Raw genomic sequence first — 461,373 nt, 5'->3', positions numbered from 1 at the left:
TTCAAAAAGCATCGCCAACCGTATTTGATGCCGGAGGTTTTAACTTTATGCAAAACACAGTGAATTTAGACATCAGTCAATTTTTTGATGATATTTTTGATGGTTTGAACGTGGCCTTTGGTGCTGAGTACCGACTTGAAAATTATCAAATTGTTGCCGGTGAGGAAGCCTCTTGGGGTCAATATACTCAGGAAGGGGAACTCATTGTATTGCCATCCCAAAATCCTGCGGTAGACTTTTTTGGAAGCGCGAGACCAGGTGGTTCACAGGTATTTCCAGGCTTTAGCCCGAAAAATGAATTATCCAGAGGACGTAACAGTATTGCAGGATATATTGACCTGGAAGCCGATCTTACCGATGCATTTCTGGTAAGCTTCGCGACTCGTTTTGAAAATTATTCAGATTTTGGTTCAACAACCAATTTCAAATTAGCCACACGGATCAAAGCTGCTGAAAACTTTAATATTCGAGCTGCTTTGAATACTGGATTCAGAGCGCCGTCTTTGCACCAGTTGTATTTCAATTCCACCTCTACTATATTCCAGGATGGTATTCCTGTTGAGGTTGGAACTTTTGCTAACGACAGTAGAGCCGCTAAATTATTGGGTATTCCTGAATTGAAACAGGAGACTTCAAAAAGTGTGAGTTTGGGTTTTACAGCTAAAATGCCGGATGCCAATCTTGAATTTACGGTTGATGGTTATTTTGTAGCTATCGATGATCGCGTTGTTTACACAGGTCAGTTTAGAGGTCCCGGTACGGGTTCTGAATTGGATAATTTATTATCTCAGGCTAATGCCTCGGCAGCCTCTTTCTTTGCTAACGCTATCAACACTGAATCAAAAGGTTTGGATGTTGTGATTACTCATAAAACACCGATAGGCACGAATGGCAGATTGAAAAGTGATCTTTCAGCAACCTTATCTAAAACCCAACAGGTAGGCCCTATCAAAGCCTCTCAGGTTTTGGTAAATGCAGGTCTTGTTGACACATACTTCCCTGAAGATAGTAGAATATATCTGGAAGCCGCGGTGCCTCGTACCAAGATCAATTTAACTAATAGTTATTCTTCCGGTAAATGGGTCGTATTCTTGAGAAATGTTTTCTTTGGAGAAGTTTCAGAAGCGACATCAACGGTAGCTAATCAACAAGTTTACGGTTCTAAAGTGGTAACAGATTTATCTTTTGGATATAAAGCCTCGGAAAGTTTAACTTTTACGGTTGGAGCCAATAACCTTTTTGATATTTATCCGGACCGTACTATTGAAGCGAACCGCAGTGGTGGTCGTTTTGACTGGTCTAGACGTTCACAACAATTCGGTATTGGAGGCCGATTCTTATTTGCCAGAATGTCCTTTAAACTATAGGGTATTTTTTTATTAACATACAATTAAAAGCCTGACTTCTGTCGGGCTTTTTTTTGAATAAGTATTCTAAATGTCTTTATAAGCTTCCACCCAATGGAACTGTTTTTTCATGATTTCATCTTTTTTTGTATTCAAAAAGTCTAAATAAGCCAGCGCTATTGGCGATAAATTTTTGGCACTTAACCAAATGAGATTCCAGGTCGTAATGATAGGTAAGCCCCGAAGAGGAATGATTTGAAGATCATTATTTTTTAATTCATTTTTAATACCGATAAGAGGCATTACCGAAACACCTAAATTAGCTAACACAGCTTGTTTCACAGCTTCATTTGAGGTTAGGGCCATTTTGGTTTTTACTGAAACACCTCGTTTTGAAAGAAAATCTTCCATAGCCTTTCTCGTGGCCGAACCTGATTCTCTGAATATCATTGGAACCTTTTCTAATAAATCAGTTTTTGTACGAAAGGCTTTAACATCTAATTTACTGCTACTAACTAAATGCAATCTATTTTCCATAAGCTCAACGCGATGAACTTTTAATTTTTCCGGCAAAACGGACACCATAGCAAAATCAATTTCATTGGCTTCCAGACTTTCGATAACGCTCGATTTATTGGTTACGTCAATGATGAGTTCAATTCCCGGATGTCGTTGAACGAATTCCGTTAAAAAATAGGGCATCATGTATTTGGCGGTAGACACAATTGAAATTCGAAGCCTACCGGAAAGTTGTCCTTGGAAAGACAAGGTCTTATAGTTAATCAACTGAAGCTCATTAATAATTTTCTCACAGGTTTCGGCGATTTCATGTCCGAAGTCGGTTATATATAGTTTCCGCCCCACAACCTCAGTAAGAGGAATAGGGAACTGATCTTGAAAATTTCTTAGCTGAATTGACACTGCAGGTTGGGTTAAATTTAAGGCTTCCGAAGCCTTGGTAATACTCTGAAGCTGAGCTATTTTAAGGAAAACCTGTAGTTGGTGCAAAGTGTAATGCATAAAAAATATTTATGTATATGATAACAAATATAAATAAAAATTAATGAATAATTCCTTCGATATTTGCATCGAATTTAATTTTTACTACTAAACCTTTAATATGGAAACAAAAGAAATGGCAATTGTGAATGCTACCCAAACCCAAGAAAACATTCAATTGGTAGATGGAACATTTACAGGACCGGAAGCCTCAAACATCATTACGAATCTCATCAATGAAAAGATTAATTTTCATAAAATTCAAAGGCTTCAAAAATGGGAAGACGATCACAGTGTAAATACTTCAGATCTCGATGATCGCATTCATCAACTCCGAAAAGAAAAGGAAAAGGCTTTAAATTTTATTAACAGTCAAAAAGATACCAAGACCCGATTTAAAATTAATGGCATTCTTGAGATCACTGCAGAGGAATAGATTTGAAATAATTTCAGGATCTAGTCTTTAATTTTTTCAAACAATACAAACAACATATGAATTCAAATAATACAGCTACAAAATGGATTACCGGGAGTGTTCGGGTTGTCTTGTGGTTGCTTTTCGCGGTAAATTTGATTTATCTATTAGCAAGTTACCCCAGAGTTACACCCTGGCATTACGGTTCACTTTTACATTTAAATGGTTTTACCATCCTGATCTGGACCATGGTTTCCTTTTTCAGTGCGCTTATTAGTAGCTACAGTAAAAACTACCTGAAAGGCTTTAAATACGAAGCCAGATTTTCAGTTTTGTGTTTAAGCTTTACGCTTTCTGTTATGGTTTTCGTTTTGGCAAACCATTTGGGCCTTATGCTGATCGCCTGGTTGCTTTCAGGTGTTTTTATGTCCCAACTGATTGGTATTGATCGCCGTTGGGGGGAAGCCAGACAAGCTTCTAAATTGGCCCTAAAATATTTTGCGACCGGAACCGCTTTTCTCGGCGCAGGAATTTTATTGCTCGCAACTTACGCAGAGACTACAACCTTAACAGGGATTATTGGTCAGGTCGATCAATTACCGTCACCTGTAGTGCTTATTGCGGCGTTATGCATCATTACGGCAGCCATCATACAGTCGTCAATGTATCCCTTCCATCGTTGGTTGCTTTCGGCCATGACGGCACCAACACCGTCTTCTGCTCTAATGCATGCAGGATTTGTAAATGGATCCGGAATTTTACTCACCTTGTTTGCTGTGGTGTTATTTACCTCAGATACATTAATCATCCTATTTGTTATTGGAGGATTAACTGCAGTAATCGCTCAGTTTGCGAAACTCTTACAAGTGAATGTAAAACAAAAATTAGCCTGTTCTACAATTGCGCAGATGGGTTTCATGATCATGCAATGTGGTCTCGGATTTTTCAATGCTGCTGTTGTGCATTTGGTTCTTCATGGATTCTACAAAGCCTATTTATTTCTTTCCGCAGGAGAGGAAGTTGGTAAATCGAACCCTAAGGCTAACCCATATATTAGGATTAAACCACTGCAAGCCATAGTGGTATTGATATTTGGTTTGCTTGGAGCCTGGTTATTCACCTTTTTAACAGGAAAACATATAGGTTTGAACAGCGGATTATTCCTTACGCTTATCGTGGCGATCACCGTTGGTCAGGCTACTTACAATATTGTGAAAGAGAAGAGTCTGAGTTACACTCAGAAGCTGGTACTGCCTACGGTGCTGTTCATCGTAGGCATCTCCGCTTATGCCCTGATGTACAATGGAATGACCTTGCTCATGGCAGATGTTCCTATGGCCGTAATTCATGCACCATTAACCGGTGTGGAAATTGGATTTGGGATCGTATTCTTCATAGGATTCTTCATTATGAAACTAGGCATCTACCGAAAATATCCATGGTTATTTGTGAAGCTTATGAACTTAACACAGCCTGATCCTAAAACGGTAGTAATGTATAAATCGAAAACATCATGACACAAGAACAAATCAAAAACAAAATTGAAAAGGCGTCCAAGGTTATTGGAAAAACCTGGCCACTGTATTCATTTGTAACATCAAACCCCTTATCAGGCTACGAAAACCTGAGTTTTGATGAGGCTATTTCGCAAGCGCGAAAATATTTGAGTGCAACGGTATATCCCAGTGCTTCTGTTTTCGATGACGCTTTGAAACAAGGTGAGATCCATAATGAAATTCTTATCGATTTACTAAAAAAACAGAATTTCACTGAATCACCGGAGTTTTATCTGCAACAAATGACAGTAGAGGAGCAGGAGAATAATGGATTAACAGTAAAGCCAAACCACGACCTGGACCGCATAATATCCAAATGGCTGGCAACTTTTATGGATGAAGGTTTGGCCGATTGGACCATGCCTTTTAAAGAAGAAGGGTTTTACCGCTCTTGGCGTGAACTCGCAATATACGATTCGGAATTACCAAAATTGAAATTGAAGGATATTCCGGAATCGGCTGATGCTGCATTGGAATTGATCTTAAAAGATATTGATTCAAAAGACATTGATACCTTATTTACATACCACCTTGCAGCCTTGCCGGGATGGACAGGTTATATTAATTACAGAACGCAATCAGAATCCATCTGGCAGGAAAAATATCCTATTTCTTTACAGGAATACCTCGCTGTAAGATTATTTGTAGCGCATGTTATTCATGCTGAATTACTACCTGAAAATATTGAAGATCTTTCAGAATCATCTCAATTACAGATTCCGGGAATTTTTCTTGAAGCCTGGGAAAAAAGCTGGCAAAATAGTTTGGTAAAAACACTGAGTCGCTCGGCTGAAGTTGAACCTGATGATCACGAAAAAGTGCCTGATGCTCAAATGGTATTTTGTATCGATACACGGTCTGAATTGATACGTCGTCATATTGAAACTAAAGGACATTATGAAACTCATGGTTATGCCGGATTCTTCGGAATTGCAATGGATTATGAACATTTAGATGACGGGGTAACCTATAAATCATGCCCTCCAATTGTTACTTCAGCTTACAAAGTGAAAGAGCAAGGAAAACCTGAACAAGTTGGAGCGTTAGAAAATTATAAACTCAAAGTGAAGCAAAACGACTTTAAATATTACTTTTTAAAGCGTATGAAGAGTATGTTGCCTTCTGCTTTTGGTTTTGTGGAGGCCAGTGGTTTCTTTTACGGATTTTCTTTATTGATGAGAACTTTGGCTTCCCGAGTGAGTAATCCCTTGGAAAAACATGAAAACACAGGTTTTGAACCCATATGTTCACCTGAAATGAGTGCTTGTTCAGGACATGATGAGGTTTCAGTTAATGAAAAGGCAAGTATTGTAAAGTCGGCCTTCGACCTTATGGGTTGGAATCATTTTGCACGCCTGGTCCTGTTTATCGGTCATGGCAGCCAAACAGCTAATAACCCTTTTGGGTCCAGTTTGGATTGTGGTGCCTGTGCTGCAAGTCCGGGGCGTCATAACGCCAGATTATTAGCTAAACTGGCCAATATGCCTGAAGTAAGAAACGTTTTGAACAAGGAATACCATTACGATATTCCGGAGGATACTGTGTTTATTGGTGGAGAACACAATACAACCACTGATGCCATCCTTTTGTTTGATGAAGACGTTCCAGCATCGCATCATGAAGCTTTAAAGATCCTTAAAACTGATTTGGAAAAAGCACAACAGACAGCTACAACGGAGCGTTTGGGAGCTTCTAAAAACAGTGTTGCTATGGCTGAAACGAAAGCAAATAACTGGGGTGAGACGCGTCCGGAATGGGGACTGGCAAAAAACGCCGGTTTTATTATCGGGCCACGTTCATTAACCAAGTACAACAACTTAGACGGTCGTTGCTTTCTACATTCATATCAATGGAATAAGGATAAAGAAGGTAAAGCTTTGGAAGGTATTATGCAGGGTCCAATGGTCGTAACCCAATGGATCAATAACCATTATTATTTTTCCAGTGTGGATAATGAGGTTTTTGGAGGAGGTTCAAAAATTACGCATAATATAACCGGAAAATTTGGTGTTGTTCAAGGAAATGGTGGTGACCTCAAATTAGGGCTTCCACTGCAATCTTTAAAACAAACAGATACGTCGTTCTATCATAAACCGCTTCGATTATCTGTAGTGATTCAAGCGCCTTTAAAAAGGGTAACTGATATTCTATCAAGAAATGAATCCCTAAAAAATCTTCTGGATAATAAATGGATTTACCTCATGGTCATGGATCCTGAAGAAGAAAATGAGATGTACAAGTATGATACAAACCTTAACTGGTTGTCTGCTAACGCGACTTCAGAGAGAATTAAAACAAAAAAAGAAGTCGAAACATCTACTTCCCCCGAGGTATATGTTTAAAATCATAGGTCATCTCAGATTAGTCATGCAAAAAGCCTCAACTTGCGTTGAGGCTTTTTCTAATTAAAACCTGAAATATCATTAAATGATATCAGTACTTTCTGTGGCAGTAAGATTACTCATGTCCGCAACACGATCTTTGTATAACCACATTTTGAATTTCGTTACCAGGAAGAATAAAATGGGTACTACAATCAACGTAAGGAAGGTAGCCACAAACAAGCCGTAAATAACGGTCTTGGCCAGTGGGCCCCAGAAAATTACGTTGTCACCTCCGGTGTAAATATGCGGGTTAAGGTCGCTCATCAAGGTAAAGAAGTTAATGTTTAATCCGGTAGCTAAGGGTATCAGTCCTAAAATGGTCGTGATGGCTGTTAACAATACCGGACGTAAACGGGCTTTACCTCCTTTTATAATGGCCTCAAGCAAATAGGGTGTTTCCAAATATTGATCATCTTCCAAACCGTATGCTGCTTTTTTACGATCGATAAGCAACTGGGTATAATCCAGCAATACCACACCATTGTTTACCACGATACCTGCCAGGGAAATGATACCCATCATGGTCATCATGATCACAAAGGGAGCTCCTGTAATTACTAAGCCGCTAAATACTCCAATCAAACTCAAGAACACAGCCATCATGATGATACCCGGTTTTGTTACGGAGTTAAACTGGAAGATGAGAATAAAGAAGATCAAACCTAAACCTGAGAAAAAGGCACCCAATAAAAAGGTCATTTGCTTATTTTGTTCTTCAATTTGACCTGTGTAATCTATTTTAATATTATTCGGCATATTCTCATAGCTCTGCATCTCATTTTGAATTTGCGATACTACGGCACCGGCATCATTATAACCCGGGGCCAAAGCGGAATAAACAGTTACCACACGTTTGGTGTCTTTGTGTTTAATAGAACTAAAACTGGAATTGTTATTATGTTTTGAAACGGCGGATAAAGGGATCTCCTTTATCTGGCCTGAAGACATATCTCTGAAAGTGATTTTCTGATTGAAGAGGGCGCTGGTATTATAGCGATTCTCCTCATTAAAGCGCACATAAATATCATAATCATCGCCATCCTTTTTATAAATACCTGCCTTGGAACCAAAGATCGCATCGCGAAGCTGTTGACCAACTTGAGCAGAATTCACACCGAGTTCTCCGGCTTTTTCACGATCGATTACCACACGCATGGAAGGTTTCGCTTTGTTTACATCTACTTTCAATTCGTCAATACCGCGAATGTTCTTGGAGTTGATATAATTTACCATGTTTTCGGCGGTCGCGATCAAATCGTCATAATTATCACCTTCAAGTTCAATATTGATCGGATATCCTACCGGAGGACCAACCGGGTCTTTTTCAACTGAAATAGCAACGCCCGGATAAATACCTTTTAAGTCTTCCTGGATTTTGTTATAAAGTTCCTCACTGTCTTTGCCACGACGATCTTTATACTCTCTCATGGTTGCAACAATTTTACCACGGTTTGGCATTTCGGCCTGCGAACCACCATCAGTTTGTGGGTTTCCGGCACCTTCGCCAACCTGTGATACGGCACTTTCAGTCATAAAATTATAATCGCCGTCCATATATTCAGGAGCATTGATTATTTTATAAACCCGTTGCTCGATATCCTTGGTAATAGCGTTTGTTTTTTTAATATCGGTGCCTTCCGGATATTGAATATAGACGATGATCTGATTCGGCTTATTATTTGGAAAAAATTCAACTTTTGTACGCTGGCTTCCAATTGATGCACCAAAACTTGCAAAAGCAGCAACAAGCAATATTACCATTCCGACAACAATCAGTATTGGTCGGCGTCCCTTAAGCAAGGAATTCAACGTTTTCTCATAAAAGTTTTCCCAGCGGGGTAAACCTCGTTTTTGAAACGTGTTGGCCCAGCCTCTGAGTTTCCATCTATAAACCCATAAGAGTAATACTGTAACGAGCATTAAGGTTCCTAAACCACGATAAGGACCACCAATCAAAAAGATAAGAATTCCGATCACGCCAAAAATAGCAGAAACTTTAACGATCTGTTTTAAAGGCATTTCTTTGTCTTCAACAGCCATGAACTGCGATACCATGACCGAGTTAAAAAAGATGGCTACAAATAATGAAGAACCCAGAACTACGGATAAGGTGATCGGGAAATAGATCATGAACTGACCGATCAATCCCGGCCATAAACCTAGCGGAATAAAGGCGGCAACGGTTGTAGCTGTTGAAATAATAATTGGAAATGCAATCTCGCCAATACCCATTTTAGCTGCCTGAATACGTGGCACACCTTCAGACATGAGGCGATACACGTTCTCTACAACCACAATACCATTATCAACGAGCATTCCCAGACCCATGATAAGGCCAAAAAGGATCATCGTGTTCATGGTATAGCCTAGTTGATTAAGTATCATGAGCGACATGAACATCGACATCGGGATCGCGAAACCAACGAACAAGGCATTTTTAAACCCTAAAAAGAACATCAGGACAGTAACCACGAGGATGATACCAAAAATAATGTTGTTTACCAGGTCGTCTACCTGAGCAATCGTTTTTGAAGATTGATCATTGGCAATAGTAACTTTCAGATCGGGAGGAAAAACCTCGGCTTTAGCCTTATTCACCATAGTCTCGATCTGTTCAGCGGCAGCTACCATGTTTTTTCCGGAACGTTTTTTTACATCCAGCATCACTACAGGATCACCAAACTCACGGGCATACGTGGTTTTGTCTTCATCCTTAAACGTTACTTTCGCTACATCTCTTAAATAAATGGCATTACCGTGCTCGGCTTTTACCACAAAATTATCCAGTTCTTTGGGGTCGTCTATTTCACCAATAATCCGAATGGTTCTGCGTTGTCCGCTGGTAATTAAATTCCCTGCCGACATGGTAACATTACCCTGCCGGATGGCATTAATGATATCATTGAAGCTTACCTGTGCAGCCATCATTTTATAGATATCTACGGCCACTTCAACTTCTTTATCCTGTGCGCCACGAATATCAACCTTTTTGATCTGGTCTAAACCTTCAATTTCATCCTGGAGATATTCCCCGTACTCTTTAAGTTTATCCACCGGATAATTACCGGAAATATTGATATTCAGGATCGGCATTTCCTCAGAGAGGCTAAGCGCAAAAATATTAGGTTCCACTTTGGCTCCGTTAAACGTTGGCCAGTCTTCACCCGAGGTTTCAGTGTCTACTTCATCCTTCACCTTTTGCTTGGCATCTTCAACGGTAATATTCTCATCAAATTCTACAATAATAATCGAATAATCTTCCTGAGAGGTTGAAGTAACCTTCGTTACATTACTTACCGTTTTCAACTTATCTTCAATAGGATCAGTAATGAGTTTTTCAATATCTTCTGCGGTATTCCCCGGATAGATCGAACTAATATATATCTTGGTTTCCTTAACTTCAGGGAAGCTTTCACGAGGCATACTGAAATAGGCTTTGGCTCCTAAAACGAGGATCACCGCCATAAGGACATACATCGTGGTTTTGTTATTAATGGCCCACGACGAAAACCCGAATTCTTTATCTACCTTTTTCTTTTGTTTATCTTTTGTCATTTGTTTTGTCTTTGGGTAATTAGCTAGCCTTGTTTACGTCCAGAATTTTTACATTCTGACCATCTTTCACACTTCGGGCACCTTCATCGATAATTTCCTCACCGTCTTTAATTCCCGTTAACACTTCAATAAAATCGCCTTGTGTTTTTCCGGTGGTAATAATTTCCCGTTTTACAGTGGCATTTTGGCCCTCTTTATTTACAACAGTATAAACATACTGCTCGCCATTAGCGTTTTCGGAAATGATACTTTGCGGTATCAAAAGCGCTTTTGGGTTTGTATAATCGTTAATTTTCAACTTGGCCGTTAAATTCGGTTTGATAGATTTATCGTTGTTTCCAATACCAACTTCGATCTTAAAAGTTCGGTTTGCAGGATTGATAAAACTGCTGGCCTGACGCACTTTAGTTTCAATGGTCTTGTTGAGAACAGGAAATTCTACCTGCACTTCCTTACCTTGAACAATGGTTGAAATGTAGCTTTCCGGAACATCCGAATCGATGTACATATCGCTGAGGTTCACAATTCTGAATAAAGGTGTTTGACCCGCTCCAACCACACTTCCCTGATCGGTGATCACATCATCAATAGTTCCTGTAAAAGGTGCTCGAACCACGGTTTTAGCAACCTGCTGGCTCAGTTGTTTTACGGCTTCTTGTTGTGCTTCATAGGTGGCTTTAGCTTGTAAATATTGAATTTCACTACCAATTTTTTGTTCCCATAAACGGGCCTGACGTTCAAAGGTGGTTTTGGCTAAAGCTGTTTGAATTTTTAATTGTGATAATTGCTGACTCAAACCACCATCGTCAATCTTCGCTAATATTTGGCCTTTTGAAACGTTCTGGCCCTCTTTTACGAAAACTTGAAGTAGAACGCCTGAGAATTCAGGGTAGATCACTATATTTTGTTTCGTGCTAACGTTACCTTGTAATTCCACAAAGTGCGTAAAAACGGTATCCAAAACTTTAAAAGTGGTGATCAAAGGCACTTTTTCCTGAGGATCGAGTTCTTTAATTTTTGCTTCAAGTTGGTTTAATTGGTCCGTCAATTCTAATTTTTTCGCTTCAATTTCGTTTCGCTTTTCTTGGATTTTTTCAAGATTGTTCGATGCGATGATATCCTCTACGGATTTAGTTTTTCCTCCGCAGGAAGCTAAAAGTATACTTAGGATTAATAAAGTTGAAATATGTTTCATTTTAGGATTGATTTTAATTGTTGATAGCATTGGTCGCGGTTTCTAAATCCGCTTTATTATTAATGACATCAAGCATAGCTTGAAGGTATTCTTGTTGTGCAGTGTATAATTGCATTTGAGCTTGTCTGAGTTCAAAACTTGAGCCTACACCTTCGAAAAATTTAGTTTCATTTTTCTTTTCTATGCGTTCGGCCAGATTTAAATTTTGACGTTTATTCTGATAATCTTCAACAGCAAATTCATAATTGCTTTTTGCTGAAGCGATCTGAAGTTTGATCTGTTGTTCTTTCTCAATAAGATCTGCTTTCGCTTTTTCTAGTTCTATTTTAGCGCGTTGTGTGGCTGCACTTCGTTGTAATGAGCTAAAAATTGGAATATTCAGGCTTACGCCGAAAAGTGACGAGCCAAACCACTTTTGATCTTTATCGGCAAAGGTGAAGCTGTTGCTATATCCAACATAGCCACCATTAATGAAAGTGTTTAGAGTGGGGAGGGCTTTACTTTTTTCAAGTTTTAAAAGCAGTTCATTAGATCTTTTGGTATTATCGGCAATTTTGTAATCGATGGTATTTTCAGGATCGTACTCTGTTGAGATCAGACCTAAATTAATATTCTGATTCGTTAAACTCTCCAGGTTATCTGTTAACACCGTTTCATGATTTACATCCAAACCTAAAGTGATATTAAGCATTTGGTAGGCCAGCGTTTTCAATCGGGTCACATTGTTAAGATTACTTTTTACACCGGAAAGCGTAATTTCAAGTTGTTCTACACTTTCCTCTTCCTCCAGGCCATTTTCGTAGATCTTTTTAATGTCATAAAGGTTTTTCTCTAACGTTTCTACATTTTCTTTTAAGATATGTTCGCTTTCTTCAGCCATTAAAACATTTCCGTAGGCCTGGATCACGCGTTTTCTAACCTCAAGGTCCGTTTTAACCTTAGCATTTTTAGAGATCTGCAAGTACACTTTCGCTGATTGCAATCCTACCAGATACGAACCATCGAATATTTTTTGTGTTACTGTTGCTGTGGCGTTGATGCTTTGGGTTGTACCAAAAGTAACCTCGGCAAATTCTCCCGGATTACCACCGAAAAACTCCGCAGGAATAAGCGATACCTGTTGTTTTAAAAAGTTTTGATAATCTATTTTGGCATTAATTTGAGGTAGACCGGTTGCCGTAGTTTCCCATTTTCGTTGTTCGGCCGCATCAATATCCTTGCTGGCATTTTGTGCGGTTCGGTTGTTCTCAATGGCAAAATCGATAGCCTCCTGCAATGAAAATTCCTTGGGAGTTTCCTGAGCAAAAAGTTGGCTCGATACCAAAACTAATAGTGTAAATAAGTGTTTGATTTTCATTTTATGATTGATTGTATATTTGATTTTGATTTGAAATGAATTTGTTTAAAATCTGTAATCCTTTTTCAGTAACAATGGCGCGTAAATGGTATTCCAGATAACTCTCCATTAAATACTCCATTTTATATTCTGTTTTAGGAAAAATAAATTCGTCCTTGATACCGGTCATGCCTATAAAATACATTCGGGAAATGAAGTCGATATCAATTTTAGAACGAAACAATCCTGTTTCAACGCCTTTGATGATACTCGCTTTCACGCATTCCTGCATTTTATCAAATTGTTTCCTTTGAAGCCCTTCGTAAATTTTCGGGTAGTATTTTTTTAATTGAAAATGCGGCGATGATTTTTCATTTTTCAAATAGTTCATCACAAACATTTTGATCTCGTAAAGTTCATCTATCGGATTGTGAGATGCATTACAAATACAATCGATACCTGAACTTACCTGTTCGAAAATCTCAAAAGTAACGGCCTCTACCAATTTTGTTTTATTCTTAAAATGCACGTAGATCGTTTTCTTCGATATGCCCATTTCCTGTGCAATATCGTCCATGGTGACGCTTTTAACTCCGAAGTTTAAAAACATCTCTGCTGCCAGATGTGTGATTTTTGTTTTCATAATTGGGCGCAAAGATACACACGGAAACTTTAAAAACAAAAAAAGTTTCCAAAGTTTTACAATAATTTTACATTCTTAACATGGAATAGTATTTGGAAACATTTTAAAAACTATTTTTGTGACATGTTATCAATACAAGAGTATCAGGACTATTTCCTTTCGCATTTAAAAACCTATGCTGTAGCACAGGAACCAAAGCATCTTTATGAACCTGCTGAATATATTTTGAATTTAGGAGGGAAACGCCTGCGTCCGGTGCTAACCTTAATGACAACAGATATTTTTAACGGTCATTATAAAGAGGCTCTGCAAGCCGCCATGTGTGTAGAGGTTTTTCATAATTTCACTTTGGTTCATGATGATATTATGGATGCTGCTCCCTTACGGCGAGGGCAAGAAACTGTACATGAAAAATGGGATGTGAATACCGGAATTCTGTCAGGTGATGCCATGCTTATCATAGCTTATAGATTTCTGGAAAATTATTCGGCAGAAACGTTTAAATCATTATTCAGCATATTCAATAAAACTGCTTTGGAGGTTTGTGAAGGTCAGCAATACGACGTAGATTTTGAAACCCGAAATGATGTTACAATTCCTGAATACTTGAAAATGATCGAGTACAAAACTGCCGTTCTGGTGGGCTGTGCCATGAAAATGGGAGCCATTATTGCCGGAGCTTCGGTTAACGATCAGGTGCGTATTTACGAGTTTGGTAAAAATCTGGGGATCGCGTTTCAATTACAAGATGATTACCTGGATGCTTTTGGAGATCCCGAAACTTTTGGAAAACAGGTTGGTGGTGATATTATTGAAAACAAAAAAACCTTTTTGTATTTGAAGGCTTTGGAGTATTCAAAAGGATCTGATAGGGAAAACCTAAAGACATTATTTAGTTCGAATCCTGAAGATCCTTCAGAAAAAATAAAAACTGTAAAGCAACTTTTTAAAACTTCCGGCGCAGCCGAAGAAACAAAAAAGGCCATTGAAGATTATTCGAAAAAAGCCTATGCTGTTTTAAATGATCTTGATATTTCAGATGCACATAAATCTGTGCTTAAAGATTTTGGTGATAAGCTCATGAACCGAACTGTATAAAATGGCATTTCCTCAAAACATTGACGGCCTCCTAACTGAAGCTGAGAAGCATGAACTTTACTCCAAATTAGTACAACAACTAAATAAGGATTTTCATTTAGCAAACATCGCCATCGATTTCCCTAATGACATTGAACCTGATCAGTTAAAAATTGGACTTCATGAAACGGTTTTTAAGCTCATTCAGGAAAAGTTCGCTGATTATCTCAATCTCCTTTACATTATTGATGTTTCTGAAAAGCAGGTTCGGGCTTTGGAAGGCGATGATATGGTGGCTTTAGCTGAAGCCGTTTCGTTTTTGATTTTAAAACGGGAATGGCAAAAGGTTTGGTTTAAAGCCAGGTATTCCTGAGTCGTTTTTTCAACTAAATAAATCTCGATTAATGTACAAAATGGTTGTAATTTCTAACAAAATTAAGCCTTGTAATGAGGTATCATAAAAACCATATTTAACCATTGATAATTATGATGGAAAGAAACATCTAATTATTGTAAATGTTGTATTTTTGATGAATATTTTGACTAACCGTTTCGGTATTAAATATAATAATGGATAAATTTTCCTTTTTAAATGCAGCGCATACGGCATATTTTGCCGATTTATACGATCAATATTTAGAAAATCCTGACTCTGTTGAGCCAAGTTGGCGTGCCTTTTTCCAGGGCTATGATTTTGGAACAGAAAACTATGGTTTGGAGGGTGAAATCATGGAAGGTGTTTCTACGCAAATGCCTGAACTTCTTCAAAAGGAGTTTCATGTAGTTCGCTTGATTGATGGCTACCGAATGCGGGGTCATTTATTTACCAAAACAAATCCGGTACGTGATCGCCGAAGTTACACCCCAACCCTGGAGCTGAAAAATTTCGATCTCACAGAAAATGATCTGGATACGGTTTTCAATGCGGGAGAGATCCTGGGCTTAGGGCCGGCAACACTTCGGGAAATTGTAGCGCATCTGGAGCGTATTTATTGCAGCTCTATTGGTGTTGAATATATGTACCTTAGAAATCCGGAAGTGATTTCCTGGTGGCAGGAGCAGCTCAATAAAAATGATAATCAGCCAAACTTCTCTGAAGAGACCAAAAAATATATTCTTTCCAAATTAAATCAAGCCGTTAGTTTCGAAAACTTTTTGCAGACAAAGTATGTTGGGCAAAAGCGTTTTTCTTTGGAAGGTGGAGAATCTTTGATTCCTGCCATTAGTAATGTGCTCTTTTATTCTGTTGAAAAATACGGAGTTAAAGAATGCGTGATCGGGATGGCTCACCGTGGACGATTGAACACATTGGTTAATATTTTTAGAAAACCGGTTCGCGAGTTATTCAGTGAGTTTGAAGGTAAGGATTTTGAAGATGAAAATATTGATGGCGACGTAAAATATCACCTGGGCTTAACCTTGGATAAAACCTATCAGAACGGTAAAAATATAAAAATGAATCTGGTGCCAAACCCTTCACACTTAGAAACCGTAGCACCGGTTGCAGAAGGTATTACCAGAGCGAAAATTGACGCGGATTATGATGGTGATAATTCAAAAATTATCCCGATCATCGTTCATGGGGATTCCGCTATAGCCGGACAAGGTATTGCTTATGAAGTGGCACAAATGAGTCAGTTGAACGGCTATAAAACCGGAGGGACTGTTCATATTGTGGTAAACAATCAAATTGGATTTACCACAAATTATCTGGATGCGCGTTCCAGTACCTATTGTACGGATGTGGCAAAGGTAACCTTATCACCCGTAATGCATGTTAATGCTGATGATGCTGAAGCCGTAGTTCACGCGGTAGAAATGGCATTGGAATATCGTATGCGCTACAAAAAAGATGTCTACATCGATCTTTTGGGCTATAGAAAGTACGGTCATAATGAAGGCGATGAACCGCGGTTTACGCAACCAAAACTATACAAGAATATAGCAAAGCATCCGAATCCTTTTAATATCTATGCGGATAAACTTATTGCTGAAAAGACTATAGATCAGGCCTATGTTGATAAAATTCAGGCTGATTTCAGAGCGACTTTAGAAGAAGAGTATGAAAAGTCCAAAGAAGCTGATTCTTCAAAAGTGAGAGAATTTATGCCAGACCGCTGGTCGAAATTTGAACGTCAAGGATTGCAGGCGATGTTAAAGCCTGTAGATACTGCTTATCCAAAAAAACAATTGGAAAATATTTCAAAGGTAGTTTCTACGGTTCCGGAAGGTGTAAAATTTTTACGTAAAGCAGTACGCATTCTGGAAGGGCGTGCAAAAATGGTTTTTGAAACCGACACCCTCGACTGGGGTATGGCGGAAACCTTAGCTTATGGAAGTTTGATGGAAGAAGGTTTTAATGTGCGTATATCGGGGCAGGATGTAGAGCGCGGAACCTTCAGTCACCGTCATGCTATTTTAAGAGATGAAATATCCGAAGAGCGTATCAATCTTTTAAATACAAACCCAAACAACAAAGGGAAAATGGATATTTACAACTCCCTGTTGTCTGAGTATGGTGTATTAGGATTTGATTACGGATATGCCATGGCCAATCCGAACACCTTGACCATTTGGGAAGCACAATTTGGAGATTTTAGTAATGGTGCTCAAATTATATTCGATCAATATTTATCTGCTGCGGAAGATAAATGGAAGTCACAGAACGGGATCGTAACTTTGTTACCACATGGATATGAAGGTCAGGGTTCAGAGCATTCTTCAGCACGTATTGAACGGTACTTACAATTATGTGGAAAGGATAATATGAGTGTTACTAACTGTACCACGCCTGCAAACTTTTACCACTTGTTGCGCCGTCAAATGAAACGCAGCTTTAGAAAACCACTGGTTGTTTTTACACCGAAAAGTTTATTGCGTCATCCAAAGGCTGTGTCGTCGTTAAGTGAACTAGCCGAAGGCCAATTTGAGGAGGTTATCGATGATACCATCGACCCTAAAAATGTAAAAAAACTGGTATTCTGTACAGGGAAGTTCTATTACGATCTGTTAAATGAGCGTGAAGAACAAAACCGTGATGATATTGCTCTGGTGCGCATGGAACAGTTATTTCCGTTGCACCTTGAAAAAATTCAAAAAGTTATCGACCGGTATCCGAATGTTAAACACTATGTTTGGGCACAGGAAGAACCACAAAATATGGGAGCCTGGAGTTTTATGTTACAACACATGAATTTGGTAAAACTGGAGGTTTGTGCTCGTGATTTCAGTTCTGTGCCGGCACCCGGTTCCAGTACTCGCGATAAAAGAAGACAACGCCGTGTAATTGATGCGGTTTTTGAAAATGAAAAAAAATAATACAAGATAATTAATATTACTACCAATGATTTTAGAAATGAAAGTCCCGTCGCCGGGGGAATCCATTACCGAAGTAGAAATAGCCACCTGGTTAGTTGAAGATGGGGATTATGTTGAAAAAGATCAAGCCATTGCAGAGGTAGATAGTGATAAAGCTACCTTGGAATTGCCAGCAGAAGCTAGCGGTACCATTACCCTAAAAGCGGAAGAAGGGGATGCTGTTGCTGTTGGAGCTGTTGTGTGTTTGATCGATACCGATGCTGAAAAACCTGAAGGCGGCGCTGCACCTAAATCGGATGCCAAAGAAGAACCAAAATCTGAAGATAAAAAAGAAGAAGCTCCGAAAGCGAGTTCGTCTGAAGAAAAAACCTATGCTACAGGAACTGCCAGCCCGGCTGCTAAAAAAATATTAGCGGAAAAAGGAATGGAAGCTTCTGAAGTGAAGGGAACCGGGAAAGATGGTCGCATTACCAAAGATGATGCCCAGCAAGCGGTACCATCCATGGGAACCCCAACCGGAGGCAGTCGTGGTACTACCAGAAGTAAAATGTCGATGTTACGCCGTAAAGTTGCTGAGCGTTTGGTAGAAGCTAAAAATACGACAGCCATGTTAACCACTTTCAACGAGGTTGATATGTCGCCTATTTTCGAATTACGAAATGCTTACAAAGAAGCGTTCAAAGAAAAGCATGGTGTAAGTCTAGGATTTATGAGCTTCTTTACTCTTGCCGTAGTTCGTGCGCTTAAAATGTACCCGGCAGTAAACTCTATGATCGATGGTAAAGACATGATAAGCTATGATTTTTGCGATATCAGTATTGCGGTTTCAGGTCCTAAAGGCTTGATGGTTCCTGTGATCAGAAACGCGGAGAATTTAAGTTTCAGAGGTGTGGAAGCTGAAGTTAAACGTTTAGCACTTCGCGCTCGCGACGGAAAAATTACGGTAGATGAAATGACTGGAGGAACCTTTACCATTTCCAACGGTGGAGTTTTCGGAAGTATGTTATCTACGCCAATCATTAATCCACCTCAAAGTGGTATTTTAGGTATGCATAACATTGTTGAGCGCCCTGTGGCTGTTGACGGAAAAGTAGAGATCAGACCCATTATGTATGTAGCGCTTTCTTATGATCACCGTATTATTGATGGCAAGGAAAGTGTAGGCTTTTTAGTAGCTGTGAAAGAAGCCCTGGAAAGTCCGGAAGAATTGCTCATGGACAATGATGTAAAAAAAGCTTTGGAATTGTAAGATTTCAAATCTTAAAAATAAATGAAAGCTATCTCTAACGAGGTAGCTTTTTTTGCTTTAAAATGGAAAGTAAAATGGTCTAAAAACGCGGAAGCTCCTAACTACGAGAGTTAAGAGCTTCCATTAATTCTCCCTAAGAACTAATTAATAGCGTGGTAAATATAATATAACGTAACCAATTAAAAAAGAATTAGTTATCAATGTTTTTGTTTAACGGTTGTAGAGAACGTTAAACAAATGAAGGAAAATATCTTAAAATCGTCTGTAAAAACCTTCCGAAACCAAGGCTATATAAGGTGTAAGTAAAAAATTACAAAAGTGAAACAAAATAAGATTTTGTACCGAATTTTATAGTTTTAGGTATAAATATTTTTTTTGATAATCGATAATTCCCTTCGCTTTTTTAAGAATATCGGCCCCTATGATGCCATCAACAGGTTTGGAATTGTGATTTGTTAAGGCCGTATTTACATGCGTTAGATTAAAAAGGACCAAAATGGCTTTGTTATGTTTCCACTTACCAATCTTGATTTTATTTTTTTTCGACATTTTGGTTTCCATGTCGATAGCACCGGCACCGGCAGCCTTAATTTCAGAAATTTCTGCATCAAGTTGAAAAGTTTCAATACCCTCAAAACCCACACAGGAATTGGAAGCACCGGTATCTAAAATGAATAAACCTTTCTTACCATTGATTGAGGCTTTTATTTCAAAATGATTGGTTTTAGTGAGGTGTAATTTCACTTTAGTATAGCCTTTTTCCAATAAAAAATCTTGTAACGATGCCATCTGTTTAGTTTTAGGCAAATATAATGATGTAAAACAATTATTTTTGCTTAAGATTGAATGACATTGAAAATTAGTACGACGTGATTATAACAGATACACATGCCCATTTATATAGTGAAGAATTTGATGACGACCGTGAAGCCATGATGCAACGGGCAATGGATGCCGGTGTTTCACGCTTTTTTATACCTGCTATTGATTCCACCTACACTCAAGCTATGTTCAATTTAGAACGTGCCTATCCGGACCATATATATTTAATGACCGGGTTGCATCCTACGCATGTGAAGGCTAATTATGAGGAAGAATTGCAGCATGTTGAAAACAATCTCGCAGAGCGAAAATTTTATGCCATAGGAGAAATTGGTATCGACCTCTATTGGGATAAAAGCACTTTAGAGATTCAACAAAAAGCTTTTAAACACCAGATTCAGCTGGCAAAAAAATACAAATTACCCATAGTGATCCATTGTCGGGATGCCTTTGATGAAGTTTTTGATGTTCTGGAAAGTGAAAAAGGGGAGGATCTTTTTGGTATTTTTCATTGTTTTACGGGCACTCTGGAACAGGCTAAAAAAGCCTTATCCTATAATATGAAGCTTGGAATTGGTGGTGTGGTAACCTTTAAAAATGGTAAAATAGATCAATTTATTAATCAAATTGACCCTAAACATATTGTTTTGGAAACCGATGCACCTTATCTGGCACCAGTACCTTTCCGCGGTAAGCGAAACGAAAGCCTTTATGTTGTAAATGTTTTGGAAAAATTATCTGACCTTTACAATATGTCTACGGAAGAACTTGCTGCGATTACCACAAAAAATTCTGAGGATATTTTTAACGCATAATGATGACGGATAAAAAACCCAACATATTATTGGTTTATACCGGCGGAACCATTGGTATGGTCAAAGATTTTAAGACCGGTACCTTAAAAGCCTTTAATTTTAATAACCTGTTGAAGCAGATTCCGGAGCTTCATTTGTTGGCCTGCGACATTAATACGATTTCTCTGGAGGAACCTATTGATTCCAGTAATATCAACCCGGACTATTGGGTTAAGATTGCTGAAATTATTGCGGATCATTACGATGATTATGATGGTTTTGTAATTTTACACGGTAGTGATACCATGAGTTATACAGCGTCTGCTTTAAGCTTCATGCTGGAAAATCTAAAGAAACCGGTGGTATTTACCGGTGCTCAATTACCTATTGGCGACTTGCGTACGGATGCCAAGGAAAACCTGATCACATCCATTCAGGTAGCTTCGTTGCAAGAGCATGGTAAACCGGTAATTCAGGAAGTGTGCTTGTATTTTGAATATAAATTGTACCGTGGTAATCGTACCACTAAGGTTAACGCCGAAAACTTTCAAGCCTTCAGATCGTATAATTATCCCGAACTTGCAGAATCGGGTGTTCATTTAAAGGTGAATCATAAATATTTGTTGCGAAGAAAATCCGAAGCGCCATTCAAATTAAATAAATCTTTGGATACCAATATTGCACTAATTAAGTTGTATCCCGGAATTTCGGAGGCCGTAATTTCAAGTATTTTGAATACGGCCAATTTAAAGGCCGTAATTATTGAAACCTTTGGTTCGGGAAATAGCACCACAGCATCCTGGTTTATCAATTTACTTTCTAATGCCATTAAAAAAGGAATACATATTATTAATGTAACGCAATGTTTGGGTGGTAGCGTGATTATGGGTCAGTATGAAACCAGTAGTCAGTTAAAAAAAATAGGCGTAATTTCAGGAAAGGATATTACTACCGAAGCGGCATTAGGTAAGTTAATGCATCTATTAGGACAGGATGTTTCTGATAATCAATTCAAAACCAAGTTTGAAACGTCATTATGTGGAGAATTGTCCTAAAATTAACTTTGAAAATTTTAGTGTTTAAAGTTTTTTTTGTTATTTGACCCCCCGTAATTTTAGAACAGGAAAATATAGAGAGGTGGCCGAGTGGTCGAAGGCGCACGCCTGGAAAGTGTGTATACGTCAAAAGCGTATCGAGGGTTCGAATCCCTTCCTCTCTGCTGATAATTTTTACACTTAAATTACTTTTTTTTTATATCTTTAACACTTTAACTAATAAAATTAAGATCGAGAACATGAAAAGAATATTTTCTATCCTTGCCATCACTGGTTTAATGGCATTCGGAACAGCTAACGCAAGTACAATTGCAACTACAACGACGGCTACAACCACTGTAGCAACACAAGATGACCAAGCCGCTACTGCATCAGCAGATGAGAGCGCAAGTTTTCATCAAGAATTAAAGAAACGATTTATTGAAGGTAGCCCGGGGTTCATGGGGATTGTACTTTTATGTTTAATCTTAGGATTAGCGATAGCAATCGAAAGAATTATCTATTTAAATCTTTCAACCACTAATACGAAAAAATTAACACAATCTGTTGAAGACGCCTTATCTTCTGGTGGTGTTGAAGCTGCAAAAGAGGTTTGTAGAAATACAAAAGGACCTGTTGCTTCTATTTTCTATCAGGGATTAGACAGAACTGACGAAGGTTTAGAATCTGTTGAAAAAGCCGTTGTATCTTACGGAGGTGTTCAAATGGGACAATTAGAAAAGAACGTATCATGGATTTCATTATTTATCGCTTTGGCACCAATGCTTGGTTTCATGGGTACGGTAATTGGTATGATTCAAGCCTTTGATAAAATTGAGGCAGCCGGTGATATGCAACCATCACTTGTAGCAGGAGGTATTAAAGTAGCCCTTTTAACAACAGTGTTTGGTTTGATCGTGGCTATCATCCTTCAAATTTTCTACAATTATATTATTGCTAAGATTGATAGTATCGTTAATGATATGGAAGATGCTTCCATTACTTTAATGGACCTATTGATCAGAAATAAAAAGTAATAATCTAATATTTAAACGTACATTATGTTACAAAAAATAATAAAAATAATAGCCTTTATCCTGGCCATAGGCGGTGCTCTTATTGCATTGATGATTATGGGTACGGATCTAGAGGTTTTGAAAACGACTTCCCCTCTGGTTGACAATATGCTATATGTATCTTACATTGTACTGGCAATTGTTCTGGCTTTGGTTTTAGTTTTCGTAATCAAAGGACTATTTACAGGAAATATCAAGAAAACCCTGCTTACCGTAGGTGCCTTTTTAGTGATTGTGTTGATTTCTTACGGAATATCTTCCGGAACAAATCTGGATTTACAACCGTTTATCGCTAAAGGAGAAAACGTTACACCGCAAATTTCTAGATATGTAGGTACTGGTCTTTACACATTTTATGTGTTGGCTGTACTGGCGATTTTATCTATGTTATTTTCAAGTGTGAAAAAAATATTTAATAAATAAAACTATGGCAAAACGAGCAGCACCAGAAGTTAATGCAGGCTCTATGGCCGATATAGCGTTCTTATTATTAATTTTCTTCCTGGTTACTACAACCATTGAAACCGACTCCGGTATCAACAGAAAACTTCCTCCAATGGAGGATAATGACGAGGATGTGGTGATCAAGCAAAAAAATATTTTTACCGTGCTTTTAAATGGTAAGGATCAATTGCTTGTTGAAGATGAATTAATGGATCTTAAGGACCTAAGAGAAGCTGCCAAAGAGTTTTTAGATAATGGAGGCATCCCGAAAGGACAAGAGGGATACTGCAGTTACTGTCAGGGTAAACGTGATCCTTCGTCTTCAGATAATCCGGATAAAGCTATTATCTCATTAGCGAATAACAGAGAAACCTCTTATAAGCAGTATATAGCCGTGCAGAACGAATTAGTTGCGGCGTATAATGAATTGCGAGATCGTAGAGCTCAGGAATTATATGGAGAGACCTTCGCAGAGATGGAGGCGAATTATAACGATGTAAATTGGCCCGGAAATAAGGATAAGCTTAAAGAAAAAATTGAAAAAATAAAAGTTGAGTATCCTCAAAAACTTTCCGAAGTTCAAGACACGAAGTAAAATTTAACATTCAAAAAATAATATGTCTAAATTTAAAAAGAAAAAAGGAGGCGATGTACCGGCAGTAAATACTGCGGCATTACCTGATATTGTGTTCATGCTTTTATTCTTTTTCATGGTGGCTACCGTAATGCGGGAAAACACCTTGATGATTCAGAATAACTTGCCGTTCGCTGATCAGGTAGAAAAGCTTGATAAGAAAGATTTGGTAATGTATATCTACATAGGAAAACCAAGTCAGAATTACAAGCAATACGGTACTGAAGCGAGAATTCAATTGAATGATAAATTTGCAGATGTTTCAGATATTCCTGCATTTATTAATGCCGAACGTGCATCAAAACGTGAGGAATTAGTACCATTTTTAACCACTGCCTTAAAAGTAGACAGTGACGCGAATATGGGTATTGTAGGTGACGTGAAACAAGAATTACGCAAAGTAAATGCACTTAAGATTAATTATACCACCAAAAAAGGAAGTGTTTTTGGACGAAATTAATTTTAAACATTCTTAATTTTATAACTACTAAGGCGTTTTGAATTTCAAAACGCCTTTTATTTTATGCTTAAAATCTCTTATTTTTAGAGGAAATTGTAATCTAGACGGATTAATTATTTAATGAAAAAAATCCTTTTTTTAATACTATGCTTTCCATGGTTTGGAATGGCTCAGGGAGATGGCTTGAGTTCCACTGTGGACTCCCTATACCGTGAAGATCAGTTTTATGTTGGTGTTACTTATAATTTGTTAAGCAACCAACCAAAATCCCTTTCTCAAAATGGGTTTTCTCTAGGGTTTAATTTAGGCTTTATTCGCGATATGCCAATTAATAAGCGTCGTAATGTGTCTATCGGACTCGGTATTGGGTACGCTACAAATTCCTTTAATCAGAATCTTTTAATCACGAAAGATGGCGCCGGAGGTTATACTTATAGCATCCTGAATGATTCCCAAACATTTACCAAAAATAAATTTTCTAATCAGGTAGTTGAAGTTCCTTTGGAATTTAGATGGCGTACCTCTACGCCAACAGATTATGCTTTCTGGCGGATATATACCGGTTTGAGGGTGGGATATGTATTTCACAACACAGTAAAGTATTCCGGAAATCAGGGCGATATCAAACTTATCAATGTTAGCGATTTTAATAAGTTTCAATACGGACTTACCTTGAGTGTGGGATACAATACCTGGAACTTACACCTGAATTACAATCTGAATGCTTTATTTAATGATCAGGCTAATATCGACGGGATTCCCATTGACATGAATACCCTAAAGTTAGGCTTGATGTTTTTTATTTTATAACCAGTAATTGACCAATACCAATTGGGGCAGTACCCCAAGGAAAAAACCCATAATGAGCTCTAATGAATTATGTGCTTTTAAATGCAGGCGGGAAGTTGCTACAGCACCTAGCATGATGGCCATTAATGCTAAAGTGCCATTAATATTGATGCTAAAGTGAATGCTAAGCACTATAAAGAACATAAATACACCTGAAACGGCGATTATATGAATACTTGCTTTAAATTTCATAATAGCCAAAACCAAACAGCTTATATTAGAAATTAAAATCCCTATGAAAAAATAGTACAGCTCTATAATTTGAGTGGGTGTGATTATACGCTTTAGAATAATTATAATAATAACACAATTCAAAGCTAAGGGTATAATGCGTTCTTTGCTGGTTTCCAAATAAATGGAGTTTACTTTATTGATGGTATTAAGCAGTAAATAGATCAGTATAGGTAAAATAATGGTAAGAATAGAAAGAGAGATCAATTTGGCTCTGATAACTTCGTCCGGGATAAACCGAGGGGTTTTCGAGAAATAAAAAATCACACCCAAAAGCGGCATGAACAGGGGATGAAATATAAAAGAAATACTTCTTAGAATTTTATCGGTCATATCTTTTTACGTAAACGAGCCACAGGGATATCCAATTGTTCGCGATATTTGGCTACGGTGCGTCGTGCAATAGGATAGCCTTTATCTTTTAAAATTCCTGCTAAAGTTTCGTCGGTTAGGGGTTTTTTCTTGTCTTCTTCCTCAATAACAGTCTCCAATATTTTTTTAATCTCACGTGTAGAAACATCTTCACCCTGATCATTTTTCATGGATTCTGAGAAGAACTCTTTTATAAGTTTCGTGCCATAAGGCGTATCAACATATTTACTGTTTGCCACCCGTGAAACTGTAGAGACATCCATATTAATTTCATCGGCAATATCCTTTAGGATCATCGGTTTTAGATTACGTTCATCGCCAGTCAAGAAATATTCTTTTTGATAGTCCATTATGGCACTCATCGTAACAAAAAGCGTTTGCTGACGTTGCTTAATGGCTTCGATAAACCACTTTGCGGCATCCAGTTTCTGTTTGATAAAAACCACGGCATCCTTTTGGGATTTAGACTTGTCCTTTGCTTCCTTATATCCTTTCAGCATATTACTGTATTCGCGGGATACATGAAGCTCAGGAGCGTTTCTTCCATTCAATGTTAAGTCTAGCACGCCATCCACGATCTTAATAGCAAAATCCGGAACCACATGTTCTACAATGCGATTATTTCCGGCGTAAGAACCTCCGGGTTTTGGATTGAGGTGTTCAATCTCGTTAATAGCATCCCTAAGCTGAAGCTCTGTAATATCGAATTTTTGAAGTAGCTTCTGGTAATGTTTTTTGGTGAACTGATCGAAGGCTTCATCGATAATCTTGATCGCAAGTTCTGTATCAGGAGTTTTTTCCTTTCTATGCAATTGAATGCTTAAACATTCCTTTAAGTTTCGGGCACCAACGCCCGCCGGATCTAATTGTTGAACCGTTTTTAAAACTGATCCGATTTTATCTTCAGTGGTAAACACGTTTTGTGTAAATGCCAGATCATCCATTATATCGGATAGCGTTCTGCGGATATACCCACTCTCATCAACACTACCCACTAAGAACTCGGCAATATCATGTTCTTCCTCACTTAAGCGATAGGTGTTTAATTGATTTAATAAGTGTTGTGTGAAAGATGTTCCTGAAGCATAGGGCACGTTCTTATCCTCATCATCACTGCTGTAATTGTTGGATTGGGTGCGATAATCCGGAATTTCATCATCACTTAAATAATCATCAACATTGATGTCTTCTGCGTCAATGGTGTCGTTATCATCAAAATCATCTTTGGAATTGTCCAAATCGTCATCAAAATCACTCTCCGCAGTTTCCTTACCACCTTCTAAAGCCGGGTTTTCTTCAATTTCCTGTTTTATGCGTTGCTCAAATGCCTGCGTAGGTAGCTGGATCAGTTTCATTAACTGAATTTGCTGTGGCGACAGTTTTTGCGATAACTTAAATTGTAAGTGTTGCTTGAGCATGCCTTGATTTGGTTTAGGCTAAATTTAAAAAAAATTGTTCACCATAAAGGTAAAGTAAAACCTAATAGTTTATTAAAATTACTAAAACTCTGCGTTTTGTGGCGTTCTGGGATAAGGAATCACGTCTCTGATATTGGTCATTCCGGTTACAAACATCACCAAACGCTCAAAGCCTAATCCGAATCCGGAGTGCACTGCAGTACCGAATTTTCGAAGATCCAGATACCACCATAATTCATCCTCCGGAATATTAATGGCTGCCATTTTTTGTTTTAAAACCTCTAAACGTTCTTCACGCTGGGCGCCACCAACAATTTCGCCAATACCTGGGAACAATATATCCATGGCTCTTACGGTTTTTCCATCGTCATTCAAACGCATATAAAACGCCTTGATATTTGCCGGATAATCGAATAAGATCACAGGACATTTAAAGTGCTTTTCAACCAGAAAACGTTCGTGTTCACTTTGCAGATCTGTTCCCCATTCTTCTATTAAATATTGGAATTTTTTCTTCTTATTTGGTTTGGAATTCCGCAAAATGTCGATAGCCTCAGTATAACTCACTCGCATGAAGTTGTTATCAGTAACAAACTTCAATTTTTCAATAAGGGTCATTGGGTTACGCTCTGCTTGAGGTTTACGTTTGTCTTCGTCTTGCAGGCGGTTATCTAAAAATTCCAGATCTTCCGCGTTGTTTTCCAAAACATACTTTAATACATATTTCATAAAATCTTCGGCCAGATCCATGTTCCCGGGAAGGTCCATAAAAGCTACCTCAGGTTCGATCATCCAGAATTCCGCCAAATGGCGCGATGTATTAGAGTTTTCTGCTCTGAAGGTAGGGCCAAAGGTATATACCTTGCCTAGAGACATGGCATAGGTTTCGGCTTCTAATTGTCCTGAAACGGTTAAATTGGTTTCCTTACCAAAGAAATCCTTGGTGTAATCTGTTTTACCCTCATCATTTTTTGGCACGTTATCAAGGTCTAAATTGGTAACCTTGAACATTTCTCCGGCTCCTTCAGCATCACTTCCTGTAATTATTGGCGTATGCATGTAATAAAAGCCGTTCTCATTAAAGTATTTATGAATGGCGAACGATAAGGCAGACCGTAAACGCATCACGGCGCTAAAGGTATTTGTTCTGGTTCGCAGGTGCGCTTGTTCTCTTAAAAATTCTAAAGAGTGTTTTTTAGGTTGAATGGGATAGGTTTCAGGATCAGATTCTCCCAGAATTTCTAAGGATTCAACCTGAATTTCGACCTTTTGACCTTTACCCAAACTTTCAACCAATTCACCTTTTACATGAATGGCGGCTCCGGTAGTAATTTTCTTCAAAAGGGCTTCATCGAAATTTTCAAAATCAACAACGCATTGAATATTTTGAAGCGTCGATCCGTCATTCAAGGCAATGAAACGATTCGCTCTAAAAGTTCTTACCCAGCCTTTTATTTCAACTTCAGGGATGGTAATATCCTGAGATAACAAATCAGCAACTGTACGAGAGTTCATGTATTCAAATTTTTTAGATTGTAAATATAAATGTTTCGAACCTCAATAACCACTGTGAACAGCTATTTTTACCTCTATTATTTAAGATAATTTTTCTGAATTATCATCTTCGTCTTCCTCCTCATCATCTTCATCAGGAATGATGTTTATAGAAGGTTCACGAAGTACTTCCTTGTTCGCGATACTGCGTTCTAAGGATAGTAGTAATGAAGGTAATAACAGGAGATTTGATAGCATCGCAAACAGGAGTGTTATGGATACTAAAGCCCCTAAAGCCACGGTGCCTCCAAAACTAGAGATCGTGAATACCGAGAATCCGAAAAATAAAACGATGGATGTGTAGAACATGCTGACACCGGTTTCACGTAGTGCACCATATACGGAGGTTTTGATCTTCCAGTGATTCTGTTGTAATTCCTGCCGGTACTTGGCCAGGAAGTGAATGGTGTCGTCTACAGAAATACCAAAGGCAATACTAAATACCAGAATCGTAGACGGTTTTAAGGGTACCCCCAGATAACCCATTAAGCCAGCTGTTACCAAAAGCGGTAAAAGGTTTGGAATTAATGAGATAACGATCATTCGAAATGAACGGAACATATAAGCCATAAACAGGGCAATCAGAAAAATGGCCAGTGATAAGGAAAGCACAAGATTTTTTATCAGGTATTTAGTTCCTTTCTGAAATACTAAGGCCTTTCCTGTTAGTACTACATTGTAGCGATTCTTTGGAAATAATTTAGTTATTTTTTGTTGCAGATTTTCTTCAATACGCTCCATTTTATCGGTACCAATGTCCTTCATAAACGTAGTGATGCGCGCGTATTGTCCGGTACTATCTACAAAGTTCTTTAACAGATTCACATCTGAGGTCGAGTTCTTTGCATAGGAAAGAATAAAACTGTTCTCATAAGATGTTGGCAGTTGGTAAAACTTAGGATTTCCATTGTAATAGGCCTGTTTGGAATATTTTACCAGGTCTACAACGGAGATCGGTTTTGAGAGTTGTGGGGTTTCATCGATCAACTCTTCAAGCTCGTCCATGCGCTTTAAGGTCGATAATTTCATAACGCCTTTTTTACGCTTGGTATCAACCATAACCTCCAGCGGCATAATACCGTTAAATTCCTTTTCAAAGAATTGAATATCCTTATAAAACTCCGTTTTTTGCGGCATGTCGTCTATCAAACTACCGGAAACTTTTATTTGATACATCCCAATCATACTGGCAATAAGCAGGACTAAGGCTATCGAGTAAATGGTGATGCGTTTGTGGCGTACCATGCGTTCCATCCAATCTACAAAACCTCCGATCCAGCGTCTGTTCAAATGTTCTAAATGCCGGTCTTTTGGAAGCGGTAAAAAGGAATAAATGATTGGAATCACCAAAATACAGAGTACAAAAATGGATAGAATACTCAGAGAGGCTACAACACCAAATTCCTTTAATAATTTACTTTGCGTGATGATAAAGGTTGCAAAACCGGAAGCCGTAGTTACGTTGGTCATCAGGGTTGCATTACCAATTTTGGTAATCACGCGTTGTAATGATTTAATTTTATTGCCGTGTTTTTTTACCTCATGCTGGTATTTATTTATGAGGAAAATACAGTTCGGGATCCCGATCACAATGATCAGAGGTGGAATTAAGGCAGTAAGTACCGTGATTTCGTAATTCAGTAATCCAATAATACCTAAGGTCCACATAACGCCGATGCATACCACCACCAGAGATACCAGCGTGGCCCGCATGGACCTGAAAAAGAAAAAGAAAATAAACGACGTCACTAATAGCGCTGCAGCTACAAAGAATCCTATTTCATCAACAATACTTTTGGAGTTAAGGGTTCGGATGTAGGGCATACCCGAAACATGAACATCGAGATTGTATTTCTGCTGAAAGGCATCAATTTTTGGACTCAGTTTATTCAACACAAAATCCTTGCGAACTTCGGTGTTTACGATATCCTTTTTCAGATAAATGATAGACCGCAGTGTTTTGGTTTTTTTATTAAATAAAAAATTATCGTAAAATGGATATTGATTAAAAAGCTCATCTTCAAGCTTATTGATCTGCGCTTCTGAAGCCAGGGAATCTGTAATGAAAGGTTCCAAAACAAACTTTTCATCTTTAGTATCTTTTTCAAGTTTTTGAAGATCTTTTAAGGAAATAACGGCTTCAACTTCCGGGTCTTTTTTAAAGCTGTCAGACAATCGATTCCAGGCATTCAACTTTTCAACGGAATAAAGAGAACTATCCTTTACACCGAGTACAATGATATTGCCTTCTTCACCAAAAATCTTAAGAAAATGATCGTACACTATGGTGGCCTCATGGTCATCCGGCAGTAAGTTTGCCTCTGTGTAGCTCATGCGCATTTTATCCCATTGGGTACTGAAGAAAATAGTGGTTCCCAGAATGACAATTAAAATACCGATTTTGTTACGTAAAATCAGCCGTGCCGTAACGTGCCAAAAATTTTTTGAAAATAGTTTTAACATGCTATTAATTAGAGATGCGCAAAGGTAGAAATAAAGCTAGGTATAACCTCATAAACTCAAGTTAAATGTAAACTTAAAAGCGACATTATCTGCAAAATATGGTAAATGATAAGCACCGTATCGATAACTCAGACTTAGCCCAAAACCAAAGAGTAATTTATTGATCTCAAATCCGGATTCTGTGTAGCCTTTATTCAAGGTGTCAAAGGTGATGTTTTGATGCCTGTTTATATGATTCATATCGCCTAGGGCATATCGGGTAATTAACACGAGTTGGGGTTGAAATTTTTCTGAAATATGAAAAGGTTTTAGGTAATGTTTGAATTGAAGCGTCACGAATCGATCCGAAAAGAACTCGTTAAAATACATGGTTTCAAAACTATTGATACCAGCAACCGAAAAGCGCTGTAGAATTTTTTCTTTAGTGATATTGTTGGGGTAAGCATGATACAAATGTGTTAGTGGTGCATGACCTATAGCCAAACCTCCCATGACCGTTATTTCAGAATAATGATCTAATGAATTGCCGAAGCGTTCAATGGTTTTAAAATCAATTTTAGAAAAGTTGAAATCGCCATCTAAAAGGCCCTTAAAGCTCTGAGTAAATTGCAGTGACATTTTTGGAAATCCCTCTTTAATTTCTTTAATACCGTTCTCTTCAAATAAAAAACTACTATACGGACTCCAGTTAAGTGCCATCTTGGCCTTACTAATAACGTATTGCTCATACGACCCATTATCCAAAACATAAGTATAACCAAATGTTGGATCGATATTACTTCTGGAAATCTGTGTTGCCGCTAGTAACTTGGATCCTAATTGATGTTCAAGCGTAATGGCCTTAGTAATGTGTTTATAAAAAAGATCGATATTGATCAATCGGGGTTGGAATAATTGAAATATACGCTTGTCCGTTAAATAATCGCTACTACCGGTTTCTTTAAGATCATCAGTATAACTCAGGCTAAGCCAGGTGTTTGATTTTTGGGCAAGGCGAACACCACCACCAATACTGTACTTAAAATTGTGATCTCTGAAACCATAAACCACATAGCCATTTACGCGAAATTTATTTGAAAAATTACTGTTGGTCTCACCGCCAAAACCAGAACGCAGGCCTTCGTACTGATTGAATTTTACAAGATAGCGCAGGTCGATATTGAAATATTTGGTAGGGTAGAAGCCATTCCCCAAATACGCTTTGAATTCTTGTTTTTTCAGAGAATCGTTTTCTTGTTTTGCTTCGGAAGTTATTGTTTTCTGAGCCCAGGAAAATGTCAGGCTAAAAAAAAATAGAAGAGTAAAAAGTGGTTTAATCATGAGCTCATAAGATAACGATCAAAAAAAAGCGACCTTTATGTCGCTTTTCAATTATACGGTCATGATTTCTTTTTCTTTAATTTCGAAAATGCCGTCAATTTTATCGATGAATTTATCAGTTATTTCCTGAACATCAATTTCAGCATTCGATTTTAAATCCTCAGAAACATCATCTCCTAATTTTTTAATATCGTTATTAGCGTCTTTTCTGGCGGCGCGAACACTTATTTTAGCCTCCTCTGCTTCGGCTTTGGCTTGTTTTGCCAGATCACGACGGCGTTCCTCTGTTAAAGGTGGCACGTTGATAATAATTGATTCACCATTGTTCATCGGATTAAATCCTAAATTAGCTATCATAATACCGCGTTCAATTTCTTGAAGCATACTTTTTTCCCAGGGTTGCACCGTAATGGTTCTTCCATCTGGGGTATTCACATTGGCTACCTGATTTAACGGCGTTTGAGTTCCGTAATATTCCACCATCACACTGCCTAACATGGATGGACTGGCTTTTCCGGCCCTAATATTTACCAATTGTTTTTCTAAATGTTTTACGGCATTGGTCATAGCTTCTTTTGCCGTATCTAATATAAATTGAATGTCTTCGTTCATGATTTTAACTTTTAGGTCTTTACAACTATACTCGGTTAAATTTTAGATGTTTACTTCAGTGCCCACCTTTTCACCCGAAACCACTTTAAATAAATTACCTCTCTTGTTCATATCAAAAACAATGATAGGTAATTCATTTTCCTGGCTCAGTGTAAAAGCCGTAGTATCCATTACCTTTAGGCCCTTTTTTAAAACCTCATCAAAAGATATAAAATTAAATTTAATTGCTTTGTCATCTTTTTCAGGGTCGGCATTATAAATACCATCCACCCGGGTTCCTTTCAAAATAACATCGGCCTCGATTTCTATAGCACGCAATACGGCTGCAGAGTCTGTAGTAAAATAAGGATTTCCGGTACCGCCACCAAAAATAACCACACGCCCTTTACTTAAGTGACTCATGGCTTTTCTTCGAATAAAAGGTTCCGCAACTTCGTTGATTTTAATCGCCGTTTGTAATCGGGTTTGTACATCGGCATCTTCCAAAGCACTTTGCAAAGCAAGCCCATTAATTACGGTGGCCAACATCCCCATATGATCGCCTTGTACGCGATCCATACCATTACTGGCTCCGGCAACACCTCTAAAAATATTTCCACCACCAATTACAATGGCGACTTCCACACCGCGTTCCGTAATTTCTTTGATGTCTTGGGCGTATTCGGCTAATCGCTGCGGATCAATACCATATTGGCGGTCGCCCATAAGGGCTTCTCCTGATAGCTTAAGTAGAATTCTTTTGTATTTCATCAATATTATCTATTCCTTGGGTTTTATTGGATGCTCCTTCTCAAGGAAGTTACGCAAATATAAGCAATATCTTAATTTGCTGATATGGATTTTGGGTATAAAAAAACCATCACGTTTATGGTGATGGTTTTTTTAAATATAAGTTTTGGATTAGCCTACAGTTACACGTTTAAAACTTGTAATTTCAACATCACCATAAGACGCTACATAATCTGCAACATTCTTTTTCTCATCTTTAATGAACTTCTGATCTAATAACGCTTTTTCTTTATCTAAAGTCGTGTTATCAGATAGGAAGCGATCCATTTTTCCGGGAAGAATACGATCCCAGATCTGCTCAGGTTTACCTTCAGCTTTCAATTCAGCTTTGGCAGCTTCTTCAGCTTCCGCTAAAACTTCAGGAGTTATTTGAGACATCGAGATATATTGAGGCACATTCTTCAATGTTTTTCCTAAACGGGCTAATTCTTCGTTTTCTTTTTTGATCTCAGCGATTCTGGCTTCGGTTTCAGAGGCTACGAATGCAGGGTCAAAATCTTTATAAGATAAGGTTGTTGCTCCCATAGAAGCTACTTGCATGGCAACATCTTTTACCAAAACATCAGCCTTATCAACTTTAGCAGATAAACCTACCAAAGCCGCAATTTTGTTAATGTGAACATAAGCTCCAACATAAGGCGCTTCTAGTTTTTCAAATGCGGTAATGTCTAGTTTTTCACCAATAACACCGGTTTGCTCAGTTAATTTATCAGCTACGGTCATGCCACCAAAATCAGCTTCTAAAAAGGCTTCTTTTGAATCATAGTTCAAAGCCAATTCAGCTAAATCATTAGCTAAAGCTACGAAAGATTCATTTTTACCAACAAAGTCAGTTTCGCAACCCAGAACGATAGCAACACCTGCAGTTTCATCCGCATTGATCTTTGCCACAGCAGCACCTTCAGAAGACTCTCTGTCGGCTCTTTTTTCAGCTACTTTTTGTCCTTTTTTACGTAAAACCTCGATAGCTTTATCAAAATCACCTTCAGCTTCAACCAAGGCTTTTTTGCAATCCATCATACCCGCTCCGGTAGCTTGTCTTAATTTGTTTACTTCAGCGGCTGTTACTTTTACTGTAGTACTCATAATGATTTTTTATTTTAAATGCCGTTTGATTTTTTCCGCTTTCGCGGAAGGATCGTACGACGCTTTAATTTTTGTTATTGTTTATTCTTCTTCTTCTCCGGCTGCAACTTTAGATTTTTCAGCTTTTTTAGCCTTCTTAGCTTTAGGAGCATCTTTATCACCTGAAGCGTCTTTTTCAGCTTTACGCTCTGCTAAACCTTCAGCTATAGCGCCGGTTACATGCGTTAAGATTTTATCGATCGATTTAGAAGCGTCATCATTGGATGGAATCACGTAATCTACCTGACGTGGGTCAGAGTTCGTGTCTACCATCGCAAAAATAGGAATGTTTAATTTTTGAGCTTCTTTAATCGCGATATGCTCACGCTTAATATCAACTACAAACAAAGCACCGGGCAAACGAGTCATGTCACTGATAGAACCTAAGTTCTTTTCTAACTTGGCTCTTAAACGGTCTACCTGTAAACGCTCTTTCTTAGAAAGGGTGTTAAAGGTTCCGTCTTTCTTCATTCTGTCAATAGATGCCATTTTCTTAACCGCCTTTCGAATCGTTACAAAGTTGGTTAACATACCACCTGGCCATCTTTCAGTGATGTAAGGCATGTTGATCGCGCTGGCTTTTTCAGCAACGATATCTTTTGCTTGCTTTTTGGTAGCTACAAATAGGATCTTACGACCAGAGCTTGCAATTTTACTTAGTGCTGCTCCGGCTTCTTCTATTTTTGCTGCCGTTTTGTAAAGGTTGATAATATGGATGCCGTTACGCTCCATGTAAACGTAAGGAGCCATGTTCGGGTCCCACTTACGTGTAAGGTGTCCGAAGTGTACACCTGCTTCAAGTAATTCTTTTACTTCTACTGCCATTTTTGTAATAGTTTACGTTCTGTTGAATTAGCAATGATCAAGTGGTCATTTTTTAAATTCGCCTTAATCATTTAGATGCTAAACTAAATCCTGTCATTTTTGAGACTAGGAGTAACAATGAACTAGTTTTTAATTGTTTTAATTGTGATAGCAAACTTTTAGAAAAATAAGTCTGATATCGAAATAGGATATTAACGTTTTGAGAATTGGAATTTCTTACGCGCTTTCTTCTGACCGAATTTCTTACGCTCTACCATTCTTGGGTCTCTGGTTAATAAACCTTCTGGTTTTAGGATACCTCTGTTCTCAGCATCAACTTCGCACATGGCACGAGAAAGTGCTAAACGTACTGCTTCTGCTTGTCCGGTAATACCGCCACCATATACATTAACTGTAATATCAAAGTTGCCGTCATTGTTGGTCAAAGCTAAAGGTTGTTTTACTTTGTACTGTAAAGTAGCTGTAGTAAAATAACTAGCTAAGTCCTTTTTGTTTACTGTAATGTTACCTTTTCCCGGGGCAACATAGGCGCGTGCAACAGCCGTTTTTCTACGGCCAATTTTGTGAATTACATCCATTATTTAAATTCGTTTAAGTTAATTGCTTTTGGTTTTTGCGCTGCATGAGCGTGCTCAGAACCAACAACAACTGTTAGGTTACGGAATAAATCAGCTCCTAGTTTGTTTTTAGGAAGCATTCCTTTAATTGATTTTTCTACCACGCGAGCAGGATCTTTCCCATATAATTCTCTTGCGGTTAAACTTCTCTGACCTCCAGGATACCCGGTGTGACGAATGTATGATTTCTCATTCCATTTGTTTCCGGATAGGTTGATTTTTTCAGCATTGATAACGATCACGTTATCGCCACAATCAACATGAGGTGTGAAGTTTGGCTTGTGTTTTCCTCTTAAAAGTTTTGCAACTTTTGAAGATAAACGACCAAGCGCCTGACCATCAGCATCAACAACAACCCACTCTTTATTTACAGTGGCCTTGTTGGCTGATATCGTTTTGTAGCTTAATGTGTCCACACTTATTATTTTTTAATACCTGTCTGCCGACAGGCAGGTTAAACATTCCTCTCCCAAAAAGAGTTTGCAAATTTACGATTATAAATTTGATAACCAAATAGTGAAACACATTATTTTTAGATATAAAACGCACGATTTTTTTCGTGCTAAAATCATATTTTTCAATGCGTTAAATTCTTTTGCTCATTTTTGACAAAAACGACGATTTAAGGCCTCTTAACAAAAGGTGTTAAGTTCAGGTTAAACCCACTGTTTTATTTGGTTTCGCGACATATAGATGTTATATTAAATACAAACGAAATATTAATTAAAAAAATTTACGAAATGGAGAATTTGAATAAAAAAACTGTTGCTATTTTAGCAACCAATGGATTTGAGGAAAGTGAATTAAGAGAACCTAAGCGCGCTTTAGAAAAAGCAGGTGCTGATGTGCATATCGTATCCATCGATGGGGGAGAAATCCGCGGATGGAGTGACGGTAACTGGAGTACCGAAACAATAAAAGTTGATAAACAAATAGATGAAGTAACACAAAGCGATTATAATGCTTTGATGTTACCGGGTGGCGTTATCAATCCCGATTTATTGCGTCGCGATGCGAAAGCAGTAAATTTCGTGAAATCATTTTTTGAGAAGCGTAAACCTGTAGGTGCTATTTGCCATGCCCCATGGTTATTGGCTGAAGCCGATGTGTTGCGCGGAAGAAAAGTTACCTCGTTCAACTCCATTAAAACGGATATCAAAAATGCCGGGGCTTACTGGGTAGATGAAGAAGTTGTTGTAGACGAAGGATTAGTGACCAGTAGAAGTCCGAAAGACTTACCTGCATTTTGCGATAAGTTAGTTGAAGAGGTCTATGAAGGTAAACATGAGATGCAGACTGCCTAAGTTTGTAACCCATTAACCTGAATAGGAAAAGCAGAATTTCAATTTTGGAATTCTGCTTTTTTTATGCGTTTACCGTGGCGCGCTGCAAGCGGTCGTTGATAGATTTTCCCAAACCATGATCGGGGAGACGTTCGGCGATAATGACATCCAGTTCCTGTGTGTCCATGGCATGTAAAGCATCATAAAGTTGTGCTGCGGCTTCATTTAAACTACCGTTTTTCGACAATACTATTTGAAAATCAATCAGATCTTCAGGAACAGACGACTGATAAACCAAAGCACCAATCTTCTTTCCCGGATGTTTTTTAATTTCATCTAAAACAGAATCCACTAAAACCGTTTGGGTTTTCGGGGCATAATGACGATTCAACATACCCGGTGCTTCCGGGGCTTGTTCTTTTTTGTTCATCACAGGAAGTGTGCCTACTACGGCTTCAAGGTCTTCTAATGCAATGGAACCCAGGCGATACACCACAGGGTCGTCACCTTCAAACCCAACAATGGTCGATTCAATACCATGCTGGCACGGACCACCATCCAGAACCATTTTTATATCATTTTTAAAATAATTCTCTACGTGTTTCGCTCTAGTCGGACTGATACTGCCAAACGGATTGGCACTAGGCGCAGCCAAAGGAAAATCGAGTGATTCCAAAAGTTTTAATGTGAGCGGATGTTTTGGAACACGCACTGCTACCGTATTTTTTCCGGCTGTAATAAGATCCGGAATGTTTGGCTTTTTTGGTAATACCAGCGTAAGCGAACCCGGCCAAAATGCTTCAGCTAATTGCTTAGCTTTTGGGGGAACATAGGCTGCCACATTTTCTAAATAATCTATGTTGGGAATATGAACGATCAACGGATTAAAAAAGGGCCGCTTTTTCGTTTCAAAAATAGCCTTGATCGCTTTTTCACTAAAAATATTTCCGGCCAGACCATAAACGGTTTCCGTGGGAATAGCAACAAGGTCGTTCTGTTCCAAAATGGCTTTTGCCCGAGAGATATCGGTTGAAATAATGCTCATACTCCTAAAATGATGGCAAAATTAGCTTTTATTATCCTCATGTAAAAATAACAAGAAGCTTAAAGCGAAATTATTCTGGTTCTGCGATGCCTGATTTCATTATGAGGAATGCTATCATCGTTATTTTCTGTTGGTTTTAAAATCAAATACCTTTAGCAACTTATAATCATTTTGGTATCCTTAGAAATCTCTACAATGTTGGATTTGCAATCAAAACCAATAACGCTATGAATATTATTTTTACTTAAACTACTGGCTTTTTCGGGATTTGATTTTACATTATGGATCATAAATATTCCGAACATAGAAATAGTAACTAAATACGTGATAAAAATTAATTCCTGCTTGTTCTCCAAAAAGATATACATCCCCGGAATAATCTGGAAGTTTAAGACCAGAAATACTAAATGATGTTTAATATGCATGGAATAGTTTCGAAATATTATAAAGTAGAAAAATACACCGAGGAAACCCAATACAAGTAAAAGAAGCATTTTATACAATTTACTTTTACTCAAATGTGTTTTTTGGATTAATCCATGGCCATTAGTTTTAAAAAATTTATGCCAATTCCACGAAATACTTATTTTCTGACTATACTCACTATTAACCAAGACTTGCCAAAATAAAATCCACATCAATCCAAAGCTGGATAAAATCAAAATTTTAAAGATGAAATTTCCCAATAAGAAGGTCGTGCCCTCCATCGCAAGTATCGATATAAAATCCAAAAGATGGATTTTTATAAAATTTGTAAATAGCCTTAAAGGCAAGAAATCATGGATTAATACATGTGTTAAAACAAAGGTAGGTAGGGCTAGTAGTGGGTTCATGGTTAATGGTTTTTGTTAATGAGGGTTAAAAAATACCGGTTAATAATAGTTTTTATTTAAAGTTTTATAATCCTAAAGGTGGATCTGCGGTTTATCCTGTGTTCTGCTTCGGTGCATGGCACACCGTTTGTACAATGATTCAGGATACCAAGTTCTCCAAAACCATAATACTCCAATCGTTCCGGGCTTATTCCTTTACTAATGAGGTAATCGTATGTAGAGCGAGCGCGAGCGTGAGATAATTTTATATTGGTGATATCCCTCCCCCTGCTATCAGTGTAGGATTCAATTCTGATCTTGATGGATTTGAATTTATTTAGGACTGCCACAACTTTATCAAGCTCAATTTTGGAAGCAGGGAGTATGTCACTTTTGGCGTATTCAAAATAAATGGGATTTAAAATTGCGGCAATATCATTGTTTAGTTCAAGAGGCACATTATTCTTAACCATTTTCACATCTATTTTTAGATTTCCTTGGGCATCTACATCTTTAATATTTACAGGTACTTCCTCGGTTTGATAACCGTCTTTTTCTATCTTTAAGAATGCTACTTTATCAGACTTAAGGTTCTCTAACGTATAATAACCATACCATTTTGTAGTGGTCATTTCTAAAATATTACCATCGATATCCAGAGCTTTTACGCTTACGTTTTTTAAAACCTCGTCTGTTTTATTATCCTGAATTTTACCGGTAATAACGATCTCTTCCGGAACACTTATTCCCAGGTATACCAATCGAATATCCAGAGGTTCTTTACCGTTGCGCATGGCCTTGGTTATGTTTTTTTCAGAGGTCTGGAAGTTGTCTTTTTCAGCTCTTACATAGGCTACATTACGGGCGTCTAATTCGCCAAACTCATAATAGCCATTGTCATCGGTTATGGTGGAGGCAACGATGTTTCCGTTAGCGTCGTGTAGCGTTAATTTTACATTAGCCAGGGGTTCATCTGTGTCAAAGTTTCTGGCAATACCCTTGAAATTAATATATGGAATAACTTCAAAATCCTTAAGGGCCTTGAAGCTGTATATGTCATCAATACTTTTATCATAATTTTTATTCGACGCAAAGTATCCAATGCGATCTGCCCCGATCATAAACGAAAAATCATCAGAGGTAGTGTTAATCTGTTCCCCAAGATTATAGCTCCTTTTATATTCATTATCCGGATTTTTTTTGGAAATGAAAACATCCAGACCACCAATACTTTCCGGCCCATTGGAAGCAAAATATAAACTCTCGTCGTAAGGATCTATAAAAGGGAACATCTCGTTGCCAATAGTATTTATAGCTTCTAAATTTTTAGGTTTCCCAAAAGTGCCATCATCCTTAATTGAAACCGAATAAATATCTGTACCGCCTTTACCTCCCGGAATATTAGAGGCGTAATACAGGGTTTTGTTATCTTTGCTTAGGGCGGGGTGACCTACAGAGAATTCAATGCTATTAAAAGGAAATGCCTTGACATCTTTCCATTTTCCCTGTTTAAATTTCGCTATGTAAATATTAATGGTTACAATATTATTTTTGTTTCGTTCTATCCTACCATTAAGGAAAGCGTTTCTTGAGAAATACATTGTTTTTCCATCATTGGTTATGGCTAGTGGTCCTTCGTTGTATTCCGAATTTATAAATTCTGATAAGTGTACAAATTCGCCATTCGCACTTGCTTTATAGATGTCTGAAGTTAAACCTGCAGAACCTTCCCTTTTTTTCTTGTTTAAACCATACCCTACAACATAAAGTTCATTATTTTTTATAAAGGCGGGGTATTCAGACCGTTTTGTATTGTAATTGTAGGGCCTTAGTTCAAAAACACTATCATTATTAATAGCCATAGGATCTTCTTTCGGGTTTGCGAGACTTGTATAGCGTATACCTTTATAATTATAATAGCTCAATAATAGGCTATCTGCTTTTTTGTATTCTTTTTGAGTTTTAAGGATTTGCCCATAATAAAAATTATCCAATAAACTAGGTCGCGCAGAGGGCATGTTGTAATAAGTATTGTACCACTTAGCCGCGGCTTTAAAATCGCGATTAAAATAATTGGCAGTAGCTAATCGGTGGATTAACTTTTCATCCCCTTCACCTCTTTCAGCTACTCGGGTATAGATATCAATAGCATTAATATATTCTAAGTTTTCAAACGCTTCATTATCAGGTTTTGTTTGTTTGTCCTTACTTTGAGCAAGAGCCATAGCAGAGAACACGAGTAAAAAACCAAGATTCCATTGCGTTTTACAAAAGTTTTTCATTTTCATTGATAATTAAAAGAATCGGGGGGTTAGGAATCTTAAATCTCTATTCGTACCAATATCGAGGCGTAAGAATACGCCATGAGATCCGCTGTTATATTGTCTGATTGCGGTAGTATCTATATCGTAGGAATATCCTATAAACAGTTTGTTATTTATTTGGAACCCTGTAATAGCACTAAAGGCATTGGTAAATCTATAGGAAGCCCCCAGCGTAAAGGTTTCATTAATTAAAAAATTTGCGGAGAAGTCTACACCTAAAGGTGCTCCTGAAACGTATTTTACAAGGGCTGTGGGTTTAAATTTTAAATTGGGATTTAATTGAAAAACATACCCTCCCATAGCGTAAAAATTAGCGCGTTCTTTTGCTGTAGACACGGAATTATTATCGAAATACCTAGTTGCTAAAAGATCTGGTACGGATATCCCTGCATACCACAGATCACTGTAAATATAAACGCCCGCACCGGCAATAGGGCTTACGCGATTTTCTACATTAAATTGGAAGGTAGGATCGGTGGCATTATAAATATCCAGTTTATTGTAATCTATGTTAATAAGCTTTAGACCAGCCTTTATTCCGAAGTTTAAATAGGTATAACGATCAATATATATTTGGTATGAGAAATCGCCTGCCAGGGCAGTTTCCACGGAAGGTCCTATGGTTTCGTGTATAATAGTGGCACCCAGACCCATATTTTCATAACGGTAATCCAGTGGTCCGGAGGAGCTAAAGTTTATGGCACGTGGTGCGCCTTCGATACCGGTCCATTGGGCACGATATTGACTTGTGATACTGGTAACACCTCTGGAGCCGGCATAAGCAGGGTTAATAATATTGGCAGAATACATGTATTGGGTGTATTGAGTGTCTTGCTGCGCAAGGATTTCATGGGGTTTAGCTCCAAAAAATAAAGACAGGTTTATTAATATTATTGTGATATGTTTGTTTAAATATCTCATCCTTTTGCTTTGTATTAATCTGTAGATAAAAATAAATACCCTGCTTTTTCCACGCGTTCGTTAGTACCATCGTATTTAAGGATATAGTAGTAAGTTCCTGTAGGTAATAGGGTGTCTTTTTTACCGGTTGCAAAGCCTTCAAATACATTTCCGTTACTATCATAATTTGTAGTAGAAAACACCTGGGCACCCCAACGGTTAAATATTTCTAAAGAGTTATTAGGTAGTAAATCGATGTTTTCTATAAATAAATAGTCGTTTTTGCCATCGTTGTTTGGAGATACGGCATTCCACACAATCACATCATCAGGAAGTATGATATTTAAATCGGCACCTGCGATGGTAAATACAGCTATACCATCAATGGTTTGGTTTGCTGTTATGGTTTTGTTTAGGGTATCTACTGTGCCACCTACATCCTCCCAGGCGCCTTCTTCAAAGTTCCATCGGGCCATGCGAATACCGTCCGGATTGGAATACACGGTATACGGTGTAGATGATTCATTCCAGGATAAGGTCACATCTACATTTTCAGTGCCCAGAGGGGTTTCAAAAACCCAATATTCTCTATTATTAACCTTAACAATATTACCTATTCTCAAATTCGAGGGGTAGGGGTTATCCGTATCCTTATAAACGTATCTTCCGTTAAACAAGGAGTTAACTCCGGAGGGTGCGCTAATTTCCGCAAAGCGATACATAGCATTATCTCCAATAGGAAATGTAAAGGCATCATTACCCAGTTTGGTTATAAAGCCATCTACAAAACTAAAATCACTGGTATTACTCACGGTTCCGTTATCATCCAGAATCAGCGTGCCGTTATTATCAATAGTATTTAAAATGCCACTATTAAAAGCAATATCATGTTCCACATGGAAGGTTCCAGACATGTTTATGGCATTTTCTAAACCGGAATTATTAGCGATGATGAGATCGTGGAAGTAAAAGGGTTCTGAACCTGATATTATTTGTTGGGCAGATCCCACGAGACTAGCACTACTTTCGGGGGTGTTGTAATCTACCACACCGTTATTCGTCATGTTGCCGTAAAAATAGGCTTGCCCGTTATTGATAAAGGAGCCGGAATCTTTATTGTCAAAATGGTCTAAAACGCTTATCTCTGTATTCGCGTTTACGGTTATTAAACCTAAATTGGTAGTTTGCGCCATGCCGGCTGTGGTTACCAAAAGCGTGATAAAGATTATGAGATTTGGGGTCTTTTTCATCCTGTATTTTTAATTCGTTTGAAGGTCATGTTTGAAGCTCATGGCTTCGATGACACTGGTTCTTAAAATGCTTTCCGTTTGGAGTTCTTTCCTACTTATTTTACTAAATTGTTTCCGTGTTATTTTGAACGCTTGATATATTTTTTTCCTTTATTATTGTCATCCGGTTATTTTAAGTTATAAAGAGTTATTTTTCATCAACAAGGATTTTTATTGCTCCCGAATGTCATTGCACTAATCAGTATAAGGTGTTGCATAAATATAATTTTCAGTCAAATTTGACCCAAGTCCTTGTCCAAGGTTATCTTCAGCAAGTAAGTTGTGATCATCGGCAAGGTGCTGCCATAAATAATACGTTCTTGAACTACCAGAATCATTATCTATCAGTGATATCCCCCGAGCCATACTGGTATCACGTGGGTAGTTAAGCCCCCCCATAATGTTATTAGGAGTCGCCAATAGATCAGCACTATCGCCAGGGTAGTTTCTTTCTCCTATGGTGCCACCAGTATCTGAAAATGAAAAATATAAGGTAAAAGCCCTTGGATTATCACAATCTCTACAAACAGCCCCGTCGTCAAGTTTATATATAAAATAAATCTTAACACCGGTATGCACGATCCACTTGCCCGGTGGTAAAGTAATACTTGCACCGGTAAAAAAAGCTGATGATAAATTAAAATGTTGAACACCGTGGAAAACAAATGTCCCAAATACAGCCTGAGGAACCACAGGCATCCATTCGGGGTTGTTTGATGCGTTTTTCATTAAAACGTCACCTATATTACCTGCTCTCATCTCGGAGTCATAAATTTGATTTTCAAATATGGCATCGCCTTTGACCCTTATATTTGATTCAAATATGGAACGTCCATTTACTCGTAGTCTCCCCTGCTCAATAAGACTTGTTCCAATAAGAGCATAATCTCCCACAAATATACTGTCTCTAACTTGAGTATTCCCATCTACATCTAACCTCTCCTCTGGACTAGTAGTACCTATTCCTACGTTACCTGTACTGTGCTGTAGAAATAATCTTACATTTCTGTTATTATTTCCGGTATCTTCTTGAGACCAGAACCGGAGCCCATCGTCCTGACCTTGATTTTCAATTCTCCAGGCTTTGTTGGCATCGCCCGTGCTCGAATCGAAAAACCAAATAGAAGGATTCGTGGAAGTCATTGAGATGCCATTTCCAATTATAGTTAGTTTTTTATCTGGAGTTGTTGTTCCTATTCCTACGTTGCCATTACTACGTTGAATAAATAATCTGTCTGTCCATGTAGAATTGTTATTGTTTTTAGAACGAAAAAGAAGGCCATCAAGAGACGCTTCTGACATAAGTCTCCAAGATTTAGTGGCGGCATTGAAGTCTGTTAACCAAATGGAAGGACTTGGAGTATTCAGAAGAAATCCATCATCAGCAACACTTGATTCTACAGTAAGTTTCTTCTCAGGTGTTTTGGTACCTATTCCGGTATTGGTATCGGTTTGCGCATGAAGCAAGGTAAAGGCTGCGAGAAATAGTGTGATTATTAAATTTTTTTTCATGGTCTTTAAAATTTTATTTACTACAAAAAAATGCTAAGTCACATTCATCAATATGACAAGTTTCAGTTATTAATTTTTCTTTTGTATTGATTTTTATTCAGGGTTAAAAATAGATTAGTGAAATTCACAACCGGTACTATTTGTTTACATTCAGCAAGGCTTCAATTCTGGCTAATCGACCTTCCAGTTCGTTAATTTTATGATCTTTTTCTTCCAAAGCTTTTTGTTGTTCAATAGTGTGTAAATACAGTTCTTCTACTTTTTCCAGGAGTTGCACAGACAGTTCTGAAATATTGAAACTATACTTTCCATCCTCGGTGCGTCCAATGTCTTTAATACTGCTTACGCCCGGTAAATGCTTGTTGATCTTGATAAAGTTTTCTACTTCCGGAAGCGTTTTAAATGCATAGGTTGATTTTAGTGTCGATTTCCCTTCCAGATATTTCTCAAATACATAATCCGCATAATAACTTGTGGTGGTTTCTATGGCTCCATTTACAAAGAGTTTAGTAGAAATTGAGTTAGAAACAAAATCTGTAAAGGCTTGAGCAGATGGATTTACACCAATGGCTACCCTGCCATTCATGTAGATATCTTCTGTATTGTCTGATGCATAGGAGTCATCATCAAAGCCAAACCATGGTTCTGCTACAGCGAAGCTAACTTCCGTGCCAGATTCATTGCTGTACGTATAGGTGCCGTCAGGATTTTGACTAAAAGTTGTAATAGTTTCATTGATAGTAGCTGAATTACCGGCTTCATCAGTGTAAGAAGCTATCGTACGGGCTGTGTTACCGGTTACATTAGTATCCTCATTTCCTAATGATTGTGTTATTGAGGTGGTGGTTTCGTTTATGGCAGGTAAAGTCACGCTAACAACATTATTGTCAGAATCAGTTAATTTTAAATTGTCACCTTCTATAATTAGACTTGAATTCGTTGTGTTGGTATCAATATCCGCCAAAGGCACACTTACGGTGTTTCCATCAGAATCGGTTAATGTTAAATTAGTGCCGTTAATAGCTAGGCTGGTGTTAGTTGTGTTGGTATCAATATCCGCCAAAGGCACACTTACGGTGTTTCCATCAGAATCGGTTAATGTTAAATTAGTACCGTTAATAGCTAGACCTGTGTTGGTTGTATTGGTGTCAACACTGGCAGCGATATCGGCTAAGGCAACACTTACGGTGTTTCCATCAGAATCGGTTAATGTTAAATTAGTACCGTTAATAGCTAGACCTGTGTTGGTTGTATTGGTGTCAACACTGGCAGCGATATCCGCTAAGGCAACACTTACGGTATTCCCATCAGAATCGGTTAATGTTAAATTGGTTCCGTCTTGCGATAAACTTGCGTTGGTTGTGTTAGTATCGACATTTGCAGCAATATCAGCTAGAGCTAAACTGACCGTATTCCCATCAGAATCTGTTAATATTAAATTGGTTCCGTCCTGTGATAAACTTGCGTTGGTTGTGTTGGTATCAATTTCTGATAAGGCTACACTTACTGTATTCCCATCAGAATCGGTTAATATTAAATTGGATCCATCCTGTGATAAACTTGCGTTGGTTGTGTTGGTATCGATATCCGTTAAGGCAACGCTTACTGTGTTACCATCAGAATCGGTCAATATTAAATTGGTACCGTCTTGAGATAGACTTGCGTTGGTTGTGTTAGTATCAACATTAGCAGCAATTTCTGATAAGGCAACGCTTACTGTGTTCCCATCAGAATCTGTTAATATTAAATTCGTACCGTCTTGAGATAAACTTGCGTTTGTTGTGTTGGTATCTACATTCGCAGCAATATCAGCTAGAGCTAAACTGACCGTATTCCCATCAGAATCGGTTAATATTAAATTGGTTCCGTCTTGAGATAAACTAGCATTGGTGGTATTGGTATCGATATCTGTTAAGGCAACGCTTACTGTATTCCCATCAGAATCGGTCAATATTAAATTGGTTCCATCCTGTGATAAACTTGCGTTTGTTGTGTTGGTATCAATATCCGCTAAGGCAACACTTACGGTGTTTCCATCAGAATCGGTTAAGGTTAAATTGGTTCCGTCTTGAGATAAACTTGCGTTGGTTGTGTTGGTATCAATATCCGTTAAAGCAACGCTTACTGTATTCCCATCGGAATCGGTCAATATTAAATTGGTACCATCCTGTGATAGACTTGCGTTAGTGGTATTGGTATCGATATCTGTTAATGCAACGCTTACTGTGTTCCCATCGGAATCCGTTAATATTAAATTCGTACCGTCCTGTGATAAACTTGCGTTGGTTGTGTTAGTATCAACATTAGCGGCAATTTCTGATAAGGCAACGCTTACTGTGTTCCCATCTGAATCTGTTAATATTAAATTCGTACCATCCTGTGATAAACTTGCGTTGGTTGTGTTGGTATCGATATCTGTTAATGCAACGCTTACTGTATTCCCGTCAGAATCTGTTAATATTAAATTGGTGCCGTCTTGAGATAAACTTGCGTTTGTTGTGTTGGTATCTACATTCGCAGCAATATCAGCTAGAGCTAAACTGACCGTATTCCCATCGGAATCCGTTAATATTAAATTCGTACCGTCCTGTGATAAACTTGCGTTGGTTGTGTTGGTGTCAACATTAGCGGCAATTTCTGATAAGGCTACACTTACTGTATTCCCATCAGAATCGGTTAATATTAAATTCGTACCGTCCTGGGATAGACTTGCGTTTGTTGTGTTGGTATCGACATTCGCAGCAATATCAGCCAAGGCTAAACTGACCGTATTCCCATCAGAATCCGTTAATATTAAATTGGTACCATCCTGCGTTAAGCTTGAGTTGGTTGTATTGGTATCAATATCCGCCAAAGGCACACTTACGGTATTCCCATCAGAATCGGTTAATGTTAAATTGGTACCATCCTGAGTTAAGCTTGAGTTGGTTGTATTGGTATCAATATCCGCCAAAGGCACACTTACGGTATTCCCATCAGAATCGGTTAATGTTAAATTAGTCCCGTCCTGAGTTAAAGTTGAATTGGTTGTATTGGTGTCAACACTGGCAGCGATATCGGCCAAGGCAACACTCACGGTGTTTCCATCAGAATCGGTTAAGGTTAAATTGGTACCATCCTGCGTTAAGCTTGAGTTGGTTGTATTGGTATCAACACTGGCAGCGATATCGGCTAAGGCAACACTTACGGTATTCCCATCAGAATCGGTTAATGTTAAATTGGTACCGTCCTGCGTTAAGCTTGAGTTGGTTGTATTGGTATCAACACTGGCAGCAATATCCGCTAAGGCTACACTTACTGAATTACCATCAGAATCGGTTAATGTTAAATTGGTACCATCCTGGGTTAAACTTGAGTTGGTTGTATTGGTGTCAACACTGGCAGCGATATCCGCTAAGGCAACACTTACGGTATTTCCATCAGAATCGGTTAAGGTTAAATTGGTACCGTCCTGCGTTAAGCTTGAGTTGGTTGTATTGGTATCAATATCCGCCAAAGGCACACTTACGGTATTCCCATCAGAATCGGTTAATGTTAAATTGGTACCGTCCTGAGTTAAAGTTGAATTGGTTGTATTGGTATCAACACTGGCAGCAATATCCGCTAAAGGGACTTGAAGAATTCCGTTACTATCCTCTAGTTCTAGATTCAAACCATTTAATTCAAAACGTGTATTCACTTCATTGGTTACACTACCGTCTATTTCAGTTCCTGTGATGACATATGGAAATGTGGAAGTGCCATCTCCGGTAACTACGTTGATCCCGCCTCCACTTATTTTAGTATTTGTACCATCAAGACCTTTTAGGGTGATTTGGTGCGCCGTTTGATTCTCATCGGTATACGTTAATGTTCCATCATCATTGCTGACCAGAGTCGTTAAGGTTTCCAGGCTCGATACGATGGTAGTTAAGTTGTTGATGACATCTTGTAAAGTTACATTGGTATCGTTGGTGCCATCACCATCAATATCGATAGTGCCATCATCAATTTTCACGGTTGTATTAATGATGTTTTCTACACCGTTTTCATCGGTATAGGTCATGGTGCCGTTGCCATTATCAACAAGCGTTGTTAAGGTTTCCAGGCTCGATACGATGGTAGTTAAGTTGTTTATGACATCTTGAAAAGTTACATTGGTATCGTTGGTACCATCACCATCAATATCGATAGTGCCATCATCAATTTTCACGGTTGTATTAATGATGTTTTCTACACCGTTTTCATCGGTATAGGTCATGGTCCCGTTGCCATTATCAACAAGCGTTGTTAAGGTTTCCAGGCTCGATACTATAGTAGACAAATTGTTAATTACATCTTGTAAAGTTACATTGTTGTCGTTGGTGCCATCACCATCAATATCAATAGTGCCATCATCAATTTTCACGGTTGTATTAATGATGTTTTCTACACCGTTTTCATCGGTATAGGTCATGGTCCCGTTGCCATTATCTACAAGCATTGTTAGGGTTTCCATGCCCGACACGATGGTAGTTAAGTTGTTGATGACATCTTGTAAGGTAATATTGTAATCGTTAGTGCCATCACCATCAATATCTATGGTACCATCTTCAACTTTTACGGTTGTATTAATGATGTTTCTTACACCGTTTTCATCGGTATAGGTCATGGTGCCATTACCATTATCTACAAGAGTAGTTAAGGTTTCAATGAGGTCGTCTGTGCTCCCGTTTCCAATTGGAACCCACTCCGTACCATTCCAATAGTAAAACCCGGGATTCAAGTCGGCTGTGGTTGCCGTGTTGTACACTAATAAACTTACTGCTGGATTTGTAATAGGATTAGAAATGCTTGTCGTTTGTAAGGCAATTCGTGGAATTAGAATTCCTTTATTAGTAGCCACAACATCAAGCTGAGCAGAGTTATTCGGTAAATCAGTACCAATGCCCACTTGAGCATGATTATCTAAAATTGCAAAAAATAGCAATACCAAGATGGGCAGAGAGGGAAATGAGGGAATTTTTTTCATAACAATTTGTAGGTTTTGATCTCATGTTACGTTTATGAGAATCACTTTAAAAAGATTAAAGGCAGGTTATTTGGGTTAGCAATTGTAGTGGCACAATAAATTATAATTTACAAGTGCCAACCTATTAAAGTTGTTAAACTAATGAGCCGTTAGTTATTTTAAATTGGACATGCCTTATAAGGCAGTCTCAAGAATCATTGCGTGTATATTAGGTGTATTTCTGGCAGAATTTCCTAAAATTTAGAATTTGTGAGCATTTTGCTAAATTAAAATGGCAAGATTCGATACAAACATCGTTTCTTTTGAATTGATCATTCGAGACACCAAAAGGTTGTCCTGTTCATTATATGTCGTGACCAATGCAATCTCGTGCCTGAAAATTTAAGAGGGCTAATGATAGGAAAAACCAGACCAGAAAGGTCGGGTGTAGAAATTTGAGGGATTTGAGTTTCATAACAAACGTTGATTTTTTCTTTTCTTTTAAATACTAAATCACTTTAAATTCTTTTAAAGCAGTAGTTTAGGGCTGTGAAATATATTAAATTAATGTTAATTCAGATTCCGGAAAACCGTAATTGGAATAAAAAAAGGCTCGTGGGTTGTCGTTTGTCGAGGAAAAATATATTTTTTACCTAAAACATGGCCTACTTCACATGTTGAAAAAACAATTTTTTATTGTAACTACATGGTTTTCAGTATAAAATGCTAATTTCAGGACAAGCTTTTTTTATAAAAGTTAGTGTGAATTTTAACTCATTTCACGACTATGGTGGGTTTTGAATCTGAAAGAAAATATTAGGCGATGATGCCTTCTTCTTTTAAAATATTGAGCCAATGTTGGTAGCCTTTTTCTGTAAGGTGAAGGCCATCTGTGGTACATGCTGAAATTAACCGGTTGTGCTCATCCTTGAAATCCTCGTGAAGATCTAAATAGTTAAACGTTAATTCAGAAGGAGGTTGAATTAACGCGCGATTAATATTTTGAATAGCTTCAGCATTATCAAAGCGTGCTTCAAAAGCGGGAATCGTATTGTTAACAGGTAGGATACTTTGTAAAAAAATGGTGGTATCCGAGAGGCCTTCATGCAACCTACGAATAATTTCAAAGGTATTTTTTATCACTTCGGTTTCCGGAATATCTTTTGCCAGATCGTTCGTGCCGATCATCAATAAGATGGTTTTGGGTTGTTGTCGAATGGTTTCATCTAAACGCCTCAAAACACTGATACTAATGTCTCCTTTGATACCATGATTCAGCACCGTTTTATTTTGCAGTCTTTCAACCCAGTTTCCTTGTTCGGTGATACTATCCCCAAGGAATAAATACTCCGGAGCAACAACAGGCATTTTAGACCAGGCTTCCACCATGTCGTCATAATATTCCGGACAAAATCCGATGGTTTTATCGTTTTGTGGATCGTAAGTTTTTTTCATAAAGAAAAATTAATGGGCTTCCAACCAATTGGCTCCGGTATCGATATCTACATCCAAAGGCACCTCTAATTTGTAAGCGTTCTCCATTTCATGACGGATCATTTCAGAAACTTTTTCCAGTTCAGGTTTATATACATCAAAAACCAATTCATCATGCACTTGTAACAACATTTTTGTTTTATAATCGCCTTCATTCAGTTTTTCAAAAATCCGGATCATGGCAATTTTAATGATATCGGCGGCACTTCCTTGTACCGGAGCGTTTACCGCATTACGTTCAGCTGCACCACGAACTACAGCATTGCGGGAATTGATATCTTTTAAATAACGGCGACGCCCTAAAACGGTTTTAACATAACCATGGTCGCGCGCAAAATCAACCTGTTTGCTGATATAATCCTTAAGTTTAGGATAGGTCGCATAATAGGTATCGATCAGTTCTTTAGCTTCCGCGCGGCTTAATGTGGTTTGATTACTTAAACCAAAGGCCGAAACACCATATATAATACCGAAGTTTACGGTTTTGGCCTGGCTTCGTTGTTCCGGAGTTACATCTTCCAAAGGCATATTAAAAACTTTCGACGCGGTTGAAGCGTGAATATCTTCGCCATGTTTAAAGGCGGAGATCATTGTTTCTTCTTCACTTAATGCAGCAATAATACGCAATTCTATTTGAGAATAATCAGCCGCTAAAAGGATATAATCTTCGCTTCGCGGAATAAAAGCCTTGCGTACTTGTCGGCCACGTTCCGTACGAATTGGAATATTTTGAAGGTTAGGATTATTACTACTCAAACGTCCGGTGGCAGCAACCGTTTGCATATAATCGGTATGCACACGTCCGGTGCTTTCTTCCACCTGATTTGGCAGGGCGTCAATATAAGTACTTTTCAGTTTTGCTAAACCGCGATAATCCAAAACATTTTGAATAATCTCGTGATCTTTCGCTAAATAACTCAGAATATCTTCAGAAGTAGAATACTGGCCTGTTTTTGTTTTTTTAGGCTTATCAACCAGCTTTAATTTATCAAACAAAATTTCACCCAGTTGCTTAGGTGAAGCGATATTGAATTCTTCTCCCGCTTCCTTATATATTTTCTCCTCCAATGCCTTGATATCTTTATCCAACTGATCAGATAAGGAATGTAAAAAGTCTTTGTCCAACGTAATGCCTTCGAGTTCCATCGCGGCAAGTACGCGCAATAATGGAATTTCGATCTCATCAAACAATTTTTGGGTTTCTGCCTCGCCGAGTTCTTTTTCGAAATATGCTTTTAGGCGGAGTGTTATGTCGGCATCCTCAACAGCGTATTCTGTTTGCTCTTCCAAAGGCACATCGCGCATCGATTTTTGATTTTTACCCTTTTTGCCGATAAGTTTTTCAATGGAAACCGGGGTGTAATTCAAATAAGTTTCCGCCAGAACATCCATATTATGGCGCATATCGGGATTGATAAGGTAATGCGCCAGCATGGTATCGAATAATTTACCTTTTACCTCAATATTATATTTTGCCAGAACTTTGATGTCGTATTTTAAATTCTGACCTACTTTTTCAATGTCCTCATTTTCAAAAAACGGACGTAATTGTTCGATAAGCTCTTGAGCTTCGTCCCGATCTTCCGGAAAAGGCATATAGAATCCTTTACCCATTTCCCAGGAAAAAGCAATCCCTACAAGTTCGGCAGTAATCGGATTCAATCCTGTAGTTTCGGTATCAAAACACACCGATTTTTGATTCATCAGATTTTTAATGAACAGTTTGGTTCCTATGCCAGGCGCTATACTTTGGTACAAGTGCGAGGTGGTTTCAATGGTTTCCCGCTCATTTGGTTTTAGTCCGGTATCCTCATCATCATTTCCAAATAAAGAAAACTGTCCTTGGCCGGCAGTTGCCGAACTTGATTTTGTTGTGGTGGTTGCAGCCGAATTTTCTGTGGATTCTGTTTCTTGTTCTGCTTCAGCCTCAACGTCAAAAGTCTTTAAAAAGTTTTCTGTTAAACGACGAAATTCCAGTTCCTGAAATATGGCTTTTACGGCATCAACATCGGGGTGATTCATTTCAAAATCGGTAGCATCAAAATCAACAGGAACATCCAGCATAATGGTAGCCAGTTTTTTGGAAAGCAGCCCAAGCTCTTTGTTTTCTTCGATCTTCTCCTTCATTTTGCCTTTTAATTCATGGGTGCTATCCAATAGTTTTTCCATGCTGCCATACTGTGCAATAAACTTTTTGGCTGTTTTTTCACCCACGCCGGGAAGACCGGGAATGTTATCACTTGAGTCGCCCATCATCCCTAAAAAGTCAATCACCTGAAGCGGATCTTCAACTTCAAATTTCTTTTTAACTTCCGGAATTCCCCAGGTTTCGTAACCGCCTCCAAATACGGGGCGATACATAAAAATATTTTCAGATACCAGCTGAGCAAAATCTTTATCGGGGGTTACCATAAAGGTTTGATAGCCCTCTTTTTCCGCCTGTTTGGAAAGCGTTCCAATCACGTCATCGGCTTCATAGCCTTCTTTCACCATGATGGGAATGTGCATGGCTTTCAGGATATCCTGGATGTAAGGCACGGCTACTTTAATGGCCTCTGGGGTTTCATCCCGATTGGCTTTGTATTCTTCATACATTTCCACCCGGTCCGCACTTCCGCCTTTATCAAAACAAACCGCCAAATGATCAGGGCGTTCTCGTTTAATTACATCTAATAATGAGTTCATGAAGCCCATGATAGCAGAGGTATCAACCCCTTTTGAGTTTATTCTTGGATTTTTTATGAAGGCATAATACCCACGGAAAATCAAGGCGTAGGCATCAACTAAAAAAAGACGTTTTTGATCGGACATTTGTTCTGTTTTGATAGAAAACCAAAACTACGAAAACTTATGATTAAAACTAAGGCTCCTCAATTTTCATTTCTGTAAAAAGATTTTAAAACCTTAACAATTAGTTAAATAAAAAACGCATTGTAATTATTAAGTTTGATTACCCTTATCTTTGCAAAAAAAAGCCCTATGCTTCGTTGGATTATCTTTATAGCTTTTTACAGCTTCATTTCTTTTTATGGATTCCAGGCTGTAAAAACATTAACAAAACATAACTGGATCTATTATGTCTTCTTTGGTGTAGCCATAATTATACTCGGTAATTTTTTATATCAATTCCTGTCCTCGTCTGAAGGTCGTGTTCTAACACCTGCAAAAAGTTATGCCTTCGGGTTTCTAATTACATTCATTGTGTTTAACCTGGTTGTTATTCCTATTCTTCTGGGTGAAGATATTATGCGTTTGGTACTTGGTCTGTATGATCGGGTGGCTACAAGTAAAGAAAGTTTTTATATGCCATCACGACGCAAATTTGTGAGCACAATTGCTATTGGATTAGCCGCCGTGCCATTTACAGCCTTGTTGTATGGAATGTATAAAGGAAAATATAATTACAAGGTTTTAAAATATACGCTGACCTTTGATGATTTGCCGGAAGGTTTTGATGGGTATAAGATCACTCAGATCAGTGATATTCATTCCGGAAGTTTTGATAATCATGAAAAGATCAAATATGGTGTAGATCTTATAAAAGAACAGGCCTCGGATATCATCTTGTTTACCGGAGATCTGGTTAATAATAAATATGAGGAAATGCTACCTTGGAAATCCTTATTTGGCACTTTAAAAGCTCCGGACGGTGTGTATTCTGTTTTGGGAAATCATGATTACGGGGATTATGTAGATTGGGATTCTACCGAAGATAAAGAGAAAAATCTTGAGAATCTGAAAGCGCTTCAAAAAGAAATGGGCTTTGAAATGCTTAATAACGACAGTCGTTATATTGAACGTAATGGCGACCGAATTGCTTTAGTAGGTGTTGAGAACTGGGGTGCCGGAGGGTTTAAAAAAGCCGGTGATTTGAAGAAAGCTACAGAAAAGATTAACAAAGATGATTTTAAGATATTAATGAGTCACGATCCATCGCATTGGGAGCAAAAAGTAATCCAGGATCCGGATCATTATCACCTAACATTAAGTGGACATACACATGGCATGCAATTTGGAATTGAAATTCCGGGTTGGGTAAAATGGAGTCCTATTAAATGGCGCTATAAATATTGGGCAGGTGTTTATGAAGTGAACGGAAGATACATTAATGTGAATCGCGGTTTTGGCTATTTGGGTTATCCCGGACGTGTAGGAATCTGGCCTGAAATTACAGTTATTGAGCTGAAAAAAGGAACGAAGTCGGCTTAACTAAAGCATGAAATAAACGCCATAATAATGTAAGTATGTTGCGGTTATAGCTAATTTGCTTATATTTATAATTATTAATTAAACCCTGACCAATGTAACCCGTTGGTTTACAGGCCTAAATAAACTAGGTTTGTAATATAGAAGTTGACTTAAACCTTTATTATATGTCAAAATTTGGGGAACTTATTGATGTAGAAATTCCGGTTTTACTGGACTTTTTTACAGAGTGGAACGAACAGTCTGCTTCCATGCACGCCGTACTACGAGATGTTGCTGCAGCTCTTGGAGATAAAGCGAAGGTGATTAAGATTGATGTAGAAAAAAATCAAGAACTGGCCGAAGCTTTGCGTGTTAAAACCTTACCCACATTAATAATTTACAAAGATGGTGAAATGAAATGGCGTCAGAGTGGCGAACAAGATGCTAACACCCTGATTGGGATCATTCAAAACTACGTGTAAATTATACAGCTACTTTTTTAATTGAATCGGAGCAAAGCGATAGCCTTTCTCTGAAAAATATTCCAGAGTTCGCGGCAAGGCGTATTGCAAATTTTTTTGTGCTTTAACGCTGTCGTGAAAAACAATAATACTGCCATTAGTTCCTTTGGAAGTAACCCGGTTAAGGCAGGTTTCCGGAGTTATGGTTTTGTCCCAATCGTAGGACACAACATCCCACATAATGATATTATAATCCAGGCGGATGAGTTGTTTGCCTTGCACCGGTGAGATCTGTCCGTAAGGCGGCCTAAACAATTTCCCACTAGAATGTTCTTGATTGTAGTAGGCTTCAATGTGCTTTTGGGCTTCAGCAACATTATCCAAATAAGACTTTGACTTGGTTTTCCAGCCTTTGATATGGTTCTGTGTATGATTGCCGATGCTATGACCTGCAGCGATGACCTGTTTAAAAATATCCGGATGATTTTCGATATTCTTACCGATACAAAAAAAGGTAGCTTTAGCATCAAAAGCGGCTAAAGTTTCGAGTGTCCAATCAGTAATATCCGGTGTGGGGCCATCATCAAAAGTAAGGTACAACACCTTTTCAGTAGTTGGGATGTCCCAAACATAGTTCGGGAACATCTTTTTGGCTACTGCCGGTGTTTTTACAGGTGCAAAGGTCATGCGTCAGTTTATTGGCGTGGGGGGTACCTCGCTGTCCATCGCCTGCTGATTTTGTTCCATGTCTTTATCAGGTGCTTGATATTCATCTTGCTCACTGCTACCACCGTAAAAATGTTTGAATAATTTCAGGTAATTATTGAAGACCTCACCTTCTTTTTCAGCGAAAGCTTCATCGTGTTTTGTTAACACATCGAGTAAACCTTTATAGCGTTGAATGTTGGTATATATATCCTCAAATAACCGATCCTGATTTTCGATGGTCAGGGTACTATAATATTTGAGATTTTCCTGATATTTCGTTGCTAATTTTTTAAATAAAGCCTGGGCCTTATCCTTAGCGCCAACTTGATAATAGGCATCAATATAGGGTTCCAAAAGGGTGTAATAACCAAAGTAATCTACAGGCATATTTTTCATCGCGATATCGGCTACTTTTTCTGCTTTCTTCAATTTGTTCTCTTTAATCAATTGTTCGATCAAGCGAGCAAGATCACTTCTAAAGGTGATTCCATTTTTACGGGTTTCAGGATCGTGATAAATATCTTCACCACTATTTCCCCAATCCCAGTGGATCACTTTATCATACATCAGATCAGTATCCACACGACCCATATCAAACGGATTATCGGGATCTACTTTGGTTTTGATAGGCACTAATTTATAGCACAATCCATCGAGTTGCAGATAGTCTTTCATCCATAGATAATCGTCGTCACCAAAGCTACCGCCTGTAAAATAAATGGGGCGTTTCCAATCGTTGTTCGCAACAATATCCAACATCGCCAAACGATTTTTATAAAGGGCATTACCTTTCACTTTAATAACAATATCGTCTACGATCTTGTCGGCATCTTTTTGTTTTACAATACCTGATTTTAGGGCGTTTTGTTTATTCACCGGAATCCTTAAATAAGGTGTTGGCATGTAGCGCATATCCTGGTCTTGCTGACGTACCTGAGAAATATCTACGCCTTGTTGCTCCAGAACATATTTATAACGCGTTTTTGGGTTGTCGCTGGTAATAAAATTTAAAAATTGTTTTACATCCAATGTGTCTTTTACCAGATCTTCAACCGCTACATATTCATTGGTACCATATTTATAGTCTTTATGTTCTAGTTGTGAAGGAACAGGGTCACTATCGTAAGCTTTACGTTTCATTTGATCGATATACCAGGCTGTTTGGAACAAGCTCGTATTCACGATTCTCACATCGGTACGGTAGCCTTCAATTTCCTGAGCATACCAAAGGGCAAAAGTATCGTTGTCTCCAATAGTGAACAGGATGGCATCCTTGGCACAGGAATCCAGGTACATTTTCGCCATAGCCCGAGCCGTGTATTTATCAGATCGATCGTGATCATCCCAGTTATTGGCAGCCAAAATTCCCGGAACTAAAATTAAACATACCACTGTTATTGCGGGTCCTGCCAGTTTTTTGGGAATGTATTTTTTTAGCGCTTCGTATAACGCAAAAGCACCGAAACCGATCCATAATGCGAATACATAAAAGGAGCCCACTACGGAGTAATCCCGCTCTCGAGGTTCAAAGGGTCGGACATTGGTGTACACCTGGATGGCCACACCGGTGAATAGGAAAAATACCAGCATCACCCAGAATAATTTTTTGTCATTATTGAAAACGAAAAAGAAACCGATAAGCCCCAATATTAAAGGCAACAAATAATAGGTGTTTCGTGCCTTATTATTTTTCATGTCGCTCGGCAGATTCTTTTGAGAATAGCCAAGATGCCATTTATCGATAACATTGATGCCCGTGATCCAATTACCATGTTCATCCATTTTTCCCTGAATATCGTCCTGTCGTCCTGAAAAATTCCACATAAAATAACGCCAGTACATGTATCCTAACTGGTATTCAAAAAGGTATTTCAAGTTACTGGCCATGGAGGGCTTTTCTATATCTATGTAACTTTTAAATCGATTCAGGAAACTATTGTAATCTTCATAATCAACCTGGCCTTTGGCAACGCTATTTTTGAAGTCGGAAACAACTTTTCGAAGATCATTTTGCATTTGATATTCCGGCTTCAGTTTAAAATCCAGGAACCCGGAGTACATCATATAATTGGCAGCGTGTTCTGGGCTCCACATGCGAGGAAAATAGGAAGCTTGTTTATGGTTGAAATTTTGTTTGGCATTTTTGTAATCATTCACGATGACGTATTTTCCGGCAGCCTCATCCTTTTCATATTTTGGCTCTTCATCCACATAGGGATTATCTTCATCCAAATAGGCGTACTGATCGGTAAACTGTGGTCCGTAAAACAAATACGTTTTAGGATACTGTTCCAAATTATAATATGCCAAAAGTTCACGGGCACTTGAGGGGTCGTTTTCATTAATAACCGTACCGGCATTTGCCCGAATAGGAAGCATTAACCAGGTTGAAAACCCTATTATGATAAAGGTTATACACAGGATTCCTGTATTTAAATGCACGTAATTTTTTTTGCGGGTATAGCGTAAACCGAAAACAATTAAAGATACTAATACGATGCCGGCAATAATGGAACCAGAGTTGAAAGGTAGCCCAACAGTATTCACAAAAAATATTTCGAAATCACTGAAAATGGCTAGAAGGTTAGGCGCTAATAATTTGAAAACAAACAACAAAATACCAACTGCAACCACATTTGCAATGATGAAATTCTTTACCGTGACCGTTTTGTAATTTTTAAAGAAATAGATAAGTCCGATAACCGGGATGGTTAGTAAACCCATGAAGTGAACCCCAAACGACAAACCGATTATAAACGAAATAAGAATGATCCATTTATTTCCCCGGGGATGGTCCATGTCTCTTTCCCAGCGTAAACCCAGATAGAACAATACAGACATGATCAGGGTTGCCATGGCATAAACCTCCGTTTCTACGGCATTGAACCAAAATGAATCGGTAAAGGTAAAAGCCAAACTTCCCACCAGCGCACTACCTAAAATAGCTATGGCTTTTGATTTCGATATTTTTGCAGGATCTCCTGAAATTTTAGTCAGAAGCATGGTAATGGCCCAAAACATAAACATGATAGCAAAGGCACTGGCAAACGCACTCTGTAAATTTAAAAATAAGCCAATGAGCTGTTGATTACCAAAAGCAAAAATGGAGAAAAAGGCTCCCATCATTTGGAAAAGTGGTGCTCCGGGAGGATGACCTACCTGAAGTTTAGAGGAGGTTAATATGTACTCTCCGGCGTCCCAGAAACTTACCGTAGGTTCTACTGTTGAGGCAAATGTAATTAAAGCAATTAAAAAAGCGAACCACCCTAAAAGGGTATTCCATTTTTTAAAATTAAAATCTGTCATTTATCTTGGAGTTTGTTTGCTTTGGCGAATTTAACAATAAATATGGTACAGCAAGTTTTTTTAAGTAAACGTTAAGGTTTTGTAGATTATTTTTCGAAAAAATACTTGTGAAAAAAAAACTTTGTATTAAATTTGCACCCTCAATTACACAATGGCCTATGGTGTAACTGGCAACACGTCTGGTTTTGGTCCAGAAGAGTCTAGGTTCGAGCCCTAGTAGGCCAACAAAAAAGCGAAAGCCTTTACCCTCGTGTAAAGGCTTTTATTTTCGTGCTATTTAAGATGCAGCGTTTTGGTAATCATCCTACAATAGTTACGATTAAAAAACCCTTAAAAATTAAACGCCTTTTAAGCTCATCAGAATCAGGCGTTTTATTTGGTTTTTGTGCTTATATATCCATTAAAAAATGTTATATTTGCACCGTTGAAACGGCGAAAAAAAGAAATTGAGGGGACGGAAAGTCCCCTCTTTTTATACTAAAAAATGATAGAAAGTAAAGTTAAAGACTTGCTGAACAAGGGATTAGAAGAGCGCCCCGATTTGTTTCTTATCGACTTTTCGATAAGTAATGACAATAAAATAAAAGTAACCATAGATGGTGACAAAGGGGTGTTAGTTGATGATTGTATATTTATTAGCCGTGCTATTGAACATCATTTAGACCGAGAGGAGGAAGATTTTTCTCTGGAAGTTATGTCGGCAGGTGCTACAGCCCCTTTAGTTCAAAAACGCCAGTATAAAAAAAATATTGGTAGAGAGTTAAAGGTAAAAACAGCAACCGAAACCACAAAAGGCACCTTAGTTAAGGTAGATGACGATGGCATTCAGCTGGAATGGAAAGTTAGAGAGCCCAAACCCGTTGGCAAAGGCAAAGTAACCGTAATAAAACAAGCGGATATCGCTTACGACCATATTGTAGAAGCAAAAGTTATGATAAAATTTTAATTTAAAAGAGTTATGGAAAATGTTGCGTTAATTGAATCTTTTTCAGAATTCAAAGATGATAAGCTCATTGATAGAGTAACCTTGATGGCTATTCTGGAAGATGTTTTCAGAAGTGCATTAAAGAAGAAATTTGGAGATGACGATAATTTTGATATTATTGTGAATCCTGATAAAGGTGATTTAGAGATTTGGAGAAACCGTGTGGTGGTTGCTGATGGTGATGTAGAAGATCCAAATCAGGAAATCTCATTATCCGAAGCTCGAAAAATTGAACCCGACTTTGAGGTAGGTGAAGATGTATCCGAAGAGGTTAAATTGATTGACCTTGGAAGACGTGCTATTCTGGCATTACGTCAAAATCTGATTGCCAAGATTCACGAGCACGATAACACCATAATCTATAAACAATTTAAAGACCTTATTGGTGAGATTTACACTGCCGAGGTTCATCATATTCGTCATCGTGCAGTGATTTTACTGGATGATGAAGGTAATGAGATCATTTTACCAAAAGACAAGCAAATACCGTCGGACTTTTTTAGAAAAGGCGATAATGTACGCGGGATCATTGAAAGTGTTGAACTTAAAGGAGCAAAACCTACCATTATTATGTCGCGAAGCTCCCCGGTATTCCTTGAAAAATTATTCGAACAGGAAATCCCGGAAGTATTTGATGGCTTGATAACCATTAAAAATGTGGTGCGTATCCCCGGGGAAAAAGCGAAGGTAGCTGTGGATTCTTATGATGATAGAATCGATCCTGTTGGAGCATGTGTTGGTATGAAAGGTTCCAGAATTCACGGTATTGTTCGTGAGTTAGGCAATGAGAATATCGATGTTATCAATTACACCAACAACCTGCAACTGTATATAACAAGAGCTTTAAGTCCTGCACGTGTAACGTCTCTCAAACTTGATGAAGAAAATAAACGCGCTGAGGTGATTTTAAAACCGGAGGAAGTGAGTAAAGCTATCGGTAGAGGTGGTCACAACATTCGTTTGGCCGGTCAGTTAACAGGATATGAGATCGATGTCTTCAGAGAAGGTGCAGAGGAAGATGTTGAACTTAAAGAATTCTCCGATGAAATCGAAGATTGGATCATTGCAGAATTTAGCAAAGCCGGATTGGATACCGCAAAAAGTATTTTAGAGCAAGAGGTTGAAGATTTGGTTAAAAGAACAGATTTAGAAGAAGAAACCATATTAGATGTAATTCGAATTCTAAGAGAAGAGTTCGAAGAATAATTTATATTTGAGTATTTTAAAGGCAATTTATGGCTGAAACAATAAGATTAAATAAAGTATTACGCGAGTTAAACATTTCTCTGGATCGTGCTGTGGAATTTTTGGATTCCAAAGGCATCGAGATCGATAAGCGTCCGACTACTAAAATTTCTGAAGAGACCTATAAGGTGCTATCGGATGAATTTGAAACGGACGCGAACAAGAAAGTGAAGTCTCAGAAAGTAAGCGAAGCAAAGCAGAAGGAAAAAGACATGCTTCGTGAACAGCGTGAGCGCGAGCAGGAAGAAAAACAACGCGAGGAGGCTAAAAAGGAGGAGGTTATAAAAGCGTCCAAAGCGCTTTCAGGACCAAAACAAGTCGGGAAAATCGATTTGGATTCCAAAAAGCCTGAAACTAAATCTGAAGAAGAAAAGCCTGCAGAAGCTCCTAAAAAGGAGAAAGCCGAGCCTTCCGAAAAAGAAGCCAAAAAGCCCGAAGTTAAAAAGGAATCAAAACCTGAAGAAAAACCGGCGAAGGAGAAGGAAGCACAAAAGCGTATTATTGTTGATGGTGAAGCGGTTATTCCTGAAGAGAAAGTTGAAACCAAATACAAAAAACTCTCAGGACCAAAAATCGCTGGTGACAAAATTGACCTATCACAATTCAATAAACCCAAGAAAAAGAAAGAGGATAAAAAATCCGATGCTGACGATAAGAACAAGGGTAAAAAGAAGCGTCGTCGCATCAGCAAAGCCGGACCTGGTGGCAATCAGGGTAAACCGGGAAGAAACGACCGAAATAAAGGAAAGGGTCGCAGAAGTACTATAAAAGAAGAGCCTAGCGAGGAAGAAGTTAAAAAACAAGTGCGCGAAACGCTGGAGAAACTTCAGGGAAAATCCAGTAAAGGAAAAGGCGCTAAATACCGTCGTGACAAACGAGATCAACACAAAGAGCAATCTGCTCTTGATCAACAACAAGAAGCTGCAGATAGTAAAATTCTAAAAGTAACTGAATTTGTTACAGCAAGTGAGGTAGCTACCATGATGGATGTTCCTGTAACACAGGTTATCTCAGCATGTATGTCGCTTGGTATGATGGTAACCATGAACCAGCGATTAGATGCTGAAACACTTTCAATCGTGGCTGAGGAATTTGGTTATCAGGTTGAATTTGTAACAGCAGATATCGAAGAATCTATTGAAGAGGTAGAGGATAAACCGGAAGATTTAGAGCCTAGAGCTCCTATAGTAACGGTAATGGGTCACGTAGATCATGGTAAAACGTCACTTCTGGATTACATTCGTGAAGAGAACGTGATTGCCGGTGAGTCCGGAGGTATAACCCAGCACATTGGTGCCTACGGCGTAACATTAGACAACGGTCAGAAAATTGCCTTTTTAGATACACCGGGTCACGAAGCCTTTACGGCAATGCGTGCACGTGGTGCTCAGGTAACAGATATAGCCATTATTGTGGCTGCAGCCGATGATGATATCATGCCGCAAACCAAGGAGGCCATTTCGCATGCCCAGGCTGCAGGTGTACCCATTGTTTTTGCAATTAACAAAATAGATAAACCGGAAGCCAATCCAGATAAAATCAAAGAAGGTCTGGCCAATATGAATTTATTGGTAGAGGACTGGGGAGGTAAAATCCAATCCCATGATATTTCGGCAAAATTTGGTACCGGAGTTAAAGAATTATTAGAAAAAGTATTGCTTGAAGCCGAATTATTAGAGCTGAAAGCAAACCCGAATAAACCAGCTGTAGGAACCGTGGTAGAGGCCTACCTTGACAAAGGTCGGGGTTATGTTTCTACCGTTTTGGTACAAGCCGGTACATTGCACATAGGTGATTATGTATTAGCAGGACAACACAGTGGTAAGATCAAAGCCATGCAAGATGAGCGTGGTAAGGAAGTCAAAGAAGCCGGACCTTCAACGCCGGTATCTATCTTAGGACTTGATGGTGCGCCTCAGGCGGGTGATAAGTTTAATGTGTTTGAAGATGAGCGTGAAGCCAAACAGATCGCTTCGAAACGCGCTCAATTACAACGTGAGCAATCCGTAAGAACACAACGACATATTACACTAGATGAAATTGGACGACGAATTGCATTAGGTGACTTCCAGGAATTGAACATCATTCTTAAAGGTGATGTGGACGGTTCTGTGGAAGCCTTAACTGATTCCTTCCAGAAGCTTTCAACTGAAGAAATTCAGGTGAATATTCTACATAAAGGTGTTGGTGCTATTACTGAAAGTGATGTATTATTAGCATCGGCATCAGATGCCATCATTGTTGGATTTAATGTGCGTCCGGTAGGTAATGCCCGAGCGATCGCGGATAAAGAAGAAATCGATATTAGAACTTATTCAATTATCTACGACGCTATTAACGACTTGAAAGATGCCATGGAAGGTATGTTGTCGCCAGAACTTAAAGAAGAAGTTACCGGTACGGCTGAGATCCGCGAGATCTTTAAAGTTTCAAAAATTGGTAGTATTGCCGGTTGTATGGTAACCAGCGGTAAGATCATGCGTAATTCAGGTGTGCGTCTTATTCGTGATGGTGTGGTTGTTCATACCGGAGAGTTAGCTTCTTTGAAACGTTTTAAAGACGACGTAAAAGAAGTATCCAAAGGATACGATTGCGGTATGCAAATCAAGAATTTCAACGATATTAAAGAAGGTGATATTATCGAGGCTTTCCATGAAGTTGAGGTTAAAAAGAAACTGTAATTCAATACTGATATAAATAAAAAAAGCGACCCATTTAGGTCGCTTTTTTTTATGCTGTTTTTTTAGTTATTTCGGTTTGAAAATAAAGGCGTTGGAAAACTTTTTCTTGACTTCCTTTAAGGCGCGATCGGCTTCCAAACGTGTTCTAAAACTACCAATCCATGTTTTAAAATTAGGTTGCTCGTAAACCACTTTGGTGGCCCAATCCGGGAAGTTTTTTTTAAATTCTTTTTCGGCATCATAAGCTCCGGAACGATTTCCATTATATATTTGAATCTTATAGCGATCGGAATCCACATCACTCTTATTCATTTGTTTTTTCAGATTTAACAGGGTTGCAATTTTAGGATCCTGATTTACTTCTACACGTCCGGTTTGTGCGTGACAAAATTTCGGCGAAGCCAAAAACAGAAAAAAGACTAAAGCGCTAATATTCAAAGAGTAGGTTTTCATTTTAAAATTTTATTTATACAAAGTTATACGTAATTAACTAAAAAGTGGTCTTTTTTATTATTTAGAATTTATCTAAATTAGCAATTAACACTATTCTAACATTTCTAAAATCGACTTTAAGTATTACTTTTGCCTGAGATTTTATGTATGCTTTTTTATCTTTATCAAAGAAAAAATCATACCAAAGTTTAGAAGTTAATATAACTAACAATATGAAACAGGTGATTCACCGTAAATTAAGTAAAAGCATCTTTCGCGTAGCCTTAATTTCTTTACTAGCATTTACTACCGCCCTTTCAGCTCAAGAGGGTGATCCAGCAAAAGGAAAAGAATTGTTTAATGCCAATTGTGCTGCTTGTCATCAACTGGACAGAAAAATGACAGGTCCTGCACTTCGTAACATCGAGCAGCGTATTGCTGAAGATGCCGGTAAGGACAGACAATGGATCTACGATTGGATTCACAACAGTGCTGCGGTTTTAAAATCCGGCGATACTTACGCCAACAACCTGTACAACGAATACAACAAAACGGCGATGACTGCCTTCCCTCAGTTATCTGAAGCCGATATCGATAATATTTTAGCGTATACTGCGCAACCAAAACCGCAACCAGCACAACCAGCCGCTATGGCTCAAGGTGGTGGTGATGGATCAGGTATGCCATCCAACACCGGTGGTGTTTCAAATGATGTGCTGCTTGGAGCTTTGGCTATTTTATTTGCATTATTAGCTTTAGGCTTATACTCAGTGAACAAGACCTTACGTCGTTTTGCTGAAGTCCAAAATATTGAGATCGAAGAAAAACCAAAACGCAAGCCATTATGGAAAGCGTTTGTTGAGAATCAATTCTTAATGGTTGTTTTAGCGATCTTCTTCTTATTAGGTAGTGCTTATTTTGCTTACGGATGGATGATGCAGATCGGTGTTGATCAAGGCTATCAACCTGTTCAACCAATTCATTATTCTCATAGAATTCACGCTGGTGATAACGGTATTGATTGTAAATATTGTCACTCTTCAGCACGTGTGAGCAAGCACTCCGGAATTCCATCACTTAATATCTGTATGAACTGTCATAAGTCTATTTATGAGGTAGCACCGGAAACGGCTACTGAAGAATATTCTAAAGAGTTCTATGATGGTGAGATCAAGAAATTATACAAAGCCGTTGGTTGGGATGATACGAATCAACGCTACACCGGAAAAACAGAACCTGTAAAATGGGTTCAAATTCATAAGTTGCCTGATTTTGTTTACTTTAACCATTCGCAACACGTTACTGTTGGTGGTGTTGAGTGTCAAACTTGTCACGGACCTGTAGAGGAAATGGAAGTTATGTATCAATATGCACCATTAACCATGGGTTGGTGTATTAACTGTCACCGTGTAACCAACGTTAAGATGGAGGGTAACGGTTATTACGAAAAAATTCACGATGAGTTGAAGAAAAAATACGGCGTGGATGAGTTAACAGAAGCCCAAATGGGTGGATTGGAATGTGGTAGATGCCACTATTAAAAATTAATACGAAGTAATTCAATTATATCATATGTCATCAAACAAGAAATACTGGAAAAGTGTTGAGGAGCTTAACGAGAATAGCTCCATTGTTGAGACGCTAAGACAAAACGAGTTTGTAGAAGAACTTCCAACAGATGCATTTTTAGGAGATAAAGAAACTCTGGAATCTTCTTCCACAACCCGACGCGATTTCTTAAAATATGTAGGTTTCACTACGGCAGCTGCTTCATTAGCAGCCTGTGAAGGACCTGTACACAAATCGATTCCTTACGTGCAACAACCCAAAGAGATTATTCCTGGTGTTGCAAATTACTATGCTACTACAATTGCAGATGGATACGATTTTGCCAGTGTATTGGTAAAAACACGTGAGGGGCGTCCTATAAAAATTGAAAAGAATACTATGGCTGAGGCTACCGGCAATGTAAATGCCAGAGTGAATGCCTCTGTTTTAGGGTTATACGACAGTTTGCGTGTTCAAAGCCCTAAAAAAGCCGGAGAATCTATTTCTTGGGGGACATTTTTTGCCGAAACAAAAAGTAAATTAACTGATATTTCTGCGGCTAACAAACCGATTGTGTTGTTAACACAAACCTTTGCCAGTCCTTCTACAAGTAAATTGATTTCTGAATTTCAGGAAAAATACGGTAATGTTCGTCACGTAGTTTACGATACTGTTTCTGAATCAGCTACGCTTGATGCTTATGAAGCAAAATATGGTGAGCGTGCCTTACCAAATTATGACTTCTCAGAAGCAGAGGTGATCGTTTCGATTGGTGCTGATTTCTTGGCGAACTGGCAAGGTGGTGGATTTGATTCCAGCTACGCTAAAAGTCGTGTACCTCATGAAGGTAAAATGTCAAGACATATTCAGTTTGAATCAAATATGACCCTCACCGGTGGTAACGCCGATAAACGTGTGCCATTAAAACCTAGCGAACAAAAATTAGCTTTAGCTAAATTATATAGCTATGTGGTTGGTGGTTCTGTATCAGGAAGTTTACCTGAAGCGATTGATGAAGCTGTTAAAAAAGCTGCTTCACAATTAAAACGTGCAGGAAGCAAAGGCGTTGTTGTTACCGGAATTCAAGATGTTAATGCACAAACTGTTGTTTTGGAAATCAATGAGTATTTAAAAAGTACCATTTTTGATAAATCAACACCAATTTATACAAGACAAGGAAGTGACAAAGCTATGGTGGCCTTAGTTTCGGATATGAAAGCCGGAAACATTGGTGCTGTTATCATGTGCGGTGTGAATCCACTTTACTCTCTTCCAAATGCTGATGATTTTGCTGAAGGTTTAAAGAAAGCGGATCTTTCTGTAGCCTTCTCTATGAAGGCTGATGAAACAGCTTCTCAAGCAGAATATATCGCAGCAACCCCACATTTCTTAGAATCTTGGGGTGATACAGAATTGAAAAAAGGACATTATGGTTTAATGCAACCAACGATTCGTCCGTTATTTGATACAAAACAATTTCAAGATGTGATGTTGATTTGGAATGATAACCCTTCAACATATCACGATTATATTAAGGCTACCTGGGGAACTGATATTTTAGGTGGAAGTTCTTTCAATCAGGCTTTACACGATGGTGTTTACATGGGAACCATCGCTACCGAAACACCTGAAACAGCAGAGGCTTCAGATGTAGAAGAAACAACTTCTATGGCCATGGGTGACGCAGCACGTGCTTTAGCAGCATCTGCAAAAGCATCCGGAGGTTTAGAGTTAACCTTATATACTAAAGTAGGTATGGGTGATGGTAGACAAGCCAACAACCCATGGTTGCAAGAATTCCCTGATCCTATTACCAGAACGTCATGGGATAACTATTTAACCGTTTCCAAATACGACGCTGATGCGCTTCAGTTGGAAAACAGACACGTATCAAACGGTGCGTTGAATGGTAGCTATGCGAATGTTACTGTTAATGGAACAACCTTAAAAGTACCCGTAATTATTCAACCGGGTCAGGCCAGAGGTTCTGTAGGCCTAGCTTTAGGGTACGGAAGAACATCTACCGGGATGAAAGATGAAATGAAAACCGGTGTTAACGCTTATAAATTCTATCAAAACTTCGATACGATTCAGGATGCCACTGTTGGTTTAGCTGATGGTGAGCATGAGTTTGCTTCTGTTCAGTTACAAAATACCATGGCTGGTCGTGAGGATATCATCAAGGAAACAACCCTTGAGATCTTCAATACGAAAGACAAGCATTACTGGAATGAAGTAGAACAAGTGAGTTACGATCATAACGAAATTTCTGTTCGCGACAAGAATGCAAACATTTGGGTAGATTTCGATCGCTCTGTACAGCCGCATTTCAATCTGTCTATCGACTTGAACGCTTGTACGGGTTGTGGTGCTTGTGTTATTGCGTGTCACTCAGAGAACAACGTTCCTGTAGTAGGTAAACGTGAAGTACGTAAATTTAGAGATATGCACTGGTTGCGTATCGACCGTTACTATTCTTCTAACGACACCTTTAAGGAAGAACAAGAAGATCTTGAAAATTTAAAACCTTTTGAAGGTTATTCTAAGGTTGAAATTGAATCTTACGATAACCCTGAGGTAGCTTTCCAACCTGTAATGTGTCAGCACTGTAACCACGCACCGTGTGAAACGGTATGTCCGGTAGCAGCAACATCTCATGGTCGTCAAGGTCAGAACCAAATGATCTATAACCGTTGTATTGGTACACGTTACTGTGCTAACAACTGTCCTTATAAAGTACGTCGTTTCAACTGGTTCTTATACAGTGAGAACGATGAGTTTGATTACTACATGAACGATGATTTAGGACGTATGGTGTTGAATCCTGATGTTGTAGTGCGTTCAAGAGGTGTTATGGAGAAATGTTCTATGTGTATCCAAAAAACACAAAAAACCATTTTAGATGCGAAACGCGAAGGTCGTGAAGTTAAAGATGGTGAATTCCAAACCGCCTGTTCGGCAGCTTGTAACAATGGTGCTATGGTATTTGGAGATGTAAACAACAAAGAGGCTAAGATTGTGGAGAAATTACACGACGATAGAATGTATCATCTATTGGAAGGTATTGGCACCAAACCTAATGTTATGTATCAGGTGATGGTGAAAAACACCACAGAATCATAAAAATTTGAATTAAGATAATTATTTAAAATATGTCGTCACATTACGAAGCACCTATAAGAGAACCATTAGTTAGTGGGGAGAAGTCATATCATGACATAAGTCTTGATGTTGGTGCCCCGGTATTGGGAAAAGCAAACAAATCGTGGTGGATAGTTTTTAGTATTGCCCTGGCTGCTTTTCTATGGGGAGTAGGATGTATTATCTACACCATATCTACAGGTATTGGAGTATGGGGATTGAACAAAACCATCAACTGGGCCTGGGATATTACCAACTTCGTTTGGTGGGTAGGTATTGGTCACGCCGGAACCCTGATTTCTGCTGTACTCTTATTATTCCGTCAAAAATGGAGAATGGCCGTTAACCGTTCTGCCGAGGCTATGACCATCTTTGCCGTAGTTCAAGCCGGTTTATTCCCGATCATTCACATGGGTCGCCCCTGGTTAGCCTATTGGGTACTACCAATTCCAAACCAATTTGGATCCTTATGGGTGAACTTTAACTCGCCATTGCTTTGGGACGTATTTGCGATCTCAACGTATTTATCAGTTTCATTGGTATTCTGGTGGACAGGTTTATTACCGGATTTCGCAATGATTCGAGATCGTGCGGTAAAACCATTTCAAAAGAAAATATATACCCTGTTAAGTTTCGGTTGGTCCGGTCGAGCTAAAGATTGGCAGCGTTTCGAAGAAGTATCTTTGGTATTAGCAGGTTTGGCAACACCATTAGTACTTTCTGTGCATACAATTGTATCCTTCGACTTCGCCACGTCGGTAGTACCAGGATGGCACTCCACGATTTTCCCACCGTACTTCGTGGCCGGAGCGATTTTCTCAGGATTCGCCATGGTACAAACGCTATTGATTGTTATGCGTAAGGTATCCAATCTGGAAGACTATATCACACTACTTCATATTGAATACATGAATAAGGTGATTATCTTAACCGGAGGTATTGTATCGATTGCTTACGGAACAGAATATTTTATCGGATGGTATTCCGGTAACCCTTATGAAAATTATACGTATCTGTCTTATGGTGCTGCAACCGGTCCTTACTGGTGGGCATTCTGGGCATTGATTACCTGTAACTTCATTGTGCCCTTAACACTATGGGTTAAAAAATGGAGACGAAACATTATGTGGACCTTCGTTGTTGCCTTGATTATTAACATTGGGATGTGGTTTGAGCGTTTCAATATTATTGTGATCGACTTGAGTAAAGGTCGTGAACCTTCAGGATGGGCGATGTTCCAACCAACCTTCGTAGATGTTGGTATCTTTATTGGAACCATAGGATTCTTCTTTGTATTATTCTTATTATATGCAAGAACCTTCCCAACGATTGCTCAGGCAGAGGTTAAAACGATTTTAAAATCCTCAGGAGCACGTTACAAAAGATTACGTGAAGAAGGGAAAAGTTTGGAAGGTACAGCAACTGATAAACGTACTTCAGAAATTGATACGTTCAGTGGTGTATCACAACATAAACACTCGGGTGAAATTGCCTTGTTGGTAGAAAGATTAGGAGCTTTCGATCCGGAGACAGAGAAAAAAGACGATCTGATGAAGATTAATGGTATCGGACCGAAATCGGCCGTTCATTTAAATGATATGGGCATTTATTCCTATAAGCAGATCGCTAAAATGACCAAAAAAGAATACGACTTGTTTGATTCTATAACAGGAGCTTTAAAAGGAAAAGCAGAACGTGAAGATTGGGCAGGACAAGCTAAAAAATTATTAAACGAATAGTAGTATGGAAGAATCTTCAAAAGTTATACACGCTATTTATACTGATGACGATATCTTGATGTCAGCTGTAAAAAAAGTTAAGGCAGCAAAGTATCACATCGAAGAGGTGTTCACACCATTTCCGGTTCACGGATTAGATAAAGCTATGGGGCTTGCGCCAACACGTATTGCTATCACCTCGTTTTTATATGGAATAACAGGTTTAACTGTAGCCGTTGTGATGATGAACTATATGATGATTCAGGATTGGCCACAAGATATTGGTGGAAAACCTAGTTTTAGTTTTCATCATAATATGCCTGCTTTCATTCCTATTATGTTTGAACTTACGGTATTTTTTGCCGCCCACTTAATGGTAATCACATTTTATTTAAGAAGTAAAATCTGGCCATTCAGAAAGCCACAAAATCCGGATCCGAGAACAACAGATGATCATTTTTTAATGGAAATAGCTGTTCACGGAGATGGTAAGGATCTTCAAAAATTATTGAAAGAAACCGGTGCCGTAGAAATTAATTTAGTAGACAAAGCCCATTAATAATTATATGAAAAGCTTAATTAAAATATCCGTAGTAATAGTAGCATTAGTTAGCTTCGTATCATGTAAAAATGACAGACAGCCTAACTATCAATATATGCCTAACATGTACGAACCTGTACCTTATGAGGCTTATAGTGAATCGAAAGCTTTTGCAACCGGCTGGGAGGCACAACAACCTGTAGACGGAACCATTCCAAGAGGACATAGTCTTTACGAATACCCGGATACCGCACAAGGCTATTTAATGGCAAAGGAAAACCTTAAAAGCCCATTAGACTCTACTATGGTAGATATGAAAAAAGGTGAAGAATTGTTCAATATTTATTGTGCGATTTGTCATGGAAATAAAGGAAATGGTAAAGGTAAATTGGTACAACGTGAAAAGATTTTAGGGGTACCAAGTTATGACGATGCCGGACGCGCCATTACTGAAGGTAGTGTTTACCACGTCATTTATTACGGAAAGAACGCCATGGGAAGTTATGCTAACCAACTTAATGAAAAAGAGCGTTGGGAAGTAGTAGCCCATGTCATGGAATTAAAAAAAGCACTTGAAGCCTCGGCAAAATAGTGCCTAAACGATAAAAGAATAACCTGCATTATATATTAAAAGTATGTACAAGCTATCTGGTAATTTAAAAGTATTTTCAATCATTCTAATGGTATTAGGACTTGCCGGTCTAACCTACGGATTTTTAGACACCCCTAAGACGGTTGATGATGTGAAAGAAATTTTGGCTGCTCAGGAAAGTCATCATGAAGAAGGCGCAGCTATGGCTGAGCATGGAGACACTCACAAAGAATCCTTTGTAGATGAAGCCCGTGGCGAAGCAGGTTATTCTGCACATGCCATGGAAAAGCATGAGAAGCTAATGGATGAAGAACACGGTGGGAACCACATGGAACATGTATTACATCAAATGCAAACCAAACCATGGTCGGCCACTTTAGTATCTGCCTTTTTCTTCTTTATGATCGCCTTAGGAGCTTTGGTATTCTATGCCATTCAATACGCTTCTTCGGCAGGATGGTCACCCGTATTATTTAGGGTTATCGAGGGTATAACAAGCTATTTGTTACCGGGATCTATTATTGTTGTTGCTATTATTTTACTAGCAGGAACGCACTTTTTCCCCTGGCAAGACCATGAACTGGTAGCAGAAGACAAAATATTACAAGCCAAATCCGGCTATCTGAATTTTCCATTCTTTGTAATCCGTGCCGTGTTGTACTTATTAGGCTGGAATTTATACCGCTATTTCTCAAGAAAGAATGCATTACAAGAATCTTCAGGAGATTTGAATCCTTATAAAAAGAACTTCAAGATTTCTGTGTACTTCCTGGTATTCTTTATCATTACAGAATCTATGATGGCCTGGGATTGGTTCATGTCTATGACGCCGCACTGGTATAGTACTTTATTTGCATGGTATGTATTTGCAAGTATGTTCGTATCTGCAATTACGGTGATCGCGATGGTAACCATATTCTTAAAATCAAAAGGGTTGGTGCCGTTTATCAATGACAGCCATTTACATGATTTAGCTAAATTTATGTTTGCATTCAGTATTTTCTGGACGTACTTATGGTTTGATCAATTCATGTTGATCTGGTATGCGAATATGCCTGAAGAGGTGGTTTACTTTGTAATGCGAATTCAGGAGTATAACGGACTGTTCTTTGGTATGTTGATATTGAATTTCGTATTCCCTATCCTCATTCTTATGAATAGTGATTACAAACGTATACCCTGGTTTGTGATGTTGGGAGGTATTGCCATATTAGTAGGACATTACATCGATATTTACCTTCTTGTAATGCCTTCAACTGTAGGACTCAATTGGTCTTTTGGCGTAACAGAAATTTCTAGTATCCTATTCTTCTTAGGGTTGTTCATACTCGTGGTAGGAACAGGATTATCAAAAGTAAAATTACAACCGGAAGGAAATCCATTCATTAAGGAAAGTGAAGGATTCCATTATTAATTAAGATATTAAATAAAGACGAACGATAACAATGACTGCTTTATTAACAATTATAGTTTTAGTAAGTATCCTAATTGCCATATGGCAAATGGTGAAGATTTTTGATTTATCAAAAGCTAAAACTGAAAACGCTGGAGTTGCAACCGATAAAGATAATTCGGTAAATGGATATTTGATGATGGGCTTTTTAGTATTCATCTATGTCATTACCATTATTTCCTTCGTGAAATGGGGAGATTTACCATTATTATCTAACTCGGCATCTGCACACGGACCTACTATCGACCGTTTGATGATCATCACCTTAATTGTGATCTTCTTTGTGCAAACCGTAACCCAATTCTTATTACATTACTTTGCTTATAAATATAAAGGTGAAAAGGGTAAAAAGGCTTTATTCTTTGCCGATAACAATAAGTTAGAAGCGATTTGGACCATCATCCCGGTAATTGTTTTGGCAGGTTTGATCATTTACGGATTAAATACCTGGATTAATATCATGGGTGTTGACGAGAGTGATGATCCTATGGTTATCGAACTCTATGCACAACAGTTCAATTGGACCGCACGTTATGGTGGCGAAGACAATACGTTGGGTAAAGCAAATGTTCGCTTAATTGATATCGATCGTGCTAATATTTTAGGTTTGGATGAAGCTGATCCGAATGCGGCAGACGATGTTATAACCAAGGAATTACACTTACCTGTTGGGCGCCCAATTTTATTCAAAATGCGTTCACAAGATGTTTTACACTCGGCATATATGCCACACTTTAGAGCACAGATGAACTGTGTTCCGGGTATGATCACACAATTTGGATTTACGCCAACAGTAACTACGGAGGAGATGCGTTTGCGTCCGGAAATTGTTGAAAAAGTAAAACACATTAACGAGATCCGTAATAATAAAAGTAAAGAACTGGCCGCTAAAGGAGAAGCCCCTTTAGACCGTTATGAGTTTAATTATTTGTTGCTTTGTAACAAGATTTGTGGAAAATCACATTACAACATGCAAATGAAAATTGTTGTAGAATCTCAGGAAGATTTTGATGCCTGGATGAAAGAGCAAACTAAATTTAAAAACTCACTAATTAACTAATAAAAGAAAAAACGAGATAGATTATGTCAGCACACGCAGATACTCACGCTCACGACGATCACGGGCATCATCATAAAGAAACATTCGTGACTAAATATATTTTTAGTCAGGATCACAAAATGATTGCCAAGCAGTACCTGATCACGGGTACCATTATGGGTGTTATTGGTGTATTAATGTCTATGATGATGCGTATTCAGTTAGCATGGCCTGAACAACCTAATGTGATTTTTGAAGCGCTTCTTGGGAAATGGGCTCCTGATGGGGTTATGGATGCTGAAATTTATTTAGCATTAGTAACCATTCACGGAACCATCATGGTGTTCTTTGTATTAACAGCAGGATTAAGTGGTACATTCAGTAACCTCCTAATTCCGTTGCAAATCGGAGCACGTGATATGGCCTCAGGATTCTTGAATATGGTCTCCTACTGGTTGTTCTTCACCTCCAGTTTGGTTATGGTGATCTCTTTATTCGTTGAAACTGGACCTGCTGCTGCAGGTTGGACGATATATCCACCGTTAAGTGCATTGCCTATGGCGCAAAGTGGTTCGGGAACAGGTATGACCTTATGGCTCGTATCTATGGCTATCTTTATTGCCTCATCTTTATTGGGATCATTAAACTATATCGTAACAGTTATCAACTTAAGAACCAAGGGTATGTCGATGACCAGATTACCGCTTACCATTTGGGCGTTCTTTATTACAGCTGTAATCGGTGTTATTTCATTCCCGGTATTATTATCTGCTGCCTTATTATTAATTATGGATAGAAGTTTTGGTACATCATTCTTCTTATCCGATATTTTTATTCAAGGTGATGTCTTGCATTATCAAGGTGGATCACCGGTATTATTTGAACACTTATTCTGGTTTTTAGGACATCCGGAGGTATATATTGTTATTTTGCCTGCGATGGGATTAGTATCAGAAATTATGGCATCAAACTCAAGAAAACCTATTTTTGGTTACAGAGCCATGATCGCCTCAATTTTAGCGATCGCATTCTTGTCTACCATTGTTTGGGGTCACCATATGTTCGTTTCCGGAATGAATCCATTTTTAGGATCAGTATTTACATTTACAACCCTTTTAATTGCCATACCTTCTGCGGTAAAAGCTTTTAACTGGATAACAACCTTGTGGAAGGGGAATTTGCAATTGAACCCTGCCATGCTATTCTCCATCGGTTTTGTATCAACATTCATTACTGGTGGTTTAACAGGAATTATTTTGGGAGATAGTGCTCTGGATATTAACGTTCACGATACGTATTTTGTAGTAGCGCACTTTCACCTGGTAATGGGTATTTCAGCCTTGTACGGAATGTTTGCTGGTATTTACCACTGGTATCCTAAACTATTTGGTAGAATGCTTAATAAGAATTTGGGATATATACATTTCTGGGTTACTGCAGTTTGTGCTTACGGGGTATTCTTCCCAATGCACTTTATAGGAATGGCAGGTTTACCACGTCGTTATTATACCAATTCGAATTTCCCATTGTTTGATGACATAGCCAATGTTAATGTTGTAATTACAACATTCGCATTAATAGGAGGGGTGGTTCAAATTCTTTATTTATGGAATTTCTTCGGAAGTATTTTCTATGGTAAGAAAGCACCACAAAACCCTTGGAAGTCTACAACATTAGAATGGACAGCACCTGTGAAACACATACACGGTAACTGGCCAGGTGAAATTCCTCATGTACATCGTTGGGCTTATGATTATAGTAAACCCGGACATGATGAAGATTTCGTACCTCAGAATGTGCCATTAAAAGAGGGAGAAGAAGAATTACATCATTAGCATAAAAATGCATGAAATAATATTAAAAAGCCTTTCTAGAACAGAAAGGCTTTTTGTTTATATTTGTGTAGTATGAATGAAAACCTAGATCCTTCAAATCAAAATTTTTCTCCGGAAGATCTTGATGTAGAAAAAAAATTACGGCCCTTATCCTTTGATGATTTTACAGGCCAGGATCAGGTATTGGAAAATCTTCAGATCTTTGTTCAGGCAGCTAATTTGAGAAGCGAAGCTTTGGATCACACCCTGTTTCACGGTCCTCCTGGATTAGGAAAAACCACCTTGGCACACATCCTTGCTCAGGAATTAAATGTAGGTATAAAAGTAACTTCTGGTCCGGTTTTAGATAAACCGGGCGATCTTGCCGGCTTACTTACCAATCTCGAAGAACGTGATGTTTTATTTATCGATGAAATCCATCGGTTAAGTCCGATTGTTGAGGAATATTTGTACTCTGCTATGGAGGATTACAAGATCGACATTATGATCGAAACCGGTCCAAACGCACGTACCGTACAGATCAATCTGAATCCTTTTACGCTGGTTGGTGCAACTACTCGCTCCGGATTGTTAACCTCACCGATGCGCGCCCGCTTTGGAATACAAAGTCGTTTACAGTATTATAATACCGAATTACTAACTTCAATTTTAGAACGTAGCGCCGGGATATTAGATGTTCCTATTTCTATGGAAGCCGCTATTGAAATTGCTGGAAGAAGCCGCGGTACACCGCGAATAGCTAACGCCTTATTACGACGTGTTCGTGATTTTGCGCAGATCAAAGGTGATGGAAAAATCGATATTAAGATCGCCAAGTATGCCCTGGAAGCCTTAAATGTCGATGCTCATGGCCTGGACGACATGGATAATAAAATACTTTCCACCATTATAGACAAATTTAAAGGCGGTCCCGTTGGCATTACCACCATTGCCACAGCCGTTAGTGAAAGTCCTGAAACCATTGAGGAAGTATACGAACCCTTTTTAATACAACAAGGGTTCATAATGAGAACACCTCGAGGACGTGAAGTGACTGAGCAAGCCTATAAGCACCTTGGTAAAATAAAAGGTGATATTCAAGGCGGCCTATTTTAAAATAGTATTCTTTTGGCCCAAAGGCCTATTAATTTTATACCCAAATCCATGAACAAAAAGAACATTCCTACGGTGTCTTCTTGGGAGTTTTTAATGAACTCTTACAAGATTATTAAAAACCCGCTTCCTTTTCACCTTAAAAAGTTTAAAACATTAGGAGAAAATTTCAAAGTTAAAGCTATTTCTGTTGAGGCTTTATTTTCCCGAGATGTTGATTTAGCAGATTACGTACTTAAAAAAAATCAAAAAAATTATACTAAAACAAAAGTACAAACGGAGAACCTGTCACAATATGTTGGGAAGGGTTTATTAACATCTGAAGGTGAGCACTGGCGAAAACAACGAAAGCTTATTCAACCGGCCTTTCACAAAAAACAATTAATTCATTTGCTGGAATCTATTGAGGACGCTATTATATCAGAATTCAAAAATATTGAAGAGGAGAAACTAACAAATATATTTCCCATTCTCAATGATCTGGCTTTTAATACTGTTGTGCAATCTTTATTCAGTAATGCCGCAAATCCAAAACAGATAAAACGTTTGCAATGGATTACAGAAAATATTCAAAAACGATTTATCAAAGAATTACGCCAACCTTATTTAGCCTGGTGGTTTCATTTGAGCGGTTCTAAAGATCGACAATTGAATTTAAGTGAAGAGTCAAGAGACATTTTGCGACACATTGCTGACGAACGGCGGGCATCCAAAAAGTCCTATGGAGATTTATTAGATATGCTCTTAGAATCAAAATATGATGATGGATCATCTATGGATGAAGAACAACTTATTGATGAACTGTTGATTATTTTTATTGCCGGTCATGAAACCACCTCGAATGTGTTGACATTTACCTTTCAGTTATTGGCAAAACATCCGGAATGGCAAGAGGTTATTTACCAGGAATTTCAACAAAACAAAATGAAATCCAACGATCTCATGGGGGAAATTATGGCATCGAAAAACTGCCAGCAAGTTATTGAGGAAGCCATGCGTTTATTTCCTCCCGCTTATATAATTGATCGGGTTAATTTAGAACCGGATAAGTTCAAGGATATGGATATTCCTTTAGATTCAAATATCCTGATTCATGTTTATGCAATCCACAGACATCCGGATTTATGGGACAATCCCAATGATTTTCATCCAGAACGTTTTGATGAAGGCGGACAAAAATTTTCGTCTCAATACTTTCCATTTGGTGCAGGGCCCAGAAAATGTATTGGAAATAATTTTGCTATGTTCGAAATGATCCTGGCGGTCAATCATCTGGTTAAAACCTATAAACTCTATCCTGAATTTGACGAAATAGCCGTCAATCCCCTGATAACTTTAAAACCTAAAAATGGATTTTTACGATTTGAAAAGCGTTGATCAATGGTTATAAAGAACACTAAAAACATGGGCGCTTCTTTTTTATAACCCTCTGAAATTCCGAAGGTTGGATTATTTTTAGTATATTTAATACAGAAAATTCCCAATACATTTAATAAAAACAGGTATGCCACTGTATATGGACTTACATATTGGTCAGGGTTTAACTGCCGAGGATGTAGCCAAAGCTCATCAGTTGGATTTGGAAATCCAGGACGAATTCAAATGTAATTGTCTCACTTATTGGTTCGATCAGGAGAGGAATAATGTATTCTGTTTAATTGAGGCACCCAGTAAAGAGGCTGCCGTAGCTTTACATAATGCCGCTCATGAACAATTACCGGACGAGATCATTGAGGTTGATAAGCGCATAGTAAAAGCCTTTTTAGGAAGAATTATGGATCCTCAGGTGGTCGATTACATGATTGATAGTAAAATAAAAGTATACAACGATCCTGCTTTTCGGGTTATTTTCATGGTTTCTGTAGTTAATAAACCTATAGTACTTCACAAATTAGGACGTGAAAAAGCAGAGGAACTTCTAAAACAAAATAAGAACAAGATTTTAGAAATTATTAAAAATCATGGCGGTGTTACAGCAGATTCTGTTTCAAATAAACTCATTGGCACTTTCGAATCTCCCAAAAATACCTATCAGTGTGCCATGGATATTCAAAATGAATTAGCCGCTTTTTCTAAAGATTTAAATCTTAAAATGGCTATACATGCCGGTAACCCTGTTGATGGAGATACTGAGCTATTTGGCTCCACATTGAAGTGTCTTGAATTTATTTGTTCGGGATTCAAATATGGTTCATTGGTTATCTCAAATACGGTATATAATTTGATTCAGGCTGAAGACCTAATGATCGACAAAACCAAAGTAAATTTATTATCCAAACAAGAAGAGGAATTCATAAAAAAATTGATAAAAGTCCTTTTCACGCATTGGGTAAATTCTGATTTTGATGTAGAATATCTTGGCAAAGAGCTTTTGTTGAGTAATTCCCAGTTATACCGAAAATGTAAAAATATCCTTAACAAATCTCCAAATCAATTATTAAGGGATTTTAGATTAAATCAGGCCCTTTTTATATTGGAATCTTCCCATAAAACCATCTCAGAAATCGCTTTCGATTCCGGGTTTAATAATCCTTCATATTTTACTAAATGCTTCCAGAAAAACTTTGGGATGAAGCCTTTAGAGTTCAAAAATTTAGCTTCACTAAAATAACAAAGTGTCATTTTTGTTGCATTCTTTGGGTGATTTGTTCAAGTCTAAATAATTGAAATAATGTAATTTAGATGTATTCAAGAGGCTATTTAAACCGTCGTTAATCTGCAGAAGTGTTTTATATTCCTCTTTTCGATCCGGGCATTCCAAATTGTGGAATACCAATGTTTCCCTATGAGCATTATTGATAGTACTGTGTAGCAATCAAAGTCAAACTAAAACCACTTAATCATGAAAAAATTAATAATTATGTCCTTCCTAATACTAGGGACGATGTTAGCACTATCCTGCTCCAATCAAGATATTTTAACGGAAGCTCCACCCGATGAAAATAATTTGGGCGATGTAAACCATTCTGTTAATGGAGAAACCTTACAAGCTGAGCTCAATTTTTTAGAAATTAAAACTATTGCCTACAACAGGTTTACCGTAGCCTTATCAAGAGGTTATGATACAGATCTAACCGGATATGTTCCTAATATGGGTCATCACTTTGCCAATATGGATTTGGTAGATGGCATTTTCGATTTGGATAAACCTGAAACTTTACTTTACGTGCCGGATACGGAGGGTAATATGCAGTTTGTTGGCGTAGAGTATTTAATTCTTAGAGAGGCTTTAGAGGATCCTAATACACCACCCGAAGGTTTTACCGGCAGTGAAGACGACTGGGAGATCGTAGGACCATTTTGGACCTTACATGTTTGGATTGCCTTAGATAATCCCGATGGAATTTTCGCCCACGAGAATCCAAATGTTCCTGCTGAATCTCCTGCCGGTTAAAAATATTATTAGCTATTTAATCATATTATCAGTTAGTAATTATTTGAATAAGCAGAAAAAACCGAAGTTTTATACTTCGGTTTTTTTGTACACGGAATTTAAAATCGTAGAATCTAATATTGTACTTTCGTATTAATAGAAGTAATTTGAATTCCAAAGAAAAATATACCCAGCTTATAAAAGCCGAAGCCAAACGCCTTGGCTTTTTATCTTGTGGAATAAGCAAAGCCGGGTTTTTAGAAAATGAAGCGCCACGATTGGAACGCTGGTTGAAAAATAATGCCCATGGTAAAATGCACTACATGGAAAATCATTTCGATAAGCGTTTGGATCCCACCAAATTGGTTGAGGACTCTAAAAGCGTAGTCTCATTACTACTAAATTATTTTCCTGCGGAAGAACAAAAAGATAAAACGGCCCCAAAAATCAGCAAATATGCTTACGGAACCGATTACCACTTTGTTATAAAAGATAAATTAAAGACCCTTTTACAATTTATACAAACCGAAATAGGCGAGGTGCATGGTCGTGCTTTTGTAGATTCAGCGCCGGTTCTCGATAAAGCCTGGGCTGCAAAATCTGGCTTGGGTTGGATCGGGAAACACAGTAACCTGCTCACTCAAAAGGTAGGTTCATTTTACTTTATTGCAGAATTGATTATCGATCTTGAACTGCACTATGATACACCGGTAACCGATCATTGTGGATCCTGCACAGCATGTATCGATGCTTGCCCAACCGAAGCTATCATAGAACCATATGTCGTTGACGGCAGTAAATGCATTTCCTATCTTACTATTGAATTAAAGGACAATATACCAACGTCTTTTAAAGGCAAAATGGACAACTGGATGTTTGGTTGCGATGTGTGTCAGGATGTTTGTCCATGGAATCGTTTTTCTAAATCGCATCGGGAACCGTTGTTCGATCCGCATCCAGATCTGCTCAAAATGACTAAAAAAGATTGGGAGGAAATTACCGAGGATACCTTCAAAAAGGTATTTAAAAAGTCGGCCGTAAAGCGTACTAAATATTCCGGTTTAAAAAGAAACATCAAATTCCTAAAAGATTAAGGTTATCCTTAGTTAGATTACTATATTTGTTATGCGTAGTAAGAGATACCAAAACAAACAGTAATCAACCGATTAGGTTTTGATTCATTTTAATTGAATATTCCAATGAGCGAAGAAAGTAAACGACGAGAAGCCCTTATATATCATGCCAAACCCATACCGGGGAAAATAAAAGTTGTTCCAACAAAAAAATATTCCTCTCAGAGAGACCTCTCACTGGCTTATTCTCCTGGTGTGGCAGAACCATGTAAGGAGATTGAAAAAGATAAGAACAAAGCGTATAAATACACAGCTAAAGGAAATTTAGTAGCTGTGATCTCTAATGGTACCGCCGTCTTAGGTTTGGGCGATATTGGTCCGGAAGCCTCCAAACCGGTTATGGAGGGAAAGGGATTATTGTTCAAGATATTTGCAGATATCGATGTATTCGATATTGAAGTAGATACCAAGGATATTGATAAGTTTGTTGAGACCGTTAAAAATATTGCACCAACTTTCGGCGGCATTAATCTGGAAGATATCAAGGCTCCGGAAGCCTTTGAAATAGAACGTCGCTTAAAAGAAGAATTAGATATTCCGGTGATGCATGATGATCAGCATGGAACGGCTATCATTTCGGCGGCAGCCTTATTAAATGCCTTAGAATTAGCTAAGAAAAAAATAGAAAAGGTAAAAATAGTAATTAGTGGTGCAGGGGCAGCTGCCATTTCTTGCTCACGATTATACCAGGCCTTCGGAGCTAAGCGAGAAAATATGGTGATGCTCGATAGTAAAGGGGTGATTCGTAATGACCGCGAAAATCTATCAACTGAAAAAGCAGAATTTGCTACCAGTAGAAAGATCGATACGCTTGATCAGGCCATGAAAGATGCCGATGTGTTTATCGGTTTGTCTATGGCGAATATTGTATCGCCTGAGATGTTAAAATCTATGGCTAAGAACCCGATCGTTTTTGCTATGGCCAATCCAGATCCTGAGATAAAATACGATCTGGCAATTAAAACGCGAAAAGATATTATTATGGCCACCGGCCGTAGCGACCATCCTAATCAGGTAAATAACGTACTTGGTTTCCCATTTATTTTCAGAGGAGCTCTGGATGTTCGGGCCACCAAGATCAATGAGGAAATGAAAAAGGCCGCTGTAAAAGCGCTGGCCAAACTGGCAAAAGAACCGGTGCCGGAACAGGTCAATATTGCCTATGGTGAAACCCGATTAACTTTTGGTAAAGAATATATTATCCCGAAACCTTTTGATCCACGATTAATTGCTACAGTGCCACCCGCCGTTGCGAGAGCAGCTATGGAAAGTGGTGTGGCGCAAAAAGATATTACTGATTGGGAGAAATACGAAGACCATTTACTGGAACGCCTGGGATCTGACAATAAGATCGTGCGATTACTCCTTAATCGTGCACGATTGAATCCTAAGCGTGTGGTTTTTGCAGAGGCAGATCAATTGGATGTTTTAAAAGCAGCTCAGATCGTTCACGAAGAAGGTATTGCACATCCTATTCTTTTAGGACGAAGAGAAACGATTGAGGCCCTAATGAAGGAGATCGAATTTGAAGGAGATATTCCAATCATCGATCCCAAAACAGAGGAAGAAAATGAAAATAAAGACCGTTATGCCAAAGTATTTTGGGAACAGCGTAAACGCCGCGGTGTAACCTATTATTCGGCCCAGCGCCTTATGCGTGAACGGAACTATTATGCCGCCATGATGGTAAACGAAGGCGATGCCGATGCTTTGATCTCAGGGTATTCCCGAAGTTATCCGTCAGTTGTAAAACCAATGCTCGAGTTAATCGGGATGGCCAAAGGCGTTTCAAGAGTGGCAACAACCAACCTGATGATCACGAAACGAGGACCGATGTTTTTAAGTGATACTTCAATAAATATTGATCCAAGTGCCAAAGATCTTGCAAAAATAGCTCAAATGACAGATAAGGTGATGCGAATGTTCGGATTGAATCCGGTAATCGCTATGGTGTCCTATTCTAATTTTGGCTCTTCAAAACATGAGCGTGCCACTAAAATGCGGGATGCTGTTGAATTCTTACATAAGCATGTTCCGGATATGGTAGTCGATGGCGAATTACAAACCGATTTCGCCTTAAATGATGATATGTTGAGAGAAAAATTTCCGTTTTCGAAGTTGGTTGGAAAAAAGGTGAATGCGCTTATTTTCCCGAATCTCGATGCCGCAAACATCACTTATAAGTTATTGAAAGAATTAAATGAAGCAGATTCCATAGGCCCAATTATGATGGGAATGCGCAAACCTGTTCACATCCTTCAATTAGGAGCCAGTGTGGATGAAATTGTGAACATGACGGCTATTTCAGTAATTGATGCTCAACAAAAAGAACGCTGGGAGCAAGAAAAGAATGCTTCAAAATAAACAGTTAAATATTTTTATTACATTTCGAAATAATCCATTTCAATAAATGATTACGCACATACAGGGAAAACTCACTGAAAAAAATCCTACCCATGTGGTTATAGATTGCAACGGGGTAGGTTATATGATAAACATTTCATTGCATACTTTTTCTAAAATTCCCGATGCTGAAAACTTAAAATTATACACGCATCTCCAGGTCAAGGAAGATTCGCATACCTTATTTGGATTTTCCTCTGTGGCGGAGCGTGAAATATTTAGACTCCTTATTTCTGTAAGCGGCGTAGGTGCCAGCACGGCCCGAACCATGCTTTCCTCGCTAACTCCAAAACAGGTTCGAGAAGGTATTGCTACAGGCGATGTGGCCTTGATCCAATCCATTAAGGGTATTGGTGCAAAAACCGCGCAACGTGTTATTTTAGATTTAAAGGATAAAATTTTAAAGATTTATGATATTGATGAAGTTTCTCCTGTTCAGGGCAATACCAATAAGGATGAAGCGTTATCTGCTTTAGAAGTGTTAGGTTTTGCTAAGAAGCAAGCTGAGCGTGTCGTTGATAAATTCGTCGCTTCACAGCCTGATGCAGATGTTGAAACCATAATAAAACAGGCGCTAAAAAACTTGTAATTTATTTTGAAAATAACCAACCGGAATGCATGTAAATTAGCGAAACAACTTACGTTTATTTGTTTCGTCTTTTTTTATTCAGCCCTGAGTTTTGGGCAGCAGGATTCTATTCGGTCTGGTTATACTCAGGGAAGCATTAAAACCCCTGATCCCAAAAGCATTGAATCAAAATACACTTATGATCCGGTTACCAATAGATATATTTACACCGAAAAGGTAGGTGAATTTGATATCAGATATCCCGTAATTCTTACGCCAAAAGAATATTACGACCTTGTAGCCAAACAAAGTCTAAGTTCATACTACAAACAAAAATTATCTGCCTACGATGGTAAAAAGGAGGGTGCCGATGATGCTCAAAAGAACCTACTTCCGGAGTTCTATGTAAATTCCTCTTTTTTTGAATCCGTGTTTGGTGGAAATACCATTGAGATCATTCCGCAAGGATCTGTAGAAATGGATTTGGGTGTGTTGTTCTCAAAACAAGATAACCCGTCATTCTCACCTCGAAATCGTAGTAATTTTAGTTTTGATTTCGATCAGCGTATTAGTTTAAGTATGATCGGTAAGGTGGGAACACGCCTGCAAATTACAGCGAATTACGATACACAATCCACTTTCGATTTTCAGAATCTGATCAAATTAGAATACACACCTACAGAAGATGATATCATTCAAAAAATCGAAGTTGGTAATGTAAGTATGCCATTAAATAGTTCCCTGATAAGTGGTGCGCAAAGTTTATTTGGGGTGAAAACTCAATTGCAGTTTGGTAAAACTACGGTTACCGGTGTGTTCTCAGAACAAAAATCACAGTCCAACACGGTAGTCGCTCAGGGCGGCGGAACCCTGGAAGAGTTTGAACTTTTTGTTCGGGATTACGATGAAAATCGTCATTTCTTTCTAGCACAATACTTTCGGGATCACTATGATGAAGCTTTAAAAAGTTATCCTTTCATCAATAATAAAGGATTGCAAATTACGCGTATAGAAGTTTGGGTAACCAACCGAAGTAATCGGACTGATAACGTAAGGAACATTGTTGGACTGCAAGATCTTGGTGAAACCGACAAAGCTTACTCAGCAGTGAACGTTACAGGGGCACCTGGAGCTTTTCCTGCGAATGAAAACAACGGTTATGACCCGACTAATATTGGTGGAGCGGGATCACAAATTACCGATGCCATTCGGGATGTGGCAACCGTTAAATCGGGGATTTTAGTCCCTAATGTTAACGAAGGCTATGATTACGCCAGTCTTGAAAATGCTAGAAAGTTAACTGAAGGTCAGGAATATGTGTTAAACCGGGACTTGGGATATATTTCCCTTAATCAACGGTTGAACAATGATGAGGTTTTGGCCGTTGCTTTCCAATATACGGTAGGCGGTCAGGTGTATCAAGTGGGTGAATTTGCGAACGATGGTGTAGATGCGACCCAGGTAAGCACGAATACTTCCGGACAGGTAACGCAGGTAATTAACTCTAATTTAGTATTAAAACTTTTAAAGAGTAGCGTAACGAATGTAGACCTTCCGATCTGGGATCTGATGATGAAAAATATTTATGACACCGGTTCGTATAATGTTTCTCAAGACGACTTTAAACTCAATATTTTCTATAACGAAGCCTCTCCTTTAAACTTTATTTCACCGGTAAACAGTGATTTTCCGTTGGATATTAATGGCAATCCTGTTACTGGAACTACTCCGGAGAATGATCGCATACAGAATTCGCCTTTACTCCGGGTATTCAATTTAGATAAATTAAATTTCAATAATGATCCGCAAGCGCGAGGTGATGGCTTTTTCGACTTTGTGCCGGGCATTACCATTTTACCACAAACAGGTAAAATTATTTTTCCGAATGTCGAACCCTTTGGTAAATATCTCTACGATATTTTAGGTGGAGGCGGAACTTATGACGATCCCACAAGTTACAACGACAATCAGAAGAAATATGTTTATGAGACATTGTATAGTAGTACAAAAACGGCAGCCTTAGAGGAAGCTGAAAAAAATAAATTCAAACTTAAAGGGCGTTATAAGAATACAGGAGGTAATGGTATTCCGATAGGAAGTTTTAATGTACCGCGAGGATCCGTGCGTGTTACGGCAGGTGGACGTGTTTTGGTTGAAGGTGTTGATTACGTGGTGAACTACACACAAGGGACTGTGGAGATCCTGGATGAAGCTTTGAAAGCTTCGAACACACCTATTCAGGTTTCTACTGAGAACAATGCGGTATTTGGTCAACAAACCCGGCGCTTTACCGGATTGAATGTAGAACATAAATTCAACGATAATTTTGTGCTTGGGGGGACGCTTTTAAATTTGAACGAACGCCCAATAACACAAAAAGCAAACTACGGCACAGAACCTATAAATAATACCATTTTTGGGTTGAATGGCAACTTTTCTACCGAAGTGCCTTTTTTAACGAGACTCGTAAATAAATTACCCAATATTGATACCGATGTGCCATCGAATTTATCCTTACGAGGTGAATTTGCATATCTGTCGCCCGGAGCACCGAAAGGCACAAATTTCAACGGTGAAGCAACCTCATATATTGATGATTTTGAAGGCTCTCAAAATGGTATCGATCTGCGCTCGCAACAGGCCTGGTCGCTATCAAGTAGACCGGTTGGTATCGATCTGGATATTAATCCCAATGCTGATGACAACGGTATTCAAAATGGATATCAACGTGCCATGTTGAACTGGTATTCTATCGATCCTATATTTTACACAAGCCGACGTCCAAGTGATATTACTGATGAAGATCTTTCAAGTTTATATACCAGTAGGGTATTTATTAATGAACTTTTCCCGGAACGTGATCTTGTGCAAGGTCAAAACTCGGTATTATTCACTTTAGATCTTGCTTATTATCCTGAAGAGCGCGGGCCTTACAACTACGATCCTTCAGCAGCCGATGGTATTTTGGATAATCCGGAAGATAGCTGGGCTGGTATTACACGTCAGATAACGTCCACCGATTTTGAACAACAAAATGTTGAGTACATCGACTTCTGGTTACAGGATCCGTTCCAGGATAATCCAAGCAATCCCGGAGGAAAATTGATTTTCGATCTAGGAAATATTTCAGAAGATATTATCAAAGACGGTCGTAAACTATACGAAAATGGTTTGCCTAAAGATGGCGATGTTAGTTTGCTCCCTGTAACCTCCTGGGGAACTGTAGTACCTCAAAATCAATCTCTTATTTATGCCTTTGATACTACCGGACAAGAGCGTGTAAACCAGGATGTAGGTTATGATGGTTACAACGATGCGGAAGAAGCTGCCCAATTTGGTGCAAATTTTGGACCTGACCCATCAAATGACGATTACCAGTACTTCTTGAATGCCACAGGAAATATTTTCCAACGATACAAAAAATATAATGGTGTAGAAGGGAACACACCGGATACTTTCTCGAACACGGACCGTGGTGCTAACACCCAACCCGATGTGGAGGATATTAACCGGGATAACACCATGAATACCATTGATAGTTATTTTGAATATGAATTGGATTTGAATCCTCAGAATTTACCAACATCTCAGGCCGATTTTGAAAATCTTCCTGATAGTAACCCTATAAAAGAATTCCTTCGCGACTACAAGGAACGCCCTCGTGCCTTACCAAATGGCGAAACCCGAAATGTACGTTGGTATCAGTTCAGAATTCCTGTACAGGGGAGCCATGTAAAAGCTGTTGGCGGTATCAGCGATTTAAGATCCGTTCGGTTTACTCGAATTTATTTAAAAGACTTTGTTCAACCTACAGTTTTTCGTTTTGGAACATTGGATCTGGTGCGCAGCGATTGGCGTCGTTATACTCAGGCTCTGGATAAGAACGATCCCACACCAACCGATCCAGAAACCGATTTCTCCGTTGGGGTTATTGGAACTTTGGAAAATGAAGGAAGTTACCAACGACCACCGGGAATTGAACCGGAGCAACTGTATAACAATAACACGGTTGTAGATCAAAATGAACAATCTTTGGTTGTAAAGGTTTGTAATTTGGAGAGCCAGGATGCTAAAGGCGTGTTCAAGAATATCAGTATCGATATGCGTCAGTTTAAACGCCTCCGTATGTTCATGCATGCGCAATCGGGTGAACAAGGAACTTTGGGTAGTGATGAGCTGGTTGGTTTTATCCGTTTAGGGAACGATCTGAATAACAACTATTATCAAATTGAACTGCCGTTGCAGGTTTCGACATCTACTTCCCGTGAAGGCCTGTGGCCGGAAGCCAATGAATTTAATTTACCAATTGATTTGCTAGCTGAAATTAAAGCTATGGGGATTTCCGATGGAACTTTAACAAATGAAGAACCTACCTTTTATGATGTGATTGATGGAAAACCCGTACCAATTTCCGGGACTCAGTATGAGGGTTATGTGGCCGGTCGACATCGTATTGGTGTAAAAGGTAATCCGAATTTTGGTGATGTTCGAACGCTCATGATAGGTGTTAAGAATGCCACTAATAGAAATGATATTTGCGGAGAGGTATGGTTTAACGAATTACGCTTATCTGATATGGATAATCAGGGTGGCTGGGCCGCTGTAGTGAGTATGGATTCGAATATTGCAGATTTTGCCAATATTAGCGCTACAGGACGTCAAAGTACTTCCGGGTTTGGATCTTTGGAACAAGGCCCTAGTCAGCGAAGCTTAGAAGATGTAAAACAATATGATGTTGTAACGAATCTAAATTTAGGACAGTTGCTTCCTAAGAAATGGGGCTTGCAAATACCTTTCAACTACGCACAGAGTGAAGAACTCGTAACGCCTAAATACGATCAGTTCTATAAAGACCTTACCTTACAATCGCGTCTGGATGCTGCTAATTCAGTGCAGGAAAAAGAAACGATCAGGCAGAACTCAGAAGATTATACGAAAAGGCAAAGCATAAATTTTATTGGTGTAAGAAAGAACAGGACCACGGAAAAGAAGGCACGCTTTTATGATGTAGAGAATTTCACTTTCAATTACTCTTATAATAAAGTAGAGCATCGTGATTTCGAGATCCAAAATTCATTGGATCAGAATGTGCGATTAGGGGCAAATTATGCCCATAATTTCAGTCCGGTTACCATTGCTCCTTTTAGAAAGAACGATTCTATTTTTAATGGAAAATATTGGCGTTTATTAAAAGATTTCAACCTTAATTTACTGCCTACAAGCTTTACCGTAAATACCGATCTGAAAAGACAGTTCAACAAGCAGAAATTCCGTGAAATTGATCTTGGTGGAGATAATATAGGTATTGATGAATTATTCAGAAGGAACTACACCTTCAATATGCAATACACGATCAATTATAATATCACTGAAGCCTTACAATTGAACTTCACCGCATCTAATAATAATATCGTTAGAAATTACTTTAAGGACAATATTATAAATGGAGAACAAGACCCGGATTTGGATATTTGGGATGGTTTCTTTGATTTTGGAGATCCTAACCGACAATCGCAAAATCTGGGAATAACGTATCAAATTCCTATTGCCAAGATCCCGATATTCAATTTTATTAGTAATGCAACATACCAGTACAGCGGTAGTTTCCAATGGCAAAAAGGTTCTGATCTTTACGGTAATTTAGAGTTTGACGGTCAGACCTACGATCTGGGACACACGATTCAAAATGCCAACACCCATAATTTCAATACCTCGCTGGACATGAACCGTTTTTATCGCACGATTGGTTTGGTGAAAAAGCCCACGCGTCGTGTTAGTGTAAAATCAAAGGACGGTGATTCAAAAGAAGTTCAATCCACCAAAACCTCAAATGGTACGGGAACCAAAATACTTAATGCGGGTATTGATGTTTTAACCAGTATAAAAAGAATTCAATTAAATTATTCTGAGAATAGCGGAACCTATTTACCGGGTTATACACAATCTCCGGGATTTATAGGTACTTTAAAACCAACTCTGGGATATACCTTTGGTAGTCAGACAGACGTCCGATATCTGGCGGCCAGAAAAGGCTGGCTTACTTTGTTCCCGGAATTCAATCAACAATATTCCGCAACAAATACCAAGCAATTCGACTTTTCGGCAAACCTACAGCCGGTTCAGGATCTGAAAATCGATCTTGTTGGCAATCGTGCCTATTACGAAAATTATACAGAGAATTACCGCGTAAACAATGTAGGTGGAACATATCAGTACCAATCATTAACCCCAAACACCTTTGGTAATTTTAATATTTCAACGGTATTGATAAAAACAGCTTTTAGTAAAAGTGATGAAACATCAAGCGATGCTTTTGATTCGTTTAGAGCTAACCGTTTAACCGTGGCGCGTCGTTTGGCGGCCAAAAACGGTGCCGATATTAACGATGTAGATGCCGACGGGTTCCCTAAAGGTTTTGGTAAAACCAATCAGGCGGTGTTATTGCCTGCGTTCCTTGCCGCATATACCGGGCAAGATGCCGGACAGGTTAATCTTGGAGCTTTCAGGAATGTTCCTATCCCAAACTGGGATTTGAAATATACCGGATTCATGAGATTCAATTGGTTTAAAAAACGTTTTAAAAGGTTCTCGTTAACGCACGGTTATCGTTCCACATACACCATAAATCAATACCAATCCAATCTAAATTATAATCCTATAGATTTTTCGGTAGCTTATGATAATCAGCCTAACAATGTATTGGATCAATCCGGAAATTATAAGAATGAAAGGTTATTCACAAATATCAATCTGGTGGAAACATTTAGTCCTCTGATGCGAATTGATATGGAAATGAAAAACTCTGTGAAGATCCTGGCGGAAATTAAAAAAGACCGCATGCTTTCACTTAGTTTTGATAACAATTTACTTACTGAAGTATTGGGTAATGAATATACGTTGGGCTTGGGTTATCGTATTAAAGACCTGCGGATTCGTTCAAAACTTGCCGGACCTCAAAAACGGATTGTAAGTGATTTGAATATGAAAGCTGATATTTCTGTTCGGGAAAATAAGACGATCATCAGGTATTTGGATTTGGAGAATAATCAGGTGACCTCCGGACAAACCATTTGGGGTTTGAAATATTCTGCAGATTATGCCTTCAGCAAAAATTTAACAGGTATTTTTTATTTTGATTATTCCTTCTCAGAATACGCTATTTCTACGGCTTTCCCACTTACAACAATCAGGTCTGGAATTACCTTGAGATATAATTTTGGTAATTAAACATATTCTATTTGAATTTAAGTTTTGAATAGATACATTTGCCAATAACTTTTTATTTAGAATAACATGACAATACCAGCAGATTTAAAATATACCAAAGACCACGAATGGGTTAAAATTGAAGGCGATGTAGCCACTATAGGTATTACCGATTTTGCTCAAAGTGAATTGGGTGATATCGTTTATGTTGAAGTAGAAACTGTAGATGAAACCTTAGATGCCGAAGAAATTTTTGGTACTGTTGAGGCGGTAAAAACAGTTTCTGATCTATTTTTACCACTTTCAGGAGAAATTACGGCTTTTAATGAATTATTGGAGGATGAACCTGAAAAGGTAAACACAGATCCTTACGGTGAAGGCTGGATGATTAAGGTGAAGTTTTCCGATGCTTCTGAGGTAGATAATCTGCTTTCTGCTGATGCCTACAAAGAACTTGTAGGTGCTTAACAAAGGCCTCTTTGTTTTTACCTTAAGCTATACCATAGCTTTACTATCGGTAAGTTTAATGCGTTTAACCAACGTACCCGATTTGGGCGTTGACTTTGGTGATAAGATCTTTCACTTTTGCGCCTATGTTGTTTTGAGTATGTTATGGTTTTACACGTGTTTTAGATATTTCAATTTAGATCGAAACAAAGCGCTCACCATAGCAGTTCTTGGAGCAATTATTTTTGGTATAATTATTGAAGTATTACAGAAGGTATTAACGGATTACAGAGCCTTTGAAATTTATGATGCTCTTGCAAATACTTTAGGCGCTTTGCTTACAGCATTTATAATGAAAGTAAAAGCTAAAAAACAAGTTAAAAAGATATAATCTCTTGCTTTTTTAGTAAATAAATAGTTAAATTAGCAATCTTGATAAACGATATAATATGGAACCTAAGAAAAACCCGAAAGCAAATGTTGGACGTAACAGTTCGCTATATTTTGCAATTGGTTTAGCGTTAATGTTATTCATAACGAATTACGCCATCAATTACAAAACATATGATAAGTCCAATATCGATATTGGACAAGTGAACATGGACCAACTGGATGAAGAGGATGTGCCAATTACAGAACAATTACAAACCCCTCCACCACCGCCACCACCACCGGCAGCTCCGGAAGTAATCGAGGTTGTTGAAGATGATCAGGATGTGGAAGAAACCGTAATCGAGTCTACAGAAGCAGATCAGGAAACTGAGATCGTTGATGTAGAGGATGTACAAGTAGATGAAGTAGAGGAAGACGTTGAGGTTCCCTTTGCAGTAATTGAAAATGTACCGGTTTTCCCAGGTTGTGAAAACGAACAAGGCAACAATGCTAAAAAGCAATGTATGTCTGAAAAGATTCAAAAATTCGTTACCAGAAACTTTAATACAGAATTAGCAAGTGATTTAGGTTTAACGGGTAGACAAAGAATCAACGTAATTTTCAAAATTGATAAAAACGGAAATGTAACCGGTGTGCGTTCAAGAGCACCACACCCCGGATTAGAAAAAGAGGCAGCACGTGTTATTAACATGCTTCCTAAAATGAAGCCGGGTAAACAACGTGGTAAGGCGGTAACTGTACCGTACTCTTTACCAATTGTATTCCAGGTTCAAGATTAAATAGACTGAATAGACTGAATTCTATAGATAACCCCGGAGTTCGGCTTCGGGGTTATTTTTTTGGCTTATTTTTAGAGAATTTGTATTTAAAGTGAGAAATCCCGTTACAAACTGTAGCGGGATTCCTTTTTGGTATGCTTGTTGTGGTTTTATCAAAATATTAACAAATAATCTTCAAATATTATGAAAAAACAAAACAATGGTTACGACATCACTCGGCAAAGTGATGAAACTGTAACACGTTCACAAAAGCACGATGTAAATTTACAAAAAAACAGTACGCTCTATTTTCAAATAGGATTGATCCTTTGCTTGCTCATGACCTTCGGACTTTTAGAAATGCGGTTTGAAACTAAAACTCCCGAAACCATAATTAATTATGATACTGTTGAACCGGATTATACCATTATGCCAACCGTTATTATTGAAAAGAAGCAACCAAAAATGGAGATGTCCAAAAAAGAAGAACCTAAAAAGTCGACTCATTTTACAACGGAACCTAAAAATACCGCAACTGATACACCGCCTGTTTTAGATCCGGAACCTGAAGGCCCTATTGCAGAACCTAACCTTGATGGATTAGAGAAAGAACCTACCGACCCTGTTGATGTTCCTTTTATCAGTGTTCAACAAGTTCCTGTTTACCCGGGTTGTGAAAAGGAATCCACAAACGCGGGTCGCCGCCAATGTATGTCGGATAAAATCACCAGACTAGTTCAGAAAAAATTTGACACAGATTTAGCTGAAGGCAGGGGACTTTCAGGGCGACAAGTAATTTATACGCAATTCACTATCGATAAAACGGGTCATGTAACCAGTATAAAAACTCGTGCCCCACATCCTGATCTCGAAAAAGAGGCAGAACGTGTTATTCAACTTATTCCTGATATGCAACCAGGGAAACAACGCGACACTAATGTAGGGGTTGTTTATGCGTTACCTATTGTTTTTCAAGTTCAGAATTAGAGACAAATAAAACATTTAATTAAAAACCATTATTCCTGTTGGGTGTAATGGTTTTTTAATTTCTGTTTTAAAACAAAACTTTAACTAAATTCGAAGGATTTATAAAGCATTTGCATTGGTCAAATTACTGTAATGAAGTATCTTTGCACTCGCAATACAAAAACGCCTTAGTAAACACTGATTTGGGTAGATCAAGAACGAGCATAGAGAATCCGTCTTTAATTTACGATTTTAAAGAAATAACAAAGATGCGCCTGGCTATTAGTGTGGTGTTCTCATCGTTGGCCGGATATCTTCTAGGAGTTGACGTGGTGAATATGAAAACCTTGATACTTTTAGCGCTAGGGGGTTATTTTATGGTAGGCGCTTCTAATGCGTTTAATCAGATCATTGAAAAAGATCTGGATGCCAAAATGGATCGTACCAAGAACCGACCTATTCCCGCAGGTCGTATGTCGGTTACTACAGCTTTTATCATTGCTACTTTATTCACTATAGCAGGTGTAGCCATTTTGTATACCATCAATAAGCAAACCGCCATGTTTGGGGCTATTTCAATATTTTTGTACACCTGTGTTTACACGCCCTTAAAAACCATCACGCCATTAGCGGTTTTTGTGGGTGCCATTCCGGGAGCCATTCCTTTTATGCTTGGTTGGGTAGCGGCAACAAATGATTTTGGTATTGAACCCGGAACCCTATTTGCGCTCCAATTTTTCTGGCAATTTCCACATTTTTGGGCGATTGGCTGGTTTTTGTTTGAAGACTATAAGAAAGGAGGCTTTTTTATGTTACCAACCGGAAAGCAAGACAAGGGTACAGCAGTTCAGGTGATGATGTATACCATTTGGACGATCCTCGTTTCAATTCTCCCGGCGTTCGGTTTCACCGGAAAACTCCACCTTTCTATTCCTGCCGTAATTGTTGTATTTGCACTTGGTTTGGGCATGCTGTATTACGCGATTCAATTATTTAATAAAATGACTGAAAAAGCTGCGAAACAATTAATGCTGGTTAGTGTATCATACATTACCCTGGTTCAGATTGTTTATGTAGCCGATAAATTTTTAAGTTGATTATGGATTTAACACAAGGAACTCAAGAGGAAAAACACAACAGAGCAAAAAAGATGATGCTCTGGTTTGGGATTATTTCATTGGTCATGTCCTTTGCCGGATGGACGAGTGCATACGTGGTTAGCAGCACGCGCCCCGACTGGTTAAATGATTTTCAATTACCTGATGCCTTTATAATTAGTACCGTACTTATTTTAACGAGTAGTCTTACTTTATTTTTGGCACAACGTTTAATGAAACAAGGTAAAAGGCAACAAACAACGCTTTTATTACTTGTAACTTTTGTTTTAGGAATATTCTTTATTGTAAATCAATTCCGGGGTTTTTCTGAAATAATTAATGCAGGATATAATTTTACGGGTCCTACCAGTAACGTAACCATGTCTTATGTGTATTTGATCGCTATGGTGCATATCTTGCACGTGATTGTTGGTTTAATTTGTTTATTGGTAGTAATTTATAATCATTTTAAACAAAAGTATCAACCAACGAAAATGCTTGGTTTTGAACTTGCAGCAACCTTTTGGCATTTCGTTGATATCCTGTGGTTATACCTCTTTTTGTTTTTATATTTCTTTAGATAAATAAAATGATTATTTTTGTGCAACTTTTAATTACAACTTACAACCTTTCAATATGAGTACTACAGTTTTAAATACTGGAACAGAAGGCAAAACCTGGGGTGGCGGAAATCAGCCGCTACATGCCAGTTACGGTAAGATGATGATGTGGTTTTTTATCGTTTCTGATGCATTAACCTTTTCCGGATTTTTAGCAGCGTATGGCTTTTCAAGATTTAAATTTATTGATGCCTGGCCCATACCAGATGAGGTGTTTACCCACGTTCCGTTTTTTCACGGACAGGAACACCCCATGATCTACGTGGCCTTTATGACCTTCATTTTAATAATGTCTTCCGTAACTATGGTATTAGCTGTAGATGCAGGACACCACTTGAACAAGGCTAAAGTAACATTCTATCTATTCTTAACCATTATTGGTGGTTTAATCTTCGTAGGTTCTCAAGCGTGGGAATGGTCTACATTCATTAAGGGAGATCATGGTGCGGTGGAAACTCGAAGTGGTAACATTTTACAATTCGTCAATACCGAAGGTGATCGTCTGGCTTTAAGTGATTTTGTTGTGGCAAAAGATTCACCTCGGGAACGCCTTGATAGACAAGACGGACTTTGGTTTATGTCTGAAGGCTCTTTACCTACTTACACGTTAAGCGAGGTTATTGAAGGTTTAGAAGCTCATCCTGATATTTTAGTAAGAACTCAGGAATTAACAGATAAAGGCCATTCTAAAGTGGTGCTCTCCAGAGCAGAATCATTAAAAATGGTTAAAGAAAATGGAAAAGGTGTCGTTGAAGGAGCTAACCTTTACCACAATGAATATGGTTCACCTTTATTTGCAGATTTCTTCTTCTTTATAACCGGATTCCACGGATTCCACGTATTTTCAGGAGTGGTAATCAACATTATTATCTTTTTTAACGTGGTTTTAGGTACTTACGAAAAACGTAAGAGCTATGAAATGGTTGAAAAGGTTGGATTATATTGGCACTTTGTAGATTTAGTTTGGGTATTCGTATTTACCTTCTTCTATCTTGTTTAATTTCGGATAATAGCAAAAAACATGGCACACGAACATAAATTAGAAATTTTTAGAGGACTACTAAAATTCAAGTCCAATACACAAAAGATCTGGGGTGTTTTAATCTTCTTATCTATTGTTACAGCTATAGAGGTTACTCTTGGTATTTACAAACCGGACTCTTTAATGGGTTTATTCCTGGGGATGAAATTATTAAACTGGATATTCATTGCCTTAACTATTGTAAAAGCATACTATATTACCTGGGATTTCATGCACATGAGAGATGAAACCAAAGCTTTAAGACGCATGGTGATATGGACTGCAGTATTTTTGATCATTTACCTTGTTTTCATCTTACTACAGGAAGGTGGTTATATTTTCAAAGTTTGGGATGAAGGCTATATAACACATGATTTTTAACATCTTGTTAGGACAAAATATAACACAAAAGACGGTTCAATTAGGCCGTCTTTTTTTATTTTTGCATTGAAAAAAAATGGGCCGTTTATATGAAGAATAAAAAGCTTGGCAGATATATCATTCTAGGAATTTTATTTTTTCTTCCGGTTACGTTTTTACTGCTTTTATATCCCGCTACGCATAACTACACGCCGCTTGATATTGTTAATACTCAAGTTAGGGAATTGCATGGTTTTACCTCTGATGACGATAGTCCTGTAGAATTAAAAGGCCACATTACCGTTATAGGATTTTTAGGTAGTGATCCTGTTGATAACAACATGCTCGCCTTAAATGTAAAAGAGCTGGTGTATGAGAAATTCAAAGGTTTCAAAAGCTTTCAGGTGATTTTTTTAGCGCCTGAGGGAACGGAAAATCAAATTGAAGATGTACGGAGAGAAATTAGCTCGTACGAAAATTTAAAGTACTGGCATTTCGCTTTTGGAAATCCTGAAACCATTCGAAATTTTTATCTTAGTCTTAAAAGTGAAACTGACCTTCAGCCGGATCTGTCCCTGGATGATGTGTTTATTATTGATCGCGATCTCAACCAACGCGGCCGGATAGATGATCGGACAGATAGAGAAATGAAGCAAAACAAGCCCCTTTATGGACTTTCAGGCTACAATGGTATAGAAGTAGCAGATATTAAAAATAAAATGAGTGACGACATGCGTATTCTATTTACCGAATACCGTCAGAAACGTAAAGGTGAATTCAATTCTGAAATTCGCCGTGCTAACGATTTAAAAAAATAAGACATGTCAAAAAAAACAAATTATTCCTATATCGGAATTGCCTTCATTATCTTGGTTTTTGGAATCATTTTTATTCCTGAGATCGTGAAAAGAATTTCAAATGATGATGTCACCCGAAAGGAAAGCAGAACAGATTATTCAAATGAACATAAAGCTAAATCTGATCTGTCGTATGTTGAGATCAATGGAAAAGCCAGAAAAGTTCCTCCCTTTTCGTTTACAAACCAAAACGGGAAGACCATTACGAATGAAGATTATTTGGGTAAGGTTTATGTGATAGAATTTTTCTTCACAACGTGCCCCAGTATATGTCCAAAGATGAATCGAAACCTGGTTCAGGTTCAAAATAGTTTTAAAGGTTTTAAGAATTTCGGTGTAGCTTCTTTTACTATTAATCCGGAACACGATACGCCGGAAGTACTTAAAGAATACGCAGATCAATATGGAATTACCAACCCGAACTGGAACTTACTCACCGGAGAAAAAGATTCCATTTATAAATTAGCCAATGAAGGTTTTAATATTTATGCCGGCGAAAACCCAAATATAGCAGGAGGTTTTGAACACTCCGGTAACTTTGCGTTAATTGATAAGGAAGGTTTTGTGCGTTGCAGAAAAGATGAATTTGGTAATCCCATCATATATTACCGTGGCATTACTTCAGAAGATGAAAAAGTAGATGAAACCGGCTCCACAGAGCAAATAAGTGCTTTAAAAGAAGACATAAAAAAACTACTGAATGAATAAAATCATTAAAACCGAGAATGATGAGAAATACAACAAGGTAATTGTTCTCTTATCAATAGCTATTCCATTAGTTGTAGCCATTTTATTTGGTGTTCGAATCGATGTTGATTTACCCGTTTTTCTGCCGCCAATTTATGCATCTATCAATGCCGCAACGGCTCTGGTATTAGTTCTGGCCTTTATGGCTATCCGAAATAATAAAATAACGCTTCATAGGCGTTTAATGAAATTTGCTATTGCTTTATCGGTGGCATTTTTAGTAATGTATGTGGCATATCACATGACGAGTGATTCTACGAAATATGGCGGTGAGGGCGTGCTCAGATACATTTATTTTTTCATCTTAATAACGCACATTTTATTGTCTATTGCGGTAATACCGTTTGTGTTACTTACCTATGTGCGAGCAATCACGAACAATTTTGAAAAGCATAAAAAAATAGCAAAAATTACCTTTCCGCTTTGGTTGTATGTAGCGGTTACCGGAGTATTAGTGTATATTTTAATTTCGCCCTATTATTCCACGTCATTTTGAGTCTCCAAACTTTTTTAAAAAAGTGTAAAATTCTTTGTTACTGAAAAAGTTTGAAATAGGTGTTTCCAGTACAAAGGCCACTTTGTAAAGCGTTAATAGTGACACATTACGATGTCCGGACTCTATAGCATTATAACCACTTTTGAAAAAACCACAGCGTTTTGCAACTTCGTTTTGTTTCAGTTTTTTCTCGAGCCGTACGGCCCTGATGCTCTGTCCTAGCGATTTCAATATAGCCTCTTGAGGTAATTGTTTCACTGTTCGTTAATTTTGATTAAACATTAGGTTTATGATAAATTTGGTAAAGTAAGGTACAAAAAAAATTGACGTAAATATCTAATATACAGTAACTTTTGCCGATAAATAATGTAATTTTTGAAAAGGTGATGGAATGAATTTATAAAAAAGTTGAATTGAATTTTAAGATCATTATTTCAGTGTCACATTTTTATGGTTTACCTTTGCAACCAGAAATCGATTCCTTTATGAAACGTAAAATCATTCTTTTTCTTCTTATGGCCTTTCTTCAGTTTACGGCTAGTGCCCAGTGTGCTATGTGCCGCGCTGTTTTAGAAAGTGAGCAAGGGCAATCTGCCGCCAAAGGTATTAACGATGGTATTGTATACTTAATGTCGGTGCCTTATATCCTTATGGCCGGGCTTGGAATTTTCATTTACAGAAAGTACCGGACACGTTAAAATATTAATAAAAAATTTGTCACGTAAATCTGTAACCTTATATTGGGTTTAGCTACTAATCAATAAATTCTTTTGGTGTGTTAGAGATTACCAATTTACACAAATCCTATCCTATAGGTGATTCCAGTTTACATGTATTAAAAGGTATTAACTTATCTGTTAAGGAAGGTGAAATGGTAGCCATCATGGGGTCTTCCGGCTCAGGAAAATCCACTTTACTCAACATTATCGGGATGCTAGATGAAGCCGATTCCGGTTCTTATATTCTGGATGGCCTGCCCATTAAAAACCTCACCGAGAAAAAAGCGGCACTTTATCGCAATAAATTTCTGGGATTCATTTTTCAATCGTTCAACCTTATCAATTATAAATCGGCATTGGAAAACGTGGCGCTTCCGTTGTATTATCAGGGCATGAATAGAAAGGAACGTCAGGAAAAAGCCATGTTTCATCTGGAAAAAGTAGGTTTGGCTGATTGGGCAACACACCTTCCAAAAGAACTTTCCGGAGGTCAAAACCAACGTGTGGCCATAGCGCGCGCTCTGGCCGCCAACCCCAAACTATTACTCGCTGATGAACCTACCGGAGCCGTGGATAGCAAAACTTCTTATGAGATTATGGATTTCATTCAACAATTGAATGATGAAGGAAAAACCATTCTCATGGTTACTCACGAAGATGACATTGCCCATATGTGCAAGCGTATTGTGAATTTAAAGGATGGTGTTATTTTAGAGGATGCTGTGATAGAACAAGTAAGAGCGAAGCAACATGTTTGATCTGGACCTTTGGCGGGAGATATTTCAGAGTATCAATAAAAACAGGACACGAGCCATCTTGTCCGGGTTTACTGTGGTATTCGCGATTATGTTGTTTACCATTCTTTTTGGTATTGCCAATGGTCTTGACAATAACTTTCAAAAACGATTTATTCAAAGATCTGAAAATGCGATTACTTTTTATACGGGAACCACTTCAAAACCATATAAAGGATACCAAATAGGTAGACAAATATTCTATTATAATGATGATGCCAGGTATATTAAAAAAGAGTTTCCAAACGATATTCAGTATATCTCGGGAACCTTAAGAAGAAATTACAATATTTCTTATAAAGAAAAAAAAGGAGAATATTCAGTAATGGGTATCGATCCGGATTACCAGTTTTTACAAAAGGCCAAAATTTTAAAAGGGCGGTTTATTAACGACAGGGATATATTAAATAGAAGTAAATACATTATTATTGGAAGGCTTGTAGAATCTGATTTGTTCGGAAAAGAATCTGCTTTGGGTAAATATGTTAATTTGGAAGGAGTTGCTTATAGGGTTGTCGGTGTGTATTCGGATGACGGAGGCGATAGTCAGGAACGGATCATTTATGCTCCTTTAACTACCATACAAAAACTCTACACAGGAGATAATAAATTAGGAACTATAATGGTGGGTTATAAGCCGGATTTGTCAGTCGATCAGACTATAGCCCTGGTTAATAGGATTAAGTCGAAATTAAAAAACAAAAATAGTGTTGCACCTGACGATCAGCGGGCTATACGTGCCAGCGATAGGATTCTTACGGAAAAAAAGCGTCAGGATAATTTTTCCTTAAGCCTAAGAATTTTAATTCCTATTATTGGATTTGGAACTCTTATTGCCGGTATTTTGGGTATCAGTAATATTATGATCTTTATAGTCAAGGAACGTACTAAAGAAATAGGTATTCGTAAAGCCCTGGGTGCAACACCTAGGTCTATCGTTTCGATCATTTTGTTAGAAACCATTTTAATCACTACTATTACCGGTTACTTGGGACTCGTTATCGGCGTTAGTATTTTAAAAGGTATTGGACCGAGCCTCGAGCGCTATTTCATTTTGGATCCTGGTGTTAATATTTCTATCGTATTTACAGCAACTATTGTATTAATCATAGCAGGTGGCATAGCAGGTTTCATACCCGCAAAACGTGCCTCAAAAATAAAACCTATTGTCGCTTTAAGAAATGATTAAAGAATGAAGTTTTTACTAGAAAAGGATACCTGGCGAGAAGTTTTCGAAAGCCTTACAAAAAATAAACTCAGGTCGGTTTTGACCATGGTCGGAGTTTGGTGGGGTATTTTATTGCTCATTGCTCTGTTGGGTTCGGCCAAGGGTATTGAGAATAACTTTAATGCAGTTTTTAAAAATTTTGCAACAAATAGTTTGTTCATTTTTGGAGGTAGGACAACCATTCCATTTAAGGGTTATCAGGAGGGACGTCAAATACAAATGACTCTTGATGACGCAAAAAGTATTCGGGAAAATATACCAGGCGTAGAATATGTAGTACCCAGTATTCAGTTGCAATCTAATTTAAGCCGGAAAAGATTAAACTCAAGCTTTACCGGGCGCGGTGAAATTCCATTATTTGACGTTTTGGCCAAAAAAGATCTGATCTACGGAAGATATATCAATCAAAATGATATTAAAGAACGACGCAAAGTGATTGTCATTTCCGATGATGTATATAAACAATTATTTGAAAAAGGTGAAAATCCAGTTAATAAATTTATTAAAGCTAACGATGTTTCCTTTAAAGTAATTGGTGTCTACAAACCGGCCAATTTTGGGGGTCCGATTATTGATTTTAATATGCCCTATTCCACGGCTCAGCAGTTGTATAACAAGGGTGATGATGTGGATGTTTTAATGATAACAGGTTATCCTGAGTTTGATATTAATCAGTTGGATGCAGATGTGAAATTGTTACTGAAAAATCTACATGACATCAACCCCGAAGATAATCGTGCCTTGAATGGCTTTAATTTGGGGGAACGCTTCGACCAATTGACCGGATTTTTGACTGGTATGCAGTTCCTGACCTGGTTTGTAGGTATTGCAACCCTAATCGCCGGTGTTTTTGCCATTGGGGGTATTCTGCTTATCTCCGTAAAGGAACGTACTAAGGAGATTGGTGTGCGTCGGGCATTGGGTGCCACACCGTTCGTAATTAAAAGACAAATAATAATAGAATCCGTATCGATTTCACTTATTTCTGGCATTCTTGGAATTATTAGTGGTGGACTTATTCTCATGTTGGTAAATCATTTGGTATCAGGTGCAGAAAATCCCATAATGCGAAATCCTTCGGTCTCTACCGGAATGGTGTTTTTAGCCTTGTTGATAGTCACTGTTTTAGGAACCTTGATTGGTCTGATTCCGGCCAATAAAGCCACTAATGTTAAACCTATTGAAGCCTTAAGAGAAGAATAAAAATTAAAAAAATTAAATACTAAGAGATGAAAAAATTTCTAAAAATCAGCTTTATCGTCGTAGTCATCATTTTGTTTGCACTGGTGCTACGCTATTTTTACAAAGCCAATAACAGGCCGGCTGAGGCCTTCAAAACGGAAAAACCGTTCTATACATCGATTGCCAACAAGGTTGTCGCCACGGGAAGTTTAAATCCTGAAGAGGAGGTTGAACTAAAACCACAAATTTCCGGGATCGTCAATGATATTTTAGTCCAGGAAGGCGATTTGGTGAAGAAGGGCGATTTGATCGCTAAAATCCGTATTGTTCCCAATGAGCAGGCTTTGAATTCGGCAAGTAGTCGACTTAATTCAGCACGATTAACCTATGAAAACGCCAAGGTGGTGTTCAACAGAAATAAATCTCTTTACGATAAAGGTGTTATTTCAGAACAGGATTTTGAAAATAATAAACTGTCGTTTGAGCAGGCTGAGGAATCTCTGGATCAGGCCAAAAATGATTATCAGATCATTAAAAAAGGTTCGATTTCGGGAGGTAGTGAAGCCAATACCAACATCATCGCTCAAATTTCAGGAACAGTTCTTGAAATCCCTGTACGCGTGGGGGATCAGGTCATTCAAAGTAATAACTTTAATGCAGGAACTACCATAGCGACCATAGCCGATATGAGTAAAATGATTTTTGAAGGCACCGTAGATGAATCGGAGGTTGGTAAAATCAAAGAAGGCGAGCCTATTGATGTTATTATTGGAGCTTTGGATGAAAAGAAACTTCCTGCAAAACTGAATTTCATAGCCCCAAAAGGTATTTCTGATGCCGCGGGAGCTGTTCAATTTACGATTAAATCGGATGTTGAGGTGGATCCTAATATCAATATTCGAGCGGGTTATAGTGCGAATGCCGAGATCAATATTGCCAGTAAGGATAGTATTTTTAGTATCAAAGAATCACTGGTACAATTCGACAGAATTACTGAAAAACCGTTTGTTGAGGTCAAGCAACCCGACGGAACCTTTAAAAAGCAAGATGTGAAATTAGGAATTTCAGATGGTATCAATGTGGAAATTCAGGATGGGCTAAACCCTGATGATGAAATTAAAGTTTGGAATAAGATTACCGAACAAAGTTAATGATTACACGATGAAGAAAATTAAATATATATTTTGGCTCATTCTTTTTACAGGAACTTTAGTGGTTCATGGGCAACAAAAAAAATGGACGTTAGAGGCTTGTGTTGATTATGCCATTAAAAATAATATTTCGGTACAACAATCTCTTTTAGATCAAAGTCAGGCTGAGGTAGACGAGAGTCAGGCAAAAAGCAATTTTTTACCTAATTTAAATGCCAACGGCTCATTTAATATTAACACCGGTGCCAATATTAACCCAGCGAGTAACCAGTTTGAAAATACAACCTTCCGTTCAGCTTCAGGTGGGCTCAGTTCCGGGATAAATATTTTTTCCGGACTCCAAAATTGGAAAACATTACAACGCGCCAGACTTAATCAAATGGCAGCGTCTTATAAATTGGATAAAATGAAGGATGATATTGCGCTTCTTGTGGCCAATTCCTTTTTACAGATTTTAGCTAATAAAGAACAACTTAAAGTGGCTAGAGCTCAAAATGAGATCACGAAAGAGAACTTAAAAAACACGAAAGAATTGGTGAATTCCGGTGTGGTACCTGAAGGTGATCTTCTGGAAATACAAGCTACCGATGCCACCCAACAACAACAGATCATTCAAGCTGAGAATGCCTTGTTTATTTCTAAATTAGGACTTGCTCAAACCTTGCAATTAGATGATTATAATAGCTTCGATATTGTTGATGTGGATTACGGATTGATTCCTGACACTATTCTTGATGAAAATCCGCAGGTCATAGCCGACAAAGCTAAAACCGTTGTAAATGATGTAAAAATTGCAGATTCAAATTTGGAATTGGCTCAAAAGGACCTTGAGATTTCTAAATCGGCATTGTATCCTACCTTGAGTGGTTTTGTAAGTTACAACACGCGCTGGTCGAGCACGCAAGCGAATCCGTTTACGGGAGAAAATATCAGTTTTATAGATCAATTGTATTTGTTTGATGGTACGGCCGTTGGTTTGCGATTGAATGTGCCAATTTTCAATAATTTCCAAACCAGCAACAATATCAAAAGAAGTAAAATTAATGTGGAGCGTTTCAAACTTCAGAAAAAACAAGCGGAACTAGATCTGGAATCTACAGTTTACCAGGCTTACAGTGATGCTTTAAATGCAAAAAAAGTATATGATGCAGCATTGAAAACAGAGGAAGCGCGTCGCCTGGCTTTTAATTATGCTCAAGACCGGTATGATGTTGGACTTTCGAATGCTTTTGATTTTAATCAGTCACGAATTCAATATGATAATGCCCAGTCGGATGTTATCCGAAGCAAATACGATTTTATTTTTAAGCTGAAAGTGTTAGAGTTCTATTTTGGAATTCCTATTTTAGAAGAATAGAAATTTTAGATTTGGCTTACATCCTGAACATAGAAACGGCAACAACCAATTGCTCGGTATCCATTTCAAAAAATAGAGAAACTATTGCCTTAAAAGAAGATTACGATTCCAAATACTCGCATGCCGAGCGTTTACATGTCTATATTGATGCGGTTTTAAAGGAAGCCGGTATATCTCGGAATGATTTAGACGCCATCGCTGTTAGCAAAGGTCCGGGATCTTACACCGGACTTCGTATTGGCGTATCTTCAGCAAAAGGCCTGTGTTACGCTCTAGAAAAACCTTTAATTTCTGTGCCAACCTTACAATCTCTAGCGCATCAGGTTTCAGCTGAATCAGGAGTTATTATTCCTATGCTGGACGCACGTCGGATGGAAGTTTATTCAGCCATTTTTGATGTTGAATTTCAACAGATAAGAGAAACCGAAGCTCAAATTTTAGATGCAGAATCTTTCCAAAATTATTTAGAAGAAGACTCTGTATATTTTATTGGCAATGGCGTTGAAAAAACTAAAGATATTATACAACATCCTAATGCTGTTTTTATTGAAAAGAAATTACCCTCTGCACAGGAAATGAGTGCTTTGGCATTTTCCAAATACAAAATAGGCGACTTTGAAGATGTCGCCTATTTTGAACCGTATTATTTAAAAGATTTCGTGACTACAAAATCTAAAAAGTAAGCTGTTATTCTTTTTTAATATTAACTTGATGTGGATAAGGAATATCAATACCTGCAGCATCTAGCGCTTCTTTGGTGGCTTCCATAACCTCAAAATAAACAGGCCAGTAATTCTCGGATTTTGTCCATGGGCGTACAGCAAAGTTAATGGAACTATCAGCCAGTTCCAGAACGGCAACCGTAGGAGCAGGTTCTTCAAGAATTTTGTCATTGGCCTTCAATACACTCATGAGCACTTCTTTGGTCTTTTTAATATCGGAGTCGTAATCCACACCAAAAACAAAATCTACACGTCGCGTACCTTCAACGGTGTAATTCACAATATTACCATTGGAAAGAGAACCATTTGGAATGATGATCTCTTTATTGGAAAGTCCGGTAAGTTTGGTAGTGAAAATTTCAATTTGCTTTACCACACCAATTTCACCTTGAGCTTCAATAAGATCTCCAATTTTAAACGGTTTGAAGATCATGATCAAAACACCACCGGCAAAGTTCCCGAGAGATCCTTGCAGTGCTAATCCAACGGCCAAACCTGCGGCAGCAATTACAGCAGCAAGAGACGTCGTTTCAATACCAATAGTTCCTAAAACTACGATTATAAGAACAATTTTTAAGCCCCACTTGGTGAGGTTTACCAGGAATTTTTGAAGACTTTCATCATAATTGGCCTTAGCCATTACTTTTCTCAGACCTTTTAAAAGATGCTTTATAACCCAGGAACCAATGATCCATATAACAATGGCACCAATAATTTTTAAACCATAATCTACAGCCAGACCAGTCCATTTGGTAAAATCTATATTCTGTAAGTTTTCCATTTTTTCAATATTTTTTTAAAGTTAATCGCAGTCTTAAAATAAGAATTTTATTAAGTTTCACAAGTATTTTAATACTTTTTGGTGTGTTATCGTTCAATAAATTCTAAGGCTTTATTAACAGCTTCAACCGGTAGTTTACAGGTTTTATTTACGCATACATAAATAAGGGTCTTCTCCGGGTTGAAGCGACTTTCTAATAATGGCATGTTATTTCCCTTCAGGCTACCTGCCAATATTTTATTTGGAATATAATGTTGATTAAAATCTTTTAATTTTTGTTTAGCCTCCTTACCGGTAATAACAACTTCATAATACGGATTGGTATAATTTAACATGAGATCGTACCAATTAGAATATCCTGAAGGGTGTTGCTGCATTTCAGGTTTTATATTATTCAGCATTTTGACCGCAATAGTATCAAAATGATCATTATCGAAATAGTGCCCTAATTTGAATAGATTTTTTGCCATAACGGAATTACTGGCAGGTATAACATTATCCTGATATTCAATCGTGCGAGACATTAAGGCATCATCTTCATCAGAAGTAAAAAAGAACATACCGCTGGTATCGTCATAAAAATGATCTAAGGTATAATTGGCCAGATCCCTGGATGTGGTAAGCCATTTTTCGTCAAAAGTAGCTTCATAAAGCGATATAAAAGCATCTATGGTTTCCGCGTAATCTTCCAGATAACCATTGATATTACTTGTGCCGTTCTTGTAATTATGGTACAAACCGCCATCAGATTTCATTTGGGTATTTAAAATGAAATTAGCGTTTTTTTCGGCGGAAGCCAGATAGGCCACATTGTTAAATACACGATAGGCGTCTACAAAACCTTTTAGCATGATGGCATTCCAGGAAGTTAATGTTTTATCATCCAGTCTGGGTTTTGAACGTTTTTTTCGAGCCTCAAGAAGCATGGTGCGCCAGTTTTTTAGCTTTTCTTCCCATGTTGTTTTGGTAAGACCATGTTTTTTTATGAAATCTTCATCCGACGCATTTCGAATTAAAACATACTGATCGTGTTCCCACAAACCATAGTCGTTAATATTATAATAATCTGAGAAAAGATCGAAATCATCCTTTAATAACGATTGTAACTCAGGTTTAGTCCAGACGTAATAAGCACCTTCTTCGAGTTTGCCTTCGGGAGTATTACTATCGGCATCATAAGATGAATAAAAGGCACCGTTATCTGCGGTCATTTCCTTTTGAATAAAATTGAGGGTTTGCTCAACAATAGTTTTATACAAGGGATTTTTGGTACTCAAATAAGCATCGGCATATAAACTAACTAATTGTCCGTTATCATAAAGCATTTTTTCAAAGTGGGGTACATGCCATTTTTCGTCAACAGAATATCGCGAAAACCCACCGCCTAACTGATCAAAAACACCACCATAGGCCATTTTGGTAAGGGTTAAATTCAAATAATCTTTGAGGTCTTCATCATTGGTTTGAAAAGCATAGCGCCACAAAAAATGATAATTATTAGGCATCATAAATTTTGGAGCACGTTTGGTACCACCAAAATCATGATCGAATTGCGAAGACCACTTCTTAACGGCAGCATCAATAAATGCTTCATTAAATTCAGGAGCCTCAGTATTTAATTGAACGACATCCAGACTTTTTACACCTTGTTCTAACTGACTTGCATACGCATTGAATTTCTTAGGATCTTTTTCATAGAGTTCGGCAATTTTGGTGAGTGCATCCATCCATTGCGCTTTCTGGAAATAAGTACCTCCCCAAATAGGACGACCATCGGGTAGGGCAACCACATTTAAGGGCCAGCCACCACGACCCGTCATAAGTTGGACGGCATTCATATACACTTGATCAACATCCGGACGTTCTTCACGGTCTACTTTAACATTAACGTAGTTCTTATTCATGATTTCAGCTACCGAATCGTTCTCAAAACTTTCATGTTCCATAACATGGCACCAATGGCAAGCGGCATATCCGATACTAATAAGAAGTAATTTGTTCTCTTTTTTAGCTTTTGTGAGAGTTTCAGGTTTCCAGGCATACCAGTTTACAGGATTATGAGCATGTTGTAAAAGGTATGGGCTGGTTTCATGTATTAAAGCATTTGTGGGATGTTCTTCCATAGATTTCGAGTTCTGATCCTTGCAATTAAATAGGAAAAGGAATATGAGAAACTTAAGGTACTTCATGTATCAAAGTTAGCCAAAATAAAGCACAAAAAAAGCGTTCCAGATGTGGAACGCTTTCATTTGAAATTATAGATATTAACCGTTTATAGCCTCTACGGTCTCTACTTTGTCCTGCAGCATCTGTTTCAACATATTTTCAATACCACTTTTTAAAGTGTAGGTTGAAGACGGACAACCGCTACAAGCACCCTGAAGCAGAACGCTCACATTTTTTTTGTCGGCATCGTAGGAAATAAACTGAATGTTTCCACCATCGCTAGCAACAGCCGGTTTTACATATTCTTCAAGAATATTAATGATTTCCTTGGATATATCATCAAGGGATTCGAATTGAGCGTCTAATTGATCATTCGATTTTTCCAATGATTCCGCAGCTTCAGGTAATACAATATCTTTTCCGTTTTCTATAAAACTTCGGATGAATTCACGAAGTTCCATAGTAATATCCTGCCATTCGGCACGGTCATATTTTGTGATCGAAACGTAATTTTCTTCAATAAAAACATTTTTCACAAATGGAAAATGAAATAGTTCTGTAGCCAATGGCGATAATTTAGCGTCATCGATTGAAGTAAATTCAAAGTGGGTTGTAACCAGTTTTTTATTGGCCACAAATTTCATGGCAGCAGGATTTGGGGTACTTTCCGCATAAATGGTGACAGGCACTTTTTTAGCACTTTGGGCCTCTTCTTCCAAAATTATTCCGCCGTCATTCAGATAAGTCTCAATTTGCTGAGCTACTTCGTCCTGAACATCTTTCCAGTCAACAATATTATAGCGTTCAACAGCAATGAAATTACCGGAAATATAAACTTTCTTTACAAAGGGTAAATAAAACAATTGCTGCGCCAAAGGCGATGTTTTAGCTTCATCAATGTTATTGAATTCAAAACTTTGATGTTGCGTAACAAATTGATTCAATTCAAATTTTATAATGGCATTATTGTTCGTTGCCTGCACGGAAACCTTAAAATTGTTCATTTCAGCTAATTTTTTACAAAAATACTAAAAGATAAGTGGAGTTATATATATATTTGGTAAAAAGCTGACTAAGAAAGAAATAATATTTCGTCTTATATTTACAATAAAATTTAAAGTTCACGTTTATATTTCTCCCGGCTTATTTATTGAAAACATATGAAATTACACCATTACTTTTTTGTATTGATTTTTGCATTCACTTCAAAAATTTCAATGGCGCAAGAAGGACTGCCCATTTATACCGATTATTTAACCGATAATTATTATCTGATCCATCCGTCTATGGCGGGTGTGGCCAATTGTGCTAAGGTGCGTTTAACAGCCAGACAGCAATGGTTTGGACAAAGCGATGCTCCAAAACTCATGACCTTAAGTGTAAATAGCCGTATTGGCGATTCGCCGTCGGGAGTTGGTGCCATAGCTTTTGCTGATAAAAATGGTTATCATTCTCAAACCGGTGCGTATTTAACCTATGCTCATCATTTGATGTTTTCGCGTTCAGAAGTAGATCTAAATATGCTCTCCTTTGGATTAAGTGCCGGATTTATTCAATACAAACTTGATGAAACCACTTTTTTATTCGATGGGCCTGATCCTATTGTAAGTGGTGTGGTTGAAAGTGCCACTAACTTTAATGTAGATTTTGGATTTTCATATCAGTTCCTGGATTTTTATGCACATGGAACGATAAAGAACTTACTTAAAAATTCCGGTGTTAATAATGATATTGAAATTACCAGTAATTTACGACGCTACTTATTGTCGGTTGGTGGCGTTTTATCTAAATATGGGAGTGAATGGAGCTATGAACCTTCCGTGATGTTCCAATACAAAGATGGAACTCAGGAAGCGCTTTTAGATATTAATGGGAAAGTTTACAAGAGTGTTGAATTTGGATCCATTTGGGGCGGAGTATCATATCGAACCAGTTTAGATGGCGCTCAATATTTGAATAGTAGTGGCACTGTTAGTAGTCAAAAATTACAACAGATTTCACCTCTTCTTGGGGTAAACTACAAACAATTTATGTTTGCCTACACTTATACTTATCAAGCCAATTCTTTAGTATTTACCAATGGTGGTTTTCATCAGTTTACGCTAGGATTCAACTTTAATTGCCGCCGTGAGCGTTACGATTGTAACTGTCCTGCTGTAAATTAACATTCTATTATATTATGCCTTTAATTAAATCTGTAAACGGAATAACTCCCAGAATTCCGGAGGATTGTTTTATTGCTGAAAACGCCACCATAGTGGGTGATGTTGCAATGGGTGTGCAATGTAGTGTTTGGTTCAATGCTGTGATTCGAGGTGATGTTCATTTCATTAAAATTGGGAATAAAGTCAATATTCAGGATGGTGCTGTGATTCACGCAACTTACAAGACGTCTCCAACAACTATTGGCAACAATGTGTCTATTGGCCATAATGCTATTGTGCATGGTTGTACCATAAAGGATGATGTTTTAGTAGGTATGGGAAGCATTATTATGGACGATTGTATCGTGGAAAGTCATAGTATTATTGCAGCCGGAGCTGTAGTAACCAAGAATACACATGTAGAAGCCGGAAGTATCTATGCCGGAGTTCCCGCTAAAAAAGTGAAGACGATCAGTCAGGATTTAATTTCTGGTGAAATCGAACGTATCGCCAATAATTACGTCAAATATTCCGGTTGGTTTAAGGAATAAAGAATCGCAAATATTTAAAACTCCAGATATTCTGCAACAAATGCATCTCCTAAAAAGGATTGCATCACTTTTGGATCGGTATTCGAATAAAACTTCAATTTTGGTTTTTCCGTTGAGGTGTTTAAAAGCCCATGACGTTCAAGAACAGCCTTGGTTTGTTTTGCAACAGCTTTCCCGGAATCAATAATTTTAACATGCTGAGGTAGTAATTCCTGGAGTACCGGAATAAGGTAAGGGTAGTGTGTGCAACCTAAAACCAAATAATCAATATTGACCTTTAGCATGGGTTCGAGATAGGATTCAAGCAAACTTCGCATCGCCTCACTGTAAAGTTCACCACTTTCGATCAATTCTACAATGCCTTTACCATCCTGCTCAATCACAGTTTTGCCATTGGCATAAAGTTCTGATGTTTTTGAAAATAAAGTACTAGTAAGGGTTCCCTTGGTTGCTAAAATACCTATAGCATTGTGTTCGGTTTGTAAGGCGGCTGGTTTTATGGCAGGCTCAATACCTATAAAAGGCACCTCGTAATGTTGTCTGAGATAATCAATAGCATTGGTTGTTGCGGTATTACAAGCTACAACTATGAGTTTACAGCCTTTTGATAACAGCAACTCTGTGTTTTTAACGCTTAGATCGATGATGGCCTGTTTTCCTTTTGGGCCATAAGGAGCATTCCTACTATCTGCAAGGTAGATAGTATTTTCATGGGGGAGGAGCTGATGGACTTCTTTCCAAATAGAGGTGCCTCCTACACCGGAATCAAAAATGCCTATAGGATTTGTACTCATAGTAAAACAAAAATAAAAAGCCGCTTTTTAAAAAGCGGCTTTTTATGATTTTAATTTTAAGCGTATTATTAAATACCTAATTCTTTTTTAACATCGTTAAGCAAGTCCTTTCCGTTTGCTACGATAATAACGCCAACACTGGAGTCTAAAACATAATCGAAACCTTGTGCTGCAGCTACTTTTTCAATAGCAGCTTTGGCTTTATCTGTAATAGGCTTCATTAAATCACGCTCTTTTTTCTGAAGATCTTTTTGCGCATCAGCCTGGAATTGTTGTAAACGTTGTTGTTTTTCTTGAATTTCCTGACTTCTTTTAGCGTTTTCTTCCTCAGTTTTTGTAGGTGCCTCAGATTCGTATTGCTTTAAAAGGTTTTGAAATTCTGTTACTGAGCTTTGCATATCTGTTTGATATGTTTTACTCAAAGCTTGTAATTCAGACTGCGCTGATTTGGTTTCAGGCATTGCTTGAATTAAGTCCTGAGTATTTATATGGGCAATCTTTTGCGCTTGTGCAAAACTAAAAGTGCCTAAACATAAAGCAGTTGCAAATAAAATAGTTTTGAATTGTCTCATTTTAAAAATAGTATTAAGTGTGTTATAAATTATTAATTGTTGTTACTGGTACTGTCTTTTGCTTTTTCTCTATCTTCTTGTATTTTCTTTCTTTTTTCTTCTAATTCTTTTATTCTGGCACGGCGTTGTTCTAATTTTTTTTGTCGGTTTTCTTCAATTAGCTGTGCTCTGGTTTTCTTTTCTTCAGGTTGCGTTGCTTCTTTGGTTTTAACCTCTGAAGGCTTTTCTACGCTCGGGATACTATCGGTTTCAGTTTCGTTAGCATTATTACGTTCTGCTAATTTTGCTTGCTTGGCCTTTTCCCGTTCCTCTAATATTTTTTGACGCTTTTCTTCAGCAGCTTTAACACGAGCTGCACGTTCAGCTAAACGTTTTTGGCGTGCTTTTTCTATAGCACTTTCGCGTTCTTGTTTTTGTTCTTCAGCAGCTTGCTCTCTGGCTTCCAATTCCTTATTTATCACAGGAACGATATCTTCTTCTTCGGCGGCTTTTCGTTCGGATTTTGTAGTTGCCTGCTCCCGTTTGGAAGCTCTTGTAATACTTCGTAATACCATGTCACTTATATCCAATTGATTGGCAACATACAGCATACCACCATTCGCCTTATCTAAAACCATATCATATTTTCGTTGAGCAACTATGGTTTGAACCGCCGCAAAAATTTGATCTTGAATGGGCTGCATCAGTTGTTTTTTCTGAATGAATAAATCGCCATTCGGACCAAATCGTTTTTGTTGATAATCAAGAATCTCATTTTCTTCAAAATCCAGATCTTCTTGACGTTCCTGAGCTAATTCATTGGTAAGTAATGCTTTTTCATTACTTAAATTAATGCGCTTTTGTTTTAGAGCGTTGAGTTTTTCTGCAATTTCAATTTTCCATTTGTCGGCTTTAGCATTTAGTTGTGCCATAGCTTCTTGATACTCAGGAACATTTTCTAAAATGTATTCAGAATCAATATAGGCTATTCTTACACCTCGCTGGGCATTAATGCTCAAGCTTAGAAGAAAAAACAAGGTCATTAAAAAAAGAACGTTTCGTTTCATCTGTGTAATTTTCATAATTTATGGCTTTATAAACTCTAAAAACGACAGATGATTCTATTTATTTTCTGCCACTCCTTTGAATTATGCTTTCAAAATTAACGAATTTTAATTTTAAAAATTTTAATTCAAGTTAAATCATCAAGGTCATATTAGAAAATATCGTGCCAAAACTATGAAACTTTAAAATTGTTGCCCAATAATAAAGTGTGTTTCCCAACCATTGGCACCGGTTGATCCGGGAACATTATCAAATCCGTATCCAAAATCAATACCTAATAATCCGAAGGCGGGCATAAAAATGCGTACCCCCACACCGGTAGAGCGTTTTAGGTTAAAAGGATCGAAATCTCTAAAATTATCAAATGAGTTACCACCTTCAATAAATCCTAAACCATATATTTTAGCTGATGCTTTTAATGTAATAGGATAACGTAATTCTAAAGAGAATTTGTTGTATATGGTTCCACCATCCTGAGTTGATAAAGATTGATTAGGATAACCACGTAATTGGATCACTTCTCGTCCGTCCAAAGAAAAATTACCTAACCCGTCACCTCCAACAAAGAAACGTTCAAATGGAATAATGCCTCGATCGTTGTTGTAAGCTCCTAAAAATCCAAACTCGACACTGGGACGTAACACAAGATCTTTCACAATCTGGGTATACCAGTCTGCTTTGAAATTGACTTTGTAAAACTCGAGCCATTTATAACGTTCCTGGTCAATTTCTGCAATTCTATCACTAGCTGCCTGTTTTTGGGTATTTGTTGTATTTACATCATTTATTATGGCTTGCTCATCACTTCGCTCGTCCTTTAATCCGGCGTAATCAACCTTATTAAATAAGGAGTAGGGCGGAGAAAATTTTGCTTTAATACTAAAGTTTGAACCTCCCGTTGGGTAAATAGGGTCTACACTGGTGTTGTTACGCGAAAGTCCAATGGTATAAGAAAAGTTATTTGAGTAACCATCACCAAAAGTAAATAGACCTGTATTGTAATTATTCAAATCATAACGTTGAAAACCTATGGCTTGTGATAATACAAAATAGTCATCCGGTACGGATAAGCGTTTTGCTAATCCAAAGGTAATTCCGGTAATATTAAAACTTTTACTTTTATCGGGTCTACGGTTCAAATAGTTATATAAGAACTGTTTTGTATGCGAAATCGAGGTAGAAAATTGCACCGGACGTTTCCCGCCTAACCAGGGCTCTGAAAACGAAAAACTATACGTTTGGAAGAAGCGACTGGCCTGAAGGCGAAGGGCTAATTTTTGTCCATCACCCATTGGAATGGGTTTATAAGCATCTTTATGAAACAGGTCTTTTATAGCAAAGTTGTTGAATGACAACCCTAAAGTTCCGATAAAGCCACCACCACCATAACCACCTTGTAGTTCAATTTGGCTGGAACCGGTTTCCTTTACGGAGTATTCCATATCGATGGTTCCTTCAACAGGATTTGGGTTTTTAAAGTTTGGCGCTATTTCCTGAGCATCAAAAAAACCAAGCTGACCTAATTCACGAACGGTTCGTACCACATTGGCCTTACTATATAATTCTCCGGGACGTGTTCTAAGTTCACGATATATAACATGGTCATTAGTCTTGTCATTTCCAACTACGGATACTCTGTTAAAGTAGGCCGGTTTACCTTCCGTGATACGAATCTCCATATCAATAATATTATTATCAGCACTGGTTTCCACAGCATTGATGGTAGAGAATAAATAACCACTGTTTTGGTAAAGGTTGGTAATATCGTTAGCGTCAGGTTTTGAGTTATCGGCTATTCTTTTAGAAAGTGCCACTCCGTTGTATGTATCGCCTTCTTTAATTCGAAGAATACGATTTAAAAGCGCATCAGGATATGCCGTATTTCCTATAAACCGTATTTTTCCAAAAGTGTACTTTTCACCTTCTTCAAGATTGATATTAATACTAATGGTTTTGTCGTTATTGTATATGATACTATCCGATAAAATTCGGGCATCACGATAACCATTTTCTTTATACTTATCAATAAGGCTTTCTAAATCTTCTTTGTAGTCGTCCGCAATATACTTCGAACGTTTGAAAATACGGATCGGATTGATCTGCTTTGTATTTTTCATACTTTTTCGAAGTTGTCTATCACTAATAACTTCGTTTCCGCTAAAATTAATGTCCTTTACTTTTACCTTTTCACCTTTATCAATATTAATAACCATGTTCACTCTGCTGGTAGGCAAGGAATCTTTTACTTCAATGGTATTGATGTAAACTTTGGTATTTAGAAAACCATCTTTCTTGTATTTATTGGTAAGATAGTTCTTGGTTGTTGTAATAAGGTTTTCTGTAACCTTAGCGCCTTTGTCCAGTTTGTTTTCTTTAATGATATCATCAAACTTAGACTTTTTGACACCTTTAATTTTAAGTTCATTCAATTGAGGAAGATCGGCTAATCGGATTTCCAAATAGGCTACGTTATCTTCAATATTAGTCACGTAAATATCGATATCATTAAATAGATTCGACTTCCACAGCTTTTTAATGGCATCACTGATTTGTTCTCCAGGAATTGCTATTTCTTCACCTTTACGCAACCCGGAATAGGCTACAATGGTTTGCTCGCTAAAGCTTGTTTGTCCTTTAACTGTAATATCTCCAAGGATATATTTTTTGGCATCAGGGGCTAAATTCTGAGCTTGCGTTATAAAACTGCACGCTAAAAATAGAATTGATAGGCAGTAATTGAGGAGTGTATTAAAAGGTAGAATATTAGCTGAGTTGCTCGCTTGTTTTCCCAAATCTTCGTTCTCTTTGTTGATATTCAATAATAGCTTCATACAAATGCTGTTTCGTAAAATCAGGCCAAAGCACATCTGTAAAATATAATTCGGCATAAGCAATCTGCCAGAGCAAAAAGTTACTTATTCTTTGTTCGCCGCTAGTTCTAATAAGCAAATCTACGTCTGGTAAATTTTGCGTGTAAAGATGCTCATTAATAATTGATTCATCAATTTTTTTTGGCGAAATTATATTATTTTTAACTTTAATACTAATTTCTTTAACAGTGTTTAGTAATTCTTCGCGTGAACCGTAGCTCAAGGCCAGAGTCAAAGTCAATTTTTCATTTTCTTTAGTTTTTTCCATGACTTCGGTTAACTCATTGTAAACCTTTTTAGGTAAGGTTTTTAAATTCCCAATGGCGTTTAGTCTTATTTCGTTTTCTTGAAGATTACTAATTTCTTTTTTTAATGTAGACACCAAAAGCTTCATTAAAGTTTCCACTTCCAGTTTAGGGCGTTTCCAGTTTTCAGTAGAGAAGGCGTAAAGCGTTACGTTCGGAATACCAAGTTCGCCTGAAGCTTCTACAACCTCACGAACGGCCTTGGCACCGTTTTCATGACCAAACACCCGCATCATACCTTTTTGTTTTGCCCAACGCCCGTTGCCATCCATAATAATGGCCAGATGTTGCGGTAATTTCTTGGTATTGATGTGCTCTTTTAAGTCCATTTTATTTTGATCGTTCGCAATAACAAGGATTTTCCCCAAAGGTATAGGTTAAGGTAATTCCGGAAAACATATACCAGTCATTATTATTAATATTGCCAAAGCGGTATTGTTTTAAAGCAGCATCGTCTGGGTTGCTCCCATCAAGGGCATCAGTAAAGGTATATCGAGCGCCAACTTCGACGCCTATTACAAAGCTACCTAAAATATTGGTCTTAATACCTAAAGTCATAGGTATTCCGAAAGACCAGCTTTTTTTATTCGCACTGGTTTGATTACCGGCGAAATAATAATATTCGTCATAACGAAAAGCGCTAATTCCTGAATATAAATAGGGTGTAACCATGGGAAGTCCGGAATGGAGGTCGAAATCTATAAAGGTAAATTCCATCCCTCCTGAAATTTCCAATAGGTTGCTATCAAAGCTGTAATCTCGTTGAATACGGCGGGGATCCTCTGATTTACTGTCGTAGGCATCAATATCGGCATAAATAACTGAAAGGCGCCAGGAATGTCTGGGGCTCATATTAAGTTTATAAATCAAGCCAAGTGCCAGATTATCAGGGTTGATGTATTTTGTAGAGCCTATATCGGTAATAAGATTGCTGCCACCGGCATAAATACCAATTTCATGAATTTGGGAGTAGCTTAATTGCAGGCACAATAAGCTTATTATTAAGATGGTTGCTTGCCTCATATAATTTCAAAAGTTTGCAAATATAACAAATATGCTGAGTCCATAACAATTTGAGGGGAATTGTATGGATTAAAACAGGATTTATGTGAATTTATTGTTTTGATCAATTTCTATTGTCCTCGCCCCATAGGAGTTTTTTCCTTAAGGTTACAAGAAAGCTTTCGTCCAGAAGGTCTATCATCTTAATTTTAAAATCGGCTTTTTTAATAGTGATGATGGTACCGTTCTCTAAAGTAGCAATTCTGGAATCGAGGGAAATTAAATGACTATTTTCTCTGCCATCCACTTTAAGTTGAATAACGGTAGAATCGGGAATTGCAAGCGGACGGGCACTTAAGTTGTGCGGCGCAATTGGGGTAAGTACAAAGGTGTTTGTGCCCGGCGTTATAACAGGACCGCCGCAACTCAATGAGTAGCCTGTTGAGCCGGTAGGTGTTGATACGATCAGCCCGTCACTCCAGTACGTTGTTAAATACTCGCCATCCAGGAGGGTTTCAACATTAATCATCGAAGTGGTATTCTTTCTACTTACAGCAACCTCATTTAAGGCGAAATTCAAGGCGGAAACGTCTTTACTTTCCGGCGACGTTTCCACGGAGAGCAGACTCCGCTCAGAAATACGATATTTTCCTTCGATAATATTCTTGAATGCACTTTCAATCTGATTAACAGATACAGTTGCCAAAAATCCGAGGCGTCCTGTATTGATACCAATTATTGGGATATCGATATTCTTCACAAAGGTGATGGCTCGCAAAATAGTTCCATCGCCTCCCACACTTACCAGGAGATCAAAGGAATCGTCGAGTGTGTCGAAGGTTTTGAATGAAAAGTAATCTTTGCTGTTTTGAGATTCTTGCTTAATTAAATTCAAAAAGGCCGTTTCAATATAAGCATCAATGTCATTGTTCAATAAATAATGAAACAGGGTTTCTACCGATTCGGTAGTTGTCGCATTGTAAAATCTTCCAAAAACAGCAACTTTCATCATTATATATCGAGGTATTTTTTAAGGTAATTCGACCGTTCTTTTAGGCTTTCAACATAACTATCTTCTTCATGACCTGAAATAATATTATAGGAGTAACGGCGGAAGGTTTGAATAATATCCGTTAAACCGGCCTGGCCAATTTTCAAGGTAATTTGAACCAGATCAGTATTCATACTTGAAATAAAAGCGCCTAATAATTTACCGTCATTGGATTCTACGATCTGGCTGATCTCACTAAAAGAGTAATCGTTGATACCTTTTTCGACCACAATAATACCTCCGGCTTCAGAGAAAAATGGCGATTCATTGAACAGGCCAATAATATCATTAAGTTCATAATAACCCAAATAATCGCTATTGGCATTTAGAACAGGCATAATATTCGCGTTATTCACCGCAAATGCTTCAAGTACATCTAGCCATAGTGTGGTATCGCGAACAAAAAAATCTTCCAGAGAATAAAGGAATTCCTTTACCGGTTTATCGCTTTCAAAGCAATGCGCATCGGTTTCAAAAAACGACCCAATAAAAGTGCCATGCTCATTTTGAACAGGAATATGTGAATAGGTAAGCTGATTAAATAGCTGTTGCAACTCACTCACCTTGCTATTTACAGAGATGGGTTTTATGTCGTTTATAATATAATCTGAAAGCGTCATTTCTCTTAGGAGTCTTATACTGCAAATTAATCAAAAAAATAGCAAAAACGGCCTTCTAGTTTGTATTTTTGTGTTTAAATTAACGATGATGACCAAGTTAAGTGTAAATATTAATAAGATAGCCACGCTGCGGAATTCCCGAGGTGGCGACGTACCTAATGTGGTACAATTTGCAAAAGATGCGCAACGTTTTGGAGCGCAAGGCATTACTATTCATCCCAGACCGGACGAACGTCATATTCGGTATCAGGATGCCCGCGATCTAAAACCTGAGGTGTATACCGAATTCAATATTGAAGGAAATCCCATTACAAAATTTATAGATCTTGTTCTGGAGGTAAAACCTACTCAGGTTACTTTAGTTCCTGATGCTGTGGATGCGATAACCAGTAATGCCGGTTGGGATACCCTTAAGCATAAAGATTTTTTGGCGGAGGTGATTCAGGAATTTAAAAGTAATGGTATCAGAACATCAATTTTTGTCGATCCGGTTCTAAAACAGATTGAAGGAGCTCAGGCTACCGGAACAGATCGCATCGAATTATATACGGAATCTTTTGCCAAACAATACGACCTGGGAAATAAAGATGCTATAAAACCTTATGTAGCTGCGGCTGAATTGGCTGGTAAATTAGGTTTGGGTGTGAATGCCGGGCATGATCTGTCTCTGGAGAATATTCAGTTTTTTAAATCACAAATTCCCAACCTTATGGAAGTATCTATCGGGCATGCCCTGATCGCAGAAAGTTTGTATCTAGGTGTGGAAAATGTGATCCAAATGTATCTGCAAAAACTGAAATAATGGAATTATATTCGAATATTATTGGCGAAGGAAAGCCATTTATCATTTTGCACGGCTTTCTGGGGATGGGAGATAATTGGAAAACCCTTGGAAAGGAATTCAGTGAAGCGGGGTTCCAGGTGCATCTTATTGACCAGCGTAATCATGGGCGAAGTTCCTGGAGCGATACCTTTAATTATGAGGTTATGGCGGAGGATATTAAACGTTACTGCGAAAAACACGATCTAAAAAATAGTATTCTTTTAGGACATTCCATGGGTGGAAAAACAGCGATGCTTTTTGCTACGCTTTATCCGGAGCTGGTTGAAAAACTTATTATTGCTGATATTTCACCACGTTTTTATCCGGTGCATCACGATTGGATTTTGAATGGTTTAGCGGCATTGGATTTTGATCAGATGGAAAGTAGAGGTGATGCCGATGAGGCCTTAAGTAAGCACATTAAAGATTTGGGTATCCGCCAGTTCTTACTAAAAAATTTGTACTGGAAAGAAAAAGGAAAATTAGGTCTGCGTCTCAATCTGGACGTTTTACAACAAGAAGTTGCTGAGGTAGGTGAAGCCTTACCGTCTTATGCTACTTACAACAAAGAAACCTTGTTTTTACGTGGCGATCGTTCCGAGTATATTGGCGCAGATGACGAAGCGATTATTAAGAACTATTTTCCGAAGGCCACCATTGAAACTATTCCAAACGCGGGGCATTGGTTACACGCCGAAAACCCGGAGGCCTTTTACAAAGCGGTGATGGATTTTATAAAATAGTTTTCGTAATTTTAAAAAACATACAAATCAAACAGATTCATGAAACTCATTATTAAATTGCTACTAAATGCCATCATTGTTTTTGTTATTGCAAACCTTTTAAGAGGCTATGGTGTGACTTTAGATAATTATTGGACGGCCATTATCGTGGCAGTTGTGCTTTCAGTTTTAAATTTACTGGTGAAACCCATTTTGGTCATTTTCACCTTACCTATTACCATCGTAACTCTAGGATTGTTTCTTATAGTCATTAATGCGATTATTTTAGAAATTACAGCTTCTCTGGTAAATGGTTTCGGAATCGATAGCTTTTGGACGGCCATTTTCTTCAGCTTATTATTATCAATACTACAATCTATTCTCCATTCAACCTTAAAAGAAGAAGACCGAAAAAGGAATTAAAGCCTTCTTTATCACCAATTTTAAGCGTAATGAAATAGGTCAGGGAAATCCCATAAAATCAAGTATTTAAAAACTTTGTTGCGATGTAAAAATGTTTTATTTTTGCATCCCGATTTTTGGCTATCGCGATAGCCGCATATTAAATAATAAAAAGGTTTATATCATTAAAGAATGAATATTACAAGAGAAAACGTTGATGCATTAAATGCAGTAGTGAAAGTGGATATCGCTAAGGAAGATTACAGCGATAAGGTTGAAAAAATTCTATCGGATTACCGTAAAACCGCGAATATTCCCGGATTTAGAAAAGGACATGTACCTATGGGTATGGTTAAAAAACAATACGGAAAAGCAGTATTGGTAGATGAAGTGAACAAGTTATTGCAGGATGCATTAAATAAATATTTAACAGAAGAAAAGCTTGATGTACTTGGGCAACCGCTTCCAAAACAACAAGATGATATCGACTGGAATGGTGATGGGTTTACTTTTGAATTTGAATTGGGTTTAGCACCTGAATTTGAAGTGAACTTAAAAAGTAAAAAACCGATTACGCACTACAACATTATTGCCGATGATAAAATGATCAATGAGCAGGTAGAACGTATCCAGAAACAATACGGAAAATTAGTTCCTGAAACCGAAGTGAAAAAAGAAAGCGAGATTACAGGAACCTTTGTTAATGACGATCGCGATATTGAAAATAAAGTAACTCTAACGCTGGATAAATTCAAAGGAAAAGCTACTGAAAAGAAATTTATTGGAGCTAAAGTTGGCGATTCTTTTGAATTGAAGACCAAAGGACTTTATGAAGACGATCACGAACTTATGCATGCTTTGAAATTAGGGCATGATGAAGTACATGGTTTGGATATCACGGTAACATTTACCATTTCAGAGATCAATAAAAGAGAATTGGCAGACCTTGATCAGGAACTGTTCGATAAATTATTTGGTAAAGATGTTGTAAAATCCGTAACCGAATTGAAAGCTAAGATCAAAGAAGATGCTGAGAAGCAATTCGTGCAACAATCAGATCAAAAGTTACTGAACGATGTTACTGAATACCTGGTTGAAAATACGAAGTTCGATCTTCCTGCCGAGTTCTTAACCAAGTGGATGCAAACAGCCGGAGAAAAAGAAATGGATTTGGATCAGGCAAAAGAGGAGTACGAAAAATCAGAAAAAAGCTTGCGTTATCAATTGATCGAGGGGAAACTTATCGAGGAAAACAATATTAAAGTGACCATGGAAGATATCAAGGATCACGCTAGAAAAATGATCAAAGCACAAATGGCGCAGTTTGGTCAAATGAATCCTTCTGATAAAGAGCTTGACGATATTGCTGCACGTGTACTTTCAAATCAGGATGAAGCACGTAGAATTTCAGAGCAATTAATAAGTCAAAAACTACTTGAACTATATAAAGAAAAAGCAAATATTAAAGAAAAGGAATTAAGTTACGAAAAGTTTGTTAAAGAAGTATACGGCGATAAGTAAGTAAATAATATTTCACTATATTTAGGGCGTTTAAATCTTGTTGATTTAAACGCTTTTTTATTCTCAGATCAACTGCAAAAACCCAGGATGCTTTCAACAGTTTTTTTGATATCAATTAATAATTAAAATTTACAGTAAACAAACTATGGATTACGCAAAAGAGTTTGAAAAATTCGCCATAAAAGATCAAGGTATTAACAGCAACTACTACAACAAAATCATTAGTAGTATGTATCCTACTAATTTAACGCCTAACATTATTGAAGAACGTCAAATGAATATAGCCGTTTTCGATGTGTTTTCGCGTTTAATGATGGATCGTATTATTTTTTTAGGAACCGGTATCAACGATCAGGTAGCCAATATTGTACAGGCTCAGTTATTGTTTTTAGAAAGTACCGATGCCTCTAAAGACATTCAAATTTATATCAATTCCCCGGGTGGAAGTGTTTATGCCGGATTAGGAATTTACGATACCATGCAGTTCATTAAACCCGATGTCGCCACCATCTGTACCGGAATGGCTGCTTCTATGGGAGCCGTGTTATTATGTGCCGGTCAGAAAGGAAAACGTAGCGGATTGACCCATTCCCGTGTGATGATTCACCAACCTTTAGGTGGCGCTCAAGGCCAGGCAAGCGATATTGAAATTACGGCTCGCGAGATTATTACCTTAAAAGAGGAATTATATAAGATCATAAGTAAGCATAGTGGTCAGGACTACGACAAAGTATACGAAGACAGTGATCGCGATTATTGGATGAAAGCCGATAAAGCGAAAGAATATGGGATGATTGACGAGATATTAGCCCGTAATTAAAGAAAAAATTGTAATTTTATATCTTTGGTACACCCGTATTTTTATAGATACGCTCTCAAAATCAGTAAAGATTAATGGCAAAAGAAGAATTAGAATGCTCATTTTGCGGTCGTAAAAAACCGGAAACAAACTTGTTAATTGCAGGTCTTGATGCACACATTTGTGATCGTTGTATCGAGCAGGCGCATGGTATTGTTATTGAAGAATCCAAGCAAAGCGACAGTAACGATTTGTCCGCTGAACTGAAATTGCGCAAACCGCTTCAAATCAAAGAATTTCTAGACGAATATATTATCGGGCAAAACGATACTAAAAAAGTAATGTCCGTAGCTGTTTATAACCACTATAAACGTTTATTACAAAAACCTTCCGGAGACGATATCGAAATCCAAAAGAGTAATATTATTATGGTGGGGCAAACCGGAACCGGTAAAACCTTGATCGCAAAAACAATCGCCAAGATGCTGAATGTGCCATTGGCTATAGTTGACGCCACAGTTTTAACAGAAGCCGGTTATGTTGGAGAAGATGTTGAAAGTATTTTAACCAGACTCCTACAGGCTGCCGATTACAATCTGGAAAAAGCTGAAAAAGGGATTGTTTTCATTGATGAGATCGATAAGATCGCGCGTAAAAGCGATAATCCATCCATTACTCGTGATGTGTCTGGTGAAGGTGTTCAACAGGCGCTATTAAAACTTTTAGAAGGAACCACAGTTAACGTTCCTCCAAAAGGAGGTCGTAAACATCCGGACCAAAAATTTATAGAAGTTAATACTGAAAACATCTTGTTTATCGCCGGTGGTGCTTTTGATGGTATCGATAGGGTGATCTCCAAACGTTTGAATATGCAGGCTGTGGGTTACAGTGCGTCCATGTCTGAAGATAGTGTAGATCATAGTAATTTATTGCAATACATCATTCCTAAGGATCTGAAGGATTTTGGATTAATTCCTGAGATCATTGGTCGTTTACCGGTGTTAACGCACATGAATCCTTTAGATTCCAAAACATTGAGATCCATCCTTACAGAACCAAAAAATGCCATCATTAAACAGTACAAAAAACTGTTCTTAATGGACGATATTGAATTTTCGATTACCGATGGTGCTTTGGATTTTATTGTAGAGAAAGCCATCGAATACAAATTAGGTGCCCGTGGATTGCGCTCACTTTGTGAAGAAATCTTAACGGATGCCATGTTCGATATGCCAAGTAGCGATGAGAAAAAACTCAATGTAACCAAGCCATATGCTGAAGATAAATTAACGAAGACCACCTTGAAAAAACTTAAGGCAGTGTCTTAAAATCAGAATATCATTAAAAAAAGAAAACCACCTGATTCAGGTGGTTTTTTTATTTTCTATGGATGATTTAATTAATAAGAGACATTATGAAAAATTCTTAACCATGTCTGAAATCGATTCAAAAATAGGTTGAAACAAGTTTCTACGCAATACAGTCAATTAATTATTAGATGATAAGACCAAATACTCGTTTAAAGCACTGTTACCAGTGTATTTAGTCGATTTAATTAATAATTTCTAAGCTTCAGGTTGATTTATCTTACACAAAAAAACGTTGGTTTTCGTCTTTCTCGATTACCCCCGATTAAGTTCCAATAGTTCCTCCAGATAGTTTCGAGAATTTGAGAGTCTCGGGATTTTATGCTGACCGCCTAATTTGTTATTTTGCTTCAGCCAATCGTAAAAAAGATTTTTTCGAGCCACGTGAATCTTGGGAAGTTTCAGTGTAATATTCGTATAACGTTTTGCTTCATAATCGGAATTTACATCTTTTAGGGCATTATCAAAACGCGCCGTGAAATCCTCCAGGTTTTGAGGTTCCGATTTAAACTCGATCAGCCATTCATGAGCGCCTTTTTCTTTGCCCTTCATAAATATAGGAGCAGCCGTATAATCTATCACCTCAACACCGGTTTGTTTACAAACTTGTTTCAAGGCCTCTTCAGCATTTTCAATAATAAGTTCTTCGCCAAACACATTGATGTGGTGTTTCGTACGCCCCGAAATCTTGATGCGATACGGACTCAAAGAAGTAAATCGTACAGTATCGCCAATCTTATACCGCCATAACCCGGCATTCGTCGTAATGATCACGGCGTAATTTTCATTTAATTGTACCTGGCTCAAGGGGATAGCATGTTCTTCAGGAGTATCGTAAACCGACATCGGGATGAATTCATAAAAAATACCATAATCTAACATCAATAAAAGCTCATTAGAATCGTTTTGATCTTGTATTGCAAAAAAGCCTTCGGAGGCATTATAGATCTCGTAATATTTGAAATCGCTCTTGGGTAATAATTTATGATATTGATTGATATAAGGGGTGAAGCTTACACCGCCGTGAAAATAAACTTCTAAATTAGGCCAAACCTCATGAATATGATTTTTTCCTGTGGTCTCTAAAACGTTATTTAATAATACCAACATCCACGATGGCACGCCAGCTAAACTTGTTACGTTTTCATGAATGGTCTCATCAACAATAGCCTGCATTTTATATTCCCAATCGCTCATCAATGAAACGCGATTACTTGGCGTACTGCTGAATTCCGCCCAAAACGGCATATTATCAATAAGGATGGCCGAAAGATCTCCTGAGATGGTGCCGTTCTCTTTGTATAATTTTTTACTACCTCCTAATCTTAAACTTTTTCCGGTAAATAATTTCGATTCCTCATTATTGTTAAAATACATGCAAAGCAAATCCTTACTTGCAGCATAATGGCAATCTTCCAAAGACTGCATACTTACGGGAATAAATTTACTTTTGGATCTGGTGGTGCCACTGGATTTGGCATACCATTTAATCGGCGTGGGCCAAAATATGTTTTGTTCACCATGTCGTGAGCGCTCTATAGCATCCTGCCAGCCATCATAATTCTTAATAGGAACGCGCTCAGCAAAAGTATTGTAACTGGAAATAGAGGCAAAGTCGTATTGTTTGCCAAATTCAGTACCCTTAGCAAAATCAAGGAGGTACATGAGTAGCTCATGTTGTACTTCATTGGGATATTTTAAAAACAATTCAATTTGATGAAATCGTTTTTTTAAAAACCATGAAGCCACCGAATTTACTATAGGTATTGGCATATTTGTTTTATCTTTAAGTTTTAAAAATAAGACTTTTTTTTATGAACTACCAAGGTGTTTTAACAAAAATGGAAAGTGAGTTTGCACAGCCAATTCAGTACTATTTAGTATTTGAAAATGATTTCATCAATATGAATCAATTGCTGGGAAAAACCATAAGTATTCGTTTTGAAAAATACCAGTGTTTGAATTGCGGATTGAACAAACCGATTTACCGACAAGGTTTTTGCCGGGACTGTTTTTTTGATATTCCGCAGGCAGCCGATTGGGTTATCAGGCCCGAACTCAGCAAGGCACATTTGGGAGAAGAAGATCGTGATCTGGAATATGAAAAAAAAGTGCAATTACAACCGCATATTGTGTATTTGGCAAATTCCAGTGACGTTAAGGTTGGAGTAACCCGCAAAAGTCAGGTACCTACGCGGTGGATCGATCAGGGAGCCCATGAAGCCATTGAAATTGTTGAAACCCCAAACCGCTATTTAGCCGGTATTACCGAGGTTGCCCTCAAGGACTTTGTGAGCGACAAGACCAATTGGCGCACCATGCTTAAAAATGATATTAAGGATGAAGATCTTGTGGCCTGGCGCGAACGATTAAAATCGAGTATTCCTGAAGAAGCTCAGGATTATTTTATTGAAAATAATTCGGAAATCAACCTGGAGTTTCCCGTGCTTCAATATCCTGTAAAACCAAAAAGTTTAAATTTGGTTAAAGCCCAAAGTTATACCGGAAAACTGGTGGGTATAAAGGGGCAGTATCTCATTTTTGAAGACGATACAGTTTTTAATATTCGAAGTAACGAAGGTCTGGTCGTTACTATTACCGTAGCATAAAAAAACCCGTCTTGAAGGCGACGGGTCTTAAATTTTTTTAAAGATGTTCTACCATTAAACGTCTTCTTGATCTCTCAAGTTTTGAATGTATTCGGCTTTTTGAATTTCGCGGCGACGCTTAACAGAAGGTTTGGTGAAAAACTGACCCTCTCTAAGGTTTTGCATCACTTTAATATTTCGATGTTTACGTTTGTAGCGTTTTAAAGCACGTTCAATACTTTCGCCATCTTTTACTATAATTTTTAGCATAATGTAGTTTTAATTTTTTTTCAGGGTTATCCTAAATAGGTTTTAAGTACTTTACTTTTCGAGGTGTGTCGTAATCGTCTGATACCTTTTTCTTTAATTTGGCGCACGCGTTCACGTGTTAAACCAAATTGATCTCCAATTTCTTGCAAACTCATCGGTTGTTTTTGACTAATACCGTAATAATGCTTGATTACCGCCGCTTCACGAGGCGATAAAGTGTCCAAAGCCCGGTTTACTTCAATGTTCAATGAAGATTCCATTAAACCATTATCCGGACGCGGTGATTCATTGGATTTAACAACATCGTACAAATTCGAAGTTTCACCTTCCTTCAACGGTGCATCCATAGATACATGGCGTCCCGAAACTTTTAAGGATTGTTTTACGTTACTTACGGATATGTCCAGACGTTTTGCAATTTCTTCCGGAACCGGCGGACGCTCATTTTCCTGTTCTAAACTGGAATAAGCCTTGTTAATTTTATTAATAGAACCAATCTTGTTTAGCGGTAAACGAACAATTCGTGCTTGTTCTGCTAAAGCTGATAAGATGGCCTGACGGATCCACCATACGGCATAAGAAATAAATTTGAAACCTCTAGTTTCATCAAAACGTTTGGCAGCCTTAACTAATCCGGCGTTACCTTCGTTTATTAGGTCGGGAAGTTTCAATCCCTGATTTTGGTATTGTTTTGCAACCGAAACAACAAATCGCAAGTTGGCGTTTACTAATTTGTCTAAAGCCTGCTGATCACCCTTCTTAATCCGTTGTGCTAATTCTACTTCTTCATCTGCTGTAATTAGCGGAATTTTACTGATGTCTTGAAGGTACTTGTCCAGCGATTTCGACTCTCTGTTAGTAACCTGCTTGGTTATTTTTAATTGCCTCATATGTTGTAGAAAATTTGTTTTACTACAACATAAACGAATTATTAAAAAAACCTAATTTTTGGTCTTATTTCTTTTCAAATACAACGAAAAATGGCAAATTTTAGCATTTTTTTATGATTTTTTAGCATTTTTTTGATAATACAGAAAATTTATTTTACGGTGTCTTGAGCCTTTTTCTTTTTCCCTAACAAGCCGCCTAGCACATTTTTAACCGTTTCTTTTGTCGTGGTCGTTGTTTTTGTAGAATCGGTTGTTGTCTCTTTGGAGCCCACAAGATCTCCTAAAACATTTTGTACCGATTTACTTTGCTCTTGTTTTAAAGAATCAGACTTGGTTTGATTGTTTCCAATAAGATTTCCAAGCATACCTTTAACTTTATCTTTTCCGGCATTCAGTGCTTTTTGTTTTTCAATTTCGATCAATTGTTTGGTAAGGTTTGATATGCCGCTAGATAAATCCGTTTTCACATCCGGATTACTAAAAGTACCTCCAATATGAGCTGTTACGGGAATGCTTAAATTGTTAGCTTCTTTGGTGTCGATCTTTCCTATCAGGCGGTTCACTTCACTTCCAAGATATTTCGCCGGTACATTAAATACGGCATTGTAATCCATCGTTTTGTCAAAACCGTGGGAGCCGGATACAGTAATACCAATATCTTCATAGTTAAACTCAAAGGGTTTTACCTGAACCTTGCCATCCGCAAAAGACACTTTTGTTTTTAAGTCTTTTAAATTGAGTTTATCAAAATCAATAAATCGCAAAGAACTTCCTAATTTACTTATTAGCGGACTCTCCGTACTACTGATCTTCGTCGCTAAAAGTTCCGCCAGGGCATTACCGGAAACGGTACTTAAATTTGGAGAAAAATCCTGAGTCAGATTTCCTGAAATATTCAGATCACTGTTTAATTTTCCTTGAAATAATCTGGCGATAGGAGCAATGTTTTGAAGGAGTTCTAAACCTTTAAATGATTTACCAAGATCAAAGGAATTTGCATTTAAATTCAATTTGAATGTTGGAGTTTCCTGTTGTGTAGATACTTCACCCGAAACGGTTAAGGCACCATCAAATATGCTGGATTTCAGATCTTTCAAAGTAGCCGTTTGGTCTTTGATGGTTAAGGTTCCTGAAACATCTTTTAAATTTAAATTATCGTAAACCACGGTTTCAGCCTGAGCATTGATCGTGCAATCTAAAAAGGCCGGAATTTTTAAATTTTCAGAACCTTTGTTTTCGGTTCCTGAAGCATTTTCATCCGACATAAAATCGTTTACTTTAATGAGCTTCGAAACCAGGTTGAAATTACCTTGAAGGGTATTATCACTCAGTAAGAAACCTGTCAAATTCTTAATGGTTCCTGTGGCATTAATGTCGCTCTCACCCGTTGTTGCATTGAAATTCTTCAAGGTTACCGTACCTGAATTGAATTGCACGTTCGCACTGGCTATTTTTACAGGATGTAACATGTCCGCAGAACTGTAATTAAAGTTCGTAATACTGGCCGTTCCACTATTTTTGATACGCTCGTAAGCATTGGTCTCGATGGCATTCATATCAAAAGCCGTATTCACATTGGCCTTTAAAATGCCACTGAGCTTTTCTTTCATAGCAATAGGGTACACCTGACTTATTTTTGCAAGATTCAGCACACCGTCAACATGAGCAGTTACCTGCATGTTATCCATCAGATTTTTTAGTGTGGCCGCGGAGCGGAAACTATCATCATCAATGTTAAAATTCAGCGCATTAATCGCCACATAAGTGTCCTCGGTTTTGCCGGTTGTATTTTTTATCTCAGTATCGATGGTAATATTGGTCACGCGTTTTGGTAGATCCGGATATTTAAATGAGGCATTGTCCGATTTAATGCTTATATCCAAAGTTGGGATCGTGGTATCGGTTACCAGCCCTTTGATCACACCTTTCACTTTAAAACTACCTGTGGTTTGCACATTTTCGATATTCTTGGAATAGGTTTCAGGAATGACAGCAAGGAAATTCTTAAAATCTGATTCCGGATTCTCAAAACTGATATCCACATCCTGGCCTTCATCTAACAATTGAACATAACCGTTAAATGCGATGGGTAATTGGTTGATAAAACCTTTATTTTCTTTAAAGGTGTATTTACTGTTCGGGATATCAAGCCCGATAAGCGCATCCAGTTTTACAGGATTACTGCTCAAATAATTGGTGCCTTCGATGCTTAAGCTGATATTGGCATCACTTTTTGTGTCGAGTTCAGAGGTATCAGCAGAAAAAATACCGTGGCCACTATGATTTAATTCTGTAATATCCAATTTGATCTGTGACCCTTCATCTTCATAGGTTACAGCACTTTTATTGATACTATAATCTTCCAAACTGAATTTTAGGGTTGAAGGTTCTTCGGACCTAACTGCTGAAGAATCAGTCTTTGTAATGTCGTAATTACTATTCCCGTATTTATCAGTTTTTAAAGTCAGCAAAGCCTCATCAATCGAAAATCTATCGATCACAAGCGGTTCTTTTTCCAGATCCTTAAAAAGTTCGCCTATCGACATGGTAAAACCAATAGTCTTAGCCGTAGCAAGGGTTTCACCTTCAAAAGGAGCTAAATTGTTAACCTTCAGATCGTAGATCGCAATATGAGCGTTTGGAAAATTCCGAATAAAACTCAGTCTCACATCACTAAAGGAAACCTTGGCATTGAGATTTTCATTTATGGTATTTTCAAGATAGCTGTTGATCTTGCCGCTAAAGGCAAATGGAAGAATAATAAGTAAGGCGAAAATAACAAGGAATACTACGCCTAAGATCTTTAAAAACTTTTTCATAACTCTGGTTTGGTATTACCGCTTACGCGGAAATTTTGGTCACTATTTTAATATACGAATAAAAACAGCGAACGGTTGAAATGGGTTAATCTTCTTTAAAATTGCTCAGGCTGAATATAAGCGATAATTCTCGCTTTTACAATAATTCCAGCTCTTCATTTACACCGATTTTGAAGCGGCGTTTGAAGAGATACACACCAAAATACAAGAAAGGAGTATCGCAAATGGCAACAATGAGCTTGAATAGGAAGCCGCTTATCAGTAAACCCTCAAAATTTTCCCAGGGGATGATGCCGAACAAGCAAAGTAAAAAGGTAATAGAGAAGGTATCGACGAACTGCGAGAACCAGGTAGAAAAGTTATTTCGGATCCACAAGTGCCTCCCCTTGGTTACGCGTTTCCAAAAGTGATAAATATGAATATCGATAAATTGTGCTAATAAATAGGTTACCATGCTGGCAAATACAGCCACAGCCGAATTTCCGAACACATGCTGGAACATATCATCATCTACATAACTCCAGGGTGTTGCAGGTACCGAAGCCGCTGTAAAAATGATAGCCAAAGAGAATATGGAGGCAAAAACACCTACCGTAACCACATCGTTGGCACGTTTTTTACCGTAGATCTCACTGATGAGGTCGGTGATCAAAAATGTGATCGGATAGGGTAGGATCCCAACAGAAATTTCAAAAAGCTTTGTCCCAAAAATTTCAATATCGAAAGGGTACCAATAAAAGAACTTTTGAAAAATAAGATTGGAAACTACAAGGGATGTGATAAACAGGGCGCCCAAAAGGAGATAAATACGTTGGGCAAGTAGCTTGTCTTTTTGTGTCATTTATAATTGTGAATAAATAGGTTCCGTAAATATAAAAGAATAAAATTTGTTTTAGTTATTTTGTGCTCGCTTATGGAAAAATCAGCAACATATTATCTCGCGCTTGGTAGCAATCTGGGCGATAAATTCAAAAATCTACAAATAGCTGTTGATGCGATCCATTTGAATATTGGTCAGATCAAACTGATCTCGAAAGTGTACAAATCGCCGCCTGTTGGATTTGAAAGCAAGGACGATTTTTTTAATTGTTGTTTGATCCTTGAAACCGAGCTTGCCCCGGTAAAGGTTTTAAAAGCCTTGCTTAAAATTGAAAAGCAATTAGGGCGTATGCGATCTTCAAAACCGGGATATCAGGATCGCAGTATCGATCTGGATATTATTTTGGTGGAAGATGAGGTTTTCCACACCAAAATACTGCAAATTCCGCATCCTGAGATGCAAAACCGTCGCTTTGTGTTGCAACCTTTGAATGATCTGGCGCCGAAACTGGAACATCCGGTGTTGCACAAGTCCATAAGTGAACTCCTTGAAACATGTAAAGATAAATCGGTTCTGGAACCCGTTAATATTTGGTTGAAGAATCCGAGTAAAGCACTAGATTTTTCAAAGTACAGTTATTTTGCTATCGAAGGCAATATCGGTGCGGGAAAAACCAGTTTGGCAACAAAGATCGCTCATGATTTTAACGCCAAATTGATTTTGGAGCGCTTCGCGGATAATCCCTTTTTGCCCAAGTTCTACGAGGATGCCAACCGTTATGCTTTTACTTTGGAAATGTCCTTTCTGGCAGATCGGTACCAGCAGATCTCAGACGATCTTTCACAACTCGATCTTTTCAAAGATTTTATAGTAAGTGATTATGATGTTTTCAAATCGCTGATTTTTTCAAAGATCACCCTTGCGGAAGATGAATTCAACTTATATCGAAAACTTTTCTATTTGATGTATAAGGAATTACGGAAACCTGATCTTTATGTTTATCTCTATCAAAATACAGAACGGCTTCAGGAGAACATCAAAAAACGTGGTCGCGATTACGAGCAAAATATCGCTAATGAGTATCTTGAAAAGATCAATGAAGGGTATTTGAACTTTTTAAAGACTCAGAAGGACTTTAATGTGAAGATCATCGATATTTCCGATCGGGACTTTATTCAAAACCGCAAAGATTATTTATGGATCCTTGGTGAGATTTGTAATACAGAAATACCGTCTGGAGATAACTAAACAACCGATTTCTTTACTAATAACAGGGAATACAACGCTTTACTTGATTTTTTTTGTATCTTTCTTAAGCTTCTTATTTGCTTTGAAATAATCGACTCCAAATGTTGGATTATTTGGGCGCATTCGATTTTCATAAAACTAAACTTTTCAAGCAACTCAGGTCCTGTTTATACTGCCTGATCGCGGTGATATTTGTGCTTTTTATGCTTCAAAAATTAAATATTATTGAGATCAAAACGCCGCTTCATCCTACCAAAACGGAAATAGTTGATATTTTTTTAAGGGATTACGATGTGCATAATCTGGAGGATTCCAAAGAGAATCAGGAGATCAAACTGGGTTATGAGATCTTCACGAATACCACCCAATATATCGGTCCGGGAAATGATGATCCCAACAAAACATATGCAGGTAATAATCTGGCCTGTACCAATTGTCATTTAGCAGCCGGAACCAAACCTTACGCCGGTCCATTAATTGGAGTGATCCAGAGATTTCCGCAGTATCGCGGTCGTGAGGATAAGATCGGAACGATCGAAGAACGTATCAACGGTTGTATGGAACGCAGTATGAACGGCAGGGTAATGCCTGAAACTGGTCCGGAAATGATGGCATTGAAACGTTATTTAAACTGGTTGGGACGTTATGCTCCGGACGATGGAAAAATAACAGGTCAGGGTTTTTTGAAGATCGCGATACCTGAACGTGCCGTAGATCTGGAAAAAGGCAAGGAGATATTCATCACAAATTGCGTGGTTTGTCACACGGCAGAAGGGAAAGGTATGAAAAAACCGAATGGTCCCGGGTATTTATATCCACCGCTTTGGGGCCCCGATTCATATAACAATGGTGCGGGAATGACCCGCGTGATCACTGCGGCACAGTTCATTAAAGGAAATATGCCTTTTGGTGTAAAATATACCAAGCCTACACTAACCGATGCCGAATCCTACGATGTGGCCGGTTATATCAACCAGCAACAACGTCCGGTGAAACCAAATCTAGAAAAGGATTTTCCTGACCTTAAGAAAAAACCGGTGTCTACACCATATCCGCCTTATGTGGATGATTTTCCGGTGGAACAACATCAATTAGGACCCTTTCAACCCATAATGGAATATTATAAAACGACTTTCAATATGGAAAAAACGAAATAATATATTGTAACATAGTTACCTGATTTTAAATGGGTTGGTTGAACCAACGCTTATTTTTACTAACTTTAGAATTCCCTCGGACTACCCTGCGCCGCCTCTCATAATAGTATCAACAAACAACAAACAAACAAATTATGAAAAACAACATCACTAACTCCCGCAGGGATTTTCTGGGAGCTTTGGCACTTGGAGCTGCGGCGAGTGGATTATCAGTATTTGGAAATCCACTCCATGCGAGTACTAATGTAGCAAACTTCGACAAAAACACCCTTGGTGATCCGGAAAAATGGTTTGAAAAAATCAAAGGAACACACCGTATTGTTTACGATGGTTCTACGCCGCACGACAGTTTTCCTATAATTTGGAACTGGGCATTTTATTTATCTAACAATCAGGCCGGCACACCTGATGAAGATATGACCGCCATGACCGTATTACGCCACAACGCCATTGCTTTTGCATTAAAAGACGCATTATGGGCAAAATATAAGTTAGGCGAATTCTTTAAGATCACTGATCTGACCACCGGAGAACCTGCTGTACGAAACATGGTCTATGAACCAGGCGATGGCGATTTCATCCTTCCGGGTATTGATGGTATCAAACGCTTACAGGAACGCGGCGCGATGTTCTGCGTGTGCAACCTGGCTCTGAACGTATACAGTGGTTTCCTGGCTAAGGGCATGAATATGGAAGCTGATGCGGTTTACAAAGAAATGGTAGACGGCGTATTACCGGGAGTGCAGATCGTACCTTCAGGCGTTTGGGCCTTAGGTAGAGCACAGGAACACGGATGTGGGTACATTTTTGCCGGAGGTTAATCTAAAAACAAAGAGCAATGAAACGATTTGTATTTTTATGTTTAACCTTTTTCTTGTCGCTGACACTATTGGCGCAGGATAAACCGGTTAAAATTGTATTTGATGTTACCAGTGGTGATCAGGATGTACACAGCACAGCGATCCGCCATGTGAAGGCCATGTCTGAGGCCTATCCTCAATCTCAGTTTGAGGTGGTGATGTACGGTGGCTCTGTGGATATGGCCCTGAAGGATAAATCCAGCGTAAAAGGCGCGGTGTGGGAACTGGCTAAAAAAGGAAATGTGACCTTCGTGGTTTGCGAAGGTACCTTGAAGCGGCACAATATCGACGCATCCGCATTGATCGATGGTGTAAAGACCGTTCCCGACGGTATCGTGGAGATCTATAATAAGCAACAGGAAGGCTGGGGCTATATTAAAGAGGTTAAGTAAAAAAAGAAAAAACTCCGGATATTCCGGAGTTTTTTATGATTTGTATTTTAAGTGAATATTATTTTGCTTTCTCTAATTTAGAGAACAGGTCCCATACCACCACACCACAACTCACTGAAATATTCAAAGAGTGTTTGGTGCCTAATTGCGGAATTTCCAGAACGGTATCACTGGCACTTACAACGTCTTGCTGAACGCCTTTCACTTCATTACCAAAAACAAGGGCGTATGTCCTGTTGATTTCAACTTGAAAATCGTCGAGCATGGTTGCTTTTTCAGCCTGTTCCACGGCGCAGACATGAACGTTTTCAGCTTTAAGTTTTTCAATCACATCCATGGTGTTTTCAGCATATTCCCAGGCTACGGTTTCGGTACTCCCCAAAGCCGTTTTATGAATATCCTTATGCGGTGGCGTGGCCGTAATGCCGCAGAGGTATATTTTTTTTATGAGGAAGGCATCGCAGGTACGAAACACCGAACCAATATTGTTCAGGCTCCGGATATTGTCTAAAACCACAATGATCGGGGTTTTTTCGGCCGCTTTAAAACCCTCAACACTCAGTCGGTCCAGTTCGCTATTCTTTAATTTTCGCATGGAAATATAATTGTTGACATCTTGTTTTAATTGTAGATAACTTCTAAATGATCAACTTCAAAAAACATGAAATTAATAGTACCTTGCCTGCTACAATTTTTTACAAAAGTAACATTTAAAACCGAGTTCACCAGTGGCTAAAAAATCTGCAAAAGAAACGCCTTTAATGAAACAGTACAACGCCATCAAGGCCAAGTATCCTGATGCCCTGTTGTTGTTTCGCGTGGGCGATTTTTACGAGACCTTTGGTGAAGATGCTGTAAAGGCGGCCGGTATTTTAGGTATTATTCTAACCAAACGTGGCGCAGGAAGCACCAGTGAAACGGAGTTGGCAGGTTTTCCGCACCATTCCCTGAACACCTATTTACCTAAACTGGTAAAAGCAGGGGAGCGCGTGGCTATTTGCGATCAGCTGGAAGATCCCAAGCAAACCAAAACCATTGTAAAGCGCGGCGTCACGGAACTCATTACACCGGGTGTGGCGCTCAATGATGAGGTACTTACCTCCAAATCCAATAACTTTCTGGCCTCGGTATATTTTGATAAAACTTATCTTGGCGTATCCTTTTTGGATATTTCCACTGGGGAATTCTTGACTGCCCAGGGAAACGCTGAATATATTGATAAACTCCTGCAGAATTTCAGTCCGAGTGAGGTCCTGGTGTCCAAACAAAAACGCACTGAATTCAACGAAACGTTTGGCAAGGAATTCCATACGTTTTACCTCGAAGACTGGGTGTATCAAACCGACTATGCCTACGAAACACTGATCAAACATTTCAATACTAAAACGCTAAAGGGCTTTGGTGTGGAAGATCTTTATGAAGGCATTATCGCTTCCGGATCTATTTTGCATTATCTGGGCGAAACCCAGCACCATCAGTTGCAGCACATCACATCGATTGCGCGTATTGCGGAAGATGATTATGTGTGGATGGACAAGTTCACCATGCGTAATCTGGAGTTATATCATTCGCCAAATATAAATGCGGTTACGCTTTTGGATGTGATCGATAAGACCATTTCGCCTATGGGCGGAAGACTCCTGAAACGCTGGCTGGCCTTACCGTTGAAGCGTTTGGAAAAAATAAAACAGCGTCATGAAGTGGTGCATTATCTGAGTCAGGAGGATGCGGTGCTCGGTAAAATTCAAAATCACATCAAACACATTGGTGATCTGGAGCGACTCATTTCTAAAACGGCAACCGGAAAAGTGAATCCGAAAGAAGTGATCCAGCTGAAAAATTCTTTGGAAGCCATTGTACCGATCAAGGCCCTGGCCACGCATTGCGCTAATGAATCCTTAAAAATAATCGGCGATCACCTTCAGAATTGTGATGTGCTTCGCGATAAAATAAAAGAAACCTTAAATGAGGATGCGCCGGTGAATGTGCTGAAAGGCCATACCATCGCGCCCGGTTTTTCTGAAGAGCTGGATGAGTTGCGCGGGCTGTCAAGAACGAGTAAAAATTACCTCGACGACATGCTGAAACGCGAAACCGAACGTACGGGCATCACCTCTTTAAAAATTGCCTCGAACAACGTGTTCGGTTATTATATTGAAGTGCGTAACACGCATAAAGATAAGGTGCCTGAAAGTTGGATTCGGAAACAAACCCTGGTAAGTGCCGAGCGTTACATCACCGAAGAACTCAAAGAATACGAAGCCAAAATTCTGGGTGCCGAAGAACGCATTCTGGCCATCGAGCAACAACTCTTTGCCGATCTGGTAAGCTGGATGCATCAGTACATTAAGGCCGTGCAACAAAATGCGGCGCTTATCGCCCAACTGGATTGTCTCTGTGGTTTTGCGCAACTGGCCAGGGATACTGATTATGTCTATCCAACGCTTGATGACTCCTTCGATCTTGAAATCAAAGACGGGCGTCATCCGGTGATCGAAAAGCAGTTGCCGCATGGCGAAGCCTACATAGCAAACGATGTGTTTTTAGATCGTACGTCACAGCAGATCATCATGATCACGGGGCCGAACATGTCCGGTAAATCGGCCATCCTTCGGCAAACGGCTTTGATCGTGTTATTGGCACAGATCGGGTGTTTTGTACCGGCGAAAGAAGCGCACATTGGCCTGGTGGATAAGATCTTTACCCGTGTTGGTGCCAGCGATAATATTTCGATGGGCGAGTCGACCTTTATGGTGGAAATGAATGAAACGGCCTCCATCCTGAACAACATTTCGGATCGTAGTTTGGTACTTTTGGATGAGATCGGGCGGGGCACCAGTACTTACGACGGGATCTCCATTGCCTGGGCGATCAGTGAATATTTGCATGAACACCCGGCAAAACCGAAAACTCTGTTCGCGACCCATTACCACGAACTGAACGAAATGACCGAAACTTTTGAGCGCATTAAGAACTTCAATGTGTCAGTAAAAGAATTAAAAGATAATGTGTTATTCCTGCGTAAACTGGTGGAAGGTGGCTCGGCGCACAGCTTCGGCATTCATGTAGCAAAAATGGCCGGGATGCCACAACAGGTATTGCATAAAGCCAATAAGATCCTGAAAAAACTGGAGCAGTCGCATTCCAGTGAAGAGCTTACCGATAAGATGAAAGCGGTACAGGACGAGATGCAACTCAGCTTCTTTAACCTCGACGATCCCTTGCTGGAGAACATCAAACAGGAGATCCTGCATACCGATATTGATACCCTGACACCGGTAGAAGCGCTGATGAAACTCAACGAGATAAAGCGCATGCTGGTAAAGAAAAAACAAGCCTGAAAATAAATCCATTTATTTTTATAAAAGGCTTTGGATTTCCTAGAAATATTTTAAATTTGCACCTGCCTAATTGAAAGTGACCTGCTGTGGCAGGTAAAACCGCAAAAATTAGGAGACGTTCAACAACAACAACTGCGAAAGTAGCTCAGGGGTAGAGCATCACCTTGCCAAGGTGAGGGTCGCGGGTTCAAATCCCGTCTTTCGCTCTGGAAAAAAACAGTACAAAAAATGTACGGATCACGTTTCAAAGTGTGAAGACTAGCGACCTAAGTCGCGCCTGCCTGCCGGTAGGTAGGGGTTCAAATCCCGTCTTTCGCTCTGGAAAGAAACAGTACAAAAAATGTACGGATCACGTTTCAAAGTGTGAAGACTAGCGACCTAAGTCGCGCCTGCCTGCCGGTAGGTAGGGGTTCAAATCCCGTCTTTCGCTCTGGAACTATTTAAAATATACCAATTAAGTTGCTGAAGTGGTGGAATTGGTAGACACGTTGGACTTAAAATCCAATGGCCATTATGGCCGTGCGGGTTCAAGTCCCGCCTTCAGTACAGATGAAAGAAAACCACGCCTTTTTTGGCGTGGTTTTCTTGTTTTAGAGATTTCTTCAAGTTTACTTGAAAGAAATCCAAAAACAATATAACCGCTTTTCAAAGCGGTTCTCTTTCTGACCATGACGCCTCGGGACTCGCCGCAGGCAATTCCCGCCTTCAAGAATTTAGCTATTTCATTTTGTCAATTAACGGCTGTATTTTTCTAATTCAACCAGTATTCTTACGATTAAGCTTAAAACTCCGGCTCAAGTACATAATTTTTCCACAAGACCATTTCCTGAAACTATAAATCACTTTGATTATAATACCGACTTTAAAGTGATTAAAGTAACTCAAAATGGTGCTATAAGGTGGCGATCCTATTATTGGGTTTATTTAACTGCTGCATTAAAAGGAAAATTTGTAGGTGTACAAGACCTGGGTAACGGTATTTGGAAAGTATATTTTAGAAATGTATTTTTAGGTTTCTTTAATGAAAGGGAGTTAAGAAATAAAAAATCTAATATAAGGTTAGAAACTAATTTAGTGTAAAGTCTAATCTTTAACTTGTGTAAAGGATGTCCCTTAACGAACAGCTGAAAAAATGACATTCTGGAGAACGGAAAATAAAATAGAACCGAAACAGAATTTCTACTCTGAAATTGAAAATTTCTATGTTGAACTATCTGACAACAGGATTCCAACTGACCTACTGAATGAAATAATTTCAATGGTAACTAACCAAATTTATGGGGATTACCAACGATTTTGGAAACAATATCCAAAATCAAGAAAAAGATACTCGAAATTAAGAATGGAGGACATTGAGCATCCATTCATCCATTATTTAATAACAGACTTTTTAGAACGAAAGCGAACACCTAAATCAGAACAGTTTCAAAAGATTCTGTTTAAAATGAATGACGCTCAATTTGAAAAGTATTTAGAGCAAAAGCGTGGGTACGAAACGAAATAAAAAAACTAAGCACAACAACACCTATACGCAATGCCCTTCGGGACACTGCGCATAGCCAAACCGTTGTGCTTCATTATAACCAACCAATGACCAAATATGAAATTATTTAGAAAAATTAGAAGAGGTTTACTTTTAAAAGGAAAATTTGGAAACTATTTGAAATATGCCATGGGTGAAATTATACTTGTAGTAATTGGGATTTTAATTGCTTTATCAATTAACAATTGGAATGAGCAAAGAAAAGAAAATAATAAAAGACAAGATTATTACCATCAATTATTGGATGATTTAAACAGAGATTTAAAATTTACTAATTCTATTATCAATGAGTTTGAAAATTACAATCAAAATTATTTAAATAATCTTGAAAACTATGCTGACAAGAACGTTACTCTTGACAAACTCTATGATATTTTGATTAAACTAAAAATTACTTCATCCGCATTAACCTTTAATTCTAGTACAATGGAATCTTTACTAAATAGTGGAGATATTGGATTAATTGACCCTGTTTTGAGAAACAAGTTAATTGATTTGAAACGATTACAAGAGTTAACAATAAAAAGATTTGATTTTACAAATGAGGGAAAGAATCAAATTGTGCAAAATGCATCATTAATTATGGGTTCACCTCAAATGCAAGAAAAACTGAAAGAACAAAGTCAGCTACAATCTTTAAAAATGAAAAATAATATGAGTAAACTAATATTGGCACTCGAAGCAACTCATAGATGGAAATACCTTTCTCAAATAGAAGCAGTTGACCGGCTTAAATTAATGCAAACTGAATTAAGCGATATAATTAAAATTATTAATAAGAAAGTTAAGAAATAACGAAACCACAACATTGGCTATAAATAATTGCTTGTCCTCGCCCCGCTCTGCGAAGTCTGTGACTTCGAAGCCATCAATTAAAAAAATATAAGAACACAAAATTACCAAAGCACTTTCATAGAAAATAACAATGATTATTAAATGCGAAGTTTCAAACTTCGCATAGCAAAATAACGGTTTAACTGATAAAACGAAAGTATAAATATAAAACAAAGGTCGTTGCTAAACCGAACATTTAGGGCTAAAAATCTCCAAACTGTTCATAGCCGAGCCGCTAACATCTAAAACCAAAACAAAATGAAAAAAATAGCACTGATATTATTTATTATAACATCTTTTTCAAATGCTCAGATTACTGCAAATCCTTTTGAACAAGGAATTATAACATTTAGAGATAACAGTACAAAAAATGGAGAAGTAAAAATTTTAGATGACAAAAGAACCATCCGGTTTAGAAATAAAGAACAAAACGAAAAAAACGAATATGATCACGTAAAAGTTAAAGAACTGGAAATAACAAAAGACGGTGAACAAATACTATATAAATATAAAATTATTGCTGGTGAAAAACCGAAATTAATGAGAGTAATTAATGAAAATTCAGGAAAAATGAATTTATATGCAATTGACTATTATAAAAATTGGGGATCAATAGTTTCTCTTACTAATTTTTATTGTCACTATTACATTAACAAAGGAAACAGTAACATCGTATCAAAACTAGGTTCCAGTGAAATTATATTTGGATCTAAGCACTTCAAAAAAATGGTTAAAAAAAGTTTTAAAGATTGCCCTTTGCTTCTTGAAAAAATTAATAATGGAGAATTTAAAAGAACATCTGGTATTGAAGACATTATTGATTATTACAATGAAAATTGTGGGAGCTAATACCATACTCCGATAACCGAAGTAATAAACTTCGGTTTATTATTATCGTATTTACCATATAATAGAATTAAAATCCCAACCATGAAATCCAAGCTTTTCATTTCCCTTTTCTTATTAGGCCTTCTTGGTCATACCCAAAACCCCATCACCATTGGTAAAACTGCAACCTTTCATTCAAATATTTTAAATGAGGATCGCCCGCTGGACATTCGCCCCGCTCTGCGAAGTCTGTGACTTCGTAGCCATGTATTTAAAGAAATAAAATTGAAAAAATCCTGCTTTCATAAGTTTGTAACTTCGAAGTTATCTACTTGTCAGTTATTTTTTACTATTTTAGTCACTAAATCAACCATGAACTAAATAATGCATATTAAACGACTCTTTATTTCCCTTGTAATTCTTTTTACAAGCCTAAGCTTTTCTCAATCCAATAGAATAAAAATTAAAACCAATGCTCAGGAGCCCGTCAATTATCTGAAAATGGATGACTTCTATCTCAAGCAATACCTATATATCGATCTGTTCTTAAGAGAGGGCCTTCTCGCGGATGCCTCGAAAGAAGAGGTGTCTTCGGTTTTAACGGCCATAAAAAAATATGTGTCTCCAGAAACTCCGTTAAGTGTTGAAATTGAAAAGCCTGGTAAACAGAATTATTTGATAAGAATAGTCGATTTTCAAAAAGACGGAGACGAACTATTAGTGGCTTTTACAAATTGGAGCGTTAAAAAGCAAGCTTTTGAAAAAGATATAAAAATGGAGAACGATTGTTATACGCGTTGGTATTTTCTGAATGGTGATAAAATGACCTATAGAAAGGACATGTCTACCGAAAATGATTATGCCGGAATGAGTCAAATAGATTTGGCCAATGCTTATTTGTATGATGAACTTACGGAAAACGATGATCAAATAAAACCGACCATAGAAGCTGCTTTGAATGATGAAAATGTTACGTTGCCAGATATGGCTATGGGACATATCCTAATGTTAATGTATCATATGTTTCAAAAGGATCAGGAAAGTGTTAATAAGGACGTTGCTACCTTAAATGATCTGTTTGATACCCATTCATCCGAATCGAGTTTAAGAGGATTAAAGGGAGCATTTGAAGTTACTAAGTTTCAAATGGATTTGATGAAATAAATACATTAATCAAAAAATGAAAATTATCCCTTACCAAAAACTAGAATTCAGAACCAGCCTGTCTGAAACTGAACTGGAACAGCAATTAAGCGAAAACATCATGCCTAAAAGAGGCATCCAATTGGGGTTTTCAAAGAAAGCAGATGATAAAATTTTTGAAGGAACTTTTTCCTATGAACAATTCAATATTCAGCGTGTTATTTATTATAAAAACTCATTTTTACCTCAGGTACAAGGGAGTTATCGGAACTTTAATTCAGGAACGACAATTTCAGTTGTATTGAAAATGCATGATTTTGTTAGCATTTTTATGATCATTTGGCTAAGTCTTGTTTCTGTTGCGTTCATTTTTACACTTTACGGTGTCATGGTTCAGGAGACGACTCCGATTGCTGTGATCTTTCCTTTGGTGATGTTAGCATTTGGTTTTAGTTTACCTCATTTGGCCTTCCAACATGAAAAGAAAAAAACCATTTCAGCTTTGGAAAAAATGTTAAATGCTTCGCCAAAATAATAACTGCCTTATTTGTAATCCCTTTTATTAACCATCAATTCAACACCATGAAACAAAAATTACTACTACTTTTTCTGCTAACACTAACTATTAATACCTTTTCACAGGAAAGAAAATTTAGTTTAGAGTTAAATTACCCCATCGTTGAAGATCAAAATTTTCTTGGTGAAAATTATAACGGAATCATTGATCTGGGATTTAAATACAGGTTTGCCAATTTTGGAATTATAAATTTAGGGGGTGGTGTGAATGCCAGTATATTGGATAACGTAAACAACTATAATTATCAGGGCTATAAAGTATTTGCCTATTCCATTCAACCAAAATTATTTGCAGAAATAAATGCCCCGACGCTTAAAAAGCTCCATCCGGTTGTTGGTTTAGGTTTTACTTTGCTTCGTTTTGATGTGAGTGGTGTTAGTAATTCTGGATTTGATTTGTCTAATGCCAGCGAAACCCTCAGTGGTTTTGATATTAATTTAGGATTAAGCTACGATCTAACGAACCGTATATTTATTCAGGCGCAGTATGATTTTATCAAAATCAATCCAAATAATGGTGTGCCGGATATACAATACAACACCAATGTGAACATATGGAAGATCGGACTTGGATATGGGTTTTAAAACAATAAAATGAATCTCGAAACCTGTAGAAAATATTTAATTTTCGTTTCAAATGAATGCGAGCGTCACCTTAGTGATGGACGGATAACCGATGAGGAATTAATCCAGCTTATTATTGAGTTTAAACGTTTTCAGGACAATATTTTTAAAAGTATTTTACCTGAAGAAATCAAATTCAGGATTTCACAAATTAAACTTGATGATACCATTCAAAGCGTGAATCGAGGCACCTGGTATTTAATGGCTGCTTTTATAACCTTTGGTGCCTGGGCGAATTTTATTTCTATGAGAAAACAATCGAAGCGTTTAAAAACCTTAACCGATATCAAATTTGAAACTTCGAGTTTGGCGCATTTTATTTTGTTGCATTATTGAAGGTGAAAATATTTTAAGATCTAAAGATATTATTCTCCTGTATCTAATTATTGAATTGAGCGGATTTTGCCAATACTATATTTCAATTGGATTTGAGAAATAACAAGCCTCTTTTTAACTAAAATCTGACATTCCTCGAATTTTTTTACCGAAAATCCTCGCTTTTAGATGTGAAATTAAAATTTTGCTACTTTAGTTTGGAAACCAAACAACTAACCATAAACGATCTGTTTTACATAATACAATATGCCTCATGAGCTTAACTTCAATAAAAGGTAAACTTTTACAAAGCCCACTGGCTAGAGTATCTAAAGAAGTGGAAGCAGCGCTTCATTACCTGAAAATTCTTTCAAAGAAAGGGCATGCAATTAAAAATCACAAAACGCTATACTGTATTTCACCTTATAAAACAGGAACCACATTTTTAGCAGCATGTTATGATCACAGTATTTCGAGGCATGAACCCATGCAATACTGTACCTTAAAGCATATTGATAAGCATTTCGATTCTTTTTTTATAAAACGCCCCGCTCTGCGAAGTCTGTGACTTCGTAGTCATCTATTTAAAGAAGAAAAATTGTAAAAACCCCGCTTTCATAAGTTTGTAACTTCGAAGGTATCTACTTGTCAGTTATTTTTCATTATTTTCGTTTCTCATCATCAATAATCTTATCCCTTGCAAACCCTAACCAAATTTGAGCAATACTACAGCACGATCAAACAAAATCGCTGGTACTGGTTATTTTCAATTTTTTGTCGCGTCCTACTGGCATTTGCTTTTATCGCTGCCGGCATGGTAAAAATTCTGGGCGAACGCTTTGCCAGTGGCTTATCAACGCTGCATCCTATGGGCGCCTATCTGGAAGCCTTGCATCATACGGGCTACTATTACACCTTTATTGGCATAGCTCAAGTGCTTGCAGCGATATTGTTGCTAATCCCGCGCACGGTAACTTTGGGAGCCTTATTGTATTTACCCATTATTGTAAATATCTGGTTGTTGTCTTATGCAGTTCGGTTTGAAGGATCCATTGTGACTTCCCCTTTAATGGTGTTTGCTAATTTGTATATATTGGTTTGGAACTATGACAGGATACGCTATTTACTTCCGTTTCGTCAATTTTCAGATCTTGGGCTTATTCGAAAACCCAAAAAATACAGTAATAGGTTTCCGTGGCTGTTTTTCACAGGGGTCTTTATCATCATGGTCCTGACCGCAGCTTTTGCGCGTTTTGGTTTTGCGGTAGTACCTCGAAACTCCCTGACCGATTGTAAAAAGCAATTTGTACATACGAAAAATGAAGCGGCCGGATTTGAATTTTGTGACTGTATCCATAATCAAGGAAACGATCTGGATACTTGCCTGGAGGCCTTCGAAACGGCCACAGCAAAGTAATAGAAATTCTAAAAATGAGTAAACTGCGAAATTCAAATTTAATTTTAGAATTGGTATTTATTTTAAAAGAGTTGCTTTAATTTAGGGGCACCATGAAAACTCAAAAATTTATAGGCTCCTGGAAATTACTCGAATGGTCAATCACGGGAACCGATGGTACGGTTTCAAAACCATTCGGTGATCACCCGATAGGTCGTATCAGCTATGAAGCGAATGGCCAGATGGCGGTACAGATCATGAAAGAAAACAGGACATCGTTTGCATCAGAGGATTTTCTTAAGGCACGTACGGATGAGATCTTACCGGCGTTTCAAAGTTTTATAGCCTATTGCGGTACCTTTGATGTCGATTTAAATTCCAAAACTGTCGTGCATCACATTAGCATAAGTTCGTTTCCAAATTGGATCGGTCAGGATCAGGTTCGAAAATTTGAATTTAAGGAGGGTCAACTCATTTTAAGCACGGATTTTATTGGGTCTAATAAACATAAACTGGTTTGGGAAAAAACTGAAGTTTAGAGCTTTATGGTATTAGTCCTCCTTACAAGACCATTGATTTTCATTCCTTTTTTTATTAATTTAGTTATAGTTTATCGGATGCGTTTCGAGTTTTGGTGAGCTTGAAGCGTTAGTAAAATAAGTCTTATGGCTGAAAGCAAATACTTCAAGATTCCAAAAACCAATTCCCTTGTGGCCGTAAGTCTCTATATGGTACTGGGGTTTTGTGCTTTGGTATATGGTATTTTAAATATTGAATCAACCCTATTGAGTAAAGCTGTTTTACCTTTTGCCGGAGCGCTCTTCTTTACCTTTATTGAATATGTGGCGCATCGATTTTTATACCATTCCGGTGAAGATTATACCAACGAGGCCAATTGGCAATACACCATGCACGGCGTGCATCATGTGCATCCCAACGACAAAGGGTTGCTGGCCATGCCCATTCTTTTGGCCTTGGTTTTGGCTGCTGCTTTTTTCGGTTTATTTTATCTCGCGATGAATGATAATGCCTTCTTCTTCTGGCCTGGTTTTTTGATGGGTTATGCAGGCTATTTATACGTTCATTACACCATTCACGCACGAAAAGCACCCAGTAATGTTTTTGGGTATTTATGGAAACACCACTTGCTGCACCATCACATTTATGATGATAAAGCCTTTGGCGTAACATCGCCTTTATGGGATTTTGTGTTTCGTACCATGCCTCCTAAAAAGGCGCTGCATCGGAAAGCCCGTGAATAGACAATTCCTTATTTTATTTTCTTCTTTGCCCGAACTTTAGTAAATTCATAGAGAATTATAGGATTCAGCATCTCTTAAAAAAAATTGACTTCAGTTTGTTCGACAGAAAGACTTTAATCCAATCCCTGGAAACCACCGAAACCTGGGACGTCATCGTTATTGGTGGCGGTGCTACCGGTTTGGGAGTAGCCATTGATGCGGCCTCACGTGGTTACAAGACCATATTATTAGAACAAGTAGATTTTGCCAAAGGTACCTCCAGTCGCAGTACCAAACTGGTGCATGGCGGTGTGCGTTATTTAGCGCAAGGCCATATCGATCTGGTTCGGGAAGCCCTATTTGAACGTGGTTTACTGCGCAAGAACGCCAATCATCTGGTGAGCGATCAGGTGTTTGTAATTCCTACCTTTTCCTTTTGGGGCACCTGGTTCTATACGATCGGACTGAAGATCTACGATATCCTTTCCGGAAAACTCAGCTTTGGGAAATCGACACGCATTTCTAAAAGAGCCACCGAAGAACGTTTACCCACTTTAAAAACAGAACACTTACGTAAAGGGGTGTTGTATCATGATGGTCAGTTCGACGATGCCCGTCTTGCCATCAACCTGGCGCAAACGGCCATAGAGCAGGGGGCTACGGTGTTAAATCATTTCAAAGTGACCAGACTTTTGAAAAATAATGAGGGAAAGATCGATGGCGTGGAAGCCAAAGATGGCGAAACAGACAAAAGCTATACCTTAAAATCTAAAGCGGTGATCAATGCCACCGGAGTGTTCAGTGACGAAATCCTACACATGGATAATGCTAATGCTAAACCAAGTATCAAACCGAGTCAGGGTGTGCATCTGGTTTTAGATCAATCCTTTTTACCTAGTCGCGATGCCATCATGATCCCAAAAACTTCGGACGGGCGTGTGTTATTTTTAGTGCCCTGGCACAATCGGGTCGTGGTAGGAACTACAGATACCCTTTTAGATAGTCACAGTCTGGAACCTCATGCCCTGGAATCAGAGATCGATTTTATTTTAAGAACGGCGAATAATTACCTGAGCAAACAGGTTACCAAAAAAGATGTGCTGAGCATCTATGCCGGCTTACGCCCTTTGGCGGCACCAAAAGATGAATCGGAAAAGACCAAAGAAATATCGCGCAGTCATAAGATCATTGTTTCCAATTCTGAACTCGTAACCATTACGGGCGGAAAATGGACCACCTATCGACGTATGGCGCAAGACACGATAAACAAGGCCATCGCACTAGGAAAATTACCTGATGCAGCCTGCAAAACCAAAGACTTGAAGATCCATGGATCGGGTGTGGAAATGGATGAAACCGATCATTTTTATGTTTATGGCAGTGATAATAAAGCGCTAGCCGGACTTATTGAAGCCGAACCGGAATTAGGGAAGAAATTGCATCCCGGTTCTGAATTTACCAAAGCTGAGGTTGTTTGGGCTGTGCGTTATGAAATGGCTCGAACCATTGATGATGTTCTGGCGCGCCGTGTACGTTTGTTATTTCTGGATGCTCAAGCTGCTATAGACAGCGCCCCAACGGTTGCCGCGATCTTAGCCAAAGAACTGAACAAGGATAAAACCTGGCAAGACCAACAAGTAAAAGCGTTCCTGGACATTGCGAAAAATTATGTACTGAGCGCAAGTTAATACCAACGAAACTAAAGTAATATGGAGAAGTATATCCTCGCCCTGGATCAGGGCACGACGAGTTCCCGGGCCATTGTATTCGATAAAAAGGGCGGTATTGTTTCGGTAGCTCAAAAAGAATTTACCCAGCATTTTCCAAAACCCGGATGGGTGGAACACGATCCGCAGGAGATCTGGTCCACACAGGCCGGTGTGGCTGCGGAAGCCATCGCTAAAAAAGGTTTGAATGTTGAGAATATCGCTGCCATTGGGATCACAAATCAAAGAGAAACAGTCGTGGTTTGGGATAAGCATACCGGAAAGGCAGTATATAATGCCATTGTTTGGCAGGATAAGCGTACTTCGGGTTATTGTGACACCCTGAAAAAAGAAGGTAAAGAAACCATGATTCGTGAAAAAACAGGTCTGGTGATCGATTCTTATTTTTCCGGAACCAAGGTGAAATGGATTCTTGAAAACGTAGAAGGCACTCGTGAAAAGGCTGAAGCCGGAGATCTACTTTTGGGTACTATCGATACCTGGCTGATCTGGAATTTTACCAAAGGTGGTCAGCATATTACCGATGTTACTAATGCCTCAAGAACCTTATTGTTCAATATCAATACGATGGACTGGGATGACGACCTTTTAGACCTTTTTGGCATTCCGAAAAGCATGCTGCCCGAGGTCAAACAATCCAGTGAGGTGTATGGTTATACAAAATCGACCTTTTATGATGCGAAGATCCCTATTGCGGGTATCGCAGGCGATCAGCAGGCGGCCTTATTCGGGCAAATGTGTACGAAACCCGGCATGGTAAAAAACACTTATGGAACGGGTTGTTTTATGCTGATGAATATTGGTGAAGCACCTGTGATCTCAAAAAATAATTTATTGACCACCGTAGCCTGGAAGATCAACGGAAAAACAACCTATGCTTTTGAAGGTAGTATCTTTATAGCCGGAGCCGTAGTGCAATGGCTGCGCGACAGTTTAAAGATCATTCGAAACTCGGCAGAAGTAGAAAAACTGGCAAGTTCTGTGGACAGTACCGATGGTGTTTATTTTGTGCCGGCTTTCTCAGGTTTGGGCGCTCCGCATTGGAACCAACAGGCACAAGGCACGATTTTCGGATTGACACGCGGTAGCACCGATGCCCATATTTCAAGAGCCGCTTTGGAGTCGATCGCTTTTCAAACCATGGATATTTTAAAGGCTATGGAAAAAGATTCCGGTATTGCCATCAAAGAACTTCGGGTAGATGGCGGTGCCAGTGTGAATAACATGCTCATGCAATTTCAGGCGGATGTACTGAACACCAGAACGGTACGCCCGAAAGTTGTAGAAACCACGGCTATGGGTGCCGCTTTTTTGGCCGGTTTAGCTGTAGGCTATTGGGAGAATTCCGAAGAAATTCAGGATATTTGGCAAACTGACACCCATTTTCATCCGGCTGAAGCACGTGAGGCTATCGAAAATAATATCAAAGGCTGGTATAAGGCTATCGATGCCATGCAATACTGGACGAAAGAGGATTCGAACTAAACCAACAATAAATGACACCATTTGTTTCAGAAATCATAGGAACCTTTCTTCTCATGTTATTAGGGAGTGGCGTAAATGCCAACGTTGTTTTAAATAAAGCTTACGCTCAAAATAGTGGTTGGATCGTTATAACCACAGGCTGGGCCTTGGCGGTTTATGTGGCCGTAGTGGTTGCCGGTCCTTATAGCGGGGCGCATATCAATCCTGCGGTAACGGTTGGATTAGCTGTGGCAGGAGCTTTTCCCTGGGCCGATGTGCCCATGTTTATTTTGGCGCAGATGCTGGGCGCCATGTTAGGATCTGGTTTGGTTTGGTTGATGTACCGCCATCATTTTGAAGAGACTGTAGATGCTGCCGCTAAAAAAGCCGTCTTCTGTACGTCACCGGCCATCAGAAATTTTCCTTCCAACTTTTTAAGTGAAACTATTGGAACTTTTGTATTGATATTTACTATTCTTTACTTTACCGATGCCACGATCAGTGATTCTGAAACCGTGATCGGCCTCGGTTCGTTGGGTGCTTTGCCGGTAGCGTTTTTGGTTTGGTCGATAGGTCTGTCTTTAGGCGGTACCACGGGTTACGCCATTAATCCCGCACGCGACCTTGGGCCGCGCATCATGCACGCTTTACTGCCCATAAAAGGGAAAGGTTCCAGTGATTGGAGTTATGCCTGGATCCCGATTTTCGGACCTATCGCCGGTGCCTGTATTGCCGCACTATTGATGCTGGTGCTGTCTTAAAAATTACTTCAGGTTAACAGACAAAATGCGATCGTCTGCCGTCATGTACAACGTTTTTTGATCGGTGGTAAAGGCACAATTTGCCGTAGGTCGGTCTGTACGTATTCGCGCCATAGGTTTTCCTTGCGGATTAAAGATCCAGATTCCTCCGGGACCGGAACCAAACAAATACCCGTCTTTTTGCATTTTCATACCATCCGGAAGTCCGGCTTCATCAGGTTTTCCAACATGACTGGTCACATCATAAAACACAGATTTATCTGCCACGGTTCCCGGTTCTGAAAGTTCGTATTGATACCAAACCGCATGATCGGGATCTGAATTGGATACGTATAATTTTGAATTGTCCGGAGACAACGTAACCCCATTCGGACGGCTTAATGTATCTATTAATTTCAGTTCTCCCGATTTCAATAAGCAATACACGCCCTGGAAATCTAATTGTTTATTTATAGTGTCGTTCTCACCTCCCGGCAGACCATATGGCGGATCGGTAAAATAAAGGTTTCCGGCATTGTCGTAAACGAGATCATTCGGACTGTTGAATTTTTTGCCTTCAAAATCAGCAGTCAATACTTTAAAATCAGGTTTCGGATCGTTCACCGGGGCATTCATTTCAGCAATATCCCGATTGCCATGTTGCGCCATTACCAGCATCCCTTCCGCGTTCAGCGTTAAACCGTTCGAACCCGGTTCACTGCCTTTAAAATCCGTTCCGGTAAATCCGGAAGGTTCTAAATAGGTTAAGGTGTCATGTTCTTTTGTGACCTTATAAATTTTATTTCGTGGCACATCTGAAAAGATCAGATACTGTCCGTCTTCAATCCAAAGGGGTCCTTCTGCCCAGTCGAACCCGGTAGCGATCACCTCAATTTGGCTCGTCGAATCAATGATAGAATTGGCTTCAGCGTCTAAAATTTCAACATATAATTTTGAATCTTTCTCAGCCGGCATAGCAGTTTCTTTTTTGTTGTTCTTGCATGAATAAGCAAGGTTGATAAGACTTAGACCAAGGATAAAAAAGGCTTTTGATGAAATCGATTTCATTGTAATAAAGAAGGGTTTAGTTAGTAAGGCCGTTTGAAACGGTTTATAAAATTACGCATTGTAATTTAAAATGGAGGCATAAAAAAAGAGAAACACGTGGTTTCTCTTTAGGTAAAAAAGTACTTTTTTAATTCAATCGGACTTATTTCATCGCCTCGCCGGTTTTTTTGATGGCGTCGCCGGTTTTTTCAACAGCGTCTCCTGTAGCTTCAACAGCATCGTCAACAGCTTTTCCGGCCTCTTCCATAGCGCCTTTGGTAGCTTCCGCAGCGTTATCTACAGTGTCTTTAGCTTGTTCAACCGTATCTTCTTTTTTAGTATCTCTACAAGAGGTAAATGTAAAACTTAGGGTTAAAATTAATAAGGTGCTTAATGCTAATTTTTTCATGATGTTTAGTTTTTTTGATTTGGTTCATGTTACATAAGCAACTAATATACAATGCTGTACTGTTGCTTTGTAACTATATACGGAGGAAATTGCATATTTGGATGACTGCACCTTTATTTTTATCGATAAACTGGGCGTTGGCCTGCCCGGTTTTCTTGCGATATGACGTGTTTTCAATAAGTTCATCCAGAATTTTATCAAAGGAATTTTGATCGCTGATAGCAAAGGTTCCACCTGCTTTTATAAGATCGAAGGCTTCAGGAAATTTATCGTAATTGGACCCAATAATTATAGGCACACCAAAAACGGCAGGTTCCAGAGTGTTGTGTAAACCGGTAGTTCCAACAGCGCCACCAACGTAGGCGATGTCTGCATAACTGTAAATTTTGGAAAGGATCCCGATGGTATCAATTACAAAAACACGTGTATTTTTAAGGTCGGCAGTATCTTTTTTTGAAAATAAAGTCACAGGTTCTTTGATGCTGTCAATAAAATCCTGAATGAGATTCGGCTTAATATTATGAGGCGCAATAATAAATTTTAGATCTTTTGAAGGATGCGTATTGATATACTTCGCGATAAGTGCTTCACCTTCAGGCCAGGTGCTACCACCAACAATACACAATGTTTCTCCTTTGAAGCGATCAATAAATTCTAAATGATTGTCCATTCCCAGCTGTTTCGAAACCCGGTCGAAACGGGTATCTCCGGATATGGTCACATTGTTGTAACCTATAGATTCCAAAAGTATTTTTGAACTCTCATTTTGAGTGAATATATGTTCGAAAACAAATAGGGCCTTGCGCAACGGACTGCCATACCATTGAAAATAGGTTTGGTGTTTTCTGAAGGCTGCGGAAATGAGGATGGCGTGTTTACCACGAACTTGCATTTCCTTTAAAAAATTAGGCCAAATGTCATATTTCACAAAAACGGTCAATTCCGGATGTGCCAGATTCAGAAAACGAATGGCGTTCTTTTTTGTATCTAAAGGCAAATACACCACAGCATCTGCCAAAGGCGTATTTTTTCGAACTTCATAGCCCGAAGGTGAAAAGAAACTCAATATGATCTTGTGGGTTTTGTAGTGTTGTTTCAGTTTTTCAAAAACAGGCAGACCTTGTTCATATTCTCCCAGAGAGGCACAGTGGAACCACAGGGTTTTGTCCGTGGCACTGATGCTATTTTTAAGGATCTCAAAGGTCTCTTTCCGGCCGGTAACCCCTTTTTTAATTTTTAGATCAAACAGGGCCAAGACCTGTAAAATAAAACGGGTCAGGTGGATTCCTATGTTGTAAATAACGTGCACGCTGTTTTCTTTGGGGCTAAAATACAGTTCTTTGAAATAATTTCATTGGTTGGGGCTCATGAATTTTGTAATTTTGTTACTTATGAAAACCTGCAAATACCTCAATAATAAGTCTTAAATTACGCAGGATTTAATTTATTTTTAAATGAAGAAAATACAAATGGTTGACCTTAAGGGTCAATATGAAGGCATTAAAGATGTCGTTAATCCATCCATACAAAACGTCATAGAAAATACAGCTTTTATCAACGGACCCCAGGTTCATGAGTTCCAGAAGAATTTGGAAACTTATCTTGGCGTAAAACACGTGATTCCTTGTGCAAATGGAACCGATGCGCTTCAAATCGCCATGATGGGTCTTGGTTTAAAACCCGGTGATGAGGTGATCACAGCCGATTTTACATTCGCTGCCACCGTTGAGGTTATCGCGCTTTTAGGATTAACACCGGTGTTGGTAGATGTTAATGAAGATGACTTCAATATTAATATCGAAGCCGTAAAAAATGCCATTACACCAAAGACCAAAGCTATTGTACCGGTACATCTCTTTGGTCAGTGTGCCGATATGGAAGCGATTTTGGCCATTGCCAAAGAACACAACTTATTTGTTATTGAAGATAATGCCCAGGCCATTGGCGCTAATTACACCGATAAAAACGGAAACAAAACCAAAGCCGGAACCATGGCTGATGTGGGAGCAACCTCTTTCTTTCCTTCCAAGAACTTAGGATGTTATGGTGATGGCGGTGCTATTTTTACCAATGATGATGATCTGGCGCATACCATTCGTGGGATTGTGAATCACGGCATGTACGAACGGTATCATCACGACGTGGTTGGGGTAAATTCCCGATTAGATAGTATCCAGGCTGCAGTGCTCGATGCTAAATTACCAAAATTGGATGCTTATAATAATGCCCGACGTGCAGCTGCCCGAAAATACAATGCGGCATTTGCTTCGGAAGAAAATATTATCACCCCAAAAACCGTGAATGGATGCGAAGGTATTTGCGATACATGCGACTGCCATGTATTCCATCAATACACCTTAAAAATTAAAAATGCAGACCGTGATGCCCTGGTAAAACACTTGAATGAAAATGGTATTCCTTGTGGTGTGTATTATCCGATTCCTTTGCATAAACAAAAAGCTTATGCGGATGATCGCTATAATGAGGCGGATTTTGAGGTTACCAATCAATTGGTAAAAGAAGTGATCTCCTTGCCAATGCATACCGAACTTGACGATGAACAAATCGAATTTATAACCCAAACTATAATCAACTTTATCCATGGCTAAAATATTAGTAACCGGCGGACTCGGTTTTATTGGCTCCCACACCGTAGTAGAACTTCAAAATGTTGGTCACGAGGTCGTGATCATCGATGATCTTTCTAATTCTTCAATGAATGTATTGGATGGTATCACGGCTATCACAGGGATCAAACCTGTTTTTGAAAAGATCGACCTCAAAGAAAAATCCCTCGTTGAAGATTTTTTCAAAAGGCATAATGACGTCAAAGGCGTTATTCATTTTGCAGCAAGCAAGGCCGTTGGTGAGAGTGTTCATAAACCATTACTGTATTACGAAAACAACATTGGTGCTTTAGTATACTTGCTTAAAGAATTGACCAAATTACCTGAAGCTGCATTTATTTTTAGTTCGTCCTGTACGGTTTATGGTCAGGCTGATGAATTGCCTATTACTGAAAATGCTCCGGTAAAGAAAGCCGAATCGCCTTATGGTAATACCAAACAAATTGGTGAGGAAATTATTCAGGATACCTGTAAAGTAGCCGATAATTTGAAAGCGATCGCCTTAAGATATTTTAATCCGGTAGGGGCGCATCCATCATGTAAAATTGGAGAATTACCAATTGGCGTTCCTCAAAACCTGGTGCCTTTTATTACCCAAACGGGTATGGGAATTCGTGAGCAGCTTTCCGTGTTTGGCGACGATTATCCAACACCTGATGGTACTTGCATCCGCGACTATATTCATGTTGTCGATCTGGCCAAGGCACACGTTGTTGCTTTAGAGCGATTACTCGAGCACAAGAATAAAGCGTCTTACGAGACCTTTAATTTAGGTACCGGTAAAGGAAGTTCAGTTCTTGAAGTGATCGAAGCCTTCGAACGAGTTTCAGGTGAAAAACTTAATTACAAGATCGTGGGTCGCCGTGAAGGGGATGTGATTGCCGCTTACGCGGATACCAAAAAAGCGAACGACGAATTAGGTTGGAAAACTGAATTGACTCTTGACGATGCCATGCTGTCTGCCTGGAAATGGGAGCAGTCGGTAAGGTCTAAAGAATAAAAAGAACACTAACTAACTACCATTGCATATGAAAAAGTTACTATTATTATGTGTCCTCATCAGCTTTACGGCGATGGGGCAAAACACCTACATCCATTGCGGAAAATTGATTGATACAAAATCAGGAAAGGTTCTAAAAAATAAGACGATTGTTGTTTCGGGCGATAAGATCCTGTCTGTAGATAATGGATTTATAACACCGAAAAATGCAGATGATAAACTCATCGATTTTAAAGATAAAACGGTGTTACCCGGATTGATGGATATGCACGTGCATTTAGAAGAGGAAAGTAATCCTAATAAATATATGGATAGGATTACAGAAAACCGGGAAGATGTTGCTTTAAAATCGACTGTTTTCGCCAAAAAAACATTGTTGGCCGGGTTTACCACCGTTAGAGATTGTGGTGGTACCGGGGTAAATATTGCGGTTCGGGACGCTATTAATCGTGGTTGGATTGTAGGTCCTCATGTATTTACCGCGGGACGTTTTATTGCTTCAACCGGTGGCCATGGTGATCGATCGAACGGAAGAAACCTAGATTTAGTGGGAGATTGGGGGCCTGATAAAGGTATTGTAAATGGTATCTCTGATGCACGTAAAGCCGTGAGACAACGTTATAAAAATGGCGCCGATCTTATCAAAATTACCGCAACAGGTGGCGTTTTAAGTGAGGCAAAGAATAGTTCCAATCCACAGCTTACTTTAGAAGAGATCACTGAGATCTGTAAAATTGCCAGGGATTACGGAATGAAGGTTGCAGCACATGCGCATGGTGATGAGGGTATCCGACGCGCTATTTTAGGAGGTGTGACTACCATAGAACATGGCACGTTGATGAGTGATGAAAGCATGGAATTAATGAAACAACATGGCACCTATTTGGTTCCAACGATTACCGCGGGAAAAGAAGTTGCCGAAAAAGCGAAGATCAAAGGCTTTTTCCCGGAAGTGATCGTTCCTAAAGCTTTGGCCATTGGTCCTAAAATTCAAAATATGTTTGCAAGGGCCTATAAAAAAGGTGTTAAAATCGCCTTTGGAACAGACGCCGGTGTTTATGACCATGGTGATAATGCTCGTGAATTCACATACATGGTTGAAGCCGGTATGCCGGTTATGGAAGCCATTCAATCTGCAACAATTACGGGAGCAGAAATATTAGATGTTGAAGATTCCCTGGGACGTATTGAACCGGGATACATCGCAGATATTATCGCGGTAAATGAAGATCCAACAGAAAACGTGGAAACCCTGAAAAATGTTGTTTTTGTAATGAAGGATGGCGTGATTTACAAACAGTAATCAGGCTTCTTCTGATGTCTTTTGATCTTTTTTGAAGCTCATAATAAGCAAAATGATCATTCCGGTGGTTACGGAAAGATCAGCCATATTAAAAATACCGGTACGTAACGTATCGGTTATTTTTATGTAAAAGAAATCGGTTACAGAACCATATACAAACCGATCAAATACATTGGCAATACCACCGCCAATAATACTGGCAAAGGCGAATAGCGACCAATAATTCAGTTTTTTATCTTTTAGAATATAGCGTAATACAAACCCGAGAACTAGGATCGGAAGGATCAGTAATAATGCGATACGCATGGGTTCACTCAAGTCACTGCCCATACCTAAAAAGGCACCCTTATTTTCCACATTCATTAAGGTGAAATAATCTCCTAACAAGGGGATTTGCTCTCCTAAACGCGTTTCCGTGCGAGCCCCTACATAATGGCGCACGAGCACTTTGGATAGCTGATCCACCGCAATAGTCAGGGTAATAATAAAAAATATAAACCGGTTACGTTTTGAAATTTTCATGGGCTTATTGCTCAAAAGTTGCAGAGGCCGTTTCAGCAGAACGATCTATTTTCTTCACCAGACCTTGCAATACTTTTCCGGGACCAACTTCGGTAAATAGGGTAGCGCCATCAGCGATCATGTTTTGCACCGATTGGGTCCAGCGTACCGGAGCCGTTAATTGTGAAATCAAATTGGTTTTAATTTCAGCAACATCAGTCACAGCACTAGCCGTTACATTTTGATAGATCGGGCAGTTTGGCGCATTAAAGGTTGTGTTTTCAATAGCTTCAGCCAATTCCTTTCGGGCAGGTTCCATCATAGGTGAATGGAATGCACCACCAACGGGTAATACCAAAGCACGACGCGCACCGGCTGCTGTTAAAGCTTCACAAGCTTTGTTCACAGCTTCAACTTCACCTGAGATCACTAACTGTCCGGGGCAGTTGTAATTAGCAGCAACGACCACACCGGGTGTTTCTTCACATATTTTTTCTACTACGGCATCTTCCAAACCTAAAACTGCAGCCATGGTGCTTGGCTGTATTTCGCAGGCTTTTTGCATGGCTTGAGCACGTTGTGATACCAGTTTTAATCCATCTTCAAAAGTTAACGCACCACTGGCAACCAAAGCTGAAAATTCTCCAAGGGAATGTCCGGCAACCATATCAGGTTTAAAGGCATCGCCCAGAGTTTTAGCTAAAATAACGGAGTGTAAAAAGATGGCCGGTTGGGTTACTTTGGTTTCTTTAAGATCTTCAGCAGAACCTTCGAACATAATATCGGTAATATTAAATCCTAATATTTTATTGGCTTGTTCAAACAGTTCCTGCGCTTCAGGAGAATTCTCGTAAAGATCTAAGCCCATACCTGTGAACTGGGCACCCTGACCGGGAAAAATATATGCATTCATGTGTTTCGAATTTGTGATGCAAAAATAGAAATAAAAATAGAACTAAGCGCTATGAACAGCAGCTTCTGCACAGCGTTCGCCATCCATAGCTGCAGATACAATTCCGCCGGCATATCCCGCTCCTTCGCCACAAGGGTATAAGTTGCTGATCTTGGTGTGTTCTAAAGTATCTTTTCTCGGCACGGATACGGGTGAGGAGGTGCGTGATTCTACTCCAACAATATTAGCTTCTTCAGTATAATAACCTTTCATTTTTTGTCCGAAGGCCTGAAATCCTTTCCGTAAGCGACTACCAATCAGTTTTGGTAACAGCGAATGTAAGGGTGCCGATTTTAAACCGGGTTGGTATGAACAGGGATTTAATTGATTTGACAAGCGTCCTTCCACAAAATCTGTGAGTCGTTGAGCAGGGGCAGTCTGACTTCGGCCACCGGCCGTAAACGCCAAACGTTCCAGATCTTTTTGGTATTCTAAGGCTTTTAAAGCTCCGAAACTCTCGTATTTATAGAGGTCTTTTTCAGCATCAATTTCAACTACAATTCCTGAATTGGCGAACAAATTATTTCGTTTGGAAGGCGACATACCATTCACCACAACTTCGCCGGGTGCTGTTGCTGCGGGAACAATAAATCCTCCCGGACACATACAAAACGAATACACGCCTTTGCCATTAATCTGTTCTACCAAACTGTAGGAAGCGGCGGGAAGTAAATCGCTTCGCTGTCCTGAACAATGGTATTGTATGTTGTCGATAATTTCCTGAGGATGTTCCACACGAACACCCATCGCAAAGGATTTTGCGGCAATTTCGATCTGTTTTTTATCGAGAAGATAAAAAATATCGCGTGCTGAATGTCCCGTTGCCATGATCACTTTGTCAACAGTTATTTCTTTATCCCCATGTAATTGCAGGGCAATGATCTTTTTATTTTTAATAATGAAATCGGTAACTCGGGTTTCAAAATGAATTTCCCCACCATAGGTAAGGATGGTATTGCGGATATTCTGAACCACTTTCGGTAATTTGTTCGTGCCGATATGCGGATGTGCATCGATGAGGATCTGTTCGGTAGCGCCATGGTATACAAGGTTTTCAAAAATCCGGCGCACGTCACCACGCTTTAAGCTACGGGTATATAATTTACCATCGCTATAAGTTCCTGCTCCGCCTTCTCCAAAACAATAGTTAGAATCCTCGTTTACGATATGATCCTGATTGATGGCTTTCAGATCACGACGCCGGTCACGCACATTTTTTCCGCGTTCCAGAACAACGGGTTTAAAACCCAATTCTATGCAACGTAAAGCGGCATACATTCCGGCCGGACCAAAACCAATGATATGTATTGGTTTGGCCTTCGATACATCTTTATAATCAAAAGTATAGCCTGAAGCTTCGGGTGGATTTTCATTGATATAAACTGCAATCTTGTAATTAAAAATAATGCGTGGTGTACGGGCATCGATTGATTTTCGAAGCACTTTCACCGCAGTAATACCGGCGGAATCCATACCTAATTTTTTGGCCGCTCTTGTTTTTAAACTATTGCTTTGAGCTTCTTCCTCCAGGGATATGCGCAGTTGTATATTTTTAATCATTCTGAAGATGAAAATAAAACCTTATACTAAGGTTTAGTTTGGGTAAAAGTTACGCTTTTTCGTAGGTAATAAAGGAATAATCGTATCCGTTTTTGGCGTCCTTTTTATGAAAACTACGGCCGGTCTCTTTCCATTTCGAAGCATCAATTTCAGGGAAAAACGCATCGGCTTCAAAAGTGGCGTGCACACGGGTCAATTCGATCTTATCGGCTAAGGTAATAGCCTGCTTGTATATTTCACCACCACCAATAATAAAAGGCTGCACATCATTCTTTATTTTGTCTAAAGCGCTTTCCAAACTGTTTACTACGATTACGCCATCCGGAACCTCGTAATTTTTTTGATTGGTAATTACGATGTGCGTTCTGTTAGGAAGAGGTTTAGGAAAACTTTCAAAAGTCTTTCGTCCCATAATGATATGGTGTCCCTGGGTAAGCCTTTTGAAACGTTGCATATCATCGGGTAAGCTCCAGATCAATTGATTGTCTTTACCTAAAGCATTGTTTTCGGCTGCCGCAGCAATAATGGTTAATTCACTTTTTTTTTTGGAGGTCCCATCATTCTCAAGAACCTCTTTATCTGCCTTTAATGCGGCGTCTTTTTCAACTTTAGTCCTTAATTTTTCGATGCGGTTTTCTTGTTTTGCTACCAGTTTTTCCAATTGGTTTTTCTCCCAGTCTTTACCCATAAAACGATGGGTAATAAACACATTGAAGGTATGATACAATAGGAAGAATAACCAAATGGTAATGGCGATTACAAACCATTGGGTGTTAAAAATGGTAAAATCTTTACCGACACCAAAGACCACATTAGCCAGTATAAAAAATAGTGATCCAATTAAGAAAACCACAAAATGCGAGTACAAATGCTTTTTTTGTCTGATGCGTTTTTGAGCGTTTTCTATAAGCTCTAATTGCGCTTTATCGATATGCGAATCTGTTTTGTTCTTATTAAACATAGCGTAAAAATCTTAGGGTAAAGTTAAGGCTTTTTTAGAGATAATTAAGGTCTTTTAAAACCCTTAAAATTAGTGAATTAGCGAAAACGTTTGCGTGAAATTTGACATTGGAGATAGGGAAAAATTCCTTTTTTTATGTTGTTAATACCATAAAATATTTGGTAATTTTTTTCCAACCGTTAAATTAAGTTAATTACATATTAAGAAAATGATAATTCTATCGCCTAATGCGTTAATTTCCTGTGCGCTATGCACTAACTTTTATACCTTAGCGCCATCAAACAATATTTTATATTATGGCTATTAAAAAACAATATTTGAAAAGCAAACCTATTTGCAAGGTCACTTTTTCAATAGATGCTGAGGATGCAAAGAAGGTTTCTGTTGTTGGAAGTTTTAACGATTGGAACGCGAAGAAAGTTCCATTAAAGAAATTAAAGAACGGTACTTTTAAAGGTACTGTAGACTTAGAAAAAGATAACACTTATGAATTCAAGTATCTGGTAGACGGAGCTTACGTTAACGACGAAAGTGCTGATGCATATGCATGGAACGATTATGCCGGTGCTGAAAATAGTGTTGTAACTGTTTAAGATTAAAGATTTAAAAAAATGAAAAAGCTTTCCTTTTTTGGAAAGCTTTTTTTTATACGGCTACCACACCTTTAATGTGAGGATGCGGATCGTAGTTTTCTAAGGTAAAATCTTCAAAGGTAAAGTCGAAGATATCTTTGATCTCCGGATTTAATTTCATTTTTGGGAGAGGTCGTGGTTCACGCGATAATTGTAATTCTAATTGCTCCATATGATTATTATAAATGTGAGCATCACCAAATGTGTGAATAAAATCTCCGGGTTCGTAGCCGCAAACCTGCGCCATCATCATGGTAAACAGTGCGTAAGAGGCAATGTTGAAAGGCACACCTAAAAAGATGTCGGCACTACGCTGATATAACTGACAGGATAATTTTCCATCGGCTACATAGAATTGAAAAAAGGCATGACACGGCGGTAAGGCAGCTTTTCCATTCGCAACATTCTCACTAAAACTTTTTGAAGTATCGGGAAGCACGGAAGGGTTCCATGCTGAAACCAACATGCGCCGACTGTTTGGATTTGTTTTTAATTTGTGAATAACCTCTTTGATCTGGTCGATCTCGTCGTCGTTCCAGTTACGCCACTGATGGCCATATACCGGACCCAAATCGCCATTGTCGTCAGCCCATTCATTCCAGATTCGCACGCCATTATCCGTAAGATATTTGATATTCGTATCACCTTTTAAGAACCAAAGCAGTTCATAAATAATCGATTTTAAGTGCAGTTTTTTGGTGGTCACCATGGGGAATCCTTCACTAAGATCGAATCGCATTTGATAACCAAAGACACTTTTTGTACCGGTTCCGGTGCGATCGCCTTTTTCATTACCGTGTTCTAAAACATGTTTTACCAGGTCGTGATACTGTTGCATAATCTATATCTTTTTTCCGGATTGAAAAATATAAAAAAAGGGTAAAACCAAAATGATTCCACCCCGTAATTCTATTAAAAGTTATTAACTTAATTTGTTATTAATGCGTAAGATCTTTGATAACCTTAGGGTTGTGTTTGTGTTTGAACAAGAAGGCAAAAGCAATAGCAATAACCAGCGAGTAGATCGCGAAAGTTAGCCAGATGTCATGCCAGTCTTTTCCGCTTGCGGAAGTAAAATAATGATCGATCAAATAACCACTTACCACACTGCCAAAAATAGCCCCAACACCATTGGTCATCATCATAAATAAACCCTGAGCCGAAGAGCGTATTTTAGGATCTGTTGAGGTTTCAACAAAAAGGGATCCTGAAATATTGAAAAAGTCGAAGGCCATACCGTAAACGATACAGGATAGAACAATTAATACAAGTCCGAATCCTTCCGGATATCCGTAGGCAAAAAACGCAAAGCGCAATACCCAGGCTATCATACTCATCAGCATCACTTTTTTAATACCAAAACGTTTTAAAAAGAAAGGAATGGCTAAAATGAATAGGGTTTCAGACATTTGCGATATCGACATAATGATGGTAGAATATTTTACCACGAAGGAGTCCGCATATTGTGGGATCAACTTAAAATCATCTAAATAAACATCGCCGTAGGCATTGGTAAGTTGTAAGGCTGCTCCTAAAAACATACTGAAAATAAAGAACAAAGCCATTTTATAATTCATGAATAATTTGAAGGCATCCAAGCCGAAGAGCTCTACAATGGAATTGCTTCCTTCAGTAGTGTTTTTGGGTTTACATTTGGGTAGGGTAAACGAATACAAGCCTAAAGCGATTGCTACAACACCGGCTATGTAAAATTGATTTGCCGATGCCTTATTGCCACTTAAGTTGGTGATCCACATAGCCACGATAAAACCGATGGTTCCCCAAACCCGAATGGGTGGGAAATCTTTAACAACATCCAGGTCACTTTTCTTTAAAGCGTTGTAGGCTACAGAATTTGAAAGCGCAATGGTTGGCATGTAAAAAGCCATGGCCAACAAGATCACCCAGAAAAAGGTTACCGTATCATTGATCATGGGAACATATAAAAGTGTTAAACCACCTAAAACATGCAAAAGACCGTAGAGTTTTTCAGCGTTGACCCATCGATCGGCAATGATACCACAGATGGCGGGCATGAATAACGATGCAATTCCCATGGTAGAAAAAATGGCCCCGAAATCAGAACCATCCCAACCTTTGGTTCCAAACCAGTAATTGGCTACTGTGATTAACCATGCGCCCCAAACAAAAAATTGCAGGAAGTTCATGATAATCAATCGAAATTTTACACTCATAGAATATTTGAAATGCTAATTTTACTGTTCTCGTTTTGAGATTTCATCACGAATGTGTGCTGCTTTTTCGTAGTCTTCACTGGCAACAGCTTCATCCAGCATGATATGAAGTTCTTTCAAACTTTTGCCTTTCAAGTTTTCCTTTGGCGTTTCGCTTTCCAGTTCACTGGCTACCAGATCATCCATGATAACACCATCATTGGTGTCTTCTTCATCTTCTTTTTTCGGATTCACCTTCAGGTAAATACCGGCTTTATCAAGTATGTTTTTATAGGTAAAAATTGGCGCCTGGAAGCGCAGAGCCAAAGCAATGGCATCACTGGTTCTGGCATCGATGATCTCTTCGATCTTATCGCGTTCACAGATCAAACTAGAATAAAAAACACCATCAACCAACTTGTGGATGATCACTTGTTTTACAACAATATCAAACCGGTCAGCAAAATTTTTAAACAGATCATGGGTTAGTGGGCGTGGCGGACTAATTTCTTTTTCCAAAGCAATGGCTATCGACTGGGCTTCAAAGGCACCAATAACAATAGGCAGCTTACGGTCTCCGTCTACCTCATTTAATATCAAGGCATACGCGCCATTTTGGGTTTGGCTGTACGAAATACCTTTTATATTTAGTTTTACTAAGCTCATAACAATAAAAAGCAAAGAACTGTTTAAATTAGGACTTTACCAACTGTAAATTACAGTTTTTCGTAATAAAATGCTAATTTAAACAGTTCTAAATGACTTCCCAAGGGAAGTAAAAAATTATTGTTGCGCTTTAAACGCTTTCAATTTTTCGATAAGTTGCGGTACGACTTCAAAGGCATCACCAACAACGCCATAATCAGCAGCTTTAAAGAAAGGCGCTTCGGGATCGTTGTTAATAACCACTTTGTATTTAGAGGCGTTGATCCCTGCTAAATGCTGTATCGCGCCTGAAATTCCCACAGCAATATAAAGATTTGCAGCCACCGGTTTTCCGGTTTGTCCCACGTGTTCACTGTGTGGTCGCCAACCTAGATCAGATACCGGTTTTGAACAGGCTGTGGCAGCACCAAGAACATCAGCAAGCTCTTCGATCATACCCCAGTTTTCAGGACCTTTTAAACCACGACCGGCTGATACTACGATATCGGCATCAGCAATCGTTACTTTATCAGTGGCTTTGTCTACAGATTCTACCTTGATGCCACTTTCCGGAATTTCCGGTGAAAAATCTTCAACTTTAGCATCGGTATTATTTTCATGTAAACCGAAGGAATTGTTAGAAACTCCGATCAGTTTCACATCAGTTTTCAATTCTAATATCTCAAAAGCTTTATTAGTGAAAGCATTTCGTTTTACTTGGAACGGGGCGGTGCTTACCGGTGTTTCAACCACATTGGAAGCATAGCCTGCGTTAAGATCTACAGCTAAAAGAGGCGCCAGGTATTTATCGTTGGCACTCGAGCTCATCACGATCACTTTCGAATCTTCTTGTTGCGCAGCTTCCTTGATAACATCAGCATAAACACTGGCGTTAAAGGTTTTAAGAGCATCATTTTTTACATTCAAAACCTTATTCACACCGTAAGTGCCTAAAGCACTCGGATCATCAGCGTTAAAACTGATCGCCGTAACGGAGGTACCCATAGCATCGGCAACAGCCTTGGCATAGGAGGAAACCTCAAATGCAATTTTTTTAAATTTTCCTTGTTCGGATTCTGTATATACTAAAACGGACATAATGTTTTTTATCTTTTTAGTTTAATGTTTTCTTTTTGAATTTTTTTTAGATCACTTTGGCTTCGTTGTGAAGTAAGTTCACCAGCTCATCCAGATTATCAGGAGAAACAAGTTTCACGTCACCTTTTGGTGCCGGTTTTTCAAATTTCACAGAACTGGTTTCAGCATCGGTAGCTACGGGTTCAACCACATTTAATGGTTTTTTACGTGCCATCATAATACCACGCATGTTTGGGATTTTAAGATCACTTTCTTCAACCAGACCTTTTTGACCACCAATAACAAGAGGAAGTGAGGTTGTTACGGTTTCTTTACCACCGTCGATTTCTCTCACGGCTTTTGCGGTAGTTCCGTCAACATCTAAACTGATACATTTATTGATAAAATTAGCTTTTAGTAATCCTGCTAACATACCCGGAACCATACCACCGTTATAGTCGATGGACTCACGACCACAAATGATGAGGTCATAACCGCCATCTTCAACTACTTTAGCTAATTGCTTGGCTACAGAAAAGCCGTCGGTAGCAGGGGTGTTCACCCGGATCGCATCATCTGCACCAATCGCCAAAGCTTTACGAAGCGTAGGTTCAGTTTCAGGTCCGCCAACATTCACAACGGTAACGCTGGCGCCTTGTTTTTCTTGAAACCACATGGCTCGCGTTAGGCCAAATTCATCATTCGGATTAATAACAAATTGCACTCCATTAGTGTCAAACTTTGTATCGTTTTCCGTAAAATTAATTTTCGACGTTGTGTCTGGTACATGACTTATACAGACTAATATTTTCATAATATTTTAAGTTTAATTTTTATTAAAGTTGGTAAACTTTTAATGCAAAAATAGGCTTTTAAACCACCTTTTTATCAAAGGCGCTACGAAGTTAATTATTTTATTTCAAAAATACTATGCATGCATAATAAATTTTAAAAAAATTGTCTTAAGCACCTCGGCATTTATTGTTATTTTTGTGGTTCCAATAAATATGTATTAAATGAAGACAATTCAATTTAGAGAAGCGGTTTGTGAAGCCATGAGCGAGGAAATGCGTCGCGACGAGAGCATTTACCTTATGGGTGAAGAAGTAGCGGAATACAATGGTGCTTACAAAGCTTCCAAGGGTATGTTAGACGAGTTTGGACCGAAACGTGTTATCGATACGCCAATTTCTGAGTTGGGATTTGCCGGTATAGCTATAGGTTCTGCTATGAATGGTAACCGACCTATTGTGGAATATATGACCTTCAACTTCTCTCTGGTTGGAATTGATCAAATTATAAACAACGCTGCAAAGATCAGACAAATGTCCGGCGGGCAATTTAATTGTCCGATTGTATTTCGCGGCCCTACAGCTTCAGCGGGACAGTTGGGAGCAACACACTCACAAGCTTTTGAGAGTTGGTTTGCCAACACACCAGGGCTAAAAGTGGTGGTGCCTTCAAACCCAAAGGATGCTAAAGGATTATTAAAAGCAGCCATTAGAGATGACGATCCTGTTATTTTTATGGAAAGTGAGCAAATGTACGGTGATAAAGGTGAAGTACCTGAGGGAGAATACATTATTCCGTTAGGTGTTGCTGAGGTGAAACGCAAAGGTGATGATGTAACCATTGTTTCTTTTGGTAAGATCATTAAAGAAGCCTACAAAGCTGCCGACGAACTCGAAAAAGAAGGTATTTCCTGTGAGATTATTGATCTGCGTACGGTACGTCCTCTGGATAAAGCAACTATTTTAGAATCTGTGAAGAAAACAAATCGTTTAGTGGTTCTGGAAGAAGCGTGGCCGTTTGGAAACGTTGCTACTGAAATTACTTATATCATTCAAAATGAAGCTTTCGATTATCTGGATGCTCCAATTATCAAAATAAATACGGCTGATACACCTGCGCCATATTCCCCGGTTTTATTGGAAGAATGGTTGCCTAATAGCGACGATGTTGTTAAGGCGGTGAAAAAAGTTCTCTACAAATAAAAACTTAATATTTACGTTATATAAACTTCATTGGCAACGCTGTTAATGAAGTTTTTTTGTCTTATGACCAAATCCTTTCTTTCCATACTTCTATTCTTAAGCCTACTTTCCGCGACTGCGCAAACCAAAGTGAGTGGTTATGTTTTTGACGAATCGAATGTGCCTGTAGCCTATGCCAATGTTATTTTTAAGAATTCGAAAGAAGGAACCACAACGGATGAAAATGGTAAATTCTATCTAGAATCGGACACCACCTGGTCCATTTTAGAAGTGTCTTTTCTCGGGTATGAAACAATGGAAATCCCTTTGGATAAAAAGGTGAATTATAATATGTCGATTGTTTTAAAGGAACAGGCCTCCGAACTTGGTCAGGTTGTTATCGTTTCCGGAAAACAACCGAAAAAAAATAATCCGGCCATCGATCTGCTGCGAAAAATCTGGGAACATAAACGTAAAAATGGTTTAAAACAGTTCGATCAATACCAGTACGATAAGTACGAAAAAGTAGAATTCGACATCAATACCATCGACAGTTCATTAATAAAAAGTAAACTGTTCAGAGGTATGGAATTCGTTTTCGATCAAGTGGATACCTCCCGTGTTACCGGTAAAACCTATTTGCCGATGTTTATAAATGAAGCCGCTTCTGAAGTTTATGGCGATAACACATTGCAGCAGGAAAAGGAGGTTTTAAAAGGGAATAAGAACTCCGGTTTTAGCGATAACCAGATCATCATTGATTTCGTTAACGACCTGTATTCCGACTTCAATGTTTATGACAATTATTTAAAGTTCTTTGATAAAAGCTTTGTGAGTCCGCTTTCCCGAACAGGGATCAATACGTATAATTATGTGCTGTCGGACAGTGCTTATATTGATAACAAATGGTGTTACAACATTATCTATTATCCAAGGCGCAAGAACGAGCTCACCTTTAAAGGCGATTTTTGGGTAGCCGATACCACTTTTGCCGTTAAGGAAATTAATTTGAAAGCATCGAAAAGTGCTAATATCAACTGGGTGAAGGATATTTATATCGAACAGGAATTTGAAGTGCTCAATGACTCCTTATTTTTGATCAAGCGTGATTATATGATGAGTGATTTCGCCTTCAATAAAAAAGAAAAATCAAGAGGAATTTACGGTAAACGAACAACGTTATACAATAATTATAAGTTCGATATTAAGAAACCCAAGAAATTTTACGAGACCGAAGTTTATAATTACGACCAGGATATTTACGATCGTGATGCGCAGTTTTGGGCTGAGAATCGCCTGGAAAAATTAAATCAGGATGAGCAAGGCGTTTATAAGATGCTCGATACACTCAAAACGGTCAAGAAATTTAAACATCTCTATAATTTGGGAAGCATTCTGGCCTCGGGATATATTGAATTCAATAGTTTGCCTCTGGATTACGGCCCTATTTTCTCGACATTTGGGTATAATCAGGTAGAGGGTTTACGACTTCGAACCGGCCTGCGAACGTATTTTGGACGTAATGACCTTTGGCGTTTAGAAGGCTTTCTGGCTTATGGTTTTGACGATGATAAATTTAAATACGGCATTTCAGGAAAATGGTTGCTCGATAAGAAGAGTCGCTTGATAATCTCCGGTGGGAATAGGCGCGACGTAGAGCAAATAGGAGCAAGTTTAACCAGTAGCACGGATGTTTTAGGTCGAAATTTAGCCTCGTCTTCCGTTGTTGGAACAGGCGTAAATGACAAGCTTACCAATATTAATTTGACCAGTTTTGCTATTGAAGCTGAGCCCTGGCGAAATTTGATATTTCGATTAGGTGGAAACTACCGTACACTCGAATCGGCATCGCCAACATTTAGTTTGGATTACAATACTCCAAATGGTGTAGCTTCGAATATCAACCAGTACGAATCCTCCTTCTCTATGTATTATTTTCCAAAACGGAAAATGACAGGATTTGGGGTAGAACGAACTCCGGCAAATGATGATTATGCCCGCGTTTTTGCTCAAATTAGTCGTAGTGATAAGAACATTTTACAGAGTGATTTTGATTATACGAAACTACAGTTTTCTTATGTGCAACCCTGGCAATTAGGTGGTTTAGGACGATTAACAACCAGTCTTGAAGCTGGAAAAACTTTTGGCGACGTACCTCTGGGACTCTTGAGCGTGGTTCCCGGAAATCAGTCGTATTTTTCAATTTACAACACCTTTTCACAATTGGATTTTTACGAATTCGTGACCGATACCTACACTTCGGTGCAATTGGAGCATAATTTTAATGGTAGGTTATTTTCCAGAATTCCGCTATTGCGGAAACTTAACCTACGTGAAATTGTGAGTATTCGTGGTGTTTGGGGAACTTTATCACAAGGAAATATCGACCTGAATACTACCAATAATCCTAATAGTATTCCTTTAAAAGCCCCGTCGGATGAACCTTACTATGAATACAGTTTAGGTATAGGTAATATTTTTAAAGTTTTCCGCATCGATTTTAATTTCCGTGGAAATTATAAGGATCCCGTGGCGTATCCCGATGCTCGAAAGTTTGGGGTTACAGGTAGTTTCGGTTTCTATTTTTAAGCCTTTTTACGTTTCATTTTTCGCATAACATCCAAAGCCTGAAGTAAAACCGGATTGCGGTTGCCGGTATTCCAAACCATGGATAATTCCGTACGTTGTTTAATGTTATTCAGATCAATGAATTTGACACCTTTTACAGCATCGTTCTGTAGTGATTTTGGAACGATTGAAATTCCAAAATGATTTGCCACAAGTTTGTAAATAGAGGTGGCGTGTATCGTGAGATGAGATACAGCAGGCATAAAACCACTGTCTTTAAAGATCTGCATGACCTTTTCGTAATATGAGGCGCTGTAATTAGGGTCGAAAAGAATAAAGGTTTCTTCTTTGAATTGCGCCATGGATTTAAAATTTTTCGAATTAATTGGGTGATCCTCCGGAAGCACAACACAAAAGATATCACTCAAAACCGTTTGTTTTTCAAGATGTTTGGGAACATCCTCCAGGCGCATAAAACCAATATCGATTCCAAAGGAAAGTAACTCATCAATTTGATTTTGGTTCTCCATTTCCTTCAAACTGAATACAACATCAGGATGATCCTCGCGGTATTTTATCAACAGGTCGGGGATAATATTCTGCATGGCTGAACCGACGTAACCTATTTTTAACTGCCCTTTTCTACCGGCCTGGATCAATTTCGCATGATCCAGAATATCTTCAAGTTGCTTCAGGTTAAGCTGCAATTCTTTTTTCAGGTATTCACCCGTTTTGGTGAGGACAACTTTACGGTTGTGGCGATCAAATAAAATGACACCCAGATCGTTCTCCATCTGCTTGATCTGCCGGCTCAGACCGGGTTGGGAAATATATAAGCGATCCGCAGCTTTCCTAAAGTGTAATTCTTCGGCAACAGCCAAAAAGTAACGTAAATGACGTAATTCTATTTGATAACTCATAGTTATTAATTACTAACAAAGATAGTCTTTTTAAGCATTAATTTAAAACGTAATTTTGTGGAACAAAATCAAATCAAACATGTTTAAATACGGTATCGATAAGCTGACGGTAGAAACCGTAATGGCTATTTGTAATAAGGAAGTTAAGGGTGTTTTAACGGAAGAAACCCGAGAAGTTTTGCAAAGATCAAGGCAAAATGTTGAAACCATGGCGGCTTCCAATAAAGCTGTTTATGGCATCAATACAGGTTTTGGTCCGCTATGCGATGTGCAAATTACCCCGGAAGAAACCAGTTTGTTGCAGCACAATTTATTGATCACTCATGCTGTTGGTGTTGGAAAACCTATTTCGGCCCAACTTTCAAAACTGATGCTGATCTGTAAGGTGCATGCTTTGTGTCAGGGCTTTTCAGGAATTCGATTGGAGGTGGTAGAACGTATTTTGTATTTTATAGAGCGCGATCTCATTCCCGTTGTTCCGGAACAAGGTTCTGTTGGCGCTTCAGGAGATCTGGCGCCTTTATCGCATTTATTCTTAACACTTTTTGGTGAAGGTGAATTTTGGGATGGCGAGGCTATAGTTCCCGCAAAACAGGTTTTGCATCAATATGGATTGGAACCCTTACGGTTGGAAGCTAAAGAAGGGTTAGCACTCATTAATGGTACGCAGTTTATTTTGGCGCACGCTATTACAGGTTTGCACAAAATGAACTATCTGCAGCAACTGGCTGATGTTGCCGGGGCTATGAGTATTGAAGGGTATAAAGGTAGTGCCTCACCGTTTAAGGAGGCCTTGCATACCATCAGACCCTTCAAAGGTAATTTAGAGGTCGCTGCGCATATGCGTGAATTGTTCAGGGATTCAGAGAATATCATGTCGCATGAAAATTGCGAACGCGTTCAGGATCCGTATTCGATGCGTTGTATTCCGCAGGTTCATGGCGCTTCGCGAAATGCATATTACCACTTGAAGGAATTAGCAGAGATCGAAATGAATTCTGTTACCGATAATCCTATCGTGCTAAGTGAAACGGAAGCGATCTCGGGAGGTAATTTCCATGGTCAGCCGTTGGCGATGGCTTTGGATTACGCCTCTATTGCAGCCTCAGAACTTGGAAATATTTCAGATCGCCGTTCCTATTTATTAATTGAAGGCAAATTTGGATTACCACGTTTGTTAACAACGGGAGGTGGACTTAATTCCGGATTTATGATTCCGCAGTACACAACAGCAGCATTGGTAACCGAGAATAAATCATTGTGTTTTCCGCCATCGGCGGATAGTATTCCAACCTCTTTAGGTCAGGAAGATCACGTTTCGATGGGTAGTATTTCCGGACGAAAATTCAATCAGATCCTTAATAACCTGGAAAATATTCTGGCTATCGAATTGATGTATGCGGCGCAAGCCCTGGAATTCCGACGCCCTAATCGATTTTCAGAGATTGTAGAAAAGAATTTTAAATTGATTCGTTCCCGGGTTAAAAAATTGGAAGAAGATCGCTTGTTGAAGGATGATATTCAGGCTATGGCGACACTAGTAAGAAATAAAGAAATAATCGTTTAAAAATCGAAAAAACATGACGTTCAAGGAAAGCATATTACAAGGCATACCGGTTAAACTACCGGCAAAGAAACCCTATCCGGAAAACTCGAATCGTGCGCCGAAACGAAAAGATATATTATCAACGGAAGAAAAAAAGTTGGCCGTTAGAAACGCTTTACGTTATTTTCCTGAAGCCTGGCATGATACTTTAGCCAAAGAATTTGCTCAGGAACTTTTAGATTTTGGGCGTATTTATATGTATCGCTTTAAGCCGGATTATCCCATGTATGCCAGACCCATCCACGAATATCCTGCGAAATCACAACATGCTGCAGCCATTATGTTGATGATCCAAAACAATCTCAATCCTGACGTCGCACAGCATCCTGAAGAGTTGATCACTTATGGTGGAAACGGGGCCGTATTTCAGAACTGGGCGCAGTATTTACTCACCATGAAATATCTGGCAACGATGACGGATGAGCAAACCCTGCACCTATATTCCGGACATCCCATGGGGCTGTTTCCTTCTTCAAAAGCGGCACCACGTGTGGTTGTAAGTAACGGTATGATGATCCCGAATTATTCTAAACCAGACGACTGGGAACGCTTCAATGCTTTGGGGGTTACGCAATACGGACAAATGACAGCGGGGTCTTTCATGTATATCGGTCCGCAGGGCATCGTTCACGGTACTACAATTACCGTTATGAATGCCTTCCGAAAGCAATTGAAATCCGGGGAGTCACCTTCGGGAAAAGTATTTTTAACAGCCGGATTAGGAGGAATGAGTGGGGCGCAACCTAAGGCTGGAAATATTGTAGGTTGTATTACGGTTTGCGCCGAGATCAATCCGAAAGCCGCTAAAAAACGTTACGATCAAGATTGGGTTGATGAACTTATTGACGATATGGACGCCTTGGTTTTTCGTGTTCGTGAGGCTCAGAAAAATGATGAGGTGGTTTCTATTGCTTTCATCGGTAATGTAGTGGATGTTTGGGAACGCTTTTATGATGATGATATTTATGTGCATTTAGGTTCAGATCAAACCTCGCTGCATATTCCATGGACCGGTGGCTATTACCCTGTAGGCTTAACGTATGAGGAATCGAATACCATGATGCGCGAGCAACCAGAGCCATTTAAAGAAAAAGTGCAGGCTTCCTTAAGAAGACAGGCGGATGCCATAAATAAACATGCGGAGCGTGGCACGTATTTCTTCGATTATGGAAATGCCTTTTTATTGGAAGCTTCTCGTGCCGGTGCTGATGTTATGGATGGCGATGACTTTAAATACCCATCCTATGTTCAGGATATTTTAGGGCCCATGTGTTTTGATTATGGTTTTGGGCCGTTCCGCTGGGTTTGTACTTCCGGAAAATCTGAAGATCTGGATTTTACAGATGGTATAGCGTCCAATGTTCTAAAGACCATTCAGGAAACTGCACCGGAAGAAATCAAACAGCAAATGCAGGATAATATCACCTGGATCGAAAATGCCAAATCCAATAAATTGGTTGTTGGCTCGCAAGCACGTATCTTGTATGCAGATGCGGAAGGACGTTTAAAAATTGCTGAAGCTTTTAATAAGGCGGTTGCTGAAGGGCATATAGGACCGGTAGTTTTAGGTCGCGATCATCACGATGTGAGTGGTACAGATTCACCTTATAGAGAAACCTCGAATATTTACGATGGCAGTCAGTTTACTGCCGATATGGCTATTCAAAATGTCATTGGTGATAGCTTCCGTGGTGCATCTTGGGTATCCATCCACAATGGTGGTGGCGTAGGCTGGGGTGAAGTGATCAACGGAGGATTTGGTTTGGTATTGGATGGCAGTAAAGAAGCTGATGCCCGATTGAAAAACATGTTGTTCTATGATGTAAATAATGGTATTGCACGCCGAAGTTGGGCACGAAATGATGAGGCTATTTTTGCTATAAAGCGCGAAATGGAACGTACGCCAAATCTTAAAGTAACCTTACCTCATATGGTTGAGGATAACCTCTTAAATGATCTCTTTTAATGAAACTATTAGTAAAAAATATTAAGGAATTACTTCAGGTTCGGGAGACATCGACGTCATTTCTATCAGGAAAGGAAATGGCCGAATTGCCAACAATTAAAAATGCTTTTTTGGTTGTTGAAGATGAAATGATCTCAAATTTCGGACCGATGACAGACTGTCCTGAAAGTATAGATTTTGATCAGGTTGAAGATGCTTCGGGGAAAATTGTTATACCTACCTGGTGCGATTCGCATACGCATTTGGTTTATGCCGGAAATCGGGAGAGGGAGTTCGTGGATCGCATTCATGGATTGACCTATGAAGAAATCGCTAAGAAAGGTGGTGGAATCTTAAATTCGGCAAAGACGCTTCAAAATACTTCTGAAGAAGACCTCTATCAACAAAGTAAGGCACGATTGAAAGCTGTCATGGCCATGGGAACTGGAGCCATCGAGATCAAATCAGGGTATGGACTAACTCTTGAAGCTGAATTAAAAATGCTTCGCGTGATCAAACGCTTAAAAGAAGCGTTTCCGATAAGTGTAAAAGCAACATTTCTAGGGGCTCATGCCGTTCCTAAAAACACCGATAAAGAAACTTATGTGAAGGAACTCATTGAAAGTTGGATCCCAAAAATAGCCGGCGAGAATCTGGCAGAATATATTGATGTGTTTTGTGAAACCGGTTATTTTTCTGTGGAAGATACCGAAGCTATATTAAAGGCAGGAAAGGCTTATGGATTAAAAGCTAAGATCCACGTGAACCAGTTTACTACCATTGGAGGCGTTGCCGCGGGTGTTAAAAATGATGCTTTATCGGTAGATCATTTAGAATTGCTTTTGGAAGCCGATATCCAAGTTTTACAAAATTCCAGGACCATGCCCGTAGCGCTACCGGGGTGTTCCTATTTTTTGAGCATTCCCTACACACCCGCAAGAAAAATTATAGATACCGGATTGCCTTTGGCTTTAGCCACAGACTATAATCCTGGTTCTGCGCCATCGGGAAATATGAATTTTGTAGTATCCACAGCTTGCGTGAAAATGGGAATGACCCCTGAAGAAGCCATTAATGCGGCAACCATAAACGGCGCTTATGCCATGGGCTTAGAAAATCAATTAGGTTCTATAACGAAAGGAAAATTCGCTAATTTTATGATTACGGAACCTGTTAATTCATACAGTTTTTTACCGTATTCCTTTGGTGAAGATCATGTGGATTCGGTGTATATAAAAGGACATAAAATTGAGTAAAGATTTGCAACATACTAATTATAACCCGGGAAAACCTGATCATTGGTCTGGAAGAAAAATTTCTGAGAGCTTAGGTGTGCAATATTGGTATCAAGCCGTTGTATGTAAAGCCATTTCAGAATTGAAAAATCTGGAATCCGGTGGTTTTGGTTTATTGGGGTATGCCTGCGATGAAGGTGTTAAACGCAATCAGGGCAGGGTAGGTGCAGTGGAAGGACCAAAAGTCTTGCGTGGAAAATTGGGTAAAGTGGCCTGGCATCATGAAACTAAAACCGTTTATGATTTTGGAACTGTTCTATGTAAAGACTCCGATCTTGAAGCTTGCCGCGAAACATTTTCAGAAAGTATTGCGAACATGATTTCGAACAGGATCTTTCCTATTGGTTTAGGTGGCGGTCATGATATGGCTTATGCCCATTTTATGGGAATCAAAAAGGCTTGTGAGAACCAAAATAAACGTATTGGAATCATCAATTTTGATGCACATTTTGATCTGCGCCCAATAGAAGAAAGTCCAAATTCAGGAACACCTTTCAATCAAATAAATAGTGTGCTTAAGAAAGAAAATAAACCTTTCGATTATTTTGTTTTGGGCATTCAAAAAGGATCAAATACCAAACAGCTATTTGAGATTGCTAAAGCTGAACAGGTCAAGGTTGTTTATGCAGAGGAATGTCTATCAGATAAATCTTCTTTGGAAGCAATAAAATCCAAACTAAATGCCTTTATCGCATCTGTTGATACCTTGTATATCACTATCGATTTGGATGGCTTTTCTTCAGCTTATGCGCCGGGGGTTAGCGCGCCTTCACCATTGGGATTTTCTCCGGACTTTGTTTTTAACATCCTGGGTTTTCTATTGAATAGTGAGAAGGTTATTGCTCTGGATATCGCCGAGTTAAATCCGAAGTACGACCGTGATGGCCAAACAGCTATTTTAGCTTCGAGGCTAGTTGATTTTGTTGTTGGCAACGCGCCCCGAAGCTTATAGGTTTTTAATTCTGTTTCTTTTTGAAGGAATCAAACTCAGATGGTTTGTCTTCTTTTGGGAAACTATTATTGCTCATATCGGTATCAGCGAACTCAAAATTAGGATCCAGATTCACTTCTTTTACCTCCTTGTCCTTGATAAAGGTTCTCTTAACCTCATATTCATTTCTGCGCCAGATCTGGGCAGGTAATCGTTCGATCTCGGTAGTGCCATCCGTATAGATCCATTGAATAGTTACCGGCATTACCAGTCCGCCAACATTTTTAATAGTGACCTCATAGATGTTTTTGCCTGAAACAGCTTTACGCATTTCGTCGTTATCGATACGCGATAGGAACTGACCGTAATCAGAATCCGGTGAATCTGTCATGGGAACAACTTCAGGACCGTTTGAGAAATCTTTGGCATTGCTATTTGCAGCATTACCTTGAGCTTCTATTTTCATTTTGGAAACCTTGTTCTGATCTTCAATATTCTTATTGTCCTCATAAACTTTGAACCATTTTACATTGCTGAGCTCCATATCCACATGGTCTGTGGTAAAGAACCAGCCTCTGAAAAACCAGTCCAAATCTGTTGCGGAGGCGTCTTCCAATGTTCTGAAAAGATCTGCAGGATTCGGATGCTTGTACTTCCAACGATTGGCATATGTGCGGAAAGCTTCATCGAATAAGGCTTTACCCATAATAGAATTTCGCAACATTTGTAAACCTACCGTAGGTTTTTGGTAAAAGTTATTTCCAAATTGATTGAATAACTCGTTATCTGAGGTTACCATGATTGGACGCATAATATTGGTGTCGCCACTCATGTAAGGCACAATACTTTTTGGTGTTGTATGTCTGTAATCAGGATAGCGTTCAGCTAAAGTGCGTTGATGTAAAAAGGTATTCAAACCTTCATCCATCCACATCCATTTACGCTCATCAGAACTCACGATCATCGGGAACCAGTTATGCCCAACTTCATGAACGATGGTGCTTACCATACCTTGCTTGGCGCGCTCGCTGATAAAACCATTTTTATCCGGACGACCACCATTAAAACTGATCATGGGATATTCCATACCAATATTGGAGGTGTTTACAGAAATCGCCACAGGGTAAGGATAATCAAATGTGGCTTCAGAGTAAACTTCAAGGGCTTGCTTAACAGCGTTTGTAGATTCCTCTTTCCAAACCGGTAACCCTTCTTTAGGATAGAAGGACATAGCCATGACCTTATTGGTTGGAAGTTTTACGGCCTGAGCATCCCAAAGGAATTTTCTTGAAGCCGCAAAAGAGAAATCTCTAACATTTTTAGCAGAGAATTTCCAGGTTTTCTCTTTATTCGATTTTGTTTTTTCATTTGCAATGGCTTCATCTTCCGTAATGATCATGACTGGTTTATCATAACTATTTTCAGCTTCGGCCATGCGCTCCCTTTGCGTTTTTGTTAAAACCTCATTGGAGTTCATTAATTTACCGGTTGCTGCCACAACATAATCCGCAGGAATGGTAATGGCAACATCAAAATCGCCAAATTCCAAAGCAAATTCACCTAAGCGCTGAAATTGCTGATTTTGCCAACCTTCTGTATCGTTGTAAACAGCCATTCTGGGGTACCAATGCCCCATAAGGAATTCTTTGTTATCATCTTCCGGATAATACTCAAAACCTTCGCGCGATAAGCGGAACAAACTGCGATCTGTGGCCGGATACGACCAGGCTACATGAAACTGAATTGAAGATCCGGGTTTAAGTGGTTCACTCAAATTCAATTTCATCATGGTATTATTTACCAAAGTGCTAATTGGTTTGCCGTTTGTATCTGTAACAGATTTAATGGTATAACCCGCAGGAAATTTAATAGGACGGGTAAGGAATTCCATTTTTCTGGTAGTGATACCGTCTTCCATACCATTGAAAATAGAGCCAAAATCCTCATTACCTTCTTTATTGACATTTTGTTCTAATTGCACCCACAAATAATCCAATACGTCTGGAGAGTTGTTGAAATAAGTAATGGTTTCCTCGCCGGAAAGTACGTTTGTCTTTTCATCAATGTGTGCTTTGATATCGTAATTAGCACGTTGCTGCCAATACTCAGCACCTGGAGCACCACTTGCCGCACGATATGTGTTTGGTGCCGCGATCATGTTGTCGATAGGTTCGAATTTGCCTTGCCAGGGCTTCGTTTGTGCAAGTAAGCATTGGGAGATAAAAATTAGGGGGAGAATAAAAAGGTATTTTTTCATGCCAAAAGGTTTCAAATTTTGACATGCAAGATACTAATAATGGAAGAAGTTTTTATTATGTTGAATTTATTATAACAATTTTTAACAATTTGAAGGTTACGGTTCAAAAAAGTATAAATGTCTGCAAAAACAAAACGATTCCTTGCTTGCTGACAAAGGGTTCAGTACCTTTGCAGCCCTAAATAAAAGAACTCATGAGTGCTAAAAAGAAGTTGACTTTTGATGTATTGATAGAAATACCAAAAGGAAGTAGAAATAAATATGAATACGACTTTACGTTGAACAAAATTCGTTTCGACAGAACCTTATTTTCTTCGATGATGTATCCGGGCGATTACGGTTTTATTCCGGAAACCCTGGCTTTGGACCATGACCCTTTAGATATCCTGGTTTTATCTACAGAGCCGTCTTATCCAATGGTAGTTATGGAAGTACGTCCGATCGGGGTGTTTCACATGACCGATGAAAAAGGACCGGATGAAAAATTAATCTGTGTACCGGTTTCTGACCCGGTTTGGAGCAAGCGTTCAGACATAGCTGATCTGAACCCACACCGTTTAAAAGAAATTGAACATTTCTTTCAGGTGTATAAAGACCTTGAAAAGAAAAAAGTTGATGTTGGTGGTTGGGGAAATGCTGAAGAAGCCATTAAGATCTACCACGAATGCGTGGCGCGCTATAATAATAGTGAGCATAAAGAGAAAAGAACTTTTATGATCTAAAAAGTTGATTAAAAGCCATCTATATTCGGATGGCTTTTTTATTTCTTTTTTTTTGAAACCAAACGAATCAAAATTTAGTTGGAAGATTCCTTGAATTTGAGGAACGACTCCATATTATCATATTCGTAAAAATCCCCGAAATATTTAAATCATCTTAAATATATCGGGGTTTTTTTTATCACTTATATTTTACTATTTTTAGCCCCGTTAAAAATTTTTTATTCAAACTAACTGAAACTAATATGGATTTAATAGTAGATTTTTTACCACTTTTTGGTGTGTTGGCCTTAGCCTTTGTGTTTATTAAAAGTGCTTGGGTTTCTAAACAGGATCAAGGTGATGAAAAAATGATTAAGATCGCGAAGAACATTGCCGATGGTGCGATGTCTTTCCTAAAAGCAGAGTACAAAATCTTATCGATTTTTGTGGTTGCTGTAGCGATCTTGTTGTACTTTAAAGGAAGTGCAGAACAGGGATCAAACGGCTTGGTAGCCGTATCCTTTATTGTTGGTGCTGTGTGCTCGGCATTGGCAGGTTTTATTGGTATGCGTGTCGCCACAAAAGCGAATGTGCGTACAACAAATGCGGCCAGAACCTCTCTTGGTAAAGCCCTTGAGGTTGCCTTCGCCGGTGGTGCCGTTATGGGCCTTGGTGTTGTAGGTTTAGGCGTTTTAGGTTTGAGCAGTTTGTTTATGATCTACGGCGAAATGGGCTGGGACATTGCTGAGGTGCTTAACGTACTTTCAGGATTTTCTTTAGGTGCTTCATCTATAGCTTTATTTGCTCGTGTGGGTGGAGGAATTTATACCAAAGCTGCCGACGTAGGAGCGGATTTAGTTGGTAAAGTAGAAGCCGGTATTCCTGAAGATCACCCGTTAAACCCTGCAACGATTGCAGATAACGTAGGTGACAATGTTGGTGATGTTGCCGGAATGGGTGCCGACCTTTTTGAATCTTATGTAGGATCCATTATTGGTACCATGGTTCTTGGAGCATATATTATTACTCCGGAATTGAACGGACTTGGTGCTGTTTACTTACCCCTAGCCCTAGCAGCTACTGGAATTGTTATGTCGATTATCGGAACATTTTTTGTTCGTGTGAAGGATGGTGGTAATCCACAAACCGCTCTAAATATTGGAGAATTTGGCTCCGCCGGATTTATGGTAGTAGCATCTTATTTTATTATTACTGCTTTTATCCCGGAAACAATTGAAGGCTTACCTTTTGGTGCCATGGGTGTTTTCTGGGCTACTATTGCCGGATTAGTTGCCGGATTAGCCGTTGGAAAAGTAACTGAATATTACACCGGAACAGGAAAAAAACCTGTAAATAATATTGTGGCACAATCTGAAACCGGATCGGCTACAAACATTATAGCCGGACTCGGAACAGGTATGATGAGTACCGCCATACCAATCCTTTTAATTGCCGGAGCAATCCTGGTATCGCATTATTTCGCCGGATTATATGGAATCGCTATTGCAGCGGTTGGTATGTTGGCAAATACGGGTATTCAGTTGGCCGTTGATGCTTACGGACCAATTTCTGATAACGCCGGAGGTATTGCTGAAATGGCAGAATTGCCGCATGAAGTAAGAGAGCGTACCGATAAATTGGATGCTGTAGGAAATACAACTGCTGCCATTGGTAAAGGATTTGCCATTGCTTCTGCAGCCCTTACAGCGCTGGCTTTGTTTGCGGCTTTTATGAAAACAGCGGGTATATCATCCATTGATGTTTCGAAACCAAATATTATGGCCGGACTTTTAGTTGGAGGTATGTTACCATTTGTATTCTCAGCCTTGGCGATGAATGCAGTAGGTCGTGCGGCCATGTCGATGATCGAAGAAGTTCGTCGTCAGTTTAGAGATATTCCACAATTGAAGGCTGCTTTAGAGGTGATGCGTAAGTATGATTCTGATATGACCAAAGCTTCTGATGCTGATAGAAAGATTTTTGATGCTGCAGATGGTTATGCCGAGTATGAGAAATGTGTGGATATTTCAACAAAGGCTTCTATAAAAGAAATGGTGTTACCCGGTGTATTAGCTATTGCTGTTCCGGTTGCTGTTGGTTTTATTGGTGGTGCACAAATGCTGGGAGGTTTACTTGCCGGTGTAACGACTACCGGTGTGCTTATGGCCATTTTCCAATCAAATGCCGGTGGTGCCTGGGATAATGCTAAGAAAACTATTGAAGAACAAGGTAGAAAAGGTACCGATGCGCACAAAGCGGCTGTTGTTGGTGATACGGTTGGAGATCCGTTTAAAGATACTTCAGGCCCGTCATTAAATATTTTACTAAAATTAATGTCGGTTGTGGCTTTGGTAATTGCACCGAGTATTGCTGTTGGACCTGAAGGGATGAGTGAGCAGAATACCGATGTAGATCAAGCTGCTATGATGCATATTCAGAAGAACGTTGAAGTGAATATGACTCAGAACGACGATAATACCGTTAAAGCCGTGGTAACTACAACAACAACCAAGAACGGAGAGAAAACAACAGATTATAACACTATTGAAGGAACCGAAGCTGAAGTTAGCGCCAAGCTTGAAGCCATGAAAGCTGAAGACGCGGAGGCCGGAGCCAAAATAGAGATTAAGAAAGAAGTAAAACAGGAAGTAACGAAATAGCTTAGTTCCTATTATTTTAGAATATACTTTGAAAACCACGCTTCGGCGTGGTTTTTTCTTTCGGTCTGCCTGTTGTGGAGCAGGGATTGCGTTAGGCCTGCCTGCCGGCAGGCAGGGATTGTAGCAAGCTACCGTGTAGCGCGAAAAGCCCGACCCGAGGTATCGAGGGTAACGCCCAAATAATAAATTAAAAACTTTTAGAAAAGTCCGTTGATTTCGGCATCGATAGTATTGATGATCTGGCCCAGATCTTCCGGATTGCTTACAAAATCGAGTTTATCGACATCGATAATGAGTAATTTGCCTTTATCGTAACCATGAATCCAGGCTTCGTAGCGTTCGTTTAACCTACTTAGGTAATCGATACTGATGGAGTTCTCGTAATCGCGGCCGCGTTTGTGAATCTGGTTCACCAAATTGGGTATAGTGCTACGTAGATAAATAAGTACATCCGGACCCTTTACCAGGGATTCCATGAGGTCGAAAAGGCTTTTGTAGTTTTCGAAATCGCGATTCGTCATGAGGCCCATAGCGTGTAGGTTGGGCGCAAAAATATGCGCATCTTCATAAATGGTACGATCCTGAATGATATTTTTACCGCTTTCGCGAATTTGCAAAACCTGACGAAACCTACTGTTCAGGAAATATACCTGCAAATTGAAACTCCAGCGCGCCATTTGGTTGTAAAAATCGTCCAGATAAGGATTGTCGACAACGTCCTCCAATTGCGCCTCCCATTTATAATGTTTAGCCAATAGTTTTGTGAGGGTCGTTTTTCCAGCGCCAATGTTTCCGGCAACAGCAATATGCATGATCTTAATCGATTTTTATTTGGTGTTTCGCGAGGGTTTCGAAGTTGTAAATATACAAGGTTTCATTGGTTACAAAAAACTGTTTTATCAACAAATTTGGAAGCTTAATGGCTTGTACGTCCTGATCATCTAATTTAAGATAGAACAATTTATTTTCCTTTTCAAGAACGATTCCATTAGGTGCTAAACACAGTTTGGTGTAGCCTGTATTTTTTATTTTTTGAATAACGCTGCCAAAATAATTGTAGATGTAAAGGTTGTTTTGTGTAAGCAGCCAACAGGTGTTATAATTACTGATCATATCCAAGACCGGCGAGGTTATTGGCAGTGTATTCATTACGGTTTTTTGAAGTTTATAATCAAAGCGTTCCAGTTGCTGGCGATCCTGATTGAATATCCAAAGTGTGTTATCGCTTCCGGTACTTATATGGGTGATATTGCGATATTCAGGGAGCGTATTAAAATCGATCTTAGCGATCTCGGCCAGACGGTTATCAAGAATTACCACCGTATTGAAATCCTGATAGAACAGATTTATTTTTAAGGGATTGAAGACCTGTGCTGTGCTTAGATTCCCTAATTGCAAATTAATATACCTTAGGATCTTAGTGTCGGTTTTTTTAAAGAACACATTGTCTTTTATGAAATAGGTGTTACCAAAATTATCTACCGAAACTACCTGGTCTGCTTGAATTTTGGTGCTATCAATGAATGTAGCAGGAATGGATTCCTGAGCTGAAAGCAAAGTGCTAAAGAAAATAAAAAGGCAAACGGTGTATTTCATTATAGTTTGAAAAATACAAAATTCAAACCACTTTTAGCAAATTAACTTATATCCGAAACCACGAACATTAATGATCTTGATACTTTCGTCTGGGCTTAATTTTTTGCGCAATTTTGTAATGAATACATCCATGCTTCGCGCGTTGAAGAAGTCGTCGCTGCCCCATAATTTGTTTAGGATCAAACTGCGGTCTAACACCTGGTTTTTATTTTTTATCAGATGAAATAATAAATGGGCTTCGCGATGTGTGAGTTGCACTTCAGGTTCATTCTTATACTGCAACACTTGTTTGGGAAAATTAAATTGAAAATCGCCAAGACTTATTATTTCTGCTGTTTTCTGAAGCATGGTTCGCCCAAGGAGATTATGGATCCTAACAATAAGTTCCTCCATGCTAAAAGGTTTTTTTAAATAATCATTCCCACCTACAGAAAAGCCTTCTACCACATCTTGCGTTTGCGACTTTGCCGTTAAAAATATAATAGGGATATGGTCGTCTATCGTACGGATCTCTTTGGCTAGCGTGAAACCATCTTTTTTGGGCATCATCACATCGAGAACCAATAACTCAGGGGTTTCGTTATTAAAAACCTCAAAAGCTTTTTCGCCATTTTCACAGAGTAATACGTCGAAATCACGAGTTTCCAGACTTTCTTTGATGATCTGTCCCAGGGCTGGTTCGTCTTCTGCTAAAAGTATTTTGATTTTAGCCATTGGGTATGGTGATTTTAAAGGTCGTTAATTGTTTTTGCAGTTCTAAAGCGATATTGCCCTGATGTTTTTCCACGATCTTTTTAGTGTAGTACAGCCCAATACCGAAGCCTTTTACATCGTGAGTATTACCTTTAGGTGCGCGATAGAATTTTTCGAAAATTTTATCTTTATGTTGTTTTTTCAGGCTATCGCCGGAATCGGAAATACTTAAACTAAAGTCACTTGCTCGTTGCGACAATACGACATTAATAGTTTCACCACCGTATTTTACGGCATTATCCAGAATATTATTGATCGCATTTTCCAAATGAAAGGCATCCACCTGTGCTATAAGTTCTTTATCGGGCAGACTTAGACGGATCGATTTTTCGGTTTGTAGCCGGTGTTTTTCTACCAAATGTTCTACAAGCGTTCTAATATCCGTTTCTTCTTTATTTAGTTCTAAATTATTACTGTCCAGCGTAGCTGTTTCCAATAGTTTTTCTACCATGAGGTTGAGTTTGCCTAATTGGTCTTCAGACATGGTCAGGTATTTTTTAGTCTTTTCTTTATCTTCAATGGCCCGAAAATTTTTAATGCTTTCCAGAGCCACGCCAATGGTAGCAATGGGTGTTTTAAATTCGTGGGTCATATTACTAATGAGGTCGTTCTTTATTTCGGCCAGTTGTTTTTGGTTTTTAATAATACGCAGCAAATAGAATAAACAACTAATCACGGCGAGTACTAAAAGCACCGAAATTAAAATACCTGATAAGATGCGTTTAAAAACAGCCCAATTGATATTTTCAAAATAGATCTTTAAGCTGCTGTCTTTTGGTAAAAAAGTAGAATTAGAGGCAACATGTAATACTTTTTTAGTTTGCGTAGAGTCATTTGCAAACTCATTTTTATGAATAAAAACATCATGTCCTTCGGAAAACTTTAAATGATAGGAAATCGGGATGCTTTTTCGCTGTAAATCTGCTTTTAATAAACTATCAATATGTTTCACATTTACGGAGTCCGACTTGATGGAAATAACAATCTTTGAGGTTAGGAGTCCGATTTGGCTCATATCGAGCGTGTCATTCGTATTCCAATTTTTACCACGATCATTTTTTAGAAAAACGGTGTTATTTTCATTGGAACCAATACCCTGGGCTTTATAGAGGGAATCCGCTTTTAGACCCCGATAAAACTTAACGCCTTTTAAAGAATCCGTATTGATTTTTAAGGAATCCAGCGTTTTGTATTTGGCATGAGTTGAATCAATGGATTTAGCTATATCAAGCAAAAAATTTCCTTTGCCTAAAACATCTTTTTGAGCTTCGCCTTCAATCTCAAAACCTAAAGTTGTTTTCTGTGCCAGATCGGTATAATAATCATCCACAGCTTTGTCCAGACTTATCTGAACATCTTTAATAAGTTGTTGTTTGTTAAACAGGTAATTCTTGTAGTTCCAATACCATTGAATACCAATCGTAACGCAAATAACCATCACGATAATATATAAAGTATAGGTGTATTTTTTGGTATTCATATGTCAAATGTAAACCTTACTTTGGTTTTAAACTAATCGCTTAACACACGTTAACACTCGTTAACCCAATTACTTAAAAGCCTTGTTTAGATTTGTGCCATAGTAAAAATCAATTAAAACACAAAAACAACACATTATGAATCTAAAAAAATTTTTACCGGGTATATTTTTACTGTTAAGTATGGCAGTCTCTGCGCAATCAGAAAAAAGGACTTCTAAGGAATCTGAGATTTCTGTGTCGGCACTTAAATTTGAAACAGATAATCTAGAGGAATTAAAAAATTTTGACTGGAGTATGATTCAAGACATGTTTCAGGACAATGAAACTGATGAGGAAATTACCCTTGAATTTATTTATGAGAACAAATCAGAAACAGATACCTCAAAAGTTAAAGTGGGCAACTTTACAATGAAATTTACCGGAAAAACTTCCGAAGTTGATAAGCTCATTGAAAGCATGAAAAAATCATTCAAAAAGTTAGAGAAAATTACCGGAGAGAGCAATAAGAACTAAAGCGCGCTTTGGTTAACAACAATAATCCTTAGTCAATATAAATCGTTTAAATCAAAAAACATGATACGTCTTATTTTAATTTCAATTAGCTTTTTTCTTGTGGTGCCACTAAGCAAATTACAGGCACAGAATTTTCAGGGTGTGGCAACCTATAAATCTCATCGTAAAATGGATGTCAAATTTGATGATGAAAAAATGAGTTCAGAAATGCAAAAAGATATTCAGGCTCAGCTGAGCAAACAATTTCAAAAAGAATACACTTTAAAATTTAATGCTACTGAATCGGTGTATAAAGTGGTAGAACAGTTGGAAGCGCCAATGCCTTCAAAGTCCGGTATGGTATTTCGTATTTCGGAAGGATCGGATGAGCTGTATAAAAACATCAAGAATAAAAAATATACTAATGCTACAGAGCTTTATGGGAAATTATTTTTAGTAGAAGACAGTTTAACATCCAGAAACTGGGAACTATCCAAGGAAACCAAACACATTGGAGAATACCTTTGTTTTAAAGCGAGTTACACGGAAGACTACGATGTTGAAACGTTTAACCAGGAAGGGAAAATAACCAAGGAAAACAAAACCCGAACCGTTACCGCATGGTATACACCACAAATTCCAATTAGTAATGGTCCGCGTATGTATCAGGGTTTACCGGGATTGATCCTGGAGATCAATGATGGTGAACTGACACTCATCTGCAATAAAATTGTTTTAAATCCTGATGAGGATTTGAAGATCGAAGCACCCTCGAAAGGTAAAGAAGTTTCTCAAGCCGAATATGATGGTATTGTGAAGAAAAAGACGGAGGAAATGATGGAGCGTTTCCGATCGACAAAGCGCGGTGGCGATGGTGATAAAATGATCATTAAAATAGGCGGATAATTTAAGATTATTTTAACGTTTTAGGCTTAAACTAAAAAGGTATTGGCTAGTCTAAAAAAGTATTGAAAACCTTGGTATCAAACTTAATTAAAACTAGCCATGAAATTAAAAAAAACCAGTAGTATCGCCTTGATCTTCTTTTTGATCATGGGCAGTCAATCAATCAACGGACAGACCGCCTTTCAAGGGAAAGCCTATTACAACTCAAAAACTACCATGGACTTTAGCCGCTTTCGCGGGCGACAGCTCACTGAACAGCAAAAAAAGGAAATGCAGGAGCGGATGAAATCCTTTTTGGAAAAAACCTTCATACTAAACTTTAATGCTGAAGCTTCTCTTTTTAAAGAAGAAGAAAAACTGGCCGCACCTACTGCAGGTGGTGGTGGAAGAGGCTTTGGTTTTATGAATAGTTTTTCAAGTGGTCCTATCTATAAAAATATCAAAACAAAAACCTTTGTTCAGGATCAGGAGTTTTTTGGAAAGCAATTTTTGATCAAAGAATCTTTAACCAATTACAAATGGATCATGGGTAAAGACATGCGGAAAATAGGAGAATATACCGCTTTTAAGGCCACAACAACCATTCCTGCTTCTGAATTGAATTGGACCAGACCGCAACCCCCTCAAGATCAAAATTCTGAAAATGATACCACTGAAGTGGCGGAAGACATGGTAACCGTTACAGCCTGGTATACACCGCAAATCCCCGTAAGTCAAGGTCCCGGTGAATTTTGGGGCTTACCCGGACTCATTTTAGAACTGAACACCGGTGAAACCGTCATGCTCTGTTCTAAAATAGTGTTGAATCCTGCAGTAAAAGAAGATATTAAAATGCCGGATAACGGGAAGGAAGTTACTAAAAATGAATACAGTACCATTATAACAGAAAAAATAACTGAAATGCGTGAAAACAGGATGCGTAGAGATCCACGTCGGCGCTAGTATTTCAGAAAAAAACTAACCTAATTAAAAAATGAAAAAATTATTATTAATCACCTTACTAGCCTTTTCAACATTAAGTTTTGCTCAGGTTACATTAAAAGGTGTGGTTAAAGATAGTATTGGCCAACCCTTAGATCTGGCGAACGTAATTGCTATTAATCAAACCACAAATGCCCTGGAATCTTATGGGATAACCAATGACAAAGGGCGGTTTATTTTAACGCTAGAGAAAAATACCAGCTATAATATTCAGGTGAGTTATGTGGGAATGAAAACCCATGAGGAAAGCCTTCAAACGAAAGCTGAAAATATTGAAAAGGAGATCACGCTTTTTGAAGACAATGCCCTGGCACAGGTAGAGCTTACCTACGAAATGCCGGTAACAATTAAAGGTGATACTTTGGTTTATAACGCAGATTCTTTCAAAGATGGTACCGAACGTAAACTTGAAGATGTTCTTAAAAAATTACCTGGCGTGGAGATCAATGACGACGGACAGATCGAGGTTGAAGGGAAACGCGTGAACAAGATCATGGTGGATGGTAAGGATTTTTTTGATGGCGACACCAAATTAGCCTCAAAAAATATTCCATCAAATGCGGTGGATAAGGTTCAGGTTTTAAAGAATTATGCCGAAGTTGGGCAATTAAGTTCCGTAACAAATAATCAGGATAATTATGCCATCAATATCAAACTTAAAGAAGGGAAAAAGAATTTCTGGTTTGGAAACGTCATGGCTGGTGGCGGCGTATCAACCAATGATGAATTGTATATCGCGCAGCCAAAGCTGTTCTATTACAGTCCCAATTACAGTTTAAACTTTATTGGCGATCTCAACAATCTGGGAGAACCTGCTTTGAACCGTCGGGATCTGCAAAATTTTGGAGGGGGATTCCGTCCGCCAAGCAGAAATAGTGGAACTTCACTTAATTTAGGAAATAATAATCTGGGTTTTCTGTCGCAACAAAATAACCGCGCTCTTGATGTAGAAAATAAATTAGCAGCCGGAAACTTTAGCTATTCCCCATCAAAAACGCTCGATTTAAGTGGGTTCGGAATTTTTAACAGCAGTAAAGTGTATTTGCGTCAAAAAAGTTTTCGTCAATACACAGATCCGGCTCTTGGAATTCCCGATGAAGCAACCGATCAGATGACCAAACAGCGCTCCGATGTGGGTCTGGCGAAATTAAGTGCTTCTTACAAACCTAATGTAAATAATCAACTGGATTACGATGTGTTGGCACGATTCACTAAGGAAACTCAAGACCGCTACCTGTTCTCATCAGTGGTGGGGAACACCATTCAATTTGAAGAAAATTCACCATATAGCATCAATCAAAATCTGAACTACTATTATACGCTCAATGCTACAAATATTTTTGCATTTGAAGCCCAACATTTATTACAGGATGAAGATCCGTTCTACAATGCCTTTTTGGAAGATAAAACCAATTTCGACCCAACAGCAAATAGTTTAGGTTTAGATCCAAATCAAACGGGTTATGATATCAATCAGAACCGTCGCGTTAAATCCAATCAGCTGGATGCGAAATTGGATTATTGGAATATTTTGAATGCAAAAAGTAATATCAATTTCACTTTAGGCGCTTTAGTAAGTCGTCAGGATTTCAATACCAATATTTTTCAGATCCTGGATGATAATTCAACGCTAGATCCAACGCCAAACTTTAATGATGGTTTAGATACCAATGACACAAAATATAATTTCAGCGATTGGTATTTGGGAATGCATTACACGCTAAAGGCCGGGAAATTTACGTTTACTCCCGGAGTGTCCTTCCATGCTTACGCTAATAGCAACAACCAATTCGGAGCCGAATATTCTAATAATTTTTTCAGAGTATTACCCGATTTCGAAACCCGTATCGATTTAAAAAAGAGCGAAAGTTTAACGCTGAGATATAGCATGACCAACCAATTTACTGATGTTACCAATTTAGCACGCGGTATTGTTTTGAATAGTTATGATGCGATCCAAATAGGAAATCCGCTTTTGGAAAATGCGCTTACCAATAATATCAATTTATTTTATCGAAGTTTTAATTTGTTCAATTACACGAATGTGTTCGCTTCGGTAAATTATTCGAGTGCGGTAAATCAGATCCGGTCCTTATCGGATTTCCAAAGTGTGATCAAGACCAATCGATTTTTCAACTCGGAGTTCGCTGATGAAAGCTTGTCTTCCTTCGGGCGAGTACAACGTACATTTGGAAAATTCCGTGGTAGTTTAAATGCCAGTTTCAATTACAGTAAGTTCAATCAGTTTATTCAAGGGAACCGTTCCGTAAATGAAAGCTATAGGCAATCGTATACCCCTGAAATTCGAACTAATTTTAGAGAAGCACCGAACTTCGAAATTTCCTATCGCTATAGTGTTAACGACAATAAGCAGGGTGGACGAACCACGAAATTCATCACCCGTGCGCCAAGAGTAGAATTTGATGCGTACATTTTGAAAAAATTCACCTTTTTAACCAATTACAGTTATACCACACAAAGTAACCCTAACGGAGCGCCGCAAACCTATGAGATTTGGGATGCCTCGTTGTCCTACAGAAAAAATAACGATTCAAAATGGGAGTATACGTTAAAGGCTTCCAACCTTTTAAATACGCAATCGTTGGTACAAAACGGCAACAATAACGTGTCTGTTTTCAGTTCCGAATATTTTATTCAGCCGCGATTTATAACCCTCAGGATCAGTTATGAATTGTAATGGTGTAAAATAAATTGAGAAGTTCTTAATATTTTCTTTGTACAAAACCTGAGGAATAATATATTTGCCCTCGGTTTCGGGGAGATACTCAAGCGGCCAACGAGGACAGACTGTAAATCTGTTGTTTTTTAACTTCGCAGGTTCGAATCCTGCTCTCCCCACTTAACTCGGAAAGTCTGCCTGTGGCAGGCTTTTTTGATTTTGTAAAAAACCAAAACGTGTTTTAGGTTTTTTACAAAATCAAAAAAGTGGCTGAGATAACAGCCTGACTTTTCAATTTCAGGTGCGGGGCGGAAGGATATGCAATCCTGCCTAACGGCATGGAGGTTTACTAGACCAAAACGTGTTTTAGGTTTTTTACAAAATCAAAAAAGTGGCTGAGATAACAGCCAGACTTTTCAATTTCAGGTGTGGGGCGGAAGGATATGCAATCGAGATTAACGGCAGGCAGGTCTTACTCAAAAAAAAGACCGCCACTTGGACGGTCTTTTTACTATTTAATTTATGATGTTCTACAAACCAAAGGCCTCTTTGATCTTGTCTACGTAATCCAGTTTCTCCCAGGTAAATAATTCCACTTCTACAGTAACATCTTCACCATTTGGTTGAGAAAAAGTTTTGGTTACTATTTCATTTTGGCGTCCCATGTGGCCGTAGGCAGCAGTTTCGCTGTAAATAGGCGCGCGTAATTTTAAGCGCTCTTCAATGGCAAACGGACGCATATCAAAGATCTCACGCACTTTGGCGGCAATTTCACCATCGGTCATGTTAAACGGACAAGTACCATAAGTATCAATAAAAATGCCGGTAGGTTCTACCACGCCAATGGCGTAACTCACCTGAACCAGAACTTCTTCTGCTACACCGGCGGCAACTAAATTCTTGGCAATATGTCGCGTGGCATAAGCCGCACTACGGTCTACTTTACTCGGGTCTTTTCCTGAGAAAGCACCACCACCATGGGCTCCTTTTCCACCGTAGGTGTCAACAATTATTTTTCGTCCGGTTAAGCCGGTATCACCATGAGGTCCGCCAATAACAAATTTTCCTGTAGGGTTAATGTGGTACGTAATATTAGCATCGAATAAGGCCTGTATACTTTCCGGTAATTTTGCAATCACACGAGGGATCAAGATCTCTTTAACATCTTTTCTGATGGTCTCCAACATGGTTTTATCATCAGCAAAATCATCATGTTGTGTAGACAATACGATACTATCAATACGTTGCGGCACATTATCATCACTGTACTCAATGGTTACCTGTCCTTTACTATCCGGACGTAAATAAGTGATCTCTTTATTTTCACGACGTAAAGCAGCCAATTCTTTCAATAGTAAATGGGATAGGTCTAAACCTAAAGGCATAAAATTCTCGGTCTCACTGGTAGCATAGCCAAACATCATCCCCTGATCACCGGCACCTTGTTCCTCTTTGCTACCGCGATCTACACCCATATTAATATCTTCAGATTGCTCATGGATTGCGGACAGCACACCACAGGAATTGCCATCGAACATATAAGATCCCTTGGTATATCCAATACGGTTGATCGTATCGCGTGCAATTTGTTGCACATCCAGATAGGTTTTCGATTTTACCTCACCCGCAAGAACCACTTGTCCTGTAGTTACCAAAGTTTCGCAGGCCACTTTTGAATCAGGGTCAAAAGCTAAAAAATGATCGATAAGAGCATCACTAATTTGATCTGCTACTTTATCCGGGTGTCCCTCAGAAACACTTTCCGAAGTAAATAAATAAGCCATATGTCTTAATTTTAGTGAGATTTGACGATACCGTCTACAGGAAGTTTGCACTGCCTTTAGCATTTTTATTTATACCGTTTTTACGCGTATAAAGAGGTTGCAATCAGTCAAATCTTTCCTCTATTATTTATGAAAGCAAAAGTATAAAATTAAAGAGAAACAAAACCCTTTTTCATAATTTTTGAAGGGTCATCATATGTTAAATTTTGATTTAAGACCATCATCCAACGATGAACCATTACATTTATTTTTTATGAACTTAAATGTTACATTTTTTTCCAGCATTTGAACATCATAAAATATAAGATTTAAGTAATTGTAAATCAGATATTTAAATAAATTTTAAAGCCTGTGAGTTTAAACTAAGCCTCTTGCTCAGATTCTGCTAGTATAACAAATCCCGTAATTTCGATGTTCCATGCGATGTTTCCAGGGTCATTTGACCTTTTTTAAGACATTTCATTTTAAAATAATAACCAACAAAGCCTAAAATAAAACAGTTCAAAATACGAATGAAAGAACTAAACAAATACAGTAAAGCCGTAACGCAAGATCCAACCCAACCCGCAGCACAAGCCATGCTTTATGCTATTGGCTTTTCTGATGAAGATTTTTTTAAACCTTTAGTAGGAATAGCGAGTACGGGTTATGAAGGAAATCCGTGTAATATGCACTTGAATGATCTGGCCAAATTAGCCAAAGAAGGTACTTTGGAAGAAGATCTTGTAGGTTTGATTTTCAACACCATTGGAGTGAGTGATGGTATTTCTATGGGAACTCCCGGGATGCGTTATTCGCTGCCATCGCGTGATATTATTGCCGATTCAATGGAAACTGTGGTACAAGCCATGAGTTATGATGGTTTAATTACGGTGGTGGGTTGTGACAAGAATATGCCCGGTGCTTTGATGGCCATGATCCGATTGAATCGTCCGTCGATTTTAGTTTATGGTGGAACAACGGATTCCGGATGTCATGCCGGACAAAAACTGGATATTGTTTCTTCTTTTGAAGCCTGGGGTAGTAAAGTTGCTGGGACTATGGAGGAAGCAGAGTTCAAGAATATCATTAGAAAATCCATTCCCGGGAGCGGTGCCTGCGGAGGTATGTATACCGCAAATACCATGTCGTCGGCAATTGAAACTTTAGGAATGGCTTTACCATATAATTCATCAAATCCTGCGAACAGTGAAGCGAAGCGCCAGGAAGCCGTTCGCGCCGGAAAAGCGATGCGCTTGTTATTGGAAAAGGATATTAAGCCTTCAGATATCATCACAAGAAAATCTATTGAAAATGCGATTCGCGTGGTAACGATCCTTGGAGGATCAACGAATGCCGTACTGCACTTTTTGGCTATTGCCAGAGCTGCACAAATTGATTTTACCTTAAAGGATTTTCAGGATATCAGTGATAATACTCCGTTTTTAGCTGATCTAAAACCAAGTGGAAAATATCTTATGGAAGATGTTCACGCTATTGGTGGTATGCCGGCTGTTTTAAAATATCTATTGAAGAAAGGATTACTTCACGGGGATTGTATGACGGTTACCGGAAAAACGTTAGCTGAGAATTTATTGGAAGCTGATGATCTGGCGGCTGGACAAGATGTTATAAAACCTATTGAAAACCCTATAAAAACCACGGGGCATTTAAGAATGCTTTACGGTAATCTGGCAACTGAAGGCAGTGTTGCGAAAATTACCGGAAAAGAAGGTCTGAGCTTCGTTGGAAAGGCCAAGGTGTTTGATGGGGAATATGCCGCAAACGATGGGATCCGTGATGGAAAAGTTGAAAAGGGCGATGTTGTTGTGATTCGTTATGAAGGTCCGAAAGGCGGCCCCGGGATGCCTGAAATGCTAAAACCAACGGCAGCTATCATGGGTGCCGGTCTGGGTAAAGATGTAGCCTTGATAACCGATGGACGATTCTCCGGAGGAACGCATGGTTTTGTGGTAGGGCATATTACACCGGAAGCCCAGGAAGGTGGAAATATCGCCTTGGTTAAAGATGGCGATTTGATTACCATTGATGCTGAGACCAACACGATCTCCCTGGAAGTTTCAGATGAAGAATTAGAAAAAAGAAGAAAAGCATGGTCAGCGCCAAAATTAAAATTTGAACGCGGTGTGCTTTATAAATATGCTCGTTCTGTGTCTTCAGCCTCAAGAGGTTGTACCACAGACGAATTTTAATCATTAAAAGTTAGTATCCATTGAAAACGGCTATTGCTAGAATGCGTATGAATACACAAGCACAAACTATAAATAAAACGGAAAACGCAGACAAAAAAGCCATGCGTATTACCGGAAGTGAAGCCATTATTCGCAGCCTCATTGCTGAGGGCGTTGATGTGCTTTACGGTTATCCCGGAGGAGCGATCATGCCGGTTTATGATGAATTATATAAGTTTCAAAAGGAGATTCATCACGTTTTAACGCGCCATGAACAAGGCGCGGCACACGCGGCTCAAGGTTACGCCCGTATATCGGGTAAAGTTGGTGTGGCCATGGCCACTTCCGGCCCCGGTGCAACCAACCTGATCACCGGAATTGCTGATGCACAGATCGATTCTACGCCTTTGGTATGTATTACGGGTCAGGTGGCTTCGCATTTGCTTGGTAGTGATGCCTTTCAGGAAACTGATATTGTTGGGATTTCTACCCCGGTAACCAAATGGAACCATCAAATTACAAAGGCCTCCGAGATTCCGGAAGTTTTGGCTAAGGCGTTTTACATTGCAAAAAGTGGTCGTCCCGGCCCTGTGCTTGTCGATATTACTAAAGATGCGCAGTTCGAGGAATTCGATTTTACCTATGAAAAATGCATCGGTGTACGTAGTTATAATCCGGTGCCAAAAACCGATATTGCTGCTGTTAAAGCTGCAGCAGAACTTATTAATAATGCCAAAAAACCCATGATCGTTTGGGGACAAGGCGTTATTTTAGGTGAGGCTGAAGCCGAATTAAAAGCTATTATTGAAAAGGCGGGAATTCCTGCAGCATGGACCATTTTGGGAGCTTCCGCTATTCCAACATCACATCCTTTGAATGTGGGTATGGTAGGAATGCACGGCAATTACGGTCCAAATAAATTGACCAACGAGTGTGATGTGCTTATTGCCATCGGTATGCGTTTTGACGACCGGGTTACCGGAAATCTGAACACTTATGCCAAACAAGCCAAAGTGATCCATTTTGAAATTGACCCCGCGGAAATTGATAAGAATGTAAAAACAGATGTTGCCGTTTTAGGTGATTCTAAAGACAGTTTAGCGCAATTATTACCGCTCTTAAATAAAAATAATCATGAAGCCTGGTTGGAAGAATTCAGAGCGTGTCATACTATAGAATTCGAGCGTGTAATCAAACATGATATCACACCAACCAAGGAAGGTTTAACAATGGGCGAGGTTATCAAACAGATCAATCTTGAAACAAAAGGAAACGCAGCCATTGTTTCGGATGTGGGACAGCATCAAATGATCGCTTGTCGCTACGCGGAATTCAATGTAACGAAAAGTAATATTACGTCCGGTGGATTAGGAACCATGGGGTTTGCCCTTCCTGCCGCTATTGGCGCTAAAATGGCGGCACCCGATCGTGAGGTTGTAGCCATTATTGGTGATGGTGGATATCAAATGACGATCCAGGAATTAGGGACTATTTTTCAGCAACGATTACCAGTGAAGATCGTTGTGTTAAACAACGAGTTCTTAGGTATGGTACGCCAGTGGCAACAGTTGTTCTTCGATAAACGATATGCATCAACTGAGATGACCAATCCGGATTTTGTAACCATCGCCAAAGGCTATTATATCAATGCAAATCGTGTTACCAAACGCGAAGATCTGGCAGGAGCCGTGAAGGATATGATCGCTTCTGATGAAGCCTATTTCCTTGAAGTTTGCGTAGAAAAAGAAGATAACGTGTTCCCGATGATCCCATCAGGAGCCTCCGTTTCAGATATCCGATTAAGTTAAATAAACCGAACATTATGGAAGAAGATATTAAAACATATACGATCTCGGTTTATACCGAAAATAACATCGGTCTTTTGAACCGTATTTCAGCCATTTTTCAACGCCGCCATGTGAATATTGAAAGTTTGACCACCTCGCAATCAGAAATTGATGGCGTAAATCGCTTTGTGATCGTTGTAAATATTACAAAAACTCAGGCAATCAAGATCGTGAAGCAAATTGAAAAACAGGTGGAGACTATCCGAGCCTATTTTCATACGGATGAAGAAACGATCTTTACAGAATCCTGTATGTTCAAGATCAAATCGAGTTTGTTATTTGAAGAACCGCAGATCCAAAATATTATTAAAGAAAGCAATACCCGCATTGTGACGGTTAATCCGGAATTTTTCGTTCTGGAAAAATCGGGACGCCGAAATGAGATCGAGTCGCTTCGTCGCGATCTGAATGTTTTCGGGATTATGCAGTTCGTGCGTTCAGGGCGTATCGCTGTGACTAAAGATGAAATGAAAATAACAGAAATGCTTTCTGCATTTTATAACCAATACTAATTAAAAACGAAACATGGGAAATTATTTTAACACCTTATCCTTAAGAGACAAAATAAACCAATTATCGAAGTGCCGTTTCATGGAAGCTTCGGAATTTGAGGACGGTGTGAATGCACTTAAAGGCAAAAAGATTGTGATTGTAGGATGTGGTGCTCAAGGTTTAAACCAGGGCTTGAATATGAGAGATTCCGGACTGGATATTGCTTACGCTTTGCGAGAAGGTGCTATCAAAGAAAAGCGCGCTTCTTACGTGAACGCCACCGAAAACGGATTCACAGTTGGTACTTATAAAGAATTGATTCCAACAGCTGATGTGGTGTGTAACCTAACACCGGACAAACAACATACACAAGTTGTAAATGCGGTGATGCCTCTAATGAAAAAAGGGGCAACCCTATCGTACTCACACGGTTTTAATATTGTTGAAGAAGGCATGCAGATCCGCAAGGACCTTACCGTTATTATGGTGGCGCCAAAATGTCCAGGTACCGAGGTGCGCGAAGAATATAAAAGAGGATTTGGTGTACCAACATTAATTGCAGTACATGAGGAAAATGACCCGGAAGGAAAAGGCTGGGATCAAGCGAAAGCATATGCTGTGGCTACAGGTGGCGATCGCGCCGGAGTTTTGGCCTCTTCGTTTGTTGCTGAGGTGAAATCAGACCTAATGGGTGAACAAACCATTTTGTGTGGCTTGTTACAAACCGGATCTATTTTATCATTCAATAAAATGGTTGAAAAAGGCATCGATAAAGGCTATGCTTCAAAATTGATCCAATACGGTTGGGAAACCATTACCGAAGGTTTGAAATATGGTGGGATCACCAATATGATGGATCGTTTATCCAACAAGGCCAAGATCAAAGCCTTTGAATTATCTGAAGAAATGAAAGACATCATGCGTCCGTTGTTCAGAAAACACATGGATGATATCATGCAGGGAAACTTCTCAAAAGGCATGATGGAAGATTGGGCCAATGATGATGAAAAATTATTAAGCTGGCGCGCAGCTACCGGCGAAACCGCATTTGAAAAAACACCTGCCGGTGATATGAAGATTACAGAACAGGAATATTATGACAATGCCGTGTTGATGGTTGCATTTGTAAGAGCGGGTGTAGAATTGGCTTTCGAATCGATGACCGAATCCGGAATTATTGATGCATCGGCTTATTATGAGTCTTTGCACGAAACACCATTGATCGCCAATACGATTGCGCGTAAAAAATTATTCGAAATGAACCGTGTGATCTCCGATACGGCAGAGTATGGTTGTTATTTATTCGATCATGCTTGTAAACCGTTATTGGCAGATTTCATGAAAAAGATCGATACCGATGTGATCGGTAAGACTTACGCCAAAGATAACGGCGACGGGGTTGATAATGCTAAACTTATTGAAGTGAATGCGAAATTAAGATCACATCCTGTTGAGAAAATAGGAACTTTCTTGAGAGCTTCAATGAAGGCGATGAAACCTATTGTTTAATACGGAATTACATTATTCTTAGTTATAACCTAAACAGTGCTGATGCTATTTGCTCGGCACTGTTTTTTATTTGTCATTACGAGGAGTATTGCGACGTGGTAATCTCACCAATGAAAGCAGTAATTCTTCACTTTGTTTCATTTCGCCCTGAATGACTACTGGAAATAAAATTAACAGATTGCTTCGCTATGCTCGCAATGACGGATCGATCCGCGTTAGGGATAGTAGTGAAAAGCCCACAGCGCTTGGCGCGAGGACTTGTAGCGGATAGCCCGACCTGAGGTACGAGGGTAACGCCCAAATCGTAACATTTTGAAAGACAGTTTTGTAATGGTTGTTTTTTGCCGGGGAATTTTAAGATTTTTAGTCGAAATCGTTTGCGAATCAAAGTTTTATAAGCAGGTTTTATGTCGCGTTAATAATTCTTTATTTTTTTGATTTGCCTGGATGTCAAATCACTTGTTTTAACAAAATATAGGTATCTTTACGGGTGATTTCTAAATACTTTTTTTAATGACGACCACGTTTAAAGACATTCCAGATAAATATAAAATAAAAACCTTACTACATCAAAGTACTTACCTAGTTGATGGTGAATTGAAACCATGGAAAGGGGAGACGGCAGAGGTGTATTCAACAATTTCTTCAACCGAAGCATACAAACCTACCTTGTTAGGAACCATTCCGCAATTGGGCAAAAAAGAGGCTATGGAGGTTTTGAAATCTGCTAGTTCAGCCTATAAAAAAGGGCAGGGGCTATGGCCTACCATGAAGGTGATTGATCGCATAAAATGTATGGAAACCTTCGTGAAGCAAATGAAAACCAAGCGCGAGGAGGTTGTGAAATTACTAATGTGGGAGATTGGAAAGAACCTGGGAGATTCGGAAAAGGAATTCGACCGAACCATCGACTACATTTACGATACCATTGAGGCTTACAAACAAATTGACCGGGATTCGGCCAAGTTTGAAAAGAACTCCGGCGTTTATGCACATATCCGTCGCGGTCCGCTAGGTATCGTTTTATGTTTAGGACCATATAATTACCCCTTAAATGAAACCTTCGCCTTATTAATTCCGGCCTTGATCATGGGTAATCCTGTGATCTTTAAGCCTGCTAAACACGGTGTTTTATTGATATCGCCACTTTTGGAAGCTTTTCAAAATAGTTTTCCTAAAGGCGTGGTAAACATTGTTTATGGTCGTGGCCGCGTATTGGCAACGCCTTTGATGCAATCGGGTAAGATCGATGTTCTGGCCCTGATAGGCAATAGTAAATCGGCCAACGCTTTACAGGAAGAACACCCTAAAGGGAACCGCCTCCGTATGGTGCTAGGTTTAGAAGCTAAGAACCCGGCTATTGTGTTGCCGGATGCTGATCTGGATTTGGCTGTTGAGGAGTGTATCGCAGGTTCCCTATCCTTTAACGGACAACGGTGTACCGCACTAAAAGTGTTGTATGTTCACGAGTCTGTGGTTGAAGAATTCAACCGACGTTTCACTTACAAAGTTGACCAATTAAAATTTGGAAACCCCTGGGAAGAAGGTGCTAAATTAACACCACTTCCAGAAACCGATAAACCGGCCTATATTCAGGAACTGATTGACGATGCCCTTGAAAAAGGTGCCAAGATCATCAATAAAAAAGGAGGAGAAACCACTGAGAATTATATTTTCCCGGCGGTACTTTATCCTGTTTCTAAAGATATGCGGGTGTTTAAGGAAGAGCAATTTGGACCTGTAGTACCCATCGTTTCATTCTCTGATATTGATGAGCCTTTGGATGATATGGCTGAATCAAATTATGGGCAACAAGTAAGTTTGTTTGGAAAAAATGTACATACTTTATCGCCATTAATTGATACTTTAGTAAATTTAGTGTGTCGCGTGAACCTAAACAGTTCCTGTCAGCGTGGTCCGGATGTATATCCATTTACCGGCAGAAAGGATTCGGCTTACGGAACTTTAAGTGTTCATGATGCCTTACGTTCATTCTCCATAAGGACTTTTGTAGCCTCAAAGGATAATGAATATAACAATGCGATTTTAACGGAGCTGTTGGAAAAGAAAACCTCTAATTTTATTAGTACCGACTATATTTTATAAGAAACCATTTAAAAATTACACATATGAAATTCATAAAATATCTCTTTTTAGGACTGTTCTCAGTTGTTTTAATGAACTGTGGCGGAAACGATAAAAAGAAAGAAAAAGAAGGCTTCACTTACGAAAAGAAAACTGATGATACTAAAGAAGTTGAGGCCAATCCGAATGATGTGGTGATCACCGGAGATGATATGATGCGCTTTAATAAAAGTGAGATCAAAGTTAAGGCCGGTAAAAAGGTGAAGTTAACCTTGCGCCATATTGGTAAATTAGACAAGCAGGTTATGGGGCATAACTGGGTATTGTTAAAACCCGGTGTTGATCTAATGGGTTTTAGCGCCAAGGCTGTAACCTTTAAAGACAACGATTATATTCCAGATGGAACAGAAGATGTTATAGCTCATACCAAACTTATTGGAGGTGGTGAAACCGCTGTTGTGGAATTTGATGCTCCCGCTCCCGGAACCTATGAGTTTTTATGTAGTTTCCCGGGTCATGCGGCGATGATGCGTGGCACCTTTGTGGTAGAAGAATAAGAAATAATACTTCATAAATTTAAAAACCCTTTTTAGTTTTTAGCTAGAAAGGGTTTTTTATAATAATGAGTAAAGTAGTAATTACATATTTAACGACCAACCTTCGCGATATTCGCGTTTCACAAATTGGTTAGCAGGATCAAAATTAGTGATCTTCATATTTTCGCCATCCCATAATAATTTCTTACGTCCCGGATATTCAAAACGATTAGAAGCCACTTCATTTCTAACATTATAGCTTCTAATGGCCAGGTTACCCATGAGCACACTTTCAGTTAATGGTCCGGCATAATCGAATGAAGACGTTAAGGCCTGATGTTTTGGTTTGCCATAACCTTCTTTACAGGCTTCTACCCAGGCCATATGATGACCGTTCTCAGGAAGCGCGTTTTCCTCAGGACTATCATCGTAAGTTAGAAGTTCTCCGTTATTTAAATATACTTTTGGATTTCTGGCATAAGTTCCGCAAGTCATGATACCTTTTTCACCAATCATGATCACACCGTTAGTACTATTATCATCACCTATCGGATGATCGGCAGGGATAAGATCCGGATGGAACGGGCGGATACCTCCGTCAGACCAGGTTAAGGTTATTTCTTTTGAGTTTTTGGCTGTCGCCGGAAATTTCAATTGTGTTCTTGAGGATGGCGGACAGGATTCCGGTAAATATTCCGGTACCCAATCTTGTTTGAAAATTGCGCCTACGCTACTTTCAACTTCCGTAGGATAACCCAAACCTAATACTCTAAAAGGCGGATCGATTAGGTGGCAACCCATATCGCCCAAAGCACCTGTTCCAAAATTCCACCAGCCACGCCATTTGAATGGGTGGTATAATGGATGATAATCAACCCATTGCGCTGGGCCAATCCAGGTGTCCCAGGCCAAGCCTTCCGGCATTGGAGGCGTATCGGTTGGTGTTTCAATACCTTGGGGCCAAACCGGTCGGTTCGTCCAAACATGAACGGTATCAACAGCTCCGATAATACCTGAGTCAAACCACTCGATCATTTTTTTAACACCTTTACTCGAAGCACCTTGATTCCCCATTTGGGTCACAATTTTGTATTTGCGTGCGGCTTCGGTAAGCGTACGAGCTTCATAAATATTATGAGTTAAAGGCTTTTGAACATACACATCCTTACCCAATTTCATGGCTGCCAGAGTTATGACGGCGTGGTTATGATCCGGAGTAGAGATGGTTACCGCATCAATATCCCTGGCATTGTCAAATAATCTTCTAAAATCTTTGTATTTAACAGCTTTGGGAAATTTTTCAATAAACCGACCGGCACTGTTCCAATCTACATCGCAGATAGCGGCGATATTGGAAGCGCCATTATTCCATACATTCATGCCGTCTGAATAACCTTTACCTCCTGCACCTATTACGGCGATGTTAAGTTTATCGCTGGGCGGAATAAAACCCTGACCCATCACATGGCGTGGTATTATGGAAATTCCAAATGAAGTTAAAGCGGTGTTTTTAATAAATGTTCGACGGCTATTCGTGGTTTTGTCAGACATAATGTAGGTGTTTAATAATTTGTTTAGTCTAGTTGTTGTATTTCAATATTTTTAAATTCTATAGGGTGGCTTTCACTTTGAAGCGAAATATAACCGGAAGTCAGGTGCTGTCCATCTTTCGCTTGAATGGCTTCAGAAGCACCATCTAAATATTGCCCACCATATGTAGGATGGGAATAGGTAATCACAGGCTTGCCGTTAATGTAATGTGTTATGGTATCATTTGAAACAATTACTTCAGCAGTGATCCATTGATTATCATAGTAAGTGTCTGCAGCAGAATTTATACAATGCTCTGTGATCAATTCGTTATCCATAATCACGTTCGTTCCAGGTGTACATAAATTACCTGTAGGACGTTGTTCATCTTCTTTAAGTCCTCCTAGAAGTTGAAATTCCAGTGATACCGGAAAATTTTGATCTACCAGCATGCTTTCAGGGGATTGGCAATGTAGCATGATACCGCTGTTTTTATAACCCCAGGCTTCACCGCCTTTCGCTTGTTCACCTACAAAACGATATTGCAATCTGAATTTATAATTTGAAAATGGTGCCTCATAGAAAATATGTCCAAATGCATTATGAAATTCATCATATTGGTCATAGGATACTTTCATAACACCATCTTCCACACGGAAGGTGTTTTTGTAATTATCGTCTAATTCATGACCTTTTATTTTTACGTGCCAGCCATCCAGATCTTTTCCGTTGAATATTGAGGTCCATTTTTCAGGAGCTTGATTTTCAATGGGCGTTTCAGAGCCTGATTCAGATGATTTTTTATCAGATTGTTTACAACTCAGACCAAGCAGTAAAACCAATGAAAGTCCAATTGTTGTAAGCTGCTTCATTATAATGAGTAATCTTTACCACCGGTTAACTCTTCCAGATCACCACAATAATATTGAGCAGGAACAGGATCGTAAACTAATACATTTTCTCCCACTTCCTGGGTTGTTTTATAAGCCTTAATTGTCATGGATTTGATACGGTTTAAAAATTCTGAAACTGTCAAACCTTCAAATTTTGTATCGGATTCACGCTCTTCATCAATTTCATTTTTCAATAACATATGCTTGTCTAAAAGCGCCATATAATCTTCATCAGAAATGGTATTGATATCCGTTTTTGCATCAGGTTTTACGATCGCGATGGTTTTATCGAAGGCTGATTTAAAATGATTTTGATCTTCATCATCAAAAATTTCTGCTACGTAGCGATCAATAAATTGTGGTACATTGAGTTCGGTTACTGATGGAAGATCATCGGTATTCGGCAAAATGATATTTACAAGTTTGGTAAGGACAATGCCTTGTTCTTCAGTAAGGATCATGGGTGTCCAGGTATCCGGCTCAGCAGTACAACTTTGCAGGATACTCATTACAGTTGGTGTAGCAACAAAAAAACCTGTAGCCAGTCCTAAATTCTTTAATGCTTCTCTTCGTTTCATAGGTCAGTATTAAGCGTTATTTTTTTTCAATTCTTCTGCAGCGTGATTTGCTGCTCTGGCTGTAAAGGCCATATAACCTAAAGAAGGGTTATGGCATGCCGATGATGTCATGAAGGATCCATCAGTGACATAAACATTGGTGCAGGCATGAATTTGATTGTATTTGTTTAAAACGGACGTTTTTGGGTCGTGTCCCATGCGAGCAGTTCCCATTTCATGGATACCAAGTCCCATAGCTCTGGACTCTACCTCATTAAAACCTTTTACATTTTTATATCCTGCAGCTTCCAACATTTTTATGGCTTGTTCTTCCATATCTTTTCGCATAGCTAACTCATTTTCGCCAAAATCCGCATCAAATGTTATGGTTGGTAAACCCCATTCATCCAGTTTGTCGTAATCCAGATACATACGATTATTATGGTCAGGTAAGGTTTCACCAAAAGCACTTAAAGTCATTTGCCATTGGCCTGGCTTGAGTATGGCCTCTTTTAATTGCGGACCGTATTTCATTTCGGCAACAGCCTCAGAATCACCTCTTCTTCCGGCACTTCCCTGGTAGCCGTAGCCACGTTTAAATTCTTTAACATCGGTTTTTCCGCCCAGATTTCTAAAGCGTGGAATATAAATACCATTAGCACGGCGCCCTTTGTTTATCTTATCTTCAAAACCATCAACAATTGCTCTGGCTCCTACATGGAAATGATGATCCATGATATTACAACCCAGTTCACCACTATCGTTACCTAAACCATTAGGGAATCGCTCCGATTTTGATTGCAACAAAATAGCAGCAGAGGCCATAGCGGATGCACATAAAAAGATCACTTTTGCATTGTAAACATGGGATTCTTTAGTTTCAGCATCAATTACTCGAACACCGGTAGCTTTCTTTGTTTTATCATCATAAATTACCTCATGAACTATAGAGTTAGGTCTGAGTGTCATATTACCTGTAGCTTCTGCCGTTGGTAAGGTAGAGGAGTTACTACTGAAGTAAGCTCCGAATGGGCAACCACGCATACAACGATCGCGATACTGGCAGGAACTACGTCCCATACCAGGTTTTGTACCTTCGGTAATATGAGCGGTACGGCCGATAGTTAATACGCGTCCGTCATCAAAATTTTCTGCAATTTTCGATTTTAGATGCTCCTCAACACAATTCAGGTTCATGGGTTTTAGTAGCTTTTGATCAGGAAAATGTTCCAGACCCAAATTTTCACCACTCACCCCGATAAATTCTTCTACTTTATCGTACCATGGTGCAATATCCTTATAACGCACGGGCCAGTCTACGGCAATCCCTTCTTTTTTATTGGCTTCAAAATCCAGATCACTCAATCTATAACTTTGACGGCCCCATGTTAACGAGCGTCCACCAACCTGATACCCACGAATCCAATCGAAACGGCGTTTTTCATTATAAGGGTGTTTTAAATCGTCAACAAAAAAATGTTTGCGATATTCTTTAGTAACAAAGCCTGTTCGGTTCTGTTTAGGCATACGTTCACGAGTTTCCCGGGTAGGCTCTCCACCATTAGGAAAATCCCAGGGGTCCATATTTGCGGTTGGGTAATCCTGAATGTGTTTTACCATTCTACCGCGTTCCAAAACCAAAGTTTTCAGACCATTTTCACAAAGTTCTTTAGCGGCCCAACCACCTGAAATACCTGTGCCAACAACAATCGCATCGTATTCGTTTTCTAGTTCAGAGTTCTTATTCATGTTAAAAAGGAGAAATTGTTAAAATGGAAAAATTCCATTGATAAATTTATGAATTATGTTTTTAATGAAACAAAATATTAAAGAAATTTAATTATTCGTACATTTCCATAAAAAATATGAGGATTGAATTACCGAAAACGATTTCGATATTTAATACGACCATTTTTTTAACATATTATCCTGAAGTGTTTGTAAAAATTAATACATTTCAGTCATTTTCTTTAAAAAAACAACAAAACTAACATGACTAAACTAAACGCTCTCCCAGGACTTAGTGGCTTTATTGTTTTGAGCCTTATTTTAAGTTTGACTTCCTGCAAACAAAAGACGGAACAGTCTGAAAACACGGAATCCATGACAGAATCCACCATGACTAATCAAGACCCTTTCTTCAAATTATCATTAGCGGAATGGTCTTTACACAGAACTTTTAATGCTAAAAACGGCGACCCATTCCAATTTGCCAAAATAGCCAGGGAAAATGGTTTTGAAGGCCTGGAATATGTGAGTCAATTGTATTCAAAACAGATTGAAAAATTAGGTTTTGATACCGTTATTGATTCGCTTAAAACGATGAGTGAAAAATACGGTATGCAGAACGTGTTGATTATGGTAGATCATGAAGGCGATCTGGCAAGTCCGGATGAAGCCGTTCGTGATGAAGCCGTTGAAAACCACAAAAAATGGGTAGATGCTGCAGCTACTTTAGGTTGCCATGCTATTCGTGTAAACACTTTCGGAACTAACGACCCCGAAAAATGGGTTCCTGCCGTAGCCGATGGATTAAAGAAATTAGCAACTTACGCGGCGACTAAAAATATTGAAGTTTTATGTGAGAACCATGGATGGTTATCTTCTGATGCTCCGATTCTAATGAAGGCGATTCACGAAGTAAATATGGATAACTGCGGTACCTTACCTGATTTTGGAAATTGGTGTGTAAAGCGAAAGGATGGAGAACAGTGGGGTGAATGCGTGGCCGAATACCCTGATAAATATCAAGGGATTGCATTGATGCTTCCTAAAGCAACAGCCGTAAGTGCCAAGTCTTATGATTTTGACGACAATGGTAACGAGACTACTTTGGATTATCCACGTATTTTAAAATTAGTTAAAGACGCCGGATATACGAGTTTCATAGGTGTAGAATATGAAGGTAATCGCCTGAGCGAGATGGAAGGTTTGCTTGCTACCAAGGCTTTGCTTTTAAAATCAGCAGCAGAAATTAAATAAAGTGCTATTACCAACGAAATTAATCAATTGAATCATGACCAAAAAAACGCAATTTCAATTATCCTTTATGATGTTCCTCGAATTTTTTATTTGGGGAGGCTGGTTTGTAACCTTAGGATCATTTTTAGGTAACAATTTAGGTGCCAGCGGTGCAGAAACTGCTATGGCTTTTTCCACTCAATCCTGGGGAGCCATTATAGCGCCTTTTATTATTGGGCTAATTGCTGATCGATTTTTTAATGCTGAAAGAATTCTTGGGGTTTTACATTTAATAGGTGCTTTTCTCATGTACCAAATGTCGCAATCTACAGAATTCGCTTTGTTTTATCCTTATGTTTTGGGTTATATGATTGCCTATATGCCCACTCTGGCTTTAGTGAACTCAGTATCCTTTAATCAAATGGAAAATCCTGAAAAAACCTTTCCATTGGTTCGTGTTTTTGGTACCATTGGCTGGATCGTAGCAGGCTTATTGATCAGTCTGGTTTTTAAATGGGACTCTATGGAAAACCTGCAACAAGGGATGTTGTCCAACACCTTCACGATGGTGGCTATAGCTTCTTTAATCCTGGGACTTTTCAGTTTCACTTTACCCAAAACACCACCTAAGGTTTCAAAGGATGAAAAAGTAACCATCAGTGATATTCTGGGTTTAGACGCTTTAAAGTTGTTAAAGGATAAAAACTTTTTGGTATTCTTTCTGTCATCGGTCCTTATTTGTATTCCATTAGCGTTCTACTATCAAAATATTAGTCCTTTTTTAACTGAATATCAAGTTGAAAATTCTACAGCTTGGGCGGCTTTAGGTCAACTCTCTGAAGTTGGTTTTATGTTGTTGTTACCCTTCTTCTTTAGAAAATATGGCTTTAAGAAAACCATCATGTTCGGTATGTTAGCCTGGGGTATCCGCTACGGTCTATTTGCGTTTGGAAACGCCGGTGATCTATTCTTTATGCTGGCTATAGGGATTGCATTACATGGTATTTGTTACGATTTCTTTTTTGTATCAGGGCAAATTTATACCGATTCAAAAGCAGGTGAAAAAGTAAAAAGTGCTGCTCAGGGTTTAATTACTCTGGCTACTTACGGCGTTGGTATGTTGGTAGGTTTTTGGGTAGCCGGACAAATTGTGGATAAAAACGTTTTGGCAGATGGTAATCACAGCTGGCAGGATGTTTGGCTGTTCCCCGCATTTTTTGCTATTGGGGTGTTGGTGTTATTTACCATATTTTTTAAACATGAAAAGGTTGAATATAAAGCTTAAATAGAATGAGTTCTAAAATTAGATTAGGAATATTAGGAGGCGGGGGTGATTCTTTAATTGGTATTTTACATCGTGTGGCGTCGTCCATGTTCGATCAATTTCAATTAGTCGGAGGTGCTTTTAATCCTGATTTGAAAGAAAGCTTAGCCTTCGCTGAAAAAATTGGAATTCCAACAGATCGTATTTATAAAGATATTGATTCTCTTATTTCAGAAGAATTAAAATTACCGGAAGGAGAACGCATGCAGGTTATTTCGGTACTAACACCAAATTTTCTGCATTTCCCAATGGCCAAAAAACTCATTGAGAATGGGTTTCATGTGATCTGTGAAAAACCCATGACCACATCTTATGAGGAAGCTAAAATATTAGAGGCAACGCTTCAAAAAGCGAATACCGTTTTTGCAGTTACTTATACGTATACGGGATATCCTATGGTGCGTCAGATGCGCGAAATGATAGCCAATAATGTGATCGGTAAAGTTCAAAAAATAGATATTCAGTATTATCAAGGCTGGATAAATCCTGTGATCCATGATCCGCAATTACGAGCCAACACCTGGCGTTTGGATCCTGAAAAAGGTGGCATCAGTTGTTGTATAGGCGATATTGGAACACATGCATTTGATATGTTGGAATACGTTACGCAACTTAAGGTTGGTAAAGTCTTATCGGACCTTAATTATGTATACGAGGATAATAAAATGGATGTTGACGGAACGGTATTATTGCATTGCACCAATGGTGTAAAAGGTCTTATTAGAGCGAGCCAGATCGCAACCGGAGAAGAGAATAATTTCACGGTAAAGATTTACGGTGAAAAGGCAGGTTTAAAATGGGAACAGGAAAATCCTAATTATCTGTATTTATTACAGGATGGTGAACCTTTACGCGTTTTAAAACCTGGACATCCTTACAACAGTGCCTTATCGTTGGATGGTACAAAATTACCACCGGGTCACCCGGAAGGTATTTTTGATTCCATGGGAAATATTTATAAGGGTGTGGCCAAAGCCATTAAAAAAGAGCCTTACGATCATGGGGAGTTTCCAACAATGGTGGACGGTGTAAGAGGAATGAAATTTATTGAATGTGCTGTTGAAAGTCATTTAAAAGGAAACATTTGGATACATATTAACGAATAAATTATGATGAAAACCATCAAGGGACCGGCTGTATTTTTAGCGCAATTTATGGGTGATGAAGCGCCTTATAATAGCTTGGATGGTCTATGTAAATGGGCTTCCGATCTAGGTTATAAAGGCATTCAAATGCCTACCTTGGATCCTCGTCTTATCGATTTATCCAAGGCAGCAGAAAGTCAGTATTATTGTGATGAACTACTGGGAAAAATAAATGCTTATGGTCTTGAATTAACGGAGCTTTCTACGCACATCCAGGGGCAATTGGTGGCGGTACATCCGGCTCACGATATTATGTTCGATGTGTTTGTTCCCGATAATTTAAAAGGTAAACCGAAAGAACGCACCGCCTGGGCAATTCAGGAAATGAAAAATGCCGCTAAAGCTAGCAGACGCTTGAATTTAAAAGCCCATGCAACCTTTTCAGGATCCTTGTTATGGCCCATGGTACATCCCTGGCCGCAGCAACCTAAAGGCTTGGTGGATATGGGATTTAAAGAACTCGCTTCCCGGTGGAAGCCTATTTTAGATGTGTTTGACGACAATGGAGTTGATGTTTGTTACGAGGTGCATCCGGTGGAAGACATTCACGACGGCGACACTTTTGAACGCTTTTTAGAAGCAACCGGCAATCATAAACGGGTTAATATTTTATACGATCCATCACATTTTGTACTGCAACAATTGGATTATATAACTTATATTGATCATTATCATGAATTCATAAAAGCCTTTCATGTGAAGGATTCAGAATTCAATCCAACCGGTAAAAAGGGAACGTTCGGTGGATATAATGATTGGAAGGATCGTGCAGGGCGTTATAGGTCACCGGGCGACGGACAAGTCGATTTTAAAAGAGTCTTTTCAAAACTTACGGAATATGGCTGTGATGTTTGGGCCGTTTTGGAATGGGAATGCGTCATTAAAAGTCCGGAACAAGGCGCCAGAGAAGGTGCGCCGTTTATAAAAAACCACATTATTGAAGCCACTACCAAAGCTTTTGATGATTTTGCCGGAGGCGAAACAGATGAAGACCAACTAAAGAAAATACTAGGAATATAAATTAAAATTATGAATATCATGAGATACATATTAATAGCTCTATTAGCGCTTGCTTCCTTAACAAGCTGTAAAAACAAAACCGAGGAAAATAAAGAAACCATGGAAGAAAAACCGGCCATGGCAGACATGGATAATGGCTGGGAAACCCTTTTTGATGGTTCAAATTTCGATAACTTCAGAGGTTATTTAAGAGATACCATGCCGGCGGAATGGCATATAGAGGGCGATGCTATGGTTTTTGAACCGGGTGAAACGAAAGCCAATATTATAACTCGAAAAAAATACACCGATTTCGTATTGTCTTTGGATTGGAAAATTTCTGAAGGTGGAAACAGCGGTGTCTTGTTTGGTGTAAGTGAAGTCGATAGTTTACCGGAACCCTATCAAACCGGACCTGAAATTCAGGTTTTAGATAATGAGCGCCATCCGGACGCTAAGGCCAATCCAAAATATCATCAGGCTGGAGCGTTGTATGATATGGTGCAACCTACCCAGGATGTTTGGAAACCTGCCGGGGAATGGAATCATTTCGATATTATGGTAAATCACAAAACCAATCAAGGAAGTGTGACATTGAACGGCACTAAAATTGTGGAGTTTCCTGTAGAAGGTCCGAGTTGGGATTCACTGGTGGCGAATTCCAAATTCAAAGATTGGAAGGATTTCGGAAAATATGAAACAGGATATATTGGCTTGCAAGACCACGATAACAAAGTATCCTATAAAAATATAAAAATCAAATCGCTTGATTAGGAGGTGATTGATTTATTCGAATTACTATGAAAGCAAGGTTTTTGAACCTTGCTTTTTTTGTTCCAAATGATTGAAGATGCCATTATTCGTGGAGTTTCAGAACATTTTTAATTTCCATCTATTAAATAAACATCTTTTGAAACTGCATATTTTTCTTCAAAACGTTAAAAAAATAGAGATATTTATAATTTTTTGTAAAAATTAAAGGCTATTCCAAAGTTTATAAAAATTTTATTATAGTTTTACATTATGAAAAATTTAAAAAATACAATACGTTTTCCAGAACCCGGGTTCCCCGTGCGCTTCCGCCGCCGCTATTAATCTTAACAATAGCAAATCTAAAACGTCATTTTTTAAATTTTTATTACCGTGTCAAAACAACAATTCATAACATTTTATAACTTATTTCATTCAGTAATTTACATTACTATGCGCCGTCCATTTCTCCGTCGCCCGTAAGGGTATGTACTTATATTTTTGAATCAGGTGCGTCCGATTCAGCTGTCAGAAAATAAAATTAAAATAAAGAACATTTAAAATCAGGAAAAATGAAGGTTGTCATAGCCGATACATCTCATATAAAATACGCTCAAATTATTTGCGATACCATCGCAGAATCTGCTCAGGTTCGTGGTACGGGAATTGCCCGACGCACTCCGGAATACATTTCTACTAAAATGGAAAATGGTAACGCCGTTATTGCTTTGGATGGCGATAAATTTGCTGGCTTTTGTTACATTGAAAAATGGAGCCATGGAAAATTTGTAGCCAATTCAGGATTAATCGTGCATCCGGATTACAGAAATCAAGGACTTGCCAAAAAGATTAAGCAAAAAATTTTCGAACATTCCAGAACCAAATTCCCTGATGCTAAGGTTTTTAGTATTACTACGGGGTTAGCCGTTATGAAAATGAATACGGAATTGGGGTACAAACCCGTTCCTTTTTCTGAATTAACGGATGATTCTACCTTTTGGGATGGTTGTCAAACCTGTAGAAATTATGACGTTTTAACGCGTACGAACAGAAAATTATGTTTGTGTACGGGAATGCTTTACGATCCGAAATCAAAAAGTCCCGGAAAACAAATCAAGGATAAGACCTTTCAACGACTAAAAAGTATCAAGCAAGCCTTATTCCTTAAAAAAGACAAAAAATAAAATCAAATGAGATACCCATTAAATCAATTGTATGAATACGAATATATAGTGTCATGGGTATAACATCTGAAAATTAAAAGACAAATAAATATTACCAGATGAAAAAATTAGTTATAGCCTACAGTGGCGGATTGGACACCTCTTATTGTGCCGTTAGTTTATCTAAAACATATGAAGTACATGCTGTTAGCGTGAATACCGGCGGATTTACTAAAGAGGCTATTAAAAAGATTGAAGCCAATGCCTATAAAATGGGTGTTACAACTTATAAAAGTATAGATGCTGTTGCTACCTTTTATGATAAGGTTGTTAAGTATCTCATTTTTGGAAATGTATTAAAGAACAACACATACCCATTATCTGTAAGTGCAGAGCGTATTATTCAAGCCATTGAAATTATTGAATATGCCAAAAGTATTGATGCAGAATATATTGCACATGGTAGTACCGGAGCAGGAAATGATCAGGTACGATTTGATATGATCTTTCAAACATTAGCGCCGAATATTAAAATCATTACTCCAATTCGTGATGAGCAGCTTACCAGACAACAAGAGATCGATTATTTAAAGGAAAACGGGATAGAGATGTCCTGGGAAAAAGCTAAATACTCCATTAATAAAGGACTTTGGGGAACCAGTGTTGGAGGTGCCGAAACCCTAACATCTGATAAACCCTTACCGGAATCAGCTTATCCTTCCCAGATAAAACATGCTGAACCCGAAAAGGTAAAACTGACTTTTGAAAAAGGTGAGTTGGTAGCAATTAATGGTGTTGAAAATAATCCGGAGGTTAATATTGAAACTTTGAATACCCTGGCTTCTGCTTATGCGATTGGTCGTGATATTCATGTAGGAGACACTATTGTGGGGATCAAAGGACGTGTTGGTTTTGAAGCCGCTGCGGCATTGATTACCATAAAAGCGCATCATTTACTGGAGAAACATACGCTTACCAAATGGCAATTACAACACAAGGAATATATCGCTAGTTTCTATGGCATGCATTTGCATGAAGGCCAATACCTTGATCCCGTGATGCGCGATATGGAAGCCTTTTTGGAAAGTAGTCAGGATAAAGTTTCAGGCGATGTTTTTGTAACCTTGAAACCATATCACTTTGATCTTGATGGTATTTCATCTGAACATGATCTTATGAATGCCAAATTTGGTAGTTATGGTGAAGAAAATAAAGGCTGGACCGCCGATGAAGCCAAAGGATTTATTAAAATTCTGGGAAATCAAAATAAAATATACCAACAGGTAAACTCCTAAGTTGCTTTGGTAGAAAAACGATAAAAATGAAAAATATACAGGTTGGAATTATTGGAGGTGCAGGCTATACAGCCGGAGAGTTGATTCGATTATTGTTGAACCATCCCAATACAGAGCTCAATTTTGTTTACAGTACCAGTAATGCAGGAAACAAATTAAGTTACGTGCATCAGGATCTGGTTGGTGCAACGGAATTGACCTTTACAGATACCGTAAATCCTGATGTGGATGTGGTTTTTTTATGCCTGGGACATGGAAATTCGGTGAGGTTTTTAAAAGAAAACACCCTTTCTGAAACGACGAAAATTATTGATCTTGGGAATGACTTCCGATTGACGGCCGACCGGAATTTCAATGGGAAAACATTTGTTTATGGCCTACCGGAATTAAATAAGCATGCCATTGAAAAGGCCCGGTACATTGCTAATCCCGGCTGCTTTGCAACGGCCATTCAGTTAGGTGTTTTGCCTTTGGCGTATGCCGGATTGCTTAAAAATGATGTTCATGTGAATGCAGTTACCGGTGCTACAGGCGCAGGAACCTCTTTATCATCTACCACACATTTTACCTGGCGAGATAATAATGTCTCGGTTTACAAGGCATTTACCCATCAGCATTTAGGTGAGATCAATCAATCGGTAAACCAATTACAAACGGATTTTAAATCTGATATTTTGTTCATTCCAAATCGGGGTAATTTTTCCAGAGGAATTTTCGCTACGCTTTACACAGATTTTGAAGGCACTTTGGAAGAGGCTCAAAAACTTTATGAATCGTTTTATGAAGCTGCTAAATTCACTTTTATTTCTCAGGAAAATCTACATTTAAAACAGGTGGTGAATACCAATAAATGTTTGATTCATTTACATAAATACCAAGGAAAAATATTGATTACCAGCATTATAGATAATTTATTAAAAGGCGCTTCCGGACAGGCAGTACAGAACATGAATTTGATGTTCGGACTAGAAGAAACTACCGGATTACATTTAAAAGCCTCATATTTTTAATTATAGATTTAACAAACCAGATTATGAAAATAGCCATTATAGGAACCGGAAATTTAGGGAGCGCTGTTGCCAAAGGTCTTATTAAGAACAAAACCTTTAGCTCACTTTATTTAAGTGATAAGAATACTGGGGCTGTGCAACAGTTTAACAAAGAACCTTATGTAACTATAACAAACAAGAATACAGAGGCTGTGGAGGCTTCAGACATTTTGATTTTTGCCTTGCAACCAAGACATATTGAGTCCGTTTTAAAAGAGGTAGCTCCAAGTATAACAAAAGAACATGTTGTTCTTTCCGTGGCTGCCGGATATGCGATCTCCAAAATTGAAGCCATTATTGGACAGGATAAGAACATCATTCGTGTGATGCCAAACACGGCAATTTCCATTGGGAAATCCATGACTTGTTTAGCGGCAAATACCAGTGGCGAAAAAAAAATAGACATGGCTCAGGATATTTTTAATCAATTAGGAACCACGATGGTAATTCCTGAAGAGCATATCCAGGCGGCTACAGTAATTTGTGCCAGTGGTATTGCCTTTTGGATGCGCCTGATTCGTGCCACAACACAAGGAGCGATTCAGTTAGGGTTTGAGGCTCATGAAGCGCACAAACTCGCCGTGCAAACCTGTTATGGTTCAGCGAGTTTATTGATTGAATCGGGGAATCATCCGGAACAGGAAATTGATCGGGTAACCACGCCAAGTGGTTGTACCATTGAAGGTTTGAATGAAATGGAACATCAGGGTCTGAGCTCCTCACTCATAAAAGGTCTGGTGGCATCTTTCGAAAAAATTAATCACTTAAAACAATAGACCCATGCCGTTATTTGATGTTTACCCTTTGTACGATGTTACGCCTGTTTCAGGAAAGGATATTTATGTTTATGATGAACAGGGAACAGAATACCTGGATCTTTATGGCGGTCATGCCGTTATTTCAATAGGGCATGCACACCCTAATTATGTGGAGGCTATAACCAATCAGGTTTCTAAATTGGGCTTCTACTCCAATGCCGTTCAAAATCCGATACAGCAGGAGCTCGCTGATAAAATTGAGTCGCTTTCAGGTTGTAAAGGGTATAATTTATTTTTGTGTAATTCCGGAGCGGAAGCCAATGAGAATGCTTTGAAGCTAGCTTCCTTTAAAACGGGCAAATCCCGTGTTATTGCTTTTAAAAATAGTTTTCACGGACGAACTTCGGCAGCTGTTGCTGCTACGGACAATCCCAATATCATTGCTCCTATAAATGCACAACAAAAGGTGACTATTCTGGAATTGAATGATATTTTAGGAGTAAAAGCAGAACTTGAAAAAGGCGATGTATGTGCAGTGATTGTTGAATTCATTCAAGGTGTAGGAGGTTTGGATGAGGGAAGCAGCGATTTCTTCGAACAGGTTTTTGCTTTATGTCAAAAGAACAACACCTTTTTTATTGCTGATGAAGTGCAGTCCGGTTATGGACGTTCTGGTAAATTCTTTGCTTTTCAACACTACAATGTAACCCCGGATATTATTTCAATCGCGAAAGGTATGGGGAATGGATTTCCAATTGGCGGTATTTTAATTCATCCGGATATCGAAGCAAAGTATGGTATGTTAGGAACAACTTTCGGGGGTAATCATCTTGCTTGCGCAGCAGGATTAGCGGTATTGAATACTATAGAAGAAGGCCATTTAATAGATAATGTGAACGCGATGTCGGCCTATTTTATTGAAAAAGCCAGGGCCATGCCTGAAATCAAAAAAATCAAGGGGCGCGGCTTGATGCTGGGACTGGAATTTGATTTTGAGGTTGGCGCACTTCGCAAAAAATTGATTTATGAGTACAACATATTTACGGGAGGTTCCTCCAATAAGAAACTGTTACGAATTTTACCGCCATTAACAATTCAAAAAGAACATATCGATCAATTTTTCAATGCTCTAAAAAACGCCGTAGACATTTAAACTGAACCAATGAACACCTTATTATCCATAGAAAAAAGAAATGCTGTTTTACGGAATATGGCCAAATTATTGGATCAAAATCGTGAAGAAATCATAGCCATAAATAAGGTAGATCTGGAGGCATATAACGGGGATGATATTTCAATGTTCGACCGTTTAAAAGTTAATGATGCAAAAGTTGATGAGATGATCGCCGCAGCTCAGCACCTGGCCTTACAACAGGATCCTGTGGGTGTGGAACGATTTAGTTTTGAACATGAAAATGGTCTTAAGATCTATAATAGAACGGCCTCATTTGGTACGGTTTTAATTATTTATGAATCGCGCCCCGATGTTACCGTGGAAGCGGCCGGTATTGCGTTCAAATCGGGTAATAATATTCTATTGAAGGGCGGAAAGGAATCTTTGAATTCAAACAAAAAAATTGTGTCCTTGTGGCATGAGGCTCTAAAAATGGAAGGTGTTTCCACCGATTGGATAACGTATTTGGAATTCGATAGATCGGAAACACAAGCCTTTTTGGAAAACCCAACGCGACAGGTTGATTTAATTGTTCCAAGAGGGGGTGAGCGTCTTATTGCATTTGTAAAACAGCACGCGCAATGCCCGGTAATTGTGAGTGGGCGAGGAAATAATTTCGTTTATGTTCATAAGGATGCCGATTGGGAAATCGCACTTCAGGTTATTATCAATGGTAAAACCGCGAAAATATCTGCCTGTAATGCTGTCGATAAGGTTTTAATTGATAAGAATTTAAAGGATAAAACAGCCTTTATTCAAAAACTTATGACGGAACTACAAGCATTTGATGTTACTATTTTGGGCGATGAACAAACCTCAAAATTATCCGGGATTTCTCCTTTTGAAAATGAAGCTATTTGGTATCAGGAGTTTTTGGATTTTAAAATTGTTATTGGTGAAGTAGAAAATGTTGATGCTGCTGTCGCCAAAATAAACACCTACTCAGGAGGGCATTCGTCAGTTATTGTAACAAAGGATGAAGCTTCTGCTAAAGGCTTTATGGAAAATGTGGATACAGCCGCAGTTTATCACAATGCATCAACCCGATTTACCGATGGCGGACAATTTGGTTTGGGTGGCGAATTAGCTATTAGCACAGATAAATTACATCAGCGCGGCCCAATAGGTTTGCAACATTTGGTTACAAACAAATGGTATGTATATGGCAACGGACAAACACGATAGCATGCAAAAAAAGAAACGCATATTACTAAAAGTTGGATCGAATACCCTAACCAAGGAAACCGATAACCTATCACGAGGAAAGATCGAGGATATTGCCAATCAGATCGCCATACTCAAGAAGGAATACGAGTTTATTATTGTGAGTTCGGGTGCTATTGCTGTGGCGAAACAATTTGTAAAATTGGAGAGTCAGCAGGATAGTGTCTTTGTAAAACAAGCCCTCGCTTCCATAGGGCAACCCCATTTGATCAGGATCTATCAGGAGATTTTCAGATCGTATGGCTTGCTTACCTCACAGTGTTTGTTGTCCTATTCAGATTTTGAAAAAGAAGAAAGTAAATCCAATATCGTAAATACCATCAACGTGTTGGTGAACAATGATTACATCCCGATTATTAATGAAAATGATACCGTAGCTACGGATGAAATTAAATTTGGAGACAACGATAAATTAGGAGCACTGACAGCAGCTTTACTCGGCGTCGATTTATTCATCATTGCAACCAATACAAATGGCATTTATACCAGGGAATCTTTGGCTACAAATACACCGAAAACGATAGAGGAAGTAACAGATTACAAGGATTTAAAGCAGGAGGTTTTACCCTCCAAATCCTCCCATGGAAGTGGTGGAATGCTTTCCAAAATTGAAGCCGTTTCGGTAACCAAAAAAGCGAATATTGAAACCTGGATCGTAAATGGTTTAGAAGACCATTTCATCCTGAATGCCTTTGAAAATAAAGTGCCGTTTACCAAAATAAAATAAAGAATGAAACATTACACATCCATAAATGATATAGACAACCTCGAGGAATGGATTGTCGATGCGAAGGCCATCAAAAAAAATCCATTAGAACATCGGAAGCTTGGTAAAAATAAAACGCTGGGTTTACTTTTTTTTAATTCAAGTTTAAGAACGCGTTTAAGTACTCAGAAAGCAGCATTGAATTTAGGGATGAATCCGATAGTAATGAATGTTTCCAATGATTCCTGGGGTATTGAATTTGGCGACGGAACCGTTATGGATGGTACCACTGCCGAACATATTAAGGAGGCGGCAGCTGTTGTTTCACAGTATTGTGATATTATTGCGGTTAGAGCTTTTCCAACATTAACAGACAAAGCTAAAGATGAAAGTGAAGAGGTTTTAAATGCCTTTAAAAAATATGCCACGGTTCCAATTGTGAATATGGAAAGTGCTACGGCGCACCCTTTACAGGGCTTAACGGATGCCCTTACCATTTCAGAATACGCTAAAAAGGAGCGTCCTAAAGTGGTTTTAACCTGGGCACCACATGTGAAAGCTTTACCTCATGCAGTAGGAAATAGTTTTGCTCAGGTCATGCAAAAAATGGATGTGGATTTTGTGATTACCAATCCGGAAGGTTATGATTTGAATCCGGAAATTACGAGAGATGTTCCCGTACTTCACAATCAGGAGGAGGCCATGAAAAATGCCGATTTTGTGTATGCTAAAAACTGGAGCTCCTATGAAAATTACGGACAAATTCTGGAAACAAACAAGTCCTGGATGATCACCAAATCTTTGTTAGGAAATGCTAAATTTATGCATTGTTTACCTGTACGTCGTAATGTGGTGGTTGAGGATGCCGTTTTAGACAGTGATAGTTCACTGGTTATTCAACAGGCTAATAACAGAACCTTTGCAGCACAATTGGTATTAAAAAAACTATTAGAAACCTTGTAATATGGATCCCTTGAAAATCATCAAAGTTGGAGGTAATATTATTGATAATCCGGAAGCTCTAGACCGGTTTTTGGAGCAGTTTGCCAAGGTTCAAGGTCCTAAAATTTTAGTACATGGTGGTGGCAAACTAGCTACAAAATTGGCTGAGGATATGCAGGTGCCTGTCAATATGATTGAGGGAAGACGCATCACGGATGCAGTAACTCTGGATATCATAACCATGATATATGCAGGTAAAATAAACAAAAACATAGTTGCCAAATTACAAGCGAATCACTGCAATGCCATAGGCTTTACGGGCGCTGATGGCAACGTGATTTGTTCGGTCAAACGTCCGGTGAAAACCATAGACTACGGTTTTGTGGGAGATATTGTTAAGGTGAATCCGGAGGTTCCGGATGTATTGCTTCAAAATGGCGTTACACCTGTATTTTGTGCCATAACTCATGATAATAACGGGCAACTTTTAAACACGAATGCAGATACCATTGCCTCGGCTTTGGCGGTAGGATTATCCAAATACTATGCAACCGAGTTGATTTATGTTTTTGAAAAAAACGGAGTTTTAATGTCTGTTGATGATGAAGATTCCGTGATTGAAAATATAAACACAGAAAGCTACGAAAAACTAATAAAAGATGGAGTTATTGCTGATGGTATGTTACCCAAATTAACCAATTGTTTTGATGCTTTAAAAGCGGGTGTTTCAAAAGTGATTATTGGAAATGCCTCGGTGATCAGTAATAAAAATCAAAAATATACAACCCTAAAACTATGATTCAGGAACTTACAAATGAAGCTATTGAACTCCTAAAAAAGCTTATTGAGACGCCGTCATTTTCTTCAGAAGAAGATAAAACGGCTGAGCACATTGAAGCGTGGTTCAAGGCGCATCATGTGGATTATAAAAGGACGAAAAATAATGTTTGGGCAGTAAACAAATATTTTGATGAAAGCAAACCAACGCTTTTACTGAACTCGCATCACGACACGGTGAAACCCAACACGGCGTATACAAATGACCCGTTTAAAGCTTTTGTGAAAGACGGCAAATTATTCGGATTGGGAAGTAACGATGCCGGGGGCTGTTTGGTGTCGCTTTTGGCAACCTTTACCTATTTTTATGGTCATAAGGATTTAAAGTATAATTTAGTTATTGTCGCTTCCGCGGAAGAGGAAAGTAGTGGGCCTGATGGATTAAATAGTATGCTTGAAGTGATTCCGCAGATAGACGTGGCTATCGTTGGGGAACCAACCTTGATGAATCTGGCTGTAGCAGAAAAAGGTTTGGTGGTTTTTGATGCCAAGGTTGAAGGCACTCCAAGCCATGCCGCACATCCAAATGATAACAATTCTATTTATAATACCATTGAAGTGCTACAATGGTTCAAAGATTTTAAATTTGAAAAAAGTTCGGAGGTTCTGGGGGATGTCAAATTAACGGTTACCCAGATAAAAGGAGGGTCGCAGCACAATGTAGTTCCGGCGGATGTGGATCTGGTTATTGATGTTCGGGTGAATGATGCCTATACAAACAAGGAAATTTCTCAAATTTTAGAGGAGAAAGCTCCTTGCAAAATAAAAGCAAGAAGCTTGCGGCTGAATTCTTCATCTATTCCGATGGATCATGATTTGGTAAAGGCCGGTATCGCTTTAGGACGCAGTACTTATGGATCACCAACATTATCAGATCAGGCAACTTTGTCTTGTCCGAGCTTAAAATTAGGACCCGGTGACAGTACGCGTTCGCATTCGGCGGATGAATTTATTTATATTCGTGAAATTGAAGAAGGTGTTGCGATTTATATTAAGCTGCTCGAGAAGGTGTTGTGATTTAGAACAGAAACGAGAGAATAGAAACAAGAAAAGAGAGAAGAGATAAGAGAAATAAGAAAAGAGATTAAGGGAAAAAGTCTCTGTTCTCTATTCTAACTTCTCTTCTCTAAAAAACAAAAACTATGAAACTTTGGGATAAAGGTATTTCGATAGATAAAAAGATAGAACAGTTTACGGTGGGAAATGACCGTGAGATCGACAGTCATATTGCGAAATACGATGTTATAGCGTCAAAAGCACATGCCAAGATGTTGCAGAAGGTCGGGATTATTTCTGTTGAAGAATTGGTAGAACTTTTAGGCGGTTTAAAAAAACTCGAAGAACAAATAAAGAACGGCACTTTTGTAATTGATGGACAATTTGAAGACGTTCATTCGAAGATTGAATTTGAACTTACCCAATCTTTAGGTGAGGTTGGAAAGAAGATACATACGGCTAGATCGCGAAACGACCAGGTTTTGGTGGCTTTAAGTCTTTACTATAAAGATCAACTAGGTATTGTTAGAGAGAAAACAAGATCCTTATTTGATACCTTGTTAGGTTTGGCAGAAAGGCATCAAAGCAAAATGTTACCCGGATATACCCATTTACAAGTAGCTATGCCGTCCTCATTTGGATTATGGTTTTCCGCTTACGCGGAACTGATGATTGATGATGTGTATTTTATTGATGCCGCCTTAAAAATTGTGGATCAAAATCCTCTGGGTTCGGCAGCCGGATATGGAAGCTCCTTTCCTATAGATAGGCAAATGACAACCAGAGAAATGCAGTTTTCAACTTTGAAATTCAATGTGGTTGCAGCCCAGATGGCTCGAGGAAAAAATGAACGAACTATCGCCGCAGCTCTAGGCGGATTGAGCAACACACTGGCCCGTTTTGCTATGGATGTTTGTTTGTATATGAGTCAGAATTTTGGATTTATCAGTTTTCCGGATGAATTAACTACCGGAAGCAGTATTATGCCACATAAAAAGAATCCGGATGTATTTGAGCTGATTCGTGGGAAATGCAATAAAATTCAGGCCCTTCAAACGGAAATGATACTAATTACCAATAATTTACCGAGTGGTTATCATCGGGATTTTCAATTATTGAAGGAAAACATGATCGCGGCTTTTGAAGATCTAAAGGATATTTTGGATATCCTTGATTACGCGATCCAACAAATTGAAGTAAAGGACGTAGATCTGAACGACCCGAAATACCAATATTTGTTCACGGTAGATAATATCAATACCTTAGTGGAAGAAGGAATGAGTTTTCGTGAAGCTTATCAGAAGATCGGTGGCCAGGTTCAAAGTGGTAGCTATAAACCGGATACTTCGAAAAAGCATTCCCATTTAGGAAGTATTCATAATTTAGGATTGGAACAGATCCGGGCGAAGTTTCCTAATTAGAAATTTAATACACCATGGATTTTAAAAACTTTAAGAATTGCGTTTATTTATTGTTCTTGATGCTCGTGCTAAGCAATTGTGTTCAAAATAAGACCTATGAACTCGTAAATGATCAGGTAAACACCTGGGGTTTTCATGATGTTGAAAAGGTGGATTCTTTAAATCCTGTTTTGAAACCTTCAACTGATTTTTCATTTAAATCGCCTATTTCCAATGAAACTGTTTATTGGGAAAGCCGGAATGTTTTAAATCCCGCGGCTGTAGTTCACGATAACAAGGTTTATTTATTTTACAGAGCCCAGGACTCCAGCGGTACTTCGCGCATTGGTTTAGCAACGAGTAAGGATGGACTACACTTTAATAAGATCCCCGAACCTGTGTTATATCCAGACGAAGACTCCATGATGGTCTACGAATGGAATTATAAAAAACTGGCAAAGGATAGCTCAAATATGGATTGCAAGAATTGTTTATTCGATGGTATTGAAGACCCAAGGATCATAGCCGGACCGGAGGACAATTATATTATGACCTATACCGCCTATGATGGGAAAACAGCTCGTTTGAGTGTGGCAACTTCTAAAGATCTCTTGCATTGGACGAAACACGGACTCGCTTTTCAGGATGAAAAATACCGTGATATGTGGTCTAAGTCCGGAGCCATTGTTGCGGAATTTCAAGATGATAACGTGGTTGCAAAAAAGATAAACGGCAGTTATTGGATGTATTTTGGAGATACCGATATTTTTCTAGCCAAATCACAAGACTTGATTCATTGGGAGGTTTGTGAGAATGCCGAATCTAAAAAAGCGATCTCTGTATTGCATCCGCGTTCCGGGTATTTTGATAGCCGCCTGGTAGAACCCGGACCTTTTGCTTTATACACTGAAAAAGGCATAGTTTTGATTTACAACGGTAGTAATGCCGCTAATTTTAATGATCAAAGTTTGCCCAAATTCACGTATGCTGCTGGTCAGGCACTTTTCGATAAAGAACAGCCCTATAAATTAATGAACCGAACCACCGGACATTTTATTTATCCGGATAAACCCTATGAAATGGTAGGCGAAGTCAATCTGGTTTGTTTTGTAGAAGGGTTGGTTGATTTTTCAGGGCACTGGTTTTTATATTACGGCACTGCAGATTCTAAAATCGCGGTAGCTACCAGTGTATTGTCTGAATAAAATTCATTTGTAAATTATAATAGAAAGATTGCTTCACTGCGTTCGCAATGACGTTACCTTTTAGTCATTACGAGGCGCTTGCGACGTGGTAATCTTTTGATTTGAAGTAAAGATTCTTCCCTAACGATATGTATGGAAACAGCAATTCACAATCAACAGATTGCTTCAATGCGTTCGCAATGACGTTATGTTTTTGTCATTACGAGGAGCTTGCGACGTGGTAATCTTTTGATTTGGAGTAAAGATTCTTCGCTAATATGTATGGAAACAGCAATTCACAATCAACAGATTGCTTCACTGCGTTCGCGATGACGTTACTTTTTTGTCATTACGAGGAGCTTGCGACGTGGTAATTTCATCAAGCGAATTATTAACTACAGATACTTCATTTCACTCGGAATTACTAAACATCTTTTAATTTACTTCTGCTGCGTTAGGCCTGCCTGCCGGCAGGCAGGGATTGCAGCGGTATCCTTTTTTGAGTTTTCGAGAAAAAGATTTAGCGGAAAGCGCGACCCGCAGGGGAACGCCCAAATAGATTTTTATAATGAAAATTTTGATTTCTATGCTTTTTTCTTATATTCAAACGAAAACCAAGTAACATGAGTAAAGGAAAAATTGCCGGGAAAGAACCGGCCGAAGTTGAATTAAATAAAGGAGAAACCAAGTATTTTTGTGCTTGTGGAGAATCGGATAAGCAACCTTTTTGTGATGGTTCTCACCGCCATAACGATTTTGAACCGGTGGTGTTTACGCCCAAACGTGATGGGAAAGTATTTTTATGCATGTGTAAACAAAGTAGTAATTTGCCCTACTGCGACGGAACGCATAATACCCTATAAAAATTTTAAAATGTAAAAAGCGCATGTTGCCATGCGCTTTTTTAAGCAATGCTATGTTTAATTTGTTGACGACTAACTCTAAAAATTAAATAATAGTCGATTGCCCTAGATGTATATTCGTAAAGTTGAGGTTGGTCTCATCAGGATTATTAATAAAATCCTCGATAAAATCGCCTACTTTAGTTGTGCTTATATTGTCGTATTTCGTATTTAAATCTGGTGTTGTAATGTGTAATTTTAAAGATTTGCCAACACCATCGCGTACTCTTGTAGCTTCCTCATCCAATCCTAAATGATCCAGCATCATAGCGGCTGATAAAATTGAAGCTATAGGATTTGCAATACCTTTATTGGTTGCAGGGCTGTAAGACCCATGAACCGGTTCGAACATGGCATGTTTGTCACCCAGCGACGCTGAAGCGAGTAAGCCTATGGATCCCACAATAACCCCGGCTTCTTCACTTAAAATATCACCAAACATATTTTCGGTTAGGATAACATCGAATTGTTTTGGATTGATAATGAGCTCGTTTGCGGCATTATCGATAAACATGTAATTAAGCGTTACATCTGGATACTGCGGCGCTATTTCCTGAACCACGCGACGCCAAAGTCTGGAACTTTCCAGTACATTAGCTTTATCTACAAGCGTTACTTTTTTGCTTCGTGCCTGGGCCGCTTTAAAGGCGGGATGTGTTATACGTTCAATTTCCTTACGCGTATAGGTGCAACTATCGGAAGCTTCGTTACCATCTTCACTTAATTTCTTTTCTCCAAAATAGATACCTCCGGTGAGTTCGCGGTAAATAATAAGATTGGTATCTTTTACCTTATTTTTCTTTAACGAGGATTTATTTAATAATTCTTCATAAGCTACAACCGGACGAATATTGGCATAAAGATCGAGCGCTTTCCGTAATTGCAATAGACCTTGTTCCGGGCGCATTTTGGCATTCGGATCGATATCATAAGCTGTGGTACCGATGGCACCAAACAAAATAGCATCTGCGTTTTTGCAAATGCTAAGAGTTTCTTCCGGCAGAGGTGTGTTATGTTTTTCAATAGCACTGGCTCCAATCAAACCATATTGAAACGTAAAAAGATGGTCGAATTCCATAGCGACGGCTTTCAAGACCTTTACGGCTTGTGCAGTAACCTCTGGCCCAATGCCATCGCCCGGTAATACGGCAATATTTAGTTTCATTATTTGATGGTTATGCGGAAATGATTTCCTTGTACAATTTACAACTTTCTATGATTTGATGGATATCATTATCGTCAACTTCTTTTTTCTTGTCAGCAAAATCTAAAAAGTTCTTATAAACTTCGTCAAGTTGAAGCTTGGTTAATTCGTAGCCTACGTTTTTAGCGCGGTATGCTAATGCAGCCCTTCCGCTACGAGCGGTAAGTACAATAGCAGAGGCTGTAACACCAACATCCTTAGGATCTATGATCTCATAGGTTTCTCTATTTTTTATCACGCCATCCTGATGAATTCCCGAACTGTGAGCAAAGGCATTGGCACCTACAATAGCTTTATTTGGTTGCGTATAGATACCCATACGATCGGACACTAATTGACTCAATCCATAAAGCATTTGGGTATTGATATTCGTATCCAGATTCAAATAAGGGTGTTGTTTTAATATCATTACCACTTCTTCAAGAGCAGTATTTCCGGCACGTTCGCCAATACCATTGATGGTACACTCAATTTGGCGTGCGCCATTGATCACGCCTTCGATAGAGTTGGCTGTGGCCAGACCCAAATCGTTATGACAGTGACAGGACAAAATGGCTTTTTCGATACCTTTTACGTTCTCTTTCAAGTATTTTATTTTGGCACCATATTCACTGGGTAAACAGTATCCTGTGGTATCAGGGATATTCAAAACGGTAGCACCTGCTTTAATAGCTTCCTCACAAATTCGCGCTAAATAATCGTTGTCGGTTCTACCGGCATCCTCTGCGTAGAATTCTACATCCTCAACGAAGGATTTTGCATAGCTTACAGCTTTAACAGCACGTTCGATTATAGCTTCCCGATTGGATTTGAATTTGTGCTTGATGTGCGAATCTGAAGTACCAATACCTGTATGAATTCTCGGTTTTTTGGCATATTTCAGAGCTTCAGCAGCAACTTGAATATCGTTTTCAACAGATCGCGTTAAACCGCAAACTGTAGCATTTTTCACAATTTTTGAAATTTCTTCTACCGATCTAAAATCACCAGGACTGGACACCGGAAATCCGGCTTCAATCACATCAACACCTAGCTTATCCAGCTGCTCTGCAATGATTACTTTTTGCTCAGTATTCAGTTTGCAACCAGGAACTTGCTCGCCATCTCTTAAGGTCGTATCGAAAATTTGGACGTTGTTATCAGACATTTATTCAAATATATTTTCTAATTGTAGTACGAATGTATATTTTGGTTTGGAAAATAGAGAATTCATCGTACATTTATTACGATGTTTAAACCTTCATTTTAAAACTTAAAGGTTTGATAATCAATAAATTGACGTTTGGTTTATAACTATGGTAAGAGATCAAAAAGATAATTTGTTTGTATTGGTAAAGTCCCTTTCGAAGTCTGAAAAGCGCCAATTTAAACTTTATGTAGGACGTTTGGGGGTGAATGAGGACTCAAAATTTTTGATGCTTTTTAACATCTTAGATAAGCTTTCTACTTACGACGAGTCCGTTATTATAAAAAAAGGGATCGTTAAGAAGCAGCAATTATCCAATCTTAAAGCGCATTTGTACAAACAAATTTTGATCAGTCTGCGTCTAAACCCTTCACACCAAAATGTTCGTATCCAGATCCGTGAACAACTCGATTTTGCTACTATTTTATATCACAAAGGACTCTATAAACAGAGTTTAAAAATTTTAGATAAAGCGAAAAGTCTCGCTATTTCGCACGAAGAAAAGAATATCGCCTACGAAATTGTAGAGTTGGAAAAAGTTATAGAATCGCAATATATAACCCGTAGTTTAAGTAATCGTGCGGATGAATTGACCATTCAGGCCAAGGAGTTGAGTATGCAAAATGTGCTCACCAGTAAATTATCGAATTTGTCATTACAGCTCTATGGTTTATTTCTGAAAACGGGGTATGTTAAGAATGATGAAGAACACAAGATCGTAACCAAATATTTCCATGATCGCCTTCCGAAATACGACATCAATAAACTCGGTTTTCGGGAAAAACTCTGGTTGTACAAATCGTATTTGTGGTATAGTTTCTTAACGGTTGATTTTTTATCAAGTTATAAATACGCGGCGAAATGGGTGGATCTGTTTTATGATAATAAAGATATGATCGAGCTGAATCCGGTATTTTTCCTGAAAGGAAATCACTACCTTCTGGAGGCACTATACTACCTTAGACAGCACGAAAAATTCAAGGAAAGTCTGGAACGTTTTGAAGGTGTAACCCAAAAGAAATGGTTTCATCGGGATGATAATGTAGATGGGCTTGCATTCCTGTACATTTATAACAATAAGTTCAATCTGTATTTTATGGAAGGTCGCTTCAAGGCTGGTTTACATCTGGTCGATGAGGTTTTAGACCGTTTAAAAATATATAAAGATCGTATCGACGAGCACCACGTTATGGTGTTCTATTACAAAATAGCCAGTATGTATTTTGGCGCAGGAGATCTAAAAAATTGTATCAAATATTTAGATAAGATCATCAGTAATAAAAGTCTTCAAATGCGTGAAGATCTTCTTTGTTTCTCAAGGATTTTGAATTTGGTAGCACACTATGAGGCCGGACTCGATTACAATCTAGACGTTTTAATTAGGAGTACCTATAAATTCCTGATCAAAATGGAAGATCTGCACGAGGTCCAAAAAGAGATCATTAAGTTCTTAAGAGGTCTGGGAGATATTTATCCGCATGAAGTAAAGGCCGCTTTTATCAAACTTCATAAGAAATTAAAAACCTTTGAAAATGACCCTTATGAAAGTCGCGCTTTCTTGTATCTGGACATTATTTCCTGGTTAGAATCCAAAATTGAAAATAAACCTATTGCAGAGATTATTCGTGCCAAGTTTGAAGCGAATCAATTGGAAAAATAAAAAATAGTCTTCTAAAAATTTGGATATTCCATTTTTCTAATTGAATATTTGCACTCACAAAGTTCAAGACACGTATTGAAATGTTATCAAGAAAGGCGGAGGGATTAGACCCGTTGAAGCCTTAGCAACCCTTTACCTGTAAAGAAGGTGCTACATTCTACTAAATTCATTTTTAGATAGATAACTAACGAATTACTTACCGTAATTTATTATATTTTCTTTTTAACATTTTTCTAGGTAGAACGCTTTCGAGCGCATATTGACTTTTGTATTTGGTAAAAAATCAAAAACCAATGTAAATAATTTGAAGTCTGAATTACAACATACCATTATATCATATTTTACTACGGAAAGTGGTGCGCATTATCCTGAAATTCCCTTAAGCTACCAGGTTTTTGGAAAAGCTCTGGGAACTGCGCCGGTTATTCTGGTAAATCATGCCTTGACCGGCAATAGTAATGTGGCCGGGAAAGATGGCTGGTGGAAGGATCTTATTGGAAAAGATAAGGTTATCGACACCAACTTGTACACCATATTAGGGTTTAACATCCCCGGGAACGGCTACGATGGTTTTGTAATTGAGAACTACAAAGATTTTGTGGCTCGTGATGTGGCTCGCATTTTTTTATTGGGCTTAAAGGCTTTAAATATTGAAAAATTATTTGCCATTATTGGCGGCTCATTGGGTGGTGGTTTGGCTTGGGAAATGGCTGTGCTGCAACCTGATGTTACAGAACATCTTATTACCGTTGCAACAGACTGGAAAGCGACGGATTGGTTGATCGCGAATTGCCAAATTCAGGAGCAGTTTTTACTCAATTCAAAAAATCCGGTGCATGATGCGCGTATGCATGCGATGCTGTGTTACCGCACACCCGAATCTTTTAAGGCACGTTTTCAGCGAAGTAAGAATGAAGATCTGGAAATTTTTAATGTAGAAAGCTGGTTGTTGCATCATGGTAATAAGCTGCAGGAGCGTTTTCAGTTATCGGCTTATAAATTGATGAATCAGTTGTTGAAAACCATTGATGTTACCAAAGGTCGTCCAGAGGCATTCAATGTATTGGACAATATTGAAGCAAATATTCATATCGTTGGTGTGGATTCTGATCTGTTCTTTACGGCAGAAGAAAACCGGCAAACCCATAAACAATTAGCGGTATCCCACGCCAATGTAACATATAATGAAATTCATTCGGTGCATGGCCACGATGCATTTTTAATGGAATACGAACAACTGGAAAAAATTATTGAAGGCATTTTTGTGCCCGATTCAAAAAAGAAAAGAATGAAAGTGATCAAGTTTGGCGGGAAGTCTCTTGCCAATGGCGCAGGTTTAGATAAGGTGATATCTATTGTGGAATCCAAAGTGAAGGCCGGAGAAAAAATTACGCTCGTTGTTTCTGCACGAGGAAATGCTACAGACACGCTCGAAAATATTTTACACAAAGCCCATAGAGGTAAGGATTATAAGGAAGATTTTGAAGCGTTTAAGGCCTATCAGACAGAACCTTTAAAAACTGTTGATTTTGAGGAAGAATTTTCTGTTCTGGAAAAGTTGTTTGAAGGCGTAAGCTTATTGCGTGATTACAGTAAAAAGACCAAAGATGAGATTTTGGCTCATGGCGAGTTGCTGGCAGTTAAAATGGTATCGGCTTTATTAAATGAGCGTGGCATAAAAGCGCAACCAACCGACGCGCGGAAATTAATAAAAACCGATGGTAGCTTTGGAAACGCCCAACCGATAGCGCAACTTTCAAAGGATAATATTAAGCAGTATTTTAAAACAATTTTAACCGATACCGTTCCCGTGGTTACCGGATTTATTGCATCGAATGCCAATAATGAAACCACCACTTTGGGGCGCAATGGAAGTAATTATACAGCCGCTTTATTAGCCAATTATCTGGATGCTGAAGAATTGCAGAATTATACTCATGTTAATGGTATTTATACAGCAAATCCTGATCTGGTCGAGGATGCTCAGAAGATCCGGGAATTGTCCTTTAGTGAAGCCAATGAGTTAGCTAACTTCGGAACTACGGTTTTACACGCAAAGACCATCATTCCACTGGTGGAAAAAAATATCAGTCTGCGTATTCTGAATACCTTTAATCCTGATGATGAGGGAACACTAATTACGGCCAAACCGAATTCAAAAGAGGTAACCTCGCTTTCTGTTTTGGAAAATGTAGCCTTAATTAATTTAGAAGGGCGCGGATTGCTTGGAAAAAGTGGCGTTGATGCCCGAATTTTTGGAGCATTAGGAAACAAAGATATCAGTGTAAGTATTATTTCGCAAGGTTCTTCAGAGCGCGGCATTGGATTGGTAATTAACGCGGATCAGGCTACGCAAGCCGTTATTGCTCTAGAACGCGAGTTTGAGCGCGATTTCTATGCTCAAGATGTGAACAATATCCATGTGGTAGATGATGTTTCGGTAATTTCCATAATTGGTATTGCTTTAAGTTCATTCCACAAACCTTTTAATGCACTTATTAAAAACCAGATCACGCCTTTATTGTTCAACAATACGGTTACAGGAAAAAATGTGAGTTTGGTAGTGAAAAAACAACAGCTTCACAAGGCGATGAATGTTATTCATGGTGAGGTTTTCGGAATTTCCAAAAAGATCAATATTGCTATTTTCGGGCACGGTTTGGTAGGTGGTGCGCTGATCAATCAGATCTTAAAGTCTAAAAACTATATTGAAAAACGCAAAGGCATTCATCTCAACGTCTTTGCGATCTCAAATTCCAGAAAATTAGTGTTGCATAAAAAAGGTGTTGGTGAGCATTGGAAAGCTGACATCGAGAATTCATCAACAGAAAGTTCTATTGAAGCGATCGTAGATTTCGCCAGAACACATCATTTGGAAAACTTAATTGCGGTAGATAATACCTCTAGCAGTGATTTTCATAAAAATTATATACCGCTGGTAGAAGCCGGTTTCGACCTGGTTTCGTCCAATAAAATTGCCAATACCATCTCACATGATTTTTACACCACACTTCGCAGTCATTTGAAGGAACATAACAAAGAGTATTTATATGAAACTACAGTAGGAGCAGGATTGCCGTTAATTGACACCATAAAATTATTACATGAATCCGGTGAAAATATAACCAGAATTCGTGGTGTTTTTTCAGGAACCTTGAGCTATTTATTTAACCATTTTTCAGTTCAGGATAAACCGTTCAGTGCGATCGTTCAGGAAACTATAGATAAAGGCTTTACCGAGCCCGATCCCCGAGAAGATTTTTCAGGTAATGATGTGGCGCGGAAATTATTAATCCTCGCAAGAGAATTAGATCTGAAAAATGAATTTGAAGATGTAGCCATTCAAAATTTAATACCGAAGCAATATCAGGATATTTCTGTAGAAGACTTTTTAAGTCAGTTGGACGTATTGGATGAAGCATTTCAATCTATAAAAAAAGAACAAAAACCCGGACATGTGTTGCGCTATGTTGGCGATTTGTTTGGCGATCTATCCCAGGACAAAGGACAATTGGAAGTGAAATTGGTTTCTATTCCTGAAGATAGTACCTTAGGACATGTAAAAGGTAGTGATGCCATTTTTGAAATTTTCACTGAAAGTTATGGCGAACAACCTATCGTGATCCAGGGTGCCGGGGCAGGCGCTGAGGTTACAGCAAGAGGTGTTTTTGGCGATATTTTGAGATTGTCGAAACATATTAATTAGTTGTGGAGAAAAGAGAAAAGAGAAACGAGAAACGAGAGAAGAGAAACGAGAGAAGAGAAAAGAGAGAAGAGAAATGAGATGAGAGAAGCTGGAAAGAGATACAAGTCTATTGAAAGCAAGTATTAAAAGTCTCTAGTCTCTATTCTAACTTCTCTATTCTAATATAAAAAAGAAACGAGAAAAGAGAAAAGAGAGAAGAGAAATGGGATGAGAGAAGCTGGAAAAGAGACACAAGTCTATTGAAAGCAAGTATTAAAAGTCTCTAGTCTCTATTCTAACTTCTCTATTCTAACTTCTCTATTCTAAAAAATAAAACATGAGCAAAAAGAAACATATAGAAACAGAAGCTATCCGAACACAGTTGAACCGTTCGGAATATTTGGAACATTCAGTGCCATTGTATCTCACATCAAGTTTTGTATTTGAGGATGCTGAAGATATGCGGGCGTCTTTCACAGAGGAAAAAGAACGCAATATTTACAGCCGTTTCACAAATCCGAATACGAGTGAATTTGTTGATAAGATCTGCAAGATGGAAGGTGCTGAGGCCGGATATGCTTTTGCTACTGGAATGGCAGCAGTTTTCTCAACATTTGCAGCCTTGTTAAATAGCGGCGATCATATAGTTTCGGCGCGATCTGTATTTGGATCTACCCATAGTTTATTTACCAAATTCTTACCAAAGTGGAATATTAAAACAAGCTATTTTGATGTTAACAAACCGGAAACTATTGAAGGCTTAATTACTCCGGCTACAAAAATCTTGTACGCTGAGTCGCCTACAAATCCTGCGGTAGATATCATCGATCTGGACCTGTTGAACAATATTGCTAAAAAGCATGACCTGATTCTTGTTATCGATAACTGTTTTGCTACGCCTTATATTCAACAACCTATAAAACACGGTGCACATTTAGTAATTCATTCGGCAACAAAATTGATTGATGGCCAGGGTCGTGTTCTTGGCGGCGTTACCGTGGGTCAGGCCGATCTGATTCGCGAGATCTATTTGTTCTCCAGAAATACCGGTCCGGCCTTATCACCATTCAATGCCTGGGTACTTTCGAAGAGTTTGGAAACCTTGCCGGTACGTGTGGAAAAGCATTGCGAAAATGCCGTGAAAGTAGCCGAGTTTCTTGAAAAACATCCTAAGATAAATTGGGTGAAATATCCATTTTTAAAGTCGCATCCGCAATATGAGGTCGCTAAAAAGCAAATGAAATTAGGTGGTAATATCGTAGCTTTTGAAGTAAAAGGAGGCATAGATGCCGGACGTAAATTCTTAAATGCTATAAAAATGTGTTCACTTTCCGCTAATTTGGGTGATACCCGAACCATTGTAACGCATCCCGCTTCTACGACGCATAGTAGTTTGGCAGAAGAAGATCGTCTGGCCGTGAACATCACCGACGGATTGGTACGTACCTCTGTTGGTTTGGAGCATGTTGATGATATTATTGCAGATTTGGAACAGGCGCTTGGCTAAAGCTTTTTTCTCGATTTAAAATTGAAATCAAATACATCAGGTCGAGCATAATGCCCAACAACGTCGAACATCCGTTTGGCTCTAATGATATCGTCCAGATCTATGTCGGCATACAAAATACCTTCTTCAGCTTCCAAAGGCCCTGAGAGAACTTTCCCGTTAGGCGCAACGATCATGCTATTTCCCGAATTGATCCAGGTTCGATCTTTTGGATAAAGGGTTTTGAAATCAAACGTATCGGGAATATCATCTATTTTCAAGGCCATACAGCAACTGATCACAAATACGCCACCCTCTCTGGCAATGTGCTGCATGCTCAGAATCCAGTTGGGGCTTTTATCCCAGGTAGGCGATACCAAAATTTGCGCTCCCAATTCATAAATGGCATTTCGCGCTAGAGGCATAAAATTCTCCCAACAAATGAGTCCGCCCAGTTTTCCAACAGAAGTATCATAGGTTTTTAGCGTACTGCCATCGCCCTGCGACCAGATCAAACGTTCGCCACCTGTAGGGATCAATTTGCGATGTTTTCCAAGTATAATGCCTTCATCATTAATAAATAAGAGACTATTGAATAAACTGGTATTGCTGGTTTCGGAATTCCGTTCGTGCATACCCATAACCACATTGATCTTCGCTTTTTTGGCAGTTTCACATAATTTTCGTGTACTGTCGTCCGTAACAGATACGGCATTTTCAACCAATTTCAAATAAAGCTCGTTGAGTTCTGCACCTTTACTATTCGGAATGAGCCAGATCCAATCCGGATAACCCGAAATAAAGGCTTCAGGAAATACGATTAATTTAGCACCTTGCTGACTTGCTTCGGCTATTGCAGCGCAGGCTTTTTCCACCGTTTTTTCTTTATTCAGGAATACCGGTGCCAACTGAGCGGCAGCAACTTTTAATGATTTTGGCATTTTTGAAAGTTTAAAGTGAATTCAAGTTACTGGGGTAAAACAAGTTACATAATATCTGTAAAATGAGGTGCGTTGTAGGGCACTTTTTTTAATTTAACTATATTAGCATTATGCTATCGAAGAAAACAAAATACGGTCTTAAAGCCCTAACTTACATTGCCCGAAGTAAGGATGATACTCCTGTTCAGGTAGGGGAGATTGCTAAATATGAGCAAATTCCTCAAAAATTTTTAGAAAGTATTTTGCTAACACTTCGGAAATCAGGGTTTTTAGGTTCCAAAAAGGGTAAGCACGGCGGTTATTATCTGTTGAAAGATCCAAAGGACATTTTAATGACGGAGGTCATGCGCGTTTTGGAAGGTCCCATCGCTATGGTTCCCTGTGTAAGCTTGAATTATTACGAGCAGTGTGATGACTGCCCCGACGAGAAAACCTGTAGTGTTCATAAATTGATGCTTCAGGTACGCGATAATACTCTGGAGATATTCCGAAACACCTCTTTAGCCGATTTATCAGTAGTTTAAATACTGCGATTTTCGCAATTATCCTCCATATTCTTCCTAATATTTAAAGGATTCGGGTAAATATTTTCAATTTTCCGAAAAATTAAAACATCTCCTTTTTTGTTTCAATTTAATTTCTACATTTGTAATTCCTATTAAATTGATAGGAATTATAGAAAATAGTAAAAATTGGTATTGATATGCTAATACAAACGAAAGAAAAAACGAGTTACAAAACAGATATTCTGGATGAAAAACCACTGCGAAGTGTAGTGAAATCATTGAGTTGGCGAACCATCGGAACTTTGGATACCATCGTTATTTCCTGGTTGGTAACGGGAAAATTAGATTTGGCCTTTTCTATAGGAGGCATCGAACTCATCACAAAAATGATACTATACTTTTTTCACGAACGCATTTGGAATGCCATACAATGGGGAAAATAATGATACAAAAAGAAACTATAACTAAACTAAATAGAGATTTGGCAGCAGCTGCGCCGGAGGATATTATTAGACAAGCCTTAGAATTATCCGGCAAAGCTGTTGTCACAACTAATTTCCGACCGTACGAGGCGGCTATTTTACATGCTGTTACAGCAGAATCACCAAAACTTCCGGTGGTTTGGTGTGATACCGGGTACAATACCCCGCAAACCTATCGCCATGCAGAAGCTGTCATAGCACAATTGAATTTGAATATTTTTTTATACGTGCCTAAGCAAACAGCGGCACACCGCGATGTGGTTTTAGGAATTCCTGAGATCGACACGCCGGAACATCAATTATTTACAGAACAAGTGAAACTTGAACCGTTTAAACGTGCTATGAGAGAACATAAGCCTGAGGTTTGGTTTACCAATTTGAGAAAAGGACAAACGGCGTTTAGAAACAGTATCGACATTTTTAGTTTGAGTAACGATGGCGTACTTAAGGTGAGTCCGTTTTATCACTGGTCTGATGAACAGTTGGATGATTATTTGAAAGCCCACGATTTACCAAACGAATTTAAATATTTTGACCCCACAAAAGCATTGGCTAACCGCGAATGTGGTTTACATGCTTAAAATAAAAAACGATGTACAAAGACACAGCGCATATAAATTCATTAGAAAACGAAGCCATTTACATCTTAAGAGAAGTAGCGGCACAATTTGAAAAACCGGTATTGTTATTCTCCGGTGGAAAGGATTCCATAACCCTGGTGCGTTTGGCAGTAAAAGCCTTCTATCCGGCAAAAATTCCGTTTCCCTTGATGCATATTGATACGGGACATAATTTTCCTGAAACCATTGAATTCAGAGACCGATTGGTTGAAGAACTTGGTTTAGACCTCATTGTGCGTCACGTTCAGGATTCCATTGATGAAGGTAAAGTTCGCGAAGAATCCGGGCGTTATGCCAGTCGGAATGCCTTGCAAACCACCACACTTTTAGATGCGATCGAGGAATTTAAGTTTGATGCCTGTATTGGTGGAGCGCGCCGTGATGAAGAAAAAGCCCGTGCCAAAGAACGCATATTTTCAGTACGAGATGATTTTGGCCAATGGGATGAAAAGAACCAGCGTCCTGAATTGTTCGATATGCTTAATGGTAGTATTGAGTTAGGACAGAATGTTCGGGTATTTCCAATTTCCAACTGGACGGAATTGGACGTGTGGTCTTATATCGAAAGAGAACAAATTGAAATTCCATCCATTTATTTCGCGCATAAACGTAAAGTCTTTTTACGCGACGGATTGATCTGGACCGCCGATGATGAGGTTGTGTATCGTGATGAGCACGAAGAAGTGTTTGAAGAGTTTGTAAGATTCCGAACCGTTGGCGATATGAGTTGCACCGCAGCTGTATTGTCTTATGCCACAACCATTGATAAAGTGGTGGAAGAGATCAGGGAAAGCAGCATTTCAGAACGCGGAGCTCGAATTGATGATAAACGTTCGGAGGCCGCTATGGAGAAACGCAAACAGCAGGGGTATTTTTAATCCCCTAGTACCTAAGGGGAACTAGTAATTTTTCTGAAAATTATCTTTCTAGGGATTGATTTTCAGTAAGATGTAAAAGAATAAATATTAATTTTTAAAATTTACCTGTAAAGAACTCCCTCTCTTTTGGAGCGGGTTGGGGTGAAGAATGGAAGTATTAAAAATAGCAACAGCAGGAAGTGTTGATGATGGTAAAAGTACCCTTATCGGACGTTTACTTTACGATACAAAATCGTTAACGACAGATAAGTTAGAAGCCATTGAAAAAACAAGCAAACAAAGGGGGTATGATTATTTGGATTTTTCGTTAGCCACCGACGGCTTGGTAGCCGAACGCGAACAAGGAATTACAATTGACGTAGCGCACATTTATTTTTCTACCAAGAAGAAAAGCTACATTATCGCGGATACACCGGGCCATGTGGAGTACACACGAAACATGGTTACCGGTGCGTCTACCTCGCAAGCTTCCATCATTCTTATTGATGCGCGAAAAGGGGTGATCGACCAAACGAATCGTCACTTTTTCATCAATAATTTATTACGCATCAAGGATGTTGTGGTTGCTATCAACAAAATGGACCTGGTGGATTATTCAGAAGAAATTTATGAAAAAATCAAATCTGATTTTGGAGCTTTGATGGCAAAACGTGATTATCAGGACCAAAAGATCACTTTTATTCCGGTGAGTGCTTTGAAAGGCGATAACGTCGTTCATCAATCAAAAGAAATGTCCTGGTACAATGGCCAAACCTTGTTAGAGCATTTAGAACAGTTACAAAAGGCAGATATTTACAACGTTGGTACACCACGTTTCCCGGTGCAATATGTTATTCGCCCCAAGACTGAAGATTTTCACGATTTCAGAGGTTATGCCGGGAAAGTATATGGCGGTGAATTAAGTGTGGGCGATGAAGTAGTTGTATTACCCTCGCAAACCAAATCAAAAATCAAAGCCATTTATTTTTATAAAGATCAATACCAAACAGCTTCGAGACGCTCTTCCGTTACCATTACTTTGGAAGATGATATTAATGTGAGTCGTGGTGATATGATCGTGAAATCCGGTGATTTACCAACGGTAGAAAAAGAATTTACAGCCAATGTCTGTTGGATGGATTCTGAGAAACTAATGCCCGGCGGAAAGTATGTGGTGCAGCATGGAATAAACAAAGTGTTAGCCAAAGTGGCATCCATCCATCACAAAATAAAACCGGATTATTCAGGAACTGAAGACCATGTTTCAGGATTGGGCATGAACGATATCGCTTCGGTAAGTTTCAAATTAAACAAACCTATTTTTTACGATCCCTTTAAAAACCACAGAACGAACGGTTCCTTCATTTTAATCGATACCAGAAATAATAATACGGTTGGTGCAGGTTTTATTCAATAAAAAATAACCATGCAAAGTTTTAGAACAGAAATAGAAAATCCACTTGTGGAGAAAGATATTATTGAATTAGCTGAAAAAATTGAGCTTTTCAATAATGGTAAAATAGACGAGGAAAAGTTCCGAAGTTTGCGTCTGGCACGTGGTGTTTATGGGCAACGGCAGGAAGGTGTTCAGATGATTCGTATCAAACTACCCTATGGTAAAGTGAAAAGTCATCAGCTTCACCGTATTGCTGATGTTTCGGATGAATATTCCCGTGGACGCTTACACATTACGACACGTCAGGATATCCAAATTCATTATGTGGATCTGAACAGAACGCCCGAGTTGTGGGCGGCATTGGAGCGCGATGAAGTAACACTTCGTGAAGCCTGTGGTAATACAGTCCGGAATGTTACCGCCAGTGAAACCGCCGGAATTGATGTAAATGAACCTTTTGATGTATCGCCTTATGCTGAGGCTGTTTTCAAATTCTTTTTACGTCATCCTATTTGTCAGGAAATGGGTAGAAAGTTTAAAGTCTCCTTTTCAGCCTCTGATGAAGATACCGGTTTATCTTACATGCACGATCTAGGGTTTATTGCGAAGATCCAAAATGGTGTTCGTGGCTTTAAGGTGATGATTGGTGGCGGATTAGGATCGCAACCGCGTCATGCCGATGTGTTCTATGAGTTTTTGGAATCCGACAAGATCATCCCCGTTATGGAAGGCGTGTTGCGTATTTTCGATCGCTATGGTGAACGTAAAAGTCGCGCGAAAGCCCGATTGAAATTTTTATTGAAGGATATCGGGCTTGAGGAATTGAAAGCTCTGATTGCTGAAGAACAAAAGGCCATTGAACATGATTCGGTGCCTATTGATGCTGATGCTTATGAAGCTTCAAAGCCAAAAAGCGTTGAAGCTCCTCAAGTGGAAATTACAGATGAAAAAGCCTTTGAAATATGGAAATCCAATAATCTGGTTCCTCAAAAACAGGATGGATATGTGGCTATTGGAATAAAGGTTTTATTAGGTGATTTCTACACGGATAAAGCTCGTTTATTAGCGGATCTGGTTGAAAAATATGCCGCCGGTGAAATTCGTTTGACGCTGCGTCAAAACATACTTATTCCTTTTGTGAAGGAAGCATTAGTGCCGTTTTTCTACACAGAACTTGAAAAATTAGGTTTTGCAGAACCGGGTTACAACAAAGCTGTTGATATTACGGCCTGTCCCGGAACGGATACCTGTAATTTAGGAATCGCCAGTAGTACCGGTATTGCAGATGAACTGGAACGCGTTATTAAAGCGGAATATCCACAGTATTTGAATAATAACGATGTTGTGATCAAGATCAGTGGTTGTATGAATGCCTGTGGTCAGCACACTATGGCGCATATTGGATTTCAGGGTATGTCTGTGCGCACGCCTGATAAATTGGTAGCTCCGGCATTACAAGTGTTATTGGGTGGTGGCAACAAAGGCAACGGACAGGGTGTTTTTGCAGATAAAGTAGTGAAAGTACCCAGCAAGCGTGGTCCGGAAGCATTGCGACGTATTTTAAATGATTTTGAAGCCAATGCTGAAGGAAAATCCTTTGAGGCCTATTATGCCGTAACCGGTGAGCGATATTTCTATGACCTGTTGAACGATCTTCAGGACGTATCAAATTTAACTCAGGATGATTTTATCGATTGGGGCACCAATGAGCAATATGTCAAGGAAATAGGCATCGGTGAATGTGCCGGTGTTGTGGTGGATTTAGTAGCGACCCTATTTTTAGAAAGTGAAGAAAAGATTGAAAATGCCGAGGAAGCCTTTGAAAATAAAGTGTATTCTCATGCCATTTATCACGCCTACACATCCATGGTTAATTCGGCGAAAGCCTTATTACTTGCCGAAAATAAAAGAACGAATTCGCAGGCCAATATTATAACGCAGTTTGATGAATTATTTATAGAAACCGGCGAGATTGAATTAGGGAAATCCTTTTCTGAGATCATATATGAAATAAATAAATTCGCTCCAACAAAAGATTTTGCGATACACTATGTCGCTAATGCAAAGTCCTTTTTAAAACAGGTAAAACAGTTTAGAGAAGCGTCGCTCGGAGCATTAAAATAGAGGGATATGAAACATGTAGCAGTAAAAACCCCAACATTAACCGTCGTAGGCGCAGGACCGGGAGACCTTGATTTGATCACGGTAAAAGCCATCAAAGCTATTGAATCTGCAGATGTAATTCTCTACGATGCTCTGGTGAATGAAGATTTATTGAACTACGCCAAAAAAGATACAGAGTGTATTTTTGTTGGAAAGCGCAAAGGGTGCTATAGTTACCAGCAAGAGCAGATCAACGAGCTTATTGTTATGAAAGCCCAAACCAAAGGTCATGTGGTACGCTTAAAAGGCGGTGATCCCTTTATTTTTGGTCGTGGTGCTGAGGAAATCGATTATGTACGCCCTTTTGGTTTGGAAACCTATGTGGTTCCCGGAATTACATCTGCTTCGGCAGTGCCGGCGTATCAGGGAATTCCGCTCACAAAGCGCGGTTCATCCGAAAGTTTTTGGGTGGTTACAGCTACCACAAAGAATCATACACTGTCACAGGACGTGGCGCTGGCAGCTCAATCCACCGCTACCGTGGTTATATTGATGGGCATGCACAAGCTGTCACAGATTGTTGAGGTCTTCAAAGGTTTTGGAAAACAGAATACGGCTGTGGCCATCATTCAAAACGGAACGCGTGAGGATGAACAGGTTGGAATTGGTACTATTGAATCGATTGAGTATCTTGCACAGGAAAAACAATTGAGTTCGCCGGCGATCATTATTATTGGTGATGTGGTTAAAGAACGGGCTGTTTTAGGAGAAATTAAGCATGAATTTGCAAAGGCTTAAATGATGGAACGAAATAATTTATACCCCGTTTTTTTAAAAGTTAAAAACCTGAAGGTTCTCATTGTAGGTGGGGGTTATGTGGCTGAAGAAAAATTGCGATTTTTGCTGAAGTCGAGTCCGGATGCTGACGTGACGATGGTCTCACCGATGTTCAGACCGGATACCATGGTTCTGGCTAAAACAGGAAATGTAACCTTGATTGATGACGTTTACGAAAAAAACTATTTACAAGGTAAGCATGTGGTTGTGGCTACGACCGATATACCTGAGGTTAATATTCAGGTTTGGAAGGATTGCCGTGCCGAAGCCAAATTGGTCAATGTGGCTGATAATCCACCGTATTGCGATTTTTATATGGGTGGTATTGTTACGAAAGGTAACGTGAAAATTGCGATTTCGACCAATGGGAAATCGCCAACAACGGCCAAACGTTTGCGTCAGTTTTTTGAGGAGGTGATCCCTGAAAACATTGATGATTTGGTGAAGAATTTAAATGAATACAGAAAAACAATACAAGGAGATTTTGAGGAGAAAGTGTCAACCCTCAATGAATTTACCAAAGGATTAATTGCTAAAAAAGAATCATAAGATGATAAAAACAGATATCCTAATCATAGGAGCAGGACCAACAGGGTTATTTACCGTTTTTGAAGCGGGGTTATTACAATTAAAATGTCATTTGATTGACGCTTTACCACAACCCGGAGGGCAATGTTCCGAGATCTATCCTAAAAAACCTATTTATGATATTCCCGGTTTTCCGGAAATACTAGCCGGTGATCTCACCAGGAATTTATTAGAACAAGGGAAGCAGTTCGAACCCGGATTTACTCTGGGCGAACGTGCCGAGACCATAGAAAAACAAGATGATGGTTCGTTTATCGTAACCACAAATAAAGGCACCAAACATCAAGCTCCTGTTGTGGCTATTGCCGGTGGCCTGGGCTCTTTTGAACCTAGAAAACCACTTATCGATAATGTTGCCCGCTATGAGGATAAAGGTGTGGAATACATTATAAAAGATCCGGAGTTCTATCGTGATAAAAAAGTGGTCATTTCGGGAGGTGGTGATTCTGCCTTAGACTGGAGTATTTTTTTAGCCGATGTTGCTTCAGAGGTAACTTTAATTCACCGAAGAAATGAATTTCGAGGGGCGCTTGATTCCGTAGAGAAAGTTCGCGAATTAACCTTGTTAAATAAGATCAATCTTATTACACCGGCTGAAGTGGTAGCTTTAAAAGGGAAAGGGAAACTCGAATCGGTAACCGTACAAAAAGAGGATGAATCCTTTGAGTTACAAACAGATCATTTTGTACCTTTGTTTGGCTTATCGCCGAAATTAGGACCGATAGGAGATTGGGGACTGGAGATCGAAAAAAACGCGATCAAGGTTGATAATTCAAAGAATTACCAAACCAACATTCCCGGAATTTTCGCTATTGGTGATGTAAACACCTATCCGGAGAAATTAAAGTTGATCTTATGTGGCTTCCATGAAGCAACATTAATGTGCCAGGCGGCCTATCGTATCATCAATCCGGGTAAGAAATATGTTTTAAAATATACCACCGTAAGTGGTGTAAATGGTTTCGACGGTACGCGCAAAGAGGCGCCAAAAGCAGTTGTTCAATCCATTAAATAACCTATTCCACCTACGTGAAAAGTTACAATGTTTGTTTAAAAGATACGGTTAAAACATTCACCAAAAAACTATTTTATTCCCTATTCGATGCGGAGCAAGCTGAGATTCATGAAGCTTTCCTCGAAACAACCTTTTTGAAAATCCTCAATAAACTGGAAATTGAAAATGGAAACTCGATCTGGGAAAAATTCAGAACACAGCTGCCTGAAATCAGAGCCAGGCTCGATAAAGATGCGATAGCTTTTGAATGTAACGATCCGGCATCACATTGCCTGCAAGAAGTATATTTGGCATATCCGGGTTTTCATGCGATATCCATTTATCGTTTAAGTCATGAGTTACATACTCTGGGGGTTTATATTTTGCCCCGTATGATGAGTGAATACATTCACGGGATCACAGGAATCGATATTCATCCCGGAGCAAGTATAGGCGAATCGTTTTACATCGATCACGGTACCGGTATTGTTATCGGGGAAACCTCAGTTATTGGTAATCAGGTGAAAATTTATCAGGGTGTTACTTTAGGAGGTATTCAAATTTCAAAAGAATTAGCTTCTGTAAAACGCCATCCTACCATTGAAGACAATGTAACGATCTATGCGAACGCAACTATTTTAGGTGGTGATATTACGATCGGAAAAAATAGTATTATCGGGGCCAATGTTTGGATTACGCAATCGGTACCCGAAAATTCAGTGGTGACCTATCAAACTGAAATAAAAATCAGACCCAGAAAAAATGGCATTCGAAAAAAATAGCATATTAAACGAAATAGGAAATACACCTTTAGTTGAAGCGTCACATTTACTTTCCAAACCGGGAGTACGTTTGTTTTTAAAACTAGAAGGGAATAATCCTGCCGGAAGTGTTAAGGATCGCCCGGCTTTTAATATGGTGAATGAAGCATTAAAACGTGGTGATATAAAAAAAGGCGATACGCTTGTTGAAGCAACCAGCGGAAATACCGGGATTGGTTTGGCCTTTGTGGCCAATCTGTTAGGTTTAAAAATGGTGCTAATCATGCCTGAAAATTCTACGGAAGAACGTGTGAAAACCATGAGGGCCTACGGTGCTGAAGTGATTTTAACGCCTGCTGACATTGGAATTGAAGGGTCTCGCGATCTGGCTTTCAAATTACGTGATGAAAAAGGATATACTTTACTGAACCAGTTTGAAAATGATGATAACTGGAAGGCTCATTATAAAACGACCGGACCGGAAATCTGGAGAGATACCGAAGGTAAGATCACGCATTTCGTAGCCACGATGGGAACGACCGGAACCATTACCGGAACATCGAAATATTTGAAAGAACAAAATCCTAATATTGAAATTGTTGGAGCGCAACCTGCTGAAGGTGCTCGAATTCCCGGTATCCGTAAATGGTCTCCGGAATATGTGCCAAAATTCTTCGATCCAAAACGCGTTGATACAGTTATTGATGTTTCGGAAGAAGATGCCAAAGCAACAACGCAACGTTTGGCAAAAGAAGAAGGTGTTTTCGCGGGTATGAGTAGTGGTGGCTCGGTGTATTGCGCGCTGCAAACCGCAGAAAAAATAGATAAGGGATTAATAGTAGCTATTATTTGCGACAGAGGTGACCGCTATTTATCATCAACCTTATTTGATTAATTTTTTATAGCCTTTTTCAAGGTTAAGAAAAATATAGTTATTATTTTTGTCGCAGTTCATAACTGTACTATATGTTATCAAGAAAGGCCGAGGGACTAGACCCGTTGAAGCCTTGGCAACCCTTTTTTCTGTAACACAGATTAAAGAAGGTGCTAAATTCTACTAATAAACTTTTATTAGAAAGATAACGAAAAGTGTTTCCCTTACTTTTCTTGATGACATACAGATACATAAAACAAAAGGTATGTCAACAACCTTACAAAAAGCTTTACAAGACCGCATTTTAGTGCTGGACGGCGCTATGGGTACCATGTTGCAGGCGTATAAATTTAATGAAGCCGATTTTAGAGGCGAGCGTTTCAAAGATTATCCAACTGCATTGCAGGGTAATAATGATCTTTTATCCATTACCCAACCGCAGGCTATTAAAGAAATTCATGCGAAATATTTTGCGGCCGGAGCGGATATCGTGGAAACAAATACCTTTTCCGGGACACGCATTGCTATGGCCGATTACCAGATGGAAAATCTGGTGTATGAGTTGAATTATCAGTCGGCGAAATTGGCCAAAGAGGTTGCCCAGGAATTTACAACCAGAGAACCCAATAAACCTCGTTTCGTAGCTGGTTCGATAGGGCCTACAAATCGGACGGCAAGTATGTCGCCTGACGTGAATGACCCGGGATATCGCGCAGTAACTTTTGAAGATCTGCGTGTGGCTTATAAAGAACAGGTAGAAGCCTTGATCGATGGTGGCGTTGATATACTTCTAGTAGAAACCGTGTTTGATACGCTCAATGCGAAAGCCGCCTTGTTTGCCATTGAAGAGGTGAAGGAAGCGCGTGGTATGGATATCCCTATCATGTTGAGTGGTACCATAACGGATGCTTCAGGAAGAACTTTATCGGGGCAAACGGCGGAAGCTTTTTTGATCTCGGTGTCGCATATACCCTTGTTATCCATTGGATTTAATTGCGCCTTAGGAGCGAATCTCTTGCAACCGCATTTAGAGGCTATTGCCAAGAAAACAGATTTTGCAATTTCAGCACATCCCAATGCGGGTTTGCCCAATGCGTTTGGTGAATATGATGAATCTCCGGAGGATATGGCAGAGCAAATAGAAGCCTATTTTAAGAAGAATTTGGTAAACATCATTGGTGGTTGCTGCGGAACCACACCGGAACATATTCGGGTGATCGCTAATGTAGCAGCAAAATATGAACCGCGGCCTTTGGCTGTGGCAGTTTAGGAAGAATGAATAAAAAAGGATACGTCATTGCGAGCATAGCGAAGCAATCTCTCGAATAATTAACTCTAGAGTTCATTTGAAAAGATTACCACGTCGCGAAGCTCCTCGTAATAACGTATAAAATACATAAAGCCTCATAGGTGTCATTCCCGCGGAGGCGGGAATCTACGGAGCGAAGCACCTCGTAATAACAAAAAATAAATTTGAATTAATATTAATTCATGGCATTAAAACAAACAAAATACATGCGTTTATCCGGTTTAGAACCTGTGGTTTTAAACGCGAACAGCAACTTTGTAAACGTTGGGGAACGCACCAACGTGGCCGGGTCACGCAAGTTTTTACGTTTAATTAAAGACGAACAATTTGATGAGGCTCTAGAGATTGCCAGACACCAGGTGGATGGTGGTGCGCAGATCATTGATATCAATATGGATGATGGTCTGATCGATGGTAAAAAAGCCATGGTTAGGTTTTTAAATTTGATCGCTGCCGAACCCGATATTTGTCGCGTACCCATCATGATCGACAGTTCCAAATGGGACATTATTGAAGCCGGTTTACAGGTAGTTCAAGGGAAATGTGTGGTGAACTCCATTTCGTTGAAAGAAGGAGAGGAAAAATTTATCTGGGAAGCCAAGCAAATAAAGCGCTATGGCGCTGCCATGATCGTGATGGCTTTTGACGAAGTAGGACAGGCGGATAATTACGAACGCCGTATTGAAATTGCAAAACGGTCCTATGATATTTTGGTGAATAAGGTTGGTTTTCCTTCGGAGGATATCATTTTCGATTTGAATATTTTTCCGGTAGCCACAGGTATGGAAGAACATCGCAGAAATGCTATCGATTTTATAGAAGCCACACGTTGGGTTCGAAATAATTTGCAAAACGTTTCCGTAAGTGGTGGCGTAAGTAATGTGTCCTTTTCATTTCGTGGGAACGATACGGTGCGGGAAGCAATGCATTCGGCATTTTTGTATCATGCCATCCAAGCGGGAATGAATATGGGTATCGTAAACCCTGCGATGCTAGAGGTTTATGATGATATTCCGAAAGATCTCCTCGAACATGTCGAGGATGTTTTGTTAGACCGTAGAGATGATGCAACAGAACGTTTATTAGAATTTGCTGAAACCGTTAAAGGTGAAAAAGCTGAAAAAACGGCGGACCTTTCCTGGCGTGAGAATCCGTTGCAAGAACGTATTACCCATGCTTTGGTAAAAGGTATCGACGCCTTTATTATTGAAGATATTGAAGAAGCGCGTTTGGCCGCCAATAAACCCATCGAAGTGATTGAAGGTGAATTGATGACCGGGATGAATGTGGTTGGCGATCTGTTTGGAGCGGGAAAAATGTTCTTACCACAAGTCGTGAAATCGGCACGGGTAATGAAAAAGGCAGTGGCTTATTTGAATCCGTTTATTGAAGCAGAGAAAACCGATAAGCAGGAACCTGTTGGGAAAATCCTGATGGCGACCGTGAAAGGCGATGTTCATGATATTGGTAAAAATATTGTGAGTGTGGTTCTGGCTTGTAACAATTATGAGATTGTGGATTTAGGCGTCATGGTACCACCGGAAAAAATTATTGAAACCGCGATTAGAGAGCGTGTGGATGCGATTGGTTTATCCGGATTGATCACACCGTCTTTGGATGAAATGGTGTATTTGGCTAAAGAAATGCAGCGTGAGAATTTTGAAGTGCCACTTTTAATTGGTGGTGCTACAACCTCTAAAGCACATACCGCAGTTAAAATAGACACCCAATATAAAAACGCCGTAGTGCACGTGAATGATGCGTCGCGGGCGGTAACTGTTGTTGGGGATTTATTGAATAAAAATTCCAGTAAGGCTTATGTTGCCAAGCTAAAAAAAGATTATGAGGAATTCCGGACCAGGTTTTTAAAACGCGGTAAGGAGAAAAATTATATTTCACTGGCAGAAGCACGGGGTAAAAAGTTTACACCGGATTGGGAACAATATCTACCGGTAAAACCTAAAGAAATGGGTATTCAGGTATTGGAGCAGTTAAGTTTAAAGGATCTGTTGAACTTTATTGACTGGAGTCCGTTTTTTAGAAGTTGGGATCTGCACGGAAAATATCCGGAGATTTTGAAAGATGATCTCGTTGGTGAACAGGCTACCCAGTTATTTGATGATGCGCAAATGATGATCCAGGAGATTATTGCCAAACAACAATTAAAGCCAAAAGCAATTTTCGGACTTTTTGAGGCGAATAGTGTAGAGGACGATATTGTGGTGAAGAAAAAAGGCGAAGCTATTGCCGTATTCCGAACCTTGCGTCAGCAGTTAAAAAAACGTGAAGGATTAGCTAATTTTGCTTTAGCTGATTTTGTTGCACCGGAAACCTCGGGAAAAACCGATTATGTCGGGGCGTTTTGCGTGGGGATTTTTGGAGCTCAGGAATTGGCTGAAAGTTTCAAAGCGAAGCATGATGATTATAACGCGATCATGGCACAGGCATTGGCAGACCGATTTGCAGAAGCCTTTACAGAATATTTGCACAAACAAATTCGGATAAAGCATTGGGGTTATGCGCCGGATGAGGATTTGAGTAACGACGATCTAATTAAAGAACATTATAAAGGCATCAGGCCGGCACCGGGATATCCGGCTTGCCCGGACCATTTGGAGAAGGAAACCATTTGGGACTTGCTGGATGTTGAAAATAAAATAGGCGTATCGCTAACCGAAAGTCTGGCGATGTGGCCGGCAGCAGCGGTATCCGGATATTATTTTGCTCATCCTGAAGCAAAGTATTTTGGATTAGGTAAAATTACTGATGATCAGGTTACCGATTATGCCAATAGAAAAGGTATTTCGAAGGACAAAGCCCGAAAATGGTTGCATCCTAATATTGCAGAATAGCCTGCGTTAGGGATTGCAGCGGCATCCTTTTTTGACGCAGGAAAAAAAGATATAGCGGAAAGCGCGACCCTTGTGGTAACGCCCAAAAAACGAATTATGAAAGTAACTGAACATATTGAAAACGCAAAGGGAAAAACCCTGTTTTCGTTTGAGATTATACCGCCGAAAAAGGGGACGAGTATTGACGAACTGTACAATAATATTGACCCGTTGATGGAATTTAAACCGCCGTTTATTGATGTGACCACCTCGCGCGAGGAGTACGTGTATATTGATAAAGGTGATGGCCTTTTGGATCGTAAAATTACAAGGATGCGCCCCGGAACGGTTGGGATTTGTGCGGCGATAAAACACAAATATAACGTGGATACGATACCACATGTATTGTGCGGTGGGTTTACGAAGGAGGAAACTGAATATTTACTGGTAGATTGCCATTATTTGGGGATTGAAAATGTGATGGCGCTTCGTGGCGATGCGATGAAACATCAACAGTACTTTGAGCCTTCGGAAGGTGGAAATCATTTTGCCTGCGATCTGGTGAAACAGATGACCAATTTGAACCAGGGGAAGTATTTGCTAGATGTGGTAGAATCGGATTATAAAACGGATTTTTGTATTGGTGTGGCGGGTTACCCTGAGAAACATTTGGAGGCACCATCGTTGGTATCGGACTTAAAACGTTTAAAAGAAAAGGTAGATGCCGGTGCGGATTATGTGGTGACACAGATGTTTTTTGACAATAAAAAATTCTTTGATTTTGTAGAAAGTGCTCGCGAGATTGGAATTACTGTGCCTATTATTCCCGGGATTAAACCGATTGCCGTAAAACGTCATTTGCAATTATTGCCACAGGTTTTTAAAATTGATATTCCTGAAGAATTGATCTCTGAAGTGGAAGCGTGTAAGGATAACAAAGCTGTAAGACAAGTTGGTATTGAATGGGCTATACAGCAAAGTAAGGAGCTTCGCGATTTTGGTGTGCCTGTGTTGCATTACTACTCGATGGGTAAAAGTGATAATATTAAAGCGATTGCAGAGGCCTTGTTTTAAAAATTCTCTTACTTTTGTGGCGTAATTTTTACCGTTAATGCGCCTATTTCTATTCGGAATCCTATTTTCTCTGAGCTTTTATGGTGTTTCGCAAGAGAAACAGTATACAAATGCTGTGGATGTGAATTATTTTCATGGCAATATTGCGCTTCACAATAACGATATTCTCCATTTAATTAAAGGACATCCGGAAGGTGTTATATTAGGCTGGAACAAACAAACTTATGGTTTTAAAGCCTGGGAGCAACGCTATAATTACCCGGATTATGGATTCTCTTTGGTATACCAGAATTTAAAAAATCCCGAATTAGGGAATGTGATCTCGGCTTATGCCCACTACAATTTTTATTTTTTGAACCGGCATTTGATGCTGCGGATCGGGCAGGGTTTGGCACATACGAATCATCCTTATGACAAGGTGAAGAACTACCGAAATATTGCCTTTGGATCTCATGTTATGAGTAGCACTTTTGTGATGCTGAATTATAAAAGTAAACCCTTTTTTAAAGGCTTTGGTCTTCAGGGTGGTTTGGCCCTGATCCATTACTCCAATGCGAATGTGAAGGCTCCTAATGCGAGTGTTAATTCGATAACTTTGAATTTAGGTGTGACCTATGATCTTGATGCCGATCTGAAACCAAACTATCAATATACCCTGGCAGCCGATGATCGCAAGTTTACAGAACCTGTAAAATACAATCTTGTATTTCGTTCCGGAATAAATGAAAGTGATGTGGTTGGGAGTGGACAATATGCGTTTTATATATTTTCCGGTTATGCCGATAAACGAATTAATAGGAAAAGTGCTTTGCAGTTAGGTGCCGATGTGTTTTTCTCAAATTTTTTAAAGGAACTCATTTATTATCGCAGTGTGGCTTATCCTGAAGAAAATGTGACGGGTAATGAGGATTACAAACGTGTTGGTGTGTTTGCCGGACATGAATTGTTTGTAAACCGTTATTCAGTATTAACACAATTGGGTTATTATGTGTATTATCCTTATGATTTTGAAGGACGCACGTATTTTCGAATTGGTTTGAAAAGGTATTTTGGCGATAAATGGTTCGGCGCGATAACTTTAAAATCGCATGGTGCTAAAGCTGAATGTGTTGAATTTGGAATTGGCGTACGATTATGAAAAAGGTAATTTACATTTTGGTTCTATTGATGCTTTCCTGCAGCGGCGAGAAGGCCGGAGATTGTTTTGAATCGGCCGGACCTTTAACGCAAGAGGAGGTTACAGTTCCTTCTTTTGACAAGATTTTAGTGAATCGAAATATTGAATTAATACTAAAAGACGGTGCTACTCAAAAAGTTGTTGTTGAAGCCGGACAGAATTCACAGCATGATATTACCGCAACAGTTACCGATGGTAAATTGACCTTAACCGATAACAACACGTGTAATTTTGTTCGGGATTATACGAGCATCAAGGTGTATATAACATCTCCTAATATTACTGAGATTCGGGCATCTACGCAATATGACGTGCGCTCTGATGGCGTTTTAAGTTATCCCAGTTTTACCATTTTATCCGAGGATTATAACGATCCGGATGGTTTTCCGAGTGCTAATTTTTATTTGCAACTGGACGTTACTACATTCCGTGTAGTATTCAATAATTTATCCAATTGCTATGTTTCAGGGCATGCCACAAATTTAAATGTGACCTTGGCAGCGGGAACTTCCCGTTTTGAAGGTCGTGACCTTTCAGCAGATAATGTAACCATTTGGAATAGAAGTTCAAATGATATGATCTTGAATCCGCAGCAATCTATAAAAGGTAAAATATCAGGAATTGGAAATGTGATCTGTGCAAACAAACCACCCGTTGTTGATGTTCAGGAATTGTATCGAGGTCGCCTTATTTTTGAGTAGCTTTAGCTTTTCCTGTTAAATCTCTAAACAAGGTTTCCAAACTCGCATTCTTCTGATTGAGTTGCAGAATTTTTAGTTTATTATCGTGTGCAAAATCGAATACATGACCGCGCATATCTTCGCCGGTTTTAAAGGTGATCTCATATACAAAATCATGGCTATTTACGACTTTTTCCACTTTAGGAAGTTGCAATAAAAAGGCTTCTTCTACGCGGTAATCGAATTCCACAATAACGGTTTGTTCTTTATCATCCCGAAGGGCTTTTAATTTTTTATCAGCCACAATTTCACCTTGATTTATAATGATCACACGATCGCACATGGCTTCCACTTCCTGCATAATATGTGTCGATAGAAATACCGTTTTGGTCTCTCCCAGACTGCGGATGAGATTTCGAATATCCACTAATTGATTTGGGTCTAATCCTGTAGTAGGTTCGTCTAAAATAAGAACTTCAGGATCATGGAGTAGGGCATTGGCCAATCCCACACGCTGGCGATAACCTTTTGAGAGTTGCCCGATCTTTTTATGAGATTCCGGAGTTAATCCGGTTTGCTCTATAACCTCTTCAATTCTTGATTTTGGTACATTATATATTCCGGCATTAAATTGTAAATATTCACGGATATACAGGTCTAAATAAAGCGGATTGTGTTCCGGTAAATAGCCCACACTTTTCTGAATGTTTTCCGGTTTGTCATCAATACTAAATCCATTAACGCTTGCGGTGCCTTTTGTTGGTTTCAGATACGTCGTTAAAATTTTCATCATGGTGGATTTACCTGCACCATTCGGTCCTAAAAATCCAACAATTTCAGGTTTTTCAATTTTAAATGACACATCGTTAAGGGCTTTCTGCTTACCGTACAATTTGGTGATCCCGGAAACTTCAATAGACATATTATAATTTATTTCTTCAAAAATAATGATTATCTAATGTATTTTGGCAAATGCTGTAAATTCTTTAAAACTTTTAAAAAAACTGTAAAAAAGGCATTTAAGTATTTTGATTTCCTAAATTATTATTTACATTAGCCGCATAATTACAGACATGACAGTATTTTATACATATTTCAACAACTGGTTTTATTTCTTTTTTAGTAAAGAGATCGAGGCGTTGTATGTATAATTTATAAAGATAAATTTAATATGGGTCTCGATGAAAATCGGGACTTTTTTTTTATGATTAACACAGTTGCAATACAAGGCGTAAAAGGATCTTTTCATCATATTGTGTCAGAACAATTTTTTGAACAGCCTAAGGATATCATCGAATGTGAGACTTTCGATGAGGTCGTAGATTCGCTTTTGGCCGGGCAATGCGATGCAGCGATCATGGCTTTGGAAAATTCCATTGCCGGGTCAATTATTCCAAATTACGCCCTGATCGATAATCATGGATTACACATTGTTGGCGAACATTATGTTGATGTACAACATAACCTCATGGTTTTACCCGGACAGGAAATAGAAAACATTAAAGAAGTGTATTCGCATCCTATGGCCTTATTACAGTGTAAAGAGTTCTTTAAAAAGTATCCTCATATTAAACTGGTTGAGGATAAGGATACTGCAGAAGTGGCCCAACGTATTCGTGAGCAAAATTTACAGGGTATCGGGGCGATTGCTAGTTTGAAAGCTGCTGAAATTTTTAATTTGGATATTTTGGCGAAGAGTATTCAAACCATTAAATCGAATGAAACTCGTTTTGCGATTGTAAAACGAAAAAACTCCGAAATACCGGAAAACGAAATAAATAAAGCATCAATTAAATTTGAAGCGGACCATAAGCGTGGCAGTTTGGCGACCATCTTAAATGTGATGAGTGATTGTAAGTTGAATTTAACCAAGATACAATCGTTGCCAATTATTGATACACCCTGGAAATACGCTTTTTTTGTAGATGTGACTTTTGCCGCTTATGCGGATTTCAAAAAAGCACAATCCGTAATAGAAATTATGGGGCAGAGTTTTAAAATTTTAGGAGAATATAAAAATGCAAAGCTATGATAGAAGTTGCCGATAGGTTGCTAAGTGTTGAAGAGTACTACTTCTCGAAAAAATTACGAGAGGTAAATGCGCTAATTGCCAGTGGTAAACCGGTGATTAATTTAGGCATAGGAAGTCCGGATCTGCAACCACCGCAAAAGGTTATTGAAGCCTTAACAAAAGGTTTGCTGGATCCTCAGGCGCATAAATACCAGAGCTACCAGGGCCTACCGGAATTGCGAAAGGCTATTGCTGATTTTTATAAATCACAGTACCAGGTGAAACTCGACCCGAATTCGGAAGTGCTGCCACTTATGGGAAGTAAGGAAGGGATCATGCACATTTCGATGGCCTTTCTTAATAAAGGAGATGCAGTGCTTATTCCGAATCCCGGATATCCAACGTATCAATCGGTAACCAAATTATTGGAAGCCAAGCCGGTGTTTTACGACTTAGATGCCAAGAATAATTGGTTACCTGATCTTAAAGCATTAGAAAAACAGGACTTAAGTAAAGTTAAACTCATGTGGGTAAATTACCCGCACATGCCAACGGGAGCGCTGCCAACCAAGGCCGCTTTTCTGGCACTTGTAGCCTTTGCTAAAAAACATAAAATACTTATCATCAATGATAATCCGTATAGTTTTATTTTGAATGAAAAACCCATGAGTATTTTGGCCATTGAAGGGGCTAAAGACGTTTGTTTGGAATTGAACTCGCTCAGTAAAACCTTTAATATGGCCGGATGGCGCGTGGGAATGCTGGTTGGTAACGAGGAGCATATTAAAAATGTACTGAAAGTAAAAAGTAATATGGATTCCGGGATGTTTTATGGGATCCAAAAAGGGGCTGTTGAAGCACTTAAATGTTCCAGTATGTGGTTTGCAACATTAAATGATGTGTATCGTGAACGTCGCGATCTGGTTTGGAGACTGGCGGATACCCTGGGTTGCACTTATGATAAGCATGCCAGCGGACTTTTTGTTTGGGCGAAGTTGCCAAATGATATAAAAGCCGAAGCATTTATTGATAAGATCTTAATAGAAAACCACATTTTTATAACACCCGGAACTGTTTTCGGAACTCAGGGTGAAGGTTATATTCGATTTTCACTTTGTGCCGAGACGGAAATTTTAGAAGAGGCAATAACACGCGTATTATGAAGCAAATATATTCAATAGGAGTTGGTTTGATTGGCGGTAGTCTGGCTTTGGATATAAAGAAGCAGGACCCGGAAGTGGTCATCCATGGTATCAGTAGAAAGGATGCAACTTTAAACCAGGCTTTGGAGCTCAATATCATTGATAAAAAAGCTGTTTTAGAAGACGTGAAACACGCCGACCTGGTTATAGTTTCCATCCCTGTAGATGCCACGGTAAAATTGCTGCCTACTATTTTGGACCTTATTCCGGAAACTGCTTTAGTGGTAGATGCCGGCTCTACAAAACTAGATATTTGTAAAGCAGTTGAAAATCATCCTAAACGCCGAAATTTTTTGGCCATGCATCCTATTGCCGGAACGGAGTTTTCAGGACCTACAGCTGCTTTTGAAGGGCTTTTCATAGGAAAAACTAATATTGTTTGCGAGGTTGAAAAAACAACCTTTAAACTTCAGGAAAAAGCTCTGAAATTGTTCACCGATATTGGGATGCGTATACGTTATATGAATCCTGAAGCACACGACAAGCATATTGCTTATATGTCGCATTTATCGCATATCAGTTCGTTTATGCTGGGAAAAACAGTAATCGATAAAGAAAAGAACGAGCGTGATATTTTCGATATGGCGGGAAGCGGATTCGAATCCACGGTGCGTTTGGCTAAAAGTTCGCCTGAAATGTGGACGCCTATTTTCGAACAAAATAAAACCAATGTCATTGAAACCTTGGAAGAATATATAAACAATTTAAAACATTTTAAAGAGCTGATGGAACAAGACGATTTCGAGGCTGTTTTTAATGAAATGAAAAACACGAATCATATAAAAGATATTTTAAACGGAATTGCTTAAGTAAACATTATGGAAAATACAAAAGAAATGAGAACCTGGTTAGATGATTTGCAATTAGATCATCCTTTGGTAATAGCCGGGCCGTGCAGTGCAGAAACTGAAGAACAAGTTTTAAAAATTGCCAACGACTTGAAGGACACCGACGTTAATTATTTTCGTGCCGGTATCTGGAAACCCAGAACACGTCCGGGTAACTTTGAGGGCGTAGGAGCTTTAGGCTTGAAATGGCTTAACAAAGTGCAGAAAGAAACCGGTATGAAGGTTTGTACCGAGGTGGCGAATGCAGCTCACGTTAAACTCGCTTTAGAGCACGATATAGATATGCTTTGGATTGGGGCACGTTCAACAGTAAGTCCGTTTATCATGCAAGAAATTGCAGATGCTTTAGAAGGTACCGATAAACCTGTATTGATCAAAAACCCTGTAAATCCTGATTTGTCTTTATGGTTAGGGGGCATCGAGCGTATATACAGTTCCGGAGTAAAAAATATCGGAGCTATTCACCGTGGTTTTTCAACCTATCAAAAAACGAAATATCGTAATATTCCGGAGTGGCAGATAGCCATTGAATTTCAAAACAGATTCCCGGATATTCCTTTAATTAATGATCCATCGCATATTACCGGAAAACGCGATATGATATTTGATGTGTCTCAAACAGCCTTAGATCTTAATTTCGATGGTTTAATGATTGAAACCCACTTCGATCCTGATAATGCATGGAGTGATGCTGCCCAACAAGTAACCCCTTCAACCTTAGTTCAAATTATGAAGGATTTAAAGATCAGAAAAGAAACCGATGCGGAGGCGGAATACATTTCAGCATTGAATAATTTACGTGCACAGATCGATGTGATCGACAATCAGATCATCGAATTACTAGGTAAGCGTATGACCTCTGCGGATAGTATAGGAGCGCTGAAAAAGAAACGTAACGTGGCGATCTTACAGTCCAAACGCTGGAATGAGATTCTGGGTAAAATGGTTTTGGAAGGTGAACAACATGGCTTAAGTGAAGAGTTCATTTTAAGAATGTTCAAAGCCATTCACCAGGAATCCATCAACCATCAGGAAAAAATCATCAATGGTTAGAATTAAAAAAGCCTCAGAATTTCTGAGGCTTTTTTATTATTTGATTACGCTTTTGGACGTTTAAAGATATATCGAGTAATAAAAATGCCCTGGCCATCACCTTTACCGGCATCACTTTCAACCGCGCTGGTAACAAATGCTAATTCCCAGCCTTCTTCGATCATCGTGTTAATTTTTGAAGTGATCACCGCATCGTTAGCCGCAATATTTTGAAAGCGAATACCACCAATATTATAAAAGTTCAATAATTTGGTTTCATCGAAACTCTTCACACGGATCTCACCGCGACTAGATTTATTCCGGGTATTATCGTCTTCAGATTGGGAACTGGTAAATTCTTTATAGTCCTTGTCTTCATTGGCGCTAATCAATCTTGAGCGCCCTAGACCATTGGGCACTATGGATTCGACACTGGTGATAACTTTGTATTCTACCTGGGCTTGTACGTCTAAGTACATGGTAAAAAGCAGTACTAGGGTTAAAAAGGTGGTTTTCATATTTATTGAATTAAAATTATGTTCTGAATATACAACTTTTGTTAAATTGAAAAATCGTTAATTTGTAGTGCATTAGTTTTTGAATTACATGACAGGACGCGTTTATAAATCTACAGGGAGTTGGTATACGGTGAAAACCGATTTGGGGGAGACTTACGACTGCCGGATTAAAGGTAAATTCCGAATTCAGGGAATAAAAAGTACCAATCCGATTGCCGTTGGTGATGTGGTAGATTTTGAACTTGAAACGACCAACAACGAAACCACAGGAATTATTAATAATATTCAAGATCGGCGTAATTACATCGTTCGCAAATCGGTAAATCTATCCAAGCAAACGCATATTATTGCAGCCAATATCGATCAGGTATTTTTAATGATCACGATCGATAATCCGCCGACATTTACAAGTTTTATCGATCGCTTTTTGGTGACTGCGGAAGCTTATTCCATTAAAACCATATTATTGTTCAACAAGGTGGATACTTACGATGAAGACACCTTAAATGAAGTGAAGTATTTGGCGCATGTATATCGAAAAATTGGTTACGAATGTATTGGGGTTTCAGCGAAAACAGGCAAGAATGTAGATAAGGTAAAATCACTGATGCATCAAAAGATCAGTATGTTTTCCGGACATTCCGGAGTTGGAAAGTCAACACTCATTAATGTCATAGAACCGGAATTGAATCTTAAAACAAAGGAAATTTCGAGTCAGCATATGCAGGGTCAGCATACTACCACCTTCGCAGAAATGTTCGATCTGAGTTTTGATGCTAAAATTATAGATACCCCCGGTATTAAAGGATTTGGTGTTGTAGATATGGATCCGGAGGAAGTAGGTGATTATTTTCCTGAAATATTTGCCCTGAAGCAAGATTGTAAATTTAATAATTGTCTTCACCTAAAAGAACCTAAATGTGCGGTTAAAAAAGCTTTGGATAATGATGAAATTGCCTTTTCGCGTTACCGTAGTTATCTACAGATTCTTGAAGGCGATGACACCTATTACAGAACAGAGAACTATGATAAAAATGAATGAGATGAAATGAAAGTAGTTGTACAACGTGTTAAAGAGGCAAGTGTTAAAATTAATGGAGAAAAAGTAGCGGATATTCAAAAGGGTATGCTTGTTTTTTTAGGTATTATTGATGAAGACAACTCTGAAGATATCAATTGGCTAAGTAATAAACTGGTGAATCTGCGCATTTTCAATGATGCGGATGGTGTGATGAATGATTCCGTTCAGGATGTGGATGGCGACATCATTGTGGTAAGTCAGTTTACATTACACGCCAATACCAAAAAAGGGCATAGGCCCAGTTATAATAAAGCCGCCAAACCGGAGGTTGCTATTCCCCTGTATGAAGCCTTCGTTAAAAGGCTAGCAGTAGATTTTGGTAAACCGGTTCAAACCGGAGAATTTGGTGCAGACATGCAGGTGGAATTGATTAATGATGGTCCCGTAACCATTATTATAGACACAAAAAACAAAGCATAATTTGCCCTCAATTTTCGGAAATGGCATGGTAGGTTATACCATTGCAAAAGTTTCACAGGATAAAAATCTCAAGATTCTGGTGGTTGCCGCCGTTCTTTCGGCTATGTTACCCGATATTGATGTGATCACTTTTGCTTTTGGAATTCCTTATGGAAGTCCGTTTGGTCATCGCGGTTTTACCCATTCTATCCTTTTTGCATTACTTTGGGCTTTAATTTTGATGTATTTTATCGGGAAAGATCAAAAAAGGTTATGGTTTTTTGTAATTTTTTTATCTACGGTTTCCCATGGTATTTTGGATGCGATGACTACAGGAGGTCGAGGCGTGGGATTCCTTATTCCATTTGACCTTACGCGATATTTCTTTCCTTTACGAATTATAAAAGTGTCACCTATTGGCATCATTAATTTTTTCTCGGAATGGGGATTTCAGGTTGTAATTAGTGAATTAAAATATGTGTTTTTGCCATGTTTTTTTATATTTGGTTTAAGATTCTTTATTAAAACTCTTAAATAACAACGGGTTTTTTCTCTCAGTTTAGAATTCTTTAAAAAGTAACTAAAATTGACTGATTAAAACTTTTAGTTTAACGTTTATGAGTAATAAAAAGATTCTAAATTTCGTTTTCCTCCTTTCTATTTCCCTTGTATTTTCACAAGAACATTTATTTAAAGCAGCAACAATTCCTGAGGAGCTTAAGCAAAATGCTAATGCTGTGGTACGTCTGAACGATATTCTTGTAACCATCGATGCTCGTGATGAATTGCATACTTCTGAAAGGCGTATTGTAACGGTATTTAATGAAAAAGGTTACAGAGCCGTTCAAGCGGGTGCCGGGTATAATAATTACAATAAAGTAAAAAAGATTGAGGCTCATATATTTAATGAATTTGGTAACGAAATCAAAAAATTCAAAAAGCACGATTTTACAGATCAAAGCGCCGTAGATGGCGGGTCTTTGTATTCGGATTCCCGTATTTTATATATGGGTTATACACCGGTTTCTTATCCCTTTACAGTGGAGTTTACCTGTGAAATGGAAACTTCAAACACCCTGGTTATTCCATCCTGGCGTCCTATTCCCGGGTATTACGTAAGTGTAGAAAATGATAATTATACCTTGAAGGATCATGCCGGTTTAGGATTGCGTTTTAAAGAAAAACATCTGAAGGATTATAAGGTTGAAAAACAAATAACAACAAACGATTTAAAGTACAGTTTGAAGCAGGTTAAAGCGGTAAAACCAGAGGATTTAAGTCCGGGATTTTCAGACTTTAATCCAAAGGTTATGTTCGCAGTGAATAAATTTCATTATTACGGCGTTGATGGTGAAGCTTCGAACTGGCTTGAATTTGGAGACTGGATGAACAATGAACTTTTAAAAGGTAGAGATCAGGTCAGTACAAAAACTCAGGAAGCTATTCTTAAACTTACCGAAGGTATTGATGACCCCGTGGAGAAGGCAAAAAAAGTGTTTGAATACGTTCAAAATAATACGCGATATATCAGTGTGCAAGTGGGAATTGGAGGTGTACAACCCATTAGTGCCATGGAGGTTGATGAAGTTAAATATGGCGACTGTAAAGGCTTAACGAATTACACCCAATCGCTGTTAAAAGTTGCAGGGGTAACATCGTATTATACGGTTGTGGAATCCGGCCGACATATTGAAAATTTAGAATCTGATTTTGCCTCAATAGCTCAGGGAGATCATATTATTCTGGCCATTCCAACCAAAGATGAAATGCTTTGGGTGGACTGTACGAGTCAAATTCATCCTTTCAATTTTATCGGTGATTTTACCGATAACAGAAATGTTCTGGTTATAAAACCCGGAGCTAGTGAAATTATGAAAACGGTAGAATACCCTGATACTTTGAATTTTCAGGGAACTACGGCCGAAATTCGCTTAAAGTCTGATGGCAGTATGTTTTCTAAGGTAAAAAGGCTCACAAAGGGAACGCAGTACGATAATCGATTTCCTTTGGAAAGACGATCGAAAAAAGATATTGAGGAGTTTTATAAAGAAACCTGGGGTTACGTAAATAACCTTGAAATACAGGATTATGATTTTAATAACGATAAAGAAAACATAGTTTTTACCGAAAATCTAAATCTTGAAGCACGAAATTATGCATCCTTTAATGGTGATCTGGTTTTATTTCCTTTAAACGCTTTAAATAAAAACACTTTTGTGCCCGATAGATATCGAAGCAGAAAATTACCCCTGGAAATTCAGCGTGGTTACCTGGATGAAGATCATTTTGTGTTTAAACTGCCTGAGGATTTCGAAGTGGCGTCCATTCCCGAAAATATGACTATTGATAACAAATTCGGAACCTACAAGATCGAAATAAAACAAGAGGACAACACTATTCACTACAACAGAAAACTGTTAATCAAAAAAGGAACATTTCCTAATACAGACTATCGCGATTACAGAAATTTTAGAAAGCAAATAGCTAGTAACGATCGAGCTAAAGCGGTTTTAAAAAAAATAAGCAACAAGTAAAAATTAACCAATGAACAAACTAAATTATCTGGTTTTCCTATTTGTAGGATGTCAATTAAGCCTTGCACAAGACATTAAATTCGGAGCTATTTCAAAGGAGGAATTAACAGAAACAGAATACCTTCAGGATAAATCAGCCAACGCTGCTATTTTGTACAGGAACAGGAATACCTATTACGATATGGATACCGGAAATATGATTACCGAAGTCCATCAACGCATAAAAATTTATAACAAGGAAGGTTTTGGCTATGCTACTGTAAAACTAAAATTATTCAAACTGGAAAGTGAAAAGGAAACCGTAGGTCGATTAAAAGCCTACACCTATAATTTGGAGGGAAACAAAATTGTGGAAACCAAGTTGGATAAAGATCAAATTTTTCAGAACGAAATTAGTTTTTATTACAATAGCTATAGTTTCTCTATGCCTAATGTAAAGGAAGGCTCTGTACTAGAATACAGATATACTATTACTTCACCATTCTTTAGTGTTGACGAATTTAAATTTCAATACGATATCCCGGTTAAAAAACTGGAGGCACGCCTTAAAACACCCAAACAAGTGACCTTCAGAGAAACTGTAAAAGGCTTTTTAAATGTGTACAGTAGACCGGGTGACGGATACGGAGAAAATAAAGTGTTGGAATACAGTTTGGATCATATACCTGCACTCAAAGAAGAAGAGTATGTGGATAATATGGATAATTACAGATCCGGTGTTATGTTTGAGGCTGTTTCGATTGAAATTCCGGGTCGCTTGTATCGGAACTTTGCCACGAGTTGGAAGGATGTAGCTAAAACCATTGGAAGTTCTCATGATTACGAAAATGAATTAGATAAAACCCGTTCTTTCGATGATGAGCTCGATGCTTTGTTAGAAGGTGTTGTTAAGCCGGAGGATAAAATGAAATTGCTTTTTAAATATGTAAAGGAACACATCACCTGGAATGGCATGGATGGTAGAGGCTTTTTCAACGGCATCAAAAAAGCATTAAAAGAGAAAAAAGGGAATGCCGGTGATATCAATTTAACTTTGGTAGCCATGTTGCGTTATGCCGGTATTGATGCTAACCCTGTGGTAATTAGTACCAAGGATAATTTTATGCCACTGTTTCCCACAGTAAACCGGTTAAATTACGTTTTGGCATATGCGAGAGTAAATGACAAACCCTATTTCATGGATGCGACCAATGAGTTTAGCGATATTAATATATTACCTGTGAAGGACTATAACTGGCAAGGGGTATTGATTGATAATCCTAATTTGAAATGGGATTTGGTGCCAATACAGCAACCTAAAAAATCCGTTGAACAGTATTTACTTTCTGCCACTTTAAATGAAGATGGTACTATGGAAGGTAAATTTAATTCGCGTTACCTAAATCATGGTGCTTATTTAAAACGTCAGGAATTAAAGAACGAAGATATGGATAGTTACATTGCTTCCCGCGAAGCGGAATTGGGGAATATAGAGATTGAAGAATATAACATTGAAAATACCGATAAATATGAAGGATATGTTTCTGAATCATTCAATTTTTATTTGGATCGTGGTGCAGAATCAATGAATAATAAATTATTTATTAATCCATTCATTTTCTTTAAAACAGATGAAAATCCGTTCAAAAAAGAAAAACGCGAATTTCCTATAGACTTCGGGGTACCTTTTTCAAATAAGTATTCAATCAGTATAAATATTCCTGATGGTTATTCAGTGGAGTCAAAACCAGAACCCATTATAATTTCTCTGCCAGATGGTTTGGGAAAATTCATGTACATACCAAAAATTATGGGAAAGAATATTCAATTAATGGTTAACTTTGAAATTAACAGCGCTCGTATGGGTCCGGATAATTATTTGTATTTAAAAGAACTCTTTAATCAAATGATCGTGAAGGAGGCAGAGCAGATTGTTTTAAGTAAAGCCTGATATGGATATAAAAAATGCTCAGAAAATTGTAGACGATTGGATCAACGAACACGGTGTTCGCTATTTTAATGAACTCACTAATATGGCACAACTCACCGAAGAAGTGGGGGAAGTGGCACGCATAATTGCGAGACGTTACGGAGAACAAAGTGAAAAGGAAAGCGATAAAGACAAGGATCTAGGTGAAGAATTGGCCGATGTTCTTTTCGTTGTGCTTTGTTTAGCAAATCAAACCGGCGTAGATCTGCAAAAAGCTTTTGACGCCCGAATGGATAAGAAAACCAAACGCGACCACGACAGACACCATAATAACGAAAAATTAAAGTAAATTTGCGGCTCGTTAACACACCGAACTTTTACACATGCAGATCACGCTTCATAAATCCAAACCAAACAAGCAGTCGCGAATAAAAATTACGGGGTCTAAAAGTGAATCCAATCGTTTGTTATTGCTACAAGCGCTTTATCCACAAATAAGCCTAAAAAATGTTTCCAATTCAGATGATAGCCGGTTAATGGCTAAAGCTCTGGCCTCGGATGAGAATCTTATCGACATACATCACGCCGGAACTGCCATGCGGTTTCTAACGGCCTATCTGGCCATTCAAGATGGTAGAACGGTAACGCTTACCGGTTCCAACCGCATGAAAGAACGCCCTATAAAAATTTTGGTAGAGGCACTAAAAGATCTTGGAGCCAACATTTCCTATGAAGAAAATGATGGTTTTCCTCCCTTAAAAATAACCGGTAAAACGTTAAAAAAACAAAAGGTATCGCTTCAAGCCAATGTGAGTAGCCAATATATTTCCGCCTTATTGCTCATAGCTTCTAAACTGGAAAATGGTTTGGAATTAACTTTGGAAGGTACCATAACATCCGTGCCTTATATCAAAATGACGCTGAGCTTACTGGATCAAATTGGAGTTAAATCTACTTTTGAAAACAATAAAATTACGGTAAAACCCATGGTTCAAAATATAGAACCTAAAACTATAACTGTAGAATCCGACTGGTCTTCGGCCTCATACTTTTTCAGTATTGTAGCCATTAGTGAACCCGGAACAAGTATTGAGCTGGAGGCTTACAAACAAGATTCCTTGCAGGGTGATGCTGATCTTGTAAATATTTACAAAGCATTTGGTGTATCCACCAACTTTGAGGGAAATAGCATGCGTCTTACCAAAACAGATGAACCGGTTTCCCATTTTAAATACGATTTGGTTCATGCTCCGGATATTGCCCAAACCATTGCCGTGAGTTGTTTTGCACTGGGGATATCCTGTGATCTTTCAGGCCTACATACCCTTAAAATCAAAGAAACAGATCGCTTAGTGGCCCTTAAAACAGAACTGGAAAAGTTGGGTGCTCAAGTGGATATTACAGATAAAAGTTTGTATTTGCATGCTTCCAAAGCTATAAAGAGTGGTGTTTCTATCGCCACCTATAACGATCACAGAATGGCTATGGCATTCGCTCCATTAGCATTAAAAACAGAACTCGAAATTGAAGATGCCATGGTGGTTTCAAAATCCTACCCAACCTTTTGGGATGATATGGAAACACTCGGAATTAAATTAACCAAATAATAATCACCCATTTACTTGACAACCCCTACCTTCAGATTGTATATTTGCAACTTTCCAATAAAAAAATAAACATATGAAATTATCCAACTTTGGTTTCAATTTGCCAGATGAATTATTAGCCGAGTATCCTTCCGAACACAGAGACGAAGCCCGTTTAATGGTTTTAAATCGCAAAGACCAAACCATAGAGCATAAATTATTCAAAGACATCATCGATTATTTTAATGAAGATGATGTACTTATCCTAAATAACACCAAGGTTTTTCCGGCCCGCCTTTACGGAAATAAAGAAAAGACCGGTGCCCGAATTGAAGTATTCTTATTACGTGAACTTAACCAGGATCAGCGTCTGTGGGACGTATTGGTAGATCCTGCCCGTAAGATTCGTATCGGAAATAAATTATATTTTGGTGAAGATGAGACCCTGGTAGCGGAAGTTATTGATAATACAACATCACGCGGACGTACCCTCCGTTTCCTTTATGACGGGTCATATAACGAATTCCGTCGTAAACTAACCGAACTTGGAGAAACACCACTTCCAAAATATATCAAGCGTGCGGTAGAGCCTGAAGACGAAGAGCGTTACCAAACAATTTACGCTAAAAATGAAGGCGCTGTGGCGGCTCCAACAGCCGGTTTGCACTTCTCAAAACACCTTTTAAAACGTTTGGAGATCAAAGGCATCAACTTTGCAGAGGTAACACTTCACGTTGGTCTGGGAACCTTCAATCCTGTTGAGGTTGAAGATCTATCGAAACATAAAATGGATAGTGAAGAGATCAGTATCGGGCCCGATGCGGTGAACATCGTAAATACCGGTATTCAGCGTAAAAAACGTGTTTGTGCGGTAGGTACAACGGTAATGCGCGCCATCGAATCTGCGGTGTCATCCAACGGATTATTAAACGAAATGGAAGGCTGGACCAATAAATTCATTTTCCCACCCTACGATTTCAGTATTGCCAACAGTATGATTACCAATTTCCACACGCCAAAGTCTACCCTCCTTATGATGGTTTCAGCTTTTGCGGGTCACGATTTTGTAAAGCATGCTTACGAAGAGGCAGTCAAAGAAAAATACAAATTCTATAGCTACGGCGACGCCATGCTAATCATATAAATGAGAGCCCCGCTATTCGGGGCTTTTTTTTAAATCAAATTTTATTTTGGGCGTTACCACAAGGGTCGCGCTTTCGGCAGTCGCTTCCCTCCGGGCGAGCTCCAACAAAGCCTCAATCGCTAACGCACACCCCAAAAAACGATAAGCCTATTCGTTAATAGGAAAAGCTTTCACTATTTTTGCATCAGCAATGGAAACTAAGAAAAAAGACATACGCGCCTTAACCAAAGCCCAATTACGCGACTTTTTTGTGGCGCAAGGCGACAAAGCTTTTCGTGGTAACCAGGTGTACGAATGGTTGTGGCAAAAAGCAGCGCACAGCTTTGAGGATATGACCAATATCTCCAAAGAAACACGCCGTATGCTCGAGGAAAATTTTGTAATTAATCACATTCAGGTCGATACCATGCAACGCAGTGCCGATGGCACCGTAAAAAATGCCGTACGATTACACGATGACCTTGTAGTAGAATCTGTTTTAATTCCAACACCCAAGCGTACCACAGCTTGTGTTTCCAGTCAGGTGGGTTGTAGTCTCGATTGTAAATTCTGTGCTACGGCGCGCCTTAAACGTATGCGAAATCTTAATCCTGATGAGATCTACGATCAGGTTGTAGCCATCGATAACGAAAGTCGCCTGTATTACGATCGTCCGCTTACTAACATTGTGTTTATGGGTATGGGCGAACCCCTAATGAATTATAACAATGTTCTAAAAGCCATCGATAAGATCACCTCACCGGAAGGTTTAGGTATGTCGCCAAAACGAATAACCCTGTCTACTTCGGGTGTTCCAAAAATGATAAAGAAGCTGGCGGATGATGAAGTAAAGTTTAATCTCGCTGTTTCATTACACTCAGCCATAGATGAGGTTCGGACTCAAATTATGCCGTTTAATGCAACATTTCCATTAGCTGATTTAAGAGAAGCCCTGGAATATTGGTATGCTAAAACCAAACGACGCATCAGCTATGAATATGTGGTTTGGAAAGGTATCAATGATACTCAGGAGGCCGTAGATGCTTTTGTACAATTCTGTAAATATGTGCCGTGTAAAGTAAATATTATTGAATACAATCCTATCGATGATGGCGATTTTCAACAAGCTTCCAATGAAGCCCTTCAAAATTATATCGATACCTTGGAAAAAAATCATATCGTTGTGAATGTAAGGCGTAGCCGCGGAAAAGATATTGATGCGGCTTGTGGACAATTGGCAAATAAATCTTAAACTTGTAGTGTGGAATGAGCTATAACAAAATACTGAAAACAACTCAGATCATTGTTGGCGAATGACACCTGCCTGTCAGGAGGTAAAACCGATCGATATAAAAATTAAAATTTAAGCAGTTGAAAATTGTAGAGCAAATAAAACAACCTATTGCTTTCGAAATGAATCTTTTCGAGAAAAAGTTTCAACTTTCGATGTCCAGCAAAGTTGCTCTGCTCAATAGAATCACCCATTATATTGTAAACCGCAAAGGGAAGCAAATGCGCCCTATGTTTGTGTTTTTGGTAGCCAAAATTGTTTCAGGGGAAGTTAACGAACGAACCTATCGCGGCGCATCAGTGATCGAGCTGATTCATACAGCAACGTTGGTTCATGACGATGTGGTAGACGATAGTAACCGTCGCCGTGGGTTTTTCTCTGTTAATGCCCTTTGGAAAAATAAAATTGCGGTTTTGATCGGGGATTATTTTTTATCAAAAGGTCTTTTACTTTCCATAGACAACAATGATTTTGATCTCTTGAAGATCATTTCTGTCGCCGTTCGTGAAATGAGTGAAGGCGAGTTACTTCAAATTGAAAAAGCACGAAAACTTGATATCACCGAAGCTGTTTACTATGAGATCATTCGTCAAAAAACAGCGACATTAATTGCAGCGTGTTGTAGTCTGGGCGCAGCCTCTGTGAAACCAGATTCGGAACATGTAGAACGCATGCGAAAATTTGGCGAACTTATAGGTATGGCTTTTCAAATTAAAGACGACCTTTTTGATTACGGTGACGACCAGATAGGTAAACCCACCGGAATAGATATTAAAGAGCAAAAATTGACCTTGCCCTTGATCTATGTGATGAATCAAGTAGAAAAAAAGGATAAAGATTGGCTGATCAACTCCATAAAAAATCACAATAAAGATAAAGATCGCGTAAAACAGGTGATTGCTTTCGTTAAAGAAAAAGGAGGATTGGAGTATGCAACCAAGGTGATGAAAGGTTATCAAAAAGAAGCTTTAGATACGCTGGGCACTTATCCGGAATCGGAATTTAAAGCCGCCTTAAAACTCATGGTAAACTACGTGATCGATCGCAAAAAGTAAACCTTATTGCTGCTGTTGCATTTGCTGAAGGATCTCCTGATTTTTCCTGAAACTATTCGAGATCTTATCTTTTTCATTCACCGGAAATACCAGGTTTTCGGTATTACTTTTTACGGTACTGACTTTTACTTTAACAAACAGGTCGTCTTTAGCCTGGCCTTTATAAACACCTTTAACCGGTGAACAATCTTTATAATCCCGGCCTGTTGCAAGTTTTACGTGATACTGATTCGCGATGGCATTATTTGTAGGATCAATGCCTAACCAACCATAAAACGGGATATAAACTTCAATCCAGGCATGGGTTGCGCCTTCACCACGAACGTTTTCGTCACTCGGACAAATATAACCGCTTACATAACGTGCCGGAATTCCAAGCATGCGAACCATTTGTAATAGAATATGAGTGAAATCCTGGCAAACTCCGGCTTTTAAATTCCAAACCAGATCCAGTTTAGAATCTACGGTTGTAATGCCCGGTTTGTATTCAAAATTCTTGTAAATAAACTCACAAAACTTTAAAGCTAACTTATACGGCGTTTGTTTTGTTCTATCTTCCGCTTGAATCATGTTGAAGATCTCCGGAGTACCATCAAAGGTTTTATACTTAAGAAAATCTATAAATTCAGGATCTCCTTTAAATCCTTTTACGGCGTCCCATTGTTCTACCGGATCAACATGGTCTTCAGGAAAAATCTGTTCGCTGGTCTCCACTTCAACTTCTGAGGAAATAGATAGAAAGTTATGTGGCACGATTACCATAAAAGAACCTACCGTGTTCCCGTAAAAATCCTGAAACGTCTCAACATTAGGCTGATTGGTGATTTTTATGGTTTGATTGATAACCTTTTGGTAAGTGTCCTCGATAGGAAACAACATGATCTGGTTGGCCCCGTCAATAACAAAGTCACTGTAAGTGTACTTGGTAAGGTGTTTTATGTAAAACCTTGGCATGTTCGTTATGAGTTGGCGTTTGAAAAATACACCGTATTTATACTTAAAGATATATTTCTGATGTCGTCTTTGATCTCTTGAATAAAGTTTTCTAAACCTTGTTCATTTATGCTGTCAATAGTAGTATATTTTATTGTACTTTCCAGCTTTCCCAGTAAAAATTCTAGATTATTTTTTTCAAGTTCCTGGATCTCAATGAGTTTTTGAATGTGCATATATAATTTATTGATGCAATAATATACCGATCGCGGAAATAGTTTATCCTGAAAAACCATGGTAATAACGTGACCTTCAGTGAATGCCGACTTGTGTTTTTTCAAATACAACTGGTAACCACCAAGAGATAATAATAAGTTTTTCCAGTAAAAGGTTTGTTCTAAACGGTCAGTAGTCTTCGAAATTTCTACCAATTTTATTGCTGTATAATCGGAGATCTGAATAACACGCTCCAGATATTTACCAACACTCATAAAATAATATGATGGTCCACGTTCTTGCGTTAGATCTGTATTCCCCTGATACATTAAATGAAAGGATTTTAAGCGGTCCAAAAACATAATGGGGTCACCTTCTTGTAATTGTTGTGGTAAGGTTTTATCCGTTAGGAATAAATAATAATTATTTACGTTCAACCATAATTCACGGGAAATATGCTCCTGAACACTCCGCGCGTTCTCACGTGCCCGCGTCACAATATTAACAATAGAATTGCTGTGTCCTGTATTAAAGACCATGTATTCAATACATTCAATGGGGTCTTCCGTGGTAAAATCGTTATCGTGATCATTATAATTTTTTATGATTGGCGCCCAGGGAAATAACTCAGGAGAATCCTGATTTGCCGTGAAATTTAGCTTAAGTAAATTAATAATACTATTGCCGCGTTCCATATAGCGGTCTAACCAAATCAAATTATTTGCAACTCTACTTAACATTGTTCTTGTTTTTTATTATTGAATCACCCAGGTATCCTTACTACCACCACCTTGAGAACTGTTTACTACCAAAGAGCCTTTTTTCAACGCCACACGTGTTAAGCCACCCGGGGTAATATCGATACCGTCACGACCGGTTAGGGCAAAGGGACGTAGGTCGACACATCTTGGTGATAACTTCCCATCAATACAGCAAGGCGCCGTAGATAACCTCAAAATAGGCTGGGCGATAAAATTGGTAGGATTTTCACGAACCGTTTTTAGATAATCTTCAATCTCTTCTTCCGTAGCTTCGTGCCCCATGAGCATCCCATAACCACCGCTACCATCGGTTTTTTTGATCACCATTTTACGAATGTTTTTAGTAACGAATTCGAAATCTTCAGGTTTTGCTAATTGATAGGTTTCAATATTTTTAAGTATCGGTTCTTCATCTAAATAATACCGTATCATATCCGGCACGTAAACATAGATGGCTTTATCATCAGCTACACCTGTACCGGGGGCATTTACAATATTTACATGACCTTTTCGATAGGCTGCCATAATACCGGCAACACCCAGGGTGCTCTCAGCTTTAAACTCTAAAGGATCTAAATAATCATCATCAACACGACGGTAAATGACATCAACACGTTTTAACCCATTCGTAGTTTTCATATAAACAAAATGGTCTTTTACCAAAAGGTCGCTACCTTCAACCAATTCGATTCCCATTAATCGCGCAAGTGTGGAATGCTCGTAATAGGCTGAATTATAAATTCCCGGAGTTAAAAGCACCACATTAGGTTCTGCCTGATCCGATAACTCACTTAATTTCTTATAAAGTACATTAGGGTAATCAGAAACAGAACGAATTTCATTTTTTGGCAAAATACCGGGATAGATCCGTTTTGAAATTTCACGATTTTCCAGCATGTAACTCACACCGGAAGGGGTTCTTAAATTATCTTCCAAAACATAAAACTCACCGTCATTGTTTCGGATGAGATCTACACCTGCAATATGAACATAAACATCATGCGGAACATCTACTCCCATCATTTCCCTGAGGAAATTTGGGCACGAATAAATAAGGTCTGCGGGAATAATGCCGTCCTTTATAATAAATTGATCATGATAAATATCCTTGATAAACAAGTTTAGAGCTTTTAATCGCTGCTTGATGCCGCGATCTATTTTATCCCATTCTTTAGCCGTAATAATTCTTGGAATAATATCGAAAGGGAAAATTTTTTCAATGCCTTGTTCATCACTATACACCGTAAAGGTAACACCCTGGCTCATAAATAATTGCCTGGTCAGTTCTTCCTTTTTATATAGTTTTTCAGGCGATGTTGCCTTCAGGTAATCGTTGATGATATCGTATTGGGAGCGTATTTTCGAACGATCATCGTACATCTCATCCCAGGTTTCCGGAAGCAAGCTGTAAGAAGAAAATAAACTGTCATTGGCCATATGTGCTCTTTTGATGAAATATAATTATAATTTGAAAGAAATTCAATAAAATTGACCGTTTAAAAAGAATAAATTAGTGTTTGACAAAATTTGCTGATGATAATTTTCAATTAAAGCTAATATTTAGGCTTAAATTATTGGAATAATAATTGTTTGAAATTTTTTTATTCGTCCCAGGCAACCATTTTTAAAAAATTAGCGTCTATTAAAGTAGAAAGCAAAATGAAATCATTTTTGAAAGTCATATCCCTTAACAATAACGAAAAGGCGCTTATTCAGAAAGCAAAAAAGAATAATCGGGAGGCACAACACCGGTTATATGAATTATATGCCTCCAAAATGTTGAGTGTTTGCAGATATTATATCAATGACTTACAACAAGCTGAAGATGTGATGCTTTCGGGGTTTTTTAAGGTTTTTACCCATTTGAAAAACTATAGAGGAGAAGGAAGTTTTGAAGGCTGGATTCGAAAAATTATGGTGAGAGAAGCCATTTCCTTTCTAAGGCAACAAAAAAAAATGGAGATATCCATAGAAGATCAGGTTGTTAAGGATGTTGCTCAAAACACCTCCTCACTTGAGGTCGCAGATATTCAGAATGCAATTGACACCTTACCTGAAGGTTACAAGACCGTTTTTGTTTTGTATGCTATTGAAGGTTATAAACATCACGAGATCGCGAAGCTTTTGGATATCACCGAGGGCACTTCAAAATCACAATTATTTAAAGCACGAAAGCTGCTTCAGGGAAAACTTGCAGCATTCGATAAAAGAACAAGTTATGGAGCAAAATAAATTTGATAACGAGATAAGAACCAAACTGGGAAAGCGCCGTTTAGAGCCTTCTGAAGGTGCCTGGGAGAAACTTTCACAAAGGTTGGAAGCTGAGGAGGGACCTAAAAAAGTCAGTCCTATTTTGTGGATGGGTATTGCAGCAAGTCTTGTGGGGTTACTGCTGTTGGTATCCCAGTTTTTTAATGCTGATTCAAATGCGGTAATGGATCAAAATACGCCTATCAAAGTAGTAAAAACACCGTTGAATACTGAGGTTGAAACAGAAACTAAAAAGGACGTTCCTGCAGTTAAAAATGAACAAGATAATCTGACTCCTAAAGCCTCACTTAATGCGGTAGCCGAGCGCCTTGTAAAACCTGAGGCCCCTGCATCGAATAAAATTGAAAACCCAATAATTATTCAGGAAAGTATAGTCTTAGATGAATCTGTCGCACGAAATCCTTTGCCAGGTAATAAAGCCTCCTCAGAAATAGCTGATAACACATCTGATTTTGAAGCTCAAAAGATCGAAGACATTGTAAAAAATGTTCAGGCAGTTGCTGATCGTCAGCAGGAGGTTTCGGATGCTTATCTCGATTCCTTATTTACTGCAGCTGAAAAAGATATTCAACGGCAGAAATTTATAAATAAAACCAAAGGCACTGTAGATGCAGACGCTTTGTTAGCGGATGTGGAAAATGAATTGGACGAATCTTTCAGAACTAAGGTTTTTGACGCTTTGAAATCGAGTTTCAATTCAGTAAAAACAACTGTTGCTAATCGAAATAATTAATATCAATCAAATCATAATAAATCAATTAAACATCAAAAAACGAACAGTTATGCAAACCATTACAAAATTTTTAGCACTTTTTGTCTTATCCTTTAATATGGCCGTAATACAGGCTCAGGATAGTATTCCTAAAACCAATAATACAGAAAAAATAGACCGTTTGATGGCGGCTAAAGAATCTGTTAAAGAAGAAGAACGCGCCTTCTTGAGGGCTGAGGTTGAGGCTATCGACACCCGATTGGAAAAGGGCTATATAACCACTGAAGAAGCTGATATTTTAAAGAAAGAAGCCGCCAAAAAACGTGCTATGAACATTGAGAATCGGCTGAGTATTATTGATAATAAAATTGCCTTGCTTCAAAGAAATGAGGAAGGCTATTATACAAATGACGATAAAGACCCTTCTAAGATCGGAATAACAATAGATGGTGAAGAATATAGTTTTGCCGGCATTCAGATCAATAAAAAGAATAAACCCAGAAAGTACGATCTTAGAACGACTAGTGATTTTGTTTTGGCCTTTGGATTGAACAATGCTATTATTGAGGGACAACCTCTTGATGATTCTCCCTATAAATTTGGAGGTTCTCGCTTTTTTGAAATTGGCTGGGCCTGGAAAAATCGGGTGTTCGATAACTCTAATTTTTTACGATTAAAATATGGAGTGTCTTTGCAGATCAACGGTTTGAAGCCGGATGACAATCAGTATTTCGTAAATCAGGACGGCCAAATAAGCTTGCAGACATTTCCAGAGAATTTGAGAAAATCTAAACTTTCAATGACGAATCTTGTGTTCCCGGTACATTTCGAATTTGGTCCTTCCAAGCGCTATGACCACGACACCTATTTTAGGTATTCTACTCAAAATCAATTTAAAATTGGTCTGGGTGGTTACGGTGGATTCAATATCGGAACCCGTCAAAAATTAAAATACAGCATTGATGGTGATCGTAAAAAAGAAAAGCAAAAAGGTGGTTTCAATACATCTAATTTGGTTTACGGATTAAGTGCCTATGTTGCTTTTGATGATACTGCTATTTACGTAAAATACGATCTGTCTCCCATTTTTCAGGATCAGGCGGTAGATCAGCGAAATATCTCTTTAGGAATTCGCTTTGATGTAGATTAAGAGTTAAAATCCATATTGAATTTGTGTTAGTCGAAAAAACCCTCAGAATGCTGAGGGTTTTTATTTGGTTTTTGCTAGATTCATCCGTGGAATAAATTTCAAAAATCAATTCTTATATAGTACATTTACAATCCTAATAATTTCAGACTTTGATATCACCAACAACCATAGATCAGGTATTTGAAACCGCTCGAGTAGAGGAGGTTATTGGTGATTTTGTGCAACTTAAAAAAGCAGGAAGTAACTTTAAAGGATTAAGTCCGTTTTCTGATGAACGCTCACCGAGTTTCATGGTGTCGCCAGTGAAGCAGATCTGGAAAGATTTTTCAAGCGGGAAAGGCGGGAATGTGGTGGCTTTTTTAATGGAGCACGAACATTTTACTTATCCGGAGGCTATTAAATATCTAGCAAAAAAATACAATATTGAAATTGAAGAAACCGAGCAGTCTGATGAACAAAAAGAACAGGCCAGTGAGCGGGAAAGTTTGTATTTGGTGAGTGAATTTGCCAGTTCTTATTTTCAAAATATCCTATACAAAACCGATCAGGGAAAATCTATCGGACTTAGTTATTTTAAAGAGCGAGGTTTTACTAACGAAACGATTAAGGAATTTGATCTGGGTTATTCTTTAGATGATTGGTCTGCCTTCACCGATGCTGCCTTGAAAAAAGGATATCAGCTAGAATTTTTAGAGAAAACCGGTCTCACTATTGTAAAGGAAGAAAAGCAATTTGATCGTTTTAAAGGCCGGGTCATGTTCCCTATAAAAAGTATGAGCGGCCGTATCTTAGGTTTCGGTGGACGTATTTTGACCAACGACAAAAAAGCTGCTAAGTATTTAAATTCTCCTGAAAGTCCCATTTACCATAAAAGTAAAGTGCTTTATGGTATTTATATGGCCAAGCAAAGTATTGCTAAAGAAGATAATTGTTATTTGGTGGAAGGCTATACAGATGTGATCCAATTCCATCAACGTGGGATTAAAAATGTAGTGTCTTCTTCGGGGACGGCTTTGACTTCAGAGCAAATACGACTGATCAATCGACTTACCAAAAACATTACGGTACTTTTTGATGGCGATGCGGCAGGATTACGTGCCTCCTTGCGAGGCATTGATCTGATCCTGGAGCAAGGTATGAATGTTAAGGTTTGTACCTTCCCGGAAGGTGAGGATCCCGATAGTTTTGCTAGAGAAAATTCGTTGGAAGAACTGACGTTGTATCTTGAGGAAAATGCCAAGGATTTTATCCAGTTTAAAGCTTCGGTGCTCTATGAGGAATCCAAAAACGATCCGATAAAAAAAGCTGAAACTATTCGCGATATTGTGAATAGTATCTCAAAGATCCCTGATCGTATTAAGAAGGAAATCTATATTCAGGAATGTGCCAAGATCATGGATATCAGTGAAGGCGTTTTGTTCAGTACGCTTGCGCAAATCAATAAAAAGGATATTCAGGAAGCTGATAAAAAATACAAACGCGATTATCAAAAGTCCTTTGAGGTTATCAAGAACAAGCAAACCGTTGAAAAGGTCGATGTACAATATGTGTTGGAGCGGGAGATCATCAAAATTCTTTTACTTTACGGAAATAAAACTGAAGATTTTGAAGATCTTATCTTAAAGGAGAACGATCTCGGAGAGCTTATTTTAGAACCGGTTATTCAGGAGGCCAAGGTGTTTGAAAAAGTATTTTTAGATCTTCAGGAAGATGAAATGGAATTTACAAATGAAAAATTCAAGCATTTATACTATACCATCATTGACGAATTAAATAAACATGCCGATTTTAATTTAAAATCCTTTATTAATAAGGTTGATGGTGACATGGCTAGTGAGATCACCACAATCCTTATGGAAGATGAGCGCTACACTTTGGACGATTGGAATAGGATGAATATTTTTCCAAAAGAAAAAAACCACACGGTGGCACAGTTGGTTAGTGAAACGATTTTAAGTTTACGCTGCTTTTTGATAGATCAGAAGGTCAAGCAATTTCAGGCAGAAACCCTTAAAAATAAAACTTCCTCAAACACTAGTGTCCTTGAGGAAGTTAAAGATTACTCCGGTTTAAAAATGCTCTTGTCTCGAAAGTTAAACCGAGTGCTATAAATTTTTTACTTGCTGGTTTAGTTTCGCCTGGTTTATTAAATCAACCAGGTTAGTTACTTTAAGTTTACGCATTAAACGTGCTTTGTAAGTACTAACGGTTTTTTCATTAATATCCAGTTCTTTTGAAATTTCCTTGTTCTTTTTACCTACGGTGAGTAGTTTTAGAACCTCAGCTTCACGAGTAGATAATTTCTTGTAAAATCCATCTGAAGTTTTTGATTTAGTACCAAAAGCTAATTGTTGTGTTAGCTTGTTACTTAAATACATATCACCTTCGTAAACTTTTAGGATGGCTTCATTTACTGTTAGCACATTAGACGATTTGTGAATATACCCTGAGGCACCGGCACGAATGGCATTAATGGCATACACCTCTTCTGGTTGTGCACTGAAAAAGATGGTTTTAATGTTAGGATAATCTTCTTTCAAATACCTTAACAATGTAAGGCCATTTAATTTTGGAAAATCAGTTTCGGTAAGAATAATGTCAACAGGATTTGATTTGACATAATCTAAGATGGCTTCGCCATCATCAACACTAGCAACTATTTCTATGTTGTTTGACGCAGAGAATAAAGCTTCCAACCCCTTCCTGGTAACAGGATGGTTGTCTGCTATTAGTAATTTAATCATGTTAGTTCAGCTTTTATAATTGTTAATTTTGAGAGAATATTATAATTGAGAGTAAGCTTAAAACAAAAGTAATACTTTTTTAATGATTTGGCAAAGTGAATTTAATTTTGTATGAAATTTATTTTATATTTTCTGGGATTTTACAGACAGGAATGGCGACCATTTTGTGCTTATTTGCCGAATTGAATGACTTATAGATAGAAAAAACCTCTAATTCCCTGTCTTTAAAATCTTTAATAGTTTTTCCAGCCTCGCTCATGGCCATAGCCCATTCTAACTCAGGATACGAGGCACCTAATTGCGCTTCATCACTTCTGGCATCACCAAATAAACCATCGCTGGGAGCGGCTTCCATAATTGACGTAGGGACCTTAAGAAACTCACCAAGTTGATACACTTCAGACTTTAATAAGTCGGCTATCGGGCTCAAATCCACACCACCATCGCCATATTTAGTATAAAAGCCAACACCAAAATCTTCAACTTTATTACCGGTTCCTGCAACAAGAAGTTTGTAAATACCGGCATGGTAATATAAAGTTGTCATTCGTAATCGGGCTCTTGTATTGGCCAAAGACAGGTCTACAATAGTTTGATTGCCTTCAAGAGTAACCTCGGTTTTAAATTCTTCAAATACCGGAGTGAGATCAACACGAACAGAACGTACGTTTTTAAATCGTTTTTTTAATTGCTCAATGTGTTCATTTGCCCGGGATACATGGCTTTCTGCCTGGTGTATGGGCATATCGATACACAAAACATCCATTCCAGTTCTGGCACAAAGGGTAGAGGTAACAGCAGAATCTATGCCTCCTGATACACCTACTACGAATCCGTTTACGCCTGCTTTGTTTGCATAATCTTTTAGCCAGTTGGTAATGTAATTAGCTACGTTTTCTGTTTGCATTTTCAAAGAATTTAAGTCAAAGTATACTACCTTTGCAAACAAAAATAAAGCTTACGCTCAATTAATAAAAATTAAAAACGTTTTAGTTTTATAGGAAATGAGCCATAACAGTATGTTGACGACAATCGAAGGGATTGGTGATGAATTTCATCAGGTTGTAAACAGAAAAATCTGACCGGCTTAAAACCATAATTTTTTAACAGATGAAACAGTTATTTTTTGGAATTTTCATTTTTGCCATGTGTATCTCGTGTCAGCAAGAAGACAACACCGAAAAAGCAATAAATGACATTGGTACGGATATCAGTATTGAACGTTTCGATATGGATTTTGCCGATGCCACAGAAAAAACGCTTCCGAAATTAAAGAAGGCTTATCCTTTTATGTTTCCAAAAACCTATTCGGATTCGGTTTGGATTTCAAAAATCAACGACACCCTGCAACAGGAACTTTTCAGAGAGGTGAAAAAAATCTATCCTAAAACCGATAAACTACAGAGTGAAATTGAATCTTTGTTCAATCATATTAAATATTATTTCCCGGACTTTCATCCACCGCGTGTTATTACCACAACCAGTTTTGTAGACTACCGCAATAAGGTTATCGTAACAGATACGATCGCTTTAGTAGCTTTGGATAATTTTTTAGGTAAAGATCACTATTTCTATAAAGGTATTCCCGTTTATATTGCTGCCAATTTGAGACCCAGTCAAATTGTTGTTGATCTGGCAAATGCTTATGCGGAAAAATATGCTTTTCAAAAGCAACGTAAAACCTTGTTGGATGAAATGGTGTATTATGGGAAACTGCTTTATTTTAAGGATAAGGCGATTCCATTCAAATCAGAAGCAGAAAGGATTGGTTATACCGAAGAAGAATTACAATGGGCAAAAACGAATGAGAGCGATATTTGGCGGTATTTTGTAGAACGTGAATTGCTTTATAGTACCGACTCAAAATTACCGGGGCGTTTTATTGTTGATGCTCCGTTTTCTAAATTCTATCTGCAGGATATCGACACGAATTCACCGGGTCGCATCGGGCAATATATCGGTTGGCAAATTGTAAGAGCATACATGGAAAATAATGACAAACCTTTTAATGAGATGCTTACAGAAGACGCCGAAACCATTTTTAATAACTCTAAATTTAAACCAAAGAAATAATGGCAAAAAACCATAACTCGAAAATAGAATTAAAAGTTGAATTAGATGAAAACCGTATTCCGGAGAAATTATTCTGGACTGCGCAAGATGGGGGAATCACTAATGAAGAAGCTAAGGCTATGATGCTTTCCGTTTGGGATTCGCAAGCTCAAGAGACTTTGCGAATCGATCTATGGACCAAAGATATGCCTGTGGATGAAATGAAGGTATTCTTTCATCAAACATTAGTGGCTATGAGTAATACATTTCATCGCGCTACCCAGGATGAAAAGATGACGGCTACCATGAAAGATTTCTGCGATTATTTTGCTGAAAAACTGGAGTTGAAAAAATAATCTTGTGGTTTTAACTTCCTGCAAAAGGGGTGTTGAAAATGCCAACAGCCAATTCTAACCAGATTAAAAGAAAAGTAAAAAGAAGGATTACGAGAAGTAAATAACGATACTTTTTTAGCGTTACCTTGCGCAAAATAACTTCGGCCAAAGATACCAACACAAAAAGAAACACGCCGGCAATAAGAAAGTCTGAAGCGGTCCAGGCGACCTCAGGCGTAAACTGCATGGCAATAAAGGGTATGGCCAGAAGTGCAGCAGCCAGTATGAGCAAGAATATATAGCGCTTATTTTTTGGCATCTTTAATTTCTTTTTTAAGGTGATCGAGATATAATATGCCGTTGAGGTGATCCACTTCGTGCTGAAAGATCACGGCTGTAAAATCACCAACAGTTTCTGTTTTATGAGTACCTTCCATAGTATCATAAGTTACCACGATTTTTTCGGCTCTATCATCTAAAACTTCACTGCGTCCCGGAATGGATAAACAGCCTTCTCTGGCTGTCTGTTTTTCCGCAGAATATTCAATAATTTTTGGGTTTAAATACACTTCAAAGGGGAGATCATCTTTATCCAAACGTTTCACCCAAATAATGTTTTTTAAGATACCAACCTGTGGTGCAGCGATCCCCAAACCTAAAGACATGCTATCGGTAACCGTGGCATAGAGACGCGCCACGAAATTTTTCAAAACAGGATCATTTGGAAATACTTTAACAGGTTCACTTTTTGTTCTTAAAAGCATAGAATCGCTCGTGCTGGTAATTTTAAAAACACGCATGGGCGTGAGCGAGTCGGCGTTCATAATGAGTGTTGTTTGTGCTTTTGAAAAGCCATTGGAAGGCATATTTTTTCTAGAGCCACAACTCACTAAAAAGGAACCGATTAAAAGGAAAAGTAAAATGTTTTTCATATTAAGAAACGTTGATTAAGTGGTTTTAAAGCTTACCATTCATTAATTCTATTAGAATCTAATTTAATAAAAATAAATATTAAAATGGTGAATGCCCAAAGTCCGGAACCACCATAACTAAATAGTGGTAACGGGATGCCGATTGTTGGAATAAGCCCCATAACCATACCGATATTTATGAGGAAATGAATGAAGATAATAGCCGCAACACTATAGCCGTATACCCTACTAAATTGGGATTTTTGTAATTCTGCCAAATGCAGAATGCGCAGGAGTAACAAAATAAAAAGGATCACGACACCTGCACTGCCTAGAAACCCCCATTCTTCGCCTACGGTACTAAAAATATAATCGGTATGTTGTTCCGGAACAAATTTTCCGGTTGTACGCGTACCTTCCATAAAACCTTTTCCGGCAAATCCACCGGAGCTAATAGCCTTTTCCGATTCATTTAAATTATAAGCAAACGTTTGTTTCATCCGTTCCAGCTTTTCAGGGTCTTTTTCAAGACGAAGCCATAAACTGATGCGGTCTTGTTGGTGGGATTTTAAAACATTCTGATAAAAGAATTTTACACCAGACGACACCAGAATCGTTACGATAATGTAGAGCAAACTTCTGGCGAAAATGGCCTTTTTCCGATTGATATAATAGGCTAGTAGAATAATGGTACTTGCCGCAATGGAGGTTATTATAGCTCCAAATTTTAAAGAAAGAATGGAAATCAGAATTAAAAATACGCCAATAATCAGGTAATATTTTGGAAGCCCTTCGCGATATAAAACAAAAAAGAAAGCGGCATAAACGATCGTGCTTCCGGTATCATTTTGCAACAAGACCAAAACCGCCGGTACAGTAATAATCAGGAAAGCCTGAATTTGATCTTTAAAGTTTTTCAGATTGGTATTCAGGTCGCTAATGTGTTTTGCAATAGCCAGTGATGTAGCCACTTTTGCAAATTCACTAGGTTGGAGTGTCATGCCACCTATAGCATACCAGGAGGTAGCGCCATTTACGTTTTTACCAAAAATGAACAAACCCACCAGCGAAAGCATCGAGATGATATAAATAATGCTGGAAAAGCGTTCATAAAACTTGGCTTCAATGGATAACAACAATATGATAAGCCCGATTGTAAAAAAAATAAAAATCAATTGCTTACTGTACGAGTGCTGCAGGTCGAAATAGTTCAAGGTATCTCCCGTATGGGATGCTGATAAGATATTGATCCATCCAAATCCAACCAACATAAAGAACAGAATAATGGTAATCCAATCAAATTTGAAATGTTTGTTGGTTTCTCTGTGCATCAATATAAGGATTTAACTTGGGGGTTTGTTGAATTCCAGGTGGCATTAAGAGCATCCAGCTGCGTCTTCAAGCTGTCCAGTTCTTCCGGGGATACGGTTTGGAAATCTGATTCTCCATTTATATTGAAAGGTTCTCCTGAATATGGTTTTTTGTATTCATTTTCTAAACTATGGTCCAGGATCCAGCTTTCCAGATCGGTTCTGGTAATGGTACCTCGGAGATATTTTTCAATGATCAAACTAGCTATTTTACCGGCATAACGGCTTCCCCAATAGCCGTTTTCAACAAAAACTGCCAGTGCGATCTTTGGATTGTCTTTTGGCGCAAAGGCCACAAAAATAGAGTGGTCTGTGAGTTGTGTTGTTTTGCCATCAATTTTCACAAAGTTTTCTGCTGTACCTGTTTTACCACAAATTTCAATGCCTTTAACCTGAAGGTATTTCGCGGTTCCTTTGTTATAAACGTCATACATCCCCTGAATTACAGGTTCAAAATTCTCCTTATCGATAGTGGTGTAGTTTGGTGTTGTATATTTTGAATCGATGGTGTCATCCTCAATGGATTTAATGATGTGTGGTGTGTAATAAAAACCACGATTTGCAATGGCTGCTGCCATATTTGCCAATTGGATTGGCGTGGTTTCAACCTCACCCTGCCCAATGGCATTCGATAAATTGAATGTTGAAGCCCAACGATTTTTGCCGTACCAACGATCGTAAAAATCACCATCGGGAATGCGTCCCCGACGTCCTACATTAAGATCGTATCCCAGATAATCACCTAAACCAAAACTTTTTAAATGCTTGCTCCAAACATTCAAACCTTTGGCAGGATCGTCATATTTTTCTACAATACGGCGATAAACATTGGCGAAATAAGCATTGCAGGATTCATAAATGCCTTTGTTCATATTCACCACCGGCGGATGTGAGTGACAGCCCATTAACTTTTTATTTCCATAATAGTATCCATGGCGACAAATAAATTGGTCGTTCGTACTTACTACATGTTCCTGTAAACCAATAAGGGCATTCAAAACTTTAAACGGAGAACCCGGAGGATATTGTGCCAGTAAGCTTCTATCGAAAAGCGGTTTGGCAATGGTATCATTATAAAGTTTGGTGAAATTTTTAGAACGTTCACGACCCACTAATAAATTAGGGTCATAGGATGGCGCGGTTACCATAGTTAAAATTTCCCCTGTGGAAGGTTCGATCGCGATAATACCACCACGTTTATTTTTCATTAATAATTCACCATAAGCTTGCAGTTTTGCATCAATGGTAATCTTGATATCTTTTCCCTGAACCGGAATAGTATCGAACTTTCCATTTTTGTAAGGACCTATATTTCTATTAAAACGATCCTTTTGAATGAATTTGATACCTTTTTCACCTCGCAATTCCTTTTCGTATGAGGCTTCAACACCATCTTTTCCAATAAGATCACCCATTTTGTAATAAGGATCTTTCTCAATATTCGCACGATTTACTTCACCAATATCACCTAAAACATTAGCACCAATAGAAGTTTCATAACTTCTTAAAGACCGTTTTTGGATATAGAAGCCTTCAAACTTGCGCATTTTTTCTTGTAAAACAGCATAATCCTCTTTTGACAAATGTGAAATAAATACAGAGGGAAGTCTTGGAGAATAATGTGTTGCTCTGCTTAGTTTTTTATCGTAGGTTTCTCTGTCAATTTTCAACAGTCTACAAAACTCTTCTATATCAAATTCACCAACTTCTCTAGGTATTACCATAACATCATAAGAGGGTTGATTAGATACCAGTAACTGACCATTGCGGTCGTAAACAAAACCGCGTTTAGGGTAATCATAAACCTTTCGGATGGCATTATCTTCAAAAAGATTTTCCTCATTAGACGTGTAGACTTGCAGGTAAAAGAGCCTTGAGATAAAAAGCACACCTGTACAACAAATAACGATGAAAAGTAAAAACTGTCTCATTCTATTTTTTCCTGCTAAAAATCACGGTAAAAATAACGCTTAAGAAAATAGTGAAAATTCCCGAGAATAACGTTTTTTTCAACACCAATAGTATTTTAGAAATGCTAAAAATTTCTAAATAAAATAAAACGAAATGATGAATTAAAACCAATAATGCAATATATACGGTAATAGAGCCAATATCTAAAGTGCTGAATTTAATTTTTTGGTTTTCGTACATAACACCAAAAGCAAATTTTAATATCACCGGTCGGGCATAGGCCACAGTAACAGATGCTGCTGCATGAATACCGCCGGTATCTAAAAACATATCTACCATTAAGCCGAGCAAAAAGCAAGTTAACATGAAAAGCAGCCGATTACTTTTTACAGGGTAAAAGGCAACAAATAAAATATAGACATACGGATTTATATAACCTAAAAAATTTATGTTATTGAAAAAAATAACCTGCACTAGTAAAAGCACGATAAACCGAATGGTATTTATTGGGATAAAGGTTGTCATTCGATATTGTCGTTATTTAGAAGCGCTCTAATTTCCGGAGCATCCTTATTTTCAATGATATAAACATATTCCAGATTGGTCATATCATTAAAAAGGGTCACCTGGATTTCATAAAAATTCTCTGCCGCGTCTAGCTTGAAATCTGAAATGAAACCAATATTAACGCCTTTTGGAAAAATAATGGAGCGCCCTGAGGTTACAATGGTATCACCAATGCTTACCGGAGCTATTTTTTCAACATCACTTAGCTGAACAATATTTGGGTTTTTTGCATTCCATCGCAAGGTTCCGAAATGATTGCTCTTTTTCAGTTTTGCACTGATACGACTCGAACTATTTAAAATAGAGATTACCCTGGCATAATGTTTACTCGTGGCGTCAATAATGCCTACAATGCCTTTTGAAGAAATAACGCCTAAATCTTCCTTAATGCTATCTTTTTTGCCTTTATTCACTAACAAAAAATTATCAGTGAGGGCGTAATTATTTCTGATAATTTCTGCAGCTGTAAACTTATATTTTTGGCCGAATTGAGATGAATCTGTAAAAACGGAATCCGCTAATTTTTGAGAATTGAATAATACAGATTTTAACTCGCGGTTTTCTTCAACCAATAATTCATTTTGAGATTTTAAAGAGAAATATTGTGAAATATTATTTGTTGTATTTAATACACCTCCCGAAATAAAATTTGCTGAGTTTACGAACTTACTTTTATGAAAGTCATGGGATTGAATGGTGAATATCAAAGAAACTGAAAACAGCAACAAGAACAACAAGAAGTTTTTGTTTCTTATTATAAAATTAATAATCTGTTGCATGAGCTATTTCAGGATTTCTATTTTATCAATACGCTTTTGTATTTAGGGATATTTTTAAGCGTTATTCCTGTGCCTCGCACCACCGCACGAAGTGGATCTTCAGCAATGTAAACCGGTAGATCCGTTTTTTGTGATAAGCGTTTATCCAGACCACGAAGCATGGAACCACCACCGGCCAAGTAAATACCTGTATTATAAATATCGGCTGCTAATTCCGGAGGTGTTTGCCCTAAGGTTTCCATCACAGCATCTTCAATACGTAAAATCGATTTATCTAAGGCTTTTGCGATTTCCCGATGTGAAATAGATACTTGTTTTGGTTTTCCCGTGAGTAAATCTCGCCCTTGAACACTCATGTCTTCTGGAGGTAATTCAAGATCTTCAGTTGCGGCACCAATTTGAATTTTAATTTTTTCTGCCGTACGTTCCCCAACATACAAATTGTGTTGTGTACGCATGTAGTAAACGATATCATTGGTAAAGACATCTCCGGCAATTTTCACGGATTTGTCACAAACAATTCCACCAAGTGCGATCACTGCAATTTCTGTTGTACCACCACCTATATCAACCACCATATTCCCTTTGGGCTGCATGATGTCTACACCAATACCGATAGCGGCTGCCATAGGCTCATGGATCAGATAAACCTCCTTGCCATTTACACGTTCTGCACTTTCTTTTACCGCACGCATTTCAACCTCGGTGATACCGGAAGGAATGCAAATAACCATGCGTAGGGCCGGAGAGAAAAAACGTTTTTTAAGTGCCGGTATGTTTTTGATGAACATACTGATCATTTGCTCGGAAGCATCAAAATCGGCAATAACACCATCCTTTAACGGACGAATCGTTTTGATATTTTCATGGGTCTTTCCTTGCATCAGGCTGGCTTCTTGTCCAACCGCTATGATTTTGCCGGAAACCCTGTCTCGGGCTACTATAGACGGGGAATCAACTACAACTTTGTCGTTATGAATAATTAATGTGTTAGCAGTACCTAAATCTATGGCAATTTCCTCAGTGAGGAAGTCAAAAAATCCCATGGGCTATTAATGGTTTTTATTGGTTTTAAAACGAATCTCGTAAATGTAATAAAACTTACTAAATAATTTCGGTATTACAAGGCTCAAAATTATTATGAATTTTAGCACTTTGTGCTTATACGTTGTTCATCGGTTTTTAGATGTTTAAAAACTCAAAAAATGACTCTGTTTTTTAGTGTTTAAAATGGCGTGTTCCCGTCATTACCATAGCAACGTTATGGTCATTACAATAATCAATACTCAATTGATCCTTTATAGATCCGCCGGGTTGAATAACAGAAGTAATTCCGGCCTTATCTGCAATTTCCACACAGTCCGGAAACGGGAAAAAAGCATCACTCGCCATAGCGGCTCCTTGTAAATCAAATTTAAAAGATAAGGCTTTATGAATGGCTTGATTCAAAGCGTCAACACGGCTGGTTTGCCCGGTACCACTGGCACAAAGTTGTTTGTCTTTTACTAATACAATGGTATTGGATTTGGTGTGCTTACAAATTTTTGAAGCAAATAAAAGATCTTCAATTTGTGCTTCTGTAGGTTTTGTTGTTGTTACATTTTTAAGGTCTGCTTTGGAATCTGTAACCAGGTCTTTATCCTGAACCAAAGTTCCGTTTAGGCATGTTCTTAAGGTTGTTTTCGGTAATTCAACATCCTTCAGAGTTAAAATAATCCTGTTTTTCTTACCCTTCAATATTTCTAGGGCTTCTGCTGAATAAGAAGGCGCTATAACCACTTCGCAAAATAACGTGTGAATTTCTTCGGCCGTTGCTTTATCAATTTCAGTATTGCTTATTAAAATTCCGCCAAAGGCTGAAACAGGATCACCTGCAAGAGCATCAACATAGGCCTGATGTATATTTTCACGTTGTGCCAGGCCACAGGCATTATTGTGTTTTAAAATAGCAAATGTTGGGGCTTCACCTTTAAATTCGTTCATTAAATTAACCGCGGCATCCACGTCTAACAAATTGTTATAACTCAATTCTTTTCCGTGAAGTTTTTCGAACATCGCATCGAAATCGCCGTAGAAAACACCTTTTTGGTGTGGGTTTTCACCATAACGCAATGTTTTACCATGTGGCTCACTTATCTTTAACACTGAAGCCTGTTCTGTGGTATTGAAATAATTAAAGATCGCTGTATCGTAATGCGAAGAAACATTAAAAGCATTTGAAGCAAAACGTTTACGATCTTCTACTGAAGTTTCGCCGTTCTTTTCATTTAAAAGCTCTAAAAAGGCCGGATAATCTTCCACGGTTGAAACACAGACCACATCAGCGTAATTTTTTGCAGCAGCACGAATCAAAGAAATACCACCGATATCAATTTTTTCAATAATATCCTGATTGCTGGCTCCGGAGGCTACGGTTTTTTCAAACGGGTAAAGATCAACAATTACAAGATCGATCTGTGGAATCTCATATTCGGCTAATTCAGCCACATCGCCATCATGATTTTGACGATTTAAGATGCCTCCAAAAACTTTTGGATGTAAGGTTTTAACACGACCACCTAAAATGGACGGGTAGGAGGTCACATCCTCCACCGGAACAACAGGAATCCCCATTTCTTTAATGAATTTTTCGGTACCACCTGTAGAGTAGATGGTAACGCCTTGTTCATGTAATTTTTTTACTATTGGTCCTAAACCGTCCTTATTGAAAACAGAAATTAAGGCCGATGAAATGGTTTTGTTGTTGCTCATTTTGGGTTGTGTAGTTTTAGACTTTTAACAATGAATACGACGCGTTAACGCGATATGCAAAAGTACTTATTTACTTTAAAAAAAGCGGTGGATGGGAATTGAAAATCAAGATGATTTTTCAACGAAACCCAAAAGTTGTTAACAACTATAAAATTTTGGCAACTTCAGCGCAAACAAACTCCAAAAAGCGCTCGTCGGCTTCCGTAAAGGGATCGGGGGTATTCGAATCGATATCGATCTGACCAACGTTCTCGCCATTTACAAAAATAGGGATCACAATTTCAGCTTTCACGGTAATGCTGCAGGCAATATAATTATCCTGAGCAGCCACATCCGGCACCACAAAATTTTGGTTACTTACCGCTACTTGTCCGCAAATACCTTTTCCGAAGGGAATAATCGTGTGGTCTGTAGGCGCACCAACATAGGGACCTAATTTGAGTTCGTTCCTATCACCATTTTTAAAATAAAACCCCACCCAATTGTAATAATCTACACGGGTTTCAAGCAATTGGCAAATTTGCAATAAACGTGCATCAACATCTAATGGAGCATTAGAAACAATGGCTTTAATTTGAGGTTTTAAAGTTTCAAAATTCATGGTAAAATATTTTTAAGCAAAAGTATTTAAAAAGACCTGATTTTTTATCCTTTTTTTTATGAAGATCGATTATTTCCTAACCGATAGGTATAGCTTAAGATAACATAACGCCCTAAACTTGGCGTCGTATTTTCTTCGAAATAATTGACTGTGCTATGGCGATAAATATCAACATTTTGATTTAAAAGGTCAATCAAAACCAATTTTAATAGCTGATTTTTTTTATCTGAAAAGGCATAGGAAAATGCAGCGTTCCAAAGAGGTAATTTTTCATTAGAGCTGAACTTATTATCTGTGAAAACAATATAATTTAGTTGACTATTGAAATTAAATTTTTCAGAAATGTCGTAGTCCAAAGAAGTATAATAATCTTGTCTTTGGAATGTGCGATTTAAATCTTCAACCAAAGAGAAGGACGTTTGGTTGGTATCAAAGGAAAGTCCGGTTTTTAAATCCAGCTTCTGTTTATTGGTATTTTCAAACCAAAAATTAAAAGCATAACCCTGAGTTATAACATCATTTAATTCGTTGTTTATCAAGGTTTTGTTTGTTCTAAATAGATTTTTATTCTTTAATGTGTATCGAATTCCTAATGACTTTATTTTTTTACTGAAGCTTAATGTTGTTCTGAGAAGTTTATTTTGATCACTGTTAATAAAGGAGTGTGTTCGAACAAAATCGTTTATTACTACGTTTGAATTTATAGCATCATCTATGAATTGAAATTGTATTCTGGAGTAGAAACTGAGGGATGATTTAAAATCATGTACAATATTACTCAGGATAACTTGATTAATTTTTTCAGTTTTTAAATCGGGGTTTCCGGTCCTAATGGAATAGGGATTCAAATTATTAACAACGGTAGTAATCTGGCGTGATCTTGGACTTCTGATAAATCTTTTGAAAAGTAATCGGTGTTTCGCTCCTCGCTTGGGTTTATATTGAATTATAACCGTAGGATTTACATAAAACTGATTTTTAACTATTGGTGAAACGTCTTCAGTTCCAAAAATCCTGTTGAGGTCCTGAAAATTAACACCGGAGGAAATAAACCATTTTGAGGTTCGAAAATTGTACCGTAAACCTGTATCATAACTGCGCTCAATATTGTTGAAATTTAATAAGAAGCTTTCTTCTGTATTTTGATCGCTAACAGTAATGCGTTTTTGAACACCATCTTCATTATTTATTTCGGTGCTGGCTGAGCTGAGTATTTTCAATTGATGCCCCGTCCATAAGGGTTCTGAAAAATTGAAATAAAGTTTTAATTGTTTGTTTTTTTCGGTTTCATCCCGAAATGTTAGTTGTTCCTTTTGAGATTCATTCGACAAACCGACATTCCGGGTAATAATGTTATGTTGATCATTAATAAAGTTTTTTTGTAAAACTGAAGAATTTATTCCCGTAACAAAGCTCCTACCTGATTTTGTTAGGCGTTTAAAATAATGGATGTTGAATGTTCCGGAAACATTTTTATTTTTTCTGCTAAGTTCAATGGCATTGATTCTGGAAAGTGTTCCACTATCATCCGTAAATCGAACATTTTTGTCTAAAAAATTAGTTCTGTTGTCCGCAGTAATTCCACCATTCACTTTTAAGGTGTGCATCTTATTGTGTTTACTTTCGTAATTGTAATTTAAATTGTGATTGTCGGTGGTATTATTAAAATTGTTGTCAGAATTTTGAATAAAATTATTGTTTGTAGCAAAATTGATCCGTTTGCTAAATGTTGTCCCGTAGTTATTGGAATGATTGTAGAAATAATTAGCGTTTAAAAATTCTTTCTCTCTAAACTCCTGACCAATATTAATGCCCGCAACCCTGGTAGTTAAAAACCCGGTTAAATTTTTCGGACTGATTTCATTATCTGAAGCTTCATCGTCAGAGTCGTCTGAAATACCATTTGCATTCTCTAAAAAACTACTGATGTTTGATCCCGTAATGTTGATATTATTGAATTTACCTATAATTGAAAGTTGGGTTTTGCTACTGAAGCGATTATAATTCGTATTTATAAAATACTTGTCATCCAACCCTGATCCACCGGCTATTTTTCCGAAGCCTTTGTTTTTTTGACTAGATTTTAAAGTGAAATTGATCACAACCTCCTTATTGCCATCATCAATTCCTGTAAGTTCTGATTCATCACTTTTTTTATCAATAACTTCTACTTTAGAAATTACATCGGCTGATAGATTTTTCAACACAATAGATGGATCTCCACTAAAAACTTCTTTACCATCTACGAATATCCGGCGTACTTCATTGCCTTGAGCGGTAATATTTCCATCAGAATCTATTTCAACCCCCGGAAGTTTCCCGAGTAAAGAACCTAGATTTTCATCGGAATGCACTTTAAATGCGCTGGCATTGTATGCTACTGTATCTTTTTTAATTTGAATTGGGATAACGGCTGAAATGGTAACGGCTTCCAAAGTATTCAAATCTTCTTCCAGCCGGATCGCTTTTAAATCCAGCTGACCACTTTTTAAGTTTATGGTTTTGAAGATTGTTTTATATCCTAAAGAGGATGCCTGGAATAAAAAGGCACCTTTTTTATTTTCAATAATTTTAAAAGCCCCTTCTTTATCAGTAATGGTATAGTTTACTACCGTAGAATCTTTTTTATTTAATATTACTATTGAGGCTAATTCAACCGGCTGATCTTGAGGATCGATTATTTTACCTGTAATTGTAGTTTGACTTAGGGAGATATGGTAAGAACAAATAATAAAAACAAAGCTCAGTAGCTTTAGCATAAACGTTAGTTTGATATCGTTTGGAAATTTAAGGATACGCTCGTATTCAAAGTTAAGACTTCAATAATTAAAAAAGGTTTAATTACTATCAAAAGATGTTTGATATTAAACAAAAAAAGCGTCCCAATTAAATTGAGACGCTTTTTAAAAATTTATGAATGTGATGTTTATATCATGCCGGGCATACCACCACCCATATGGCTATGGCTATGGCCTTCACTTTCTTCTTTAATATCGATCAAAGCGCATTCTGTGGTCAGGATCATACCTGCAACAGAGGCTGCATTTTCCAATGCGATACGTGTTACTTTTTTAGGATCGATAATTCCGGCTTTTAGCATATCAACATAGGCTTCAGACTTAGCATCATAACCAAAGTCTTTTTTGCCTTCAAGTACTTTATTGATCACTACAGAACCTTCACCGCCGGCATTTTCAACAATAGTACGTAGCGGTGATTCGATCGCTTTATTTACAATTTGAACACCTGTAGCCTGATCTGCGTTTTCAGTTGCTAACTTGTCAAGAACAGCTTTTGCTCTTACCAGGGCAACACCACCACCGGCAACAATACCTTCTTCAACAGCAGCTCTGGTAGCATGTAGCGCATCGTCTACACGATCTTTTTTCTCTTTCATTTCAACTTCACTTGCAGCACCAACATAAAGCACCGCTACACCTCCGGCTAACTTAGCCAAACGCTCCTGAAGTTTTTCCTTATCGTAATCACTTGTAGTTGTTTCGATCTGAGATTTGATCTGATTCACACGGGCTTTAATATCGTCAGCATTTCCGGAACCGTTTACAATAGTCGTGTTGTCTTTATCAACGGTTACAGTTTCAGCAGTACCCAACATGCTTAAATCAGCATTTTCAAGGGTAAATCCGCGTTCTTCAGAAATTACGGTACCTCCGGTTAATACAGCGATATCTTCCAACATCGCTTTTCTTCTGTCGCCAAATCCAGGTGCTTTTACAGCGGCAATTTTTAAACCACCACGTAATTTGTTTACTACTAAAGTCGCTAAGGCTTGTCCGTCAACATCTTCAGCAATAATTAATAATGGACGACCGGATTGTGCCACAGGCTCTAGAATGGGAAGAATTTCCTGTAGGTTTGAGATCTTTTTGTCGAAGATCAAAATGTATGGGTTTTCAAGATCTGCGATCATTTTATCTGAGTCGGTCACAAAGTAAGGCGATAAATAGCCACGATCGAACTGCATTCCTTCAACAACATCTACATAAGTATCTAAACCTTTTGCTTCCTCAACGGTGATCACACCTTCTTTTCCTACTTTTTCAAAAGCTTTAGCGATCAATTCTCCAATAGTGTCATCATTATTAGCCGAGATCGCAGCAACCTGCTTTATCATTTCTGATGAGTTACCTACTTTTTTAGCCTGTTTTTCCAGTTCATGAGTAACGGCTTCAACGGCTTTATCAATACCGCGTTTTAAGTCCATTGGGTTAGCACCGGCAGCCACGTTCTTTAAGCCTTCTTTCACGATAGCCTGAGCAAGAACGGTTGCAGTTGTAGTACCATCACCAGCAAGATCGTTGGTTTTTGAAGCAACCTCTTTTACCATCTGCGCGCCCATATTCTCTAGAGCGTTCTCTAATTCGATTTCTTTTGCTACAGATACACCATCTTTTGTTACTTGTGGTGCACCAAAACTTTTACTGATAATAACGTTACGTCCTTTTGGACCTAAAGTTACTTTAACCGCATTCGCCAATGCATCAACGCCACGTTTAATACCGTCGCGTGCTTCTATATCAAATTGAATGTCTTTTGCCATTTTTATTTGTTTTTTTGTTGTTTTCCGCCAAAGCGGAAATGCATTAAATTTTTAGTTGATTTTTTGTTTTTTTATTCCGCAAAGCGGAAATGATTTGGGTTTTAGATGATCGCAAGAATATCACTCTCACGCATCATTAAATAATCGGTACCCTCTAATTTTAATTCGGTTCCGGCATATTTTCCATATAAAACAGTATCGCCAACTTTTACAGTTATCGGATCGTCTTTGGTGCCCGGTCCGGCGGCCACAACAGTACCTTTTTGTGGTTTTTCTTTAGCGTTATCCGGAATTATAATTCCTGAAGCTGTTTTAGTTTCAGCTGCAGCTGGTTCTACAAGAACGCGGTCTGCTAATGGTTTAATGTTTAATGCCATGTGTTGTTTATTTTTAATTTTTTCAGATTAATATTAACGACTTTCATTAAAGCCAAAAATGTGCCAATGCTGAGGTACTGACAAACTTGCAGAAACAAAAAATGCCAGAGTGAATCCCTGGCATTTTTTGTATCATATTTCCTTTAAATTATTTTGTTGAATCTGCTGGTGTTGCAGTATTGTCAGGCTTATTTAAAGGTGTGTTCGGTAAAGGTTGTTCTGTTGTTGCAGCATCCTGATCTAAAGCTTTCGATTCGGGTTCTTTAGCTCCTCTGTCGATAGCCAGGTTTGATAGTAAAATCAAAACTAATAATAAGGTTGCTAAGGTCCAGGTACTTTTATCTAAAAAGTCCGTGGTTTTCTTAACACCCCCCAATTGTTGTGTACCGCCGCCACCGAAAGAAGAGGATAAACCACCACCTTTTGGGTTTTGAACCATAATTACTACAACGAGTAAAAAGGCTACCACAACAATTAATATCAAAAATATTGTAAACGTACTCATCAGTCTTTATTATTTTGTTCTTGTAATTGTTCTACCGCTTTAATTTGGTTTGCAAAGAAACTACTTTTTTCCGGATATTTCAAACTTAATATCTTATAAGATTGAATCGCTTTTTTATAGTTTTTTTGCTCGACATAAATGCGCGCCAAGGTCTCAGTCATTAAGGCCTCGGGTTGGATCATTTGTGCTTTTGCGAGGTTCTTTTTTGTTGATGTGTTTTTTGATGGCGTAATTTTCGGGTTTTCAGAAATAAACTTATCGATCAATTCAAATTTCTTTGCACGTTCGGATACCATCTCGGGTTTTTCTTCAACTTCAACTATTTTTTCATCTTCCTCACGTTTGATGGGTTTGAATTTAGTAAGCTTTAACCATTCGTTGAATGAATGCGACTCATTTTTATCGAACTGCAAAGGTTTGCCTAGTTTTAGAATCTCTTCCGGTGAAGCCGGTTCTGTTTCAATAGGGGCTTCAATTTCTTTAATAGATTCACTTTCATCAAGAGCAAAAGGTTTGGGTGGTCGCGCCACTTTCGGCTCAAAAAGTGCCGGATCTAAAATGGCTTCCGATTCTTTGATTTGTTGTTTTAAAGCATGATCTATAACCACGCTTTTATTCACCGAAATATCTTCAACATCGACCTCAATATTTTTTAAATGCGAACTATTTTGTTTGATATGCCTTGAAATTTCATTTTGGTTGAAATGATCTGAGGTTATAAAATCAAATAAAATACTACGATCGGTGGTATACGTCGCAGTTTTTTTTAGTTCCTGATTGTATTTAAAACTACTTTCATTCTTCAGGCCTTTCAGATACAAAGCTCGTGCTGATTGAAAGTATGGAAATTCCTGAATAATGGATTTTATCGCTTCAGTGTTCTGATGCGTAATAGTTTGCGGAAACTGCATTAAATATGTAAAATCTTTCGGGTTCATTAAGTCAACTCAAAGGTACTTATTTAATTGTGTAGGTCGCGAAGATTAGGGGTTTATTTCTTGAAAAGCGTTCTACCATTTTGCCAGGGTAGCATTAAAGATATCCTGGGTTAAACGTTGAAAAATTTCTTCATGAGCCGTCTCTTTTTGAGCACCAATAAGCTGAGCTTGTCCCGGGAAATCATAAAAGAATGAAAAACTTTGTTCCAAATCATCGTCCGGATTTTTTTTATTGTAAAATCGCAATTTTACTGCGATAGTCAATCGGTTTTGAGCGGCGCGATTGTCGGAGGTAGCCGTCGTTGGAGAAATACGATAATCCGTTATTTCACCTTCATAAACAAGGTCGCCATTAGAAGTTACCAGGCTCAAATTGGTTTGATTTTGAATCAGATCCTGCAAAGCAACACGAAAATCAATATTTAATCCCGGTTCAACTAAAAGTGCTGTATTATCAAAATAATTAACCTGATACGTTTTAACATCTGCAGGAATTGAAGCGCCCGTGAACGAATAAATACCACAACCGGATAAACTGAAACTCAGACTTAAAATTAAAAGATGTTTTAAATATTTTCTCATGTGTTGTTCTGCTTTCGCAGGAATCATAACGTTACTGCTTCCGTTTTCTTATAAATCGTATTGCTTGATTTTTCGGTATAAGGTACGTTCACTGATACCTAGCTCTGCGGCTGCTAATTTACGTTTTCCGTTGTGACGCTCAAGCGATTTTTTAATTAATTCCAATTCTTTGTCCTGGAGCGATAATGTTTCCTCTTCTTCGATCTCTTCTGCAAAATGATATTTATCTTTTTCTTCCTCTTTTTGCTCTGATTTTTCAGGAATCGAGAGTACTTCCAGGTTTTCGGTAGCTTCTTCAAACTCCGCATCACTTTCATTTTCCCCGTATATTTTCTGAATCAGACCTTCATGATCCTTCTCAACATCTGCTGTGTTGCCAGATTTCATAAGCTCTAAAGTGAGTTTCTTAAGATCGTTCAGATCACTTTTCATGTCGAACAGTACTTTATACAAGATCTCGCGTTCACTGCTGAAATCACTTTCAGATTTTGAAGATTTAATAACGGCCGGTAAATTAGATTCCTTAGGCAAATAACTGCGCAAGGTCTCGGCGGTAATGGTTCTATCCTGTTCCAAAACAGAAAGCTGCTCCGCAATATTTCTTAACTGACGGATATTACCACTCCAGCGGTGTTTTTCCAAAACGGCCACAGCTTCATCAGTTAGTTTTATAGTTGGCATTTTATAACGCAGCGCGAAATCGCTGGCAAATTTTCGGAACAACAAATAAATATCTTCCTTACGCTCACGAAGCGGCGGTAAATGAATATCTACCGTACTTAAACGGTAATACAGATCTTCACGGAATTTTTCTTTTTGAATGGCCTCCAGCATATTCAAGTTGGTAGCTGCCACGATCCGAACATTTGTTTTTTGAACCTTACTGGAGCCAACTTTTAAGAATTCGCCATTTTCCAGAATACGCAACAAACGCACTTGAGTGGTTAAAGGTAATTCACCTACTTCATCTAAAAAAATAGTTCCGCCATCGGCAACCTCAAAATACCCGGCACGGGTTTGTGTAGCTCCGGTAAAGGAACCTTTTTCGTGACCAAATAATTCACTATCAATTGTTCCTTCAGGGATAGCGCCACAGTTTACCGCGATGTATTTGTTGTGTTTTCTGTGTGATAATTGATGAATGATCTTTGGAATACTTTCCTTACCAACACCACTTTCACCGGTAACCAAAACAGAGATATCTGTAGGTGCCACCTGAATGGCTTTTTCAATAGCACGATTGAGTCCGGGCGTATTCCCAATAATACCAAAACGTTGTTTTATAGTTTGTACAGATTCCATGATGCGTCCTTAATTATTATCGCTTAAAGCTATAGCTTTACCAATCAACGTGGCACTGGTGCAATCCGTAACCTCAACGTTTACAAAATCACCAATTTTATAATTTTCCTTCGGGAAAACAGTCATCACATTTTGAGGTGTTCTACCGGACCAATGCGCATCTGATTTTTTAGACGTTTTTTCAATCAAGACCTCCACAACAGTATTAAGATGCTGGCGGGTTCTGAAACCACTGTGTTCTTGTTGCAGGGCTACGATCTCTTTTAGGCGTTCCTTTTTTACAGATTCAGGAACATCGTCTTCCATTTTACGCTCCGCCAATGTTCCGGGGCGTTCTGAATATGCAAACATATAACCGAAATCATATTTCACGTATTCCATTAGTGATAAGGTATCTTTATGGTCCTGGTCAGTCTCTGTTGGGAAACCGGTAATCATATCCTGACTGATTGCACAATCGGGAAGGACCTTACGGATATTATCGATAATTTCGAAATATTCTTCACGCGTATGCAAACGGTTCATGGCTTTTAAAATGCGGTCGCTACCACTTTGTACCGGTAAATGTATGTGGTTACAAATATTATTGTATTTCGCCATGGTCTCAATAACATCCATGGTAAAATCCTGAGGATTGGAAGTGGAAAAACGAATGCGCATTTTAGGTTGTGCCTGAGCACATAATTCCAAAAGTTTAGCGAAATTCACGGCTGTCGCTTTTTGAATATCGCTGGCTTTGATGAAATCTTTTTTCAAGCCACCGCCATACCATAAATAACTATCAACATTCTGTCCTAAAAGGGTTACTTCTTTATAACCTTTCGCCCACAGATCATCGATCTCTTCAACAATACTTTGCGGATCTCTACTACGTTCACGACCTCTGGTAAAAGGTACCACGCAGAAGGTGCACATGTTATCGCAACCTCTGGTTATCGATACAAAAGCAGTTACACCATTGGTGTTTAAACGCACCGGGGCAATATCGCCATAGGTTTCCTCCTTAGATAGAATAACGTTGATGGCCTCGCGACCTTCATCAACTTCTGAAAGTAAATTGGGAAGGTCTTTATAGGCATCAGGTCCTACAACAAGATCAACGATCTTTTCTTCTTCCAAAAATTTAGTTTTCAGGCGTTCAGCCATACACCCCAGAACCCCAACTTTCATATTTGGATTCTGATCACGTTTAACGGCGTTATATTTTTCGAGGCGTTTACGAACGGTTTGTTCGGCCTTATCCCGAATCGAACAGGTGTTTACCAAAACCAGATCTGCTTCTTCTAAAGTGTTGGTAGTATTATAACCTTGTTCCGATAAAATGGAAGCTACAATCTCACTATCGCTAAAGTTCATGGCACAACCATAACTTTCAATAAACAGCTTTCGAGTATTCCCTTCCTTCTTATCCAGAATGAGTGTTTCGCCTTGTTTTTTTTCGTCTATAATTTTTTCCATAGTCTATAAAAAAACCTTTCGGTTTAATAAGACCGCAAAGATACAATTAATTTATACTTTGTGACAAAGTGGCAGGTTTAAAAATAAAAAAATTAACAAAATTTTGAAGGAAAAAGGCTAATTTGCTGCCTCAAACCAAATTACAAACATATGAATACTTTAAACCAAATTACTGAAAAGATCAGGGCTGCCAGAGCTTTAGACTTCGGTATCATCTTTAATGAGGCGATTGAGCTGTTTAAAAAAACCTGGATCCAGGGTTTTTTATTGCAACTGTTTACCATTCTGGTTATGTTACCATTAATTATTATGGTATATGTGCCTTTTATTGGACTTATTATAGCACAGGAAAAAAGTCGTTCGATCAACGAGGAGGCTATCTCTAACTTTTTCGCGGGTATGTCTGTTCTTTACATTGCGGTGGTTATTATTTGTGCTTTAGTATTAGGTGCAGTTTCCATTGCTTTAAATGCCGGGTTTTTCAGAATTATGAAAAAGTTAGATCATAATGAAACGGTAAGCACAAACGATTTCTTCTATTTTGTGAAAGGAAGGTATCTTGGTAAAGCTTTTACCATATTAATTGTAACATTCTTGCTTTCAGCTGCATCTCTTTTGCTTTGCTACACACCGTTAATATACCTGTTTGTTCCGATGTCATACTTTGCGGTATTTTTTGCATTTAATCCGGATTTAAGTGCCGGTGAAATAATTTCGCAGAGCTTTAGATTAGGTAATAAAAAGTGGCTGTTATCATTTGGATTGATAGTTGTTTCATATCTATTGGCTCAAATTATTGGATTGATAACCTGTGGTATTGGTTCCTTGTTTACTATGGCTTTCGTTTATCATCCCGTGTATTTGATCTATAAACATGTGGTTGGTTTTAATGATCCTGAACCCATCGATGAAATTGGAACTACGCCTGTAGAATAATTCTAAAATCCCATATACAAAAGCCTGTTTTTTTACCCGAAAAAACAGGTTTTGTTTTTTTTGAAAACTACAGATTCTAGTCAAAATTAGGGAGATAAATTTTTTTTGCTATACATTTGCACCTACAAAAATTGAAGTATGGCGAAGAATTTAGTAATCGTAGAGTCACCCGCAAAAGCAAAAACCATTGAGAAATTTCTTGGAAAAGATTTCAAAGTGGAGTCGAGTTATGGACATATATCCGACTTGCCTTCCAAGGAATTAGGGGTTGATGTTGAAGGTGATTTTAAACCGGTTTATGAAGTCTCCAAAGACAAGAAAGCGGTGGTTAAAAAACTAAAAGAGCTCGCCAAAAAAGCCGAATATGTGTGGCTGGCAAGTGATGAGGACCGCGAAGGAGAAGCTATTGCCTGGCACTTATTTGAAACTTTAGATCTGGATAAAGACAAAACCAAACGTATTGTTTTTCACGAGATCACTAAAACGGCCATTCAAAAAGCCATTGAAAACCCACGAGGTATTGATTATGATCTTGTAGATGCCCAGCAAGCGCGTCGTGTTTTAGACCGAATTGTGGGTTATGAAATATCACCGGTACTTTGGCGTAAAGTTAAAGGCGGTCTGTCTGCCGGTCGCGTGCAATCAGTTTCTGTGCGTTTAATTGTAGAAAGAGAGCGGGAAATTCAGGATTTTAAACCGGAAGCTTCCTATCGTATTGATGCTGAATTTTCAAATGAAGAAGGGCAAACCTTTAAAGCTAAGTTACCAAAGAATTTTTCTACCCGTGAGGAAGCCGAGAAATTCCTGGAACAAAATGCTAAGGCTGAGTTTAAGGTTTCCGATCTTCAAAAAAAGCCGGCTAAAAAATCACCGGCGGCGCCATTTACTACGTCTACATTACAACAGGAAGCATCCAGAAAACTATATTTTTCGGTGAGTAAGACCATGGCTGCGGCGCAGCGCTTATACGAGGCCGGTTTGATCACTTACATGAGAACGGATAGTGTGAACCTTTCCGATGAGGCCAGACAAGGTGCGAAAAAAGAAATTGAAAAAGCTTTCGGTTCAAAATACAGTAAACCAAGAAATTATAAAGGAAAAGCGAAAGGCGCTCAGGAAGCTCACGAAGCTATCCGTCCAACCAATTTTGCAACCCACTCGGTTACCATTGATAGAGATCAGGCGCGTTTGTATGAATTGATCTGGAAACGTGCGATAGCATCACAAATGAGTGAAGCCGAATTGGAACGTACTAATGTGCGGATCTCAGCGAATACCCATGATGAAACCTTTACAGCCAATGGTGAGGTGATTACTTTTGATGGATTTTTGAAAGTTTATCTGGAAGGCACCGATGATGAAGATGTAGAGCAAGATGGTATGTTGCCAGCTATGAGAGTTAATGAAACGCTTCTGAACAAATATATCTCTGCAACGCAACGTTACACGCGTCCGCCAGCCCGATACACTGAAGCTTCACTTGTGAAAAAACTGGAGGAATTAGGAATTGGTCGTCCGTCAACCTATGCACCAACCATTTCAACCATTCAGAACAGAAATTATATTGAAAAGGGAAGTGTAGAAGGTGAGGAGCGTGCCTATGTTCAAATGATTCTTAAAAAGGGGGCGGTTAAAACCAAAACACTTACTGAAAAAGTGGGTTCTGATAAAGGAAAACTAGTTCCTACAGATATTGGTATGATCGTTACCGACTTTTTAGTAAATCATTTTGATGCTATTTTAGATTATAATTTTACCGCCAAGGTTGAAGAGGACTTTGATAATATCGCCGAAGGTAAGGAAGACTGGAAAAAAATGATGAAGACCTTTTATAAAGGATTTCATCCGATAGTTGAAGATGTTCAGGAAAATGCAGATCGGGAAACTGGCGAGCGTGTTCTGGGGAAAGATCCTGAAACCGGCAAGCAGGTGAGTGTGCGCCTCGGAAAATTTGGTCCGATGGTTCAGATAGGAACTGTAGACGACGAAGAAAAGCCGCAATTTGCCAGCTTGAGTCCGGATCAACAGTTGAATACCATTACCTATGAAGAGGCTATGGACCTTTTCAAACTGCCTAAGGAACTGGGAACTTATGAAGGGGAAACAGTGGAGGTAAATAATGGCCGTTATGGTCCTTATGTTCGCTTTGGTAAAAAGTTTGTGTCCTTACCCAAAGGCACGGATCCTCTTAGTGTGGATTTCGAGGAGGCCAAAGAACTGATTGAAGAAAAGAAAAAAGCAGATGCTCCTATATATATGTACAATGAAAAGCCTGTTCAAAAAGGAAAAGGCCGTTTCGGACCCTATATTAAATGGAATAATATGTTCATTAATGTGAACAAGAAATACGACTGGGACAATCTTTCGGATGATGATATTGTAGAATTGATCGAGGATAAAATTCAAAAGGAAAAGGAAAAGATCGTTCAGGATTGGAAAGAAGAAGGCATTCGTATTGAAAAAGCACGCTGGGGCAGACACAACATTATAAAAGGTAAAACCAAGGTGGAACTGGCAAAAACCGTTGATGTTTCTAAAATGACTCTGGAAAAAGCTCAGGCTTTGCTCGAGGCCAAAGCGCCAAAGAAGAAAACTTCGAAAAAAAGAAAAACTTCTAAAAAGAAATAAACCTGATTATTGAACCGGCAAATTTGCCGGTTTTTTTAATCTGATTTCATAAAAATACGGCAATCACCGATTATTTTATACTAATGCTTGGGAAAAACTCGTTTATTCTGTGCATATTTGTTTTTGTAGAACTTTAATACGCGCACTATTTAAATGAACTTTAGTTTTCTGTCCCCTGTTTCAGATGCTGTTTTGGCTCATAACGAACTCCTACCGGAGCAAGCACTTGGCAAAAAATTAAAAATTCATTCTGCTCAAAATGGCATTCCAGACCTTGATGATGTGCAATTGGCAATCATTGGTGTCCTGGAAAACAGAAATGACCTTAATTACATAGGAGAAGAATTTCAACTGAATACGATTAGACAAGCCTTTTATGGTTTGTATCCGGGAAGCTGGAATACCACCATTGCCGATCTTGGTGATATCCAGAAAGGAGAAACGGTAGAAGACACTTACTTTGCTTTAAAAACGGCAGTAAGTATATTATTGAAGAAATCCATTATACCTATAATTATAGGAGGATCTCAAGATCTTACTTATGCCAACTATCGCGCATACGATGTGGTAACTCCCATGGTAAATATTGTAAATGTAGATTCGCGCTTTGATCTTGGCGACTCCAACAAACCTATTAAAAACAATAGTTTTGTGGGGAAGATTATTTTGGACAAACCTTATAATCTATTTAATTACGCCACCATTGGATACCAAACCTATTTTAATGCACAGGAGGAGATCGATCTTATGGATAACCTGTATTTTGAATCCTATCGTTTGGGTGAAGTTTCAAAGGACATCACCATTGTTGAACCTGTGCTAAGAGATGCTAATATTGTGAGTATCGATTTGAATTCGGTTAAAAGTGCTGAGGTAAGTTCCAATCAAAAATTTTCACCAAACGGATTAAACGGACGAGAAATATGTGCGATAGCGCGTTATGCAGGTATAAGTAATAAGGTAACTTCGTTTGGAATTTATGAATACAAGGCTTCAAAAGATGATGATATGACGGCAATGTTGATCGGGCAAATGCTGTGGTATTTTATTGAAGGTGTAAATTTCAGGGTGAAAGATGATGATTTTTCAGATGATAGGAGTTATCAAAAGTTTATCACACTGGTTGACGATCAGGAGCTTATATTTTATAAGAGTAATAAAACTGGCCGCTGGTGGATTGAAATTCCTTTTTTATCGGAGGTCAATAATAAATTAAAAAGACACACGTTATTACCTTGCATGCATCAAGATTATCTGGATGCCTGTAATAATAAGGTTCCTGAGCGCTGGTATAAGGCAATTCAGAAGAATAGTTTATAGCTTTTGAGTTCTATGAAAAGACGCTTTTAATCGGTGAAATGCTTAATTTTTACGATGAAATGTCATTTTTTTAGATAAAAAGTTGTTTTTTCGGAAATATATAAATATGTTTACGCTCTCAAATTTAAAACTTAACTAATTAACCTCGAGTTTTCTATGGATATGAAGAAGTTTATATTATTAACAACTGTATTAACACTACTTATGAGTTGTGGCTCTAAAGACAAGGGAGAACTTGTCGGTGTTAAAGGGAAGAAATGGCACCCTGAAAAACCTTATGGTATGGAACTGATACCTGGCGGTTCATTCATTATGGGTAAGGCAGACGACGACCTTGCCGGAATTCATGACGCCCCATCAAAAACAGTTACCGTAAGAGCCTTTTATATGGACGAGACCGAAATTACAAACAGCGAGTACCGCCAGTTTGTAAATTGGGTTAGAGATTCCATAATTAGAACCAAATTAGCTATCCTTGCTGACGAGGTTGGAAAAACACCTGATGATGGAGGTATTGGTGAATATGCATTTAAAGATGCAGATACCGCTAATATGTCTGTTTACGAAAAGTATATGTTTGAAAACTATACGGGTTTAGGTCCAACGGGATACGAAGGAAGAAAATTAAATCACGATGTTGATCTCGTTTTTGACACAGCTGATTATCCAGATGAATACTATACCGAAGTTATGGATACTATGCATTTGCCATTGGATGAATCATATAATGGTCAACGTACCTGGGATGTGAAAAAATTCAAATTTCAGTACAATTATATGGACATTCAGGAAGCAGCCAGACATAGAGGTATAGCTCGTAAAGATGTACTTAAGAAAGAAGAAATCGAGGTTTATCCAGATACTACTGTATGGATCAGAGACTTTGCTTACTCCTACAATGAACCAATGCACAATGATTATTTTTGGCATGATGCCTATAGTGATTATCCTGTGGTTGGAGTAACCTGGAAACAGGCTAAAGCATTTTGTGAGTGGCGAACTATCAATAAAAACTCGTATCAGAAATCTAAGAAAGGAGCGGCCCTTGTGAATCGATTCAGATTACCTTCTGAAGCGGAATGGGAGTATGCTGCCCGTGGCGGTCTTGAAGCTGCAACCTACCCTTGGGGTGGTCCTTACACGAAAAGTGATAGAGGTTGTTTTATGGCAAACTTTAAACCAGTTCGTGGAGATTATGCGGCAGACCAGGCACTTTACACTGTAGAAGCTAAATCTTATGAGCCAAATGATTATAACCTTTATAATATGGCCGGTAACGTAGCGGAATGGGTGAATGCTTCATACGATCCTAGTTCTTACGATTACACTTCAACAATAAATCCAAATCTTAACGATTCGGAAAATACACGTAAAGTTGTTCGTGGTGGATCGTGGAAAGATGTTGCTTACTTCTTACAGGTGAGTACACGGGATTACGAATATGCTGATTCAGCACGAAGCTACATCGGTTTCAGAACCGTTCAGGATTACATGGGGACAAAAGTAACCAAGGACGGACAATAAAATTAAACAAGAAAATTTATCAAATCAATTATTATACTATTAACCTACTAAGTAATTTACTTACTTAATTAAAAACCAAAATTATGGCACAGTCAAAAGTAAACAAGAAGTTCATGAATATGGCTTACGGATTAGGAGCAGCAATCGTAATCGTAGGTGCATTATTTAAAATTACACACTTTGAATTCGGACCAATCTCCGGTAACGTCATGTTAACCATTGGTCTTGTAACTGAAGCAATCATTTTCGCCCTATCGGCATTCGAACCTGTAAGTGAGGATCTGGATTGGTCTTTAGTTTACCCTGAATTAGCTGGTGGACAAGGAAATAAAAAAGAAAAGAAAGAATCTGCAGAAGGCTTGTTATCTAAAAAATTAGATGATTTATTAAAAGAAGCTAAAATTGATGGCGAACTTATTGCAAGTTTAGGAGACAGCATCAAAAATTTTGAAGGCGCTGCTAAGAACATGTCATCTACTGTTGATTCTATCGAAGCTTCCAAAAAGTACGGTGAAGAATTATCGTTAGCCGCTGCTCAAATGGAATCTTTGAACAGCCTATACAAAGTTCAATTAGAAAGCATCAATAAGCAGGCTACGATCAATGAGGAGTCTATTGAAAATGCTGCTAAATTGAAAGAACAAATGCAATCTTTAGCGTCTAACCTTTCATCATTAAATGGTGTATATGGCGGTATGTTATCTGCAATGAGCAAATAATTAGGAGTTAATCCCAAATTAATTAACCAAAAACCTAATTAGAAATGGCAGGAAATAATTTATCACCAAGACAGAAGATGATTAATCTGATGTATTTGATCTTCATCGCGATGTTAGCATTGAATATGTCTAAAGAAGTGCTTTCAGCCTTCGGATTAATGAACGAAAAGCTTAGCGAATCCAATCAGGCAGCAACCGCTCGTAACGATGCGTTTATGGCCAGCTTGGAAACAAAAGCAAGCGATCAACCAGAGAAGTACGTGCCTTTAAAATCGAAGGCTGACTCAATCCACGATTTAGCTACTAATTTCAATACTTATCTTCAGGAACTGAAGGGTAAAATGACCTCTACGGTAGATGACCCTACCGATTATGAGATCATGGATAAAGGAGATTATCTGGATGAACACTTCTTTAAGGGCGACAAACTTAAACCTGAGGGTGAAGAGTTTTTAAAGCAAATGAAAACCTTTAGAGAAGGTGTAACTGAGATCCTTAAGGACGATCCTGGTATGCAAAATATTGTAAAGGACGTTCAGGAAAAATTCAGTACTGAAAAAGAAACCAATAGAGATGGTATCAAGATCGATTGGTTGGATTATAATTACAAAGGATTTCCATTAGTGGCGTCATTAACCAAAATGACACAATTACAAGCAGATGTTAAAACAACTGAATCAGAAGTGTTATCATCGATGCTACAAGGAACCCTTTCTCAACAGGTGTCTATGACCAACTATACAACCTTGATGGAAACTTCAAAATCTGCATACTTTAACGGTGAGCAGTTTGATGGACAGATCGTATTAGGTCGTACTGATAATACTACCGTACCAAAACGCGTAGAATTGAAATTAGACGGAAGAGAACTTAAAGAAGATCAATACGAAATCAAAGATGGTAAGGTGCAACTTAAGGTTGGTACCGGAGGTGTTGGAGAACACACCATTGAAGGTAAATTGGTTTTCGGTGAAGAAGGTGAAGAAGTAGAAGTTCCTGTAAAACAATCGTTCGCTACTGTAGCGAAACCAAATGCAGCAACAATTTCTGCGGATAAGATGAACGTAGTTTATCGTGGTGTTAAAAACCCAATGACCATTTCATTCGCCGGTATTCCTGATAACAAAGTAAATGCCAGTGCGCAAGGTTTAAGTAGAGCCGGAGGAAGTAAATATGTCATGGACGCGACTAATGTAAAAGGACGTGAAGTAACTATTAATGTTACCGGTACTTTGCCTGACGGACAACGTGTAAGCGATAGAGCAACTTTCAGAATCAAAGACTTACCAAAACCAACTGGTACGGTAAGAGGTGAAGATGGTGCTATCAAGATGCAACGTAACAGTTTAGAGATCTCTACTGTAGGTGCTAAGTTTGACGATTTCGATTTCGAATTACCATTACGTGTAACCGGATTCAAATTTAAAGTACCAGGTCAGCCAACTATCGATGTAAATGGTAGTAAACTGGATGATAGAGCTAAATCTGCGTTGCGTAAAGCAAAACGTGGTTCGGATGTAACTATCTTTGATATTGAAGCAAAAGCAACCGGTGTTAGTGTGATCCTTAAAAAGGTATCACCGATCATCATCGAGCTTACAAACTAATAGATCATTTTATTAGTGTAGAAACACAAGAACATCCATGATTTATGGACAGGAAATCATGGATGTTATACCGAAATTTAATCGGTAAAAGTTTAAATAATAAATATAAGCACATGAAACTCAGAAATTTTTTATTAACCCTTTCAACTGTATTTACAGTGTCTGCGATGTTTGGTCAGGCCAACATCCTTAACGCTAAGAGTCCTCAAGAAATTGGGGTGAGAACAGCGGCGCAAATTGCTGTTGATAACGATAAACCATTAGAATATGGTTATGTAGACGATAGGGACATCTTATATTCTAAAATGGTTTGGGAAAAAATTGTTTTAGATGAGCGCGCTAACTTCCCGTTGTATTATCCTATTGATACTAACAATATTGGAAGTAACAGACGTTCGTTATATGATGTGCTTATGAAGAATATCAAAAACGGAAGAATCAAAAATATTTATGACGATTCTTACTTTAACGGTAAACGTACGTTGAAAGATATCGAATACGCCCTTGTAAAAACGGATACTACGGAGCTTGGTATTGAACAATTGAACGCCGGCGAAGAATTATCTCCTGAATACATTGACAGACGAGAATTAACAGCTGCTGATATTAAAGAATACCGCATTAAAGGACTTTGGTATTTTGATAAACGTCAAGCAGAATTGAAATATCGTTTATTAGCTATAGCTCCCGTGGCACCTGATGTGAATTTTATTGATTCTGATCAACCTGACTTAGTGCCTTTATTCTGGATATTTTTTCCGGATGCCAGAGAGGTGCTGCATGAAGCTAAAGCATTCAATACTGAAAACAGTTCGATGCCTTTCTCTTTTGACCATCTTTTGAATTCCAGACGTTTTCAATCGTATATTTATAAAGAAGAAAATACCCAAGGCGATCGTGCTATCAATGAATATGTTTCAGACAATGCGCTAATGCAATTATTAGAGTCTGAGCGCATAAAAGATAAAATAAGAGATTTTGAATTAGATATGTGGACATACTAATTCGTAACCTGACCTTATTATTAGAGACGCCCGTGGAAACATGGGCGTTTTTTATTGATATTCTGAGTATCTTCGCACTATATGAACGTTGATTATATCATAGTAGGAATCGGTTTGGCCGGCATTAGTTTTTGTGAGCAGTTAAAGGCTCATAATAAAAGCTTTTTAGTGTTCGATAACGCTTCACAACAATCTTCATTAGTAGCTGGAGGCTTGTATAACCCTGTAGTTCTCAAACGTTTTACACCGGTCTGGAAAAGCCAGGAACAATTACCCTTGGCCCTCAAGCAATATGCAGAACTTGAAGCTTCTTTAGGCGTAAAATTAGATTATAAAATTCCTGTATATCGGAAATTTGCCTCGGTAGAAGAGCAAAACGATTGGTTTACGGCCTCAGATAAAACAGGACTTTCGGATTACATGTCTACCAACCTCATTAAAAATAAAAATCCTCATATTAAAGCTCCATATGGTTTTGGTGAGGTTTTAAAATCTGGACGGATAGATGTAAACACTTTAGTTATTTCATATAAGAATCATCTTCTAAAAAAGGGGTTACTTTTTGAAGAAAACTTTTCCTATGAAGCGTTGAAAACAGAAGGTGCTTCATTGAAATACAAGAATATTTCTGCAAAGTATATTGTTTTCGCTGAAGGTTTCGGTTTTAAGAAGAATCCGTTCTTTGGAAAATTACCAATTTCGGGAACCAAAGGAGAGCTTTTAACTATCAATGCTCCGGAACTAAAGCTCAATGCGGTTATAAAATCCGGCGTTTTTTTAATTCCTGTTGGAAATGATAACTACATTGTTGGTGCAACATACAATTGGAATGATAAAACCCATGAGGTTTCCGAAGCTGCCAGAAAATTTCTTTTAGAAAAATTAGATACGCTTATGAGTTGTTCATACAAGATTATCGACCAGGTAGCAGGAATACGCCCAACGGTAAAAGATCGCAGGCCTCTGGTAGGTGAGCATCACCTTTTAAAAAGCCATTATATTTTAAATGGATTGGGAACTCGAGGTGTTATGATCGGGCCTTATGTGGCTGAAAAATTATTTCAATGTATTGAAAACAAGGTTCCGTTAGAAAAAGAGATTGATTGTAACCGTTTTGATTATTAGCGTTTATTTTTTTGCTGCATCAGGATTGTAATTCACAAAAAAGTTGATCCATATATTTCTTGAAAGCCTCAGTATTATTGGCATGAACACGATTAGGGTTCCGATTATAGAAACAAAGATCATATTAATCCCTGCATTGAAAACGAAAAAAGAAATAACAAAAGCTGCAACGGCAAAGGCGATCCCCACCGCATAACTTACATACATGGCTCCGTAAAAAAAGGAGGGTTCCATTTTATATTTCAAACCACAATGGCTACAAGTGTCGTGCATGTTAAGAGCTTCCGATAACACATACGGATTTTTGTTTTCGAACATAGATTCTTCCTGACATCTTGGACAAGTTCCGGTTAAAATACTATACAGTTTCGTTCCTTTTTTAAACATAATATTTGTGTATTTTTGCAGTCGCAATTTCGGTGTAAAAGTAAATTTTTCCGTGCAAAGCTTGCGTAATTAAAGTTACAATTCTATGATGAACATTCATAATTTATCGATTTCCTTCCAGGGCGAATTCCTTTTTGAAGATATAACTTTCAAATTGGGACCAGGCGACCGTGTAGGTTTAATTGGTAAAAATGGCGCCGGAAAATCAACCTTACTAAAAATTCTCTCCCGAGAATTGGAACCTGATTCAGGACAAATAGCTACGGATAAAGCACTTAAAATTGGATTTTTAAAGCAAGATATCGATTTTCAATTTGGTCGTACCGTTTTAGAGGAATCCTACGAGGCCTTTACTGAAATTAAAGCATTGGAATCCAAGATGGAACAGGTGAATACTGAAATGGCTGAACGTACTGATTATGAAAGCGACGGTTATCATCAACTCATGGTAGATATTAATGAGCTCCAACATCAGTATGAAATTATTGGAGGTTATAACTATGAAGGTGATACGGAGAAAATTTTACAAGGGTTAGGTTTTACCAGAGAAGATTTTAGTAAACTCACCGACACCTTTTCAGGTGGGTGGCGTATGCGTATTGAGTTAGCCAAGCTTCTGCTTCAAAATAATGATATTCTTTTACTTGATGAGCCTACAAACCATTTAGATATTGAATCTATAATTTGGTTAGAAGGATTTTTGAAAAATTATCCGGGAGCAGTGGTGATCGTTTCGCATGATAAGATGTTTTTAGATCACGTAACAAATCGTACAATAGAAATTTCATTAGGCAGAATTTACGATTATCCAAAACCTTACACGGAATTTTTGGTGCTGCGAGAGGAACTTAGAGAACAACAATTGGCTTCTCAAAAAAATCAACAAAAACAAATTGAACATACTGAAAAGCTTATTGAAAAATTCAGGGCGAAAGCCTCAAAAGCCACTATGGCACAATCGCTTATAAAAAAGCTTGATCGCATGGATCGGATTGAGGTGGATGAAGATGATAATAGTGTAATGACTTTGAATTTTCCGATTTCGGTTACACCCGGTAAAGTGGTTATTGAGGCAGAACATGTTGCAAAAAGCTACGGTGATAATGAGGTTTTGAGGAATGTCAACCTGTTAATTGAACGCGATAGTAAAACGGCGTTTGTAGGTCAAAATGGTCAGGGTAAATCTACCTTGGCAAAAATTATTGTAGGAGAGATAAAGCATCAGGGTCATTTAAAATTAGGACACAATGTACAGATCGGATATTTTGCTCAAAATCAAGCCGAATATTTAGATGGAAATAAAACTGTTTTAGATACCATGATCGATGCTGCTAATGAAACCAACAGAACGAAAGTTCGAGACATTTTGGGCGCTTTTTTATTTCGGGGAGAAGAGGTTGAAAAATACGTTAAAGTATTATCCGGTGGCGAACGTAATCGTTTGGCCCTTGCAAAATTAATGTTGCAGCCCTTTAATGTTTTGGTTATGGATGAGCCTACGAATCATTTGGATATAAAATCTAAAAATGTTTTGAAGGATGCTTTAAAACGTTTTGAAGGCACATTGATATTGGTATCTCACGACAGGGATTTTCTTCAAGGTTTAACCAATAAGATTTATGAGTTTAAAGACCATAAGATCAAGGAATATTTAGGCGATATTGATTATTATCTGGAAGCACGAGCCGTGGCTAATTTACGTGAAGTAGAGAAGAAAACAGTTGAAAAAAAAGAAAAACCAAAGCCTAAAAATCATCAATCTTACGAAGATCAGAAAAAATTAAAATCTCTGAACAATAAGTTAAGTAATTTAGAATCAAAAATTCATCAATTAGAAACTGATATAGAAGCGATAGATCAATCCTTAGAGCATAATTATGAGGAAGTTACATCGCAACCTCATTTTTTTGATAACTACCAACAAAAAAAGTCCAAACTTCAGGACTTGATGGGGCAGTGGGAAGCGGTTCAAATAGAGATTGAGCAGTTCACCGATTAGCAAATGTTAAAATTTTTCACCTTTCATCGATAAAAATAGCATTTAATCTAGGTTTGTAATAGATTTGATATCAGATAACTATAACTATTGAAAAAGATGAAAGCCCTAAAATTACTTATCTTAAGCTTACTCCTAACAAGTTATTCGTTTGCAGAAGTAGGACAAACTGAGAAAGACGCATTAATAGCAATTTACAGTAGCACAAACGGAGCTTCATGGAATGCTACATGGAATTTAGATCGTCCGGTTAAAACCTGGCACGGTATTAAGTTGGAGAATGATCACGTAGTAGAATTGAATCTTCAGTTTAACAATTTGCAAGGGACGTTACCAGCAGAAATTGGCAACCTGGTGTATCTAAAAAAGATTAACTTAGGTTTTAATAAATTAGAAGGAACGATTCCTGGCACCATCAAAAATCTCGAAAATCTTACAAATCTTGAATTGTTCATGAACCGTTTCGAAGGATCTATTCCTACCGAAATTGGTCAATTAAAACATTTAGAAGTATTGAAATTATACAGTAACAAATTCTCAGGGGAGTTTCCACAATCTTTATTAGGGTTAACGAACTTAAGAGAATTATTACTAGGAAGTAATTATTTAACAGGAAGCATTCCTCAAGATATTAACAAATTGTCTAAGCTTGAAAAATTAAGTTTGATGGACAATAAGTTAACGGGTCAAATCCCACAAGAAATCGCCCAACTACCAAATTTGGAAGAGTTAGTATTATCTACTAACCGATTAACCGGCAATGTACCTTTGGCTTTGGCAAATATGCCACGTCTAAGTACCTTAATGGTTGGCGATAATTTGTTGAATCAAGATCCAACAAGTGTTGCTAATGGCGACCAAACAGGTTTTGTTGAACTACAATTCCAGGCCTCAACAGCTACTATGGATATTGAGAAGGAGTAGTTGAAAATTTAAAGGTTATAAATTTTAGTTTGAAAAGACGGCTTTAAAGCTGTCTTTTTTTATTTTTAGGTGTTATGTACGAACACTTTTTTACTTGCCCTTATTGTTGGGAACAGATCTCTATGTTAATAGATACTTCAGTAAGGAGGCAATCCTACATTGAAGATTGTGAAGTTTGTTGCAATCCAATTCAAATTAGTGCTGAGTTTGAATCGGGTAATCTCATGGAATTTGACGCCGATAGTATTGAGCAATAATTTTTTGAAAATTCCTATTGTAGAAACTAAAAAGGATTGTATATTTGCTGTCCAATATCGCGGGATAGAGCAGTAGGTAGCTCGTCGGGCTCATAACCCGAAGGTCACTGGTTCGAGTCCAGTTCCCGCTACTGAGCAAGACTCAAGTTCATTTTGAACTTGAGTCTTTTGTTTTTTACCAGTGTAATTGGCTTTAAATGAGTTTGTTAGCTCAAAAATCATATTAACTTTACTGGTTCGACATTGCTTATTTTTTAATGAAAAATGAAATCCTTCTGGGAATACAATATTTTGGAATACTCTTTTGTCATTGTAATTTAATGATTTGTAGAATTCACGAGGGTTTTCAGCGATTTTAAGGAACTTTTTCAACAATTTTTGGTGGTTCGACTTTTTTGTTGGCAAGTTTTCAAGTTGTTTCCTTTTTAGGTCAATTTGTTTTTTAAGTTTTAATCCGTGTTTGGTATAAATACCTTCTGAAATTTTACCCAATGCGTAGCGATATTCTATCTCGTCATAATCCTTTTTTAAGCTGTTTATTTCTGTTTTAATTAATCTTTTATTTTCACTTAGATTGGACATTTCATATGCAATAATTTTTTCTAATTGTTTTGAGAATAATTTATGAAAGGTTTTCGAAAACTTAAATGAATTGATTGTTTCTGCAAATTGTTGATTTAAACCAGCATTAATGGATCTTGACCGCGTATTTGCGTTGGCCGTTTTATTACATTTTCCGCATTTGTAATAATAGATTCCCTTTCTCTTATTATAATAGGATGTCATATTATTATTGCAGTCAGCACATACTAAAAATTTAGGAACTAAAGGTGTTTGAGTTTTACCATTTATTTTAGGAATGCCAATTTGGTTTGAATTGGTTGATCTGTCTTGTAATATTTTAAATTCTTTCAAGGAAATTATAGGTTCCCAGTGACCTTTAATTTTTTTATCAGGAACTAAGCTATTGGTGAAATAACCGGTGTAGAAAAGCTTGCTCCACATGGCGTTTAAGCTTTGCTTGGAAATTCTGAAACCTTTCATTGACAACCAATCTAGTATTTCTCTGTCGGTGTAATTTTCGTAAAGCTTAAGCTTAAAGGCTTCTTTTAGCACAAGCCCCTCCGCATTGAGCTTTATCTCTTGTTTTGCCTGTACTTTAGAAGGATCCGTTACTCGTGGCCCAAAATGGTCGTAACCTCTTGGAGCACGTCCTAAAAACGTTCCTTTTTCTATGGCATCCTTCATTCCTGGGATAATAACATCCTGTCGGCTGAAATTCTCTCTTTGAGCATGAAGTAATTGTAATGAAAATTCGTTTTCGTCGCGATCGCTGAACGTGTTGTGGTTGGTACTGACAGAATAAAGAAAAACATTGTATTGCCTTCTTAAACTAACAAACAGTTCAATGTGTTCAGCTCCGGCTCGTCCAAAACGACTGGGGGACCAAATCAGAATTATTTTAGGGCGATTTTTTGAAGGCGTATTTTTAATTGCGTTTATCAGTTCGTTTAAGGTTTTTTGAGTGTTAATTCTTTTCGAACTTTCGTATTCAGCATCGAATTCTTTCGCAATAATAAGGTTGTGAGTTTCTGCGAATGACTTTATACGCTTAACCTGGGATCGTATACTACCGTTGTTCAAAAATTGTTCTTTCGAAGAAACTCTGGTGTAGGACCACACGATGCTTCCCTGGAAATCAATTATTGTATGTCTATTTTTCAAAATTATTTATTTAATGTTATCGTAAAACAGTTTTGTAAATTGGTAGATATTCATTGCAAACTCATCAGTATTTATTTTATTTAGGTCTATTTGGGATTCTTTCAGACATTCAATAATTTCCTTTTTATCGAGCGGCTGATTTTCTTGTAGTTCCTGTTTTGATTTTCGGCCCATTCCTTGTCAGGATTAAAACGGGCTGTTTTTGCAGGTACCGGTTGTATTCTACATGTATCATTTATTTCTTCATTAAAGTTAATTTATAATTATCCTGAGAGCGTATTTCAATCAATAGTTTTGAACCTTTGGCAATTTTATTTTCTAAAATATATCTCGATAGCTGTTCTCTGGTTTTATGCTGTTCTGTAATGGTAATTGGTTTGATGTGTTCGTCTTCAAAGGCTAGATAAACTACCTTAGGTTTTTTAAAGGCCACTATATCTCTTACCTGTCTTTCGGTATGATTTAAATAAGGCAAATCCTTTTTTGTATTATAGAAATCTACGCTAAGAACTTTGCCTATTATGGGTATAATAGGAAAACAGATCAAAGGATTTTCAAGATAAGTGGTACCAAGTTTTAGAATTAAATCTTCGTCTCTCATATGGAATTCATGCGTATTCGTCTCAGGTACATAAAGCATAGAGTGGGGAAGCTTTTCTCTTAAAATAGCAGATTTAATCAAATCAGTAAAAGGGTTAATAATGGTTCTGAAATAATGCTCCATAATTAATTCATCCTTCAAATAGCTATTTAACAAATCCCTTATCTCCTCTGAAGAAATTGATTTATTCTCAATATAGTGTTTAAAAACATTATCAGCATATCTTTGTTTTCTGGGTTTTTCCCATACTGACTTGGCTAATTTTTTTAATTTTTTAACTGATACCCCAAAAGATAATAATTCTTTAACAATACACACCCAAACGGCTTGCGCTAAATTTAATCGAATCCACTTTTTTTTATCGTCTTCTAAAATTTCTGATAATATTTCCTTCTCTTTTGATGGTTTTTTGTCAGAGTCTAATTTTTCAACAAAAGGAATAATTTTATTATCAACCCAATAATTTATTTGTCTTGAAGTTATTCCCAATTGGGCAGGGCTAATATCACGCTGGTCATATACAAGATTACCTAAGCTTATGATTTCTGTTTTATTCATTTGTTTCAATACTAAATTAGACAACTAATATAAGCTAAAAATTTTATATATTAGCTATGGCGTAAAAATTAAAATAAAATACGACATGCCTACAAAAAATTTTTTTAAACAATAATTTTATTATTAAAAATAATTATTTGGAATTAGGTTAACCGAATCTCCAAAAACAGAAATCAAAGAAGTTTAAAAAAAATAACAACTTAGTATATGAAATATCAATTTGAAAACGACCCACCGCCAAGATTAATTCCAAAAAGGAAATGTGCATGTGGTTGTGGTAATAACTTTCAACCAAGGCGAAGAGATCAAATATATATAAACAAGCAGCACGCTGACGATTACCATAACCGAAAAAAGCAATTGGTCAAGAAAGTTGATGACGAAATTTTAAGAAGGAATGACCGGATACTTGAAAAACTTTTTCATTCAGGTACTCTTAACCCTGGATTTACCCAGGCTTATTTAGAATTATTTTTTTTGCAACTGAAAATAAAAGGATTCGATCATGAAATAAATGTTGTTGAAGAAAATGAGAATGGAGAAAATTGTTATTACACCTACAATCATTACTATCAAATTTACAAGCTCCCAAATTCTGAAATCGAAATGGTAAGAATATTTAAGCGATAAATAAACTAGAGCTAATTATTTTAAAAAATAATTAGCTATTTCAATATTTTTTGATGTAAACTCGAGATCTATTTTTACAAATAGGATTTCATAATACCTAAAAAAATTGTAAACGTTGTAAGACAACGTTGAACGTCGTAAAACGACGTTTTCTTTCGTTTTACTATTACTAACGAGAGTATAAATTTTTTTCTGAGTTTATTGTACGTTTTCAGTTTCAATCAAAAACTTGAATAGGCTACTGTGACATCTAATTGTAAACACGGCAACGGCGAGAGCGATATGTCTGAACTTAAATTTGGTTTCACATTCTGCTAATCAATTCTTTTGCTTTGTCCAGGGTATAAGCACCATCTACTTCTTTTTTATCAAAAATCATAAAGTACGCAAAGTCGTTCCCTGCTTGCTTTTCCCACTCATTCCCCAAACGGCATTTGGCAGCACTATCTGTATTGTCTAAATGATCTCCCTTTGTTTCAACTAATATTGTCCTTCCTGATTTGGTTTGCATAATAAAGTCGGGGTAGTGGTTAGCTTTAAATCCGTTAATGAAAAATCCCTTTCCACGTTCTAAATTTCTATGCCAAAACTCAATGTTTGAGGACGTCCCGAGTTCCATGGCAACGCGCTCCTCAAAATTGTTCATTGAACCTTCCTTTTCATAAAGTGAATTACCTATTGAAGATCCTGTATTACCGGGCACGATCTCTTTACTTAATTTCCAATTTCCTTTTGTATTTATTCGTTTCGACTTGATTAAATCCATAAATCGATTTTCTGCATAAGCATCTGCCAATTGTCGGATCTTAATTTTGATTTTGTCTGTATAGCTCCATTTTCGAACCAAAATATCCCTCAATTGCTCCGTGTTCATACTGTTTAATACACGACTTATGTAAACCTTTATTTCCTGGTCTGGAATGGGGTACATATTTCCGATAATTTGCATCAACTGATGCGTTATGTCCGTTATTTGATTTTCTTTTGGTTTGGCCAAAATATATTCTGCAATAGGATCTTTCACCAGCTCGTCTTCAATTTTTGTAAATGACGGCCTGAAATCATTTTTCTTGGCTTCTTCCAGGTCAATTTTATACAAGTCGGAAGAGATTTTGTCGAAGTCGATTTTGATGTCCTCGTCTGATAATCTGAAGTCTTTCAGCAAAGACTCTCTGTTCAACAGTTCTTCATCTGTTCCAAAAATATCGCTTACCGTTACTTTTATGAAGAACTGCGGGAAATTAATTTTATCTATAAATTCTTTATAGGCTTCTTTAAACCTGTAGCGTTTTACTTTGTTACCCATTTCTTGAAACATATTTTCGTCAACAGGTTGCTGTTCCTGTGCTTTTATTTGGTCTTCTAATTGGCGGTTTTGCTCTTCTGCAATGGTTTCAATTTCATCAACAACCGTTGTGCTTTTCGGTTCATCATCAATTTCATTTGGATCAAAAGTCACGCGGTTTCTATCAATATTTTCGTCCTCTTCAATTTCCGGCTGTTGTTCTGGGAAGAGGAAGGATTCAACGGGATCAGGAGTAACTGTTTTCTTTTCGTCTTCTGTCATTTTATCCACTTTACGATAATCCTTCTCGCTAAAGCCTGATTCCTGTAAACCTTTTACGATGCTTTGTAGTGTTTCATTGAATTTGGCGGAAGCTGTTAAAACATAAGATAAATTTAGCTGAAAGGAATTATGCTTTTGAACGTAAGGCTGGCGTAATACACGACCTAAAATTTGTTCAACATCTACCGCGCTTGATTTGTCTGCAAGCGACGCTAAGATATAAGCAAAAGGACAATCCCATCCTTCTTTTAAAGCATTGATGGTAATAATATATCGTACTTCGCATTCGTTACTCATTAAATCAATGCCTTTCAATTCATCAATGTTAGCCGTTTTAATTTTGATTTGATTTTCGGGAATCCCCAGGCTTAACAATTGTTCTTTCAGTTTTTCGAAAGTTGTGTTATCTTGTTTGGTTTTGGGTTGTGCCTGAAAAAGCACTATGGGTCTGATATATTTACCACCTGCGACTTCTTGCTTTTTGGCAAGATTTTCCAATTTTCGTTGTAAATGTAAAGCGTTGTTAATGACTTCCGTTTTATCGTGATTGTTGTAGACGATCACCGGAAGTTTTACCATATGTTCTTTTTTTAATTCAATGGCAGGAATAAGGCTCACAATGTTGCTGTTATCTTTTGGTGTAGCAGTTAAATCCAGAATAAATGACGGGTTTAAATTTCTGAGCATATCTACACTCAAATCACTTTCGGCATTATGACTTTCATCCACTACCAAAACAGGATTAAGATAGCGCAAAACATTGATTAATGCGGTATCGTCTACACCATCTAAAATATGTTCGTCGTCTTTGAATTGGGATACAAATCCTTCCAACTGGCCGTTCTCCTGATAAACCTTACGGTCATCCTTATTTCGTGCCCTAAGGCTGGCAAAACTCATTACAAAAATGCTCAACTGATCCTTAACAACGGTTGGATTAAAGTTTGATCCTTGCAACAAATCTTCTTTTTGATAGACTTCAACTCTATGATTAAATAAGGCATTGAGTTTTTGCCTGTAAGGATGTTCAGGATTAGAAAGTGCATCAACAGTTTGTTGCAATAAGTTGCTCCAAGGCACTAACCAAATTACTGCTTTTGGTTTACTGGAATCGTAAGCTTTGAAAATTGAATGTAAAGCATTTACAGCAATAAAGGTTTTTCCTCCAGCCGTTGGCACCTTTACACAGACATGAGCCGCATTAGGAATGTTATTTTTATAAGGTTGCATTCCGGTACCATCTAGGGGATTGTATGGACCGATTTTATCTTCCCAATATTGATTGAAGGCTTTTCCTAAATCTTTTTGCTCCTGAACGTAGCTCAAGTATTCTTCGAGATTTGTTATTACCTTTTGCTGATAGCTTTTTAATTCCATGTTTCTACTAGTTTAATGTGCACAACTTTCGCCAGATCTTTATGCATATATTCCTATCATGCACAATATTCTACATTTGTTTGTAGATGTTTTTGAAACATACACAAGAAATCGCGGTTTCTTGTGTATGTTATATTATTTTTTTCCTTTACCTGTTTGAAAATTACACCAGCCTCAAAGCCAACGCCGGAAGGGAGGTTTTGTATTTTAATTTCTTCCATAGCTTAAAATCTTGTAATGTCCCTTGGTATTTTTTTGAAAATGATGTTGTTTTTAGCCATAAAATCCTTTGGTAACAAACAGTTGTCAGCATAAATGATATACTGCTCTCCCTTCGTTTTTATAAGATCCAAAGCATCATAATCTAAGGTGGTCAAACGATCCTTCTCGTAAATGAAATAGAAAGCGGAGTCTTCTTTTTTACCTAAAAAGTAATTTTCAGCATTAGGCTCGATGAATGAAGTACGAGTTTCTGAAAACCAAATGTATTCCCGAATTTTTGGCAAACCAACTTCTTCGTTTAAGTTTTGGTTTTCGTCAAATAGCGGTAAACCGAGTTCGTAGTAGTCAAATGATCCTCCAGTACCTTCCTCTTTTTTGTTACCCTTGCCGTAGCCTTTTATGACACGCTTTACTCTTTCTGCTGTAATGTCGTTGGCGTAATCTTCCATTTCTACCAGGATAAATTTCCGGTTTCCTCCGTCTTGTTTATTAAGATTTAAAACTGCGTGAGCGGTTGTTCCAGAACCTGCGAAAGAGTCTAAGATGATTGAGTTTTTATCAGTTGTCTGCTGAATGATATAAAAAATGAATTCACTCGATTTTGGTGTTTCAAAGACTTTTTTACTGAAAACTTTCTTGAGTTCTAATGTGCCTGCCTCTGCTGAGAATTCTGCTCCGTGCCAAAATGATTTTGGTTTAATTCTTTTCTCAATACCATTTTTGATTAGGTAGTCTTTCTGGAAAACATCATATTCATTTCTTGTTTTTACAAGTTTAGCTTCAACTTCACTTAATCTTTTTAGCAAAGTCTCTTTTCCCCATCGCCAAGTCCCATTTTCACCATTAGATAGTTTAGGTAAAATTTCGATTTCGTCATCTTTTTTTTCTAAACTTAATGAATTATTTTTTTTGGAATAATAAATTGGATAGAATAGGTTAGGTCTATCGATTTCTCTTGCATTACTTCCCCGTTTTCGTAATCCTAAATGTCTATATTTTCCATTTTCATCCTCAAGTTTATAATCTTTGGCATATTCTTCAGGTAATGAAACTCCTTTTGTTTCAAAAGCTCCCTTTTGATAGATTATTAGATTTTCGTGGGCCGTAGCTATATACTTGTCATCACTCCTTCCCTTAAAATTGTTAACCACGGCAACATTGGTGATATAATTTCTAATTCCAAAAATCTCATCACACATCAATTTCAAATTTGCTTGCTCATTATCATCAATCGAAATGAAAATGGCGCCGTCATCTGCCAAAAGTTTGTAAAGCAGTTTTAAACGAGGATACATCATACATAACCACTTATCGTGTCGGGTTAAGTCTTCACCATCCTTTCCTACTACTTCGCCCAACCATTTCTTGATTTTTGGGTGGTTTACATTGTCGTTATATACCCAACTTTCATTACCTGTGTTGTAAGGCGGATCTATGTAGATACACTTTATTTTTCCTTCGTATTCGGGAAGCAGGCTTTTGAGAGCTTCAAGGTTGTCTCCGTGAATTATTCTGTTTCCGCTGTTAGTGGTTTCGGTTTTTTCGCCTTTTTCGACTGAAAATCCGTACTTGTGTTCCAATACCCGGTAAGGTACATCCTGATGGTGGCTTATAACTTTGTCTTTTCCTATCCAGTGGAGTGTTGGCATGCTTTACTTTTTCTTAAATAAAAGTTGATTAATGAGCCACTAAAATAGTCAGTTTATTCTTAAAATCTAAAAGGATGGTATATAAATTGAAAATTTAATATTTCTGGTTTGTTCTGAAAAACGATATCTATTTTTTTGGGTTTTAATTTTGAGATTTATAGATGATATTAAAGGAAGTAAAACAGAATTAACATGAATTCTTTAATTAATTAATTAAAAATAAAATAAGATCATCATTAAAAATAGAAATTAATTTTCATTAATGATGATCTTAACTTTACTCCAACTTGATAAAGATTGGTTACTCTGAATAACAATATTTTTAATTGAAATTCAGGCAATAAAAATATCTTTTAATTGATTTTTGTATTACATCTTTTGTTAGCTATGAACCGTAGAAGATTAACAATTTCCATCACATAAAGTTCCTCCAAAGACCCCACAATCGTATGATTCTTGCTTACATCCATTACCACTGTCGCAATTCCAGGTAGGGCAGCCTAAATCATAATAGCATTCACATGGGGCTGGGTCTCCTTCTTGAGTTAATGGTGTTCGCAACAATTGTGTGTTTGAAGTTTGCGAAACAGTGTCGCTACTTAAATTTCCAATGGTAAAGAACATTTCATAAGCCTGTTTATTTGACCAGCCAAATTTATTTATGCCCTCTAGCACCTTATTATACATTTCCTGGGCTAATTCTTGTGAGAAAGGTTGATCGTAAGAAAGCGTTTTTAATTTATCTGAAAAATATTTTAAATAATTCTTTTCTTCAATAGAAAATCCAGTAGAAGACGATAAGTATTCCATCTTAGACGCCCAGATTTTTTTCTTTTTCTCTGGAGTGAAGTTTCTTAGAATTGCTTTTTGTGTTTTTCTTGAATAGGTAGCAATACTAGCGCGATCATAGGTTTTAAGAATCTCGATGTTTTCAGTAACCCAACTTTCTAAGTTTACCTTTTTAGTAGTACCCTCTTTTTGGATATTAGAATCATTTAAGTTCTTAATATTTGGTGACTGATTTTCTGAGTCACAACCAAAAAAAGTAAGTGATAAAGCAACGGTTAATAATGTTACGGTTTTTCTCATTATATTTATTATTTTAAGATTATACTTACACAAATATAGAATTATTATGGAGTTTTTTCTTACTATTTAAGAGAAAAATACAGTTTAGTCTTATTTTTTTAGAAATAAAAAATTTCAAAATATTACAAAATGAATAATAAATTTTATATATTTGTAAAGCGTACTTTACATTAAAACTTTTAAATTATTTCTTATGTTAAAACTTTTACCAAATCATTTTAAAAAAATAGGTCTATTTGTTGCACCTCTCGGTCTACTGCTTTGGGTTGCCATGCAAAAAGGTCTTATTTCAGATATTACACTTTATTTTGGATTATCTAATTCTACTCCCTTAAATATAATTACTGCCATAGTTGGGCTATTATCTTTTTTATTTGGAATTTATGCAATGGCCTTTTCAAAGGAGAAAATTGAAGATGAAATGATTAAAAATATACGGCTAGAATCTTTTAGAACAGCTGCTTTAATTCAAATAATTTTAATCACCACAGGTTTGATTTTAGTTGGGCTAATGAAAGAACCTCCTAAGGATGCAGGTATGATGCTTTTTTTTATTGCAGCTATTATTATTTTCTGGTTTACATATATTATTCGATTTAATTATATCGTTCATTTCAGAATTTTTAAAAATGATAAATAGTGTAAAATCGAATAGAAAGTTACAAGGAGTTACGCAGGAGGAACTGGCTCAAGCACTTAAGGTTTCAAGACAAACTATTATTTCTATAGAATCTTCCCGGTATATTCCCTCAACCGTATTAGCCATAAAAATCGCGATGTTTTTCAATAAAACTGTTGAGGAAATTTTTGAATTAGAGAGAATTGATTTTGATTAAGTTGATGAAAATTTTTAAGAGAATCTAAAAAGAACATTTTTTTAATTTTTCCGGAGCTTTGGCTTAGCAAAAATGGGTATGGACTATGACGAGAATTTTTTTCAAAACTAGCTTAACACCGATTGTTTTTTTAAATTAGTTCTTTGGTCCCCACATTTATTTTAATTTTTTATCAATTACAGTTTTCATTCCGTAATAATCTATTTCGAAACAAACACGACCTAATAAAATAGCTGGATTAATTCTGTGTTTATTACCAAGAGAGATGATTTTATCATCATCTAATGGTAAGTGATTATCTAGAATATCTTGCCAAATCATTGAGGAAATAAGGGATTCTTGAGCGTAATTGTCAGCTTCTTTTTCGCATTCATCTATTCCTTGTTTTTTTGTAAGGTCCATAAACTTTTTATTTCTGTCATTTTTTAAATGCAAGTCAATATGACCTATTTCGTGCATTACTGTAAAGGCAAAATTGTCAATTCTATTGTGACGTAAAGTCATTGCGATTACAGGGTTTCTATTTGACCAAAATGAGAATCCATCAATAGGCGTCTTTTCTAGCTTATCGATAAATAACATTTTTATTCCGAATTGATTCATTAGAGATTGAACGCGATTAATCGTATCAGAATTCTCATAAAAGAGATTATTTAAGTTGATGCGAAGTTGATTAAGATTGTCAAAATTGAATGTGTTAGCTTTTTGTTTGGTTGCCTCATATTGAGCTAATGAACTCCAAGCAAACATATTCTTGTCATCTATTTTTAACTTTTCTGACTTACGATAATATGCAAATTTGTCTTTAGAAAATGAAGAAACTAAATCATCAACAGTTTCAACGTCATATATTTTTTTTATGGCCTTTATGTCAGTCTCTAATTCATCAATTAAATAATTGTGCTTTTTGAAATATCGAACCGGAACATAATCTTTGATGATGTTCCAAATTTCAATATTTCTCAATTTTTTAATATTTTTTTGTTTCACTCTTGCTTTATCTATCTCATATTGAGATTGAAATTTCATCCAATAATCTGCTGAAATTCCTAAAGCCTTTTCTAACAAAATTGCTATATCAGCCGTAACAGGTCTTTTGCCTTTAATTATTTCATTTAAAAATGAAGGTAGTACCCCAAGTTCTTTCGCTAAAGATCTTTGATTTAAGTTTGGTGTAGCGTCTATCTCATCCTTGATTAATACTCCAGGATGAGTTGCTTGTGCAGGTATTATTGTTGTTTTTTGCGTTGCCATTTTCTTTTTTTTCTACTTGTAATGATTACTTAACTCTACAATTGAGCAAATCGTGATGGTGTCAGGTTCTTCACCTTCTAATGAACTAATAAACTCTATCCGATATTTGCTGTCTACTCGGACGGATTCCAGCCCATTTTTGTCTCCAATTAATTTTTCGTAGTTCAAACTCTTAATTGGATATAGTTCTACCGTGTTTTTTGCAACTCTTAATTTATCTATAGTTTGTATATACTTTTTAACAACACTAGGTTGAAACCTGTGCTTTTTACTTCGAGCTTTTCCATTCTCGTATAATTCCTTTAAGTAATCTTTCTCGAAAGTAACTTCCATTTTGATGGATTATCATAGTGCAAATATACAAATAATACACAAATAAATTCACTTATTTAGTGAACTTTTATTTTTTAAAAATTGCGGGCAACGTTCGTTGCATATTTTGAGACGTTGGACATGAAACTAATTTATTAAATAAAACTAAATCATAGGAAAATTCGGGGAATTTTGGATAAACAGGGAGTAACTAAAAAATTTTAAAAGTTGATTTAGCGCGTTATTTTATTCTAAAACATTCTGGACGATGTTTCATTGATGCTAAATAAATTCTATCGAAATTATTCTCCGTCATACCATAATTCAAAAATTTAGATTTACTGAATTGGGAATAGTTTGAGTATTCTTCTCGTTCTATAATGATTAACAACCAATTATAACGATATGAACATTTAGAGTACTTGCTTAAGTTTATCGATTTTTTTTGAATCAAATTATTAAGTCGTTTAAAATCAAGATCTTTTACCATATAGGCTTTATAGGATTGCCAAAATGAATACTCATGGCTATATTTCGAAATGCTTAATCTCTTCAAGTATTTTGGAAGTCCAAACTCAATGCTCAAGGAGTTATCATCATTAAATTCTTTGGGAACATTCGTGATAATAAATTCGGATAATTTCTTACAGTATGATGAAATCTCTTTTCTTTTAAGATTTATGTGATTTTCAAACACAAAACCCACTGTTATTGGAGGGTTATCTTTTAAATTATATTGATCATATGTCCCCTTAATAATTTCATTTTGTAAAACCTTTTTTGCTTTGATTTTCTCTCCTCCAGAATTGTAATAACGTGTGTGCTCCAAACTGCAAGATGAACCATTATAAATGAATTCAAAATCTGGTGGGTCATTTTCGATCTCTTTCAAATTTTGAATATTATCTTCAAATAAATAATTAAAAAAATATTCTGTTTGTTCTTTTTCGGACACTGTTTTTAATGCTTAATAAATCGGTGTGGTGTCGTTTTTATTCACTTTTCCATTTGTTGTAGATGTCAATAGTATTCCTGTACCTGGAACTTATATCATACTTTTCTTTATAATTATCTACTGCCTCGAAAATAGTGTCTCGATATTCAGTTCGCCAATCTCGGTCTGAAAGATAATCGTGAAGAATACAATAAGAAAGCCTGTCTAGTGAGTTTAAATAATTCTCTTTTGAAACTTCGATTTTATCTATATAAATTTCTAAAAGGTCTTTGTTTAGTTTTGTCTTTGAGTTTTCGAGTTCCAAATTGTATTCTCTTAATTCAAAGTTAGCATTATCAAAACTTTCTTTTCTTTTATTCAATTCACTTTCGAGTTCAAGAACTGTCATTAGTATACTGTTCTTTTGATTTTCCGCAAGTCCTTTTAGCTGAATTTTCACTTGTTTAATTTGATAATATGCAACCCACAAAACTCCACCTGAAATTATTGTTGTTAAAGTACTTGATATAGCGGAAATCCAATCGGTTTCAGTATTCATCTATTCTTTTAGTTTAGCCATTAGTTTTCTCATAATTTCTTGAGCTTTCCCAGCGTTAGAGTGAGTCATTCTATGGTCTTGAGTTTTTGGTACAAAATCATAGTCATTTCCACCCATTTTGAAAAACATCATTATTTCAGTTAGTGAAATTCCTTGTCTTTTCAGAATAGGAACTATTTCATCTAAAATTCGATCAACTTCAGATTCATTTTTTGCGTATTTCAGTTTCTCAAAATATTCTTTCATTTTATTGTTTTGACGTTTGTTTCATTACATTACTGGCAACGGTCTAGACTATGACTGGTTGCGTGGTCTAGCGGTAAACTTTGCAATTAAGCACCAAACTGAAAATTTGCGAGGATTTTCAGAAGTAGGCGAGAACAAGTAATTAATTTTAACCAATTTTGCCATAGTATCTTATAAATAAGTATCTTTCTTTTCATATCTTTTAAGGCTTTCAATGAAATCATCAGCTTTCATTTCTCCTTTTAATATTTTATTCATACTTATTTCCGATTCTTTATCAAACTTACTTGAATTAAAAGGTGATTGATTTGCTGCAATTAGAAAATTATAATCACTTAAAAATCTAACTCTTAATTCAGCTCCAAATGTATCAACAACTTTACCTTTTATGACTTTTGAAGCATCATCATATTCTTCTCTTGTTAGCTTTATTTTATTTTTAAACAATCCATATTCTTCAAAAGAATAACCAAAGGAATCAATATGTCTTTTCATATCTTCCTTTGTTAGTTTGTAAACTCCAGTCTGTTTTTCCCCAGAAGTTTCAACATAGATAAAAGATTTGTAATATGAATTACTAACAAAAACACCAATTCTTTTAATCTTAAACTCTCTAATTCCAATCAATAATTTTGTTCTTGACAGTTTTCTGAATTTGTCAATATACATGGAACTTCCAGCCCTAAACCACCAAATTGGTGTAGATGTTGCACCTTCTCCAATTGGTTCATACATTAATGGCGGTTCAAAGAATTTTTCCAATCTCATTATTGCTTCTTTAGAATTATACCATTTGAAACCTCGTTGACCTGTAAATGCTCCTGCCAGTTTTCCAGAAAAAATTGCGCTTGAGGACATTCCAGTTTTATGAAGTTTTGCTTCCTCCTCATTTTCTGACTCTTCGAGCGATTTTTTAAATTTATTGTAGATAGAATAAATGAAACTCGCTGCAAAGATCCCTAAAATGATTAAAATAGTCCAAAACAGAAAAGTATTTATTTTAGTTTCAGATTTCAAGTATTCGAATACGCTTTTTGCTATTTCCTTTAAAGGAACTTGTTCATATAAACTTTTAATCCAAATGTAGATTGTGGTAAATATAAAGGTTCCAATTCCAATTATGATAAAAGATATAACTTTACTCCAAACGGGGTCTTTCCAATATTTTTCTTTAAAATTTTCGATATTCATTTTTATTATTGCCAACGTTTCGTGTAAGATTTGCTGCGTGTTTAGGTAACCAATTTAGCAAATAAAACTGAACCGTAGGAAAATCCGCAGAATATTCCCGAAAGGCAATAACCAAGGAATTGTTTAAATACGCCTTTCTTGTTTTCAGGTTTTTTAAATCCGATAATAATTGTCAATCCATTCCGAAAATGAGTAAGTTAATCTTTTCAACTGTGACAAAATCGTGGTCCACAAAATAAACAGCAGAACTTTTCTTTTTTCTTTTAGGTCAGAAGTTAAAAACACAAAAGTATTTCCTGTACTATCTGAATCAAAAGGGATTAAATCAGTGGAAAGTTGAGCTGTCCATTCGTTTTGATTGTTATAATTTATTTTCTCCGCCGTCCAAAACCCTTGGACGTCATAAAAAAATCAATTTCGTTTTGGACTGTTATATCCAATATGTCAGGTGTATAGATATTTCCATCCTCGGTTAGGAATAGTTCAAAGTCATTTGGGATATTAATTTTCAATTCCTTTTTTAGTTTTTAAATGTCAGATTCAGATGCTTTTTTCAAATCGTCGTTTTTATCAAATCTTGTTCTGAGTTTATTAAATATCTCTATTTCTATAATATGTGCCGACGGTCATATACAGGACTATTGGGCATAGTTGTTTTATTCATTTGTAACTTTAGAATATTTAGTTTTATAAACTTCAGGTGTGAAATTATCTCGTAAGACTAAAATTTCTAATGTCATGGTTTCAATTGTTAGCGGATATTCAGAGGCACATGGGAGAAAAGTAATCTGGTCGTTATTAATTGAAAAACTTCCGTTATTACAATCTAAGTTGCTGTCTAAACTAACATAGGACCAGTCACTTTTTAGCCAAATATCATAAGGCTCTCCCGAATCATAAGGAGACCATGATTCATTACTACCATCGGAAGAGTAAATTTCCACAATTTTCCATTTTCCAATCAGTTCTTGCGGTACATTATTTTCAGGTTTGTTGTCATTGTTGGAACAGCTAAAGGACAACACTAAACAAAACAGATAAATTAAAGATCTCATTTTCTTTCGATTTTTTAGTCAATAATTATTTTTTGCGTTACAGTTTCATTTTGAACTGTAACTTTAAATATATAGATTCCTTTTTTAAGGCCATTGGTCTTGAAGGAATTGATATTATAAGTTTTTACTTCTATGCCATAGATGTCATATAATTTAGCAGCCTTAATATCCTTGTCCTTAACTTTTTCAGTATTATTTGAACTTGTTTTGGCACAAGGGTCTATTATACTAAAGGTACTGAATTCATTTTCTGTTGTTTTTGATATTCTGTAGCCTACACATGGGTCAGGTTCGGGTGGTGTTATTGTTTTGTAAACATAGGTTGTATCACAAGCACTATTGTTGACCACTTTAATTACTGCGTTGATAGACCAATTAGTGCTGTTACCATGAGCTAAATTTTCGAAACTGTTAATTGCCGAACCCATTACAGGATTCCCTGTTGATGAGATTTTTTCCCATTTAATATAAGTGATATTCTGTTTATGTATAACTGAATTAATACCTGTCAACTCTAAATAGACATAATTAGAATCAGGGTTAAGTAAAACATCAACTTTTGGTTTGCCTATCCAAATTTCCTTGACATATGTTAAACCGTTAACAAGTGCACTAACTGATGCCAATTCATTTACTGACGTGTTAATGGGTTTTACAGTAATACTATTACTGGTTGAGTTTAATATTTGAAGGTTTGATGATGCGTTAAATGATACTGAACCACAAGGCACTGTATAAGTGGTGGTTTCATCACTACAAATAGTAGTTTTCCCTAATAAGGCAGTAGCGGTACAACTACAACTTATTACAGATTGCAAAATAGGGGAATTCAAAATAGCATCCCTCATTCTCAACCCTTGCTGATTGGTAAAATGTTTTAAACAAGTTGGGCTTGTATATGACATTATATTTTCTGTATCTGGATTATACCCGTCATTTTTAGTATAATTACAATTTGAATCTACCCAATAAGGATTAGTATTGTTCCCAGGATTTCTTAATCCTGTATCTGGCGGAGTATCACAAATCAAATCACCTGCATAACTGCAATTGTCGGCAGTTTCAAGTCCGAATTGTGTTTCATGAGTATGATATAGGTTTAGGCAATGTCCCATTTCATGAGACGATACGTTGGTAGTTGCAGCAGAATCCGTTAAGATTAGATTTGTACCTAAAATTTCAGCCCAACCATTAAAATAAGCATTGTCAACAATATAAAAGTTGATTGCACCAGAAATGTTATTTGTTGATATTAAGCTTGCAATTTCAGAGGGAAATGCAATATTATTTAAAGAAGAGTTATTAATAAAATCTTGTCCGATTTTATTGAAAGCAATATTATAATTGCTGAACTGTGAATTTAATTCATTTATTATTACACTTGTTTGGTAAGCTGGTATTCCTCCTGTTCCATTATCTTCTCTAACAATATGAAAATAAACGTTTAAACAAAGTGTTTCCTCGTTAGAACTGTTAGCATAAAGCATCCTTGATAAGGATGTGTAATTTTTGACAGGAGAATTTTTAGTAGTAGCACAGTAATCTTGCCCCAAAATAAAATTAGATGATAAAATTAAAACCAATAGTAGTAATTCTTTTCTCATTCGGATTGTTGTTTTTAAATTATGCCCAACGTATTGCTAAACACAATCGTGTTTGGTTGAATTATAGTTATTATCACTAAATATAGAAAAATTCTTATATCATTTAATGATTTTTACTATTAATTAGATAAAATGCAGAAAATCCAAATTATTTTTTCGTCATTTATTCACCATGCTCCAGCTCCCCAACTTCAACCATGACAAATTTGGCTTCCTTCTTGGTCAGTAGCCTGGTTTTTTTCGCTTTTTCGGTACTGTAGCCTCGAAACATTTTGATTGCTTTATAGATCAATTCGTTTAAATAATCTTCGGCCAAACCATTTAGTCGGCTTTTTAATTCGCCTTTGTGGCAAACGCGTTTAAAATTTTTCATCTGGGATCTAAAAATATTTGTTGACTAGAAGTGATAAGTACGATTATTTTTGGCTTGGGAATTGGAGCTTTAATCTGCTATTTAGGAGGTCTAATGGCTGTAGATATAGCGCCCAAACAGGCATCAGGTGCTGCATTAGGTATTGTTGGAATTATGAGTTATTTAGCGGCAGGTATTCAGGATATTGCAAGTGGCTATCTCATTGAAAATAATAAATCCGTAATAGATGGCGTTACTATGTACAATTTTGATAGTATTTCCGTATTTTGGATATCTTCTGCTGTTATTTCTCTTTTTTTAGCCTTACTTACCTGGAGGAAGACTTAAGAATTAACTAAACATATAAAAATTAAATAATGTTTACAGTAACAAATTCAAACCCATTGTCCTTTCCATAACGAATTATTCGATCTAAAGCTTTCAATTTAGCCTCTGCATTACCAAAATCAAAATCATGCATGAGCACAATAGAACCATTTTGGAGATAATTTTTAAACCTGGCAACCATTTCTTCTTTACTATTTTGTGTGTTGTCCCAATCCAAAGTAGTGATCGACCAAAGCACAGTGGTAACATTTTTATTTTTAAGAAAAGCTATTTGGTCTTCAGTAATTCCTCCAAATGGAGGTCTATAATATTGAGAATTAATACCAAACCTTTTCAGGGCATTAAAAGTTTTAAAAACTTCAGTTTCCCACAATGTTTCATTCCCAAGCTCAGTTCCATTCGCATGATCCCAACTATGATTTGCAATTAAATGGCCTTCTTTTTTAGCTTTTGATACCAGTTCGGGGTGTTTAATTATGTTTTGACCTAGCCAGAAAAATGTAGCTTTGACATTTTCTTTTTCTAAAACATTTAAAATTCTTGTCGAAATTTCGGTTGGTCCGTCATCAAAAGTTAAAGCCACCGTTTTTTTATTTGGATTGCCTCTAACCAAACAGTAGCCTGAACCTGAATTTTCTAATTGTAGAAAACGTTTAGGTATTAATGGTAGGCTATCCATGTTTTTAGTATCAAATACCTTTCCCGTTTTTGTTGATCTTGCCGGTTTATTTGTATTATTTACATAACCTTTAATGTAATTCGTCCATAGTTTATAACCAGCTTCTGAGGGGTGAACGCCATCAACAGCGTATTCTTCTATAATTAAATCATTTTGGTCAGCAAAAATGGAATGAAGATCTATAAGGATACAAAAATCCGGAAGAGATGATTTTATTATGTCATTCGTCTCTTTAATTTTATTTACCAAATACTGGTTGATCGTTGGTAAAATTGTTTGAACATATATCTGTGTTTCGGGAGATTTTGAGTGAATTGTATTTACAATTTCAAAAATATTATCTGAGATATTCTTAGGTGATAAATCAGCGCGAAACATGTCATTAATACCAATCAACAAAAATAGCTTCTCGGGCTTATAATAATAGATCTCTGCTAATCTATTTATGACTCCCTCTGTGACGTCACCTGCAATACCTCTATTTCTAACTTTAGGATTATTAAATCTTTTACTCCAATCGCCTCCTTTTTCTGTGATACTATTTCCTAATAAAACAATATCTCCAAAATGAAGCGGATTTGCCTTAAATTCCTGAATTTTTTCATTGTAATGCTTCCGATCCCATTCCAAATGATGAGGTATGATGATATCAGGGGATGGGTAGAGATAATCCAGGTTTTCAGTGTCTTCCCCTGCCTTATTTTGGGCAGAACAGGAACTCATCACAAACAAACTAAGGAATAAAATGACTATTTTACGCATTACTCAATTTTTGTTTTGTTTTCGATATTTAGTTTGGCCGGTTCTAAACCTTCTCCCTTCGCCGAGATTATTATTGGTTTTTTAAACCTTGTTGTTCTTAAAACAATTGTGGCAATACCAGCCTCAGCTTGTATTGGATTCTTTCCTACTAATTTAGCATCTTCTCCGTCAATTGAAAATGAAATTTGAGAGTTATACCATGGAACTAAAGTGCCATTGTGATCCGTAATTTTTGCATAAACAAAAACCATGTCCGGAAAGTCAGGATTTATTTCCTTTGATGAGAGATCATAACTTAATAAGATTTTAGTAGGGCTTTGCGGTGTTTTAACGCTATATTCGGCCACTTTTTTTCCATTTAAATAGCCTTCAGCCCGCAATGTTCCCGGAATAAATTTTTTAATATGAAAGGTAAACGGCGGGTGCTTTAAGGCATCATTATAAGGGGTTATTTCCGGAGATTTTTTAGTGACCAAAGAATCATTCAAATATAATGCGACCTCTTCACAATTACTGTAGACAGTTAAATCTAAAGGGGATTTTTCGGTCCAGTAACTGGCAATTTTAACCATTGGTCCTGAGTTTAGCTTAGGATTTAATTTCATATTGGCATCACGCTGACTTTGATAGAAGTAGTAGGAAAATTTGGGAATTCTAAAAACATCACTGATTCCGGAACTTTCGATATCATTACTATAGCCGCGATTATAATCGAACATCAACCAGTTGGCATCACCAATAATATTTTTCCCTTTTCGATTTGAATTGGCAGCCTCCTGAAAATTAAATGCCTGTTGCAATAATCGTTCTTCGCCGTGTGCCCGCAATTGCCGGGAGGAGCGTGCTTCTTTTTTTAAATTTGAGAATTGGGTTTGATTGAATCCGGCATTCTGAGCATAATACTCCCAATCACCATATTCGGCAACAAATATTTTCTTATTTCCATTGGCATAGTTATTCCAGTAATTTGGTGGTTTGGCGTGCTGGCGCGCCGGAATAAACAAATCGTAATTGGGATTATCGATCCAACAAGCGCTATAATAATTTCCAAATTTGAGTTCTTCTTTTAAGGCAGACGATGCTTTAGCCATAAAAGCTTTGCTCATACCGGTTTCATTTAATGAGGCTTCCCAAAAAATTACAGAAGGATGATTCCGGTCTCTTCTGGCCATATCCCTGATGTCCTGAATCGCATTTTCCTGAAATTTTTCATTTCCAAAGAATTGCCAACCTGTTAAGCTGTTCATTACCAAAATTCCGAGTTCATCACAGGCTTTCATAAACGCCTCTGCATGCGGATAATGGGACATACGTACAAAATCAAAACCTGCATTTTTAATTTTTACGGCATCCCGGTATTGTGCATCATCTGAAATCGCATAGCCTAAATATGGATATTCCTGATGTTCATTCGTTCCGCGGATAAATAATTTTTTATTATTGAGGTAATAGCCATCATCTCTAATTTCTGATTTTCGGATGCCAATGGTTTCACAGTAGGAATCAATAATTTGATTATTCGAAATAATTTGAACCTCTAATTGATATAAATTCGGCTGAGAAATTGACCATAATTTTGGGTTTTTAACTTGAATTTTCTGAATGATTTCTTTATCGGAATTTGACTTTATCGTAAAGGGTTCTGAGGTAAACTCAAGTTTTTTACCATTCTTATCAGTTAAGAAATAATTTAAAACAACGCTTTTATCCTTTGAGTAATCATTTTTAATATGGGTTTGGATAACCCCTGAGGCATTATCCTTAGATATAGAATCAAAATTAACATAAAGTCCACCACTTCCAGCTTTATTGGCTTCCATAGAATTGGTAATATGTAATTTATCCGTTGTAATTAGGTAGACATTACGGTAAATGCCACCGTAATAATTAAAATCCAATTCGTTTAAAGGTTTTCCCGGAGGAAAATTGGGGTTGTCATCATTGTTTCCTTTTACTCTGATGATATTCTTACCTCTCTTATTCAGATAAGGCGTAATATCAATGATGAAGGGTAAATAGCCTCCTGTGTGAGAGCAAACTTTTTGATCATTGATCCAAATATCGGCCATCTGCATAACGCCTTCGAAATACAAAAAGACCTTTTGGTTTTTTGAAAATGGCGCATTAAATGTTTTTTGATACCAGAAGGTCCCCTGGAATTGGTTATTTACAACCAAAGGTTCAATTTTAGCCGTATGTGGAAGCATAACCTTTTCCCAATCGGTTGGTATACTTTCGGAAATTTTAAACTCCCAATCAGTTCCAAAATTTATTTTGGTTCGGTTTTGAGCCGGTACAGAAAAAATAGAAAGGCAAATGGCACAAACAGCAAAGATTCTAAAAACTGATCTCATGAAATACATTAATTTTTGAAGGCGTCCAACGCCGGTGAAGGTTGTCCATTATCCTGCCAGGCGTTGAGTTGATAGCCACTCCAGCTTTTTGCTCCTTCGGGTTCCCAGTAAACCACGCCCAAACCTCTATTATTTGGAACACTTTTTACGGCTTTTATAACTGCTTTTAACATACCATAGGTGGTTTGTACCTTTTGATAATCTTCACCGACTTCAACAACCATGACGTCTTTGTCATAACGAGACACCATATCTTTAAGGTTATATTCCAGGTCAGCGATATTTTCTGTGTAATCCGTTTTTAACCAAAAGGGGTAATAGGACAAACCTATAATGTCATACTTCACATTATTCGCGGTCGCCTGGTCAAAAAACCATCTGAATCGGGCGTTATTATTTCCTTGATCTATGTGTACGATAACCTGGATATTTTTATCTATCGCTTTGGTCGCTTCATAGCCTTTATTCAGTAATTGCGCTAATTGTCCGAAATTATCTGTACTTCCATCCGGCCAAAGCATGCCTCCGGGTATTTCATTTCCAATTTGTACCCATTCCGGTGTAACTCCTGCTGTTTTTAGAGCAGAAAGGACATCAAAAGTGTGATCATAAACATCATTCTTCAATTCTTCAAAAGTATGATTTACCCAGGCCGCCGGTTTATTTTGTTTGCCGGGATCTGCCCAGGAATCACTATAATGAAAATCGATCATGATTCTCATACCGAGGTTTTGAGCGCGCACGGCCATGGCTACAGTTTCTTCTTTACTGCAGTGTCCCGTTAATTTATCATCAGAGGGATTTACAAAAACTCGAAGACGAATGGTATTGATACCTCTATCTTTCAAAAGTTTCAAACAATCTTTTGGACTGCCATCAGTGTCATAAAAGGTATAACCGGTAGCTTCCATCTGAGACAACCAACCTACGTCGGCTCCTTTAGCAAAGTTGTCATTTACGGGTAAAGGTGCTTCGGGCAGACTTTGATTTTTATCCTGAGCACTGCATGACCCCGCCAGAGCTAGAATGATTATAAGCTTAAATAAAAGTTTTAAACGCATGTGATTATTCCTTTGTAAATTATAATTCTGCTTTATAATGAAAGCACGTAGGTTCCTGATTTGAAGTTAACCGTAATAGTATAGGTTCCAGCTGCCGGTGCTGTTATATCGTAACCACCCCATGCTGGTACCGTAGCAGAACCGGATTCTATAAAGTTGCCACCCATTAATGGCTCAGATCCCGTTTTTGCCTTATACGCCGGATCGCTCCAGGTTAATGCTGAAATGAAATCGTATTTTCCTTCTGTAAGAGGAACGGTAATAGTAAAGGTGTAATCATCAACTTTTGTAAATTTTTGAGAAGGACCAGTAGACCAACCAAGCGGCGTAGCATCACCAATAATGTAGAGCTCATCTGGAACTGCCATTATCGAGGGCTCTGGTTCAACAGAATAGGTGCCTTCTACAAAATCAATAATAATCTTATAGGTGCCGGAATCTGCAGGAGATTTCATTGGAGTACCTCCCCATGCAGGTGTTGTATTGGAACCGGAAGGAATAAATTCTCCCCCTTCGGCTGGCACTGTATTGTCCGGAGCTACGTAGGCAGGGTCTGACCAACCTGAAGAACTGGTTATAAATGCAAAGTTTTTACCTCCTATTAGGTTTAATATTAATCCAAATCTATGATTGTCAATTTGAACCATTTTTTGTTCGTCGGGTATCGGATAATTCCAGTTGGAAGCTACGGCATCACCCTGAATATACAAACCAGCCGGCATCGCATATTTCAAATTCAACGTACTGAATGGTGTTACTGAAATGACCTTTGTGTCCGAGTAAACCGGCATAGCATCATACTTAAGATTGGCCTTCAAACGCACTTTTAATTGTCCTTCAACATCCGGATCTAATTTGAATTTTAGCGCGATGTAATTTAGTTCGGCATGTGTATATGATTTTTCATTTTCAATGAGTTCAGAAATTGCAGGTTCAGAAAAATCACCGCCCAGGGAATCAATTTGAATGGTAAAATTCGTTGGTGTATCAACGCCGTACCATGATTTATCCCAACTAAATGTAATGGCCGTTTGACTTTCGGCATTTTCCTTTTCGAGGGTCACATTATCGACACTCGAAGTTAATTTAAAATCACCGTCATTTGGTTTAGTAACAGTAGCTGTTTCCAGATCGTTACTACAGGAATGTAGCGCAAACATGGGAACAATTAGGGTAAATACTATTTTAAGAAGCTTTTTCATAATGATATGTTTAATATTTTCAAGTCTAATTTTAGAAGCCATCAATTTGCTTTAAGTTTGGATTAGCTAGTAAGTCAGCCGTAGGAATAGGGAATAAGTTATATTTATCGTCAACCGCACGTCCTTCTTTGATACCGCCTTTCCAGGCCCATAAATAGCTTCCTGAGGTTAGTTTATCATAACGAACAAGATCTGTACGACGCTGTGCTTCCCAATAGAATTCACGGGCTTTTTCATCTAAAATAAAATCAAGTGTTAAATCAGATGCCGTAATATTTCCTTCGGTGCTATTTGGATCATTTGCATAAGCACGCCCTCTAATTTGATTAACATAATTTAAAGCTGTAGACATATCACCTCCAGTTCCTCCTCTTAAAACAGCCTCAGCGTAGGTCAGGTAAATTTCTGCTAAACGGAACACCGGAAAATCAATATCTGCTATATTACCGTAATTGTTATTTTGCGTTATTGCGGAGCCATCCCGGTTTACATTTCTGTATTTATAGGCAGAATAACCGTCTGTACTGGTTGAAATATTATTTACTTCCAAATTCTGCCCATTAGTATAAAATTGGGCTCTTTTATCTATAGAAGTATCTGAAGTTGGGAACAGAGCCGGAATTTGTTGTGTAAAACGAAAGGCATTCCAGCTTCCAGACATGCCATTTATGGAGGCAGGAACCCCAGCCGCACCAAGAGATAAAAAGTTGGTACCATACCAGGTGATATCCGTATTGTTGAAATTAATGGTCCAGATAAACTCATTCGTATTTAAATAGTTATCGCCCAACATTAACCATGAATAATGTGTTTCCAATTGATAACCTGCGTCAATTACCTTTTTAGAATATGTTATTGCATCTGAATAGTGCTCTTGTCCGGTATAAACTTCGGCGTTCAAGTACATTCTTGAAAGTAGAGCCCAATCTGCGGCTTTATCCGGTCTACCTCGTTCATTTGTTCTGGGATCTGCAAGCATGGGTTCAATGTCTTTCAACTCACTTTCAATGAAAGCGAATAAATCTGCGCGTTGAATTTGCTCAGGTGAGGATGTCCCTAAATTCGCTTCCGTCGGAAAGGGAGGATTTCCATAGGCATCCATAAGGATATAGAAACAATAAGCTCGTAAATAGCGAATTTCTGCGCGATACTGTTTAATGGTGTCAGCATCACTTCCTGAAAATCCCCTTGCTGCCAAAATATCATCAGTAGACTCTTTAATAAAATTGTTGCATAAGGTTATTATTGAAAGGGAAGCATTATATACATTGGTAATTGCAGGTGAATCAGCACTCCAGGCCAATTCATGATAAATACCATCACCACCATCATTCCAGGTGCTTACTGCCATGTCTGTGGAATATTCCTGCATACTCCAATAAAACCTTAGAAATGTATTGTAAACCAGATTTGAATAAACCGAAGCTAAACTTTGCTTATAACCCTCTACACTGTTGTATTGTTTATCGTTCGTTAATGTGTTTTGAGGTAGTTTATTTAGGTCATCTGTACATGAGTTAAAATTGGCTGTAATAACTAAAAGTATTACTGTAAAAACCCATTTATTAATTGTTTTGTTCGAAGTTTTCATGTTTATTTAGTTATTAGGTTAAAAGTTAATATTTAATCCCAGGGCATATACTCGGGGAACTGGATAGGAATTCTCATAACCTCCTGTTGATTCCGGATCTAATCCATCATAGTTTGTAATTGTAAATACATTTTGCACAGATGCATTTATGCTAAGACCAACAGTTGAGTTGACCAGTGTTTTTCCAAAATTGTACCCCAATGTGATATTATCCATTTTGAGAAATGAAGCATTTTGCAAATAGAAATCACTATAGCCTTGAGCCGGGTCATTATGACTAAAAAGCGTTTTATAGTATAATGTATTTAGATTTTGTGATACTTGATAATTCGTTATTGCCACGGTGTTATCATAGGGGTGGAAAAACATGTAATGATCCAAATTAGCATGCAAAGAAGTACTCAAACTCCATTTTTTCCAGGCGAAATTGGTACTGAAACCCATAAGGTATCTAGGTGCCGTAGATTTATCGGTGATGTAACGGTCATCGGCATTCAAAATGCCATCGTTATTTAAATCACGCATCTGACCTTCAATGGGCATTCCATTTTGGTTATACACCTGATGATAGAGATAGAATGTGTTTCGAGGATAACCAACGGTATTCACTATGGTGCTACTACTAAATAATCCTACGCCGCTATCATTGGTGTTACTGAGTTTGGTTATTTTACCTTCGTTATAAGTAAAATTGAAATTGATATCCCAATTCATATCATCCTTTTGAATTGGAATGGCGTTTAGTGAGAATTCTACACCTTTATTTTCCATATTACCAATGTTCAGAAGCAAGGAATTTCCAAAATTAACACCCAATGGTATGATCGTATTGTTTAGTAAATCTTTCGTCTTTTTTTGGTACACATCGATACTTCCATTAATTCTATTGTCTAAAAAACCAAAGTCTAAACCAATATTTGCTGCTTCGGTTTGCTCCCATTTTAGATCTGGATTATACACTCCGGGAGAAACTGTGGTATATGGCGTGTTTCCGAAAGTATATTGATTTGAAGCATTACCAAGGGAATAACCGGGAATGTAAACATAGTTTCCAATACCGTCTTGCTGACCTGTTACACCATAACTTAATCGAAGTTTCAAATTGGAAACAACCTTGCTATTTTTAAGGAAATTTTCTTGATTTATTTTCCAGGCTAATGCAACGGATGGGAAAAGACCCCATCTATTCTTATCAGGGAATCTGGATGATCCATCATCACGAAGTGAAGCTGTCAATAAATATTTTTCATTCAAGGTGTAATTAAGTCTTCCATAAAATGATATGATGGAATGACTTGGCTTGTCGAATGGAAATGTAGGATCGCTATTGGGCTGTTTTGTGCCATCAGCTTTATAGGTTGGATAAAAATAATTTGTAGTTACAAAATCATTGTAGGAGTACCCAACGGTGATATCAAATTTACTCTTAATAGATTCCAATTCCTTACTGTAAAACAAATAGGATTCCAGAAGGGTGTTTTTGACTTCAGTTGAAGGGTTTGCATCATAAATATAACCACCGGAAATATTAGATGGAAAATAGTTCGCCGGAGCTGAAGCTCTGTAGGTTCCACGAGCAATATCATAACCAGCATTAACATTTACATGTAAATCCGGTAAAAAATGTAAGGAATAATCAAGTTGAATATTTCCAACACTTCTTTTGTTTTCGCTTTTATTGGTTACCTGATACAGCATACTCACCGGATTAATAATGGCTAAAGCGGGATTTGATGCGAATTGGGTATATTGAAAATAACCACCATAGGTTTGATCATCTACATAAACAGGTTGGGTAGGGTCAAACGCCGTAGATGTCCATAAAGCACTTTCGTTAGCAATGCGCTGATCCTCTAGGGAACCTTTTAAGTTCAGATTAACTTTAAGGTGGTTATCAAAAAACTTTGGATTTAAATTAACCAAAGCTGTTAAGCGTTTGTAATTGCCCGTTTTTAGAATACCGTCTTGATCGAGGTAACTAACTGACGCTCGGTATGGTAATGTTTTTTTAATAGCTCCTGAAACACTAATATTGTTTTCGGTAGCCAACGCAATTTGGTACACTTCATCTTGCCAATCTGTATTGGCATTGCCAGGTGGTGTATTACTATAACCTATTTCATTTACCAATGCTCTGTATTGGTCAGCAGATAGTACAGAAGCCTTATTTATAATTTTTGAAACCCGCGTAGTCGAGGAAATATTGACTTTCGTTTCGCCACTTAAATTTCCTTTTTTAGTCGTAATAATAATAACACCGTTTGAGGCACGAGATCCATAAATTGCGGATGCGGATGCATCTTTAAGAACGGTAAAACTTTCAATATCATTAGGATTCAATTGGCTTAATATTCCTGGCCCGTCATTCCAACCTTCCAAAGGAACACCGTCTACTACAAATAATGGATCATTACTCGCATTTAAAGATGAGCCTCCTCGAATCAAAATATTACTTCCTGCACCGGGTTTTCCACTAAAAGGCGTTGTTTGAATACCCGGCAATTTATTGGCAATAAGTCCTTCTACATTGGTAACAGGAGCTTTTTGAAAATCCTCTGTACTTATTGATGCTACAGAGCCCGTTAAATCCTTCTTTTTCTGAGTTCCGTAACCGATAATAACCACTTCATCTAAAGCTTTGGTGTCTTCCTCCAAGGTAATAACAAGTGAATTTTGATCTCCTAAAGTAACTTCTTGAGTTACATATCCGAGATAAGAAATGATTAAGGTACTTACATTGTCATTAATGGTTAAAGTGAATTGGCCGTCAAAATCCGTAACCGTTCCGGTATTGGTTCCTTTGGCTAATACAGACGCTCCAATCAAAGGATTTGAGGATTTGTCGAATACCTTACCAGAAATTGTTTTGGTTTGACCTATGGCCAAAGCACAAAATAGAAATAGAAGCATTGATAAAAAGGTTTTTGGCTGCAAAACCTTTAATGGTACATTTTGTTCCATACAAAATTAGTTTAGTTAGTAATTGGTATTCAAATTTACTTACTACGGTAGGTTAGTGGGGGTAAAAATTCATTGAATAAAGGGGTGAAAACTAGTCTAAATCTTATTATTGGCTTTAAATTACAACGAAGTGTTGTAATTATTCGTTTTTAATGTATTCCGAGGGATTCTTACCAAAATGTTGTTTGAATATTTTGCTAAAATATTTTCGATCAGAATACCCCACGTGGTAACAAGCATCTTTAACAGAAAAGTTTTGTTCTGAAATTAACCGCTTTGCTGTCTTTAATTTAAAATCCTTTACAAATTCAATATAACTCATATTCGTTAATGCCTTGATTTTTTTATAGATGACAGAATGACTCATACCCATGTCATCACAAACAACATTTATATTTAAATCCGGATCGGAAATATTATCTTCAAGGATTTTAATGAGTTTACTCATGAATTTTTCATCCATTTTGGAAAGGTTTAATTCACTAATTGGAATCAATTCGTTTTTCCAAAATTTGTCATGTAATAGGGATCTTGTTTTTAAGAGATTTCTAATTCTACTTTTTAAAAGTTTTTCATGGAAAGGTTTCGTCACGTAATCATCAGCGCCAACATCAAAACCTTCTATTTTATGAGTAAAGGAAGCTCGTGCTGTAAGGAGTATAACAGGAATGTGTGAGGTTCGTGAATTTGTTTTAAGTTTTTTAGTTAGCGTTACCCCATCCATTATTGGCATCATAATATCGCTTATAATAATATCGGGCAATGTCTCTTTTGCTTTCTCGAAGGCTTTTTTACCATTTTTTGCTTCTAAAACGGTATAGTCCTCCGATAACAACTGAACAACATAATCCCTAATGTCATCATTATCTTCAACAATGAGCAGAGTAGCGGTTTCTTGATTTATTTCGTTCGATTCTTTTCCTGCGCTTATGTCTTCATTTGAAAAAGACTCCTCAGTTTCCAAAAAATAATTTTCTAATAACTTTTCCTCATATTCGCCTGAGATTTGCTCAACTTTGAAATGGTCTTTCCCTTTCTTTAAAATAATTTTAAATGTGCTACCAAGACCTTTTTCACTTTCCACAATAATATCGCCTTGATGTAATTCAATGATGTATTTTGAAATGGACAGACCTAAACCAAAACCACCTTCTTCAGAAGAAAGACTAGCATCTGTTTGGTAGAATCGGTTGAAAATTTTGGCTAATTGGCCCTTAGTTAATCCAACGCCTTTATCTTCAATTTCAATAATCACCTGGTCTGATTTTTCTAAAACTGAAATTTGAATCGATCCTTTTTGATGGGTGAATTTAAATGCATTGGATAAGATGTTATAAAACACTTTCTCCAATTGATTTTTATCAATCCAAACGGCAATATCAGGCGCTGATGATTTAAATGTGAAGTCTATATTTTTTTGAAGCGCCATTTCCTTGAAAGACAAATAAATTTCTTCACAATAATCAACAATATTTGTTTTCGAAACTTTTAATTGAATTTCCTTTTGCTCCAATTTTCTAAAATCAAGTAGTTCATTTATAAGTTTTAATAATTTGTTTCCATTCTTTTTAATGGTGTTTACCGGGTTTGAAAGATCTTCATCCAGGTGCTCACTTTTAGATACCAGTCGATTAATTGAAGCTAAAATCAACGTGATGGGCGTTCGAATATCATGAGAAATATTAGTGAAAAATTGTTGTTTCAAGTTGTACAGCTCAACATCTTTTTCATGCGTTAATTTTTCTAATTTCAAATTGGTTTTCATTTGTTCCCAAGCCAAAATATATTTTCTAAATAAATAAAAGCTTAAAACAACTAAAAAGGCATAAAAAACATAAGCGTACCATTCCAACCAAAAAGGTTTTAAAATAGTGATGTTTACAGACCTATAATCATTTCCCCAATCACTTCCTGTTTCTCTGCTTTTTACCTTAAACGTATAATCTCCCGGCGAAAGGTTGGTGTAGGTTACAGTGCGATCTTTTCCTATCTCTCGCCATGTCTTATCAAAGCCTTCCATTTGAATGGCATATTCACAATTTGAAGAAAAGGGAATTTTTAAAGCTGCAAACTCAAAAGTGAGAACATTCAAATTGTGCTTCAATGTGATGTGGTTGGTAAGGGTGATGTTCTTTTCCAAAATTTGATTGTCACCAATAGGTACCTCCTTATTAAAAAGCTTGAAATCTGTGATTTTAACTGGAGGATGACTATTCTCCTTTTTAATTTTATCAGGATTAAATCGTACTAATCCGTCAGATCGACCGAAGTAAAGTAAACCTTCAGAGTCCTTAAAAACTGAATTGATATGATATTCTCCTGCCAGATCCGAATAATCAGTAAAGTTGTTGGATTGATAATCGTATTTATAAATTCCTTTTTTAGTGCTGAACCAAATATTTCCACGCTCATCCTCTACAAGAGCTACTTCTGATTGATTATTGAGTTCTTCATGACTATCCAAATGTGTGAACTTTTTAGTTTTAGAATGAAATATATTTATTCCTCCCTCAGAGGTTCCTATCCAAACATTGCCTTTTGAGTCTCTAAGAAGACTTAATATGTTGTCCGATGTCATAGCATCGGGTAATTCCCCTTTGAGCTTCACCCGAGTATTTTTTCGAGTTTTAATGTTAAAAATATTGAGGCCTCCGCCAAAAGTTCCCAACCAGAGACTATCTCCGATTTTTTCCATCGCTACGATGTTATCATTACTAAGTGAAGTACTGTCTTTTTTATTTTCGCGAAACGCTGTAAAGGTTTCATTTTTGGTATCAAAATAATTGAGCCCACCTCCCCAGGAAGCTATCCATAAATTATGTTTTTCATCTTCAATGATAGCTCTAATATCATTAAAACTCAGTGATTCCTGGTTGTTAGCCTCATGTTTAAACTGTTGCGAGGTCTTAGTTTTCAAATTGAATTTTATCAGTCCGTTGGCATAGGTGCCAATCCAAAGAATTTGGTCGTTACTTTTATGAAAGCATTGGATATAATCCCCTCCCAAAGAATTTCCGTTGTCCTTGTTGTATTCCTTTATACTTTTTTCTCTGGAATTGAAAACGGTTAATCCTCTACCGTCCGTTCCCAAGAACAGGTTTTCTTTGTCTTTGTAAATTGATAAAACAGTTATAGGATTTAATCCTCTAATATCACTTGGAATGAGGTCAAAATTATCCTTTTGAGTTAAAATATTGATACCATTCCAGGCTGTTCCAATCCAAATATTAGACATATCATCCTCAGCAATGGCATAAATGGCATTTCCCGAAAGGGAAGAATTGATTTGTGGGTTATGATTGAAATTATGAAAAACAGGTGATTGGCTTTTAGGGTTTTCAACTTGAATAATACCATTTCCATCGGTTCCAACCCAAAGATTACCCATTTTATCTTTGAATAGAACCCGAACAATGGCATTTTCTTTTTCCTGGTTTGAATTGGAAAAATAATGGGAAAATTTTTGCTGTTCAATGTCGTATTTTAAAAGACCCCCACCACTGGTTCCAATTAAAATAATATGATCACTTAATGGTAAAACCGTGTGAATAAAATCGCTAAAAACGTTAGTGTTTGCGTTAATATGAGTGAACACTTTCTCTTCTAAAGAAAATCTATTCAGTCCGCCACCAAATGTTCCAATCCACAAATTACCATTAACATCCTCGCAAATACTGGAAACATTATTTTCAAAAACAAGATTGTAGTTTTTATTTTGATTATTGTAGGTTTCAAATGAATTTGTTCGTTCATTAAAAAAGCACAGGCCATTTTCTGTTCCTATCCAAATTTGATGATTTGAATCTTCGTACAAACAATAAATTTGATTTGAAGAAATCGATTCGGGATTATTGGCATCATACTTATAAACTTTAAAATTATCATTTAATTTATCATATAAATTTAGTCCGCCTCCCAAAGTTGCAACCCAAATTCTCCCCTTACTGTCCAAAAGAATATTGCTGATGTTATTAGAACTAATATTGCTACTTTGATTATCATAAATCTTAAATTCTTTACCATCGTAGCGGTTAAGGCCTGTTTCTGTACCAATCCAAACGAAACCATTTTTCTCTTTTATGATTCCGGTAATCCTATTGCTCGATAAGCCATTGGATTGGTTTATTTTTTGAAACTTAACAGGTGTTTGGGAAAACGAAGAAAAAATGGATAAAATAAAAAGCCCAAACAAAAGTTTATGCCTGAGTATTTGAAAAACATTATGTCGCAAAAGCCTCATATTAATACCAACTATTTTTTCAGTTTGCTTTTCTTTTACAGTTAAATATAAATGTAATTAAATTTAAAACACTGGTTTTAAGCAAATCTATTAGTACAAGATAAAATTGAATTTGCAGAGTTTAAGTTGTAAAAAAGGGCACAAATTTCAATTGTGCCCTTTGTAACTAAGTAAACTCAAATAAAAACAAACATTTTAATTATGTAATTTTCTATCTCGTAAATATTCTAAAAGCATTTCAGGCCTATCTGTTTGAATCATATTAACCCCATGATCTACAAACCAACCATAAATACTATCTTTGTTTTTAACCGCCTCATTGTCGTCATGACCTGCATTTAATGAAGCCCAAAGCGAATTCACCCAAACACGACTCCCATGCTCTTTAATTTTTGAAAATCGTTTTAAGACGCTTGAAGTATCTTTGGAAAATACGATTTCGAAAGCTTTAACATGGAGTTGAGATTGATAATCGCTTATGGTTTGCAAAGGGTCACTATCCGTATCTAAATTGATTATAGGCATGAAAATGATCGTATCCAATTTTTTTCCAAAATCAGAAAGAACTTCATGGGCTTTTTTATTATATCCTTTTAAAACAATTTGATTGGTGGTTCCTGTTTTTTTAGCTAATTGGAACGCCTCATCAAAAAAATCATAGGCACCATCTAAATTGACAAGAATTTTTCCTTTGCAAGTGTTCAGAGCCTCCTCCAATGTTGGAATCTTATATCTTGTGTAATTACCGGCACCATTTTTAAGGTATAGTTTTTTAATGGAATCTAAAGTCCATTCAGAAACCAAGCCTTTTCCTGTGGTTGTTCGGTCCAGGGTTGCATCGTGCATAATAATAAGCTTGTTGTCCTTTGTTTTTTTTACATCCATTTCAACCATGTCGACACCCATTTTTATAGCACTTTCCATAGCTTCTAATGAGTTTTCAGGAAAATTGCGCCAATCGCCACGGTGAGCAATGACTAATATATCCTTTCCATTGGGATTATTTAATTTTTTAATCAGTTCATCTGTGTGCTTTGAAAATTGATTTTCGGATGAAGTATTTTGTTCGCAGGAATAAACAATTAAAATAGTAGCAATACTAAATATTAGTAAATTGATTTTTTTAAAAAACATCTATAGTTCGTTTGTCCTAAATAATATTAGTTATCTCAATATTACAAATGAAAAATAAAATGCAGGGGGTGAAAATTAATCAAAGTTAGGGGGAGAGTTACGTTAATTAAATAATGAAGAAAACTTCTCCATTTCCGTAATCAAAAGGTTCGACAAATTTTCTACTCCCACTACAAGTAAAACCAGTTCTGAAAGCAACTGGTTTTTTTTGTATTCATAAGTAAAATACATGGATTATCAATTTTGTGATATACGACCATTATGATATAGACATCATGTTTTGCCTGTAAATTCCCCTCAAAGCACCCAACCAGCAAAACGAGTTAATACTATTCCCACTACTAAAAAAGCCGAACATTTTCATATCCGGCTTTTTTGTTATTTCTTGTTATTAATGATTAATATTTATTTTCCATAAACTCCTGCCAGGCGATGCACCAAACGGTCTGTTTTTTTAAACAGGTCTAAAAAGGGTTTGATTAGACTCGGTTTCGCCTGAAATGGCGTTAATTCAAACCAAAGTTTAAATTCACAGTCCCGATTGCTTTTAATTACTAAGGTGTCTTTTATTTCAAAATCATAGTATTTCTTGTTTTCAACACACTTTGTTTCTCTGGTATTAGAAACAAGTTTTGAGGTGTCGTTAGCGGCATAAATTCGAAGTGTGGAATACGTTCCCTTTGCTAATTTCGAAAGGCATCGCGTTCTTATAAATTCACCGGAGCTCATGCTCTTAATTTGGACCGGCGTTTCACCCGGACTTTTGAAAATGTTATGTTCCTGGCCTTCGCTATCAATAGCGGAAATACTTTTTATGCAAAGATCAATTTGGGAAACTTCTGATTTTAGTAATGTATTATTTTTTAGAGTTATTTCTTCTGTATTCAAATCGCCGGTATACCAAAAATGTGGTTGATACATAATGGGATACGACAGGTAATTATTCGGGTATCTTTTAATCGCTTTCATAATTCATTGTATTTTAAATTATACACTGCAAAATTAGGTTGAGGAATTTGCCTCAACAATAACCGAATTGACAAGTTTCTATGCTATATTGATCGCAAAACACTGTTTTACATCATTATAATGTTAATTTAATATTAATGGCAGGTTAAATTCATGTTGCGATAGAGATCATTTTCAATGAAACCGATCTCCTTTTGTAACAATAGTTACGTCTTTCTTAAAATTCCTGACTTATTTTTGTAAATGGATTTAAACCAGAACTTTTGATTATGTCATTATTAGGAAAATTATTTGGTTTGGGAGGTTCCCAGACTGATGCTGTTAAAGTACTTTCTAATCAGGAATTTAAAGAAGGTATGAAAAAGAAGAATGCACAATTGGTAGATGTGCGCACCCCTGGAGAATTCCGCCAGGGTCATTATAAAAACGCAAAGAATATCGATTTTTTCGACAGTACTAATTTTATGAAGCAATTTGAAAAATTCGATAAAGAAAAACCCCTGTATTTATATTGCAGGAGTGGTATGCGAAGCCATAAAGCGGCTATTAAATTAGCTCAGGCAGGTTTTCAGGAAATCTATGATTTGCAAGGCGGTTACAGATAAAAAGATACTTTGAATCCGCCAGGATTTAAAGGTAGTTCAATGTTTTAATTAGATTTGAGTTGAAAAGGCAGACTTTTGGGTCTGCCTTTTTATTTTTTTGTGTTTCCGAAAAAATTCAATTCAAACGATCTGGTTATGCCGTCTATTTACCTTTTCCAATAATTTGGAAAACATACTTATGGCTTTAAAATTGCTTAAGATTTCTTTGCTAATTTTAAATTAAATAATTGAAATCAATTGAACTAAGGGCGTTTAATTAGCGATCTTCCTATAATTTTCAGGGTATTTTTTTTGAATTATTTTAGATGACTTTAAAAGTTTAGAACCTGATTCCAATAACTGCTAATTCTTCCTCCCGGCTTTAATACAAAAACTCAGAAATGGGAAATATACTTTCCGTGTATACCAATGATGTTGATCGTATAAATGAATTATTTAGATATTTTCTCGTTGTTGCTGCCATTATTTTTCTGCTCGTTGTAGGTTATACCTTTTATTATGTTTTTAAATACCAAAGTAAGAAGCAGTTAGAATTACCCAATCAGGAAGAGGGTAGTGACCGTATAGAGATCATCCTGGCAACCATAGCAACGGTTATTACTGCGGTTTTTGTGTATCTCACCATTACGTCTATCAATACTATTCAGAAAATTCCTGAACACCCTAAACCATTTCTGGAAATCACCGGACACCAATGGTGGTGGGAAGCCAAATATCCTCAAAGCGGTGTTATCACGGCGAATCAAATATATATTCCTACGGGTAAAAAAATTCTTTTAAAATTGACCTCTGCCGACGTGGTTCACGATTGGTGGGTTTATAAATTAGGCCGTAAAATAGATATGATTCCGGGGCGCTATAATTACATGTACATGTATGCTGATAAACCTGGGGAATATCTCGGGGCCTGCAGTGAATTTTGCGGCGTAGAGCACGCCCGCATGCGTATCAGGGTCATTGCCTTAAAACCCAAAGACTTTAAAGTCTGGCAAAAACATCAACTACAACCGGTGGTTTCTAAACCTAAGGATGCTTTATTTGAAAAGGGGAAAGAATTATTTGAAGAAAAAACATGCACCAACTGCCACGCCATCAATGGGACACCGCACAAGGAGGATATAGGCCCGAACCTAACCCATTTTGGAAGTAGAAAACGGTTTTTATCTGATATGTTGGTTAATAATAAGACAAATTTAACGGCATGGATTACAAATCCGCAAAACGTAAAATCCGGGGCGAAAATGCCCAATTTTATTTTGTCGAAATCAGAGATCAAAGCTTTGGTAACCTATTTACATAATTTAAAATGAGTTTTTTTATCGACATAACCGAAGAAAATGATCAATTACCCACGCTTAAAACCGGACGTGGTAAATTGGCCTGGCTGGCTTCAGTAGATCACAAACAATTAGGTATTATGTACCTCTGGTTAGCTTTGTTCTTTTTCGTAGTAGGCGGGTTAGAAGCGATGGTAATTCGAGCACAATTGGCACTACCTGAAAACCATGTAGTTTCCCCGGAAACTTACAATCAGATCTTTACCATGCACGGGACCACCATGATCTTTTTAGTATTAATGCCTGCCTTTATCGGTTTGGGAACGTACTTAATTCCTTTGATGATCGGTGCGAATGAAATGGCTTTTCCCCGACTGAATGCTTTTAGTTTTTGGATGACAGCTTTAGGTGGATTCTTGCTGTATTTTAGTTTTTTCGCCGGTGGTGCTCCGGATGCCGGATGGTTTAATTACGCGCCGTTGAGCGAACATAACTATTCTTCAACACAAGGTGTGGATTATTATCTTATCGGATTGATCCTAACGGGCATCGGAAGTATCGGTGCAGCATTAAACTTTGTAACCACTGTTCTTACCTTAAAATCTCCAGATATTAAATTGAACATGTTACCACTTTTTGTTTGGATGATATTTATTAACGCCTTTTTGATCCTGGCCGCTTTCCCTTTACTGAACGCTGGATTGTTTATGCTGCTAATCGACAGGCAAATGGACGCTCATTTTTTCCTGCCCTCTACTGGAGGCTCCGCGGTACTTTGGCAGCATTTTTTCTGGGCATTTGGGCATCCCGAAGTTTATATTTTGGCTTTGCCTGCTTTCGGCATAATTTCAGAGGTTGTTCCCGTATTTTCACGAAAGCCTATTTTTGGATACAAATTTGTGGCGGCCTCCTCGGTGGCTATAGCCTTACTTGCTTACAGTGTTTGGGCGCATCACATGTTTGCAGTGGGCCTTTCTAATGCCGTAAATAGTTTTTTCGCTATTAGCAGCATGCTTATTGGTATTCCTACCGGATTGAAGGTGATCAACTGGATCGGAACCATGTACAAAGGCCAGATCAGACTCACGCTTTCTATGTTCTTTGTTATCGCTTTTTTGATCGATTTCACACTAGGAGGACTCAGTGGTGTGTCTTTTGCCATTGTGCCTATCGACTGGCAATTAACCGATACTTATTATCTTGTTGCCCATCTGCACTTTGTGTTTTTAGGCGGTAGTCTGTACGGAATTTTTGCAGGAATCTATTATTGGTTCCCAAAAATGAGCGGTAGATTCTTATCAACCAAATTAGGGAAATGGCATTTTTGGTTGTTTACGATCGGCTTTAACCTAACCTTTTTCTTGCAGCATATTTTAGGGATTCTCGGTATGCCTCGCCGAGTTTTTACGTATCCCAACCTCCCTTACTGGAAGGTATTGAATTTCTTTTCCTCTTTGGGAGCTGTGCTTATGTTTTTCGGTATGGCTGCATTTTTCTGGAACATATATGTGACTTTGAAAAAACCCAGAACCGCAACAGCGAATCCATGGGATGCATGGACTTTGGAATGGGCAACACCATCACCACCAACACTTAAGAATTTTGATGAAATTCCCCGGATACATAGCCGACGTCCGCTTTGGGATTTGAATCATCCCGATAACCCAGATAAAAAACTGAACTAATTAAAATGAACAAAGGAAAATTATTAGCACTGTTCTTGATTTTTTCGGAGGCTTTCTTTTTTGTAGCCTTGATCATTGCTTATGTGTATTATCGGAATTTTTCAAAAAGAACGTCAACAGTTGCAGAATACTTAGATGCCGTGCGATCCGGAATCTTCACATTATTTCTTATTGGAAGTAGTATTACGCTCATTTTGAGCAAACGGGCCTTGCATCAACAAAGATGGGTCCGCTATAAGTGGTTTTTAGGACTCACTATTTTATTGGGAATCGTTTTTATAAGTGGCCAAATCACAGAATATATGGGTTTGTATAAAGAACAAATTACGGTACATAAAGATGTTTTTGGTTCCAGTTTTTTCACCCTGACCGGATTTCATGGACTGCATGTGATTTTGGGCTTATTAGCCTTGTCTATTTTATTTATGATGTCTTTTAGTAAAATGAAAAAGGTGGCAATCTCAGGGTTTGAAGGCGTCGATATATACTGGCATTTTGTGGATGTGGTTTGGCTATTCGTGTTTTATTTTGTTTATATAACACCATTATTATGAGTTTATTAAAGTATTTTTTAACGCTTCAACATTGGTCAATTATCGGGTTGCTTTTTCTGATAGGGATACTTTTTATTTATTTTTTAAAGTGGAAGACCAACAGAAATCAAAAATTATTTTTTGTTGTTGGTGTATGTTCAATTTACCTGGTTCTTGGTTCGCCTTTGGCGGAATTTAAAGCTTTTGGGCTCCATAGCATTGCGATGTTCCAGCAAATTATTTTACTCATGGTAGGACCCATTTGGATATTAAGGGGTTTGCCATCGACGCTATTCAAAAATACCGTTTTTGGCAAACTTTCAATCTTCGATCATCCAAAGGACTATTTGTTGTTAACCTTGGTGGCTGCTTCAGTAGTCATGTGGGGAGGACATTTTTTGAATGCTGCTATGGTGGCTTCAAAATCCGGAATGTTTGAAAGTGGTATTCATGCAGGTCAAGAAAAGTGGTTATCAGCTGTACCGTTTTGGCCCATGTATATTTTATTTTTTGTAACAGGATTTTTGTTTGCACTGCCTGTTTTTCATCCTGAAAAGGGTAAACGATTACATCCTGTTAAAAGTGTAATTTACTTATTTACGGCTTGTGTGAGTTGTTCAATTCTTGGATTATATATCACCTTTATGGCATCATCCCCTTCGGTCACAAATAATTTTCAAATGTTTTCAGATCCGAATCATTTGATTTCAATTACACCCAAAACCGATCAGGAAATAGCGGGTCTATTAATGTGGGTACCGGGCTGTATTCTGTATGTGATATCGTCTATGGGTCTATTACTTCCCTGGTATGATAGCACATTATCAAGCTATAAAAAACAAAAAGAACTGAATCATCATCTGAAAAAATCCTTTTGAAATTATGGACACTAATATGCAAAAATATAAAGCGAAACCTGAAAAATTACCCAAACCCACCTATTGGCCATTCTTTCTGGCTTTGGCAGTAGTTTTGATGTTCTGGGGAATTCTTACTTCATGGTTCATTACAGGAATAGGCGTTGTCATATTTTCTGTTTCCCTAGCCGGTTGGTTGGTAGAATTGTATAAAGAAATTTCAAATCATTAGAATTTATGGGATGTCCGTGTGAACAAGATTCGAATAATAAGCCTCAGAATTTTGAGGATCGCCGAAGTTTTCTTACCAAGTTAACCTTCGGTATTGGGGCGTTTATTGCTGCTTTATTAAGTTTTCCTCTTATAATAGCAATGCTGGATCCTATTACAAGAAAAAAAGGTCATAAATGGCGAAAGGTTGGAGATCTTAACGATTTTGAAATCGGTTGCATGAAAATGGTAAGTTTTGAAAATGCTTCACCCTATAAATGGAGTAGTAAAATCGCCTATTCCGCAGCTTACATCCGTAGGGAATCGGAACATGAATTTACAGCCTTTTCAGTGAATTGTACACATTTAGGTTGTCCGGTACGTTGGGTGGCTAAATCCGAGTTATTCCTTTGTCCTTGTCATGGCGGGGTTTACTATAAAGATGGTTCTCGAGCTGCAGGTCCGCCACCAAGAGGATTATACTCCTATCCGATTCGGGTTACAAACAGCCATGTAGAAATAGAGACTGAAGCAATTCCTATTACGACGATGGACTCTTAAAGGATGATTAATTTCAATTATTGAAATTGAAAGAAAGTCTTCATAAAAAACGAATGAAATGAAAAAACGATTGAAGAAAATATGGAAGTGGCTAGATGATCGGGGCGGATTGAGCGATCTCATGAAACCGCTTACCACACACCTGGTGCCCCCGGAATCCAAATGGAATTATGTGTGGGGCAGTGCAACCTTGTTTTGTTTGATCTTGCAGGTTATTACGGGGATCACATTAGGATTTTTGTATCAACCTTCCGCGGATGTTGCCTATCAATCGTTAGTTTATATTGAAAACCAGGCTTTTTTAGGAAGTTTTATTCGTGGACTTCATAATTGGGGGGCTTCCGCCATGATCCTATTAATGGGAATTCATATGATTCGGGTTTATATTAACGCAGCATACAAATATCCGCGTGAGATGAGCTGGATCACTGGTGTTTTTTTAATGGCATTCACCATTATTATGGCCTTTACCGGACAATTGCTGCGTTGGGATAATAATGGTGTTTGGTCTGCTGTGGTAGCCGCTGAGCAAATTGGTAGGATCCCCTGGATTGGGCATTGGTTAGCATATTTTGTTTTGGGGGGAGAAACTATTGGAGGTGAAACTTTGAATCGGTTCTTCGCTTTGCATGTTTTTCTTTTTCCGGCATTATTATTTTTGTTTGTAGTTTATCACCTTTATTTGGTTTTTAAAAATGGAATTTCTGAACCTCCCAAAATTGGACGTGTAGTTGATCCCAAAACCTACCGAGACTGGTACGAAAAAATGCTGTCTAAAAAAGGAGTTCCATTCTTTCCCAATGCTATTTGGCGTGATGCTGTTTTTAGTGCGTTTGTTCTGATTATTATTGTTGGTCTGGCCTGGTTTGTTGGCGCAACGCCTTTAACCTCAAAACCTGATCTGGCAAGTGTTCATGCAAACCCTAAACCCGATTGGTATTTTACCTGGATTTTTGCTTTATATGCTTTAATGCCTCGTCAGTTAGAGTCATATGTTATGTTTTTTGGACCTTTGATTGCCGGTGTGTTTTTGTTTTCAATTCCTTTTATGTCGAATCGTGGAGAGCGCAGTCCGTTGCGTCGCCCTTGGGCCGTTGCCGGTATCGTTTTTGTAATTTTAAGTATCGGTTCTCTATGGTACGTGGGAACGAAAGAACCCTGGTCGCCACGATTTAATGCTAAACCGCTTTCAAAGTATGCTACAGTTCCAGATCCGAGTACAAAAGTGCAAAAAGGTATTGATCTGTTTAATACGGCTGGTTGTATTTATTGTCATAGGATAGGAAATCATGGCGGTATTCGCGGACCGGAACTCACAGATGTTGAAAATAGACTAACGCGAAAACAAATGATTATTCGTATCGTAAATGGTGGAAACAATATGCCGGCTTATGGAGGCTCATTAAAAAAAGAGGAATTAGATGAAATCGTCAGCTTTTTAATAGCGAAGGATAAAAAATAAAATGTTCAACATGATAGAGAATCTTAACACGAATTTCGAATGACCAATTCTGTATCTATGACAACTTTTTTATGAGTGATAGGAATATTTTTTAATTTACAATCAATTTCATCAAATAGAAGAACGGCCGAAGTTTCTCCCATTTTATAAGCGTTTTGATCAATCGAGGAAAGGGTGGGTGTAATTACAGAAGCCATGAACCAGTTACTGAAACCGAATAGGGCAATTTCATCAGGGATTTTTATCCCTTGCTCATTAAAATAATTTATGGCACCAATAGCCAACAGATCATTCACCGTAAATATGGCATCAACATTTTCACCATGATCTTCAATTAACTTCTTGGCATTTAAGTAACCATCACTAAAATCAGAGTTATTGTCACAAATGTATACCAGTTTAGGATCAAACGGAATGCCGTGATCTTCCAGAGCCTTTTTGTATCCTAGAAATCGGTCGATAGAATTCTGAGGATTTAAATTTCCTCTGAAATGCGAAATTCGTTTGTGACCTTTTTTTATCAAATAACTTACGGCATTATACGCCGCCTGACGGTCGTCGATATAAACTTTTGAGCATTGTATAAGTTTCGCAATCTTATCAAAAAGTATTAATGGAACGTTATAATCGATAATTTTCTGAAGGTGCTTAAAATCTTTGGTATTGTTCGATAATGAAATGAGAATACCATCCACTCCTTTATTTAATAAGAGATCTACCTGTTTTTTCTCTAACTCATAATCTTCATTCGATTGTAGAATAATAACCATGTAATTTTTACTTTCGGCCTCTTTAAGGATCGCATCCAGAATACTAGAAAAAAAGTAATGTACCATGGTTGGAATGATGACGCCAATGGTTTTAGATTGTTTTTTTCGAAGTCCAACAGCAAATGAGTTTGGAACATAGTTTAGTTTTTCAGCTAACTCCTTAACCTGAGCTTTGGTTTTCGGACTTACATCAGCATAATCTTTTAAGGCTTTTGAAACTGTGGTAACCGAAATACCAAGCGTTTTGGCTATATCTTTTAAGGTGGTAGGTTTCATAGCTATTTAATTAAGACTCAAGGAATTGCTTGACAATGTTAAAATTTTAAGAAATAAAGGTACGTTTTTTATCTCTTTTGAAAACCAAATTTAAGTTTCAAAATTTCATTAAAAAGTGTTTTTCAAAATAAATGTAAAATTTACAATTTAATAATTTATCCTGATTCATTTTATCAAATTCCTATTTAGTCTTGTTATAAATGAGAATTATTGTATATTTAAGGGTATAATATGGAGATAATATAAGAATAATTGTTAAATCGAAAACGTTTTCGATAGAAATTCAACCATTTTTTTCTGCAAATTTTTTTATTACTCGGGAAGACGTTTAAATTCGTTTATGTAATTAACGATATTTTAACAATTACTCAGAAAATTATCTTAATTATTTATTAATTACTAACTAAACTCAATATGAAAAACAAATTACTAAAGAAGCTTTTGCTTCCTTTAGCTTTATTGCTTGGAAGCTTTATTTATGCTCAGACGGTAACAGGAACTGTTTCCGATGCTTCTGGACCATTACCGGGAGTAAACGTATTAGTAAAAGGAACATCAACCGGTACGGTTACCGATTTTGATGGGAATTTTGAAATTAGTGCCAACAATGGAGACGTACTCGTGTTTTCTTATGTTGGTTACAAAACACAGGAGGTCACCGTTTCTGGTAACACTGTGAACGTAACCATGGCAGAAGATGCCGCACAGCTTAACGAAGTTGTGGTTGTAGGTTACGGTAGTACTACCAAAAAGGAAATTACTTCGGCTGTTACCAAGGTCGATGAAGAAGAGTTTAACCGTGGTACTGTTAACAGTCCATCACAATTACTTCAAGGTAAGGTACCTGGATTAAGTATTTATAACAAGGGTGGTAACCCGAATGAAAGTGCAACTATCCGATTAAGAGGTATTTCAACTGTTGGTGCAAATTCATCACCTTTAATTGTAATTGATGGTGTGATTGGTGCATCGTTAGACAACATTGATCCAAATGATATTGCGAGTATGACCGTTTTAAAAGATGGTTCTGCTGCGGCAATCTACGGTTCTCGTGGTTCGAGTGGTGTAATTCTTATCACAACAAAAAGTGGTAAAGCAGGCTCAACTTCAGTTTCATACAACGGATCTATTGCTGCTTCATCTATCTCAAACAAGGTAGATAATATGTCGCCTCAGGAATTTGTAGATGCAGGTGGTGTAGATTTAGGAAGTAGAACAGATTGGATGGATCTGGTAACGCGAACTGCTTACACAAATGTTCACAACGTGGCAATTTCCGGTGGTTATGATCAAACAACATTCCGTTTATCAACAAACTTCCGTGATGCGCAGGGTATTCTTGAAAACTCAGGGTTTAAACAATTTAACTCCAGAGTTCAGGCTTCTACAAAAATTTTAAATGACAAGTTGAAAATCGATTTTAACGCTTCATATACAAAAAGAGATTCCAAGTATGGATTCAATGAAGCTTTAAGATATGCCGTGCTTTACAACCCAACAGCGCCTGTTTATGGTGTTGATTCTCCGTATCCTTTCAATGCTGATAATTTTGGAGGATATTTTGAGACCTTAGGATTGTTTGATAGTTTTAACCCGGTTTCCATTATTAATCAAAACTTAAACAATGGTTACAGAACGGAGTTCACTTACAGTGCAAACTTTAACTATAATGTAACAGACTTTTTAGATTTAACGGCAACGTATTCAGAGCAATCTAAAATTTTAAATAACCGTGAGTACTATGCAACAACCTCTTTATTCAGAGGGTCTGCAACGAGTCCATTCCGTAAAGGTTTGGCCAGAACTTACGATAGAGATGATAAATTCAAATTATTTGAACTTTATGGTGATTTAACTTTAGATCCAACAGATCAATTAAATATTAAATTTACCGCTGGTTACTCCTGGCAACAAGAAGAGTATTTTGATAAATTCTTATCTGCAGGAGATTTTCCAAATAACGATCTATTATACTTGAACGCCTTAGAATGGGCACAGGATCTTAGAAATGCCGGATTTATTGAATTGAATAGTAACCGTTCTCCGGAACAACGCATCATAGCATTTTTCGCCAGAGCGAGTGCAACTTTCGATAACGCAATTTTCGTGAATGCCTCTATTCGTAGAGAAGGTTCAACAAAATTAGGTGAAAATAATAAATGGGGTAACTTCCCTGCCTTTGGTATCGGTGTAGATGCTAACAAGTATTTAGAATTGAACAACGTAGATCTTTTAAAAGTACGTTTCGGTTACGGTGTAACTGGGTCTTTACCATCTGATTACGGATTGTCTTTACCGCAGTACACACCAACCGGAGATTTATTAAGTACAAACTTTACACGTGCCGGAAACCCTGATTTGAAATGGGAGCAAAAAGGTGAGTCTAACTTAGGTTTTGAATTTAACATGGGCCGTTTAGGCGCTACTTTAGATCTTTACTCAAGAAAGGTTAAAGACTTTATCTTAGAAAGAACTGTTGAGGCTTCTGAATTTGGTACCAACCGTCGTGTTGAAAATGGTGGTGATTTATCTACAAAAGGTCTGGAATTGTCTTTAAGCTATGATTTCATCAAAAAAGACGATCTTACCTATAAGAGTACTTTAAACTTCTCAACTTATAAAACCACTTTAAAATCATTTGATGCAACAACGCTTAATGGTAACCTTGGTGCTCCTGGACAAAATGATACAAATGTGATTTTAGTTGCGCCAGGAGAAGAAATTGGTCAAATTGTTGGTCCTGTTTTCAACGGTGACGTAGTTGATGGAAGTCAGCAATTTGTTGACCTGAACGGTGATGGAACGATTCAAACGAGTCAGGTTATTGGAAACTTTATCGATGCCAACGAAGATGGTGTAAGAGATGGTGATTTAACAGTACTTGGTAAAGGTATTCCTGATTTTGAATTAGGATGGTTACATCAGATCACTTACAAGAACTGGGATTTCAACGTATTCTTCAGAGGTGCATTTGGTCATAGTTTGGTAAACAACTTCCGTGTGTTCTATGAGCCTCGTGTTGGTAGCCAGGGATCTTATAACCTTGTAAATACAAAGTATGCTGATCCAAACATCACCAATGCAAAATTCAGTTCACTTTATGTAGAGAAAGCTGATTTCGTGAAATTGGATAACTTGCAAATTGGATACAATTTTAATATTGCAGAAAACGACTATATAAAGAGTGTGCGTGTATCACTTACAGCGCAAAACTTATTTACGATAACAGGTTATACGGGAGCGGATCCTGAACCGGCATTAACAGATAGAGGTTCTATTGATAACGGTGGTTTCTTGCCTGCATATGCTAATCCGCTTATCCCAGGTATTGATAGAAGATATAATTATTTTGCATCACGAACATTCACTTTGGGTGTAAATGTTAACTTTTAATTAAAAAACTATGAAAAACATTTTTAAAATAACGTTAATGTGTACAGCGCTTGTTGTAGTTGGTGCATGTACAGACTTAGACGAAGTTTTGGTAGGTGATGTTACGGAACAATTTAACGGAACAGAACCAAGCTTCGGAACCTTTGACGGAGGTGGCCCTGGTCCTGCTGATGCTGTGGCTTCAGCTTACAACCAGTTAAGAGAATCCGGATCAGCAAACCATGGTGGTTACTGGTCAGTTCAATCTGTATCTTCAGATGAAATGGCAGTAACTCAAAAAGGTGGTGACTGGTATGACGGTGGTATCTGGATCGATATGCACAGACATACTTATGGTCCTACTAACGGTCCTGTTACAGGGACCTGGACAGCACAGTATGCAGCTATCGGAGCTTGTAATACGTCTTTAGCATCAGGAGATCTTGATGCGAATCAAACCGCTCAGGTTAGAGCTTTAAGAGCTTTCTTCTATATGAGATTATTAGACCTATATGGTCGTGTGAAGATCGTAACCACTCCTGGAGCTGATGCTCCTCAATCGACGAGAGCTCAAGTTTTCAATTTTGTTGAAAGCGAGTTATTAGGAGCATTAGGAATTACCAATGTTATTGGTATGGATCTTTCAAGTAGCCCATTAGCTACAGAGCATTCTCAGTACAGAATTAATCAATATGCAGCTTTAGGATTATTAGCTAAGCTATATCTAAACGCTGAAGTTTATTCAGGAACGCCTCGTTGGGCAGAAGCAGCTGCTGCAGCTGACTACGTGATCAACAATGGTGGATATACATTATGTGATTCAGGATGTTCTGTGCCTAACCCAGGTAAAAGACCAGCTGTTGCTACAGATCCTGATAACTTAGAAGGTTATGCTGCTGTATTCGCGCCGAACAACAAGGATAATCCTGAGATCATCTGGTCTATCGCTTATGATAACGTGTCTGGTGCAAACATGAACTTTGCTCAAATGACCTTACACTATTCTAGTCAGTTTACCTGGAATTTACAAAATCAGCCTTGGAACGGTTATTCCGCTCTGGAAGATTTCTATAATTCTTATGATGATGCTGATAAGCGTAAAGAAGCTAACTTTATTGTTGGTCCACAGTATGACTATGATGGTTCTGCCATCCTTGATTACGCTGCAACTGATGGGAACTTAGAGCTTAACTATACAACATCTATTAATGAATTAGAGCCAAATGCTTCACGTAAAGGTGGTGCTCGTTTAGGTAAATTCAGTTTCAGACAAGGACAACGTGATAACATGGATAACGATTTCCCTATCGTACGTTTAGGTGAAATGTATTTGATCCGTGCTGAAGGTGAAGCTCGAAATGCCGGTAACTGGTCGTTAGCATTAACTGATGTTAACACGATTAGAGCCAGAGCAGGTGTACCAGCTTTAGCGTCTATTACTGCTGATGAATTTTTAGCAGAACGTGGTAGAGAAATGTTTATGGAAGTAACACGTCGTTCAGACTTGATCCGTTTCGGTAAGTTTAACGATGCTTGGTGGGAAAAACCTGCTGATGCTCCTTTCCATAATCTATTCCCTATTCCACAGGAACAAATTGATGCTAGTGGTGGAACACTTACACAAAACCCAGGTTATTAGTTTTTTTTAAGTATTATTTGAATAAAAAGGGGTACTTTTATTAGTATCCCTTTTTTTACAACCAATTTTTAGCAGAAATAAATGAAACGTTTTTCGGTAATTTTAATATTAGCTTTAATATTAACCTCCTGTAATAAAGAAACAACCAAGCAACAAACCCTTTTCACATTAAAATCGGATAAAACCGGAATTACATTCAACAATTCGCTGAATTATACAGAGGAATTAAATCCTTATACCTATCGAAATTTTTATAACGGTGGTGGTGTTGCCCTTGGTGATATCAATAATGATGGCCTTATTGATATTTATTTTACCGGAAATCTTGTTGATAACCAACTCTATCTTAATAAAGGCAACTGGACCTTTGAAAACATTACAAAAAAAGCAGGTGTAGCTTGTTCCGGTGTATGGTCTACTGGTGTTACTTTTGTTGATATAAATAATGATGGGCTTCTTGATATTTACGTTTGTAAAGCAGGACCGCCAAGTACGAAAGCCAATCGACATAATGAACTATTTATTAATAATGGCGACTTAACCTTTACAGAAAAATCTAAAGAATACGGATTGGATATTACCGGGCTCGCTGTTCAGGCTAATTTTTTTGATTACGACAAAGACGGCGATCTTGACTGCTATATTTTAAGTAACTCTATAAAATCTGTTGGTAATTACGATTTTATAAAAGATCAACGCAATAAACCTTCAAAAAACGGAAATAAATTATTACGAAACGATGATGGTAAATATGTTGATGTTACTACAGAAGCTAATATTTATTCCAGTGCAATAGGCTTTGGTTTAGGAATCACCGTGAGCGATTATAATAACGATACCTGGCCGGATATTTTTGTTTCAAATGATTTTTTTGAACGTGATTATATGTACATCAACCAGCACGATGGCACCTTCAAAGAAAAACTGGACAGCCAATTTGGTTCTATTTCTATGGGTTCTATGGGAGCTGATGCTGCAGATTTGAACAACGATGCTCAAACGGATATTATGGTTACTGAAATGCTGCCTAAATCTATCGAACGGCAACGTACCAAAACTATTTTTGAGTCCTGGAACAAACATGATATGGCTGAAAAAAATGGCTATCATCAACAATTTTCAAGAAATGCTCTGCATCGTAATATGGGTAACGACTCCTTCCTTGAGGTAAGTCGGTTTTCTAACGTAGCAGCTTCAGAGTGGAGTTGGGGATCCTTGTTATTTGATGCAGATAATGATGGTTTCAAAGATATCTTCATCAGTAATGGTATTTATAAAGACCTGCTTGATCGTGATTATCTTACCTACATGGCAAATGAGGATAAAGTGCGCAATATGATCCATTCCGGGAAAGAGGTTATGAACAAATTGATCGATTTGATGCCATCCAAAGCAGTGCCGAACGTTATTTTTAAAAATGAAGGAAATTTTGAGTTTACTGATAAAACTCAGGATTGGGGTCTTGAAAAACCGAGCTTTAGTAACGGTAGCGCTTATGGTGATCTGGATAACGACGGGGATCTTGATTTGGTTATCAATAACGTAAACATGCCCGCTTTTATTTATGAGAATACTCAAGATAGTACAAAAACCAGTTTAACCATAAAACTTGTTGGCGGTAAAAAAAATACCCATGCCATTGGAGCCAAAGCCGAGATCTATTACGACCACGATAAATACGGAACGTTGGAAAATTATCCTTCGCGAGGCTTTCAAAGTTCAGTGTCATATCATTTAATTTTTGGAACGAATACTGCAAAACAGGTTGACAGCTTGATTATTACCTGGCCAAACGATTTTAAGAGTGTTCATAAAAATTTAAAAACGAATCAAACCTATACGTTTCAACAACCCAAAAAAGACAGCATTTTCGCTGCGCCAAGGGTAAATCCTGTGATCAAGGAAAATCCGTTGGTAGAGGCTAAAGATTTAGTAGATTTTGTTCATAAAGAGAATATTGCGGTTGATTTCAATCAGGAACAATTATTACCTGAAATGTATAATAATGAAGGTCCAAAAATAGCAACAGCTGATCTTAACCATGATGGTAATACCGATTTTTATATTGGAGGAGCCAAAGGACAAACAGGCGCCTTATTTATCTCCAAAAAGGATGGTACGTATCAAAAACAAACAGAACCATTTAGCCTGAATGCACAATCTGAAGATACAGATGCTGTGTTTTTTGATAGCGATGGTGATGGCGATCTGGATCTTTATGTTGCCAGTGGCGGAAAATCGTTCTCTAAATTTGATTTTTCATTGAATGATAGGTTGTATATCAATAACGGAGACAATACATTCTCCTTAAATACCAAAGCACTTCATTTTGATTCTCCAATGAGCACCGGAACAGTATCAGTTTATGATGTAGACCAGGATGGTGACCAGGATATTTTTGTAGGCGAACGCTTTAAAGTTGAAACCTATGGCGTGCCTGTTTCCGGTTATATTTTAATAAATCAAGGGAATAATCAATTTAAAACAACCCAACCAAAAGTTTTAAAGGAAATTGGTTTGATTACTGATTCTGCCTGGGCTGATCTCAACAACGATGGTGTTAGCGATCTTGTTGTGGCAGGTGAATGGATGCCTATTTCGATCTTTATCAATAATTCCGGTACTTTAGTAAATAAAACCAAAGATTTTGGGTTGGAGAATTCTTCAGGATTTTGGAAAACGATCAAGTTGGCAGATCTCAATAATGATGGCGCTTTAGATATTCTTGCAGGTAATAAAGGTGAGAATTCCTTTTTTAAACCGGATACCAGAATGTATGTGGCCGATTTTGATGATAATGGTAAGAAAGAGCAAATTATATGTCATAAAAAAGGCGATAATTACTATCCAATTGTCGACAGAGATGAACTTATTGCCCAAATAGCCAGTTTAAAACAAAAATTATTGTTTTACAAGGATTATGCTGATGCCGATATGGAATCCATTTTCACTCCGGAGCAACTGGCGAAAGCCACTATTTCAGATGTTAAAATAATTAATTCCACTTGTTTTACGAATAAAAATGGTCATTTTACACCTCATAAACTACCAAATGAAGTTCAGTACTCTAATGTTGATGCCATAACCGTATTTGATGCGAACAACGATGGCTTTTTAGATGCATTTTTTGGTGGAAATCAATACCTGGTAAAACCACAGTTCGGGATTCAGGACGCCTCGGAAGGGTGGTTATGTTACGGAAGTGCAGAGGGTTTTAAAAATAGCGCCGTTATTCCGCTGGATATCAAAGGTCAGATCCGAGACTTTAAAACACTCTCAATAAAATCTAATCCGTATTTACTTACCAGTATGAATAATGATAGCACAAGATGTTATCGTATAACTAAAAAAGAACTAATTAAATAACTAAAACAACACATTACAAAATTATTAAGCATAAAATGACACTAAGAAATGTTGTAAAAGTCCTCATGATTTTTTTGGTGATCATGATGAGTTCTTGTCAATCCGATTACACCAAATTAGTTAAGCGAGAATTAGCAAGCGGAAAACAAAATGATTCTCTTTTTTACAGATTAAAATTCGGACAAACCCGAAGTTATTTCTTCAAGAATTGCTGGGAGCTTAATAAACAGAAATTATTGTCGCAAGGCCCAAATAATGGCTATGTTCAGGCCTTTTTACAGCCGCAGGATACTACGGATAGAATTCATATTATGCGCATGCTATTTTATCCAAGGTTCGATCCTAATGATAAGATCATGGCTATGGATTTGAAATTCTCTTATGTAGCCTGGGCACCATGGAATAAAGATCTGCATGCTGATAAATTGTTGCCAAGAGTTCAGGACACCTTAATGAAGTGGTTTCCAGGAAATGATTTTATACATGTTAAAGATAGCATATTGGTGAAGGTAGACGGTAACCGACAAATTCAGCTCACTGAAGGTTCTGAGCGTGATGTATCTGTTCTTATTGAAGATCTAAATTATAAACTCAACAAACTGAATAATTAAAAAATTTTATGATGAAACAGGCATACATAATTGCTGCATTGTTTTTACTCGTTTCATGTAACAAAGATGAATCAACCTCAAGCGAGGCTAAACCCCAGTTCGAATTAATGAACGCTGAAGCAACGGGGATCAATTTTAGTAACGATTTAGTCTCTACTGATGATTTCAATGTTTATAAATACCGAAATTTTTACAATGGTGGTGGTGTAGCGATAGGCGATGTTAACAATGATGGCTTAGAGGATATTTATTTGACTTCAAATATGAACGATAATAAACTCTATTTGAATAAAGGAAATTTCAAATTTGAAGATATCACTGATAAAGCCGGTGTTGCCGGTAATAAAGCGTGGTCTACAGGAGTTTCCATGGTTGATATTAATGGCGACGGTTATTTGGATATCTATGTTTGTAATTCGGGCGATGTTAAAGGCGATAATAAACAAAACGAGTTTTTTATAAATAATGGCGATCTTACCTTTACAGAACAGGCTGATGAATTAGGCCTTGCCGATCAGGGATTTTCTACACATGCTTCCTTTTTTGATTATGATAAAGATGGTGATCTGGATGTGTATTTACTTAATAACTCCTATCAGGCTATTGGTAGTTTTAGCTTAACAAGAAACGAACGCCCAAAACGTGATGTAAAAGGTGGTGACAAGTTATTTGAAAATCGTGATGGTCATTTTGTAGATGTCAGTGAACATGCAGGTATTTATGGTAGTGTTATTGGTTTTGGTCTTGGCGTAACGGTGAGCGATATGAACAACGATGGCTGGCCGGATATTTATGTTTCTAACGACTTTTTTGAACGCGATTACTTATACATCAACCAAAAGGATGGAACTTTTAAGGAGAGCCTTACCAAATCGATAAACTCCATTAGCGGTGCTTCTATGGGGGCTGATGCGGCGGATATCAATAATGATGGTTACAATGATATTTTTGTAACGGAAATGTTACCTGATAATTACCAACGCCTAAAAACGAATACCACTTTTGAAGACTGGAACAAATACCAGTATAACTTAAAGAATGATTATTACTATCAGTTTACGCGGAACATGTTGCAGCTTAATAACAGCAATATGACCTTTAGTGAAGTAGGCCGTTTTAGTGGGGTGGAAGCTTCCGACTGGAGTTGGGGTGCTTTATTCTTCGATATGAATAACGATGGTTTGAAAGACCTTTTTATTGCCAATGGTATTTACAAAGATCTTACGAATCAGGATTATTTAAAGTACATTTCCAACGAAGAGGTGATCCAATCGATCGTGCAGGATAATCAGGTGGATTACAAAAAGCTCATCGACATTATTCCTTCAAATAAAATAAAAAATCATGCCTACATCAATGAAGGCGATCTAAAATTTAAAAGAGAGATGAATGGTTTGAACACCGAGAGTTTTTCAAACGGTTCAGCTTATGGCGATTTGGATAATGATGGTGATATGGATCTGGTAGTGAACAATGTGGACATGCCCGTATTTGTATATCGTAATAATTTAAAACACGATGATAATCACTATCTGAAAGTTATTTTAAAAGGCGAAGGTTTGAATACAGAAGGTATTGGATCGAAGCTTGAACTTCAAAATGATTCGCTCACATATTTCCTTGAACAACAACCGGTACGCGGATTCCAGTCATCCATGGATAACCGTCCGAATTTCGGATTTAAAAATGCCGGAAAATTAAAACTTACAGTAACCTGGCCACTTGGAAAAGTAAGCATTATTGATAACGTTAAACCCGATACAACGATTACCGTAAATCAGGCTGACGCGTTGATGCCTGAAAAAACGGAAACCGAATCCAAACCAACATTATTCAATAAAACTGCTGGAGTTATGGATTTTGTACATCAGGAGGATAATTATGTCGATTTTAATGTAGAACGTTTATTGCCGTTTATGCGAAGTGCTGAAGGTCCTAAAATGGCCGTTGGTGACGTAAATGGTGATGGTGAAAAAGATATTTATATTGGAGGTTCAAAAGGCTTTACCGGTAGTTTATTCATTCAGAAAAATGGTCGTTTTGTAAAAAGTAATACCACAGTTTTTGATAAAAATAAAACATCAGAGGATGCACAAAGTGTATTTTTTGACGCGGATAATGATGGCGATCTAGACCTTTATGTGTGTAGTGGTGGAGTAGAGTTTTCAAAATTCAGTCCTAATTACCTGGATCGTTTGTATATCAATGACGGTAAAGGTAATTTTACCCAGTCTCCACAAGTATTACCAACAGCTACGGGTTACCACAGCAGTAGTACCGTAACGGTTGCCGATGTAGACAAAGATGGCGATCTCGACCTGTTTGTAGGCGAGCGTACCATTCCAAGAGCTTATGGCTATCCCGGTTCAGGCTATTTACTAATTAACGATGGTAAAGGGCAATTTACAGAAAGCTCTGCCTCGTTAGCGCCTGAATTTAAGGATCTGGGGATGATCACAGATGCTTTGTTCATCGATATAAATAAGGATTCCTATCAGGATCTGGTTGTGGTTGGTGAATTTATGGGTGTGCGTATGTTCCAAAATAAAGATGGCCATTTTGTGCCTGTTTTGGATAGTGAGGCCTCAAACATGTCTGGCTGGTGGAATACCATTGCCCAAGTAGATTTGGACAATGATGGTGACATGGATTTGATTATTGGAAATCACGGTCTTAATAGCCGATTTAGAGCTTCAGCTAGTCAACCTATCAAATTATTTGCTAACGATTTTGATGGCAATAGTTTTCTGGACCCCATTCTGGCTTTCACGGCTGATAATGGTAAAGTTTATCCATATGCCTTGAGACATGATCTCGTGGATCAATTAAAATATTTAAGTAAAAAATATCCGGATTACGAATCGTTCAAAGATGCAACGATCAGTGATATTTTCACCAAAGATCAATTGGATAAAAGTAGAATATTAGAAGTCAATACCTTAGGTTCTAAAATTCTTATTAACGAAGGAAATTTCAATTTCAAACAAGTTGATTTGCCCTATGAAGCACAGTTCTCACCCATTTATGCTATCGCTACAGCCGATTTTGATAAAGATGGTGACCAGGATATCCTTTTGGGCGGAAATTTAAACGGTGTTAAACCAGAGTATGGGCGCTATGATGCATCTTTCGGAAATTATATCGAAAACCTGGGTAACGACAATTTCAAATATCATAAAAAAGGAAAAGGTCTGGAAATTAAAGGTCAGATCCGTGATATTAAAGTAATTAATGATGAGGTATTTGTATCTCGCAATAACGACTCATTAGAGGTTTATAAATATTAAGATGATTAAAAAGTTAAGTTTCGTTTTTCTAATTGTTTTTAGTTGTGCTAAAAATGAAAAAGCGCCGGAAACCGCTGAGGTTACTGATGTGCCTTTTAATAATATTGCACCTTCTGAATCCGGTATCGAATTTTCAAATGATTTGGATCCTAACGGAAAACTGAACATTATCGAATACTTATATTATTACAATGGTGGCGGTGTTGCTATTGGTGATATCAATAATGATGGTTTGGATGATATTTATTTATCCGCCAACCAAAAACCGGATAAACTGTATTTGAATCTTGGCGGATTAAAGTTCAAGGATATTTCTGAAACCAGTGGTATTAGCCGGGCGAGTACCTGGTCTACCGGAGTTACTATGGCTGATGTTAATAATGATGGGTTTCTCGATATTTATGTTTGTAAGGTTGGGCATTATAAAACCTTGAATGCACAAAATGAGTTATACATTAATAACGGCGATAATACCTTTACGGAACAGGCTGAAGCTTACGGATTAAACTTTTCGGGCTTTTCCACACAAGCTTCTTTCTTTGATTATGATAATGACGGTGATATGGATATGTACCTTATGAATCATTCAGTTCATACACCATATTCCTACGGAAATACAACTTTACGGGAACATCCTGATCCGCTTTCCGGAGATGTGTTATTTGAAAATATTACTGAAAATGGCCAAACCCATTTTAAAGATGTTACCAAAGCCGCTGGAATCTATAACAGTGCTCTAGGTTATGGCCTGGCTCTTGCCACTTCGGATGTTAACAATGATGGATATATGGATATTTATGTGGGTAACGATTTTCACGAAAATGATTATCTCTACATCAATAACGGTGATAAAACCTTTAGAGAATCCAGTGCCGATTATTTTAATCACACGTCCAGATTTACTATGGGTGTTGATATTGCTGATATTACCAATAACGGAAAGCTCGATATTATGACGCTGGATATGATGCCTTACGAGGCAGATATCTTCCTGAAATCTGGTGGCGAGGATAGTGATAAGATCAACCAGATCAAACAATCCTTTGGCTTTAATCAGCAATATGCCCGTAATCATTTGCAGATCAATCAAGGGGATTATTTCGTTGATGCTGCTTTAGCTTCTGATACGTATGCCACCGATTGGAGTTGGTCGCCATTAATTCTTGATTACAACAACGATGGCATGAAAGATATGTACATTACCAATGGTATTTATAAACGTCCTAATGATCTGGACTATGTAAAATATCTAAGTACCGTTGATTTTGCGAAATACAGGGAAACCGCACAAGATACTATCGAGGAAAAGCTTATCAATACCATGCCGATGCTCAATTTGCCTAACGTGTTGTTAGAGAATGACGGGCATTTGAACTTTCAGAAAAAACAAGTGGACCAGGCCAATACAAGTACCTATTCCAATGGCGCGGCATATTCAGATTTTGATAATGATGGTGATCTGGATATTGTTGTGAATAATATCAATGAAAAAGCAACACTACTTGAAAATAAAGGTTCTGATAATAATTATATTGAAGTTAATCTCGTAGGTGCTAATAATTCGTTGAACACCAACGGCTCTAAGGTTTATGTTTATTCTAATGATAAAACGTTTTATAAAGAAGAAACAACGGTTAAAGGATTTTTATCGAGTTCTACAGCTAAGATCCATTTAGGTTTGGGCCAACTTAAAACTATTGATTCTTTAAAGGTGGTTTGGCTTGATGGTACCGAAACGGTTCAGAATAATGTTCCTGTGAACACCTTGATTACGGTTAAAAAGGAAAATACAAAACCCTATAAATACGCGCCACAATCGAAGGTAGAAGTCGCCGAATTCGATTATGAGCATAAGGAAAACACCTATCGCGATTATGAACGTGAAGGCTTGATTCCTGAGAAATTATCTACTGAAGGACCTTCTTTAGTTCAGGCCGATTTTAATGGCGACGGACTTAAAGATTTGTTTATTGGCGGCGCCAGAAATCAGGAACCTTCGCTTTATATCCAACAAAATAATGGTCAATTCAAACTTAAGCCGACACCAGTATTTATTCAGGATGCAAAATATGAAGATGTTGATGCTGTAGCCTTCGATATCGATAATGATCATGATCTGGATATCTATGCCCTAAGCGGCGGAAATGACTTTGAAGAAGGAAATCCGCTCTTGGAAGATCGTGTTTATATCAACGATGGAAAAGGAAATTTCACAAAACTGAATTCTGTTTTGCTTAGAACAAATGGCGGTTCTGTATCAACCTATGATTTTGATGGTGATGGTTACCAGGATCTTTTCATTGGAAACCGATCGATCCCCGGAGCTTATGGCTTAACACCATACAGTTTTATTTTAAGAAATCATGGTGGTAATAATTTCGAAATGGCTGTGAAAAGTCGTTTAGGAATGATCACCGATTCAAAATGGGCCGATCTTGATCAAGACGGTCAACCGGAATTAATTATTGCAGGAGATTGGATGCCTATCACAGTACTTTCTTATTCGAAAGAAGGTAAATTTGAAGATAAAACCAAGGCTTTAGGTTTGGGTAAGACCAATGGTATGTGGAATGTTATGTCTCTGGTAGACGTCAACAATGATGGACGTTTGGATATAGTGGCAGGAAACACCGGTTTGAATTTTAAGTGGAAAGCTTCAGAGCTAAAACCGGTTACCATGTATCTGGATGATTTCGATAATAACGAACAATTAGACCAGTTGATATTTTATGATTTCTTCGGAAAGAATGTGCCGTTTGCATCCAAAGACAAGCTTATGCAGCAAATCCCATCGTTAAAGAAAAAATTCTTAAATTATAGTGCCTTTTCAAAGGTGGATAACGTGTATGATTTAACACAGAAAAAAGAGTCAGATATTCTGGAAACAAAGCATATTTATGAGTTGCGTTCTATGGCTTATCTGAATACTCCTGAAGGTTTTGTTGCTAAACCACTACCGCGTGAGGCCCAAATGAGCACGATTGAGGATATGGATGTGGATGGAAATAAACTGGTCTTCACAGGAAATTATTTTGGTTTTGTAACCGAATTAGGTGAAAGCTCTTCAAATTCAGGAGGTATTGTAACGCTTAACAATGATGGGGATTTTGGTTATGAATCACTGGATTTGCCGAAACATATTAGCGGACGGCATATCGTGAAGATCAAACCAAACACGTATTTAATTATTACCAACAACGGTAAATCATACATAAAAACAATTCAATAAAAATAGATAATCTAAGTAATGAAACATTTAAAATCTAAACTCCTTTGCATTTTAATCGTAGGCATTATTACAGGTTGCAGCCAGCCTGAAAAACATATTGAAGTTTCCCCCGAATTATTTTATAAATCGGTTGATAAGGTCATGGAAATTCAAATTCATGATATCTTTTCTCCACCAGTTGCGAGTCGTATTTTTGTATATCCTGATATTGCAGCCTACGAAATATTGGCACAGAAAAGTCCGAAACTTAAGTCTTTGGTGGGTAAGGTTCACGAACTTAAGCCCATTACAAAAGCGGATACGGCCCAACATATTAATCTGGAACTATCAGCGATCATAGCTCATATGGAGTTAAGTAAGGATCTGATCTTTTCTGAAGATCGCATGGAAAGTTTGCAGGACAGCCTTTACGCGGTTTGGAAGGGTATCAATAAAGATGAATTCGAAAAATCGAAGGCCTATGCCTTTACGGTTTTGGGAGACATCAAAAAGTGGATGAACAAAGACAATTATAGTCAAACCCGAACGATGTCTAAGTTTACTGTGAATACAGACGATCCTTCCAGATGGCAACCAACGCCACCGGCCTATATGGATGGTATTGAACCGCATTGGAATTTAATAAGACCGTTTGTGATCGATTCAGCGTCACAATTCAAACCTGAACGTCCACCAAAATTCTCTATGGATAAGGATTCTGAATTCTATAAACAAACCATGGAGGTTTACAATGTAGGAAATGAAATGACTTCCATTGGAGATAAATCTATTGGAGTGGCAACTGCCCAGTTCTGGGATTGTAATCCTTTTGTTTCGGTTACTCGAGGTCACTTTATGTTTGCTACTAAAAAAATATCTCCCGGCGCCCACTGGATCGCTATCGTAAAAATAGTAGGTCGGCAGGTTAATGCTGATGTTGAGGATGTAGTGAAAATGTATACCACGACATCTATTGCTGTAGCCGATGCGTTTATCAGTTGTTGGGATGAAAAATATCGTAGTAATTTAATACGTCCGGAAACCGTGATCAATAAATACATTGATCCGGATTGGCTGCCCATTTTACAAACGCCACCCTTCCCGGAATACACCAGTGGTCACTCGGTGGTTTCCGGTGCTGCATCGGTTATACTAACAGAACTTTACGGACCAGATTTCCACTTTAATGATGATACCGAAGTGCAATTTGGTTTACCCATTCGTAGCTTCGATTCATTCTATCAGGCATCACAAGAAGCCGCAATGAGTCGTCTTTATGGTGGTATTCATTACCGCGCTGCTGTAGAAAACGGATTAAAACAAGGCCTGGATCTAGGTCACTTTATAGCTAAAAAATTAGATTTATAAGATTGGAGGAAACAGAATCACACCACTAAACTAACTAACTCAAACTATGAAAAAACTAATCACCGCCTTACTCATGGCGTTGGTCCTTTTGGGCTGTAAAAAAGAGGTCAAGCAAGCAGAACCCGTTGCTCAAAAAGAGCAGTCAGGAACCTGGTGGAAAGAAGGGGTGTTGTATCAAATTTATCCTCAGAGTTTTAAAGATACAGACGGTGATGGGTTTGGAGATTTTAATGGTGTAATTGAAAAACTGGATTATCTGGAAAGTCTGAATATCAAAATGGTTTGGATGAATCCGTTCTTCAAATCACCCATGGTTGATAATGGTTATGATGTTAGTGATTACAGAGCTATTCAACCACGTTATGGTACCATGCAAGATTTTCAAAGGATGCTTGATGGTATGCATGAGCATGGGATCAAGTTTGTGGTGGATATGGTTGTGAATCACAGTAGTATTGAGCATGAATGGTTCAAACAATCACGTAGTTCCAGAGATAATCCTTATCGTGATTATTATCATTGGTGGCCTGCAGAAAAAGGTGAACCACCATACCGTTGGAGTTTTTTCGATCCTGATGGTGCCTGGACCTACGATAAAAAAACAAATGCCTATTATCTTCATTATTTCTCTGCCGCACAACCCGATCTGAACTGGGAAAACCCTAAAGTGCGCCAGGAAGTTTATAATATGATGAAATTCTGGGCAGATAAAGGAGTAGATGGTTTCCGTATGGATGCTTTTCAGTTTGTAAGTAAGGATACAACCTTCCCTGAATTTCCAAAAGGATACGAAAAAAATGTGGCCAAATGGTATGGTATGAATCCACCCATACATAAGTATTTAAACGAAATGTATGATCAGGTCTTCAGTAAATATGACGTGTTTGGCGTTTCTGAAGGCGCGGGAACAACGTTTCAGGATGCGCACGATCTGGTGGATGCCGACCGCCATGAATTGCAAATGGCCTATCACTTTGATTATGTTGATATGTCAAGATCTACGAAGGGTTATGAACTAACCGATTTCAAAAATAGATTTACCAAATGGGATAAGGAATTTGAAGACAAAGGCTGGTTGTCCATCTTTTTATCGAATCATGATAATTCAAGATTAGTGAATCGTTTTGGGAACCCAAGTCCGGAATTTCGAACACACTCTGCACAAATGCTAAACACGTTTTTAATGAGCATGCGCGGAACACCGTATACTTATTACGGAGATGAAATTGGCATGACGAATATTGACATGCCAAACATTGACGAATATGTGGATGTTTCCGCCATTGGCGATTATAAAAAAGCACTGGCCAGAGGTGATGATATGGATAAGTTCATGGTAGAACTCAATTATAATTCCAGAGAAAACGGACGGACACCAATGCAATGGAATGATTCAATAAATGCCGGATTTACAACGGGTATCCCTTGGAAAAAAGTGAATCCCAACTACAAGGATATCAATGTTGCAACCGAAGAAAAAGATCCCAATAGTGTTTTAAATCATTTTAGAAAAATGGTGAAACTTCGAAATGAAAATAAGATCCTGGTTTACGGAAAATATCAATTGTTTGATGCCGAAAATGAAGAAACCTACAGTTTCTCCCGAACTCTGGATGATCGAAAAGTATTGGTACTTCTCAATTTTACCGACCACGGCTCTGACGTGGTTCTGCCTGAAATTAAAAATATGGAAAACGAACTCATAAATAATTACAGTAGTCTGGATAAAACCGACGATAAGGTCACACTCAAACCTTATCAAGCTGTTATTTATGAATTAAAAACTGACTAAATCAATAAGATATGAATAGACAAAAAATCAATTTATTTCTCGTAGTCACAAGCCTTTTTATTTTATCGGCATGTAGCAAACCTGAAAAAACGTATACCGTAACTTCCCCGGATTCTAATATTACCGTTGATTTTGCTTTATCAGATTCGGGGCAACCCATGTATCTGGTACATTATAAAGACAAGGCTGTTATCGACACCTCGTATTTGAGTTTCGATTTTAAATCAGCGCCGTCTTTAAAAGATCATTTTAAAGTTCTTAACTCGGCAACAGGTAGTGCTGATGGCTCCTGGAAAATGCCCTGGGGTGAGCAACTCGAAGTTCGTGATCATTACAATTCCCTGATAGTGAATTTGCAGGAGGAGAACGGAGAACAACGAAAAATGAACATCCATTTCAAGGTTTATGATCATGGTTTGGGCTTTCGTTATGAGTTTCCGGAACAACCCAATATGAAAGAGGTGGTGATCACAGATGAAAACACAGAGTTTAAATTAACAGGAGATCATGAAGTGTGGTGGCAACCGGGTGATTGGGATAGTTATGAGCATTTATTTCACGATACTAAATTTTCAGAAATTAACGCCAATGCCAATGGTGATAGTGATGAGTTAAACGCGAGTTACATTCCTGAAAATGCTGTGAATACACCAGTGACCATGAAAACGGCTGACGGCTTGTATTTAAGTTTTCATGAAGCAGATCTTACCAATTATGCCGGGATGACCTTAAAGGTTGACAACGATAACCTGAGTATGGTTAGCGAACTGGTGGGTTCTGATCGTTTAGGAGGAAAAGCAAAGATCACCATTCCATTTGATACCCCCTGGAGAACGATTCAAATCGCTGAAAAACCGGGTGATCTCATCGAATCTAAAATGACATTAAACCTTAATGATCCTAATGAATTAGGTGATGTACCATACTTCACACCAATGAAATATGTAGGGATCTGGTGGGAAATGCACATTGGTAAATCTACCTGGGACCTTGAAGGGAGCCAGGATATGAATACCTTCACAACAGGGAAGGTGGGAAGCGCCAAGCATGGTGCTACCACTGAAAATGCCATAAAATATATTGATTTTGCCGCGGCCAATGGTATTAAAGGTTTACTCGTTGAAGGTTGGAATACCGGCTGGGATAAATGGATCAATAATGATCGTGAGGGTGTATTTGATTTTATCACACCGTATCCGGATTACGATTTCAAAAAGGTCATGGCCTATGCCAAGGAAAAAGGAATTCAGGTGATCATGCATCATGAAACTTCAGCTGCACCAATGACGTATGAGAAACAAATGGATAAAGCATATGAGTTTATGGCTGATAATGATATGCATGCGGTAAAAACGGGCTATGTTGGCGAAATTATTCCTGATGGTGAATACCACCATGGCCAATGGATGGTAAATCACTACCAAAAGGTAATCAACGAGACTGCCAAATGGAAAATTGCCGTGGATGCTCACGAACCGATTAAAGCCACCGGAAAGCGCCGTACTTATCCAAATATGGTTTCCAGAGAAGGACTTCGTGGCCAGGAATTTAATGCCTGGGCCAAAGATGGCGGAAATCCCCCGGATCATTTACCAACTGTGGCATTTACAAGAATGCTGGCTGGTCCTATTGATTTTACACCGGGTGTTTTCAATATCAAATTCAATGATTATAAAAAGGAAAATCAGGTAAATACAACCTTAGCGCAACAATTGGCTTTGTATGTGGTTATTTATTCGCCAATTCAGATGGCTTGCGATTTACCGGAACACTACATGGTTAATGGAAAAATTCATCCTGCATTTCAATTTATTACCGATGTTGGGGTAGATTGGCAACAATCCAAGGTCTTGGATGGCGAAGTGGGAGAATACGTGGTCATAGCGCGTGAGGAACGGAAAACCAATAATTGGTTTGTTGGAGGAATTACTGATGAAAATGCCAGAGATCAAACGGTTAATTTCGATTTTTTAGAACCGGGAAAAGTATATCATGCGACTATTTATAAGGATGGTCCGGATGCTGACTGGGATAAGAACCCTGAAAGTTATGCCATTGACAAAATGGATGTAACAAACGATAGTTCCATAGACATTCATATGGCGCCAGGTGGTGGTTTTGCCATCAGTATCATGCAATAAGCAACATCACTTTAAAAAACATTTCAAATGACCTTTAAGAAACCAACGCTTACCTTTTGGCAAATTTTTAATATGAATGTCGGCTTTCTAGGCATTCAGTTCAGCTTCGGGTTACAACAAACGGCTGTAAATCCCATATTTTCATTTTTAGGAGCCCATCATGATCAATTACCTTTATTGAACTTAGCGGGACCTGTTACAGGCTTGATTATCCAACCTTTGATAGGGGCGATTTCTGATAAAACCTGGTCTCCAAAATGGGGAAGACGAAAACCATTTTTCCTTATTGGTGCGCTGATAGGAAGTTTGTGTTTATTCGCCTTTCCTTACAGTCCGTCCCTTTGGTTCGCGGTAGGATTATTATGGATTTTAGATGTGGGTAACAACATGGCGATGGAACCTTACCGCGCCTTTGTTGGTGATAAATTACCGAACAAACAGTTGAGTTTTGGGTATCAAATGCAAAGTTTATTTGTGGGTGCCGGTATTGTATTGGCGAATGTTTCCATATTCTTGTTTCAAGATTGGTTTGGAGGTGCTGAGGTGGCTGCAGATGCTGCCGTTGGAATTCCGAAATGGTTGTATTATTCATTTTTCATAGGTGCCACCTTATCAGTTACCACCATTTTATGGTCGGTTTTAAAGACGCCTGAAATTCCACCATCAGATAAGGAATACGATGAGATCAAAAAGCACAACGCTTTGCCAATGATCGAACGCATTAAAACACCTTTCTTTGAAATTATTGACGCGATCAAGGATATGCCTAAATTAATGTGGAAGCTTTCTGCAGTATATTTATTTCAATGGTATGCCTTGTTTGTTTATTGGCAGTTTATTTCACCCATGTTTGAAGAAAGTATGGGCTTTGATAAATCTCAGGCCTTAAGTCAGGCCGCCAAAATGAATACCACATACAATGTTTCTACCGTGGTTTTCGCTATGATCTTAGTGCCTTTGGCTTTAAAATATGGCGGTAAAAAGGTTTATGTGCTGAGTTTGTTTCTAACCGGTGCGGCACTTTTAAGTATTCCTTATATCCACGATCCTTTTTATGTGATCTTACCCATGATTCTATTCGGAATTGGTTGGGCAGCCATGATGGGGATTCCATATTCCATGGTATCCAAAGTGGTGGCTCAGGAACGGCGTGGCGTTTATATGGGAATCTTAAATATGATGATCGTGATTCCTATGTTCATTCAAACTTTAACCTTTGGACCTATAGAAAAATATCTACTCAATAACAGTGCGGTAAATGCTATTATTTTTGGAGGTGTATTCTTCGTTATTGCAGGTTTTCTGGCCATCCGGATTCAGGATCCCGGAGCCGATCTCGATGATGACGAACCAATTTTAGCCGGTGGCGGCGGTCATTAAATTTTGAGATTATGAAAAACTTAGGAATTAAAATTTCAGTATATCTCAATTATTTTGTCTTCGCTATCTTATTGAATAGTGTTGGGATCGTAATTGAACGCTCCATTACAGTGTATCAGGTAACGGAATCCCAAGCATCTATATTAGAGGCTTTTAAAGATTTACCTATTGCTATTGTTTCCTTTTTAGTTGCTTCTTTTTTACCTCGATTTGGGTACAAAAAAGCGATGTTAACAGGTCTCGCTATCGTGTTTTTGGGTTGTTTACTTATGATCTACGGAAATTCATTTTATTATACTAAAATTCTATTTCTTTCTATAGGCGTTAGTTTTGCTTTGATCAAACTCTCTGTGTATTCTTTAATTGGAGTTTTGACTGAAACCAAAAAAGAACATGCCTCCATGATGAGCTCTATTGAAGGGTTTTTTATGGTGGGGATAGCTTCAGCTTACTTCTTGTTTCCTGCTTTCTTTAATGACAAGACCGATATGGAATCCTGGCTGAATGTGTATTATGTGCTTTGTGGTATCATCGCTGTATCCTTTGTGTTTTTGTTGTTTTCAAAATTGTCTTACGAAGTAGAAGCCATAGGAAGTACGTTGATGGAAGACATCAAACAATCCGTGAAGCTCATGGTTGTACCTTTAGTTCTTATTTTCATTATTTCAGCCTTTTTATTTGTGATGATCGAGCAAGGGATCATGTCCTGGCTTCCAACCTTCAACAAAAAGATATTTAGATTTGATTCCGTTTTAAGTACGCAAATGGCGAGTGTTCTGGCCTTATCATTGGCTTTAGGGCGATTCATAGCCGGATTTTTAACCAAATACATTAAATGGGTGTACCTCGTGATCATTTGTGTGGTTATCTCAGGATCTATCCTTGTTTATGTGTTGCCACAATTAAATGTAGATAACGCCGTAACCACTGAAATAACAAGTATAACCGATGTGCCGCATTTAGGGTTTATTTTACCTTTAATAGGGTTATTTATTGCGCCTATTTATCCATTACTGAATTCCACAGTATTAAGTTCATTACCTAAAAGTTTACATTCGCCAATGTCCGGACTTATCATTATTTTTTCCGCCCTTGGCGGAACATTAGGGTCCAGAATTGTTGGAGAATTATTTCAACATATCGGAGGAGCATCTGCCTTCTATTTCTTATTAATACCTATGGCATTGCTCATTATTTTTGTAATAAGAATTGATAAAATGTCGAAACAAAAAGTAGAAGTATTATCATGATATTTAAATTACCTATAACGGATACCCTGAATGCCTTATTGGCACAGGAAGACACCGATAAGGATAAAAAAATAACCATTGAGGACAAGGGTCCAAAAACCTTTGAAATAACTTCTATTTCTGGTGATCATTATACGGTTTCAGGTACCTATAATTTATCTAATTTGTTACAGGAATTGGTTATTGCAAAACAAGAAGGACAAGATGTTGCGGAAATATCTTTGAGTAAGATCGAAGAACTTCCTGTTCAGAGGATATCTAGAATGATCCGTGATTATTACTGGAATGGATTAACCCGGCGTATGGATAAAACAGGGGTTAAAAGTTTGATCTCCGATTCGAAAAATGCCTCTCTAACATCTGAAAAATTAACCATTTATGTGCCTTATCAGGATACCTTAGCTTATGATTATTATAAAGTTTTAGAAAAGGATCTGCCGATCATTACCCAAAAATTGCCCAAAGATATCACTCCGGAATATGTGAAATCCATTAATCATAAACCCGGAATTTTATCCCTGAAATTAGAAGACCACAACGGTAACATTGAAGGCGTTCCTTTTGTGGTTCCAGGTGGTCGATTTAACGAAATGTACGGATGGGATAGTTATTTTGAATCCGTTGGTTTGATGTTGGACGGCAAAGTGGAACTTGCCAAAGCCATGGCGGATAATTTTCAATATGAAATAAATTATTACGGTAAAATTTTAAACGCGAACCGTTCATATTATTTAACCCGGACACAACCACCTTTTTATTCCACATTGATCCGTGAGGTTTTTGATATCACACATGATAAAACCTGGTTAGCGTCACACCTGGAAACAGCCATTAAAGAATATGAAACCGTTTGGATGGTAGAAGGCAAACGCCTTACGAATAATGGTTTGAATCGCTATTTAGCCCAGGGTATTGGGATAACTCCTGAAGCTGAGGAAGGCCACTATGATGCCGTATTAAAACCTTTTGCTGAAAAGGCCGGAATGTCTGTTCAGGCCTATATTCGGGCTTACCAATCGCAACAAATTCAGAACGATTTTTTAGATACTTATTTCCTTCACGACAGAACGGTTCGGGAATCCGGGCATGATACCTCATACCGTATTGAAGGCAATTGTGCCGACCTGAATTTAGTGGAGCTCAATGCGATGTTATACAAGTACGAAGTTGATTTTGCGGTGCTTATTCGGGATGTGTTTCACGATAGTTTTGAATTGCATTTAAGAACTTACACAGGAAGTTATTGGTTAGAAAAGGCTGAACTTCGAAAAGCTCGAATGAATGAATATTGCTGGAACCAAAGTCTGGGCATGTACTTTGACTATAATCACGTAACCAGATCACAATCAGCATTTATTGCAGCCACCACCTTAACGCCGATGTGGTGTGATATGGCTTCCGAAGAACAAGCTGAAAAATTGGTAAAACACGCTTTGCCTTTGCTTCAGGAAAAAGGAGGCATTGCGGGAAGCACCGAGCAGAGTAGAGGAGAGATCAGTGAATCAAGACCACACCGCCAATGGGATTTTCCAAATGGTTGGGCGCCACATCAAATGATGATCTGGAAAGGTTTACTTAACTATGGATATAATGCAGAAGCTCAGGAATTAATATACCGATGGCTCTATATGATCACCAAAAATGCCGTGGATTATAATGGAACTATCCCCGAAAAATATGATGTGGTAGAAGCCACGCATAAAGTGTTTTCAGAATATGGCAATGTTGGAACCGACTTTGAATATATTTCACAGGAGGGCTTTGGTTGGATGAATGCCTCGTACCAATATGGTTTATCACTTATGGATAAACGATATGTTGAAGCCCTTAACGATTTAAAACCACCTGAAAGTTTGTTCTAAAATTTATCATATGGGATCACTTCGCGTTATTTTTTCAAACATCCGCTATTTTTCCATTACCTGGTTATTTGCATCGGTAAATTTAATGGTAGGAACCTGGGTACTTTACATTCCACATATCAAAGAAAGGCTCGCTCTAAATGATGCCCAAATTGGTATCGCTCTTTTTTGTCTCTCACTTGGAGTGTTACTTTTTATACCTATAGTTCCCTGGTTTAGTAAGCATGTTGGTTTAGGAAAAACTTCATTTTTTGCCGTTATTTTATTTTCGGCAGCCTATATACTGCCTTTTTTTGTATCTAGTTTTATCCTGCTTTGTTCAGCACTGTTTGTGGTTGGGATCTTTTTGGGTATTACAGATGTTACCATGAATGCCCTGGTATCAGTAACTGAAAAGCGGGATGTCAGTCATTTTATGTCCGCTGCGCATGGTTTTTTTAGTTTAGGAGGCGCTGTGGGTGCTATCATAGGAAGTTTACTGATGCCTTTTTTTACTAATCCTATGTATCATATGGCCTGCATGGCGTTGCTTATAATTGTCACAAATCTGGTGTTGCAAAAATACTATTTCAAAGTAACCGAAGATAGTCATCATGAAGAGCAGAGCAGTTTCCCTTTCAAACTCTTAAAACCCTTATTTGTGGTGGCTTTTTTAACTTTTGTTATTATGGGAAGTGAGGGTTCTATAGAGCACTGGAGTACCTTGTATTTGGTGGAGGTCTTAGAAGTTGCAAAAGACAATCAAATTGGCTTAGGGTTCATCCTATTTTCCACCTGCATGACCATTGGTCGCTTTTTTGGAGACGCAGTCAGCGAAAAACTGGGTTCCTTAAAAATAATTTTTTGGGGAATATTTATTGCAGTTTTTGCTTTTGTGGCTATTTTATCAAGACAATTCTATATATCTCTTTTCGGTTTTGCACTTCTGGGAATTGGACTCTCAGTGATCATTCCGGAATTATTCAGAATTGCGGGAAACACTAAAAATATTTCGTCATCACGAGGTATTTCATTTGTTTCGGGTTTAGGATTCTTAGGATTTTTACTAGGTCCTGTTGGCCTGGGATTTATATCGAAGCAATTCAGCCTTTGGGCTAGTTTTTTATTTTTATTATGCATGGTCACCGTTGCACTGATTATCGCGTTCTTTAAAATGAGAAAAGCATAATTTAAATCCAAGATATTTGCTGTAATTATCTGAAATTTAGACCAAATCGAAAACGTTTTCGATATTATTTGTCCCTTTTTTATAGAACTAAAATTTACTTGAATTGGAGATAGATGTATATTGTTGAAAATTTCAATTAAACTAAATTAACCAACTAAACTAACCGTAGATTTTGAATACCATTGACATTTTGTGCGTCGGGGAAGTTCTCATTGATTTTATAGGGCATCAGGAAGGCGTTCTTATTAACAATACAAGAGATTATCACCGGTATTTAGGGGGTTCACCAACCAATGTGGTCATGAATTCTGCCCGCTTGGGGTTGAAGGCCGGTTTGGTAGCCACCGTTGGTAATGATGGTTTTGGTGAATACATTTTCCAAAGACTTGAAGAAGTTCAGGCAGATGCAAGTCATATTCAAACTCGAAATGACCTGGCAACCAGTGTGATCTTTGTTTCCCGTTCCAGCGGTACACCTGATTTTTTACCATATCGTGAGGCGGATTATATGATCGAGGAGCATCAAATACCCACAAAAACCCTTGAGAAAACACAGGTATTTCATACCACTTGTTTTGCACTTTGTAAAAATCCTGCTCAAACAACCATTCTTAAAAAAGCAGAAGAAGCTTCGAAGTTGGGTTGTACATTGAGTATCGATGTTAATTACTCCGAGCGTTTATGGCCCGATAAAGAGGAAGCCATTCAAGTAATTAAGGCCTACTGCAGGTTTAATCCTTTAGTTAAAATTAGTGAAGACGATATGTTTCGATTGTTTGAAAAGAAATTATCTCATGACAAGATATTTTCATTTTTTCATAACGAAGGGGTTGAAACAGTGTGTTTAACTTTAGGAAGTGAAGGTGTAAAATGCTCACAAATAAATAAACCACTTATTGTTTTACCGGCGATAAAAATAGAGAAAGTGATGGATACCACAGGCGCCGGTGACGCTTTTTGGTCCGGATTCTTATTTGCGCATATCAAACAAAAACCTATTAAAGAATGTTTGGAAGTGGCATTAAAATTGGCCGCATTAAAACTTCAAAATGTTGGCCGATTGCCGGACAATATCAACATTCTTTCAAAATTATTAGAATAACAAATGGCGAAAACAGTACATAGTAAACTTTCGAACGGGGTAATGCTCAATGCCTACCCCGATAGCATTGGTTCAAAATTAAGTGATACTGTTGCTATGCTGGAACTACCTGAGTTTAAAGATACGTTTTCGCTTTTCTATATTTTACCCACATTTTTCAATAGTGATCTCGACAGGGGTTTTTCAATCATCGATTACGATATTAATAAGGAATTAGTTTCAGAGGACGATCTCAAACGTATGAATGCTTTAGGCGTTTTATTAAAATTTGATATTGTTCTGAATCATTTGTCGGTAGCCTCACCACAATTTAAAGATCTGCTGAAATTCGGAAATGATTCCAAATACAAGGATTTTTTCATTAACTGGAATAACTTCTGGGATGGATATGGTGAAAAAAATGAGGACGGCATTATGATTCCTGAGCCGCAATATTTAAATAGATTATTTATGCGGAAATCGGGATTACCTATTTTGAAAGTTCCTTTCCCCGATGGCTCAGAACAACCTTATTGGAATACATTTTACCAGGAGATCACGTATCATCATATCACTATCAATGATCTAAAAAAAGTTGAGGGATTAACTTTAGATGCGGCTGGATTGATCTGTAAGGAGGTCAATTCGGCCATTGATAGTAAACAAAATATCACTGAGCTTGATTTAGGTGAATTTAATATACATAAAGCGCAAATTCTTCAAATCGTAAAACAAAAACGCAGTTATCTCGGGCAGATGGATGTTAATGCAAAATCGCCTTTAGTTTGGGATTTTTACGAGGAAACCCTGGCGAAATTGGCCGCATATGGTTGTAAAATTTTGCGTTTGGATGCTTTTGCATATTTGCATAAGGAGGTTGGGCAATCTAACTTTTTTAATGTTCCGGGAACCTGGGACTATTTGGAGCGTATTCGACAGATTGCTGAAAAACACCAACTCACTTTACTTCCTGAGATCCATGCAGAATATGGCGTTCATCTTCATGATGAGGTAGCGCAGGAAGGTTATCAGATCTATGATTTTTTCCTTCCGGGATTAATGATACACACGTTGGAAAGTAAATCCGGTACTGCTCTAAAGCATTGGGCCAACGAGATCGTTACTAAGGATTTTAGGACAGTCAACATGCTTGGTTGCCACGACGGAATTCCTGTTCTAGATCTAAAAGGTAAATCTGTAAACGGGGTTTATCATAATGGTCTTTTAGAGGATAAAGATATTGAGGCTATTATGGATATTGTTATGGAACGCGGTGGTCGGGTAAAAAATCTTTATGATCCTTCAGGAAAGAAAATTTCCTATTATCAGGTGAATGCAACGTTTTTTAGTGCCTTGGGCGAAGATCCTAAAAAACTACTTGCGGCTCGGGCTATTCAACTTTTTATGCCGGGAATTCCGCAAGTGTGGTATCTGGATATTTTTGCCGGTAAAAATAATTATGAAGCGGCCGATCGTGGTAGCAGTGGTGGCCATAAAGAAATAAACAGAACAACACTTTCTCTTGAAGATGTAAAAAAAGGTTTGAAACAAGAGGTAGTAACCCAACAATTGGAGATCATCCGTTTGAGAAATACATTGAATGCTTTTAATGGTAACGTAGAAATACCAAGCACATCAGATGACCAATTGGTATTTGATTGGACGAATGGAGCGGATAAGGCGACATTAGACTTAAATTTGAATGATTTCAGTTTTAAAATTTCTTTTACAGAAAAGGGTGAAACCAAAGTTTTAAATTACTAAATACAGCATTATTTTATGCTTTTAATACTATCTAAATCAGCCTGCATTTCTTTTACTAGTTCCGGATATGTTTGAGCTACATTATGAGTCTCTGCTTTATCATTTGAAAGATCGTAGAGTTGTGGCACTTTTTTAAATCCAAGAGCTACTTTTTTACGTGTCATCCAACCGGGACTTGCATTTTTCCCCATAGGTTGAATGTATTTAAATGATCCCTTTCTAAGGCCCAGAGTAAACGATTCTTCCAGAAGCATTTTTCTTCCGGGCTGCGAAGCATCCACGATGGCAGGTAAAAGATTTTGGCTATCGATGGCTTCTTTTGAAGTTAAAGGTTGACCAAGTAGTGCTGCTAAAGAGGCGAAATAATCAATTTGAGAAATTAAGGCATCACTAACACCGGGATTTTTGATCTGATCTGGCCAATAGGTGATCATCGGAACGCGAGTTGCAGCTTCCAAAGCACTATACTTTCCTCCACTATATGGTCCGCCGGGTTTGTGATCTCCCAGGAGTTCTACAGCGCCATCCTCATAACCATCATTCAAAATGGGGCCATTATCACTTGAAAAAATGATCAAGGTATTTTTATCAATATGAAGGCGTTCCAATTCCTCCATGATCGCCCCAGTGATCCAGTCCATCTGAACAATAGCATCACCGCGATTGCCCATATTTGTTTTTCCCTGGAATTTTTTATTGGGTAAGCGTGGCACGTGTATATCGGTAAATGAGAAATAAAGAAAGAAAGGCTCGCTTTTATGATCTTCAATAAAATCTTTAGCTTTTCCTATTAAAATATTCGGAAAATCCTCATCGGTCCACATTGCTGATTTGCCTCCGGTTTGATAACCCATACGGCTCACGCTATCTACAATAGCCTCACTGTGTTCTTCATCAGCCTGAAACCGCAAAAGCTCAGGATTTTTAAGTCCGGTAGGTTCATTTTCAAATGGTTCAGTGTAACTTATCTTTAAAGAGTCATCAGCACTTAAATTAATAATGTTATGATTTTCCAAATATGCCGTTGGCACACGGTCTGGAGTTGCGGGAATTAAAAAGCTGTAATCAAAACCAATTTCTAGTGGGCCGGGTTTTACATCGGTATTCCAATCAACATTGCCATTACCCAATCCCAAATGCCATTTTCCAACAACTCCGGTGGCATATCCTGCATTTTTAAGCATTTTGGGTAACGTATAAGTATCAGTAGGAATAAGTAAAGGTGCATCACCGGGCAAAATAGCAGCATTTTTCCTAAACGCATAAACACCGGTAAGCATGGAATATCTAGACGGCGTGCAGGTTGCAGCCGAACTATGGGCGTCAGTAAAACGAATGCCGTTATTCGCAAGTCGATCTACATGAGGTGTTTTTACATCAGTAGCACCATAGCAACCAAGGTCGCCATAACCCAGATCATCTACATAAAAGATAATGATATTCGGCTTGGAAATTTCTGTGGCCAACGGTTTGTTTTCTGTTTGCTTTTTGCAGGACAAAAACGCGAGTAAAGTAAAGCTAAAAATAAGTACTTTTTTCATAGGTATTATTCGTGATATCCTGCCGGACTTTTATGTGTTACTTCTTTATTCTGCATTAATTGCTTGTGAATATCATACGTTACATCCATCCAGGCCTTGCTTTCTTTCCACTTTGGTGGTTCCATTTTTGATTCCCAGGTTTTTAAATTGGTTTTAAGCAAGCTGAAAGAGGTTGTATCTTCAATGGATAGATCTTGGGTTTCCCCGATATCATCTGAAAGATCATAAAGGGTTGCACCATAATTTTTAAGGCGAACAAGTTTAAGATCTCCGAATCGAGCAGCGGCGTCGTCTAATTTGCGCCAGTATAATTCCTGATGCGGATTACCTTGTTTTTCCTTTTTAAGATAGGGTAGTAGGTTAACACCGTCCAGAATCAAAGATTTATCTTTTGCAATATGAGCTGCAGCCAAAGACGTTGGAAATATGTCGAGAGAAGAACTTAAACCTTTAAACGGGAGGTTTTCCTTTAAAATCTTCGGCCAGCTCATTACAAAAGGTACACGGTGGCCACCTTCAAATTCATTGCCTTTCCAGCCCTTTAATGGTCCATTTTCAGAAGTGTTGTTTGTGGCGCCACCATTATCACTTAAAAAATAGATAAGTGTGTTATCCAATAAGTTTAAATCTTTAAGCGTATTATAGAGTTTACCCACATTTTGGTCAAGCGACCAGGTCATGGCTGCCAGAGTTTTTCTCGGGTGATCCTTATATTTTTCCAGATCCTCGGCCTTGGCATCCATAGGTGTATGTACGGCATTATATGCCAAATACATAAAGAAAGGTTTATTTTTATGGTCTTTTACATACTTTACAGAATAATCTCCTAGTACATCCGTCATGTAACCATCAAAAAGAATCCGCTCCCCATTGTGTTGCAACATGTGCTGTTTAGAGGGGGTTTCCATAGGAAAATAGGACCGACTTCCAGCTAAAAAGCCATAAAAATCATCAAAACCCCGTTGGTTGGGATGATCGGTAACGGAGGCTCCTAAATGCCATTTTCCGATAGCAACGGTACTGTAGTTGTGTTTTTGAAACACATCAGCCATCGTTTTAACATCATCAGATAAACCGATGCCGCCGGTACCATTTGCTTCAAATCCAAAGCGCTGTTGGTATTTTCCGGTTAATAGACCGGCTCGTGAAGGAGCGCATACTGTGGAACTTACATGAGCATCTGTAAAAACCACCCCCGATTTAGCAATTTTATCAATATTAGGGGTATCGAGATCACTGCTACCCATAAATCCAAAATCAATATATCCGGCATCATCAGCAAGGATGATAATGATATTCGGTCTTTCATTTTTATCTGAAGCACCTGCCTCTTTTTGTTCAGCTTTTTTAGCACATGAAAAAATGCTAAAAGCAATCAATATCAGATAAAAATGTTTAAACATCTAGTGTTTGGATTTAGATTAGTTAAAAAGAAGATAGAGGTTTCATATTCAGAGAACAATAGACCTCTATCTTCAAAAATCACGCTATTAATAACTCAAATCAGCGTTTATTTTTTTACAAATTTGAAGGTTCCTTCGGCTTCTTCAATATAAGCTTTCAAAATATATAACCCGGCAGCCAAATTAGACACATTAACATTATCTCTGGTATCTGCAATGGTTTTTGTTAGTACTTGTTTTCCTAACAGATCATAAACTTCGATTTTGTCAATGTTTTTTGCTGCAGATAAAGAAATATAGTTTGTTGTTGGATTTGGATAGGATTTAAAGTTGAATTTTTCAAGATCAGTGATCGAGAGAGATGAGGCATTCTCTATCACCACGTTGTCTAAACGAAATGGATTATTATTCGTTCCTTTGAAAAATACTATTCTAGCGTCCGAGGTAGTGGCTACAAAACTGAATGAACCACTGAACCAAGTGTCGTTTGTAGAATTTAGCGTGTACTTAGTATCACTATTAGATAAAGTTAGGTTATTTCCCGAACCTGAGGGAGTGTCTTTAACCGTTACATTCATGTTGGAAGTGTTTCCATTGCTCACCCATAAATAATCGAAAGAGACGTTGTAGGTTTCTCCAGGTACAACCGTAACAGCTTGAAACAATGACCCATCACTGTTTTCAATTTTTCCTAACCATTGACCATATATGTTTACGTCATATGAGGTATTAGATACAGTACCATTTTTGTATCCACTCCAACCTGTGGCATCTCCAGTTTCGAAATCACCATTTGAAATAAGATTTTGGCTAAAACCAAAAACTGCAGTTAATAGAATTAATAAAAATGTAATTTTTTTCATAATTATAGAGTTTAGATAGTTAGTATTAACAACCTCTCCGGTTTCAAACCAAAGAGGTTGTTGTTGTATTTAGTTTAGATTTTTTCTTGCAATGAAACTTCATCTAAATAGAATGGCGGATTTCCATTAACCTTGTAGAATACAATTTTTAGAGTTGAAGTACCCGCTGGTACTACAAATTCATAACTGGTTTCCGTCCATTGGTCTGTAGTTGAAACAGGATCAAGTTGAAATAATAATCCGGCGTCGTTGTCTCTGATTACAGGTTTTAATACGTTGGTGCTCAAATTATCTCGCCATTTGGAGGCAAATTTTAAAATATAGGTTTTGCCGGCCTCAACAGGAGCTAACTGGAATAATGAACCATCACCATTTTCAATTTTACCAGAGAAGTTACCCACATAAGCATCAGCAGCAAAAATGCCATTTTTAAAACCACCCCATGGGGCAATTTGTCCGGTTTCGAAATTACCATTCACCAAAATTTCATTTTCATCTACCGGAGGCGTATATTGAGTATCCTGACCCGGACCAATATCATTATTGGGATTGATTGCTGCATACACCTGGCCAAGTGCAGTTAAATTGCTTTCATCATCAAATAAGGTTGATGAGGCAAGTGCGGGTCTACCACCACCGTCAAACCAGGCATAGCGATGTACCCATTCCAGGTTATTCATGGCTGTTGTAGCATCTTGCATAAACTCAATTACCTGAGCTTCACTGTATTTATTGTTTTCTACTGTGGTAGCATTCCAATCAGCAACGGCAAACTCGGTAACCCAAACAGGTCGCCCGCCGTAATTATCGTGTGCATACTTCAATTTTGAAATAAAATTCAAAACATTGGCGCCACCATAGCTGTGCACGGTAACAAAATCAACACGTAAACCCTCAGCATCGGCACGTTGCATAAATTCTTGCATCCAGCTGTTATCCGGACTAACTGTAGCAGGCGAACCTAGTGGTACCCCCAGGGTTTCCAGCTGAGGCCATAAGGCAATAGCTTCATCTACAGTCATATTTGCCTGGTTTGCACCATCAGGTTCATTGAATCCCAGAACATATTTTACTTTACCTTCATCTATAAGACCTTTAATACGGGTTAAATTCGCTTCAGTTACAGAACCTTTTCCCCAAAACATGGGTACGTATTCTACATTTTCCGGAACTTCTTCCTTGAGGTCATTTCCCCAGCTATACATCCAAAAGGCTTTGGAGTCGCTGGTTTTGTACGACCAGTCTTTGGCTTTGTTGGTGTAAGCCACTCCTTTTTTCATAATGGCATCCGTGGCCGTTGGATCAGTCTCGGCTGGTAGCTCCGAAGCTCCAAAGTCACCGATCACGTTCTTTTCACAACCCAATATTAATATTGAGAAGCATACTATGTATATAAACTTTTTCATGTTTTTAAGTGTTTTAAATGTTTTTATTGCCATGCCGGATTTTGAACTAAATTCGGATTCACATCGATCTCATTCTGAGGAATAGGGAATACTTCAGATTTTTTACCCTGGTATGATGGATTGTAAGGTCCAACAGGGTCAGCAATAGCACGATTGAAACCCTCTTCAATTTCACCCCAACGTTTAAGATCCATAAATCGTAAACCTTCCAGGGCTAATTCAACGCGACGTTCGTGACGTACGATCTGGATCATTTCCTGCTGTCCAACAGCACCCTCTACGCTTTCAACACTGGGCATATTAACGCGGGCTCTGATCTGATCGACCAGTGCGGTGGCACCGGCAACATCTCCTGTTTCAGCCATAGCTTCAGCGCGCATTAATAAAATGTCAGCATATCTTATCACGTAAAAATCTTGAGATCCTTCGCCAAAACTTGCATTTCCCTCAGCGTCCGGACCTCTTCGGATATACTTTCGCATACCGTAACCGGTTGGACCATTGCCTGGAAATATTTTTACAGGATTATCATAATATTGATCGCCTTTAAAATAAATCGTGGCGATTGCTCTTGGATCTCTGTTATCTCTTTCGTCAGCCGGATTGAACAATGGCGAGGTAGTAACCGGTAAACCATCTGTACAATAATAATCATTTACAAGATTTGGCATGGGGCGTTGATCTACCTTAGGCGTTCCTTGATACGTTCCTGAAAAGGTCTCTCCATTTTGAGTTGCAGCACCTCTTAAAAAGCGTACTGAAAAAACAATTTCCGGTGACTGTTCTTTTTCCGGGGTAAATAATCCTGCATAATCCGGATCTAAACTGTAACCCAAGCCCATGGCTTGTTGGGTTAAGTCTAAAACGCCATCTGGGCCATCATAAACTTTATTGTAAAGTTGAACTCTTGCAAATAGCCCCAAGGCAGCCCCTTTTGTGGCGTAGCCGTATAAATTATCCGGATAGGCTTCCGGTAAATTAGCTGAAGCAAATTTCAAATCCTCGCGAACCTGTGCGATAATTTCATCATAGGTATTCTTTGGAACGTAGGCTTCATCTAAGGTTTGCGGTTCTGTGATCAAAGGAGCGTCTTCAAAATAAACAGCTAAATTGAAATACAATAAACCTCTTAGGAAGTAACCCTGACCTAATAATTGTTTCTTGGTTTCCGCATCTACCAGGTCTTCAGAAATGGTTTGTACGTTTTTGATCACCTGGTTTACTCGAGCAATACCAGTGTAGGAATCATTCCAAATTTGGTTCAATGGACCAGAGGATGGATCTGCCGTACCTTCCATAAAGACGCCCAGACCTTCCCATTTATATTGATTAAAGGCATTATCACCAAGGCCGTCAAACCCTGCGAAACCTTGCCAGCCATTCAAATTGCCGCCGTAAAGCGATTTGCTTTGAAGGGCAGAATAAACGCCATTTAAGGCTAAAAATGCATCTTGTTCACTTTGCCAGAAATTATTCTCTGCAATTTCTGTAGGAGACGAGCGTTCAATAAATTCTTTACCGCAGCTGGTTACCGCAAATAAAACGCCAAATATTATAAGTATCTTTTTCATTGTTGTTAGATTTTTAAGTTTAACCCTAAGGTGATGGTTTTGTAAAGTGGTGCATTCCTGTTACTTTGAGAACCATTTGCACCCTCCGGATCGAAATATTGTAAACCTGTAAATGTGAATAGGTTTTGAGCTCCAACATAAACGCGGAGTTTGGTCATGCCAATTTTCTTTAATACATCTGATGGCAGTGAGTATCCAAGTTCTAGGGATTTTAATCTTAAGTACGAGGCATCCTGAACATAGAATGAGGATACTCTGGTGTTGTTTTGGCCACCTACTCTAGGTAAATTCACACTTGGGTTTTCAGGTGTCCATCTATCGATCCAGTATACCAAAGCATTACTTCGGTCATCTGCCAAAGGTAAATTACCATTACCCATAAGCAATCGGTCTACTCCGCTAACACCTTGGAACAAGAAGTTCAAATCCCAACCTTTGTACTCCAAAGATCCATTAAAGTTAACTAACAGATCTGGATTTGGATTTCCGATTACCGTTCTGTCATCATCCGTAATTACACCGTCAGGTACCCCATCCGGTCCGGAAATGTCAGCATATTTTATATCACCTGGAGCTGTGTTCAAATTTCCAAATTGCTCCGGTGAATTTGCAATTTCAGCCAAACTTTGGAAGATACCGATGGCCTGCAAACCATAGTATGATCTGAAAGGGGATCCAATTCGAATTATTTGAGTATTCGTTATGGTCTCTTCACCACCATCACCTAATCCGGTAACTTCGTTCTTAAAAAATTTGGTAATATTTCCACCAATACTAAACTTCGCTTCGCCAAGATTTCCGCGGTAACTTGCGGCAACTTCCAGACCACGGTTGATCATAGATGCAGCATTTCGCGCTGGAAGATTTGATACCCCTAAAGTGCTTGGAACCGGAAATCGATTGTATAGAATATCGGTACTATTCCTATTAAAGTAATCGGCAGTTAATTCAATTTTATTTTTTAACAAACTAAGGTCTAAACCGATATCGTATTGCTCGGTTTTTTCCCATCTAATAAACGGGTTTGCGAGGGTTGTTATAGCAACACCAACAACGTCGGTATTATCGCCCAATACATAATCTTGATCTGGACTATACGATTGATAGGCAACATAATTGTTTACCGCTCTATCGTTACCACTAATACCCCAACTTCCTCTAAGTTTTAGATTATTAATAAAATCCACGTTACTCATAAAACTTTCTTTGGAAATATTCCAACCTAAAGAAGCTGATGGAAAATTACCGCTAAAATAGCTCGGTCCGAATTTTGACGATTGATCACGTCTTAAATTGAATTCAGCTAAGTATTTTTCTTGGTAATTGTAATTGATACGTCCAAAAAACGACTGGGTCACTTCTTCGAAAGCACCTCCATTTACCGCCGGATTTAAAAGTCCACCGGCATTGAATTCTTCAAGATTATCAGTTGGAAAACCACTTAACTGGCCATTAAAACCATCGTTTCTGTAGTAATTTATGGAGTGTCCTACAAGAGCTCCAAAATTGTGGTCCTTATTAAATGTTTTATTGTATCGTAAAATATTTTCATTCAATAATCTATAATTTAGATTAGATGAATTTCTTAAAGTATTCAATAAATCTTGTCTTACAATATTTCCAGCCCAATCACGAATGGTAGCGGTGGGACTAAAATCAGATGAGGTATTGAATACTACGTTGGCACTACCACTGGTTTCGAATGATAAATTATCGGTTAATTGGAACGTGAATCCTAATCGCTGACTAATATTAATAATATCTTGGACATAATTTCCTAAATAACCGCGTCTTAAAGGGTTTTGAGTGGGAAATGAAAAGTTGCTGTTCTCATAGGCACCATCCACAATACCGTATTCACCATTGCTGTAATATGCCGGGATTGTTGGAGCTGTTCTTTGTAATGAATAAATAATTCCGTTATCTCCGTCGAAAGCACCCTGACCACCGGTAGGTCCTTCATTTCGCTTCCAGAACGCATTGCTCACACTACTCATTTTGAACCAATCCTTCATTTTAGAGATAATATTGAAACTCAAATTGTAACGCTCTGACTTAAATTTACTTCTTATAATCGCATCCTGCCCCAGATATCCCATAGAAAGTCTGTAGGTGGTTTTTTCATTACCTCCCGAAAAGGCAAAATTATGATTCTGTATGGACGCCATACGCAATACTTCATCCGCCCAATTGGTATCGCCAAATTGGTCTGGTAACGATCCTGTTCGTATTGCTTCTATTTGTTCGGGCGTATAGCGTGGTTGAAATCCCGGGCCGTCCTCGTTTCTGAACTTTTCGTTCATCAATGTAGCATAATCATAGGCATTAAGGAATTGCGGTTTAACCGTAGCATCCTGAACACCATAATAACTATTAAAAGCAATTTCAAATTTATCTTTAGTTCCCTTTCTGGTTGTTACCAATATAACGCCGTTAGCTCCACGTGCTCCGTAAATGGCACTCGCTGAGGCATCTTTTAAAACCGTAACACTTTCAATGTCTGAGGGTGCTAAACTGTTAAAAGCAGATAAGTCTTCATATTGAATGTTGTCGATTACCACAAGCGGGGTAGTATTGCCAAAAGTACCTATACCACGAATCGTGATGCTTGATCCATCCGCACCGGGATTACCCGAAGTTTGAGTGAGTTGAACTCCTGAAAAACGACCGTATAATAATTGTCCGGCATTCGTTACAGGTTGGTTAACTTCTTCTTTAAACTGAACCGTTTGTACCGATCCTGTTAAGTTCACCTTTTTTTGCGTACCATAACCAACAACAACAACTTCATCGAGTTGGGATAGGTCCTCCTGCAAAACAATGTTTAGTGTCGTTTGATTCCCTACGGAAATTTCTTTGGTTAGATAACCTATATAGGATACCACGAGAACCGCATTATCCGGAACGGTTAAACTAAAGTTTCCATCGAAATCGGTTTGAGCACCATTTGTGGTTCCTTTTTCGATCACGTTTGCTCCGGCAAGGGGGAAACCGGTAGCGTCCGTTACTGTACCCGAAATAGTTTTTTGCACTTTAGTTTTTGCATCATCGGGAGGTGTCGCTGTAGTTTCAGCGAACGAGAATGATGAACTTAAAAAAACTACCAGTAAGCACAAAAGTGATCTTTCAAGCTTACTGTAAAATGTCTTTAGATTATTCATAAATAAGTTTTGAGTTAATTAATTATTTGAGTTTAGTTGTTATTTAAATTTTATTCAGGAGGTTATTTTTTTTGATCATGATCTCATAAAAGCGTAGAGCAACGTCGAAAAAAAAATTAACAGCACAACAAATATGAGTGATTCCTGATTTTTGATTTTATCCTCTTCTTTTTCGGTGTTGTTTTGCATTTTTTGATTTTGTTATTACTCAAAGCTCTGCAATAATTAGCTCATCTAGAGGTGTAAATCGTTCAAAATAAGGGTGTAATAAGGTTAGTGTTTAGAATTTGATCTCAAAACCCCCTTCGGGTGAACTTAAAGTGGGTGGTTCCGTAATAAGAGGTTTAATACAAAACTGATCTTAACCAGAATGAGAGATGGTAACAGGTTGTTTTCTATGCTGTTCTATCTTCCAATTAATCGAAGCATGGATTAAAAATATCTTTAATTTGATTTTTTAAATTTTGAAGGCGTTACTCCAAACTGCTCTTTGAAACATTTTCTGAAATATTTCAAATCATTAAATCCTACAGCATAACCTATCGATCCAATATTATCCTGCTTTTTAAGAATCATCTGTGCGGCACGTTTTAATCGAATAGAACGTATGAACTCGGTGGTATCCTGATCGGTAAGCGACTTGATTTTTCTATACAAAGTAGATGGGCTTGTAGCCATTTTTTCTGCGAGAAAATCACGATTTAAATCATCATTCATCAAATTCTCCTCAACTACCTTCATAGCGCTATTTATAAACGCTTCATCAAAACTGGTAATATCGGTATCTGTTGGTTGAAGGGTAACTTTTTTTGAAAAGTAGTTTTTAAGTTTTTCACGGTTATTTAGTAAACCTTCAGCCTGGGCCTTTAAAACCGTTGGATTAAAGGGTTTTGTAACGTAAATATCTGCACCCGAACTGTATCCTTGCTCCTGGAAAACCGTTTTGGTTCGAGCGGTCAGCATAATAATGGGTATGTGCAATGTTTCCTTTGTATCCCTCAACTTTTTGCAGAGCTCCAAGCCATCCATTTCAGGCATGATCAAATCACTAATTACAAGATCAGGAAGGTGTTTTTGGGCTTTTTCGAAACCTATTCTTCCGTTTGGTGACTCAAAAATTTGATAGTTGGAATTAAAAACTGATTTAATAAAGGCCCTGATTTCAGGATTATCCTCAACAATTAATAATTTCTTTTTAAAGGTATCTGCTTGGATTTCCGATTCATCGTCTTGTTCCAAAACGCGTTCTACTTTATAGTGCACCGGATCTTCGGCTGTTTTAAAGTCGGTTATGAAGTCTTTTTCAGTAAAATGAGCTTCTTCTAAAGGGAGTTTCACAATAAATTTACTTCCTTTATTTAACTCGCTTTTCACCTTAATTTTACCCTTATGAAGGTCTACTATACTTTTAACTAATGCCAAACCGATACCTGTACCTATAAGATTTGAGGTTTTGGTATTTGCAGTTTGGTAAAACCGATCGAAAATGAGCTTGAGGTTTTCCTTAGATATACCCGGGCCATTATCTTGAACGACTATTTCACAATAGCCCTGTGGAAATTTAGGATTGCGTTTTTTAGACTTTATATTTTGAATGCTGAGGGTAATATTTCCATTTTTTGGGGTGTATTTAAAAGCATTCGATAGCAAATTACATAGCACAATTTCCATCATATTCCGATCGTATGTTAAAGGTATTTCGGAAGCTTTGACATCGAATTTAAAATTGATCTTTTTACTGTCGGCCAGTTCTTTGAAGGATAAATAAATTTCCTTGGCAAATTTTTTGAAATTACCCTTAGCAACCTGAAGTTTCATTTTTCCGCTATCGATCTTTCTAAAATCCAGAAGCTGATTTACTAAATTAAGAAGGCGTTGTGTATGGTAATAAATTGTAGAAAGGTGCCCCTTTTTTTGTTTAGGATCGGCAGTGTCATCCATTAAAACTTCTAAAGGTCCTGAAATTAATGATAATGGGGTTCTAAACTCATGGGCAATATCAGTAAAAAAACGGGTTTTCATTTCAATGAGTTCCTCTTCTTTTTTACGTTCTAATCTAGATAATGCTAATTTATTTTTTAGGTCGCTTTGTTTGGTAATAATGTAGCGATATAAATAAAGCAGTCCGATAAAGATAAAAATGTAAATTAAAAGGGCCTGCCAGGTTTTCCAGAATACCGGTAGAATCTTTATTCTTAAAAATGCTGGTTTCGACTCTAACCCCGCTTCCAGGTTTGTAGCTTTTACTTTGAAGGTATAATTTCCGGCAGAAAGATTGGAATAGGTTATATTTTTTTCAGTTGAAGTTGTGTTCCAGTCCTTGTCCAATCCTTCTAATTTATATTTATAGGTATATCCTAAATTGGATAAAAAATCGAGTGCCGTATACTCAATAGTGAAGGAGTTGTTGCTGTTTTTCAGAGTAATATCCGGACTGTACTCAATAGCTTTGTCTAAGATCTTTTGATTGTTATAAATTTCTCCGGGAATAATCTCCTGACCGGCAACCCGTAAGGCAGATAGCACAACTGGAGGCACATTCAGACTTTTAATAGTTTTGGGTTTGAAGTAATTGATCCCGTAAATACTACCAAAAAATAATTTTCCCTGATGCCCTTTAATAGCCGCACCTTCCATGAATGTGTTGGAAAGTAAACCTGAATTTATATCAAAGTTGTAAAATGAATTATCTTTTTTATTGAATTTCACTAAACCTTTATTGGTACTAACCCAAATGTTATTCTGATCATCTTCTAAAATGGCATGAATATAACTGTTCGATAATCCGTCTTTTTCCTGAAATGATTTAAAGGCGAATTCACCTTCTTTTGATTCCACCACCTGATTTAGACCATTAGGTGTTCCCACCCAAATGGTACCATCAGCATCCTCGTGAATACTAATGACGATATCGCTACTTAAGCTATTAGGGTTACCTTGAACCTTTGTGAAAACTTTGAATTTATCAGCTTTTTTATCGTAAAGTTTTAGACCTTGATAGGTGCCAACCCAAATTCTTCCTTTAGAATCTTCAAGAAATTTGCTAATACGGTCATTAACCAAATAGCTTTTAAAAGTTTGTGTTTCGGGATTACCGTGATTTACCGATTTTCGTAAACCACGTTGTTGCGTGCCAATCCAAAATGTGCCATCTCTACTCTGAAATAAGCTTGTAATTTTTATTAAGTAATCAGAATTACCCGAGTCATCTCTTATCAGAACAGGTTCAACAGAGTAGCCGGAATTCGATTTTTCCACTTTAAATAAGCTGCTGTTATTAGCAAACCAAAGGTTGTTATTGCGATCTTCATAAATGGTACGAATACCATCTTTCATGGCACTTGACCTCCGTGGTGTGACATTCGGAATGGGAATCTTAAAAAAAGTTTTATAGTTCTCGGTGTAGTACAGGTTCTCATTTCCTTTAATTCCTACCCATAATTGGTTATCCTGATCTTCTGCTATGGCCCAAATAGGTTCATTTGGTAAATTGCTGTCTTCTGTGTCTTCAAAATCGTTTTTGGTTTTATCTAATTTACACAAACCTCCTCCATTGGTACCAAACCACAGAATTCCTAAATTGTCTTGAAAAACACATAAAACATCCTGGTATAATTCTTTTCCTCCTTTATTGTTTTTGGTGTAGAGGTTTAAATATGAAAATGTTTTAGACCTGGTATCGAAATAATGTACTCCATTTCCCCAGGTTCCAATCAGGATATTATGCTTATCATCTTCGCACAAAAAATAGGCATTAGCTAGATTTTTATCACCATTTCCATTGTATTGTGTAAAGGTTTCAGTTTTCGGGTTGAATTCCAAAAGGCCTTCCCGCCAGGTCCCGATATAACCTAGACCGGTAGTTTCAGATTGTAAAACGGAAGTGAATTCTATAGGAGTGTCTCGAAGTGCTACACGCTTAACCCGGTTGCCATTTTTGTCAAAAATTAATAGATCATAATCGGTAGCTAACCACATATTACCTTCGGTGGTCCTGTAGATATCGTTGATCTTATTTAAATTCCCCGCTTTTCTTACGGATTTTGTTTTAGGGTTGTAAATGAATAATCCATTTTGCCAGGTTCCTAACCATAACTCGTGCTCACTACTTTCCGCAATTGAGATGATTCGTTTATCATCAAGTTTAATGGCTGGATTATTGGATTTTATTTGTTCAAACTGATTAAGCTCAGGATGGTAAGCACTCAAACCATTCGATTTGGTTCCTATCCAAATCACACCATGGCTATCTTCAAATAGCGTTTCAATAGAATTATTAATAAGGCTATTGGTGTTGCCAATTTCGTTGTGAAATACTTTTATATTATTTCCATCGTAACGATTCAGACCACCTCGTGTAGCTATCCAAATAAAACCTTTTTTATCTTTTAAGATAGAGGTAACCTCATTTTGTGAAAGACCAATATCTGAGTTTATATATTCAATTTTTTGAATATTATCGAAGTCCTGAGCCTTTAAGTTGAAGCAATTAAGGGCAGCAAGCAGAAAAATATTGAGAGCTATTTTACTGAATTTTATCATCTAACACTTCTAAACAGGGTTTTCTAAAAATCCAATGGAGAATAGAAAATTTGGGTCCTTTTAAATTAAAACCTATGCTGAAAGATATGAATTTTTAAATTCATCGGATACTTTTTTTGACCAATAGATGAATTTTTTAGACATGAAATAATTTTTATTTCACATGGGCATATCAAAAATTTAAAAAGGTTTAATTATGAACGAATAAGCACATTTTTCAGGATCTATTTGATATTCTTTGTTGGCAAGGGCTGCTTTACTCCAACTGTCGTCTCCACCTACACCACGCTGCATATAATCAATAGATAACCAGATCTTATCCTTAGGTTTGATATCAATGCTATGACGTTGGGCTTTGGTATTACCTGGATCAAAATCTGATATAGGGTTGTTATGAACAGAGAATGAAAATACACCTGCTGCATCAAAAGTAACCCCATGGTGGTCTTGATCTTCAAGTGTTACAAACCTGTTATCTGTGCGGTAACCATTTTCTTGAGGTCGGATGTAGGGTACATAAAAATCTGCCACCTTTCTTTGATATTGTCCAATGAGAGCCGCTGTTTTTCGGTCGTTATAATTTTCAAAAGGGCCTCTTCCATAATAATTTACCTCATTAAAATCTTTCTTCAAAACAAACTCCATCCCATAACGAGGCATCAATTTTAAGGCGTCAGGATCTTCAGGGGTTAATTTGCAATCTACTTTCAAATTTCCGTCTTTTAGAACGGTATAGGTTACACGATTCTTTGCCTTTAATAACGGATAGTAAAAATCATAAATGAGAACAGGATCATTATCTTCTGTTTTATCCTTTTTCATCGATACTAAATTATACTTGGTATCGGCATCACGCCAATTGAAATAAGCTGCATCCTGGGCTCTGTTTATTTTAAAAGCGCCAAAATCATTATCGGTTGGAGCTCGCCAAAAACTCATTTTAACAGGTGCTTCCAAGATCGATTTTCCTTGAAATAAAATATCTCTAAGCCCTAAATCATCACGGTTAAAAATATAAGTGTTCGCACCGGCAGTGATCGTATATTGATCTTTTTTCTTCGAAACATCAATATGAAGATCCAGATCCTTAACCGGTTGTTCCTGTGGTTTTTGAATTAAAAATTGATCATAAGCCAAAATCGTATTTTCCGGAATGATGTTGTTTTTAGCAATGGAAACCGCATAAAAATTAATAAAGTATTCTTTGTTTGGATCTTTATTAAAGTCGAATGATACTTTAATTTTTTCTGTATGTAACGGTTCAATAGGATAAATTACCAGATCTTTAGATGTAATAGTTTTTCCATTTTCAACCAGATCTGCTTTAAATTTTAAGTATTCGGTGTTTCTAAAAAAGTTTTCGTTGTAAACTTCATAAGTGTTTTCATCTATTTGAGAGAACCATACATTTTGATAAACTTTTTTGACTTCATGCAATCCCGGGTGCGGTACTCTGTTGGAACCCATTAAACCATTAGCACAGAAATTATTGTCGTTGTAAACACCTTCAGGTTCGAAATCGCCTCCATAAGCATAATAGATTTCTCCGGTATCCGTTTTTTTCTGTAAACCTTGATCGATCCAGTCCCAAATGAAACCACCCTGAGCATGCGGTTGTTTCCGTATCCAATTCCAATAATCGATAAAGTTACCTGTACTATTTCCCATGGCGTGAGCATATTCGCACCAAATAAAGGGACGCTGTTCTGCCAATGGTTTTTTATTCTCTTTTTGGAAAAATTGAGTCTCAACCTTATTTTGATCGAAATACATCCAACTAATTATATCTGTGAGCTTTTCTTGATATGTTGCTCCGGGATGCTCGGAACGCTCATAATGAACCGGTCTGGACGGATCGTAAGATTTTAACCAAAGATAAGGTTTGCGAAAGTTAGGACCTGCACCGGCCTCATTACCCATAGACCAGATAATCACTGAAGGATGATTGTAATCTCTTTTCACCATCCTTTTAATCCGATCCAAATGCATTTTTTCAAACTGTGGATCTTGAGCTAAGGTTACACCGTCGTCATAACCATAACCATGAGATTCAATATTAGCTTCATCCAAAACATAAATGCCATATTGGTCACACAATTCATACCAATAAGGATCGTTTGGATAGTGCGACGTTCTCACGGCATTAATATTATTTTCTTTGAATGCTTTAATATCTTCAAGCATGTCTTCTTTACTTAAGGTATGGCCCGTAACCGGATCGTGTTCCACACGGTCTACGCCTTTGATCAAAATAGGTTTTCCATTTATCAGGAATTGCCCATTCTTAACCTCAGACGTTCTAAATCCAATTTTTAGTGCTGTAGCATCCAGTTGGATCCCTTTTTTATCCTTTAAAGCAATTTGTAAATTGTAGCGTTTAGGAATTTCCGCCGACCAGGGCGTAATGTTCAACTTACTTTTTCCGATGGAGATCGTGTCGCCGGTATTTTTTGCAAGTTTGAATTTTTCACTGGTTTTGTAAATCAAACTATCGCCATCCAATAACGAGACCTCTAATTCCAGATTTTGAAGTTTACTGCTTTCATTTTCCGTAATCAAGTTTACCGTGAGATCCCCGGTTTTGTATTCGGCCTTATCCAGGGAAGCATTCACCAGAATATCCTTAAAGCGTATTTTATTGGTGGCATATATAAAAACATCACGCTCAATACCACTTAAACGCCAAAAGTCCTGATCTTCCAGATAGCTTCCAACATTCCAGCGAAATACCTGAACCGAGATCGTATTATCACCAACTTTAATCGCATTTGAAATATCAAAACCGGCACCTGTTTTTGAACCCTGGCTGTAGCCTATTTTTTCACCGTTTACCCAAACGTAAAAAGCGGAGTTTACACCGTTAAAATGAAGAAAAACAGATTTGTCTTTCCATGTATCCGGAATCATAAAATGCCGTTGGTAACTGCCAACCGGATTAAAATCATCAGCGATACAAGGTGCATTTTTCGGGAATGGATATTCAATATTGGTGTAAATTGGATAGCCGTAACCGTGCATTTGCCAATCTGAAGGGACAGGAATACTATCCCATGAGGAACAATCAAAATCGTTTTGATAAAAATCCTTGGGACGTTCTGCAGTATTTTTTGTCCACATGAATTTCCAAATACCGTTTAAACTTTGGTAGTTTGATAAATTACCATGATCCGTGCTAAAAGGAGCCTCATTTAAATGTATAAAATTCGTGTGTGGCTCTACCGTATTTATGGATAGAGTATCGGGGTTTTCCCAGTCCGGTAGATCTTGAGAAAATACCAGTGCAGTAGAAAACAATAGTGCTATTAATAATGGGCGTTTCATGCTATTAATTTTGGTTTAATTCTATGGCGCCTAAATCAGGGAGATTTTTTATAGGCCGGCCTAAAATATCATTTTTTACTTGTAATCCATATATAATTCCAATAGAATCCTGAGGTAATTTTTCTATTTGAATACCTTTATTTTGAATTAAATCTATGTTATTTGGAATATAATACTCTGGTAATAAACCACCTGGCTTGCTAAACTGTGCGTTTCCATAATACGGATGAGTATCTTGTAGTTTTAAATTTTTTGGCCAACTTTTATCGGTGAAAAACAAGTTGTTTTTAAAAATAACATCCTCTGCCAGCCAGGCACCTTCAGTTTCAGGATTATACTGATCGCCTTTAACAAGTTTTGAAGAACCCTCAATTTGAAAAATATTGTTGGCAATCAAAATACCTTTTGCCAATCGATCGATCGCTATTTTAGCGGTAAGTGAATCCTTAACATAAATCGTATTGTTGTAAAAATAACTGTTAAAGGGGCCACGACGTTTTTTACCACTGTAACCACTAAGCCAAAACACCTTGCCTTCCTGAAAGGCACCATTTTCGCCTTTAATACGGTAGCCGTCATTTACACTAATATTATACCGATAGGCGCAGTTGTAATTATTACCAAGAATTTCACAAAATCCTCCGGCATTATGAGCACTAAAATTGTATTGTAAAATAACATTATTGCAATTAAAATCAATATGTGCACCGGCCGAATCCCCGGGACCATTGGCATTTGTAAATCGGTTTTTTTCAATGAGAATGTCTCGCGAACCCCAGGTCCATAAGCCACTACCGCGACCCCATTTTCTGGAATCGTTCGCACTGCCTGAATGATCAACACTGTTATTAAAAATGTGTCCGTTTTTTACGCCAGACATTTGGATTCCCGGGCCACCGGTATTCGTAACTTGGCTATTTGAAATTTCAAAAGTGTCTATCCCATAAGTATCAGTATGATCCCGGGAAGTTAGTTTTATCCCGGTATGAGAAACATTATCAACAACAGCATTCTGAATACGAATATTCTTTATGAATCCGGTTTGTGTTTGATTTATAATACGAATACCCCAACCGTAATTCTGAGTACCATTCGCTGATTTAACTTCATTTTTTGGGCGTGTAAATCCTTCCTTTTCATAAAAAACATCTTTTATCTTGATATTTTTTAGTGAAATATTTTGATAAACGTCGTTTTTGGTAATTTGAACAAGGATGCCACAGCGCATGGTGCGTTCCTCTGTTTTATTCTGATCTTCTTTCGCTTTCGCGGAAATATTTAGATTTTGTAGCGATAGATTTTGACAATTCTTAATAAGCACGCCGTTCAAAGCGCCTTCAACTTTAATGTGTGCGAGTGTGTCTTTTGACTTACCGTAAGTACTGATTAAAACAGGTTCGGTTTCGGATCCCTTAACTTCTCTAAGTTCTAATGGCTCTAAAAAGGTTTCACCGGCAGCTAAATATATATGATCTCCCGCCTCCAATTTTAGAGCACTAATTTTTCTAAGAGATTTAAAAGCTGAATTTTCGCTGTCTCCGGAATTCGTATCATTTCCTGAAACAGGATTAAAATAATAGGATTTAGAACTGTTGTTTGAAGTTTCACAACTCCAAAGTAATCCGATGACAATACCAATGATGCCAAAGCTTCTCCAAAAAAAACGATTAGTATTTTTCAACATTTTTAAATCGGTTAGGGTGCGTTTTGTTGTAGTCTTTATTTTGCAATAAACCGTCAAATTGTGGTGGTATATTTTTTTCATTCCAATGCATATAATCAGCTTTCAAATCTTGAATTTTTAAAGGATCAGCCAGAGGTGATTTTTCACTGATATCATCATTAATATTGAATAACCCGGCTTTTCCATTTCGGTCTTTAACGTATTTTGATTCACTGGTTCGTACTGCAAAAGCATCTCTGTCATAATGCCGCCAAAATAAAGCCTGATGGGGGGCTTGATGCAATTTGCCGGTGACATAAGGAATCAGATTTACGCCATTCAATTCGTTTTTTGGTGTTACTTCTGCTTGCGCAGCAACCGTAGCAAAAATATCAAATGAAATTACAGGATCATGAAATTTTTGCTCCTTTGGAATAACGGCCGGCCATTGCATAGCGAAAGGCACCCGAATACCGCCCTCGTACAACCAGCCTTTGCCTTCGCGAAGTGGTCCGTTATTAGCTCCTTTGGATTCGTTCCCGCCATTATCGGATAAAAAGAAAATGATCGTGTTATCTTCGATATTTAAATCTTTCAGCGTATTCAAAATAGTTCCAACACCGTCATCTACGGCACTAACCATAGCTGCGAAGGTTTTGCGTTTTTTATCTTTAATTTCAGGATATCTCGATAAATATTTTTCTGTGGCTTCCAGAGGCGTATGAGGTGCGTTGTAAGCCAAATACAAGAAAAAGGGTTGCTTTGCATTAGCTTTCACAAAATTTACAGCTTCTCTGGAAAAAGCATCAGTAAGATATTCCTGTTCGTCAATGCGGGTATTGTTTTTCAGGATTTTGGTGTTGTAGGCATCGAATTGAGAGCTTACTTCGGAAATATCGTTTTTTGTCCATTCCTCAGGAAAATATTTATGACCACCGCTTAAAAATCCAAAGAATTCATCGAAACCGCGAGCCAGGGGTCGCTGCGTTTTATGAGCACCTAAATGCCATTTTCCAATAGCCATGGTTTTATAGCCAGCGGTATGCAAAGCTTCTGCCATGGTTTGCTCAGATAGAGGTAGACCTTGGGATTCATCTTTAGGCGCAAATAGTGGATTTCTACTAAAACCAAACTGATCCTGATAACGCCCAGTGATCAATCCTGCTCTGCTAGGTCCGCAAACGGCATAACTCACATAGCCATTAGTAAACTGGACTCCATTTTTTGCAATGCGATCGATATGAGGTGTTCTAATATCCAGGCTTCCGTTAAAACCTACGTCGGCATAACCCAAATCGTCGGTCAGAATAATGATAACGTTGGGTTTATTATTGGGTTTCTGATGGGACTGGCAGCCTAAAACAAAAAAGGAAAAACAGCCCATTACTATGCTTGAAAAATGTTTTGAAAAAATATTCATTTATACTTATCGTGATTTCCAAAGATGTTTAAAAAGATTGGTTATTAGGGGTGCTTTTCAGTTCAAAAACAAGGTGTTCTCACGTTACTTATAGTCTTTATCTATGTTACCTGGGTTACAAACAACTAAAAAATATCCCGTAGGTTTGTAATCATTAAAACTATCTTAAAAAGACCTTAAAAAGTCGAATAAAGTGTATTTTTGGCTCATCGTTAAAAAGCAGCAATGAAAAAAATAATTTTATTAGTTCTCATATGCCTTAGTGCTTTAGGGTATTCTCAAATATTAGAGCCCGTAAAATGGCAAACCTCAGTAAACAAACTATCAGATTCTGAATACGAATTAATCAGTACGGCTAAAATTGACCTGGGTTGGCACTTGTATTCGCAAAATGTACCTGATGGCGGCCCCATTCCAACAACGTTTACTTACGAGAATCCTGATAAAAGTTTTGAACTCGTTGACGCGACTTCTGAAGATGAAGGACATACCGTGAACGATCCGGTGTTTCAAATGAAAATAAAATTCTTTGAAGAGGAAGCTGTTTTCAAACAGAAAATTAAGCTTACCGATGATGTTGGTATTATCAAAGGCCATGTGGAATTTATGGTTTGCGATGATAGTCGCTGTTTGCCTCCAACGGTAATCGATCTATTCTTTAACGTAAAACCTACAGAAGCAAATTCTAATTTTGAGGAAGAACCCACAATAACGGGCGATAATGATGCTGTGAATGATCTGCTTTATGGTTTGAACCCGGATAGTGTTACCACGACTTCCAATACCTGTGATACCATTCAAACGAGTCCGACTGATGCAAATACTTCGTTGTGGCGCATTTTCGGATTAGGCTTTTTAGGTGGATTGCTTGCGCTGCTAACGCCATGCGTTTTCCCCATGATCCCGTTAACCGTGAGTTTCTTCACTAAAAAGGGCGATAAGAACAAAGGTTCAGGTATTTCAAAGGCCCTATTGTATGGCTTCTTTATTTTTGCGGTATACATTTTATTAAGTATTCCTTTTCATGTTTTGGATTCGGTAAACCCTGATATTCTAAATGAAATATCTACCAATATTTGGTTGAATATTATCTTCTTCGTGATCTTCGTATTCTTTGCCTTTTCATTCTTTGGTTATTATGAATTGACCTTGCCGGCAAGTTGGACGAATACAACCACGCAGGGCGAAAATGCAGGAGGACTTATTGGAATATTCTTTATGGCGCTAACCTTAGCGATTGTATCATTTTCTTGTACCGGACCAATTTTAGGATCACTTTTAGCCGGATCGCTTTCTGCTGATGGTGGTGCCTGGCAATTGACCGCCGGAATGGCTGGGTTTGGAGTTTCACTCGGATTGCCTTTTGCAATGTTTGCGATGTTCCCGAATATGATGAATGCTTTACCAAAATCAGGTGGCTGGTTAAATACAACCAAAGTATTTTTAGGTTTTTTAGAACTGGCTTTGGCCTTCAAATTTTTATCGAACGCAGATCTGGTTGCACACTGGGGGATCTTAAAAATTGAACCTTTCTTGGTTATCTGGATCATCATTTTTGCCGGTTTGGCTTTATATTTGTTCGGAAAGATCAAATTTCCGCATGACGGGCCTATTAAAAAATTATCGTTCTCAAGGATATCATTAGGTATATTGATAGCTGCTTTTGCCGTGTATTTAATTTCCGGTTTCCGGGTGAATAAAGAAACCAATACGTTTACCTCATTAACGCTTTTAAGCGGATTGGCACCGCCTGTAGGTTATAGTTATATCTTCCCGGAGGAATGCCCAAACAATTTGAACTGCTTTAAAGATCTCAAGAAGGGCATCGCCTATGCGAAAAAAGAGAACAAACCCATCATGCTGGATTTTACAGGATACGCTTGTGTGAACTGCAGAAAGATGGAAGAACACGTGTGGTCTAAGGATAAAATCGACAAAATTATACGAAATGATTATGTGTTGATCTCGCTTTATGTTGATGATAAAAAGGACTTGCCGAAAGATCAACAGGTTGTAGTGAACAAGGTAAATGGCGGAACCAGAGAACTCACCAATTATGGCCATAAATGGGCTAATTTTCAAACCCAGTTCTTTCAAACTAACACCCAACCGTATTATGTATTGTTGAGTAGCGATGGAACAAAAATATTAAATCTGCCGGTTGGTTATACACCGGATGAAGACGATTATGAAGCCTTTTTGAATTGTGGTCTGGAAGCTTTCAAACAATTAGAAAAACCAACATTCCAAATCCCTTAATATGGGTAAACGATCTGTTATAGCGTCTGAAGATTTAGAAATGTATTTTAAACCGTTTCGTGATCAGATTATTGGGATAAACCAAACGTTTGAATCGCCTTATGGTGAACAAAAAATAATTTATGCTGATTGGACGGCTAGCGGACGATTATACGAGCCTATTGAAGAAAAAATCAGTAAAATTATAGGTCCTTATGTAGCGAACACACATACCGAAACTTCGGTAACCGGATCAACCATGACGCGTGCCTATCACGAAGCGCGAAACATTATCAAGCGGCATGTGAATGCTTCAAAAGATGATGTATTGCTGACCGTTGGAACCGGAATGACAGGAGCTATCAATAAATTCCAACGTATTTTAGGTCTTAAAATATCTGAGAATTTAAAGGATCACACGACAGTTCCTAAAGAAAAACGCCCGATTATTTTTGTGTCGCACATGGAGCATCATTCCAACCAAACGTCCTGGTTGGAAACCATTGCCGATGTTGCGGTTATTCCTTCAGGTAATGACGGTCTGCCAAGTTTAAAAAGTCTCGAGGAGCTTTTAGAAAAAAATAGCGATCGGCCTATTAAAATCGCAGCTATTACGGGTTGTTCTAATGTTACCGGAATTCAAACCAATTATCACAACATAGCCCGATTAATGCATCAAAATAATGGTTTATGTTTTGTGGATTTTGCATGTTCAGCACCGTATGTAAATATCGATATGCATCTTGAGCATCCTGATGATTATTTGGATGCCATCACGTTTTCCCCTCATAAATTCTTGGGAGGACCCGGTGCTTCAGGTGTATTGATATTCAACAAAAAATTATATAAGAATCTGGTTCCTGATAATCCCGGTGGTGGAACCGTGCGCTATACAAATCCCTGGGGCGATCATGATTACATTGATGATATAGAAACCCGCGAAGATGGGGGAACTCCGGGCTTTTTACAAGCCATTCGAATCGCCTTGGCTATTCAGTTAAAAGAAACCATGGGCGTTGATAAGATTTTGGCTCGGGAACACGAGTTGAATGAGATTGTTTTTTCAAGATTATCCCAAATAAAAAATCTAACAATTCTCGCTCCGGAGCATACCGAACGCTTAGGTGTTTTTTCTTTTTTTATAGAACATGCACATTATAACCTGGTGGTTAAATTACTGAATGATCGCTTTGGTATACAAACGCGTGGCGGCTGTTCCTGTGCGGGTACTTATGGGCATTATTTGCTCAATGTTGATCAGGCTACCTCAAAATCAATTGAATTGAAAATTTTAGAGGGCTGCTTGATCGAGCGTCCGGGATGGGTGCGAATGTCAATTCATCCAACCATGACAAATGAAGAAGCGCATTTTATTTGTGATGCTATTGAACAAGTTGCTTTGCATCACAAGCAGTGGGCTGAGGATTACGTTTATGATTCCCCAAAAAATGAGTTCATCCATAAATCGGCTCCGGCTACTGAGGAAAAGATTATAAAAAAGTGGTTTGAGGCCTAGAATTTACGGTAAGTTGCTTCATTTTGAATCTTTTATTAAAATACAGTTAAACCTATTTTATACTGTGCTTTAATTTGTTACTTTTACGACCAATTTAAATTAAATTAACACGATGAAATTATTAAAAGTAGTGAGTTTTTTAACGGTGACCCTTGTTTTGTCATCATGTAATAACAGAACAATATCAAATAAACCTTTAAAAACAGAAATTGATTCTGTGAGTTATGCTTTAGGTGCTAATATTGCTAAAGGTATTAAAGCCAATGCTTCCGAATTAGACCACGATTTGGTAATGGAAGGTCTTATGAATGTTTTAGATTCTACCGATCAAAAAATTGCAGCTGATCAGGTACAACCAATCATACAAACCTACTTCCAGAAAAAACAAATGGAAGAACAGGAAAAACAAAGAGAAGAAGCTCAGAAAAAAGCTGAAGAGGAATTTGGAGAAAATAAAGCTGCCGGTGAAAAATTCTTAGAAGAAAATAAAAAGAAAGATGGTGTAAAAGTTACTGCTGATGGATTGCAATATGAAGTGATCAAAGAAGGATCAGGTGATAAACCGAACGCAACATCAACGGTAGAAGTGAATTACAAAGGTATGTTGATCGACGGAACTGTATTTGATAGTTCTTACGAGCGTGGTAAACCATCTCAATTCCGAGTAAATCAAGTGATCAAAGGATGGACCGAAGGTTTACAAATGATGCCTGTTGGTTCTAAATATAAATTCTACATTCCACAGGATTTAGCCTATGGCTTCCAACAAAGAGGACAGGATATTAAGCCTTTCTCTGCTTTGGTTTTCGAGGTTGAATTGCTTGATATCGTTAAGAAGTAATTTTAATTAAACTATACTAAATCAAGAAAACAGGAGGTGAGAGCTTCCTGTTTTTTTATTTTCTGACACAACCTAAAAATATAGGTTGTAACTTTGCACCCTAATCAGATCATTACAGATGAGTCATAAAGCAGGTTTTGTAAATATTATTGGAAATCCTAATGTTGGTAAATCAACCTTAATGAATGCCTTTGTTGGGGAAAAATTATCTATTATTACCTCCAAGGCCCAAACCACAAGACATCGTATTTTGGGTATTGTAAACGGAGATGATTTTCAGGTGATCTTTAGTGATACACCGGGTATTATTAAACCGGCTTACGAATTACAGGAATCCATGATGGATTTTGTGAAATCGGCTTTTGAAGATGCTGATATTTTGGTCTATATGGTAGAGATCGGAGAACAATCGCTAAAAGATGAAGCCTTTTTTAATAAAATAGAACATGCTGAAATTCCGGTGTTATTACTTTTGAACAAAATTGATAGATCCAATCAGGAGCAGCTGGAATCGCAAGTCCAATTATGGAAAGAAAAACTGCCTAAGGTTGAGATCATTCCTATTTCCGCGTTGGAAGGATTTCAGGTAAAACATGTGTTTGATAGAATTCTGGAGTTACTACCGGAATCTCCGCCATTTTATCCTAAAGATCAGCTTACTGATAAACCTGAGCGCTTTTTCATCAATGAAAAGATTCGCGAAAAAATTCTAATGCATTACAAAAAGGAAATTCCGTATGCCGTGGAAGTAGAAACGGAATCTTTTGAGGAATCTGAAGATATTATTAGAATTCGCTCTGTTATTATGGTTGAACGCGACACTCAAAAAGGTATTATTATCGGGCATAAAGGTTCCGCTTTAAAACGGGTTGGCACAGAAGCCCGAAAAGATCTGGAGAAGTTCTTCGATAAAAAAATTCATATAGAACTTTACGTGAAGGTCAATAAGAACTGGCGAAGTAATCAAAATCAGTTGAAACGTTTTGGTTACAATCAGCAGTAAAAACCAAGCCTTTTTCAATTAAAAATAATCTTTCTTAAAAAGGACTGTCTGTCCCTTTATATTTTATATTTTTGCGACAAATTTAAACCCCATATCAAGTCATTATTTTTTGGGGTAAACATCTTAATAATGAGTAATATAGTAGCCATAGTAGGACGACCAAATGTTGGAAAGTCAACATTCTTCAACCGTTTAATTAAGCGACGCGAAGCTATTGTTGACGCGGTGAGTGGCGTTACAAGAGATCGTCATTACGGTAAAACCGATTGGAACGGCAGAGAATTTTCTCTAATCGATACCGGTGGTTATGTATTGGGGAGTGATGATGTTTTTGAAGCAGAAATTGACAAACAAGTTGAAATAGCCATCGAGGAAGCTGATGCCATTATTTTTATGGTTGACGTTGAAACCGGTGTTACCGGTATGGATGAGGATGTGGCAAAATTGTTGCGCAAGGTTGAAAAGCCGGTATTTCTTGTGGTGAATAAAGTAGATAATGCCAACCGTGCTGCGGATGCCGTTGAATTTTACGCGCTTGGACTAGGCGATTATTACACCATTGCAAGTATTAACGGTAGTGGTACCGGAGATTTATTGGATGATCTTGTTGAGGCGCTACCTGAAAAACCTGAGGTTGAAGAAGATGCTTTGCCACGATTTGCAGTAGTAGGACGCCCTAATGCCGGAAAATCTTCATTTATAAACGCCCTGATTGGGGAAGATCGGTATATCGTAACCGATGTAGCGGGAACCACGCGTGATGCTATTGATACGAAGTACAATCGATTTGGATTTGAATTCAATTTGGTGGATACCGCTGGAATTCGTAAAAAATCGAAGGTAAAAGAAGATCTTGAATTTTACTCTGTAATGCGCAGTGTTCGTGCCATTGAACACGCCGATGTGTGTTTGATCGTTATGGATGCCACACGTGGTTTCGATGGCCAGGTACAAAATATTTTCTGGTTAGCTGAGCGGAATCGTAAAGGTATCGTGATCCTTGTGAACAAATGGGATCTCATTGAGAAGGATAATAAATCGCTTAAAGCTTATGAAAAGGCTATTAGGGCCCAGATGGAACCTTTTATTGATGTTCCAATAATTTTCATGTCGGCATTAACAAAACAACGGATCTTTAAAGCTATTGAAACGGCTGTTGAGGTTTATCAAAATCGTACAAAGCGTATTAAAACCAGTAAACTTAATGAGGTTATGTTGCCTTTGATAGAAGCCTATCCGCCACCCGCAAATAAAGGAAAATATATTAAAATTAAATATGTGATGCAGTTGCCAACACCACAGCCGCAATTCGCTTTTTTCTGTAATCTTCCACAATATGTCAAAGACCCTTACAAACGTTTTTTAGAAAATAAACTACGTGAAAACTTCGATTTTACAGGTGTTCCGGTTAGTGTTTACATGCGAAAAAAGTAAAACTTTAATATTTCTTTAAGAAACCACTTACATTTTAAAATATATATTTAAGCAAATATTTTGCAGTTTGGGTTATAAAATATATTAACTAACCTTCAAAAAGCATTAACCAATCATCAATCAATCATGCCCAAGTATTTTTTTGTCCTTTTTTTTCTGTTTTCAATTTCAGCATTCGCACAAAAACAAGATTTCAAAATTACCGGTAACATTATTTCCTCTGAAGACCAAGGTCCTTTAGAGTCTGCTACCATCTTTTTAGAAAAAATTCAGGATAGTAGTTTGGTAAGCTATACCATTTCAGATAGACATGGTGACTTCACCCTGGAAAATTCAACATCAAACACAAAGCTTCGCCTAAATATATCCTACATAGGCTTTAAAACTTACACCAGAATTATTCCAATTAATAAGCAAAATATTGTTCTGGATACCATAAACATGGCTGTTGATAATAATCAGCTGGATGCCGTGGTGATCGAATCTCGTGCGCCTATAACGGTAAAGAAAGATACTCTGGAATTCAATGTAAAGTCCTTTAAAACAAAAAAGGACGCTAATGTAGAGGATTTGTTGAAGTTATTGCCCGGGGTAGAAGTAGCCGATGATGGCTCTATAACCGTAAACGGGAAACCGGTAAATAAAATTTTGGTAAATGGTAAGCCCTTCTTTGGAAATGACCCTACCATAACCACACGAAATTTAACCAAGGAAATCATTGAAAAAGTTCAGGTGGTCGACACGAAAACCAAATCGCAGGCATTTACGGGCGAGGAGGGTGATGATGAAAATAAAACCATAAATCTTACGATCAAAAAAGAGAACAATAAAGGTGTTTTTGGTCGTGTTGCCGGAGGTGCAGGAACCGATAAACGCTATGAGTTCGCCGGGATGTTCAATCGTTTTAATAACGATAGGCGGATCAGTGTGCTTATGGGTGGAAACAATATCAATTCTCCCGGATTTAGTTTTGGTGAAATTCGAAAGATGTTTGGTTCTATGAACAATGTTCGTTTTAATCAGAACGGTTCTTTTGTAATCGATGGACGTGCTTTTGGAGGCGGTGAGGGCATTACCACGTCTAAAAATGGTGGTCTCAATTATGCCGATAAATTTGGAGAAAAAATAGATGTGAGTTCGGATTATTTTTTTGCCGGGAGTAGTTCAGAGAACAGATCAAATACCGAACGTGAAACGTTTTTACCTGACGGGAGTTTTTTTACCAATTCAAATTCAAATTCAATAAGTGATAATGAGAGCCATAGTGCTAATATGGCTTTTGATATCAAGGTGGATTCAACATTACTCATTAATATCAATCCTTCTTTTAGGTATAATAAATCGAAAACCGGATTTTCGAGAGATGAGGAAACTTTAGATGAAAATCAGACTTTAACCAATGCTTCAGCAACATCTTCCGAGGTTGAAAATATTGGGAAGAACTTTAGTAATCGTGTGACAGTTACCAAACGTTTTGGTAGTAATGGTGCTTATTTAAAATTTCAAATGAACAACGATATCTCAACACGAGACACGGATGATTATTTAATGACAGAGGTGGATATTTATGGTAATAATCCTGATACGACCATTCGTGATCAATATACCAATGGTGAAAATAAACAGAATGATATCGAAAGCTCAGTAAACTATAATATTCCTCTGATAGGCGATGCATTATTTTTTAATTTGGGTTATACCTATAGTAGAAATAATTCCACGGATAAGCAAAGTACTTTTGATAAGGATAATAACGACCGCTTTACGCAATTCAATTCTGATCTTAGTACCGATTTTGATTATACCAATGAAATGAAACGCCCTGAGGCGACGATTCGATTTCAAAATAAAATCTGGTCTGCCCGAGTACAAACGCGTTACCTATGGCGAACCTTAAGTAATAGTGACTTTTTACGCCCTCAATTAAATTTATCCAGAGATTTTGAAGCGTTGGAGGTTACATCTAATTTTCGATATAAAATAAGTTCAAAATCTTCATTTGGAATTGGGTATTTCCTGAATAATATTACACCACAATTAAACCAATTGCAAGCCTTTAGGAATGTTTCAAACCCATTAAACGTGATCATAGGAAATCCTGAACTTAAACCGACAAATTCACATTCGGTATATTTAAGCTTTAACGCTTTTAACTTTCAAGACCAAACAGGTTTCTACAGTTATCTTAATGGACGTGCTGAAAATAATGCCATCGTTCGGAAAACAACGGTAGATCAAAATTTTGTAAGAGAAACGACTTATGCCAATGTTAATGGTAACTATAGTTTTTATGGCAGCCTGGGATATAGTAAACAATTCAAATTAGACTCATTGAGAACCATCAAGGTGAATGTTGGTGTATTTGGAAATATCGGCAGAGATATCAATTTTAATAATGATATCCGGTATGCCAGTAAAAACTCAACGATAACCCCGCGAATGTATGTTACTTTTAACTGGAAAGATGTTTTTGAGATCACACCGAGATACCAATTGAATTTATCGAAGAATACCTTTGATATTGATGCTCTTAACGATCGCTCGTTTTTATATCATGACCTCACCCTAAGTACAGCTACCTTCGTGCCCAAAGGTTTGGAGTGGCGCAACGAAATTAAATATCTTTATAATCCTAACGTTGGACCCGGGTTTCAAAAAAGCAGTTGGTTCTGGAATTCCACCCTCGCATATTCTATTCTGAAGGATAAAGCAACCATTACCCTAAAGGCTTATGATATTTTAAACCAAAACACAAATGCGCGTCGTACGGCAACTCAGGATTACATTCAAGACTCTCAAAGTACGGTATTACGCCAGTATTTTATGTTTGGGTTTAGTTGGAAATTCAATAGTTTAGGTAAAAAAGGAGAAGTAAGGGATGATGTGTTTTACTTTCATTAACCTGTAATTCTACCAACCACCCGAGGCTCCGCCACCTCCAAAGCCTCCGCCGCCGAAACCGCCACCAAAGCCGCCTCCGCCTCCGGAACCGAAGCCTCCGCCGGAGCTTCCGCCAAAACCACCACGTCCGAGGTTGCTCAGAATAATAGCATCCCAAATGCTAAATCCACGACGTCTGTTACCACGGCCGCCACCGCCACGTCTGTTTTTAGAAATGGATAAAGCAATGACAATGAAGATTATAATGAGGATAAATCCGAATTTATTACCCTTTCGGGAATTTTTCTCATTATTTGGTACGCCTTTGTAGGTGCCAGTGAGTACTTCAAAAATAGCATCAGCACCACGGTTTAAACCGCCGTAATAATCACCTTTTCTAAAATAAGGAATAATGTCATTTTCAATAATTCGCTTGGATAAAGCATCCGTCAAATACGGTTCAATGCCATACCCTGTATTAATAGCTATTTTTCTATCATCTTGTGCTAACAGTATCAATATGCCATTATCCTCTTTGGCTTGACCAATGCCCCATTTTTCTCCCCACTGTGCACCGAGGTAATTAATATTTTCACCTTGTGTTGAGGCAATTATAGCGATTACTATTTGGGTTGATGTGGTATCGGAATACCGTATAAGTTTTTGTTCTAATTGTTTTTTCTGAGAAGCATCAAGAAGGTGGTAATAATCGTAAACACTGGTTTGAAAATCGGGTTTGTCCGGGATTTCATATTGAGCGGCTACCTTATTAAAAAGAAATAGGGTAGTGCACAAAAGTAAAATACGTGTTGTTTTTACTACTTGTTTTTTAATTGCTATGCCCGGCATAATTTTTATCCTTTAGAAATGGTGTTTGGTAATTCGTTTTCGTCGTCTTTTTGCCACGGAAAATAGGTTGCTAACTGTTCTCCGGATTTATCGATACCAGCGATAAGTCCTTCTTTAAATCGACCTGATTTAAAATGTGTTTCCATCAAATTTTTTGTAGTATCCCAAAAATCATCAGGAACAACATCATTAATGCCTTTATCCCCACATATCGCGAAGGTCTTGTCTTCAACAGCAAGGTAAATCAAAACACCATTTCGAAGTTGGGTTTGATTCATTTTTAGCAAATGGAATACTTCCAAGGCACGCTTGTAAGCATCGCCATTTGCTTTTTTTTCAATATGGATACGTATCTCTCCGGAAGTCTTTAATTCCGCTTTTTTGATAGCCTCAATTATGGCATCTTCTTCGGAAGGTTTTAAGATGTACTCCGTAGTTTTTGACATGCCTAATTATTAAAATCGAAATTTACATCCGGCGCTTTCTCAGCTCCGGCTTCTGCTTTAAAATAATCCATAGGATCAAAATTAAATATGCCGGCTAGAAGGGAATTAGGGAAACGTTTTACATGTCTGTTATAAATTTCAACAGCTTCATTATAACGATCTCTGGCCACATTAATCCTGTTTTCAGTACCTTCTAACTGACTTTGTAATTCAAGAAAGTTTTGATTCGCTTTCAAGTCAGGATAACGTTCCACGGTAACCAATAACCGCGATAAGGCAGAGCTTAATCCGCTTTGTGCCTCATTAAAAGCCGCTAATTTTTCAGGAGTTAAATTATTGGCGTCGATGGTTGTAGAGGTCGCTTTGGCACGAGCTTCTATAACTTGTGTTAATGTGCTTTTCTCAAAGTCAGCCGCACCTTTTACGGTATTTACTAAATTACCAATAAGGTCACTTCTTCTTTGATAACTGCTTTCTACATTGCCCCAGCTTCGGGTTGCTTTTTCTTTGTAATCAACAGCTGTGTTGTTAAAGCCTTTTGCCCAGGAATAAATTCCAAAGACCACAATAGCAACAATAATTAAAGGAAGCCATTTTTTCATGTTCGATTTGTTTAATGTTAATTTTTTTGTGTGTTAGGTATCTTATTAGTTGGTATCAAAATCAAAATGTTACATCTGATTTTTAATTTTGATTAACTCAGATTTGATATTTTCCAATTTATCAATAATCTCGAAAGTACTAAGGGCTTGTTTTTTTTCTTCTTTAAGATGCGTTTTGGCACCTTCCAGAGTAAATCCTCGTTCTTTTACCAAATGAAAAATAAACTTGAGATTTTTAATATCCTCCGGTGTAAACTTTCTGTTGCCCTTGGCATTTTTTTTAGGTTGGAGTACATCAAATTCCTTTTCCCAAAAACGAATTAATGAAGTATTCACTCCAAAAGCCCTGGCCACTTCGCCAATACCGTAATATCGTTTTTCTGGAAGGTCTATTTGCATTAATCTAAAGATTGGTTTTCTAAGCTGGCATGCTGTACCATTTTACTATATTCTTCAGCAGTTAAACTACCGTAATAGAAGTTTATGGGATTAATGCGCTTACCATCTTTAAAGATCTCGTAATGCACATGCGGACCGTCAGATCGTCCTGTACTCCCTACAAAACCTATCAAATCACCACGCTTTACTTTTTGATTACGCCGTACATTGAATTTGTACATATGTCCGTATAAAGTTTCGTAACCAAACCCATGATCTATACGAATGTGTTTACCGTAACCGCTTGCGCGTGAATCAGCACGTACTACAACCCCATCGCCTGTAGCGTAAATTGGCGTACCTCGTGGAGCAGCAAAATCCATTCCCCAGTGCATTTTTTTTGCTTTGGTAAAGGGGTCGGTTCGGATACCAAAACCAGAAGAAATGCGCGATAGATCTTCATTGCTTACTGGCTGAATCGCGGGAATAGCTGCAAGTAATTTTTCTTTTTCCGCAGCAAGCTTGGCAATTTCATCAAGAGATTTGGACTGCACCACGATTTCCTTTTGTAAAACATCCAGGCGCTTACTGCTTTGAATTATGAGTTTAGAATTATCGAAACCTTCAAGGTCTTTATATCGGTTTACCCCACCAAAACCAGCTTTGCGTTGTTCTTCCGGAATGGGATTAGCTTCAAAATAAACACGGTACAGATTATTATCGCGGTCTGCTACATCGGCCAAAACGGCTTCGGCATCATCCATTTTCTTATTCAGGATCTTATATTGCAATTGCATATTTTGCAATTCACGCTTTAAAGCTTTTTCCTTAGGCGATTCCACATATTGTCCCGCTATGAAAACAAATAAAAAGGCAAATAAAGCTGAAGCTAAAAGGAACATTACCGCATATTTGAATGTGGTTCTTTTGCGTCGTTCTATACGCTTATAGGATAATGTTTCAGAATCGTAATAATATTTTACCTTACTCATTAAATTATAGTATTTTTGCTGAAAAATAAGCTGCAATTATGCATCTTAACATTTAGCAAACGATGAAACTTTTTAATTCGTATTGTGAATATATTCCATAATACTTACTTGAAAAGCTTTTTTTACACGCTTGTCTTTAAAAAACAAGTTCGTAAAGATAATCATTGTTTCTCAAAATATACAAAATATCATAAAATAGGCAAGTAAGAAATACGAATGAGATCACAAGAAATTCGCTCTAAGTTTTTAAGTTTTTTTGAAGATAAACAACATACAGTGGTTCCTTCTGCACCCATGGTGGTAAAGAATGATCCAACTTTAATGTTCGTGAATTCCGGAATGGCCCCTTTTAAAGAGTATTTTTTGGGAAATGCAAAACCTAAAAGCAATCGCCTGACGGATTCACAAAAATGTTTAAGAGTTTCCGGTAAACACAATGATTTGGAGGAAGTAGGATACGATACCTATCATCATACCCTGTTTGAAATGTTGGGGAACTGGAGTTTTGGGGATTATTTTAAGGAAGAAGCCATCGCTTGGGCGTGGGAACTTTTAACGGAAATATTTGGGATTGATAAAGACATATTATATGTAACGGTTTTTGAAGGTGATGAAGAAGATGGTCTACCTATGGATACTGAAGCCTTTGATATTTGGAAAAATTATATTGCTGAGGATCGCATTTTAAAAGGAAATAAAAAGGATAATTTCTGGGAAATGGGCGATCAGGGACCCTGCGGCCCGTGTAGTGAGATTCATGTTGATATTCGCTCTGCGGAAGAAAAAGCTAAAATACCGGGTCACGAATTGATCAATCAGGATCACCCTCAGGTGGTTGAGATCTGGAATCTCGTATTCATGCAATACAACCGAAAAGCCAATGGTAAATTAGAAGTTTTACCAAATAAACATATTGATACCGGAATGGGCTTTGAGCGCCTGTGCATGGTGTTACAAGGAAAACAATCCAATTACGATACCGATGTTTTTACGCCTTTAATTAAGGAACTTGAAACCTTAACAGGAAAAGATTATGGTCTTGATGAAAAAACCGATGTAGCCATTCGCGTTATTGCAGATCATGTGCGCGCCGTGGCATTTTCTATTGCTGATGGACAGTTGCCGAGCAACACAGGAGCCGGTTATGTAATCCGACGCATTCTGCGCAGAGCCGTACGTTATGGTTTTACCTTTTTAGATCAAAAAGAACCCTTTATTTATAAATTGCTGGAAGTGCTAAGTAAACAAATGGGTGAAGCGTTTCCCGAGCTCAGAGAACAAAAGTCACTAATTCAGAATGTTATAAAAGAGGAGGAACACTCATTCCTAAGTACTTTGGATAGAGGAATTCAAATGCTTCAAGAGCATATAAGTTTTACCGATTTTGCCAAAGAAAAAGTAAATGCTATTAATGAAATCGAGAAAGTTGTTTCAGGAAAGACTGCATTCGAATTATACGATACTTTTGGATTTCCATTAGACTTAACTCAGCTCATTGCCAAGGAAAAAGGTTTTAGTGTTGATGTGGAAGAATTTAATTCCGAAATGAAAAAACAAAAAGACCGTTCTCGTGCAGCCGGTGAAATGAGTACTGATGACTGGACGATCTTAATGGAAGCTGCTGATGAATCATTCGTGGGTTATGATACTTTAGAATCTAACGTGCGTATAACGCGGTACCGAAAGGTAAGTTCGAAAAGAGGTGGTGATATGTATCAATTAGTTTTTGATACAACACCATTTTATCCTGAGGGTGGTGGACAGGTAGGTGATACCGGTTACCTGGAAGATGAGCACGGCGATGTCGTTTATATTACAGATACCAAAAAAGAAAATAACGTCATTATTCATTTTGCTAAAAACCTACCAAAGCATATTAATGAAAGCTTTAAGGCGATAGTAAACGAAACAGCGCGTTTCCGTACCGCTTGTAATCACAGTGCAACTCATTTATTGCATCAAGCCTTGCGTGAAGTTTTAGGAAACCATGTACAGCAAAAAGGAAGTGCGGTGCACGACAAGTATTTGCGCTTTGATTTCTCCCATTTTTCCAAAGTGACTCCGGAAGAATTGCAGGACGTTGAAAATTTTGTCAATGCTCGAATTGCTGAAAAGTTACCATTACAGGAACAGCGCAGTGTAGCAAAAGAAGAAGCCATTGCAGAAGGGGCTATGAGTTTATTTGGTGAAAAATATGGCGATAACGTAAGAACCATTCGATTTGGAAAATCCATTGAACTTTGCGGCGGTACTCATGTTCAGAACACCGGTGAAATATGGCATTTTAAAATACTTTCTGAGGGCGCTGTAGCTTCTGGCATACGTCGTATTGAAGCCATTACAAATGCAGCAGCTAAAGATTTTTTCCTTGAAAATAGTCAGGCCTTCGCTGAAGTAAAGTCATTGTTGAATAATGCTAAGGATCCGGTTAAGGCGGTAAAACAATTACAAGACGAGAATACCGACCTGAAGAAGGAAATTGAGTCTTTATTAAAAGAGAAGGCAGGTAATATCAAGGATGGTTTAAAAGATGAACTACAGGAGATTAACGGCGTTAAGTTTTTGGCTAAAAAACTGGATTTGGATGCGGGTGGATTAAAAGACGTTGCATTTGAATTGGGAAATCAGTTTGATAACGCCCTTTTATTATTTGCTTCGGAACAAGAAGGTAAAGCCTTGTTAAGCTGTTATATTTCTAAGCCTTTGGTTGAAAAGCGAAATCTTAATGCAGGGCAGATCGTTCGTGAGTTAGGGAAATTTATTCAGGGCGGTGGAGGCGGACAAGCATTTTTCGCTACCGCAGGCGGAAAAAACCCGGATGGTATTCCTGATGCACTGGAGAAAGCCAAAGGATACATCGAGTAACACATCTCCATTTTTTTAATGTTATTATGAAACTTCAGACCAAAATACCTTTAAAACAGGCGTCAAATCTGATAGATTATGATTCCCGTTTGGTGTTTTTAGGGTCTTGTTTCTCTGAAAATATCGGACAAATATTTTCGGATTATAAATTTCAAATGGTTCAAAATCCTTTTGGGATTTTATTTCACCCGGCCGCCATCGAACGCTTTTTACAACGAGCCGTTGAGGATTATCAATTTGATTCAAAAGATGTGTTTCAACATAATGAACGGTGGCATAGTTTTGATGCTCATTCGCGTTTAAGTCAGCCTCATCAGGAAGAACTTATTCAAAACTTAAATTCGGAAAGTAATTCCGCGAAAGCGGCAATTAAAAAGGCAACGCATGTTTTTATCACTTTAGGAACGGCCTGGGGATACCTCTTAAATGAAACCCATAGTTTGGTAGCCAATTGCCATAAACTTCCTCAAAAGAACTTTACCAAGGTGCTTTTTAGTGTCGACGAGGTAAAGGAATCATTGGCTAAAAGCGTCAAGGCTATTAGATCTTTAAATGAAAAAGTTTCCATAATTTTTACCATTTCACCGGTGCGTCATTTAAAAGACGGCTTTGTTGAAAATATGCAAAGTAAGGCTCATTTGATCAGTGCTGTTCATCAAATGAAATCTGAGGGTGTTTTTTATTTTCCTTCCTATGAAATCGTAATGGATGAATTAAGGGATTATCGTTTTTATAGTGAAGATATGATTCATCTGAATAAGATCGGTATCGACTATATTTGGGAGCGCCTCATATCGGTTTGGCTTTCGCCGGAAGCGGAAAAAACTATGGAAGCCATTTTAAAAATACAAAAAGGCTTGCAACATATTCCTTTCAATGCTGATTCCAGGGCACATCAGGAATTTCTTCAAAAATTAGAAACCCAAAAGGCTGCATTACAAAAACGCTATAAGCATTTGAAATTTTAAGACCTTACAAAGCGATCCAATCGGAGCGAATCTTACCTAATTTACATTTTTCCATATTTTTTTCCTTTAATTAAGTATAAAATGTGGTTCATTGAGGATTCCCGTAATACAGTACAAAACAATTTATATAATTTTACTCTCGTAATAAAGAATTAAAGTTTTTAAAATTATAGTTATCAATAAATTAATTAAAAATCGCTTAAAACCTTTTTTGCCCCAAATCAAAACCACCATTATGAAAAAAAATCTCTCAAGTATTGTCTTTTTTGTAGCCCTAAAGAACACAATAGTCCAAAAAGATTTAATTACAAGTAAAACACCTAACCTATCGAGATTATCTGAAATTTTATTTTCTAAAGGAAGAAACGCTGTGATTGACAACATTATGAATCGATTCGGCATTTTTGGGAATTTTCAGCCCGGGGTATAGCCTACTGCCCCGGAAGTCTCGAACCTTGTTTAAGGAACCAAAAACAATGGAATTGAAAGGGATTATCGATAAAACGTTACCCAGTTTCCAAATCCTGTTTTGACTGAACCCTGTTTAGTGTGTAAAGTTGTTATTGAAGAAAGCATTCACATTTTTATCAACAGCATCCATCTACAGGGGTTAATTTCAGTAAAATTTAGTTATCCATAAAGGCTTCTGTTTTCTCTAATAACCTTCCCTCGGGTGAGTTTTCCGGAGCCTTTAACTAAAAAAGTATGCGATAAAAAAAATTATGAAAAATTAAATTTTTAAAATTAAACCTATGAAATAGAAAATGATCTATGAGAAAGTAATTGCTATTATTCTCTCTGAAACACTCCCAGCCCTTAACCGCGAATTAAATAGGCTTTGAAAATACCTTTCCTGTTTGTCGCCCCCAATTTTCGAAGTTATAAGCTACCATAGTTATAGTTATCAATATCTGAAAATTCGAAAGCAGGAGATCCTGATGATCGGTTTTAGATCGTCGCTCCTAAATAATTCGAATTATTTTTTGTAGTAGCTTACGCGGGACAAAGGGCTGTAGCGAGTGTTAAAATTTTGCGATTAAACTTTTTTTATAACATTTAATCGAAAATTTATCGGAGATACGGGTTTTTCAACTAAATTCATTCCGCTATTAATCAGTTCATATTAAAACACCAGGCTCTAAACGTTCGTTTAAGTCTGGTGTTTTTTGTTTTTAGAAACTCTTCCTAATGGTTTTTTTAAGCTTAATAAGACTTAATGTTTTGGTAACTTTTAATTAATGCATTCTCTTGAAAATTCCATTAGTTTTGAATAACTAAATATTGAGTTAGTTTAGTTTTATACATTAGTTTAGGCTTCAACTGTCGAAGAAAACTAATGTTTTTTTTGCTTTAATATTAAGCTCTTTCTTTTTTAATAGGTTTTTAACTTTTATGTATCTTCATACCTTTAAAACCACGATAATTTTAAAACATGGATCAACCCTATGTCACTTTAGAAAATAAAAATGGTATTGGATTCGTGGAGTTTTTTCACCCCAATAAAAATGCTATGCCTACCAGCATTTTAAGTGATTTGGCTTCAACGATTAAGAAGGCTGATGCCGATGAGACCATCAAAGTTCTGGTATTGCAAAGTGGTGGCGATAGAACCTTTTGTGCCGGAGCTAGTTTTAATGAGTTGGTGGCTATTGAAGATTCTGAAACCGGGGAGCGCTTTTTTTCCGGTTTCGCCAATGTGATCAATACCATGCGACGTTGTTCTAAATTGATTATTGGCAGGGTGCAGGGTAAGGCCGTTGGCGGTGGTGTAGGACTTGCAGCAGCTACAGATTATTGTTTGGCTTCTAAATATGCTTCCATTAAACTTAGTGAGTTAAGTATTGGTATAGGGCCTTTTGTAATTGAACCGGCTGTTTCAAGAAAAATGGGTAAAACGATTATGGCCCAAATGACCTTGAATGCTGAGGCCTTTTATTCTGCAGATTTTGCTGAAAAAAATGGGCTTTATGCCGAAGTGTTTGAGACTAAAAAAGAACTTGATGATGCTGTCTTTACCTTAGCTGAAAATCTTAGCAAATATAATCCGGAGGCTTTATCTGAAATGAAACGTGTTATTTGGGAAGGTACCGATAACTGGGATAGCCTGCTTTCTGAAAGGGCTAAAATTAGTGGCAGGTTAGTGTTAAGTGGTTTTACTAAAAACACCTTGAAGCGTTTCAAAAAATAGACCATTAAACCTTTACTTTTTCTTTAATGATACTTAAACCGTCATCAATGAGATGTCCTATTTGTGGACGTTCTTGTTTAACGGCTTCCAGGTGGTCAAGAATTTGTTCGCACAAATGTGTTTCCTGAGCTTCAAAAGCTAATTCGTAAAGTTCTATACTGAGGAGCCAATCTTTTGGAAATTTATTTATAAGCTGCTCCAGTACCTTGGTTCTTGAAATAGTTTTGTTTTTACCCTCACGATAATCACGAACCTGTTGATACAGATTTTCAAGCTCTATACGTTCCGGAGATTTTTTCGGTTTAATGGTTTGCGAGGATACTTTATGTGTAATGAGATCAAAGCTATTAACATCTGCTGGACCGGCAAAAGCCGAAACGACCTCTTTTCCGACAGCCATATCGTAGGTGCCCCATTCCGGTTTAAAGAGTATCGTGTTTTGATGTGTTACCGTGCAATTTTTAAAACTTATTAAAATGATTTTACCTTGTAAATTGCGTTTTCCTGTGATAATTTCACCGGTAACAGTAATGCCGCCCTCAAATTCTAAACTTACTTGTTGTTCCTCATAAATAGCATAGGCAGCCAGGTCGCGCGGACTCATATCTTCAATAGCCAGGTTGATACCTTTTAGTTTTCCAATAGGCGATCCAAAACCTCTAAGATGCGTTTGCTTGCCATGACCAACCAATTCTTTTTCGCGGTAAGAAAGTGCAGTTTCTCCGGTTGTTTGAACGTAAATAGGCTTGCCATTTTCTTCAATAACATCCGTGAAGGTTCCGGAAATTTGTAATCCGGTACTAAGTTCTATGGTTCCCAAAGCCTTCGATTGTATCAATTTGTTTATACCGCTCAATCCGCCTTTACGCAGGGCCATAGTATTTGCAAATTCCTCCAAAACTAAACTTAAACGGGCAAAATCGGGAGTTACATAAAGTTGTGGTTGTGGTTTTGTAATATCAAAATCTTGATAGGCGGCTTCAATGGTGTAAGGTAATTTTTTAACTTCATCTGTCATACACCATTTACTTTCACCAATAGAAGAAAGTAATCCGGCACCGTAAATTTTAGGTTGTTCTATGGTTCCGATCAGGCCATATTCAACGGTCCACCAATGTAAATTTCTAATCAAAGCCATTTCACTGGGTTCGCCCATGTTATTTTGAAGGTCGTCCACTTTTTTTTCAGCGGCTTCTATATCCTTTTGGGGGGTGTCTTCCGCTTCCTTAATGATCGAAAGATGACGCACTGCTTCATACAATTCGTAATCTTTAGCCGAGGAAATCGCTTTACAACCAATTTCCCCAAACCGTCTTAAATATTCTGCATACTCCGGGTTTGCAATAATAGGCGCATGTCCGGCACCTTCATGAATGATGTCTGGCGCAGGCGTATATTCAATATGTTCTAACTGGCGAATATCGCTAGCAATAACCAAAACATTGTAAGCTTGAAATTCCATAAACGCATTGGGCGGTATAAAACCATCAACAGCCACAGCTGCCCAGCCAATTTCCTTTAAAATACGGTTCATGCCGTACATATTAGGAATGTGGTCGATGGAGATGCCTGTTTGTTTTAACCCTTCTAAATATGATTTGTGTGCTACCCGGCTTAAAAAACTCACATTTTTCCGCATCACATAACGCCAAACCGCCTGATTGATTGCGGAATAATGTTCATAGTTTTGAGGTTTAATGAACTGCTTTAAATGCTTGGGTAAGCGATCTAATATTGGATTGGATTCAATTGCAGTATTCATTTTTTCAGGGGTTTTATCACGAGTAAAAATAAAAATTTCTTTATTCAACTTAGAATTTAATGAAAATTTTTAACAAAAGAATATATTTCAATAGATTTCATTTAAAGTCATTTGTAGACATAAAAAAAGCAATTCTCAAAGAATTGCTTTTTATTATTTATTGCATTTTGTTTGGTGGATATTTCTCCATGATCTTCGCCACAAATTCTTTTATCCGTTCCTCTTTTTTATTCATGTTTTTGGGTAAATAACCGGTACCCATACCTTGCCAAACCAATTCTTTTTTCTGGGCACTTATCAGATCAATATATAAATGGCCTTGAACACTGGTTGATACATTTGGTTGATTCCAGTTATATCCCCAGCCCCAGGGTCCGTAACCACCCCAGCCCCAACGGCCATAGCCCCAGGCATTATTATAAACGTCAACACGTTGTTGCGATTTAGTAAAGATACTTACCAAAAGGTCCGGGTTTTCAGATTTTGTAAGGCCTTTTGCCAGAAGTTCGTGTTCTATAGCTCTTAAAATTCGGCGTTTATCCAAATCATTTATTTCTGCTTTATCAATACCTGTTTTGAAAAAAGCGAAAGTTTTGAACTGATTAAAATCTGCATTGGTATCGTAGTCTGATGCAACGCGAATACTACTGCAGGAACTCATGGTTATTAAAGTAATAACAAGGACTAATGGTTTAAATAAAGTTTTCATAGCTAAATATTTTGCTTGGCTCTAAAAATGAGTGGTTTATAAAAAGTTAACATATTGTATGGCCACAATAATCATACCAACCAGAGGATTTAAACCAGCCTTATCTTTGGTTAGTTTTTTTATCAAATCCATACGGGCAATGTCTACAACCGCTTTCACAGCAATATCCGCGCTTTAGTAGATATTGTTCGGTAAAGCACCTGTAACCTTCCGGGGTCCAATAATAATCACCCTCCTCAAGTGGTAAAATCCGTTTCATAGTTATACAAAGATACTGTAATTTTGAACAAAAAGGAATGGTAATAAAATAGGTTTATCTCAGGCTATTCTATTAATGATGAAGTTATTATATTGTTCTTAATTAAGGAAGAAAAGGTGGAAACCAAATTGAATTATATCGAAAATCAGGAGATTAAACTACCTACGGGATCACAGGTTCGGCTATTTATGAAGCGGGAAGATCAAATTCATCCCTTTGTTTCTGGAAATAAATTCAGAAAATTAAAATACAATCTGTTTGAAGCTAATTCTTTTGGTTTTAAAACACTTCTAACTTTTGGAGGCGCTTTTTCAAATCACATTGCCGCCACTGCAGCAGCAGGAAAAATTCATGGGTTTAATACCATAGGCATAATTAGGGGAGAAGAATTGGCTTCTAAAATAAGTTCAAATCCTACCCTTAAGTTTGCTCAGGATCAAGGTATGCGGCTGCATTTTGTTTCGCGTGAAGCGTATAGAAATAAAATTTCAAAACCTTTTTTAGCTGATCTAAAATCAAGATTTGGTACATTTTATACCATTCCGGAAGGCGGTACAAATGGTTTAGCCATAAAAGGTTGTGAGGAAATATTAACTGCTCAAGACAAGGACTTCGATTATATCTGCTGTGCTGTGGGTACCGGTGGAACAATTTCCGGGATTATTAATGCTTCCGAAGCCCAGCAGCAAATTCTGGGATTTCCCGCTTTGAAAGGCGATTTTTTAAGCACTATTATTAGTAAATTTGCAAACAAAACAAATTGGGATTTAAACACGGACTATCATTTTGGAGGCTATGCTAAAATAAATGAAGGTCTGGTTGAGTTTATAAATCAGTTCAAAGCTGAACAAGGCATTACGCTCGACCCAGTGTATACCGGTAAAATGCTTTTTGGCATTATGGATTTAATTGAAAAAGGATTTTTTCCAACCGATTCGAAGATCCTGGCAATCCATACAGGAGGTTTGCAGGGCATAGAAGGCATGAACTTAAAATTAAAAAAGAAAAATTTACCATTAATAACCTGATACTATGAAACGACTTTACCTTTTGTTTTTAATGGGTGTTTTAGCCTTCAGCTGTAAATCCAGAAAGACTATTTCCGATCGAAATCATCAAAACGAAAAACCTGTTGTGGTAATAAGCTCCGAAGATAATTCTAATGAAAACAATAATACTCAAGTCGAAACTCCTAAGGCGTATACCAGTGCCACTGAAAAATATATTGCTGATTATAAAGTAACCGCTCAGCACGAAATGGAACTTTACGGGATCCCTGCCAGTATTACACTGGCTCAGGGTATTTTAGAATCCGGTTCAGGCGAGGGACGTCTTTCTGTGGAAGCCAATAATCATTTTGGTATAAAATGTCATGGATGGACAGGTAAAAAAATCTATCATGATGATGATGAAAAGCACGAATGTTTCAGAAAATATAATGATGCAAAATATTCATTCAGGGATCATTCCTTGTTTCTTTCGGAACGTAAACGCTATGCTGACCTTTTCAAATTAAAAAAAGGAGATTACAAGGGGTGGGCTAAAGGCTTGAGAGAGGCCGGCTATGCAACCGACCGAAGATATCCTCAAAAATTGATTGCACTTATTGATCGTTACCAACTTCATAATCTGGACAGAGAAGTTTTAGGTGATGATTATGAACGCCATGTGGAACCTTCTAATCCTAATGAAACCGTTTATACAGTTTCTAAAGGAGATACCCTGTATTCGATAGCAAAAAAATACAACACAACCGTAGAGAACATCCAAAGAACAAATAACTTACCCGGTACAACAATTAGTATCGGACAACAATTAGTAATAAATTAATAGATAAAACAATTTATGTTATACCAACGAAGGAGTGCACTTTTTTCTGAAGCCGAAAAGGTAATTCCCGGAGGCGTTAATTCTCCCGTAAGGGCGTTTAAAGGGGTGGGTGGAACACCCATTTTTGTGAAAGAAGCTAAAGGTGCCTATTTATATGATGAAGATGGAAACCGTTTAATAGATTACATCAATTCCTGGGGACCTATGATCCTTGGGCATGCTTACAAACCGGTTGTAGATGCCGTTGTTGAAAAAGCTAAAAAAGGTACTTCCTTTGGAATGCCTACGGAAATAGAAACAAAGATTGCGCAATTAGCAGTTTCAATGGTGCCAAATATTGATAAGATCCGCTTTGTGAACTCCGGTACGGAAGCCTGTATGAGCGCTGTTCGTTTAGCACGTGGTTACAGCGGTAAAGAAAAAATCATCAAGTTTGCAGGCTGTTATCATGGACATTCTGATTCGTTTTTAATTCAAGCGGGTAGTGGAGCCAGTACTTTTGGAACGCCAAATAGTCCCGGGGTAACACAAGGAACAGCGAAAGATACCCTGTTAGCTCAGTATAATGATATTGAAAGTGTAAAGAACCTTATTGATGCTAATAAAGGGGAAATTGCTTGTATCATTGTAGAACCTGTGGCCGGAAATATGGGCTGTATCCCACCTCAAAATAATTTTTTACAAAAACTTCGCGATCTGTGTGATGCTCATGATATTTTGTTGGTTTTTGACGAAGTCATGACGGGGTTTCGCCTGGCAAAAGGTGGCGCTCAGGAGTTGTATGGGGTTTATGCAGATATTCTTTGTTTCGGAAAAGTAATTGGTGGTGGCTTGCCGGTTGGCGCTTTTGCCGCTAAATCAGAAATCATGGATCATTTGGCACCGGTGGGACCGGTTTATCAAGCCGGAACCTTGAGTGGTAATCCCTTAGCCATGGCTGCCGGATTGGCTATGTTAACGTCGTTGAATTCTGATGTTGATATTTTTAAGAGGCTCGCGGATAAAACAGAATATCTTCATCAAGGAATTCACAAAGTTTTACTCGATAATAAAATAGTGCATACCATAAATCGTGTTGGTTCCATGATCTCGGTACATTTTCATTCAGATCCGGTTACCGATTTTGATTCCGCTGCGAATGGAAATAACGAAACCTTTAAAAAATTCTTCCATGGCATGTTGGATGCCGGTGTTTATATTGCACCCAGTGCCTTTGAAACCTGGTTCATTACTGATGCCTTAAATTATGAGGATCTAGATTTTACTATAAATGCAGTAAATCAGGTGGCTAAGACGCTTTAAAATTGAAAAACGCATCTCAACTCTGAGATGCGTTTCTTTCAACAAACTAGATTAAACTTAACTAACCAATTATTGTGGTCTTCTCTCTTTCATGTGTTTTTTCATGGCACCTTGTTTTCGCATAGCCATGCGTTCATGGGCTTTTTCCCATTTTTGATATTGTGTATCATTTAGGATCGATTTCATTTTTGCTTTCATGGCAATTTGATGATCCAATCGTGCATTTTCCATCGCGTAACGTTCTTCAGAAGTTGGTTTTTCACCTTGTTCTCTTTTTGCCTTTCGAGCTTCCATCATCGCTTTTCTTTGTTTTGCATTTTCAAGATTGATTTTTTGAATTTGGTCTTGTTGCGAGGCATTCAGATCTAAAAATAAGGTCATTTTTTTTGTTTGAAGCGTAGCCATTTCTTCTGCGGAAAGGTTCATCATTTTTTCAGCTCGTTCACCACGAGGACGTTCTGGTCTTGGGTCATCTTGAGCGAAAGCTTGAACTGAAATAGCTAATGCAGCTAATAAAATTAATTTTTTCATGTCTTACGTTTTTTGAATTTGTATGTAGGACTTGAAAAATGTCGAAAGGTTTAATGCCGATGTATTTTTAACCTCTTTTTAACAAAAGGGTTTAGCCTTCAATTCTTACTAAACTCGATTGAAGGGATTAAAAATGAAGATTTTTAAATGAAGAAGAATCTAAACGGCCTTCTCAATAAATTCGGTACTTTCAAAATGGAAGTACAGTAGTTTTTGCAAGGAATCTTTTTTGAAAGGCTTGGAAAGGTAATTGTTCATCCCGCTTTCAATGCCCTTATCAATAGCCTCGGAGGTAACGTTTGCAGATAAGCCAAAAATAATAACTTCTTTGTCAAGCTTGCGTATTTCACGTGTGGCTTCCCAACCATCCATTTTAGGCATGTGAACGTCCATAAAAACAAGTTGAGGTCTGTTCTCTTTAAATTTTTCAAGAGCCACGATACCATTATTTGCAATATCGGGTGTTATTCCGAAGTCTTCCAAAAACTTTTTAAGAACTATAACATTCAAACTATTATCATCTACAATCAATACTTCCAGATCTGAGAATTTGACTGATTTTTGGATAGCAGAGGTTGTGTTTTCATTATTTTCGGTTAAAGGCATAATGACATTAAAAGTAAATTCGGTGCCTTTATTTAATTCACTTCTCACCTCGATATCTCCGCCCATCATATTAGCGTAGGTCTTGCAAATGTACAATCCAAGACCGCTGCCCTGGTATTCTTTTTTAATACTGTTTTCAATTTGAGTAAAACGCTCAAAGATGTCATCCAGTTTTTCGCTTGGAATACCAATACCGGTATCTTTGATTTTTATATTAATGTTTAGTTCATTATTTATTGTTTTAGTCTCGTTGTATGTTAAAGTTACGCCTCCGGTATTTGTAAATTTTAAGGCGTTTTTAAGTAGATTGTTTATGATCTGCTGAAGTTTGGTTTCATCTCCCATAACATAATTGTAGGAGTGCTCAGGAAACTCACCTTGTAAATAAAGATCCTTTTTCAAGAAAATAAATTGATTCACATCAATGAGTTCTTTAATTTTTTCGGAAGGATTAAAACAAGTTTTGTGTAATTCTAATTTACCGGACTCTATCTTTTCTATATCTAATACATCATTTACGATACTTAATAAATTCGTAGAAGATTTTTCCATCAAATTCAAATACTCTCTATTTGTTGAACTTAGTTTACTTCCTTTTATTAGTTCAATGAATCCTAAAATAGCATGCAATGGCGTGCGGATCTCATGACTCATATTCGACAAAAAGTCTGTTTTGGCCTGGGAAGCCTTTTGAGCACGATCCCGCTCATGATTTATAATTTTATTGGTCTCAATAAGTTTGGAATACGACTGAAATGCTAAGCGCGTTCCTTTTTTGGCTCTTAAATAAAAATACACTAAACCGGATATTAAAAAAGAGAGCACAATTCCGAAAATGAATGCAACATCAATAATATCTCTTCCTTCAGCTAGCATCAAAGTTTCAGATGGATAAACTTTTAAATGCCATTTTTGGTGGTCCAACATATCAACCTCAATAAAAGAGTCGTCATAGGTAGAAAGGTGACTCTTTAGTTTTTTGTCTTTGTTGACACTGTAGAACAGGGTGCCTTTATCATCATAGAGTTCTACAGTATACTGATTCTTCTGGTAGTCAACCAAACGGTCGAACGCATCTGTAAAATCCATACCGGCCGTTATGGTACCTTGGAATCTGTCGTGAAAATATACTGGGACATCCACTAAAAAGGAGTTTCCTTTTTGAGTAAGTTCAGCCCATGGTGTAATATTGATCAATCCATTTTTACTGTGTTCCAACCATTCGTTTCTACGGTAGTCTACTTTTGAAATATTCAGATTAAGGGCAGCTTCATTTCCAATAACCGGAACTATTTTTCGGATGATCATGGAACTGTCAATCCATTCAATAAACTTAAATGATCCACTTTGTTCAAGTAATAAATTGGCGTCGTATTCCCAATTAGAAAAATAAGATCCTTTGGTGTGCTCCAGACGTTTTTTTAGATCCTCCAGTTTGGAAACTTCAGAATTAAATTGTTGATAAAATTCCTTAGACAATAACTTGCCGGTATCATGAACCTGCTCATCAATAACGTTATAATGCTTATTTAAAGCAACGATATAAATCAAAGAAATAACCGCTGTGAGTAGTACAAAGACCATTAACGGTATACTAAAGTCTAAAAACTTTTTCTTGGCCATGGTGACTTAGGGAAATTAGGCGTTCAATTGAGGCCTAAAGTAGTACAATTTTTATTTTCTTACAATAAAAATTGCATTACATCGATAAAAATAAACACTTTATCTAGTTTTTTAAAAATTTGAAAATTGTATAAAACCTTGTTATCCAGTTGTTTAAAAACATTTTGGCTGTTTTTAAGGTGTTTATGCTGTTTATCGAAAATTTAATCGAATATGAAATAGGTTATTATATAGTGAAACCTTTTCTAAGTAAGTTGGTCTTTTAGGTTCGGAATAAAAACAAAAAATCCGGATGAAATCATATCATCCGGATTTTAAATTTATTTTGAGAAATACGTTTTTAAATCAAGTTCACAAACAAACCGTCGGGGGTTTTATCAACGGTTGCCACTTTATTTTTGGTAAGTTCTTTAATAGCCTTATCCCACTTTTTGTTTGATAAACCGGTCATCCCCTTAAGGTCCGTTAACTCCAAACTTTTCGGTTGCTTCAATAGTTCCAAAACCTTTTTTGCATCATCACTAATGGCAAGCGGTTTTTTCTCAGGTTTCATTTGCGGGAAGAACAGCACTTCCTGGATCGATTGATTATTGGTTAAGAACATCACCAAACGGTCCATACCAATACCCATACCTGAAGTTGGTGGCATACCATATTCCAAAGCACGTAAGAAATCAAAATCTATAAATTCAGTAGCCTCATCGTCACCTTTAGCAGCCAACTTTAGTTGGTGTTCAAAACGTTCCCTTTGATCAATAGGATCATTCAACTCTGAATAAGCGTTTGCAATTTCCTTACCGCAAACCATCAGTTCAAAACGCTCCGTTAATTCAGGATTATCACGATGTTCTTTACACAACGGACTCATTTCCTTTGGATAGTCAGTAATAAAGGTTGGCTGAATGTAATTACCCTCACATTTCTCACCGAAGATCTCATCGATCAACTTTCCTTTGCCCATGGTGTCGTCTACTTCCACACCCATGTCTTCCGCAGCTTTTCTGATCTCAGCTTCTGATTTTCCACTAATATCAAAACCGGTATGTTCTTTTATAGCTTCGGCCATGGTAACTCTAGGGTACGGTGCTTTAAAGTCTATTTCATGTTTGCCATAAGTCGCTTTGGTGGTGCCATTAACAGCCATGGCACAATGTTCTAGCAAGCGTTCACAGAAATCCATCATCCAGTTGTAATCTTTGTAGGCCACATAAATTTCCATCGCCGTAAATTCCGGATTATGGGTACGATCCATACCTTCGTTTCTAAAGTTTTTAGAAAACTCATAAACACCATCAAAGCCTCCAACGATCAAACGTTTCAGATATAATTCATTGGCAATACGCATGTATAATGGGATATCTAAGGCATTGTGATGGGTAACAAAAGGACGCGCAGCAGCCCCACCCGGAATAGGTTGCAATACCGGAGTTTCCACTTCAAAATAGCCGGCGTCGTTAAAAAACTGACGCATAGCATTAAATAATTTTGTGCGTTTTTCAAACACTTGTTTCACATGTGGATTCACTACCAGGTCAGCATAACGCTGGCGATAACGTAATTCCGGATCGTCAAATTTATCATGAATATTCCCTTCCGAATCCAATTTAGGAAGCGGTAAAGGTCTCAAGGCTTTGCTTAACAAAGTAAAGTCTTTAACCATCACGGTTTTTTCACCTACTTTCGTGGTAAACAAAGTTCCTTCGATCCCAATAAAATCGCCAATATCCAGTAATTTCTTGTAAATGGTATTGTATTTTGTTTTATCGTCTCCCGGACAAATTTCATCGCGGTTAAAGTACAATTGTATACGACCTTCCGCATCTTGAAGCTCGGCAAAACTCGCGTTACCCTGAATACGTCTCGACATCAATCGGCCTGCTATCACCACAGTTTCGCCTTCCACAAAATTCGCTTTTATCGATTTCGAAGTGTTTTTCACCTCAAACAAATCAGCCGGATAAGGGTTGATTCCCAATTCACGAATTTTTTCTAATTTCTCTCGTCTTACAAGTTCTTGCTCTGATAATTGCGACATTTCAAATACGATCTAAAATTTAACGCCGCAAAGATAATCAATTGCATGGTGTTTTAACATTTTCCAATTCCAAAATTTTTTGGGCGTTACCCTGCGGGTCGGGCTTTCGTCAGTCGCGCTTTTCAAGGCGCTTCAACAATGCCTCAATCCCTAACGCGGCTTCCTGCTCCAGAAACAGTTCCGAATTTCAAAAATAATCCCGACATTTATAGTGTAACAAAGCGGTAAAAAATGCGTCGTATTTATACATCAATCAATAATCTGATCATCACATGAGTTTTTGGAGAGTCCTTTTATCCATCATTTGTCCGCCTTTAGCAGTACTCGATAAAGGCTGTGGCTCCATTTTTATAGTTTTTTTACTTTGGCTTTGCGGCTGGGTGCCGGGCGTTATCGCGGCTTTAGTTATTCTCAATAATCCTAAAAAATAACGCTAAAAAAGTCGTAATTTTGCAGTCTATGAATAAGCGTATCAAACTGCAGGATCTGGGTCGAAAAGATTACAAAGAAACCTGGGATTATCAGGAAGCTCTTTTTAAAAGTATAGTCGACACCAAAATTCAAAATCGCCGTAATGAGACCGATGTAACAACCGAAAATTATTTTTTGTTTGTTGAGCATCCGCATGTTTATACTTTAGGCAAAAGTGGCGACGAGTCGAACCTACTAATAAATGAGGAACAACTTAAGGCCAAAGGCGCGACCTATTATAAGATCAATCGGGGAGGAGACATTACCTATCACGGTCCCGGCCAAATTGTTGGCTATCCCATTTTAGATCTCGAGAATTTTTTTACTGATATTCATAAATACCTTCGTTTTCTGGAAGAAATGATTATTCTAACCCTTGCTGAATACGGTTTAAAAGCCGATCGCAGTAAAGGTGAAACCGGTGTTTGGCTCGATGTAGGAACACCATTTGCACGAAAAATTTGCGCGATGGGCGTTCGTGCCAGTCGCTGGGTTACCATGCATGGTTTTGCACTAAATGTAAATGCGGATTTAGGTTATTTTGATAACATTATCCCATGTGGAATCCGAGGAAAAGCAGTAACCTCATTGAATAACGAATTAGGTTTAGAAACAGTAAATGAAGCTGAAGTAAAACAAAAGCTTCTCAAACATTTCCAAACCCTTTTCGAAGCCGAGTTTATAAATTACAACTAAAATTTTCAGGAGTCCATATCACATCCTTGTTGCTCTTGTCTATACCATAGATATAATCAGAAATGGTTTGATTTGTGCTCACATCTTCACCATCACAAGTGTATATCGATAATACTGAATCACAATTCGGACAACAATTATCAAAAATAAAATAGGTTTCACCATTATATTCGGTTTGCCAAATATAAACCTGTCCGAGCTCATACAAACTGGTTTGTTTTAATTCGTTTGTTTTGGTTTTAAGCCAAGGTAATTCCTCGGTTGGAATGGCCACACCACAAGTGGTTTTGATGGCTGCGGTGTCACATTGCATTAAAAACATAAAAAGAGCGGTGGAAAAAAGAATAGTTAACTTCATAGAATATTGTTTTATTCTAAGATACAAATAGTTTAAAAAGGTTGCTTCAAACCGCTTCCTGTTTCCTAATATGAGCGTTTAACAACGAATTTACACGTTACATTTAAAATTTTTGGGTTTCCAAATAAGGTACTTGGAAGTCACGCTATTCAAATAGTCGTTTAATTCATCCGTAATGCTTACATGATTTCCCTCGCAATCGAAGGCTGAATAATTGGGATTATATGAACCTTCACAAGTACCTAAAACAAAAATCGTTTCACCCTGATAATCGGTTTGCCACATAAAAAAGGTTTCTGCTCTAGTTGAATCATAATAAGCAAGTCTCTCCTTTAGCCAAGGTATATCCTCAGCAGGATTGGTAACACCACAGGTGTTGGTTGGTAAAACATCAGCTGGTTTTGAATCTTTAGAACAAGAGTTCAAGGCTAAAATAGCCACTAGTAGGTAAATAAATTTAGATTTCATGGGGGTTTAATTAATTAATAATCACCAATGTATCTAAATATTTTTTAATCTTTAGGTAAGAACTAATGGTTTTTGAAGTTTTTTTCAAAAATTAATTAATTTTCATCGTTAAAATACACTTTATAGTAGTGCATTTTTTTCTCCTCATCATAACCACGTTCCAAATATTCTTCTGAAGCATCCGGCGCATCAATATCCAATTTGATCTGGATGTGGGTGTCCAGCTTTATATCCGTTTTAAACTTTCGTTTCTCCTTGTTTACAACCGCTTCGGCAACATCAAACTGGTTCCGTAATACTAAATTTTGGTCACTTTCAAAACTTTTTTTGTAATCTTCAAATTCACGAATATGGGATTCTTCTTCAAAAATAGTCTCTTTAAATGTTTCGATATTCACAGTTTCGTGCGCTTTAAAGAAATCGATGGTTTTAGCTAAAAAATTACTGTTCTCGTGGCCACCGTATTGTGATTTTATGATATCTGAAGAGAAATGTTTACACAATTCCAGGTATTGTTGTGTATGATTATTGGCATCATCAGCATATTTAATATTTAAAAAATGCTGTGTCCAATACTGCGCATCATAGCTATTATTATCTATACTGAATACTACTGGTCCTTCAGTATCGCTCTGGTTTAAAATCAGGCAGCCTTTGTCCAGTTTTCTGGAACTGATCCCCTTCTGGACCAAAATATCGTAACTGTTATTTTCAAGAAAGGTTTGGAAAAAATTGATTTTGGTTTCAATTTTAAAAATGCCTAGTGCCTGCGTTTCAAAATCATTAAAACCAACACCATCAAATAATACAACCATAACATCACCGGTTTTTATTTGCGCGGAATTCGATTGTTCAAACAAATGCATCACTACATGTTTCGAGACTTCCACAAAGGCCTTTTCATCCATAAAAACCTGTTTGGAATAATTGTTAATCTCATTCAAACTGATATCTGCATGATGATTGAAACGGTAACTTTGAACCACACTACCAAAAGGTTTCAACAAAAAGGGTAGCATCAATTCATAACTGGCTTCATCGAAATCAACGGTATTTTCAGAAAAAGCGTTTCTGGTATTGTTGAATTTATTACCAACCTTGTGGATGATACATTTGGAAATAGAAGTATTTTTTCTTGAGATCATTTCGAATTTTTTGAACTACAATACTATTAAATCCTCATAAATATCAAACTAAAAAAACTATAAAATATTTAGAAAAAGGAGTTTGTGTTGCGCGTAAAAAAAGAACGCCAAAGACTAATCTTTGACGTTCCCATTTAAGATTCGAGGACTTGCGACTTGGTTATCGTAAAAAACAGAAAGCTTATTGCCTGACAGGCAAACAGTTGTTTCCATTTCGAAAAATGACGTCAAAAAATGATCTGATAAGAGAGGGTTTCAAATTTGTATTAATAGCTAGGTAAATATAAAAATTCCTTTCTTATAGACAAAAGGTGTATTTAAAATTTAACAAACTGTTAATTAATCTGATATACCAATACGGCGTCGTTATCCCCCTTTGTAGTAAACTCTAAATGGCGATCAGGATCTATATTATTGAGATCAATAGCAGCGTTTCCATACACAGGAAAGTTGGGCAGTAACTTAGAGTTGCTGTCAAATACATAAACTTTATGTGCTTGTAAATCGGTTACAGTAACATAAATTTTATCGTCGATGTAAAATATTTTGGGTTCGGAATAATTACCGTAATCCAGAGCTGTGGTCTTTCCTTTAATGGTAAGATTGTTTTCGGTAAGCGTTACCAGAGTTTTGCTTGTGGTTACCAGATGGTGATTAACAACAAGATTTAATTTTTCGCTTGCGGTGTTGCCTCTGGTGTCGATGGTTATCAAATCCCCGTCAGCCGAGGTGGTTGTAAATTTATTTTGGTATAAATAGACCGGTTCTTTAGAATATTTGAAGCTATTTTTTGGTTTTACTCTGATGTCACCACGACGATTCAAAATATACATTTGATCACGCGTTTTTAAAACGATGTAATCTCGAGATCCAACTCTAAAATGCTCAGGTTTGGTAAGTAAATAACTATCTGCTGCATTAAAATTAAAGCCTTTTACTGGTTTTAGGTCCATGTTGTACATTAGTACATTTCTGCCTTGAGTTACAAGTAAACGGTACTTTTTATTATTGTCGTAATCAAATACGGCTAATGGTTGGGTGATATCGTCTTCAAATTTTCCGGGGAACGGCGCAACGTCGCGGCCAAGACGATCTATAACATAAAGTCGGTTTTTGGTAACAAAGGCGAGTTGCAGTTTACCATTTCTATACATATCAACCTGTTCAATACGACCCATAATGGCACCATTTAATTGTTTTTTCCACAAGATATTGCCGTTCGTTGAAATGAGATACAAATTATTATTTACATCTTGAACTACGATCTCTTTTTCATTTGTAATATGATTAGTAACAAATTGCGGCGGCATCAAAACATCGGCATCCAGTTTGATATTCAGTTCTTCACTTACCGAATGCGCTGCTGCTTTTACTTTGTTTTTTTGAATAACTGCATGAACATGAGCAAAATCGGTGTCGTAAATAAACTGTAATGCCGTGGCAGGATATTTACTAAAATCACGATCCGAATCCAGGTTGTTAGATTTAAGTATGTTTTTTAATAGTTCCGGTTTAGTTACCTGTAATAACGACGACGCATTACTTAAATGGCTCTCAATATTTTGAAAATCCTCACGATCAGACCAGGTGGTTTTATTCTGATAATTAGCAATAATATTTTGCAATAAATCCATAGCATCAGAAAACACAAAATACTGATCTAACGTGCAATAATAATCTGCTTTTTGATGTGTAATAAAAGGACTAAAAGCCTCCGAGAAAATAGGCCCCTTAGAAAAGTTGTAAATTTCTGTTTGTCTATAAGTATCAACCAGGTTTTGCTCACTTACTAAGGCATCATTTGTAGCGATAACGTCCAACGAATTGAGAACAATAGCACGCTGATCATCCTGATAGATAACCCCAACTTCTGAAATGTTTTTAAACAAAGGCTCGGAACTTAAAGTAGCATCTACCGTTCTTACTTTCTTCAAATTATTTAGAAGCAAATCGTAATTTTGGAAGGTCATACTTAAAAAGCCGTCAGCATTCGACGGACAAATATCAGCCATGGTGTTTTCCTGCGGAATGGTATTTTTAAAGATACGTATCAGGTTGGTGGAATCCGTTGCCAGTGTGATCCCGTTCAAAAAAATCGCATCCTGATTCATGTCAATATCCAAAGCCAGATAATCGCTGAATGTATCAGCCGATAAAGAATCTGAAACAAACATACGCTGAACAAGGCCTGATTTTAAATTTAAAATAATGGAAGTTTTTTCCTTGTCTGTAGCTTTATGTAATTTCTGTAATTCGGGGTCTATGGGATAGTTTTTAAAAACAGACTCAATAATATTTTTAGAGGTTGAGGCCACTAAAATACTATCCGTCACTGTGCTAAAATATACCTGGTCATTGTAATTACTTTTAGTAATCGTTTGGTTATTCGATTTTAAGCTTTCTTCGCTGTAATTAGGAAGGGAGTCGGTTTTAAAACCACTACCTTTTAGCTTCGTAATTACGGTATAAGCCAGGCTATCTTTATTTTTACCGGAAAGACAAACCAATAAGGGGCTATCGGCATGAAGGAGCGTTAAAAAATTTAATTTTTTTTCTAAAGTTTTATAGGCTTCTACTTGAGATAAATTTTGAATAAAATCGTTGTTCCTTAAACCACTTCGAAATTGTGCAGCATTCGGACTTTCAACAACTAAAAAACTGTTTTCGGGGATGTAATCAATAAGCTGGGTTTTAGTTTTATTCGGGCTTGTACAGCTCACCACAAAACCAATCAAAAGCAACGCGTAGATAAACTTCATGAATGGATTAAATTTTTACAAACCTACATATTTTTAAAAACAAATAATAACGCCTAAAGCCCTAACTTGAGTTGCTCCGGTAACAAACGAAAGGATTTCCGATGATATTTAGTTATCCCATATTTTTTTATCGCTTCACGATGTGCTTCCGTGGGGTAGCCTTTGTTTTGATTCCAGTGATACATAGGATATTCTTCGTGTATTTTCTCCATATAAGCATCACGATATGTTTTTGCCAAAATTGAAGCGGCAGCGATACTCAAATACTTACTATCACCTTTAATAATGGTTTTATGCTTTATGGTTTTATAGGGCTTAAACTTATTGCCATCAACAATAATAAAATGAGGCTGCGGCTCTAAACCTGCCACAGATTTATGCATGGCCAAAATAGAGGCATTTAAAATATTTATTTTGTCGATTTCCTCCTGATAAACATGTGAAAAACAAAAACTAACAGCCTGTTGCTCAATAATAGGTTTTAAGGCCTCACGCCTTGCGGCACTTAGTTGCTTTGAATCGGTAAGCCAATCATGTTCAAAATCCGGAGGTAAAATAACCGCAGCAGCAGTAACCGGGCCGGCTAAACAACCACGACCGGCTTCATCGGTTCCACATTCAAAATCATGATCAGAAAAAGATTGTAAAAGCATAAATAGCACAATAATACCTGCTAATTTATAATTTCAAAATCAGAATATCATGAAATCCTTTAAAAAGAATGAATTAATGATTAATCAACAATCGAAAAAAATCATTAAAGATATATTAGCTAAACCTTTGTTTTTGTGAATTTTCAATAAATAAAATGAAATTTTAACATCCTTATTGCTAAAAATTAGTTGCGTATTTCAAATAATATTAAGATGTTTGCAATCGACTAACTCAAAATTATTGTTGTTATTAAAGAAGAAAATAACACCAGTTTAAAGGAAAGCCAGCCGTAAAGCTGGCTTTCTTTATTTAAAATAATTAACGACACTTTACGTTCAAATAATTACTTTTGCCTCGAGAAAAAGCCTGGGATGAAAAAACTGATTTTTGTTATTCTATTATTGTTACTGGCGGGAAACCTGCATGCACAGCGTAAGCTTGGCATAACGAGCAAGGCAGACCGGGTTCTAACCGCAGAGGATTCTACCTTAGCTGCATCTAGAGTATCTACAAAAAACAATAAACCGAAAACGAAAATTGAAGACTACCTGATTATTTCCTTTAAAAATGATACCACTTTTGTAGATACAACACTTACCATTAAAAAAGATTATAAGTTTAACTATCTGCGTAAAGATTATTTTGGGCTCATTCCATTCTCGAATATGGGGCAAACCTTTAATACACTAACCTATGATTTTGAAAGTACGCGCTTGATGCCGGAATTTGGAGCACGTGCCAGGCATTTCAATTACATGGAAATTCAGGATATCAACTATTATCGAGTGCCAACACCACTTACAGAGCTTATGTTTAAAACGGCCTTTGAGCAAGGGCAGTTAGCAGATTCATTTTTTACAGTTAATACCTCGCCGCAGTTTAATTTTTCCATCGCCTATAAAGGGTTGAGGTCTATCGGGAAATACCAGCATTTACTCACCAGTACCGGAAATTTTAGGTTTACTACAAATTACCAAACAAAGAATGATAGGTATTATATGCACATGCATGTTGTAACTCAAGACCTACTTAATGAAGAAAATGGCGGATTAACTGAAGAAAGTGTTCAGAACTTTATAAGCGGTGCTCCCGAATTTCTAGACCGATCTATTTTAGAAGTGAAGTTTGAAAATGCCGAGAGCATACTTAAGGGAAAACGTCTTTTTCTTGAGCACGAATACAAGATCATTCGAAAAAAAGATTCATTAAGTAAGAACAAATTATGTATAGGGCATATGCTTAATTTCGAAGATAAAAATTTTCAATTTGATCAATCTCGTGCTGAAACGACCTATTTCGGATCGAGTTTTAAAAGTTCCGGTTTAAGAGACCGGGCCGATCTTCGAAAGTTTTACAATCAATTTCACGTAAACTATAGTAACGATCTTTTGGGCGATGTGCAATTCAACGTCAGCAGTAACAGTTACAATTATGGTTATGATCGTGTTGTTGTACTGGCCGATGGTACGCGAATAAGCAACCGACTAAAAGGAAATATTTATGCAGCCGGAGGAGCTTATCATAAAAAATACAAAGGCTTCGAGTTAGAAGGGCAGGCAGGGATCAACGTTGCTGGCGATTTTGATGGGAATTACCTCAAAGCACAAGCCTCGTTTCAATTAAATAAAGATTTTAAGGCCATCGCTTCATTAAATCACAGTAGCAAGGCACCCAATTATAATAAGTTGCTCTACCAAAGTGATTATACCAATTACAATTGGCAAAACAGTTTTAATAATACCGAATCAGATCAGTTAGCTTTCCAGCTAAAGTCCAATCGTATTGCAAACATCAGTGTCGATTACACCACAATTAACGATTACACCTATTTTAAGGAAGATCCAACAACCAGTCAGGTGCGGCCTTTTCAATCAGATAAAACCATTAATTATCTCCGTGTAAAGCTTCAAAAAGAGATCAAGTTCGGAAAGTTTGCCCTCGATAATACGATTATGTACCAAACGGCTCAAGATACCGATACCATATTTAATGTACCGGAGATCATTACCCGGAATACCCTGTATTTCTCAACAGATCTTTTTCAGAAGGCACTTTATCTGCAAACCGGTGTAACGCTCAATTATTTTACCTCGTATTATATGGATGCCTACAACCCGGTTCTGGCCGAATTTTACGTGCAAAATCAGGAAAAAATTGGAGGCTTCCCACGTCTCGATTTTTTCATAAATGCCAAGATTCGTCAAACCCGTATTTTCCTAAAAGCCGAGCATTTCAACTCAAGTGCCACGGGCTACGATTATTTCTCAGGGCCCGGCAATCCCTATCGCGACTTCATAGTGCGTTTCGGCCTGGTCTGGAATTTCTTTTTATAACATACATATTTATTTGGGCGTTCCCCTCCGGGTCGGGCTATCCGCTGCAAGTCCTCGCTCGTACCTCGCTGTGGGCTTTCCGCTACTATCCCTGCCTACCGGCAGGCAGGCCTAACGCGGGCTTTTTTGCCGGGTTCATAATATATACAGGTGTTTTTGTCATGTATATAGGTGTTTTTGTCATTCCTGCGAAGGCAGGAATCTATAGTTCGTCATTACGAGGAGGACAGCAACGTTGTAATCTGATTCTTCAAATTTCAAATGTCATTCAGAGCGCCAGCGAAGAATCTCCTTTCAATAATGCACCCGTCATTACGAGGAGGAACGACGAAGTAATCTCATTAAAAGGGCTTCCCAACAAACAGATGGCTTCGTTATGCTCTCCATGACGATTCATTTAAAATGCAGTAACCTCCATTTTTCAAGGTTGTAAGCCGTTGTTAAAACCGCAATTGTCATTCCTGCGAAGGCAGGAATCCACCATTCTATGTCTTTGAATAGTCTATCGAATCATCCTAATCCACCCGTAAATGCCCAATCGAAAGAAAAAAGAGCAAAAAAAGCGTGCGCATAAAAACCAGAGAACAAAGGGTTTATGAGGCACTAAAAAAAAGAATAAAAAAAGTTTACAAAAAGTTGTTTAAAAACTAAAAAAGGGTTGTATGTTTGCACCCGCAAAAACGGGTAATATCGTTGGAGCAAAAGTTCAAAAACATGATGCGCTATTACGAGGATTGGGGAATGAAAAAAAATTTTCCAAAAAAAGTGTAAAAGTATTGTGAGGAAGAAAAAAGGGTTTTATATTTGCACCCGCTAAAAGAGGAAACGACTTTAGTAAAGAGAAAAAAGTTCATAAACATATTGAATTGACAGCGTAAGATTAGTGTTGGAAACGACACNAACTGAATCAGGTAGTCATAGCGACCACAGGAGGATCAGGGGATTATGATTATACGGTAACCCTTCCTAATGGTAGTATGGAATCTATAGGTAGTGATGAAAGTTTCTACATCTATGAGTCCGGTGATTATACGGTAACGGTAACAGATAGTAATGGCTGTATAGCTTCAGCGACGGCTTATTTTGAATACATCGACATCTGTATCACGAATTACTTCACCCCAAATGGCGATGGACAGTTGGATGAGTGGGGTCCTGATTGTGCGAATCAATTCCCGAATTTAACCTACAATATTTATGATCGTTATGGCAGACGCGTAGCGACCTTAAGAAAAGGGCAGAAGTGGGATGGTAAGTACAACGGCAAGGAACTACCAACGGGAGATTACTGGTATGTGATTGAGCTTAATGATAGTCATGACGATAGAAGCTTTGTAGGTCACTTTACCTTGTATCGCTAGAGAATAGAGAATAGAGAATAGAGAATAGAGATCGTGGAAGAGAAAAAGGAATGGAATTTTTATACTTTTAACAATAATCTTAAAAGGATAAAATGAAATTTTTTCAAACAGAAATTAGATTAAAGCCTGCTTCACGAGGTTTCCATTTAATAACAAAGGAAATCTTGGATGCTATTCCGGAATTAAAAGAAATAAAAATTGGGCAATTACAGGTATTTATAAAACATACTTCTGCAAGTTTAACGATCAACGAAAATGCAGATCCCACGGTTAGAACTGACTTCGAAAGTCATTTTAATGAACTTGTTCCTGAAAATGCATCCTATTATAGGCATATATTTGAAGGATCTGACGATATGCCGGCACATATTAAGGCTTCCTTATTAGATACCTCAGTTAATATTCCTATAACCAACGGTAGATTAAATTTGGGAACCTGGCAAGGCATTTATTTATGTGAGCATCGTAACAATGGAGGCTCTAGAAAAGTGGTGATTACTGCCTATGGAAAATAAAAAAACCGGTTCACTATGAACCGGTTTTTAAATTATTAATAAGATTAATTTTAATTTTCTGTACCGTAGTGGAAGTAAGTTGCCCATTGGTTGCCCGGGAAATCACAACCATCAGCCCAAGCTGTTTCTTCACAATCTCCATTGTCACATGGAATGGCTATAGGAATTATTATTGGTTGACTTACACCATTGTCAAGAATAGCAATGGTTTGATCTCCACAGGCTGGCACAAAACCATCACCTTGGGTAATTGCTTTATTATAAACTTCCATACCGGCGATCGTAATGTCTCCAGATGGTAATTTTAAATTGTAATTACAAGAATTACACTCTTGATTATTCAAAAGTTTCCATAGAGCCCATTGAATATTTCCATATAAATAACCTTCACCTAGTAGTGCATCCAAATTATTAATTAACCATAACGCACTGTCTATATGGTCTACATTAGCAATGATAGAAGAAATATGAGATTCATCATTTAAAGTATAAACAGTAAAAGAATTATCATTAAAACATAGAGAATCCCCTTGTGGAACACCCACATTATCAAAACCTAATGATTCATCAGCACACCAACCCCAATAAGAACCTGAAAGAGGACCATCAGTGACATCAACTTTTATATACGATTTTGCACCGTCAATTTTTCGGCCTGTGGTAATACAAAAATTAGCCGTCGCAGGCAATGTAGCATAAAGGGTTTCAACACCACCTGTAGTACAGGTAACAACCGCATGGGCCGCGATGTAGTCTCCTTCATCCATAGGAACGGTGTAAGTGTAACTTGAAAGGCAATCATGCGCTTCACTATATTCAAAATGGCCTACCTTTGGGTTGCCACTATTGGTAATTGGAAAACCGTTAGGACTGTTCTCTACAGATAAGTGAGTAGCCTTTAAGCAATAGCCAGAATTCGTTATATTGTAGGTAATTTTGTAGTCTGAACCATCTTCTTTAACCGTTACATTACCTACAAGTATATGTTGCCCGGCATAGAGATCAACAGTAGAAGCTGTTGTGGTGCAAGACCAATCAAATCTCAGGTTACTTTTTTGAAACTTAGCATCTGCAGAAGTTAATCCGCTTTCTGAGCTTAGCGGTTCGGTTTGACACCCTGCAAAAATGAGCAGAGCTATCAAGCCAATGAGGGATGTAATTTTTTTCATAATGGATTATTATATTGATTAATAGCTTGTTAACTTGTATTTAAGTTTGGTCAAGTTAATAGTTAAAATTAATGAAATTGAGGTGATAGATTTAACTATTTAGATAATTAGCTCGAAAATTCGCTAAATGGAAAATGTTGAATATTAAATCGTTAAATAAAGTATTTTGTCGATAAAATTTAAAGAAATCACTCATAAAATTAAGATGTGATTTAAATTTTACTATGTTTATTCTCTTATGTTTCAAAAGGTATTAATATGCTTAAATTCCTTTTAATAAAATACGGTGTTTATTTTAAAGAGCTGGCTTATACAATTAAGTTAAAACAACAGTATACTCGTATTATTAAAAAGCTTCTTAAAAACTACGATAATCGGAAAAAATTAAATAGTTCTCAGATTACAGAAATTAAAGAATTTTATTCGAAATACGGATTTGAAGTAAAAACCTTTTGGCATGAATTTTATTATTCTGTTAACGGATATTTTTCGGTGAAATATATTCCTGAAGATATTTTCCACGCCATAATTAATAAAAAACTAAATCAAATGCGTCAGTGGCCCGCTTTACTCGATAAAAACTTACTTGGGATTTTATTTAAAAAATTTAATCAACCAGAAATAGTTTTAAAGAATATGAACGGTTTTTTTTATGTGGACAATAAAATTGTAACTGAAGAAATTGCTGTGGAAACGGTTTTGAATCAAAAATGTCCTATGATAATAAAACCTTCTATCGATTCAGGTAACGGTCAAAATGTCATTGTATTTTGGATTAAAAATGGTTTAACCAGTATTGATAATTTGAGTGTGATTGAAATATTTAGAAAGTATAGAAAAGATTTTATTATACAATTTCTGGTCGATCAGCACGAAGCGCTTAAATCGCTCAATCCAACCTCTTTAAATACCTTGCGGATTTTAACTTATCTAAACAATGATGGCGTTCATATTTTATCAAGTGTTATCCGAATTGGTAAAAAAGGGAATTTTACCGATAACGTGGCATCTGGGGGTATTGGTTGCGGCATTCAATCCAATGGGAGACTGAAAGAATTTGGACATTTCGAAAGTGGGGTATTAACAACAAAAACGGACACCAATGTAATTCTTAAAGATTTTAAAGTTCCAGGTTATAATATGGCGTTGGAACATGTAAAAAAAATGCATTTACTAATTCCTTATTTTAAATTGATTTCTTGGGATATTGGTATTGATAATAAAAATGAACCCATTTTAATAGAATATAACACTTACCATCAGGGTATTTATGGTCATCAATTGGCTAACGGCCCTTTATTTGGATCCTTTACAGATGAAATTCTCTCACAAAAATAAAAAATGTTCAATAATTCTTTTATTAACCCTTGCCGCAAGCTAGCTTTTAATTTTACCGATTTTTTCAAACCAACTGGAGTAAACGAACATTTAAATGAAATTCGAATGCTGCTTCATACTCCTTTTGAAAATAAGTTTTCAATAAATAAGAATGAAAAGGTCCTTAATTTAATAAGGCACGCAACCTCTACCACTGATTATTACAAAACTTATAAGGAACATAAAAAATTAAAAGATTTTCCTATTATCAAAAAAACCACTATTCAAGAAAATTTTGATGCGTTTCGATCTAGCGAATATTTAAAAGCGAAAAATTATAAGGTATCAACTAGTGGATCTACTGGAGTTCCTTTTTTCATTTTTCAAAATAAGAATAAGCGTAAAAGAAATACGGCAGATGTAATCTATTATTACAATAAAGTAGGACATGAAATAGGAGATAGATTGTATGAATTTGAGGTATGGCGAAGCCATAATAAAAAAAGTAGATTAAAAAGTTTTATTCAGAATGTGGTTCAATTTGATGTTTCCAAACTAACAGATGATAGGATTTCAGAATTATTTTCAGTTTTAAAAAAAGATAAAGGACCAAAAACATTTTTAGGATTCGCTTCAGCGTATGAAACCATATGTCAATATGTTGAAAGGAATAATTTAAACACACCTTTTAACTTCAACATTCAGGCTATCATTGCTAATTCTGAGTATCTTAATGATTACACACGCGAGCATATGAGTAAATTTTTTAATGCTCCGATTTATTCCAGATATTCCAATGAAGAGATTGGATTGATGGCACAACAAATTAAGGATTCAGGGAAAGAATTCATTATCAATTGGGCGAGTTATCATATTGAACTTTTAGAATTTGATACCGACGAACCTGTTAAATACGGGCAACCAGGTAGAATAGTGGTTACAGACCTTTATAATTATTGTATGCCTCTCATAAGGTTTGATACTGGAGACATAGGTGTTTTTTCAAAACCTGAAAAAGGAAAGCTACCTAACTTTAAACATATCGAGGGTAGAAAAATGGATCTGATTTATGACACCAGTGGAGATCTGGTTTCATCATTCGTCGTGTATACCAAATTCTATAATTATTACAAGTTTTTAAAGCAGTATCAATTCATTCAAACTGATGAAAAGAGATATACTATAAAACTAAACTTAATTGATGATAACTGTGATTTTGAAAAAGAGTTAATTGAATCTATGAAATTGGATTTTGGTCGGGATGCAGAAATTAAAATAGAATACGTTCACGAAATACCACCTTTATCTTCAGGTAAACGAAAAAAAGTATTGAGTTTATATCAAAAAGAAAAATCCGATTCAAACTGAATCGGATTTTTATTAAGCGAATAATATGTTTTACAATAGGCAAAAAGCCCTACTTTACTTTTTCAACAACAGCTTTAAAAGCTTCTGGGTTATTCATTGCCAGATCGGCTAAAACCTTACGGTTTAGTTCGATATCGTTAGCTTTGAGTTTTCCCATAAATTGTGAGTAAGATAATCCGTGTTCTCTGGCTCCGGCGTTGATACGCGTAATCCATAAAGCGCGGAATGTTCTCTTTTTATTTCTGCGGTCTCTGTACGAATATTGCATCGCTTTATCCACCGCGTTTTTGGCTACTGTCCAAACGTTTTTACGTCTTCCAAAGTAACCTTTAGCTTGCTTAAGCACCTTTTTTCTTCGGGCTCTTTTTGCAACAGCATTTACTGATCTTGGCATAATTTTAATTGTTTTTGTAGTAGGCGGCTCGAAATCCGAACACTTTTACTGAGCCTAACTCCAGGGTTTATAAATAATTTTAACCGGTTAAAACGGGTGTTACTTTAAACGTAACATGGTTTTAACATTGTTCTCGTCGGCCTTATCCACTAAGGTGTCGTGGGTCAACGCAAGCTTACGCTTTTTAGACTTCTTTGTTAAGATGTGACTCTTAAAAGCGTGCTTTCTTTTGATTTTACCGGTACCTGTTAACTTGAAACGTTTTTTGGCACTGGATTTTGTTTTCATTTTAGGCATTTCTTTTCCTAGTTTTAATTATCTCGCTTAATTATCTTTAGTCCTGAAAATTCAGGTAACTTTCTATTTTTTAGGCGTCATGAACATCGTCATACGTTTTCCCTCTAATCGAGGCATTTGCTCAACCTTTCCATATTCCTCCAGGTCCTGAGCCAAACGTAATAACAAAATTTGTCCTTGCTCCTTAAACACGATCGAACGCCCTTTAAAGAACACGAATGCTTTTAATTTAGCTCCGTCCTTTAAGAACTTCTCAGCATGTTTCTTTTTAAATTCGTAATCGTGGTCGTCTGTTTGAGGACCAAAACGAATTTCTTTAACCGTTACTTTACTAGCCTTCGCTTTTAACGCCTTTTCACGTTTCTTTTGCTCGTAAAGAAACTTTTTATAATCCATAACTTTACAAACAGGAGGATCCGCATTAGGCGATATTTCAACAAGATCTAACTCTTGTTCGTTTGCGATACGCATGGCATCTCCTTTTGTATAAATACCAATTTCTACATTGTCTCCAACAAGACGTACTTTTTGGGCAGTAATCTTCGAATTAATCTTGTGCTTGTCTTCTTGCGAAACCCTTCTAGGTTGGTGTCTTCTTCTAATTGCTATGGCTATAAATTTTTAGTTAAACTTCTATTTTAAAACGATTTCAACGTTTTATTAATATCTTCTTTTATAATGTCTGCAAAAGCATCAACAGTAATCATCCCAAGGTCTTCACCACCGTGTTTTCTAACGGTTATTTTACCTTCGGCCTCTTCCTGTTCTCCAATTATAATCATATACGGGTGCTTTTGCATTTCGGATTCCCGTATCTTTTTCCCAATAGTCTCACTTCTGTGATCCACGAGGGCGCGAATTTCGTTATTTTCTAACAAATTTAAAACTTTTTCAGAGTATTTTTCGTATTTCTCGCTAATTGACAGGATGATAGCCTGAACCGGCATCAGCCAAATAGGGAAATTTCCTCCCGTATGTTCTAATAACAACGCCACAAAACGCTCCATACTTCCAAACGGTGCACGATGAATCATGATAGGGCGGTGCAATTCGTTATCACTACCTTTATAGGTGAGCTCAAAACGCTCCGGTAAATTGTAATCTACCTGAATCGTTCCCAATTGCCACTGGCGGCCTAAAGCATCTTTCACCATAAAATCCAGTTTCGGACCGTAAAAGGCAGCTTCACCTTCTTCAATCACATAATCCAAACCTTTATCCTTCGCAGCATTAATGATTGCTTGTTCTGCTTTCTCCCAGTTGTCTAGATCTCCAATATATTTTTCCGGATGCTCCGGATCACGCACGGATACCTGAGTCGAAAAATTTTCAAAACCTAACGAACCAAATACGTAGAGCACCAGATCAATTACATTTTTAAACTCTTCATCCAATTGCTCCGGAGTACAAAACAAATGCGCATCATCTTGTGTAAACCCACGCACACGAGTTAATCCGTGCAACTCACCGCTTTGTTCATACCTATAAACAGTTCCAAACTCGGCAAAACGTTTTGGTAGATCCTTATAACTCCACTGCGAACTTTTATAGATTTCACAGTGATGCGGACAATTCATCGGCTTCAACAAAAACTCTTCATCTTCCTTCGGTGTTTTTATTGGCTGAAAACTATCAGCACCATATTTAGCATAATGTCCAGAGGTAACATAGAGTTCCTTCTGTCCAATATGCGGAGAAACCACCATTTCGTAACCCGCTTTTTTCTGGGCCGCTTTCAAAAAGTTTTCCAAACGCTCCCGCAAAGCAGCACCTTTCGGTAACCACAGCGGTAAGCCCTGTCCCACTTTTTGCGAAAAAGTAAACAGTTCCAATTCTTTACCAAGCTTACGGTGATCACGTTTTTTAGCCTCTTCAAGAAGTTCTAAATACGCCTTTAAATCTTTTTGTTTAGGGAACGAGATCCCATAAACACGTGTCAACTGTGGTTTGTTTTCATCACCACGCCAGTAAGCACCGGCAACACTCAATACTTTTACGGCCTTAATAATTCCGGTATTTGGAATATGACCACCACGGCATAAGTCGGTAAAAGTAGCATGATCGCAAAACGTAATGCTACCGTCCTCCAGATTTTCAATGAGCTCCGTTTTATACGGATTGTCCTTATAAACATCCAGCGCCTCGGCCTTGCTCACCGAACGCATGTTAAAATCATACTTCCCGCGGGCAATCTCTAGCATTTTATCCTCGATCGTCTTAAAATCTTTTTCAGAGATCGTATGCTCCCCAAAGTCAACGTCGTAATAAAACCCGTTGTCAATTGGCGGACCAATAGTTAATTTAGATCCCGGATACAATTCCTCAATCGCCTGAGCCAGCACGTGAGCCGAGCTGTGCCAAAATGCTTTTTTGCCCTCATCATCGTTCCAGGTGTACAACACTAGCGATCCGTCGGTGGTCAACGGCGTCACCGATTCAACCGTTTTCCCATTAAACTTCGCCGAAATCACTTGTCGCGCCAGGCCCTCGCTAATGCTCTTCGCAACATCCATCGGAGTTACGCCCGCCTCAAACGCCTTCACGCTGCCATCTGGTAATGTAATCTGTATCATAAAAAATTTTAAAATCCGGCACAAAGATAATAGTATAAACACAGCCACACAATATCTAAGCACCTATATTTTCAGTACAGACGCACCATATAATATAATAAAAAATATTCGAACAAATAAATAGGAGTAGGGCGTTCCCCTTTCGGGTCGGGCTATCCGCTGCAAGTCCTCGCTCGTTCCTCGCTGTGGGCTATCCGCTACTATCCCTGCCTGCCGGCAGGCAGGCCTAACGCGGGCTTTTTAGCCGGGTTCATCATATATATAAGTGTTTTAGTCATTCCTGCGAAGGCAGGAATCTATAGTTCGTCATTACGAGGAGGAACGACGAAGTAATCTCATGAAAAGAACTCCCAACAAAAAGATGGCTTGTCTATGCTCGCCATGACGTTCCAATTAATGTGCAGTTAGGTTTTATGGCCTTGTATTCTCTTTTCAACAATGTATCCGTCATTACGAGGAGGAACGACCAAGTAATCTCATGAAAAGAACTCCCAACAAAAAGATGTATTCGCTATGCCCGCCATGACATTCCAATTTAAGTGTAGTTAAGTTTTATTACTTTGTATTCTCTGTTTAATATTGTATTGGTCATTACGAGGAGGAACGACGAAGTAATCTCATGAAAGAACTTCAAACAAAAATAGACTTGGCCGTGCCGGCCATGATGTTATATATGTATTAATTTCAAATGTCATTCATAGCGACAACGAAGCCTCGCAACAAAAAAGCATAAGCCTTATCTTATAAAACCACTCACAACCCCCATCGAAAGAAAAAAGAACAAAAAAAGCGGGCGTATAAAATCCACAAAACAAAGGGGTTATGAGGTACTAAAAAAAAGAATAAAAAAAGTTTGCAAAAAGTTATGAAAAAACTGAAAAAGGGTTGTATGTTTGCACCCGCAAAAACGGGTAAGTCCGTTGGCGCAAAAAGTTCAGAAACATGATGCGATACAACGAGAGTTGGGGAATAAAAAAAATTTTCCAAAAAAAGTGTAAAAGTATTGTGAGGAAGAAAAAAGGGTTTTATATTTGCACCCGCTAAAAGAGGAAACGACTTTAGTAAAGAGAAAAAAGTTCATAAACATATTGAATTGACAGCGTAAGATTAACACTGGAAACGGTGTTGATCGACAAAGAGAATAGACCATTTTGAGTACTAGAAGATTCTTAAGTAGTCGTTAACATTATTAAAGATCAACGATGAAGAGTTTGATCCTGGCTCAGGATGAACGCTAGCGGCAGGCCTAACACATGCAAGTCGAGGGGTAACAGGAGAGCTTGCTCTCGCTGACGACCGGCGCACGGGTGCGTAACGCGTATGCAATCTACCTTACACTGGAGGATAGCCCAGAGAAATTTGGATTAACACTTCATAGTATGTTTACCTCGCATGGGGAAAACATTAAAGGTTACGGTGTAAGATGAGCATGCGTCCTATTAGCTAGATGGTGTGGTAACGGCACACCATGGCAACGATAGGTAGGGGCCCTGAGAGGGGGATCCCCCACACTGGTACTGAGACACGGACCAGACTCCTACGGGAGGCAGCAGTGAGGAATATTGGACAATGGAGGCAACTCTGATCCAGCCATGCCGCGTGCAGGAAGACTGCCCTATGGGTTGTAAACTGCTTTTATACGGGAAGAAACACCCCTTCGTGAAGGGGCTTGACGGTACCGTAAGAATAAGGATCGGCTAACTCCGTGCCAGCAGCCGCGGTAATACGGAGGATCCAAGCGTTATCCGGAATCATTGGGTTTAAAGGGTCCGTAGGTGGATAATTAAGTCAGAGGTGAAAGTCTGCAGCTCAACTGTAGAATTGCCTTTGATACTGGTTATCTTGAATTATTATGAAGTAGTTAGAATATGTAGTGTAGCGGTGAAATGCATAGATATTACATAGAATACCAATTGCGAAGGCAGATTACTAATAATATATTGACACTGATGGACGAAAGCGTGGGGAGCGAACGGGATTAGATACCCCGGTAGTCCACGCCGTAAACGATGGATACTAGCTGTTCGGCTTTCGGGCTGAGTGGCTAAGCGAAAGTGATAAGTATCCCACCTGGGGAGTACGTTCGCAAGAATGAAACTCAAAGGAATTGACGGGGGCCCGCACAAGCGGTGGAGCATGTGGTTTAATTCGATGATACGCGAGGAACCTTACCAGGGCTTAAATGTAAGTTGCATGGGGTAGAGATA

At 37.9% G+C, this 461,373-nt stretch carries 376 protein-coding genes, 6 tRNA genes, 1 rRNA gene and 2 riboswitches (1 of these 385 only partly in view); of the genes, 228 read left to right on the top strand and 155 right to left on the bottom strand.

Annotated features, from left to right (window positions below; all coding sequences use genetic code 11):
- Nucleotides 1–1,367, top strand: the final stretch of a protein-coding gene (locus ABD682_RS01910; protein ID WP_344738420.1) for a TonB-dependent receptor. It extends 1,501 nt beyond the left edge of the window; 1,367 of the gene's 2,868 nt are visible here — the last part of the coding sequence; its start codon lies off the left edge, out of view; its stop codon occupies nt 1,365–1,367.
- Nucleotides 1,368–1,433: 66 nt separating this feature from the next.
- Here the strand turns inward: ABD682_RS01910 and ABD682_RS01905 are convergent, their stop codons facing one another.
- Entirely contained in the window at nt 1,434–2,366 is a 933-nt protein-coding gene (locus ABD682_RS01905; RefSeq protein ID WP_344738418.1) for a LysR family transcriptional regulator, read from the bottom strand.
- Nucleotides 2,367–2,466: 100 nt separating this feature from the next.
- Between ABD682_RS01905 and ABD682_RS01900 the strand changes: the two genes are divergently transcribed.
- Genes ABD682_RS01900 through ABD682_RS01890 form a run of 3 tightly spaced genes read left to right on the top strand, consistent with a single transcriptional unit; the run spans nt 2,467 to nt 6,658 of the window.
- The gene (locus ABD682_RS01900; RefSeq protein ID WP_344738416.1) at nt 2,467–2,781 is read left to right on the top strand and encodes a hypothetical protein; all 315 of its coding nucleotides are present in this window, start codon (nt 2,467–2,469) and stop codon (nt 2,779–2,781) included.
- 56 nt (nt 2,782–2,837) lie between these two features.
- Nucleotides 2,838–4,277: a proton-conducting transporter transmembrane domain-containing protein gene (locus ABD682_RS01895; RefSeq protein WP_344738414.1), complete on the top strand. Its 1,440-nt coding sequence runs from the start codon at nt 2,838–2,840 to the stop codon at nt 4,275–4,277.
- On the top strand, nt 4,274–6,658 hold the full coding sequence (locus ABD682_RS01890; protein WP_344738411.1) for a DUF2309 domain-containing protein: 2,385 nt from the start codon (nt 4,274–4,276) through the stop codon (nt 6,656–6,658). Before ABD682_RS01895 ends, ABD682_RS01890 begins: the two co-directional genes overlap by 4 nt.
- Before the next feature lie 81 nt (nt 6,659–6,739).
- On the opposite strand, the gene ABD682_RS01885 is transcribed toward ABD682_RS01890, so the two are convergent.
- From ABD682_RS01885 to ABD682_RS01870, 4 genes are read right to left on the bottom strand one after another with little or no spacing between them, the layout of a single operon-like run.
- Nucleotides 6,740–10,255 carry an efflux RND transporter permease subunit gene (locus ABD682_RS01885; RefSeq protein ID WP_344738409.1) on the bottom strand — a complete coding sequence of 1,172 codons (3,516 nt, stop codon included), beginning with the start codon at nt 10,253–10,255 and terminating at the stop codon, nt 6,740–6,742.
- A gap of 19 nt (nt 10,256–10,274) precedes the next feature.
- A complete protein-coding gene (locus ABD682_RS01880) occupies nt 10,275–11,450 on the bottom strand; it encodes an efflux RND transporter periplasmic adaptor subunit (protein WP_344738406.1) in 1,176 nt (391 codons plus the stop codon).
- Between the two features lie 13 nt (nt 11,451–11,463).
- Complete coding sequence (locus ABD682_RS01875) at nt 11,464–12,807, bottom strand: TolC family protein (protein WP_344738404.1); 1,344 nt, start codon at nt 12,805–12,807, stop codon at nt 11,464–11,466.
- 1 nt (nt 12,808) lies between these two features.
- A complete protein-coding gene (locus ABD682_RS01870; protein WP_344738402.1) occupies nt 12,809–13,429 on the bottom strand; it encodes a TetR/AcrR family transcriptional regulator in 621 nt (206 codons plus the stop codon).
- 123 nt (nt 13,430–13,552) lie between these two features.
- Between ABD682_RS01870 and ABD682_RS01865 the strand changes: the two genes are divergently transcribed.
- The 4 genes from ABD682_RS01865 to odhB all read left to right on the top strand — a co-directional run bounded on the left by ABD682_RS01865 (nt 13,553) and on the right by odhB (nt 19,073).
- The gene (locus ABD682_RS01865) at nt 13,553–14,527 is read left to right on the top strand and encodes a polyprenyl synthetase family protein (protein WP_344738400.1); all 975 of its coding nucleotides are present in this window, start codon (nt 13,553–13,555) and stop codon (nt 14,525–14,527) included.
- A 1-nt stretch (nt 14,528) separates the two neighbouring features.
- Nucleotides 14,529–14,879, top strand: a complete 351-nt coding sequence (locus ABD682_RS01860; RefSeq protein ID WP_344738397.1) for a hypothetical protein — start codon at nt 14,529–14,531, stop codon at nt 14,877–14,879.
- A 197-nt stretch (nt 14,880–15,076) separates the two neighbouring features.
- Nucleotides 15,077–17,824, top strand: coding sequence for a 2-oxoglutarate dehydrogenase E1 component (locus ABD682_RS01855; protein WP_344738392.1), 2,748 nt, complete (start codon nt 15,077–15,079; stop codon nt 17,822–17,824).
- Nucleotides 17,825–17,849: 25 nt separating this feature from the next.
- Complete coding sequence (odhB, locus tag ABD682_RS01850) at nt 17,850–19,073, top strand: 2-oxoglutarate dehydrogenase complex dihydrolipoyllysine-residue succinyltransferase (protein ID WP_344738390.1); 1,224 nt, start codon at nt 17,850–17,852, stop codon at nt 19,071–19,073.
- Nucleotides 19,074–19,421: 348 nt separating this feature from the next.
- Here odhB and ABD682_RS01845 read toward each other — a convergent pair whose 3' ends face one another.
- Nucleotides 19,422–19,862 (bottom strand): retropepsin-like aspartic protease, encoded by a 441-nt coding sequence (locus ABD682_RS01845; protein WP_344738388.1) that lies wholly within the window; start codon nt 19,860–19,862, stop codon nt 19,422–19,424.
- An 80-nt stretch (nt 19,863–19,942) separates the two neighbouring features.
- On the opposite strand from ABD682_RS01845, the gene ABD682_RS01840 reads away from it, so the two are divergent.
- The 8 genes from ABD682_RS01840 (at nt 19,943) to ABD682_RS01805 (ending at nt 25,147) form a co-directional block, all read left to right on the top strand.
- The gene (locus ABD682_RS01840; protein ID WP_344738386.1) at nt 19,943–20,710 is read left to right on the top strand and encodes a TatD family hydrolase; all 768 of its coding nucleotides are present in this window, start codon (nt 19,943–19,945) and stop codon (nt 20,708–20,710) included.
- A gap of 2 nt (nt 20,711–20,712) precedes the next feature.
- Nucleotides 20,713–21,744, top strand: coding sequence for an asparaginase (locus ABD682_RS01835; RefSeq protein WP_344738384.1), 1,032 nt, complete (start codon nt 20,713–20,715; stop codon nt 21,742–21,744).
- Nucleotides 21,745–21,820: 76 nt separating this feature from the next.
- Nucleotides 21,821–21,908, top strand: a tRNA-Ser gene (locus tag ABD682_RS01830).
- A 75-nt stretch (nt 21,909–21,983) separates the two neighbouring features.
- On the top strand, nt 21,984–22,760 hold the full coding sequence (locus ABD682_RS01825; RefSeq protein WP_344738382.1) for a MotA/TolQ/ExbB proton channel family protein: 777 nt from the start codon (nt 21,984–21,986) through the stop codon (nt 22,758–22,760).
- Between the two features lie 24 nt (nt 22,761–22,784).
- On the top strand, nt 22,785–23,222 hold the full coding sequence (locus tag ABD682_RS01820; protein ID WP_344738380.1) for a hypothetical protein: 438 nt from the start codon (nt 22,785–22,787) through the stop codon (nt 23,220–23,222).
- A gap of 4 nt (nt 23,223–23,226) precedes the next feature.
- Nucleotides 23,227–23,838, top strand: coding sequence for an ExbD/TolR family protein (locus ABD682_RS01815; RefSeq protein WP_344738378.1), 612 nt, complete (start codon nt 23,227–23,229; stop codon nt 23,836–23,838).
- A 22-nt stretch (nt 23,839–23,860) separates the two neighbouring features.
- Complete coding sequence (locus ABD682_RS01810; protein ID WP_344738376.1) at nt 23,861–24,337, top strand: ExbD/TolR family protein; 477 nt, start codon at nt 23,861–23,863, stop codon at nt 24,335–24,337.
- Nucleotides 24,338–24,457: 120 nt separating this feature from the next.
- Nucleotides 24,458–25,147 (top strand): porin family protein, encoded by a 690-nt coding sequence (locus tag ABD682_RS01805; RefSeq protein WP_344738374.1) that lies wholly within the window; start codon nt 24,458–24,460, stop codon nt 25,145–25,147.
- Here ABD682_RS01805 and ABD682_RS01800 read toward each other — a convergent pair.
- The 11 genes from ABD682_RS01800 to rplM form a co-directional block, all read right to left on the bottom strand.
- Complete coding sequence (locus ABD682_RS01800) at nt 25,142–25,750, bottom strand: hypothetical protein (RefSeq protein ID WP_344738372.1); 609 nt, start codon at nt 25,748–25,750, stop codon at nt 25,142–25,144. The two genes, ABD682_RS01805 and ABD682_RS01800, sit on opposite strands and share 6 nt — an antisense overlap.
- On the bottom strand, nt 25,747–27,207 hold the full coding sequence (gene rpoN, locus ABD682_RS01795; protein ID WP_344738370.1) for an RNA polymerase factor sigma-54: 1,461 nt from the start codon (nt 27,205–27,207) through the stop codon (nt 25,747–25,749). Before rpoN ends, ABD682_RS01800 begins: the two co-directional genes overlap by 4 nt.
- A gap of 81 nt (nt 27,208–27,288) precedes the next feature.
- Nucleotides 27,289–28,722 carry an asparagine--tRNA ligase gene (gene asnS, locus ABD682_RS01790; protein ID WP_344738368.1) on the bottom strand — a complete coding sequence of 478 codons (1,434 nt, stop codon included), beginning with the start codon at nt 28,720–28,722 and terminating at the stop codon, nt 27,289–27,291.
- Nucleotides 28,723–28,803: 81 nt separating this feature from the next.
- The gene (locus ABD682_RS01785; RefSeq protein ID WP_344738366.1) at nt 28,804–31,224 is read right to left on the bottom strand and encodes an efflux RND transporter permease subunit; all 2,421 of its coding nucleotides are present in this window, start codon (nt 31,222–31,224) and stop codon (nt 28,804–28,806) included.
- A gap of 48 nt (nt 31,225–31,272) precedes the next feature.
- Entirely contained in the window at nt 31,273–32,544 is a 1,272-nt protein-coding gene (locus ABD682_RS01780; RefSeq protein WP_344738364.1) for a hypothetical protein, read from the bottom strand.
- A gap of 51 nt (nt 32,545–32,595) precedes the next feature.
- Nucleotides 32,596–33,156 carry a ribosome recycling factor gene (gene frr, locus ABD682_RS01775; RefSeq protein WP_344738362.1) on the bottom strand — a complete coding sequence of 187 codons (561 nt, stop codon included), beginning with the start codon at nt 33,154–33,156 and terminating at the stop codon, nt 32,596–32,598.
- Between the two features lie 42 nt (nt 33,157–33,198).
- Nucleotides 33,199–33,906 (bottom strand): UMP kinase, encoded by a 708-nt coding sequence (pyrH, locus tag ABD682_RS01770; RefSeq protein ID WP_344738360.1) that lies wholly within the window; start codon nt 33,904–33,906, stop codon nt 33,199–33,201.
- Nucleotides 33,907–34,056: 150 nt separating this feature from the next.
- Nucleotides 34,057–35,031, bottom strand: coding sequence for a translation elongation factor Ts (tsf, locus tag ABD682_RS01765; protein WP_344738358.1), 975 nt, complete (start codon nt 35,029–35,031; stop codon nt 34,057–34,059).
- Nucleotides 35,032–35,112: 81 nt separating this feature from the next.
- Nucleotides 35,113–35,895: a 30S ribosomal protein S2 gene (rpsB, locus tag ABD682_RS01760; protein WP_344738356.1), complete on the bottom strand. Its 783-nt coding sequence runs from the start codon at nt 35,893–35,895 to the stop codon at nt 35,113–35,115.
- A 191-nt stretch (nt 35,896–36,086) separates the two neighbouring features.
- Entirely contained in the window at nt 36,087–36,473 is a 387-nt protein-coding gene (gene rpsI / locus ABD682_RS01755) for a 30S ribosomal protein S9 (RefSeq protein ID WP_344738354.1), read from the bottom strand.
- Nucleotides 36,473–36,928 carry a 50S ribosomal protein L13 gene (gene rplM / locus ABD682_RS01750; RefSeq protein ID WP_344738352.1) on the bottom strand — a complete coding sequence of 152 codons (456 nt, stop codon included), beginning with the start codon at nt 36,926–36,928 and terminating at the stop codon, nt 36,473–36,475. Before rplM ends, rpsI begins: the two co-directional genes overlap by 1 nt.
- A gap of 324 nt (nt 36,929–37,252) precedes the next feature.
- Here rplM and ABD682_RS01745 point away from each other — a divergent pair, with 324 nt between their 5' ends.
- On the top strand, nt 37,253–37,816 hold the full coding sequence (locus ABD682_RS01745) for a type 1 glutamine amidotransferase domain-containing protein (protein ID WP_344738349.1): 564 nt from the start codon (nt 37,253–37,255) through the stop codon (nt 37,814–37,816).
- A gap of 61 nt (nt 37,817–37,877) precedes the next feature.
- Here ABD682_RS01745 and ABD682_RS01740 read toward each other — a convergent pair whose 3' ends face one another.
- The 9 genes from ABD682_RS01740 to polA form a co-directional block, all read right to left on the bottom strand.
- The gene (locus ABD682_RS01740) at nt 37,878–38,840 is read right to left on the bottom strand and encodes an L-threonylcarbamoyladenylate synthase (protein ID WP_344738347.1); all 963 of its coding nucleotides are present in this window, start codon (nt 38,838–38,840) and stop codon (nt 37,878–37,880) included.
- 152 nt (nt 38,841–38,992) lie between these two features.
- The gene (locus ABD682_RS01735; protein WP_344738345.1) at nt 38,993–39,334 is read right to left on the bottom strand and encodes a hypothetical protein; all 342 of its coding nucleotides are present in this window, start codon (nt 39,332–39,334) and stop codon (nt 38,993–38,995) included.
- A 395-nt stretch (nt 39,335–39,729) separates the two neighbouring features.
- Nucleotides 39,730–41,934: a carboxypeptidase regulatory-like domain-containing protein gene (locus tag ABD682_RS01730; RefSeq protein WP_344738344.1), complete on the bottom strand. Its 2,205-nt coding sequence runs from the start codon at nt 41,932–41,934 to the stop codon at nt 39,730–39,732.
- A gap of 12 nt (nt 41,935–41,946) precedes the next feature.
- On the bottom strand, nt 41,947–42,897 hold the full coding sequence (locus ABD682_RS01725; protein ID WP_344738342.1) for a PorP/SprF family type IX secretion system membrane protein: 951 nt from the start codon (nt 42,895–42,897) through the stop codon (nt 41,947–41,949).
- Nucleotides 42,898–42,911: 14 nt separating this feature from the next.
- Nucleotides 42,912–44,126 carry a T9SS type B sorting domain-containing protein gene (locus ABD682_RS01720; RefSeq protein ID WP_344738340.1) on the bottom strand — a complete coding sequence of 405 codons (1,215 nt, stop codon included), beginning with the start codon at nt 44,124–44,126 and terminating at the stop codon, nt 42,912–42,914.
- Between the two features lie 234 nt (nt 44,127–44,360).
- Complete coding sequence (locus tag ABD682_RS01715) at nt 44,361–45,677, bottom strand: hypothetical protein (protein ID WP_344738338.1); 1,317 nt, start codon at nt 45,675–45,677, stop codon at nt 44,361–44,363.
- A 136-nt stretch (nt 45,678–45,813) separates the two neighbouring features.
- Nucleotides 45,814–50,667 carry a beta strand repeat-containing protein gene (locus ABD682_RS01710; RefSeq protein ID WP_344738334.1) on the bottom strand — a complete coding sequence of 1,618 codons (4,854 nt, stop codon included), beginning with the start codon at nt 50,665–50,667 and terminating at the stop codon, nt 45,814–45,816.
- 795 nt (nt 50,668–51,462) lie between these two features.
- Nucleotides 51,463–52,101: a GDSL-type esterase/lipase family protein gene (locus ABD682_RS01705; protein WP_344738332.1), complete on the bottom strand. Its 639-nt coding sequence runs from the start codon at nt 52,099–52,101 to the stop codon at nt 51,463–51,465.
- Nucleotides 52,102–52,110: 9 nt separating this feature from the next.
- Entirely contained in the window at nt 52,111–54,951 is a 2,841-nt protein-coding gene (gene polA, locus ABD682_RS01700) for a DNA polymerase I (RefSeq protein ID WP_344738330.1), read from the bottom strand.
- 168 nt (nt 54,952–55,119) lie between these two features.
- On the opposite strand from polA, the gene ABD682_RS01695 reads away from it, so the two are divergent.
- Together ABD682_RS01695 and ABD682_RS01690 are read left to right on the top strand one after the other, a co-directional pair.
- On the top strand, nt 55,120–56,349 hold the full coding sequence (locus ABD682_RS01695) for a metallophosphoesterase (protein WP_344738328.1): 1,230 nt from the start codon (nt 55,120–55,122) through the stop codon (nt 56,347–56,349).
- 164 nt (nt 56,350–56,513) lie between these two features.
- Nucleotides 56,514–56,810 (top strand): thioredoxin family protein, encoded by a 297-nt coding sequence (locus ABD682_RS01690; protein WP_344738326.1) that lies wholly within the window; start codon nt 56,514–56,516, stop codon nt 56,808–56,810.
- 9 nt (nt 56,811–56,819) lie between these two features.
- Here the strand turns inward: ABD682_RS01690 and ABD682_RS01685 are convergent, their stop codons facing one another.
- Nucleotides 56,820–57,476: a polysaccharide deacetylase family protein gene (locus tag ABD682_RS01685; RefSeq protein WP_344738324.1), complete on the bottom strand. Its 657-nt coding sequence runs from the start codon at nt 57,474–57,476 to the stop codon at nt 56,820–56,822.
- Nucleotides 57,477–57,479: 3 nt separating this feature from the next.
- Nucleotides 57,480–60,803, bottom strand: coding sequence for a glycosyltransferase family 117 protein (locus ABD682_RS01680; protein WP_344738322.1), 3,324 nt, complete (start codon nt 60,801–60,803; stop codon nt 57,480–57,482).
- Nucleotides 60,804–60,955: 152 nt separating this feature from the next.
- Between ABD682_RS01680 and ABD682_RS01675 the strand changes: the two genes are divergently transcribed.
- From ABD682_RS01675 to infB, 4 genes are all read left to right on the top strand, one after another.
- Nucleotides 60,956–61,028 (top strand) — tRNA-Gln (locus ABD682_RS01675).
- 259 nt (nt 61,029–61,287) lie between these two features.
- On the top strand, nt 61,288–61,749 hold the full coding sequence (rimP, locus tag ABD682_RS01670; protein ID WP_344738320.1) for a ribosome assembly cofactor RimP: 462 nt from the start codon (nt 61,288–61,290) through the stop codon (nt 61,747–61,749).
- 12 nt (nt 61,750–61,761) lie between these two features.
- Nucleotides 61,762–62,994, top strand: a complete 1,233-nt coding sequence (nusA, locus tag ABD682_RS01665; RefSeq protein ID WP_344738318.1) for a transcription termination factor NusA — start codon at nt 61,762–61,764, stop codon at nt 62,992–62,994.
- 29 nt (nt 62,995–63,023) lie between these two features.
- Entirely contained in the window at nt 63,024–65,714 is a 2,691-nt protein-coding gene (gene infB / locus ABD682_RS01660) for a translation initiation factor IF-2 (protein ID WP_344738316.1), read from the top strand.
- 66 nt (nt 65,715–65,780) lie between these two features.
- Here infB and ABD682_RS01655 read toward each other — a convergent pair whose 3' ends face one another.
- Nucleotides 65,781–66,167, bottom strand: coding sequence for an SPOR domain-containing protein (locus ABD682_RS01655; protein ID WP_344738314.1), 387 nt, complete (start codon nt 66,165–66,167; stop codon nt 65,781–65,783).
- Between the two features lie 212 nt (nt 66,168–66,379).
- On the opposite strand from ABD682_RS01655, the gene ABD682_RS01650 reads away from it, so the two are divergent.
- The 27 genes from ABD682_RS01650 (at nt 66,380) to ABD682_RS01520 (ending at nt 101,550) form a co-directional block, all read left to right on the top strand.
- Nucleotides 66,380–67,687 carry a c-type cytochrome gene (locus ABD682_RS01650; RefSeq protein WP_344738311.1) on the top strand — a complete coding sequence of 436 codons (1,308 nt, stop codon included), beginning with the start codon at nt 66,380–66,382 and terminating at the stop codon, nt 67,685–67,687.
- 31 nt (nt 67,688–67,718) lie between these two features.
- The gene (locus tag ABD682_RS01645) at nt 67,719–70,817 is read left to right on the top strand and encodes a TAT-variant-translocated molybdopterin oxidoreductase (RefSeq protein ID WP_344738308.1); all 3,099 of its coding nucleotides are present in this window, start codon (nt 67,719–67,721) and stop codon (nt 70,815–70,817) included.
- A 29-nt stretch (nt 70,818–70,846) separates the two neighbouring features.
- Entirely contained in the window at nt 70,847–72,574 is a 1,728-nt protein-coding gene (gene nrfD, locus ABD682_RS01640; RefSeq protein WP_344738306.1) for an NrfD/PsrC family molybdoenzyme membrane anchor subunit, read from the top strand.
- Nucleotides 72,575–72,578: 4 nt separating this feature from the next.
- A complete protein-coding gene (locus ABD682_RS01635) occupies nt 72,579–73,112 on the top strand; it encodes a DUF3341 domain-containing protein (protein WP_344738304.1) in 534 nt (177 codons plus the stop codon).
- 106 nt (nt 73,113–73,218) lie between these two features.
- Nucleotides 73,219–73,686 (top strand): c-type cytochrome, encoded by a 468-nt coding sequence (locus ABD682_RS01630; RefSeq protein ID WP_344738302.1) that lies wholly within the window; start codon nt 73,219–73,221, stop codon nt 73,684–73,686.
- Nucleotides 73,687–73,729: 43 nt separating this feature from the next.
- On the top strand, nt 73,730–75,100 hold the full coding sequence (locus ABD682_RS01625; protein WP_344738300.1) for a quinol:cytochrome C oxidoreductase: 1,371 nt from the start codon (nt 73,730–73,732) through the stop codon (nt 75,098–75,100).
- A gap of 31 nt (nt 75,101–75,131) precedes the next feature.
- Complete coding sequence (locus tag ABD682_RS01620) at nt 75,132–76,199, top strand: cytochrome c oxidase subunit II (protein ID WP_344738298.1); 1,068 nt, start codon at nt 75,132–75,134, stop codon at nt 76,197–76,199.
- 23 nt (nt 76,200–76,222) lie between these two features.
- Nucleotides 76,223–78,013, top strand: a complete 1,791-nt coding sequence (locus tag ABD682_RS01615) for a cytochrome c oxidase subunit I (RefSeq protein WP_344738296.1) — start codon at nt 76,223–76,225, stop codon at nt 78,011–78,013.
- 72 nt (nt 78,014–78,085) lie between these two features.
- Nucleotides 78,086–79,108, top strand: a complete 1,023-nt coding sequence (ruvB, locus tag ABD682_RS01610; RefSeq protein WP_344738294.1) for a Holliday junction branch migration DNA helicase RuvB — start codon at nt 78,086–78,088, stop codon at nt 79,106–79,108.
- A 48-nt stretch (nt 79,109–79,156) separates the two neighbouring features.
- Nucleotides 79,157–80,482, top strand: coding sequence for a cytochrome P450 (locus ABD682_RS01605; RefSeq protein ID WP_344738291.1), 1,326 nt, complete (start codon nt 79,157–79,159; stop codon nt 80,480–80,482).
- Between the two features lie 127 nt (nt 80,483–80,609).
- Nucleotides 80,610–81,716, top strand: coding sequence for a nickel-binding protein (locus ABD682_RS01600; RefSeq protein WP_344738288.1), 1,107 nt, complete (start codon nt 80,610–80,612; stop codon nt 81,714–81,716).
- Between the two features lie 231 nt (nt 81,717–81,947).
- On the top strand, nt 81,948–82,499 hold the full coding sequence (locus tag ABD682_RS01595) for a hypothetical protein (protein ID WP_344738286.1): 552 nt from the start codon (nt 81,948–81,950) through the stop codon (nt 82,497–82,499).
- A 146-nt stretch (nt 82,500–82,645) separates the two neighbouring features.
- Nucleotides 82,646–83,572 carry a tRNA epoxyqueuosine(34) reductase QueG gene (gene queG / locus ABD682_RS01590; RefSeq protein WP_344738284.1) on the top strand — a complete coding sequence of 309 codons (927 nt, stop codon included), beginning with the start codon at nt 82,646–82,648 and terminating at the stop codon, nt 83,570–83,572.
- Nucleotides 83,573–83,677: 105 nt separating this feature from the next.
- Entirely contained in the window at nt 83,678–85,975 is a 2,298-nt protein-coding gene (locus ABD682_RS01585; RefSeq protein ID WP_344738282.1) for an NADP-dependent malic enzyme, read from the top strand.
- Between the two features lie 46 nt (nt 85,976–86,021).
- Nucleotides 86,022–86,603: a Holliday junction branch migration protein RuvA gene (ruvA, locus tag ABD682_RS01580; RefSeq protein WP_344738280.1), complete on the top strand. Its 582-nt coding sequence runs from the start codon at nt 86,022–86,024 to the stop codon at nt 86,601–86,603.
- A gap of 6 nt (nt 86,604–86,609) precedes the next feature.
- Nucleotides 86,610–93,809 carry a T9SS outer membrane translocon Sov/SprA gene (gene sov, locus ABD682_RS01575; protein ID WP_344738278.1) on the top strand — a complete coding sequence of 2,400 codons (7,200 nt, stop codon included), beginning with the start codon at nt 86,610–86,612 and terminating at the stop codon, nt 93,807–93,809.
- A gap of 66 nt (nt 93,810–93,875) precedes the next feature.
- On the top strand, nt 93,876–94,256 hold the full coding sequence (gcvH, locus tag ABD682_RS01570; RefSeq protein WP_344738276.1) for a glycine cleavage system protein GcvH: 381 nt from the start codon (nt 93,876–93,878) through the stop codon (nt 94,254–94,256).
- On the top strand, nt 94,249–94,626 hold the full coding sequence (locus tag ABD682_RS01565; protein WP_344738274.1) for a VanZ family protein: 378 nt from the start codon (nt 94,249–94,251) through the stop codon (nt 94,624–94,626). The genes gcvH and ABD682_RS01565 overlap by 8 nt, the downstream gene beginning before the upstream one ends.
- A gap of 58 nt (nt 94,627–94,684) precedes the next feature.
- Nucleotides 94,685–95,407, top strand: a complete 723-nt coding sequence (locus ABD682_RS01560; protein WP_344738272.1) for an energy transducer TonB — start codon at nt 94,685–94,687, stop codon at nt 95,405–95,407.
- Nucleotides 95,408–95,590: 183 nt separating this feature from the next.
- Nucleotides 95,591–96,373 carry an energy transducer TonB gene (locus tag ABD682_RS01555; RefSeq protein ID WP_344738270.1) on the top strand — a complete coding sequence of 261 codons (783 nt, stop codon included), beginning with the start codon at nt 95,591–95,593 and terminating at the stop codon, nt 96,371–96,373.
- A 182-nt stretch (nt 96,374–96,555) separates the two neighbouring features.
- The gene (gene cyoE, locus ABD682_RS01550; RefSeq protein ID WP_344738268.1) at nt 96,556–97,449 is read left to right on the top strand and encodes a heme o synthase; all 894 of its coding nucleotides are present in this window, start codon (nt 96,556–96,558) and stop codon (nt 97,447–97,449) included.
- A 2-nt stretch (nt 97,450–97,451) separates the two neighbouring features.
- A complete protein-coding gene (locus ABD682_RS01545) occupies nt 97,452–98,033 on the top strand; it encodes a cytochrome c oxidase subunit 3 (protein WP_344738266.1) in 582 nt (193 codons plus the stop codon).
- A gap of 52 nt (nt 98,034–98,085) precedes the next feature.
- On the top strand, nt 98,086–99,069 hold the full coding sequence (locus ABD682_RS01540) for a cytochrome c oxidase subunit 3 (protein ID WP_344738264.1): 984 nt from the start codon (nt 98,086–98,088) through the stop codon (nt 99,067–99,069).
- A 21-nt stretch (nt 99,070–99,090) separates the two neighbouring features.
- Nucleotides 99,091–99,471, top strand: coding sequence for a cytochrome C oxidase subunit IV family protein (locus ABD682_RS01535; RefSeq protein ID WP_344738262.1), 381 nt, complete (start codon nt 99,091–99,093; stop codon nt 99,469–99,471).
- Nucleotides 99,472–99,560: 89 nt separating this feature from the next.
- A complete protein-coding gene (locus ABD682_RS01530) occupies nt 99,561–100,268 on the top strand; it encodes a hypothetical protein (RefSeq protein WP_344738260.1) in 708 nt (235 codons plus the stop codon).
- Nucleotides 100,269–100,271: 3 nt separating this feature from the next.
- Nucleotides 100,272–101,015, top strand: coding sequence for an SCO family protein (locus ABD682_RS01525; protein WP_344738258.1), 744 nt, complete (start codon nt 100,272–100,274; stop codon nt 101,013–101,015).
- Nucleotides 101,008–101,550 carry a DUF420 domain-containing protein gene (locus tag ABD682_RS01520; RefSeq protein WP_344738256.1) on the top strand — a complete coding sequence of 181 codons (543 nt, stop codon included), beginning with the start codon at nt 101,008–101,010 and terminating at the stop codon, nt 101,548–101,550. The genes ABD682_RS01525 and ABD682_RS01520 overlap by 8 nt, the downstream gene beginning before the upstream one ends.
- Here ABD682_RS01520 and ABD682_RS01515 read toward each other — a convergent pair.
- A complete protein-coding gene (locus tag ABD682_RS01515; RefSeq protein WP_344738254.1) occupies nt 101,542–101,808 on the bottom strand; it encodes a helix-turn-helix domain-containing protein in 267 nt (88 codons plus the stop codon). The two genes, ABD682_RS01520 and ABD682_RS01515, sit on opposite strands and share 9 nt — an antisense overlap.
- Before the next feature lie 227 nt (nt 101,809–102,035).
- On the opposite strand from ABD682_RS01515, the gene ABD682_RS01510 reads away from it, so the two are divergent.
- From ABD682_RS01510 to tsaB, 7 genes are all read left to right on the top strand, one after another.
- Nucleotides 102,036–102,248 (top strand): hypothetical protein, encoded by a 213-nt coding sequence (locus ABD682_RS01510; RefSeq protein ID WP_344738251.1) that lies wholly within the window; start codon nt 102,036–102,038, stop codon nt 102,246–102,248.
- A 77-nt stretch (nt 102,249–102,325) separates the two neighbouring features.
- Nucleotides 102,326–103,027, top strand: coding sequence for an ABC transporter ATP-binding protein (locus ABD682_RS01505; protein ID WP_344738249.1), 702 nt, complete (start codon nt 102,326–102,328; stop codon nt 103,025–103,027).
- Nucleotides 103,020–104,252 (top strand): ABC transporter permease, encoded by a 1,233-nt coding sequence (locus tag ABD682_RS01500; protein WP_344738247.1) that lies wholly within the window; start codon nt 103,020–103,022, stop codon nt 104,250–104,252. Before ABD682_RS01505 ends, ABD682_RS01500 begins: the two co-directional genes overlap by 8 nt.
- Before the next feature lie 3 nt (nt 104,253–104,255).
- Nucleotides 104,256–105,494: an ABC transporter permease gene (locus tag ABD682_RS01495; protein WP_344738244.1), complete on the top strand. Its 1,239-nt coding sequence runs from the start codon at nt 104,256–104,258 to the stop codon at nt 105,492–105,494.
- A gap of 26 nt (nt 105,495–105,520) precedes the next feature.
- The gene (locus ABD682_RS01490) at nt 105,521–106,624 is read left to right on the top strand and encodes an efflux RND transporter periplasmic adaptor subunit (RefSeq protein ID WP_344738242.1); all 1,104 of its coding nucleotides are present in this window, start codon (nt 105,521–105,523) and stop codon (nt 106,622–106,624) included.
- Entirely contained in the window at nt 106,581–107,981 is a 1,401-nt protein-coding gene (locus ABD682_RS01485; protein ID WP_344738240.1) for a TolC family protein, read from the top strand. The genes ABD682_RS01490 and ABD682_RS01485 overlap by 44 nt, the downstream gene beginning before the upstream one ends.
- Before the next feature lie 11 nt (nt 107,982–107,992).
- Nucleotides 107,993–108,664 carry a tRNA (adenosine(37)-N6)-threonylcarbamoyltransferase complex dimerization subunit type 1 TsaB gene (gene tsaB, locus ABD682_RS01480; protein WP_344738238.1) on the top strand — a complete coding sequence of 224 codons (672 nt, stop codon included), beginning with the start codon at nt 107,993–107,995 and terminating at the stop codon, nt 108,662–108,664.
- A gap of 4 nt (nt 108,665–108,668) precedes the next feature.
- Here tsaB and ABD682_RS01475 read toward each other — a convergent pair whose 3' ends face one another.
- The 3 genes from ABD682_RS01475 to ABD682_RS01465 all read right to left on the bottom strand — a co-directional run bounded on the left by ABD682_RS01475 (nt 108,669) and on the right by ABD682_RS01465 (nt 112,654).
- Complete coding sequence (locus ABD682_RS01475) at nt 108,669–109,484, bottom strand: mechanosensitive ion channel family protein (RefSeq protein ID WP_344738236.1); 816 nt, start codon at nt 109,482–109,484, stop codon at nt 108,669–108,671.
- An 86-nt stretch (nt 109,485–109,570) separates the two neighbouring features.
- The gene (locus ABD682_RS01470; RefSeq protein WP_344738234.1) at nt 109,571–111,673 is read right to left on the bottom strand and encodes a thioredoxin domain-containing protein; all 2,103 of its coding nucleotides are present in this window, start codon (nt 111,671–111,673) and stop codon (nt 109,571–109,573) included.
- Between the two features lie 75 nt (nt 111,674–111,748).
- Nucleotides 111,749–112,654 carry a NifU family protein gene (locus tag ABD682_RS01465; RefSeq protein ID WP_344738232.1) on the bottom strand — a complete coding sequence of 302 codons (906 nt, stop codon included), beginning with the start codon at nt 112,652–112,654 and terminating at the stop codon, nt 111,749–111,751.
- A 156-nt stretch (nt 112,655–112,810) separates the two neighbouring features.
- Between ABD682_RS01465 and ABD682_RS01460 the strand changes: the two genes are divergently transcribed.
- Nucleotides 112,811–113,815, top strand: a complete 1,005-nt coding sequence (locus ABD682_RS01460) for a PorP/SprF family type IX secretion system membrane protein (RefSeq protein WP_344738230.1) — start codon at nt 112,811–112,813, stop codon at nt 113,813–113,815.
- 14 nt (nt 113,816–113,829) lie between these two features.
- Nucleotides 113,830–114,345, top strand: a complete 516-nt coding sequence (locus tag ABD682_RS01455; protein ID WP_344738228.1) for a gamma carbonic anhydrase family protein — start codon at nt 113,830–113,832, stop codon at nt 114,343–114,345.
- A gap of 14 nt (nt 114,346–114,359) precedes the next feature.
- Here the strand turns inward: ABD682_RS01455 and murI are convergent, their stop codons facing one another.
- The 8 genes from murI to ABD682_RS01415 all read right to left on the bottom strand — a co-directional run bounded on the left by murI (nt 114,360) and on the right by ABD682_RS01415 (nt 122,603).
- The gene (gene murI, locus ABD682_RS01450; protein ID WP_344738226.1) at nt 114,360–115,139 is read right to left on the bottom strand and encodes a glutamate racemase; all 780 of its coding nucleotides are present in this window, start codon (nt 115,137–115,139) and stop codon (nt 114,360–114,362) included.
- A 68-nt stretch (nt 115,140–115,207) separates the two neighbouring features.
- Entirely contained in the window at nt 115,208–115,711 is a 504-nt protein-coding gene (locus ABD682_RS01445; protein WP_344738224.1) for an OmpH/Skp family outer membrane protein, read from the bottom strand.
- 32 nt (nt 115,712–115,743) lie between these two features.
- Nucleotides 115,744–116,772 carry an OmpH/Skp family outer membrane protein gene (locus tag ABD682_RS01440; protein ID WP_344738222.1) on the bottom strand — a complete coding sequence of 343 codons (1,029 nt, stop codon included), beginning with the start codon at nt 116,770–116,772 and terminating at the stop codon, nt 115,744–115,746.
- A gap of 165 nt (nt 116,773–116,937) precedes the next feature.
- Complete coding sequence (gene bamA / locus ABD682_RS01435; protein WP_344738220.1) at nt 116,938–119,586, bottom strand: outer membrane protein assembly factor BamA; 2,649 nt, start codon at nt 119,584–119,586, stop codon at nt 116,938–116,940.
- The gene (gene uppS, locus ABD682_RS01430) at nt 119,519–120,259 is read right to left on the bottom strand and encodes an undecaprenyl pyrophosphate synthase (protein WP_344738217.1); all 741 of its coding nucleotides are present in this window, start codon (nt 120,257–120,259) and stop codon (nt 119,519–119,521) included. The genes bamA and uppS overlap by 68 nt, the downstream gene beginning before the upstream one ends.
- Before the next feature lies 1 nt (nt 120,260).
- Nucleotides 120,261–120,953, bottom strand: coding sequence for a type IX secretion system protein PorG (gene porG, locus ABD682_RS01425; RefSeq protein WP_344738215.1), 693 nt, complete (start codon nt 120,951–120,953; stop codon nt 120,261–120,263).
- A 103-nt stretch (nt 120,954–121,056) separates the two neighbouring features.
- On the bottom strand, nt 121,057–121,941 hold the full coding sequence (locus ABD682_RS01420; RefSeq protein ID WP_344740789.1) for an NAD kinase: 885 nt from the start codon (nt 121,939–121,941) through the stop codon (nt 121,057–121,059).
- 2 nt (nt 121,942–121,943) lie between these two features.
- Nucleotides 121,944–122,603 carry a CBS domain-containing protein gene (locus ABD682_RS01415; RefSeq protein WP_344738213.1) on the bottom strand — a complete coding sequence of 220 codons (660 nt, stop codon included), beginning with the start codon at nt 122,601–122,603 and terminating at the stop codon, nt 121,944–121,946.
- Between the two features lie 88 nt (nt 122,604–122,691).
- On the opposite strand from ABD682_RS01415, the gene ABD682_RS01410 reads away from it, so the two are divergent.
- The 6 genes from ABD682_RS01410 to clpX all read left to right on the top strand — a co-directional run bounded on the left by ABD682_RS01410 (nt 122,692) and on the right by clpX (nt 128,198).
- Complete coding sequence (locus ABD682_RS01410; RefSeq protein ID WP_344738211.1) at nt 122,692–123,405, top strand: pyridoxine 5'-phosphate synthase; 714 nt, start codon at nt 122,692–122,694, stop codon at nt 123,403–123,405.
- The gene (locus ABD682_RS01405) at nt 123,405–124,169 is read left to right on the top strand and encodes an alpha/beta fold hydrolase (RefSeq protein ID WP_344738209.1); all 765 of its coding nucleotides are present in this window, start codon (nt 123,405–123,407) and stop codon (nt 124,167–124,169) included. The genes ABD682_RS01410 and ABD682_RS01405 overlap by 1 nt, the downstream gene beginning before the upstream one ends.
- Before the next feature lie 39 nt (nt 124,170–124,208).
- Nucleotides 124,209–124,571 (top strand): phage holin family protein, encoded by a 363-nt coding sequence (locus ABD682_RS01400; protein ID WP_344738207.1) that lies wholly within the window; start codon nt 124,209–124,211, stop codon nt 124,569–124,571.
- 171 nt (nt 124,572–124,742) lie between these two features.
- On the top strand, nt 124,743–126,071 hold the full coding sequence (gene tig, locus ABD682_RS01395; protein ID WP_344738205.1) for a trigger factor: 1,329 nt from the start codon (nt 124,743–124,745) through the stop codon (nt 126,069–126,071).
- Nucleotides 126,072–126,216: 145 nt separating this feature from the next.
- Nucleotides 126,217–126,891 carry an ATP-dependent Clp endopeptidase proteolytic subunit ClpP gene (clpP, locus tag ABD682_RS01390; protein ID WP_344738203.1) on the top strand — a complete coding sequence of 225 codons (675 nt, stop codon included), beginning with the start codon at nt 126,217–126,219 and terminating at the stop codon, nt 126,889–126,891.
- 74 nt (nt 126,892–126,965) lie between these two features.
- Nucleotides 126,966–128,198: an ATP-dependent Clp protease ATP-binding subunit ClpX gene (gene clpX, locus ABD682_RS01385; RefSeq protein ID WP_344738201.1), complete on the top strand. Its 1,233-nt coding sequence runs from the start codon at nt 126,966–126,968 to the stop codon at nt 128,196–128,198.
- Between the two features lie 294 nt (nt 128,199–128,492).
- On the opposite strand, the gene ABD682_RS01380 is transcribed toward clpX, so the two are convergent.
- Nucleotides 128,493–130,010, bottom strand: coding sequence for a GH3 auxin-responsive promoter family protein (locus ABD682_RS01380; protein WP_344738199.1), 1,518 nt, complete (start codon nt 130,008–130,010; stop codon nt 128,493–128,495).
- A 41-nt stretch (nt 130,011–130,051) separates the two neighbouring features.
- On the opposite strand from ABD682_RS01380, the gene ABD682_RS01375 reads away from it, so the two are divergent.
- The gene (locus ABD682_RS01375) at nt 130,052–130,846 is read left to right on the top strand and encodes a DUF2797 domain-containing protein (protein WP_344738197.1); all 795 of its coding nucleotides are present in this window, start codon (nt 130,052–130,054) and stop codon (nt 130,844–130,846) included.
- Nucleotides 130,847–130,900: 54 nt separating this feature from the next.
- Here ABD682_RS01375 and rpsU read toward each other — a convergent pair whose 3' ends face one another.
- The 4 genes from rpsU to ABD682_RS01355 all read right to left on the bottom strand — a co-directional run bounded on the left by rpsU (nt 130,901) and on the right by ABD682_RS01355 (nt 135,645).
- Nucleotides 130,901–131,095 (bottom strand): 30S ribosomal protein S21, encoded by a 195-nt coding sequence (rpsU, locus tag ABD682_RS01370; protein ID WP_344738195.1) that lies wholly within the window; start codon nt 131,093–131,095, stop codon nt 130,901–130,903.
- A 26-nt stretch (nt 131,096–131,121) separates the two neighbouring features.
- Nucleotides 131,122–131,985, bottom strand: a complete 864-nt coding sequence (locus ABD682_RS01365) for a sigma-70 family RNA polymerase sigma factor (protein ID WP_344738193.1) — start codon at nt 131,983–131,985, stop codon at nt 131,122–131,124.
- A 149-nt stretch (nt 131,986–132,134) separates the two neighbouring features.
- Nucleotides 132,135–134,804 (bottom strand): AsmA-like C-terminal region-containing protein, encoded by a 2,670-nt coding sequence (locus ABD682_RS01360; RefSeq protein ID WP_344738190.1) that lies wholly within the window; start codon nt 134,802–134,804, stop codon nt 132,135–132,137.
- Nucleotides 134,805–134,940: 136 nt separating this feature from the next.
- Nucleotides 134,941–135,645, bottom strand: coding sequence for a queuosine precursor transporter (locus tag ABD682_RS01355; RefSeq protein ID WP_344738188.1), 705 nt, complete (start codon nt 135,643–135,645; stop codon nt 134,941–134,943).
- Nucleotides 135,646–135,717: 72 nt separating this feature from the next.
- Here ABD682_RS01355 and folK point away from each other — a divergent pair, with 72 nt between their 5' ends.
- The 4 genes from folK to ABD682_RS01335 all read left to right on the top strand — a co-directional run bounded on the left by folK (nt 135,718) and on the right by ABD682_RS01335 (nt 139,281).
- Nucleotides 135,718–136,872 carry a 2-amino-4-hydroxy-6-hydroxymethyldihydropteridine diphosphokinase gene (gene folK / locus ABD682_RS01350; RefSeq protein WP_344738186.1) on the top strand — a complete coding sequence of 385 codons (1,155 nt, stop codon included), beginning with the start codon at nt 135,718–135,720 and terminating at the stop codon, nt 136,870–136,872.
- A 203-nt stretch (nt 136,873–137,075) separates the two neighbouring features.
- Entirely contained in the window at nt 137,076–138,029 is a 954-nt protein-coding gene (locus tag ABD682_RS01345) for a c-type cytochrome (RefSeq protein ID WP_344738184.1), read from the top strand.
- A 134-nt stretch (nt 138,030–138,163) separates the two neighbouring features.
- A complete protein-coding gene (locus ABD682_RS01340) occupies nt 138,164–138,850 on the top strand; it encodes a twin-arginine translocation signal domain-containing protein (RefSeq protein WP_344738182.1) in 687 nt (228 codons plus the stop codon).
- A gap of 17 nt (nt 138,851–138,867) precedes the next feature.
- Nucleotides 138,868–139,281: a DsrE family protein gene (locus ABD682_RS01335; protein WP_344738180.1), complete on the top strand. Its 414-nt coding sequence runs from the start codon at nt 138,868–138,870 to the stop codon at nt 139,279–139,281.
- A gap of 58 nt (nt 139,282–139,339) precedes the next feature.
- Here ABD682_RS01335 and ABD682_RS01330 read toward each other — a convergent pair whose 3' ends face one another.
- On the bottom strand, nt 139,340–139,876 hold the full coding sequence (locus ABD682_RS01330; protein ID WP_344738178.1) for an RNA methyltransferase: 537 nt from the start codon (nt 139,874–139,876) through the stop codon (nt 139,340–139,342).
- Nucleotides 139,877–140,009: 133 nt separating this feature from the next.
- Here ABD682_RS01330 and mutS point away from each other — a divergent pair, with 133 nt between their 5' ends.
- The 19 genes from mutS to ABD682_RS01235 all read left to right on the top strand — a co-directional run bounded on the left by mutS (nt 140,010) and on the right by ABD682_RS01235 (nt 155,074).
- Nucleotides 140,010–142,622 (top strand): DNA mismatch repair protein MutS, encoded by a 2,613-nt coding sequence (gene mutS, locus ABD682_RS01325; protein WP_344738176.1) that lies wholly within the window; start codon nt 140,010–140,012, stop codon nt 142,620–142,622.
- A gap of 134 nt (nt 142,623–142,756) precedes the next feature.
- Nucleotides 142,757–142,828: transfer RNA gene (locus tag ABD682_RS01320), tRNA-Gly, on the top strand.
- 255 nt (nt 142,829–143,083) lie between these two features.
- A tRNA-Leu gene (locus ABD682_RS01315) sits at nt 143,084–143,168 on the top strand.
- Nucleotides 143,169–143,489: 321 nt separating this feature from the next.
- A complete protein-coding gene (locus ABD682_RS01310) occupies nt 143,490–143,702 on the top strand; it encodes a hypothetical protein (RefSeq protein WP_344738174.1) in 213 nt (70 codons plus the stop codon).
- A 52-nt stretch (nt 143,703–143,754) separates the two neighbouring features.
- Nucleotides 143,755–144,126, top strand: coding sequence for a hypothetical protein (locus tag ABD682_RS01305; RefSeq protein WP_344738172.1), 372 nt, complete (start codon nt 143,755–143,757; stop codon nt 144,124–144,126).
- Between the two features lie 96 nt (nt 144,127–144,222).
- Entirely contained in the window at nt 144,223–144,960 is a 738-nt protein-coding gene (locus ABD682_RS01300; RefSeq protein ID WP_344738170.1) for a DUF6090 family protein, read from the top strand.
- Nucleotides 144,961–145,257: 297 nt separating this feature from the next.
- Nucleotides 145,258–145,848 carry a hypothetical protein gene (locus ABD682_RS01295; protein ID WP_344738168.1) on the top strand — a complete coding sequence of 197 codons (591 nt, stop codon included), beginning with the start codon at nt 145,258–145,260 and terminating at the stop codon, nt 145,846–145,848.
- A gap of 81 nt (nt 145,849–145,929) precedes the next feature.
- Nucleotides 145,930–146,082 carry a hypothetical protein gene (locus ABD682_RS01290; protein WP_344738166.1) on the top strand — a complete coding sequence of 51 codons (153 nt, stop codon included), beginning with the start codon at nt 145,930–145,932 and terminating at the stop codon, nt 146,080–146,082.
- Nucleotides 146,083–146,328: 246 nt separating this feature from the next.
- On the top strand, nt 146,329–146,991 hold the full coding sequence (locus ABD682_RS01285; protein ID WP_344738164.1) for a hypothetical protein: 663 nt from the start codon (nt 146,329–146,331) through the stop codon (nt 146,989–146,991).
- Between the two features lie 16 nt (nt 146,992–147,007).
- Nucleotides 147,008–147,505: a hypothetical protein gene (locus tag ABD682_RS01280; RefSeq protein ID WP_344738162.1), complete on the top strand. Its 498-nt coding sequence runs from the start codon at nt 147,008–147,010 to the stop codon at nt 147,503–147,505.
- Nucleotides 147,506–147,552: 47 nt separating this feature from the next.
- Nucleotides 147,553–148,131, top strand: coding sequence for an outer membrane protein (locus ABD682_RS01275; RefSeq protein ID WP_344738160.1), 579 nt, complete (start codon nt 147,553–147,555; stop codon nt 148,129–148,131).
- Between the two features lie 9 nt (nt 148,132–148,140).
- Complete coding sequence (locus ABD682_RS01270; protein ID WP_344738158.1) at nt 148,141–148,506, top strand: hypothetical protein; 366 nt, start codon at nt 148,141–148,143, stop codon at nt 148,504–148,506.
- Between the two features lie 253 nt (nt 148,507–148,759).
- A complete protein-coding gene (locus ABD682_RS01265) occupies nt 148,760–149,053 on the top strand; it encodes a hypothetical protein (protein WP_344738156.1) in 294 nt (97 codons plus the stop codon).
- A 129-nt stretch (nt 149,054–149,182) separates the two neighbouring features.
- On the top strand, nt 149,183–149,902 hold the full coding sequence (locus ABD682_RS01260; RefSeq protein WP_344738154.1) for a DoxX family protein: 720 nt from the start codon (nt 149,183–149,185) through the stop codon (nt 149,900–149,902).
- A gap of 92 nt (nt 149,903–149,994) precedes the next feature.
- A complete protein-coding gene (locus ABD682_RS01255; RefSeq protein WP_344738152.1) occupies nt 149,995–150,420 on the top strand; it encodes a lipocalin-like domain-containing protein in 426 nt (141 codons plus the stop codon).
- Between the two features lie 126 nt (nt 150,421–150,546).
- Nucleotides 150,547–151,143: a sterol desaturase family protein gene (locus tag ABD682_RS01250; RefSeq protein ID WP_344738150.1), complete on the top strand. Its 597-nt coding sequence runs from the start codon at nt 150,547–150,549 to the stop codon at nt 151,141–151,143.
- A gap of 95 nt (nt 151,144–151,238) precedes the next feature.
- Complete coding sequence (locus ABD682_RS01245) at nt 151,239–152,810, top strand: glycerol-3-phosphate dehydrogenase/oxidase (protein ID WP_344738148.1); 1,572 nt, start codon at nt 151,239–151,241, stop codon at nt 152,808–152,810.
- A gap of 21 nt (nt 152,811–152,831) precedes the next feature.
- Complete coding sequence (gene glpK, locus ABD682_RS01240; RefSeq protein ID WP_344738146.1) at nt 152,832–154,334, top strand: glycerol kinase GlpK; 1,503 nt, start codon at nt 152,832–152,834, stop codon at nt 154,332–154,334.
- An 11-nt stretch (nt 154,335–154,345) separates the two neighbouring features.
- A complete protein-coding gene (locus tag ABD682_RS01235) occupies nt 154,346–155,074 on the top strand; it encodes an MIP/aquaporin family protein (protein ID WP_344738144.1) in 729 nt (242 codons plus the stop codon).
- A 3-nt stretch (nt 155,075–155,077) separates the two neighbouring features.
- Here the strand turns inward: ABD682_RS01235 and ABD682_RS01230 are convergent, their stop codons facing one another.
- The 3 genes from ABD682_RS01230 to ABD682_RS01220 all read right to left on the bottom strand — a co-directional run bounded on the left by ABD682_RS01230 (nt 155,078) and on the right by ABD682_RS01220 (nt 157,818).
- Nucleotides 155,078–156,121 carry an SMP-30/gluconolactonase/LRE family protein gene (locus tag ABD682_RS01230; RefSeq protein ID WP_344738142.1) on the bottom strand — a complete coding sequence of 348 codons (1,044 nt, stop codon included), beginning with the start codon at nt 156,119–156,121 and terminating at the stop codon, nt 155,078–155,080.
- 142 nt (nt 156,122–156,263) lie between these two features.
- The gene (locus ABD682_RS01225; protein WP_344738140.1) at nt 156,264–156,509 is read right to left on the bottom strand and encodes a hypothetical protein; all 246 of its coding nucleotides are present in this window, start codon (nt 156,507–156,509) and stop codon (nt 156,264–156,266) included.
- 73 nt (nt 156,510–156,582) lie between these two features.
- Nucleotides 156,583–157,818 carry a 3-deoxy-D-manno-octulosonic acid transferase gene (locus tag ABD682_RS01220; RefSeq protein WP_344738138.1) on the bottom strand — a complete coding sequence of 412 codons (1,236 nt, stop codon included), beginning with the start codon at nt 157,816–157,818 and terminating at the stop codon, nt 156,583–156,585.
- Nucleotides 157,819–157,963: 145 nt separating this feature from the next.
- Here ABD682_RS01220 and ABD682_RS01215 point away from each other — a divergent pair, with 145 nt between their 5' ends.
- From ABD682_RS01215 to ABD682_RS01205, 3 genes are read left to right on the top strand one after another with little or no spacing between them, the layout of a single operon-like run.
- Nucleotides 157,964–159,118, top strand: coding sequence for a DegT/DnrJ/EryC1/StrS family aminotransferase (locus ABD682_RS01215; RefSeq protein ID WP_344738136.1), 1,155 nt, complete (start codon nt 157,964–157,966; stop codon nt 159,116–159,118).
- On the top strand, nt 159,111–160,136 hold the full coding sequence (gene galE, locus ABD682_RS01210; RefSeq protein ID WP_344738134.1) for a UDP-glucose 4-epimerase GalE: 1,026 nt from the start codon (nt 159,111–159,113) through the stop codon (nt 160,134–160,136). Before ABD682_RS01215 ends, galE begins: the two co-directional genes overlap by 8 nt.
- 28 nt (nt 160,137–160,164) lie before the next feature.
- On the top strand, nt 160,165–161,439 hold the full coding sequence (locus tag ABD682_RS01205; protein WP_344738131.1) for a metal-dependent hydrolase family protein: 1,275 nt from the start codon (nt 160,165–160,167) through the stop codon (nt 161,437–161,439).
- Here the strand turns inward: ABD682_RS01205 and lspA are convergent, their stop codons facing one another.
- Genes lspA through ABD682_RS01185 form a run of 4 tightly spaced genes read right to left on the bottom strand, consistent with a single transcriptional unit; the run spans nt 161,440 to nt 165,413 of the window.
- Nucleotides 161,440–161,961, bottom strand: a complete 522-nt coding sequence (lspA, locus tag ABD682_RS01200; protein ID WP_344738128.1) for a signal peptidase II — start codon at nt 161,959–161,961, stop codon at nt 161,440–161,442. It abuts the gene before it with no gap.
- A gap of 4 nt (nt 161,962–161,965) precedes the next feature.
- A complete protein-coding gene (gene fabD, locus ABD682_RS01195; protein ID WP_344738126.1) occupies nt 161,966–162,853 on the bottom strand; it encodes an ACP S-malonyltransferase in 888 nt (295 codons plus the stop codon).
- A 42-nt stretch (nt 162,854–162,895) separates the two neighbouring features.
- Nucleotides 162,896–164,452: an NAD(P)/FAD-dependent oxidoreductase gene (locus tag ABD682_RS01190; protein WP_344738124.1), complete on the bottom strand. Its 1,557-nt coding sequence runs from the start codon at nt 164,450–164,452 to the stop codon at nt 162,896–162,898.
- 49 nt (nt 164,453–164,501) lie between these two features.
- The gene (locus ABD682_RS01185; RefSeq protein ID WP_344738122.1) at nt 164,502–165,413 is read right to left on the bottom strand and encodes a dihydrofolate reductase; all 912 of its coding nucleotides are present in this window, start codon (nt 165,411–165,413) and stop codon (nt 164,502–164,504) included.
- Nucleotides 165,414–165,709: 296 nt separating this feature from the next.
- Between ABD682_RS01185 and ABD682_RS01180 the strand changes: the two genes are divergently transcribed.
- Nucleotides 165,710–166,006 (top strand): isoamylase early set domain-containing protein, encoded by a 297-nt coding sequence (locus ABD682_RS01180; RefSeq protein WP_344738120.1) that lies wholly within the window; start codon nt 165,710–165,712, stop codon nt 166,004–166,006.
- Between the two features lie 52 nt (nt 166,007–166,058).
- On the opposite strand, the gene ABD682_RS01175 is transcribed toward ABD682_RS01180, so the two are convergent.
- The 5 genes from ABD682_RS01175 to ABD682_RS01155 form a co-directional block, all read right to left on the bottom strand.
- Complete coding sequence (locus ABD682_RS01175) at nt 166,059–166,883, bottom strand: thymidylate synthase (protein ID WP_344738118.1); 825 nt, start codon at nt 166,881–166,883, stop codon at nt 166,059–166,061.
- A 100-nt stretch (nt 166,884–166,983) separates the two neighbouring features.
- Complete coding sequence (locus tag ABD682_RS01170; RefSeq protein ID WP_344738116.1) at nt 166,984–168,240, bottom strand: nucleoside permease; 1,257 nt, start codon at nt 168,238–168,240, stop codon at nt 166,984–166,986.
- Between the two features lie 21 nt (nt 168,241–168,261).
- Complete coding sequence (locus tag ABD682_RS01165; RefSeq protein WP_344738114.1) at nt 168,262–168,885, bottom strand: bifunctional nuclease family protein; 624 nt, start codon at nt 168,883–168,885, stop codon at nt 168,262–168,264.
- A gap of 117 nt (nt 168,886–169,002) precedes the next feature.
- Complete coding sequence (locus ABD682_RS01160; protein ID WP_344738112.1) at nt 169,003–169,962, bottom strand: electron transfer flavoprotein subunit alpha/FixB family protein; 960 nt, start codon at nt 169,960–169,962, stop codon at nt 169,003–169,005.
- A gap of 46 nt (nt 169,963–170,008) precedes the next feature.
- Nucleotides 170,009–170,755 carry an electron transfer flavoprotein subunit beta/FixA family protein gene (locus ABD682_RS01155; protein WP_344738110.1) on the bottom strand — a complete coding sequence of 249 codons (747 nt, stop codon included), beginning with the start codon at nt 170,753–170,755 and terminating at the stop codon, nt 170,009–170,011.
- Between the two features lie 202 nt (nt 170,756–170,957).
- Here ABD682_RS01155 and ABD682_RS01150 point away from each other — a divergent pair, with 202 nt between their 5' ends.
- Together ABD682_RS01150 and ABD682_RS01145 are read left to right on the top strand one after the other, a co-directional pair.
- Nucleotides 170,958–171,935 (top strand): pyruvate dehydrogenase complex E1 component subunit beta, encoded by a 978-nt coding sequence (locus ABD682_RS01150; RefSeq protein ID WP_344738108.1) that lies wholly within the window; start codon nt 170,958–170,960, stop codon nt 171,933–171,935.
- 63 nt (nt 171,936–171,998) lie between these two features.
- Nucleotides 171,999–174,503 carry a DUF5686 and carboxypeptidase-like regulatory domain-containing protein gene (locus tag ABD682_RS01145; RefSeq protein ID WP_344738106.1) on the top strand — a complete coding sequence of 835 codons (2,505 nt, stop codon included), beginning with the start codon at nt 171,999–172,001 and terminating at the stop codon, nt 174,501–174,503.
- Here ABD682_RS01145 and ABD682_RS01140 read toward each other — a convergent pair.
- The gene (locus ABD682_RS01140) at nt 174,500–175,402 is read right to left on the bottom strand and encodes a LysR family transcriptional regulator (RefSeq protein WP_344738104.1); all 903 of its coding nucleotides are present in this window, start codon (nt 175,400–175,402) and stop codon (nt 174,500–174,502) included. The two genes, ABD682_RS01145 and ABD682_RS01140, sit on opposite strands and share 4 nt — an antisense overlap.
- Nucleotides 175,403–175,481: 79 nt before the next feature.
- On the opposite strand from ABD682_RS01140, the gene hutH reads away from it, so the two are divergent.
- From hutH to hutG, 4 genes are read left to right on the top strand one after another with little or no spacing between them, the layout of a single operon-like run.
- On the top strand, nt 175,482–176,969 hold the full coding sequence (hutH, locus tag ABD682_RS01135; protein ID WP_344738102.1) for a histidine ammonia-lyase: 1,488 nt from the start codon (nt 175,482–175,484) through the stop codon (nt 176,967–176,969).
- Between the two features lie 13 nt (nt 176,970–176,982).
- The gene (locus ABD682_RS01130) at nt 176,983–178,974 is read left to right on the top strand and encodes a urocanate hydratase (RefSeq protein WP_344738100.1); all 1,992 of its coding nucleotides are present in this window, start codon (nt 176,983–176,985) and stop codon (nt 178,972–178,974) included.
- A complete protein-coding gene (gene hutI / locus ABD682_RS01125; protein ID WP_344738098.1) occupies nt 178,974–180,209 on the top strand; it encodes an imidazolonepropionase in 1,236 nt (411 codons plus the stop codon). The genes ABD682_RS01130 and hutI overlap by 1 nt, the downstream gene beginning before the upstream one ends.
- Nucleotides 180,202–181,200 (top strand): formimidoylglutamase, encoded by a 999-nt coding sequence (gene hutG, locus ABD682_RS01120; RefSeq protein WP_344738096.1) that lies wholly within the window; start codon nt 180,202–180,204, stop codon nt 181,198–181,200. Before hutI ends, hutG begins: the two co-directional genes overlap by 8 nt.
- Before the next feature lie 4 nt (nt 181,201–181,204).
- Here hutG and ABD682_RS01115 read toward each other — a convergent pair whose 3' ends face one another.
- Nucleotides 181,205–183,436: a M1 family metallopeptidase gene (locus ABD682_RS01115; protein WP_344738094.1), complete on the bottom strand. Its 2,232-nt coding sequence runs from the start codon at nt 183,434–183,436 to the stop codon at nt 181,205–181,207.
- Nucleotides 183,437–183,630: 194 nt separating this feature from the next.
- On the opposite strand from ABD682_RS01115, the gene ABD682_RS01110 reads away from it, so the two are divergent.
- Nucleotides 183,631–184,158, top strand: a complete 528-nt coding sequence (locus ABD682_RS01110) for an inorganic diphosphatase (RefSeq protein ID WP_344738092.1) — start codon at nt 183,631–183,633, stop codon at nt 184,156–184,158.
- 242 nt (nt 184,159–184,400) lie between these two features.
- The gene (locus ABD682_RS01105) at nt 184,401–186,797 is read left to right on the top strand and encodes a sodium-translocating pyrophosphatase (protein ID WP_344738090.1); all 2,397 of its coding nucleotides are present in this window, start codon (nt 184,401–184,403) and stop codon (nt 186,795–186,797) included.
- A gap of 197 nt (nt 186,798–186,994) precedes the next feature.
- On the opposite strand, the gene ABD682_RS01100 is transcribed toward ABD682_RS01105, so the two are convergent.
- Genes ABD682_RS01100 through ABD682_RS01085 form a run of 4 tightly spaced genes read right to left on the bottom strand, consistent with a single transcriptional unit; the run spans nt 186,995 to nt 190,626 of the window.
- Nucleotides 186,995–187,609: a deoxynucleoside kinase gene (locus ABD682_RS01100; RefSeq protein ID WP_344738088.1), complete on the bottom strand. Its 615-nt coding sequence runs from the start codon at nt 187,607–187,609 to the stop codon at nt 186,995–186,997.
- 4 nt (nt 187,610–187,613) lie between these two features.
- Nucleotides 187,614–188,393: a hypothetical protein gene (locus ABD682_RS01095; RefSeq protein ID WP_344738086.1), complete on the bottom strand. Its 780-nt coding sequence runs from the start codon at nt 188,391–188,393 to the stop codon at nt 187,614–187,616.
- 33 nt (nt 188,394–188,426) lie between these two features.
- The gene (locus ABD682_RS01090) at nt 188,427–189,107 is read right to left on the bottom strand and encodes a response regulator transcription factor (protein ID WP_344738084.1); all 681 of its coding nucleotides are present in this window, start codon (nt 189,105–189,107) and stop codon (nt 188,427–188,429) included.
- Nucleotides 189,100–190,626 carry a sensor histidine kinase gene (locus tag ABD682_RS01085; RefSeq protein ID WP_344738082.1) on the bottom strand — a complete coding sequence of 509 codons (1,527 nt, stop codon included), beginning with the start codon at nt 190,624–190,626 and terminating at the stop codon, nt 189,100–189,102. The genes ABD682_RS01090 and ABD682_RS01085 overlap by 8 nt, the downstream gene beginning before the upstream one ends.
- Nucleotides 190,627–190,762: 136 nt before the next feature.
- On the opposite strand from ABD682_RS01085, the gene ABD682_RS01080 reads away from it, so the two are divergent.
- The 5 genes from ABD682_RS01080 to ABD682_RS01060 all read left to right on the top strand — a co-directional run bounded on the left by ABD682_RS01080 (nt 190,763) and on the right by ABD682_RS01060 (nt 195,865).
- Complete coding sequence (locus ABD682_RS01080) at nt 190,763–191,140, top strand: hypothetical protein (RefSeq protein WP_344738080.1); 378 nt, start codon at nt 190,763–190,765, stop codon at nt 191,138–191,140.
- A 60-nt stretch (nt 191,141–191,200) separates the two neighbouring features.
- Nucleotides 191,201–192,025, top strand: coding sequence for a GLPGLI family protein (locus tag ABD682_RS01075; protein ID WP_344738078.1), 825 nt, complete (start codon nt 191,201–191,203; stop codon nt 192,023–192,025).
- 99 nt (nt 192,026–192,124) lie between these two features.
- Nucleotides 192,125–192,967: a GLPGLI family protein gene (locus tag ABD682_RS01070; RefSeq protein WP_344738076.1), complete on the top strand. Its 843-nt coding sequence runs from the start codon at nt 192,125–192,127 to the stop codon at nt 192,965–192,967.
- Between the two features lie 31 nt (nt 192,968–192,998).
- On the top strand, nt 192,999–195,704 hold the full coding sequence (locus ABD682_RS01065; protein WP_344738074.1) for a carboxypeptidase regulatory-like domain-containing protein: 2,706 nt from the start codon (nt 192,999–193,001) through the stop codon (nt 195,702–195,704).
- A 78-nt stretch (nt 195,705–195,782) separates the two neighbouring features.
- A tRNA-Tyr gene (locus tag ABD682_RS01060) sits at nt 195,783–195,865 on the top strand.
- Between the two features lie 351 nt (nt 195,866–196,216).
- Here ABD682_RS01060 and metK read toward each other — a convergent pair.
- Entirely contained in the window at nt 196,217–197,470 is a 1,254-nt protein-coding gene (gene metK, locus ABD682_RS01055; RefSeq protein WP_344738071.1) for a methionine adenosyltransferase, read from the bottom strand.
- A gap of 512 nt (nt 197,471–197,982) precedes the next feature.
- Between metK and ilvD the strand changes: the two genes are divergently transcribed.
- The 6 genes from ilvD to azu all read left to right on the top strand — a co-directional run bounded on the left by ilvD (nt 197,983) and on the right by azu (nt 206,131).
- The gene (ilvD, locus tag ABD682_RS01050; protein WP_344738069.1) at nt 197,983–199,662 is read left to right on the top strand and encodes a dihydroxy-acid dehydratase; all 1,680 of its coding nucleotides are present in this window, start codon (nt 197,983–197,985) and stop codon (nt 199,660–199,662) included.
- Between the two features lie 47 nt (nt 199,663–199,709).
- On the top strand, nt 199,710–201,449 hold the full coding sequence (gene ilvB / locus ABD682_RS01045) for a biosynthetic-type acetolactate synthase large subunit (protein ID WP_344740788.1): 1,740 nt from the start codon (nt 199,710–199,712) through the stop codon (nt 201,447–201,449).
- A 14-nt stretch (nt 201,450–201,463) separates the two neighbouring features.
- A complete protein-coding gene (gene ilvN, locus ABD682_RS01040) occupies nt 201,464–202,000 on the top strand; it encodes an acetolactate synthase small subunit (RefSeq protein WP_344738067.1) in 537 nt (178 codons plus the stop codon).
- 13 nt (nt 202,001–202,013) lie between these two features.
- Nucleotides 202,014–203,489, top strand: coding sequence for a ketol-acid reductoisomerase (gene ilvC, locus ABD682_RS01035; RefSeq protein WP_344738065.1), 1,476 nt, complete (start codon nt 202,014–202,016; stop codon nt 203,487–203,489).
- 513 nt (nt 203,490–204,002) lie between these two features.
- Nucleotides 204,003–205,595 (top strand): NADP-dependent glyceraldehyde-3-phosphate dehydrogenase, encoded by a 1,593-nt coding sequence (locus tag ABD682_RS01030; RefSeq protein WP_344738063.1) that lies wholly within the window; start codon nt 204,003–204,005, stop codon nt 205,593–205,595.
- Nucleotides 205,596–205,618: 23 nt separating this feature from the next.
- Nucleotides 205,619–206,131: an azurin gene (gene azu / locus ABD682_RS01025; protein WP_344738061.1), complete on the top strand. Its 513-nt coding sequence runs from the start codon at nt 205,619–205,621 to the stop codon at nt 206,129–206,131.
- Between the two features lie 81 nt (nt 206,132–206,212).
- Here the strand turns inward: azu and ABD682_RS01020 are convergent, their stop codons facing one another.
- The 4 genes from ABD682_RS01020 to ABD682_RS01005 are packed head-to-tail and all read right to left on the bottom strand — an operon-like array spanning nt 206,213 to nt 210,839.
- The gene (locus ABD682_RS01020; protein WP_344738059.1) at nt 206,213–207,661 is read right to left on the bottom strand and encodes a Gfo/Idh/MocA family protein; all 1,449 of its coding nucleotides are present in this window, start codon (nt 207,659–207,661) and stop codon (nt 206,213–206,215) included.
- Nucleotides 207,662–207,684: 23 nt separating this feature from the next.
- On the bottom strand, nt 207,685–208,512 hold the full coding sequence (locus tag ABD682_RS01015) for a 3-keto-disaccharide hydrolase (RefSeq protein WP_344738057.1): 828 nt from the start codon (nt 208,510–208,512) through the stop codon (nt 207,685–207,687).
- Nucleotides 208,512–209,111, bottom strand: a complete 600-nt coding sequence (locus ABD682_RS01010) for a gluconate 2-dehydrogenase subunit 3 family protein (RefSeq protein ID WP_344738055.1) — start codon at nt 209,109–209,111, stop codon at nt 208,512–208,514. The genes ABD682_RS01015 and ABD682_RS01010 overlap by 1 nt, the downstream gene beginning before the upstream one ends.
- A 9-nt stretch (nt 209,112–209,120) precedes the next feature.
- The gene (locus tag ABD682_RS01005) at nt 209,121–210,839 is read right to left on the bottom strand and encodes a GMC oxidoreductase (protein ID WP_344738053.1); all 1,719 of its coding nucleotides are present in this window, start codon (nt 210,837–210,839) and stop codon (nt 209,121–209,123) included.
- A 243-nt stretch (nt 210,840–211,082) separates the two neighbouring features.
- On the opposite strand from ABD682_RS01005, the gene ABD682_RS01000 reads away from it, so the two are divergent.
- From ABD682_RS01000 to ABD682_RS00915, 18 genes are all read left to right on the top strand, one after another.
- The gene (locus ABD682_RS01000) at nt 211,083–212,072 is read left to right on the top strand and encodes a sugar phosphate isomerase/epimerase family protein (protein ID WP_344738051.1); all 990 of its coding nucleotides are present in this window, start codon (nt 211,083–211,085) and stop codon (nt 212,070–212,072) included.
- 34 nt (nt 212,073–212,106) lie between these two features.
- The gene (locus ABD682_RS00995; RefSeq protein ID WP_344738049.1) at nt 212,107–213,336 is read left to right on the top strand and encodes a nucleoside permease; all 1,230 of its coding nucleotides are present in this window, start codon (nt 212,107–212,109) and stop codon (nt 213,334–213,336) included.
- A gap of 5 nt (nt 213,337–213,341) precedes the next feature.
- Nucleotides 213,342–214,481, top strand: coding sequence for a Gfo/Idh/MocA family protein (locus ABD682_RS00990; RefSeq protein WP_344738046.1), 1,140 nt, complete (start codon nt 213,342–213,344; stop codon nt 214,479–214,481).
- A gap of 6 nt (nt 214,482–214,487) precedes the next feature.
- Complete coding sequence (locus ABD682_RS00985; protein ID WP_344740786.1) at nt 214,488–215,540, top strand: sugar phosphate isomerase/epimerase family protein; 1,053 nt, start codon at nt 214,488–214,490, stop codon at nt 215,538–215,540.
- Between the two features lie 18 nt (nt 215,541–215,558).
- Nucleotides 215,559–216,293, top strand: coding sequence for a 3-keto-disaccharide hydrolase (locus ABD682_RS00980; protein WP_344738044.1), 735 nt, complete (start codon nt 215,559–215,561; stop codon nt 216,291–216,293).
- 548 nt (nt 216,294–216,841) lie between these two features.
- Nucleotides 216,842–217,453 carry a GNAT family N-acetyltransferase gene (locus tag ABD682_RS00975; RefSeq protein WP_344738042.1) on the top strand — a complete coding sequence of 204 codons (612 nt, stop codon included), beginning with the start codon at nt 216,842–216,844 and terminating at the stop codon, nt 217,451–217,453.
- Nucleotides 217,454–217,551: 98 nt separating this feature from the next.
- Nucleotides 217,552–218,727, top strand: coding sequence for an argininosuccinate synthase (locus tag ABD682_RS00970; RefSeq protein WP_344738040.1), 1,176 nt, complete (start codon nt 217,552–217,554; stop codon nt 218,725–218,727).
- A gap of 26 nt (nt 218,728–218,753) precedes the next feature.
- Nucleotides 218,754–219,737, top strand: a complete 984-nt coding sequence (gene argC / locus ABD682_RS00965; RefSeq protein WP_344738038.1) for an N-acetyl-gamma-glutamyl-phosphate reductase — start codon at nt 218,754–218,756, stop codon at nt 219,735–219,737.
- A gap of 23 nt (nt 219,738–219,760) precedes the next feature.
- Nucleotides 219,761–220,552, top strand: coding sequence for a pyrroline-5-carboxylate reductase (gene proC, locus ABD682_RS00960; protein ID WP_344738036.1), 792 nt, complete (start codon nt 219,761–219,763; stop codon nt 220,550–220,552).
- Between the two features lie 4 nt (nt 220,553–220,556).
- Nucleotides 220,557–221,687: an aspartate aminotransferase family protein gene (locus ABD682_RS00955; RefSeq protein WP_344738034.1), complete on the top strand. Its 1,131-nt coding sequence runs from the start codon at nt 220,557–220,559 to the stop codon at nt 221,685–221,687.
- Between the two features lie 9 nt (nt 221,688–221,696).
- Entirely contained in the window at nt 221,697–222,893 is a 1,197-nt protein-coding gene (locus ABD682_RS00950) for a glutamate-5-semialdehyde dehydrogenase (protein ID WP_344738032.1), read from the top strand.
- 1 nt (nt 222,894) lies between these two features.
- Nucleotides 222,895–223,659 (top strand): glutamate 5-kinase, encoded by a 765-nt coding sequence (gene proB / locus ABD682_RS00945; RefSeq protein ID WP_344738030.1) that lies wholly within the window; start codon nt 222,895–222,897, stop codon nt 223,657–223,659.
- 3 nt (nt 223,660–223,662) lie between these two features.
- Nucleotides 223,663–224,601 carry an N-acetylornithine carbamoyltransferase gene (locus tag ABD682_RS00940; RefSeq protein ID WP_344738028.1) on the top strand — a complete coding sequence of 313 codons (939 nt, stop codon included), beginning with the start codon at nt 223,663–223,665 and terminating at the stop codon, nt 224,599–224,601.
- Nucleotide 224,602: 1 nt separating this feature from the next.
- Nucleotides 224,603–225,379, top strand: coding sequence for an acetylglutamate kinase (gene argB / locus ABD682_RS00935; protein ID WP_344738026.1), 777 nt, complete (start codon nt 224,603–224,605; stop codon nt 225,377–225,379).
- On the top strand, nt 225,376–226,434 hold the full coding sequence (locus ABD682_RS00930) for a M20 family metallo-hydrolase (protein ID WP_344738024.1): 1,059 nt from the start codon (nt 225,376–225,378) through the stop codon (nt 226,432–226,434). The genes argB and ABD682_RS00930 overlap by 4 nt, the downstream gene beginning before the upstream one ends.
- A gap of 125 nt (nt 226,435–226,559) precedes the next feature.
- Nucleotides 226,560–227,834 carry an argininosuccinate lyase gene (argH, locus tag ABD682_RS00925; RefSeq protein WP_344738022.1) on the top strand — a complete coding sequence of 425 codons (1,275 nt, stop codon included), beginning with the start codon at nt 226,560–226,562 and terminating at the stop codon, nt 227,832–227,834.
- A gap of 14 nt (nt 227,835–227,848) precedes the next feature.
- Nucleotides 227,849–229,018 (top strand): glycoside hydrolase family 130 protein, encoded by a 1,170-nt coding sequence (locus ABD682_RS00920; RefSeq protein ID WP_344738020.1) that lies wholly within the window; start codon nt 227,849–227,851, stop codon nt 229,016–229,018.
- Nucleotides 229,019–229,620: 602 nt separating this feature from the next.
- On the top strand, nt 229,621–229,860 hold the full coding sequence (locus ABD682_RS00915) for a CDGSH iron-sulfur domain-containing protein (RefSeq protein WP_344738018.1): 240 nt from the start codon (nt 229,621–229,623) through the stop codon (nt 229,858–229,860).
- Between the two features lie 85 nt (nt 229,861–229,945).
- Here the strand turns inward: ABD682_RS00915 and leuB are convergent, their stop codons facing one another.
- Entirely contained in the window at nt 229,946–231,064 is a 1,119-nt protein-coding gene (gene leuB / locus ABD682_RS00910) for a 3-isopropylmalate dehydrogenase (protein ID WP_344738016.1), read from the bottom strand.
- 10 nt (nt 231,065–231,074) lie between these two features.
- Nucleotides 231,075–232,250, bottom strand: coding sequence for a 2-isopropylmalate synthase (locus ABD682_RS00905; RefSeq protein WP_344738014.1), 1,176 nt, complete (start codon nt 232,248–232,250; stop codon nt 231,075–231,077).
- A 148-nt stretch (nt 232,251–232,398) separates the two neighbouring features.
- Here ABD682_RS00905 and ABD682_RS00900 point away from each other — a divergent pair, with 148 nt between their 5' ends.
- The 3 genes from ABD682_RS00900 (at nt 232,399) to ABD682_RS00890 (ending at nt 239,141) form a co-directional block, all read left to right on the top strand.
- Nucleotides 232,399–233,949 (top strand): hypothetical protein, encoded by a 1,551-nt coding sequence (locus ABD682_RS00900; protein WP_344738012.1) that lies wholly within the window; start codon nt 232,399–232,401, stop codon nt 233,947–233,949.
- Between the two features lie 80 nt (nt 233,950–234,029).
- A riboswitch (SAM riboswitch) is annotated at nt 234,030–234,136 on the top strand.
- A 117-nt stretch (nt 234,137–234,253) separates the two neighbouring features.
- Entirely contained in the window at nt 234,254–237,655 is a 3,402-nt protein-coding gene (gene thrA, locus ABD682_RS00895) for a bifunctional aspartate kinase/homoserine dehydrogenase I (protein WP_344738010.1), read from the top strand.
- A gap of 316 nt (nt 237,656–237,971) precedes the next feature.
- Entirely contained in the window at nt 237,972–239,141 is a 1,170-nt protein-coding gene (locus ABD682_RS00890; protein WP_344738007.1) for a trans-sulfuration enzyme family protein, read from the top strand.
- Here the strand turns inward: ABD682_RS00890 and ABD682_RS00885 are convergent.
- Nucleotides 239,138–240,061, bottom strand: coding sequence for a carbon-nitrogen hydrolase family protein (locus ABD682_RS00885; RefSeq protein WP_344738005.1), 924 nt, complete (start codon nt 240,059–240,061; stop codon nt 239,138–239,140). The two genes, ABD682_RS00890 and ABD682_RS00885, sit on opposite strands and share 4 nt — an antisense overlap.
- 110 nt (nt 240,062–240,171) lie before the next feature.
- Here ABD682_RS00885 and ABD682_RS00880 point away from each other — a divergent pair, with 110 nt between their 5' ends.
- From ABD682_RS00880 to ABD682_RS00805, 16 genes are all read left to right on the top strand, one after another.
- Nucleotides 240,172–240,585 (top strand): RrF2 family transcriptional regulator, encoded by a 414-nt coding sequence (locus ABD682_RS00880; RefSeq protein WP_344738003.1) that lies wholly within the window; start codon nt 240,172–240,174, stop codon nt 240,583–240,585.
- A 179-nt stretch (nt 240,586–240,764) separates the two neighbouring features.
- On the top strand, nt 240,765–241,010 hold the full coding sequence (locus ABD682_RS00875; protein ID WP_344738001.1) for a DUF2061 domain-containing protein: 246 nt from the start codon (nt 240,765–240,767) through the stop codon (nt 241,008–241,010).
- Nucleotides 241,010–241,630: a phosphoadenosine phosphosulfate reductase domain-containing protein gene (locus ABD682_RS00870; RefSeq protein WP_344737998.1), complete on the top strand. Its 621-nt coding sequence runs from the start codon at nt 241,010–241,012 to the stop codon at nt 241,628–241,630. Before ABD682_RS00875 ends, ABD682_RS00870 begins: the two co-directional genes overlap by 1 nt.
- Nucleotides 241,631–241,641: 11 nt before the next feature.
- Nucleotides 241,642–242,547 carry a sulfate adenylyltransferase subunit CysD gene (gene cysD / locus ABD682_RS00865; protein WP_344737996.1) on the top strand — a complete coding sequence of 302 codons (906 nt, stop codon included), beginning with the start codon at nt 241,642–241,644 and terminating at the stop codon, nt 242,545–242,547.
- A 148-nt stretch (nt 242,548–242,695) separates the two neighbouring features.
- On the top strand, nt 242,696–243,943 hold the full coding sequence (locus tag ABD682_RS00860) for a sulfate adenylyltransferase subunit 1 (RefSeq protein ID WP_344737994.1): 1,248 nt from the start codon (nt 242,696–242,698) through the stop codon (nt 243,941–243,943).
- 9 nt (nt 243,944–243,952) lie between these two features.
- Nucleotides 243,953–246,046, top strand: a complete 2,094-nt coding sequence (locus ABD682_RS00855; RefSeq protein ID WP_344737992.1) for a HEPN domain-containing protein — start codon at nt 243,953–243,955, stop codon at nt 246,044–246,046.
- 6 nt (nt 246,047–246,052) lie between these two features.
- The gene (gene cobA / locus ABD682_RS00850; protein ID WP_344737990.1) at nt 246,053–246,823 is read left to right on the top strand and encodes a uroporphyrinogen-III C-methyltransferase; all 771 of its coding nucleotides are present in this window, start codon (nt 246,053–246,055) and stop codon (nt 246,821–246,823) included.
- A 3-nt stretch (nt 246,824–246,826) separates the two neighbouring features.
- Nucleotides 246,827–247,411 (top strand): precorrin-2 dehydrogenase/sirohydrochlorin ferrochelatase family protein, encoded by a 585-nt coding sequence (locus tag ABD682_RS00845; RefSeq protein ID WP_344737988.1) that lies wholly within the window; start codon nt 246,827–246,829, stop codon nt 247,409–247,411.
- A 1-nt stretch (nt 247,412) separates the two neighbouring features.
- A complete protein-coding gene (locus ABD682_RS00840) occupies nt 247,413–248,465 on the top strand; it encodes an NAD(P)/FAD-dependent oxidoreductase (protein ID WP_344737986.1) in 1,053 nt (350 codons plus the stop codon).
- Between the two features lie 14 nt (nt 248,466–248,479).
- Nucleotides 248,480–249,226 (top strand): serine O-acetyltransferase EpsC, encoded by a 747-nt coding sequence (gene epsC, locus ABD682_RS00835; RefSeq protein ID WP_344737983.1) that lies wholly within the window; start codon nt 248,480–248,482, stop codon nt 249,224–249,226.
- Complete coding sequence (gene cysM / locus ABD682_RS00830) at nt 249,207–250,100, top strand: cysteine synthase CysM (protein WP_344737980.1); 894 nt, start codon at nt 249,207–249,209, stop codon at nt 250,098–250,100. The genes epsC and cysM overlap by 20 nt, the downstream gene beginning before the upstream one ends.
- 71 nt (nt 250,101–250,171) lie before the next feature.
- A riboswitch (SAM riboswitch) is annotated at nt 250,172–250,291 on the top strand.
- A gap of 53 nt (nt 250,292–250,344) precedes the next feature.
- The gene (locus ABD682_RS00825; RefSeq protein WP_344737977.1) at nt 250,345–251,349 is read left to right on the top strand and encodes a homocysteine S-methyltransferase family protein; all 1,005 of its coding nucleotides are present in this window, start codon (nt 250,345–250,347) and stop codon (nt 251,347–251,349) included.
- A 221-nt stretch (nt 251,350–251,570) separates the two neighbouring features.
- Nucleotides 251,571–254,240 (top strand): methionine synthase, encoded by a 2,670-nt coding sequence (gene metH / locus ABD682_RS00820; protein ID WP_344737974.1) that lies wholly within the window; start codon nt 251,571–251,573, stop codon nt 254,238–254,240.
- A gap of 96 nt (nt 254,241–254,336) precedes the next feature.
- Complete coding sequence (gene metF / locus ABD682_RS00815; protein ID WP_344737972.1) at nt 254,337–255,293, top strand: methylenetetrahydrofolate reductase [NAD(P)H]; 957 nt, start codon at nt 254,337–254,339, stop codon at nt 255,291–255,293.
- A gap of 37 nt (nt 255,294–255,330) precedes the next feature.
- Nucleotides 255,331–256,431, top strand: coding sequence for an acyloxyacyl hydrolase (locus ABD682_RS00810; protein ID WP_344737970.1), 1,101 nt, complete (start codon nt 255,331–255,333; stop codon nt 256,429–256,431).
- On the top strand, nt 256,428–257,171 hold the full coding sequence (locus ABD682_RS00805) for a head GIN domain-containing protein (protein WP_344737968.1): 744 nt from the start codon (nt 256,428–256,430) through the stop codon (nt 257,169–257,171). The genes ABD682_RS00810 and ABD682_RS00805 overlap by 4 nt, the downstream gene beginning before the upstream one ends.
- On the opposite strand, the gene gldA is transcribed toward ABD682_RS00805, so the two are convergent.
- On the bottom strand, nt 257,158–258,072 hold the full coding sequence (gldA, locus tag ABD682_RS00800; protein ID WP_344737966.1) for a gliding motility-associated ABC transporter ATP-binding subunit GldA: 915 nt from the start codon (nt 258,070–258,072) through the stop codon (nt 257,158–257,160). The two genes, ABD682_RS00805 and gldA, sit on opposite strands and share 14 nt — an antisense overlap.
- Nucleotides 258,073–258,354: 282 nt before the next feature.
- Here gldA and ABD682_RS00795 point away from each other — a divergent pair, with 282 nt between their 5' ends.
- Genes ABD682_RS00795 through ABD682_RS00780 form a run of 4 tightly spaced genes read left to right on the top strand, consistent with a single transcriptional unit; the run spans nt 258,355 to nt 262,264 of the window.
- Complete coding sequence (locus ABD682_RS00795) at nt 258,355–259,182, top strand: prephenate dehydratase (protein ID WP_344737963.1); 828 nt, start codon at nt 258,355–258,357, stop codon at nt 259,180–259,182.
- Nucleotides 259,179–260,324 carry a pyridoxal phosphate-dependent aminotransferase gene (locus ABD682_RS00790; protein WP_344737961.1) on the top strand — a complete coding sequence of 382 codons (1,146 nt, stop codon included), beginning with the start codon at nt 259,179–259,181 and terminating at the stop codon, nt 260,322–260,324. Before ABD682_RS00795 ends, ABD682_RS00790 begins: the two co-directional genes overlap by 4 nt.
- Entirely contained in the window at nt 260,321–261,172 is an 852-nt protein-coding gene (locus ABD682_RS00785; RefSeq protein WP_344737959.1) for a prephenate dehydrogenase, read from the top strand. The genes ABD682_RS00790 and ABD682_RS00785 overlap by 4 nt, the downstream gene beginning before the upstream one ends.
- A 9-nt stretch (nt 261,173–261,181) precedes the next feature.
- Nucleotides 261,182–262,264, top strand: a complete 1,083-nt coding sequence (locus ABD682_RS00780) for a chorismate mutase (protein WP_344737957.1) — start codon at nt 261,182–261,184, stop codon at nt 262,262–262,264.
- A 44-nt stretch (nt 262,265–262,308) separates the two neighbouring features.
- On the opposite strand, the gene ABD682_RS00775 is transcribed toward ABD682_RS00780, so the two are convergent.
- Nucleotides 262,309–262,722 (bottom strand): hypothetical protein, encoded by a 414-nt coding sequence (locus ABD682_RS00775; RefSeq protein WP_395360908.1) that lies wholly within the window; start codon nt 262,720–262,722, stop codon nt 262,309–262,311.
- A 127-nt stretch (nt 262,723–262,849) separates the two neighbouring features.
- On the opposite strand from ABD682_RS00775, the gene rsgA reads away from it, so the two are divergent.
- From rsgA to ABD682_RS00725, 10 genes are all read left to right on the top strand, one after another.
- Nucleotides 262,850–263,803, top strand: a complete 954-nt coding sequence (gene rsgA, locus ABD682_RS00770) for a ribosome small subunit-dependent GTPase A (RefSeq protein WP_344737953.1) — start codon at nt 262,850–262,852, stop codon at nt 263,801–263,803.
- A 6-nt stretch (nt 263,804–263,809) separates the two neighbouring features.
- On the top strand, nt 263,810–264,262 hold the full coding sequence (gene dtd, locus ABD682_RS00765) for a D-aminoacyl-tRNA deacylase (RefSeq protein WP_344737951.1): 453 nt from the start codon (nt 263,810–263,812) through the stop codon (nt 264,260–264,262).
- 1 nt (nt 264,263) lies between these two features.
- Entirely contained in the window at nt 264,264–264,779 is a 516-nt protein-coding gene (locus ABD682_RS00760) for a metal-dependent hydrolase (RefSeq protein ID WP_344737949.1), read from the top strand.
- A gap of 79 nt (nt 264,780–264,858) precedes the next feature.
- Nucleotides 264,859–266,775: a DUF3857 domain-containing protein gene (locus ABD682_RS00755; RefSeq protein ID WP_344737947.1), complete on the top strand. Its 1,917-nt coding sequence runs from the start codon at nt 264,859–264,861 to the stop codon at nt 266,773–266,775.
- Between the two features lie 10 nt (nt 266,776–266,785).
- A complete protein-coding gene (locus tag ABD682_RS00750; protein ID WP_344737945.1) occupies nt 266,786–268,705 on the top strand; it encodes a DUF3857 domain-containing protein in 1,920 nt (639 codons plus the stop codon).
- 1 nt (nt 268,706) lies between these two features.
- Nucleotides 268,707–269,033: a nucleotide pyrophosphohydrolase gene (locus ABD682_RS00745; RefSeq protein WP_344737943.1), complete on the top strand. Its 327-nt coding sequence runs from the start codon at nt 268,707–268,709 to the stop codon at nt 269,031–269,033.
- 34 nt (nt 269,034–269,067) lie between these two features.
- Nucleotides 269,068–270,291 carry a 3-phosphoshikimate 1-carboxyvinyltransferase gene (aroA, locus tag ABD682_RS00740; RefSeq protein ID WP_344737941.1) on the top strand — a complete coding sequence of 408 codons (1,224 nt, stop codon included), beginning with the start codon at nt 269,068–269,070 and terminating at the stop codon, nt 270,289–270,291.
- A 73-nt stretch (nt 270,292–270,364) separates the two neighbouring features.
- Nucleotides 270,365–271,414 (top strand): tRNA preQ1(34) S-adenosylmethionine ribosyltransferase-isomerase QueA, encoded by a 1,050-nt coding sequence (gene queA / locus ABD682_RS00735; protein ID WP_344737939.1) that lies wholly within the window; start codon nt 270,365–270,367, stop codon nt 271,412–271,414.
- Nucleotides 271,415–271,604: 190 nt separating this feature from the next.
- Entirely contained in the window at nt 271,605–272,645 is a 1,041-nt protein-coding gene (rlmN, locus tag ABD682_RS00730) for a dual-specificity RNA methyltransferase RlmN (protein WP_344737937.1), read from the top strand.
- A 119-nt stretch (nt 272,646–272,764) separates the two neighbouring features.
- Nucleotides 272,765–273,739: a polyprenyl synthetase family protein gene (locus tag ABD682_RS00725; protein WP_344737935.1), complete on the top strand. Its 975-nt coding sequence runs from the start codon at nt 272,765–272,767 to the stop codon at nt 273,737–273,739.
- A gap of 3 nt (nt 273,740–273,742) precedes the next feature.
- Here ABD682_RS00725 and ABD682_RS00720 read toward each other — a convergent pair whose 3' ends face one another.
- The 3 genes from ABD682_RS00720 to ABD682_RS00710 are packed head-to-tail and all read right to left on the bottom strand — an operon-like array spanning nt 273,743 to nt 277,086.
- Nucleotides 273,743–274,693, bottom strand: a complete 951-nt coding sequence (locus tag ABD682_RS00720) for a transglutaminase family protein (protein WP_344737933.1) — start codon at nt 274,691–274,693, stop codon at nt 273,743–273,745.
- Between the two features lie 5 nt (nt 274,694–274,698).
- Nucleotides 274,699–275,628 (bottom strand): alpha-E domain-containing protein, encoded by a 930-nt coding sequence (locus tag ABD682_RS00715; RefSeq protein WP_344737931.1) that lies wholly within the window; start codon nt 275,626–275,628, stop codon nt 274,699–274,701.
- A 15-nt stretch (nt 275,629–275,643) separates the two neighbouring features.
- Nucleotides 275,644–277,086, bottom strand: coding sequence for a circularly permuted type 2 ATP-grasp protein (locus ABD682_RS00710; RefSeq protein ID WP_344737929.1), 1,443 nt, complete (start codon nt 277,084–277,086; stop codon nt 275,644–275,646).
- Between the two features lie 222 nt (nt 277,087–277,308).
- Here ABD682_RS00710 and ABD682_RS00705 point away from each other — a divergent pair, with 222 nt between their 5' ends.
- The 4 genes from ABD682_RS00705 (at nt 277,309) to dnaG (ending at nt 281,893) form a co-directional block, all read left to right on the top strand.
- Entirely contained in the window at nt 277,309–277,881 is a 573-nt protein-coding gene (locus ABD682_RS00705; RefSeq protein ID WP_344737927.1) for an RNA polymerase sigma factor, read from the top strand.
- Complete coding sequence (locus ABD682_RS00700) at nt 277,868–278,653, top strand: hypothetical protein (RefSeq protein ID WP_344737925.1); 786 nt, start codon at nt 277,868–277,870, stop codon at nt 278,651–278,653. Before ABD682_RS00705 ends, ABD682_RS00700 begins: the two co-directional genes overlap by 14 nt.
- A gap of 49 nt (nt 278,654–278,702) precedes the next feature.
- Nucleotides 278,703–279,782 (top strand): hypothetical protein, encoded by a 1,080-nt coding sequence (locus ABD682_RS00695; RefSeq protein WP_344737923.1) that lies wholly within the window; start codon nt 278,703–278,705, stop codon nt 279,780–279,782.
- A 149-nt stretch (nt 279,783–279,931) separates the two neighbouring features.
- Complete coding sequence (gene dnaG / locus ABD682_RS00690; protein WP_344737921.1) at nt 279,932–281,893, top strand: DNA primase; 1,962 nt, start codon at nt 279,932–279,934, stop codon at nt 281,891–281,893.
- Here dnaG and ABD682_RS00685 read toward each other — a convergent pair.
- The gene (locus ABD682_RS00685; protein ID WP_344737919.1) at nt 281,888–282,526 is read right to left on the bottom strand and encodes a response regulator; all 639 of its coding nucleotides are present in this window, start codon (nt 282,524–282,526) and stop codon (nt 281,888–281,890) included. The genes dnaG and ABD682_RS00685 overlap by 6 nt on opposite strands.
- A gap of 118 nt (nt 282,527–282,644) precedes the next feature.
- The gene (gene nadE / locus ABD682_RS00680) at nt 282,645–283,433 is read right to left on the bottom strand and encodes an NAD(+) synthase (RefSeq protein WP_344737916.1); all 789 of its coding nucleotides are present in this window, start codon (nt 283,431–283,433) and stop codon (nt 282,645–282,647) included.
- A gap of 203 nt (nt 283,434–283,636) precedes the next feature.
- Here nadE and gldB point away from each other — a divergent pair, with 203 nt between their 5' ends.
- Together gldB and gldC are read left to right on the top strand one after the other, a co-directional pair.
- On the top strand, nt 283,637–284,599 hold the full coding sequence (gldB, locus tag ABD682_RS00675) for a gliding motility lipoprotein GldB (RefSeq protein WP_344737914.1): 963 nt from the start codon (nt 283,637–283,639) through the stop codon (nt 284,597–284,599).
- Complete coding sequence (gldC, locus tag ABD682_RS00670) at nt 284,599–284,934, top strand: gliding motility protein GldC (RefSeq protein ID WP_344737913.1); 336 nt, start codon at nt 284,599–284,601, stop codon at nt 284,932–284,934. The genes gldB and gldC overlap by 1 nt, the downstream gene beginning before the upstream one ends.
- 10 nt (nt 284,935–284,944) lie before the next feature.
- Here gldC and ABD682_RS00665 read toward each other — a convergent pair whose 3' ends face one another.
- The 17 genes from ABD682_RS00665 to miaB form a co-directional block, all read right to left on the bottom strand.
- Nucleotides 284,945–285,232: a hypothetical protein gene (locus ABD682_RS00665; protein WP_344737911.1), complete on the bottom strand. Its 288-nt coding sequence runs from the start codon at nt 285,230–285,232 to the stop codon at nt 284,945–284,947.
- The gene (def, locus tag ABD682_RS00660; protein ID WP_344737909.1) at nt 285,219–285,845 is read right to left on the bottom strand and encodes a peptide deformylase; all 627 of its coding nucleotides are present in this window, start codon (nt 285,843–285,845) and stop codon (nt 285,219–285,221) included. The genes ABD682_RS00665 and def overlap by 14 nt, the downstream gene beginning before the upstream one ends.
- 32 nt (nt 285,846–285,877) lie before the next feature.
- On the bottom strand, nt 285,878–287,155 hold the full coding sequence (gene rodA / locus ABD682_RS00655; RefSeq protein ID WP_344737907.1) for a rod shape-determining protein RodA: 1,278 nt from the start codon (nt 287,153–287,155) through the stop codon (nt 285,878–285,880).
- Nucleotides 287,155–289,125 carry a penicillin-binding protein 2 gene (gene mrdA / locus ABD682_RS00650; protein ID WP_344737905.1) on the bottom strand — a complete coding sequence of 657 codons (1,971 nt, stop codon included), beginning with the start codon at nt 289,123–289,125 and terminating at the stop codon, nt 287,155–287,157. Before mrdA ends, rodA begins: the two co-directional genes overlap by 1 nt.
- Before the next feature lies 1 nt (nt 289,126).
- On the bottom strand, nt 289,127–289,435 hold the full coding sequence (locus tag ABD682_RS00645) for a hypothetical protein (protein ID WP_344737903.1): 309 nt from the start codon (nt 289,433–289,435) through the stop codon (nt 289,127–289,129).
- A gap of 191 nt (nt 289,436–289,626) precedes the next feature.
- Entirely contained in the window at nt 289,627–290,451 is an 825-nt protein-coding gene (gene mreC / locus ABD682_RS00640) for a rod shape-determining protein MreC (protein ID WP_344737901.1), read from the bottom strand.
- Between the two features lie 17 nt (nt 290,452–290,468).
- The gene (locus ABD682_RS00635; RefSeq protein WP_344737898.1) at nt 290,469–291,497 is read right to left on the bottom strand and encodes a rod shape-determining protein; all 1,029 of its coding nucleotides are present in this window, start codon (nt 291,495–291,497) and stop codon (nt 290,469–290,471) included.
- A 172-nt stretch (nt 291,498–291,669) separates the two neighbouring features.
- Nucleotides 291,670–293,202 carry a bifunctional phosphoribosylaminoimidazolecarboxamide formyltransferase/IMP cyclohydrolase gene (purH, locus tag ABD682_RS00630; protein WP_344737896.1) on the bottom strand — a complete coding sequence of 511 codons (1,533 nt, stop codon included), beginning with the start codon at nt 293,200–293,202 and terminating at the stop codon, nt 291,670–291,672.
- 145 nt (nt 293,203–293,347) lie between these two features.
- Nucleotides 293,348–293,803, bottom strand: coding sequence for a GAF domain-containing protein (locus ABD682_RS00625; RefSeq protein WP_344737894.1), 456 nt, complete (start codon nt 293,801–293,803; stop codon nt 293,348–293,350).
- A gap of 56 nt (nt 293,804–293,859) precedes the next feature.
- Nucleotides 293,860–296,562 (bottom strand): carboxypeptidase-like regulatory domain-containing protein, encoded by a 2,703-nt coding sequence (locus tag ABD682_RS00620; protein WP_344737892.1) that lies wholly within the window; start codon nt 296,560–296,562, stop codon nt 293,860–293,862.
- 167 nt (nt 296,563–296,729) lie between these two features.
- Nucleotides 296,730–298,364 (bottom strand): chaperonin GroEL, encoded by a 1,635-nt coding sequence (groL, locus tag ABD682_RS00615; RefSeq protein WP_344737890.1) that lies wholly within the window; start codon nt 298,362–298,364, stop codon nt 296,730–296,732.
- Nucleotides 298,365–298,465: 101 nt separating this feature from the next.
- A complete protein-coding gene (locus ABD682_RS00610) occupies nt 298,466–298,741 on the bottom strand; it encodes a co-chaperone GroES (protein WP_344737888.1) in 276 nt (91 codons plus the stop codon).
- Between the two features lie 148 nt (nt 298,742–298,889).
- Complete coding sequence (gene secG, locus ABD682_RS00605) at nt 298,890–299,246, bottom strand: preprotein translocase subunit SecG (protein ID WP_344737886.1); 357 nt, start codon at nt 299,244–299,246, stop codon at nt 298,890–298,892.
- Complete coding sequence (locus ABD682_RS00600; RefSeq protein ID WP_344737884.1) at nt 299,246–300,157, bottom strand: hypothetical protein; 912 nt, start codon at nt 300,155–300,157, stop codon at nt 299,246–299,248. The genes secG and ABD682_RS00600 overlap by 1 nt, the downstream gene beginning before the upstream one ends.
- 99 nt (nt 300,158–300,256) lie before the next feature.
- Complete coding sequence (gene lptE, locus ABD682_RS00595) at nt 300,257–300,766, bottom strand: LPS assembly lipoprotein LptE (protein ID WP_344737882.1); 510 nt, start codon at nt 300,764–300,766, stop codon at nt 300,257–300,259.
- Between the two features lie 48 nt (nt 300,767–300,814).
- Complete coding sequence (locus ABD682_RS00590; protein WP_344737880.1) at nt 300,815–302,068, bottom strand: sigma-54 interaction domain-containing protein; 1,254 nt, start codon at nt 302,066–302,068, stop codon at nt 300,815–300,817.
- A 9-nt stretch (nt 302,069–302,077) separates the two neighbouring features.
- Nucleotides 302,078–303,526, bottom strand: coding sequence for a tRNA (N6-isopentenyl adenosine(37)-C2)-methylthiotransferase MiaB (gene miaB, locus ABD682_RS00585; RefSeq protein ID WP_344737878.1), 1,449 nt, complete (start codon nt 303,524–303,526; stop codon nt 302,078–302,080).
- Between the two features lie 150 nt (nt 303,527–303,676).
- Here miaB and ABD682_RS00580 point away from each other — a divergent pair, with 150 nt between their 5' ends.
- From ABD682_RS00580 to ABD682_RS00545, 8 genes are all read left to right on the top strand, one after another.
- Complete coding sequence (locus ABD682_RS00580; RefSeq protein ID WP_344737875.1) at nt 303,677–304,462, top strand: hypothetical protein; 786 nt, start codon at nt 303,677–303,679, stop codon at nt 304,460–304,462.
- Between the two features lie 138 nt (nt 304,463–304,600).
- Nucleotides 304,601–307,090 carry a type I DNA topoisomerase gene (gene topA, locus ABD682_RS00575; protein WP_344737873.1) on the top strand — a complete coding sequence of 830 codons (2,490 nt, stop codon included), beginning with the start codon at nt 304,601–304,603 and terminating at the stop codon, nt 307,088–307,090.
- 153 nt (nt 307,091–307,243) lie between these two features.
- Complete coding sequence (locus ABD682_RS00570) at nt 307,244–308,410, top strand: formimidoylglutamase (RefSeq protein ID WP_344737871.1); 1,167 nt, start codon at nt 307,244–307,246, stop codon at nt 308,408–308,410.
- Between the two features lie 162 nt (nt 308,411–308,572).
- Nucleotides 308,573–309,934, top strand: coding sequence for a T9SS ring complex lipoprotein PorK/GldK (gene porK, locus ABD682_RS00565; RefSeq protein WP_344737869.1), 1,362 nt, complete (start codon nt 308,573–308,575; stop codon nt 309,932–309,934).
- 83 nt (nt 309,935–310,017) lie between these two features.
- Nucleotides 310,018–310,653, top strand: coding sequence for a type IX secretion system motor protein PorL/GldL (porL, locus tag ABD682_RS00560; RefSeq protein WP_344737867.1), 636 nt, complete (start codon nt 310,018–310,020; stop codon nt 310,651–310,653).
- Between the two features lie 44 nt (nt 310,654–310,697).
- Nucleotides 310,698–312,260, top strand: coding sequence for a type IX secretion system motor protein PorM/GldM (gene porM / locus ABD682_RS00555; protein ID WP_344737865.1), 1,563 nt, complete (start codon nt 310,698–310,700; stop codon nt 312,258–312,260).
- A 113-nt stretch (nt 312,261–312,373) separates the two neighbouring features.
- Nucleotides 312,374–313,264 (top strand): type IX secretion system ring subunit PorN/GldN, encoded by an 891-nt coding sequence (gene porN / locus ABD682_RS00550; protein ID WP_344737863.1) that lies wholly within the window; start codon nt 312,374–312,376, stop codon nt 313,262–313,264.
- 81 nt (nt 313,265–313,345) lie between these two features.
- Entirely contained in the window at nt 313,346–314,389 is a 1,044-nt protein-coding gene (locus ABD682_RS00545) for an NAD(P)/FAD-dependent oxidoreductase (protein ID WP_344737861.1), read from the top strand.
- Nucleotides 314,390–314,392: 3 nt separating this feature from the next.
- Here the strand turns inward: ABD682_RS00545 and ABD682_RS00540 are convergent, their stop codons facing one another.
- On the bottom strand, nt 314,393–314,776 hold the full coding sequence (locus tag ABD682_RS00540) for a DUF983 domain-containing protein (protein WP_344737859.1): 384 nt from the start codon (nt 314,774–314,776) through the stop codon (nt 314,393–314,395).
- 85 nt (nt 314,777–314,861) lie between these two features.
- Here ABD682_RS00540 and ABD682_RS00535 point away from each other — a divergent pair, with 85 nt between their 5' ends.
- The 4 genes from ABD682_RS00535 (at nt 314,862) to ABD682_RS00520 (ending at nt 318,084) form a co-directional block, all read left to right on the top strand.
- The gene (locus ABD682_RS00535; protein ID WP_344737857.1) at nt 314,862–316,775 is read left to right on the top strand and encodes an ABC-F family ATP-binding cassette domain-containing protein; all 1,914 of its coding nucleotides are present in this window, start codon (nt 314,862–314,864) and stop codon (nt 316,773–316,775) included.
- 96 nt (nt 316,776–316,871) lie between these two features.
- On the top strand, nt 316,872–317,696 hold the full coding sequence (locus tag ABD682_RS00530; RefSeq protein ID WP_344737855.1) for a leucine-rich repeat domain-containing protein: 825 nt from the start codon (nt 316,872–316,874) through the stop codon (nt 317,694–317,696).
- A 74-nt stretch (nt 317,697–317,770) separates the two neighbouring features.
- Complete coding sequence (locus tag ABD682_RS00525) at nt 317,771–317,953, top strand: CPXCG motif-containing cysteine-rich protein (protein ID WP_344737853.1); 183 nt, start codon at nt 317,771–317,773, stop codon at nt 317,951–317,953.
- A 58-nt stretch (nt 317,954–318,011) separates the two neighbouring features.
- A tRNA-Met gene (locus tag ABD682_RS00520) sits at nt 318,012–318,084 on the top strand.
- Here the strand turns inward: ABD682_RS00520 and ABD682_RS14695 are convergent.
- The 3 genes from ABD682_RS14695 to ABD682_RS00510 form a co-directional block, all read right to left on the bottom strand.
- A complete protein-coding gene (locus ABD682_RS14695) occupies nt 318,044–319,636 on the bottom strand; it encodes a recombinase family protein (protein ID WP_395360904.1) in 1,593 nt (530 codons plus the stop codon). The genes ABD682_RS00520 and ABD682_RS14695 overlap by 41 nt on opposite strands.
- A 48-nt stretch (nt 319,637–319,684) precedes the next feature.
- Nucleotides 319,685–319,852 (bottom strand): hypothetical protein, encoded by a 168-nt coding sequence (locus ABD682_RS00515; RefSeq protein ID WP_344737851.1) that lies wholly within the window; start codon nt 319,850–319,852, stop codon nt 319,685–319,687.
- A gap of 61 nt (nt 319,853–319,913) precedes the next feature.
- The gene (locus ABD682_RS00510) at nt 319,914–320,837 is read right to left on the bottom strand and encodes a hypothetical protein (protein ID WP_344737849.1); all 924 of its coding nucleotides are present in this window, start codon (nt 320,835–320,837) and stop codon (nt 319,914–319,916) included.
- 207 nt (nt 320,838–321,044) lie between these two features.
- Here ABD682_RS00510 and ABD682_RS00505 point away from each other — a divergent pair, with 207 nt between their 5' ends.
- Nucleotides 321,045–321,467, top strand: a complete 423-nt coding sequence (locus ABD682_RS00505) for a hypothetical protein (protein ID WP_344737847.1) — start codon at nt 321,045–321,047, stop codon at nt 321,465–321,467.
- A gap of 304 nt (nt 321,468–321,771) precedes the next feature.
- Here ABD682_RS00505 and ABD682_RS00500 read toward each other — a convergent pair whose 3' ends face one another.
- From ABD682_RS00500 to ABD682_RS00490, 3 genes are all read right to left on the bottom strand, one after another.
- Nucleotides 321,772–324,411, bottom strand: coding sequence for a DEAD/DEAH box helicase (locus tag ABD682_RS00500; protein ID WP_344737845.1), 2,640 nt, complete (start codon nt 324,409–324,411; stop codon nt 321,772–321,774).
- Nucleotides 324,412–324,635: 224 nt separating this feature from the next.
- A complete protein-coding gene (locus ABD682_RS00495) occupies nt 324,636–326,282 on the bottom strand; it encodes a site-specific DNA-methyltransferase (protein ID WP_344737842.1) in 1,647 nt (548 codons plus the stop codon).
- A gap of 402 nt (nt 326,283–326,684) precedes the next feature.
- A complete protein-coding gene (locus ABD682_RS00490) occupies nt 326,685–327,371 on the bottom strand; it encodes a bacteriocin fulvocin C-related protein (protein WP_344737839.1) in 687 nt (228 codons plus the stop codon).
- A gap of 193 nt (nt 327,372–327,564) precedes the next feature.
- Here ABD682_RS00490 and ABD682_RS00485 point away from each other — a divergent pair, with 193 nt between their 5' ends.
- Together ABD682_RS00485 and ABD682_RS00480 are read left to right on the top strand one after the other, a co-directional pair.
- On the top strand, nt 327,565–328,011 hold the full coding sequence (locus tag ABD682_RS00485; protein ID WP_344737837.1) for a hypothetical protein: 447 nt from the start codon (nt 327,565–327,567) through the stop codon (nt 328,009–328,011).
- Nucleotides 328,001–328,207 (top strand): helix-turn-helix transcriptional regulator, encoded by a 207-nt coding sequence (locus tag ABD682_RS00480; protein ID WP_344737835.1) that lies wholly within the window; start codon nt 328,001–328,003, stop codon nt 328,205–328,207. Before ABD682_RS00485 ends, ABD682_RS00480 begins: the two co-directional genes overlap by 11 nt.
- A gap of 156 nt (nt 328,208–328,363) precedes the next feature.
- Here ABD682_RS00480 and ABD682_RS00475 read toward each other — a convergent pair whose 3' ends face one another.
- The 9 genes from ABD682_RS00475 to ABD682_RS00435 form a co-directional block, all read right to left on the bottom strand.
- Nucleotides 328,364–329,461, bottom strand: coding sequence for a HigA family addiction module antitoxin (locus tag ABD682_RS00475; protein ID WP_344737833.1), 1,098 nt, complete (start codon nt 329,459–329,461; stop codon nt 328,364–328,366).
- A 12-nt stretch (nt 329,462–329,473) separates the two neighbouring features.
- A complete protein-coding gene (locus ABD682_RS00470) occupies nt 329,474–329,794 on the bottom strand; it encodes a type II toxin-antitoxin system RelE/ParE family toxin (RefSeq protein WP_344737831.1) in 321 nt (106 codons plus the stop codon).
- 220 nt (nt 329,795–330,014) lie between these two features.
- Nucleotides 330,015–330,728, bottom strand: a complete 714-nt coding sequence (locus ABD682_RS00465; RefSeq protein WP_344737829.1) for a hypothetical protein — start codon at nt 330,726–330,728, stop codon at nt 330,015–330,017.
- 37 nt (nt 330,729–330,765) lie between these two features.
- On the bottom strand, nt 330,766–331,266 hold the full coding sequence (locus ABD682_RS00460) for a hypothetical protein (RefSeq protein ID WP_344737827.1): 501 nt from the start codon (nt 331,264–331,266) through the stop codon (nt 330,766–330,768).
- Nucleotides 331,267–331,512: a hypothetical protein gene (locus ABD682_RS00455; protein ID WP_344737825.1), complete on the bottom strand. Its 246-nt coding sequence runs from the start codon at nt 331,510–331,512 to the stop codon at nt 331,267–331,269.
- Nucleotides 331,513–331,683: 171 nt separating this feature from the next.
- Nucleotides 331,684–332,718, bottom strand: coding sequence for a hypothetical protein (locus ABD682_RS00450; RefSeq protein WP_344737823.1), 1,035 nt, complete (start codon nt 332,716–332,718; stop codon nt 331,684–331,686).
- Nucleotides 332,719–333,359: 641 nt separating this feature from the next.
- Nucleotides 333,360–333,758, bottom strand: coding sequence for a hypothetical protein (locus ABD682_RS00445; protein WP_344737821.1), 399 nt, complete (start codon nt 333,756–333,758; stop codon nt 333,360–333,362).
- Nucleotides 333,759–333,772: 14 nt separating this feature from the next.
- Nucleotides 333,773–335,362, bottom strand: a complete 1,590-nt coding sequence (locus ABD682_RS00440) for a zinc-dependent metalloprotease (protein ID WP_344737819.1) — start codon at nt 335,360–335,362, stop codon at nt 333,773–333,775.
- A 163-nt stretch (nt 335,363–335,525) separates the two neighbouring features.
- Nucleotides 335,526–335,735, bottom strand: a complete 210-nt coding sequence (locus tag ABD682_RS00435; RefSeq protein ID WP_344737817.1) for a hypothetical protein — start codon at nt 335,733–335,735, stop codon at nt 335,526–335,528.
- A gap of 93 nt (nt 335,736–335,828) precedes the next feature.
- Here ABD682_RS00435 and ABD682_RS00430 point away from each other — a divergent pair, with 93 nt between their 5' ends.
- Nucleotides 335,829–336,062 (top strand): hypothetical protein, encoded by a 234-nt coding sequence (locus ABD682_RS00430; RefSeq protein ID WP_344737815.1) that lies wholly within the window; start codon nt 335,829–335,831, stop codon nt 336,060–336,062.
- A 22-nt stretch (nt 336,063–336,084) separates the two neighbouring features.
- Here the strand turns inward: ABD682_RS00430 and ABD682_RS00425 are convergent, their stop codons facing one another.
- From ABD682_RS00425 to ABD682_RS00385, 9 genes are all read right to left on the bottom strand, one after another.
- Entirely contained in the window at nt 336,085–337,503 is a 1,419-nt protein-coding gene (locus tag ABD682_RS00425) for a polysaccharide deacetylase family protein (protein WP_344737813.1), read from the bottom strand.
- Nucleotides 337,503–339,857: a glycoside hydrolase family 2 TIM barrel-domain containing protein gene (locus ABD682_RS00420; protein WP_344737811.1), complete on the bottom strand. Its 2,355-nt coding sequence runs from the start codon at nt 339,855–339,857 to the stop codon at nt 337,503–337,505. Before ABD682_RS00420 ends, ABD682_RS00425 begins: the two co-directional genes overlap by 1 nt.
- An 8-nt stretch (nt 339,858–339,865) precedes the next feature.
- A complete protein-coding gene (locus ABD682_RS00415) occupies nt 339,866–340,918 on the bottom strand; it encodes a glycoside hydrolase family 53 protein (RefSeq protein ID WP_344737809.1) in 1,053 nt (350 codons plus the stop codon).
- A 32-nt stretch (nt 340,919–340,950) separates the two neighbouring features.
- Nucleotides 340,951–342,120: a SusE domain-containing protein gene (locus tag ABD682_RS00410; protein WP_344737807.1), complete on the bottom strand. Its 1,170-nt coding sequence runs from the start codon at nt 342,118–342,120 to the stop codon at nt 340,951–340,953.
- 31 nt (nt 342,121–342,151) lie between these two features.
- Nucleotides 342,152–343,711 carry a RagB/SusD family nutrient uptake outer membrane protein gene (locus ABD682_RS00405; protein ID WP_344737805.1) on the bottom strand — a complete coding sequence of 520 codons (1,560 nt, stop codon included), beginning with the start codon at nt 343,709–343,711 and terminating at the stop codon, nt 342,152–342,154.
- An 18-nt stretch (nt 343,712–343,729) separates the two neighbouring features.
- On the bottom strand, nt 343,730–346,672 hold the full coding sequence (locus tag ABD682_RS00400; RefSeq protein WP_344737803.1) for a SusC/RagA family TonB-linked outer membrane protein: 2,943 nt from the start codon (nt 346,670–346,672) through the stop codon (nt 343,730–343,732).
- Between the two features lie 139 nt (nt 346,673–346,811).
- Complete coding sequence (locus ABD682_RS00395; RefSeq protein ID WP_344737801.1) at nt 346,812–350,903, bottom strand: hybrid sensor histidine kinase/response regulator transcription factor; 4,092 nt, start codon at nt 350,901–350,903, stop codon at nt 346,812–346,814.
- Between the two features lie 204 nt (nt 350,904–351,107).
- Nucleotides 351,108–352,046, bottom strand: a complete 939-nt coding sequence (locus ABD682_RS00390) for a glycerophosphodiester phosphodiesterase family protein (RefSeq protein WP_344737799.1) — start codon at nt 352,044–352,046, stop codon at nt 351,108–351,110.
- 405 nt (nt 352,047–352,451) lie between these two features.
- Entirely contained in the window at nt 352,452–353,015 is a 564-nt protein-coding gene (locus tag ABD682_RS00385) for a hypothetical protein (RefSeq protein ID WP_344737797.1), read from the bottom strand.
- Nucleotides 353,016–353,284: 269 nt separating this feature from the next.
- Here ABD682_RS00385 and ABD682_RS00380 point away from each other — a divergent pair, with 269 nt between their 5' ends.
- The 8 genes from ABD682_RS00380 to ABD682_RS00345 all read left to right on the top strand — a co-directional run bounded on the left by ABD682_RS00380 (nt 353,285) and on the right by ABD682_RS00345 (nt 360,205).
- Nucleotides 353,285–353,620, top strand: coding sequence for a rhodanese-like domain-containing protein (locus ABD682_RS00380; RefSeq protein WP_344737796.1), 336 nt, complete (start codon nt 353,285–353,287; stop codon nt 353,618–353,620).
- 380 nt (nt 353,621–354,000) lie between these two features.
- Nucleotides 354,001–354,930, top strand: a complete 930-nt coding sequence (gene coxB, locus ABD682_RS00375) for a cytochrome c oxidase subunit II (RefSeq protein WP_344737794.1) — start codon at nt 354,001–354,003, stop codon at nt 354,928–354,930.
- Nucleotides 354,927–356,582: a cytochrome c oxidase subunit I gene (ctaD, locus tag ABD682_RS00370; RefSeq protein WP_344737792.1), complete on the top strand. Its 1,656-nt coding sequence runs from the start codon at nt 354,927–354,929 to the stop codon at nt 356,580–356,582. Before coxB ends, ctaD begins: the two co-directional genes overlap by 4 nt.
- 5 nt (nt 356,583–356,587) lie before the next feature.
- The gene (locus ABD682_RS00365; RefSeq protein ID WP_344737790.1) at nt 356,588–357,136 is read left to right on the top strand and encodes a cytochrome c oxidase subunit 3; all 549 of its coding nucleotides are present in this window, start codon (nt 356,588–356,590) and stop codon (nt 357,134–357,136) included.
- Complete coding sequence (locus tag ABD682_RS00360; protein WP_344737788.1) at nt 357,133–357,993, top strand: cytochrome c oxidase assembly protein; 861 nt, start codon at nt 357,133–357,135, stop codon at nt 357,991–357,993. Before ABD682_RS00365 ends, ABD682_RS00360 begins: the two co-directional genes overlap by 4 nt.
- A 4-nt stretch (nt 357,994–357,997) precedes the next feature.
- On the top strand, nt 357,998–358,204 hold the full coding sequence (ctaF, locus tag ABD682_RS00355) for an aa3-type cytochrome oxidase subunit IV (RefSeq protein WP_344737785.1): 207 nt from the start codon (nt 357,998–358,000) through the stop codon (nt 358,202–358,204).
- A 5-nt stretch (nt 358,205–358,209) separates the two neighbouring features.
- Nucleotides 358,210–358,743: a QcrA and Rieske domain-containing protein gene (locus tag ABD682_RS00350; RefSeq protein ID WP_344737783.1), complete on the top strand. Its 534-nt coding sequence runs from the start codon at nt 358,210–358,212 to the stop codon at nt 358,741–358,743.
- Nucleotides 358,744–358,801: 58 nt separating this feature from the next.
- Nucleotides 358,802–360,205 (top strand): cytochrome b N-terminal domain-containing protein, encoded by a 1,404-nt coding sequence (locus ABD682_RS00345; protein WP_344737781.1) that lies wholly within the window; start codon nt 358,802–358,804, stop codon nt 360,203–360,205.
- A 23-nt stretch (nt 360,206–360,228) separates the two neighbouring features.
- Here the strand turns inward: ABD682_RS00345 and ABD682_RS00340 are convergent, their stop codons facing one another.
- Nucleotides 360,229–361,251: a LacI family DNA-binding transcriptional regulator gene (locus tag ABD682_RS00340; RefSeq protein WP_344737779.1), complete on the bottom strand. Its 1,023-nt coding sequence runs from the start codon at nt 361,249–361,251 to the stop codon at nt 360,229–360,231.
- 414 nt (nt 361,252–361,665) lie between these two features.
- Here ABD682_RS00340 and ABD682_RS00335 point away from each other — a divergent pair, with 414 nt between their 5' ends.
- From ABD682_RS00335 to ABD682_RS00265, 15 genes are all read left to right on the top strand, one after another.
- On the top strand, nt 361,666–364,644 hold the full coding sequence (locus tag ABD682_RS00335) for a SusC/RagA family TonB-linked outer membrane protein (RefSeq protein ID WP_344737777.1): 2,979 nt from the start codon (nt 361,666–361,668) through the stop codon (nt 364,642–364,644).
- Nucleotides 364,645–364,654: 10 nt separating this feature from the next.
- Entirely contained in the window at nt 364,655–366,262 is a 1,608-nt protein-coding gene (locus ABD682_RS00330) for a RagB/SusD family nutrient uptake outer membrane protein (protein WP_344737774.1), read from the top strand.
- 81 nt (nt 366,263–366,343) lie between these two features.
- Entirely contained in the window at nt 366,344–369,628 is a 3,285-nt protein-coding gene (locus ABD682_RS00325; protein WP_344737772.1) for a VCBS repeat-containing protein, read from the top strand.
- Between the two features lie 35 nt (nt 369,629–369,663).
- A complete protein-coding gene (locus tag ABD682_RS00320; protein WP_344737770.1) occupies nt 369,664–370,239 on the top strand; it encodes a hypothetical protein in 576 nt (191 codons plus the stop codon).
- A gap of 11 nt (nt 370,240–370,250) precedes the next feature.
- Nucleotides 370,251–373,526: a VCBS repeat-containing protein gene (locus tag ABD682_RS00315; protein ID WP_344737768.1), complete on the top strand. Its 3,276-nt coding sequence runs from the start codon at nt 370,251–370,253 to the stop codon at nt 373,524–373,526.
- A gap of 1 nt (nt 373,527) precedes the next feature.
- Entirely contained in the window at nt 373,528–376,755 is a 3,228-nt protein-coding gene (locus ABD682_RS00310) for a VCBS repeat-containing protein (RefSeq protein ID WP_344737766.1), read from the top strand.
- Between the two features lie 18 nt (nt 376,756–376,773).
- Nucleotides 376,774–378,102, top strand: coding sequence for a vanadium-dependent haloperoxidase (locus ABD682_RS00305; protein WP_344737764.1), 1,329 nt, complete (start codon nt 376,774–376,776; stop codon nt 378,100–378,102).
- Between the two features lie 46 nt (nt 378,103–378,148).
- Nucleotides 378,149–379,894 carry a glycoside hydrolase family 13 protein gene (locus ABD682_RS00300; protein WP_344737762.1) on the top strand — a complete coding sequence of 582 codons (1,746 nt, stop codon included), beginning with the start codon at nt 378,149–378,151 and terminating at the stop codon, nt 379,892–379,894.
- A gap of 11 nt (nt 379,895–379,905) precedes the next feature.
- On the top strand, nt 379,906–382,035 hold the full coding sequence (locus ABD682_RS00295) for a glycoside hydrolase family 97 protein (RefSeq protein ID WP_344737760.1): 2,130 nt from the start codon (nt 379,906–379,908) through the stop codon (nt 382,033–382,035).
- A 27-nt stretch (nt 382,036–382,062) separates the two neighbouring features.
- Nucleotides 382,063–383,415: an MFS transporter gene (locus tag ABD682_RS00290; protein ID WP_344737758.1), complete on the top strand. Its 1,353-nt coding sequence runs from the start codon at nt 382,063–382,065 to the stop codon at nt 383,413–383,415.
- Between the two features lie 11 nt (nt 383,416–383,426).
- Nucleotides 383,427–384,665: an MFS transporter gene (locus ABD682_RS00285; RefSeq protein WP_344737756.1), complete on the top strand. Its 1,239-nt coding sequence runs from the start codon at nt 383,427–383,429 to the stop codon at nt 384,663–384,665.
- Nucleotides 384,662–386,527, top strand: coding sequence for a trehalase family glycosidase (locus tag ABD682_RS00280; protein ID WP_344737754.1), 1,866 nt, complete (start codon nt 384,662–384,664; stop codon nt 386,525–386,527). Before ABD682_RS00285 ends, ABD682_RS00280 begins: the two co-directional genes overlap by 4 nt.
- 10 nt (nt 386,528–386,537) lie before the next feature.
- Nucleotides 386,538–387,695, top strand: coding sequence for an MFS transporter (locus tag ABD682_RS00275; protein WP_344737752.1), 1,158 nt, complete (start codon nt 386,538–386,540; stop codon nt 387,693–387,695).
- 172 nt (nt 387,696–387,867) lie between these two features.
- Nucleotides 387,868–388,797, top strand: a complete 930-nt coding sequence (locus tag ABD682_RS00270) for a carbohydrate kinase family protein (protein ID WP_344737750.1) — start codon at nt 387,868–387,870, stop codon at nt 388,795–388,797.
- 3 nt (nt 388,798–388,800) lie between these two features.
- Entirely contained in the window at nt 388,801–390,540 is a 1,740-nt protein-coding gene (locus ABD682_RS00265) for an alpha-amylase family protein (protein WP_344737748.1), read from the top strand.
- A gap of 8 nt (nt 390,541–390,548) precedes the next feature.
- Here ABD682_RS00265 and ABD682_RS00260 read toward each other — a convergent pair whose 3' ends face one another.
- The 10 genes from ABD682_RS00260 to ABD682_RS00215 form a co-directional block, all read right to left on the bottom strand.
- Nucleotides 390,549–392,081 (bottom strand): sulfatase family protein, encoded by a 1,533-nt coding sequence (locus ABD682_RS00260; protein ID WP_344737746.1) that lies wholly within the window; start codon nt 392,079–392,081, stop codon nt 390,549–390,551.
- Between the two features lie 5 nt (nt 392,082–392,086).
- Nucleotides 392,087–393,484: a sulfatase-like hydrolase/transferase gene (locus tag ABD682_RS00255; protein WP_344737744.1), complete on the bottom strand. Its 1,398-nt coding sequence runs from the start codon at nt 393,482–393,484 to the stop codon at nt 392,087–392,089.
- A 107-nt stretch (nt 393,485–393,591) separates the two neighbouring features.
- Nucleotides 393,592–394,347 carry a T9SS type A sorting domain-containing protein gene (locus ABD682_RS00250; RefSeq protein ID WP_344737742.1) on the bottom strand — a complete coding sequence of 252 codons (756 nt, stop codon included), beginning with the start codon at nt 394,345–394,347 and terminating at the stop codon, nt 393,592–393,594.
- A gap of 74 nt (nt 394,348–394,421) precedes the next feature.
- Nucleotides 394,422–395,753, bottom strand: a complete 1,332-nt coding sequence (locus ABD682_RS00245) for a glycosyl hydrolase (RefSeq protein WP_344737740.1) — start codon at nt 395,751–395,753, stop codon at nt 394,422–394,424.
- 23 nt (nt 395,754–395,776) lie between these two features.
- Nucleotides 395,777–397,324 carry a RagB/SusD family nutrient uptake outer membrane protein gene (locus tag ABD682_RS00240; RefSeq protein ID WP_344737738.1) on the bottom strand — a complete coding sequence of 516 codons (1,548 nt, stop codon included), beginning with the start codon at nt 397,322–397,324 and terminating at the stop codon, nt 395,777–395,779.
- A gap of 5 nt (nt 397,325–397,329) precedes the next feature.
- A complete protein-coding gene (locus ABD682_RS00235) occupies nt 397,330–400,485 on the bottom strand; it encodes a SusC/RagA family TonB-linked outer membrane protein (protein ID WP_344737736.1) in 3,156 nt (1,051 codons plus the stop codon).
- Nucleotides 400,486–400,929: 444 nt separating this feature from the next.
- Complete coding sequence (locus tag ABD682_RS00230) at nt 400,930–405,027, bottom strand: hybrid sensor histidine kinase/response regulator transcription factor (RefSeq protein WP_344737734.1); 4,098 nt, start codon at nt 405,025–405,027, stop codon at nt 400,930–400,932.
- Nucleotides 405,028–405,207: 180 nt separating this feature from the next.
- The gene (locus ABD682_RS00225; protein WP_344737732.1) at nt 405,208–408,348 is read right to left on the bottom strand and encodes a glycoside hydrolase family 2 TIM barrel-domain containing protein; all 3,141 of its coding nucleotides are present in this window, start codon (nt 408,346–408,348) and stop codon (nt 405,208–405,210) included.
- A 4-nt stretch (nt 408,349–408,352) separates the two neighbouring features.
- Nucleotides 408,353–410,032, bottom strand: a complete 1,680-nt coding sequence (locus ABD682_RS00220) for a right-handed parallel beta-helix repeat-containing protein (RefSeq protein WP_344737730.1) — start codon at nt 410,030–410,032, stop codon at nt 408,353–408,355.
- On the bottom strand, nt 410,016–411,431 hold the full coding sequence (locus ABD682_RS00215; RefSeq protein WP_344737728.1) for a sulfatase-like hydrolase/transferase: 1,416 nt from the start codon (nt 411,429–411,431) through the stop codon (nt 410,016–410,018). Before ABD682_RS00215 ends, ABD682_RS00220 begins: the two co-directional genes overlap by 17 nt.
- 225 nt (nt 411,432–411,656) lie before the next feature.
- Between ABD682_RS00215 and ABD682_RS00210 the strand changes: the two genes are divergently transcribed.
- From ABD682_RS00210 to ABD682_RS00185, 6 genes are all read left to right on the top strand, one after another.
- Nucleotides 411,657–413,690 (top strand): protein-disulfide reductase DsbD family protein, encoded by a 2,034-nt coding sequence (locus tag ABD682_RS00210; RefSeq protein ID WP_344737726.1) that lies wholly within the window; start codon nt 411,657–411,659, stop codon nt 413,688–413,690.
- A 1-nt stretch (nt 413,691) separates the two neighbouring features.
- Nucleotides 413,692–415,185, top strand: a complete 1,494-nt coding sequence (locus ABD682_RS00205) for an aminotransferase class V-fold PLP-dependent enzyme (RefSeq protein WP_344737724.1) — start codon at nt 413,692–413,694, stop codon at nt 415,183–415,185.
- Nucleotides 415,186–415,297: 112 nt separating this feature from the next.
- Nucleotides 415,298–416,026 carry a BamJ family beta-barrel-assembly machinery protein gene (gene bamJ, locus ABD682_RS00200; protein ID WP_344737722.1) on the top strand — a complete coding sequence of 243 codons (729 nt, stop codon included), beginning with the start codon at nt 415,298–415,300 and terminating at the stop codon, nt 416,024–416,026.
- Nucleotides 416,027–416,144: 118 nt separating this feature from the next.
- On the top strand, nt 416,145–417,029 hold the full coding sequence (era, locus tag ABD682_RS00195; RefSeq protein ID WP_344737720.1) for a GTPase Era: 885 nt from the start codon (nt 416,145–416,147) through the stop codon (nt 417,027–417,029).
- A 129-nt stretch (nt 417,030–417,158) separates the two neighbouring features.
- A complete protein-coding gene (gene der, locus ABD682_RS00190) occupies nt 417,159–418,463 on the top strand; it encodes a ribosome biogenesis GTPase Der (RefSeq protein WP_344737718.1) in 1,305 nt (434 codons plus the stop codon).
- A 126-nt stretch (nt 418,464–418,589) separates the two neighbouring features.
- Nucleotides 418,590–421,364 (top strand): outer membrane beta-barrel protein, encoded by a 2,775-nt coding sequence (locus ABD682_RS00185; RefSeq protein WP_344737716.1) that lies wholly within the window; start codon nt 418,590–418,592, stop codon nt 421,362–421,364.
- Nucleotides 421,365–421,373: 9 nt separating this feature from the next.
- On the opposite strand, the gene ABD682_RS00180 is transcribed toward ABD682_RS00185, so the two are convergent.
- The 5 genes from ABD682_RS00180 to ABD682_RS00160 form a co-directional block, all read right to left on the bottom strand.
- The gene (locus ABD682_RS00180) at nt 421,374–422,192 is read right to left on the bottom strand and encodes a TPM domain-containing protein (RefSeq protein ID WP_344737714.1); all 819 of its coding nucleotides are present in this window, start codon (nt 422,190–422,192) and stop codon (nt 421,374–421,376) included.
- Between the two features lie 5 nt (nt 422,193–422,197).
- A complete protein-coding gene (locus ABD682_RS00175; RefSeq protein ID WP_344737712.1) occupies nt 422,198–422,638 on the bottom strand; it encodes a TPM domain-containing protein in 441 nt (146 codons plus the stop codon).
- Between the two features lie 2 nt (nt 422,639–422,640).
- Nucleotides 422,641–423,240: a LemA family protein gene (locus ABD682_RS00170; protein ID WP_344737710.1), complete on the bottom strand. Its 600-nt coding sequence runs from the start codon at nt 423,238–423,240 to the stop codon at nt 422,641–422,643.
- Nucleotides 423,241–423,309: 69 nt separating this feature from the next.
- Nucleotides 423,310–423,639 carry a MerR family transcriptional regulator gene (locus ABD682_RS00165; protein ID WP_344737708.1) on the bottom strand — a complete coding sequence of 110 codons (330 nt, stop codon included), beginning with the start codon at nt 423,637–423,639 and terminating at the stop codon, nt 423,310–423,312.
- A complete protein-coding gene (locus ABD682_RS00160) occupies nt 423,639–424,610 on the bottom strand; it encodes a M23 family metallopeptidase (RefSeq protein ID WP_344737706.1) in 972 nt (323 codons plus the stop codon). Before ABD682_RS00160 ends, ABD682_RS00165 begins: the two co-directional genes overlap by 1 nt.
- Before the next feature lie 216 nt (nt 424,611–424,826).
- On the opposite strand from ABD682_RS00160, the gene alaS reads away from it, so the two are divergent.
- From alaS to ABD682_RS00145, 3 genes are all read left to right on the top strand, one after another.
- Nucleotides 424,827–427,475: an alanine--tRNA ligase gene (alaS, locus tag ABD682_RS00155; RefSeq protein WP_344737704.1), complete on the top strand. Its 2,649-nt coding sequence runs from the start codon at nt 424,827–424,829 to the stop codon at nt 427,473–427,475.
- Between the two features lie 26 nt (nt 427,476–427,501).
- Nucleotides 427,502–428,443: a GSCFA domain-containing protein gene (locus tag ABD682_RS00150; protein ID WP_344737702.1), complete on the top strand. Its 942-nt coding sequence runs from the start codon at nt 427,502–427,504 to the stop codon at nt 428,441–428,443.
- Between the two features lie 1,432 nt (nt 428,444–429,875).
- Nucleotides 429,876–430,631 (top strand): enoyl-CoA hydratase/isomerase family protein, encoded by a 756-nt coding sequence (locus ABD682_RS00145; RefSeq protein WP_344737700.1) that lies wholly within the window; start codon nt 429,876–429,878, stop codon nt 430,629–430,631.
- A 4-nt stretch (nt 430,632–430,635) separates the two neighbouring features.
- On the opposite strand, the gene ABD682_RS00140 is transcribed toward ABD682_RS00145, so the two are convergent.
- The 4 genes from ABD682_RS00140 to ABD682_RS00125 form a co-directional block, all read right to left on the bottom strand.
- A complete protein-coding gene (locus ABD682_RS00140; RefSeq protein ID WP_344737698.1) occupies nt 430,636–432,393 on the bottom strand; it encodes an aromatic amino acid hydroxylase in 1,758 nt (585 codons plus the stop codon).
- A gap of 157 nt (nt 432,394–432,550) precedes the next feature.
- On the bottom strand, nt 432,551–433,102 hold the full coding sequence (locus tag ABD682_RS00135) for a DUF4136 domain-containing protein (protein ID WP_344737696.1): 552 nt from the start codon (nt 433,100–433,102) through the stop codon (nt 432,551–432,553).
- 36 nt (nt 433,103–433,138) lie between these two features.
- A complete protein-coding gene (locus ABD682_RS00130) occupies nt 433,139–433,261 on the bottom strand; it encodes a hypothetical protein (protein WP_344740819.1) in 123 nt (40 codons plus the stop codon).
- Nucleotides 433,203–433,361: a C1orf53 family protein gene (locus ABD682_RS00125; RefSeq protein ID WP_344737694.1), complete on the bottom strand. Its 159-nt coding sequence runs from the start codon at nt 433,359–433,361 to the stop codon at nt 433,203–433,205. The genes ABD682_RS00130 and ABD682_RS00125 overlap by 59 nt, the downstream gene beginning before the upstream one ends.
- Nucleotides 433,362–433,489: 128 nt before the next feature.
- Between ABD682_RS00125 and ABD682_RS00120 the strand changes: the two genes are divergently transcribed.
- From ABD682_RS00120 to hemL, 3 genes are read left to right on the top strand one after another with little or no spacing between them, the layout of a single operon-like run.
- Complete coding sequence (locus ABD682_RS00120; protein WP_344740785.1) at nt 433,490–434,389, top strand: 1-aminocyclopropane-1-carboxylate deaminase/D-cysteine desulfhydrase; 900 nt, start codon at nt 433,490–433,492, stop codon at nt 434,387–434,389.
- A gap of 4 nt (nt 434,390–434,393) precedes the next feature.
- On the top strand, nt 434,394–435,191 hold the full coding sequence (locus ABD682_RS00115; RefSeq protein WP_344737692.1) for a glucosaminidase domain-containing protein: 798 nt from the start codon (nt 434,394–434,396) through the stop codon (nt 435,189–435,191).
- 15 nt (nt 435,192–435,206) lie between these two features.
- Nucleotides 435,207–436,493 carry a glutamate-1-semialdehyde 2,1-aminomutase gene (gene hemL / locus ABD682_RS00110; protein ID WP_344737690.1) on the top strand — a complete coding sequence of 429 codons (1,287 nt, stop codon included), beginning with the start codon at nt 435,207–435,209 and terminating at the stop codon, nt 436,491–436,493.
- Between the two features lie 69 nt (nt 436,494–436,562).
- On the opposite strand, the gene ABD682_RS00105 is transcribed toward hemL, so the two are convergent.
- From ABD682_RS00105 to lysS, 3 genes are all read right to left on the bottom strand, one after another.
- Nucleotides 436,563–437,024: a hypothetical protein gene (locus tag ABD682_RS00105; RefSeq protein WP_344737687.1), complete on the bottom strand. Its 462-nt coding sequence runs from the start codon at nt 437,022–437,024 to the stop codon at nt 436,563–436,565.
- Nucleotides 437,025–437,183: 159 nt separating this feature from the next.
- Nucleotides 437,184–439,253, bottom strand: a complete 2,070-nt coding sequence (locus tag ABD682_RS00100; RefSeq protein WP_344737685.1) for an ATP-binding protein — start codon at nt 439,251–439,253, stop codon at nt 437,184–437,186.
- A 340-nt stretch (nt 439,254–439,593) separates the two neighbouring features.
- Nucleotides 439,594–441,288, bottom strand: coding sequence for a lysine--tRNA ligase (lysS, locus tag ABD682_RS00095; RefSeq protein WP_344737683.1), 1,695 nt, complete (start codon nt 441,286–441,288; stop codon nt 439,594–439,596).
- A gap of 272 nt (nt 441,289–441,560) precedes the next feature.
- Here lysS and ABD682_RS00090 point away from each other — a divergent pair, with 272 nt between their 5' ends.
- Together ABD682_RS00090 and lipB are read left to right on the top strand one after the other, a co-directional pair.
- Nucleotides 441,561–441,719, top strand: coding sequence for a YqaE/Pmp3 family membrane protein (locus ABD682_RS00090; protein ID WP_344737681.1), 159 nt, complete (start codon nt 441,561–441,563; stop codon nt 441,717–441,719).
- A gap of 28 nt (nt 441,720–441,747) precedes the next feature.
- The gene (gene lipB, locus ABD682_RS00085; protein WP_344737679.1) at nt 441,748–442,455 is read left to right on the top strand and encodes a lipoyl(octanoyl) transferase LipB; all 708 of its coding nucleotides are present in this window, start codon (nt 441,748–441,750) and stop codon (nt 442,453–442,455) included.
- On the opposite strand, the gene ABD682_RS00080 is transcribed toward lipB, so the two are convergent.
- The 5 genes from ABD682_RS00080 to ABD682_RS00060 form a co-directional block, all read right to left on the bottom strand.
- Nucleotides 442,439–442,813, bottom strand: coding sequence for a hypothetical protein (locus ABD682_RS00080; protein ID WP_344737677.1), 375 nt, complete (start codon nt 442,811–442,813; stop codon nt 442,439–442,441). The genes lipB and ABD682_RS00080 overlap by 17 nt on opposite strands.
- 90 nt (nt 442,814–442,903) lie before the next feature.
- Entirely contained in the window at nt 442,904–443,281 is a 378-nt protein-coding gene (locus tag ABD682_RS00075) for a hypothetical protein (RefSeq protein WP_344737675.1), read from the bottom strand.
- A gap of 95 nt (nt 443,282–443,376) precedes the next feature.
- Nucleotides 443,377–444,426: a nucleoid-associated protein gene (locus tag ABD682_RS00070; RefSeq protein WP_344737673.1), complete on the bottom strand. Its 1,050-nt coding sequence runs from the start codon at nt 444,424–444,426 to the stop codon at nt 443,377–443,379.
- A 335-nt stretch (nt 444,427–444,761) separates the two neighbouring features.
- A complete protein-coding gene (locus ABD682_RS00065; RefSeq protein WP_344737671.1) occupies nt 444,762–447,185 on the bottom strand; it encodes a ribonuclease HII in 2,424 nt (807 codons plus the stop codon).
- Between the two features lie 53 nt (nt 447,186–447,238).
- Nucleotides 447,239–447,838 carry a ribonuclease HII gene (locus ABD682_RS00060; RefSeq protein ID WP_344737669.1) on the bottom strand — a complete coding sequence of 200 codons (600 nt, stop codon included), beginning with the start codon at nt 447,836–447,838 and terminating at the stop codon, nt 447,239–447,241.
- 372 nt (nt 447,839–448,210) lie between these two features.
- On the opposite strand from ABD682_RS00060, the gene ABD682_RS00055 reads away from it, so the two are divergent.
- The 3 genes from ABD682_RS00055 to ABD682_RS00045 all read left to right on the top strand — a co-directional run bounded on the left by ABD682_RS00055 (nt 448,211) and on the right by ABD682_RS00045 (nt 452,048).
- Nucleotides 448,211–450,172: a putative porin gene (locus ABD682_RS00055; protein ID WP_344737667.1), complete on the top strand. Its 1,962-nt coding sequence runs from the start codon at nt 448,211–448,213 to the stop codon at nt 450,170–450,172.
- A 977-nt stretch (nt 450,173–451,149) separates the two neighbouring features.
- Entirely contained in the window at nt 451,150–451,533 is a 384-nt protein-coding gene (locus ABD682_RS00050; protein ID WP_344737665.1) for a T9SS type B sorting domain-containing protein, read from the top strand.
- A gap of 92 nt (nt 451,534–451,625) precedes the next feature.
- The gene (locus ABD682_RS00045; protein ID WP_344737663.1) at nt 451,626–452,048 is read left to right on the top strand and encodes a secondary thiamine-phosphate synthase enzyme YjbQ; all 423 of its coding nucleotides are present in this window, start codon (nt 451,626–451,628) and stop codon (nt 452,046–452,048) included.
- A gap of 50 nt (nt 452,049–452,098) precedes the next feature.
- Here ABD682_RS00045 and ABD682_RS00040 read toward each other — a convergent pair whose 3' ends face one another.
- Nucleotides 452,099–453,217 (bottom strand): hypothetical protein, encoded by a 1,119-nt coding sequence (locus ABD682_RS00040; RefSeq protein ID WP_344737660.1) that lies wholly within the window; start codon nt 453,215–453,217, stop codon nt 452,099–452,101.
- A gap of 492 nt (nt 453,218–453,709) precedes the next feature.
- On the opposite strand from ABD682_RS00040, the gene ABD682_RS00035 reads away from it, so the two are divergent.
- Both ABD682_RS00035 and ABD682_RS00030 read left to right on the top strand, forming a co-directional pair.
- Nucleotides 453,710–454,555, top strand: a complete 846-nt coding sequence (locus tag ABD682_RS00035) for a sugar-transfer associated ATP-grasp domain-containing protein (protein ID WP_344737657.1) — start codon at nt 453,710–453,712, stop codon at nt 454,553–454,555.
- Nucleotides 454,556–454,660: 105 nt separating this feature from the next.
- Nucleotides 454,661–455,902: a phenylacetate--CoA ligase family protein gene (locus ABD682_RS00030; protein ID WP_344737655.1), complete on the top strand. Its 1,242-nt coding sequence runs from the start codon at nt 454,661–454,663 to the stop codon at nt 455,900–455,902.
- A 49-nt stretch (nt 455,903–455,951) separates the two neighbouring features.
- Here the strand turns inward: ABD682_RS00030 and rplT are convergent, their stop codons facing one another.
- The 4 genes from rplT to thrS all read right to left on the bottom strand — a co-directional run bounded on the left by rplT (nt 455,952) and on the right by thrS (nt 459,166).
- On the bottom strand, nt 455,952–456,296 hold the full coding sequence (gene rplT / locus ABD682_RS00025; RefSeq protein WP_344737653.1) for a 50S ribosomal protein L20: 345 nt from the start codon (nt 456,294–456,296) through the stop codon (nt 455,952–455,954).
- Nucleotides 456,297–456,395: 99 nt separating this feature from the next.
- Nucleotides 456,396–456,593 carry a 50S ribosomal protein L35 gene (gene rpmI, locus ABD682_RS00020; protein WP_027138918.1) on the bottom strand — a complete coding sequence of 66 codons (198 nt, stop codon included), beginning with the start codon at nt 456,591–456,593 and terminating at the stop codon, nt 456,396–456,398.
- A gap of 63 nt (nt 456,594–456,656) precedes the next feature.
- Entirely contained in the window at nt 456,657–457,202 is a 546-nt protein-coding gene (gene infC, locus ABD682_RS00015) for a translation initiation factor IF-3 (RefSeq protein ID WP_344740783.1), read from the bottom strand.
- A gap of 29 nt (nt 457,203–457,231) precedes the next feature.
- Entirely contained in the window at nt 457,232–459,166 is a 1,935-nt protein-coding gene (gene thrS / locus ABD682_RS00010; RefSeq protein WP_344737647.1) for a threonine--tRNA ligase, read from the bottom strand.
- 1,199 nt (nt 459,167–460,365) lie between these two features.
- Between thrS and ABD682_RS00005 the strand changes: the two genes are divergently transcribed.
- Nucleotides 460,366–461,373 (top strand): 16S ribosomal RNA (locus ABD682_RS00005); the annotation flags it as partial.

Source organism: Gaetbulibacter aestuarii (genome assembly GCF_039537665.1).
GTDB lineage: Bacteria > Bacteroidota > Bacteroidia > Flavobacteriales > Flavobacteriaceae > Gaetbulibacter_A > Gaetbulibacter_A aestuarii.
This window is presented reverse-complemented; position numbering and strand designations above follow the sequence as displayed.

What these genes read in the sequence shown, in the direction of transcription:
- ABD682_RS00135 (WP_344737696.1), bottom strand. Translation starts at nt 433,102, where the DNA reads ATGAAAACTTTATTTAAACCATTAGTCCTTGTTATTACTTTAATAACC.
- ABD682_RS00645 (WP_344737903.1), bottom strand. Translation starts at nt 289,435, where the DNA reads ATGTTTTTAGATACCGGCGGTATTCATGCAGCAGCATCTGTTACTGTG.
- ABD682_RS01170 (WP_344738116.1), bottom strand. Translation starts at nt 168,240, where the DNA reads ATGAGTGTAAAATTTCGATTGATTATCATGAACTTCCTGCAATTTTTT.
- aroA (WP_344737941.1), top strand. Translation starts at nt 269,068, where the DNA reads ATGCAGATCACGCTTCATAAATCCAAACCAAACAAGCAGTCGCGAATA.
- ABD682_RS00855 (WP_344737992.1), top strand. Translation starts at nt 243,953, where the DNA reads ATGCAAAGTTTTAGAACAGAAATAGAAAATCCACTTGTGGAGAAAGAT.
- ABD682_RS01185 (WP_344738122.1), bottom strand. Translation starts at nt 165,413, where the DNA reads ATGTTTAATAAGAACAAAACAGATTCGCATATCGATAAAGCGCAATTA.
- ABD682_RS01365 (WP_344738193.1), bottom strand. Translation starts at nt 131,985, where the DNA reads ATGAGGCAATTAAAAATAACCAAGCAGGTTACTAACAGAGAGTCGAAA.
- ABD682_RS00145 (WP_344737700.1), top strand. Translation starts at nt 429,876, where the DNA reads ATGGATCAACCCTATGTCACTTTAGAAAATAAAAATGGTATTGGATTC.
- ABD682_RS01110 (WP_344738092.1), top strand. Translation starts at nt 183,631, where the DNA reads ATGAGTGCTAAAAAGAAGTTGACTTTTGATGTATTGATAGAAATACCA.
- ABD682_RS01875 (WP_344738404.1), bottom strand. Translation starts at nt 12,807, where the DNA reads ATGAAAATCAAACACTTATTTACACTATTAGTTTTGGTATCGAGCCAA.
- ABD682_RS01585 (WP_344738282.1), top strand. Translation starts at nt 83,678, where the DNA reads ATGAGCGAAGAAAGTAAACGACGAGAAGCCCTTATATATCATGCCAAA.
- ABD682_RS00285 (WP_344737756.1), top strand. Translation starts at nt 383,427, where the DNA reads ATGAAAAACTTAGGAATTAAAATTTCAGTATATCTCAATTATTTTGTC.
- ABD682_RS01180 (WP_344738120.1), top strand. Translation starts at nt 165,710, where the DNA reads ATGGCTATTAAAAAACAATATTTGAAAAGCAAACCTATTTGCAAGGTC.
- ABD682_RS00045 (WP_344737663.1), top strand. Translation starts at nt 451,626, where the DNA reads ATGAAATTTTTTCAAACAGAAATTAGATTAAAGCCTGCTTCACGAGGT.
- ABD682_RS00880 (WP_344738003.1), top strand. Translation starts at nt 240,172, where the DNA reads ATGCTATCGAAGAAAACAAAATACGGTCTTAAAGCCCTAACTTACATT.
- ABD682_RS00985 (WP_344740786.1), top strand. Translation starts at nt 214,488, where the DNA reads ATGAAAACCATCAAGGGACCGGCTGTATTTTTAGCGCAATTTATGGGT.
- lptE (WP_344737882.1), bottom strand. Translation starts at nt 300,766, where the DNA reads ATGAGAAAATATTTAAAACATCTTTTAATTTTAAGTCTGAGTTTCAGT.
- ABD682_RS00785 (WP_344737959.1), top strand. Translation starts at nt 260,321, where the DNA reads ATGAAGCAAATATATTCAATAGGAGTTGGTTTGATTGGCGGTAGTCTG.
- ABD682_RS01420 (WP_344740789.1), bottom strand. Translation starts at nt 121,941, where the DNA reads ATGAAAGTTGCTGTTTTTGGAAGATTTTACAATGCGACAACTACCGAA.
- ABD682_RS00780 (WP_344737957.1), top strand. Translation starts at nt 261,182, where the DNA reads ATGGAAAATACAAAAGAAATGAGAACCTGGTTAGATGATTTGCAATTA.
- ABD682_RS00445 (WP_344737821.1), bottom strand. Translation starts at nt 333,758, where the DNA reads ATGAGATCTTTAATTTATCTGTTTTGTTTAGTGTTGTCCTTTAGCTGT.
- rpsI (WP_344738354.1), bottom strand. Translation starts at nt 36,473, where the DNA reads ATGGATGTAATTCACAAAATTGGCCGTAGAAAAACGGCTGTTGCACGC.
- ABD682_RS01205 (WP_344738131.1), top strand. Translation starts at nt 160,165, where the DNA reads ATGAAAAAGTTACTATTATTATGTGTCCTCATCAGCTTTACGGCGATG.
- ABD682_RS01235 (WP_344738144.1), top strand. Translation starts at nt 154,346, where the DNA reads ATGACACCATTTGTTTCAGAAATCATAGGAACCTTTCTTCTCATGTTA.
- ABD682_RS00440 (WP_344737819.1), bottom strand. Translation starts at nt 335,362, where the DNA reads ATGAGAAAAGAATTACTACTATTGGTTTTAATTTTATCATCTAATTTT.
- ABD682_RS01090 (WP_344738084.1), bottom strand. Translation starts at nt 189,107, where the DNA reads ATGGCTAAAATCAAAATACTTTTAGCAGAAGACGAACCAGCCCTGGGA.
- ABD682_RS00160 (WP_344737706.1), bottom strand. Translation starts at nt 424,610, where the DNA reads ATGAGTAAGGTAAAATATTATTACGATTCTGAAACATTATCCTATAAG.
- ABD682_RS01745 (WP_344738349.1), top strand. Translation starts at nt 37,253, where the DNA reads ATGGAGAATTTGAATAAAAAAACTGTTGCTATTTTAGCAACCAATGGA.
- ABD682_RS01855 (WP_344738392.1), top strand. Translation starts at nt 15,077, where the DNA reads ATGGATAAATTTTCCTTTTTAAATGCAGCGCATACGGCATATTTTGCC.
- purH (WP_344737896.1), bottom strand. Translation starts at nt 293,202, where the DNA reads ATGAGCAACAACAAAACCATTTCATCGGCCTTAATTTCTGTTTTCAAT.
- lysS (WP_344737683.1), bottom strand. Translation starts at nt 441,288, where the DNA reads ATGTCGCAATTATCAGAGCAAGAACTTGTAAGACGAGAGAAATTAGAA.
- ABD682_RS01560 (WP_344738272.1), top strand. Translation starts at nt 94,685, where the DNA reads ATGGAACCTAAGAAAAACCCGAAAGCAAATGTTGGACGTAACAGTTCG.
- topA (WP_344737873.1), top strand. Translation starts at nt 304,601, where the DNA reads ATGGCGAAGAATTTAGTAATCGTAGAGTCACCCGCAAAAGCAAAAACC.
- ABD682_RS00535 (WP_344737857.1), top strand. Translation starts at nt 314,862, where the DNA reads ATGATGAACATTCATAATTTATCGATTTCCTTCCAGGGCGAATTCCTT.
- porL (WP_344737867.1), top strand. Translation starts at nt 310,018, where the DNA reads ATGGCACAGTCAAAAGTAAACAAGAAGTTCATGAATATGGCTTACGGA.
- ABD682_RS00755 (WP_344737947.1), top strand. Translation starts at nt 264,859, where the DNA reads ATGAGTAATAAAAAGATTCTAAATTTCGTTTTCCTCCTTTCTATTTCC.
- ABD682_RS01635 (WP_344738304.1), top strand. Translation starts at nt 72,579, where the DNA reads ATGGAAGAATCTTCAAAAGTTATACACGCTATTTATACTGATGACGAT.
- rplT (WP_344737653.1), bottom strand. Translation starts at nt 456,296, where the DNA reads ATGCCAAGATCAGTAAATGCTGTTGCAAAAAGAGCCCGAAGAAAAAAG.
- ABD682_RS01595 (WP_344738286.1), top strand. Translation starts at nt 81,948, where the DNA reads ATGAAAAAATTAATAATTATGTCCTTCCTAATACTAGGGACGATGTTA.
- ABD682_RS00295 (WP_344737760.1), top strand. Translation starts at nt 379,906, where the DNA reads ATGAATAGACAAAAAATCAATTTATTTCTCGTAGTCACAAGCCTTTTT.
- ABD682_RS01005 (WP_344738053.1), bottom strand. Translation starts at nt 210,839, where the DNA reads ATGAATAAGAACTCTGAACTAGAAAACGAATACGATGCGATTGTTGTT.
- ABD682_RS01080 (WP_344738080.1), top strand. Translation starts at nt 190,763, where the DNA reads ATGAATCTAAAAAAATTTTTACCGGGTATATTTTTACTGTTAAGTATG.
- ABD682_RS01250 (WP_344738150.1), top strand. Translation starts at nt 150,547, where the DNA reads ATGGCTGAAAGCAAATACTTCAAGATTCCAAAAACCAATTCCCTTGTG.
- ABD682_RS00050 (WP_344737665.1), top strand. Translation starts at nt 451,150, where the DNA reads ATGGAATCTATAGGTAGTGATGAAAGTTTCTACATCTATGAGTCCGGT.
- ABD682_RS01330 (WP_344738178.1), bottom strand. Translation starts at nt 139,876, where the DNA reads ATGCGAAAATTAAAGAATAGCGAACTGGACCGACTGAGTGTTGAGGGT.
- ABD682_RS00885 (WP_344738005.1), bottom strand. Translation starts at nt 240,061, where the DNA reads ATGCCAAAATCATTAAAAGTTGCTGCCGCTCAGTTGGCACCGGTATTC.
- ABD682_RS01105 (WP_344738090.1), top strand. Translation starts at nt 184,401, where the DNA reads ATGGATTTAATAGTAGATTTTTTACCACTTTTTGGTGTGTTGGCCTTA.
- ABD682_RS00380 (WP_344737796.1), top strand. Translation starts at nt 353,285, where the DNA reads ATGTCATTATTAGGAAAATTATTTGGTTTGGGAGGTTCCCAGACTGAT.
- ABD682_RS01010 (WP_344738055.1), bottom strand. Translation starts at nt 209,111, where the DNA reads ATGAAACGAAGAGAAGCATTAAAGAATTTAGGACTGGCTACAGGTTTT.
- ABD682_RS00795 (WP_344737963.1), top strand. Translation starts at nt 258,355, where the DNA reads ATGATTAACACAGTTGCAATACAAGGCGTAAAAGGATCTTTTCATCAT.
- ABD682_RS01475 (WP_344738236.1), bottom strand. Translation starts at nt 109,484, where the DNA reads ATGGAAAACTTACAGAATATAGATTTTACCAAATGGACTGGTCTGGCT.
- ABD682_RS01305 (WP_344738172.1), top strand. Translation starts at nt 143,755, where the DNA reads ATGACATTCTGGAGAACGGAAAATAAAATAGAACCGAAACAGAATTTC.
- ABD682_RS00540 (WP_344737859.1), bottom strand. Translation starts at nt 314,776, where the DNA reads ATGTTTAAAAAAGGAACGAAACTGTATAGTATTTTAACCGGAACTTGT.
- ABD682_RS00210 (WP_344737726.1), top strand. Translation starts at nt 411,657, where the DNA reads ATGAAAAAAATAATTTTATTAGTTCTCATATGCCTTAGTGCTTTAGGG.
- ABD682_RS01835 (WP_344738384.1), top strand. Translation starts at nt 20,713, where the DNA reads ATGACGGATAAAAAACCCAACATATTATTGGTTTATACCGGCGGAACC.
- ABD682_RS00905 (WP_344738014.1), bottom strand. Translation starts at nt 232,250, where the DNA reads ATGTCTGATAACAACGTCCAAATTTTCGATACGACCTTAAGAGATGGC.
- ABD682_RS00505 (WP_344737847.1), top strand. Translation starts at nt 321,045, where the DNA reads ATGAAATATCAATTTGAAAACGACCCACCGCCAAGATTAATTCCAAAA.
- ABD682_RS00515 (WP_344737851.1), bottom strand. Translation starts at nt 319,852, where the DNA reads ATGGGCCGAAAATCAAAACAGGAACTACAAGAAAATCAGCCGCTCGAT.
- ABD682_RS00275 (WP_344737752.1), top strand. Translation starts at nt 386,538, where the DNA reads ATGGGATCACTTCGCGTTATTTTTTCAAACATCCGCTATTTTTCCATT.
- ABD682_RS00105 (WP_344737687.1), bottom strand. Translation starts at nt 437,024, where the DNA reads ATGAAAAAATTAATTTTATTAGCTGCATTAGCTATTTCAGTTCAAGCT.
- ABD682_RS00060 (WP_344737669.1), bottom strand. Translation starts at nt 447,838, where the DNA reads ATGCTTTTACAATCTTTTTCTGATCATGATTTTGAATGTGGAACCGAT.
- ABD682_RS00305 (WP_344737764.1), top strand. Translation starts at nt 376,774, where the DNA reads ATGAAACATTTAAAATCTAAACTCCTTTGCATTTTAATCGTAGGCATT.
- porG (WP_344738215.1), bottom strand. Translation starts at nt 120,953, where the DNA reads ATGAGGCAAGCAACCATCTTAATAATAAGCTTATTGTGCCTGCAATTA.
- ruvB (WP_344738294.1), top strand. Translation starts at nt 78,086, where the DNA reads ATGAATGAAAACCTAGATCCTTCAAATCAAAATTTTTCTCCGGAAGAT.
- ABD682_RS00385 (WP_344737797.1), bottom strand. Translation starts at nt 353,015, where the DNA reads ATGAAAGCGATTAAAAGATACCCGAATAATTACCTGTCGTATCCCATT.
- ABD682_RS00990 (WP_344738046.1), top strand. Translation starts at nt 213,342, where the DNA reads ATGAGTTCTAAAATTAGATTAGGAATATTAGGAGGCGGGGGTGATTCT.
- ABD682_RS01815 (WP_344738378.1), top strand. Translation starts at nt 23,227, where the DNA reads ATGGCAAAACGAGCAGCACCAGAAGTTAATGCAGGCTCTATGGCCGAT.
- ABD682_RS01265 (WP_344738156.1), top strand. Translation starts at nt 148,760, where the DNA reads ATGAGCTTAACTTCAATAAAAGGTAAACTTTTACAAAGCCCACTGGCT.
- metH (WP_344737974.1), top strand. Translation starts at nt 251,571, where the DNA reads ATGGCATTAAAACAAACAAAATACATGCGTTTATCCGGTTTAGAACCT.
- ABD682_RS01000 (WP_344738051.1), top strand. Translation starts at nt 211,083, where the DNA reads ATGACTAAACTAAACGCTCTCCCAGGACTTAGTGGCTTTATTGTTTTG.
- ABD682_RS00685 (WP_344737919.1), bottom strand. Translation starts at nt 282,526, where the DNA reads ATGATTAAATTACTAATAGCAGACAACCATCCTGTTACCAGGAAGGGG.
- ABD682_RS00055 (WP_344737667.1), top strand. Translation starts at nt 448,211, where the DNA reads ATGAAAAAACTGATTTTTGTTATTCTATTATTGTTACTGGCGGGAAAC.
- ctaF (WP_344737785.1), top strand. Translation starts at nt 357,998, where the DNA reads ATGGACACTAATATGCAAAAATATAAAGCGAAACCTGAAAAATTACCC.
- ABD682_RS00715 (WP_344737931.1), bottom strand. Translation starts at nt 275,628, where the DNA reads ATGTTAAGTAGAGTTGCAAATAATTTGATTTGGTTAGACCGCTATATG.
- ABD682_RS01650 (WP_344738311.1), top strand. Translation starts at nt 66,380, where the DNA reads ATGAAACAGGTGATTCACCGTAAATTAAGTAAAAGCATCTTTCGCGTA.
- ABD682_RS00975 (WP_344738042.1), top strand. Translation starts at nt 216,842, where the DNA reads ATGAAGGTTGTCATAGCCGATACATCTCATATAAAATACGCTCAAATT.
- ABD682_RS00840 (WP_344737986.1), top strand. Translation starts at nt 247,413, where the DNA reads ATGATAAAAACAGATATCCTAATCATAGGAGCAGGACCAACAGGGTTA.
- ABD682_RS00040 (WP_344737660.1), bottom strand. Translation starts at nt 453,217, where the DNA reads ATGAAAAAAATTACATCCCTCATTGGCTTGATAGCTCTGCTCATTTTT.
- ABD682_RS00480 (WP_344737835.1), top strand. Translation starts at nt 328,001, where the DNA reads ATGATAAATAGTGTAAAATCGAATAGAAAGTTACAAGGAGTTACGCAG.
- ABD682_RS01485 (WP_344738240.1), top strand. Translation starts at nt 106,581, where the DNA reads ATGATGAAATTAAAGTTTGGAATAAGATTACCGAACAAAGTTAATGAT.
- nrfD (WP_344738306.1), top strand. Translation starts at nt 70,847, where the DNA reads ATGTCGTCACATTACGAAGCACCTATAAGAGAACCATTAGTTAGTGGG.
- ABD682_RS00230 (WP_344737734.1), bottom strand. Translation starts at nt 405,027, where the DNA reads ATGATAAAATTCAGTAAAATAGCTCTCAATATTTTTCTGCTTGCTGCC.
- ABD682_RS01270 (WP_344738158.1), top strand. Translation starts at nt 148,141, where the DNA reads ATGAATCTCGAAACCTGTAGAAAATATTTAATTTTCGTTTCAAATGAA.
- ABD682_RS00790 (WP_344737961.1), top strand. Translation starts at nt 259,179, where the DNA reads ATGATAGAAGTTGCCGATAGGTTGCTAAGTGTTGAAGAGTACTACTTC.
- ABD682_RS01280 (WP_344738162.1), top strand. Translation starts at nt 147,008, where the DNA reads ATGAAAATTATCCCTTACCAAAAACTAGAATTCAGAACCAGCCTGTCT.
- ABD682_RS00870 (WP_344737998.1), top strand. Translation starts at nt 241,010, where the DNA reads ATGATACAAAAAGAAACTATAACTAAACTAAATAGAGATTTGGCAGCA.
- ABD682_RS01445 (WP_344738224.1), bottom strand. Translation starts at nt 115,711, where the DNA reads ATGAGACAATTCAAAACTATTTTATTTGCAACTGCTTTATGTTTAGGC.
- lspA (WP_344738128.1), bottom strand. Translation starts at nt 161,961, where the DNA reads ATGAAAATTTCAAAACGTAACCGGTTTATATTTTTTATTATTACCCTG.
- ABD682_RS00495 (WP_344737842.1), bottom strand. Translation starts at nt 326,282, where the DNA reads ATGCCAACACTCCACTGGATAGGAAAAGACAAAGTTATAAGCCACCAT.
- pyrH (WP_344738360.1), bottom strand. Translation starts at nt 33,906, where the DNA reads ATGAAATACAAAAGAATTCTACTTAAGCTATCAGGAGAAGCCCTTATG.
- ABD682_RS00245 (WP_344737740.1), bottom strand. Translation starts at nt 395,753, where the DNA reads ATGAAAAAGTTTATATACATAGTATGCTTCTCAATATTAATATTGGGT.
- ABD682_RS01825 (WP_344738382.1), top strand. Translation starts at nt 21,984, where the DNA reads ATGAAAAGAATATTTTCTATCCTTGCCATCACTGGTTTAATGGCATTC.
- ABD682_RS00070 (WP_344737673.1), bottom strand. Translation starts at nt 444,426, where the DNA reads ATGATCTCAAGAAAAAATACTTCTATTTCCAAATGTATCATCCACAAG.
- gldC (WP_344737913.1), top strand. Translation starts at nt 284,599, where the DNA reads ATGGCAAAAAACCATAACTCGAAAATAGAATTAAAAGTTGAATTAGAT.
- ABD682_RS01720 (WP_344738340.1), bottom strand. Translation starts at nt 44,126, where the DNA reads ATGAAAAAGACCCCAAATCTCATAATCTTTATCACGCTTTTGGTAACC.
- tig (WP_344738205.1), top strand. Translation starts at nt 124,743, where the DNA reads ATGAATATTACAAGAGAAAACGTTGATGCATTAAATGCAGTAGTGAAA.
- ABD682_RS01165 (WP_344738114.1), bottom strand. Translation starts at nt 168,885, where the DNA reads ATGAGCTTAGTAAAACTAAATATAAAAGGTATTTCGTACAGCCAAACC.
- ABD682_RS00695 (WP_344737923.1), top strand. Translation starts at nt 278,703, where the DNA reads ATGCAAACCATTACAAAATTTTTAGCACTTTTTGTCTTATCCTTTAAT.
- ABD682_RS01725 (WP_344738342.1), bottom strand. Translation starts at nt 42,897, where the DNA reads ATGAGATATTTAAACAAACATATCACAATAATATTAATAAACCTGTCT.
- ABD682_RS00300 (WP_344737762.1), top strand. Translation starts at nt 378,149, where the DNA reads ATGAAAAAACTAATCACCGCCTTACTCATGGCGTTGGTCCTTTTGGGC.
- ABD682_RS01870 (WP_344738402.1), bottom strand. Translation starts at nt 13,429, where the DNA reads ATGAAAACAAAAATCACACATCTGGCAGCAGAGATGTTTTTAAACTTC.
- ABD682_RS01730 (WP_344738344.1), bottom strand. Translation starts at nt 41,934, where the DNA reads ATGAAAAACTTTTGTAAAACGCAATGGAATCTTGGTTTTTTACTCGTG.
- ABD682_RS01160 (WP_344738112.1), bottom strand. Translation starts at nt 169,962, where the DNA reads ATGTCCGTTTTAGTATATACAGAATCCGAACAAGGAAAATTTAAAAAA.
- ABD682_RS01020 (WP_344738059.1), bottom strand. Translation starts at nt 207,661, where the DNA reads ATGTCTGACAAAACCACGAATAGCCGTCGAACATTTATTAAAAACACC.
- ABD682_RS01440 (WP_344738222.1), bottom strand. Translation starts at nt 116,772, where the DNA reads ATGAAAATTACACAGATGAAACGAAACGTTCTTTTTTTAATGACCTTG.
- ABD682_RS01685 (WP_344738324.1), bottom strand. Translation starts at nt 57,476, where the DNA reads ATGACCTTTGCACCTGTAAAAACACCGGCAGTAGCCAAAAAGATGTTC.
- ABD682_RS01540 (WP_344738264.1), top strand. Translation starts at nt 98,086, where the DNA reads ATGAGTACTACAGTTTTAAATACTGGAACAGAAGGCAAAACCTGGGGT.
- rpsU (WP_344738195.1), bottom strand. Translation starts at nt 131,095, where the DNA reads ATGCTAAAAATTATAGTAAAAGATGGCGAAAGTATTGAACGTGCTTTA.
- odhB (WP_344738390.1), top strand. Translation starts at nt 17,850, where the DNA reads ATGATTTTAGAAATGAAAGTCCCGTCGCCGGGGGAATCCATTACCGAA.
- ABD682_RS00335 (WP_344737777.1), top strand. Translation starts at nt 361,666, where the DNA reads ATGAAAAACAAATTACTAAAGAAGCTTTTGCTTCCTTTAGCTTTATTG.
- ABD682_RS01695 (WP_344738328.1), top strand. Translation starts at nt 55,120, where the DNA reads ATGCTTCGTTGGATTATCTTTATAGCTTTTTACAGCTTCATTTCTTTT.
- ABD682_RS00970 (WP_344738040.1), top strand. Translation starts at nt 217,552, where the DNA reads ATGAAAAAATTAGTTATAGCCTACAGTGGCGGATTGGACACCTCTTAT.
- ABD682_RS00930 (WP_344738024.1), top strand. Translation starts at nt 225,376, where the DNA reads ATGATTCAGGAACTTACAAATGAAGCTATTGAACTCCTAAAAAAGCTT.
- rpsB (WP_344738356.1), bottom strand. Translation starts at nt 35,895, where the DNA reads ATGGCAGTAGAAGTAAAAGAATTACTTGAAGCAGGTGTACACTTCGGA.
- ABD682_RS01495 (WP_344738244.1), top strand. Translation starts at nt 104,256, where the DNA reads ATGAAGTTTTTACTAGAAAAGGATACCTGGCGAGAAGTTTTCGAAAGC.
- ABD682_RS01065 (WP_344738074.1), top strand. Translation starts at nt 192,999, where the DNA reads ATGAAAAAATTATTATTAATCACCTTACTAGCCTTTTCAACATTAAGT.
- ABD682_RS01415 (WP_344738213.1), bottom strand. Translation starts at nt 122,603, where the DNA reads ATGACGCTTTCAGATTATATTATAAACGACATAAAACCCATCTCTGTA.
- ABD682_RS00720 (WP_344737933.1), bottom strand. Translation starts at nt 274,693, where the DNA reads ATGCCAAGGTTTTACATAAAACACCTTACCAAGTACACTTACAGTGAC.
- ABD682_RS01735 (WP_344738345.1), bottom strand. Translation starts at nt 39,334, where the DNA reads ATGCTTCTTTTACTTGTATTGGGTTTCCTCGGTGTATTTTTCTACTTT.
- ABD682_RS00490 (WP_344737839.1), bottom strand. Translation starts at nt 327,371, where the DNA reads ATGAGAAAAACCGTAACATTATTAACCGTTGCTTTATCACTTACTTTT.
- ABD682_RS00620 (WP_344737892.1), bottom strand. Translation starts at nt 296,562, where the DNA reads ATGCTAAAGCTACTGAGCTTTGTTTTTATTATTTGTTCTTACCATATC.
- ABD682_RS00860 (WP_344737994.1), top strand. Translation starts at nt 242,696, where the DNA reads ATGGAAGTATTAAAAATAGCAACAGCAGGAAGTGTTGATGATGGTAAA.
- ABD682_RS00435 (WP_344737817.1), bottom strand. Translation starts at nt 335,735, where the DNA reads ATGAAAAATTTTAAACGCGTTTGCCACAAAGGCGAATTAAAAAGCCGA.
- ABD682_RS01070 (WP_344738076.1), top strand. Translation starts at nt 192,125, where the DNA reads ATGAAATTAAAAAAAACCAGTAGTATCGCCTTGATCTTCTTTTTGATC.
- ABD682_RS00590 (WP_344737880.1), bottom strand. Translation starts at nt 302,068, where the DNA reads ATGGAATCTGTACAAACTATAAAACAACGTTTTGGTATTATTGGGAAT.
- ABD682_RS01375 (WP_344738197.1), top strand. Translation starts at nt 130,052, where the DNA reads ATGAACTACCAAGGTGTTTTAACAAAAATGGAAAGTGAGTTTGCACAG.
- ABD682_RS01895 (WP_344738414.1), top strand. Translation starts at nt 2,838, where the DNA reads ATGAATTCAAATAATACAGCTACAAAATGGATTACCGGGAGTGTTCGG.
- ABD682_RS01470 (WP_344738234.1), bottom strand. Translation starts at nt 111,673, where the DNA reads ATGAAGTACCTTAAGTTTCTCATATTCCTTTTCCTATTTAATTGCAAG.
- ABD682_RS00400 (WP_344737803.1), bottom strand. Translation starts at nt 346,672, where the DNA reads ATGGAACAAAATGTACCATTAAAGGTTTTGCAGCCAAAAACCTTTTTA.
- rsgA (WP_344737953.1), top strand. Translation starts at nt 262,850, where the DNA reads ATGACAGGACGCGTTTATAAATCTACAGGGAGTTGGTATACGGTGAAA.
- ABD682_RS01455 (WP_344738228.1), top strand. Translation starts at nt 113,830, where the DNA reads ATGCCTTTAATTAAATCTGTAAACGGAATAACTCCCAGAATTCCGGAG.
- ABD682_RS00240 (WP_344737738.1), bottom strand. Translation starts at nt 397,324, where the DNA reads ATGAAAAAGATACTTATAATATTTGGCGTTTTATTTGCGGTAACCAGC.
- ABD682_RS01115 (WP_344738094.1), bottom strand. Translation starts at nt 183,436, where the DNA reads ATGAAAAAATACCTTTTTATTCTCCCCCTAATTTTTATCTCCCAATGC.
- mreC (WP_344737901.1), bottom strand. Translation starts at nt 290,451, where the DNA reads ATGCAACAGATTATTAATTTTATAATAAGAAACAAAAACTTCTTGTTG.
- ABD682_RS01255 (WP_344738152.1), top strand. Translation starts at nt 149,995, where the DNA reads ATGAAAACTCAAAAATTTATAGGCTCCTGGAAATTACTCGAATGGTCA.
- ABD682_RS01400 (WP_344738207.1), top strand. Translation starts at nt 124,209, where the DNA reads ATGAAACTCATTATTAAATTGCTACTAAATGCCATCATTGTTTTTGTT.
- ABD682_RS00430 (WP_344737815.1), top strand. Translation starts at nt 335,829, where the DNA reads ATGGCTGTAGATATAGCGCCCAAACAGGCATCAGGTGCTGCATTAGGT.
- nadE (WP_344737916.1), bottom strand. Translation starts at nt 283,433, where the DNA reads ATGCAAACAGAAAACGTAGCTAATTACATTACCAACTGGCTAAAAGAT.
- ABD682_RS01600 (WP_344738288.1), top strand. Translation starts at nt 80,610, where the DNA reads ATGCCACTGTATATGGACTTACATATTGGTCAGGGTTTAACTGCCGAG.
- ABD682_RS00115 (WP_344737692.1), top strand. Translation starts at nt 434,394, where the DNA reads ATGAAACGACTTTACCTTTTGTTTTTAATGGGTGTTTTAGCCTTCAGC.
- lipB (WP_344737679.1), top strand. Translation starts at nt 441,748, where the DNA reads ATGAATAAGCGTATCAAACTGCAGGATCTGGGTCGAAAAGATTACAAA.
- ABD682_RS00315 (WP_344737768.1), top strand. Translation starts at nt 370,251, where the DNA reads ATGAAACAGGCATACATAATTGCTGCATTGTTTTTACTCGTTTCATGT.
- ABD682_RS00165 (WP_344737708.1), bottom strand. Translation starts at nt 423,639, where the DNA reads ATGCAAATAGACCTTCCAGAAAAACGATATTACGGTATTGGCGAAGTG.
- gldA (WP_344737966.1), bottom strand. Translation starts at nt 258,072, where the DNA reads ATGTCTATTGAAGTTTCCGGGATCACCAAATTGTACGGTAAGCAGAAA.
- ABD682_RS01155 (WP_344738110.1), bottom strand. Translation starts at nt 170,755, where the DNA reads ATGAAAATATTAGTCTGTATAAGTCATGTACCAGACACAACGTCGAAA.
- ABD682_RS00260 (WP_344737746.1), bottom strand. Translation starts at nt 392,081, where the DNA reads ATGAAAAAAGTACTTATTTTTAGCTTTACTTTACTCGCGTTTTTGTCC.
- ABD682_RS01490 (WP_344738242.1), top strand. Translation starts at nt 105,521, where the DNA reads ATGAAAAAATTTCTAAAAATCAGCTTTATCGTCGTAGTCATCATTTTG.
- bamA (WP_344738220.1), bottom strand. Translation starts at nt 119,586, where the DNA reads ATGAAGCTATTATTGAATATCAACAAAGAGAACGAAGATTTGGGAAAA.
- ABD682_RS00875 (WP_344738001.1), top strand. Translation starts at nt 240,765, where the DNA reads ATGCTAATACAAACGAAAGAAAAAACGAGTTACAAAACAGATATTCTG.
- ABD682_RS01095 (WP_344738086.1), bottom strand. Translation starts at nt 188,393, where the DNA reads ATGAAATACACCGTTTGCCTTTTTATTTTCTTTAGCACTTTGCTTTCA.
- ABD682_RS01130 (WP_344738100.1), top strand. Translation starts at nt 176,983, where the DNA reads ATGACGTTCAAGGAAAGCATATTACAAGGCATACCGGTTAAACTACCG.
- ABD682_RS01015 (WP_344738057.1), bottom strand. Translation starts at nt 208,512, where the DNA reads ATGAAGCAGCTTACAACAATTGGACTTTCATTGGTTTTACTGCTTGGT.
- ABD682_RS00580 (WP_344737875.1), top strand. Translation starts at nt 303,677, where the DNA reads ATGAATACTTTAAACCAAATTACTGAAAAGATCAGGGCTGCCAGAGCT.
- ABD682_RS01140 (WP_344738104.1), bottom strand. Translation starts at nt 175,402, where the DNA reads ATGAGTTATCAAATAGAATTACGTCATTTACGTTACTTTTTGGCTGTT.
- ABD682_RS00475 (WP_344737833.1), bottom strand. Translation starts at nt 329,461, where the DNA reads ATGGCAACGCAAAAAACAACAATAATACCTGCACAAGCAACTCATCCT.
- ABD682_RS01905 (WP_344738418.1), bottom strand. Translation starts at nt 2,366, where the DNA reads ATGCATTACACTTTGCACCAACTACAGGTTTTCCTTAAAATAGCTCAG.
- ilvC (WP_344738065.1), top strand. Translation starts at nt 202,014, where the DNA reads ATGGGAAATTATTTTAACACCTTATCCTTAAGAGACAAAATAAACCAA.
- ABD682_RS01190 (WP_344738124.1), bottom strand. Translation starts at nt 164,452, where the DNA reads ATGATTAAAAATATACAACTGCGCATATCCCTGGAGGAAGAAGCTCAA.
- thrS (WP_344737647.1), bottom strand. Translation starts at nt 459,166, where the DNA reads ATGATACAGATTACATTACCAGATGGCAGCGTGAAGGCGTTTGAGGCG.
- glpK (WP_344738146.1), top strand. Translation starts at nt 152,832, where the DNA reads ATGGAGAAGTATATCCTCGCCCTGGATCAGGGCACGACGAGTTCCCGG.
- proC (WP_344738036.1), top strand. Translation starts at nt 219,761, where the DNA reads ATGAAAATAGCCATTATAGGAACCGGAAATTTAGGGAGCGCTGTTGCC.
- ABD682_RS00255 (WP_344737744.1), bottom strand. Translation starts at nt 393,484, where the DNA reads ATGTTTAAACATTTTTATCTGATATTGATTGCTTTTAGCATTTTTTCA.
- ABD682_RS01620 (WP_344738298.1), top strand. Translation starts at nt 75,132, where the DNA reads ATGACTGCTTTATTAACAATTATAGTTTTAGTAAGTATCCTAATTGCC.
- ABD682_RS01605 (WP_344738291.1), top strand. Translation starts at nt 79,157, where the DNA reads ATGAACAAAAAGAACATTCCTACGGTGTCTTCTTGGGAGTTTTTAATG.
- ABD682_RS00995 (WP_344738049.1), top strand. Translation starts at nt 212,107, where the DNA reads ATGACCAAAAAAACGCAATTTCAATTATCCTTTATGATGTTCCTCGAA.
- ABD682_RS00980 (WP_344738044.1), top strand. Translation starts at nt 215,559, where the DNA reads ATGAGATACATATTAATAGCTCTATTAGCGCTTGCTTCCTTAACAAGC.
- ABD682_RS01705 (WP_344738332.1), bottom strand. Translation starts at nt 52,101, where the DNA reads ATGAAAAAAACTTACGATCCACAAAACGATAAAACCATCGGATTTTGT.
- ABD682_RS01625 (WP_344738300.1), top strand. Translation starts at nt 73,730, where the DNA reads ATGTACAAGCTATCTGGTAATTTAAAAGTATTTTCAATCATTCTAATG.
- ABD682_RS00125 (WP_344737694.1), bottom strand. Translation starts at nt 433,361, where the DNA reads ATGAAACGGATTTTACCACTTGAGGAGGGTGATTATTATTGGACCCCG.
- ABD682_RS01900 (WP_344738416.1), top strand. Translation starts at nt 2,467, where the DNA reads ATGGAAACAAAAGAAATGGCAATTGTGAATGCTACCCAAACCCAAGAA.
- ABD682_RS00470 (WP_344737831.1), bottom strand. Translation starts at nt 329,794, where the DNA reads ATGGAAGTTACTTTCGAGAAAGATTACTTAAAGGAATTATACGAGAAT.
- ABD682_RS00170 (WP_344737710.1), bottom strand. Translation starts at nt 423,240, where the DNA reads ATGAAAAAATGGCTTCCTTTAATTATTGTTGCTATTGTGGTCTTTGGA.
- ABD682_RS01555 (WP_344738270.1), top strand. Translation starts at nt 95,591, where the DNA reads ATGAAAAAACAAAACAATGGTTACGACATCACTCGGCAAAGTGATGAA.
- ABD682_RS00570 (WP_344737871.1), top strand. Translation starts at nt 307,244, where the DNA reads ATGAACTTTAGTTTTCTGTCCCCTGTTTCAGATGCTGTTTTGGCTCAT.
- ABD682_RS01520 (WP_344738256.1), top strand. Translation starts at nt 101,008, where the DNA reads ATGAATAAAATCATTAAAACCGAGAATGATGAGAAATACAACAAGGTA.
- def (WP_344737909.1), bottom strand. Translation starts at nt 285,845, where the DNA reads ATGAAAAACATTTTACTTTTCCTTTTAATCGGTTCCTTTTTAGTGAGT.
- hutH (WP_344738102.1), top strand. Translation starts at nt 175,482, where the DNA reads ATGTTTAAATACGGTATCGATAAGCTGACGGTAGAAACCGTAATGGCT.
- ABD682_RS00360 (WP_344737788.1), top strand. Translation starts at nt 357,133, where the DNA reads ATGAGTTTATTAAAGTATTTTTTAACGCTTCAACATTGGTCAATTATC.
- ABD682_RS01145 (WP_344738106.1), top strand. Translation starts at nt 171,999, where the DNA reads ATGACCAAATCCTTTCTTTCCATACTTCTATTCTTAAGCCTACTTTCC.
- murI (WP_344738226.1), bottom strand. Translation starts at nt 115,139, where the DNA reads ATGAGTACAAATCCTATAGGCATTTTTGATTCCGGTGTAGGAGGCACC.
- ABD682_RS01345 (WP_344738184.1), top strand. Translation starts at nt 137,076, where the DNA reads ATGCTTCAAAAATTAAATATTATTGAGATCAAAACGCCGCTTCATCCT.
- ABD682_RS00705 (WP_344737927.1), top strand. Translation starts at nt 277,309, where the DNA reads ATGAAATCATTTTTGAAAGTCATATCCCTTAACAATAACGAAAAGGCG.
- ABD682_RS00410 (WP_344737807.1), bottom strand. Translation starts at nt 342,120, where the DNA reads ATGAAAAAGCTTCTTAAAATAGTATTTACCCTAATTGTTCCCATGTTT.
- leuB (WP_344738016.1), bottom strand. Translation starts at nt 231,064, where the DNA reads ATGAAACTAAATATTGCCGTATTACCGGGCGATGGCATTGGGCCAGAG.
- ABD682_RS00635 (WP_344737898.1), bottom strand. Translation starts at nt 291,497, where the DNA reads ATGGGATTTTTTGACTTCCTCACTGAGGAAATTGCCATAGATTTAGGT.
- ABD682_RS00600 (WP_344737884.1), bottom strand. Translation starts at nt 300,157, where the DNA reads ATGCAGTTTCCGCAAACTATTACGCATCAGAACACTGAAGCGATAAAA.
- ABD682_RS01865 (WP_344738400.1), top strand. Translation starts at nt 13,553, where the DNA reads ATGTTATCAATACAAGAGTATCAGGACTATTTCCTTTCGCATTTAAAA.
- ABD682_RS01845 (WP_344738388.1), bottom strand. Translation starts at nt 19,862, where the DNA reads ATGGCATCGTTACAAGATTTTTTATTGGAAAAAGGCTATACTAAAGTG.
- ilvN (WP_344738067.1), top strand. Translation starts at nt 201,464, where the DNA reads ATGGAAGAAGATATTAAAACATATACGATCTCGGTTTATACCGAAAAT.
- rodA (WP_344737907.1), bottom strand. Translation starts at nt 287,155, where the DNA reads ATGCACAGAGAAACCAACAAACATTTCAAATTTGATTGGATTACCATT.
- ABD682_RS01215 (WP_344738136.1), top strand. Translation starts at nt 157,964, where the DNA reads ATGAAGAAAATACAAATGGTTGACCTTAAGGGTCAATATGAAGGCATT.
- ABD682_RS00845 (WP_344737988.1), top strand. Translation starts at nt 246,827, where the DNA reads ATGGAACGAAATAATTTATACCCCGTTTTTTTAAAAGTTAAAAACCTG.
- frr (WP_344738362.1), bottom strand. Translation starts at nt 33,156, where the DNA reads ATGAACGAAGACATTCAATTTATATTAGATACGGCAAAAGAAGCTATG.
- argC (WP_344738038.1), top strand. Translation starts at nt 218,754, where the DNA reads ATGAAAAATATACAGGTTGGAATTATTGGAGGTGCAGGCTATACAGCC.
- ABD682_RS00180 (WP_344737714.1), bottom strand. Translation starts at nt 422,192, where the DNA reads ATGCCGGGCATAGCAATTAAAAAACAAGTAGTAAAAACAACACGTATT.
- ABD682_RS00425 (WP_344737813.1), bottom strand. Translation starts at nt 337,503, where the DNA reads ATGCGTAAAATAGTCATTTTATTCCTTAGTTTGTTTGTGATGAGTTCC.
- ABD682_RS00350 (WP_344737783.1), top strand. Translation starts at nt 358,210, where the DNA reads ATGGGATGTCCGTGTGAACAAGATTCGAATAATAAGCCTCAGAATTTT.
- ctaD (WP_344737792.1), top strand. Translation starts at nt 354,927, where the DNA reads ATGAGTTTTTTTATCGACATAACCGAAGAAAATGATCAATTACCCACG.
- ABD682_RS00205 (WP_344737724.1), top strand. Translation starts at nt 413,692, where the DNA reads ATGGGTAAACGATCTGTTATAGCGTCTGAAGATTTAGAAATGTATTTT.
- ABD682_RS01810 (WP_344738376.1), top strand. Translation starts at nt 23,861, where the DNA reads ATGTCTAAATTTAAAAAGAAAAAAGGAGGCGATGTACCGGCAGTAAAT.
- ABD682_RS00365 (WP_344737790.1), top strand. Translation starts at nt 356,588, where the DNA reads ATGAACAAAGGAAAATTATTAGCACTGTTCTTGATTTTTTCGGAGGCT.
- ABD682_RS00950 (WP_344738032.1), top strand. Translation starts at nt 221,697, where the DNA reads ATGAACACCTTATTATCCATAGAAAAAAGAAATGCTGTTTTACGGAAT.
- rimP (WP_344738320.1), top strand. Translation starts at nt 61,288, where the DNA reads ATGATAGAAAGTAAAGTTAAAGACTTGCTGAACAAGGGATTAGAAGAG.
- queA (WP_344737939.1), top strand. Translation starts at nt 270,365, where the DNA reads ATGAAATTATCCAACTTTGGTTTCAATTTGCCAGATGAATTATTAGCC.
- ABD682_RS00955 (WP_344738034.1), top strand. Translation starts at nt 220,557, where the DNA reads ATGCCGTTATTTGATGTTTACCCTTTGTACGATGTTACGCCTGTTTCA.
- ABD682_RS00525 (WP_344737853.1), top strand. Translation starts at nt 317,771, where the DNA reads ATGTACGAACACTTTTTTACTTGCCCTTATTGTTGGGAACAGATCTCT.
- ilvB (WP_344740788.1), top strand. Translation starts at nt 199,710, where the DNA reads ATGAATACACAAGCACAAACTATAAATAAAACGGAAAACGCAGACAAA.
- ABD682_RS01175 (WP_344738118.1), bottom strand. Translation starts at nt 166,883, where the DNA reads ATGCAACAGTATCACGACCTGGTAAAACATGTTTTAGAACACGGTAAT.
- ABD682_RS00825 (WP_344737977.1), top strand. Translation starts at nt 250,345, where the DNA reads ATGTCAACAACCTTACAAAAAGCTTTACAAGACCGCATTTTAGTGCTG.
- gldB (WP_344737914.1), top strand. Translation starts at nt 283,637, where the DNA reads ATGAAACAGTTATTTTTTGGAATTTTCATTTTTGCCATGTGTATCTCG.
- dtd (WP_344737951.1), top strand. Translation starts at nt 263,810, where the DNA reads ATGAAAGTAGTTGTACAACGTGTTAAAGAGGCAAGTGTTAAAATTAAT.
- ABD682_RS01820 (WP_344738380.1), top strand. Translation starts at nt 22,785, where the DNA reads ATGTTACAAAAAATAATAAAAATAATAGCCTTTATCCTGGCCATAGGC.
- ABD682_RS00325 (WP_344737772.1), top strand. Translation starts at nt 366,344, where the DNA reads ATGAAACGTTTTTCGGTAATTTTAATATTAGCTTTAATATTAACCTCC.
- ABD682_RS00265 (WP_344737748.1), top strand. Translation starts at nt 388,801, where the DNA reads ATGGCGAAAACAGTACATAGTAAACTTTCGAACGGGGTAATGCTCAAT.
- ABD682_RS00100 (WP_344737685.1), bottom strand. Translation starts at nt 439,253, where the DNA reads ATGGCCAAGAAAAAGTTTTTAGACTTTAGTATACCGTTAATGGTCTTT.
- ABD682_RS00175 (WP_344737712.1), bottom strand. Translation starts at nt 422,638, where the DNA reads ATGTCAAAAACTACGGAGTACATCTTAAAACCTTCCGAAGAAGATGCC.
- ABD682_RS01690 (WP_344738326.1), top strand. Translation starts at nt 56,514, where the DNA reads ATGTCAAAATTTGGGGAACTTATTGATGTAGAAATTCCGGTTTTACTG.
- ABD682_RS00610 (WP_344737888.1), bottom strand. Translation starts at nt 298,741, where the DNA reads ATGGCATTAAACATTAAACCATTAGCAGACCGCGTTCTTGTAGAACCA.
- ABD682_RS00890 (WP_344738007.1), top strand. Translation starts at nt 237,972, where the DNA reads ATGAGCAAAAAGAAACATATAGAAACAGAAGCTATCCGAACACAGTTG.
- ABD682_RS00665 (WP_344737911.1), bottom strand. Translation starts at nt 285,232, where the DNA reads ATGCCAAAAAATAAGCGCTATATATTCTTGCTCATACTGGCTGCTGCA.
- metF (WP_344737972.1), top strand. Translation starts at nt 254,337, where the DNA reads ATGAAAGTAACTGAACATATTGAAAACGCAAAGGGAAAAACCCTGTTT.
- folK (WP_344738186.1), top strand. Translation starts at nt 135,718, where the DNA reads ATGGAAAAATCAGCAACATATTATCTCGCGCTTGGTAGCAATCTGGGC.
- argH (WP_344738022.1), top strand. Translation starts at nt 226,560, where the DNA reads ATGAAACTTTGGGATAAAGGTATTTCGATAGATAAAAAGATAGAACAG.
- ABD682_RS01535 (WP_344738262.1), top strand. Translation starts at nt 99,091, where the DNA reads ATGGCACACGAACATAAATTAGAAATTTTTAGAGGACTACTAAAATTC.
- ABD682_RS00340 (WP_344737779.1), bottom strand. Translation starts at nt 361,251, where the DNA reads ATGAAACCTACCACCTTAAAAGATATAGCCAAAACGCTTGGTATTTCG.
- ABD682_RS00415 (WP_344737809.1), bottom strand. Translation starts at nt 340,918, where the DNA reads ATGCGTTTAAAACTTTTATTTAAGCTTATAATCATTCTAGCTCTGGCG.
- ABD682_RS01465 (WP_344738232.1), bottom strand. Translation starts at nt 112,654, where the DNA reads ATGAACAATTTTAAGGTTTCCGTGCAGGCAACGAACAATAATGCCATT.
- ABD682_RS00280 (WP_344737754.1), top strand. Translation starts at nt 384,662, where the DNA reads ATGATATTTAAATTACCTATAACGGATACCCTGAATGCCTTATTGGCA.
- ABD682_RS01545 (WP_344738266.1), top strand. Translation starts at nt 97,452, where the DNA reads ATGGATTTAACACAAGGAACTCAAGAGGAAAAACACAACAGAGCAAAA.
- ABD682_RS00710 (WP_344737929.1), bottom strand. Translation starts at nt 277,086, where the DNA reads ATGGCCAATGACAGTTTATTTTCTTCTTACAGCTTGCTTCCGGAAACC.
- ABD682_RS01335 (WP_344738180.1), top strand. Translation starts at nt 138,868, where the DNA reads ATGAAACGATTTGTATTTTTATGTTTAACCTTTTTCTTGTCGCTGACA.
- ABD682_RS00500 (WP_344737845.1), bottom strand. Translation starts at nt 324,411, where the DNA reads ATGGAATTAAAAAGCTATCAGCAAAAGGTAATAACAAATCTCGAAGAA.
- gcvH (WP_344738276.1), top strand. Translation starts at nt 93,876, where the DNA reads ATGACAATACCAGCAGATTTAAAATATACCAAAGACCACGAATGGGTT.
- proB (WP_344738030.1), top strand. Translation starts at nt 222,895, where the DNA reads ATGCAAAAAAAGAAACGCATATTACTAAAAGTTGGATCGAATACCCTA.
- ABD682_RS01500 (WP_344738247.1), top strand. Translation starts at nt 103,020, where the DNA reads ATGTTTGATCTGGACCTTTGGCGGGAGATATTTCAGAGTATCAATAAA.
- era (WP_344737720.1), top strand. Translation starts at nt 416,145, where the DNA reads ATGAGTCATAAAGCAGGTTTTGTAAATATTATTGGAAATCCTAATGTT.
- clpX (WP_344738201.1), top strand. Translation starts at nt 126,966, where the DNA reads ATGGCAAAAGAAGAATTAGAATGCTCATTTTGCGGTCGTAAAAAACCG.
- azu (WP_344738061.1), top strand. Translation starts at nt 205,619, where the DNA reads ATGAAATTCATAAAATATCTCTTTTTAGGACTGTTCTCAGTTGTTTTA.
- argB (WP_344738026.1), top strand. Translation starts at nt 224,603, where the DNA reads ATGGATCCCTTGAAAATCATCAAAGTTGGAGGTAATATTATTGATAAT.
- mrdA (WP_344737905.1), bottom strand. Translation starts at nt 289,125, where the DNA reads ATGAGACAGTTTTTACTTTTCATCGTTATTTGTTGTACAGGTGTGCTT.
- der (WP_344737718.1), top strand. Translation starts at nt 417,159, where the DNA reads ATGAGTAATATAGTAGCCATAGTAGGACGACCAAATGTTGGAAAGTCA.
- ABD682_RS00290 (WP_344737758.1), top strand. Translation starts at nt 382,063, where the DNA reads ATGACCTTTAAGAAACCAACGCTTACCTTTTGGCAAATTTTTAATATG.
- ABD682_RS01340 (WP_344738182.1), top strand. Translation starts at nt 138,164, where the DNA reads ATGAAAAACAACATCACTAACTCCCGCAGGGATTTTCTGGGAGCTTTG.
- porK (WP_344737869.1), top strand. Translation starts at nt 308,573, where the DNA reads ATGAAGAAGTTTATATTATTAACAACTGTATTAACACTACTTATGAGT.
- ABD682_RS00805 (WP_344737968.1), top strand. Translation starts at nt 256,428, where the DNA reads ATGAAAAAGGTAATTTACATTTTGGTTCTATTGATGCTTTCCTGCAGC.
- ABD682_RS00215 (WP_344737728.1), bottom strand. Translation starts at nt 411,431, where the DNA reads ATGAATATTTTTTCAAAACATTTTTCAAGCATAGTAATGGGCTGTTTT.
- asnS (WP_344738368.1), bottom strand. Translation starts at nt 28,722, where the DNA reads ATGAACTCTCGTACAGTTGCTGATTTGTTATCTCAGGATATTACCATC.
- cobA (WP_344737990.1), top strand. Translation starts at nt 246,053, where the DNA reads ATGAAACATGTAGCAGTAAAAACCCCAACATTAACCGTCGTAGGCGCA.
- ABD682_RS00220 (WP_344737730.1), bottom strand. Translation starts at nt 410,032, where the DNA reads ATGTTGAAAAATACTAATCGTTTTTTTTGGAGAAGCTTTGGCATCATT.
- ABD682_RS00150 (WP_344737702.1), top strand. Translation starts at nt 427,502, where the DNA reads ATGAAACTTCAGACCAAAATACCTTTAAAACAGGCGTCAAATCTGATA.
- ABD682_RS01780 (WP_344738364.1), bottom strand. Translation starts at nt 32,544, where the DNA reads ATGATTAAACCACTTTTTACTCTTCTATTTTTTTTTAGCCTGACATTT.
- ABD682_RS00235 (WP_344737736.1), bottom strand. Translation starts at nt 400,485, where the DNA reads ATGAATAATCTAAAGACATTTTACAGTAAGCTTGAAAGATCACTTTTG.
- ABD682_RS01630 (WP_344738302.1), top strand. Translation starts at nt 73,219, where the DNA reads ATGTACGAACCTGTACCTTATGAGGCTTATAGTGAATCGAAAGCTTTT.
- ABD682_RS00065 (WP_344737671.1), bottom strand. Translation starts at nt 447,185, where the DNA reads ATGAAGTTTATCTACGCGTTGCTTTTGATTGGTTTTGTGGTGAGCTGT.
- ABD682_RS00140 (WP_344737698.1), bottom strand. Translation starts at nt 432,393, where the DNA reads ATGAATACTGCAATTGAATCCAATCCAATATTAGATCGCTTACCCAAG.
- ABD682_RS01710 (WP_344738334.1), bottom strand. Translation starts at nt 50,667, where the DNA reads ATGAAAAAAATTCCCTCATTTCCCTCTCTGCCCATCTTGGTATTGCTA.
- ABD682_RS00345 (WP_344737781.1), top strand. Translation starts at nt 358,802, where the DNA reads ATGAAAAAACGATTGAAGAAAATATGGAAGTGGCTAGATGATCGGGGC.
- ABD682_RS01100 (WP_344738088.1), bottom strand. Translation starts at nt 187,609, where the DNA reads ATGCATATTGCTGTTGCCGGAAACATTGGCGCTGGAAAAACGACCCTC.
- ABD682_RS00530 (WP_344737855.1), top strand. Translation starts at nt 316,872, where the DNA reads ATGAAAGCCCTAAAATTACTTATCTTAAGCTTACTCCTAACAAGTTAT.
- ABD682_RS00775 (WP_395360908.1), bottom strand. Translation starts at nt 262,722, where the DNA reads ATGTACTTAGACGTACAAGCCCAGGTAGAATACAAAGTTATCACCAGT.
- ABD682_RS00920 (WP_344738020.1), top strand. Translation starts at nt 227,849, where the DNA reads ATGGATTTTAAAAACTTTAAGAATTGCGTTTATTTATTGTTCTTGATG.
- porM (WP_344737865.1), top strand. Translation starts at nt 310,698, where the DNA reads ATGGCAGGAAATAATTTATCACCAAGACAGAAGATGATTAATCTGATG.
- rlmN (WP_344737937.1), top strand. Translation starts at nt 271,605, where the DNA reads ATGGAAACTAAGAAAAAAGACATACGCGCCTTAACCAAAGCCCAATTA.
- ABD682_RS01525 (WP_344738258.1), top strand. Translation starts at nt 100,272, where the DNA reads ATGTCAAAAAAAACAAATTATTCCTATATCGGAATTGCCTTCATTATC.
- ABD682_RS00090 (WP_344737681.1), top strand. Translation starts at nt 441,561, where the DNA reads ATGAGTTTTTGGAGAGTCCTTTTATCCATCATTTGTCCGCCTTTAGCA.
- ABD682_RS00080 (WP_344737677.1), bottom strand. Translation starts at nt 442,813, where the DNA reads ATGAAGTTAACTATTCTTTTTTCCACCGCTCTTTTTATGTTTTTAATG.
- ABD682_RS01860 (WP_344738397.1), top strand. Translation starts at nt 14,529, where the DNA reads ATGGCATTTCCTCAAAACATTGACGGCCTCCTAACTGAAGCTGAGAAG.
- ABD682_RS00810 (WP_344737970.1), top strand. Translation starts at nt 255,331, where the DNA reads ATGCGCCTATTTCTATTCGGAATCCTATTTTCTCTGAGCTTTTATGGT.
- rpmI (WP_027138918.1), bottom strand. Translation starts at nt 456,593, where the DNA reads ATGCCTAAAATGAAAACAAAATCCAGTGCCAAAAAACGTTTCAAGTTA.
- ABD682_RS00900 (WP_344738012.1), top strand. Translation starts at nt 232,399, where the DNA reads ATGGTAAGAGATCAAAAAGATAATTTGTTTGTATTGGTAAAGTCCCTT.
- ABD682_RS01405 (WP_344738209.1), top strand. Translation starts at nt 123,405, where the DNA reads ATGGAATTATATTCGAATATTATTGGCGAAGGAAAGCCATTTATCATT.
- ABD682_RS00330 (WP_344737774.1), top strand. Translation starts at nt 364,655, where the DNA reads ATGAAAAACATTTTTAAAATAACGTTAATGTGTACAGCGCTTGTTGTA.
- ABD682_RS00745 (WP_344737943.1), top strand. Translation starts at nt 268,707, where the DNA reads ATGGATATAAAAAATGCTCAGAAAATTGTAGACGATTGGATCAACGAA.
- ABD682_RS01230 (WP_344738142.1), bottom strand. Translation starts at nt 156,121, where the DNA reads ATGAAATCGATTTCATCAAAAGCCTTTTTTATCCTTGGTCTAAGTCTT.
- ABD682_RS01805 (WP_344738374.1), top strand. Translation starts at nt 24,458, where the DNA reads ATGAAAAAAATCCTTTTTTTAATACTATGCTTTCCATGGTTTGGAATG.
- fabD (WP_344738126.1), bottom strand. Translation starts at nt 162,853, where the DNA reads ATGAATGCATATATTTTTCCCGGTCAGGGTGCCCAGTTCACAGGTATG.
- bamJ (WP_344737722.1), top strand. Translation starts at nt 415,298, where the DNA reads ATGAAATTATTAAAAGTAGTGAGTTTTTTAACGGTGACCCTTGTTTTG.
- polA (WP_344738330.1), bottom strand. Translation starts at nt 54,951, where the DNA reads ATGTCCGATCAAAAACGTCTTTTTTTAGTTGATGCCTACGCCTTGATT.
- ABD682_RS00545 (WP_344737861.1), top strand. Translation starts at nt 313,346, where the DNA reads ATGAACGTTGATTATATCATAGTAGGAATCGGTTTGGCCGGCATTAGT.
- ABD682_RS00750 (WP_344737945.1), top strand. Translation starts at nt 266,786, where the DNA reads ATGAACAAACTAAATTATCTGGTTTTCCTATTTGTAGGATGTCAATTA.
- ABD682_RS00460 (WP_344737827.1), bottom strand. Translation starts at nt 331,266, where the DNA reads ATGAATACTGAAACCGATTGGATTTCCGCTATATCAAGTACTTTAACA.
- ABD682_RS01290 (WP_344738166.1), top strand. Translation starts at nt 145,930, where the DNA reads ATGAAATCCAAGCTTTTCATTTCCCTTTTCTTATTAGGCCTTCTTGGT.
- ABD682_RS01890 (WP_344738411.1), top strand. Translation starts at nt 4,274, where the DNA reads ATGACACAAGAACAAATCAAAAACAAAATTGAAAAGGCGTCCAAGGTT.
- ABD682_RS01680 (WP_344738322.1), bottom strand. Translation starts at nt 60,803, where the DNA reads ATGACAGATTTTAATTTTAAAAAATGGAATACCCTTTTAGGGTGGTTC.
- ABD682_RS01410 (WP_344738211.1), top strand. Translation starts at nt 122,692, where the DNA reads ATGACCAAGTTAAGTGTAAATATTAATAAGATAGCCACGCTGCGGAAT.
- ilvD (WP_344738069.1), top strand. Translation starts at nt 197,983, where the DNA reads ATGAAAGAACTAAACAAATACAGTAAAGCCGTAACGCAAGATCCAACC.
- ABD682_RS00940 (WP_344738028.1), top strand. Translation starts at nt 223,663, where the DNA reads ATGAAACATTACACATCCATAAATGATATAGACAACCTCGAGGAATGG.
- ABD682_RS01785 (WP_344738366.1), bottom strand. Translation starts at nt 31,224, where the DNA reads ATGTTAAAACTATTTTCAAAAAATTTTTGGCACGTTACGGCACGGCTG.
- clpP (WP_344738203.1), top strand. Translation starts at nt 126,217, where the DNA reads ATGGATTACGCAAAAGAGTTTGAAAAATTCGCCATAAAAGATCAAGGT.
- secG (WP_344737886.1), bottom strand. Translation starts at nt 299,246, where the DNA reads ATGAGTACGTTTACAATATTTTTGATATTAATTGTTGTGGTAGCCTTT.
- ABD682_RS00390 (WP_344737799.1), bottom strand. Translation starts at nt 352,046, where the DNA reads ATGTTTTTTAAAAAAATCAATTTACTAATATTTAGTATTGCTACTATT.
- ABD682_RS01885 (WP_344738409.1), bottom strand. Translation starts at nt 10,255, where the DNA reads ATGACAAAAGATAAACAAAAGAAAAAGGTAGATAAAGAATTCGGGTTT.
- ABD682_RS00310 (WP_344737766.1), top strand. Translation starts at nt 373,528, where the DNA reads ATGATTAAAAAGTTAAGTTTCGTTTTTCTAATTGTTTTTAGTTGTGCT.
- coxB (WP_344737794.1), top strand. Translation starts at nt 354,001, where the DNA reads ATGGGAAATATACTTTCCGTGTATACCAATGATGTTGATCGTATAAAT.
- cysD (WP_344737996.1), top strand. Translation starts at nt 241,642, where the DNA reads ATGTACAAAGACACAGCGCATATAAATTCATTAGAAAACGAAGCCATT.
- tsf (WP_344738358.1), bottom strand. Translation starts at nt 35,031, where the DNA reads ATGAGTACTACAGTAAAAGTAACAGCCGCTGAAGTAAACAAATTAAGA.
- ABD682_RS01085 (WP_344738082.1), bottom strand. Translation starts at nt 190,626, where the DNA reads ATGAATACCAAAAAATACACCTATACTTTATATATTATCGTGATGGTT.
- ABD682_RS00510 (WP_344737849.1), bottom strand. Translation starts at nt 320,837, where the DNA reads ATGAATAAAACAGAAATCATAAGCTTAGGTAATCTTGTATATGACCAG.
- ABD682_RS00030 (WP_344737655.1), top strand. Translation starts at nt 454,661, where the DNA reads ATGCTGCTTCATACTCCTTTTGAAAATAAGTTTTCAATAAATAAGAAT.
- miaB (WP_344737878.1), bottom strand. Translation starts at nt 303,526, where the DNA reads ATGGAAAAAATTATAGACGAAAAAAAACAAGGCGAAACACTCATTCTG.
- ABD682_RS00915 (WP_344738018.1), top strand. Translation starts at nt 229,621, where the DNA reads ATGAGTAAAGGAAAAATTGCCGGGAAAGAACCGGCCGAAGTTGAATTA.
- groL (WP_344737890.1), bottom strand. Translation starts at nt 298,364, where the DNA reads ATGGCAAAAGACATTCAATTTGATATAGAAGCACGCGACGGTATTAAA.
- ABD682_RS00185 (WP_344737716.1), top strand. Translation starts at nt 418,590, where the DNA reads ATGCCCAAGTATTTTTTTGTCCTTTTTTTTCTGTTTTCAATTTCAGCA.
- ABD682_RS01880 (WP_344738406.1), bottom strand. Translation starts at nt 11,450, where the DNA reads ATGAAACATATTTCAACTTTATTAATCCTAAGTATACTTTTAGCTTCC.
- porN (WP_344737863.1), top strand. Translation starts at nt 312,374, where the DNA reads ATGAAACTCAGAAATTTTTTATTAACCCTTTCAACTGTATTTACAGTG.
- ABD682_RS01715 (WP_344738338.1), bottom strand. Translation starts at nt 45,677, where the DNA reads ATGAAAAAAAATTTAATAATCACACTATTTCTCGCAGCCTTTACCTTG.
- ABD682_RS01150 (WP_344738108.1), top strand. Translation starts at nt 170,958, where the DNA reads ATGAAGACAATTCAATTTAGAGAAGCGGTTTGTGAAGCCATGAGCGAG.
- ABD682_RS00420 (WP_344737811.1), bottom strand. Translation starts at nt 339,857, where the DNA reads ATGAGATCAGTTTTTAGAATCTTTGCTGTTTGTGCCATTTGCCTTTCT.
- cysM (WP_344737980.1), top strand. Translation starts at nt 249,207, where the DNA reads ATGGCATTCGAAAAAAATAGCATATTAAACGAAATAGGAAATACACCT.
- ABD682_RS01615 (WP_344738296.1), top strand. Translation starts at nt 76,223, where the DNA reads ATGTCAGCACACGCAGATACTCACGCTCACGACGATCACGGGCATCAT.
- ABD682_RS01460 (WP_344738230.1), top strand. Translation starts at nt 112,811, where the DNA reads ATGAAATTACACCATTACTTTTTTGTATTGATTTTTGCATTCACTTCA.
- ABD682_RS00700 (WP_344737925.1), top strand. Translation starts at nt 277,868, where the DNA reads ATGGAGCAAAATAAATTTGATAACGAGATAAGAACCAAACTGGGAAAG.
- ABD682_RS00485 (WP_344737837.1), top strand. Translation starts at nt 327,565, where the DNA reads ATGTTAAAACTTTTACCAAATCATTTTAAAAAAATAGGTCTATTTGTT.
- nusA (WP_344738318.1), top strand. Translation starts at nt 61,762, where the DNA reads ATGGAAAATGTTGCGTTAATTGAATCTTTTTCAGAATTCAAAGATGAT.
- uppS (WP_344738217.1), bottom strand. Translation starts at nt 120,259, where the DNA reads ATGGACTTAAAAGAGCACATCAATACCAAGAAATTACCGCAACATCTG.
- ABD682_RS01740 (WP_344738347.1), bottom strand. Translation starts at nt 38,840, where the DNA reads ATGAGCATTATTTCAACCGATATCTCTCGGGCAAAAGCCATTTTGGAA.
- ABD682_RS00075 (WP_344737675.1), bottom strand. Translation starts at nt 443,281, where the DNA reads ATGAAATCTAAATTTATTTACCTACTAGTGGCTATTTTAGCCTTGAAC.
- ABD682_RS01645 (WP_344738308.1), top strand. Translation starts at nt 67,719, where the DNA reads ATGTCATCAAACAAGAAATACTGGAAAAGTGTTGAGGAGCTTAACGAG.
- infB (WP_344738316.1), top strand. Translation starts at nt 63,024, where the DNA reads ATGGCTGAAACAATAAGATTAAATAAAGTATTACGCGAGTTAAACATT.
- ABD682_RS01360 (WP_344738190.1), bottom strand. Translation starts at nt 134,804, where the DNA reads ATGAAAAAGTTTTTAAAGATCTTAGGCGTAGTATTCCTTGTTATTTTC.
- ruvA (WP_344738280.1), top strand. Translation starts at nt 86,022, where the DNA reads ATGATTACGCACATACAGGGAAAACTCACTGAAAAAAATCCTACCCAT.
- galE (WP_344738134.1), top strand. Translation starts at nt 159,111, where the DNA reads ATGGCTAAAATATTAGTAACCGGCGGACTCGGTTTTATTGGCTCCCAC.
- ABD682_RS00250 (WP_344737742.1), bottom strand. Translation starts at nt 394,347, where the DNA reads ATGAAAAAAATTACATTTTTATTAATTCTATTAACTGCAGTTTTTGGT.
- ABD682_RS00320 (WP_344737770.1), top strand. Translation starts at nt 369,664, where the DNA reads ATGACACTAAGAAATGTTGTAAAAGTCCTCATGATTTTTTTGGTGATC.
- ABD682_RS01275 (WP_344738160.1), top strand. Translation starts at nt 147,553, where the DNA reads ATGAAACAAAAATTACTACTACTTTTTCTGCTAACACTAACTATTAAT.
- ABD682_RS01285 (WP_344738164.1), top strand. Translation starts at nt 146,329, where the DNA reads ATGGATGACTTCTATCTCAAGCAATACCTATATATCGATCTGTTCTTA.
- ABD682_RS01380 (WP_344738199.1), bottom strand. Translation starts at nt 130,010, where the DNA reads ATGCCAATACCTATAGTAAATTCGGTGGCTTCATGGTTTTTAAAAAAA.
- ABD682_RS01800 (WP_344738372.1), bottom strand. Translation starts at nt 25,750, where the DNA reads ATGACCGATAAAATTCTAAGAAGTATTTCTTTTATATTTCATCCCCTG.
- ABD682_RS01655 (WP_344738314.1), bottom strand. Translation starts at nt 66,167, where the DNA reads ATGAAAACCTACTCTTTGAATATTAGCGCTTTAGTCTTTTTTCTGTTT.
- ABD682_RS00625 (WP_344737894.1), bottom strand. Translation starts at nt 293,803, where the DNA reads ATGAATTTTGAAACTTTAAAACCTCAAATTAAAGCCATTGTTTCTAAT.
- ABD682_RS01510 (WP_344738251.1), top strand. Translation starts at nt 102,036, where the DNA reads ATGAAACGTAAAATCATTCTTTTTCTTCTTATGGCCTTTCTTCAGTTT.
- ABD682_RS01075 (WP_344738078.1), top strand. Translation starts at nt 191,201, where the DNA reads ATGATACGTCTTATTTTAATTTCAATTAGCTTTTTTCTTGTGGTGCCA.
- ABD682_RS01300 (WP_344738170.1), top strand. Translation starts at nt 144,223, where the DNA reads ATGAAATTATTTAGAAAAATTAGAAGAGGTTTACTTTTAAAAGGAAAA.
- ABD682_RS00405 (WP_344737805.1), bottom strand. Translation starts at nt 343,711, where the DNA reads ATGAAAACTTCGAACAAAACAATTAATAAATGGGTTTTTACAGTAATA.
- ABD682_RS01030 (WP_344738063.1), top strand. Translation starts at nt 204,003, where the DNA reads ATGACGACCACGTTTAAAGACATTCCAGATAAATATAAAATAAAAACC.
- ABD682_RS01355 (WP_344738188.1), bottom strand. Translation starts at nt 135,645, where the DNA reads ATGACACAAAAAGACAAGCTACTTGCCCAACGTATTTATCTCCTTTTG.
- metK (WP_344738071.1), bottom strand. Translation starts at nt 197,470, where the DNA reads ATGGCTTATTTATTTACTTCGGAAAGTGTTTCTGAGGGACACCCGGAT.
- ABD682_RS01295 (WP_344738168.1), top strand. Translation starts at nt 145,258, where the DNA reads ATGAAAAAAATAGCACTGATATTATTTATTATAACATCTTTTTCAAAT.
- ABD682_RS01225 (WP_344738140.1), bottom strand. Translation starts at nt 156,509, where the DNA reads ATGAAAAAATTAGCATTAAGCACCTTATTAATTTTAACCCTAAGTTTT.
- rpoN (WP_344738370.1), bottom strand. Translation starts at nt 27,207, where the DNA reads ATGCTCAAGCAACACTTACAATTTAAGTTATCGCAAAAACTGTCGCCA.
- hutI (WP_344738098.1), top strand. Translation starts at nt 178,974, where the DNA reads ATGAAACTATTAGTAAAAAATATTAAGGAATTACTTCAGGTTCGGGAG.
- ABD682_RS01530 (WP_344738260.1), top strand. Translation starts at nt 99,561, where the DNA reads ATGAAGAATAAAAAGCTTGGCAGATATATCATTCTAGGAATTTTATTT.
- ABD682_RS00225 (WP_344737732.1), bottom strand. Translation starts at nt 408,348, where the DNA reads ATGAAACGCCCATTATTAATAGCACTATTGTTTTCTACTGCACTGGTA.
- hemL (WP_344737690.1), top strand. Translation starts at nt 435,207, where the DNA reads ATGTTATACCAACGAAGGAGTGCACTTTTTTCTGAAGCCGAAAAGGTA.
- ABD682_RS00455 (WP_344737825.1), bottom strand. Translation starts at nt 331,512, where the DNA reads ATGAAAGAATATTTTGAGAAACTGAAATACGCAAAAAATGAATCTGAA.
- alaS (WP_344737704.1), top strand. Translation starts at nt 424,827, where the DNA reads ATGAGATCACAAGAAATTCGCTCTAAGTTTTTAAGTTTTTTTGAAGAT.